This is a genomic window from Pseudomonas oryziphila, assembly GCF_003940825.1.
Taxonomy (GTDB): Bacteria; Pseudomonadota; Gammaproteobacteria; order Pseudomonadales; family Pseudomonadaceae; genus Aquipseudomonas; species Aquipseudomonas sichuanensis.
On the sequence record NZ_CP034338.1, the window covers coordinates 2944741 to 3402904 of the forward strand.

Below are 458164 nucleotides of genomic sequence, written 5' to 3' on the forward strand. Positions count from 1 at the left end.
CCTGGCCTTCCCGCTGTTGCTGGCGGTGCTGGTGTTCGTGCTGTTCGACCTGACCGAGCTGGACCGCTGGATCAGCAACCTGCTGCTGGATGCCAACGGGCAGTTCGTCTTCGCGCACAACGCGCTGTTCGAGAAACTCACCCACAAGTGGCCGCGAATCCTGCCGGACTGGACGGGTGAACTGGCGGTGATCGGGGTGCTGCTGTCGCTGCTGTGGCCGCTGGCCTCGCGCTCGGCCCGTGCCACCGGCTTGCTGGAGGCGGTGCGCATCGCCCCGGTGATGCGCTGGAGCACCCGCTATCGCCGCGACCTGTGGTTCGTGGTGGTCGCGTTCGGCCTGTGCACCATGGTCATCCACTACCTCAAGAGCCACACCGGGGTGTACTGCCCGGTGGAAACCACGCTGTATGGCGGCACCGAGGCGCGCTACGAATGGTTCGACCAGTTCAACGGGCTGGACCGCGCCGGCCCCGGCCGTTGCTGGCCCGGCGGGCACGCCTCCAGCGGCTTCACCCTGCTGGCGCTGTACTTCATCGCCCTGCGCCATCGCTGGGTGCATGCGCGCAAGTTGCTGGTGGCGATCCTGCTGGTGGGCATGTTCTACGGCACCACCCGGGTGCTGCAGGGCTGGCACTACATGTCACATACCTTCTGGGCCGGCATTTTCGTCTGGCTGACCAGTTGGAGCACCGCGCTGCTGTTCTATGGCCGCCCGGCCTTGCAGGCAGCGCCGCAGGCAAGGCTCAGTAATCGCCCCGCTTGCGAAACGCCCAGCGCCCTGCAATCAACGTAAAGGTCACCACCAGCGCCACCAGTACCCAGAAGCCGTGGGGGTCGTCCGACAGCGGCACGCCCCCGACGTTCATGCCGAAAAAGCCGGCGATGATATTGATCGGCAGTGCCAGCACGGTGACCACGGTAAGGGTGAACAGGGTGCGGTTGTTCTCTTCGGTGAGCTTGGCGGCAATCTCTTCCTGCAGCAGCTTGATCCGCTCGACCAGGCTGGTGAGGTCGCTGATGATCACCGAAAACTCTTCAGTAGAGGCCCGCAACTGGCGGATATCCTCTTCGTGCAACCATTCGGGCGGGCGGTTCAGCAGCCGCAGCAGCGAGCCCGGCTCCAGTGCCAGCAGGCGCTGCAGGCGTACCAGCACGCGGCGCAGGCTGCCCAGCTCGGCGCGGTTGTCGCTCAGGCGCAGCGACAGCAACTGGTCCTCGATGCGGTCGATCTTCAAGGTGGTTTCGCGCAGCACCCGGGTCAGCAGGTCGCCCTGATCGCGCACCAGGTGCACCAGCAACTCCACCGTCGAACCGAACCCCTCGCCGCGCTTTACCGATGAGCGCAGCTCGTCCACCGAGTGCAGCGGCTGCAAGCGTGCGCTGACCAGCAAGCGGCTGCGTGCACAGGCCCACAAGGTGGAAACGTCGGACGACATCACGCCATAGCTGAACACCAGGTCGTTGACCACCGCCAGCAAGGCACTGTCGGTGTGCTCGATACGCGTGGAGCGCGACCCTTCGCGCAGGGTTTCGAAAAAGGTTTCGGGCAGGTCCAGGTGGCTCTTCATCCAGCGCTCGCAGGCGGCGTGGGCAAGGTTCAGGTGCAGCCAGAGGAACTGCTCGTCGGCTGGCGCCTGCAAATGTGCCATGGCCTGTGCCGAGTCGAGCTCGCGGCCGGGCTGGCCCGGGCGGAACAGGTACGCATAGAGCAAGCCGTGCAGGTCGGTTTCGGGGTTTTGCGGATTGGCGGGGAGCATGCGGCGGGGCGACCTCGGCGAGTCCCGATTCAGAGAGGGTCATATTAGGTAACGTCACATGACAGTCACGTGACGTTTTCGCTGAAGGCCTCGGCTGTTGCAGCCGACGCCCATGGACCTGGCACGCTCGTCACAACTGGCATTCGGTATGCCAAAATTTCTGGTAATGGGAATTGTTACCAGATAATATCGCGACGCTTTAACACCCCTCCCGTGCCCCTTTCCAGGACCTGAACCCATGCGTTACAGGATTGTGTCGCTGTGCCTGCTCCACGCCGCTCCGATGTTCAGCTGGGCCGCGCCAGCGCCGCTCGAAACCAGCACCGGCATTCAGCTTGAAGCCGTGAACATCAATGCCGATGCCGCCGACTACGAGCGGGCCGACGGCCCGGTCGAAGGTTACCGCGCCACCCGTTCGGCCAGCGCCACCCGCACCGACACTGCCCTGCACGAAACCCCACAGTCGGTCAGCGTGGTGCCCAAGGATGTGCTGGAAGACACCGGCGCCACCCGCCTGCAGGACGCCCTCGACTACGCCGGCGGCATTGGCCGGGCCAACAACTTCGGCGGCCAGGGCCTGACCACCTTCACCGTGCGCGGCTTCACCACAGGAGAGTTCTACCGCAACGGCTTCCCGATCAACCGCGGCTACCCCAATGCCCCGGACGCCAACACCGTCGAGCGCCTGGAAGTGCTGCGCGGCCCCGCCACCGCCCTGTACGGCCGTGGCGACCCCGGCGGCACCTTCAACGTGGTCAGCAAGCAACCCTTGCCCGAATCCAAGGTCACCCTGGGCAGCCAGTTCGATGACCAAGGCATGCACCGCGCAACCCTCGACGCCACCGGCCCGTTGAGCCAGGACGGTAGCCTGGCCTACCGCCTGAATGTGCTTGGCGAGGGCGGCGAGAGCTTCCGTGACGACGTCCAGAGCGAGCGTTACGACGTCGCCCCGGTACTCAGCTGGCAGGTCAACGACAGCACCAAAATCGTCTTCGAGGGCGATTTCATGCGTAACAACCACCCCCTCGACCGTGGCCTGACCCGCTACGGCACCCAGACCGGCAGCGCCTCGCGCGACACCTACATCTGGGAAAAAGGCAGCGACAACCTGCTGCACAACGACAACAACATGGCCCAACTGCGCTTCGAGCACCTGCTCAACGACAACTGGACCCTGGCCGGCGGCATGCAGTGGCTCGACGGCATCCTGCAGGGCAACGCCGTGGAAGCCAACAAGGCACCGGCTGACGGCCACACCCTGCAGCGCAACTTCAACTACCGCAAGCTGGAGTGGACCGACCGCGACTACCAGCTCAACCTCACCGGCCACTTCGACACCGGCGCGTTCAGCCACACCCTGCTGACCGGCATCGAGTACGAAGACTATGACTACCGCTCGATCATCCAGCGCTCGTCGGCCACCGACGGCACCTACCCGATCGATATCTACCACCCGGTGCTGGGCCAGCCGCGCCCTGCCCTGACCCGCACCACCACCCACGACCAGGAAAACCTCAAGACCTGGGCCTGGTTCGTCCAGGACCAGGTGGCCCTGACCGAGCGCCTGAAGGCACTGGCGGGTGTGCGCCTGGAGCGCTTCGAGCATGACTACGACAATTACCTGCCGGGCGCCAAGGGCTGGCAGGCGGCCGACAATGCCGTCACCCCGCGTTTCGGCCTGCTCTACGACCTGACCGACACGGTTGCCGTCTACGCCAACACGGCGCGCTCGTTCAAGCCCAATACCGGTGCCAGCCGCCAGGGCGACGGCTTCGATCCGGAAAAAGGCAAGTCGTACGAACTGGGGATGAAGTGGGAGGCATTGGAGCGCCAGTTGAGCGTCGACGCGGCGATCTACCACATCGTCAAGGAGAACGTGCTGACCCGCGACCCGGCCGACCCCAACTACAGCCTGGCCGCCGGCGAAGTGCGCAGCCGCGGCCTGGACCTCAACGTGGCCGGCAACATCACCCCTGAGTGGCGGGTGATCGGCGGTTATGCCTATGTCGATGCCGAAGTGACCAAGGACAACCGCCTGCCCAGCGGCACGCGCCTGGCCAACATCCCGCGCAACAGTTTCAGCCTGCTCAATACCTACGAGTTCCAGGACGGACTGGCCAAAGGACTGGGGCTCGGTGTGGGGCTCAAGTATGTGGATGACCGCAATGGCCAGACCGAGGCGGTGACTTACACCATGGAGCAGTACAGCGTGGTTGACCTGTTGAGCTACTACAAGGTCAACGAGCATGTGCGCCTGAACCTGGATGTGAAGAACGTGTTCAACAAGGGGTATGACGAAGGGGCGTTCAATACCTATGCGTATCCAGGTGCGCCGCGCACGGTGCAGGCTGGGGTTGCTTACACCTTCTAAGAGCTTTGCGGTTGGGCGAGCAGGTGTCCGCCGCAAGAGTTGCAGCGCCTATCAGATCGAGCGCCGCCCGCGCGGCGCATCGCTGGCAAGCCAGCTCCCACATCTGTTTCGGGCCAGTCACTCCTGTGATTTCACCACTGTCCGCCTTGTTGGTTCGACTCGGTATTAGAAGTGGGCACCACTGGCGCCTCGCCCGACTTGAGACATGCACCAAGGCGGGCAGCGGTACTTCCACAGACATAACTGGCCCGAAATAAATGTGGGAGCTGGCTTGCCAGCGATGCGCCGCGCGGGCGGCGCTCGATCTTGAGAGCGCTGCAAAGCTGTCGCCAAGCACCTGCCGGCCCCCACTCGGTATCAGTCAGAAACCCTCGAACCACCATCCCTGACAACCGGTACTTGTAACTGCGTATTACAAACTACGCTCAACTATCAAAGCGGCAATCGCCGCGCCACGGGCCATCGGCCTTCGAAGGATCGTGCTCCAGGACCCTGCCAGACGACTGGCGGGCCGCCACCCCGGCGGCCGAGGTCCACCGGCTGTGGCCTTCCCTGCAAGCAAACGCAGGCAACGCTGAGCGGAGATCACTATGCAGTTGAAAAAAATCGTGTGGATGCTGGCCATCGGCGGCGTGCTCTCGGCATCGTCCGTGCTGCTGCCGGACAACCTGGGCGCATTTTCCAGCGCCATGGCGAAGGACGGTGGAGGCGGAGGCGGAGGCGGAGGTGGTGGCGGCCATGGCGGGGGTGGTGGCGGTGGAGGCCATGGAGGTGGCGGAGGCGGAGGCGGAGGCGGCCACGGCGGAGGGGGTAGCGGCGGCGGTGGGCATGGCGGCAGTGGCGGTGGCAGCGGTGGCTCAGGCCATGGCGGCTCGGCAGGCGGCCATGGCGCCGACGATGGCGGTAACCACGATGCCGGAGGCCTGCATGGTGTCGGCCACGGTGCCGATGACGGGGCCAACCATGATGCCGGCGAAGCCCATGGTGTCGGCCACGGCGCCGACGACGGCGCCAATCACGATGTCGGTGACGACCGCGGCGGCACCTGACGCCTGGCACTCTCCGCACAGGTGTCTGTCCGGCACCTGTGCGGCTTCTCCCGCCAAGCCTGGCATGCTAGCCTCCCCGCGCCCCGCGCCTGCGGGGAAGGAAAGCCGTCATGTCAAGGAGTCAGGCAATGGACCTGCAGTTTCTGGGCACCTCCTCCGGTGTGCCCACCAAGGCCCGCAACGTCAGCGCCACCGCTGTCATCGAATCCACCGGCCACGGTTGGTATCTGGTCGATTGCGGCGAGGGTACCCAGCACCAGTTGCTGCACAGCCCGCTTTCCATGCGGGACCTGCGCGGGATTTTCATCACCCACGTGCATGGCGACCACTGCTTCGGCCTGCCCGGCCTGCTGGCCAGCGCCGGCATGAGCGGGCGCCAGGAGCCATTGCCGCTGGTCCTGCCCGACGCCCTGCTTGGCTGGGTGCGCCAGAGCCTGGCGGTGAGCGAGACCTTCCTGCCGTTCGAATTGCAGCTGCAGGCGCTGGAAACCTTCAAAGGTTTCAGCGCCGGTAATGTCGAGGTGAGCACGATCGAGCTGTCGCACCGCGTGCCCTCCTGGGGCTACGTGTTCGATGAGCGCGACCCCGCACCGCGGCTGGATACCGCCCGCCTGAAGGCCGACGGTATCCCGGCCGGGCCGCTTTGGGGGCAACTGGCCCATGGCCTGGCCGTCACCCATGAGGGCCGCACCCTCGAGCCTCGTGATTACCTGCAACCCACGCGCGCCCCGCAACGGATCATCGTCTGCGGTGACAACGACCGCCCCGAACTGCTTGCCGAACTGGCCCAGGGCGTCGATGTGCTGGTACACGAAGCCACCTTCACCCAGCCGGTGGTCGAGCGCAGCCAGACCACTTTCGGCCACAGCACCGCAGCGCAGGTGGCGCGTTTTGCCAACGCCGCGGGTGTGAAGAACCTGGTGCTGACCCACTTCAGTGCCCGTTACCAGCCCACGGCCAACGGCCGTGGCAACTCGATCGCCGAAGTGCGCGAGGAAGCAATGGCGCATTACAGCGGCCACCTGACCCTGGCGCAGGACCTGCAGCGCTATCACCTCGGGCGTGACGGCCGGCTCGAAGCGCTGGACAAGGCCTGAGGCCAGCCCAGGCCCCTGCTTCAGTAGCGCTCGCCGACCATCTTGAACGGGTAAGGCTGCGACTTGTACTTGCCGATCTTGCCGCGCTTGGGCAGCTCGATCTTCTGCTTGTGGCTGAGGTCCTTGTACGGGACCTGCTGCAGCAGGTGACTGATGATGTTCAGCCGCACCTTGCGCTTGTCCTCGGAGTGCGCCATGAACCACGGTGCCCAGGACGAGTCGGAGGCGGCGAACATGTCGTCGCGGGCGCGGGTGTACTCGTCCCAACGGTTGTACGACTTGAGGTCCATGGGTGACAGCTTCCACAGCTTGCGCCCGTCGTCGATGCGGTCCTGCAGGCGGCGGGTCTGCTCTTCGGCGCTGACCTCCAGCCAGTACTTGAGCAGGATGATCCCCGACTCGACCATCATCCGCTCGAACATCGGCACCACGGTCAGGAACTTGTGTGACTGTTCATCCGTGCAAAAGCCCATTACCCGCTCGACACCGGCGCGGTTGTACCAGCTGCGGTCGAAGATCACCACTTCACCGGCGGCCGGCAAATGGGTGAGGTAGCGCTGGGCGTAGATCTGGGTCTTCTCGCGTTCGGTCGGCGCCGGCAGCGCCACTACGCGGAACACCCGGGGGCTGACGCGCTCGGTGATGGCCTTGATGGTGCCGCCCTTGCCGGCGCCATCGCGGCCTTCGAAGATGATGCACACCTTGAGGCCCTTCTCCACCACCCACTGCTGCAGTTTGACCAGCTCCACGTGCAGCTTCTTCAGTTCGCTCTCATAGTCTTTGCGCCCGAGCTTCCCGGTGTCGTTACCTTTGTTTTTCTTGCCCGCAACCTTGGCCATCGTCTGCTCCCCTGTGCCAACCCCTGAGTGCCGCGGCGCTGCCGTGGCGGATCAGAGCAGTATGGATGAGCCTCGGCGATTTGCCGGGCGGGCTGCCGGCATGTCCACTTGCCACGATTGCGGCCGCTCTGGCCCGCGGGTTTTAATCCTGTCGCCGCTGGCCCTGGCCGGCGCTAGACCTGCATTTTGGCAATTCAAGGAAGCCCCCACGATGGACAGGAAGCTCGTACCGCTGGCCCTGCTGGCGACCCTGCTCGGCTGCTCGGACGACCGGCAAGCCACCGAGGCCAGCCTGCGTCAGGCCGCGCAAACCTGGCTCGACAGCCAGTACCCGCATTGTTTCGTGATCAGCAGCTTCCCTACCCGCACCCGCGATTTCGACGTGGACGGCAACAACAAAGCGTTGCATGCCCTGGCTCAGGTCGGTGTGGTCAGCGAGAAAGAGATTGCCCGCACTGAAGTGCCTGCCCGCCTGTGGCAACCGGCACGCACCGACATCTATTACGCCTACGCGCTGACCGATGAAGGCCGCAAGTACTACAAGGCCGACGCAGGTGACAGCAAGATCGGCGGGTTGTGCTTCGGCAAGGCCCAGGTCACCACCATCGAGCAGTTCACTGAGCCGACCGAACAGGCTGGCAGGACGGTATCGAGGGTGACCTACCGCTACAGGGTCAGCGAGCTTCCTGAATGGGCTGGCGATGCGTCGGTGCAAGCCAGCGTGAAAGGCCTGGGCAAGGCGTTCAACAGCAGTCGCCAGCCGCTTGAGGCAACTGCCAGCATGGCTTTGACCGAGCAAGGCTGGGTGCAACAGCAGTTGCCCAATTGAGGGCCGCCGCGAACGGCCGCGCGCTTGAGCCTTGTGTTAATCCTGAGAAAATCCGCAGTCGCCATCCTTGCCCCGCCCCGGCCGCTGCGCGGCCGGTTTTCCGGTTCAACGATGGAGTCACACCATGAAATCCCTGTCTTTCGCCCTCGCCCTGCTGGCCGCGACCTCGGCCACTTCAGCCTTCGCCGAAGGCGGCGCCGAGCGTCTGCAAGCGCGCAACGAGCAGTTGGCGCAACAACGTCAGCAGCAGGCCGAGGCAGTCGCCAAACGCGATGCCCATGTCCAGTCGCAGGCGCAAGCGCCGCGCCAGGGCGATGCACTCAATAGCAAGCCTTGCAGCTGATGCCCGCGAGGGCCGGCAATGCCCGGCCCTCACAACCACCAGGCCAGCACTGCAGGCAACCACACGAACGACAACAGCGTCGAGCACATCACCAGGTTGGCCACCTGCTCGGGTTCGCGGTTGGCCCGCACTGCCAACAGGTAGTTGAACACCGCCACCGGCATCGACGACTGCACCACCAGCACCGCCCGCTCCAGGCTCTGAAGCCCCAGCGCGGTACCCACCGCCCAGCCCACTACCGCCCCCAGCACGATACGCAACCCACCCAGCACCAGGCCGCTGCCGATGTGCTGCGGGCGAATGCTGGCCAGGGAAACGCCGAGGGTCAGCAGCATCAACGGGATGGTCATGCCGCCCAGCAGGTCGGCGGTGTTGGCCAGCCAGCGCGGCAGTTCGACATCGAAGAAGATCAGCGGCATGGCGCCGGCCAGGCTGATCACGATTGGGTTGCGCAGCAGCGCCTTGAATGAGGCGGCGCCACCGGAAATGGCGATGCCCAGGGTGAACTGGAAGATCGACAAGGTGAGGAAGAACGCCACCGCCAGGGCCAGGCCGTGCTCGCCGAAGGCGTACAGGCTGATTGGCAGGCCCATGTTGCCGGTGTTGGGGAACATGAAAGCCGGCATCAGCACGCGCCAGTGCCGGCCACTGAGGCGGCATACCAGGTAGCCGGTCAGCGCCATGCCCAGCATGCACAGCACGCAGGCCAGGGCCATGCTGGTGAAGGCGGCGGGATCGAGTTGGGTGCGGTTGAGCGTGGACAGCACCAGCGCGGGCGTGCCGACGGTCATGACCACCCGCGCAATGAACTCGGTCGGGTAGTCCAGCCCACGGCGGGCCCAGGTGTAGCCGATACCGGCGACGATGAACACGGGGGCCAGGACGGCGAACAACGAGGCCAGCATTGTGTAGGATCTCCCTGAAAACCTGCCGCGCATTATGCGTATTTATGCCTCCAAGTGGCATCGCCGTGCGCCACGGCTGGCAACCTTGGCCTGACCGGTTCGTGTGGGAGCAACTGTCTTATGTTGTCAGTGCTGGCCTCATCGCTGGCAAGCCAGCTCCCGCAGGTACGATGCGGCGCGGTTCATGTGGGAGCGGGTTTACCCGCGAAGCGCCGCGGGCGGCGCTCGATCTCATAGGCGCTGCAGCCCTGCCGGCGTACGCCTCGGGGTCCACCGGAGATCGCATCAGCACCTCCTGGTGCTCGCCTTAAATTCATCGTCGGGGCGAAAATTGAGCGTGATCATCAATAGTTAAAGTAAATTCTAGAATAAATATTTGTTTAGATTCAGATATTTAACAATGGTTATTAATGCTGATTGTCCGATATGTTTTCTGAGGCAGACGGGTACTGTGCAGATACTCGTCGGCCTGCGGCCTCTCGTCGCAGCCAACGCCCTCTTGGCAAATCCGCCACAGCCCGTAAAATCCCGCCTCCTTTTCGCCCGTCGCCCATTCGGTGGCAACCGCCCGCAAGGACAGCGTCCGCGCCTCTCGCCACATCGCGCATGTGCCACAGGCTCAACCGCCCCCGCCCGGCCTCCCCTTGAGGTCCAGCGGTTGACCCTTGCCCAGGTCGCATTCCGTGCACGCAGCGCAAAAGGCGCAGCTTGGCTTATTCCAACCTTGAGGTACGTATGTCTCCGCGTTTGCTGGCGATGGCGCTGGCACCCCTGCTCGGCCTGTTCATCATTGCCCTGGGCAATGGCTTCATGTCTTCCCTGACCACCCTGCGCCTGGACGCCGCCGGCGAATCGGCGACCACCATTGGCGTGGTGTCCTCGGCCTACTTCATCGGCCTGACCCTCGGCGCAATCGTCAACGACCGGTTGATCCTGCGCATCGGCCATATCCGCGCCTACAGCAGCTTCGCCGCGCTGATCGGCGCGACCATCCTGCTGCAGGGCCTGTTCTACGACACCACCTGGTGGTCGATCCTGCGCCTGCTCAACGGCTGGGCTGCGGTGGGGGTATTCCTGGTGATCGAAAGCTGGCTGCTGCTGGCCGGTGACGCCAAGATCCGTGGCCGCCTGCTGGCGCTGTACATGATCGCCTTCTATGGCGCCGGGGTGATCGCCCAGGCGGCCCTGGGCGAGATCACCAGTTGGGGCGACACCGCGCCGTTCATGCTGGCCGGCATGCTCGCCACCCTGTCGGTGCTGCCGATCGTGATCCTGCCGCGGGTGTCGCCGTTGCTCGACCAGGTCGAGCCGCTCAAACCACGCCAGCTGCTGGGCGTGGCGCCTACCGGGTTGGTCGGTTGCTTCGGCTCCGGCGTGGCGATTGCCGGCATCTATGCCCTGCTGCCGCTGTACCTGCAGCGGGTCGGGCTGGACGTGGGCGAGGTCGGCGAAATGATGGCCTGGGTGATTCTCGGCGCCATGTTGCTGCAATACCCGGTGGGGCGCTGGTCCGACCGCAAGGACCGTCAGGATGTGCTGATCGCCCTGGCGGCGATGTGCACCGTGCTGTCGCTGCTGATCGTGGTGCTGCCGGTGGACACCGTGCTGCTGCCCGCCCTGCTGTTCCTGCTCGGTGGCGGGGTGTTCGCGCTCTACCCGGTGGCGGTCAGCAGCGCTGCCGACCGCGCGCCGGCTGATGCCCTGGTGCCGATGATCCAGGGCCTGCTGCTGATCAACTCGCTGGGCTCGGCCATGGCGCCGCTGACCATTTCGCCGATGATGACCTCGTACGGCGAAGTCGGGCTGTTCTGGGCATTCGCCGCAATCAACCTGGCGATGGTCGGCTTCTTCCTCTGGCGCCGCGGCAAGCGTCCGAAACCTGAGCACCCGGCGCCGTTCACGGCGGCCACTACCTTCTCGCCGACCGGCGCCGAACTGCGGGTGACCGAGGACCTGATGCATGCCGCCCAGGAGCACCCGCCATTGAAGAATGATAACGCCGAGATGATTTAGTGTGTTATGCCACTGATGAGCGTCTAGTGACTGTTGCAGTGATAACACCAATGCAATCTCAGCATTAGACCCTCATCAGATACCGGAAGCCAAATTTTTTATGGCGTGGCGAATTTCGTCATGTTGCGACGCAGGAATAGACGGATTGATGAAGTAATTCATCGCCCTGATCGAAACAGGCAGCAGCTCTTCGTCGTGCTCAAACACCAAATCGACAGAGCACTGAAATAACACCCCTAGGCAATGCTTCGACATTTTTTCAACTTCGTGATCCCCCAGCTCGCCATAAAAGATTGACTCAATCTGCAATGAGACAAACGAAGAAATAATTTTCTCGAAGTTCTTATCCTTAGTTGCGTGCTGCAAAATACCACCTGCAGCCAACTTATTTCTCTCCTCCAGCTTTGCATAGACCCCTAAAAATTCAGAAAATACGGACTGGGCAAAATTCCAAATCTTTTGATGGTCCACCAAGGCAGATAAATCAAGCGCAACAAATCCGTAGGATGCCAGCTTTTTTTCGACACGCTCATCGAGCTGCTTTAGTCCTTTGCTCAAGTTCGGTCGCAACCCTTTTATTCCATGCAGATACTTACACTCCACCGCTAGTTCTTCATTAACGATTACGTCGCAGATAGTTGTCATATCCAGGTTTACGGTGGCCTTTTCGGACGGCAGAAATCTAAGCGCCATTGAAAGCTCGAAGAACGTGTCGTTGTACTCTTGTCCTTTCTCCTGAAGGTCACTTGCCCCTTCAAGCAACTTCATCAGATCCGCATCCTTTATCTTTATATTTTCAGGCCGCGGAAACAGTCGATTTAACAGATTATAGCGCGTTACAATGGACGCCAGCATGGCTGCATCCTGGTTTGGCAAGCTGGATATCTCTTTGAGCTGCCGCTCATAAAAACCCAACTTCGTATTGCGCACATTTGTATTGGACCCGTGCTTGACAAGCAGCCTCTGAAATTCGTCAAGCAGTCGAGCGAAATCTTCAGCAACTTCGACAAAGCTTTTTCGACCGTAAACAAAACTCATAACCACCTCTTTCCCTGTAATTAATATTCCTTGCTGAACCATGCCACTGTGGCTCGCATCATGGCAAGGAAAAATAATGTAGTTACGATTTCACAAAACTGTCAATTCGATGGTGCCCCTTTTCACCCCGATGATGGCCGGAGACTGATGAGCGACCGTTACACGGCCGTTCGTCGACCTCGATGCACTTCTTGAAATCGAAAAAGCCAAAGCATCTACAACCTAGCCGATAGGAGAATCACCATGGCTCGCACTCGCTCGCTCACTCTCATGCTGGCCTTTTCTTTAGCGATCGCCTCTGCTTCCAGTTTCGCCGCTTCCACTACCTACGGCAGCGGAACCGAGCCACAGAAGGTCGAGCACTCCACAGGCGATCAGCCCAGAGGCTCCACCGCCGGTGATGGCAGCAGTGTCAACAACCCCGGTGGCGGCAAGGGCAACGACAGCAGCGACACCGGTACCAACGCCGATGCGGCCGACGGTGCTGCCGGTGGTTCGAACAGTACCGGCGAGGCTACCGGCAGCGGTGCCGGACACACCGGCGGTACCGCCGAGGACCAGGACAGCCATTGACAGGCCTTGGCTACACTGCTGAACGACGCCCCTGCCCTGGAGACCTGGCATGAACCTCAGGTACTGGATGCTGCTTGCCTTGCTGCCCACGGGGGCATTCGCCGCCTCGGTCAACTACAGCCCCGCCCTGGACATCAGTTCGGCGTCGTTCACCGACGGTGGGGTGATCGCGCTGCAGCTGGTGGGCGCGGACCCTGCCTGTGGCAGTGGCGAAGAAAAGTCACCGCAGGTGAGCTGGACCAACCTGCCGCAGGGCACCCGCTCGCTGGTACTGGTGATGTTCGACCCCGATGGTGGCAAGGGGCTGGGGGTGGTGCACTGGCTGGCCTACAACATCGACCCGGCCTCCGGTGGCCTGGAGGAAGGTGCTGGTGGCCAGAGTAGCCCGGTGGCCGCGCTGGGCCTCAACTCCCGTGGTGCCATGGCCTATCGCGGGCCTTGCCCACCGGCGGGCGACAATCCCCATCACTATGTGCTGACCCTGATCGCCACTGATCTTGCCCCTGGCAGCCTGCCCGGGGAGCTGAACCATCGAGGGTTGCTGAAGGCGCTGCAAGGCCATGCGCTGGGGGCGCAGAGCCTGGTGGGGCGTTACGGGCATTGATCTGACGCAGTCATCGCGGGGCAAGCCCGCTCCCACGGATTGCGTGGGAGCGGGCTTGCCCCGCGATGGCCCTCCGCCTACCGCCAATACTGCGCCTCATCCACCACCCGTTGGTGCTCGGCGAACAGCAACGGCAGTTGCTCCTTGAGGTAATCGATCCAGGTCCGCACCTTGGCATCCAGGTAATGCCGCGACGGGTAGATCGCATAGATCTCACGCTGGCGCAGCCGGTACGGCGCCAGCAACCGGCACAGGCGCCCTTCCTGCATGGCCTGGCTGGCCGAGTAGTACGGCAGCAACCCCACCCCCATGCCCAGCTCGGTGGCCTTGACCATCGCGTCGGCGACATTGGTGAGGAAGGTATCCTGGGGCGCGATGACGCAGCTTTCCGGTGCTTTGCCGAAGGTCCAGTCTTCTTCGAACAGCGGGTCGACGGTGCGCAGGCAGGTGTGCGCGTGCAAGTCCTGCGGCTGTTTGGGCACGCCTTGCCGGGCCAGGTAATCCGGCGAGGCGCAGAGAATGCTGTGGATACTGCCCAGCGGGATGGCGATCAACTGCGAATCGGGCAAGCCCTGGCCAATGGCGATCACCACATCGTGCCCCTCGGCCAGCGGGTCGGGGTTGCGCTGCGACAAGGTCAACTCCATCACCACTTCCGGGCAGGAGGCGTTGTAGCGCGCCACCAGCGGCATCATCAACAGGCCCAGGCCATGGGTGCAGTGCAAGCGCAGCCGGCCGCGGGGCGTGAGGTGGGCGCCACGGGCCTCGTCCATGGCCTCTTCGGTGAGCAGCATGATCTGCCGCGAGCGCTCGAGAAAACGCTCGCCCGCCTCGCTCATGCGCAGGCGCCGGGTGGTGCGGTGCAGCAGGCGGGTCTGCAGCTGGTTCTCCAGCTCCGCGACGATCCGCGACACCTGCGCCGCCGAGATGTCCAGGGCGTTGGCGGCGGCTGCGAAACTGCCGCACTCCACTACCCGGGCAAAGGTGCGCATCGCATGCAGCATGTCCATGAAGTGGGCTCTCATTCATACATGAAAGGCAGGAATCTATCACGGGTTAGCCCATTTATTGTGAAACACCAATGAATGGATCATGGACACATCCCGAAAACGAGGAGCCTGTCATGAAACGTTCGATCGCTGTTGTCGCCCTGTCCGCCACCCTCGCCTCGTTCGGCGCCTTCGCCGACAGCGCCACCCAGCAGCCCGTGAGCAGCAGCTACGAATACGGCATGCCGATGGACGTGGCCAAGGTCATCTCGATCACCCCGGCCAGCAACGCCGCCGATTGCCAGGTGGGCACCGCGCACATGGTCTACCTCGACCACCAGGGCCAGACGCACCAGGTCGACTACCGCGAAATGGGCAATTGCTCGCAGCAGTGACGCCTGCGCAAACGGCCGGGAAAAATACCAGCCGTCTTGCCCAAAGTGCATTTGCCCACCTGCCTTGCCGCCCCATGATCGTCCGGAACAACTACAAGAACGTTCCGGAAGCCGATCATGATCGAAACCGCTGCTGCCCTGCCCGCCCATTCGCCGGCCGCCACCCATGCGCGCATCACCTGGCGGCTGATGCCGCTGCTGCTGGTGTGCTACCTGTTCGCCCACCTGGACCGCATCAACATCGGCTTCGCCAAGATGCAGATGAGCGCAGACCTGGGCTTTTCCGACACGGTGTACGGCCTGGGCGCCGGCCTGTTCTTCGTGGCCTACGCGCTGTTCGGCGTGCCCAGCAACCTGGCTTTGGACCGGGTCGGGCCACGGCGCTGGATCGCCACGCTGATGGTGGTCTGGGGCCTGCTGTCCACCGGCATGCTGTGGGTGCAGGACGCAGCCGGCTTCTATACCTTGCGCTTTTTGCTCGGCGTGGCCGAAGCGGGCTTCTTCCCCGGCATCCTGGTGGTGCTCAACCGCTGGTACCCGGCCAGGCGCCGGGCCCAGGTGACCGCGCTGTTCGCCATCGCCGTACCCTTGGCCGGGGTGGTCGGCGGGCCGCTGTCCGGCGGCATCCTGCAAGCCTTCCATGACCACGGCGGCCTGCGCGGCTGGCAGTGGATGTTCCTGATCGAAGGTTTGCCGGTGGTGCTGCTGGGGCTGGTGGTGCTCAAGTGGCTGCCGGACAGCTTCGAGCAGGTCAGCTGGCTCAGCGCCGAACAGAAACGCGCCCTGCGCGCGGAACTGGACGGCGAAGAACAGCGCAAACCGGTCAGTTCGCTGACCGGCCTGCTGGGTAACGCCCAGATGTGGCTGCTGGTGGCGGTGTACTTCGCGGTGATGCTGGCGGTGAACACCCTGGCGTTCTGGATGCCTAGCCTGATCCATGGCGCCGGGATCGGCAGCGATGGCCAGGTCGGCCTGCTCAGCGCCGTGCCCTACCTGGCCGGCTGTCTGTTCATGCTCGGTTGCGGGCGCTCGTCGGACCGCCACCGGGAGCGCCGCTGGCACCTGTGCGTGCCGCTGCTGATGGCCGCCGCCGGTATCGCCGTGGCCGGCCTGGCACCGGGCAATGCGCTGCTGGTGATGAGCGGCCTGGTCGTGGCCGGGATGGGCGCCAGTGCCGCGCTGCCGATGTTCTGGCAACTGCCCCCGGCGTTCCTGGCGGGCAACACCCAAGCGGCGGGGATCGCCATGATCAGTTCGTTCGGCAGCATCGCCTCGTTCCTCGCGCCCTACCTGATCGGCTGGATGCGCGACACCGCCAACAGCCCTGGCCTGGCGCTGCAGGTGCTGGCGGTGGCCATTGTGCTCGGGGGGCTGCTGGTGCTGAAGGTGCCGGCCAGCGTGGCCAACCCGCGCTAGGCAGCGGCGAGCATCTCGCTGATCCAGCGGGCCTGACGGGCGATGTCCTGCACCTTGTCCTCGGGCACCGGCTGGCGGGCACGCTCGAAGTTATCGAGCGTCTGCTGCTTCTGGCGCAGCATGCGCTGCCACTTGAACAGGAACGCCGGGCTGCGCTGCTCCATCAGCAGCGGGCCGAAGTACAGCTGTTCGGCGCTGTAGACGACCGCCTCGCAGCGCTCGGCAACGATGATTTCGTAGTCGAAGCGGTTCTCGCGCAACACTTCTTCGCAGCGGATGCGGTAGTCGTTGTCCATCAGCCACTGGCGCAGCGGCTGCTCGCCGCCGTTGGGCTGCAGCACCAGGCGTTCCTTGCCGCTCAAGCGTTGCTTGCCGGCCTCGAGGATGTCGCGGATGGTCTCGCCGCCCATGCCGCAGATGCTCACGGCAGTGATCCCATCTTCCGGTTCGATGGCCGCCAGGCCGCTGGCGAGGCGCACGGTGGCCTGTGCCTCCAGGCTGTTCTCGCGCACGGTGCGCTGCGCGGCCAGGAATGGCGTCAGCGCCACTTCACCGGCCACTGCCGCGGCAATCGCGCCACGGCGCAGCAGCGCCACCGGCAGGTAGCCATGGTCCGAGCCGATGTCAGCCAGCCGTGCCCCGGCCGGGATATGCGCCGCCACCCGCTCAAGGCGCGTGGACAAAGTGTGTTGGTTCAACGGTTGCCTCTTTGATCACCCAGGGCCCGGCGCCTGCGGCCGGGTCGGGGCGCGATTCTGCCGTGGGCCGCCGCGCTAATCAAATCCGTGCGACCGCGGCCACGGCTCGACCCGCCCTTGGCGCTCGCGTAGGCTTGCGGGCTTTCCTCCCGTGCAAGGCAGAACATTCCATGGCAAACGACGGCATCATCTTTACCCCGGACCCGGACGCCGACTCCATCTCGTCCGACGTGGCCGAGTACAACGGCGTGCTGGTCAGCACCCAGATCCCTACCCGCGCCGACGGCAGCCTTGAGCTGGGCGACATCACCACTCAAAGCGAATGCACCCTGCAGGCGCTGAAAGTGGCCCTGGAGCGCGCCGGCAGCTCGATGGACCGGGTACTGCACCTGACCATCTACCTCACCGACATGGCCGACCGCCCGGCGTTCAACGAGGTGTACCAGCGCTTCTTCAGCAAGCCGTGGCCGGTGCGTGCGGCGGTTGGCGTGGCCTCGCTGGCGGTAGAAGGCATGAAAGTAGAAGTGACGGCGATGGCAGCCAAGGCCTGACCCCCTGTCGCACGCCCTCTGTAGGAGCGGCCTCGTCTCGCGAACGGGCTGCACAGCAGCCCCGGCAATCTTGAGGTGTCACTCAGATCCTGGGGCCGCTGCGCAGCCCGTTCGCGAGACGAGGCCGCTCCTACAACGAACGTGCAAACCCAGCGAGCGAGAGGCTGTGCAGCCACCCTCCCCGCCCCATCCAGCAGCCCGGGGATGCCACCACCCCATTTCACCGCTACAATGCCCGCCTTACCGTGACAGCCCGAACCTATAACGACATGTCCCTTCCAAAGCACCACCTGGAACTGCTCAGCCCTGCCCGTGACGTGAGCATCGCCCGCGAGGCGATCCTGCACGGCGCAGACGCCATCTATATCGGCGGCCCGAGCTTCGGCGCGCGCCACAACGCCTGCAACGAGGTCAGCGAGATCGCCGAGCTGGTGGAGTTCGCCCGGCGCTACCACGCGCGGGTGTTCACCACCATCAACACCATCCTCCACGACAACGAGCTGGAGCCGGCGCGCAAGCTGATCCACCAGCTGTATGACGCCGGGGTCGATGCGCTGATCGTGCAGGACCTGGGGGTGATGGAGCTGGATATCCCGCCGATCGAGCTGCACGCCAGCACCCAGACCGACATCCGCACCCTGGCCCGGGCCAAGTTCCTCGACCAGGCCGGTTTCTCGCAGCTGGTACTGGCCCGTGAGCTGAACCTGCAGGAAATCCGCGCCATCGCCGCCGAAACCGACGCGGCCATCGAGTTCTTCATCCACGGCGCGCTGTGCGTGGCCTTCTCCGGCCAGTGCAACATCTCCCACGCCCAGACCGGGCGCAGCGCCAACCGTGGCGACTGCTCCCAGGCCTGCCGCCTGCCGTACACCCTCAAGGACGACCAGGGCCGCGTGGTCGCCTTCGAGAAGCACCTGCTGTCGATGAAGGACAACAACCAGACCGCCAACCTGGCCGACCTGGTGGATGCCGGCGTGCGCTCGTTCAAGATCGAGGGCCGCTACAAGGACGTGGGTTATGTGAAGAACATCACCGCCCACTACCGCAAAGAGCTGGACGCCATCCTCGAAGGCCGCCCGCAGCTGGCCCGCGCCTCCAGCGGGCGTACCGAGCACTTCTTCGTGCCCGACCCGGACAAGACCTTCCACCGTGGCAGCACCGACTACTTCGTCAGCGACCGCAAGATCGACATCGGCGCCTTCGACTCGCCGACCTTCACCGGCCTGCCAGTGGGCGTGGTGGAGAAAGTCGGCAAGCGCGACCTGCAGGTAGTGACCGAGGTCCCGCTTAGCAACGGCGACGGCCTCAATGTGCTGGTCAAGCGTGAGGTGGTGGGTTTCCGCGCCAATATCGCCGAACTCAAGAGCGAGTCCGAAGACGACGGCCAGAAGCGCTACCGCTACCGCGTCGAGCCCAACGAGATGCCCGAGGGCCTGTACAAGCTGCGCCCCAACCACCCCCTGTCGCGCAACCTCGACCACAACTGGCAGCAAGCCCTGCAGCGCACCTCGGCCGAGCGCCGGGTGGGCGTCGAGTGGCACGCGGTGCTGCGCGAGCAGCGCCTGATGCTGACCCTCAGCAGCGAGGAAGGCGTGAGCGTGCAGGTGGCCCTGGATGGCCCGTTCGGCGCCGCCAACAAGCCGCAACAGGCGCTTGACCAGTTGCACGACCTGCTCGGCCAGCTCGGCACCACCATGTACCACGCCAACGCCATCGAGCTGGACGCGCCGCAGGCGTACTTCATCCCCAACTCGCAGCTCAAGGCCCTGCGCCGCGAAGCCATCGAGGCGCTGACCGAGGCGCGGGTCAAGGCCCACCCCCGTGGCGCTCGCAAGGCCGAGACCACGCCAGCGCCGGTGTACCCCGAGTCGCACCTGTCGTTCCTGGCCAACGTCTACAACCAGAAGGCCCGCGACTTCTACCACCGCCATGGCGTGCAACTGATCGACGCCGCCTACGAGGCCCATGAAGAGCACGGCGAAGTGCCGGTGATGATCACCAAGCACTGCCTGCGCTTCTCCTTCAACCTGTGCCCCAAGCAGGCCAAGGGCGTCACCGGCGTGCGCACCAAGGTCGCACCGATGCAACTGATTCAGGGCGATGAAGTACTCACCCTGAAGTTCGACTGCAAGCCGTGCGAGATGCATGTGATCGGCAAGATGAAGAGCCATATCATCGACCTGCCCACCCCAGGCAGCGCCGTGGCCCAGGTTGTCGGGCATATCAGCCCGGAAGACCTGCTCAAGACCATCCCGCGCGCACCGCACTGATCGTTCTGCGTTGCGACCACTTCGCGGGTTTCCCCCGCGAAGTGGTCGCAAAGATCCATAAAAGTCTCAAAAGAGACCTTTATTCTTGATCCTTCTTTTGTTTTCTGCACAATGCCAAGCATGCGAACCACGCGAGGCAACCCGATGCAACCCACCCCTCACGACGAACGCCTGCTCAAGGCCTTGGCCAACGCCATGGTGGTCCACCCCCGGGCGACCCTGAAAGAGCTGGCCGAAACCGCCGGCGTCAGCAAGGCCACCCTGCACCGTTTCTGCGGCACCCGCGACAACCTGATCGAGATGCTGGAGAACCATGGCGAGCAGGTGCTCAACCAGGTCATCCGCGACGCCGACCTCACGCAGGTCGAGCCGCTGCCTGGGCTGCGCCACCTGATCGCCGAGCACCTCAAGCACCGCGAGATGCTGGCCTTCCTGATGTTCCAATACCGCCCCGATACCTTGCTGGGCGACAGCGAAGATCGTCGCTGGCATGCCTATACCCAGGCCATGGACGCGTTCTTCCTGCGCGCCCAGCAATTGGGGGCGCTGCGCATCGATATCAGCGCGGCGGTGTTCACCGAGATGTTCCTGAGCATGATCTTCAGCATGGTCGACGCCGAGCGCCGCGGTCGGGCGGCCAGTGCCACCTCGGCGCTGACCCTGGAGCAGTTGTTCATCCACGGGGCCCAGGCGCCGGCCTGAAGACCGCAACGCCTTCATCGCCGGCAAGCCGGCTCCCACAGGGGAGCGATGGGCCTTGTGGGAGTCGGCTTGCCGGCGAAAGGGCCATCCCATCCACTGCAAAAATAAGGCCCCTGGGCACGGGTCCCAGGGGCCAGAGGGTTGGATAACCCAACCAAAGGAGTCATTGCCTAGCCCTTCATCGGCCACCCGCCACCGAGGGCGCGGAACAGGTCGACCAGGGCCAGCTGGCGCTGGGTGCTGGCCTGGATATAGGCCGCCTCGTTGACGAAGTTGTTACGCTGCGCGTCCAGGTAGCGCAGATGGTTATCCACCCCACCCTCATAACGCGCCTTGGCCAAGGCCTCGCTCGCCCGGCTGGTATCGACCAGCGCCCGACGCGCGGCTTCCTCGCGGCGTAGCGTGTCGGTGGCGGCCAGTGCATCGGCCACCTCGCGGAATGCGGCCTGGATCGTGCCCTCGTAGGCCGCCACCGCCGAATCCTTGCGCGCCTCGGCCAGGCTCAGGCCGGCGCGGTTGCGGCCGGCATCGAACAATGGCAGCGACAGCTGCGGCATGAAGCTCCAGCTGCGCGAACCGCCGTCGAACAACCCGGACATCTGCGCGCTGGAGGTGCCGAAGCTGCCGGTCAGGCTGATGCGCGGGAAGAACGCCGCCCGCGCCGCACCGATATCGGCGTTGCGTGAAAGCAAGCGGTGCTCGGCGGCGAGGATGTCCGGGCGGCGCTCGATCAGCGCCGACGGCAGGCCAGGGGTGATGTCCTGCAGCACCATCGGCTGGTTCGGGCGCTCACCTGGGATCAGCTTGGCCGCCTGCGCGTCGCCCAGCAGCAGCACCAGGGCGTTATAGGCCTGGCGTTGCTGACGCAGCGTGGCTTCGAGGTCGGCCCGGGACTGCTCGACCAGCCCCAATGCCTCCTGGTGGTCCAGCGCGGTGGCGGTGCCGGCGGCGCGGCGCTGGCCGACCAGGGCCAGCGAATCCTCGCGGCTGGCGAGGGTCTGGCGAGTCAGCGCCAGGCTGCGCTCGGCACCATCCAGGGTCAGGTAGGCCTGGCTGACTTCGGCGATCAAGGCAATGTGCGCGGCACGGCCGACCTCCTCGCTGGCCAGGTACTGCTCCAGCGCCGCATCGCTCAGGCTCTTGACCCGGCCGAACAGGTCCAGCTCGTACTCCGGCAGCGCCAGCCCCACCTGATAGGTGCTGCTGACGCCCTCACGGCCATTGCTCGACAGCCCCGCCGGCAGATGCTGGCGATTGCCCGATGCAGCGGCATTCAAGCCGGGCACCCGGTCGGCGCGCTGGATACGGTATTGCGCGCGGGCCTGCTCGATGTCGAGCAGGGTCTGACGCAACGAACGGTTGTTGCCCAATGCGGCGCCCACCAGCTGACGCAGCACCGGGTCGACGATGAATGCCTGCCAGTCAAGCTGATCCACCACCGGGCCTTGATGCCCGGCAGCTTCGCCCCACTGCGCCGGCACCGGCGCCTCGGGGCGCTCATAGGTCGGCGCCAGGGAGCAGCCCGCCAGGGTCAAGGCCAGGACCAACGGAAGAACACGAGTACCCATGAACATCACTTGGCCACCTCGACAGCCTGTGGCACAGCCGCAGGCTTGCGCTTGAGCAACGACAGCACCCAGACGAAACAGATCGGCACGAACACCACCCCCAGCAGCGTCGCGCTGAGCATGCCGCCGATCACCCCGGTGCCAATGGCCCGCTGGCTGGCCGCACCGGCACCGGTGGCGATGGCCAGCGGCACCACGCCGAGGATGAAAGCCATGGAGGTCATCACGATCGGGCGGAAACGCAGGCGCGCGGCCTCGATGGCGGCGTCACGCAGGCTATAACCTTTCTCCCACAGCTCCTTGGCGAACTCGACGATGAGGATGGCGTTCTTCGCCGCCAGGCCGATGATGGTGATCAGGCCGACCTTGAAGTACACGTCGTTGGGCATGCCGGTGACCATCACCGCCAGCACCGCACCGAGGGCGCCGATCGGCACGATCAGCATCACCGTCAGCGGAATCGCCCAGCTTTCGTACAGCGCCACCAGCAACAGGAACACCACCAGGATGGCCAGGGCGAACAGGCTGCCGGCCTGGCCGCTGGAGACTTTTTCCTGGTACGAAAGCCCCGTCCAGGCATAGCCGATGCCGGGCGGCAGCTCACTGACCAAGCGCTCCATTTCAGCCATGGCCTGACCGGTGCTGTGGCCCGGCGCCGCGTCACCGGCGATACGGATCGATGGGTAGCCGTTGTAGCGCACCAGTTGCACCGGTCCTTCTTCCCAGCGCGTGGTGACGAAGGCGCTGAACGGCACCTGCTCACCGCTGGCGTTGGGTGCATACAGGCGCAGCACGCTTTCCGGGGTCATGCGCTCGCCTTGTTCGGCCTGCACCACCACGCGCTGCTGGCGCCCGGCATTGGTGAAGTCGTTGATCACCGCCGAACCGAAGGCGGTGGCCAGGGTACTGTTGATGGTCTCGAAGCTCACGCCCAGGGCGCGGGCCTGCTCACGGTCGATCTGCACCCGCAGCTGCGGCGACTCCGCCAGGCCCTCCATCATCGCGTACAGAATCACCGGGTTGCCGTTGGCACCGGCCAGCAGCTGGTCGCGGGCGGCCAGCAGCGCTTCACGGCCCAGGCCGCCCCGGTCCATCAGGCGCAGGGCGAAGCCACCGGCATTGCCCAGGCCGTCGATCGGCGGTGGGTTCACGGCGGTGAGGGTGCCGTCGCCATGGGCGGCGAAGCGCGCGTTGATGGCGTCGATCTCGGCCGCCGCGGATTGGTCCGCGCCGCGCAACGACCAGTCCTTGAAGGTCGGGAAGGCCAGTGCGGCATTGTCCCCCATGCCCGAAAAGCTGAAACCGCTGACCACGAACGCCGAGGCCACCGCCTCGCGGGACATCAGGAACTGCTCCAGGGCTTGGCCGGTGGCATCCGTACGTACCCGGCTGGCGCCCGGCGGCAGTTGCACGTCGACAATGGCATAGCCTTGGTCTTCGACTGGCACGAAGGACTCCGGCAGGCGCAGGTAAAAATAACCGAGCATGGCCAGGATGCCGGCGTACACCAGCATGTAGCGCCCGGCACGCTGAACCAGCGCGCTGTTCAGCGCCGAGTAGCGATCGGTAAGACGCGCGAAGCTGCGGTTGAAGGCGCCGAAGAAGCCGCGTTTTTCATGGTGGCCCTGGGGCACCGGCTTGAGCAGCGTGGCGCACAGCGCCGGGGTGAAGGTCAGGGCCAGGAAGCCCGAGAACAGGATCGACACCGCCAGCGACAGCGAGAACTGCTGGTAGATCACCCCCACCGAGCCGGACATGAACGCCAGCGGCATGAACACTGCCGACAGCACCAGGGTGATACCGATGATCGCACCGGACACCTGCCCCATGGCCTTGATGGTCGCCTGCACGGGCGACAGCCCCTCTTCGGCCATCAACCGCTCGACGTTCTCCACCACCACGATGGCGTCGTCCACCAGGATGCCGATGGCCAGCACCATGCCGAACATGGTCATCATGTTCACCGAGAAGCCGAGCAGCTTCATCACCATCAGCGTGCCCAGCAGGCACACGGGCACCACGATCGAGGGGATCAGGGTATAGCGGATGTTCTGCAGGAACAGGAACATCACCAGGAACACCAGCACCATGGCTTCGATCAAGGTATGGATGACTTTCTCGATGGCCACGTCGACGAACCGCGAGGTGTCGTAAGGCACCGAGTACTCGACGCCTTCAGGGAAGAACGCGGACAGTTCGGCCAGCCGCGCCTTGACCAGCTCGGCGGTTTTCAGGGCGTTGGCGCCCGGCGCCAGCTGCACCGCGCCGGCCACTGCCGGCTTGCCGTCCAGGCGCGAACCGAAGTTGTAGCTTTCCATGCCGACTTCCAGGCGCGCCACGTCGGCCAGGCGCACCAGCGAGCCGTCCGGGTTAGCGCGCAGAACCACCTGGCCGAACGCCTCAGGGTTGTCCAAGGTGCCTTGCACGGCCAGGGTCGCGGTCAGTTCCTGCTCGCTGGCGCCTGGCGCGCTGCCGAAGCTGCCGGCCGGCACTTGCACGTTCTGGCCACGGATGGCGTTGCCGACATCGTCGATGCTCAGGCCGTAGCCCACCAGCTTCTGTGGGTCGACCCACACGCGCATGGCCGCTTCCGAGGAGAAGAACTGCAGCTTGCCCACGCCCGGCACCCGGCGCAGTTCGTTGTTGATGTTGCGTGCGGCGTAATCGCCCAGGGCGGTGGTGTCGGCCTTTTCGAAGCCTTGCTGGTAGTTGAGCGCATAGATCAGCAGAAAGCCCGCGCTGCTCTGCTCCACCTGCAGCCCTTGGGTCAGCACCGCCTGGGGCATACGTGCCTCGGCCTTCTTCAGGCGGTTCTGCACATCGACCTGGGCCAGCTCGGGATTGGTCCCAGGCTCGAAGGTCACCACCACCTCGGCCACGCCGTTGGAGTTGTTGGTGGACTCGAAGTACAACAGGTTCTTGGCACCGTTGAGGGACTCTTCGATGACGCTGGTCACCGACTCCACCAGCACCTTGGCCGATGCGCCCGGATAGGTGGCGGTGACCGTGATCTGCGGCGGGGCGACGTTGGGGTACTGGGCCACCGGCAACAGCGGGATCACCAGCAGCCCGGCCAGGGAGATGAACAGCGCCACGACCCAGGCGAAGTTCGGCCGATTGATGAAGAACTTGGACATTTCGCTACCCTCGCCTCAATGCGCTGCGGCTTGCTGTGCCTGGGCCGGGCTGACCGGCATGCCAGGGGCCAGGCCTGCCGGGCTGCCGACGATCACCTGGTCGCCTTCGCGCAACCCTTCGGTGATCTGCCAACGTGCGCCCTGCATCACCCCGGTGCGCACGGCGCGGGCTTCGGCCAGGTTGCCGGTGCCCACCACCATCACCCGTGCTTCGCCGTCGCTGCCGCGCTGCACGGCGCGTTGCGGCACCAGGATGGCCTGCCGGTCGGTGCCCTGTGGGGTGCGCACCCGCACGTACATGCCTGGCAGGAGCGTCCCGTCGGCGTTATCGAAGCGCCCGCGCAGGGTGACCTGGCCGGTGCTCCGGTCGACTTCGACGTCGGTGAACATCAGGGTGCCCTGGCGCTGGTAGTCGGTGCCTTCGACCTGGGCCATAAGCGCCGTGTCGTCGCCACCGGCCAGCGCGCCGTCCTGCAGTGCCTGGCGCAGGCGCAGGGCATCGGCGGCGGACTGGGTGAAGTCGACGTAGATCGGGTCGAGCTGCTGGATCCGCGCCATCAGCGTGGCGTCGCCCTGCCCCACCAGCGCACCTTCGGTGGCCAGTGCGCGACCGATACGGCCGGAGATCGGCGCCGTGACCGTGGCATAGCCGAGGTTCAGCCGCGCCGTCTGGACATCTGCCTGAGCTGAACGTACCGCGGCTTGGGCGCTGCGCAACGTGGCGTTGGCGCTGTCGAAGTCCTGGCGGCTGACGGCTTCGATCTTCACCAGCGGCTCATAGCGCTTGACCCGTGCCTGGGCTTCCTGCTGCACCGCCTGGGCCCGCGCGAGATCGCCATTGGCGCGAGCCAGGGCAGCCTGGAACGGCGCCGGGTCAATCTGGAACAGCACATCGCCGGCCTTGACGTCGGCACCCTCTTCGAATCGCTTGTGCAGCACGATACCGGCCACCCGGGCCCGCACTTGCGCCACCCGCATCGGTTCGACCCGGCCCGGCAGGGTCGAAGCCAGGCTCAGCGGCTCGCTGGCCACTGTCACCAGTTCCACCGGGAATGCTGCAGGCGCAGCGGCCTGCGGTTCACCCGCCGAGTCACACCCGGCCAGCGCCACGGCCACCGCCAGCCAACTGGCCACCCCAATTGCACGCAAGTTGCTCATCACATCACCCGAGCTTTTGATTGAAAACGGCGCGAATGGTACTCAGGCATACTGAATGAGTCAATTTAGTCTCATTTGATATTCGTGTGAATAATTGTAAGCACCTGCCCGGTCGTCGGCTTGCCGCATACCCCACCCAAGCAAGGCGTCAAATGATTACCAAGCCCTGCGGAGAACGCCCATGCCCCTGCACCCCGTGGCCACCCTCGCCCAACTCGATCAACAGCGCCCCCTGCGCGTTCAGGCCGGGGCCGAAGAGGTGATCCTGGTTCGCCATGGCGACCAGGTGCGCGCCTACCAGGGCAACTGCCCCCATGAAGGCGCGCCGCTCGATGAAGGCGTGGTATGCGGCGGCCTGCTGGTTTGCCCTTGGCACAAGGCTGCATTCGCCGTGGATGAAGGCGCGGTGTGCGAACCGCCCGCGCTGACGGGCCTGCGCCGCTACCCCGTGCAGATCAAGGGCGAGCAGGTCTGGGTCGATGATCAAGCCCTGCCCCTGGCGGCAACGCCCCGCCACAGCGATGCACGGGTGTTCGTGGTGGTCGGTGCCGGCGCTGCCGGTTCAGCGGCCGTGGCCACTCTGCTCGACCATGGCTTCGGCGGGCGCCTGGTCTGGGTCGATCAGGAACAGCCCAGCGCCTACGATCGCACCGCCCTGAGCAAATTCGTCATCGCCGGGCAGATGCCGCCGGACGAGGTACCGACGCTGCTGGAGCCCGACGTGCTGCGCCAGAAGCCGTTGCAGCGCCTGCACGCCAAGGTGCGCAGCCTGAACGTGGCCGGCCGTGAAATCGTCCTCGCCGATGGCCAGCGCCTGAAGTACGACGCGGCCCTGCTGGCCACCGGCGGCAAGCCCAAGCGCCCCGAACTGCCCGGCGTGCAATTGCCCGGCATCTGCGTGCTGCGCTCGCGCGAGGACGCCGCGCGCCTGCTCGACCTGGCCGAACCCGGCCAGCCGGTGGTGATCGTCGGCGATGGCTTCATCGGCCTGGAAGCGGCTTCGGCACTGCGCAAGTACGGCCTGCAGGTGCATGTGGTGACCCGCCATGCGGTGCCGCTGGCGAAACAGCTGGGCGAACGCATTGGCCTCAGCCTGCGCGAGCTGCACGAGCGCAAGGGTGTGGTGTTCCATGGCCCCACCGAAGTGGCCGCCTTCGAAGGCGGTGAGCGGGTCGAGGCAGTGCTCCTCGCCAACGGCGAGCGCCTGGCCACACCACTGGTGCTGCTGGGCACGGGCATCACGCCGGCTACCGGGTGCCTCCAGGGCCTGCAACTGGGCGAAGACCGCTCGGTGCAGGTCGACGCCCATCTGCAGGCCGCCGAAGGCCTGTGGGCGGCCGGCGATATCGCCACCTTCCCCCTCGCCGGGCGCCCGGTGCGCATCGAGCACTGGCGCCTGGCCCAGCAACAGGGGGTGATCGCTGCCGCCAACATGCTCGGCGAGCGGCGCCGCTACGATGATGTGCCGTTCTTCTGGACCTACCAGCATGGGCGCACCCTCGAGGTGCTCGGGCATGGCCGCCAGTGGAACCGCATCGAGTATGTCGGTGAGCCCGAGCACGGCGATTTCATCGCCCTGCAATGCATCGACGACCAGGTCGAGGCGGTGATCGCCAAGGGCTATGCGCGGGCCATGGCGGTGCTGTCGCAACGGATGAAACGGCCGTTGTCCAGCCGCGAGGCGCGGGAGCTGATAGATGCCTGGCCAGACTGACTCAGTCCAGCGCGCCGTGCAGCACCTCATAGATAAGGCCAGTGGCAGCCGCCACCAGGATCAGGTCGGTCCCCGCCTGGAGCCAGTCATAGCCATCGTAATGGGGTAGTTGGCCCAGCAGCCTGCCGTCAAGTTTCTTGGCTATGCCCGGGGGCAGCGGCTTGCCGCGGGCGAGGTTTTTCTGGATGCCTGGCGGCAAAGGCGCCGCAGGTGCCCAGTAGTCATGGTAGCGGTCAAGGGTGATCCGCACCCCGCCGACATCCACCTGGGGACCGCCGTGGTAGGCATTGCCAGCTTTGTCGGGCTTGCCCTTGCCTGCTTTATCGTGCTGCTGGCCATGGGCGTTGCCCTTGCCCTGGCCATTGCCGGGGTCCGCCAGCAGCAGCGGCGAAGTGCCGAGCATGGCGAGGCTGGTGACGATGGCGATGATCTGCTGCGACTTCATGGGCCTGCTCCCTGGTAATCGATTGGCGCACGGTCAAGCATCGATCAACCGGCGCACCAGGGCAAGGCTGGCACCTGCACCTTTCAAAGTGCCCGGGTTCTGTGTAAAAACACCTGACCCTCATCGCACGCAAAGGATTCCCGGCAATGATCTACCGCCCCCTCGGCCACAGTGGCCTGCAAGTCTCGGCCCTCACCCTCGGCAGCATGATGTTCGGTGAGCAGACCAGCACCGAAGACGCCCTGCGCATCATCGACAAGGCCTGGGACCAGGGCATCAACTTCGTCGACACCGCCGATGTGTACAACGGCGGGCGTTCCGAGGAGATCGTCGGCGAGGCGGTGGCGCGCAACCGCCAGGAGTGGATCGTCGCCTCCAAGGCCGGCTACGGCCCGGTGGATGGCCTGCCCAACCGCAGCGGGCTGTCGCGCAAGCACCTGTTCAACGCCATCGAAGCCACGCTCACGCGCATGGGCACCGACTACCTGGACATCTACTACCTGCACCGCGAAGACCACAGCGTGCCATTGGAAGAGACCGTGCGGGCGATTGGCGACCTGCTGGCGCAAGGCAAGATCCGCTACTGGGGCGTGTCCAACTTCCGCGGCTGGCGCATCGCCGAGATCTGCAACGTCGCCGACCAGCTCGGCGTGGCCAAGCCGGTGGTCAGCCAGCCGCTGTACAACATCGTCAACCGCCAGGCCGAGCCTGAGCAGCTGACCGCAGCGGCCTACCATGGCCTGGGCGTGGTGCCGTTCAGTCCGCTGGCCCGTGGCGTGCTCAGCGGCAAGTATGCCCCGGGCTCGGTGCCGGACGCCGGCAGCCGCGCCGGGCGCCAGGACAAGCGGATCATGGAAGTGGAATGGCGCCAGGAGTCGCTGGGCATCGCGCAGAAGATCCACGCCTACACCGAGGCCAAGGGCGTGGGCATCGTCGAGTTCGCGATTGCCTGGGTGCTGAACAACCGCCTGGTCAGCTCGGCCATCGTCGGCCCGCGCACCGAGGCGCAGTGGGACACCTACGCCGGTGCCCTGGAGGTGAAGGTCACCGCCGAAGACGAAGCCTTCATCGACTCGCTGGTAACCCCGGGCCATGCCTCCACGCCCGGCTTCAACGATGTGGCGCACTTTGTCAGCGGGCGCCTGCCGCGCGCCTGAGTGCTGCCTGGGTGGCGCGGCTCAGCGCCGCGCCACCTGCCACAACCGTGCAACGTCCCCTGCCCGTGCCTTGAGCAGATTGCCCGCGTCGGCACAGGCCTGCTCCAGGCTCATCGGCCCACTGGCCAGGGCAAATGCGGCGTCGATGCCGTGCGCATACAGCTGCTCATAGCCCGCGCCCAAGGTACCAGCCAGCACCACAACGGGCACGCCATGGCGTTTGGCGACCCGCGCGACGCCCATGGGGGTCTTGCCGCGCAGGGTCTGCGCATCGAAACGCCCCTCGCCGGTGATCACCAGGTCGGCGCCCTGCACCAGCGTATCCAGCTGTGCCAACTCAGCCACCACCTCGACCCCAGGGCGAAACTGCGCGCCCATGAAGGCCTTGGCCGCAAAGCCCATGCCACCGGCCGCGCCGCTGCCCGGCTGATCGCGTACATCCTTGCCCAGCAACTGCGCGCAATGGTCGGCGAAATGGCCCAGTGCCTGGTCCAGCGCCTGCACCTGTTCGGGGCTGGCGCCCTTCTGCGGGCCGAAGATCGCCGAAGCGCCATTGGCGCCGCACAGCGGGTTGTCGACATCGGCAGCGACCTCTACCTGTACTTGCGCCAGGCGCGGGTCGAGGCCGCTGGCGTCGATGCGGGCCAGTTGCGCCAGGGCCAGGCCGCCTTCGGCCAGCGCTTGGCCTTGTGCATCCAGCAGGCGCAGGCCAAGGGCGCGCAGCATGCCACTGCCGCCGTCGTTGGTGGCGCTGCCGCCGATGGCCAGGACAATGCGCCGGGCGCCGGCCGCCAAGGCAGCGGCGACCAGCTCGCCAGTGCCCCAGGTGCTGCTGCGGCAGGCATCGCGCTGGGCGCTGGGAATCAGCTGGATACCGCTGGCCTGGGCCATCTCGATCACGGCAGTACGGCTCTCGGGCAGCCAGCCCCAGGCAGCTTCCACGCTCGCCCCCAATGGCCCACGCACCTGCTGGCGGCGCTGTTCGCCATGGCTGGCGGCGACGATGGCCTCCATGGTGCCTTCGCCGCCATCCGCCATTGGGCACTCGACCAGGGTAGCCTGCGGCCACACCTGGGCCAGGCCGCTGGCGATGGCGCGGGCGACACCGGCAGCGTCGAGGCTGTCCTTGAACGAATCGGGGGCGATGACGACTTTCATGGGGCTACTCCTGTGCTGATGCCTCGCATGCTGACAGTTGTGTGATGGGGGGGCCTCTGTCGGATGCACAAAAGTGGGGGGTGGGTGTTTGGGCGGATGACTGGTTGATCAGGATTGGGTTATGGCCACCAGGTGCATGGCGATGGATGTGCAGCGCCTATGAGATCGAGCGCCGCCCGCGCGGCGCTTCGCGGGTAAACCCGCTCCCACAGTCTGTTTCGGGCCAGTCTCTCCTGTGCTATCACCTGGTCCGCCTTGTTGGTACGACGCGGTTTCAGCGTGGGCGTTGCCGCCGCCCCACATGACTCAAGGCATGCACCAAGGCAGGCGCCGGTACTTTCACAGGAATAATTGGCCCGAAACAAACTGTGGGAGCGGGTTTACCCGCGAAGCGCCGCGCGGGCGGCGCTCGATCTCACAGGCGCTGCACATCCATCGCCATGCACCTGGCCGCTCACATGCGATCCCAAGACAGGCGCCTGGCCGTCACATCGCAAAAATGCCACGGTTCGGCAAACCCCAATCTCAGAACAACTGCCAGGTGTACACCAGGATCAACCGGTTCTCATCGATATCACTGCGATAATTGGACCGCGCCATGGCATTGCGCACCCTAATCCCCAACCCCTTGAGCACCCCGCTCTGCACCGCATACCCCAGGTCGATATCCCGCTCGCGGTCGCGCCCCTCGAAGCCCTTGCCAGTATCGACGTTGTCGCCGGTGATATAGCGCACCGTGGCCGTCAACCCCGGGATACCCATGGCCGCGAAGTTGTAGTCGTAGCGCAGCTGATACGAGCGCTCGTCGGTATAGGCGAACTCGTAGGTCGGCACTTCGTTGCCCAGCGGGCTGATGTTGGCGAACACCCGCGGGAACGGGCTGTCGCCGTACATGGCCTGGTAACCGGCGCCGAAGCTATGCCCCCCACGCTTGGCGGTGAACATCGAAAAGAATGCCTGGTTGTCGATATCACCCAGCAGCGCATCGCCATCCTCGCGGGCCGTGAAGTAGCCCAGGTTGGCACTGAGTACCCAGTCCCCCACCGGTTTGCTGTGCTTGAAGCCGACGAAACTCTGCTGGTAGATATCTTCCAGCTGCCCGTGCCACAGGCTCAGGCTGCTCAGGTTGGCATTGAACGCGTAGTCGCCACCGACATAGTTGAACGCATCGCTCTCGGCCTGGCGCATGGGCACATGGCCGAGCATGGCGTTGAGCTTGCCGTCGCCAGCTTCATTGCGCAGGTGGGTGGAACTGAGGTGGCCGGCCTGCACGGTCAACCCGTCGATTTCACTGGAGCTCAGGCTCAGGCCCTGGTAGGTCGGCGGCAGCAGCCGGATATCGCTGAAGGTCAGCACCGGCAGGTTGGGCTGCAGTTCGCCTGCACGCAGTTCGGTCTTTGACAGCCGCGCCTTGAACGTGGGCGCGATGCGGCTGTACTCACTGGCGGCGCGACCATCGTCGTGCACCGGCAGCAGGCCGGTGTTGACCCGGTCGGGGCTGCTGTCCAGGCGGATGCCGAGCAGGCCCAGAGCATCCACGCCAAAACCGACGGTGCCCGGCGTATAGCCGGACTTGAAATCGAGGATGAAGCCTTGGGCCCACTCCTCGGCCCTGGACTGCGGGTTGGCGCCGACGATGTCCGAGTAATCACGGCTGAAGTAATAGTTGCGGGCGCTGAGGCTGGCCTTGGCGTCCTCGAAAAAGCCGCCGTCGGCAGCCCACAGTGGTTGGCTGAGCAGGCTCAGGCCGATGGCGACGCAAGGGGTGTGGTTCATTCCGAAGCTCTCTGATCTTGTTGTTATGTGATAAAGCGCAGAACCAGAACGTGATGGGTGGCTCAGGACTCCTGTTCAGCAGTGGCGGCGCGCAGCCGTGGCCGGCGCAGGCTGACCAGCGCGTGGGCGAGCAGGCCGAACAGCAGCCCCCAGAACGCCGCCGACAGCCCAAGGAAAGTCACGCCCGAAGCGCTGACCAGGAAGGTGAACAGCCCGGCATCGCGCTCGCCGGGCTCGGCCAGGCTGCGCGCCAGGGCCTCGCTGATCGCGCCGTACAGGGCCAGGCCTGCAAGCACGGCGATCAGCGCGGCGGGAAACGCGGCGAACAACGACATCAAGGTGGCCCCGGCAATGCCCAGCAGCAGATACAGCGCACTGCCCGCCACAGCCGCCACATAGCGTCTGCGCGGGTCTTCGTGGGCCTCGCGGCCGGTGCACAGGCTGGCGGTGACCGCCGCCAGGTTCAGCCCGTGGCAACCGAACGGCGCCAACAGCAGGCCGCCCAGGGCACTGGCACTGATCAGTGGGCTGGCCTCTGTGCGGTAGCCGGCATTGCGCAGCACCGCCATGCCCGGCATGAACTGCCCGGTCAGCGCCACCAGCACCAGCGGCAACGCCAGGCTGAAGGTCGCGGCCAGGCTGAATTGCGGCGTGGTCCATTGCGGCGTGGCCAGGGCCAGCACCAGTTCGCTGCCGCGAAATTCGCCACTGGCCACGGTCACCAGGGCGCCCACGGTCAGTACCGCCGCCACCGCATAACGCGGTTGCACCCGGCGCATCAGCACGTAGCTGACGAACATCGCCAGCAGCAATACCGGCTGCACCGGCAAGGCGCGGAACACCTCGATGCCGAAGCTGAACAGGATCCCGGCCTGCATGCCGGCGGCGATGGAACCGGGCAGCCGGGCGATCAGGCGGTCGAAGGCGCCACTGATGCCGATCAGCAGCAGCACCGTATTGGCCATCAGGTAGGCGCCGATCGCCTGCTCCAGGCCAATGTGCGGCAAGGCGGTGACCAGTAACGCCGAGCCCGGTATCGACCAGGCGATCACCACCGGTACCCGGTAGCGCAGGCTTAGCAGGCCGCCCAGCACAGCGCTGCCCATGGATACCGCCCACACCCAGGAGGACAGCTGGCCGTGGGACAGGCCGGCGGCTTCGGCGGCGTGGAAAATGATCACCAGCGGGCCGGCATAGGAAATCAGCGTGGCGATGCAGCCGGCCACGACGGCGGACAGGGAGCAATCCTTGAACAGGGTTTTCATGACACCTCTCGCATCGGCAACGGATGGCAAGGGCTTCGCCCTTGATCGCTGGCAAGCCAGCTCCCACAGAGATCAGCGCCCCCTGTGGGAGCCGGCTTGCCGGCGATTGGCCCTCAGCCCTCTTGCAACGCCCGCGGCCGCCCGCTGCGCTGTTCGGCGTCGCTGTCATGGGCCTTCTGCAGCTGGAAATCGAACTGCATTTCGGCATAACGCCCCGCCCCTCCCCGCGCCCCGTCCTCGCGGAAGGTGATCTCCCCCACCAACCCATCCCGGGTGGCATAGGCGAAGTCGTCCCACAGGTACTTGTCGCCGGCCAGGTTGATCTGCGTGGTCAGGTGCCGATGGCCCGGCGCCGAGATGAAGAAGTGGATGTGCGCCGGGCGCTGGCCGTGGCGGCCGAGCAGGTCCAGGCACTCCTGGGTCGGCCCCTGGGGGTCGCAGCCATAGCCGGACGGCACGATGGAGCGCGCGCGGTAGCGGCCCTCGGCGTCGGTGACGATGCGTCGGCGCAGGTTGTATTCGGACTGGCTCTGATCGAAGAACGAATAGGTGCCGCGGGTGTTGGCATGCCACAGGTCCACCGTGGCCCCGGCCAGCGGCTGGCCATCGGGGCCGCGCACCTGGCCTTCGAGGTACATCACCGTGGCCTCGCCCTCCTCGCTGCCATCGTCCATGCGCACCACGGCCTGGGCCAGCGGTGCACCGGCCACGTACAGCGGGCCTTCGATGGTGCGCGGGGTGCCGCCGGTCAGGCCGACCTCGGCATCCTTGGCGTCCTGCAGCAGGTCGAGGAAGTGCTCGATGCCAAGCCCGGCCACCAGCAGCCCGGCTTCGCCGCGACCGCCCAGGCGGTTGAGGTAGTCGACGGCGAGCCAGAATTCGTCCTCGCTGACCTCCAGGTCCTCGATCAGCCGCGCGGTGTCCTGCAACACGCGCTGGACGATGCGCTTGAGGCGCGGGCTGCCCTCGTCATTGCCAAAGCCTGCGGCTTGTTCGAAGAATTTCTGCACATCAGGGGTGTGGGCGATCTTCACGGTCATGCTCAGGTACCTCGTGTTGTTCTTGTCGTTGGGGGTTTCAGCGGTCGTCGCTGTGGACCGACGAGGGGTGGCGGCACAGGCCGGCGACCTCGATGTCCATGTAGGGGAACAGCGGCAGCTGCATCAGGGTGTCGTGCAGCGCCTCGACGCTGGGCACGTCGAACACGCTGTAGTTGGCGTAGTGCCCGGCGATGCGCCACAGGTGGCGCCAGGTGCCGTCGCGCTGCAGGCGCTGGGCCAGCTGCTTTTCGTCGGCCTTGAGTTGCGCGGCCTTGGCCGGGTCCATGTCGACCGGCAGCTTTACGGTCATCTTTACGTGGAACAGCATGGTGTTCTCCTTACGTCAGTCGTTGCTGCTGTGGGAGCGGGCTTGCCCCGCGAACACGGGCGAAGCCCGTGCCATCCACCGCGGTGCCTGCTTCGCGGGGCAAGCCCGCTCCCACAGGGATTGGGTGTTGCTTCAGCTACGGCGGGCGAAGCGTGCGAGCTGCGCCTCGTCCAGGGTCAGGCCCAGGCCTGGGGTGCTTGGGACGTGCAACTGGAAGTCGCGGTACACCGGCGGCTGGTTGACGATCTCTTCGGTCAGCAGCAGCGGACCGAACAACTCGGTGCCCCAGGTCAGCTGGCGAATGGTCAGGAAGGCATGGGCCGAGGCCAGGGTGCCCACGCTGCCTTCGAGCATGGTCCCGCCGTACAGGGCGATACCGGCCGCTTCGGCGATCTGCGCGGTGCGCAGCACGGCGCGCGGGCCACCGTTCTTGGCGATTTTCAGGGCGAAGATGCTCGCCGCGCCGTCGGCGGCCAGGCTGAAGGCGTCCTCGACGCTTTCGATGGACTCGTCGGCCATGATCGGCGCCGGGCTGCGCTGGTTCAGGCGGACCTGCCCGCCACGGTTGATGCGCGAGATCGGCTGTTCGATCAGGTCGATGCCGTTGTCGCCCAGCACCTGGCAGGCGCGGATGGCCTGGGACTCGTCCCAGTACTGGTTGACGTCGACACGCACGCTGGCGCGCTCGCCCAGCTCGCGCTTGATCGCCACCACGTGCTTGAGGTCCTGGGCCAGCGGGTTGGCGCCGATCTTCAGCTTGAACACCCGGTGCCGGCGAATTTCCAGCATGTGCTCGGCCTCGGCGATATCGCGGGCGGTGTCGCCACTGGCCAGGGTCCAGGCCACTTCCAGGCTGTCGCGCACGCGGCCACCGAGCAGCTCGCTGACCGGCAGGCCCAGGCGCTTGCCCTGAGCGTCGAGCAAGGCGCTCTCGATACCGGACTTGGCGAAGGTGTTGCCCTTGGCCAGCTTGTCCAGCTTGAGCATGGCCGCGTTGATGTTGTCGGCGGCCATGCCGACCAGCGCCGGCGCCAGGTAGGCGTCGATATTGGCCTTGATGCCTTCCGGGCTTTCGTAGCCGTAGGCCAGGCCACCGATGGTGGTGGCTTCGCCGATGCCTTGCACACCGTCGCTGCAGCGCAGGCGCAGGATCACCAGGGTCTGCTGCTGCAGGGTGTGCATGGCCAGCTTGTGCGGGCGGATGGTCGGCAGGTCGACGATGATCGCCTCCAGCCGGTCGATGGTCGGGCTTGTCATGCCAAGGCTCCAGTTCAGTCAGTAAAGGGTCAGGCCGTCGCCGCCAGGGCCTGGCGCCGGCCACTGGCCAGGTGCACGGCCATGGCCAGGGCGGCGATCGCGCCGGGGATGGCGAAGGCGATGAAATTGAGTTGCAGCGGCAGGTTGATGCCCATCAGCGCGCCACCGAGCAGCGGGCCGACGATGGCGCCGTTGCGGCCGATGCCGGAGGCCCAGCCCAGGCCGGTGGAACGCACCGACAGGCCGTACAACTGGGCGGCGCCGGCGTACAGCAGGATCTGCGTGCCGATGGTGGTGGCGCCGGCGATGAAGATCAGCAGGTACAGCACCGGCATCGGGCTGTTGACCCCCAGCAGGCTGATCGACAGCGCGGCGGCGATGAAGAACGCCACCTTGACCTTGACCAGGTTGTAGCGGTCGCCCAGCCAGCCGCCGAGGATCGCCCCGGCCATGCCGCCGAAGTTGAGCACCAGCAGGAACGACAGGCTCGAACCCAGGCTGTAGCCGGCGTTGGCCATGAGTTTCGGCAGCCATGAGCTCAGTGCGTAGACCATCAGCAGGCAGCAGAAGAACGCCAGCCACAGGGCCAGGGTGCGGATGGCCAGGCCGTTGCGGAACAGTTCCAGCACCGAGGCGCCCTGCCCTTTCTTGTCCACGGCCTGCAGTTGATCATCGGCTTGCACGTCGCACTGCGGGTCAAGGCGTTTGAGCAGTTTGCGTGCCTCTGCCATGCGGCCCTGGCGCACCAGGAAGCCGATGGACTCGGGCAGGTAGTAGAGGATCACCGGCAGCAACAGCAGCGGCACGGCGGCGGCGAAGAACATCGACTCCCAACCGAAACGCGGCAACAGGAAGATGCCGACCCCGGCCGAAAGCATGCCACCCAGCGAGTAGCCACTGAACATGATCGCCACCAGGGTGCTGCGCAGGCGCTTGGGGGCGTATTCGTTCATCAGCGCCACGGCGTTGGGCATCAGCCCACCGCAACCTAGCCCGGCAAAGAAGCGATACAGGCCGAACTCGCTGGGGCTGCTGGCGAAGCCGTTGAGGATGGTGGCCCCGGAGAACAGCGCGAAGCAGATGGCGATGCCCTTCTTGCGCCCGATGCGGTCGGCCAGGCTGCCAAACAGCAAGGCGCCGAACATCATGCCGAACAGCGCGTAGCTGCCCAGGGCGCCGGCCTGCAGCGGGGTCAGGCCCCATTCTTTCATGAGGGTCGGCAGGACCACGCCGTAGATGAACAGGTCGTAGCCGTCGAAGATCAGCAGCAGGCCGCACCAGGCCATGACCATCCAGTGGAAGGGGCTGAAGCGGGCGTTGTCGATGATCGGGTGCACGTCGAGTGTTCGCATGGCATCTGTCTCTTTTGTTTTTGTTGTGTGAAGAGAAAACCTTGCCGGGGCGGCCGTCAGCCGAGGTCGCCACCGCCCACCGGCAGGGTTACGCCGGTGATGTACGAGGCCTCGTCAGAGGCCAGGAAGAGGATTGCGCCGACCTGTTCGTCGAGGCTGCCGTAGCGCTTCATCAAGCTGCTGGATACGGTCTGGTCGACGATCTGCTGGTACCAGCCTTTCTCCTGCGTGCTCTGCTCGGCCTGGTTGCGCGGGATGCGCCGGGGCGGTGCCTCGGTGCCGCCGGGGGCAGTGGCATTGACGCGGATGCCGCGCTCGGCGGTTTCGAAGGCCAGGCACGCGGTGAGCGCGTTGACGCCGCCCTTGGCCGCGCCGTAGGGCACGCGGTTGACGCCACGGGTGGCGATGGACGAAACGTTGACGATGGCGCCGCTGCCGCGTTCGAGCATGTAGGGCAAGGCGGCGTGGCAGCACCACAGGGTGGGGAACAGCGAGCGCCGCACTTCGGCCTCGATCTGCTGCACCTCGTAGTGTTCGAACGGCTTGGCCCAGATGGTGCCGCCGACGTTGTTGATGAGGATGTCGAGGCGGCCGAAGGTTTCCACGGCGCGGGCCATGACCGTGGCACAGTCGGCGTGTTGCTCGAGGTCCGCGGTGAGGGTCAGCATGCCCTCGCCGGCCAGCTCATGGACCAGCTCGGAGCGGTCCACCGCCACCACCTGCGCGCCTTCGGCCTTGAGCCGCCAGCACACGGCGCGGCCGATGCCTTGGGCGGCGCCGGTGACCAGGGCGACTTTGTTGTGGAATCGGTTGTTCATGTCGATCTCCTTGTGGGAGCTGGCTTGCCAGCGATGAGGCCGGAACAGCCAGCCAAGATTGCTGGGCGAGGGCTTCGCCCTCGATCGCTGGCAAGCCAGCTCCCACATCGGCTCTGCCCGCCATCGCAATAAAAAGAGGCCACCCTCACCCGCACGATGCGGGCAGCCCCGTAAAAGCCTCAGGCTGCCGCGGCGAACTTCTCGTAGTAGAAGTTGGCCGGGGTAATGCCCTGTTCGCGGATGTACTGGCTGACCGCCTCGACCATCGGCGGCGGGCCGCACAGGTACACATCCACATCGCCTTCGTTGAGGTGGCGTGGCTCGATGTGCTGGGTCACGTAGCCCTTCTGCGGGTACTGGCTGTCGGGGTTGGCCACGCAGGCGCTGTAGGTGAAGTTGGGGATGCGCGCGGCCAGGGCCTGCAGGCGGTCCAGCTCGACTAGGTCGAAGTCGTTGGTCACGCCGTAGATCAGGTGCAGTGGGTGCTCGCTGCCCTGCTCGGCGATCTTCTCCAGCATGGCGGTGAATGGCGCGAGGCCCGTGCCGCCGGCCAGCAGCAGCAAGGGGCGCTGGATCGGCCGCAGGTAGAAACTACCCAGCGGCCCGGCCAGGCTCATGCTGTCGCCAGCCTTGGCCAAACCGGTGAGGAAGCTGCTCATCAGCCCGCCCGGCACGTTGCGGATCAGGAAGCTGACTTCGCCGTCCTTGGGCAGCGAGCTGAACGAATAGGCGCGGCTCTGCTCGCTGCCCGGCACCTTGAGGTTGACGTACTGCCCCGGCAGGAACGCCAGGCGGTTCAGTGCCTCGCCCTTGATCGACAAGGCGATGGTGCTGGCCGACAGCTGGCGCACAGCGCTGATGGCCGCCTCGAAGCTGGCCTGCTCGGTCTTGCACAGCTGCGACGAGGCCGGGATGCGCACCACGCAGTCGCTTTCGGCGCGCATCTGGCAGGTGAGCACGTAGCCCTGGGCGATTTCTTCCGCGCTCAGGGCGTCCTCGATGAAGTTGTCGCCCAGGTCGTAACGGCCCGATTCGGCCTTGCATTTACAGGTGCCGCAGGCGCCGTCACGGCAATCCAGCGGAATGTTGATGCCCTGGCGGTAGGCGGCATCGGCCACGGTCTCATGGCCGTCGGCCTCGATGAAGCGGGTGACCCCGTCTTCGAAATTCAGTGCGATCTGGTAGCTCATGGTGCACCTCACGGGCGAGCCTGGCCGCGGCGCGCCGAGAGGCACACCGACAGGCTCGGCCTGGTGGATCAGATGTGGTAGATGTCGATGACCTGACGGACGTAGTCGTTCTTCAGCACCACCTTCTTGTGCCTGATCAGCGGCTGCTCGCCGCGCAGGTCGAGGGTGTAGAAGCTGGTGCCGAAGTAGCTGTCGGTGGTCTTGTAGCGAAAGCTCAGGGTGTGCCAGTTGAAGCGCACCTGGCAGTTGCCCTCGCCCTGCTCGACGATCTCGATGTTGCTGATGTTGTGCGAGGTGCGGGTGTCCGGCACGGTGGCGCTGGAGCGCTCGGTCTTGATGCGGAATACCCGGTCCTCGAGGCCGCCACGGTTGCCGTACCAGATCAGCGAGATCTCGCTCTGCGGGTCTTCGGTCAGGCTGTCGTCATCGTCCCAGGACGGCATCCAGAACGTCGCATCGCTGCTGTACAGCTCCAGCCATTGGTCCCACTGGGCATCGTCCAGGTAGCGCGCTTCGCGGTAGAGGAAGTCGCGCACGGTGTCATGCAGGCTCATTGCACGGCCTCCACGGGGATCAGTTGCTGTTCGTCTTTCAACGCCTGGATCATGGTGTCCTGCCAGTACTTGTGCTGCAGTACGAACAAGCCTTCGTCCTCGGTGCGCACACCCGACAGCAGCGGTTTGAGTTCGATCTCCTTCGCCGCTTCGTCGGCACCTTCGACCCAGTGCTGCGCGCCGCGCGACATGTCGTTCCAGCCGGTGCCGCCGCCGTAGCCGGTCTGGCAGGAGCGGAACTCTTCCAGGTCATCCGGGGTGGCCATGCCACTGACGTTGAAGAAGTCCTCGTACTGGCGGATGCGCTTGGCCCGAGCATCGGCGCTCTCGCCCTTCGGCGCGATGCAGTAGATGGTGATCTCGGTCTTGTTCACCGAAATTGGCCGGGCGATACGGATCTGCGAGCTGAACTGGTCCATCAGGTACACGTTCGGGTACAGGCACAGGTTGCGCGAATTCTCGATCATCCAGTCGGCGCGGGCCTGGCCGAAATCGGCGGCCAGCTGGTCGCGGCGCTCGTAAGCCGGGCGATCCTCGGGGTTGGCCCAACGGGTCCACAGCAGCAGGTGGCCGTGGTCGAATGAGTAGAAGCCGCCACCCTGCTTGGCCCAGGCGCCGGCGCTCATGGTCTTGATCTCGTCGCCCGCTTCGCGCTGCTTGCGCTGGTTCTGGGTGGCGGCGTAGTTCCAGTGCACGGAGCTGACGTGGTAGCCGTCGGCGCCGTTTTCGGCGGTGAGCTTCCAGTTGCCTTCGTAGATGTAGGAGCTGGCGCCGCGCAGCACTTCCAGGCCCTCAGGGGACTGGTCGACGATCATGTCGATGATCTTCGCCGACTCGCCCAGGTGCTCGACCAAGGGTTTCACGTCGGCGTTCAGGCTGCCGAACAGGAAGCCGCGGTACGATTCGAAACGCGCCACCTTGGTCAGGTCGTGGGAGCCGTCGCAGTTGAAGTTGTCGGGGTAGCCGGCGTTGCTCGGGTCCTTGACCTTGAGCAGCTTGCCGCTGTTGTTGAAGGTCCAGCCGTGGAACGGGCAGGTGTAGCTGGACCGGTTACCGCGCTTGTGCCGGCAGAGCATGGCGCCGCGGTGACTGCAAGCATTGAGGAAGGCGTTGAGCACCCCGTCCTTGTTGCGCGCGATGAAGATCGGCTGGCGCCCCATGGTCAGGGTGAGGAAGTCGTTGTTTTCAGGGATCTGGCTTTCGTGGGCCAGGTAGATCCAGTTGCCCTCGAAGATGTGCTTCATCTCCAGGTCGAACAGGCGTGGGTCGGTGAACATTTCACGCTTGCAACGATAGACGCCCTTCTCCCGGTCATCTTCGAGCATGGCATTGAGGTAGTCGAATCCCAGGGACATGGCCAGGGCCTCCATTGTTATTGTTCAGGCCGGGTCAGGTTATGCCCTGGGTGGGGGTGCAGATATCCAGATCGTGCAAAATGCTATCCGTTTTGTGCAAAGCCTGTTGCGGGGTACCTTTTTTGTCGAGCCGCATCGGGCCAGTGAACTCACGCTCGCTTTTTGTAGGTTGTCTACGAATGCTCCGCGGTCGCCAGTCCTGCTTGCGACCGCGGAGTTCAACAATCGGAACCATACCGGGTGATGACGAAGTGGCTATTTGATGACGGTGAATGTCAAGGGCATGGAGGCTTTCCCAGGGCGATGATCTATATAATAGATGTATCTGACAGTGAATGTCGCCGGAAACTGATAGTTATTGAACTGGTCAGATATGCACACAGCCGTATCCCCGGGAGCCTTGTCGGCCACTGTTTCTTTATGAAAGAGCATGGGAGGGCCGTTCGGAGTGATGACTTCTACCTTGTATCTGTAAGGCCGCGCGATGTCTATGACTATGTCTATGTCTTTGCCTGTGTCTTTATCTTTGACTTTGACTTTCTCTTTGGGCTCGTCGAGGGTAATCACGACTTGACGCGTAGCGTTACTGCCACGCAGATCAACAACGTTATCCTTCGAGAGTGGACTCACTGTCGGAGCGGAAAGGATCTGATGGCGTTCGCCGACATTCAGGCGAATTTCCCCACCTTGTTCTGTGTCATAGTGGTGGGATTTCAACTTGACATCCAAGTAGCCACCATCAAAATCCTTAAACTTCTCCCCTATTTTTTTATCTTCATCGTTAAAAACAAATGTCATTGGCTCTGCCGGATTGACCACTTGACCGGGTAGGTAAAGCCAATCTTTAAATTTTTCCCTTCTTTCGTGCGAGCATGCAAGAGCACATACACTGTTTCGCCGGGTTGATGGCTTCGGTCCGGCGGGATGGTCACATGCAAACTGTCGATATCTGAAGCGATTTTCCATTCGATGAGGTTGCAGGCTGAGGTCAAGTCTTCTAATTGTTTTTTAGCTGTCCCCTGCAGCGCCGTCACGTTTTCTACCTTTTGCTCCAACTCAGCTTTCTTCTGCAGCAACGTATCAAATGAAGGATGCTCAAATTGTGCCTCATGCACTATTGGCGCTTTCATTACCATTTCATAAGAAATTCTCTTTTCGGCGACTTCGGAATAAGACGTTTTTACCCCATCGCGTTCAATGATATACATCGCCTGCAGCAGGCTACCAGACGGCGGCTTGCGCAAATCCGGGCCCAGTCTGAAGGTCAATTCCGCTGCCTCTGCTGTCACGGTCTGGGATCCAAGGGACCTGATGGTGGTTGCCACCATGTCGGTCGCCAATCCGTTGACCTTCAACATGACACTGACTTTGTCGCCCTCTTTCAGCTTTTCGCGCGGCACCGTAACCCATCCTTCGTTGACGTCATTCTCTGGGTCGACGAACTCAGGCGCCACCAGTAGGTCAAGGCCAAGCTTGACCTGCACCGTCACTACAGGTGACAAACCGCGAGAGACATTGCCCATTCCATTGATCGCACAGTAAGACACCTTCAGCTCGTCATCTTGTGCAGCGATGAGCGTCAGCGCATCCACACCTATCTTGATCTCTGGGATGTACCATCCGCCCTCTGCCAACGCATCGATTCGCTGGACACCCACGAACAGGCACACTTTGTCACCCGGAGAGGTATTGGCCCAAGCCGGGATGGTCACCTGCACATTACTGGTGGCCTGTTCGAGGCGGATGCCCCCCTCAGCAGGCAGACTGACGATCGGCGCGGCCAATGCGTGGGGCGTTATTCGCTTGCCATCTTCGACATAGGCTTTGAATACGTCATCACCCGGGTGCGAGAGCCAAGCTGATGCTCTGAGGGTAATCGATTGATGCTCCGTTGCCTCGCCAACGCGCTGCAAGTGCGACGCAAACAGACCGCCTTTGCTATCGAGGGACGACTCGCTGACCTCGAATTCGATGCATTGCCCGATCTCGTCTTCGGTCACCGTGTGATTCACAGGTAACCCATTGCACCTGACCCGAAGACGGTCCCCTGCTCGCATGTTTTTGTAAGGCTGGACAATGGCCACCATCATGACGCCATTGACCATCGCCCACTGGTCATCGATGCCGAAGTCGACATCCTTGTAGGGAAAACGCGCGCCCTTGATGAAGGGGGGGCGCAGTTCACTGTTCTCCTGATTGGGGTAGCGCTCGTCGAGGTAAGCGTTGAATCTATCTAGGGTCGGCCTCAGCGCTGCAAGTTCTGTCCATTTCATGTTCGATCTCCCGGTGGGGGTTGCCTCCATTCCAACAACGCGCTCGGCCATCGACAACTGACAAAATTGATAGTCTCAACCCAACGGTAGTCGGGGGCATCCATGGGCTCATCACCGCCATAGCGAAAACCCATTGAATCGCTAGGCAAAGGTGCAGTAAGCTCGGGCTCATTCACTGGAGAGCAACATGTCGAAACATTCCTGCAACCACGCCAACCACACCGGTCGCCCAGCGCACCGCGTGCTGGCCGTTGCCGGTCGTAACGCCGTTGCACCCTTTTATTTTGGTTATTGGTTTAGCTACTAGGCGCCGATAACCCACCCGGCGCCCACTTTCGAGGGGCCGCCGAACACGAGAATACTCAAACCCCCGGTCGGCTCCCCGACCGGGGGTTTTGTTTTTCCGGGCCTTCACTTTCAACGCTTCATCTTGAGGACAGATTCATGAACTACGCCACTTACTACTACCCAAGCACCTATGCATGGCGATTTAGCCAATCCCGTTCGGGCCAGCCTGCCGCCTCCGTTCGGTCGATTTCCGGTGGCAATGCCGCACAACTACCTAATTTGACGACCAGTCGAACACCTCTATAGGGCCGACCGCGCGGGCCAGAACCCGCCGTCCGCCCAGGGAAAAAAAGCCATGCACGCCTCGAACCTCGCCCTGCCCCTGACCCAACCGCAAGCGGCCAACGCCACTGTCAGCAAGCGCCTGCCCAGCCCGCACCTGCTCAAGCAGCAGATGCCGCTGTCGACCGAACTTACCCAGCAAGTCCATGCCCATCGCCAGGCAATCCGCGCCATCCTCGAAGGCCGCGACGAACGCCTGCTGGTGATCGTCGGCCCGTGCTCGATCCATGACCCGCGCTCGGCGCTGGAATACGCCGACCGCCTGGCGGCGCTCAACCATGAAGTCGGCGACAAGCTGCTGCTGGTGATGCGCGCCTACGTTGAAAAACCCCGCACCACGGTGGGCTGGAAAGGCCTGGCGTACGATCCGCACCTCGATGGCAGCGACGACATGCACGCCGGCATCGCCCTGTCCCGTGGCTTGATGCTGAGCATGATCGAACGCGGCCTGCCGATCGCCACCGAGCTGCTGCAACCCATGGCCGCTGGCTACTTCGACGACCTGCTGGGCTGGGCGGCCATTGGCGCGCGTACCACCGAGTCGCAGATCCACCGTGAGATGGTCAGTGGCCTGGAGCTGCCGGTGGGCTTCAAGAACGGCACCGATGGCGGCATCGCCATTGCCTGCGACGCCATGCGCAGCGCCGCGCATCCGCACCGCCACTTCGGCATGGACGCCCAGGGCTACCCGGCGATCATCGAGAGCCTCGGCAACCCGGACACCCACCTGGTGCTGCGCGGTGGCCACAAGGGCCCGAACTACGATGCCCACAGCGTGGCCCAGGCGCGCCAGGGCCTGGCCAAGGCGGGCCTGGCGCCACGTATCATGGTCGATTGCAGCCATGCCAACAGCGGCAAGGACCCGATGCGTCAGCCCGCGGTATTCGAAGATGTGCTGCAGCAACGCCTGGCCGGCGACCGCTCGTTGGTCGGGGTGATGATCGAGGGCCACCTGTTCGACGGTTGCCAGGCTTTGGGTGCCGGCGCCCTGAAGTACGGCGTATCGATCACCGACGGCTGCCTGGGCTGGAGCGCGACCGAGAGCATGCTGCGCGAAGCGGCCAAACGTTTGTAGGAAACAGTCGGCAAGCCTTGCGAGACAGGGCCTAGACAAGTGCGCTAGGCTTGCCCTCTTCCACCCCCCTAGGAGCAGTTCCCCATGGCCCGAGCCACCGCCCGCCACATCCTGGTTGCCTCTGAAGACAAGTGCAACGAACTCAAAGCACAGATCGAAGCCGGCGCCGACTTCGCCGAAATCGCCAAGGCCAACTCCACCTGTCCGTCGAGCCGCCAGGGCGGTGACCTGGGCTCGTTCGGCCCAGGCCAGATGGTCAAGGAATTCGACACCGTGGTGTTCAGCGCCCCGGTTAACACTGTGCAAGGCCCGGTGAAGACCCAGTTCGGCTACCACCTGCTGGAAGTGACCAGCCGCCAGGACTGAGGCGTTCTTGATCGCCCGCCCCTGCGCTGAACCTGTGGGAGCGGGCTTGCCCGCGAATGCGTCCGCCCAGACAACGACGTTGCTCGAACGGACGCATTCGCGGGCAAGCCGGCTCCCACAGGTACTGTGTTGCATCGCCCTGGCGTGCATGGCCTGTTTCGCCCAGGCCGCCCCCACCCACGCCCTCACCGTCTACGGTGAAGCCCCCCGCTACCCCGCCAGTTTCCAGCACTTCGCCTACGTAAACCCGGACGCCCCCAAAGGCGGCAGCCTGCGCCGTTCGGCCCTGGAGATCGGCCAGTTCGACCACATCCTGCCGTTCATCGACAAGGGCATTGGCGTGAGCCAGGTCGAAGGCTGGCTATACGCGCCACTGGCCATGCGCGCCTTCGACGAGCCCTACACGGTCTATGGCCTGATCGCCCAGCGCCTGGAGCGCGGCCCCGACGACGCCTGGCTGCGCCTGTACCTCGACCCCCGCGCCACCTTCGCCGACGGCAAGCCGGTGCGCGCCGAGGATGTGCGTTTCACCTTCGATCTGCTGATGAGCAAGGGCAGCCTCAATTACCGCACGCGTTTCGCCGAAGTGGCCGGGGTGACAGTCGAAGGCCCGCGGCAGATACGCTTCGACTTCAAGCAGCCGCACGGACGCACCCTGGCGCTGGACCTGGCCAGCCTGCCCGTGCTGCCCGAACATGACTGGCAGCAGCGCGACTTCGCCAATGGTGCCGGTTTCGACAAGCCCGTGGGCAGCGGCCCGTACCGCATCAGCCGGATCGACAACGGCCGCAGCATCACCTTCGAACGCAATGCCGACTGGTGGGCCAAAGACCTGCCGGTGGCCCGTGGCCTGTACAACTTCCAGCGCCTGCGCATCGAGTACTTCGGCGACACCGAGGTGGCGCGCCAGGTGCTCAAGGGCGGCGGCTACGACTACAATCGCGAGTTCTCCGCCACCGCCTTCACCCTCGGCTACAACGGCGCCCAGCTCGACGACGGCCGCCTGCAACGCGCCCACCTGGGCCCGGCCAAGCCGCAAGTGGCCCAGGGTTTCGTGTTCAACCTGGCCAGGCCGCAGTTCCAGGATCGCCGGGTGCGCCAGGCCCTGGGCATGCTCTGGGACTTCGAGTGGAGCAACCGGCAGATGATGCGCAATCTGTACATCCGCCAGCAGAGCCTGTTCTCCAACACCGTGCTGGCAGCCCGCGCGCTGCCGGACGCGGACGAACTCAAGCTGCTTGAGCCGCTGCGCGGCCAAGTGCCCGACGAAGTGTTCAGCCAGGTGTTCAGCGCCCCGGTCACCGACGGCACCGGGATCATCCGCCCGCAGCAGTTGCAAGCCCTGGCCCTGCTCCAGGCCGCCGGCTGGCGCCCCGAAGGCGATCGCCTGGTCAACGCCCAGGGCGAACCGCTGAGCTTCACCTTCCTCAACGGCCAGTCGGGCATGGAGCGCCTGCTGCTGCCGTGGAAGCGCAACCTGGCGCAGATCGGCATCGAGCTGAACATCCGCAACGTCGACGCCGCGCAGTACGTCAACCGCCTGATGGCCCGCGACTACGACATGGTCGTCACCGGCTATCCGGTGACCCTGTCGCCGGGCAGCGAGCTGTACAACTATTTCGGCTCCGCCGCGGCCAACGACCCCGGTTCGAACAACCTGATGGTGCTCAAGGACCCGGCGGTGGACCACCTGCTCGACGGGCTGGTGCGCGCCAGCAGCCAGCCCGACATGCTGCGCCACGCCCATGCCCTGGACCGGGTGCTGCAATGGAACTACTACTGGATCCCCAACTACTACCCGCCGGGCAGCTCGACGGTCTGGTGGAATCGCTTCGGCCTGCCCAAGGTGCAAGCCACCTATGACGAAGGCCTGGACACCTGGTGGGAGGTCAGCCCGACGGCGCTGACCAGCGAACAGATGGCCGAACGGCTCGGGAAACAGCCATGACCAGCTACATCCTGCGCCGCCTGCTGCTGATCATCCCCACGTTGCTGGCGATCCTGCTGGTCAACTTCGCCATCGTCCAGGCCGCCCCCGGCGGCCCGGTGGAGCAGGCCGTGGCGCGACTCCAGGGCCTCGGCGGCGGCGCCCCCGGTGCACGGGCCGAGGCAGTGCACGGCGAGTCCCGCGCCACCCGTGGCCTGGACCCCAAGCTGATCGAGGAGATCAAGCGCCAGTACGGCTTCGACAAGTCCGCCCCCGAACGACTGTGGCTGATGCTCGGCCAGTACGCCCGGCTGGACTTCGGCCAGAGCTTCTTCCGCGGCGCCAAGGTCACCGACCTGATCCTGGAGAAACTGCCGGTGACGCTCTCGCTGGGTTTCTGGGCGACGCTGATCACCTACCTGGTGTCGATCCCGCTGGGCATCCGCAAGGCGGTGCGCCATGGCAGCCGCTTCGATGCCTGGAGCAGCGCGCTGATCGTGGTCGGCTATGCCCTGCCCTCGTTCCTGTTCGCCCTGCTGCTGATCGTGCTGTTTGCCGGTGGCACTTCGCTCAACTGGTTCCCGGTGCGCGGGCTGGTGTCGGATGACTTCGACCAGCTCAGCCTGCTGGGCAAGCTGGCCGATTACTTCTGGCACCTGGTGCTGCCGGTCGGCGCCCTGGTGATCGGCGGTTTCGCCACCTTGACCCTGCTGACCAAGAACGCCTTCCTCGACGAAATCTCCCGGCAGTACGTGGTCACCGCCCGGGCCAAGGGCCTAAGCGAACGCCGGGTGCTGTACGGCCATGTGCTGCGCAACGCCATGCTGCTGGTGGTGGCCGGGCTGCCGCAGGCGCTGATCACGGTGTTCTTCGCCGGCTCCCTGCTGATCGAGGTGATCTTTTCCCTCGATGGCCTGGGCCGCATGAGCTACGAGGCGGCGGTGTCGCGAGACTACCCGGTGGTGTTCGGCACGCTGTTCATCTTCACCCTGGCCGGGCTACTGATCCGCTTGATCGGCGACCTCTGCTACACGGCGCTCGACCCGCGCATCGACTTCGACGCGAGGGGCCGCTGATGCTCTCGCCCATCGCTCGACGCCGCCTGAAGCGCTTTCGCGCCAACCGCCTAGGCTGGGTCTCGCTGTGGCTGTTCGCCGGCCTGTTGATACTCAGCCTCGGCGCGGAGCTGGTGGCCAACGACAAGCCACTGCTGCTGTCCTACAAGGGCCAGCTGTATACCCCCGCGCTCAAGCGCTATACCGAGCAGCAATTCGGCGGCCAGTTGCCGTTCCAGCCCGACTACCGCAGCCAGTACGTGCGCCAACTGATCGAGGGCCAAGGCGGCTGGATGCTGTTCGCGCCCATCCCGTTCAGCGCCGACACCCCTAACTACGACCTGCAGGTACCCACCCCCAGCCCGCCCAGCGCGGTCAATTGGCTGGGCACCGATGATCAAGGGCGCGACGTGCTGGCGCGGGTGCTGTACGGCACGCGGGTGTCGCTGCTGTTCGCCTTTGCCCTGACCGTGCTCAGCGTGCTGATCGGCGTCACTGCAGGCGCCTTGCAGGGGTATCACGGGGGCTGGGTCGACCTGCTCGGGCAGCGCTTGCTGGAGGTGTGGTCGGGGTTGCCGGTGCTTTACCTGCTGATCATCCTCTCGGGTTTCGTCGAGCCGGACTTCTGGTGGCTGCTGGGGATCATGGCGCTGTTTTCGTGGCTGGCGCTGGTCGATGTGGTGCGCGCCGAGTTCCTGCGCGGGCGCAACCTGGAGTACGTCAAGGCAGCCCGCGCGCTGGGGCTGCCGGACAGCCAGGTGATGCTGCGGCATATCCTGCCCAACGCCATGAACGCCACCCTCACCTACGTACCCTTCATGCTCACCGGGGCGATCACTACCCTTACCGCGCTGGATTTCCTCGGTTTTGGCATGCCTGCGGGCAGTGCGTCACTGGGCGAGCTGGTGACCCAGGGCAAGCAGCACCTGGAGGCGCCGTGGCTGGGCTTTACCGCGTTCTTCGCCCTGGCGCTGATCCTGTCGTTGCTGGTGTTCATCGGCGATGCGCTGCGCGAGGCGTTCGATCCACGCAGGTAGATATGCCTGTACCAGCTCTATCGCGGGGCAAGCCCGCTCCCACAGGGATAGCGCCAGGTATTTAAGATGCTCCAACGTGGGAGCGGGCTTGCCCCGCGATAGGGCCTTCTGATTCAAGCGGATACTGCAAACATGCACGACAACCTCAAGGACTACCCCCAGGTCCGCCAACTGGCCATCCGTTCGCTGTTCGAGATCATCGAGCAGTCCAGCGAAGGCACGGTGATCGTCGACCGCCAGGCGCGCATCGTCTGGATGAACGAGCGCTATGCCCGACGTTTCGGACTGGCCGACGCCGCCAGCGCCATCGGCCAGCCTTGCGAGGCGGTGATCCCCGGCAGCTTGATGCGCGAGGTGGTGAGCAACGGCAAGCCGATCCTGCTGGACATGCTCGACACCCCCAACGAGCCGCTGGTGGTGATGCGCCTGCCGATCCACGACGACCAGGGCGCGCTGATCGGCGCCATCGGCTTTGCCCTGTTCGACGAGTTGCGCAGCCTGTCACCCTTGCTCAAGCGTTATTCGAGCATGCAGCAAGAGCTGGCCAGCACCCGCTCGCAACTGCGCGCGCGCCAGGCGCGCTACAGCTTCGCCCAGTTCGTCGGCAGCAGCGCCGCGTGCCTTGAGGCCAAGCGCCGCGGGCGGCGCGGCGCGACCAGTGACTCGCCGGTGCTGCTGCTGGGCGAAACCGGCACCGGCAAGGAGCTGCTGGCTCACGCCATCCACGCCGCCTCGGCGCGGGCGCACAAGGCATTCGTCAGCATCAACAGCGCGGCCATCCCCGAGACCCTGCTGGAGGCCGAGTTCTTCGGCACCGCCCCCGGTGCCTTCACCGGCGCCGAGCGCAAGGGCCGCAGCGGCAAGCTGCAACTGGCCGAAGGCGGGACGCTGTTCCTCGACGAAATCGGCGACATGCCACTGGCGCTGCAAAGCAAGCTGCTGCGGGTACTGCAAGAGAAGGAATACGAGCCGGTGGGCTCCAACCAGATGCTGCGCAGCGACGTGCGCATCATCGCCGCCACCTCCATCGACCTGCAGGCGGCCATGGCCCGTGGGGCATTCCGTGCCGACCTGTACTACCGGCTGAACGTGCTGCCGATCGAGGTGCCGCCGTTGCGCGAGCGGCTGGAGGACCTGCCGGCACTGTGCGAGGCGATCCTGGCCGAGCTGGGCAGCCAGTACGAGCTGGAGCCCGAGGCCCAGGCGCTGCTGGGGCGCCATGGCTGGCCGGGGAACATTCGTGAATTGCGTAACGTGCTGGAACGCGCAACCTTGCTGGCGGACCAGCCGCGCTTGAGTGTGCAGGACTTGATCGGAGCGTTGGGGCCGTTGAGCCCGGTGGCCACGGCCGCGCCGGTGCTGGACTATCGCCAGGCGTGCGCGCAGTTCGAGCGCGGGTTGATTGTCGATGCCTTGGCCCGCAGCGCCTGGAATGTGCCGGAGGCAGCGCGGGCTCTGGGGTTGGGGCGGTCTACCTTGTACAAGAAGATGGTGGCGCTGGGTATAGAATCTCAACAATGAGACCAATATCTCAAAACAGAGATCGCGGGAGCGGGCTTGCCCCGCGATGGCGTCAGCCGCATTAAATCGGCTATTTCCTGTGAGGGACATCGCGGGGCAAGCCCGCTCCCACGCGGCCGTGTCTCAAGATAGAGACTGGTGATTTAATTGCTTTAACTTTATTCATATAAATCAATGACTTAATAAACTGGCACGATTCCCGCTATCCGCATTTCCAACCATAAAAACAACAGTTGGAGATCCCCCCACGATGACCGTGCTCATCGCCCTCGCTGCCCTGGCCCTGCTGATGGTGGCCGCCTATCGCGGTTACAGCGTGATCCTGTTCGCGCCCATCGCCGCCCTTGGCGCCGTGCTGCTCACCGACCCTGCCGCCGTGGCGCCCGCCTTCACCGGAGTGTTCATGGAGAAGATGGTCGGCTTCATCAAGCTGTATTTCCCGGTGTTCCTGCTGGGCGCGGTGTTCGGCAAACTGATCGAGCTGTCAGGGTTCTCGCGCTCGATCGTCGCCGCTGCCATCCGCCTGCTCGGCACGCGCCAGGCGATGCTGGTGATCGTGCTGGTCTGCGCCCTGCTCACCTACGGCGGCGTGTCGCTGTTCGTGGTGGTGTTCGCGGTGTACCCGTTCGCCGCCGAGATGTTCAGGCAAAGCGACATCCCCAAGCGACTGATCCCGGCAACCATTGCCCTGGGTGCGTTCTCGTTCACCATGGACGCCCTGCCCGGCACCCCGCAGATCCAGAACATCATCCCCAGCACCTTCTTCAACACCACCGCCTGGGCCGCGCCATGGCTGGGCCTGATCGGCACGCTGTTCGTGTTCAGCGCCGGCATGCTCTACCTGCAACGCCAGCGCAACAGGGCCCAGCGCAAGGGTGAAGGCTATGGCAGCAACCTGCGCAACGAACCGGAGACCGCCGACGACATCAGCCTGCCCAACCCGTGGCTGGCGTTGTCGCCGTTGCTGCTGGTGGGGGTGATGAACCTGCTGTTCACCCACTGGATCCCGCAGTGGTACGGCGCCAGCCATACCCTGCAACTGCCGGGCATGGCCGCACCGGTGCAGAGCGACGTGGCCAAGCTCACGGCGATCTGGGCCGTGCAGGCGGCCTTGCTGGTGGGCATCCTGATGGTGCTGGTGTGCGCCTTCGGCACCATTCGCCAACGCCTGGCCGATGGCACTAAAAGCGCGGTCGGCGGTGCCCTGCTGGCGGCCATGAACACCGCCTCGGAATACGGTTTTGGCGCGGTGATCGCATCGCTGCCGGGCTTTTTGGTGCTGGCCGACGCCCTGCGCGGGATCCCCAACCCGCTGGTCAACGAAGCCATCACCGTGACCCTGCTGGCCGGCATCACCGGCTCTGCGTCGGGTGGCATGAGCATCGCCCTGGCGGCCATGAGCGACAGCTTCATCGCCGCCGCCAACGCCGCCAATATCCCGCTGGAAGTGCTGCACCGGGTGGCTGCCATGGCCAGCGGCGGCATGGACACCCTGCCGCACAACGGCGCGGTGATCACCCTGCTGGCGGTGACCGGGCTGACCCACCGCGAAGCGTACAAGGACATTTTCGGTATTACCCTGATCAAGACCCTGGCCGTGTTCGTGGTCATCGCCACGTTCTACGCCACCGGCATCGTCTAAGGAGAACTGCATGACGCTCAAAGGCAAGACCGCACTGGTCACCGGCTCCACCAGCGGTATCGGGCTGGGCATCGCCCAGGTACTGGCAGAGGCCGGCGCGAATATCCTGCTCAACGGCTTTGGCGACCCGGCAGCGGCCATCGCCCAAATCAGGCAGCACGGGGTGAAGGTTGCCCACCACCCGGCCGACCTGTCCGATGTGGCACAGATCGAGCAGATGTTCGCCTTCGCCGAGCGCGAGTTCGGTGCGCTCGACATCCTGGTCAACAACGCCGGCATCCAGCACGTGGCGCCGGTGGAGCAGTTCCCGGTCGAGGCCTGGGACAAGATCATCGCGCTGAACCTGTCGGCGGTGTTCCATGGCAGCCGCCTGGTGCTGCCGGGCATGCGCGCGCGGGGTTGGGGGCGGATCATCAACATTGCCTCGGTGCACGGCCTGGTGGGTTCCACCGGCAAGGCTGCCTATGTGGCCGCCAAGCACGGTGTGGTCGGGCTGACCAAGGTGATCGGCCTGGAAACCGCCACCAGCAACGTCACCTGCAATGCCATCTGCCCCGGCTGGGTGCTGACCCCGCTGGTACAGAAACAGATCGACGAGCGTGCCGCCAATGGCGGCGATCCACAGCAGGCGCAGCACGATCTGTTGGCCGAGAAACAGCCTTCGCTGGCCTTCGTCACACCCCGTCACCTTGGTGAGCTGGTATTGTTCCTGTGCAGCGAGGCCGGCAGCCAGGTTCGCGGCGCCGCCTGGAACGTCGATGGCGGCTGGCTCGCCCAGTGAGGGCGGGCGTTGAGCCTGGCACGGTCTTGCATTCGTTTATCTGCAAGGAGGCCTTATGCGCCAAGCTCGACTCACCGCGTTACTGTCCCTGACCCTGGCTGCCGCCGCCCCGGCGATGGCAGCCAGCCTGAAGGACGTCGCGCCCTACCCCGAGGCGGAAAAAGGCTTTACCCGGCAGGTGATCCACCTGCCGGCCCAGGCCGATGAATCGGCCTACCAGCTGGAAATCCTCGCCGGCAAAACGCTGAAGGTGGACTGCAACCGCCAGCGCCTTGGCGGCAAGCTCGAAGAGCACACCCTGCAAGGCTGGGGCTACAACTACTACCGCCTGGACAAGGTCAGCGGCCCGGCCAGCACCTTGATGGCCTGCCCGGACAACAAAAAAACCGACGCCTTCGTACCCGTTGTCGGTGAAGGCTTCATGCTGCGCTACAACAGCAAGCTACCGGTGGTGGTCTACGTGCCCAAGGGTGTCGAAGTGCGCTACCGGGTATGGTCGGCCTCGCCGGACGTACAAACGGCTAAAGTGGAGTAACCGCCAGCGTCGGCAAGCCCGCTTTCGCGGCGGGCTTGCCCCACGACAAAGCCATCACTGCAGCGAGGGTTGCGGCATGAACGACATACTCTGGCGCCCCTCCACCTCGCAGATCGAAGCCAGCCGCATGGAGGCCTTTCGCCGCAGGGTCAACCTGCGCTTCAACCTCCAGCTCGACGACTATGCCGCCTTGCACCGCTGGAGCATCGAGCACCGCGCAGCGTTCTGGCAGGCGCTCAGTGAATACTTCCACGTGCGCTGGCATACACCCGCTAGCCAGGTGCTGATCGAGGGCCCGCACCTGCGCGATGCCCGCTGGTTCACCGGCGCCACTCTGAACTTCGCCGAACACCTGTTGCAACGCCGCGATGACCGCCCCGCCGTGGTCGCCGTGCGTGAGGACGGCAGTCGCCACAGCCTGACCCACAACCAGTTGGCCGCCCAGGTGGCCGGGATGCAACGGGCCTTGCGCCAGGCCGGAATCGTGCCGGGCGACCGTATTGGCGCGGTAATGCCCAATACCTGGGAAACCCTGATAGCCATGCTCGCCGCCAGCAGCCTTGGGGCGGTGTGGTCCAGTTGCTCTCCGGAGTTCGGTACCCACGGCATCATCGACCGCTTCGGGCAGATTGCGCCGAAACTGCTGATTGCCTGCGCGGGCTATACCTACGCCGGCAAAACCGTGGACCAGGTCGACAAGATCAACCAGGTCGTCGCCCAACTGCCGCAACTTCAACACCTGCTGGTGGTGCCCTACACCCGGGCGCAGACCCGCAGCGAAGAGTTCAGCGGGCCCCAGGTCACCCTGTGGGATGATTTCTTCCAGCCCGGCGGCAGCCCCACCTTCGTCGCCCTGCCCTTCGATCACCCGCTGTACATCCTCTACTCCAGCGGCACCACCGGTGTGCCCAAGTGCATCGTCCACCGGGCCGGCGGCGTACTGCTGCAACACCTCAAGGAGCACGGCCTGCACAATGACCTGAAAGCCGACGACGTGCTGTTCTACTACACCACCTGTGGCTGGATGATGTGGAACTGGCTGGTCTCGGGCCTCGCGGTGGGCGCCACTCTGGTGCTGTATGACGGATCGCCCTTGCACCCGGGCCCGGAGCGGCTGCTCGACCTGATCGACAGTGAAGGCATCCACGCCTTCGGCACCAGCCCCAAGTACCTCGCAACCCTGGAGCAGGCCGGTGTCGAGCCGATGAAAAGCCACCGCCTCGATACCCTGAGGCTCCTGTTGTCCACCGGCTCGGCGCTGTCGCCGCACAGTTACGACTTCGTCTATGCCAAGTTCAAGGCCGATGTGTGCCTGGCCTCGATGTCCGGCGGCACCGACATCGTCTCCTGCTTCGTTCTCGGCAACCCGCTGCTGCCGGTACGCCGTGGCCTGATCGCCGGTCCCGGCCTGGGCATGGCGGTGCAGGTGTGGAATGCGCAGAGGCAGCCGGTGATCGACGAGAAAGGCGAGCTGGTGTGTACCCAGGCATTCCCGTCGATGCCCCTGGGGTTCTGGGGTGACGACGATGGCAGCCGCTACCACGACGCCTACTTCAGCCAGTTCGACGGGGCCTGGTGCCAGGGCGATTACGCCGAGCAGCGCGCCGGCGGCGGCCTGGTGATCCACGGCCGCTCGGATGCGGTGCTCAACCCCGGTGGCGTGCGCATTGGCACGGCCGAGATCTATCGGCAAGTGGACAAGGTCGAGCAGGTGCTGGAATGCGTGGCCATCGGCCAGGACTGGCACAACGATGTGCGCGTGGTGCTGTTCGTGCGCCTGCGCGATGGCCTGCAGCTGGACGACGCCTTGCGCCAGCACATCCGCGAGGTCATCCGCCGGTACACCAGCCCGCGCCACGTCCCGGCGGTGATCGCCCAGGTGAGCGACATCCCGCGTACCCTCAGCGGCAAGCTGGTGGAACTGGCGATCCGCAATGTGGTGCATGGGCTGCCTGTCAACAACACCGATGCCCTGGCCAACCCCGAGGCACTGGCGCAGTTCCGTGACCGCGCTGAACTGCGCGATCAGGCATAATGGCGGCCTTTTTCGCCCCGAAGCACAGGTATCCCCATGAAAGCCCAAGCCCGCCATATCCTGGTTAAGACCGCTGACGAAGCCGAGAAGCTCAAGCAGCGCATCGCCAATGGCGAAGCCTTCGACGTGCTTGCGAAAAAATTCTCCACCTGCCCTTCCGGCAAGCGTGGCGGCGATCTGGGCGAAATACGCCCCGGGCAACTGGTCGGCGCCATCGACCAGGTGATCTTCAAGAAGCCCTTGCGGGTGGTGCACGGGCCGATCAAAAGCAAGTTCGGCTACCACCTGGTGCAGACGTTCTACCGCGACTGAGCCGATGGCGGCCCTTGGCCACCTGACAGTTTTGCCAGTTGCGTCCCTCCTCCTGAACGCAGTACATCGCGGGTAATCCCGCACATCGCGCTTGCGCCGTGCGGGCTCTGTGCACAACGGAGGCCCAGGCGATGCACATGCGGCTGTTGCTGGCACTGGCGCCCTTGCCCCTGTTGCTGCTTGCCCAGGCCCAGGCAGCCTGCAGCTTCAACCCTGGGCCAGGCAATGACAGCTATGTCTGCGACAGCGGCAGCGCCGCTTCGCTGCTCGACACCGGTGGCAACAACAGCCTGCTGCTACCCGCCGGCGGCAGCGGCACCATCAGCGGCAACGTGACCTTCGGTGCCGGCCAGGACGCCATCGACATGGCCTCGGGCGTAATCGGCGGCGACGTCAATCAGGGCGCCGGCATCGATACCTTCACCATGAGCGGCGGCATCATCGAGGGCGACCTCAATCAGGGCGATGGCCTGGACCGCTTCCAGATGACCGGCGGCTGGATCAAGGGCAGTTTCGACAGCGGTGACTTCGCCCAGATGGACGGCGGGCGTATCGGCAATGTCAACATGCGCCTGGACGAGAACACCTTCATCCTGCGCGCTGGCAGCATCGACCGGAATATCGTCACCGGCTTCGACAAGGACCATGTGGAGGTTTTCGGCGGCAGCGTGGGCGGCAATATCAGCGTCAGCGGGGGCGATGACCAGGTGCTGATCCACGGCGGCCAGATTGCGGGCAGCGTGCTGATGAGCACCGGCAACGACCGGTTCAGCTGGACCGGCGGGCGGATCGGCACGCGGGTGGACATGGGGCCTGGCAACGACACGGCGCAGCTCCAGGGACTGGCCAGTGACGCCCTGGTCATCCCGCTCGACGGCGGCAATGGCAGCGATACCTTGACCTTGCTCGCCAGCCAGGCCAAAGGTGGCGCCCGCTACCTCAACTGGGAGCGGATCGAGCTTGCCGACGGCAGCCGCCTCGAGCTCGACGACACGCTGCTGCTCGGGGATGCCGGCAGTGCCACCGGTACCCTGCAAATTGCTGCCGGCAGCACCCTGGCCTCGCGCCAAGGCACGGTCTCGGCCTTCGCCAGCAGCCAGCGCGTGGGGCTGAACAACGCCGGCACGATTGACTTGAGCACAGGCAACGACGGCGCAGGCCGGCTACTGGTGATCGGCGACTACAACGGCGACAACGGTGTACTGCGCCTGAACAGCGTGCTCGGCCAGGACGGCGCCGCCTCGGACCGGCTGGTGATCAGCCAGGGTGGCATCAGTGGCTCGACCGGGCTTTTGGTCAGCAACCTCGGTGGCACGGGCGCGGCCACCCAGGGCAATGGCATCCAGGTGATCGAGGCACGCGAAGGCGCCAGCGGCAATGCCAATGCCTTCATCCAGACCCAGACCCTGTCGGCCGGCGCCTACGACTATCGCCTGTTCAAGGGCGGCATCAGCGCCGGCAGCGAGAACAACTGGTACCTGCGCTCGACCCTGGTCGCGCCCCCCGCCCCGGCGCCTGGCGTGGAGCCGCTAAGCACGCCGCCGGTAGCCGCGCCCGCCCCTGGCCAGGCCGAGTTGCCCGCCCCGGTGGCCGGGCGGGTCATCCCCCTGTACCGCCCGGAAGTGGCGGTTTACGCAGCCGCACCGCGCGGCGCCGCGATCATCGTGCGCCAGGCCCTGGGCACCTTCCATCAGCGCCAGGGTGATCAGCGGTGGCTCGACGCCGCGGCCACGCCGCCTGCGAGCTGGGGCCAGGCCTACGGCAGCGCCCTTCGCCAGCAATGGAGCGGCACTGTGAGCCCGACCCTGGACGCTGACCTTTACGGCTTCAAGGTGGGCCAGGACCTCTATGCCCGGGCCACGGACGACGGCCACCGCCAGCACGCCGGCCTGTACCTGGGCCATGCTCGCCTGGACGGCGATGTCCGCGGTTTCGCCCTGGGCCGCGAAGACAGCCCGGTGGGCAACCTTGAACTGCAGGGCAACAGCCTGGGCGCCTACTTGACCTGGGTGGGGCCGGCCCAGGGCTATGTGGACGTGGTGCTGCAGTACACCCACTTCGATGGCCGTGCCCGCTCCGACCGTGGCGACAGTCTCGACCTCGATGGCCACGCCTGGGCCGCCTCACTAGAAGGCGGCTACCCCTTGGCGCTGACCGCGCAGTGGACCCTGGAGCCCCAAGCTCAGCTGATCGCCCAGCGGGTGAGCCTGGACAGCGCCCGCGACCGGGCGTCGCGGGTCAGCCATGACGCCCAGGTGGAATGGCTCGGGCGCCTTGGCTTGCGCCTGGAGGGGATGTTTCCTGCCACCGAGAAGGTGCTGCTGCAGCCCTTTGCCCAGGTCAGCCTGTGGCATGCCGACGGCGGCGCCGACACCTTGACCTTCAACGGCGTGGACCGCATAGACACCGACTACCGCTACACCGCGCTACAACTCGAAGGCGGGCTGGCGGCACGCCTGGGTTCGGCGCTGAGCCTGCATGCAGGCCTGCAATACAGCACCAACCTGGACAGCCGCCAGCAGCAGGCCAGCGGTGTGAACCTGGGCCTGCGCTGGCAGTTCTAACGCCGCGCCGCCAGCAACCCAAGCCCCGCGCAACCCAGCAGCGAAGCACTGACCCGGTTGAACACGCGCCGTGGCCCTGGGCGTTCGAACCAGCGCTGCAGGTAAGCGCCGAGCCCGGCATAGATGGCGATGGCCGCCCACTCAAGCAGCAGGAACAGCACACCCAGCTGCAGGAACTGCTCGCTGACCGGCATGTTGCCGCCCACCGTCACGAACTGCGGCAGGAAGGCGGTGAAGATAAGAATCGCCTTAGGATTGCCGGCAGCCACCCAAAACTCCTGGCGCGCCAGCTTCCAGGTGCCATGCGGCTGCTCGCCCGCCACCCGCGCCTCGCCCACCGGCGCGCGCCAAAGCTGCCAGGCGATATAGAACAGGTAACCGGCGCCGAGCACCTTGATCGCCAGGAACAGGTATTCACTGGTATGCAGCACCACCGCCAGGCCCATGGCCGCCAGCGCGATCATGCCGCTGAACGCCAGCAGCCGGCCGGCCCCGGCCACGCAGGCAATGCGCAGGCCATAGCGGCTGGCATTGTGCAGAGACAACAGGTTGTTGGGCCCCGGCGCCATGTTCAGGGCGAAACAGGCGGGGATAAACAGCAGCAGGCTCGACAGGTCCATTCTTGTTCTCCTTCAAGGACCGCAGCAGGGTCGCGCCCGGCCTGCCCGCACGTCAAGCACAGTGATACGGCGAATGGCCGGAACAGTCAGCAGTGAGTAGACTGCCTGCTCCCACACAATGAACTTGCACGCCCGCTCCTACAGAAAAGCTGCGCAAGACAGTTGCTTCCATGTGACAACCAGGTGCCCTGCCATGCCCTTCCCCCGCAGTGAAATCTGGCATGACCCGGCGCTGCCCTTCGTCGAAAGCCGTCGCGCCTGCCATAGCCGCGCCTGTTACAAAGCACACAGCCACCCGAGCTTCTCCATCGGCGCGGTGGATGTCGGCTACAGCCACTTCACCGGCGCCGGCCAAGGTGTGGTGCGGCTGACGCCCGGCACTCTGGTGCTGGTGCCGGCGCAACGGGTGCATGCCTGCAACCCCGAACCCGGCAAGGCCTGGAGCTACCAGATGCTGCACCTGGACGCCGACTGGCTGCGCTGCCTGCGCCTGGAGTCCGGTGTGGCGGCAGGTGAGCCGCTGGCGCCGGCGCGCATCACCCGCTCGCCAGCGCTGTACCGGCAGTTCTGCGCGTTGAACGACCTGCTGTTCTCGAAGGTTTCGCCACTGGAGAAGGAAGCGGCGCTGGTGGCATTCATCGGTGACCATGACTTCAGCACCCTGCCCACCTTGCCACCGGCTCCGGCGCTGGCCCCTTCGATGCTGGGTGAGCTGGTCGCCTGCCTCGACGAGCAGGGTTTGGCCGAACTCAGCCTCGACCGCCTGGCCCGGCAGGCCGGGCTGGGTCGCTATCAACTGATCCGCGCGTTCGCCGCGGCCACCGGGATGACCCCGCACAGCTACCTGCTCAATGCCCGGGTCAACCAGGCGCGGTTACTGCTGCGCCAGGGCTGTGCGCTGGCGGAGGTCGCCTATCGGCTGGGGTTCGCCGACCAGAGCCACTTCCAGCGGGTGTTCAAGGCCCACGCCGGGGTGACGCCCGGGGCCTACCGCGGCGGCTTGCAATAATCTTCAATACGCCCGGCCGGCACCTGCACAGACTGTGGTTTTCCCACACGGAAACCCGCTTGATGGAACAGTTCCTGCTCGTCGCCACCGCCCATTTTCTTGCCCTGCTCTCGCCTGGCCCGGACTTTTTCCTGGTGGCCCGCACCTCGGCCAACGCAGGTTGGCGGGTAGCCAGTGGCGCCTGCCTGGGCATCGCCCTGGCCAACGGCGTGTTCATCGGCGCAGCGTTCGCCGGGGTGGCGGTGCTGCACGCGGGCAGCGCGATATTCGTGGCCCTGCAACTGGCCGGTTGCGCCTACCTGCTGTACATCGGTGTTTTGTTCTTGCGCCATGCCGGGCACAGCAGTTTGACACCTGCCGCAACCACCACCGGGCAGGCGGCCAGGGGTTGGCTGGGCAGTTTGGGTATGGGCTTCGCCTCAGGCATCCTCAACCCGAAGAACGCGCTGTTCTACGCCAGCCTGGCGAGCATGATCGGCAGCAGCAGCGTCGTGCTGAAAGGGCTGTACGCCGGCTGGATGTTCACTGCGGTGCTGGCCTGGGACCTGCTGGTGGCGCTGGCTATTGGCAATCGTCGGGTACTGCGCCGCTTTGCCCAAGCCCTGCCCTGGCTGGAGCGGGCCTCTGGGGTGATGCTGATGGCCCTTGCCGTCGGTGTGCTGGTTCATCTGGCGTGGGGCTGACCACCTCAAGCGTGGCGAGGTCCAGCAAGCTGAAGCAGCCACTGCTCCAACCGCCGGTATCCAGGTGCCAGACATTGCCCAGCACCTTGACCTTGAGCACCGGCGTATGCCCGACCAGCAGCGCGCGCAGCCCTTCGACCCTGGCATCGTCGCCTTCCTTCAGGCGCCGCCGTGACCATTGGCACACTTCACGTATGCGCGGATCGTCGTCATCCAACAGGCTCGCGCGTAAATCATCCCAGTGCGCGAAGGGGCTGTCGGCGTGCAGCAGGCCGATCGGTCCGTCATGGCTCTGCACTTCCAGGGCGATAGGCATTTCAAGGAAGGCATCGACAAAAGGCCGCTGCTGATCCTCTGGCAAGTCGAGGAACCAGCCACCGCCCGCCGCGCGGTACATGTCCAGGTCAAGCCGGCCACCGCGCAGGTGATTGATCGCCAGGCTTTCGTGGTTGCCCTGCACCGCGTGGAACCAGGGCTGGCTCAGCCAGTCGAGTGCCTGCGCACTGTGCGGCCCGCGGTCGACCAGGTCGCCGACACTGAACAGGCGGTCGACCGCCGGGTTGAAGCCCACGCCATCCAGGCACTGTTGCAAGCGCTGGAAGTGCCCGTGGATATCCCCCACGGCCAGGTCGCGCCCGCGGGTGTTGACGGCTATCCGCCTGAAGCGGCTCATTGCATCGTTCCTCTGCTACGGCCTCGGCACCGGCGTAAAATGGTCAGGCAAGCTACCCACACCCGGAGGTGCATCATGCGTACCACCCTGGCCTGTGCCGTACTGATGGTGCTGGCATTTGACAGCATGGCACAGGGCTCCCCGACCGCCCAGGTCGAGGTGCGTTTCGATCACCCGGAAAACTTCCGCGATGCCAGCCTCGACAGCCAAGGTTATGAGCGTGGCGCCGACCCGCAAGTGATCAAGGCGTTGACCGAACATTTGCGCAAACTCGGCCAGCGTTACCTGCAACCTGGCCAGCAACTGGTGATCGACATCCGCGACATCGACCTGGCCGGGCGTTACGAGCCCTGGCACAGCCAGGCCTACGATGTGCGCTTCATGCGTGAGATCACCTGGCCGAGCATCGACCTCAGCTACACCCTGAGCCAGCCCGGCCAGCCTGCGCGCCAGGCGGCGGAGCACCTCAGCGACAAGATGTACCTAAGCCGCCCGGGGCGCCAAGGCAGCAGCGACCGCCTGTTTGCCGAGAAGGCCATGCTCAGCGACTGGTTCCGCCAACGCTTTGCCCCGCCGCCGCACGCCTGAGCCTCAGCCGCGCAGGCGGCGCAGGGCGATCGGTGCAATCAGCCGGTGAAACGGCGCCACCGGCAACATGTACAGCCGGCCCAGCAGGTTGTGGGTGCGCACTACGGTGCTCACCAGCACCTGGCACTGACCGTCGGCGGCCGGGCGGCGGCTCAGCGCAATGTACACATCCAGGTGGCGGTCGCGGTCAACCAGCAGCACTTCGTCCTCGGTATTGGCCAGCAAGGTGAAGATGCCCACGCGCTCGCCGGGCTGGTAGCTGGCGGCCGGGCGTGCGGGGTCGATGGCCGTGAGCCGGCCCAGGTCCTTGAGGCCGACCAGCGCCACCAGGCGGTTGCGCAGCACCATCAGCGCATCGATCCAGCCGGGCATGCCGGCCATCAGCCGCAGGAACAGCGCCATGGCTGGTTGTGCCGGTTGCGCCAGGCTGATCGCCCGGCAATGGCGGAACCCAGCCTGGGCGGCGTGGGCGCTGATCAACGAGTCACTTGGAATGGTCGCGGTGTAAGTCATCAGAGTCTTCCGTCCTTGGAATCAGCACCTTCGTGCTGGCGAAGGCGATCTGCCCGATAGTATCCTGCGCGCCCGAACCGACGCCAAGGATGGATGCATTCGTGAACACCTACGCCACGCCCGAAATACCCGCGGCATGAAATACCTGTTACTGACGCTGGCCAGCTATGCCACCAGCTACTACCTGGTGGGGCTGCTGATCCAGGGCGGGCTGGCAAACATCGCCGAAGACCTGCGTCATCGCCCGGACGCACCGCCGCCAGGCCAGTACCTGCGCGAAGTAGAGCAGCATGCCCGGCGCGCCCACCGCCACTACGCCCTGCTCAGCGGCAGCCTGTTGGCCCTGTTGCTGGCATTGCTGTGTGCCTGGCTGAGTTGACGCCGGTTACTGGAAATCCAGCGCCAGGCTCTGGCGCCCTTCCAGTGCCAGCAGGTACTGCTTGGCCGGCAAGCCGCCGGCGAAGCCAGTCAGGCACCCCGAAGCACCAATTACCCGGTGGCACGGGGCGATGATCGAGATCGGGTTACGCCCGTTGGCCGCCCCCACCGCCCGCACTGCGTCGGGGTTGCCGATCTGCCGGGCGATATCGCTGTAACTGCGGGTCTCGCCGAAGGGGATGCTCAGCAACGCCGCCCACACCTGGCGCTGGAATTCGGTGCCGGCAAAATCCAGCGCCAGGTCGAAGGTACGGCGGTTGCCTGCGAAGTATTCACCGAGCTGGCGGGCCGTTTCGCGCAACACCGGGTGCTGGTCGTCGCGCTGCAGTTCGCCCAGGCGCACCCGGTTGGCCCGTTCCTGCTCCCACAGCACTGCGGCCAGGCACGCACCACGGGCCACCAGCGTCAGCGTGCCGACGGGCGAGTGCATCAAGGTAAAGGCGCAGGGCATGGCAGGCTCCGGTCAGGTCACAGTCTGCGCACTCTACCCACCGCACCGCTTGTGCGCATCCGCTTTCTTGCCATGCCCCTGGGCCAGCCCGGCCCTAGGTCCGCGCGCACATCTGGGCGGCATCGAGCAAACGCCCATGGTCATACCAGGCATCACGCTGGTAGGCGGAGTATTGATGCTGCCCGCCGGAGCCTGTGACCTTGACCAGGCCATCGGCCTTGCTCGGGTCGGTGCTCTCGACGAACAGCTCGAGGGCGTCCTGGTTCTGCACCGTATAGGTTTTCGCCGTGTCGGGCAGTTCGGATTTCACGCAGCGCAGGTAGTCCGGCGGGCTTTTCGCGGTCGAGCCAAAGGTATTGTCGTGACTGGCGCGCAGGTCAGGGTCATGGGCACAACCTGCCAGCAGCAACCCGGCGGCCAGCGCCACCAGCGGTTTCATCGAGCGCTTCATACAACCTCCGATCACCCCATCAGGAAACCCTGGACAGTGACGGACAGCAACCACCCTTTTTAATAGTCAGCTTACGATTGGAAAGGTTAGCCCCGCCCCTACCGGGCTGTTATGCCGGTTTGCTATGGGCGCCAGACGCTGCGTGCATGTCGCCGACGCGGCTAAACCCGCTGGTCGGGCATGGACCACACTGTGCGCAAACAGGCGCCTACTGGTGCTCGGGCCTTGTCACCCGACGTTGAACACGCCAATCGAGGTGTGCCGCCATGAAGCGCATCAACAAGCTCATCCAGCAGCGCCGTCATCAACTGCACGTGCACCTGCCGCCGAGTGGACTGGAAGCCACCCCTTTTACACCTGCGGTCAGCGTATGCGCGCGATGGTTGCCAAGCCTGGACACCGAAATTCAGCCGAGGACGCCGCCGCACACCGGCGTCATGACCTTGCGTACCGCGACTTTGGCCAGATCGTAGCTGGATGCCCCGGTACCTGGCCGCTACAGTGCGGGACGCTGGCAGCGGCCAGATCACTGACAAGGAGGTTGCCGATGTTGTCGAAGCTTTTGGTGACGGTGGGTATCGTCTTCTACGCGGTCGTGGTGCCGATTCTTGAAATCAACGATACCCACGTGTTCAACCAGGCCTGGGCGCCACACGCCCGGCTGCACGAGACCTGGCAGCTGTCACCAATACCGCGCTGGGTGCCTTCAGCGTGTGGCTGGTCTGGGGCAGGAACGATCTGCGGCTGGCGAGCTTGCTGACCTTGTTCGTCACGGGCGGTTTCCTGCTGGCCTATTGGTTGCGGGACGGCTACGGCGGGTCGATGGTGCTCAGCGACGGCTCCGAGAAGATGATCATGGGGGTCAATCTGGGCCTTGTCGCTTACACGCTGGCCATCCTGCTGGCGGGTACCGCAGTGGCCATTGATCGACGTGCTCGGGGGGGCCGCCAACGGGCGCCATGAATGGCGGCAGGCCCTTGGCCCGAATTAATCGTAGCGAGCAGTGCCTGGCCTCCTGCTACTTGTGCTGGTGCGCAAAGGCCCTGCACGTCAATAGTAGGGCATGCTCGCGTCGTGTTTCTCCAGTCGAAGAAAAGCTCGCTGGCAGCGAGCTGGGTAGGCTCGGCCAGCGTGAGAAGTTGCCCGCAACCTACGCGAAATTGATCAGGTCCTGCTCAGGCTTGAGAGAGCTGGAGAAGTTGCCGCCCCGCGCCAAGTTGACCTATAACGGAGCAGAACTGACGAAAGGGCCTAAATACACCTCTGCAATCCCGCAGTGAAAGCACTCGATTTTTACCGCCAACATCACCATGCGCTATGCGGTGGGGGTTGAGGCGCGCCAATACGTTGATTTTGCTGGGTGAAATATCCCTTAGCCACCCACCGAAACACATAGGTTGGTCCGAAAATTGGTCCGAATGGCGCAGTTATCTCTTATGCCTATGCGGCATCCTCCGGCGCTTTGCCGCCCCCCCCTGCCTTCCTGGCCAGCGAACAATCCTCAACAAAATTTCATCCGGCGGACACACCTGGAAGATGCCCAGGAGTCATGCCGCTTCATGCTCAATCAGCCAGTTGGCACAGATTGATGGCTTCGTTTAAAATCCCTCATTTTAACGAATACCTGCCACCCTGGAGATTTATGCTTTTCTTAAAGGACGTCCTGTGAATAAGCACCGTGAAATCCTACCATTAACCGGCCTGAGATTTGCTGCAGCGCTTATTGTTTTCCTCTTCCATATTCAATTGCAGTACTCAGTTTTTGACACCCCATTCATAAGAAAAATAATCGAGCAAGGCGCCGTAGGGATGAGCATATTTTTTATGCTTTCCGGATATTTGTTAATGCTGAACTACTGCAACTCCGAGAGCAACCTGAAAGATTACTTCATTAACAGACTAGCAAGAATATATCCAGTCTATTTTGTAGCCGGACTTGTGACTCTCCCATGGCTTAAGATTGGGCTTGGCGATACCGGATTGGAAATGATCACAGGATCCGCAAAAGCCATATTTATTTTTATTTCAAACATTTTTGTCATTCAGGCATGGTTCCCTCAGCTGTTCAGCTATTGGAACAATGGCGCAAGCTGGTCCATATCCGTTGAGGTTTTTTGCTACGCAATCCTTCCGCTTGCAATACCCGCCCTCAACAAACTATCGAGACGCGGCATTATACTTCTCATTGTCGGCCTCTATTTTTTCTCATTTATGACCGGGCTTTCAGCAAAGCTTTATGACGGCTATGGAACACCCATATTCTACGCCATGCCAATATTTAGACTCCCAGAGTTTCTGATTGGGGCCTGCACCTATTTAATCGTGAAAAATTGGCCAACCATCAAGCGGGCATGGATTTTTCAGCTATTTGCCGCGCTGGGATTAGCATCCTACTTAGGCATTATTGGCGGCTGGATGCCGCTTTATATTGGCCACAATTGGCTGGTAATACCGGTAGTCGCATTAACCATCTACACGCTATCCACAGATCGCGGCCCTCTGGTGTGGGTGCTTTCAAGATCACCATTTGTCTGGCTCGGAAAAATCAGCTACTGCTTCTACTCCTTCCAGGCCTTGACGCTTATGCTTTTGGCCACCTACCACACACAAATAACAAGCTCATTCCCGATCCTGGAGAATGGAAAGGCCCTTACATTAGCAGCATTTATTTTTCTGACAGCTCTATCAGCTGCGGGATACTATCTAATTGAGGAACCCGCCCGTCGAGCAATCAAGAATCAATGGCCCGCAAAAAGCTCATTAAAAATAGCTGATGCAGTAAACTAACTCTTGCTATCCAACCAACTGGATAAGGGGGCATATTCGCCCCCACATTGCGGCCCGACTATTCGGGCTTGGTCAAGCGCTTCCGCCAGCTCTGGATTCGTATCGATATACCTGGCGATCAGGTCGGATAGCACCATAGTGACACGGCAGGCGGCCCACCCTTGGGCGAAAACGGCAGTACTCACAGGCCAGCGGCCGCCGAGGCAACTCCCGATCAGCGGCTCTCAGTCAGTGGCTGGTGTAACCTGGTCCGCCGAGCGCCTGCAGTTGGTAGTCGTTGATGGCCTGAAACCGCGACTCTGCAAGGGTCTTTAAGCGCTCAACCTCTTCAGGTGGCGCCCCAGCATCCTTCGCTTCCTGATAACGCTTCATGGCCTCTATCGCATCGGAAAAGGCGTGGTGATCCGGAGGAAGAACTTTCGTCACATCTCGCTTCACGAATCACTCCCCAGGCATCAATGCAGGATGTGCGGAGCTTTACCGCGGGTGATGAGTTGGTGGTCGGTCACCAACCGATAGCGCAAATCCGCGACCGCCCTGAAGAGCTCGATTTCTCTGGGCGACGCACCGTCCGCCTCAGCTTGTCGGAGGCGGCGCTGCGCATCTATCGCTTTCTGGATCAGCTCTTCACCAGCTTCAGCCAGCCCCTCAATTGTTCGTTTCACGGCACTACCCTGGCGACTTCACCAGGGAAGTATAGGACGCCTCGCAGGCAAGACCGGCTATGCGGGCTTGGTCATAAGCTTTCGCCAGTTCTCCCGCTCGAGCATCAGCTCGTGCGAGCAGGTCGGAGAGCACCATGGCGGCGCGGGTGGCTGCCTGGCCTCTGGCGACAGCGGCGGGATCCGTGGCGGGGCAACTGATGGTGGCGGCGAGCTTGCCGGCTTCGTCGCGCAGCCGCTGGCCAGCAGCATCAGCGCTGGCAGCACCAGCATCAGCAATCGTTCGTTGTTCCTGTGCATGCGCCCTCACCTCTTCCTGCGCCTTGGCGCGTCGTTGTTCTTCCTGCCGGGCTTCACGTTCGCCCAGGACCTCCGCCAGGCGATCGCCGCTGTCGCGCTCGGCCGAAGCCCGCCCAGCCTCTGCACGCTCGACAGACCGGCCATGCTCGTAGGCGCCCCAGTAGGACGCCGCCACCAGCAGCGCGATGACACGCATGCCCCAGCCGTTCACGCGAGCACCCGCAGCGCGATGTCATACAGCGCCTTCCGCTCGGCAGCGCCATGCGGCACCCGGCCCGGCTGACCGGTGTTGATCACACTGCCGATGTCCTGGATGCGTCCAGCGTCGGCCAGCTCGTTCAGACCGTGCTTTGCCCACCACCAGGCGGCGGACTGGGCGGCATGCTCGGGCTGCTCGAGCAGTTCAGGCTGATCCTCCAGTGGAAGGCCCAGGCCGGCGCCAGCGGCGCGGTAGTTCGAGCGGCCGGTAAGCTGGATCAGGCCGCGCCCCTTGAATCGCCATCCATCGCCTGAGGCCTCCGCGCGGTTGCCCATCCGACCGCCATACACCATGTTGGCGATTTTCTCGGGCTGGCGGGCGTAGGTGCCGGCGTTCTTTGGGGTGAACCGGCTTGGCCAGGTGCGTACCAGGGCCTCGGCGCTGTAGTTCAGGTTCTCGACGAGGCTGCGCAGTTGGCCGGATTCGTGACCGATCTGGGCCAGAAATGCGGCCATGCGCACCCGGCTATCGATCTTCCAGCGCAGCGCGGCGCGGTTCAGTGCAGGTAAAAAAATGCCCGCAACTGGGCGGGCCTTGGGAAGAATCTGCAGCAATTGCTGCTCGGTAAGAGGCGTCATGCTTTCTCCAGGCAAGAAAAAGCCCCGACTGTGCGGGGCTTCAAAGATTGGTTACCGGCTCGCTCGGCCAGTCGATGTCGTCAGGAAAACCAGCCTGCTGCTCGATGCGCCCGAGGTCCACGCGGTAGCGCTTCCAAAGTGCTAACAGTGCCTGATCCTCAGCCGAGGCTGACCCCAGGTCTACGGCATCCTGCAGTGGTGCGATCCGCACAGCGGCAGTCGTCAGATAGCCATCGCGCAACACCCGCGCCGCATCCACTCGCTGCTCAAGCGGCACCACGGGGTCCGGGGGCAGCTCAAGGGAAAACCACTCATCCGCTCCGATGGCGGCTTCTGACGGCACCGCGCGATAACCGCGGCCGTCATTACGCACGGCATAGCTCATAGATTGTCCTCCCAGCCAACGGCACTCAGGTGCGAGACGCCGGCGTTTGACGCATAGTAAAGATTTGCCCCCTCGGGAACGATGCGGGCCATGTAGTTGTTGAGGTTGGCGTTCTGTGAGCTATTGCTGATGTTGACCAGCGGCATGTTAGACGTCGCATTCACTGCGCCGTAGGTATTGCTGGGTGCAAGAATCGTACTGGTCGCAGCCCCCGAGCAATAAAGACTTACATGCACCGCCGCCGCCGCCGGCGGGAAGAAGGCGGCCGTGGAAACAGGAGCCCACACCGGAGTCACTGGGTTTCCTTGAATGCCAGAGGCCATTTTTGGCAACTGGGACACATTGCCGCCGATTTTGTACTGTGCGTTTCGCCCCACCTGAATCAGGTTCAACGGGTATTTGTTCGCCGTCCCGTCCGTCGGCACGGCGCCAACCCGCGCACGGTGCGTGTAGCCCGCAGGAAGCGTCGGCGCGGCATAGCTGAGCGAGATAACCCCAGCGGTTCCCGCGGGCCCCCAGATGATCCAGACCGGGTACCAGGTCAGTGCCTGCAGCGCGCCGGAGTCGAGGCCGTTAGCACCGGCATTTGCGCAGTTGATCGTGACATTGACCCCGGTCAGCGTCCGATAGTCGCCTGCAGCACTGGCTACGGTGACCTCATCTGCAGTCACCAACACCAGCGAGCTGGAACCGGTCGTTGAAACCCGTAGGTTTGAAGGTGCTGCGCGACTTCCTTGGGGTTTCACAACGCCGCTCAGCAGCTCGTTAACCTCAGTCTGGCTATACGTCTGCTCCTTGGTATACGCGTTGGTGATGCCATAGTCGGCAAGGGTGGTGCCCTGCTTGCCGATCACCAGGCGAAACCCCAGTGCCGTGGCGCCGATCACTGGGGCTTCGGTGTTGGTCAGCTGCCACACGGTCAGTTTGTTGGCCGTACCAGCCTGCACCGGGATCAGGTGGCCCGGCGTGCACTCCGCGCTTTCGTTGGCGTCCTGGGCACGCACCCAGGGACCAGCAGCCACGGTGTAGATCCAGTTCTGCGAAGCAGCAGCCTGATCCTTCACCAACACCCGATCGCCGGCGGCGAGCGCCACGCCGTCAATAGTCTGCAGACCACTCAGCGCGATAGGCCCGGTAGTGGCGCAGCGCACCGACGTTTTGTAGTCCGACGCCGCCATGGTCTGGATGGCGCGCAGCAGCTGGGCGTTGTCTTCTTCGCTGGGCACGATGCCTGCGGCCTTGATCACCCCCAGCAGTTCGGTCATCAGGGCATTCGCCCACGCGGCCGGGATCAACGACCCAGGCTGGCCCGTGGCCGGGTTTTCGTCCACGAACAGCCCGTCCACCAGGCCAATGCCGGGCGTACTCTTTGGATACTCCATCCGATCAATCCCCGTACTTGATAAATTCCAGGGCGTGCGCAGGCGCGCTACGCCTCAACAAACATTCCAGTGCGCCGCTAGGGCTGCCGCCGAACGTCTCGCCGAAGTAGGCGGCGCCGAAGCGCCGACCGATCCGTCGGCGCGGGCCGGTGTCCAGCGTCCACATAAATTGCGCGGCCCAGGTGCCGAAGCGGGCTGAGCCAAAGCGCGAGCGGCCGAAGCGCGGGGCGCGGTGCTCGATCACCTTGGCATTCGGGTAGCCCTGGGCGATGGCCAGCTCGACGAAGTAGGCCGGCGACTGCCCGCCCACCTCGACCAGGCGCCGGCGCACCGCCAGCTGGCGGTCCTCGAACTTGGGCGATTCACCCATGCACGGGTCCGGCAGCTGCATGACCCGCTCCCAGTCCGGTACCAGCTCGCGCACCATGTCCGGGTTCGATTCGGCCAGCAGGTCGGCGGCGCGCAGATCCTCGGCGGCCAGGACCATGCCGCCGCGCTGCAGCAGCTGATCCAGCCCCGGGTTGAACTCCAGTTCCCAGGCCGGCCCCGGCGGCAGCAGGCTGCGCAGCTGGGCGTGGTAGTCGCTCGCAGTTCTCACCGCCACAGCACACCCCCATAGGTCAGCAGCTCATTGGCCGCCGCCGTGACGTTGCCGGGCGGGCTCAGTACCTCATGGTCGCGCTCGCCGGCGGCGCTGCTAATCGCTTCGCCGATATGCGTCAGCAGCAGGCCGGCGCCCAGTTCCGATTCACGCTGATGCAGCTCCACCAGCTCAGCTTCCACCGCGCGCCTCACGGCCGAGCTGTCGGGGCTGACCTTGATTTCGTACTGCACCGGCTTTTCGACCGGGGGCAGCACGTACAGCTCTGCGGTGACCGGCCGCTCCTGCTCGATGTACGCCTTCACGTCGGCGCAGGCCTCTTCCGAGGGGATCGGGTCGACGTCGTTGTCGCGGACGAAGAACACCCCCACGGTGCCCGGCCCCATCCAGTGGCGCACGATCCACGCTCGGGTAACCCCCGGCACCTCAATCGCCCAGGTCTCGTAATCGCTCTTGCTGCCGCCATGGGGAATCACGCGGTAAGAGCGGATCACCCGCGCGCGCAGGGCCTCGATACTTTCCTGCTCGGTGCCGCCCTCGATCCCCGGGGCGGCGACCGTGGCCGTGTCGTTGACCCCGAGCACCGGCGACACCAGGCGCAACACCGTGCCGGCTGGGGTGTTGCCCAGCTGCCCGGCGTCCACGGCCACCACCTCCAGGGCGCCGACCGGGCCGCCCGTGGCCACCTTGAATTGCACGCCATCGCCGCGCTGCAGCAGCACACCGGCATCAATCGGCGCATTGGCGGCACCGGTGAAGAGCACCGCCCCATCGGCCGCCACCGCCGGCAGACGGTCGCGCTTGAGCCTGGCCCGGGCCATGCGGCGCAGCGTGTCTTCGTCGGCAGTGTCCGGCAGGATCTGGTCGGCGATGTATTGCTGATGCCCGTAGCGGCCGTAGGAGGCGGCGGCGAACACGCGGGCCAGCACCTCGGCATCGCTGCGCTGCAGGGCGCTGGAGCCAGCCAGCGCCGAGCGCTCCTGGCTGATCAGCTCGGGCAGCGTGGGAGTGTTAAACGGCATTGATCACCTGCCACAGTTTGTCCAATGTGAAATCCACCTGGCGGCCATCGCGCAGGGTGATAGCAACGGCCATGTCGAGCCGGTCGGTGCCGCGCGTTACCGTAACGGCCACGGCGCTGACCCGGCCGTCGTCCAGCATCCAGTCCAGCGACTCGCGGGCGAACGCCTCGGCATCGCGCACCGTGTCGGCGTCCAGCTTGCGCCGGCGCAGCAGATACAGGCGCGAACCGATACGGTCGTCGGTCATGCCCGGGAAGCTGTCGCCCCACCAGCCGTAACGCTCGTCGTCATCGAGCACGTCGCCCGGATCGGCGCGCCGCCAGGTCATCAGGCTGATTTCGGCGGCACGCTGCCAGGCGCGTTCGCTGTCGTCCTCGAGCAGCATCATTCAGCCCCCTGCGGTACAGGCTTGCCCGACTGCTCCAGCCCTTTGGCCACGCCATCGTGCGGGTGATTGATCTGGCTGACGCCGCCGGCGATCTGATCGCCGTCCGAGACGATTTCGCCCGTGGCCTGAATCGTCGGGGTGTCGAAGCTCGCCGCCTCGCTGGCCACCGCGGAAAACGCCTTGGTTTCGATGCTGAAACGCTCGCTCGCCGAGACGGAAAATGCCTTGGTGGCGAACTCCACCGCGTCGGCCGCGTCGACCTTGAGCGTCAGCGTCTTGACCTCGATCACCCGGCCGCGCTTGAAGTGGATGTAATCCCCTTCGTCGGTGTACATGGCCACCTCGCCCGACTTGAGCACCGTGAGCCGATACTGGCGGTCGGCGATGTTGATCACCACGCCGTGCGAGCGGTCGCCGCCGAAGAACAGCGCCAGGCCCTCGGCCCCGGGGTGCGGGTTGGCGGTGAAGCCATACGGCTCGAAGTGCTCCATGTTGCTTTTCACTTCGTCGGCGGTCAGCCGAACTTGCACTGCCTGCATCAGCGCCCCGGGATTGACCAGGGACACCACGCAACGGGCAATCATGTTGTTGAGTCGGCGCATCATGGTCCGGGCTTCCAGTCGGCAGGGATGAGGAATTCGAAGTTGTCGGCTTTACCGCCCTTCTTGAGCTTGCGCGACTTGTGCGGGTCTTTCGGCTCGGGGTCGAAGGCATCCGGCGGCGCGACGGTGATGTTGCAAGTGGTACCGGCGTCGAGGCTGTATTCGATTTCGCTGATGAGCATGTCGCGGTCGATGCCGATCACCGGGTCAACAATCCGCACGAGCATGTTGGGCAGCCACAGCGCGCCGTTGGATTGCCGCCACCCCTGGATCGTGTACTTGATCGTCAGGGCCTTGCCCATGCGGTTACCGCGCTCCCAGTTGGCTCGCGCGGCGGCCAGCTCCGGGGTCATCTGCCCGCTTTCATGAATCAGCAGCACGCGCCGGCGCGCCGAGCGCGGATCGGTGACCGAGGCCTTGACCTCGCTAGCCTTGGTCCCGTGCTCGGCGTCGCTGCCCGAGCGCTGGCCGGTGACGCGGTACTCGGAAAACACCCCCGCGAAGTCGAGGCCGGCGTCACCGGTGAGCAGGTTTTCACCCAGCACCAGGCTGTCGACGGCGCGGCCCGCGCTGCCCGGCTGGATGATCACCAGCCGCCCGCGCGTGTCGTCGGTCGAGAGCAGGCGCGAGAGGGTCAGCAGGCGGTCGATCGACTCAAACACGCTTTCCCCGGGCTCGATGCTGTGGTCGGCCAGCTTGCCGGTTTCGGCGACCTGGCTACGCACACTGACGCCGTACTCGCCCGCCAGGGCGGTGACGATCTGCTGCACGCTTTGCTGCTGCCACTGCCCCGGCTGATTGATCGCCGAGCAGTCCACCAGGTCGGCGGTCAGCGAGCGGCCATTGATCGAGCGGTTGACCTGAGTGGCGTCGTAGCGCGCCGGCGTGGAATCAATCCAGCCGGTCAGCACCAGGTCGTCGCCAATCAGCACTTCGCAGCGGTCACCCGGGCGCAGCGGGATTTCATGCGCCTGGCCGGGCCAGCGCCACGTCACGTCCAGGCTGAAATCCCGCGCCTGCCGCTCGATGCCGGCACTGATGCGCACTTTCTTCCAGCCGCCATAATCCATGCCGTTCACGCGCAGCGTGACAGCGTTCAAGGGGTCCATGGGTTACTCCTGGGCGCAGCGCAAGGTGTCCGCCGGCAAGAACCCGGGGTGAATCACCTTGTTACGCGTAACGATTTCATCGGCGCGCGTGGCGTCACCGTACAGTCGGTAAGCCAGCACCACGGCCGGCACGCTTTCCTTGGGGGTCACGTCGACCAGGCGCACACCGGCCATGGCCACCTTGGTCAGGTGGGCGCGTAGCTTCTTCTGCGCGTCCTGCAGCGCGACAAAGTGCGCATGCGGGGCTGATAGGCCCGCCTGCCAGATCGCGTCGCTAAGCGCGTCACGCAGCGCCAGAACGTCGTCCGTGGTCGGCACCTCCGGCCGACTGACTGGCGTGGCCACCTGCTGATCCAGGGTCGGCACCCCGGGCAGCGTCGCCGGCGCTTGCACCACCGGCATCTGCGCGGCCAGCTGCACCGCCTTGATCAGCAGCGCATCGCGCACCAGGTCGCGGGTGGCGGTGACCGTGGCCACCGTCGCCTGGCCGCCAGCTGGGGCAGCGGCAGCGGTCAGGCCCACCGCCGCCTGGGCCGCATTACTGGCCAGCCCCGCCAACAGCGCATAGCCACGCTGCTCGTCGTCCTCATCGCCCCAGCGCGAGCCGTCCGAAAAGCCGGAAAACTGCGCCTGCACCAGGGTGGCCAGGTTGTCGGGGCTGTTGCTCAGCATGTCCGCCAGCGCCCGGGTCGAGCTGATCGCGCCGGCGATCTGGCTGAACTCGCCCTGGATGGCCATCTGCACGCCGGCGATGCCGTTCTGCAGCTGCACCGCCGCGATGCGCACGCGGTTGACCACGGCCATGGCGGCGCGGTACCGGGCTATCGCCGAGTCCAGCCAGCTTTCCGACTGGTCTTCGAGTTGCCGCGCCGTGTGCGGCACGCCCACCGGATAACCCTTTTCGCCGTCTTCGATGAACTCCAGCTGAAACCGCACCATGCCGCCTTCGCGGCGGTCGTGCGACACGTCGCAGCCATCGCCGGCGGTGACCGTCATGCGCCCGTACCAGGGGTGTACCAGCTCCCCCGGGCCGGGCTGATTGAGCGCGTGCAGCAGGTTGTCGCGCTGCACGAAACAGTCATCGCCAATGACAAAGGCGGTCATCTTGGGCGCGCGGGTCTTCGCGCCCATGTCCTCCACCAGGGGCTTGTCGCGCTGCGGGTACTCGTGCACCTGCACCCGCCGGCCTGCCGGCGTTGTTTCACTGTCGACCCAGAAGCCCACCCCGCGAAATGACGCGGGCAGCAGGCGGTCGCGCCATGTTCTATCAGCCATGGATTAACTCCCTAACGAGCGACGGCCAACGTTCGGCGACACCGACACGCCGGGCTGGTTGGTCTTGGCTTCCTCCACCCGCATGCCAGGCGGGGCGTTCTCGAAGCGCACCGCAATGGAGCCTTCCAGGTTCTGCCGCTGGCCTTGCGCGGCCTGCTGCACCAGCGACCCCGGCACAGGGCCAGGCGCACGCAACAGGCTGTTCGAGCCGCCCGTTACCAGGCTGCCCGGCGCCGGCGCCTTGAGCAGGCTGGCAGTGGCCGGGATACCGAGCTGGGCATTCATCGCCTGTTGCGCCGCTGCAGCGTTGGCTGCCGCTTGCTTGCCAGCACCGGCGGCCAATAGCGCCCCGTCGCCGGCGCCCATGGCCTCGCCGTTGCGCACGTTCTGCGCATAGGCGGCGCGCTGTACCTTGGCCGTGATGCCTTCGCCGTCACCGTCACCATCCAGCCCCATGAATTTCATGATGGGTTCGATGAAGCCGCTGACCTCCTCCCACAGGTCTTTGAAGAACCCCACAACGGGTTCCCAGTTCTTGATGATGAGGCCGAGCGGCGTCCAGGCGGCAACCGTCTTGAACAGTTCCCAGGCCGGCACCGTGTAGGCCTTGATCAACTCCCACAACGCTTCGAAGAACGGTCCGACCGTCTCCCAGTTGGCGATCAGGAAGCCCGCCGCCAGCGCGATCACGCGCACAATCATGCCGATCGGGCTCATGGTGGCGACGCCGTTCATTACCGCGAGCGCCACCGTGGCAGCGGCCGTTGCCAAGCGCAGCGCGGTGAAGCCTACGGCGGCGCCCAAGATGCCTTTGATCAGGCCCGGGTGCGCCGCCGCCAGTGCGGCCACGTCGCTCACCAGTGGCCCCACGAATGCCAAGAAGTCATTGAACGGCGGTAGCAGGATCGAGCCTACCGAGATCCCCAGGCGGGTCACCCGATTATTCAGCAGCAGCATGGCGTTTTCCGTCGTCGCCGCCCGAGACGCGTACTCCCCTTGCATCGAGCCGGCATACTTCGTCGAGTCGCCCACGCTATCCAAGTTGCTTTCCAACAGTTTCAGGTTGGTCAGCAGCGGCGTGATCGCCGCGACCGACTCGCTGCCGAACAGGTTGGTCAGTAACGCCGGGCGCTTGGCCGCGTCGACCTCAGAAATCCGCTTGAGCAGGTCCAGCATGGTGCCCTTCGAATCTTTCTGCATACCCTCCGCGACTGTTTTGGAGTCCAGGCGCAGCGACTTGAAGGCCTGTGCCTGCGACTTCGTGGCTGCCGTACCCTTGGTCATTGCCAACATGAAGTTCTTGATGCCGGTGGCCGCAACATCAGACTTAACACCGACCATGGTGGAGCCAATCGCCGCGATCTGTGCCGAAGACAGGCCCGCCACCTCGCCCAGCGCGCCCACCTCAGTCACGATTGAGGAAAGCTGCTTGGTATTGACCGGCCCCGTGTTGCCCAGGTAGTTGATCTGGTCGGCCAGCTCGACAACACCATCCTGTGTCATGCGGAATGCCGTGCGCCACGTCGCCATCATGCTGCCGGACTCGTCGGCGGTCTGATCGAAGGCAACGCCCATTTTCACCGCGTCCTCGGCGAACTTGGTCAGTTCTTCCCGGGCAATACCGGATTGACCACCCGCCGCTACGATCTTGGCGATCCCATCGGCCGCCATCGGCAAGCGTTCGGACAGGTCGAGCACGTCCTTGCTCATTGCCTGGAACTGTTCGGGCGTTTTGAAGTTGACGACCTTCTTCACATCCGCCATGGCGCTTTCGTAGTTGATGGCCGCCTTGACGCCCATCACGAACGGCGCGGCCAGCGCGCCGCCCTGCAGCGCGTCGGCGAAGGTGATCTTGCCGAGGCCCGACGAGTTCAGCTGCTTGCGCAGTGTGGCCACGTTCTTGCGCACGCCGGTCAGCACCGGCGACAGCTTGTCGACGCCGGTAATCAGCGCCTTGAGCTGGAATTTATCCGCCATCCCCTGCCCCTACGATTGCTTGAATACGGCTGGCATTGGCGTAGCCCTCTAGCAGGTCATCCAGCGCCCAGTCCTTGACGTGCTCGGGGCTGAGCTTCCAGTACCAGGCGAGGTCATAGACCAGCTGCGTCAGTCCGCCGAGGCTTCCGCCTTCGCTTCCGTCTTCTGCGGGGACACCATGAAAAAACCGGCCAGCGCCCAGGCCAGGCCGTTGAGGTCGGTAACGTCCAGCTGGTCGACCGAGCTGCTGGGGATGCCGGCGCAGACGACGATGTACTTGGCCGCGATATCGAGATTCAGTCCGACCGACTCGTCTTTCTCGATGCGGTACGGCAGTTGGCCAATCTGCCGGCATTCGCGCGAGGTCGGGCGGCGCAGGGTCAGTTCAGTTTTCTGCTCGCCATGGGCCTGAATGGGGGTGCTGAGTGCGATGGTGGTCATTACTGCCAGTCTCCTGAACTGCCTTCGAAATTAAGCGAAACCTTGCCGTCATCGGCGGTGACATTGACGTCATCCACCGTGTAAGCGCCGGACAGCACGTAGTTGCTACCGTCCTTGAACTCAGCGGTAACGGTCATGTTGGTACCGTTGGTGATTTTCTCGAACGGGAAACCCGGGACCTTCACCGCGTCGACCTTGAGGAACGGCGTGCGGTCTTCTTCCTTGAAGTAACCGGCCACGATGGTTTCGCGCTTGGTCTTGGACAGTGGCGCTTCCACGCCGCCGGTGATAACCAGCTGGGCACCGTCCACCTTGATGTAACAGGTGCCCGCGACTTTCTGACCCATAAAAGGCCCTCACAAAAAAGCCCGCACTTGGCGGGCTTGGGTGGAATGGTCCGCGACTTAAGCGGCCGCGTCGGTGGCGTACTGCAGGCGGAACTGGTAGAGCAGTGCGAACACGCGCAGCTGGTTCACCAGGTCCGGCGGGTACAGCACGTTGAGGCGGTTCGGGTTGGTCGCGTCGATCTCCACGACCAGGTTCGCCTTGAACGCCTCGGCGTTCTCCGCGATGCCCAGCGTTTCCAGGTAACGGTAACCCGCGATCAACTCGCCCCGGATCACCAGCGGCGTGACGATGGGCTGGCCCGGCCCGAACGACGTCCCATCTTTGGCCAGCTTGTGCCGGCCGTACTTGCTGGTGACGATGCCGGCCAGGTAACGCAGCACGTAGGCGCTCTGGTGCAGCGGCTCGCTGTCCAGGTAGGAATCATCTGGCTGGCCGTAGGCGTTCTTCTGGTAAGTAGTCACAGCGCGCTGAATGCGCATGTAACCGCCTTCGAAGTACGCCGTGCCGACGCCGTTGCTCAGCAGCGATTGGCGCTCGGTCAGCATGAAACGCTCGCTCGACTTCGCCGGGGCGATGCTCGGCAAAGTGCCGGTCTGCGTCGGCCGCGCCGGGTCGGCGCTGATAAACACCGCCGTGCGCGCCGCGACCTGGGCTGCCATCACCCACACCGGCTGCGGCACGCCCACTTCGAAGCCGATCACCGACATGTGCGGGTCGTTGCGCTGCCGGCCGAAGGCGACCAGCTGGCCGAGCGTGCCGCGCTTCGCGCTGTAGACGTGCCCCCACAGCTGCTTCGCCCAGGACCAGCGGCCGCTGTTTTCGTCCATGGTGGCTTTCCAGGCGTCCAGGCTGTCGCTGTCGGTCCAGGGCTGCGCGCAGAACTCGAACGGCTCATCGCCCAGGGCGGCCAGCAGCACCGCCATGTCGGGGCTGCCGACACCGCCGGCCATCGCCGTGATGGCCAGCTGCAGGCCGGCCGGGGTTTCCTCGCCATTGGCGCGGCCCAGGCGATTCACTTCGACACGCAGGTCGTTGCCCAGCTCGCCCTTAAACTTGACGTCCAGGGTCACCACAGCGCCGGCGGCGGTCGCCTTGACCGGCAGATCCGGCAGGGCGTTGACGCTGGCCGCCACAGCGGTGGCCACGGCTTCCGCGCTCATGGTCGCGGTAACGGTGGTGCGCACGCGCGAACCACCGACGTACAGGTTGACCAGGCCGGCCGCCGAGACGGTGCCCGTTACGGTAACGCTGGCCTTGGCGGCAGCGCCCTCGGCCACCTTCACCGGCAGACACCAGACCTCGCCAGCCACGTCGATGGCGCGGTGGGCGGCGAACATGGTCGCCAGCATCGAGCCGGCGCCGCCGATGGCCACCGCCTCGGCCTGGCGCGACACCAGCACCAGGGAGCCGATTTCAGGGCTGTCGGCGTCGTCGTTGACCTGGCCGACGATCAGTCGGCGCAACGCGCCGGCGGCGCCGCTGCTGGCCATGCTGTTGTCGACCTCGGCATAGAACAGCGGCACCTTGAGGTCGCTGGGGATGAAGCTAAACGGGACACTCATGCCTTGGGCTCCTTCACGGCTTTGGCGGCCGGTTTCTGTTTCACCAGCAGCGCGTCACCGTCTTCAATACGGCGCTGCCAGTACGCATCATGGGGGACCGTATCCCCCGCCTCGGGCAGCAGCTCGCCGCCCTTCTCCGGCATCGGGCACGCACGCCCCGGCGCCGGTTTCAGCTGAACCATTTTCATTGCGGGAGATCCTCGCGTAACGCGATCTCGACCCGGCCATCGGGGCCGGTCGGGCTTAGGTTGTGGTCGACCATGGGGTCGATGAAGTCGACGCGGGTGTCGATGCCTTCCAGCGGCGGCAGGCGGCTGTGCTCCAGCTCCGGCCAGGTCTGCGGGTCGTCGGTGGCATCGCTACCGAAACCGCCCAGCTGGCTGTCCGCGTAGAAGCGGTAGCCGTAGACCACCTTGGCCCGGTCCAGCAGGATCAGGTCGCCGCGGTCGTAGCAGATCGGCTCGGCGTCATCCAGCGGGAACCCCATCAACGCCCGGCACAGCGTGGTGCGGATGTGGTGAACCAGGTCCGCCACCGCCTGGCCGCGCTCGTCCTTGTTGTCCAGCACCACGCAGACGTCGAACGAGTCGCGTACCACCTGGGCGGCGGCGTTCTGCGCCATGGGCTCGTCGGCCTGATCACCCACCGGGATCACAAAGGCTGCCGGCGCCTTGAGTTGCTGGCTCCCCTTCACCGGGTCCCAGTCTAGGCCGCCGGCGATGCGCCCCTCGAACTGCGGGCACTCTGCTTTCAGGTGCTCAATGATTGGTGTGATTCGCATGTCACCCTCAGTTGTCCAGGAACGCGGCGGCAAAGGCGCGCGTCAGGATCTGCTGCACCTCGGCCCGCGAATCCTGCAGGGCGTCGGTCATGTAGTTGTCGCGCGGCGCGATGCGCCACCCGTTTTGTGCCCGGGCTGCCACTAGGGCCTGTCGCTCGCCCCTTGCCCGCCGCCCCTTACCCGCGCCCCGACCAGTGACTCGAGAGCCGAGCCGCACGCCGTAGTGCAGGTACGCCGGGTAGAACTGCTGCATGCCTGCGGTTTTGGTCGGCGAGATCCGAACCAGAAAGCCCGCACGGGACACCCGGTACTTGATCGAGTCGACCGTCTCGCCGGTGCGGTTGACGGGGTATCCCGCCTGCCCCCGGCCGAGGGCCAGGTTCATCTGCGCGCGGCCGGTGATCAGCACGCCGACCTTGCGCATGCCGGCGCGCACTTTGCGCATGTTGAAAGTTTCCCGGTCGAAGGCATCAAAGCCCTCGAAGTGCAGGTAACCGTCAACCGAAACCGAGTTGGCCATCGTCGCCGCCTCCTGTGCTCAGCGCCGGAGCATCCGGCCCCAGTTCTTCCACCTCCACCACCGACCAGACGGTACGGCCACCCAGCTCCGTTGGCCGTCGCACCCGGTAGATCCGACCACGCGCCACAAACTCATGCGCGGCACTCAACCCCTCAATATGGCGGCAGTACAGGCGGTGGGTAGCCTTGCTTTCGGTCTGCTGGGCATTGGTGTACGCAGCGGTGCCCAGCGGCTCCACCTTCACCCAGCGCTTGCAGACCGGGGTGTATTCGGGGGTCAGCCCCGCGCCATCGGGTCGATCAACGCGAATCCTTACCTCCATGCGATGGATCAGCTCGCCCGAAGCTGGCTCACGCATACCCCTCACTCCTCCCGAGGCCATGGCTAGAACCTCGGAGGGACGGTGATATCCGCCAGCAGGTGGTCAACAAAGCTCGACGGGACTTCGGCGAGGGATTGACCCGCAACCAAAAGCCCGCGGTGGGTGAACGCCGTTTCCGCGGCCATCAGCAGCCAGCTCAGCACGCCAGGGTGCGCCTGCAGGTCGACACCAGCACGGTAGCGGATTCGCAACGCGCCCTCCGGGCGGCCATCAGGGAAGCAAAGGCGGCTTTCCTTGCCGCCCTGAATCAACTCCCTACGCCCACTGAACTCCAGCGCTTCCCCTGAATGGCAAACCACCTGAACGGACTCAACAGCCACCGCTTGACCGACATCCAGCGGATGGCCGGACGGATAGTGCCGCGGCCAGTCCTCTTCGTAGATCGCTTCACGGATCGCCGCACCGGTCTTGGATTCGCCCTGCGCAGTTACCCCCGGGATGATGATCTGATCGATCAGCTCAGGCTGCAGGTCCTCTGGCTCAGCACGGCATTGAATGGCCACCTGTTCCAACGTCAGCACGGGCGCCCCCGTGTAGGCGATGCGGCGCGCCATGATTACGGCTTACCTTCAGCGCCTGCCTGAGCCTCCGACTTAGCCGTCCCGTCAGTATCGGCATCGGTCTTTTTGGCAGCAGGAGCTGCGTTGCCGGCGCCGCCCTTGCCCTTTTTCGCGCCTGACTTGTCTGCTTCGATGGCATAGCCAGCCTCGACCAGGCTCTCGGCTAAAGCAGCATCGAAGCCAGCAGTCTCACCTGCGGCATAGCCGCGCCAGTTTTTTTCGAAGGTAACGATAACCTTGGACATGGGGTGCTCCTCGAATCGTGTGATGAAGTGCCCGGCGTACCGGGCGCGGTGGATTACAGGGAGCTACCCCATTTGACGTCGGTCATCACCGCGACCGACTCGACATGGCGCGGGCCGAAGTCGTGCTTGGCGATCACGCGCACCAGGGTCTGGTCACGCTGGAATGCGCTGATGACGTTGCCGCCGGCGTCCTTGTAGGTGGCCTCTTTGCTGAAGTCGATGACCATGGCGTCGTCTTCGCCGATGAAGCAGTCCGCGAAGTCAGCGAAGTGGATTTCCGAGGCATTACCCTCAGCGCCCAGGTTGATCGGGATCTGGGTGGTGGAGCCGACCGGGAACCCTTTCAGCATGTTCTGATCCAGCTCGGGGTAAGCCTTGTTGCCATTGCCATCACGCAGTGCGGACAGCCAGCGCTTGGTGCGCGGGGCCATGGCGAAGCCTGGGGCGGTCATGTTGGAGTTGGCGTTCTCCAAGCGCAGGATCAGCGCGGACAGCGCAAATTCCACGGACTCCAGCGTCACGGCGGCGGGTGCCGAGAACACGTTGAAGGCCGGCGCCCAGAAACGCAGGCCTTTGGGCAGATTGCCGGTACCGGCTCCGCGCAGGAACGACAGGTCTTCTGCCGTCGCTACCGAGGCCACCAGGTCGTTCACGACGAGGCGGTCGACGCTGGGATTGGTGCCAGAGTAAGCCAGCAGGTCATTGCTGATTGGGACCAGGGCCGCGAGCTTTTTCGACGACAGCTTCAGGTCATCGAACTGCATGTCGGTGGTCGGCATGTCTTCCTCAGAGCCGATGTAGCCGACGATTGCTCCACCCTTGATGCGTGGCACGGTGAGGTTGCCATTGCCCAGGGGCAAGGACACGGCGCCGAGGCTGCGCACCACCGACTTCGGGCGGAGCAGCTCGATGACTTCGCTGGAGAAGCTCTGCGGCACCAGTACGCCGCCAGCGCCCGGCGTCACGGTGCTGAGCGCCATGGCGATTTCGGGGTTATAGCCGGAGTCGGTGGCCATCTTCGCGGCAGCGTGCTGGTCGCCGCGAGATGCGGCCAGCACACGAACCATCTGGGCCATGTTGGCACCTGGCACAGGTTTGGCGGCGAATGGCCCGCTGATGTGGCTGGGCGGGCCATTGATGCCCTGAGCGCTTTCATTGACCGGCACGGCGTTGGCTGCGGCGATGCGCTCAGCGGCCTCCGCGCGCGCGAGCTTTTCCGTCAGGGCGTTGAACTGAGTGCTGAGCTGCTCGAACTGGGCCAGTTGCTCGGCGCTGAGGGCGGTGCCCGCCGCTTCGAGCTGGGCCAGCGCCTGGATCTGACCATTGATAGTGGCGCGTTCGCTACGCAATTGAGTTACGAGGGACATGCTGCCTCCTGGGCATAAAAAAACCGCCATCAGGCGGTTGTGGTCACTGCCGCGAACGCGGTCAGAGTTGAGACTGAATGGCGAAGGCCGAGGCCCTCACGCTGATGCGCTGCTGTGGCTGTGCGCCTTGGCGCTGCGCACGGCTGAGAGCGACTGCCCGCGAAAGGTTGTCTACCGCAAGCTGCGGCGACTCCAGGCGATCAGCCAGGCCGATGGCGATGGCGGATGCGCCGCGGTAACAGGCGGCTTCGGTGGCGATGATCTCGGCAACATCGCGGCCGCGGTACTCGGCGACATGGGTGGTGAAGAGCTGATAGCTCTCCTGCACGACATCGTTGAGCACCTGCAGGGATTGTTCGGTAAGCGGCTCGTTTGGGCTCAGGTCGTTCTTGTGCGCCCCGGCGAAGACCGTGGTGACCTTGACCCCCATGCCTTCGATCATCTTCGAGCGGTCCATGTGACTGGCCACCACGCCGATGGAGCCCACGCCCGAGGTCAGGCTGACGACGACCTCGGTGCAGGCCGACGCAATCAAGTAGCCCCCGGAGTACGCCATGAAGTTGACCAGCCCGGTGATGGGCTTGATCTTGGTCGCGGCGCGGATGTCCGCTGCCAGCTCGAAGGCGCCAACCGCGCTGCCGCCTGGGCTGTCGATGTCGAGCACGATGTGTTCGACCATCGGGTCGGCGACGGCCTGGTTAAGGGCGGCACGCAGCCCTTCATAGCTGGTCATCGTCTCGCAGGCATTCAGGTGACTGCCGCGGCTGACGAGAACGCCATGCACCGCGATCACTTCCACGCCGGTTAGCGCGATGGCAGCACGCCGCTGCTCTTCACGGCGGTCCTGCTCCGCCTGGTAATCGTCATCGTCGTAGTACATTGAGGGATTGGCTGCCGCGCCCCCCATGCTCAAATTGACGATGTTGAGGCTCATGGTCTGGTTGGCCCAGCGTACCGCCAGGTCCAGCATGTCGGGCGTCGTCAGCAGCGGCTGATTGAACAGCAAGCTGGCAGCACGCAGATGTCGTTTCATGCGGCAAGCATCCTTAGGATATCGTCGCGCTGCTGCTCCAGCTGAGCGCGGACGTTGGGGTTGTTCATGTCGGGCAGGCCGTGCGCTACATCCGTCATGTTTAGCGGCTGCAAGTAGCTATCACCGTTAGCGACGGGGGGCATGTTTTCCAGTCGCCGGATGTCGTTGATCGACAGCCACCCCCACTGCCTGCCGATTGCGTAGGCGTCATAACGGCTCTTCTGGTCACCGCGCAGCAGGCCGGAGAGATTGAACTCGATGAAGTAATCCCGACGCTCAGATGGCAGCAGGAAGTCGCGCATCATGGCCTGCTCGTGGCGCTTCACCCAGGGCATCAAGGCGAAGATCACGTATTGGATCAACAACTGCTCAAGGCTGTTATAGCTGGCCTTCTCAAGCTCGTTGATCATGTGCGGAGGTATCTTGTAGATCCGTGCGATATCGAGCCCTGTTGCCTTGAGGATGCCCAGCAGCTCGGCGTCGACGTTGTTCATCGACACCGGCTTAAAGGTCATGCCTTCCTGCAGCATCGCGACCTTCTTCGCGTTATCGATGCCCGAGAACTTGTTGCCCCACTGATCGAGGATGCGGTCGATACTGCCCTGCTCCTTGATCGGCGGAGCCTCTCGTGGGCGCTCGATAACGCCGCTGACGGCAGTACCATTGGCAAATGACTTGCCCGCATACTGCCTGACCGCATGCGCAAGGCCGACGGCATCGGCATGCAGCTCAACGGGAGACATTCCGATGTAGTGGTTCTTTGTGTGCCAACGTACATGGTGAATCAGGCGCATGGGCAATGGCTCATGCCCACCAACGCGATACACGGGGCGTAGATCGCCGCCCTTGAGTACCGTTACCTTGTCGTTTCGCAGCGGGTAAAGGCCCTTCACCGACCCGTCATCGTTGCGGTCGATGAAGCTGTAGCAGTTCCCCCGCAGCCCCAGGGAAAGCTGGCCAGACTCGCGGTACTCGTACGGCGTCTGCCAGGGGTTCGGCTGGTAGCGCAGAACATCGTAGAGCGGGTGAGCTATCGCTGACTCACGCTTGCCATCGCCTAAACGACGATAGAGCTCAAGCGGCAGCTGACCCACGCTCTCAGCCAGCAGCGTGACGCAGGTCTGCAAGACAGTAATAGCAAGAGCGGTCTCGGGGGTGACGGTGACGCCTGCTGCAGTCCGCCCAGACCCACCCCCTCCGCGCCAAGCGCCACCGCCCGCTTCCGAAACCAGCGCCTCATTACCGCCAAGAAGATTGCTGAAGAACATGATCAACCTCCCTCCGGGCTACGTTTGAGCTGCATGCGGGCGGCCGCTTTATCTGCCAGCCACGCCCAACCAATCAAACCGAGCCCGGCGGCCATCAGAGCCGCCGGCACGTGAATAAGGGCGATGCCGCTGATCAGCAGTGCAAAGCCAGCCAGGCCGGCAATCCACGCAGCGATTGCAATGGTTTTCAAACCCCTACTCCTTCGTCGTAAATGGAACTACCGCTACTTCCCGAGGACACTGCGCCACTGATGCCGGTAGCCATGATCGAGGCAATGATCCCATCGATGCGGCCCGTCGCTTTTGCCTTGTCTGCCTTGCGATTGCCTGCCGGATCGGAAACGATCACTGCGTTGCCGGCGCACCAGGTCATTACCGGGTTGCCGTCGTGGCGCAGCGACTCCACCGCCTCAGTGTCGAAGAACTCTTCGGTGCTACCCTCTTCCTCTGACCGCAACTCGATGATGCCAAGCAGTCGACGCTCAAACTCGTCGACTGCAGGCCCCATGTCCTTGAAGCCCTGTCCGAACTCCACCAGCTCCGGCAGTGTGATGTCGTACTCGCTCATCAACTGACGCATGTCCTCGATGCGCCAACGGTCGTAAGCGATTTTGTCTACCTGAAAGTAGTCGCAAATGGTTTGCATCCGGCGCAGCACATGCAGCTTGCTGATGGCGCGCCCAGGTGTCGTTTCAAGATCCCCCGACTTGATCCATGCCGCGTAAGGCACTTTGTCGCGCGCCTCGCGCTTGTCCAGTTCGTGGTCAGGGATCCAGAAGTACGGCAACAGCCGCCAGTGCGGATCCTCGAAGGTCGGATAGAACAGCAGGACGAAGGACGTGAGGTCCGTGGTGCTGGACAGGTCGAGGCCTCCAACGCAGGGGCGACTGCGCAAAAGCGACATCGGCACGCGCTCTTCGGCTTGGCTCCAGACATCCCACGAAATCCACGGCGATTCGGCGCCGGTCCACTCACAGAAGTTGAGCCGGCGCACCATCGCCTCTTTACTCGGCATGCCACGAGCCTCTGTCACCTGCTCACGCAGGTACTTCATGCCAGGCAGGTCGGCGTCCTGTAGAGATGGGTTGGATTTGAACCAGCAGCTTTCGTCCTGAATGGGGTCATCACCTTCATCCAGCGAGCAGATGTAGGCGAAAAATCCGTCATCGGTGAGCGCACCCGAAGCCACCCGAGAGCCATACTCATGGTATTCCCAGCAGGGGCCGCGCTTGTTGGAGCCACTGTTAGTAATCATGAAGATCAGCGCCTGTTTCCGGCTCTTGGTGCCGGCGCGCATCATCTCCACGACCAGGTTGGTCTTGTGCTCATGCACCTCGTCGATCAGCGCCATGTGCGGCCGTGGGCCGGACTGACCGTCATCCGAACTGATCGGGCGGAAGAACGATCCCGCCTTGAGGTAGGCCAGGTTCCAGATGTTCTGACCGGTACCGCTGCAGGCGAGGCGCTTGGTCAGCTCCGGCGACTGCTGCACCATGGCGACAGCGTCGCGGAACAGGATCATGGCCTGATCCTTTTTGGTTGCAGCGGCGTAGATTTCGGCACGGGCCTCGTTGTCCCCAACCAAACCCCTCAACCCAACCCCGGCGGCCAAAGGGGATTTGCCTGACCCTTTGCCGCTTTCGACGTATACCACTCGAAACCGGCGGTAACCGTCACTGCCCTTCCAGCCAAAAATGCTACCAACAATGAATTTCTGCCAAGGCAAAAGTTCGAACGGCTGCCCTTCGAACTCGCCACCATTGAGTTTCAGGACTGCGCGATAGAACCGTATGGCCTTGTTGGCCTCATCAAGATCCCAGAACAACCCCCGCTTTGGACCCTCTTCCAAGTCCCGAAGATGCCGAGCGCACGCATTGCGGATGTCCGGCCCTGCGATCCGCTCACCCGAATGCACCTCCCTGGCGTACTGGGTTGCTGGATCGTCAACCGAAGTGCTCCGCGAGCGGGTCTTCCTTGTCGTCATTCTCTTTCACCTGGACTTTGGATCGGGCGGCTGGGGTCAGGCCGAACTCGACCAGGTAGCTTTTGAAGCGGCGATCAACGTCGGCGAGCATGGCAACGGCAGGGTTTGCCTTGAGCACAAGCTCACCTTGTGTGCTGGTCGTCTCGTAGGTGCGCCCCTGAGCGTCGACCGTTTCACGCAGAGCGAGGATTTCGGCGTAGCAGTCGCAGAGTCGCTCCAAGGCAAAGCCATCTGCCTCGGTGAGCACACCCATACGGTCAAGCAGCACCGTCAGGCGACCCCAGGCCACCTGCCCTTCACACGTCAAATGTGCCGGAGCGCTGGGAATGCGCCTCGCTGGTTGGGGTTCTTTCTTGTTGATAGCGCGCTTGCCGGGGTTCCCTCTGACAAGCTTCAGCTCTGTCGGGGTGGGTCTTCTCCCGGCCATTTTTTGCTCTCAAAAAAAATCATTTCATTTCGCGGTTTTGTGTAAAGAGGAGGGCGATCGGTCAGGAAAGGTTTCGCAAAAAACATTTTTACCCCCCCTGCCCCAGATGATGGGGCCCCGTAGCGCCCGGAGGCTTTCAGGAAGGCCGATTCCAGTGGTGCCGGGGGTCCAGCGGTCTCCCGCCTACGTCGCACCCTGCCTCGCGCCCTGACTTCTCCAGGCGCTGCTTGTAGGAGTTGTGGCAGTTGATGCACAGCGACTGCCAGTTGGTCCGATCCCAGAACAGAGTCATGTCGCCTCGGTGCGGCTGGATGTGGTCGACGACGTTGGCTGGTTTATTGATGCCTGTCTGCTTGCAACGAATGCAGAGCGGGTGCTTGCGCAGCCATCCTTCGCGGGCCTGCTGCCAGCGGTAGCCATAGGGGCTCGGGGTCTTGCCTTGACCGACGAGGGCCATGCGTCAGCCCTCCGCCTTTTTGCTCATAAAGCGGTCCGAATACTCACGCAGCTTATCGACACCCATGAAGCCAACCATGCAGCCGGCGAAGACCGACAGGTTTGGCGGCAGCGCAAAGTACTCCAAAACGGGCAGCAAGCTGATTGCGATAAGGCTGCAGATGGCGGCCTCAAGGACTACCTTCCGACCTCGGCCTCCGCCGTAAACCACACGACACATGGCCACGGCAGCGGCGATGCCGCCGGTGGCCAGCTGCGGCTGATGCGCAATCAACCACGCAAGCGCAGCGGCCCACAGGCCAGGATCCTTCTCGGGCATGTTCGGCATCTCGATTCCTCCCGTTGCGGGGAGCGCAAAATGAAAAACCCCGCCGAAGCGGGGTTTGTGGTGACTTTCTGCCTCAGTAAACGTTCATCTCGAACGGAACGGACTGGGCCTTGATGGTGTTGAAGTAAAACGCCTTGGTGAAGGGCTTGGAAACCGCAGACTTCCACAAATGACTCATGTTTCGCTGAGCCTGCTCAGGCGTTTCGTACTGAGGCTGGAGAGTACGCATGACGGCGTAAGTCGAGCACATCATCACTCGCAACTGGGGGTCATTCTGTGGGCCTTCCGGCCCTGTGAACTTGGCATTGGAGATTTTGCCCTTCGAGTTCACGTCAAGGATGATATCAAGGCCGGCGCCGTTCAATTTGAGCGTCTGGTAAACCACCGTTCCATCCTTGATCAGCTCGCCCTTGCCAAGCTTAGCGTCGGCACACTGCGGGATCTCCTTGAGATGCTTGCTCATCCCGGACTGGAACGACTTCGGCGTCAGGTCCAAAGAGGTTTCCGTTGCAGCTGTAGACTTATTCGCCTCCCAGTTTTCTGGGATCAGGTACTCCGTTTTTTGTGCGGCGCTCGCAACGAGCGGGACCATCAACAGGCCAATTGCAGCAGTTCGCGCAAACATTCCTTTTTGCTCTCTGGTGAATAAGTGAGATCGGAATGCTATCAGCCTTTGCTTGATTCGCGAGGCCCGAAAACGAAAAAGCCCGACACAGTGGCCGGGCTTTCGGTGGTCACTCCTCAACACGCGCAGGAATGACAGGATGTAGATAATTTCGCTCAGATGATCATTCAAGTCAAGTGAATGGTAAATACCGTCGCCTAATCCACCTTCAAAGGATCATTTTTGAGGTGCAGGGCGCGGTGCTTTTGGTTTTGGGATCGTCACCTTAGCTCCGCAACTCTCGTTTCGGCAGCTGCCGTTGAAGAGTGTGTGCTTATCGCAATTTGGGCATAACTTCCCTTTTCCGCCCTTCCCATTGTTCGGCGGAGTGGTCATAACCGTGAAGCATTTCGAGCATTCCCGTCCCGTCGACGTTTTGTGGAACGTCAGCTCACCGCAAAGCGGATTTGGGCACCGTTTTCCTGCCATGGCTCACCGCCTTTCGGATGCATGTGTGTATATATATGTGTGTGGCGGCAAGACTATAACACCTTGAAAAGCAAGACGGAACAGGGATGATGATGGCAATTGGAAGGTACGCGTCAAGCGACCTCTCTAACGAGAAGGCCTTCAGCTGCCAGAATCACCTCAACCTCCTTCAGTGCGTCATCAATCATACCGTCAAGCTTCTCGTAGATTTCGAACCTCCAGCGTCGGCGCGTAGACTCCGGCGTAGCATCCAAATCCCAGGTGTTCATGTCGTAGAAGCTGTCCGGCAGGATAATCACATCCTCTTCCAGGGCTTCGATGCGCTTCTTTGCTGCATGGCCGGCGGCGACCGCCGCATTCACGGTAGCTTCGCGGCGCCACGATGACGCATCCAGCGGAATGTCGACCGATACAGAGCGAGGAGCTTTGCGGCGTTCGCCCTTCAGCTTCGGGATTGCCCAAGCGGTCACTGCCTTGTAGATGAACAACGCAGTCGCCGGGCTCGCGATGAGCGGCCTTACCAGCGTGATGGCCTGCACCTTCTTCACCTTGTTGGTGCTGTACTTGGCGACCAAGGCATGCCAGTGCCGCCCCTTGAGCATGTGGTGCAGGCGGGCCGACAGCCAGTAATCGACCTGGGTGCGATCGATGCCTCCCGATCGACCACCCAGTGAGGCCAAACAGCCGCCCTCCTCTTCGGCCGATTTGTACAGCTTCTGCCAGGCCTGCCCCTTCGCGGCGCCCTTCTCGCCCGCCGCCAATGCCGCCACTACTGCCCCCGATACGCTGTTATAGATCATGTCCTTCCCCTCAATCCCCGGTGTAGTTGGTGCCGCCGGCGCCGCGCCGGTTGCTTCCCTGATATCCCGCCTCCGGCCCGCCGGCCTGAGGTCTTTTCAACTGCTCGATCTGCCGTGTCGCGACCTGCAGCCTCATGCTGAGCTGGGTCACCAGTTCATCCAGGGCCAGCGCCTCGCCGGTTGCAGCCACTACCCAGCCCGAGGCATTGCAGTGGTCGCATGGCAGATCGTGAAACACGCCCTTGATGACCGCTCTCCCAAGGCACAAAGGGCACTTGTCCAGTTCGATCACGGCCTTCTTGAAGGCTGGGCCGTGCTTCTTCATCAATCGACCACCTTCAGCCCTTGGGCTCGCAACGACTTTTCAGCCACCTCTCGCGCCCAATCCCCATCGGGGTCGCCCATCTGGGCGGGAAACGGATTGGTGACGCAAAGGCGTTCGCGAGAGGCCTGCCACGCTTCCCAGCGGGCAACGTATAGAGCGACCCGATCACCGGAGCAGCAGCTGGTGCAGTCCGGGACGTAATAGCCCGCCAGGCCGACCTGTGGGTCCCATCGCATCCCACTCGGCACCTCGTAGCGCTCCTCGAACTGGGCGCGGACCTTGTCTTCATTCTTCATTTCGAATCCTCGCCAGTAACAAATTCACTAAGGCTGCTCAAAGCCACGCCATCAGCGGGCTGCGTGCAATTCTGTGAAATTTCAAATAAGGCCTCGGTAAGGCCGTGAATCGCACCAAAGCCAATGCCGTCTAACCAGGCGTGCCACTTGTCCAACGCCGCTCTGCGCTGCTGCATCGCTTGGGTGTTGATGTAGGTGGCGGCGATCTTGCCCAACGAGTGGTTGAGCAGCATCTCGCCGATGTGGCCGTCGATGCCGAGGTCAGTCCAGGTACTGCGCGACACCTTGCGCAGGTCATGACTGGTCCAGGCGCCCTGCCCCAGCCGGGTGAACACGGCACTGGCCTGAGTCTCGCTCAGCGACAGGCCGCGGCGATTAGGGAACAGGTACACGCCCTCGTAGCCCTGGGCCTGCTGAATGGCCCGGTACCGGACCAGCAGCGCCTTGAGCTGGGCCGTCAGTGGCAGGCGGTGCTCGGTGCGGGTCTTGGTGTTCGCCGCCGGGATAAACCACTCGGCCGCGGCCAGCGAGATATCCGCCCAGCGCGCCATGCGGGTCTCACCGATTCGCGTGCCGTGAGCGAGCATCATCAGGGCCAGCATGGCGTCACCCGGGGTCGCCTTGAAGGACTCGGCCAGCTGCTGCACCAGCTCGGGCAGCTGCAAGTCACGCAGGCGCGCCGCCTTGGGCAGGATCTTGGCCTTGGTGAAGTCGCTGAAGCGCATCCCGGCCATGGGGTTGTGGTCGATCAGGCCGAGCTGCCGGGCCTGGCGGAAGGCGGTCAGCAGCAGCACGAACATCTGCCGCAGGTACGACAGCGACACCTCCGCCTGGCACGGCCACATCAGGTGCTTGTCCAAGGTGTCGGCGTTCACGTCAGCCAGGGCCAGGACATCCAGGCGTGGTTTCAGGTGCTGAGCGATGGCCGAGCGGGCGCCGGCCTTGCGCTTGGTCGACAGTGAGCGGTCACGGGCCATGCGGTCGCCGTACCAGTCGAGCAGCTGCCCCACGGTTACCATCCCCGAGGCAATCGCCGCGGTGGCCGGACTGCGCAGCAGGCGTCGACGCAGTGCAGGCAGCTCGGCCAGCACCGCCGACACACTCAGCTCTGGCCAGCGCGCAACGGGCACCCACTGCTTGCCGCGCACCAGGTGCCAGCTAGCCCGCTCGCGATTGCTCCAGAACCGCAGGTACAGGCCAGGGTGGCGCGGGTCGCGCAGGTCACGCACTGACGTGTCGGCCGCCTGCCGACGCACCTCGGCCTCGCTGAATTTCACTTCCCGCGTTGCACTCATGCCGCCACCGTGGCCGGCAGTATCAGGTAGGCCCGCAGCTGCTCCATGGCGTCGAAGTGCCCGCGGCACACGATGGCGAGGTAGCCCTGCTCGTTCAGACGACGCAGGCAATCACGCTGGCTGGCTGACACGGCGGCAGGCTCGACCGTCGCCTTGAACTCGATGTACAGGCCGAAGTAACCGCCGCGGGCCATGGGTAGGACCAGGTCTGGAATCCCGGCTTTCACGCCCTGGGCCTTGAGCTTGGCCGCCACGGCCTTGACCCGATGACCGCCATTCGGGACGTGGTAGATCAGCTCGTGCACATCAGGATGTTTCAGGCAAATCTCGGTCATCAGCGCAGCCTGCTCCAGCCCTTCCCGGTCGACTGGCTTAGCGCGAGTCAGGCGGGGCTTTCGAATCGCCGGATTACGAAATGGTGGCTTCTGATCGTTCATGCAACCAACACCCCCTCGCTCAGCAGGATGGCCTGGGTGCGCATCACACCCTCAGCGTGATACTGGCGTGCGGTGTCGCGGTCGATGACCCGACTACGGCCGTCGCAGGCGTCATGGCAGGCGCTGCAGGACCAAGCGCCCTGCAGATCGTGCGGCTTATTGCCGACGCCACAGGTGCCGGCCAAGCGGTAGTGAGCGAGGACGGTGGTTTCAGAATTGCCGTTGCAGACACCCGGGATACGCACTTGGCACTCCCGGCCGCGCGCGGCCTTGGTCAGTTTGGTCTGCCGCATGGGCTGTCTTCTCCATGAAGATCGATGACGCGATAGGTGCTCGGCCACATGAGTTGGCCGTGGGCGATCGCCAGTCGCTCACAGCGATAAAGCGCCGTGGGCGGTTGCGGATTGCTGGAAAGGTCGAGCAAGTCGCTTCGGCAATACAGCGCGTAGCGGTACTCGGGTACGGTGGGTGGCAGTTGCATCGGATCGGTCATGCCTTTCTCCTTGCGGCTCGAATGGCCGCCAGTGCGTCGTTGCCCACTTTCGGGGTGCGCCGGGCAGCCACCTCAGCCGGAAGAGCAAGCGGCATGCGCTGCAGCGCCTCACCAGCGACGAGGCGCCGAACAGTGATCGTGTAGTTGCGCTCGAACAGCTTCGAGCTGAGGTCGGTGGCCAGCCTGTTCAGGTTCTCGAAACCGCACTCCTTCGCCGCATGCCATACCGCGTCATGGCTCCACTTGCCCTTCCCCGCCATGGCTGGGTGGGCATTACGGCATGCCTCGCGGAACGCCACGGCCAGCGTTGGGAGGCCCAGCATTTCCGGCGAAGGCTGGCACCACTGGATGAACTCGCCGGGCGGCGGGATGAACGCGGCGCCCGACTGCCTGCACCGCATGAGGCCGAATTGCAGCTGCTCGGGACTGCTGATGCCGGCCTCGAGGAAAGCGGTCAGCCATTGCTGCTTGGAGGCGGTGTAGGTGGCCTGGTCTGGCCACGCTTGCTTCCAGGCGGTGCAGATCGAACGCAGATCGCGGAACAGGTCGTTGATCACTGCCGCAGTCTTCCGGTTGAGCTCGGCTTTCACGTCAGCCGGCAACTCGCAACCAGCCGATATGTGCTGGCCGGCCTGCACCTTGGCCCACAAACCATGCGTAACGACGGCAACCGGATTCACTGGACACCCCCGCTCTCGATCCATGCCGTGTCTTCGTCATCAAGCGGGGGCCCGCCAGTGGCGGTGCGCAGCGGTACAACCTTGGCCGCGTTCGCGAGATCACGTTTGATCCAGCCGACCAGTTCGGCAATCCACTGGCTCTCGGTCTTGGCCAGGCCCTTGGCGTCGTGATGGACAACGAACTGCGCGGTGGCCTTTTCCGAGAACTCCGCGATTGGGACGCCCGATCGCTTGGCGTAAGCCTCAAGCTGACCCTGGTCAGGGACCCACTCGAGGAACATCGCGAACGGCTCACGCGGAGAGTGTGTATTACTTCCCTTCCCTTCCTTTCCGGGGGTGAGGGCTCGACCATCGCTAGACGAGCCTTCGCCTGTGTCTATACGATCAGTCGGCGAGGGCTCGACGAAATCAGGGTGCTTTACGGTAGGCCTGTCGATCTTCTGGTGGTGCCAGCCATTGACGTGTAGGTACTGCTTCGATGCCGCCTCATAGGGGGTGATCAGGCGGTTCGCCACCAGCTCGGCGAGAAGCCCATCCACTGCCTGCGCGGTAATATCGTCGCCGGGGAAAACGAGCGCCTTGATGGTCTTAGGAGACATCGGGTGGTTGCCTGCGTCGTCGCAGAAGTTCCAGATACCGATGAAGAGGAGTCGAGCCATCGCCGAGCATTCCATGACCTGTTCGCTGGTCCAGAACTCCGGCTTGATGGTGCGGATACGAGCCATTACAGACGCCCTCCATGACTGAAGTCCTGACGCATCAGATTCAGCGAGAGCGTGGAAACTGACGTGGAATGCGCGGTATTGCCTGCATCGTCTGTGCGGTGCATAATCGACCTCGATGTTGTTTCAGAAGACCGCCCTGCCAGGCGGTTTTTTTATGCCTGCGATTCAGGCGTTATGGGCGTCCGGCGCATCCGTGGTAGCTTTTTACTTCCACACGAAAAGGCCATCGGAGGCCGGACAAATGAAGCAGTTGAGTTACGAAGACGTATGGCGAGAACAGCTTGAAGGCTTTGTCCTCTCGCAACTTCCAGAGGGGCAAACCGTTACTGATCGTGACTATCGAGACGCCGCCTATGCAGTTTTCTCCCGATACCTTCTGTTCTGCTTTTGCGAGAAATTCAGACGACAGCACGCAACCCGCTGGCAGGAATTTAAAGGTTTGACCCCTGCCCATCTCCGCCTCATAGAGAAGCATCATTGGTTGCCCGATCAGGTTGCGGCCCTGAATGAAGATCAGCTTGTGCTGCTTCTCCACGAAGAGCTGGCAGGCCTTCAGCTTCCCGCTCGAGCGCATCAGAAGCTGACTCAGGACTTCCAGTACCTGGGTATTCAGGATCTCCACCTGAACCCGGCTGAGTAGCGCGCCCCCAGAATTCCGCCGCGCCCATGCGGGCCTGGCGGATTCTTGTTAGTTCTGCCTCAAGAGCGGCTTCTTTCTCCTTCGGGGAGAGGCTTGCAGGCCAAACAATGAGAGGGCCGCCCCTAGCTTCTAAGGCGGCGAAACCGGCGAGAATCTGCGCGGCCGCCTCAGCTGGAGTGCCGACTGCTCTTGCAGCGACGAAATGGAGTGCGATTTCTCGCGCTTTCGGATCAAGCATTGCCATTCTCCATACTGTTTAAATTCACAGGTGTTTCAGTCATCTACTGGCGCAAGGCCAGGTCATGCAGAATTCACTTCGTCAGGCTGCTACCAACTCAGGCCAGAGCACAGACCAGTCATCTGGCCGGAGCTGCTTTCGAGTTACTGCGCCCGCACTGGCCAGCTCGGTTTTCACAGCCATCTCTGCTGATGCGGTTTTGTGCCCATAAGCAATGAGCCGCAGGTACGCCCGGGAGGTTCCTGTTCGTGCGACCTGCTCATCGGTCGCTGTTTTGAGCCACTCCAGTAGCCCGTGTTTTCTGGTCCGCATGTTCGGGCCTCCTTCATGGTTACCCGAATTATTACCGCCGGGTAATGATTAAACAATACCCGCAGGGAATTTACCTTTTGGTAACGTTTTCAGATCATTGCTCGATGGAAATTTCAGATATCCGCCGCTCCAATCTGCGGCTCCTCATGAACTCGCGCTTCGAAGGCAAGCAGGCTCGTATCGCCGATGCCCTGGGAAAGAGCGCGAATTACATATCCCGATGCCTTGCTCGCCCAGATAGCTCTGGCGCAAAGAAGATCGGGGAAGACCTTGCTCGTGAGATCGAGGACACCCTCGGCCTTCCTCGCTATGCAATGGATCAGCCGGGACTCTCGGCCAAGGCTTCACCGGATATTCAGTCGAATGCCGAGATCGTCGGCTCCTTCGACGTCTGGGATGACGACACGCCACTGACTGATGACGAGGTCTATGTGCCGTTTCTCAAGGAAGTAGAACTATCAGCAGGCCAAGGGCGAACCGCTGTCGAGCAGTCCAGCGGACGGAAACTCCGCTTTGGAAAGCTGACTCTTCGGCGCCAGGGGGTTCAGCCAAGTGATGCTGTCTGCGTGACAGTCAGCGGCAACAGCATGGAGCCAGTCCTGCCGGACGGCAGCACTGTTGGCGTTGACCAAGGCCGAACCGCCATCGTCGACGGCAAGATGTACGCCATCAATCACGGCGGGCAATTGCGCGTCAAAACGCTATACCGACTTCCGGGAGGCGGGATTAGGCTCCGCAGTTTCAACCGAGACGAACATCCGGACGAGGAGTACTCGGCGGATGACCTGATCACCAAGCATATCCTGGTGATCGGGCGAGTGTTCTGGTACTCCGTGCTGCTCTAGCTCTGCACTAAAGAATGATATGAAGCCCGCACGAGCGGGCTTTTTTTCGTCCACTCAAAAAAAAGATTACCCATAGGTATTGACTGAATATGTTACCCGCGGGTAATTTTGCCTAATCGCCGGATCGACACCGGCCAGCAACAAGGCAGCGAGCCGAACGCCTTCAAGTTCGGTACAGGGGCGCCTCACCCCGTGGCCAGCAGCGTAGATGGCCCTTGATCAAAGAGTGCTGACGGGTGGGATGCCATGCCATGGACTACTTCGCGGTCAGCTGTCGGGATCACAGATCCCCCGAGAAACCGATTTCACTGGCTGGCCTTGGCGACAGGGCCAGACGGGAAGTCACCTGGTTGCGAACTACCTATCTCGCAACCGAAGAAGCTGCACGGTTAGACGGCCACTGAGCCGCAGTCCGGCCTGGACTGCCACCTTCACCCCTCCCACCAGCAGGAGAAGTGCCCATGACCGTAAACATCAACATCCTGACAATCACCACCCCCGTAGCTACTTCCTCCACAAATCCTATAGCCCTTGAGCTCAGCGGAGCGCAAGCGATCGCACAGCTTCCGAACGTCGTGACTGTTCTGTCCGATGGCTCGGTCCAGCTCACGGCGCCGACCAAGGGCGCCTCGAGCAAAAGCACTCACCGCACGCGGTGCGAGTGGAAGGAACCGGTGTATTGGTCGCTCGCAAGCGCCGATGAGCACATCAGCCTGCAGGAGATGACGCTGACGAAGGTCAACTCCGCGCAGAAGGCGGTTATCGCGCAGCTTCATGTGAGGGATGACGACAGCCCGCCGGTGAAAGTCTTCTGGAGCAAAGGAAACATCACACTCGGTTTCCGCAAGACGTTCAATCAGGCGAGCCCGGTGAACACCACGCTCCTCAAGGGTGTGCCGCTCGGATCAAGGTTCAAGGTCACCATTCGGGTACTGGCCTCGGGCGCTTTGACCATAACCGCCGAGTGTGATGGCGACGCAGAGTCGTCCGGCCGACTGAAGCTGGATAGCTCCTGGCGCTCGTCGCTGCTGAACTTCCATGGCGGCGTGTACAACCAGATCGACTACACCGACACGACTCCAGCAAGCGATGGCTCAGTCTGCATCCTGAGCAAACTCTCCCTCACCCACGCGTAAGGCTTGGCAGCCGCATAGCGGCCCGATGACATGGTCTTCCCCAGCACCAGGCTGCATCGGAGAGCCTTCCCGACCCTACACAAGCGTGTTCAGGGAGACAGGCGGGATCGGCTCTCCAATGCAGCCCCAACGGAAGTGAATTGCGATGAAGTCATTCAAGCAAATGATCAAGGATGGCGATGTGCGCCGCGCAGACGCCATGAAGGTGAAGCTCGAGGACCTCCACGAGGAACCCGGCTTCAACCTGCGCACCGAGGGTGAGGCTCTCGAAGCCAGCATCGACGCCCTGGCCGAATTCATCGCCAATGGAGGCCAGATCCCAGCCCTTGAAGTTCGCCCACGAGCTGAGGGTGGTGTGTGGGTCGTTGACGGCCACCGTCGTCGCCGGGCCATGCTCAAGCTCGACAAAGCAGGTCGCCTGCCACGCACACCCAACAAGGAAACCCCGAACATCCTCGAGGCCTGGGTGCCCGTTGTGGCATTCGAAGGCAGCGATGCCGACCGCGTGGCTCGGATCATCTCAAGCCAGGAGAACGAAAAGCTCTCCCCTCTTGAGCTGGCCGAGGGCTACAAACGGTTACGGGCCTTCGGGTGGGTGCCCGAGCAGATCGCAAAGAAGGTTGGCAGAACCCGACAGCACGTCGAGCAGGTGCTCACGGTTGGCAACGCGAACACCGACGTGCAGAACCTGGTCGCGGCAGGCCATGTATCAGCCACGACCGCCGCTCAGGTTGTCCGCGAGCACGGCGACGGCGCAGGCAAGGTGCTCGGCGCTGAGCTGGAGAAGGCCCAGGCCAACGGCAAGAAGAAGGTCACCGCAGGCAGCATGAAAGGCCCTTCCATTCCGAAGCCCCGTCTCGAAGCTGTGCACGCCGCCTCGCGCAATTTGATTGCATCGCTCGATGCCATCGACGAGGACAGCAGATCCCTCACCATCCCTACCGCGCTTGTCCTTGAGCTGCGCAAAGCCCTGGACGGCGCCATACCGAGATAAGTCATGGACACGATCACCTGCGGCTCATGGATTGGCCAGCTCGGTAAAGCGCTGGCTCCTCGTGAGCTCGAAGCATTGCTGTGGGTGGCCCAAGGCCTCACGACAAAGGAAATCGCCCGTCAGATGGCGGTCAGCCCCGGCACCGTGGCGAACCGCATCGAGGCCGCGCTCTTCAAGTTGGAGGCCGGCAGGCGCATCGAGGCCGTCACCAAGGCCATGCGGCAGCAGATCATCAGCCCGCTGTGCATCGCCCTCGCCGGCCTGATCGCAATGCATGCGGTGATCGACGACAGCGACCCGCTTCGCCGTGATCGCCGGGCGCCCGAGCGGCGCACTGCCCAAGTCCGCATCGTTCGCAAGGCCGAGGCCTTCGAATACCACGCCTGATTCCCGACCAGAGGAACACCCCATGCACCCTCGCCTACAAGAGCGCGTGAGCGGCCTGGCCGACATGCGTAGCCGCACCCTCATGGCAACCGCTGAGTTCTACGAGAAGATCGGGCGCCCTGCTCCGCCGCCTGGCCCGCGATTCCAGGCTGTAGCCAAAGGCAAGGCCTGGCACGTCATCGAGATAGCCACCGGGCTGACCAAGGGCTTCTGCTTCAGCCATCAGGCTGCGATGCGGTTCGTGGACGCGATGGAGGCCGGGGCGGCAAGCAAGCAGAGGGCCCTGCAATGAACACTGCCACGAACCAGGACCAGCGCGCTGCCGTGCTGGCCCAGCTCAATGCGAGCATCAATAGCTTCTTCCTTGATGGCGGCCAAGTGCAGAGCCTGCCAGCCAGCGAGTACGTTCCGCGGCGCGTGCACCGCGATCTTGAGCCGGGGCGCGTGAAAGCGCCGCCGGTGAATAAGAGGTCGGAAAAGAGGCTGCAGCAGATCGAAGAGGTTCGCGAGCTGGCCAGGCGCATGACCTATGCCGAGGCAATGGCCAACACCGGCCTGTCGCAGGCATGCCTCGTTCGGTACGCCTTCGCCGGCCAGTTCAAATTCCAGCCCGATCCGCGACGCGGCAAGGGCAACCTGGGCAAGAAGCTCAGCAATCCCGCGGCGGACAGGGCCAAGGCCGAGCAGATCATCGCCTTCCGCAATGTCGGCATGAGGCATGTCGATGTGGTCCGACACTTGGCCATCTCCTACAAGCAACTCGGCCGGATCCTTCGCGAGTTCGCGATCGACTTCCCGACCACCGCCGAAAAACGAGCACAACGAAAAGCATGAACCGCATCACCGCACGCGTCCGGCACGGCCGGCGTCAGCAACACATTAATCTGCCGCCCAGCGGCTTGGGAGGTATCGGCCATGGCCAAGCAGAAGACCGGGGCAGCGAAGCACTCAGCGGACTACCGGGCACGCGAGAAGGACAAGGCCGAGAAGCTGGGCATCGAGGAAGTCGCCATCAAGATGCCTGTCGGGATCAAGAAAGCGCTCGCTGCAGAGATCAAGCGCCACGGCTACAAGCAAGTGCAGGAGCTTTGGCAGGACCTAGCCTTGTCGTGGATTGCGCAGGAACCTGAAGAGCGGGCGCGTCGACTTGAACGACCTGACGCGCCAGTTTTTTACGTCTCGCCAAAACTAGCGCGTAAGTTCGAGGCGGCGAGCATGACGGAACTGAGGCGAGACCCCGGTGACGAAATAGAGCCCCCGCTACTCAGAAGTGCGAGTTGGCCCATTCAGCAGCAGTAGTGAACCCCGACTCGAGCGCAGTGCTGGAACACTCTGTTTTCAGGTCTCGACTATCTACGCTAAGCGACAATTCTTTCCCGTCGCGATTGTAAACGGAGCTCCTGATTTTGAAGTACTTGTACTCCGGCGTATTGCCCTTCGCTTTGCGCGTGTGCGGACCTGAGATCTCGCTAATCAAGCTTCGGCCATAAGTGGTACTACGACTTTCTCTTTTCTTCTCGATTGCCACAACTGACTCCTTTTCCCGGCTCCCTGCCGGTCACCCGTAATACCCCATGACGCCAGGCTCGTACAGCCCCTATCACTCAGTCCGGCTGAGGCGAACGTTCTGGGATGTGCACTCGGTATTGCTGACGGTACCCATGAAGGCGTTTAGCTTCACAGAGCACTTCTCGATGTTCAGGCCATTGCGGCCATCACTCGAGATGCTGGTCACATAGGGGCCAGCAGTGGTGCAGCCAGCAAGTACGGCCAGCAGGCCGAGCGCAGCGATTCGCAGCTTCATAAGCATCCCTTCTTGGTCTGGTCGTAACGATGCGCCGGATCATAAATCACAAGCCACTACTAAGCCACCATGCCGCATCCGGCCACGGAGGGCGGCGCATGCATGGAGAAAGCCATGAAAGACCAAGAACGCTCCGAACTCGCCGCCCGCGTCGCTGAAGACCTGGCCCAGCACCAATACACCCAGCTGGTGAATGAGAACGGCGTCGAGGTTTGGCGCTGCCAGCAGCCTGGCACCCGGGTCTACCACTTCGATATCTGCGTCACCGCCTACGGCATGTCGATGTTCGGCGATATCGAAGGGCTGCTATGGCATGTCGGCGCCGACTACGGCATCAACTTCCTGCGCCACCAAAGCGACGGGTATCGGCACGAAAAACTGGAGAGTACCTGCAAGCGCGAGGTCATCGACTTCGACAGCATTCGCGATACGGTTTGCAGCTGCATCGTTGGCCGCATTGATGAGGAGTTTGATGCCGATCAGATCCCTGGGGGGATCAGCGCCATCCCGGACCAAGGAGCCACGCTCGATCAGGCAGAGCTGCTGGTCGGATGGTTGCGCGACCAGGAAGACGCCGGTGACCTGCGGCTACCGTTCAGCGACCTGGCCGATGTTATCGAGGAGGTTGAGACCTTCGCCGAAGGCCGGGATACCGAACTGGTGCTTGCCTACGACTTCCTCCAGAGCAATGAGTCGCTGATCGGCGGCAGCGACCTCTGGGAGACGAAGATCAGCAAGCCATGCCCGAACCTGATGGCGCGCCTGTACTACGTTCGCCACGCTGCCAACGCCATCATGGCGATCAAAGAGCAGGCCGCTGCCGCCTGACCCTCGGGCGCTGCCCGCTAGCGCCTTCCCATCTCAAGCGATAACGAATAACGCCGCCCCGGCGAGGGCGGCGCCTGCACGCATACGTTATCGATGATTCGCCCATCTAGTCACGCCATAATTCTCACTATTGAAGACGAACAGCATGACCTTAGATGTGTCAATTCCTTGCTTCTCAATCGTGTCAGGGAAGAGTACAACAGGCCTAACGCTAACCTCCTCCCCTTGCATGAGAAGAACCTTTCTGTAAGTTCCCGCAAGATTTTTTGTTTTCGAAATAGCAGCATTAGCGAGACTCACATTAGTGCCATGCTTAACTTCCACAACATAATGAGAATCAGCAAACTTTATAATCCCATCAAACTGTGCATATTTACCTTCATACCGGACCGCATAACTTCTCAGCAACTTCCCACCTTCGAAGTAGCCGCCGGGCTGAACAAGATTCAGAAGCACTCGATCCTCAGTATCAAGCAACCTCTCAACAAGGTTGCTTTTTTCAGTACTGGATCGAGAAGTAACAGGTGTTTCATTTTTTCCACCTGTTCCAACTTCGCCGAGCGTAGCGCCCTGCGACGGTGCATTGCCAACCGGGATAGACTCGCCTTGCATTTCTAGAGCCTCGGCCTCAGCTTTCTCCTCGACTGCCGATGGGCTTTGCTTTTGAAGATGTTCCCAGTATTTGTCTCGATTCCAAAATAGCGCTGCTATTTTTTCTAGAAAGTGCAACTCAGTCACCAATGTAGCAACTATAAAGATCGACAATCCGTATGTAACAACGTGATTTGCCGCAAAAGCCATACCTAAAACAAGTGCGCTACCAATCAGCTTGGTTGAAGACACAATATCTCGGTGTATAAAGCTGAATATAAGCATCCAAAGAAGACCAACAACACCGAAAACTTGCGCCATCAACGCTGACGCGCCTTCCATGCTGAATAGCAACTTAAAACAATCACCAGTCATTCGTCGTTCCTACGCTAATCCTTTGCCAATCATACAGGCCAGGAGCCACCATGCCCATCATCTACGGAAACGTCTGCAGCGGCATTGAAGCTGCGACCGTAGCCTGGCACCCACGGTACTAATCCCGGCCGAATCGCAGATCCCACAACCACTCTAACGAATCACGCCACCCCGGCGAGGGCGGCGCCTGCATGGAGGCCTCATGAAGATTCAGATCAGGACGCTCTACAAGTGCAGCTCCTGCGACGAAATCCACGACGACGAAGACGGAGCACGGGAATGCTGCCAGCCGGATATCTATGAGCTTTATGAGTGTCCGACGTGCAAATCCATACATGACGACGAGGACGCCGCCATCAGTTGCTGCGGCGCTCACGCAGTTCAATGCCCGTCTTGCCTTCGCGACTACCCACCGATCTCGCTGTCGTCCCAGGCCATCAAGATCGCGGGTCACTGCACCACCTGCAACCCGCTGTTCACCATTGATCAGCAGTGGGCCATTCAGGACCTGCACTACCGAGCGACAGGGCAGCGCGAGCACCTGTTCGACTGATTACGACCGCACCTTTCCCATGCCGCGCTGGAGGCCATGCAATGGGGATTGCCGTAAGCCAGTTCTACAAGACCCAATTGCAGAAGGTAATGGCCACCTTACAAGCCTGAGACGAGAAGAAAGCAGCATGAGCCGCATCACCGCACGCGTCCGGCACGGCCGGCGTCAACAACACATCAATCTGCCGCCCAGCGGCTTGGGAGGTATCGGGCGTGGCCGAGGAGAAGACTGGAGCCGCGAAACACTCAGCGGACTACCGAGACCGGCAGAAGAAGAAAGCCACGAAGCTTGGCATCGAGAAGGTGCACTTCAACATGCCGGAAGGGATCAAGATTGCCATGGCAGCCGAGATCGAGCGCCATGGCTACGACCAGGTGCAGGAGCTCTGGCAGGACCTGGCCTTGTCGTGGATTGCGCAGGAACATGAAGAGCGGGCGCGTCGACTGGAACGACCTGACGCGCCAGCTTTTTACATCTCGCCAAAACTAGCGCGTCAGTTCGAAGATGCCAGCTTGGCAGAAATTAAGCGCGAGCCTGGCGACGAGATTGTCAGTCCTTCAACGTGACATGCCCCTTGCCAGCAGTAGCAATAGCGACGAGTTCGTGCTGCTGCTTCGTTGACAGTCCGTTGAGAATCAGGTGTCCGCCACCCAGTTTTGCAGCTTGGGCCAGCGCGACGATCTCATGCTGCATCTTGGTCTTCACTTCTAGGTCCAGCCCTGCTCCAGCCGAGAGTATTGCGACCAGTTCGTGCTGCTGCTTTGTCTTGAACGCCACTACCAACTCCTTTTGATCCAGCCCCATGCCGGTCACTCGTAATACCCCTTCCCAAACCAATTGGCCATCTTGCTCGGGGGGACTGACTTCGAAGAATTCAACACCTACGACGTCCGATTTAGTCATGTATCAAACTAATATCCAGCCTCCCCGCTAACATACTAATTTTCAAAAATTACTCCACTCCAGCGGGCGAGACGTTATTAAAAGCTCATTTTTTTAAATTTTTAATAATCTTCGCCAAGCCATCCAGCCCGTCGAATGTTGATGGGAGGTCGCTTTCTCCACTAACAAGCCCACTGAAAACAACTTGCTCAAATTTCTCCAAAGAAACTCCCCCTTCATTTTTTTGGCCTTTGACATATTTTGCATAATCTTGAATAAACTGAACCAGAGCCACGCGTAAATCGAGCTGTAGAATCTGCGCCTTAACGGCCCTAAAATTATGCAAGGCAACCCTAAAAAAGAACACCAACAATAACTCTAGCGCCGCTACCGAAACAGCAGTATAAATATCCATAGGAGGTAGAGGAACCTCAAAATAGTAGCAATAAATCTTCGCGATCGCAGGACTGATCATTGCCCCACCAAGCAGTATAAGCCCAATAAAATTATAGAGCCTCTCCCACCGCTTGTAATTCCTCATCTGCCCAAAAGCTTGACTGAGCCCGACGAAATTAAACTTAGTCTTCAACTTCGTCAACGCATCCTCTAACTCCTTAACCTCCTTCAGCTTAGAGTCAACATTCTGGCTCACAAGCTTGTTTGCATCTTGTGCCTTCTTCATCAGGCCTGGCAGGTTTTTTATAGAAACAAAATCACTACCTTGCAAGTAATATCTCATCACGCCAATCAACATTGAATATTGAACATACTCAACATGACCTTTAGCTTCCGCTCCGAGTTCTGATTTTATAAATTCCTGCATTGCAATCGCAAGGTCGGACGGGAGGTCAGCGCTATCTACAACTTGGTATTCAACAGAAAACCCATACGCATAGGCAGCGATCACTTCCACATCGCGCACAGATAAGTTCTCTACGGAAGCTGCCTGTCTTACTAAGCTTCTGAACTTATTGCCATTTATAGCAATATTAAAAATGCACGCCTTATCAAATCTAGCATCATTTTTAGCCATCACACTCAGCGACACATATATAAATCGCGCAACAGACCTATCAAAAAATAAAGAATCCTTATCTTCACCATCTCGGATCGTTCGGACAACTCCAATAATAAATTTCGAAACCCTTCATCCTGAAAATACTTTTCATTTTTATTTTCAAGAACTTCAGAAACACCCATCTTTACTGCACCCTCAATGGCAAATTAATTTATGTATGGCGACTTTAGCCAAGCCTAGAAAGTCAACCATAACAAGGTGATCCATCAAAACATCATGATAGGCAAAGTTCGAACGATAGGGCGCCAGACAGAAAAATCACGCCCATACCGGCCTGAGGCCATTATGCCAATAACCTACGGTAGCGTCTGCAGCGGTATTGAAGCTGCGACCGTAGCCTGGCACCCGCTGGGCTGGCGTGCCGCTTGGTACGCCGAGATCGAGCCATTCCCCGCTGCGGTGCTGGCTCACCACTACCCCGAAACGCCGAACCACGGCGACATGACCCGCCTGGCTGCCATGGTGCTGTCCGGCAAGATCCCGGCACCCGAGGTGCTGGTCGGCGGCACGCCCTGCCAAGCCTTCAGCGTGGCAGGTATGCGCGAAGGCCTAGCCGATCCCCGGGGCGCCCTCACAATCAAATACGTGGAGCTGCTCGATGCAATTGACCATGTTCGAACAAAGCGTGGCGAGCCCGAGGCTGCCTGCCTCTGGGAAAACGTCCCCGGTGTCCTCTCCGACAAAGGCAACGCGTTTGGCTGCTTCCTCGGCGCCCTGGTGGGCGAATCCGAAGAACTCCAACCGCCAGGGGGAAAATGGAAGGACGCTGGTTGTGTGTATGGACCCACGCGAACAGTCGCATGGCGGGTTCTGGATGCCCAATATTTCGGCCTGGCCCAACGACGCCGCCGTGTGTTCGTTGTCGCAAGTGCTCGAGCAGGGTTCGATCCCCTCGAAGTACTTTTTGAGCGCGAAGGCCCTCGCAGGGATTGCCCGCCGGGACGGCCAGAGAAGTTCGCACTTCATCCTACTCTCACGGCTCAAGGGGGGGGGGCTCTCGATGACCGAGAGGCATACGTACTGGAGCCCGGCGGGGTTCGCAGGACAAGCCCTCTCGAATGGGAGCGCTGCCAGGGATTCCCTGACAACCACACCTTGATCCCCTATCGCGACAAGCCCGCAGCCGAATGCCCGGACGGCCCGCGCTACAAGGCGATCGGCAACAGCAAGGCGGTCTTCGTCGTGCGGTGGATTGGCCGGCGGATCCAGCAACAGCTTGATCGCCTGAGCCAATGAAATTATGCCCGTGATGAGTTGAACAATCGCATCCGCCAGTGCGATTAGTTGAATCAGATCTTCCATAAAAGGCCTCCACATAAATCCAGAGGAACCATTTCCTCCGTGATTACGTGAGGGTTTTTATCTGGAGCACATTTGCACTCAATCCAGCTGTAACCCCTCTCCCCTCCATGCGGAGCGGCGTGAGCCTCGGCGCGGAAGAGGCCCATGCGGCGACATGGGGGCAGGCGAAAACTTGGTAGTTGCGGCTGTCCTCGTCTCCCCCACCGACTAAGGCCGCACTGGCTCGGGCGAATCCCACTGGCGAGCGGGCTTCCCCCCCTGACTCAGACAAGCCAGTTCTCCCAAGGCAATGCGGTCAGCCACTCGGCCAGCCGGTACAACGCTTTCATGACCAGATCCAGCAAGACTTGGTAAATGAGTTCTTCGATCAGCTTTTTCATGGGGTGTCTCCTCTTGTGGGGACACCGAGAGCTTCAAAAGACGGGATAGGGGGAAACCAGAGAATATTTTCTCAACCCCATTTAGCGTCCCGCCCCTCTCCCCTCTATTCACTGCCGCGATAAGGCGGCCAAGGAATCGTCATGCCTGAAGAAATCAAGCTGATCCAGTCCGCGCCGGTTGTGCGCGACGAATACGGAATGTTCGAACACCCGGACCTGCCCGACTTCGACGAGGGCGACGGCGAGAGGTGCAAAGCCTGGTTTGCCCAACAAGGCCTGCAGGTCGCCATGGTCTTCCTAGAGACCGACGCCCCAGAAGAGATCGCTGATCGGTACTTCGCATCTGATGAGCCGCATTGCGGCTACTGGGAGCCCAGCAAGCCAGAGGGCGATGGCTGGTTCTGCCTGGCCATCCACGACACCGATGACGGCCCGGTGTGCTGGTGGGGTCGCCGCGAGGTGAAACCATGAAGAGCTACAAGGTCGTGATCGGGGTGCTGGTCCTGACGGAGGTCTTCGTCTTGGGCATGTTCGTCGGTCGCGAGACCAAGGTTTGCCAGCTGCAGGCCAGCAACGAGCGCCAGCTCTCCCCGCACGAACAGCAGAACGGACCAACACCTGCAGGTGCGCCTGCGCCATGGAATGAAGAGAGGTATTCGCTGTGAAGGCACTTTCAATTCGCCAGCCTTGGGCCTGGCTGATCATCAGTGGCGGGAAGGACATCGAGAATCGATCCTGGCACACAAAGTTTCGGGGGCGCTTCTTGGTGCACGCCGCGGCCGGCATGACCCGTCGCGAGTTTCTTTCAGCGTTCGATTTCATGGCGCAAAGGGGTGTCAAGCCCCCCTTCCCGGTGCCACCTGACAACCTGTTGCGAGGCGGGATCATTGGCTCAGTTGAGCTTGTTGACAGCGTCGATTACAGCGAATCGCCTTGGTACATGAGTGAGAAAGGGTTCGTACTGCGCGATCCGAAGCCGCTGCCGTTCGTCTCGATGAAGGGGCGCCTGGGGTTCTTTGATGTGCCTGACGAGGTGCTGGGATGACCGACCTGATCGAAGTGAAGAAATCCACCGACTTCCTGCAGGCCGCCATCGACGTGCAGGCCGAGCGCGGCAAGCAGTACGACGCACCGGACGGCACCCGCAGCATGGCGAAGACAGTCCAGGCCTTCAACGCGATAACCGGCCATCACCTCACCGAGGCCGAAGGCTGGCTCCTGATGCAGATCGTCAAGGACGTGCGCCAGTGGCAGAACCCCGACAAGTTCCACGAGGACAGCGCGCTGGATGGAGTGGCGTATGCATCGCTGAAGGCTGAGGCCTTGGCCGCAGGCGGTGCACAATGATCGCCCTCGCCTACATGGCCTACCTGATCTACAGGGGGCCGCGATGAACGACGTCAGCCTGTATCACGGCGACTGCCTGGAGGTGATGAAATCGATCCCGGATGCAAGCGTCGACCTAATCCTGGCCGACCTGCCGTACGGCACAACTCAGTGCACCTGGGACGTGGTCATCCCCTTTGAATCTCTGTGGGAGCAGTACCTGCGGATCGCCAAACCTGAGGCCGCGATCGTGCTCTGTGCGGCACAGCCGTTCAGTTCGCTGGTGGTGGCCAGCAACCCCCGTGACTACCGCTACGAGTGGATCTGGGAGAAAGGCAACGCCACCGGTTTCCTTAACGCCAAGAAGCAGCCGCTGCGGGCACACGAAAGCGCCCAGGTCTTCTACCGACGCCAGCCGGTGTACAACCCACAGATGACCTCAGGCCATGAGCGGCGCACGGCTAAGCGGAAGACGGTCAGCTCGGAGTGCTACGGGAAAGCCCTGTCGCTCACCGAGTACGACTCAACAGACCGATACCCGCGCTCGGTGCAATTCTTTTCGAGCGACAAGCAGAAGGCCAGCTTTCACCCGACCCAGAAGCCCGTGGCATGGATGCAATTTCTGATTGCCACCTACACCAACCCCGGCCATGTGGTGCTCGACAACACCATGGGTAGCGGCACCACTGGCGTTGCCTGCATCCAGCTGGGCCGACGTTTCATCGGCATCGAGAGAGACACCGACGAGGATGGCAATCCGCTTGGTTACATCGATGTTGCCCGGCAGCGTATCGCCGAGGCAATCAGCATCCGCGACACCCAGGCAGCGCAGATCGAGCTGTTCGAAGCGCGCGCCTAACCCCTCCCCCTACAACTCAAGCCCGCCAACATGCGCGGGCGTGGAGAGCTATTGCCGCCACCGGCGGCGTGGAGACCATCCCATGGAAACCGAAAGCACCGGTGACGTCGACAAGGTCACCGAAAAACGAATGGCCGACCTGCTCGGCTGCACCAAGCGCGCCCTGGAAGGCCGGCGCCTGCGCGGAGCGATTCCCGAAGGCGTTTGGATGAAGCACGGCGGCCGGATCATCTACAGCAAAAAGAGGTACGACGAATGGCTGGAAAGCCAATGGATTTACCCCCTGGCATCGACGTCCACTATGGCTCGCTCCGGCTCAGGTTCATGTGGGAAGGTACTCGCCGAAGTGAAACCCTTCCCTACCCCCCGACACAAAAAGGCATCAAGGCTGCATCCCAGCTTCGCGATAAAGTAAACAGCCTGATCAAGCTCAACCTACTCGACCACGACAAGTATGCGGAACTGTTCCCTAGCTCCGCCGCTGTCGTGGGGGGTGTTCCTACGTTCGGTGAATACGCGCAGCTGTGGCTGGACAGCCGGGAGATCGCCGCGGGTACCAGGTTGAACTACAAGGGCACCCTCAACCTTTATTGGGTTCCGCATCTCGCCTTGGTGCGCATCGACCTGATCACCTCCACACTTCTCCGCCGGATCGTCGCCTCGACCGAATGGGCCTCGCCCTCAGTGAAGCGCAACGCGATGATCAAGCTGTCGACCATCCTCCGCTCTGCGGTGCTAGACGGATTGATCGCCCGAAACCCGGCGGAAGCCATCCAACTGCCAGCGCGCTCACGAAAAGAGGTTGACCCGTTCACCCTGGAAGAAGCAAACACGATCATTGCCGAGCTGTACAAGCACAAGCACTGGCCTAGCCAGATCTATGCTGCGTTCTTCGAGTTCATGTTCTTCACCGGCCTGCGGTTGTCCGAAGGTCTGGCATTGCGCTGGGACACCGTCGACACGGTGAAGAAGACCGTTCACGTGCGGCGGACGATTGCGCTAGGGGTGGTAGAGGAGCGGACGAAGACCGGAAGGGATCGCTTCGTACTGCTCAACGAACGAGCACTGCACGCGCTGGAATTCGCTAAGCAGTATGCGGAGCGCCGGAAACAGGGCAAAGGGCAGTTCACCGAGTCGCCGTTCGTCTTCCCGCCGGGTAAAAATGGGGAGCACGTCAAGCAGACCTCGGATCTGCACCACCAGTGGCGCCCAATCCTCAAGGGTTTGGGGGTCAGATATCGTCCCCCGTATAACTGCCGCCACACCTATGCGACAATATGCTTAATGTCTGGTCTCAACCCCGCATTTATCGCCCAACAGCTCGGGCACAGCGTGCAGATGCTCTTATCGACGTATGCACGTTGGATCAACTCGTCCAACGACTGGCAGGAGCTGCAAAAGCTCCAGATTGGTCCGAAATTGGTCCGTAGCTGCGACGAAGCCACGTAAGTTACTGATAGGTAAGCTCCTTGATCTCCACCGCTAACATCACCATGCAATTCGGCGCCAAGCCGCTGTTCGAAAACGTCTCGGTCAAATTCAACAACGGCAACCGCTACGGCCTGATCGGCGCCAACGGCTGCGGCAAGTCGACCTTCATGAAGATCCTCGGCGGTGACCTGGATCCGTCCGGCGGCCAGGTGATGCTCGAGCCAAACACGCGCCTGGGTAAACTGCGCCAGGACCAGTTCGCCTACGAAGAATTCACCGTGATCGACACCGTGATCATGGGCCACGAGCAGCTGTGGAAGGTCAAGGCCGAGCGCGATCGCATCTACTCGCTGGCAGAAATGACCGAAGAAGACGGCATGGCCGTCGCCGAGCTGGAAACCGAATTCGCCGAGATGGACGGCTACACTGCCGAATCCCGCGCAGGCGAGCTGCTGCTGGGCCTGGGTATCCCGCTGGAACAGCACTTCGGCCCGATGAGCGAAGTGGCGCCGGGCTGGAAGCTGCGCGTGCTGCTGGCCCAGGCGCTGTTCTCGGACCCGGACGTACTGCTGCTGGACGAACCGACCAACCACCTGGACATCAACACCATCCGCTGGCTGGAAACGATCCTCACGGCGCGTAACAGCACCATGATCATCATTTCCCACGACCGTCACTTCCTCAACAGCGTCTGCACCCACATGGCCGACCTGGACTACGGTGAGCTGCGCCTGTTCCCGGGCAACTACGACGAGTACATGACTGCCGCCACTCAGTCGCGCGAGCAGCTGCTGTCGGACAACGCCAAGAAGAAAGCCCAGATCGCCGAACTGCAGAGCTTCGTCAGCCGCTTCTCGGCCAACGCCTCGAAAGCCAAGCAGGCCACCTCGCGGGCCAAGCAGATCGACAAGATCCAGCTGGCCGAGGTCAAGCCGTCGAGCCGCGTGAGCCCGTTCATCCGCTTCGATCAAACGAAGAAACTGCACCGCCAGGCGGTGATCGTCGAGAAAATGGCCAAGGCCTTCGACGACAAGGTGCTGTTCAAAGACTTCAGCTTCACCATCGAAGCCGGCGAGCGCGTGGCGATCATCGGCCCCAACGGTATCGGCAAGACCACCCTGCTGCGCACCCTGGTCGGTGAGTTGACCCCGGACAAGGGCGAAGTGAAGTGGACCGACAGCGCCGAAGTGGGCTACTACGCCCAGGACCACGCCCACGACTTCGAAGAGGACGTGAGCCTGTTCGACTGGATGGGCCAGTGGACCAGCGGTGAACAGGTGATCCGCGGCACCCTCGGCCGCATGCTGTTCTCCAACGACGAGATCCTCAAGTCGGTGAAGGTGATTTCCGGTGGTGAACAGGGCCGCATGCTGTTCGGCAAGCTGATCCTGCAAAAGCCCAACGTGCTGGTGATGGACGAGCCGACCAACCACCTGGACATGGAATCGATCGAGGCGCTGAACCTGGCGCTGGAAAACTACCCGGGCACCCTGCTGTTCGTCAGCCACGACCGTGAGTTCGTGTCGTCGCTGGCCACCCGTATCATCGAGCTGACGCCCGAAGGTACCGTGGACTTCAGCGGCACCTACGACGACTACCTGCGTAGCCAGGGAGTGGTGGTCTGAGCTGAACACCGTCAGCTGAATCATCGCGGGGCAAGTCGCAGCGGCGCACCGCCGCTCCCACGTTGGTAGCACGTGGGAGCGGCGGTGCGCCGCTGCGACTTGCCCCGCGATGTTCCTGTGCGCATCGCTCAACGAATAATTCGTTAGCCTGCTTTCTTTTCCCCCGCACAACGGCCATGATGCCGGTACGCCCAACCGCCTACCCGCGAACGTGCCCATGACCGCGCAACAGCCCGCCCCCGGCGACACCTCAAGCATCACCCTGCAAATCCTCGCCATCGTCTTCTATACCTTCATCGCCTTCCTCTGCATCGGCCTGCCGATCGCGGTGCTGCCCAGCCATGTCCACGACCAACTTGGCTACGGCGCAGTGGTCGCCGGCCTGACCATCGGCCTGCAATACCTCGCCACCCTGCTCAGCCGGCCCTTTGCCGGGCGGGTCGCCGACACCCTGGGCGGCAAGCGGGCGATTCGCTTCGGGTTGTATGGCATTGCCGGCTGCGGCGTGCTCACCCTGCTCTCGGCCTGGACCCTCTCCCTGCCCTGGCTGAGCCTGCTGTTGTTGCTCGGCGGGCGCCTGCTGCTGGGCATCGCCCAAGGCTTGATCGGGGTGGCGACCTTGAGCTGGGGGATTGGCCAGGTGGGGCCGGAGCATACCGCGCGGGTGATCTCGTGGAACGGCATCGCCTCCTACGGCGCCATCGCCATCGGTGCGCCGGTCGGTGTGCTGCTGGTGGATATGCAGGGGTTCTGGATATTGGGGCCGGCGCTGCTGGTGCTGGCACTGAGCGCGTTGCTGGCGCTGCGCAAGCGCCCGGACGTGGTGGTGGTGCGCGGCGAGCGCCTGCCCTTCTGGTCGGCGTTCGGCCGTGTGGCGCCCTGCGGCCTGGGCTTGACCCTGGCGTCGATCGGCTACGGCACCCTGACCACCTTCGTCACCCTTTATTACCTGGAGCGCGGCTGGACGGGTGCTGCGTTGTGCCTGAGCGCGTTCGGCCTGTGCTTCATCGTTTCGCGGCTGCTGTTCGTCAACGCGGTCAACCGCTTCGGTGGCTACAACGTGGCGATTGCCTGCATGGCCACCGAGGTGCTGGGGCTGGCCTTGCTGTGGCAGGCGCCGTCGCCGCTGTGGGCGATGGTCGGCGCAGGGCTGACCGGCTTCGGCCTGTCGCTGGTGTACCCGGCGCTGGGCGTCGAGGCGATCAGGCAGGTGCCCAGCAGCAGCCGAGGTGCCGGGCTGGGTGCCTATGCGGTGTTCTTCGACCTGGCGCTGGCCATTGCCGGCCCGCTGATGGGCGCGGTGGCGATACAACTGGGCTACGCCTCGATCTTCGCCGTCGCCGCCCTGCTCGCCTTGTCAGGGGTTGGCCTGACCCTGCTGCTGGCCCGACGCGCCCAGCGCGGCTGATCGCTCTGCAGGCTCGGGCGCCCCCAGTGCCTGGCTGAAGAAGGCCGTGGTTTCGCTGCGCAGCGAGCGGTGGATATGCCGGCGGTCGACACCGTCGGCATCCTTGCACAGCACCGGCATGCGCAGGTGTTGCTCGTCGTCGCACGGCGCCATGAATACGAAATGCCCGGCCCCGGCCAGCAACCGGTAGTCCGGCGTCTGCGGCAGCTTGCGCGCCAGGGCATCGGCATTGTGCTCCAGGGCCAGCAACTGGTCTGAGTCGCCGCTGTAGATCAGCGCCGGCACATGCACCCCGGCCAGGGCGTGGCGGCCGAACATCAGGCTCAGGGGCGCCATCAGCATCACCGCGCCTACCCGCGCATCGGCCCGTGGCTCCAGTTCGCTGTGGTCGGCAATCAGCACACCATGGGTCTTGCAGGCGTCGGCGTCGTTGGGGCGTTGCTGGCAGTAACGGCGCAGGCGATCAAGGTCGGGTTGCGCGCCAGACAGGATCAACGCCGTCTCGCCGCCGGCCGAATAGCCGATCACCCCAACTTTGCCGTCATTCAGATAGGGGCCGACCAGTGCATCGGCGCGTGCGGCCGTAATCGCAGCGCTGACCTGCAGCGGCCGGCCATAGAGATTACTGAGCGTCCCGAGACGGCTACGATCGCGGCTGTTGTCGCCGGGGTGGATGACCGCCACCACCACGAAGCCTTGGCGTGCCAGGCCGTTGGCCAGGTCATGCAGGGCCATGGGGCTGCCGGTATTACCGTGGGAGATCACCAACAACGGGAAGCGCCCCATGGCCACAGGTGCGTCCTGGGCAACGCGGGTCTGATAGCCCTCGATACGCACAGGCCGCGCCTCGCCGTTGGAGGGGTAGAACACCAGCGCCTGCATGGGCCTGCGGTCCACTGGGTCGGCCAGGGTGAGCCGGTGCAGGCCGGCGACCCAGGTTGCCGCGTTGGCCTGGGCCAGCAGGCCAGCGAACAGGGCGATGGCCAACAGGGTACGAAACGGAGTCATGCAGGGGCGCTCCCGTGGCCGGGCAGACGTATTTCGTCAGCATAGAACCCGGCCAAGCACAGCTACATGAAAACTGAATGAAAAAAAGCCGATCGGCGCTCAAGGCGACGATCGGCTTTGTCGTGACTCGGCTGATCAGGCGGCAGCGAACAGCTCGCCGGCGATTTGCGCCTGGGCCGCATCGATGGCCTTGGCACGGTGCTCAGGGCCGTAGGCCAGGCCGTGGGCACGGACGGTCTCGACATCGGTGATGCCGATGAAGCCAAGGAAGACGTTGAGGAAATCTTCATGGCCAACACCGGTTGGCTGGCCCTGGTGCAGGCCGCCGGCGGTGGACACCAGGATCACTTTCTTGTCGCCGCACAGGCCTTCAGGGCCGGCTTCGGTGTAGCGGAAGGTCTTGCCGGCCACGGCGATGCGGTCGATCCAGGCCTTGAGCTGGGTCGGCACGCTGAAGTTGTACATCGGTGCACCGATCACCACCGCGTCGGCGGCAAGGAACTCTTCCAGGGTTTCGGCGCTGAGTTGGGCTTCGTGGGCCTGGGCGGCATCGCGCAGGTCCTGCGGGGTACCGGCAGCCACCAGGGTGGCGGCGGAGAAGTGGCTGATGGCGTCGGCAGCCAGGTCACGGTAGACCACTTCGATGCTCGGGTCGGCGGCTTTCCAGGCGTCGACCACTTCGCGGCTCAGCTGACGGGAGGCGGAATTGTCGCCCAGAATGCTCGAATCGATGTGCAACAGTTTCATGGGACTCTCCTGTGAATGAAGACCGCGGTGGTGGGCGATCACGATGGGGAGAATCCTATCGAAGCAGTGAATGGCTGATAAGGCAGCAAAAATGCGTTAGTTTGTCCCACTGGTAGAACAGTGAGAATGCCCATGCAAGACCTCAACGACCTCTTCTATTTCGCCCAGGTGGTCGAAGCCGGCGGTTTCGCCGCGGCCGGTCGCCAGCTGGGCATCCCCAAGTCGCGCCTGTCACGGCGTATCGCCGAACTGGAAGAACGCCTGGGCACCCGTCTGCTGCAACGCACCACACGGCAATTGAAGCTGACCGCTGTGGGTGAACGCTACCTGCACCATTGCCAGGCAATGCTGCTGGAGGCGGAGATGGCCGATGAAGTGGTGGCCAGCATGTCCAGCGAACCCCGTGGGCGGCTGCGGGTGTCCTGCCCGGTGGCCCTGGCCCATGCCTTCCTGCCCGAGGTGATCAGCCGTTTCCTGGCCCAGTACCCGCTGGTGCAGCTGGACATGGTGCTGCTCAACCGCCGGGTCGACCTGATTTCCGAAGGCATCGACGTGGCCTTGCGTGTGCGTGACCTGGGTGACGAAGACCCGGCCCTGGTCACCCGTCGCCTGCGCCAGGCGCAGATGCAATTGGTGGCCGCACCGGGTTTTGCCGACCATATCCGCGAGCCCGCCGAGCTTGCCAGCCTGCCAGTGCTGGGCGCCGCCGAGGCGGACCGGCTGGTGCACCTGCGCCTGCACGGGCCGGACGGCCGCCAGGAGGAGGTGGCCCTGGAGCCACGCCTGGCCATCGATGACTTCGTCGTGCGCAACGCCGCCGTGCGTGCCGGCCTGGGCTTCACCGCGCTGCCGAGCATGTTCTGCGAGGAAGAGCTGGCACGTGGAGAACTGGTGCGCCTGCTGCCGGACTGGTCGCTGCCCGGCGGCTTCCTGCAGGCGGTGTATCCGCACCGACGCGGCCTGCTGCCGGCGGTGCGGGCGTGGATCGATCACCTGGCGATTTCGTTCGAGGCCTGTGGAGAGCGCTATGTCTGAGAAAAGGATGACAGAGGAACAGATCGCGCAGTTCTGCCTGGCATTGCCCGGGGCGCGCGAGGATTACAAGTGGGGCGGGATCCGGGTGTTTTCGGTGGCCGGCAACAAGATGTTTGCCGTCGCCGACCTGGGCGGTGCCGGCTTGTCGTTCAAGGTGGCCGACGACCTGTTCCTGGGCTACTGCGACCGCCCGGGCATTCGCCCGGCGCCTTATCTGGCACGGGCGAAGTGGGTCAGCATGGTTGCGCCCTACCCCGTGGGCCGTGACGAGTTGTGCGACCTGCTGCGCCGCTCGCACCAGTTGGTGGTGCGGCGCTTGCCCAAGCGCACGCAGGTGGGGTTGTTGCTGGATTGATTCTGCAGCGCGGGGCAAGTCGCAGCGATGGCTACCTACAGCAACTGCCCCAGCCCGCGGCCAGCCCGCAGCAGGTGATCGAACCAGAACACCTGGTGCAGCGCGACGATGCCCCAGAACACCAGCTGGTAGGACAGCTTGCGGGTCTTGTGCCGAAACAGCTGCTGGGCCAGCAGCGCCCCGGGCCAGCCACCGAGCAGCTCGCTGGCATGCAGCACTTTCTCCGGGGTGCGCCAGGCCTGGTTGCGCGCCTGCTGCTTGTCCTGCCAGTACAGCAGCAGGCTCACCAGGCTCACCAGCGGGTACAGTGCCAATGGCAGCCACGACTGCCCGCTCAAGCCCATCTGCAGGCCGCCCAATATCGGCAGCAAACAAAGCATGGCCAGAGCGAGCAGCTTCAGGCGTGGATTGCGTACGCCCTGGGCCTCGCCACGGGCAGCGGTTTGCGGGCGCGCCATCAGCCGTGCGCCGTCGACCAGTCGACCCAGCCGAACTCCCAGGTGGCCAGGATCAGCAGACCAAAGACGATGCGGTACCAGGCGAACGCGGCGTAGCTGTGATTGGCGATGAACTTGAGCAGCGCGCGCACCGCGATCATGGCGAAGATGAACGACACCACGAAGCCCAGGGCAAACACCGGCAGGTCGCCGGGCTGGAACAGCTCGCGGTACTTGTAGCCCGAATACACCGCCGCACCGACCATGGTCGGCATGGCCAGGAAGAACGAGAACTCGGTGGCCGCCTTGCGCGACAGGCCGAACAGCAGGCCGCCGATGATGGTCGAGCCGGAACGCGAGGTGCCTGGGATCATCGCCAGGCACTGGACGAAACCGATCTTAAGGGCATGGTGCCAGCTCATGTCATCGACATGGTCCACCTCGATACGGTGCTGGCGACGTTCGGCCCAGAGCATGATCACCCCACCGACCACCAGGGCCGCAGCCACGGTAATGGGGTTGAACAGGTACTCGTGGATCAAGTCGGCGAACAGCACCCCCAGCACTACCGCCGGCATGAAGGCGATCAGCAGGTTGGCGGTGAAGCGCCGCGCCGGTGCTTTAGTGGGCAGGCCCAGCACCACGTCGAAGATCTTGCGCCGGAATTCCCAGACCACCGCAAGGATTGCGCCCAACTGGATGATGATGTTGAACGCCATGGCCCGCTCACCGCCAAAACCGATCAGGTCGGCGACAATGATCTGGTGCCCGGTGCTTGAAATCGGCAAGAACTCCGTCAGGCCCTCGACAACGCCCAAGATGATTGCCTGCAAGGCACTCCAAAAATCCATCATTCCCCCGATGCAGCACCGCTCCTGGCGGGCCGCTTGTAGTGATTTGCACGTAGTTGCCGCACGCGGCGCGGCTGTTTTACAGCGACAGCAGTGGCAACGCCAGCATAAATGCCCAGCGGCCTAAAGGTTTCATCTGGCACGGCCGAAATCCTAGCAGAGCCCTTGGTTCAAGGCTTGCGTTACCTGCAACACGGATCGCGCGCACTGCGCACTTAGCCGTTGGTCGTGTGGGGCCTGGCGGCAAAGCATGCTTGGATGCTTTCGATAAAAAGAACAAGACCGGAGTAACGCATCATGAAGACCCTGAGGTCGATGTCGATCAGCCGCCGCCTGTGGCTGATCCTGTTGGTGGCCGTGGCCATGCTGTTGGTGCTGGGGTTGCTGATGCTGCGCCAGATCCATGGCGACCTGTACCAGGCCAAGGCCGAGAAGACCCGCCATGTGGTGCAGACCGCCGCAGGGGTGCTGGCGCACTACCAGGGCCTGGAGGCCGCCGGCACACTCAGCCGCGAAGCCGCCCAGCAGCAGGCCCTGCAAGTGGTGCGCGGGCTGCGTTACGACCAGAGCGACTATTTCTGGATCAACGACCTGCAACCGAAGATGATCATGCACCCGGCCAACCCCAAGCTCGACGGCCAGGACCTCTCGGCCATCCGCGATCCCGACGGGTTTGCCGTGTTCAACGAAATGGTCAAGCTGGCCCGTGCCCAGGGCGCCGGCCCGGTCGACTACCGCTGGCCCAAGCCCGGCGCCAGCGAGCCGGTGGCCAAGACCTCCTATATACAACTGTTCGAGCCGTGGGGCTGGGTCATCGGCTCGGGCGTCTACATCGACGACGTGCAGGCCGAATTCGCCCGCCAGCTGCGCGACGCGTCCCTGGTTGGCCTGGGCATCGCCCTGTTGATGGCCCTGGTGGTAATGCTGATTGCCCGCAGCATCGCCCGCCCGCTGCAGGAGGCGGTGCAGGCCATGGGCAACATCGCCAGCGGCGAAAGCGACCTGACCCGGCGCCTGGACACCCACGGCCGCGACGAGATCACCCATCTGGGCGAGCACTTCAACCGTTTCAACGGCAAGCTGCAGGGCGTGATCGGCCAATTGCAGGGCGCCGCCCACGCCCTCGCCGAGTCGGCGGGGCATGTCGGCGACAACGCAGGTGCCGCCCAGGCGCGCAGCACCCAGCAGTCGCTGCAGATGGACCAGGTGGCCACGGCGATCAACGAAGTCAGCTACGCCGTGCACGACGTGGCCAAGCACGCCGAACAGGCTGCCAGCGAGATGCGCGACGCGCAGCAGCAGGTCGGCCATGGCCAGCAGGCGATCCACGGCAGCCTGCAGCAGATCGACCGGCTCTCGGCGACCATCGAGCAGGCGGTCCAGGTGATCCGCGAGCTGGCCAGCCACAGCACCAAGATCGGCGGCGTGCTGGAAGTGATCCGCGCCATCGCCGAGCAGACCAACCTGCTTGCCCTCAACGCCGCCATCGAGGCCGCCCGTGCCGGCGAGCAGGGCCGTGGTTTCGCCGTGGTCGCCGACGAAGTGCGCCTGCTGGCCCAACGCACCGCCCAGTCGACCGCCGAAATCCAGACCATGATCGAGCACCTGCAGGGGCAGTCCGAGGCCGCGGTCAGGGCCATCGACACCAGCAGCGAGGCCTCGCGCCAGACCGTCGACCAGGCCCGCGAGGCGGGCACCAGCCTGGATGCCATCAGCCAGGCACTGAACAACCTGGGCGCACTCAACGCCTCGATCGCCAGCGCCACCCTGCAGCAGTCCCATGTGGTGGAAGAGATCAACCGCAACGTCACCGAAACCGCCGGGCTGTCCCAGCAGACCGCCGAGGCGGCACGCCAGTCCAGCGATTCCGGCGTCGCACTGGCACGCCTGAGCAGCGATCTGGAACAACTGCTGCGCCAGTTCAGAGTCTGAACACGCCAGGGCCTCCCTACCCGGGGAGGCCCTCCCGCCCACGCTAGGCTTTGTAGGAAAAGTGCCTGCGCGACGACCATGCTGCGTTGAAAACAGGCTCAGAATGCTCATTGACTACAGTCAAGTCGAGCGCGACCCCGGCCGTTCCTCGCCTGTTTTCGCCTTGCCTGATCGCCGCTCGGCGACTTTTCATACGAACCCTAGGCTCTGTACGAAATCCCGAGAAACTGAATCGACGCCCCTCAGAAGCTGAAATTCTGTAGGGTTCCCGGCCATCTACGCAAAGGAATTCTGTGATGGCAAAGCGTTACGAACTCTCGGACGAGGCCTGAGATGTTGTCTCCGATCTCTTCATCGAAACTCAAAGCCGAGGGCGGCCACGCCTGAACGACCGCCTGATGCTCGATGGCGTGCTCTGGGTGCTCTGCTCGGGCGCTGCGTGGCGAGATATGCCGGACCGCTTCGGCCCATGGTCAACGGTGTATCAACTGTTTCGCGGCTGGCGAAATCAGGGGACATTCGATCAGATGCTCAAACGCTTACACCTGAGATTGAATGAGCAAGGCTTGATCGATCTGCAAACTTGGATGATCGACTCAACCGCGGTACGTGCAACCCGAGCCTCATCCGGCGCTCGGAAAAAGGGGGGCCTGACGAGCCTGCCGATCACGCTCTAGGCCGCATCTGCTGGACGAAGTCAGCATTCCATCGAGCCAACGTGGCCGCCCGCGCAAGCGCTGCAAGTGGCTGCTCGCCGACAAGGGCTACGACGCTGAAGCGCTGCGCCGCTACTGCGACCAGTACCGAATGCAACCCGTGATCCCATTGCGCTCAATGAAACGCAAACCCAAGCCTGGCTTACCCAGACTGTTTGACCGGCCCAAGTACCGACAGCGCAACATTATCGCGCGCATGTTTGGTTGGCTGAAAGAGAACCGCCGCATCGTGATACGCTTCGACAAGCTCGCGAAAAGCTATGCCGCAATGGTCTCACTGGCTTGTTCCATGCGGTGTTTGCGACATCTCTTTTCGTACAGAACCTAGGCTCTGTCTGAAATCCTAAGAAACTGAAATGTGGCCTCGGAACAGCCTGGGTTCTGTACAGTCGCCGGCCATCTACGGAAAGGAATTCTGTGATGGCAAAGCGTTATGAACTCTCGGATGAAGCGTGGGCAGTGGTCGCCGACCTCTTTACGGCGGCCCACGTCAGGGGCAGGCCCCGCAGCAGTGATCGTTTGATGCTCGATGGTGTGCTCTGGGTGCTCTGCTCAGGAGCAGCCTGGCGAGATATGCCCGAGCGCTTCGGGTCTTGGGCAACGGTCTATCACCGCTTCCGACTCTGGCGAAACCGCGGAACATTCGATCAGATGCTCAGACGATTGCACCTCAGACTCAATGACAAAGGCTTGATCGATCCCCACACCTGGATGATCGATTCGACCGCTGTTCGAGCAACCCGTGCTTCATCTGGAGCGCGGAAAAAAGGGGGCCTGACGAGCCTGCCGATCACGCTCTAGGCCGCAGTCGCGGCGGCCTGACAACCAAAATCCATATGCTCTGCGACGCCAACGGGATACCGTTGCGCTTCCTTCTCTCTGGCGGCCAAGCCAGCGACATCAGCTATGCCCAGCCGTTGCTTGATGATGTCAGCATCCCGACAAACCAGCGTGGTCGTCCACGCAAACGATGCAAATGGTTGCTGGCTGACAAAGGCTACGACGCCGAGGCCTTGCGCCGTTACTGCGATCGATATCGGATGCAGCCGGTCATTCCGCTGCGCTCAATGAAACGCAAGCCCAAACCCGGCTTGCCGAGACTGTTTGATCGCCCCAAATATCGACAGCGCAACATCATCGAACGCATGTTCGGCTGGCTAAAAGAGAACCGCCGAATCGTCACGCGCTTCGACAAGCTCGCAAAAAGTTATGCCGCAATGGTCTCGCTGGCTTGCGTCATGCGGTGTATGCGACGGCTTTTTTCAGACAGAGCCTAGCCTTTGCCCTGCTCCAGGATCCGTACCGGATTGCAGCCCGCATTGTCGGAGTCCTCTTGGCTCAGATCGTGCCTGAACGGTTCGAGGTTGTAGCGGTCCTTGTCTCTGGCGATGTTCAAGTGGCAGACCAGTTGGCGGTACATGCCGCCGCCATCATTCTGCAGCCACTGGTAATCGTTGCCATATTTGCGGCGTATTTCGGCATACATCCTGGCGTACCCTTGCGGCGTGCTCTGCTCCCGCCCCAACGGCGTCGGTTCGAGCGACAGGGACCACTCCACACCCTCACTGCCGACATCGTTGCGCCTGATCCATTCACCTAGCTGGACGTACTCGTTGATCGGAGTCGGCGTGCCCTCGGCGATGGCCTGGTCGCTGCTTTGGCAAACGAATTGGGCCTTGGCACTGCGAGACTGCGGCAGCGTCACGGCGATGATCGGCACCCAGATATTGCTCTGCCTGAAGTAGCGATGTTGCTCGAGCCTGGCGTTGGCCAGGCCTCGCTCGTTACCCGCAATGTAGAAGAACGACTCGATGGGCAACTGCGCCACAGGGGTCGAGGCACTCCAATCCTTGATACGCAGTTCGTTCTCACGGAAGAACAGGCTGCGCTTGTTTCTCATGGCCTGGAGCGCGGCGTTGAAGTTGCTCACCGCCTGCTGGTTGAGGGCGTCATTCACGGCAAACCCACAGGCGTTGCGATTATCGCCCTGGGTGCTTTGTTCATAGTGTGTAACCCAGGCACGCCCATCCAGGATGCCTTGTGTATGGCACGACCGACCAATCGAAGGGTCCGCCGCCTGGGCGAAGGTGCCGCAGCCCGCTTCGCTGCGCTCAGCCGTGCCGCCGTCGACCGGGTATGCGCACAGCACTTCGTATCGATGTTTGGGTGCCTGGAGCTCCATGATCGGGTACAGGATGTAGCCGCTCTGATGGTCCTTGGTCAAACGCTTGAAGTTGGCGTCACTGCGCAGGAATGCGTATGACACCGCATCGTTCAAGCGTGTGGGTGCGTCGGCGTCCCAAGTGTTGTAGAGACCATCCCTGGCGGCGGGCTCCGTGCCTCTGAGCACCACGCCCGAGCAGAGAAAGCCTGGCGCCGAATCACTGCTGCAATAGGCTGGAGTCTGTGCATATCGTCGTTGCAGGTTTTCTGCCGTCTGTTCGCAGGTGGCAGCCAATGCCACTGGTTGTGCAGAATCAAAGGCTGCGAGCACAAGGGTTGTCAAAACGAGTATGGGACGCCCAAGCATGATCGTCGCTCCAAGGAAAGTCTGTCGCCTGGCCTGGCACAACCTTGGCCCGGTGCGTGACTGCATCTTGGCGTGCGCCACCTGTGCAGAAAACTGGCAAAAATGACAGGTCGCTGCATCGTTCCCAATTGCCCCCCTATTGCAGGTTACAATCGCCGCCTTCAATTCCCGTCAAGGATCGCCGATGTCCGGCCTCGAACTCTTCGCCGCCGCGCTCGGCGTCATCGCCGTCTGGCTCACTGTCCGGCAGAACCCCTGGTGCTGGCCGATCGGCCTGGTCATGGTGGTGCTGTACAGCTGGATCTTCTATGAAGTGAAGCTCTACTCGGACATGCTGCTGCAACTGGTCTATGCGGTCCTGCAACTCTACGGCTGGTGGCAATGGACCCGTCCGGACCGCGTGGAAGACGCGCGCCAGGTGTCGAGTCTGGGCCTGGCGCCAATGCTCAAAGGCCTTGGCACCGGCCTAGTCGCCAGCCTTGTGCTCGGTGCGACCATGGCCCACTACACCGATGCTGCCCAGCCTTGGCTCGATGCGGCGCTCACCGGCTTCAGCCTGGTAGCGCAGCTGTGGATGGCACAGAAGCGCCTGCAATGCTGGGTGCTGTGGATGGTGCTGGACGTAATCTTCGTTGGCCTGTTCCTGTACAAGGGCCTGTACCTCACTGCCGCACTGTACGCCCTGTTCACCCTGATTGCCGTGCGTGGCTGGCTTGAGTGGCGCCGCGACCCGGCACTGGCGGCCGCATGAAGACGCTGGTGCTGTGTGGCCCGGAATCCAGCGGCAAGAGTTGGCTCGGCGGTGAGATCCAGGCGCACTTCGGTGGCGTGCTGGTGGGTGAGTACGTGCGCCATTTCATCGAGCAGGAGCAGCGCGACACCTGCTATGCCGACATCCCCGCCATCGCCCGCGGCCAGTTGCAGTGGGAGGATCAGGCGCGCCAGCTGGCGCCGTCCCTGCTGATTCTCGACACCCACCTGCTCAGCAACATCCTCTGGAGCCGCGCGCTGTTCGCAGATTGCCCGCCCTGGATAGAGCAGGCGCTCAACGCACGCCACTACGACCTGCACCTGCTGCTGAGGCCCGAGGGTGTGGCCTGGGTGGGCGATGGCATGCGCTGCCAGCCTGAGCTTGCCCAGCGCCAGCAGTTCTTTGCCGACAGCCTGGATTGGCTACAGGCACAGCAACGACCCTATCAAGTGATCGAGGGCGATTGGCCCCAGCGCAGTGCTGCCGCCCTCGCCGCCGTGGCGCGGCTGCTCGATGGCAAGGTGCCAGCCTGTGCTACCGAATGTTAATGCACTGATACACCCCACCACCCCGCAGCCCCCGCAAATGGGGGCCGCCGCCCAGAAGTGAGGGAAGTGTGTCAGCACTGAGACACTGCCCGACAATCTCTTCACATCCCCCGTACTACGCGGCCTGCGGCACCTGTGCAGAGGGCGCTGTTTCAGCGCTGACACAGTATTCGTGGTGCTTTTCGAGCTAGCTCGAGCAAGCCTCTGATTCACAAAGGAAAACAAAAAGCGGCACAGCTTCTGCTCTCTGTACTCGCAACGCTGAACGACCAGCGCCCGATTGAGGGAGTAGCCATCGTGAGGAAATTCGACAGAGGCGTGTCTTGCCTGCTGCTGGTCGGTTTCACCCTGGGGGCAAGCCTGAGCCTCGAGGCCCAAGCCGATAACGGCCTCATCGTCATCACCCGTGATGTGCAGGTGCGCAACGCAACGCGCCTCCCGGTGATACCAGACCCGTCCCCGACCACGGCCAATGCCAACCCGTCAGCACAGATCATCAGACAGACCCATGAGCTCAGTGATGGTGACTTCGCCAGTATCAGCAGTGGCGCGGGCATCTCATCCCTGGTCAACCAACAGACCAACAACATGGGCGGCAACATCAGTACCCAGAGCCAGTTGCCCAACCTCTCCGCCGGGCGTGGCAGCGGCTCCGGCAGCGGCATCGGCAACATGGTCAACTCCAGCGTGCAGCGCGGCCTTGCGCCTCTGCAAGCCCTAACCCGAGGCCAATGACATGAGGCATTCGCTGCTGATTCTGGCCACCCTTTGCAGTGCACCGGCGTTCGCCCAATCCCCAGTAGTCGACACTGCCATCATCGACAGTTCCGCCAGCCAGTACCTGGGCAACATGGCGGTCAACCAGGCGGCCGGCGACTTCCAGCAACAAGCCAACGCCCGTGCCCTGGCCAACGGCCATTCGGCCAACGCGACGACGCAGATCCGCCAGCGCCTGCAGACCACGGTCGACCCTGCCAGGGACAGCCGCGCCAGTATCCAGGGCGATGCTTTCAGCCGTGGCAGCGGCGTACTGGGCGTGAACCAGAGCGCCGGCGCCGGTACCCAGCAAGCCAACGCACTGCGCATCAGCATCAGTGCCCAACCGCAAAGTCTCGATGACAGCGTCCTGTTGCAACAGAACGTGGCGCTGCGCAACACCTCCGATGCAACTGACTCCATACCCGGCTATCGCCAGGTCAACACCAGCGACCAGGCATTCACCGGTAGCCGTGGGGTGATTCAGTTGAATCAGAGCGCCGGGGTGGGAAACCGCATGGCCAACACCCTAAGCGTCCGGGTCGCGGAATGACCCAAAAAGGTAAGCACAACACTTAACCTAAAAAGACGGAGAAACACCATGAAACCCTCGATGGCAATCAAGCCTCTGGTTTTCGCAATTGCTGCGGTCATGGCTGTTGCTGCACAAGCGGATCAGAACAACCGGCGTGGTCACAATCACGACAGAACGGTCTACACCAACGCCACGGCCAAAGCGACCGATGTGCAAAGAAGCACTGGTAACAAGATCCTCAACGAAGGCACCATCAACAATGCCGAGATGAGCAGTTCCGCCGGTGGCGCCAGCGGTAACGTCGGCATCAACGTGGCGGCCGGTAATGGCAACCAGCAGGACAACGCAGCGGCCATCGCCAACACCGCGTCCGACAACGACTTCGTGTTCGGCACCGCAACCGCCACCGCCAAGGTCGACCAGTACAGCAACGGCAACCGCGTGTACAACTGGTCAACCCAGAACTCCGCAGTCATGAGCGGCTCGGCTGACAACACCAGCGGCAACGTGGGTATCAACGTCGCGGCCGGCGATCTGAACCAGCAGAAAAACACCATGGCCATTGCCAACAACAGTGCGCCCGTCGGCAATTCAACCGCCACTGCTTCGGCCAACCAGAATGGACCTGGCCTGACCGTCGAAAACAGAGCCGATCGCAGCTACACCATCGATACGATCACGCTCACCACCACCAAGAGTGGTTCGTCCTCTAGCAGCGGTTCGTTCGATGCCAGCATCGACAAGAGCTCCAGCTCCAGCTATAGCGCGTCTGGCTCGCAAAGCAGCAGCGCCAGCGGCTCCAACAGCAGCAGCTCGAGCGGTTCGAGCAGCATGACTGCCAGCGGTTCGAACAGCAACAGCTCCAGCGGCTCCAACAGCATGAATGCCAGCGGCTCCCACAGCTCGAATGTCAACGGCACCGCCAGCAGCAACCACAACTCGACCTCGAGCGCTTCGGTGACTGCTTCGCTGGATGCCAGCGCTGCGGGCAGTGCCTCGCAGTCGCAGACCTTCGGCAACCACACCCGCTCCAGCAGTGGTGAGTTCGATGCTTCGCTGACCGCCTCGCTCGACGCGTCGATCGACAAGGCGCACAGCTCGTCCAGCGACTCGGCCTTCGACAAGACGCGCAACTCGTCGTTCGAGAAGGCGTATGACTCCGCGTATGCCAGCAACCATGACTCGTCGTATGACAAGTCTCGCAACAACGCATACGAGAAGGCACACGAGTCGGCATGGGAAAAAGCCAACGCCTCGGCCTACGAGAAATCCGGCGAAAAAGCTTCGCAATCGTCGGACAGCATCTCGAAGAGCTGGAGCGAAGCTAGCGAGTACTCGCTGAGCAACACTGTGTCCTTCCAAGTGCTGACCCCGACCGGCTGGGCCAACCCTGTAACCAACAACGCCACCATGAGTGGTTCGTTGAACGGTGGCAGTGGCAACCTGGGCGTCAACGTGGCCGCCGGTGTGGGCAACCAGCAAAGCAACTCGCTGGCCATCTCCAACACCTCGTTCTGATCGCTGTAGCCAGGAGGCCCCCTTCGGGGGGCCTTCCTTCGAACTGGACCGATGGGGGCATCGAACATGCGAATTTTTGCCTTGGCGTTACTGCTGTGCCTGGCCAGTGTGATCGAAGCCGCCCAGATGCCATTGTCCGTCCTGCCGGGTGGCGCGGTCATCTACAAACCGATCCAGAGCATCCGCGAACGCAAGTTCGCCGACCTTGTGCAGCAGAAGACCGACTTCAGTTGCGGCGCCGCATCGCTGGCAACCATCCTGCGCCAAGCCTATTGGCTGGACGTGGATGAACAACATGTGATCGAGGGCATGCTGGCCAATGCCGACCAGGACCTGGTCCGCACCCAGGGTTTCTCGATGCTCGACATGAAGCGCTACGTGGAAAGCCTGGGCATGCGTGCCCGTGGCTACCGGGTAGCCCCCGAGTCCCTGCATGACATCCGCATCCCGGTAGTGGTGCTGATGGATATCCGTGGCTACAAGCATTTCGTGGTCATGCAGCGGGTCGACAGGGGCTGGGTCTACATCGGTGACCCGGTGCTGGGCCACAAACGCTTCAAGATCGACGATTTCGTCAAGGGCTGGAACGGCATCATCTTCGCCGTCATCGGCCAAGGCTACGACAAGGGCAATGCGCTGCTCGCGCCACCCCTTCCGCTCAGCGCCAAGAACCGCCTCAACCAATTCACCCCGGTAAAGGACGCGGAGTTGCTGGATTTCGGTTTCATCAGAAGCGACTTCTTCTAACCAATCGGGCATGACGCCCAGGGGAACCTCCCATGAAGACTCCGATCTGGCTGATTGCGGCCTGCCTGGCCGCCAGCCTGCCAACCCAGGCAGAAACGTTCAAACCCATCGAACTCAAGGACCAGGAACTGGCGAATCTACGCGGGCGTTACGTGATGCCGGGGCGGATCGTCAGTTTCGGCATCGTCATGTCCAGCACCTGGCAGAACGCCAACGGTGAAGTGATCGGCGCCACCTCCTCGATGCAGATTCAACAATCGACCATCAAGCCACAGTTCTATGTGTCGATCATCAATGAAAAAGGCAGCGGCTCGTCGCAGGCCCAAAGCGCCGGTACCGGTATCGTCAGCGGGGGTGCTGGCCTCAATACCACCCAGGGGGTAACCCAAGTGGTACGCGCGGCAGGCGACTACAACAGCGCCTACAACGATGTCCAGATCACCGTTGCCAGGGGCGACCAGCCACAGGCCAGCCAACCGCAAGGCCAGGCGCTGGCTGCAGGCTCGCCGCTGACCGGGGCCAACGGTGCAGGCTCGCTGAGTGTTTCTGCGGCCGGCAACGGCGTGCAGATGAACATCATCGCCGGCAACAACCAGGGCAATACCCTGCAGCGCCTGGGCCAGGGCGGGCTGATGCAGAGCACCACCCTGCTCGGCTCCAGCAACCAGGTGCGCAATATCACCTCGCTCAATGTGGTGCTGCGCGACAACGCCACGGCCGGGCCGATGAACGCCAACCTGGACCAACTCAAAGGCCTTCGCAATCTCGGATACTGATCTACGCTCAGTCTCATCGTTTGCAGTCAGAAGGGACGGCTAATCCATGCATCGTTTGTTGACGTTCAGAACTATCGTCTGTTTGAGTACCTTGGCCCCGGCCACCTTGCTGGCAGCATCGGACCCACAAGTCGAAGCACTGAAACAGGAGCTGGTCCAACTGAAGCAACGCTATGAAGCGCAACAAAATGCCCTGATGGTGCTGGAACAACGCCTGCGGCAAGTCGAGGAAGCCCCGCCAGCACCTGCTCCGAAACGCCTGGTCAAGTCGCCCGCCGAAGGGGTCAAGGGCGCTAAAACCGTGGCCACTGGCGCGCCAGGTACGACCGGGAGCTCCTACGGCCAGTCGCTGCAGGACGACTCCCAACCCGCGCAAAGCGTCTCCAACCTGTACGACGAAGCCAGTGGTTTCTTCGGTGGCGGCAAGTTCAGCGTCGAAACCGGCCTGACCTACACCCACTACGATACCCGTGCGCTGACCCTCAACGGCTTTCTGGCGCTGGACGCGATTTTCCTTGGCAACATCAACATCGACCGCATCAAGGCGGACAACTGGACCCTGGACCTGACGGCACGCTACAACGTCGACCAGCGTTGGCAGTTCGACATCAACGCACCCATCGTGTATCGCGAATCCACCTATTCCTCCGGGGGCGCGGGTGGGGCCGCCGCGGCAAACTCCGAAGGCACTGTCACGCGCGACCCCACCCTCGGCGACGTCAACGTCGGGGTGGCCTACAAGTTCATCGATGAGTCGGAAAACTGGCCTGACGCGGTCGCCACGCTGCGCATCAAGGCACCGACCGGCAAGGACCCTTACGGGATCAAGCTCCGGCAGGACCCCGGCAACGACAACCTGGCGATCCCCGAAGACCTGCCGACCGGCAATGGCGTGTGGTCGATCACCCCGGGTATCTCGCTGGTCAAGACCTTCGACCCGGCCGTGCTGTTCGGCAGCCTGTCCTACACCTATAACGTGCAGGATTCGTTCAGTGACATCAGCCCCCAGGTCAACAGCAAGGTCAAAGGTGACGTAAAACTCGGCGACTCCTGGCAAATCGGCGGCGGTATCGCCTTCGCCCTGAACGAGCGTATGAGCATGTCGTTCTCGGTCACTGACCAGTTCGCCAGCAAAAGCAAGATCAGACCCGACGGTGGCGACTGGCAGTCGATCTCCAACAGCGACTACAACGCGGCCAACTTCAACGTCGGCCTGACCTTCGCCGCCACCGACAACCTGACCATCGTGCCGAACCTGGCCATTGGCCTGACCGAAGATGCGCCGGACTTCTCGTTCAGCCTGAAATTCCCGTACTACTTCTGAGCTTGCCAGCAGAACAGGGCTCGCCTGACGAGCCCGCGTTTTGGTAACCAGCCTTGTCTTACGGCACCTTCCTACCTCCGGCCTGATATCATCACGCACATTTGTGTGACGGTTTCATGGCAAGAGGAACGCTTACGTGAGAAACCTGCTCGGCCACCCCCGCGCCCGGCTGTTTGCCCTGGTGACACTGGTGCTGGTCATCCCCCTGGCGGTCCGTGCCCTGCTGGGCTGGTCCGACCCCCTGGGCTACCTCTCGGACCTGGCCATCGGCAGCTTGCTGGTGATGTTGCTGCGCCGCTGGCCAACCTGGCTGGCCCTGCCCGTACTGCTGGCCTGGGGCGCCCTGCTGATCGCTTCGGCCGAGCTGGTCAGCGCCGTCGGCCGCCTGCCCAACCAGACCGACCTGCACTACCTGTTCGACCCGCAGTTCATGGAGAACTCCACCGGCGGCGCCCTCGCCCACCCCTGGCTGCCCTGGCTGCTGGCCAGTACCTTGCTGGTGCTGTTGGCCAGCAGCTGGTACAGCCGTGGCCAGCGCGGCACGCCACTGCCACGGGCAGCCTGGGCGCTGCCCGTGGTGCTGCTGGCAAGCCATTGGGGCAGCGAGCAGCTGTTCCCCTCCGACGCCGATCAGTGGCGCCAGTACAACCTGCCGCACCAGTTGCTGTCGGCTGCCACTGGCAACCTGCAGCATCGCGCACGGGTACTGGCCATGGGCGAAACCCCGGTAACGCCACTGCCCAGCGCCGGGCTGACCCAGGCCGACCTCAACGGCCAGAAGCTGCTGGCCGGCCCTGGCAGCGCCCGCAACCTGCTGGTCATCACCCTGGAAGGCATCCCCGGCGCCTACATCCGCGCCAACCGTGAGGCCATCGGCAGCCACTTCGACCAAGACCTGATGCCCAACCTCAGCCGCTGGGCCGAGCGCGGCATGAACACGCCGGACTACGTGCTGCACACCCACCAGACCATTCGCGGCCTGTACGCCATGCTCTGCGGCGACTACGACAAGCTGGCCAACGGCACGCCCAAAGGCGTCGAGCTGCTGACCCAGGACCTGCGCAACCAGGCCTGCCTGCCGGCCCAACTGCGCCAGGCCGGCTTCTCCACCCACTACCTGCAGGGTGCCGGGCTGCGTTTCATGGCCAAGGACCGGATCATGCCGCACATCGGCTTCGACGCGGTGCACGGCCTGGAATGGTTCAAGAACGACAACTACCTGGAATTCCCCTGGGGCAAGGACGACCGCGCCTTCTTCGAAGGGGCCCTGGGTTATGTCGGCGAACTGCGCAAGCAACGCCAACCCTGGATGCTCACCCTGCTCACCGTCGGCACGCACCAGCCTTATTCGGCGCCGGAGGACTACCTGCAACGCTACGACACCGCCAAGCAGGCCGCAGTTGCCTACCTCGACGATGCCCTGGGCAGCTTCCTCGACAACCTGGAACGCCAGGGTGTGCTCAAGGACACCCTGGTGGTGATCACCTCGGACGAATCCCACGGCATCGATGGCGTGCGCCTGGCGTCATCCTGGGGCTTCAACCTGACCCTCGCCCCCGAACAGGCACAGCTGCCACGGCTCAAGCGCGGCACCTACGGCCATATCGACCTGGCCACCTCGCTGCTCGACTACTATGCCCTGCCGATCCCCGCGGCCCTGGCCGGGCGCTCGCTGTACCGCGACTACGACACCGGCCGCGAGATGATCGCCTACACCAACGGCGTGCTGCGTTACCACGATGGCCAGGGCACCCTCAGCGAGTGCGACTTCCAGCAACGCTGCCGGCGTTACGCCAGCGCAGGCTTCATCGCCGAGCAGGCCAGGTTCCTTGGCCGTGGCGAGGACAGCCTCGGGCCGCAGATCAATCTGCTGGCAACGACCCTCGACCAGTCGCTGCTGCAAACCCCGCTCAACCTGCGCTACCAGTTTGGCGGGCCGGCACCCATCGCCCTGCATGAGCGTATCCGCGACGACTGGGCCGACAACCTGATCGGCGCCCAATACCTGGAGATGCCCGAGGGTTCGCGCACCAAGGTGCGTATCAAGGTCCGCGCACTCGACCCGCAGCACGACGCCTACATTCGCCTCAAGGCCAAGGAAAGCGAGCAGGACGTGCAGCTTGGCCTGCCCGAAGAAGTGCTGGTGACCGCAGGCCAGCCGCTGGAGATGGAGTTCGACTTCGACAACCCGACCCAGCGCAAGGCGTTTTCCTTCCACTTGCTGGGGTACGGCGGTGGTGAAGTCGAAGTCAGCGACTTCAGTGTCATCACCGCCCTGCCGGGTGAGGAAGAACCTGCGGACGAACTGGTCGAAGGGCATATCGCCCATTCCAGCTGAGCCGCAACCGCCTGGGCCTTACCCCAGGAACAGGCGGTAGGCCGGGTTGTCGGTTTCGTCCCAGTAGCGGTAGCCCATCGCGTCGAGCGCCGCCGGCAGCCCCTGCAACTCGTCATCCGGTACCTCCAGCGCGGCAAACACCCGCGCTTCGGCCGCGCCGTGATTGCGGTAATGGAACAGGCTGATGTTCCAGCGCTTGCCCAGGCGCTCGAGGAAGCCCAGCAACGCCCCCGGCCGTTCGGGGAACTCGAAGCGCAGCACCCGCTCGTTCACCCCTGGCGCGGCATGCCCGCCAACGGTGTGGCGCACGTGCAACTTGGCCAGTTCGTTGTCGGTCAGGTCGAGCACCTGGTAGCCCTGCCCGGCCAGGCTCGCCAGCAGTTGCTCGCGCGGGTCGTGCTGCGGGTGGGTCTGTACGCCAACGAACAGCCGCGCCTCCTTGCCCGGGTAATAGCGGTAGTTGAACTCGGTGATCTGGCGCTTGCCCAGGGCCTGGCAGAATGCCCGGAAACTGCCTGGCTGCTCGGGGATGGTCACGGCGATCACCGCCTCGCGCTGCTCACCCAGCTCAGCCCGCTCGGCCACATGGCGCAGACGATCGAAATTGACGTTGGCACCCGAGTCGATGGCCACCAGCACTTGCCCCTGCAGCCCTTCGCGGGCCACGTATTTCTTGATCCCGGCGACCGCCAGGGCACCGGAGGGCTCGGTGATCGAGCGGGTATCGTCGTAGATGTCCTTGATGGCCGCGCACAGCTCATCGTTGCCCACCGTCACCACCTCATCGACGAAGTGCCGGCACAGTTCGAAGCAGTGGGCACCGATCTGCGCCACCGCGACGCCGTCGGCAAAGGTCCCCACCTGCGGCAGGATCACCCGCTCACCGGCCGCCAGGGCGGCCTGCAGGCAGTTGGAGTCGGCCGGTTCCACACCGATCACCTTCACCTCCGGGCGCAGGTACTTCACATAGGCGGCAATGCCGGCGATCAGCCCGCCGCCGCCCACCGGCACGAAGATCGCGTGCAACGGGCCTGGGTGCTGGCGCAGGATTTCCATGGCCACGGTGCCTTGGCCGGCGATCACGTCCGGGTCGTCGAACGGCGGCACGAAGGTGGCGCCGTCCTGGTCGGCCAGGGCCAGCGCATGGGCCAGTGCATGGGGGAAGCTTTCGCCGTGCAGCACCACATGGCCGCCCCGCGAGCGCACGCCCTCGACCTTCAGCGAAGGCGTGGTGGTGGGCATGACGATGGTGGCCTTGATGCCCAGGTGCGAGGCCGCCATGGCCACGCCCTGGGCGTGGTTGCCCGCTGACGCGGTGATCACTCCGCGCGCACGCTGGGCGTCGGTCAGGCGTGACAGGCGGGTGTAGGCGCCGCGGATCTTGAACGAGAACGTCGGCTGCAGGTCTTCACGCTTGAGCAGTACCGAGTTGCCAAGCGCGGCCGACAGCGCCGGGGCCGGTTGCAGCGGGGTCTCGATGGCCAGGTCGTATACCGGCGCGCCAAGAATGCGGCGCACCTGCTCGGACAGCAGTTGCTGGGGCGTGGTACGGGGGCTGACGCTCAGATTGGTCATCGATGACTCCTGGTTTTCTTGATGTTGCCCAGGAGTCAGAGAGAAGAAACCCGCCTCCAGGGCGGGTTCGGTGCACGTACGCGCTAGCCCGCCAATCCGATAATGGCGGTAATAATAATGCTCGCGGTGCGCAGGTGCGGGAATGTGTTCATGGGTCGGAAACTTATCCTGCGCAGTTCTCGCAAGTCAACACCCTTTCGCGGCGTCCTGCGCCGATAGCGGCACATCGAACACCTTGTCGAACCCCCACTGGAAGACAAAGGCATACACAAAAAAGAAGGCGAACAACGCCAGGTTGGTGACCAGCGCCGCCCACAAGCTGATGCCCAGCCAGTACGCCACCAGCGGCAGCAGGATCAGTACCAGCCCGCCCTCGAAACCCAAGGCATGCAGCAGCCGGCGCAGGAAGGTGCGGCTTCGCTGGGGCTGGCGTGCTTCCCAGCGCTCGAAGGCCCAGTTGAAGGCCATGTTCCAGCTCATGGCGATCGCCGACATGAGCATCGACAACACCGCCGATTCGGCCATGCCAGCGCCGAACGCCAGCTCCAGCGCCGGCGCCACGCAGGCCACGGCGATGGCCTCGTAGAGGATGGCCTGGACGATCTTGCGGGCCTTGCCTTGCATGTGCCGCTCCCGAAATCAAAGAGCTACAACATAACAAAATATGGGGCCTTGGAAAAAGCCTGCAATAAATTTTGAACCCTCTGCGGCCCGCACGCCTCCACAGGTTGCCGTGCAAACCCATGGCATTGACCTGGATCGCTTGCACCCACTCATCCATTGGACAACCACGCGTCCGGCTGCTTCTATCAATCATTCGCAAGGAGCGCTTTGTCCTACAACTTCGTCCAGGGAATCGAACGAGGAGTTAGACCATGGCCTACACCGTCATGATGGTATTCGGTACCCGCCCTGAAGCAATCAAGATGGCCCCACTGGCCCGTGTGCTGCGCAACTGGCCCGAAGTCGACCTGCATATCTGCTCCACCGGCCAGCACCGCGAAATGCTCGAGCAAGTGCTCACCGCCTTCGGCCTGCGGGTCGACCAGGACCTCAAGGTGATGACCCAGAACCAGACCCTCAACGGCCTGGCCCGCGACCTGCTGGACAAGCTCGACAGGGCCTATGAGCAGACCAGGCCCGACATCGTGCTGGTGCATGGCGACACCACCACCAGTTTCATCGCCTCCCTGGCCGCCTTCCACCGGCACATCCCCATCGGCCACGTCGAGGCCGGCCTGCGCACCGGCAACCTGCAGCAACCCTGGCCCGAGGAAGCCAACCGGCGCCTGACCGGAGTGCTCGCCGACCTGCACTTCACCCCCACCCGCGACTCCGACGCCAACCTGATCCGTGAGGGCGTGCCGCCGGAGCACATCAAGGTCACCGGCAACACGGTGATCGACGCCCTGCTGTGGATGCGCGACAAACTGCAGCAGCAAAACTGGCGCCCGGCCGCCGAATCGCCGCTGAACGTGCTGCGCGATGACCAGCGCATGGTGCTGATCACCGGCCATCGTCGAGAAAACTTCGGCAGCGGTTTCGAGCGCATCTGCCTGGCACTGGCCGAACTCGCCCTGCGCTACCCGGACGTACAGTTCCTGTACCCGGTGCACCTCAATCCGCAGGTGCAGCATGCCGTGTACAGCGTGCTGTCCGGCCGCGAGAACATCCACCTGGTCGCCCCCCAGGACTATCCGCACTTCGTCTGGCTGATGAACCGCGCCCACCTGATCCTTACCGACTCCGGCGGTGTGCAGGAAGAAGCCCCCGCCCTGGGCAAGCCGGTGCTGGTACTGCGCAAGGTCACCGAGCGCCCCGCCGTGCTCAAGGGCGGCACGGTGAAGCTGGTCGGCACCCTGACCGAACGCATCGTCCACGAAACCAGCCAACTGCTCGACGACCCCGACGCCTACGCGCGCATGGCCCGGGTCTACACCCCGTTCGGTGACGGCCATGCCAGCGAGCGTATTGCCGAGCGCCTGAGCCGCTGGTTCGCCGAACAACATGCCGCACGGGACAACGCATGAGCCTGGCCTTCGTCGACTTCCTTACCTACGTGCTGTTCGGCCTGAAGATCGTTGCCATCATCCTGGCCACGCTGATGTTCCTGCTGGGCCTGGACGACCTGTTCATCGACCTGTGCTACTGGGGCCGCACGCTGATCCGGCGCTTTCGCATCTACGACAAGCACGACAAGGCCGACGAAAAACGCCTGTTCGAGGTGCCGGAGAAACCCCTGGCGATCATGGTCCCGGCGTGGAACGAAGTCGGCGTGGTCGGCGAGATGGCCCGCCTGGCGGCGTCGACCATCGACTACGAGAACTACCAGATCTTCGTCGGCACCTACCCCAACGATCCGCAAACCCAGGCCGACGTCGATGCCGTGTGCCTGCACTACCCCAACGTGCACAAGGTGGTATGCGCCCGCCCCGGCCCCACCAGCAAGGCCGACTGCCTGAACAACATCATCGACGCCATCCTGCGCTTCCAGCAGGACGCGCGCATCGAGTTCGCCGGCTTCATCCTGCATGACGCCGAAGACGTCATCTCGCCCATGGAACTGCGCCTGTTCAACTACCTGCTGCCGAACAAGGACATGATCCAGATCCCGGTGTACCCCTATGCCCCGGAATGGAAAGGCTTCACCGCCGGGCACTATGTCGACGAGTTCGCCGAGAACCACGGCAAGGACGTGATCGTGCGCGAGGCGCTCACCGGCCAGGTGCCCAGCGCCGGCGTGGGCACCTGCTTCAGCCGGCGGGCAATCAGCGCCCTGCTCGAAGACGGCGACGGCATCGCCTTCGACGTGCAATCGCTGACCGAGGACTACGACATCGGTTTCCGGCTCAAGCAAAAGGGCATGAAATGCATCTTCGCCCGCTACTCCATCACCGACCCGGCCCTGGCCCTCAAGCAGGAGTGGCGCCCCGGCATGAGCCGCGCGTTCGCCCAGGTGATCTGCGTCCGCGAGCACTTTCCCCGCGACTGGCAGCATGCCATCCGGCAGAAGTCTCGGTGGATCGTCGGCATCGTGTTCCAGGGCACCAGCAACCTCGGCTGGAGCCGCACCGGCGCGCTCAACTACTTCCTCTGGCGCGATCGCCGCGGGCTGTTCGCCTACCTGCTGAGTTTTTTGGTCAACCTGTTGCTGCTGGTGCTGCTGGCCATGTGGCTGGTCACGGTGATCGCCCCGGAGTCGTGGCGTTTCATGTCGATCCTCAGCGACAGCAAGCTGCTCAGCCTGCTGCTTTGGCTCAATGGCCTGCTGCTGGTCAACCGGCTGTTCCAGCGGTTCTGGTTCGTCACCCGCTACTACGGCATCTTCGAAGGGCTGCTGTCGGCGCCACGGATGATGTGGAGCAACTTCGTCAACTTCTTCGCCAACCTGCGCGCCCTGCGCCAGGTCATGGAGATGGGCGATTCGCGGCGCGTGGCCTGGGACAAGACCACCCACGAGTTCCCTGCCATCGCCACCCCCGCACGCACGCCGCTGGGGCATCGCCTGATGGAAAAGGGTCTGATCACCGAACAGCAGCTGGAGCAGGCGATTACCAGCCCGGTGCGCCGGCGCCTGGGCCGCGAACTGTTGTTGCGCGGCTGGCTGACCAGCGAACAGTTGGTCGAGACCCTGGCCGAGCAGCTCGACCTGCCGTGGGCGCCCCTCAACCCCTTCAAGATCAACCCGCAACTGATCGACAAGCTGCCGCGCAAGCTCGCCACCCACTACGGCGTGTTACCGGTAGAGGAAGACGGCGACACCCTGGTGCTGGCCAGCGAAAGCCCGGTCAGCCAGGTCTCGCTGGGGGTGATCAGCCGCCAACTCAAGCGCCCGGTGCGTGCCCGCCTGGCCCCCCAGGGCCGGGTCACGCTCGGCCTGCGCTACCACTACCCGAGCCCCTGGCAGCAGCCTGAGACCCGCCAGATGCTCAAGGTGCTGGAGCGCCACCAGGACGATGCCGAGCTGATCGAGAAGGTCTGCACCCACCAGGTCATGCTCGGCACCCTGCTGCAAGTACGTGGCATGGTCCCAACCACCCTGTTCAACCAGGCACTGATCGACTTCGACCCCGAACGGCAGAGCCTTGGCGAGCACCTGATCGAACGCGGGATCATCACCGAGGCGGTGTTGCAGCAGGCGCTCGACGAACAGGCCAGCGAACAGCAGGCCGCCTATGAACTGACCCGGGAGGTGGCATGACGCCGCGTTTTTCCCTGAGTGTGGCCAGCCTGTTGCTGTGCACCTCTGCCCTGGCCGCCCCCACGGCCCCCATGAGCGACTTCCAGCGGTTCACCAGCTACCCGTTCATGGAGCGTGGCTACCGTGAAGCGCAACGGGACAACTGGGCCGAGGTCGAGCGGCTTACCCGCCACGTGCTCAAGCGCGTGCCCAACAACAACGAGGCCCGCGCCCTGCTGGCCGAGGCCCTCGCCCACCAGCGCCGCTACAAGGAAGCCGAGGCCATCGCCGATGACCTCGACGACAACCCCGAACATGCCAACGCCCTGCTGGAGCTGCGCCTGACCTGGATCGAGCAGGACCCGCCGCCCGCCAGCCAGGTGGAGGGCTGGCTGGCCAGCAGCGACGCCAACCAGCGCATCCGCCTGTGGCAGGCCTACAGCCTGAGCCTGGCCAAGTTCGGTGGCGCACGCCGGGCCCTGGACTGGCTCAACCAGTTGCCGCCACGGGACGACGGCGCAGTGCTGCGCCTGGCCCGGGGCTCGTTCGCCGAACAGTTGCGCAACTGGGGGGAAACCATCGAACAGTTGCAACCCTTGGCCGCCAAGGGCCAACTGCCACCGGCAGACTGGCAACGGCTGGCCAATGCCTACATCCAGCAGGTCGACGAACAGGGCCTGACCAAGCTGCTGGCCAGCGCCCCATCACCCCAGGCTGCCACCCAGGCACGCCTGGCCATGGCCGAACGAGCTATCGCCATGGGCCATAACCAGCAAGCCCAGCGCTGGTTGCAGAGCCTGCCCGCCGAACAATTGCAGCAGCCCGAACAGCGCCAGCAATTGTGGGAGCTGGCCCGCGCAGGCAACGACGCCGCACTGGTACGCAGCCTCAGCAATCAGTTGCAGCGCCCCTGCCTGGAAACCGTCGATTGGCTGTCGCGCAAGGACCCGGCGCTGGCCCGCGAGCAGCTGGGCCAATGCCAGGCCAATGACGATGAACGTGCTTACGCCATCCTCAAACAGCGCTTGTATGGCGACCCGCCTCGCCCACCGCAACCACACACGCCTGCGCAATGGGAGCAGCGTTACCGCCAGACCGGCGACCTTGCCGCGCTGGAACAAGCCAGTTTCATGTGGCTGGAACAAGGCCGGGTAGAGCGCGCCCGACAACTGCTCGAGCAGGCCTACGACCGCCGCCAGGGCCGCCTCACACCTGCACTGCTGCAACGCCTGGGCAACCTCTACGCCCGCAACGACGGCCCGCTGAACAGCCAACGCATGCTGGCCCTGGTGCCACGGGTGGATGCCGCCACACGCGCGCAACTGCTCGGCCGCCTGGCCGAGAACGACCAGTGCGATGCCGTGCGCCGGGCGATCCCGGCCAACCCCAGCGAGGCCGGCCAGTACCGCGCCCTGGGCCGCTGCGCCATGCCCGACCGGCCCGGTGAAGCGGTGGTCTACTACCAGGCCGCCGAGCGCCTGGGCGACACCAGCAGCCGGCTGCCCCTGGCCTACGCCCTGGAGGCCTCGGGGGATTCCCAGGCGGCCCTGGCGATCTGGAACAGCCTGCCGGCCAGTGCCTGGACCGACAACGCCCGCCTCACCGCCGCCCGCAGCGCCTTGAATGCCGGCGACGCCAACGCCGCACGCCGCCATTGGGACGCCGCAGCGCACAACAGCGCCGACGACTGGGCACTGGGTGCTGCCATCGCCCAGCGCCAGGGCGACACCTCGCAAGCGCTGGCGTTGCAACGCGAAGCCCCGCGCCACGCGCCACGCGCCGACCACTACTACGCCGCCGCCAACACTGCCCAGCAGGCCGGCGACAACGCCCAGAGCATCGCCTGGCTCGCCGAAGCCGTGCGCCTGGCCCCGGACCAACCGCGCTACCGCGCCGACTACGGCATGCGCCTGGCCGGTTCCGCAGACAAACAACAACGCCGCCAGGCGATCCCCTACCTGGAACGCGCCACCCGCGATTTCCCCGAGGACTACCGCCTGGGCGAAACCCTGGCCCTGCGCTACGACGAAGCCGAGGACAGCGCCTCGGCCCGCCGCGAACTGCGCCGGGTGTTGGACGTCGAGCAGAACCTGGTCGACGGCGACGACGAGTACGGCAGCCTGGAGGCGCGCAAGTACCGCCAGCGCCGCGCCCACGAAACCCTGTCACGGCGCGACAGCATCACCCTGGCCAGTACCTGGTCGCCCGCCGGCACCTCGACCAACGACAAGTTCCTCGACAACGGCCAGCGCAGCGGCAGTTCGCGTCGCGCCCAGTCGCAGAACGTGCAACTGGCCATGTGGGACCACGCCCTGGGCGAGGAGCCCAGCCGCAACGGCAGCACCCTGTCGGTATACGGCCGGGTACTGTTCGGCGGCCAGAGCCGCACCGACTACGCGCAAAGCATGGGCACCGGCGTGGGCCTGCGCTACAAACCCATCGGCCAGGCCAACCTCAACCTGTACGCCGAGCTCTATCACCAGCGCCAGATCGACAGCGACCACTACAACGGCCTGAGCCTGGGCGAGCTGATCAGCCCGGCCAAGGTCGGCGGCAACTGGGGCGACCTGCGCCACCACGCCGAGTCAAGCAACGACCTGCTGCTGCGTGCCACTGCCTCGTTCCTCGACCAGGGCCGCTACCGCAACGACTGGCGTATCGACGAGGACGACTGGGACGAGCGCTTCCTCTACCTCGACGCCGCCTGGTGGACCCGTGCTGGCGACCATGCCTGGTTGTCGCGCTTCCAACAGGGCCACGCCTGGAAACTGCCCAGCCAGTCGCCGCAGACGATCATGCCCTACGGCTTTTTCGAGTTCTCCAGCCAGGACCCAAGCAACGACTGGCGCCAGGACGCTCGCGCCGGGGTCGGCGTGCGCTGGCAGTGGTGGTTCGACGACGACCGCTACAACGCCTACCGGGGCTCGCTGAAAGTACGCGCCGAGTACCAGCAGGCGCTGGGTGGCAACCTCTATGAGCGTGCCAATGGCGTGCTGGTGGGCGTGGAGATGAACTTCTGATGCGTACGCTGCTACTGGCCTGCCTGCTTGCCCTGTGCCTGCCCGCGCAGGCCGACCAGCGCCTGTTCTACCAGCCGCTCAACCGCGATGCCACGGTCACGCCAGCCCAATGGCAGCAGCTGTGGCACGCCACCGTGGCCCAAGGCGGCAAGACCCTGATCGTGCAATGGAGCGCCTATGGCGACAGCGACTTCGGCGGCACCGACGGCTGGCTCGCCAACAGCCTGCGTGAAGCCCGGGCCCAGGGCCTGCAACTGGTGCTGGGCCTGTACATGGACCCGGCCTACTATCAGCGCCTGGAAGAGCTCGACAACGAGGGCCTGAACAACTACTTCAAGGCCCAGCTGGGCCGTTCGCTCAGCCAATACCAGAAGCTGCGCAATGACTGGGCGCTGCCTGTGGAAGGCTGGTACCTGCCGCTGGAGCTGGACGACCTGCACTTTCGCGATGCCGAGCGCCGCGCGGCGCTGCATGCTCAGCTGCAGGCATTCAACCGGCAACTGGACAAGCCGCTGCACATCAGCACGTTCAGTGCCGGGCAGTTGTCGCCAGGGGTCAACGGCGCCTGGCTGGAGGAGCTCGCCGGCCTTGGACTGAGTGTGTGGTGGCAGGATGGCGCCGGCACCGGGCGCTTGCCGTCACTGGTGCGCCAAGGGTACGAACAGGCCCTGCCTTGTCGGGTAGGTATCGTGCGCGAGGCCTTCCGCCAGGTCAGTGCGCCGGGCCAGCCGTTTCGCGCCGAGCCCGCGCAGCCCATGCTGACCGGGGGATGCCATGCCGAAGCGGTGTTTGCCTTGCGTTACAGGCCGTGGGCAAAAGGCGTGCTGTCACCGAATTGAGCCACACGCCCTTTACGGCCTCATCGCTGGCAAGCCAGCTCCCACAGGTTAAGGCGCACACCCTGTGGGAGCTGGCTTGCCAGCGATGAGGCCCGGGAAGTAACAACCAACCAAGAGCCATCATGTACAAAACCCTCGAAGCCCACATCCGCCAGCAGGTCGCCCCGGCCGCCCTGCGCGCCGAGTTCCGCCAGCACGAATACGAGGCCATGCACCGCTTCTGCCTGCTGATCTTCTGCGTCGGTATCGCCATCTGGCTGGTCTTCGACCTGATCATCAGCTACCTCGGCGGCCAGGGCTTCACCTGGATTTCCGGCGCCTTCATCGCCGTGCTGTGCAGCCTCACCGTGGTGCTCGGCTTCACCCGCCGGAGCCGCCATTTCGACGTGCTGCACCTGCTGTTTCTCGGCGTGCTCACCTTGGGCATGCGCCTGGTGATCGACGGCATCCCCATCGCCCTGCGTCCGGTCTGGCTGATCCTGGTGGTGGCCACCGTGCTCTATACCGTGTCGATCCTGCCAATACGGCGCTGGTCGTTCTTCACCGCCATGGCCATCACCTGGCTGATACTCAACCCCTTCTACCACACCCACATCCAGGTCCTGGAGCTCGAAGGCGCCATGCTGCTGAGCTACGCGGTATGCCTCAGCGGCCTGGTGATCTACAGCTACCTGCGCATCCGCCAGGCCAAGCTGCACAACTTCTACCTGTCCAAGGTGCTGCTCGACCAGGCCTATGTGGATGTGCTCACCGAAATCCCCAACCGCCGCTCGTTCATGGCCAAGGCCGAACGCCAGCTGCAAATGGCCGGCCCCGGGCAGTACCTGGCGATGATCGACATCGACAACTTCAAGAAGGTCAACGACCAGTTCGGCCATGACATCGGCGACGAGGTGCTCAAACGCGTGGCCAGGCATATCCGCGCCTCGATGGGTGCCTTCGAGTTCGCCCGCCTGGGTGGCGAGGAATTCGCCATCTTCTTCCAGGGGCTGGACCAGCAGGCCGCCGAGCAACAGGTGGTCGGCCTGTGCCGCCGGGTGCGCGAAGACAGCGCCGAGTACCCAGTGACCATCAGCATCGGCCTGACCGCGGTGGCCAGTGGCGACACCCTGACCATGGCGCTGATCCGCGCGGACCAGGCGTTGTACGCGGCCAAGCACAGCGGCAAGGATAGGTTCGTATTGTGGAGCGCGCCCTTGGCAGGGCAATGACAACCTGTACCGGCCCTATCGCTGGCAAGCCAGCTCCCACAGGGAAACAATGATCCTTGTGAGAGCTGGCTTGCCGGCGATAGGGCCGGTCCGGGTAACCCATCACCCCGCCGGCAATCGAATCCTGAACTGCGCCCCACCCAGCGCCGACTGCGCCACGGTCAAGGTCCCGCCCTGCCCCTCGATGGCTCGCCGGCTGATCGCCAGCCCCAGCCCGAACCCGCCGGTATTGCGATCACGACTACGGTCCAGGCGGTAGAACGGTTGGAAGATCCGCTCGCGCTCCTCCACCGGGATGCCAATGCCGTCATCCTCCACCGTCAGCAGGCAGGCGCCGTCGTCTTCCAGGCGCAGGCGCAGCAGCAGGCTCTCGTCGCAGTAGCGCATGGCATTGCGCACCAGGTTCTGTACCGCGCGGGCGGTCAGCCTGGGGTCGAGCACGAAGCGCGGCAAGTCGCCCTCGCTGCGCACTTCCCACTGGATACCCCGGCCATCGAGCTCTTCGGCAAAACTGCCGAGCACGCTGTCGACCAGCTCCAGCAGCGACACCTCGACCCGCTCGCGGGCCTGATTGGCATTCTCCAGGCGGCTGTAGGACAGCAGTTCCAGCACCAGTTCATCCAGCTCGCGCACATGGCCGACCAGCTCCAGCAGGCGCTTGCGGCTGGCCGGCGGCACTTCGTCGTACAACAGCACCAGGCCGAAATCCAGCCGCGTCAGCGGCGTGCGCAACTCATGGGACACGGCATTGAGCAGCTCGCGCTGCTGGTTGAGGTGGCGCTCCAGGTCGCCGGCCATGGTGTCGAACACCCCGGCCAGCTCGCCGATGTTCGAACGCGGCGGGATGTGCGTGCGCTCGGCCAGGTCACCCTGGCCCAGGCGCCTCGCGGTCTCCTTCAGCCGCTCCAGGTCGCGCCAGTGCGGCCATACCCACAGCAGCAGGCAACCGAGCATGGCGGCGCCGATCAGCACCGTCACGCCCCACGACAGCACGTTGATGTCCAGCGGGTCGGGCGGTGAGTGCAGGCGCACCAGCCACTGTTTGTCCAAGGGGGCCAGCACCGTTTCGTAGTAACCCCAGTCGGCGATCCGCACCGCATGCTGGCCGTGCTCCAGGCGGCCCCGCTCTTCCTGGTCGAGGTCGGCCTGGTCCATCGTCAGCAACTGCACCTCCAACGGCGCAAAGGCTTTGGCCAGCTCCTGCTCCACCGCTGGCCACAGCTCGCGCGGCGCCTGCTGGAACTGGCGCACGATCAACGACTGCACGCCCTTGGTCTGGTCCAGGTTGTAAGCCATGAAGCGCCCGTGGAAGGCGCCGACGATGGCATCGGGGATCAGCAGCAAGGCGCCGGCATAGGCGACGATGATCACCAGGTACAGGCGCACCAGGATCTTCAGCATGGCGTATCAGCACTCCCACTCGACGCGGCTGAACAGGTAGCCCTTGCCCCACACGGTCTTGATCTTGCGCGCTTCGCCAGCGCTGTCGTCGAACTTGCGGCGCAGCTTGGAGATGGCCACGTCCACCGATCGGTCGGTGCCGTTGAACTCGATACCGCGCAGCTGCTGCAGGATGCGGTCGCGGCTGAGCACCTCGCCGGCGTTGCGCGCCAGCACCACCAGCAGGTTGTACTCGCCGCTGGACAGCTCCACCTCTTCGCCACGCCAGCTGACCGTGCGCTCGGCCAGGTCGATGTGCAGGCCGCCGATGAGGATCTGCTCGCTGTCCAGGCGTGGTTCGTGGATGCTGCTGCGGCGCAGCAGGGTGCGCACCCGGGCCAGCAGCACGCGGGGCTCGCAGGGTTTTGTCACGTAATCGTCGGCGCCCATCTCCAGGCCCAGCACCTGGTCGTGGCTGTCGTCGCGGGCGGTCAGCATCAGGATCGGCAGGCTCTGCGACTCCTGGCGCAGCAGGCGGCACACCTGCAAGCCGTCGAGGCCCGGCAGCATCAGGTCGAGGATCACCAGGTCCGGCTTGAGCTGGCGGAACGCATCCAGCACATGGTCGCCACGGGCGATCACCCGGACATGGAAGTCGTTGCGTTGCAGGTAGCTGGCGATCAGCTCGGACAGTGCGCTGTCGTCCTCGACCAAGAGAAGGTTCGGCATAAAGGGCTTTGACGAAGGAGTGAAGGGAGGCAGGATATCGAATCCTGCGCCGGGTGCCGCCGCTGCTTCACACTTTTTCACATACCCCCTACAGAGCTTAACAGCGCCCCCGCGAACGCTTGCCTTAGCATAGGCCCGATCAACCCTGGAAGATCCGTATGTCCATTCTGAGCACTTCGCGCCTGCGCCCCTTGGCGCTATTGGCGCTGTTAACCCTCTCGCTTGCCGGTTGCGATGACGCTGCCGAGCAGGAAGACCAGGCGCCTGTGTCGCAGGTGCGGGTCGAAACCCTGCAGTTGCAGGCGCTGGCCATCAGCAGCGAACTCAGCGGGCGCATCCTCGCCCCGCGCACCGCCGAGGTCCGCGCCCGGGTAGCCGGGGTGGTGCTCAAGCGGGTGTACCGCGAAGGCAGCGACGTCAAGCAGGGCGATGTGCTGTTCCTGATCGACCCGGCGCCGTTCAAGGCCGACCTCGACAGTGCCCGCGCCACCCTGGCCAAGGCCGAGGCCACGGTTTACCAGGCCCGCCTGCAAGAGCAGCGCTATCGCCAGTTGGTCGACGACAAAGCGGTCAGCCGCCAGGAGTACGACAATGCCCGCGCCAGCTTCCTGCAGGCCGACGCCGCGGTGGCCGAAGCCAAGGCCGCCCTTGAGCGCGCCCGCCTCAACCTCGGCTACGCCACCGTCACCGCGCCGATCTCCGGGCGCATTGGCCGGGCGCTGGTGACCGAAGGCGCACTGGTCGGCCAGAACGAGACCACGCCACTGGCGACCATCCAGCAGCTGAACCCGATCCACGCCGACGTCACCCAATCGACCCGCGAGCTCAATGCCCTGCGCCGCGCGCTGCGGGCCGGCGAGCTGCAACAGGTCGGCCAGGGCCAGGTCAAGGCCACCTTGATCCAGGACGACGGCAGCGCCTACCCGCTGCCCGGCAAGCTGCTGTTCTCCGACCTCAGCGTGGACCCAAGCACCAACCAGATCACCCTGCGCAGCGAGTTCCCCAACCCCGACCTCGACCTGTTGCCTGGCAGCTACGTGCGCGTGCGCCTGGACCAGGCCGTGCAACCCCAGGGCATCAGCGTGCCGCAACGGGCGATCCTGCGTGACAGCGCCGGTGTACCCAAGGTGCTGGTGGTCGACCAACAGGACCGTATCAGCGAGCGCCAGGTGCAACTGGGCAGCGCCCAGGGCGACCGCTGGATCGTCAACGACGGCCTCAAGCCGGGCGAACGCGTCGTGGTCGAAGGCCTGCAGCACGTCAAGGCCGGTGACCAGGTGCAGGTCGACGAACAACCGGACGCACTCCCCATCGTCCAGCACAACGGCCAGTGAGGGCCTGATCCATGCCGCAGTTCTTCATTGACCGCCCGGTCTTCGCCTGGGTGGTCGCGCTGTTCATCCTGCTGCTCGGCGGCCTGGCCCTACCGCAGTTGCCGGTAGCCCAGTACCCCGATGTGGCGCCGCCGCAGGTGGAAATCTACGCCGTGTACCCGGGCGCCTCAGCGGCGACCATGGACGAAAGCGTGGTCAGCATCATCGAGCAGGAGCTCAATGGCGCCGACAACCTGCTGTATTTCGCCTCGCAAAGCAGCCTGGGCAGCGCCACCATCACCGCCAGCTTCCAGCCCGGCACCAACCCGGACCTGGCCCAGGTGGACGTGCAGAACCGCCTCAAGGTGATCGAGTCGCGCCTGCCGCGCCCGGTCACCCAGCAGGGCCTGCAGGTGGAAAAGGTGTCCACCGGTTTCCTGCTGCTGGCCACCCTGACCTCCGAGGACGGCAGCCTCGACGAGATCGCCCTGTCGGACATCCTCGCGCGCAACGTGATGAACGAGATTCGCCGGGTCAAGGGCGTGGGCAAGGCGCAGCTGTATGGCTCGGAACGGGCCATGCGGATCTGGATCGACCCGGCCAAGCTGGTCGGTTTCAGCCTCACGCCCAACGATGTGGCCGAAGCCATTGCCGCGCAGAACGCCCAGGTGGCGCCGGGCAGCATCGGCGACCTGCCCGCCCGGCCGACCCAGGAAATCACCGCCAACGTGCTGGTCAAGGGCCAGCTGAGCACCCCCGAAGAGTTCGCCGCCATCGTGCTGCGGGCCAACCGCGATGGCTCGGCGGTGACCGTCGGCGATGTCGCCCGGGTCGAGATCGGCGCCCAGGAATACCAGTACGGCACCCGCCTCAATGGCAAGGCCACCAGCGCCTTCAGCGTCAAGCTGGCGCCAGGCGCCAACGCCATGGAAACCGCCACCCTGGTCAAGCAGAAGCTCGATGAGCTGTCGCGCTACTTCCCGGCCGGGGTGAAATACGACATCCCCTACGACACCTCGCCGTTCGTCAAAGTGTCGATCAAGCAAGTGATCAACACCCTGGTCGAAGCCATGGTGCTGGTGTTCGCGGTGATGTTCCTGTTCCTGCAGAACTTCCGTTACACCCTGATCCCGACACTGGTGGTGCCAGTGGCGCTGATGGGCACCTTCGCGGTGATGAACGCACTGGGCTTCTCGGTCAACGTGCTGACCCTGTTCGGCATGGTGCTGGCCATCGGCATCCTGGTGGACGACGCCATCGTGGTGGTGGAGAACGTCGAGCGGATCATGGCCGAGGAAGGCCTGCCGCCCAGGGAGGCCACGCGCAAGGCCATGGGCCAGATCAGCGGCGCCATCGTCGGCATCACCCTGGTGCTGGTGGCGGTGTTCCTGCCGATGGCCTTCATGAAAGGCTCGGTGGGGGTCATCTACCAGCAGTTCTCGGTGTCGATGGCGGTGTCGATCCTGTTCTCGGCGTTCCTCGCCCTGAGCCTCACCCCGGCGCTTTGCGCCACCCTGCTCAAGCCCATCGGCAAAGGCGAGCATCACCAACGCAAAGGCTTCTTCGGCTGGTTCAACCGCCGTTTCGACGGCATGAGCAACGGCTACCAGCGCTGGGTCACCCACGCCCTGGCGCGCAGCGGCCGCTACCTGCTGGTGTATGTCGCGCTGGTGGGAGTGCTGGTGTATGGCTTCAGTCAGTTGCCCAGCGCGTTCCTGCCCACCGAAGACCAGGGCTACACCATCACCGATATCCAACTGCCGCCGGGCGCCAGCCAGGCACGCACCATCGAAGTGGCGCGGCAGATCGAGGCGCACAACGCCGAAGAGCCGGGCGTGGCCAACACCACGCTGATCCTGGGCTTCAGTTTTTCGGGTAGCGGGCAGAACGCGGCGCTGGCCTTCACCACGCTCAAGGACTGGTCCGAGCGCGGCAGCGACGACAGCGCTCAGTCCATCGCCGACCGCGCGACCATGGCCTTCACCCAGCTCAAGGACGCCATCGCCTACTCGGTGCTGCCGCCGCCGGTCGACGGCCTGGGCGAGTCGAGCGGCTTCGAGTTCCGCCTGCAGGATCGCGGCGGCATGGGCTACAGCGAACTGATGCAGGCCCGCGACCAGCTGCTGGAACAGGCGCGCAAGAGCAAGCTGCTGGTCAACGTGCGCGAAGCCTCGCTGGCCGAAAGCCCGCAGGTGGCGCTGGAAGTGGACCGCCGCCAGGCCAACGCGCTGGGCGTATCGTTCGCCGCCATCGGCGAGGTACTCAACACCGCAGTGGGCTCCAACTACGTCAACGACTTCCCCAACCAGGGCCGCATGCAGCGGGTGGTGGTGCAGGCCGAAGGCGACCAGCGCAGCCAGGTCGAGGACCTGCTGAAGATCCATGTGCGCAACAACAGCGACAAGATGGTGCCCTTGGGCGCCTTCGTCACCGCCCACTGGCAGAGCGGCCCGGTGCAGCTGACCCGCTACAACGGCTACCCGGCGGTGTCGATCTCCGGTGAACCGGCGCCTGGCTACAGCTCGGGCGACGCCATGGCCGAGATCGAGCGCCTGGTGGCGCAACTGCCTGCCGGCGCAGGCCTTGAGTGGACCGGCCTGTCGCTGCAGGAGCGGCTGTCCGGCAGCCAGGCACCGCTGCTGATGGCGCTGTCGCTGCTGGTGGTGTTCCTGTGCCTGGCGGCGCTGTACGAAAGCTGGTCGATCCCCACCGCGGTGCTGCTGGTGGTGCCGCTGGGCGTGCTCGGCGCAGTACTGGCGGTGACCCTGCGCGGCCTGCCCAACGACGTGTTCTTCAAGGTCGGCCTGATCACCCTGATCGGCCTGTCGGCGAAGAACGCCATCCTGATCATCGAGTTCGCCAAGGAACTGGTCGATCAGGGCGTCGATGCCACCCAGGCCGCGATCCAGGCCGCCCGCCTGCGCCTGCGGCCGATCGTGATGACCTCGTTGGCGTTCATCCTCGGCGTGGTGCCCTTGGCCATCGCCAGCGGCGCCAGCTCGGCCAGCCAGCAGGCGATCGGCACCGGGGTGATCGGCGGCATGCTCAGCGCCACCTTTGCCGTGGTGTTCGTGCCGGTGTTCTTCGTGGTGGTGATGCGCCTGGCCGGGCGTGACCGGGCCAGGGTGGGCAAGCCAGTGAGCAGCGAAAGCTGACTGGACAAGCCCCTGGGTTGAATGAGAGGGTTCCCGGCATTGACTGCCCGGAACCCTTTTTCATGCCCGCTGCCCTGCCCCCCTGCTCGATCCTCATCCTCGCCGGTGGCCGTGGCCAGCGCATGGGCGGCCGTGACAAAGGCCTGCTGCCGTGGCGCGGCGAGCCGCTGGTGGCCCATGTGCAGCGTGTGGTGCGAGGGTTGTCCGACGATGTGGTGATTTCCTGCAATCGCAACCAGGAGCTGTATCGGCCCTATGCCGACCAACTGGTTGGCGATGCCGAGGCCGACTTCCCTGGGCCGCTGGCCGGGGTGATTGCCGGGTTGACGGTGGCCAGGCATGAATGGGTGGTGCTGCTGGCGTGCGATGCGCCGTTGGTTGATCAGGTGCTGATAGAGGACCTGCTGAAGCTGGCTGTAGAGCACGACAGTGCGGCGATGGTCCGTCAGGGGGGCTATTGGCAGCCGATGTTCAGTGCGCTGCCGCGGCGTGTGCTGCCGGTGCTGGAGCTGGCTTGGGCGGCGGGTGAGCGGAGTTTGCAGAAGGCGCTGTTGGTTGAAGCTGTGCAGGGGCTGGAGTGTGCGCAGGATGATCAGCGGCTGAGCAACTTCAACAGCCCGGAACTGCTGCAGGACTGAATCATCGAGGGTGTCAGAAATTTTGTGTTCGGGCATACCATGAGTAAGAGGTGCATGCATGCCAACCAAAAAGAAACCGCTTCGAGAGTTACCGAAGGTCCCGAAAGAGCTGCTTGAACAGTTTTCCGCAACCCCACTGATGACCGCAGAGGCTATCGAAGAGGCTTCTGCCGCCTTCAAGAAAGCGTTGATCGAGCGGGCCCTGAACGCCGAACTTGGCCATCACCTGGGCTATCCTCCGGGCGCGCAGCGCCCAGAGGATGAGACCAACCAGCGCAATGGCACGAGTGGCAAGACAGTGCTGACAGGCGATGGCCCGCTACGGCTGGATATCCCTCGGGACCGTGACGGCAGCTTCTCGCCCATTCTGATCCCCAAGCATGAGCGCCGTTACACCGGATTCGATGACAAAATCATCGCCATGTACGCCCGTGGAATGACGGTCAGAGAGATCCGGGCCTTCCTGTCCGAGCAGTATGGAACCGACGTTTCACCCGATTTCATCAGCTCTGTGACAGACGAGGTCATGGAAGAGATTGGCGCGTGGCAACAGCGGCCACTGGAGCCGATGTACCCGGTCATTTTCTTCGATGCGCTGCGGGTGAAGATCCGCGAAGAAGGTCTGGTTCGCAACAAGGCCATTTACTTGGCCCTGGGCGTTCTCCCCGACGGGACGCGCGATATCCTGGGCATCTGGATCGAGAACACCGAGGGTGCGAAGTTCTGGATGAAGGTCTTTAACGACCTCAAGAAGCGTGGCGTCGAAGATGTGCTGATTGCCGTGACCGATGGCCTCAAAGGCATGCCAGAGGCCCTCAGCGCAGTGTTTCCAGAAACGACGCTGCAGACGTGCATCGTGCACCTGATCCGCAACAGCCTCGACTACGCGGCCTGGGACAAGCGGCGGGCTCTGGCCAAGGAGCTGAAGCCGATTTACCAAGCCATCAATGCCGAAGCGGCTGAGCAAGCACTCGATGAGTTTGAGAACGGGCCGTGGGGCGAGAAATATCCGACGGTGGTGGCTGCTTGGCGACGGGCTTGGGATCGCGTGATTCCATTCTTTGTTTTCCCGCCCGCCATCCGAAAGGTGATCTATACCACCAACGCCATCGAGAGCATCAATGCCCAGCTACGCAAGGTCATCAAGACTCGCGGACATTTCCCGAATGATGATGCAGCGACCAAACTGATTTGGCTGGGATTGCGCAACATCACAGCCAATTGGGGAAAACCGGCCCATGACTGGAAAAGCGCGATGAATCAATTTGCGATTCTGTATGGAGATCGGTTCATCAGGCCAACCTGGTGAGAATCAGGGCCTGCCTAGCGGCAGGCCATTACCGGCCCGCACACAAAAAATCTGACAGTCCCGAATCATCTGCTGCCAGTGCCAGCCTCTTCGCGGGTAAACCCGCTCCCACAGGTACAGCGCCGCCCCCTGTGGGAGCGGGTTTACCCGCGAAGAGGCCAATGAAAGCAATGCTCAACGCCCGGACAGTTCCCCGATACTGATCTCACGCATCCTGAACTTCTGCACCTTCCCCGTCACCGTCATCGGGAACTCATCAACAAACCGGAAGTGCCTTGGCACCTTGAAATGCGCAATGCGCGCCCTCGCCCACTCGCGCAGTTCCTCCTCGCTGGCGCTGTGCCCAGGGTGGAAACGAACCCAGGCCACGATCTCCTCGCCATACTTGCTGCACGGAACACCGATCACCTGCACATCAGCCACCGCCGGGTGGGTAAAGAAGAACTCCTCCAGCTCGCGCGGGTAGATGTTCTCGCCGCCCCTGATGATCATGTCCTTGCTGCGCCCGACGATGCGCACATAACCCTGCTCATCCATCACCGCCAGATCGCCGGTGTGCATCCAGCCCTCGCCATCAATGCTTTCGGCACTGGCCTTGGGGTTGTTCCAGTAGCCGAGCATCACGCTGTAGCCACGGGTGCACAGCTCGCCGATCTCGCCGCGCGGCAGCGTGTTGCCCTCAGCGTCGACGATCTTGTTCTCCAGCCGTGGCTGGGTGCGGCCGACACTGGTCACCCGGCGCTCAAGGTCATCATCGGCGCCGGTCTGCAGCGACACCGGGCTGGTCTCGGTCATGCCGTAGGCAATCTGCACTTCACCCATGTGCATCTCGCCGATCACCCGGCGCATCACCTCGATCGGGCAGGTGGCGCCGGCCATGATCCCGGTGCGCAGGCTGGACAGGTCGAACTCGCCCCGGCGTGGGTGATCCAGCTCGGCGATGAACATGGTCGGCACGCCGTACAGCGCGGTGGCGCGCTCCTCGGCCACGGCCTGCAGCGTCAACAGCGGGTCGAAGGCGTCGTTGGGGTAGATCAGCGTGCTGCCGTGGGTCATGCAGCCGAGGTTGGCCATGACCATGCCGAAGCAGTGGTACAGCGGCACCGGCACCACCAGGCGGTCGTGCTCGGTGAGGCCGAGGCTTTCGCCGACCATGTAGCCGTTGTTGAGGATGTTGTGGTGGCTGAGGGTGGCGCCCTTGGGGAAGCCGGTAGTGCCGGAGGTGTACTGGATGTTGATGGCGTCGTCCGGGCGCAGGCTGGCCTGACGGGCGGCCAGCTGCTCGCTGCCGACCTCCCCGGCCCTGGCCTGCAAGGCCGGCCACGGCAGGAAGCCTGCTGGCGGCGCGCTGGCCAGACTGATCACGCCACGCAGCTCGGGCAAGCGCTCGCAGGCCAGAGCACCAGGCTGGCTTTCGCCCAGGCCGGGCACCAGCCCGAGCAGCATCGCGTGGTAATCGGAGGTCTTGAAGGCATCGGCGCAGATCACCCACTGGCAACCGGACTGGCCCAGGGCGTAGTCCAGCTCGCTGCTGCGGTAGGCCGGGTTGATGTTGACCAGGATCGCGCCGACCTTGGCGCTGGCGAATTGGGTGATGCACCACTCGGCGCAGTTGGGCGCCCAGATGCCCAGGCGGTCGCCGGCCTGCACGCCAAGGGCCATCAACGCCCGGGCATGCTGGTCGACCGCTTCGGCCAGTTGCCGCCAGGTGTAGCGCAGCTGCTGGTGGCGGACGACCAGGGCCTCGCGGTCGGGGAAACGGGTGACGGTGGCGTCGAAGGCGTCGCCGATGCACTGGGACAGCAGAGATTTGGCCGGGTCGCCCTGGGAGTAACTTGGCTGGGTCATGGGGTATCTCTTGTTGTTCTTGTAGTGGTTGATCCGGCGCCATCGCCGGCAAGCCGGCTCCCACAGGGATCGCGCCAACCTCAAGGCCAGCGCCGTACCTGTGGGAGCCGGCTTGCCGGCGATGGCGCCGACACCGCTCTACCGGACGAACACCTGCGGCGTGGTGGTCGACATGTCACCGCCTGGCAGCTTGATGTTCTTCACCTTCTCCAGGGTATTCGGGTCGAACACCGCCAGGTCATTGAAGGTGCCGCCCAGGTACAGCTTGTCGCCCGCCTTGTCGAAGGTCACGCAGTAGTAGGTATGTTCCAGATTGGCGGCCTTGACCAGCTTCTTCTGCTTGATGTCGTAGCGCGCCAGGCGGTTGAGCACGCCGTACATCTGGTTGCCATCCTTCGGCGAGCGCAGGCCGGTGAAGTACAGCTCGGTCAGCTCGGCGAACTCCTCGGTGTGGGCCTTGCCGGTCTTCAGGTCGATGCTCAGGTAACCGTACAGCGGCTCGGCGGTGGCCGGGTCCTGCTTGGCATCCTTGAACTTGGCAATGGTGTAGAGCATCGAGAACTCATGCCGCGAGCTCTGGTGCGGCCAGAAGTACAGCACGTCGGGTGCGCTGTAGCCGGGGCGGTTCCAGTTGCGCAGCGGCAAGGCGACGGTGTATTTGCCGGTCTTCACGTCCATCTTGTAGATGTCCGGCCCGGCCACGTACAGGCTGCCGTCGTCGGCGGCGCGCATCAGGTACACCTGGCGCGGCATCGGGAAGGTTCGCACCGGCTTGGCGTCCAGCCCGTCGCCGGTGCGGAACACCTCCAGGCGCGGCGGCTTGACCACGTAATGGTCGTTCAGGCGCTGGCTGGGGTTGACCGTGGCATAGACTTCCTTGCCGTCGGGGCTGATGGCGAAGGAGTACATGGCCTTGCCCACCTCGCCCGGCACGCTGGACAGGTTGGCGTGGAAGGTGGTCTTGCAGCTGTCCAGGTCGATGCCATAGATATCGGCAAAGTGGTTGTTGAGCACGTAGGCGGTGCGGTTGTCCGGCGCCATCATCGCCGTGCCCGGGCCAAACGAATCGGGCATGCGGCAGGTCTTGTACAGGGTGTCGCTGGCCACCTCGACCACATGCAGGTTGTTCGGGTAGTTGGTGGCGATCAGGTATTCGTGGCCGGCCTGCAGGGCTTTGCCTGCGTCGTCGGCCTGGGCCGCCCAGGCACAGGCCGTGGCGGCGACGCTAAGCGCGAGTTGCGCGCAGAATCCAGGTTTCATGCGGTTTCCCCTTGTCGTTCTATTTGTCTTTCGGGAATACGGTGCCGAGGTTGCGCCAGTCTTCGGCGGAGTTGGTCGCCTGGGCGTTCCAGTCCTGGTAGGTGCTCATCATGTCCGGCACCTGGGCCGGCCACCAGCAAGGGTCGGAACAGCCATACAGGTCGGCCTCCATCGGCTGGCACAGCGAGCTGACGCCACCAAAGGCGTCCACCTCCCAGCCCGGGTCGGTGGTGGCGGTGCAGCCGGCCACGGCGCTCATCGCCAGCACTTCTTCGACGCGGTCCTCGGCGGCGGCCTGTTCAAGGATGCGCGCCTTGTTGTTCAGCGGTTTGAGGTGCTTCATGTCAGTGCGCCTTCCTGGGAGTGATGTAGCGATCGATGAAGGCCGGGTTGGCGGCCATGATGCGGCTGTAGACTTCGATGCCGAAGTCGACCCAGTCGCGCATCAGCTCGCAATAGTGGTAGGTCGGGTGCTGCGGGTCGCCGTAGCGGGCGTAGCTTTCGTGGTAGCAGCCGCCGGAGCACAGGTTGCGGATGCGGCAGCTGTCGCAGCCGGTGCCACTGCGGTCCAGGCGCTGCGACAGGAAGTCATTGAGCTGTGCCTGCTTCACGCCCTGGTGCACGTTGCCGAAGGTCGGCAGGCTGGAGCCGGTGAAGCGGTGGCACAGGTTCAGCTCGCCCTCGTGGTCCACCGCCAGCATCTTCAGCCCGGCACCGCACGGCAGGGCCTTCTTGTGGCCCTCGTGGATGTCGGTGATCAACTGGTGCAAGTTGGAGAAGCCGATGTTGCGGTGCTCCAGCGCCGCCTCCAGGTAGCGCCGGCCGAGGGCCTTCATGTTGGCGAACACCTGCACCAGCTCTTCGCTGCTGAGGTTGAAGTCGGCCATGTCACCGGAGGTCACCGGGGCGAAGCCCACCTCGGCAAAGCCCATCTCGTTGAACAGGTGGTTCCAGATGGTCTCCACATCGGTGATGCCCCGGGTCAAGGTCACGCGGGCCCCCACCGGTCGGCTGTCATAGCGCGACAGCAGCATGTCGGCCTTGCGCCGCACCACGTCGTAGGTGCCCTGCCCGCCCACGGTGATGCGGTTGCGGTCGTGCACGGTCTTGGGCCCGTCGATGCTGATGGACAGCCCGAAACGGTGAGCGTTGAGCCAGTCGACGATCTCTTCGGTGAGCAGCGTGGCGTTGGTGGTCATGATGAACTCCACCTGTTTGCCGGCCTCGGCGAAACGCCGCTCGCAGTACGCCACCATGTGTTCGATCAGCGGACGGTTGGACAACGGCTCGCCGCCGAAGAACACCACGCTGTAGCGGGTTTCGTCGGGCGACTCCTTGAGCAGCATCTCCACCGACGCCTCGGCGGTGGCGGTGCTCATCTTCTTGCCGGCCGAAGGCTTGTCGAGGTCTTCCTTGTAGCAATAGGTGCAGCTGAGGTTGCAACCGGTGTTGACGTTGAGCACCACGGTGTTGAGCGCCGTGCGCTCGACCTGCTTGAGGGCGATTTCCGGGGTCAGCGGCGAGCCGTCGCTGACCACTTCCAGGGCGATCAGCTCGCGCAGGGTTTCCTGGATGTCCTGCCCGTCGAACTGCTGGCCGAGCTGCTGCATCAGCTCCTCGGCAGAGCAGCCTTGGCGGCGCAGGGTGTCGATGATGCCGCCGGTCACTGCATCGGTGGCGAACAGCGAACTGCTGGGGATATGGAACAGCATGCGGTCGGCATCCACCTGCACTTCGTGCAGGTTGCGTTCGACCAGGTTCAGTAGTGCGCCCATGGCGACCTCCCGATAATCGATTCGTCAGGTGTTTACGCGCTGTGCCCCTGCCCTCAAGGCAACGGCGGGTTGTTCCAGCGCTGCACGGTGACGATCATGTGGCCCTCGCCGGTCTGGCCGCCGTCCGCCAGGGTGGCGATAACCTTCAAGTTGCCGGCGTTGTTGGTCATCATCTTGCGTTCAGGGTTGGGCCCTGCACCGCCAGGTACGAACACGCCGTCGGCCTGCATCTGTCCGGCGAACTTGACGTCTTCGTCCTCGACCGCCCGTTCGTTGAACGGCTCGACTTTCCAGGTGGCCGGCAGGTAGCCGATGCGCAGCGGCTGGCCGCTGGCGTCCTTGCCCCAGGCCTCGGCCTCGAAACGGCCCTGGACCTTGGGCACCGAAGCGCCGTTTTCGCCGATGCGGGCGATGGAGAACGCCGGCACCACCTTGACCTCGTCGACCTTGTCATACACCGCCAGTTGCAGGCCCTTGAGCGCGCCCACCGACACCTCGCGCTGGCCGGCGGCGGCATCCTTGGCGGCACGCGCCTTGACCCGGATCAGCGTCGGTGTCGACTCCAGCACTTCGGTCACGGCCACACCCGCGCCCAGGTCCGGCTTGCCGGTCAGGTCGCTGCCCACCAGGGTGATTTCGCTGTCGCTGCCGGCCTTGATGAAGGCCGGCTGCACCGCCAGCAAACGCCCTTGGCCAGCCTTGGCGGCGCTGAAGTCCAGACCGCGCTCGTCATGTTCGGCCTCGAACATGCGGCCCTTCATCTGCCCGTCGATGGCGGCGAACACCTGGCGCAGGTTGGCCTCGCCGACCTTGACGTTGCCGCGCCACTCGTAGCCGTTGTAGAGGATCGCCGAACCGCTGCCGTTGAACGGCGTGCCGTCGGCATAAGCCCCCTTGACCTCGACCTTGAAAGTGTCGCCCTCGCCTGCGCTGACACTCATCACCCCGCGCACATCGCCCTTGGCGAGCATATGCCCGCTGAATGCCCACTGCCCCACCAGCGCGTCGGCCTTGGGCCGGGCCTTGAGCCATTCGGCCCAGGCCGGGTTGTCGAGGGGGAAGCGCTTGGCCAGGTCCGGCACCATCTGCTTGAGGGCGATGTCCAGCCAGTCGCGGTCGCGGGCCTGGGCCTGGTATTCGAGGGACGGCCACTGGCTCAGGTGGAAGTTGACCAGATGCTCCCATTCCTGGGCCGGGCGCCGCTGCAACGCAACCCGGGCACCGGAGTGGCAACGCCCGCACATCTGGCTGAGCTGATCGTCGAAGTGCTCGACGGTGTTGAGCCTGCGCTCCATGGCGTAGCGCACGCCGTCGGTCTCGCTGGGTGCCAGGCCCTGCTTGTCGGCCAGGTACTTGACCAGGGTTCGGCGGTCGTCGTCGCTGATCGAAAGGCCGTGCATCACCTGCATGCGGGCGATGCTCATCAGCCAGCCTTCGGGGGTCTTGCGCTGGTGGCTGATACGGCTGTAGCTGTCGTTGCCCTCGGGGATATGGCACCCCATGCACTTGTTCTGCAACAGGCTCGGGCCCTGCTCGGCCGCCATGGCCTGGGCGGACAGCAGTGCGGTGGCGACCAGCGCCAGTGTGCCCGCCTGCCGCCGGAGTCGAGTCGTCTTCAAGGTCAGACCTCCACGGTGTTGTTCTTATCGTTATTGCACGCTTGGGTACTGCGGTGTGCATGTGACAGTTGCGATACAGGAAGTGTGCCAGTTGCAGCAAAAATGTTTTGGATCAGTGAGTTGCCTGGGTTTTGCGAGTATGGGCCAGCGATTGAAATTGTAGGTGAACGTCCCATTTCGCGACTGGGTGTTTCACCTTGAGACACCCGCCGGGGGCTGGCAATGCCGGGGCCGCCGTGCGGCCCTTTCGCGGCACAAGGCCGCTCCTACAGAGGATCGCGGTCTCCTGTTGGAGCGGCCTTGTGTCGCGAAAGGGCCGCAAAGCGACCCCAAGCGCCCGTGAATCTGTGTCACATGTCGTCTCACTCGATCTCAATATGCAACAGATCAACCCTGGTTCCTTTAACTCCCAATAAGGCAAAAGCCACCGCTGGCTAGGCCTCACCCAGCATCTGAGTCCATTGGCACGCCCATTGCCCCAGCCCTGCTCACAACCATGACAAGAGGCACCGCCCCATGCATTCCGAACTGCCGATCCTCCCCGCCACACGCGACTTCCTTGCACGCAAGCTCAGGATGCGCATCGGCGCCGACTGGCAGGACGCCGTCAGCGGTCGCACCTTGACCTTTCGCAACCCGGCCAGCGGCGAAGTCCTTGGCGAGGTGCCCGCGGCCGACCCGGAGGATGTCGACCGCGCCGTGCGCGCCGCGCGCCAGGCCTTCGACGATTCGGCCTGGAGCCGCACACGCCCGCGTGAACGGCAGAACCTGCTGTGGCGCCTGGCCGACCTGATGCAGCGCGATGCCCAGCAGCTGGCCGAACTGGAATGCCTGAACAACGGCAAGAGCGCCGCCGTGGCGCAGGTGATGGACGTGCAACTGGCCATCGACTTCCTGCGCTACATGGCCGGCTGGGCCACCAAGATCGAAGGCAGCACGGTCGAGCCTTCACTGCCGCTGATGCCCAACGACCAGTTCCATGGCTTCGTGCGCCGCGAAGCCGTGGGCGTGGTCGGCGCCATCGTCGCCTGGAACTTCCCGCTGCTGCTGGCCTGCTGGAAGCTCGGCCCGGCCCTGGCCACCGGCTGCACCATGGTATTGAAGCCCGCCGACGAAACCCCGCTGACCGCGCTCAAGCTCGCCGAACTGGTGGACGAAGCCGGCTACCCGGCCGGGGTATTCAACGTGGTCACCGGCACCGGCCTGAACGCCGGCGCCGCGCTTAGCCGCCACCCGGGCGTGGACAAGTTGACCTTCACCGGCTCCACCGAGGTCGGCAAGCTGATCGGCAAGGCGGCCATGGACAACATGACCCGCGTCACCCTGGAGCTGGGCGGCAAATCGCCGACCATTGTGCTGCCCGACGCCAACCTGCAGGAGGCCGCCGCCGGTGCTGCCACGGCGATCTTCTTCAACCAGGGCCAGGTGTGCTGCGCCGGCTCCCGGCTGTACGTGCACCGCAAGCATTTCGACAACGTGGTGGCCGACATCGCCGGCATCGCCAATGGCATGAAGCTCGGCAACGGCCTGGACCCGTCGGTGCAGATGGGCCCGTTGATCTCGGCCAAGCAGCAGGACCGGGTCACCGGCTACATCGAACTGGGGCGTGAACTGGGCGCCACCATCGCCTGCGGCGGCGAAGGCTTCGGCCCGGGCTACTTCGTCAAGCCGACGGTGATCGTCGATGTAGACCAGCGCCACCGCCTGGTGCAGGAGGAAATCTTCGGCCCGGTGCTGGTGGCCATGCCGTTCGATGACCTCGATGAAGTGCTGCACATGGCCAACGACAACCCCTACGGGTTGGGCGCGAGCATCTGGTCCAACGACCTGGCCGCGGTGCACCGGATGATCCCGCGCATCAAGTCCGGCTCGGTCTGGGTCAACTGCCACAGCGCCCTGGACCCGGCGCTGCCGTTCGGCGGCTACAAGCTCTCGGGCGTTGGCCGCGAGATGGGCGCGGCGGCGATCGAGCATTACACCGAGCTCAAGTCGGTGCTGATCAAGCTCTGATCGTTTACCAGCACCGGCCTCTTCGCGGGTAAACCCGCTCCCACAGGATCATCACAGGCCTGAAAACCCTGGGGGTCTTGTGGGAGCGGGTTCACCCGCGAAAGGGCCGGCGCATGCCACCCCAAAAACAACAACAAAAACATGGAGCACACCATGAGGCATACACTCGCCTGCACATTGGCCCTGCTGTTGAGCGCACCGGCCACCCAAGCCTACGAGCTGTACAACCACAACGGCAGCACCCTGAATGCCAACCTCGAAGCGCTGTTCGGCATCTTCCACAGCGACGAGAGCTACAACCAGTTCGGCAACCGCCAGCCCGGCAGCAGCAACTGGCGCGAGGGCTACGTCAAGTACGGCCTTAGCGGCAGCCAGGCCATCGCCGACAGCGGCGCGCTCTACGGCGCGTTCAGCCTGCTCAGTTCCGCCACCTGGGGCGATGGCGACGCCGCCGGTTTCACCCTGGGCGACGAACGCCGCACCGCCGTCGAAGACCTGTACCTGGGCTGGCGCTCCGGCACCCTGTTCCCGGCGCTGGGCGAAGACGGCATCGATATCTCCGGCGGCCGCCAGTTGGTTACCCTGGGCGATGGTTTCCTGATTCAGGGCGACCCGGTCAACGCCGGCAACGTCGACCTGGGCGCCAACTTCGACCGAGGCGGCGCCTACTACCTGGCCGCGCGCAAGGCCTTCGACCGCACCGCCGTGCTGCGCCTGGGCGGCAAGCAGGGCTGGCGCGGCGACCTGATGTGGCTCAAGTCCGACAACCACTTCCAGGCCGACAGTTCCATGGCCGTGGCCAACCTTGAGCATGTGGCCGACGCCGGCACCGTCGGCCTGAGCTGGATCCACGGCCTGGACGTGGACCGGCGCTACGCCGAGATCCTCGGCCTCGAGCACCGCGATGGCATGGACACCGTGAGCCTGCGCGGGCGCGGCAACCTGGGGGTGAAGGACCTGGGGGTGAAGGACCTGGAGCTGGCAGCGGAATATGTCACCCAGGACCGCACCGGCGGGCGTGAGGATGCGTGGTACCTGGAGGGCAACTGGACCTTCTCCGGCCTGCCCTGGTCACCCACCGCCACCTACCGCTACAGCCGCTTCTCGGAACACTTCGACCCGTTGTTCTATGGCCTGAGCCGCGGCTACGGCACCTGGTTCCAGGGCGAAGTGGCGGCCAACTATGCCGGGCCGTTCAACAGCAACAGCCAGGTCCACCATGTGGCGCTCAAGGCCACGCCCCGCGAGGGGCTGACCGTGGGTGCGCTGTATTTCGACTTTGACCCGCTGAGCACCGACAAGAGCAATCTTGGGGGGCGCGAGCTGGACCTGTACCTGGAATGGATGGTCAACGAGCACTGGCTGATCAGCCCGCTGGTGGGGCTCTACAAACCTGAACGCAATGCCGACAACGGCGGCGTGCAACTGGGCAGCCGGGATACCGGGACCTACCTGCAGTTGGTGGTCGGAACCTTCTTCTGACGATACTTCGGCGTTGCCTATGCCCTCGCCATCGCCGGCAAGCCGGCTCCCACCCCGACCGCGGAGTCCTGGGCCATGCGTTAACTCTGTGAGCGCTGCGGTACAAGACAGTTGCTCCCACGATTGCGCATGGCTTGGGTCGATGCGGTTGGGGTGGGAGCCGGCTTGCCGGCGATGGGGCGCAAAGCGGCCCCTGGTTATCCGCGATAACCTTGCTCGCCCAGCCACCGCCGCACCATGGCCTGCGACTCCCCGGCCAGCACCTGTTCCAGCGCGAGCCCCGCCTGCAGGCCGCGGACCACAGGCGCCAGCTCAACCCCTTGCAGGTGCCACACCCCCAACGGCTGGTCTGCCGTCACTACCACCTCGGCCTCCTCCACGAAACCATCACGCAACACCGGCCGACGCTCCACCGTCACCGCGCTCCAGGCGGCCTGGGCATGGATCGGCTGCGCATCCGGCCACCTGCGGCGCGCAGCCCAGAACGCGCCCGTCGCCCGTGCCTGCTCCTGGGCGTAGAAATCCCGGCCAATGCGGGCAAAGCGCAGGAACAGCTGCTCGATACGCTCCTGATGAAAACGCTGCGCCAGCGCGGCGCTCTCAGGCCGCCGCAACAAGGTGTTGATCACCACCGGCGCCTGCAACGCCGACGACAACGACTGGAAAATCCCGTTACCCGACAGCGGGTCTACCGCCATCGCCGCATCCCCCACCCGCAGCCAATCGTCGCCTGCGCAACTGCCAGCCAGGATCGCCGTGCTGCTGCGGGCATGAACCTGGGCAGGGGCGAAGGCCTGTTGATCGAAGATTGCCCGTACCTGCGCCGAACTACCCCGGCGTTCGGCGCAATACGCCGCCAGCTGTGCCTTGCCCGGCAGGCTGGCCGTACCTGCATCCAATGTCACTTGCCAGTAGCAACGGCCATCGTCCAGCCGCGCCATCCACGCCCAGCCATCGTCCAGGCTCTCCACGGCCGAGGCCGCTGCCCCTGGCGTGCCCTGCCAGAGGTTCAGCAGGCTGACGGTCTCCGGCCCGCGCAGGCGCCCTTCGGCCAGCGGCGCCTGGCGGCCACGGGCCTCGACCAGAAAATCGCCATGCACCACCTGGCCATCGTCCAGGCGCACCCGATGGCCGGCATCGCGCAGCACCTCCCGCACCCGGCCTTCGATCAACTCGACCCCGGCCCGACGCAGGTCGTCACGCAAGGCCCCGTCGAAACGCTGGCGATCGAGCAAGCACTCCTGGTTCAGGCGCAGCTGTTCACCATTCCAGTGCACCTGCCGTTCAGCGGGGGTGGTGGCCTGCGCGAGTGCTGCCCCAAGCCCGGCATGCCGCAACCCGTCGAGCACGCGCTGGGAAACCCCTTCGATGGCGGCGAAGCGGCGCCAGTCGCTGACCACGGTCACGGCATAACCCAGGCGTCGCAGCCCCAGGGCCGTGGCGGCGCCGGCAGGGCCCGCGCCGAGTACCACAATGCGCGCGTCAGCCATCAGCCTGCCCCTTGCGCTCCGGGCCGGTGAACGCCGCGTGGTGCTTTAACCAGTGGACCAACGCCAGGTGTTCCAACTCGGGCCGGTTGCGCAATACGCCAGCAACCAGGCCGCTGAACGCGCCACAGGCAAGGCTGGCACCCGCCCCGCCGGTGGTGCCGACATGGGCGCCGAAATCGGCCTGGGCGGTTCCCAGCCATGACCATTCACCCGGCGCGCAGCGGGCATCACCCGTTACCCGAATCACCCCTGGGTAGCTTGCCGGATACACCGGTTCGCCCCGCGCCGGGCTTGAGGCACACAGCAGCACCCCGGCGGCCTGGGCTTCGGCGCAGGCCTGGCGCAGCACCGGGCGGTCCTGGTGCAGGCCCAGGCTCAGGTTGATCACCGCGGCGCCCTGCTCCACCAGCCACAACAGCGCGGCGGCCACTTGCAGGGCGCTGGTGCTCCATTGGCGGTCGAACACCTGGGCCAGCAGCAGCGGCATGGCACCGGCCTCAGCGCAAATACGCTCGAGCACGGCGCTGCCATGGCCAAGGGCATCGGGCAGCGCTTCGCCTTCCTGCAACACGCCGTCGGCCAGCCAGAAGCGCCGGGCATCGAGCAGCATGGCGGCCTGCCCGGGCGAGCAGCCGCTGTCGATCAGGCCAACGCGCAGTTCACTGGTCATGCCCGGCCGGCTCCTTGCTGCGCAGCAGCCCGTCGCTCAAGTGCAGGTGCACATCGGCATCGGCCAAGGTCGAGGCGCGGTGGCTGATCAAAATGCGCGTGCGCCCGGCAAACAGCTGGTCGATGGCGGCGATCACTTCGCGCTCGGTGGCTTCGTCCACCGCCGAGGTGGCTTCGTCGAGCACCAGGATCGCCGGTTGCTGCAGCAGCGCCCGAGCGATGGCGATGCGTTGTTTCTGGCCACCGGACAACTGCTGGCCACGCTCGCCGAGCATCCCGTCCAGGCCCAGCGGCAGATTGCCGACCAAGCTTTCCAGGCGGGTCAGGCGCACCACTGCTTCGAGCTGTTCACGGGTTGCTTCGGGCGTGCTGTAGGCGAGGTTCTGCGCCAGGGTGCCACGAAACAGCACGATGTCCTGGCTGACCACCGCGATGCGCCGGCGCAAGGCCTGCAAGTCGAGTTGGCGCAAGTCGATGCCGTCGAGCAGGATGCGCCCGGCATCGGGGTCGTAGAACCGCTGCAGCAGGTCGATCAGGGTCGATTTGCCGACGCCCGAGGCGCCGCTGATGGCGACCTTGAGCCCGCCCGGCAGGCTGGCATCGACGCCGCGCAGCACGCCGCCCTGGCGCTCATCGTGGGCAAAGTGCACCGCCTCCAGGCGCAGTTCGCCGGGGCCGTCGGCGATGGGCAGCGGCGCTTCGGCAGGCTGAACCGCGACCGGCTCACGCTTGAGCTCCATCACCCGCCCCAGGCTCACGGCCATGCGCTGCACTGCCACGTACAGCCCCAGCAGGCTCTGCACTGGCCCGACCGCCATGCCCAGGTACGTGGAAAACGCGATCAGTGCGCCGAGCTGCCAGGTGCCTTGGATCACCCACCAGCCGCCGACCAGGAAGGCGCAGGCACGGCACCACGAGGTCAGGGTGCCGGGCACCGCCTGGGTGAAGAATTCGGTGAGCTGTACCTTCAGCAACTGGCTCATGTAGCCCTGCCCCAGGCCCTCCAGGCGCTCGGCCTCGCGGCCCTGCTGGCCGGCGGCCTGGATGAACTTCATCGCCGGCAGTGTTTCGACCAGGAACGACGACACGTCCGCCGAGCGCTCGCGCAGGCTGCGCACCTCGCGCTCCACCTTGCGGCGCATCCAGCGCAGCCACAGCACTTCCAGCGGGATGAGCAGCGCCAACAGCAACGACAGTTGCCAGGACAGCAGCAACATCAGGGCCAGCGCGCCGACCAGGCCGATCACCGCCGACACCGCCGAGAACAGCGAGTCCACGGCAAAGCGCTGGATCTCGGCGACGTCACCGTCCAGCCGCGAAAGGATATCGCCGGTGCGCCGGCGCCCGTAGAAGGTCGGCGACAGCTGCTGCAGATGCCGGTACAGGTCATCGCGCAGGGCGAACAGGATGCGCCCGGACAGCCGCGTGTGCAGGTAGCGGTTCACCCCCGCCAGCACGGTGCCGAGCAGGCCGGCGCCGATCATGATCGCAGCCATGTGCCAGAGGGTCTGGTAATCCTTGGCCAGCAGGCCTTCGTCGATCAGGGTCTTGACCAGCCAGGGTTGCGCCAGGGCCAGCAACGAAGCGCCCAGCGACAACCCCAGCAATACGCCGATGGCGCGCCGTTGCGGGCGCACGAAACCGTACAGCCAGGCCAGGGCCTGGCGCATCAGCAGCGGGTCGCTCGATTCGATCAAGCGTGAGAACAGTCCGCCCATGGTTCAGCCGCGCAACTGTTTGAGTTTGCGGTACAGGGTGGCGCGGCTGATGCCCAGCGCCTCGGCCGCCGCCGAGACATTGCCCTGGTGGCGTGCCAGGGCGCCGCGGATCAGTTCCAGTTCGTTGTCGCGCAGGCTGCCGGAGGGCGTCGTGCCGCTGGCCAGCTCGTCGAGCAGACAGTCGGTGAGATGGTCGAGGGTCAGCACCTGCTCGCCGTCCTCGCGCATGGCCAGGGCGGTGCGCAGCACCATCTCCAGCTGGCGGATGTTGCCCGGCCAGTCGAAGCCTTCGAGCAGGCCGGCCAGCGCCGGGTCGAGGCTTACGCCACGGGCGCCGAACTTGCCCAGCAGGGTTTCGATGATGCTGGCCAGGTCGTCGCGCTCGCGCAGCGCCGGCAGGCGCAGGGACACGCCATTGACCCGGTAGTACAGGTCTTCGCGAAAATGCTGTTCGCTGACCAGGCGCTTGAGGTCGCGGTGGGTGGCGCAGATCAACGCCACGTCGATCTCCTGCTCGTCGCCCGCGCCCAACGGCGCCACCCGGCGTTCCTGCAGCACGCGCAACAGGCGCGCCTGCAGGGCCAGCGGCATGTCGCCGATCTCGTCGAGGAACAGCGTGCCGCCGTGAGCCTGCATCAGGCGCCCGACCATGCCGCCACGGCGCGAACCCGTGAAGGCGCCTTCGCGGTAGCCGAACAGCTCCGACTCGATCAGCCCCTCGGGGATCGCCGCACAGTTGACCGCGATGAAGGCTTTGTCGCCACGCGGGCTGGCCTGGTGCAGAGCCCGGGCGATGACTTCCTTGCCGGTGCCGGTTTCGCCCAGCAACAGCACCGGCAAGCCATTGGCCAGGCCCTGGCGGGCCATGCGCAGGCCACGGGCCAGGCGCGCATCAGCGCCGGCCAGCGCTTCCAGGGCCTGGGCCCTGGCCGGTTCTGCGGCCCTGGCGTTCGCCGTGGCGCCGTTGAGCTTGGCGTGGCGCGGTAGCTGCACGGCGCGGAAGAAGAAGTCGCCCTTGGCGGTCTGCACGCTGCTGACGCCGCCTTGCCACAGGCGAGAGATGAAGGCTGGCGAACGTTCGCCGAGCAAGTCGCTGCAGCGCCTGCCGAGCAGCGCTTGCCGGCTCAGCTGGAGCAATTGGCAGGCGTTGTCATTGGCGGCCAGCACTTCGCCATCCAGGCTCAGGGCCAGCAGGCCCTGCCAGGCACTGGCCAGGTATTGTGGGCGGCTGTGAAACGCCAGCACCAGGTGCTCGGGGTGGCACAGCCCGAACAGGCGGCACTCGATGTTGCCGGCGGCCAGCATCAGCGCGGTGAGGCTGTCCTGGGGCTGGGCCATGACCCCTTCGCGGGTCACGTCGAGCACGCCAATCACTTCGCCATGGGGGTCGCGCAGCGGTACCGAGGTACAGGAAAACGGGCTGAGGCGGTCGAGGTAATGCTCGCCGCAGTTGATCAGGGTGGGCTGGCCTTCGACCACGGCCGTGCCGATGGCGTTGGTCCCGCGCAGCGCCTCGCTCCAGCAACTGCCGGGGTGCAGGTCGCGCAGGCCCTCGCGTTCCAGCGCATGCTTGTGCCCTTCGATGGCCAGCACGTTGGCCTGGGCATCGCCAAGGATGACGATGCCGCTCTGGCCCTGGCGGCGCACCAGGTAGTCCAGCTCGGGGGTGACCGCGTCGATCAGCAGCCGGTTGTGCTCAAGCAGCGTGCGCAGGTCGAGGCCGTGACGAATGCCCAGGCCTACCTGCTCGCCCTGCAGGCAGTCCAGGCCATGGCTGAGGCTGCGCCGCCAGGAGGCGTCGATTTCGTCGCGCAGCATCCCCGAGGGCAGTTCGCCCTCGTTGGCCAGCTTCAGGCGGACCAGGCGGGATTGCTGCAGCGGGTCATGGGCGTTTGTTGTGAGTGTTTGTCGCGCCATTGCGTGCTCCAGCTGTGCCCCGGCAATACGGGGCATCGGGCATCGGAATTTTCGGCAGTGTGCGTCAGAATTCTTCAGCCGTCATCAGGGGGGCAGGCAAAAAGGGGGTGTGGGGCGGCTAGTTTGTGGCGCTCTCAAGGGGGATCGCATGTGGGCCACGAGGTGCAGGGCGACAGGTTTGCAGCGCTCTCAAGATCGAGCGCCGCCCGCGCGGCGCTTCGCGGGTAAATCGCAGCGGCGAACCGCCGCTCCCACAGTTTGTTTCGGGCCAGTCTCTCCTGTGCCATCACCTGGTCAGCCTTGTTGGTACGACGCGGTTTCAGTGCGGGCGTTGCCGCCGCCCCACATGGCTCAAGGCATGCACCAAGGCAGGCGCCGGTACTTTCACAGGAATAATTGGCCCGAAATAAACTGTGGGAGCGGGTTTACCCGCGAAGCGCCGCGCGGGCGGCGCTCGATCTGATAGGCGCTGCAAAAACACCGGCAAACACCTGGTGGCCCTCACGCGACCCCCCCTGCGCCTAAAACGCCGCCTTGAAGATCGCCTCGATCTCCGCCTGGCTGGCCACCCGCGGATTGGTCAACCCACAGGCATCCTTCAGCGCATTGGCCGCCAACACCGGCACATCCTCAACCTTGGCCCCTAGCTCGGCGAGCCCCGCCGGGATGCCGATCGCCGCCGCCAGGTGCTCGATGGCAGAAATCGCCGCCCCAGCCCCCTGCTCCGCCTCCAACCCACACACTTTCACGCCCATGGCCTTGGCTACATCGCGCAGGCGCGCAGCGCTGACCTTGGCATTGAAGCGCTGCACATGAGGCAGCAGCACCGCATTGCACACCCCATGGGGCAGGTCGTAGTAGCCGCCCAACTGGTGCGCCATGGCATGCACGTACCCCAGGGAGGCGTTGTTGAAGGCCATGCCGGCAAGGAACTGCGCGTAAGCCATGTTCTCCCGGGCCTGCAGGTCGCTGCCGTCGGCCACCGCCTGGCGCAGGTTGTCGCTGATCAGGCTGATGGCCTTGAGGGCGCAGGCGTCGGTAATCGGCGTGGCGGCAGTCGACACATAGGCTTCGATGGCGTGGGTCAGCGCATCCATGCCAGTGGCAGCGGTCAGCGACTTGGGCATGCCGACCATCAGCGCCGGGTCGTTGACCGACAGGATAGGCGTGACGTTGCGGTCGACGATGGCCATTTTCACGTGGCGCGCCTCGTCGGTGATGATGCAGAAACGGGTCATCTCGCTGGCGGTGCCGGCGGTGGTGTTGATGGCGATCAGCGGCAGTTGCGGCTTGCTCGAGCGGTCCACCCCTTCGTAGTCACTGATATGCCCGCCGTTGGTGGCGCACAGCGCAATGCCCTTGGCGCAGTCATGGGGCGAGCCACCACCGAGCGAGACCACACAGTCGCAACGCTCGCGCTGCAGTATGGCCAGGCCAGCCTCGACGTTGGCGATGCTCGGGTTGGGCTTGGCGCCATCGAACACCACCGAGTCGATATCGCGCATGGCCAGCAGCCCGGCGATGCGTTCGGCCACGCCAGCGCGGGCCAGGCCCTGGTCGGTCACGATCAGCGCCTTGCGCAGGCCGTAGCCGGCGATGGCGGCCATGGCTTCGTCCAGGCAGTCGATGCCCATGATGTTCACGGCGGGGATGAAGAAGGTGCTGCTCATGGCCGGGTCCTCTCAAGCTGTCGGTAGGGCTTGAGCATCCGCCTGCAGCAGTGACCGGGTGTTGATCCAGGGCAATGGGGGCGCGGGAACGGGCCTCAGCGGATCTGATGCTTGTGCAGCAGCCGATAGAAGGTCGGCCGGGAGATCCCCAGCACCTTGGCCGCGATGCTGAGGTTGTCGCTGTGCCGGTTGAGTACGTCGCACAGGGCCTGGCGCTCGGCGCGGTGCTTGTAGTCCTCCAAGGTGCCCAACAGCGCTTCCTGTTCCACCTGGTCGTGCAGGCCCAGGTCCGGGGCTTCGATCTGCCGCCCTTCGGCCAGCACCAGGCCCCGGCGCACACGGTTGGCCAGTTCACGCACGTTGCCCGGCCAGTCGTGGCGGCCCATGGCCGCCAGCGCGCTGTCGCTGAAGGAGCGCGGCCGGCGGCCGGTCTCCAGGCTGTAGAAACGGGCGAAATGGCTGGCCAGCATCGACAGGTCGCCATGCCGGTCGCGCAGCGGCGCGGTCACCACCTGCAGCACGTTGAGCCGGTAATACAGGTCTTCACGGAAACGGCCGAGGGCGATGGCCTTTTCCAGGTCGACGTGGGTCGCCGCCAGCACCCGCACATCCACGCCGATCGGCTGGGTGCTGCCCACCCGTTCGATGTGCCGTTCCTGCAGAAAGCGCAGCAGGTTGGCCTGCAGTTCCAGCGGCAGGTCGCCGATCTCGTCGAGGAAAAGGGTGCCGCCATTGGCCGCCTCGATACGCCCGACCTTGCGCTGGTGGGCGCCGGTGAATGCACCCTTCTCGTGGCCGAACAGCTCGGACTGGATCAGGTGTTCGGGAATCGCGCCGCAGTTGATGGCGACGAACGGCTGGTCATGGCGCTGCGACAAGCGATGCAGGGTGCGCGCCACCAATTCCTTGCCGGTACCACTCTCGCCACGGATCAGCACCGGCGATTCGGTGGGTGCCAGTTTGCCGAGCAGTTTGCGCAGTTCGCGTATCGGCCGGCTCTCGCCCAGCAGTTCGTGCTCGGGCTCGGCCTCGCCATCGCGCACCGCGCCTCGGCCACGCAGGCGCGCCATGCCGAAGGCCCGGCCGAGGGTGACCTGCACCCGCGATACGTCGAACGGCAAGGTGTGGAAGTCGAAAAACCATTCGCAAACGAAATCGCCAACATTCTGCATGCGCAGTTCTTCGGCGCTGAGCACGGCGATCCATTCGGTATTGCTGCGTTTGATCATGTCCTTGACCGCGTCGGGGTGACGCAGGTGCGAGGCCTGCAGGCGCAGCAGGCCGACATCGCAGGGGTGCTCCAGGGCAACGTCCAGGCTGCAACTACGCACATCCCAGCCGACGCCGCGCAGGCCCGGTAACAATCGATGACAATCGTCGCAGGGGTCGACGATCAGCAAGCGACGTTGGGCGGCAGGCTCGAGCATGACCATTCCTTGGCGCCGGAATAGGGTTTTTTATCTATAAACAGTAAGTTGCGACGCCAAAAGTAACAGTAGCAATGAACTTGACAGCCCCCACTACCGTTGGTCAGCCCGATTCGACCGTATTTGAGCCGCCCGGGAATTTTCGTATTTTATTGACGTCACAGACGGCACGCAGAAACACCTTGCAATGCGTCCAGATAAAAAAATTCTTGGATTGTGTGACTCATCCCCTGATCTGGAGCATCAGTACGATTAACACCGCGCTGTAACCTGTACCGGAATAACACCGCGGAAACACTTTTCGCTGTTTGGGACCATAGAGAGACCGAACCCATGAACGCCCCGCTCCGTGTCAACGAAGCACTGCTGATTGCCGACCACGCCTTCGAACCCTTCCAGTGCGTCGCCTGGGATGCACCCAACGGTACCGGCGAACTAAGCCTGGCAGTGATCGACCGGACCAGCGCCCGCATCGGCGCCAAGCAAGTCTCTTCGCGGGTCTATTCGGACCCTGCGCAGTGGGCCAGCCTGATCGAGGAAGTGCGTGCCGAACTGTGCCAGAAGGGCTATGACCTGCAACCCTGGTCGATGCCTGAATAAGCAAACCACGGTGATTCCTGTGCGTGCCCGGCACGCACAGGTGCAACTTCAAAGTTCCCCTCGCGACAACTTTCTTTCATGCGACATCCCGTCGCAGTTATTCCATTCAATTGATGGTATCGAACTGCTCGATATGCCGATAATCGGCATGAAGTTGTTCGGCAAGTTGCCGTGCGCGACCCACACGTACCGCAGCCAATTCGATATCCACCAGCAAAGTACTGCAGGGTAGCGGTTGCGCAGTTTGCCACCCCTGCAGCCGACCATCGGTCAGCAACAGGCAGCGCTGCACCTCGTGGGGCAGCTGTTTGCCCCGCGCCAGCAACCAGCGCCGTGCCTCTTCCAGGGCCGCCAACAGCGGTGTGCCACCGCCGGCGCCCAGCTGCTGCAGCCAGGGCTGGAGCGCCTGCGAAGCCTTGAGCCCGTGGCGTTGCCACTGCGGTTTGCTGCCACTGGCGGTCAACAGCGCCAACCGCGCACGCTGCCGGTAGGCCTGGTCGAACACCCCGGCCAGCAGGCCCTTGGCCTGGGCCAGCGCCTGGTGGCGACGGGTGGAGGCCGAGGCATCGACGATCACCAGCCACAGTTCCGGCGCCTGGGCCTGGCGCTGCTGCCAGCACAGGTCGCGGCGCTGGCGGGGGCGGCCTTTGAGCAGGGTTGGCAGCCAGGCGATGCGGCCATCTTCGGCTGCCCGGGCGCGGCCACGGGAAACACCGTTCAATTGGCCGACGCGGGGTCTGGCATCTGCCGCCTGGGCGTCGTGGCGGCGGATGCTCAGGGCTTTTTTGCCCAGTTCGGCACCTCGCGCCGAGCACCGCTGGCCACTGGCTGCGGCGGCAAGGCGCCCCAGTCGCCCTGCCCCTGCCCCTGGGCCTGCGACTGCTCGGCGGTACCGGACGGGGTGGCCTGCGGCTGCGCAGAGTCCTGCCGACGACGGTGACGCAGGGCAAATTCGGCGACGGCATCCACATCCTGCTCTTCGATGGCAGTGTGGCCACGCCAGGCCGCATGGGCGCGGGCGGCGCGCAGCCACACCAAGTCGGCGCGCAGACCATCGACCCCGGCGGCGAAACAGCGTTCAGTGATCCAGGCCAGCGCCTGGTCGTCCAGGGCGATCGCCGCCAGGCGCTCGCGGGCGGCCCGGCAGCGCTCGCGCAACTCTGTCTGGGCAGTGGCCCACTGGGCGCAGAAGGCTTCAGGGTCGCTGTCGAACGCCAGGCGCCGGCGAATGATCTGCTGGCGCGCCTCGGGTGCCGGCAAGCCGTCGAGGGCGACGTTCAGGCCAAAGCGGTCGAGCAATTGCGGGCGCAGCTCGCCCTCCTCCGGGTTCATGGTGCCGATCAGCACGAAACGCGCGGCGTGACGATGGGAAATGCCATCGCGCTCGATGCGGTTGGTGCCGCTGGCGGCCACATCCAGCAGCAAGTCCACCAACGGGTCGGGCAGCAGGTTGACCTCGTCCACATACAGCACGCCGCCATCGGCGTGAGCCAGCACGCCCGGGGCGAAGCGCGCCTGGCCCTGGCCCAGCGCGGCGTCCAGGTCGAGGGTGCCAACCAGTCGTTCCTCGGTGGCGCCGAGCGGCAAGGTGACGAACGGCCCATCGCCCAGCAGGTCGGCCAGGCCTCGAGCCAGGGTGCTCTTGGCCATGCCGCGCGGGCCTTCGATCAGCACACCGCCGATCTTCGGGTCGATGGCGGTCAGGCACAGGGCCAGCTTCAGTTCGTCGGCCCCCACCACGGCGGCCAGGGGGAATTGCACAGGTTCGTTCATGTTCAGCAGTCTTCCTCGCCTTCGAGCAACTGTTGCTCGAGGCTCTCGCGGTAGTCGCCCGGGTCCTGCCACAGGCCGCGCTGCTGGGCTTCCAGCAGGCGCTCGGTGAGGTCGCGCAGGGCTTCGGGGTTGTGCTCGCGCATGAAATCACGGGTCGCCGGGTCGAGCACGTAGGCGTCGGCCAGGCCTTGGTAATGATGGTCGTCGATCAGCCCGGTGGTGGCGTCGAAGGCAAACAGGTTATCGACCGTCGCCGCCAGCTCGAAGGCACCTTTATAGCCATGGCGCTTGGCGCCGTCGATCCACTTGGGGTTGAGCGCGCGGGCGCGGATCACCCGGTTGAGCTCTTCCTTCAAGGTACGGATACGCGGCCGGTCGGCCTGGCTGTGGTCACCGTGGTAGCTGGCCCGGGTGGTGCCAGCCAGGGTCTCGGCGGCGGCCAGCATGCCGCCCTGGAACTGGTAGTAGTCGTTGGAATCGAGCAGGTCGTGCTCGTGGTTGTCCTGGTTCTGCAGCACCGCCTGCACCTGGCTCAGGCGCTGGGCGAAACGTGCGCGGGCCGGGGTGCCTTCGTCGCTGGCGCCGTATGCGTAGCCGCCGTGGTTGAGGTAGACCTCGGCCAAATCGTCGCGGCTGTGCCACAGGCGACCGTCGATGGCGTTCTGCACCCCAGCGCCATAGGCGCAGGGCTTGGCGCCGAACACGCGCCAGCCGGCCTGGCGTGCCGCCAGCTCTTCATCCAGGCCGTCATCGAGCAGCGCCTGACGCTCGGCACGCACGCGGGCGGCCAGCGGGTTGAGGTCATCCGGCTCGTTGAGCGCGGCCACCGCCTGCACCGCCGCGTCGAACAGGCGGATCAGGTTACCGAAGGCATCGCGGAAGAAGCCCGAGACCCGCAGCGTGACATCGACCCGTGGGCGATCGAGCAGGCTCAGCGGCAAGATCTCGAAGTCGTCGACGCGCTGGCTGCCGGTTGCCCATACCGGGCGTACGCCCATCAGCGCCATGGCCTGGGCAATATCGTCGCCGCCGGTGCGCATGGTGGCCGTGCCCCACACCGACAGGCCCAACTGGCGCAGGTGGTCGCCGTGGTCCTGCAGGTGGCGTTCAAGAATCAGGTTGGCCGAGGCGAAGCCCAGGCGCCAGGCGGTGGTGGTGGGCAGGTTGCGTACGTCGACGGTATAGAAGTTGCGCCCGGTGGGCAGCACGTCCAGGCGGCCACGGCTCGGCGCGCCGCTGGGCCCGGCGGGGACGAAACGCCCGGCCAGGGCCGCCAGCAGGCCGTCGATTTCGGCAGCGCCGCAGGCGTCCAGGTTGGGGGCGACCTGCTCGACCAGCGCTTGCAGCACCTCGCGCACCGGTTGCCAGTCAGCCTGCCCATCAAGTGGGCAGTCGCCTTCCAGCGCCTGTTCGATCAATGTCAACGCCAGCAGTTCGAGCCGTTCACGGGTATCCCCGGCCGTGCGCCACAGCGCCGCGTCCAGCTGCTGTAGCAGCGCCGGGCGTGGACCCTCCCAGGCCTGGCCGAGGTCGCAATCGAGCGGGTCGAAGCCCAGCCCCAGCGCCCGGGCCAGGGCGCGGATCAGGCTGGCATTGCCGCCCTTGCCGTCACCGCGTTCCACCCGCAGCAGCGCCAACAGCGTGTCGCTGCGCAGCCGGCCCTGGGGCGACTGGCCGAACACATGCAGGCCATCGCGGATCTGCGATTCCTTGAGGTCGCACAGGTAGGTGTCGAGCCGCGGCAGCCACACCGCCGCGTCGTCCAGCTGGCCTTCGAGCTGCAGGTCGCGGTCGATGTGGTTGGCCTTGAGCAGTTCGAGGATGTCGCGCTGCAGCTCCTGGGCACGGCGCGGGTCAAGCAGCTGCGCTTCGTAGTATTCGTCAGCCAGCTGCTCCAACTGGCGCAGCGGGCCATAGGTTTCGGCACGGGTCAGCGGCGGCATCAGGTGGTCGATGATCACCGCCTGGGTGCGCCGTTTGGCCTGGGCGCCCTCGCCCGGGTCGTTGACGATGAACGGGTAGATGTTCGGCAGCGGGCCGAGCAAGGCGTCTGGCCAGCATTCATTGGACAGCCCGACCCCCTTGCCCGGCAGCCACTCCAGGTTGCCGTGCTTGCCGACGTGAATCAGCGCATCGGCGGCATAGCCGTTGCGCAGCCAGAAGTGGAACGCCAGGTAGCCGTGGGGCGGCACCAGGTCGGGGTCGTGGTACACCGCGCTGTGGTCGACCTGGTAGCCGCGCGCGGGCTGGATGCCGACGAAGGTCAGGCCGTAGCGCAGGCCAGCCACCATCAAACGCCCGCTGCGGTACATCGGGTCCTGTTCGGGCGGGCCCCAACGTTCCAGCACGGCGCGCTGGTTGGCTTCGGGCAAGGCGGCGAAGGCGCTGTGGTAATCGGCCAGGCTCAGGCTCTGGGCACAGGGGCGCTGGTCGAGGTGGTCGAGGTCGTTGGTCACCCCGCCGAGCAACTGGTGGATCAGTTCGGTGCCGCTGTCGGGCAGGCCGGCCACCGGGTAACCCTGCGCCTGCAAGGCCTTGAGAATGTTGAGTGCGGCGCCGGGCGTATCCAGGCCGACGCCATTGCCGATGCGCCCGTCGCGGGTCGGGTAGTTGGCCAACACCAGCGCCACGCGTTTCTCCTGGTTGTCCAGGCGCGCCAGCTCGACCCAGCGCCGCGCCAGTTCGGCGACGAAGTCCATGCGCTCGGGGTGGGCCCGGTAGCAGACCACATCGGACTGGCTGCGCTCGCTGCGCCAGGCCAGGTCCTTGAAGCTCACGGGGCGGGTGATGATGCGCCCGTCCAGTTCCGGCAAGGCGATGTGCATGGCCAGGTCGCGAGCACCCAGGCCCTGTTCGCTCTGCTCCCAGGCCGGTTGGTTGTCCTGGGCGCAGATCGCCTGCAGCACCGGCACATCGCGGCGCAATGGGCGCAGGTTGGGCTGTTCGGGGCTGGACAAGGCAAAGCCGGTGGTGTTGATCACCACTTCAGCCTGCACTTCATCGAGCCAGGCCTCGACCTGGTCGAGGCAGGCGCGCTCCTTGAGGCTGGCCACGGCAATGGGCAGCGGGTTCAGGCCACAGGCTTGCAGGCGTTGGCAAAACACGTCGATGAAGGCGGTGTTGGCCGCCTGCAGGTGCGAGCGATAAAACAACAGTGGCGCCACCGGCTGCTCGGGATGCCAGTCGGCGTACCAGTTCTGCAACTGGGCGCTGGCCTTGGCCGGGTGGTAAACCGCAGTACGCGGCAACGGCTGCGGTTCATCCCAGGCGTAGTCACGCCCCAACCACTGGCTGGCCAGGCAATTGAACAGGCTGACCGCGTTGGCCTTGCCACCCTGGCGCAGGTAGTGCCAGAGGCGTTCGGCCTGCTCGCCACGCACCGTGCCCAGGTCGGTCAGTTCCGGGTCGGGGCGGTCATCGCCGGGCACCAGGATCAGTTGCACGCCGCGCTGGCTGAGTTCCACCAGTTGCTCGACGCCATAGCGCCAGTAACCGACGCCGCCGTGCAGCGACACCAGGATCACCTTGGCGTGGCGCAGCACCTCGTCTACATACAGGTCGACCGAGGCGTGGTTCTGCACCTGCATGGGGTTGGCCAGGCGCACGCTGGGGAAGTCGTCCGGCAACTGCTCGGCGGTTTCGGCGAGCAGCGCCAGGTGCGAATCGCCGCTGCAGAGGATCACCAGCTCGGCGGGAGTCTGGCCGAGGTCGGCAATGCTGTCGTCCGGCACGAAGCCGCCGGGCTGGGTCCTCAGCAGGTGCATGGGTCAGGCGCCCAGGGCCTGGCGCAGGCGCGCTTCCAGGTGCACGGCATCGAGGTCCTGGCCGATCAGCACCAGGCGGGTGATGCGCGGCTCGTCAGTGCGCCAGGCGCGGTCGAAGTGCTTGTCGAAGCGCGTGCCCACGCCCTGGATCAGCAGGCGCATCGGCTTGCCGGGAATGGCGGCGAAGCCTTTGGCGCGCAGGATGCCGAACTCGGTGACCAGTTGCGTCAGGGCATCGAGCAGCAGGCTTTCGTCGGCCTCTGGCAGGTCGATGGAGATCGAGTCGAAGGCGTCATGGTCGTGATCGTCGTGGTCATCGCCGTCGTGGTGCGAATCGTGGTGGGTGCGACGGCCGTCGATGTGCGCCTCGGATTCGGCACCGACGCCCAGCAGCACTTCCAGCGGCAGGCGGCCACTGCTGGCTTCGATCACTTTCACCGCTGGCGGCAGCTCTTCGGCGACTTCGGCACGAACCTTGGCCAGGCCTTCGGCGTCGATCAGGTCGGCCTTGTTCAACACCACCAGGTCGGCGCTGGCCAGCTGGTCGGCGAACAGTTCATGCAGCGGCGACTCGTGGTCCAGGTTGGGGTCGAGCTTGCGCTGGGCGTCGACCTGGTCCGGGTAGGCGGCGAAGGTGCCGGCGGCCACTGCCGGGCTGTCGACCACGGTGATAACCGCATCGACGGTGCAGGCGTTGCGGATTTCTGGCCACTGGAAGGCTTGCACCAGGGGCTTGGGCAGGGCCAGGCCGCTGGTTTCGATAAGGATGTGGTCGAGGTCGCCGCGGCGCGCCACCAGTTCGCGCATCACCGGGAAGAACTCTTCCTGCACGGTGCAGCACAGGCAGCCATTGGCCAGCTCGTAGACGCGGCCGTTGGCTTCTTCTTCAGTGCAACCAATGCTGCACTGCTTGAGGATTTCGCCATCGATGCCCAGCTCGCCGAACTCGTTGACGATCACCGCGATGCGGCGGCCCTGGGCGTTGTCGAGCATGTGGCGCAGTAAGGTGGTCTTGCCCGAGCCGAGGAAGCCGGTGACGATGGTGACGGGGAGCTTGGCCAGTGTTTTCATGTCGCGATGCCCTTGGCAGCAATGGCGCGGGCATGCGGGACGACAGCCTCGGGCGTTGCCGGCCGGGCGCGTTCGCCACCGGATCACCCCGCCCGGTTGATAGTCGAAAACGTTGCGAGGCAGGTCTCCTGGCTTGCACTGTTCCGGCAGCGGTGCCGGGGGGACGGCGCCTTCCCGCGCTTGCGCAGTGGCTGTGCCGATCCTTTTGAGTGCTTACAGTTGCGGGGGCAGCCGCGGCTTGGACCGCGTTCCCGTCTTAGCTCCGGCCTGGGCCGGAGAACCTCGAAGCGGCAAGGCTACGCATCCGCCCGACACCGGTCAACCGCTGGGGCGATTGACGCAAGCCACGCCCCATGATTTGCTAGCGCACTGCGTTCAGGTGCCCCCATTGGGGGTGAAACGGGAAACCGGTGCGTCCAGCGTCTTTAATAGACAGCGGACAAGGCCGGTGCTGCCCCCGCAACGGTAAGCGAGTGAAGCGTCTTGACCACTGTGCCGGTTCAACAGGCATGGGAAGGTGACGCCAATAGATGGAGCACCGCTCCACCTCGCCAGCCCGGAGACCGGCCTGACACCACATCAACACCCCGCGGTGGGCGGGCGCTGTCGTATTCCCTGGGCTGTCCTGCCCGGGAGCGCCGCGCCTGCCCGTTGCCCCAATAAAAGCAGCAGAGGAACGCGTCATGCCGATTACCAGCACAAAACACAGCATCTCCACCCCCGCCACACTCAGCCAGCGCATGGTCATCGCCATCGGCGCCAGCCTGCTGGGCCTGTGCCTGGTTTACTTCGCCGGCTTCTCGCACATCGAGGCGGTGCACAACGCTGCCCACGACACCCGCCACAGCGCCGCCTTCCCCTGCCACTGAGTAGCCCCGCATGATTACCCGTATTGCCCGCACCGCGGGCTTCAGTGGGCTGCTCGCCGCCCTGCTGCTGACACTGCTGCAAAGCTTCTGGGTCGCACCGCTGATTCTGCAGGCGGAGACCTATGAAAGCGCCGCCCCGGCAGCCGAGCACCATGAACATGGCGAAGCCGCCGCCCCCCACGAGCATGAGCACAGCGCCGAAGCCTGGGCGCCGGAAGACGGCTGGCAGCGCGTGCTGTCCACCACCGGTGGCAACCTGGTGGTAGCCGTCGGCTTTGCGCTGATCCTCGTCGCGCTGTATAGCCTGCGTGAGCCGGGCCGGGTCAGCACCGGCGCGCTGTGGGGCCTGGCCGGCTTTGCGGTGTTCTGCCTGGCGCCGACCCTGGGCCTGCCGCCGGAGCTGCCGGGCACCGCCGCTGCCGACCTGGGCCAACGCCAGACCTGGTGGATCGGCACCGCCGCCGCCACCGCCACTGGCCTGGCATTGCTGGTGTTCGGTCGCCACTGGCTGTTGAAGGTACTTGGCGCGGCGCTGCTGATTGTGCCCCACGTGATCGGCGCGCCACAGCCAGCGGTGCATGAAAGCCTGGCACCCGAGGCACTGGAAACCCAGTTCAAGATCGCTTCCTGGCTGACCAATGCCGCCTTCTGGGTGGCCCTGGGCCTGCTCAGCGCCTGGCTGTACCGTCGCTACAGTCAAGCCTGATGCTGGAATCTGCAAAGCCGCCGGCGCTGTATGCCGGCTTTGGGTGCCGCCGGGGTTGCCCGGTGGAGACCCTGGCGGTCCTGCTGCGCCAGACCCTGGCCGAGCATGCCCTGCCGCTCAGCGCGCTGCGCGGCATCGCCAGCATCGCGCCAAAGGCCCGGGAGCCAGGCCTGCTGGCCTTGGCCGAGCGCCTCGGGCTGCCGTTCATCTGTTTCGATGCCGGGCAACTGCTCGGCTTCGAGCCGCTGCTCAGCCAGCGCTCGGCCATCGCCTTCGCCCAGACCGGCTGCTGGGGTGTGGCCGAAAGCGCCGCATTGGCCCTGGCTGGCCGCGAATCGCTGCAGCCTGGCCTGCGCGTACCGCGCCAGCGACTCGGCGGCGCTACCCTGGCGCTGGCCATCGGCGGATAATCCGCCCTTTTACCTGCAAGGACTCCCCATGACGGTCTACTTCATCGGCGCCGGCCCCGGCGATCCGGAACTGATCACGGTCAAGGGCCAGCGTTTGATCCGCCAGTGCCCGGTGATCATCTATGCCGGCTCGCTGGTACCCGCTGCCGTGCTCGAAGGGCACCGTGCCGAGACAGTGATCAACAGTGCCGAACTGCACCTGCAGCAGATCGTCGAGGCCATGCGCCAGGCCCACGCCAACGGCCAGGACGTGGCCCGGGTACATAGCGGCGACCCCAGCCTGTATGGCGCCATCGGTGAGCAGATCCGCCAACTGCGCGAACTGGGCATCGACTACCAGATCATCCCCGGCGTGACGGCCACCGCCGCCAGCGCCGCGCTGCTGGGTTGCGAGCTGACCCTGCCAGAGGTGTCGCAAACGGTGATCCTGACCCGTTACGGCGACAGCTCACCGATGCCGGCCGGCGAACAACTGGCCGACTTGGCCCGGCATGGCAGCACCCTGGCCATCCATCTGGGCATCAAGAACCTGGCGCGGATCGTCGAGGAACTCCTGCCCCATTACGGCGCCGACTGCCCGATCGCCGTGGTCCATCGCGCCACCTGGCCCGATCAGGACTGGGCCAGGGGCACCCTGGCGGACATCGTCGAGCGCGTGGCCAGCAAGGGCTTCCGGCGCACGGCGCTGATCCTGGTCGGCCATGTGCTGGGTGATGCACCGTTCGCCGAATCGGCGCTGTACCGCGCCGGCCACGCCCACCTGTACCGCCCGGGCAACTGAAGCGATTGCCGCCAGACGTGGCGACGGCGCACACTGCCCTTCCACGTCACGGAGCCACGCCCATGCTCGAACTACGCCCCAACTGCGAGTGCTGCAACAGCGACCTGCCGGGCGACAGCCCGGACGCCTTGATCTGCTCGTTCGAATGCACCTTCTGTCGCAGCTGCAATGACCAGCACTTGCACGGCCGCTGCCCCAACTGTGGCGGCCCGCTACTCAGCCGCCCGCCCCGGGTGGGCCAGGCCCTGAAGAACAACCCCGCCTCCAGCGAGCGCATCCTCAAGGCACATCCCGCCTGCAGTTGACCCGCCTGCCTCAGTACCTGTCCCGGGGCGTTCCCGCGCCCCTTTTGTAGTCCTTTTCTACAATTCCTTGTTGTCTTTTCAACGCGCCTATACTCGCCTATTACCAAGGGTTCGGAATCACCGTAATGTGCGCGCTGCCCAATTGATCCGCAGGCGTGAGCCCGACGGAAGACAGGACATGGGCTCAATCCGACAGGAGTTTCACATGACATCCGTGCTGTTGGTCGATGACCATCACATTGTTCGCCTTGCTGTACGCATGCTGCTCGAGGGGGAGCGCTTCACCGTCGTCGGCGAAACCGGTAAAGGCAAGGATGCCGCACGCCTGGCCGAGCAGACCAAGGCAGATGTGGTCATCCTCGATATCGGCCTGCCCGACCTCGATGGCATGGAAGTGATCAAACGCCTCAAGCTGCTCACCCCCTCCCCCAGGATCATGGCGTTGACCGGCCAGCCGGCCGACTTGTACGTACGCCGGTGCATGGACGCCGGCATCTCGGCCTTCGTCAACAAGGACGAAGACCTCGACGCCCTGGTCTTTGCCCTCAAGGCACTGGTCAAAGGCTATTCGACCTTCCCGCAGATGGCAGTCAACAGCAACACCCTGGAAAGCGAGGGTGACCGACTGGGCAGCCTGTCGAACCGTGAAATGGAGGTGCTGCGCCGCCTCTGCGCGGGGCAGAGCAACAAGCTGATCGGCGAGCAGATGCACCTCAGCGCCAAGACCATCAGTACCTACCGCGGCCGGATCATGGAGAAGCTCAAGGTCGAATCACTGGTGGAAATGGTCGACCTGGCCAAACGCAACAACGCGGGCTGAAGCATGAGCAAGGGCACACTGCTGTGCCTGGTGCTGACCTTGCTGGTGCCCGTGCAGGGACTGTCCCAGACCACCAGCGAGGACCGTCACCTGCTGGCCCGCGCCCAGAGCGCCGCCGCGCCACTGCCCCTTGACGACAATGACCGGCAATGGCTGCGCGAACGCCAGGTACTGACCTTGGGGGGCTCGCGCCCCGACTACCCGCCTTTCGATATCAACACCAGCCAGGACGACTACGAGGGCCTGAGCGCCGATTACGCCGGCCTGATCGCCGAGCAACTGGGGATACCCATCAAGGTACGGCGTTACCCTACCCGCGCGCAGGCCATCGCGGCCCTGCACCGAGGCGAGATCGACCTGCTGGGCACTTCCAACGCTTTCGAAGCCGCCGACGCCGAACTCGCCCTGAGCCTGCCCTATGCCGATGACCTGCCAGTACTCGTCAGCCGACAGGGCGGCGCCCTGCTGGAGGGCAGCGACCTGGCCGGCCAGCGCCTGGCCCTGGTCGATCACTACCTGCCCCTGCAGGCCGTCCAGCAGCTCTACCCCAACGCCCAGATAACCCTGTACCGCTCTACCCTGGCTGGGGTCGCGGCGGTCGCGCTGGGCCAGGCAGATACCTACCTGGGCGACGCCATCAGCAGCGACTACGTGATCAGCAGAAGCTACCAGGGTGCAGTCAAGATCGATCACCTGGTCAAACTGCCGGCCGGCACTTTCGCGTTTGCCCTGGACCGCGACAACCAGCGCCTGCGCGCACTGATCGACCGGGCCTTGGAGCGCATCGCCGACAGCGAACGGCTGAACATCCTGCGGCGCTGGACCAGTGGCAGCACCAGCATCCTGCTTGATCGCCGGCTGGACGCCCTCACCGCCGAAGAACGCGCCTGGATCACCCAGCACCGCACGGTGAAGGTGATGATCAATACTGCCCTCGCACCGCTGACATTCACCGACAGCCAGCAGCAACCACGGGGCCTGACCATGGACGTGCTGGAGCAGATCAGCCTGCGCACCGGCTTGCGTTTCGACGTGGTCGGGGCACAGTCGTTCGGCGAGATGGTCGATGCCGCGACGCAGGGCAAGGTCGACATGCTCGGCGCCATTGGCTATGACCCGCGGCTGGCCACTCGCTTGCGTTACAGCCGCCCCTACCTGGCCAGCCCGCAGGTTCTGGTGATGCGCGCCAGCTCACCGCCATTGGACCCGGCACAACCGCTGAGCGACCAGCGGGTGGCGCTGTTGCGCGGCTCTCCGCTGCTCGACGGGCTCCTGCAGCAGGCACCTCGAGTGCGCCCGGTCGAGGTGGACAATCCACTGCAACTGATGGAGTCGGTGCTCCAACGCAATGCCGATGTCGCGCTCAGCCCCTATATCAACGCCAGCTACTTCATCAGCCAGGTGTTCAAGGGCGACCTGCGGGTCGCGGCGCAACTGGGTGATGAGCCCGCACTCGCGGCCTTCGCCGTCGACCCTGCACAGCCTCAATTGCAAGCCATCCTCGACAAGGCGTTATTGAGCATTGCGCCTGACGAGCTTGAACAACTGGTCAATCGCTGGCGTACCAGTGCGGTGGTCAGCGACAGCCCCTGGCGCAACTACCGGACCCTGGCACTCCAGGTGCTGGTGCTGGCCAGCGTCTTGCTGGCGGGCGTGGTGTTCTGGAACAGCTACCTGCGCAAACTCATCAGTCAGCGCACCGAGGCCCAGCATGCGCTGCAGGATCAACTGCAGCTCAGCCGCGGGCTGTTGGAGCAGTTGCGCCAGGCGAAAGAGGATGCCGAGCAGGCCAACCAGGCCAAAAGCACGTTTCTCGCGGTCATGAGCCATGAAATCCGCACGCCGATGAACGCGGTCATCGGCTTGCTCGAACTGGCCCTGGAGGACAGCCGTCATGGCCGCATCGATGGCCAGGCGCTGGAAACCGCTCATGGTTCGGCAACCGGACTGCTAGAGCTGATTGGCGACATTCTCGATATTTCGCGCATTGAAGCCGGGCACATGACCCTGCAACCGGTGGCCGTCGAACTGGTCGGCCTGGTGCGCGCCACACTGCGGGTATTCGAGGGCAATGCCCGGACCAAGGGCATTCACCTGCGTGCCGCGCTGCCCACCGAACACTGCTGGGTGCTGGGCGACCCACTGCGGCTCAAGCAGGTGTTGTCCAATCTGTTGAGCAACGCGATCAAATTCACTGAGGAGGGGCGGATAGACGTTGCACTGGAAGTGGCTGCGCACGGCGAGCAATCGATGGGCGTCATGCTGCAGGTGAAGGACAGCGGCGTGGGTATCAGCAGCGCTGACCAGGCGCGACTGTTCCACACCTTTGCCCAGATGGACGGACGCCAGGCCCGCCAAGGCGCAGGGCTAGGCCTGGTGATCTGCCGCGACCTGTGCGAGCTGATGGGCGGCACCCTGACCCTGCAAAGCCTCGAGGGTCTGGGCACCCAGGTGGATGTCCACCTCGATCTGCCGGTCGCCGTTGCGCCCGCGGGCCAATCACCCAAGCCTCCTGCGCCCCCGGCCGACAGCCCCGCATTGAGAGTGCTGGTGGTCGATGACTACCCTGCCAACCTGTTGCTGCTCGACAAGCAGTTGCGCACGCTGGGCCACAAGGTAGTGCTCGCCGAACAGGGCCAGGACGCGTTGGCATTGTGGCGAAAGCACCCTTTCGATGTGCTGATCACCGATTGCAACATGCCGATCATGGACGGCCACGAACTGACCCGAAGCATCCGCGCGCTGGAACGTGACCAGGGCCTGCCCGCCTGCGTGATCATCGGCGTCACCGCCAATGCCCAGGCGCAAGAACGTCAACGCTGCCTGGACGATGGCATGGACGAGTGCCTGTTCAAGCCCATTGACCTGCAAGCTCTGCGTTCAGCCCTGGCGTCGGCGAGCGTGCTCCCGGCGGCTGTCGCCACGGTTGCCACGCAGTTGCCTGGCCACAGCGGTTTTGCGCTGGAGCAATTGCGCCATCTCACCCAGGATGACGAGCAACTGACCCTGCGCCTGCTGCGGCAACTGGCCGAGAGCACTCGAGAGGACCTGCAAGCGCTGCACGAACTGGGAGCCTCGCCGCCACCTGATCCGCTCGCCATGGCCGTTCACCGCATCAAGGGCGGCGCCAAGATGCTCAAGGTGCGGGGCGTGGTGAAGGACTGCGAGGCCATTGAGCGGGCCATGGCCCTGGGCCAGCCAACCGAGCAATTGCTTGCCCGCCTGCTGGCCAGCCTGCAGAGCCTGGAGCAAGAGCTGCGCCAGGGTATCAATGCAATTGAAGGGTCGAACTGATCTGGCTGATCGCGTCCACCACGTGCCGTGAGCCCTGCTGGATCTCCATGATCACCGTGCCTGCTTCATTGGCCAGCTCCACCCCAAGCCCGGTGCGGGTCAGGCTCGACTGCATGCTGGCCACGGCATTCAATGACAGGTCATGGTTCTGCCGCACCACTTCGACGATTTCCAGCGTTGCCTTGCTGGTGCGCGCGGCCAGGCTGCGCACTTCATCGGCGACCACGGCAAAGCCACGCCCGTGCTCGCCAGCCCGGGCGGCTTCAATCGCTGCGTTGAGTGCCAGCAGGTTGGTCTGATCGGCAATGCCACGGATGGTCAGGACAATCTGGCCGATCAGCTCGGACTGCTTGCTCACCGCATCGAGGCTGAGCGCGGCCTGGTTGAGCTCGGCAGAAATCTGCTCGATCACCTCGACCGTCTGCTGCACTACCTGGGTGCCCTTGCGCGCGCAGGCGTCGGTTTGTACCGAGCTTGCGTGGGCAGCATCGGCAGCGGTCTGTTGGGTGCTGACCTGGTTGGTGATGTCGCTGGCGAACTTCACCACTTTGGTCAATCGCCCCTTGTTGTCGAAGATCGGGTTGTACGAGGCCTCCAGGTACACGGTCTGGCCTTGCTTGTTGACCCGTTCGAAGCGGTGCGAGTGGTATTCGCCGCGGTTCAGCGAAGCCCAGAACTCGCGGTACTGGGCCGATTCACGTTCGTGGGCCAGGCAAAACAGGCCGTGGTGGCGGCCCACCACTTCCTCCAGGCGATAACCCATGGTGTCGAGGAAGTTCTGGTTGGCCTTGATCACTCTGCCGGCCGGGGTGAACTCGACCACCGCCATGGAGCGGCCGATGGCCTTGAGCAGGCTCTCGCTCTCGTGTTCTTCGATCACATGGCGGGTGATGTCGGATGCCACCTTGATGACGCTGGTGACCTGTTGGCGGTCGTCGATCACTGGCATGTAGCTGGCTTCGAGCCAGACTTCGCGGCCGGCCTTGTCCAAGCGTTCGAAGGTGCCGCTGATGGCCTTGCCCTGCCCCAGCTCACGCCACAGTTGCTGGTACTCGGCGCTTTTGGCGTAGGTGGGGTCACAGAACATTCGATGGTGCTTGCCGCGGATCTCGTCAGCGCTGTAGCCCATCGTCGTGCAGAAATGGTCGTTGGCTTCGAGGATGGTGCCATCGGGGGCGAACTCGATCATGGCCATGGAGCGGCTGATGGCGGCGAGCTTCGCTTCCATGGATGCCAGGGCCTGGCGGCAGCGCTGGATTTCGACGAGGTCGGACTTGCGGTGGTACTCGAACATGCGCTGGGACTCCTGTGCCCCCCCGGGATGTCCTGAGCATAGATGGGCGTTATCGGCGTGCAAGCGCTTTGATATCACTTTTGGATTAGGTATTTGAGCCGTTGGTCGGGTTCGGGTTCGGGTTCGGGTTCGGGTTCGGGTTCGGGTTCGGGTTCGGGTTCGGGACTCAGTGTGTTTGTTTTGATGGATGTAGGCGCATTCATTTGTGATGTCGACGCTTAGTCACCTTTCCGCCCTTACGGCGGCCTACTTTGGTCTTGGCCAAAGTAGGCAAAGCCGCCTGCTCCCATCATACGGCCCCTGCGCTGCGCTCCGGGGTCCCCTCGCTCCGGTGCCTTCCGGGCCCGCGCGGCCTACGACTTGCTGCGCAAGTCTACATCTCGCGCCTTCGGCTTACGCCGAAGGGTGCTGCGCACCAGGGCCCTACAGTCACCTCCACTCGGCCTCCTGAAGTCGCAATTTGTGTTGCCTGGACTATCGCGCGCTTAGAAGCAAAATCAAGAGCAGATCAAGAGCAGTAATGCGGCTATCTAGGTTTGGCTGTTGTTTATGTGTTGTTTATTCGGGCCCTATCGCCGGCAAGCCGGCTCCCACAGGTACAGCGCAAGTTTAAAAGTTCGCACTAACCTGTGGGAGCTGGCTTGCCAGCGATTGCAATCCTGAGCTCCCAACCCATCCAACTAGCGACAGCTAACGCCAGCCCAGGCGCCGCCCCTAACTTCGCGACTTCAGGAGGCTGAGCGTAGGCGTCTGGAGGGCCCTGGTGCGCAGCACCCTTCGGCGTAGCCGAAGGCGCGAGATGTAGACTTGCGCAGCAAGTCGGAGGCCGCGCGGGCCCGGAGGACGCCGGAGCGAAGGGACCCGGAGCGCAGCGGAGGGCCGTATGAATGGAGCGAGCGGTTTTTGGTTACTTTTTTCCAAGAAAAAAAGTAACCCGCCGTAAGGGCGGAAAGGTGACTATGCGTCGATAAATCTAATGAATGCGCATACCTTATAAAAACAAACCAATTACCAAACAAACAATTCAATATTCAATATTCAATATTCAATATTCTCGGCCCAAGTCAAAACCACACCAACGATCAAGAACTCTCCCGCTGCATCAACTCAAACCCCAGATCCTGCTGCTCAGTCACCACCCGCTTACCATCAAGCATCGCCAGCAACGCCTGCGCCGCCCCCCGCCCAACCGCCGCCCGCGGCGTACGAATCGACGTCAACGGCGGCACCATATGCGCCGAAGCCGGCAGATCGTTGAACCCGATCATCGCCACCCGCCCAGGCACCGCAACCCCCTCACGCAGCGCCTGCAGCACCGCCCCCTGCGCCAGGTCATCGTTACAGAAGAAAATCCCATCCACATCCGGCGCCTGCGCCAGCAAACGGCTGAACAACTCACCGCCCAAACCAATCGACGAAGGCTGCGGGTCAAGCATCTCCAGCTCCGGCGCCTGCAACCCAGCCTCCGCCAGGGCCTGACGGAAGCCCTCGGCACGCTGCATCACCCTCGGGTCCAGTTGCGCCGCGATGAACCCCAGCCGCCGCCGCCCACGCGCAATCAGATGCTGCGCCGCCGCACGGCCGGCCTGGTGCTGGGAGAACCCCACCGACAAGGCCCCCGCATCACCGCCCAGCTCCATCATGTGCACGCAGGGCACATGGCTGGCCGCAAGCAACTGCCGCGCCCCCTCACTGCGCTCGAAACCAGTGAGCAACATGCCGCAAGGTTGATAGGCGAGATAGTTGCGAATCAGGTTCTCTTCCTCGGCAATATCGTAGTGATAGTTGCCGATCAGCACTTCCAGGCCACGCGGGCGCATCACCTCGTGAATGGCTTCGAGGGTGTCGATGAACAGCTGGTTCGACAATGACGGAATCAGCACCACCACCGATTGGCTGCGCGCCGAGGCCAAGGCCCGCGCCGCTGGGTTGGCGACGTAGCCCAGGCTGCCTGCTGCCGCCACGACCTTGGCCACCAATTCCGGGGCGACAGTGCTCACCCCGCGCAAGGCGCGAGAAGCAGTAATAGGGGATACCCCGGAAAGCCTGGCGACTTCCGCCAGAGTGGGACGACCTGTGGTACGCGAGCCGATGCGAGACATGAATGTTGTAATTTTACTACTTGCAGGAATGGGGAACGGTCACTAAGGTAGCGCTGTCTCTGGATGCAGGCAATGCAATCTTGGTAGCAGCCATGCATGCAGCGTCCATACTGCCTAAGACAAAATCAATAACACCCGGGAGGGTGGCGCTTGCACTCTCGTTTCGCCCTGGTCGAGACAGCGCTATCTCACCCAGCAGGAGGTACCGATGAACTTTCCCCTGTCCGCGATAGTGGTGATGGGTGTGGCTGGATGCGGCAAAAGCAGCATCGGCGCCGCCATCGCTGCGCGCAGCGGCGGTCGCCTGGTCGAAGGCGATGCTTTCCACCCCGCCAGCAACATTGCCAAGATGAGCGCCGGCATCCCCCTGGACGATGACGACCGCGCCGGCTGGCTGGTGCGCCTCGGCGAAGAGCTGCAGGCCATCATCAAAGCCGGCGAACGCCCGATCCTCACCTGCTCGGCACTCAAGCGCCGCTACCGCGAAACCTTGCGCCAGGCCGTGCCCGAGCTGGGCTTCGTATTCCTCGAACTGACCCCGCAGGAAGCCGAAAAGCGCGTACTCGCCCGCCCCGGCCACTTCATGCCGGCCAGCCTGATCGACAGCCAGTTCGCCGCCCTGGAATCACCACTGGGCGAGCCACTCACCCTGGCGCTGGATGCCACCCGCCCGATCGAGACCCTCGCCGAGACCGTGCATGACTGGCTAAAGCCCTGCGGTGAGCGGCCCCTGGCGCGGACTGCCTGACCCGGCGGTTTTCCGGCTCACCAAAGATAGCGCTATCTCGCCACCTGAAAGTGGCGAACGCTCAAAACCAAGCTACGCCAAAACAACAACGACAAGACCGAGGCATACGAACCATGTTCGGACTGGCTACTGATACCTTCCTGTTGCTCGACGCGATGGTCACCATCATCGGGCTCATCCTGCTGATCACCCATTTCAAGGTCCACCCCTTCGTTGCCCTCACCCTGGCCGCAGGCTTTCTAGGCCTGACCTCCGGCATGCCGGTGGCCAAGGTGATGAAATCGTTCCAGGACGGCTTTGGCGGCGTGCTGGGCTTTGTCGGCATCGTCCTTGCGCTGGGCACCATGCTCGGCAAGCTGATGGCCGACTCCGGCGGTGCCGACCAGATCGCCCAGACGCTGATCCGCGCGTTCGGCAAGCAGAAAGTGCACTGGGCAATGATGTTCGCCGCCTTCCTGGTGGGCATCCCGCTGTTCTTTGAAATCGGCTTCGTGCTGCTGATTCCCTTGGTGTTCATCGTCGCCCGCCGCTCCGGGGTGTCGCTGGTGAAGATCGGCATCCCGCTTCTGGCCGGCCTGTCGGTGGTGCACGGCCTGGTGCCGCCGCACCCGGGGCCATTGCTGGCGATCGGCATCTTCCATGCCGACATCGGCAAGACCATCTTTTACGGCCTGCTGGTGGCCCTGCCCACCGCCGTCATCGCCGGCCCGCTGTTCGGTAACTTCATCTCGCGCTACATCCCCGGCAACCCTTCCCAGGAGCTGATGGACCAGATCGCCCGTGAGTCCGACCAGAAGAACCTGCCCAGCTTCAGCGTGACCTTGATCACCGTGCTGCTGCCGGTGGTGCTGATGCTGCTCAAGACCTTCGCCGACGTGGTCCTGCCGGCCGAGCACATCGTGCGCCAGTGGATGGACCTGATCGGCCACCCGATCACCGCCCTGCTCGCCGCCCTGCTGCTGGCCTTCTATACCTTCGGCTCGGCGCGCGGTTTCAGCCGCCAGCAGATCATGAAGATGCTCGACCAGAGCCTGGCCCCCACTGCTGCGATCGTGCTGATCGTCGGCGCCGGCGGCGGCTTCAAACAGATGCTGGTGGATACCGGCGTGGGCAACGTCATCGGGCAAATGGCCGTGCAGGCCGAGATTTCACCGATCATGCTGGCCTGGCTGGTGGCGGCGGTGATCCGCATTGCCACCGGTTCTGCGACAGTCGCCACCATCACCGGCGCGGGCATCGTCGCGCCGGTGATCGACCTGGTGCCGGGCGTCAACCGCGAACTGCTGGTGCTGGCCACCGGCGCGGGTTCGCTGATCCTCTCCCACGTCAACGACGCCGGTTTCTGGCTGGTCAAACAGTACTTCAACATGACCGTGGCCGAGACCTTCAAGACCTGGAGCATGATGGAGACCATCCTGTCGGTGGTCGGCATCATCTTCATCATGTTGCTGGCCCAGGTGGTGTGACCGTTGATCAGGGCCATGGCAACTTGCTGACGAGGACGTGGCCCAAGTGAGACAGCGGCCCCGCGCAAGCGGGGCCGATCTCTTTCTGTCGCGAGGAGCTTGCCCGATGAACCGATCCTTCCTGTTCGCCGCCCTGCTTGCATCGCCCCTGGCGTTCGCCGCCGGCACCGGCGCCACCTACCCCGACGATCCGCACAACCCGGCACCACAGCCGGGCGTGGACAGCACCCTCAACCCGATCGAGAAGCCCATGCCTCGGGACACCGATCCGCGGATCAAGGGCTATGACCCTGACAGCCCTGCGGCCCGGCAGAATGTTGATCAGGATCTGCCCGGGCTGGGGGAAAGTGGCTCAGAAGGCATGGGGCGCCAAGGTGAAGGCGCCAGCGGCAAGCCCTGAGGCAATAGCCTGCCCCGCGGCTTGCTTGGCATGGCCCTGAGCCAACCGGTAAGGCCCAAATCGCGGGGCAAGCCCGCTCCCACGAACTCTGTCAGGGCCCATACGGCGCCTCACCACTGCCGCTTGTCCGGCCGCGTCAACCCCAGTTTTTCGATCTTGTAGCGCAGCATGTCCCGCGACAGCCCCAGCAGGCGTGCCGACTTGGTGACATTCCAGTCGGTGCGGTCGAGGGTGCGGCACACCATGTCGCGCTCCATGTCCGGCAGGCTGCCAGCGGTTTCCGGTTCATGCCGAGGCAGTTCGAAGATGGCCGCCGGCGCCGATTGGGCTACGGGTTCATCAACCAGGGTCAGGCACAGGTTCAACTGGTGCGCACCGATCACCTCGCTGGGTGCCAGCAATACGGTCTGCTCAAGCATGTTGCGCAGTTCGCGGACATTGCCCGGCCAGCTGTAGCCGAGCATCATCGCCTCGGCCTCGGCGGAGAAACGCAGCCCAGGCTTGCCGTAGCGTCGCCCGTGATGGGCGAGGAAGTGCCGCGCCAGGCGCAGGATGTCCTGGCCACGGGCATACAGCCGGGGCACCTTGAGGGCGATGATGCGCAGGCGGAAGAACAGGTCGCGACGGAACTTGCCCTGCTGCACCATCTGCTCGAGGTTGCAGTTGGTGGCGCTGATCACCCGCAAATCGACCTTGCGCTCCTTCACCGCGCCAATGCGGCGAATGCTGCGATCTTCGAGCAGCTTGAGCAGCTTGGCCTGCAGCACCAGGTCCATCTCGCCGATCTCGTCGAGGAACAGGGTGCCGCCATCGGCCGCCTCGACCAGGCCCACGCGGCGCTCCTTGGCATCGGTGAAGGCGCCCTTCTCATGGCCAAACAGTTCGGCTTCCAACAAGTTGGCCGGGATCGACGCGCAGTTGAACTCGATGAAAGGCCCCTTGGCGCGGCTGCCGTCGAAATGCAGGGCGCGCGCCACCAGCTCCTTGCCGGTGCCGGTTTCGCCTTCAACCAGCACAGGCGGCAGGTCGTCGCTGGCCATGCGCCGTTCGGCATCGAGCAGCTGGCGCAGGGTGTGCTTGAGCTCGAGCATGACGGGTGACTCGCCGATCAGCGCCTGCAAACCGGACTTTTGTGCCTCGCGCTCCTGGTAGAACGACAGCGTACGTTCCATGCGCTCGGTGGCCAGGGCCTTGTCCAGCATCAGCTTGAGCTCGGCCAGCACCACCGGCTTGGTGAGGTAGTGGAAGGCGCCCTCCTTCATGGCCAGCACGGCGTCCTCGACGTTGCCGTAGCCGGTCATCATGATCACTTTGAGCTCCGGGGCCTGGGCCACCAGGGTGCGCAACAGGTCATGGCCACTCATGCCGGGCAGCGAGTTGTCGGTGAGGACCGCGTCAGGCTGGGCCCGCTTGATCTGCTCCAGGGCCAGCTCGGCGCTGTGGCACACCGTCACCTCGAAGCCTTTGAGTTTCAGGTAGGTGCAAATGTTGTCGGCGAGGATTTCGTCATCCTCTACCACCAGGATGCTGTGATCCATGGTCCCCTCCCGCTGCAAGATTGAAAGTAAGGCTGACGCGGGTTCCTTCCTCTTCGCGGCTGCTCAGCTCGACCGAACCGCCAAAGCGCTCCATGATGCGTTTGACCAACGCAAGGCCGACACCCAGGCCGCCCTGCTTGGTGGTGAAAAAGGGTTTGAACACCATGCGTTTCTGCTGCTCGGTCATGCCTTTGCCGGTGTCGCTGAGCAACAGCTGGGCCTGCTGCCCATCCAGCGTCAGCACCTCGGCACGCAACTCGCCGCCCTGGGGCATCGCTTCCAGCGCGTTGGCGAACAGGCTGTTGAGGATCTGCGTCAGCTGCAACGGCTGGCTGGCCACCCACTGCTCGGCGGGCCCGCTGAAGCTGAAGCGCACAGCGTTACGCTGGATCTGTGGGGTGAACATCTGCCGCGCATCCTCGATGGCGGCGACCAGGTCGACGGCCTCGGGCTCGTCACTGACCGGGCGCAGCGACACCAGCAGGTCGCGTACCCAACGTGACATGCGGTCGACCTGGGTAACGATGTCACCGATATTCTTCTGCGCCGCCGGGTTGGCGATCTCCTGGGCCAGCTCGGCGCTCGAGCGTATGTTGGCCAGCGGATTGCGCAGGCTGTGGGCCAACGCCGAGGACATCTCGCCAAGGGCGGCATAGGTTTCGCTCGCCACCAGGCGATCCTGCTGGTGGTGCAGCATGCCCGCAGCCCGGCGCACGATCCAGAACAGCCCGAAGTAGATCAGCCCACCACCTGCCAGGGTCGAACCCCAGATCAGCACATAGCCACGCTGGATGCGTCGCACCAGGTCCTGAGGCTCCTTGTAGATCTCGACCATGGCCAGCACTTGCTCGCCCTGGCTGTCGAACAAGGGAATGTAGTTCTCGATGAACAGGTGGCGCGGCTCGTGCTCGAACTTCTGCTCCTCGCGATCCTCGTCTGCCTTGTGGTAACTGGCCGAGACCGATTTGCGCGAGCGGAAGGCATGCTCGAGGTCGTCATCTTCATCGATGCGCTTGCCGATCAGTTGCACATTGGTCGACCAGATCACCGTACGGTCACGGGCATAGACGTTGGCCAACAGCGTGTCGGGCAGGTGCTCGACATGGTCGAGGAACTCCACCCGGGTCGACTCGGCGAGTTGCGGAGTGAACTGCAGGTGCTGCTGGTCGAGCCGAGGGTCGAGCAGCTCGCCCATGGTGACGCCCGGCGGCAATTGCGAATGGCGTACCTCGGCCTGGGCCATGGCCTGGATGAACTGGGCGGTGAGCATGGCATCGCGCTCGACGCTGTCACGCACTACAAAGCGTGTCGACGCATAGCCAAGGCCAATGGCCACTGAAGCGATGATCAGCAGGCTGACCAGTGAAAACCAGCGCAGCAGGTTGAAGTCGCGTAGCGGCGCAGCCTGCCCGGTCGAGGGCGCAGCGGATTTGTCGGGGGCTTCGTCCTGCAGTGTCTGCATCGCCTGATTCCCGCCTGGATACTGCCGAGGATGGCCTGCGCTACGCGCAGTAGCACATTGATGGCTGCCGACCATGATGCCGGCCTTGGCCGAAGGTTAGATGATGGAAAGCAAGATTTTGGCCAGCACTTGTCTCATTTAAATATTCATTGATAATCAGGTAGTTAGCGAATATTCATAAAGTAAGTTAGAGAAATGTTCCCCACATTTGGGTAATCTTCACCCATCATTTGCAACCCCAATGAAACCATGTGCCTGCGCAATGCCACCGGTATCCATGTCATGACTGGGCCAGGCGGAAGTTGAGCGACACCCGGGTACCGACGCCTTCATAACTGCTCAACCGCACCGAGCCGCCAAAGCGCTCCATGATCCGCTTGACCAGCATCAACCCCACCCCCAGGCCTCCCTGTTTGGTGGAGAAGAACGGCCGGAAGGCCAGGCGCTGTTGCTGCTCGCTCATCCCCCGGCCGGTGTCCGAAAGGCGCAGCGTCAGGCTGCGTCGATCGTGGCGCACCAGCTCCACCCGCAGCTCGCCGCCCTGCTCCATCGACTCCAGGGCATTGGCGATCAAACTGTTGAAAATCTGCCCGAGCAACACCGGCTGCCCAAGCACCTGCACCGCTGGCAATTCGGCCAGGCGCACCTGCACGCTGTTGCGCCGCAGCGCCGTGTCATAGGCTTGCAGGCTGGTCTGCAGGGCCTGGCCCAGGTCCACCGGCACCGCCTCTTCACTCAACGGGCGCAGCGACTGCAACAGCTCACGCACCCAGTGCGACATTCGGTCGACCTGGTTGATGATGTCATTCACATGCTTTTGCGCCGGGCCCTCGTCGAAGGCCTGGGCCAGCTCGGCGCTGGAGCGGATGCTGGCCAGCGGGTTGCGCAGGCTGTGGGCCACCGCCGAAGACACCTCGCCCAGGGCAACGAAAGTCTCGTTGCCGATCAGCCGCTTCTGCTGCACGGCCAGCAAGCGCGCGGCCCGGCGCATGATGCCGTACAGCCCGGCATAGACCAGCCCGGCGCCCACCACCACGGCCAGCCAGATCAACAGCAGGCCATGCTCGATGCGCACGATCAGGTCGTGGGGCTCCTTGTAGATCTCCACCATGGCGGTGACTTGATCGTTATCGGCATCGAACAGCGGAATGTAGTTCTCGATGAACAGCTGTTCAGGCGGGGTGACGAACTTCTGTTCACTGCGCGCTTTATCGAAGTCGTGGTAACTCGCCGACACCCGCATCTTGTACTCGAAGGCCCGGTCGAGGTCGTCGTCGCCCTCGATCAGCTTGCCCACCAGCGCCGGGTTGCTCGACCAGATCACCGTGCGGTCGGGGGCATAGATGTTGGCCAGGAGCATGTCCGGCAGGTGGGCGATATGGTCGAGAAACTCGCCTCGGGCCCTACGCCGGGCCTCGGGGTCGACATCCGGCATGCCGTGATCGGTACGCGGGTCGAGCAGCTCGCCCATGGTGCGCACATTGGGGATCGACACATGGCGCACCTCTGCGTCCGCTATCGAGGTGATGAACTGGGCGGTCAGCAACGCATCGCGCTGGACGCTCTCGTCGATGATGTAGCGGCTGGAGATCAACCCCAGCCCCACGGCCACCGAAACGATGAATGCCAAGCTGACCCAGGCATACCAGCGCAGCAGGTTGAATGGCCGGCGCGCCGTGCTGGCCTCGGCGGCAGGCATGAGTGTCTCGGAACGGGGGGCGAGGTCCATGGCGGGCTCCGCGGCTGGGCACCTGTTTGAAGGTTATAGCCCAGTGTTGGGGAAACCATGATGGTTTTACGCCACTGCCCGGTACTTTCGCGACCAAGGGACCCGTCAGCCCACCTGGCTACAGCGGCGAATCTTCGGCCAAACCCCGCAACAGGCGGTAATCACGCAGCACGTTGGGCACATAACGCCGCGTCTCGGCAAACGGCGGCACCACCTTGCCGCGGCTGAGCACCGCTTCGGGCCCGGCGTTGTAGGCGGCGACGGCCAGGGTGATGTCGTTGTCGAACAGGGTCAGCATGCGTTTGAGATAGCGTGCCCCGCCCTGCACATTGGATTTCGGGTCGAGTACGTCCTTGACCCCCATTTCCTTGGCCGTATCCGGCATCAACTGCATCAGCCCCGCCGCGCCCTTGGGCGAACGCGCCTTGGGGTTGTAGCCCGACTCGGCCTTGATCAGCGCATGCAGCAGTGCCTGGGGCACATCATTGGCCAGGGCGGCGGCGGCCACCAGATCGGCGTAGGGCCGGCCGGTGACCAGTTGGGCGTTGGCCGGCCCGCCGTCCGCCGTAGACTCACTGATCACCCGCTCGTACTGCCGGCCTGGGCGGTGCACGTTGGACAGGATGAAGCCGCCCTTGCCGTCGCTGGCGATGTACACGTCGGCTATTGCCTCCGGCATCACCACTGCCGACATCAATCCTGCTGCCAGGCAAAGAAAACTCAGTCCACGCATGTCGTTCGCCTCCCACCGTGGCCCCCGATGTGGGGGAAATGCCCCGGAAAACCCGGATGTACGGAGCACGACGCAAGCAGCGTGCCGCTTGCCATCCCGCATGGCGCAAGGCCCCGGCGCAGACGTGCACGGCTGTTGCATGGCAGCTGTGCACACGCAACGGAGGGTTTCCCCATGCAGCGCAGAATCAATGCCCAACAGGGCTTCACCCTGCTCGAACTGCTGGTGGTGCTGGTGGTACTTGGCCTGCTGGCCGGTATCGTCGCGCCCAAGTACTTCAGCCAGCTCGGCCGTTCCGAGGCCAAGGTGGCGCGAGCGCAGATCGAAGGCCTGGGCAAGGCCCTGGACCTGTACCGCCTGGAAGTCGGCCATTACCCCAGCAGCGAACAGGGCCTGCAGGCGCTGACCGTAGCCCCCAGCGGCGAGGCGCGCTGGTCCGGGCCCTACCTGCAGAAAGCCGTGCCCCAGGACCCCTGGGGCCGCCCCTACATCTACCGGCAACCCGGCGAGAACGGCGGCGAGTACGACCTGCTGTCGATGGGCAAAGACGGCCAGCCCGGCGGCGATGGCGAGAACGCCGAGATCACCAGCTGGCAATAAGGAGCCCGGCCATGCGCTATCAGCTCAAGGCCCTGGGCAGCCAGGGCGTGGTGCAACTGCAGGTGGAGGCCGAAGACCTCGAACAGGCGCGGCGCCAGGCCGAGGACCAGGGCCTGCGGGTACTCAGCGCGCGCAGCATGGGCCTTGGCCTGCGTGCCCTGCCCTGGCGTCGCGCGCCAGCGTTCGACCTGGTGCTGTTCAGCCAGGAGCTGACCACCCTGCTCAATGCTGGCCTGCCGCTGATCGACGCGCTGGAAAGCCTGGCCGAGAAATCGCCAGCAGGCGGCGCACGCAAGACCCTGGAACAGCTGGTGCGCCAGCTCTATGAAGGGCGCTCGTTGTCCCAGGCCCTGGCCCAGCAGCCACGGGTATTCCCCACGCTGTATGTGGCGCTGGTGCAGTCCAGTGAACGCACCGGGGCGCTGGGCGATGCGCTGACGCGCTACATCGGCTACCGCCAGCGCCTGGACCTGGTGCGCCAGAAGCTGGTGGGCGCCTCGGTCTACCCGCTGCTGCTGTTGCTGGTGGGCGGTGGCGTGGTGCTGTTCCTGCTCGGCTACGTGGTGCCGCGTTTCAGCCTGGTGTTCGAGGGCATGGGCACCGAGTTGCCATGGCTGTCACGGGTGCTGATGCAGATCGGCTTGTTCCTGCACGCCCAGCAACTGCCCCTGGGGCTCGGTACGCTGGGCGCCATCACGCTGCTGGTCACCCTGCGCCGCCACCCGGCCGTGCGCCGCTGGGCCAGTCGCCAGCTGCGCCGTGTCCCGGCCCTGCACCAGCGCCTGGTGATGTACGAACTGGCGCGCTTCTACCGCTCGCTGGGGATTCTGCTGCAGGGTGGTATCCCCATCCTCACCGCCCTGGGCATGGCCCGGGGGCTGCTGGGCAGCGCCGCCGCCGAGGGCCTGGAACAGGCCAGCCGTCGCGTGGCCGAAGGCTTGCCGCTGTCCGATGCACTGGAAGCCGGGCAACTGGTGACACCGGTGTCGCTGCGCCTGCTGCGGGCCGGCGAGCAGTCGGGCAACCTCGGCGAGATGCTGGAGCGCTGCGCCGACTTCCACGACCAGGAGATCGGGCGTTGGGTCGAGTGGTTCGTCAAGCTGTTCGAGCCGCTGCTGATGACCTTCATCGGCTTGTTGATCGGCCTGATCGTGATCCTGATGTACATGCCGATCTTCGAACTGGCTTCGAGCATTCACTGAGCGCAGTAGCAAATGGCCACACACCTGGCTTGGCATTCGCGGCTTATCCCCAGAGCCCCGCCACGTGCCGCTTAGCCTGCCACCCCTGATGCTGGTCGCCGTGGCGCAACGGATCTGCGCCGGGTTTGCCGGGCTGCCGATGCTGGACTGCGGGAGGCTGGGGGTGAGCATCGGCATCGTCAGCCGGCTGGCACCGGAATGCGATCTGTCACGGCTGCTGTCGATGGCCGACCATGCGCTGTATGCGGCCAAGCAACAGGGGCGCAGCCGGGTGTTGCAATACGCCGGGGCTTGAGCGCCCCCTGCGCAAGATGATCCTGTGCAGGCGACGGTCTTGGCTTGCCTGCACTGGCCTCATCGCCGGCAAGCCGGCTCCCACACAATCAACTTGCACGCCCACTGTAGGAGCGCATAAGGGGTGGTCAGCACGGTCCAGGTGGGAGCTGGCTTGCCAGCGATGGGGCCAGCAGTTGCGCCGACCGGCACTGCTCAATAGTCGAAGCGCTCCACCGCCCGTCGCCGCTCGTTGTCATCGCGCCGGTCATAAATCGCCGTGGTCTGGATATTGGCGTGGTGCGCCAGCTTCTGGGCGATCGACAGGTCATGTTCCTCGATCACCCGGGTGATGAACGCCCGACGGAAGTCGTGGGGCATAATCTTCGCCCCCACCTGCGCCCCGCGCTGGCGGGCGATGTAGTAGATGGCGTGCTTGGTGATGCGCGCGCGGGTGATGTGGCTGCCGCGGCGGATGCGGTTGAACAGGAAACTGTCGTCACGCTCGCCGGCCGGCAGGTGCTGGCGGCGCAGCTCGAGCCAGGCCGAGAGCTTGTCGAAGGCCCAGGCCGGGGCGTACTTGAGCAACTGGCGGTTGCCCTTGCCCAGCACCTGCACGCAGCGCTCCTGGAAGTCCACCTGGGCCAGGTCGATGTCCACCGACTCCGACTTGCGCATGCCGGTGCCATACAGCAGCGCGAGGATCGCCGCATCGCGCACGCCCTGGGGCCGCGGGTCGGCGGCGCAGACCTCCATCAGCTCACGAATCAGGCTACGCCGCAGGTTGCGCCCCGGGGGCAGGCGGCTGCCGCTGGCTGGCTTGATCTCGCGGATCTTCAGCAGTTGTTCATGCTCGATCAGCCCCAGCCGCCAGGCCTCGTTCATCACCCCGCGCACGGCATTGACGTACAGCGAAGAGGTGTTTGGGGCATAGCCGTCGGCACGCAGGGCGGCAACCAGGGCGATCACATGGCCGGGCTCGAGGTGGTGCCACGGCACATCGGCGATGTCGGCATCGACAAAACCCAGGCGGTCAGCAGCGTCCTGGAGGATATAGCGCATGGTCAGCTGACTGGACGGGGCCAGGCGGGCCAGGTACTGCAGCAGCGGGTTGCGCGCGAGGTCAATCACAACGGGGATCCTGTAGCGAAGCCTTGCTCGTGGTGAAGCAAAGCGTAAAGCGAGTCGTTATGACACACGAAGATGTCAAAACGACAACAAAATAATCTGGTCAATATGACTCAGTGATGTGCCATCACCTTGATATTCAAGGGTTTGAGCGCTGGCACGGTTCGTGATGTTACCCCATTCAACCTCTGTGATCGAACCAAGGGTCCTGCCATGCTTGTCCAGCCGATTGCCGCCCGTCCGCGCCAGGCCCTCTGGGCCCTGGGTTTTCGACCATTCTTCCTCGGCGGCAGCCTGTTCGCCCTGCTCGCCCTGTTGCTATGGGCCGGCGTGCTCAGTGGCGCCCTGCACACCACCGCCCCTGGCGGCATGCTCGCCTGGCACCGACACGAAATGCTGTTCGGCTTTGCCGTGGCGATCGTCGCCGGCTTCCTGCTCACGGCAGTGCAGAACTGGAGCGGCCTGCCTGGCCTCAGCGGGCGCTGGCTGCAGGGCCTGTTCCTGCTCTGGCTGCTGGGGCGCGCCAGTTGGTTCCTGGCGCTGCCGCCAGCACTGCTGGTGGCCGTGCATGGCGCATTCCTGCCGCTGGTGGCGCTGGCCCTGGCGCGGCCGATCATCCAGCGGCGTTTGCGCAACAACTACCCGATCGTGGCGCTGGTGCTGCTGCTCGCCAGCTGCCAGTGGCTCACCCTGCTCGGCTGGCTGAACCAGGACGAGGCGTGGCAACGGCGTGGCGCGCTCGCCGGGTTGTGGCTGGTGGCGGCGATGATGAGCGTGATCGGCGGGCGGGTCATCCCGTTCTTCACCCGCCGCGGCTTGGGCAACATGAGCCCCGCCCCGGCCCGGCCCTGGCTTGACCGCGCCTGCCTGCTGGGCAGCGTGGCCCTGCCGATCAGTTATGTGCTCGGCCTCAACGACACCCCACAACCCGCCATGGCGGTGCTGTTCGCTGCCCTCGCCGTGCTGCACGCGGTGCGCCTGGTGCTGTGGCACGACCGTGGCCTGTGGCGGCTGCCGCTGTTGTGGTCGCTGCACCTGGCCTATGCCTGGCTGATCCCGGCCTGCCTGGGCCTGGCCATGTGGCATGCGGGCGTTGCGCTCAACCCCAGCCTGCCAGCCCACGCGCTGACGGTAGGGGCGATGACCGGGCTGATCGTGGCGATGATGGCGCGGGTCAGCCTGGGGCATACCGGGCGGCCTTTGCAGGTGCCGCGCAGCATCGGCTGGGCGTTTGCCCTGATCCAGCTGGCCGCGGTTGCACGGGTGCTGGTGACGCCCTTCTCGTCACTGGGGCTGGGGCTTTCGGTGATGTTTGGCTGCGCGGCGTTGCTGCTGTTCGTTTGGCACTACCTGCCGATTCTGATGCGGCCCCGTGTAGATGGGATGCCGGGTTAGTCCTGCTGCTGGTTGGTCAAGCCGGATTGGGGCTGCTTCGCAGCCCTTCGCGGGCAAGCCCGCTCCCACAGGTACAGCGTACAGGTCAGGAAATACGCCTCCTGTGGGAGCGCCGAAGCGCCGCGAAGGGAGGCAGACTGGGCTACAGTTGAACGGCACTCTTCTTCAACAACGAGACCGCATGGCCCTCCACCACCTGACCCGCACCCACCCCCGTCTCACCCTCGCCACCTTGGCCGGCCTTGCCGGCGCCTGGCTGATCCCGGCCGACGACATCGTGCAGCACATCCTCGCCGGCTGGAACCTCGGGGTCTGGCTGTACCTGCTGATGGTCCTCTGGCTCAGCCTGCGGGCCACGCCCGACAGGGTGCGCAGGGTGGCCCGCATCGAGGACGAAAACGCCGGCCTGGTGCTGATCACCGTGAGCGTCGCCGCCATCGCCAGCCTCGCCGCGGTGACCCTGCAACTGGTTTCAAGCCGGGGCCTTGCGGGCAACGCCCTGGCCCTGCACTACCTGTACACCGGCCTCACCGTCGCCGGCTCGTGGCTGATGATCGGCTGCATCTTCAGCCTGCACTACGCCCGGCTGTTCTACACCGGCAACCGCCACGAACCACCGCTGCGCTTCGCCGATGGCGAGCGCAACCCGGACTACTGGGACTTCCACTATTTCTCGTTCACCATCAGCGTCGCCGTGCAGACCTCGGACGTGGGGGTCGGCGGGCGCGCCATGCGCCGGGTGGTGCTGGCCCACTCACTGGTAGGCTTCGTGTTCAACACGGCGATCCTCGGTTTCACCATCAACATCGCCGCTGGCCTGCTCGCCTAGCAGGCGCCGCGCACAGGCGGCGATCCGTCGGCATACCTGCTCCAGCACCTCGGCTTCCAGCACCAGGCCCAGGCGTACATGCCCGGCAGCGCTCGGCCCGAAGGCATCCCCCGGCAGCAGCGCCACGCCTTGCTCGTCGAGCAGGCGCTGGGCGAAGGCCTGGGCGCTGAGCCCGGTGGCGCGAATGTCCAGCATCACGAACATGCCCCCGGCCGGCCGGTGGGCCTGCACCCCAGGGCAGCCTTCGAGCACCGCGCACACCCGATCGCGCCGCTGGCGGTAAGCCTCGCGCATGCACGCCACTTCCGGCAGTTGCTGTTGCAGCGCCACGCAGGCGGCCTGCATCACGAACTCCGGCAGGCCGAACAGCATCGCCATCGCCAGGTTGGTCAGGTGCTCGGCCAGCGCCGGCGGCCCGATCACCCAGCCAATCCGCCAGCCGCTCATGGCATGGGTCTTGGACAGGCTGTCGATCACCACGCAGCGCTCGGCCATGCCCGGCAGGCCCAGCGGGCTGGTCGCCTCGCCTTCATACAGCAGGCCCCGATAGACCTCGTCGCACACCAGCCAAAGGTCATGCTTGCGGCACAATTGCGCCAGACGGCGCAGGTCTGCCGGAGGGATAACCGCACCGGTGGGGTTGTGCGGGCTGTTGAGCAGCAGCCCGCGGGTGCGCGGGGTGATGGCTCGGGCCACCGCTTCGGGATCGAGGCGAAAGCCCTGCTCCGGCTGCACGGCCACCTGCACCGCCTGCGCCCCGCAGGCACCGAGCACGCCGTGATAAGTGACATACATGGGCTCGGCGACAATCACTTCGTCACCCGCCTCGAACAGGCACTGGAAGGTTGCATACAAGGCGCATTGGGCGCCAGCGGTGACCACCACCTGGTCCGGGTGCAGCGCCAGCCGGCGCTGGCGCACGATCGCCTCGCGCAGGGCCAGGCTGCCGCGCACATCGCTGTAATGGGTGTCGCCCCGGCGCAGGCTGCTCACGGCGGCTTCAACCACCGCTGCGGGGGTATCGAAATCCGGGTCGCCCACTGACAGCAGGAAAACCTCACGGCCTTGCTTGCGCAGGGCCTGGGCCTGGTAGTGGATGTCCCAGGCGGCAGCCGCGTCGCCGGCAATACGTTGGGTGAGCGTGGCGTAACGCATGACTGTCTCCCTGTCTGCCCGGCAGCGCCGCTGGTCCGAAACGCGCTGTCGGTAAACATAGCAGAGCAAGCACCGGCGTCAGCCCCCGCCCCCGCGGGAAAACGTTTGCCCGGGCAGGCGGCCGCCAGCCGGTCGCCAACAGGCCACTGTGACGGCCGTCATGCATTAACACATTTGTCATGTTTTGCGCGGAAGGTTGCCGTGGCGACTGCTATGGTTAGATTCCGACGGCCAGATAAGGCTCGTCTGACCTCTAGCGTCGACATCACCCCGTTCAGCAACGAACAAGGAGGCTGGCATGAACAAGATGACGTTCCCCAACGCCTGCCAGGTGATGCGCTGGCATTTCCATCCTCTGGGTTTCGAAGCCAGCATGGATGCGCCACGCAGCATGGTCGCCCGTCTTTTCGACCGTGCCAGCGGTGAAACCCTGCTGGCCATCGCCGGCATCCCCTGCGCGGCCATCATGGCCGCCACCGATGTCGAGCGCATCATCGAAGCGGTAGAGGCCGAGATGGAGACCTTCGACCTGAGCGTCAACCCGCTACGCGACGCGGTCTAGCCTACCGTCTCCCGCCGTGCGTCCAGCCCATTCATGAACTGCTCGGGCGGTACCGGCTGGCCCAGCAGGTAACCCTGCAGCGAGTCACAGCCCAACCGGGTCAGGAAATCCTGCTGACGGTCCGTCTCCACCCCCTCGGCGACGATCCGCAGCCCCAGCGCCTGGCCCAGCGCAACGATGGCCGAGACGATCGCCGCATCATCGCTGTCCTGCTCCAGGTCGCGGACGAAACCTCGGTCGATCTTCAGCTCGTTGGCCGGCAGGCGCTTGAGGTACATGAGGCTGGAATAGCCGGTGCCGAAATCATCGATGGACAGGTCCACCCCCATGTCCGACAGGCGCTGCAGCACCATCAGGCTGGCATCGGCGTCACGCATGGCGGTGGTTTCGGTGATCTCCAGGGTCAGCCGGTTGGCCGGCAGGCCGTTATCGGCGAGGGCCTGGGCGACGCTGTCGACCAGCCCGGCATGGCAGAACTGGATCGCCGACAGGTTGACCGCGATACGCCAGTCCTCCCGCCCCTCGCCCAGCCATTGGCGCATCTGCCGGCAGGCCTCGCCCAGCACCCACTCGCCGATGGGGATGATCAGCCCGGTCTTCTCGGCAAGGCCGATGAAGCGGTCCGGCAGCATCAGGCCATGTTGCGGATGCTCCCAGCGCAGCAGCGCCTCGGCGCCGATGGGTTGGCGCGCGACGGCGTCGAACTTGGGCTGGTAATGCAGGCGGAACTGGCCATGCTCCAGCGCCGTGCGCAGGTCCTGCAGCAATTGCAGCTGCTGGCGTGCGTTGCTGTTCATCGACGCGTCGAAGAAGCTGTAGCCGTTCTTGCCGGCGCTCTTGGCGTGGTACATCGCCGCGTCGGCGTTGCGCAGCAGCTCATGCTGATCCAGGCCGTTGCCCGGATAGAGCACGATGCCCAGGCTGGCCGACAGCATCAGGTCATGCTCGGCCACCCGGAACGGCTTGGCCATCAGGTTGACCTGCTTGGCCGCGACGTTCATGGCATCGTCCGGCTCGCCAAGCTCGACCAACAGCACGAACTCGTCACCGCCGATACGCGCCAGGGTGTCCTGGCTGTGCAGGTGGCCGCGCAAGCGCGCCGCCACCGCCTTGAGCAGCAGGTCGCCGATATGGTGACCAAAAGCATCGTTGACCGGCTTGAAACCGTCCAAGTCGATGAACATCAGGGCGAAGCAGCCGCCCTGCTCCGCCACCCGGCCCATGGCCTGCTCGATGCGGTCGGCCAGCAGTGTGCGGTTGGGCAGCCCGGTGAGGGTGTCATGCAGGGCCAGTTGAGTCAGTTCCTGGTTGGCCAGCGTCAGCGAACGCGCCAGCTCCGCCGTGCGCGCTTCCAGGCGCGCATCCAGCACCGAGGTGAGCAGTGCCACGGCCAGTACCGCCAGGGTGGTGATCAGCACCAGGTAATCAAGGCCATCGCCGGCCAGGCCATCGGCCAGCGCGCCGCAGAAGCTGCCCTCGGGGAAGTTCGCCGCCGCCATGCCGGTGTAGTGCATGCCGACGATGGCGATACCCATCACCACCGCCGCCACACCACGCACCTGCCGTACATACGGGGTGTGCTGGCGTAGGCGGAAGGCGATCCACAGTGCCGCAGCCGATGCGCCTACCGCGATGGCCAGGGAGGCGCCAAACAGGGTCGGGTCATAGTCGATCCCAGGCTGCATGCGCAGCGCGGCCATGCCCATGTAGTGCATGCAGGCGATGCCGGTGCCCATGATCAGCGCACCGAAGCCCAGCTGCAGCCACGGCAGCTTCGGCTGGCTCACCAGCCACAGGGCAAAGCCCGACGACAGCACCGCGATCAGCAGGGACAGCGCCGTCAGCGTGGTGTCATAACCCAGGCTGATCGGCAGGCTGAAGGCGAGCATGCCGATGAAGTGCATCGACCAGATGCCGATGCCCATGGCCAGTGCCCCGCCCCCCATCCACAGATGCACCGCGCGCCCTTTGGCCGTGGCGATGCGCCCGGTCAGATCGAGGGCCGTATAAGAGGCAAGAATGGCCACGCACAGCGAGATCAACACCAGCGAGGAGGAGTAACTACCGATCAGCATTTGCACTTCCAGGAGCGGGGCGAAGGGGTGCCCGGAAAAGCCGATGATTGTACTCAAGCTTTGACGAAACGCACGGGGTTTTCGCGAGCGAGAATGGATCCAATGACTAGCCGAAAGCGACGTAATAGCTGCGCTAGAGCCTCTGGGATAGCGGATACAGGCAGATTGCCACTTGTCGTCTGTTGCACCACTGCCAAAGCCATCCGCCATTGCAGGGCTTGCACTTGGCGGCGCTGGTCGGGCACCCTCACGCGCCAAGCGAAGCGACTCCAGCTAGTCTGTACAAGCCGCCACAACCTTTTACCACTGTTTCAGGAGCTCACGATGGCCACCCGGTCCGGGCCCATGCCCTTGCTCGCCCTCCCCCTGCTCGCCCTGAGCCTGGCGCTCACAGCCGGCTGCTCGAGCAAACATGCCAGTACCCGCTACGCCGCCCAAGGCTCCAACTGTTACGCCAAGGCCATGCCCAGCAGCGGCGAAGGCGGCCTGGCCTTCGGCCCGACCCTGGCCACGGCCAGCCGCAAGTCGCTGGACAGCTGCATGCGCTATGCCGGCCGCTCCGGCGGTGCACCGAAGACCTGCCAGGTAGTGCTGGCCAAGTGCAAGAGCTGAACAGCTAACCGAGCGCTTCCTCGATCAGTGCCGCCACCTCCCGTGCGTGGGACGCCAGCGAGGCATGGCTGGCGTCCAGGGTGATGACTTTGCGCGCGTTCAGCCGCGCCGACATCATCTGCTGGTTGGCCGGTGCGATCATGTGGTCTTTGCTGGAAATCTGGTACCACGAGGGCTTGTGCTTCCACGCCGGGTCGCTGATGTTGTCGCCAAAGGTACTGGCCAGCGGCGCCTTCTGCGTCACCGCCATCACCAGGGCATCGTCAGCCGACAGGTCCTGGCAGAAGCTCTCGTGGAACTTGTCGGCCTTGATCCACAGGTAGCCGTCGCTGTCCGGCTCAAGGTTCGGCGCCGCCACCGGCAGGTGCTGTTGCGTCAGGCCGCCGGGGCTCTCCCCGGCATCGGGCGCGAAGGCTGCGATATAGACCAGCCCCATCACGTTTGCCGCATTACCCGCCTCGGTAATCACCGCGCCGCCGTAGGAATGCCCCACCAACAGCACCGGCCCCTGTACCTGCGCGACCATCTTGCGCGTGCGCTCGGCGTCATCGGCCAGGGAGGTCAACGGCAGCTCCACTGCCCGCAATTCACTGATCCCTTTACGTGACAGTTCGACGATCACTCGGCCCCAATGGGCGGCGCCGCCCCAGAAACCGTGGACGAGAACGACTGTAGGCTTTTTGCTCATGGGCTTGCCTCTTCGCTGGGTGATCGAGGGACATGGATGTCGCTGAAACAGCATAGGCGACCGTCAGCCACGCTTTAGATGAAAGGTGGCAGGCGCCAGCCCTGCTCATGACCAAAGCGCTGCTTCATTCCCCTGATTGCTGGCGCTTCCAGCGTTCCAGGTTCTCGCTCATCAGTTGCTCGGGCAGCGGCCCTGCGACCAGCGCTTTGAGCTTGAGCGCCAGTTGCTCACGCAGTTCGGGCGTGTTGCAGGAGGACTTGTGCGACAGCGCCAGGTACAGCCCTTCGCTGGAGACCGGCGGCTCCAGTACCTCCAGCTGCTGCTCCTGGTCCAGCGTACGGGCCAGGGCCAAGCCCGGATAGCGCTCGAAAATCACGTAGTCATTGCGTTTGCGCAGCAGCTTTTCGAAGGCCTGGGTGGCGCTGGGCACCGCTTCGAGGCTGAGTTGCGCGCGGGCATAGTCGTCGAAGGCCTGGCCATGGCTGTTGTTGACCAGGGTCCCACCGCGCCGCCCCTTCAGGTCGGACCAGTCGCTATAGGCAAAGCCTTCGCCCTTGCGAACCCAGACCACACTGGAGTTGAACAGGAACGGCGGGCTGACGAAATCGACCCACTGCTCCCGGGCCTGGGTATGAAAGTAGCCGGCCATCAGGTCGATACGCCCGGTGTTCAGCTCTTCCTGGGCCCGCGACCAGGGGCCGGTGTAGAGGACCTGCACCGCAAGCCCGAGCTCACTGGCCACGTGCTTGAGCAGGTCGGCATTGGCACCGATCAGTTGCTGGGGGTTGTGTGGGTCGCGCCAGAGGTAAGGTGGGTATTCCGGGTTGCCGGTGGCGGTCAGTTGCCGGCACGGCTCATGTGCAAGGGTGAGGGTCGGCAGCAAGGCCAAGGCGAGCCATAACACCGACCGGTACCGACGCTGTGCGCTCATCGCGACCCTCTCGCTCCTGCGTGCCTGACAGAAATGGCCTGGGGCGCTCCATGCTCCGACCTGGTCAAAGTGCCCAAACTGCAGTAGCAGTAAGTCAAACGGGCCCGATACAGTGTGCACCAGAAATGGCAGATCGCCACGCACTCATTTGGATTGGCGGGGGTTTCTGCATTTGGTGGGTCTGGGGGGCTGCGAGGTGTTCGCCTTTAGAGGTTTGGCGCCTATGAGATCGAGCGCCGCGCGGGCGGCGCTCGATCTCGAAGTCGCTGCCGCTCGCCCGTCATGCACCAGGAAGCAGTCCCTTTAATGCGATCAGCTCAGTCCCCTTGATCCGCCAGCGCCTGCTGCTCATCCCAGCCCCCACCCAACGCCGCAATCAACTGCACACTCGCCAACAACCGCCCCTGCAGCAGCGTCAGCACGCTACGCTCATTGCTCAGCGCCGTAGTCTGCACGCTCACCACATCCAGGTAGCCGATCAACCCGGCCTTGTACTGGTTCTCGGTAAGGCGCAGCGACTCACGTGCCGCATCCAGTGCTTCCTGGCGCACCACGGCCTCGTCGCCGTACACCTTGAGCTGCACCAGGAAATTCTCGACCTCCTTGAACCCATCCAACACGGTCTGCCGGTACTGGGCCACGGTCTGGTCATAGACAGCCACGGTGCGGTCCACCTCGGCGCTGCGCTTGCCGGCATCAAACAGTGTCAACGCCAACTGCGGCCCCACGGACCAGTAGCGGTTGGGCAATTCGATCCAGTTGTTGAAGCTGCTGCTGGAATAGCCACCGCTCATGCTCAGCGACAGGTCGGGGAAGTAGGCCGCGCGGGACACGCCGATGTTCGAGTTGGCAGCCATGACCTTGCGCTCGGCCGAGGCGATGTCCGGGCGGCGCTCCAGCAACTGCGACGGCAGCGCTACCGGAATATCGGGCAATGCCGGAATTTCCTCGGTCGCGGCCAGGGCAAAGTCGGCCGGCGCCTTGCCCATCAGCACCGCGATGGCGTTCTCGTACTGGGCCCGCTGCCAGGCCAGGTCGATCAGGTCAGCCTGGGTGCTCTTGAGCTGGGTGCGGGCCTGGGCCACGGCGTCCGGCCCGACCACGCCAGCGCGGTACTGGTTTTCGTTCATCTTCAATGAACGCTCATAGGCGGCGACGGTAGCTTCGAGCAGGCGTTTCTGCGCATCGATCACCCGCAACTGCAGGTAGTTCTGCACCAGCTCCGACTGCTGGCTGAGGCGAATCGCGGCCAGGTCGGCGAGGCTGGCCTGGGCGCTGGCCTCGTTGGCATTCAGGGTTTCGCGCAGCTTGCCCCACAGGTCGATCTCCCAGCTGACACCAAGCTGGGCGTTATAGGTGTCGCGGATACCACTGCTGTTGTTCGACAGGCTGGAACTGGAGCTGCCGGTGCCCTGGGCCGAGCGAGTCTTGCCAACGGACAGGTCCAGCGAGGGGAACAGCGAAGCGCGGCTGCTGCGCACCAGGGCCTGGGCCTGGCGGTACTGGGCCGCGGATTGCGCAACGGTCTGGTTGCTGCGATTGAGTTCCTCGACCAGCGTATTGAGCTGCGCGTCGCCGTAGATCTCCCACCAGGCGCCGCGGGCGATGGCGTCGGACGGTTTGGCCTGGGTCCAGCCTTCGGCCTGCTTGAACTGCGCCGGGGTGCTCAATTCAGGGCGATGGTAGTCGGGGCTCAGGGTACAGGCGCTGAGCATCGCCACGCACAGCCCGGCGCCAACCAGGCGCGAGCCGCGCCCCTGGGTCAGGCGCATGAGGGCACGGTGCAGGCGGGTATGGGCAAAGTTCATAGCGGAGTATCCAGGGCAGCGTCGGTGCGCACGCCGCGCCAACGGTTGAAACGGTGGCGCAGGCGGTCGAGGTAGAGGTAGACCACAGGCGTCGTGTACAGGGTGAGCATCTGGCTGAAGACCAGCCCGCCGATGATGGTCAGGCCCAGCGGCTGGCGCATTTCGGCGCCTTCGGCCTGGCTGAGCAGCAGCGGCAGCGCGCCGAGGATGGCGGCCAGGGTGGTCATCAGGATCGGCCGCAGGCGCAGCAGGCAGGCGCGGCGGATAGATTCTTCGGGCGACAGGCCTTCGTTGCGCTCCAGTTGCAGGGCCAGGTCGATCATCAGGATGGCGTTCTTCTTCACCACGCCGATCAGCAGGAACAGCCCCAGCAGCGAGATCAGGCTGAACTCGCCGCCGGTCAGGTACAACGCGAGCAACCCGCCGACGCCGGCCGAAGGCAGCGTGGACAGAATGGTCAGCGGGTGGATGTAGCTCTCATAGAGGATGCCCAGCACCAGGTACACCAGCACCAGGGCGCCGAGGATCATCAGCGGCTGGCCTTCGGCGGTCTTGGTAAAGGCATTGGCAGTACCGCCCAGCTTGGCGATCACCGACTCCGGCAAACCCAGCCTGGCCACCGCGCGTTCCAGCGCAGCCAGGGCCTGGTCGGTGCTGTAGCCTTCGGCCACATCGAACGAGATGTCTTCGGAGGCGAACTGGCCTTCGTGGCTGACGCGGTCGTTGGCCAGGCTGTTCTCGTAACGGGCGAAGCTCGATAGCGGCACACGGGCACCGTCGGCGGTGATCACCTGCACCTGCTCCAGGGTGCTCGGGTCCCAGGCGTATTTGGGGTTGATCTCCAGCACCACCTGGTACTGGTTGAGGCTGTCGTAGATGGTCGAGATCTGCCGCTGGCTGTAGGCGTTGTTGAGCACCGAGGTGACCATGTTCATGTCGATGCCCAGGCGCTTGGCCTGGTCACGGTCCACCACCAGGGTCACTTGCTGGGTGCCGGCGCCGTCGCGGGCATCGATGGCGGTCAGTTCGGGCAGCTTGCGCAGCTCGGCGGCCACCTTCGGGAACCACTCGCGCAAGGCGGCCAGGTCACCGCTCTGCAGGGTGTAGAGGTACTGCGAAGTACTCTGGTCGCGGCCACCGCCGCCCAGTTGCAAGTCCTGGTCGGCCATCAGGAACAAGCGGCCGCCGGGCACCTTGGGCATTTCCTTGCGCAGGCGCTCGATGACCTTTTGCGCATTCTCCTTGCGCTGGGTGATGGGCTTGAGCCGCACCAGCATGAAGGCGTTGTTGGTGCCGCTGTTGCCACCGATGAAGCCGGCGACGCTCTCCACGGCCGGGTCCTTGAGCAGCGCCCGGCGGTAGATCTCCATCTTCGGCTGCATCACGCTGAACGACAGGCCGTCGTCGCCACGTACGAAGCCCTGCAGCTGGCCGGTGTCCTGTTGCGGCATCAGGGTCTTGGGCACCACCACATACAAGGCAACGTTGAGGGCGATGGTGGCCAGCAGGCTGAACAGCGTCAGGCGCTTGTGGCGCAGCGCCCAGCCCAGGCTGCGATCGTAACCGGCGACCATGCGCTGGTGGATGCGGTCGCTCAGGCGCTGCAGGCGGGTCTGCTGCTGCGGGCCATGCACCTTCAACCAGCGCGAACAGAGCATCGGCGTAAGCGTCAGCGACACCACCAACGAGACGATGATCGCCGCCGCCAGGGTAATCGAGAACTCCTTGAACAAGCCACGCACGATGCCGCCCATGAACAGGATCGACACGAACACCGCCACCAGCGAGACGTTCATCGACAGCAGGGTGAAGCCGACCTCCTGCGCCCCCTTGTAGGCGGCGCGCATGGGGTTCTCACCGTTCTCGATATGCCGGGAGATGTTCTCCAGCACCACGATGGCATCGTCCACCACCAGGCCGGTGGCCAGGATCAGCGCCATCAGCGACAGGTTGTTCAGCGAGAAGCCGCACAGGTACATCACCGCAAAGGTGCCCACCAGCGACACCGGCACGGCCAGGCTTGGAATCAGCGAGGCGCGGAAGTTGCCGAGGAACAGGTACACCACCAGTATCACCAGCGCCACGGCGATCAGCAGGGTGTGCTCGGCCTCCTTGAGGGTGGCCTTGATCACCGGCGAGCGGTCCATGGCCACGTCCAGCTTGACGCTGGCCGGCAGCAGCGACTGCAATGCCGGCAGCTCGGCCTTGATCTGCTCGACGGTCTGGATGATGTTGGCGCCGGACTGGCGGTTGACCACCAGCAGCACCGCGCTTTCGTCGTTGAAGAAGCCGCTGTTGTAGCGGTTCTCCACGCCATCGGTGACCTTGGCCACGTCGGACAGGCGCAGGATCGCGCCGTTCTGCTGGCGGATCACGATCGGTTTGTAGTCTTCGGCTTTCTCCAGCTGATCGTTGGCGCGCACCTGCCAGTTGCGTTCCTTGTCCTCGACAAAACCCATGGGCCGGCGCTGGTTGGCGTTGGCCACGGCGGTGCGCACATCGTCCAGGGCCAGGTTGTACTGGTTGAGCAGCTGTGGCTCCAGCTCGATGCGCACGGCGGGCAGCGAACTGCCGCCGATCTGCACCTCCCCTACCCCGCTGACCTGGGACAGGCTCTGGGACAGGATGGTGTCGGCCAGGTCGTACAACTGCCCTTTGGACAGCACTGAGGAGGTCAGCGACAGCACCATGATCGGCGCTTGTGAAGGGTTGATCTTCTTGTACGTGGGCATGCTGCGCATGCCACTGGGCAACAGGTTGCGGGTGGCGTTGATCGCCGCCTGCACTTCACGCGCGGCGCCGTCGATGTCACGGCCCAGGTCAAAGCCGATGATCACCCGGGTCGAGCCCTGGTTGGAGCTGCTGGTCAGGGTGGTGACACCGGCAATCGCACCGAGCTTGCGCTCCAGCGGCGTGGCCACGGTGGACGCCATGACCTCCGGGCTTGCACCAGGCAGGCTGGCCTGGACCACGATCACCGGGAAGTCCATCTGCGGCAATGGCGACACCGGCAACAGGCCGAAGCTCACCCCACCCAGCAGCATGATCGCCAGGCTCAGCAGCATGGTCGCCACTGGCCGGCGGATGAAAGGACCGGACAGGTTCATGCGTCGGCCTGCTGTGCGTCAGCCGCTGGGCGCCAACGGCGGGCCAGGCGGTCGAAGTACAGGTAGATGACCGGGGTGGTGAACAGGGTCAGCACCTGGCTCACCAGCAGCCCGCCGACCATCACCAGGCCCAGCGGCTGGCGCAGTTCGGCACCGGAACCGGTGGCGAGCATCAAGGGCACGGCGCCGAACAGCGCGGCCAGGGTGGTCATCAGGATCGGCCGGAAACGCAGCAACGCCGCCTGGTAGATCGCATCGCGCGGGCTCATGCCCTGGTGGCGCTCGGCCTCCAAGGCGAAGTCGATCATCATGATCGCGTTCTTCTTGACGATGCCGATCAACAGGATGATGCCGATGATCGCGATCATCCCCAGGTCATTGCCGCTGAGCAACAATGCCAGCAAGGCGCCTACCGCCGCCGAGGGCAGCGTCGAGAGGATGGTCACCGGGTGGATATAGCTCTCATAGAGCACCCCCAGCACGATGTACATGGTCACCACCGCGGCCAGGATCAACAGCAAGGTGCTCGACAACGAAGCCTGGAACGCCTCGGCGGCACCCTGGAAGCGGGTCTGCACGCCGATCGGCATGCCGATCTCTTGTTGCACCTGTTCGATCACCTGCACCGCCTCGCCCAGGGACGCGCCATGGCCGAGGTTGAACGACATCATCACCGCCGGGAACTGGCCGATGTGCGAGATGGCCAGCTGGGCCTGGCGCTGTTCGATGCGCGCCAGCGCCGACAGGCGCACCTGGCCGCCGTCGGCGGCCTTGACGTGGATCGACTCCAGGGCCTGCGGGCCAAGGCTGGCCGCGGCCTGCGACTGCAGCACCACGCGGTACTGGCTGGCCTGGGTGTAGATGGTCGAGATCTGCCGCTGGCCGAAGGCGTCATACAGGGCGTTGGTGATCTGCGACACGCTGATGCCCAGGCGGCTGGCCATGTCACGGTCGATCACCAGGTACACCTGCAGGCCCTTGTCCTGCAGGTCGCTGGCCACGTCCTGCAATTCGGGGCGCTGCTGCAGGGCCTGCACCAGCTTGCCGCTCCACTGCGCGAGCAGCTCGGCGTCGGGCGAACTGAGGCTGAACTGGTACTGGGTGCGGCTGACCCGGTCCTCGATGCTCAAGTCCTGCACTGGCTGCATGAACAGGCGGATCCCCACCAGCCGGTCGAGCTGTGGCTGCAGACGGTTGATCACCTGACTGGCGGTGACGTCGCGCTCGCCGTGGGGTTTGAGGTTGATCAGCAGACGGCCGCTGTTGAGGGTGGCGTTATCGCCGTCCACGCCGATGTACGAGGACAGGCTCTGCACCGCCGGGTCCTTGAGGATCACGCCGGCCAGCGCCTGCTGGCGCTCGCTCATGGCGGCGAATGAGGTGGATTGCGGGGCTTCGGAGATGCCCTGGATCACGCCGGTGTCCTGGGCCGGGAAGAAGCCTTTGGGCACCGCCAGGTAAAGCACCACGGTCAGCGCAAGGGTGGCCACCGCCACCAGCAACGTCAGTGGCTGATGCTTGAGCACCCAGGTCAGGGCGCTGCCGTAGTGCTTGATCAGCCAGTCGATCCACGCGCCGCTGGCACGGTAGAAGCGGCCCTGCTCTTCTTCCTTGGGCTCGCGCTTGAGCAGGCGCGCGCACATCATCGGCGTCAGGGTCAGCGATACCACCAGGGAAATCAGGATCGCCACCGCCAGGGTGATGGCGAACTCGCGGAACAATCGCCCGACCACATCGGCCATGAACAGCAGCGGGATCAATACCGCGATCAAGGAAAACGTCAGCGAGATCAGGGTGAAGCCGATCTGTTTGGCGCCCTTGAGCGCAGCCTGGAAGGGTGTCTCGCCCTCTTCGATATGCCGGGAGATGTTCTCCAGCATGACGATGGCGTCGTCCACCACGAAACCGGTGGCGATGGTCAGGGCCATCAGCGTGAGGTTGTTGACCGAGAACCCGGCCAGGTACATCACCCCGAAGGTGCCGATCAGCGACAGCGGCACGGCGATGGACGGAATGATCGTGGCGCTGACCCGGCGCAGGAACAGGAACGTGACCATCACCACCAGGGCGATGGCGAACAGCAGTTCGTGCTGCACGTCGCGCACGGCGGCGCGGATGGTTTGGGTGCGATCGGTGAGCACCATGACGTCGAGGCCGGCGGGCAGGTTGTCGGTGATCGACGGCAGCAGTTCCTTGATCCGGTCGACCACTTCGATGACGTTGGCCCCGGGCTGGCGCTGGATGTTCAGCAGCACCGCCTCGTTCTGGTTGGCCCAGGCGGCCAGGCGTTCGTTTTCGGCGCCATCGACGATCTCGGCGACGTCCTTGAGGCGCAACGGCGCACCGTTGGCGTACTTGAGGATGAGGTTGGCGTATTCCTCGGGCGAGCGCAGCTGGTCGTTGGCGTCGAGCATCGACACCCGGGTGGGGCCGTCGAAGTTGCCCTTGGGCTGGTTGACGTTGGAAGCGCCGATCAAGGTACGCACGTCATCCAGGTTCAGGCCGTTGGCGGCCAGGGCATCGACGTTGACCTTGATCCGTACGGCCTGGCGCTGGCCGCCGGCAATACTGACCATGCCCACGCCGCTGATCTGGGCGATCTTCTGCGCCACGCGGGTGTCGACCAGGTCGTTGAGCTTGGGCAACGGCATGGTTTTCGACGAAATCGCCAGGGTCAGCACCGGGGTGTCGGCCGGGTTGACCTTGTTGTACACCGGCGGTGCCGGCAGGTCGCTGGGCAGCAGGTTGCTGGCGGCGTTGATCGCGGCCTGCACCTGTTGCTCGGCAACGTCCATGTTCATGTCCAGGTTGAAGCGCAGCGTGAGGACCGAAGCGCCACCGGAGCTGGTCGAGGCCATCTGTTCCAGGCCCGGCATCTGCCCGAACTGGCGCTCCAGCGGAGCGGTGACGGCACTGGTCATCACCTGCGGGCTGGCGCCGGGGTACAGGGTCATGACCCGGATGGTCGGATAGTCGACCTGGGGCAAGGCCGCCACCGGCAGCATCTTGTAGGCGATCAGGCCGGCCAGGACGATGGCCAGCATGCTCAGCGTGGTGGCGACCGGCCGCAGGATGAACAGGCGGGAAAGGTTCATGCGCCCGCCTTGGAGCTCGATTTACCGGTGGTCTGTGCCGCGCCCTTGGCGTCCTGGCCCTGCAGGTGCTGGCCGGGGGTGGTGGGCACTTGCGAGCTGTCTTCGACCACATCGACCTTGGTGCCTTCGCGCAAGCGGTCGGTGCCTTCCAGCACCAGGCGGTCGCCGGCGGACAGGCCTTCGAGGATCACGCTGTGCTGGCCATCGCTGGCCCCTACCTTGAGCTTGCGGATGTTGACCTTGCTGTCCTGGTTGACCACGTAGGCGAAGGTGCCGTCGTTGCCGAACTGAATCGCCGCGGCCGGGGCCAGCACCACCTGTTTGAGGGTGTCGGCCAGCAGGCGCACGTTGACGAACTGGTTGGGGAACAGCGCGTGGTCCTTGTTCTGGAACGTGCCCTTGAACTTCAGGGTGCCGGTGGTGGTGTCGATCTGGTTGTCGAGGCTGCCCAATACGCCGGTGGCCTGGAGCTTGCGATCGCCACGGTCCCAGGCTTCGACCGGCAGGCTGGCACCGCTGCGGTAGCGGGCAAGCACGGTGTCCAGTTCGGTTTCCGGCAGGGTGAAGGCGACGTTGATCGGCTCGGTCTGGGTGATCACCACCAGCGCGGTGGTGTCGTTGGCGGCGACCAGGTTGCCCAGGTCCAGTTGGCGCAGGCCCAGGCGGCCGTTGATCGGTGCACGGATCTGGGTGAAATCGAGGTTCAGGCGGGCATCGTTGACAGCGGCCTGGTTGGTCTTGACCAGCCCCTGGAACTGCGCCACCTGGGCTTCAGCGGTGTCGAGGGTCTGCTTGGCGATGCTGTCTTCGGCGTACAAGCCTTTATAGCGGGCCAGGTCGACCTGGGCGTTCTTCAATTGCGCCTGGTTCTGCGCCAGGGTGCCTTCGGCCTGCTGCAGGGCAATGCGGTACGGGCGCGGGTCGATCTCGGCGAGCAGGTCGCCGGCCTTGACCTGCTGGCCTTCCTGGAAGTGGATCTTGACCAGCTCGCCGGCCACCCGGCTGCGCACGTTGACGGTGTTAGTCGCGGTGACGGTACCCAGGGCCTTGTAGTACAGCGGGAAGTCGCCGACGCGCACCGGCTCCACGCGCACCGGCACCGGGTCGCTCGAGGCGCCGAAGCCCGGGCGCCCGCCCATGCCCATGCCTTTGCCCGGCCGGCCAGCGCCCGTCGCGTCCTTGTGGACGGGCGCTGCAGGCCACAGCCACCAGGCCAGCAGGGCCACCAGCAGCAGGATCAGCAGGCCGAACAGCCAGCGACGGGGGGAACGGGAATTGGACACTTGCATGGGACGAACGAACCTTGTTCAGAGAATGACGGCGGGAAGAGCGTGAACGATAAGCACTGGCATCGGATTAGCAAAGGAGCTTTACCCGTGCTTTACCTTCGGCTGACGTTGGTCAGGGAGTGCACTTTAAATGAAAACGGCCTGGAACGTTGTCCAGGCCGTTACCGGGTGTAACCCGCAGGGGCCGCTTTGCGGCCCTTTCGCCGGCAAGCCGGCGCCCACAGGGTTATGTGATCGCCTGTGGGAGCCGGCTTGCCGGCGATGGGCAGCGCAGCAGCCCCAACAACACTTACTTCAGTACAGCCAGCGCCGCGTCGTAGTTCGGCTCGTCGGCGATCTCGCCAACCAGCTCGGAGTGCAGCACCTTGTCGTTTTCATCCAGCACCACCACGGCGCGGGCGGCCAGGCCGGCCAGCGGGCCGTCGGCGATGGCCACGCCGTAGTTTTCCAGGAACTCGCGGCCACGCAGGGTCGACAGGTTCTTCACGTTCTCCAGGCCTTCGGCGCCGCAGAAGCGGGCCTGGGCGAATGGCAGGTCGGCGGAGATGCACAGCACCACGGTGTTGGCCACGTCGTTGGCCTGGGCGTTGAACTTGCGCACCGAGGTGGCGCAGGTCGGGGTGTCGACGCTTGGGAAGATGTTCAGCACCTTGCGCTTGCCGGCGAAGTCTTTCAGCGAAGTGTCAGCCAGGTTGCCGGCAACCAGCGAGAAGGCAGGCGCCTGGGCGCCGACTTGCGGCAGATTACCGCTGACCTGAACCGGGCCGCCTTTGAGAGTCACTTGAGCCATGGGGAAATCATCCTTAGTACGGGGTTGGTAAAAGACCCCGAGTTAAGCATGAAGCCGCGCAAGTGCCTATAAGCAAACATGAAACTGTTCTATTGCCAGACAATTTCTGTGGACAAAAAAATGTCCGGGTGGCGACAACCAACCCGGACATTTCTTATTGCAAGCGGTCGATTCAGCCGATCAGGCCATACACCACCGAGGTCAGGGCCACCAGGCCGATGACAACCACGAACAGGTTCGACAGCGCGCCGCTGTACTTGCGCATCGACGGCACGCGACGGATGGCGTACATCGGCATCAGGAACAGCAGCACGGCGATGATCGGGCCACCGAGGGACTCGATCATGCCGAGGATGCTCGGGTTGAGGGTGGCGACGATCCAGCACACCACCAGCATCAGAGCGGCGACCATGCGGTCCAGGGCCTTGGCGCCCGGGCGCAGGCCGGTCTTGACGATCATGCCCTTGAGGCCTTCGCTGGCACCGATGTAGTGGCCCAGGAACGACTTGGCGATGGCGATGAACGCGATCAGCGGCGCGGCAAAGGCGATGGTCGGCTGGTCGAAGTGGTTGGCCAGGTACGACAGGATCGACAGGTTCTGCGCCTTGGCTTCGGCCAGCTGGGCGCTGCTCAGGGTCAGCACGCAGCTGAACACGAAGAACAGCACCATCAGCACCATCAGCAGGTGGGCGCGGCGCAGGATCTGGCCGCTGCGCTCGTCGGCATGGTCACCGTAGCGGCGCTTCTGGTCGACGGCGAAGGCCGAGATGATCGGCGAGTGGTTGAACGAGAACACCATCACCGGAATGGCCAGCCACACGGTGTGCAGGAAGGCAGAACCCGACGGTACTTGCGACGCGGTGTCCAGGATACCGCCGGTCCAGTGCGGCACCAGGTACAGGGCCAGCAGCGCCAGGGCGACGATGAACGGGTAGACCAGCAGGCTCATGACCTTGACCGTGGCCTGTTCACCGCAACGCACGATCGCCAGCAGGCCGAGGATCAGCACGAACGACAGGATCGCCCGCGGCGGCGGCGCGATGTGCAGCTGGTGCTCCATGAAGCTGCTGACGGTGTTGGTCAGGGCCACGCTGTAGATCAGCAGGATCGGGAAGATGGCGAAGAAGTACAGCACGGTGATCAGCGCACCGGCCTTGATGCCGAAGTGCTCTTCCACGACCTGGGTGATGTCGCCGCCGCTACGCCCGGACAGCACGAAACGGGTCAGGCCGCGGTGGGCGAAGTAAGTCATGGGGAACGCCAGCGCCGCGAGGATCAGCAGCGGCCAGAAGCCGCCGAGGCCGGCGTTGATCGGCAAGAACAGGGTTCCGGCGCCGATGGCTGTGCCGAACAGGCCCAGCATCCAGGTGGTGTCGTGACGCGACCAGCTGCCAAGGGTGGCGGGGGTCGATTCTGCAAAGCGTTGTTCAACGCTTGGGGCCTGCTCATTCATTCCGGGTGAAGCTCCACTCGCAAGACTGCAACAGGCTGAGAATGGCGAAATAGACGTTTCGCCCAACTCAACCGGGGAAGAGGGGCGCGATTGTGCATGCAAAGGTTGCACTTGGGGAAGCCCCGTCCGAGGGACGGTTGCACTTGTCTGTACAAGAGGCCCGGTTTTGCGAGGGTGAAAGCATCGCGGGGCAAGCCCGCTCCCACGCCACCCCTTGCAACGAGGTTTGGCGTGGGAGCGGGCTTGCCCCGCGATTAGGCCGATTCGCTCAGCCCTTGTGCACCGCCGCAAACGCCTCAGCCACCTGGCGCAGGTTGGCCGGACGCAGCCCGGACATGCACACCCGACCGCTGTCGATCAGATACACGCCGAACTCGTCACGCAGGCGACGCACCTGCTCGACGCTGAAGCCGGTGTAGCTGAACATGCCGCGCTGGCGCAGGAAGAACTGGAAGTCCTGGCCCGGCAGCAGCTTGCCGAGCAGGTCGACCAGGCCTTGGCGCATGTCGAGGATACGCTTGCGCATCACTTCCACTTCCGCCACCCACTGGGCATTGAGCGCGTCATCGCCGAGCACGCCGGCCACCAGCTGGGCGCCGAACGCAGGCGGGCTGGAGTAGTTGCGGCGCACCGTGGCCTTGAGCTGGCCGAGCACGCTGACCGCGGTGGCGGCGTCGTCACAGACCACCGACAGGCCCCCTACCCGCTCGCCGTACAGCGAGAAGATTTTCGAGAACGAGTTACTGACCAGGCACGGCACGCCGGCACGGGCCATTTCGCGGATGGCGTAGGCATCCTCGACCAGGCCTTCGCCGAAGCCCTGGTAGGCGATGTCGAGGAACGGGATCAGCTGGCGTGCCTTGACCACTTCGACCACTTGCTGCCACTGGTGCTGGTCCAGGTCGACGCCGGTGGGGTTGTGGCAGCACGGGTGCAGCAGCACCACGCTGTTGGCCGGCAGGGTCTGCAGGGTCGCGAGCATGCCGGCGAAGTCGACGCCACGGCTGGCCGAATCGAAGTACGGGTAGGTATGCACCTTGAAGCCCGCGCCTTCGAAGATCGCCCGGTGGTTGTCCCAGGTCGGGTTGCTGACCCAGACTTCCGAGCCTGGGAAGTAGCGCTTGAGGAAGTCGGCGCCGACTTTCAGCGCGCCGGAACCGCCCACGGTCTGCACGGTGGCCACACGGCCATCGGTCACAGCCGGGTGATCGCTGCCGAACAGCAGCGCCTGGATCGCCTGGCGATAGGCAGCCAGACCTTCCATCGGCAGGTACAGCGACGCTTCATGGGGCTGGCCGGCCAGGCGTTTCTCGACTTCACCCACCGCCGCCAGCTGCGGCACCACGCCGGCTTCGTCGTAGTACAGGCCGATACTCAGGTTGACCTTGTCGGCGCGCGGGTCGGCCTTGAAGGTTTCCATCAGCGAGAGGATCGGGTCGCCGGCATAGGCATCGACATGTTTGAACACAGCGTGCAGCTCCTTGGAAATCAGGACAGTTCAGAAAAGGCTGCAGCGAGGATACCCGCAGACAGGCGTCAGGAACATCACTGATGTGCAAGGGGCTGGATGCGCCGTTGCACACACTGGCCCCTGTGGGAGCGGGTTTACCCGCGAAGATGACACCGCGATGCATGGCACGGGCTACGCCCGTGATCGCGGGCAAGCCCGCTCCCACAGGGATCGCGCCAGCTTGGAAAATTCCGTTTCAGCCAGCCAGTTCCTTCAAACCGGCCAACTCCTGCTCGGTCAACGCCACCCCTTCCCTGCCCGCCACTTCACGCTCGCGATAGCGACGCTCCCCCGGCATGCGCGACAGCCCCACCGCCTGCATCTGCTCCACCAGCTCACGGCTTCGCTGGGCAAAACGCTCCCCTTCGGCCTTGCTCGGGTCGATCACGATGATCAGTTGCCCGGTCCACGGCGTCTTCGCCCCCGGGTGCCCGGACCAGTCGAACTCCCAGGAGAAGTGGCCGCCGGTCAGCGCCGCCGCCAGCAACTCGACCATCATCGACAGCGCCGAGCCCTTGTGCCCGCCGAATGGCAGCAGCGCGCCACCTTCGAGAATGGCCTTCGGATCGGTGGTGGGCTGCCCGCCGGCATCCACGCCCATGCCTTCAGGCAATTGCTGGCCGGCACGGGCGGCGATCTGCACGTCACCGTGGGCCATGGCGCTGGTGGCCATGTCGAACACGATCGGATCGTGCCCGGCGCACGGCGCGGCAAAAGCGATGGGGTTAGTGCCGAACAACGGCTTGCGCGCACCGTGGGGCACCACGCAGGTCATGCTGTTGACCACGCTCAGGGCCACCAGGCCTTCATCGGCGAACGGCTCGACATCCGGCCACAGGGCGGCGAAGTGGTGCGAATTGTGGATCGCCAGCACGGCGATACCGGCGCTGCGGGCCTTCTCCACCAGCAGCGCGCGCGCCGCCGCCAGGGCCGGCTGGGCAAAACCGCCGCCGGCATCGACCCGCACATAGCCCGACGCCACGTCGGTCACCTGCGGCACGGCCGTGCCATCCACCCAGCCGCTGGCCAGGGTCGAGACGTAACCGGGAATACGGAACACACCATGGCTGTGGGCGCCATCGCGCTGGGCGCTGGCGCAGTTATGGGCCAGCACGGCAGCCACCGCTGCGCTGCAGCCATGGCGTTGGAGGATCGTTTGCAACAGCGCCTGCAGCTCGGCAAAGGGCACGCGCACGGCAGGGCTGGTGGACGGTGCGGACATCTGAAGCTCCTTTCTTGGTATTGGAATGGCTACAGCGCAACGCCCTGACTTTCCCGTGAATGACAGCTATCTGTCAAATATTGACTTGATGACAGAAAACAGCCATTTTCTTCTCCACGCCAGAAATCAGCCGGAGCGCTACATGAGCCAATCGATCAAGCAACGCCTGGAAAGCAGCCTCGACAGCGCTGCCGCCTCTGGCCGCAAGATCGCCAGCTACATGCTCGCCAACCTGCACGAGCTGCCGTTCCAGACTTCGGCGAGCATCGCCGCCAAGCTCGACGTCAGCGAATCGAGTGTCGGCCGCTTCTGTCGTGCGCTGGGCTACGCCCACCTCAAGGCGCTCAAGCAGGACTTGCAGAACGACCTCGGTGATGGCCCCTGGCTGGTGGGTGATCGCCTGCAGGAGTTTCGCCAGCAACCCGAAGACGGCCGCGAACACGCCGGCAGCCTGGAGCTGGAAATGGCCGCCCTGGTCCGTGTGCACGAATACAGCCGCAGCGAGGCCTGGCGCCAGGTAGCCCGCCGCCTGGCCAATAAACCCCAGGTGTTCATCGCCGGCTTCCAGACCGAACGCGGCATTGCCCTGTGCATGACCCACCTGCTGCAGTACCTGCGCAATGGCGTGCACTGCGTGGATGGCAGCGCCGGCCACTTCGGCGAGGTGCTGCTGGGCAAGCCCGAGGACCTCACCCTGGTGGTGTTCGAAGCCCGCCGCTACTCGCGTCACGCCCTGCAGTTGTGCCAAAAGGCCCGCGCCCTGGGCATCCCAGTGACGCTGGTCACCGACACCTTCTGTGACTGGGCCGATGCCAACGCCGACGAGGTGTTCCGCATCCCCACCGAATTCAATCTGTTCTGGGACTCCACGGCGGCGATGCTGTCGTGGGTGCACCTGATGGTCAACGAGGTCTGCAAGAAGCTCGGGCCGGATGTTGAAAAACGCTTGGAAGCAACTGCCGCTCTACATAACGAGTTCGTCGGCTACACCTCGTGGCCGGCGGGCAAACAACAATAGCAAGAGTGTTGGTACAGAGGTGCGAGATGAAAAGATCCATGGCTGTGGTGGGTGCGTGCGCCCTGCTGCTGGCGGGTGCCGCCAGCGCCGAAACCCTGCGCTTTGCCACCGAAGGCGCCTACCCGCCCTTCAACTATGTCGATGCCGATAACAAGCTGCATGGCTTCGATATCGACATCACCCACGCCCTGTGCGAGCAGATGAAGGTCGAGTGCACCCTGGTGGCACAGGACTGGGAAGGCATCATCCCGGCCCTGATGGCACGCAAGTACGACGCCGTGGTGGCGTCGATGATCGACACCGAAGAACGACGCAAGAAGATCGCCTTCACCGACCACTACTACCGCACCCCGCTGACCGTGGCCGTGGCCAAGGACAGCAAGATCACCGACGCGCAGACCGACTTCGTCGGCTACACCGTCGGCGCCCAGTCCTCCTCCACCCAGGCGATCTACGCCGAAGACGTGTACGGCAAGGCCGGCGCCGACGTGAAGCTGTACCCGACCATGGACGAAGCCAACGCCGACCTTGCCGCCGGGCGCCTGGACGGGGTGATCGCCGACAAGTTCCCGCTGCACGAGTGGCTGGACAAGAACGGCCAGGACTGCTGCAAGATCCTCGGCGACGTCAAGGACACCAAGGCCGATGCGGCAATTGCCGTGCGCAAGGACGACGAGGCGCTGCGCACACGGTTGAATGCGGCCCTGGCGGCGATCGTGGCCAATGGCACGTACCAGAAGATCGCCAGCAAGTACTTTGCCTTCGATATCTATAACTGATGTGGCGTTGAGAGCAGCTTGGGGCGGTTCATGCATCTGCTGACTGCCCCGGCCCTATCGCTGGCAAGCCAGCTCCCACAGGGATAAGCACACACTCTGTGGGAGCTGGCTTGCCAGCGATAGGGCCAGCCGGAGCAACTCCACAGTCGAGGATGCCCCGCAAGCCAAACCCAACCGAACTGGGGACTCCACCCATGCTCGATCAACTGTCTCTACTGTCCTTCGCCAGCGGCGGCTGGGGTCAGGCGCTGCTGGCCGGCGCCCTGGTGACCGTGTCGCTGGCCCTCGCCTGCCTGCCCGTCGGCCTGCCGCTGGGGCTGCTGGTGGCCCTGGCCGCACGTTCGCGCAAACGCCTGCCACGGGCCTGGGCCACCACCTTCTCCACGGTGTTCCGCGGCCTGCCCGAACTGCTCACCCTGCTGATCATCTACTACGGCTGCCAGATCGCCGCGCAGAAGATCCTCGCCGCCCTGGGCTACCCGGGCGAGGTGCTGATCAACACCTTCCTCGCCGCCATGGTCGCCTTCAGCCTGGTGTTCGCCGCGTTTTCCAGCGAAATCTGGCTGATGGCCTTCAAGACCCTGCCCAAGGGCCAGCTGGAGGCCTGCTCGGCCCTGGGCCTGAGCAAGCGCACCGGGTTCTTCAAGGTGGTGCTGCCGCAGCTCACGCGCATCGCCCTGCCGGGGCTTTCGAACAACTGGCTGAGCCTGCTCAAGGACACCTCGCTGGTGTCGACCATCTCGCTGATCGACCTGATGCGCCAGACCAACCTGGCGGTCAGCGTGACCAAGGAGCCGATGTTCTTCTACGGCGTGGCCTGCTTGATCTACCTGCTGTTCTCGGCAGTCTCGGGCCGGGTCTTCGCCTTGCTTGAAAAACGCAGCAACCGCCACCTGCAAGGAGCCCGCACATGAGCCTCGAACAACTGCTGGCCTACGTGCTCGACCCAGACCTGCTGGAGCGCTACGGCCCTCGCTTCGTCGACGGCCTGCTGGTCACCGCCAAGCTGGTGGCCATCTCGTTCACCCTGGGCGCACTGCTGGGTATGCTGCTGGCCCTGGCGCGGATGTCGCGCAACCTCGTGCTGCAGCGCCTGGCCGCCGGCTACGTGTACTTCTTCCGCGGCTCGCCACTGCTGGCCCAGCTGTTCCTGCTGTACTACGGGCTGGGCTCGCTCAAGGGTTTCTGGCAGGACGTCGGGCTGTGGTGGTTCTTCCGCGAGGCATGGTACTGCGCCCTGCTCGCCTTCACCCTGAACACCGCGGCCTACCAGGCGGAGATCTTCCGCGCCAGCCTGCTGGCCATCGCCCCGGGGCAGTACGAGGCGGCCAAGGCGCTCAACCTCAAGCGCTCGACCACCTTCTTCAAGGTGATCCTGCCGCAATCGCTGCTGGTGGCCATCGGCCCGCTGGGCAACGAGCTGATCATGATGATCAAGGCCAGCGCCATCGCCTCGCTGGTGACCATCTTCGACCTGATGGGGGTGACCAAGCTGGCCTTCTCGCGCAGCTTCGACTTCCAGATCTACCTGTGGGCGGCGGTGCTCTACCTGCTGATCGTCGAGATCGTCCGGCGCACCCTGAAACACCTGGAGGCCCGCCTGGGCCGCCACCTGAACTGATTGAAGGATACGTTCCATGCATTGCCAAACCATCGTTCTGGGCGCCGGTATCGTCGGCGTCAGCACCGCGCTGCACCTGCAGGCGCGCGGCCGCCAGGTGATCCTCATCGACCGCGACGAGCCGGGCAGCGGCACCAGCCACGGCAACGCCGGGCTGATCGAGCGCTCCAGCGTGATCCCCTATGCCTTCCCCCGGCAGTTCGGCGCGCTGCTGCGCTACGGCCTCAATCGCCAGCCCGACGTGCGCTACAGCCTGCTGCACCTGCCCAAGGCCGCGCCCTGGCTGCTGCGCTACTGGCAGCAATCGGCGCCGGGCCGCGTGGCCGAAGCCGCGGCGGACATGCTGCCGCTGGTGCAACGCTGCGTCGAGGAACACGACGCCCTGATCGAGGCCGCCGGGCTGCAAGGCCTGGTGCAGGCCAAGGGCTGGATCGAGGTATACCGCGACAGCGCGCTGTTCGAGCAGGCCAAGCAGGATGTGCTGGGCCTGGCGCGCTATGGCCTGAAATACGAATTCCTCGACCGTGGGCAACTGCAAGCCCGCGAGCAGGGGCTCGACGGCGGCGTGGTCGGCGGCATCCACTGGCTCGACCCGAAGACCGTGAGCAACCCCGGCGGCCTCACCCGTGGCTATGCCGCCCTGTTCGTCCAACGTGGCGGCCAGTTCCTGCATGGCGACGCCCGCACCCTGCAACGCAGCGAAGGCGGCTGGCAGGTCGATACCCAGCGCGGCGCGGTCACTGCCGACGAAGTAGTGGCCTGCCTCGGCCCGCAATCCGCAGAGCTCTATGAGCGCCTGGGTTACCACTTCCCGCTGGGGATCAAGCGCGGCTACCACATGCACTACGGCACCCGCGACGGCGCCGAACTACAGCATTCGGTCTGCGACACCCAGGGCGGCTACGTACTGGCGCCGATGGCCCGCGGCGTGCGCCTGACCACCGGCATCGAGTTCGCCGCCAGCGACGCCCCCGGCAACGAGATCCAGCTGCGCCGCTGCGAAGCCCTGGCGCGCAAACTGTTCCCGGCCCTGGGTGAACGCCTGGACGACAAGCCCTGGCTGGGCCGCCGCCCGTGCCTGCCGGACATGCGCCCGGTGATCGGCCCGGCACCTCGGCACCAGGGCCTGTGGTTCAACTTCGGCCACGCCCACCACGGCCTCACCCTGGGCCCGGTCAGCGGCCGCCTGCTGGCCGAGCTGATGACCGGCGAACGCCCTTTCACCGACCCTGCGCCCTATAGCGCCGCACGCTTCGACTGAACCCTGAGCGGGAGAACAATAACGATGTCCGCACCTTCCAGTCTTGCCAGCCTTGCCACTCCACAACCCACGCCCGACCTGCGCCCGGAGCTGATCCGCATCGAGGGATTGAACAAGCACTACGGCGCGTTTCACGTGCTGCACGATATCGACCTGTCGGTGCGCGAAGGCGAGCGCATCGTGCTGTGCGGCCCGTCGGGCTCGGGTAAATCGACGCTGATCCGCTGCATCAACCGCCTGGAGATCGCCCAGCAGGGCAGTATCCAGGTGGCCGGCATCGACGTGGCCGGCACCGACCGCAAAGCCACCCAGATCCGCAGCGAAATCGGCATGGTGTTCCAGCACTTCAACCTGTTCCCGCACATGAGCGTGCTCGACAACTGCCTGCTGGCGCCCACCAGCGTGCGCGGCCTGTCGCGCAAGGACGCCGAGGAACGGGCGCGCATGTACCTGGCCAAGGTCGGCATCGAAAACCAGGCGCACAAGTACCCCAGCCAGCTCTCCGGCGGCCAGCAACAGCGCGTGGCCATCGCCCGGGCGCTGTGCATGAAGCCGCGGATCATACTGTTCGACGAACCCACCTCGGCGCTCGACCCAGAGATGGTCGCCGAGGTGCTGGACGTGCTGGTGCAGCTGGCCGGCACCGGCATGACCATGCTCTGCGTCACCCACGAAATGGGCTTCGCCCGCCAGGTGGCCGAGCGCGTGCTGTTCCTTGAAGGCGGGCAGATCATCGAGGACAGCCCGCCCGAGCTGTTCTTCGGCCAGCCACGCACGGCCCGGGCGCAGGCGTTCCTCAAGCAGATCCTGCACTGAGCCCGTTGGCGCGGGGCAAGCCCGCGCCGCTTACTGGCCGGCCGGCGTGAGTTGTTTGAGGCGCTCGCTGGCCGGCGCCGGGCGCCCGTACAGGTAGCCCTGGAAGTGCGAGCAACCTTCGGCCATCAGCCGCTGCATCTGTTCCTCCGACTCCACCCCTTCGGCCGTGGTCTTGATCATCAGGCTGTTGGACAGCTCGGTGATGGCGCGGATGATCGACATCGCCTCGCGGCTGTCGCACATGTCGTGGACGAACGACTTGTCGATCTTGATCCGGTCGAACGGGAACGAGCGCAGGTAACCCAGCGACGAGTAGCCGGTGCCGAAGTCGTCGAGGGAGATCGACACCCCCAGGTCCTTCAGTGCCCTTAAGGTGCGCACGTTTTCCTCGCTGTTGCCCAGCAGCACCGACTCGGTGATCTCCAGCTCCAGGCGCGTGGCCGGCAGCCCCGAGTCGGCCAGGGCCAGGGCCACGGTGTGGACCAGGTTGGCATTCTTGAACTGCACCGGCGACAGGTTGACCGAAACCGTCTGCTCGGTGCCCCAGCTTGCCGCTTCCTGGCAGGCCAGGTTGAGCGCGCGAACACCGAGTTCGTGGATCAACCCGGTCTCTTCGGCAATCGGAATGAAGTCCATGGGCATGATCATGCCGCGCACCGGGTGCTCCCAGCGCAGCAGCGCCTCGTAGCCGGTGACGCTGTTGCTCTGCTGGTCGACCACGGCCTGGTAGTGCAGTTGCAGCTGGCCCAGGTGCAGGGCCGTGCGCAGGTCGGTCTCCACCAGGCGCCGCTGGCGGGCAGCCACGTCCAGCTCGACATGGAAGCTCTCGAAACGGTTGCGGCCGTTGCGCTTGGCTTCGTACAGGGCCATGTCGGCGTAACCGAGCAGTTGTTCGGCGTTGTCGTGATCGTCCGGCGCGATCGCCACGCCGATGCTCACCCCCACGCTGAACTGGTGGCCTTCGATATGGAACGGCGGGCTGATTGCATCGATCAGGCGCTGCGCGGTGTTGCGCGCGGCCTCGCGGTTATCCAGGCCGACCAGCACCACGGCAAACTCGTCACCGCCGAGGCGCGCCAGGGTGTCGTGCTCGCGCAGCTCGCGGCGCAGGCGCTTGCCGAGGGCACGCAGTAACTTGTCGCCGAAGGCGTGGCCGAGGGTGTCGTTGATGTTCTTGAAGTTGTCCAGGTCCAGGCACAGGGTGGCGGTCAGCTTGCCGCTGTCCTCGCCGCGCAGCAGGGCCTGCTTGAGCCGTTCATGGAACAGCGTGCGGTTGGGCAGCCCGGTCAGCGCGTCATGGTGGGCCATGTGGTGAATCTGGGCGTGGGCGGCCAGTTCCTCGGTGGCATCCTCGGCCACGTACAGCACGTAGTCGCCCTGCCCGGCGCGGCCCTCGCAGCGCAGGGTGCGGCTGCGCAGGGTACGCGGGCCACTGGCGGTGTCGACGCGGGTTTCGGCGACATAGCCCTTGCTGCTGCGCGCGCCGCGGGCCAGTTGCTGCTCCAGGTACTCCGCCGCCTCCGGGGCCAGGCCCTGCCCGGGCAACTGGCCGACCAGGCTGACGCCCTGGCCACCGAACAGGCGCTCGGCCTGGGGGTTGGCCAGCAGGATCTGCTCGCTTGCCAAGTCCTGCACGATGACACTGGCCGGGATATTGCCGATCACCGAGTCGAGGAACTGCGACAGGGTGGTCATCTCCTGGCTGTATTGCTCGGCCAGCTCCTTGGCCTTGAGCAGTTCCAGCTCCTGCTGGCGGCGCTCGGACATATCGCGGGTGATCTTGGCAAAACCGATCAACTGGCCGCTGCCTTCGTCGACGATCGGCTCGATCACCACGCTGGTCCAGAAGTGCGAACCGTCCTTGCGCTGGCGCAAGCCGTCTGCCTGGAAGCGCCCGGCTTCCAGGGCGGTTGCCAGGCTCAGGGCCGGCAGGCCGGCATCGCGGTCGGCGTCGGTGTAGAACACCGAGAAATGCTGGCCAACGATTTCCTCGGCATGGTAGCCCTTGGCCCGCTGCGCCCCCGGATTCCAACTGGCGACGACACCCTCGGGGGTCAGCAGGTAGATGGCGTAGTCGACCACGCTCTGGATCAACAGGCGGGACAGGGTCTCTGGGCTTGCAGCTAGCGGCATGGGATTTACCTGAGCAAGGAAGCTTCCGGACTTCGCGTCAGACCAGTCCGAAAATACGAATTACTGGCATTATGCCGCCAGACGAACGGTTTTTGTGAAGTGCGTCACAAAAAAATCGCGCGTATTCAATGGCGGTACGGTGTGACCAGAAAATTGCGCAGCTGCGGGTCATCGTCCAACGCGATCTCGCGTACCGGGCGCGACAGGTCGGCCAGCACGGCCTGGCAGAAGCTCATGGCCGGGGCATCCCCGGCATAGCAACGCAGCAGCCAGTCGACCCGGCCGTCGCTCAGCAACTGCAGGGCCACGGCGCGGCCTACGCCCTGGCGCCGATAGCGCTTGAGGATGAACAGGTCGGCCAGCTCCAGTGCATCGATGCCCGGCAGCTCGCTGCGCTCGACCAGCACGAAGCCGGCGATGAAGCCATCCACCAGGACCAGGTGGGCGGCCCAGTCGGGGGACTGCCAATAGCGCTCGAAGTGCGGTTCGTGGAGGTAGAAGCGCCCGTCCACCTCGACATCCTCCTGCTCCCAATCGGACGATTCGTAGGCATAGAACTGGTAGAGGTTGCGCACCAGATCGGCCTGCTCGGGGCCGGTCTGGAGCAGTTCGATGGGGGTGGGCATCAAGGGCGCTCGGGCAGTGAGGAAGCGCGATTCTAGCGCCAAGCTGGCAACTGCACAGTACCCTGTGGCAGCAACTTTCTTGTGTTGCTCGCGTCGGCCTCATCGCCGGCAAGCCGGCTCCCACATCAATCGCGCCATCCTCAAGGCCAGCGCTGCACCTGTGGGAGCCGGCTTGCCGGCGATGAGGCCAGTGAGCCACTAACTCAGCGCCGCCACCGCATCGATTTCCACCAGCATGCCGTCCAGCGCCAGCCGCGGTACCGGGATCAAGGTGCAGGTCGGGGTCATGCTGCCATCCCAGGCGCGGGTCGCTGCGGCCACCCATTGCTGCAACCGGGTTTCGCTGTGGTCCACCACCAGCAGGGTGAGTTTGAACACGTCCTGCAGGCTGGCACCTTTGGAGGCCAGGGCGATCTTCAGGTTGATCAGCGCCTGACGCACCTGCGCGTCGAACTGTGGCGACAGCGCGCCATCCAGGCCCTCGCCGCCCTGCCCGGCCACATACACCAGGCGACTGCCGGCGCGTACTTCGGCGACATGGGAATAGGCGTTGGCGCTGGGGTCGTAGAGGCCTTCGGGGTTGGACAGGGTAAAAGCCTTTGGTTGGGGCATGGGCACGCTCCATCGTGGGAAGAGCGGGCGAGTATCAGACCTCAGGTTTGGTTGAGGTCAAGCAGGGGCGCGACTCTGTTTATGGACAGTGAAGGCTGCGAGGTGTCCGGCGGAGGTTTTGCAGCGCCTATGAGATCGAGCGCCGCCCGCGCGGCGCTTCGCGGGTAAACCCGCTCCCACAGTTTGTTTCGGGCCAGTCTTTCCTGTGCCATCACCTGGTCTGCCTTGTTGGTACGACGCGGTTTCAGTGTGGGCGTTGCCGCCGCCCCGCATGACTCGAGGCAGGCACCAGGGCAGGCGCCGGTACTTTCACAGGAATAATTGGCCCGAAACAAACTGTGGGAGCGGGTTCACCCGCGAAGCGCCGCGCGGGCGGCGCTCGATCTGATAGGCGCTGCAAACCTGTCGCCTTACACCTGGCTGCCCAAACACCATTCCAAGACATGCACCTGGCTGCCCACCCACCATTCCATGACATACACCCCGCGCCCACCCCCAGTTGTCTTTACCCGCCACACCCCGCACACTCACTGCCGCCAGCCAGGAAGCGGAGTCCGCAGTGCCCACGCCACGCCAGTTCAGCAAGAAAACCAGCACCAGCAACATGCTGCGGCTCAAGACCAGCGACGGCAGCGCCCAGCGGCCTTACCGAGTCGACTTTGTCCTGCTCGAACATTTCTCCATGGCCAGCTTCACCGTGGCCATGGACGTGCTGGTCACCGCCAACCTGCTGCGGGCCGACAGTTTTGCCTTCACCCCCCTGTCGCTGGGCGGCGGCGACCGGGTGCTCAGCGACCTGGGCCTGGAGCTGGTGGCCAGCCCGCTGGTACCGACCGACCTGCACGACCTCGACCTGCTGGTGATCTGCGGCGGCCTGCGCACCCCGCTCAAATACCCGACCCTCGACCGCCTGCTCGGCGACTGCGCCGCCCACGGCATGACCCTGGGCGGGCTGTGGAACGGCGCCTGGTTCCTCGGCCGCGCCGGGGTGCTCGACGACTACGGTTGCAGTGTTCACCCCGAGCAGCGCGCCAGCCTCAGCGAATGCAGCCCGCAAACCCGCATCACCCCGGCCAGCTTCACCCTCGACCGTGACCGCCTCAGCGCCGCCAGCCCCAACGGCGCCATGGAACTGATGCTCGGCCTGGTCCGCCGGCTGTACGGCGATGCCCTGGCCGAGGGCGTGGAAGAGATCCTGTCGTTCTCCGGGGCGCGCTATCGCCAGGTTGGCCCGGGGGCGAAAAAGTCCATGAGCCTGCACCTGCGCACCATCGTCGAGCTGATGGAAAACAACCTCGAGGAAACCCTGAGCCTCGACCAACTTGCGGCCTACTCCGGGCGCTCCCGGCGGCAGATCGACCGGTTGTTCCAGGCCCAGCTCGGCACCTCGCCACGGCGCTACTACATGGAGCTGCGCATCACCAAGAGCCGGCGCTTGCTGCAATATTCCGACCTTTCGGTGATGGAAGTGGCGGTGGCTTGCGGGTTTGTCTCGGTGTCGCACTTCAGCAAGTGCTATGCGGCGTACTTTGGCTACCCACCATCACGCGAGCAGCGCTTGGGCGAGTAAGCCGCTAGCCCGGCTCATCGAGCAGTTGCCTTATGACACGCTCCTGCCCGTCGTAATCGCCCTCGCCGAAATGCACATGCCGCACCTGCCCCTTGCGATCGACAAAGTAGTGCGCGGGCCAGAACTGGTTACCCCAGGCATTCCAGATCCGATAGTCATTGTCCACCGCCACCGGATAGCCGATATCCAACCGCTTGACCTGCTCGCGCAGGCTGGCGAGATCGTGCTCGTAGTCGTACTCCGGCGTGTGCACCCCGACCACCACCAGCCCCTGGTCGGCATAGCGCCGCGCCCAGTCGTTGACGTGGGGCAGGCTGCGCCGGCAGTTGATGCAGTCGTAGGTCCAGAAATCCACCAGCACCACCTTGCCCTTGAGCTGTTGCCCCTCCAGCGGTGGTGAGTTCAGCCACTGCTCGGCGCCGGCCAGCGACGGCATCGGGCCGTAGTTGTCGCGTGCCAGCAGGTGGCCAGCCAGCCCCAGCCCGACCAGGGCCAGGGCCACGCCGCCGGCCTTGAGCAGGCGACGTTTGCTCCCTTTACCGCGCGGATCAGTTGTCATGGCAGCTGCTGGTGGCATAGGTGCGGTACTCGACGCTTTGCGGCTTGCCGTGGGAATCGAGGTAGTCCATGCGGGTGTTGACCAGGCCACAGCCAGTGCGCTGGTCATCTTTTACCGACAGGACTTTCTTGATGTCCAGATGGTCCCCGTAGCGATACTGCATCACGCTGCTGTCGTTCATCGAGGTGCTGCTGGCCTGGGCGGTGATGGCACCCAGGCCAAGGATGGCGAACAGGGCAGCGCTGGTAAAAGTCTTGAGGGTCATGGCATCTCTCCTGGTGCAGCTTCTTGGGTGGGGAGGCGTTGCTCCCCGGTCGAGAGCCATTTCAACGCTGCCAGGTATCGCGCTTGTGTCCTGCGAGGCACCGAAGTGCCTGCGCATGTATCTGCAGCCGCGCCAGATACACTGCAATACAAACCGCCGCAGGCAAGGCCGAACGCGCTCTGTACACTGCGCCCACACCCAACACAAGGACACCTCCGATGGAACACGTCGATCACATCCTGGTCGTTGACGACGACCGCGAGATCCGCGAGCTGGTCGGCAACTACCTGAAGAAGAACGGCCTGCGCACCAGCATCGTCGCCGATGGCCGGCAGATGCGCGCCTTCCTGGAGAACAACGCCGTCGACCTGATCGTCCTCGACATCATGATGCCCGGGGACGACGGCCTGCTGCTGTGCCGCGAGCTGCGCGCCGGCAAGCACCGCAACACGCCGGTGCTGATGCTGACCGCGCGCAACGATGAAACCGATCGCATCATCGGCCTGGAAATGGGCGCCGACGACTACCTGACCAAGCCCTTCTCCGCCCGCGAGTTGCTGGCGCGGATCAACGCCGTGCTGCGCCGCACGCGCATGCTGCCGCCCAACCTGACCATCAGCGAAAGCAGCCGACTGATCGCTTTCGGCCCCTGGCGCCTGGACACCACCTCGCGTCACCTGCTGGACGCCGAAGGGACCCTGGTGGCGCTGTCCGGCGCCGAATACCGGCTGCTGCGGGTATTCCTCGACCACCCGCAACGGGTGCTCAGCCGCGAACAACTGCTCAACCTCACCCAAGGCCGCGAGGCCGACATCTTCGACCGCTCCATCGACCTGCTGGTCAGCCGCCTGCGCCAGCGCCTGGGCGACGACGCCCGCGAGCCTACCTGCATCAAGACCGTGCGCAGCGAGGGCTATGTGTTCTCGCTGCCGGTGCAACTGCTGGAGTCGCCTGCATGAAATGGCCGCGCACCCTCGCCTCGCGCCTGGCGCTGATCTTCTTCACCGGGCTGGTGCTGGCCTACGGCCTGTCGTTCAGCCTGCAGGCGTATGAGCGCTACGTCAGCAGCCGCTCGATGATGCTCAGCAACCTGGAGCTGGACGTGTCCACCTCGGTGGCCATCCTCGACCGCCTGCCCGCCGCCGAGCGCCCGGCCTGGTTGCCGCGCCTGGAGCGGCGCACCTACCGCTACCGCCTCGACGGCGGGCTGCCCGGCGAGGCCATGCCCAGTGCCGAAGCGCCCATGGCCGCCGAGTCGATCGTCAAGGCCATCGGTGATCGCTATCAGTTGACCTTCCTCGAGATCCCCGGCCCCAACGCGCACTTCCAGGCCCACCTGCGCCTGGCCGACGGCGCGCCATTGACCATCGACGTGACCCCGGCGCCGGTGCCGGTGGCCACCTGGCTGCCGGTGGTGCTGCTGATCCAGCTGCTGGTGCTGCTGCTCTGCACCTGGCTGGCCGTACGCCTGGCCATCGGCCCGCTGACCCGCCTGGTGCAGGCGGTGGACAACCTCGACCCGAACCACCCCGGCCCGCTGCTGGACGAAAGCGGCCCGCGCGAGGTGCGCTACGCCGCCGTCGCCTTCAATGCCCTGCAGGCGCGTATCGCGGCCTACCTCAAGGAACGCATGCAGCTGCTTGCGGCGATCTCCCACGACCTGCAAACGCCGATCACCCGCATGAAATTGCGGGTCGAACAGATGGACGACGGGCTGGAAAAGGACAAATTGTGGCACGACCTCGATGCCATGGAGCATCTGGTGCGCGAAGGCGTGGCCTACGCCCGCAGCATGGACAGCGGCACTGAGGCACCGTGCAAGGTCAACCTGGATGCCTTCCTCGACAGCCTGGTGTTCGACTACCAGGACAGCGGCGCCCGGGTTGAGCGCCGTGGCAGCACCCAGGCCACCCTGCAGGCGCGGCCCCACGCCCTGCGCCGGGTGCTGGTCAACCTGGTGGACAACGCCCTGAAATTTGCCGGTGCCGCCCAGCTTGAAGTCGACCATGAGGGCGGCGTGACGCTGATCCGGGTACTCGACGACGGCCCGGGCATCCCTGCGGCGGAGCTCGATGAAGTGCTCAAGCCGTTCTACCGGGTCGAGGGGTCGCGCAATCGCAGCACCGGCGGCACCGGACTGGGCCTGGCCATCGCCCATCAGCTGACCCAGGCCATGGGCGGCAGCCTGACCTTGCGCAACCGCGCAGAAGGCGGGCTGTGCGCGCAGATCGAGCTGCGCTGAGCGGTTCGCCCGGCCTCGGGGCACAACTACCTTGGATTGCTTGCACTGGCCTCATCGCTGGCAAGCCAGCTCCCACAGGGTTAACGCATGGCGCGGGCTGATGCGGTCGGCGTGGGAGCCGGCTTGCCGGCGATGAGGCCATAAAGGCAAAGCGGATCTACAAACCGATACACAACCCCCAACCCGCCGACACACTGCAGATACCCCACCCGCACACACTCCCGGCCACCACAGAGCGACGGCACCCCGCCGTCGTCGCACACCCCGGGAAACCCATCGATGAAAGCCTTGCCGCTGGCATTCGCCCTGATGTTCGCCGCCGTCCCCCTCAAGCTCATCGCCAAGGCAGCCCTGCCACTGCGCCGCCCGGCCACGTCCCACTGATCCCAAGGAGTCCTGCCATGTTGACGCACACCCTGACCCGCCCGTTCACCGCCCTCGATCGCATCGGCAGCTGGGGCGCCGACGTGCCGCTTCGGCTATTCCTGGCCTGGGAGTTCTTCGAATCGGGGCTGGAAAAATTCAACGGCGCCAACTGGTTCGCCGACTTGCAAGGGAGCTTCCCGTTCCCCTTCGACCTGCTGCCGGCGAGCCTGAACTGGCAATTGTCGATGTGGGCCGAGCTGCTTTGCCCGCTGCTTCTGCTGTTGGGCCTGGGCACGCGACTGGCCAGCGCGGTGCTGGCGGTGGTGACGCTGGTGGCGATTGCCGCCGTGCATTGGCCGACCGAGTGGTCAAGCCTTGCCGAGCTGGCCCAGGGCTATGCAATCAGCGACCAGGGGCATGGCAACTTCAAGTTGCCGCTGATCTACCTGGTGGCACTGCTGCCGTTGCTGCTCAAAGGTTCGGGGCGCCTGAGCCTGGACCACTGGCTGTGGCGTCAGGCCTGAACTCACAAAAAAGGGCCCACGCTCGGTGAGCGTGGGCCCTGATGCCGGTCAGTCAAGCCAATTGGGGCCGCTTTGCGGCCCTTCGCGGGTAAACCCGCTCCCACAGGATTGCGCAAAGCCTCAAGCTGGCGCGAAACCTGTGGGAGCGGGTTTACCCGCGAAGGGCTGCAAAGCAGCCCCATCACCGACGATGAAACGTTACCTGACGGGACCAGCTTCGACCCCGCCCATCTGGCCGAAGCGCCCGGCCTGGAAGTCGTCGAACGACTCGGCGATCTGGGCCTGGCTGTTCATCACGAACGGGCCGTAACCTACGATCGGCTCGTCGATCGGCTCGCCGCTGAGCAGCAGCACGCTGACGTCCTCCAGCGCGTCGATGCGCAGCCCTTCGCCGTCACGCTCGAACAACACCAGGCTGGCCGGGCCGGCCTCGCGCTCGCCGTTGACCCGCAGCGTGCCGCGCAACACCACCAGTGCCGCGTTGCGCCCGCTGGCAACCGGCAACTGCAGGCTGGCGCCGGCCTTCAGGCGCAGGTCCCACACATCCATGTCGGTGAAGGTGCGGGCCGGGCCCTGGTGCTCGAGGTAGCGGCCGGCGATCACCCGCAGGCTGCCCGCCTCGCCCTTCAGCGCCACCACCGGGATGTCGCTGGCCAGCAGGGTCTGGTAGCCGGCGGCGGCGCGCTTGTCCTTGGCCGGCAGGTTGACCCACAACTGCACCATCTCCAGGGTGCCGCCACGCTTGGCAAAGGCCGGCGAGTGGAACTCCTCGTGAATGATGCCGCCCGCGGCGGTCATCCACTGCACGTCACCCGGTCCGATCAGGCCACCGGCGCCGGTGGAATCGCGGTGCTCCAGCTCGCCCTGATAGACGATGGTCACCGTTTCGAAACCGCGGTGCGGGTGCTGGCCGACGCCACGGCGGGCACTGGTGGGGGCGAAATCATGGGGACCGGCGTAGTCCAGCAGCAGGAACGGGCTGATATGCCGGGCCAGATGATCGTAGGTGAACAGGCTGCGTACCGGGAAACCGTCACCCACCCAGTGGGCGTGGGGGCTGCGGTGGATACCCTGGATCTTTTTCATGAGAAACCTCCTCTCGTGGATGAACACCACCTTACAGATGAGGTTAATCGTGCACTAGACGGCCAAATTGGCATGCATCGTTCTACAAATGGAACAATCCGACCGCGCCGGCGAACTGGCCGGTACAGCCGGCAGAGGTATCAGACCCCCTGTGCCTCGGCCTGCTCATGGGCCTGGCGCAAGCGCTCGCGACTGTTGCTCAGGTGCAGGCGCATGGCCATTTTCGCGCCTTCGCTGTCGCGCCGGGCAATGGCCTCGTAGATGGCTTCGTGCTCGTGCATCAGCCGGCCCATGTAATGGGCCTGGTCGTCATGGGCCAGGCGCGCGGAGTTGAGGCGGGTGCGCGGGATGATGCTGGTGCCCAGGTGATTGATGATATCGGCGAAGTAGTGATTGCCGCTGGCCTGGGCGATGCGCAGGTGGAACTGGAAGTCCGCCGAGACCGCGTCCGAGGCGTGGGCCGCGCCTTCGTTGAGCTCGTCGAGAGCGGCGCGCATGCCGGCCAGCTGCTCGTCGTTGCGCCGCTGCGCGGCAAGCCCGGCCGACTCGATCTCCAGGGCGATACGCAGTTCCAGCACCGCCAGCACTTCGCGCAGGGTGACAACGGTGGCCGGATCGATACGGAAACCGCCGGCAGTCGGCGCGTCCAGGACGAATGTGCCAATGCCGTGGCGGGTCTCGACCTGGCCGGCAGCCTGCAGCCGCGAAATGGCTTCACGCACCACGGTACGGCTGACGCCTTCCTCGACCATGATCTGCGATTCGGTGGGAAGCTTGTCGCCGGGTTTAAGCTGGCCACTGCGAATGCGCTCGGTCAGCACCGTGACCAGTTCCTGCGCGAGACTGCGCGGCTTGCGCCGGGTGCGTGGCTGTACCTGCTGCTCTGTCATGCCCTGTACATCTTGTGGTGAAAGACAGGCGTGATGATAGCGCATGCGGTTGTACGATCACATACGTCCACTGGGGATTTCACCTCTCATCACCTGCTGGTAAGCAATGGGATGTTATCGAATGCTGGCGAAATGCCCTGCCATGGCGCTAGGCTGCGCGTTTGCCCATGCCCACCAAGGAAGGAACCTGCATGAAGACATTCGATCGCCTGTTGCTCGCCAGCGGCTTGCTGATCCCGTTCTGGCTGCTGATCGGCGTCACCCTGACCGCCAAGGCCTACCCCGGATACAGCCACCTGCAACAGGCCATGAGCCAGCTCGGCGCGGTGGACGCCCCCACCCACACGCTCTCGCCATGGATCAACAACTTCCCCCTGGCATTGCTGTTCGCCCTGTTTGCCTGGGGCCTGGCGCGACGTTGGCGACAATCCAGGCTGGCGCAGCTGAGCGCGCTGCTGATCCTGCTGCACGGCGTGGGCAGCCTGGGCACCGGTTGGTTTGCCTGTGATGCGGGCTGTGCGCCGGTGGCACCTTCGCTGTCGCAACAACTGCACAACCTCAGCGGCTTGCTGATGTTCCTCTCCCTGACCCTGGCCTGCGTGCTGTGGATCGGCCTCGGCCAGCGCCTGGCCCGATCGCGCGGCCTGGCCTGGTGGTCATTGCTGTGCGCCGTGCTGGCGGTGGTCACGGTGCTGCTGATGGCGCGGGCGGCCGAGAGCGGGGAACTGTTCGGTCTGTACCAGCGCCTGAACTACGGGGTCTCGCTGCTGTGGCTGGCGGCCCTGGCCCTGGTGTCGCTGCGAGCCAGCCGCCACAACCCACTGCGCATGGCCATCGTCTGACGGCAAATTGCTGGCCCCCAGGCGGTTGAAGTACGGGCAAACTCCGTTTTCCTTCAGACGCTTAGGACAGCAACATGCGGGTATTTCTAGCAAGCGTAGCCGGCTGCCTGTTGGCCGTCGCCACCTTCGGCGCCCAGGCCCGGGCACTGAGCCAGAACGATCGCCAGGTATGCGGCTGGGGCGCGCAGATCGCCGCCGAGGCCCAGCAGGCCAAGCTTTCCGGAGTCACCTTGTACGCCACGCGCAAGAAGCTGCAGGCCCGCAAGTTCGCCAAACCCTGGATGCGCATGACCGCCTTCGGCATCACCGAGCAGACCTACAACAGCCGCTCGCAACTCAAGCCGGCGGCGATCAAACAGACCTACTTTGAGCAGTGTGCTCAGCATGCGCTTGCGAAGAGATAAATGCTTATAAATCAATAAGTTATAAGGATATCTGAAAGCGATTTATCCAGATTCTCCACGCTCAGTGTCAATCTGGATAAATCCTTTAAAAATCAATTATTTACAGAGTAAATACAATTTAATATCGAGGATCGTGCCGCCATGGCGCTCCATCCTTGAAACAGGCCTCGAGCCACGCCTTGAACGCCCGCATCACCGCCGTGTTCAGCCGCGCCGAAGGCCGCACCAGGTAGATCCCCGCGGCCACATCCAGTTGCCACTCCGGCAGTACCCGCACCAGCCGGCCGGCCCGCAGGTCCTCGACCATCAACCAGTCGCCACCGGCGATAATCCCCACGCCCCGCCGCGCCGCCTCGAGCAGCGCCTCGTTGTCGTTGCCGCGCAGGCTGCCAGCGACCTTGACGCTCGCCTGGCGACCGCTGGCGGTGAGGTGCCATTCGGGGAACGAACGCAGCCCACTGAAGCCCAGGCAGTTGTGGCTGGACAGGTCGCCCGGCAACTGCGGCGTGCCATGCCGCGCCAGGTAGCCAGGCGCGGCGCAGAGGATGCGCAAGTGCTCGCACAGCTTGCTGGCCACCAGGCGGTTGTCGGCCAGCTCGCCAATACGGATGGCCGCATCGAAACCCTCACCCACCAGGTCGACGAAACGGTCGGCGTACTCAGCGTCAATCGTGACCTGCGGGTGGGCCAGCACGAAGTCCGCCAGCAACCCGCTCAGCCAGCGCCGGCCCATGGCCGCCGGCAGCGCCAGGCGCAGACGGCCGCGCACCTGTGCGGCGCCCAGTGCAGCCTCCTGCTCGGCCTCGTCGATCAAGCGGCTGGCATGGCGCAGGCGCTCCACCAGGCGCTCGCCTTCGTCGGTGAAACGCAACTGGCGGGTGGTGCGTTCCACCAGGCGGATGCCCAGACGCTGCTCCAGCGCACCCAGGCGCCGGGACAGCACCGAAGGGTGGCGCTCCAGCTGGCGCCCGGCGGCGGCGAACGAACCCTGTTCGTGCAGGGCCAGCAAGGTGGCGAGTTCGTCGGCGCGACGGCTGTCGAAGGGGTCCATGGCAAGGCTCATCCGGGGTCAGGGGGTAAGGATCAGCGCTCCCTCCGACCGGCCCAGTTCCAGGTCTTCATGGGCCTTGGCCACATCGGCCAACGGGTAGCGGCGCCAGATCCGCGGCTGGATGATACCCGCGGCCAGCGCAGCCAGCACGCTTGCCGCGCGGGCCTGGTACTCCTCGGCGGTGCGGGTGTGGGCGGCCAGTGACGGCCGGGTGACGAACAACGAGCCCTTGGCATTGAGCGTGGCGACCTCGATGGCTGCCGGCGCGCCGGAACTGCCGCCGAACGACACCAGCAGACCGCGCGGGCGCAGGCTGTCCAGCGAAGCTTCGAGCGAAAGGCGCCCAACGCTGTCGTAGACCACGTCCACGCCCTCCCCGGCGGTCAGCTCGCGCACCTCGGCGGCCAGGGTGGCGGCATTGAACCGCAGCACGTGGTCACACCCTGCGGCCTTGGCCCGGGCCACGCTCTGTGGCCGCGATACCACACCAATGACGGTCGCCCCCAGGTGTTTGGCCCAAGGCACCATCAACTGGCCAAGCGCTCCGGCGGCGCCATAGATCAGTACCCGCGTCCCGGGGCCGACCGGGTAGGTGCTGGTCAGCAGGTACTGGGCGGTGATGCCCTTGAACAGGGTCGCGGCGGCCTCCTCCTCGCCCAGGCCCGCCGGCAGCTTCACCAACCGCTCGGCCGGGTACAAGCGTGCGCTGGCGTAGCCGCCAAGCGGGCCGGTGGCATAGCCCACAGAGTCGCCCACCTTCACATTGGTGACGCCTGCGCCTACTGCGGCCACCCGCCCGGCGCCCTCCAGGCCCAGGCCGCAGGGCAGCGGCAACGGCGCGCCGCCCTTGCGCTGTAGGACGTCCAGCGGGTTGACCCCGATTGCGGTCTGTTCCAGCCATACCTCGCCGGGGCCGGGTTGTTGTACCGGCAGGTCCTGCAGGTGCAGGACTTCGGTGCCGCCGGTCTGCTGCAGGACTATTCGCTTGGCCATGTTCGTTTCCTTGGGTGATTGCAAAGTCAGGCTCAGGCTAGAGTGCTGCAATGGATCGAACAATGAGGCCTGGTGCAGATGATTCGTGCACTTGAAACAGTAATCGCTCGAATGAGCGTGCCGGTGATCGCCGCAGTGGCGCTGACCACGGCCGAGCGATCAGCGCTTGCGCGCCACCACGCCGTACAGCATGTCGCCGATATAGATTCCGGTACTGGCCTGGCGCTCAGCATCCAGCCGTGACTGCAGGGTTTCGATCCCTACCTGGCGGGCACTGGCCACGCCCTGTTCGATAATCCGCGGCAGGCAGGCGCGCACGATATCAGCCAGGGCGTAGCGGCTGTCGGGCGTCTGCACCAGGCATTCGGCGCGCAGGTCCTCCACCGCAAGCCCGGCCTGGCTGAAGATACGGTGCAGGTTGAAGCCGATGTGCAGGTCGGCGCCCTCTTGCGCCAGCATGCGCTGCAGCCACTGCTGGGCCTTGCGGTGCAAGGGGAAAGGTTCGAGGCTGGCCGGCGTCAGGCTGGCGTCGTGCTCCTGGAACACCATCACGCCACCTGGCAGCAGGTGCCGGGCCAGCCCCCGCACGGCCTTGAGCGCATCCGCCTGGTACATCAGCACCCGGCGCCCGACGATGGCGTCGAACAGCCCCAGCGAAGCAGGCAGCGCGTGCAGATCGGCGTGGATGAACTCAGGTGGCGCAGCGCCCTTCGGCACCTCGCGTTGCCGGGCGATCTCCAGCGCCCCGGTCGCCTGGTCAACGCCCACCACCGCGCCATCGCCATCCACCAGGCGGGCCAACAGCAGGCTCACATCGCCGCTGCCGCAACCGACATCCAGCACACGCATGCCAGGGCCGATTCCGGCGTCGAGCAACAACCGCGTGGTGAAATCCGCTTTCGCAAGTGCCATGCCATGCTCCTTAGCGAGGACGTGCCAGTGTGCCGAGCAACGGCCCCCTGACACAAGGCGGATCTGGCCTATCCTTGTGCCACCCGCGCCCATCGGAGCCCTTGCATGCCAGCCCCACAAGACCCGCTGCTGCGCAGTTGGCAGCACAACGCCCAGGCCTGGATCGACGCCGTGCGCGGCGGCGCCATCGAGTCCCGTCGCCAGGTTACCGACCAGGCCATGCTCCTCGCCGTGCTCGGCCGGCAGCCGGCGCGGGTGCTCGACCTGGGCTGTGGCGAAGGTTGGCTGTTGCGGGCACTGGAAAACCGGGGTGTCGAAGCAGTCGGGGTGGATGGCGACGCAACCCTGGTGGCTGCCGCGCATGCGGCGGGTTCGCCCGCGGTACACCTGGCCACCTACGAGCAACTGGCCGCGAGGCAGGTGGACATCGGCCACGACTACTCGCTGGTCTGCGCCAACTTCGCCCTGCTGCACCAGGACATCATTCCATTGCTGACAGCCCTGCACGGACTGCTGCAAGCGCAGGGAACGCTGGTGATCCAGACCCTGCATCCGTGGACAGCCGCCGCCGGCGACTATCAGGATGGCTGGCGCGAAGAAACGTTCTGCGGGCTCGATGGCGACTGGCAACCGATGCCCTGGTATTTCCGTACCCTGGCCAGCTGGTTGAAGGCGCTGCAGATGGCCGGCTTCAGCCTGCTCGAACTGCAGGAACCGCAACATCCGCAGCAGCGGCTGCCGCAGTCGCTGCTGCTGGTTGCGCAACGCACCTGACAAGGCGCCAGGGCGTTCCGTTTGCGACAGCAAGCGCCCCGGCGTCTTGCTCCACCCCCGTGCCTGCCGCTAGCCTGCGCAGCCCTGCCCCGGACGGACCCTGCTGCCCATGCAACCCCGCGACCTTGCCGCCTACCTGTTCCTGGCCATCGCCTGGGGCTTTTCTTTCCTGGTCATCCTCAAGGTGGTGCATGCCTTTGGCTGGGTGGGTGCGGTCAGCCTGCGCGCACTGATCGCCGCAGGCACCCTGGCCGCGCTGGCCGCCCTGCTTGGCCGTACGCTGCGCCTGCGGCCACTGCTCAGGCCGCTGCTGGTGGTGGGCGCTACCACCGTGGCCGGGCAACTGATCGGCCTGTCCTATGCCACACCGCGTATCGGCACCGCCATGGCGGCGATTATCGTCGCGACCATTCCGCTGTTCTCGATGATCATCGGCCGCCTCTGGGGGCTGGAGAAGATCAGCCTGCAAGGGCTGGCCGGGCTGCTGCTGGGCCTGCTCGGCATCATCCTGCTGGTAGGCTTCCCGGCACAGGAGGTCAACGAAGACTTCGTCCACGGCTGTATCGCCTCGTTGGGCGGCTGCCTGTGCGCGGCGTTCGGCAGCAACTACGCCAGCCTGCACTTGCGCGGCCAGGATCCGTGGACAGTGACTGGCGGCGCATTCCTCGCGGGCGGCCTGCTGACCTTGCCGTTGCTGGTGCTGGTCCCGGTGCCGAGCGTTCCGCAGGCCGCGGACTGGCTTTACCTGGGCATCAGTGGCGCGGTGATGAGCGCCACCACCTACGTCCTGTATTTCGGTCTGGTGGCCCGCATCGGCGCCACCCGCACCATCAGCGTCGAGTTCGTGGTGACCTTGGTCGCCGTGCTGGTCGGGGCGCTGTTCCTCGGCGAGGCGCTGAGCTGGCTGCAAGCCTTCGGTGGCCTGGTGATCATGTTCGGCTGCATGCTGGTGCTTGGCCTGTTGCCCGGCAAGGGCCCACGCCTGCCCAGTTGACTCGGCCGCCAGGTTACTCCCGGGCGGAAACGGCCTGCACGGCTGGGTCTTGCGGCGGCGTCAGACGCAGCACACGGTCGCGACCACCCTCGGCAAGCAGGTAACCGCCGCTGCCGTCGGGCACGATCGCCTGCGGTGCCTTGAGAAAACTGAGCACGGTATGGCGCGATCCATCGCCGTCGACGCGCAGCAGCCGGGCACGGTGGGTGGAGTCCTCGCTGATCCACAGGCCGCGTGCATCGCAGAGCAGGAACGTCGGGTTGCGCAAGCCTTCGACCACCACGGGGTCCTGGCCATCGTCGCTGAGCGCCCGAATCTTGCCGCTGGCCTTTTCGGTGTAGAGCAGGCGCCCGTCGTTGCAACGGGTCAGCCCTTCGGTTTCGGTCAGGCCCGAGCGCAGCACATCCAGCTGGCCGCTGCGCCAGTCGTAGCGCATCAGCCGGCCATCACCCTTGCGGTCTTCGATCGCGTAAAGGTGTTCGCCATCGTTGTACAAGCCCTGCACATTGTTGCCTTGGAACAAGGGCATGACCTGGCCATTGCGCGACAGGCTGACCGGCGCCTCGCCCACCTCCTGGCTGAACACCCAGCCGCCTTCCACGGCGACCATGCCATCGGGTTTGGACAAGCCTTCGACCAGCACCACACGGTCGCCGTCGGCGGTGATCTTGATGATGCTGCCTTTGCCACCGTTGAGCTCACGGCTCACCAGCAGGCTGCCATCCAACTGCGGCAACAACGAGGCAGCCTTGTCGACCTCGCCGTGCAGCAACTGCACACGCCAGCCATCAGCGGCCTGCACCGGGTAGAAACTTTGCCAGGCGAAAAAACCCAGGGTGCTGGCCACCAGCCCTGCACCGACGGCCAGGGCCAGGCGGGCACTGCGCTTGCGCAGAACATGCATCATTGATCGAGCTCCTGAAAGTGGCGCGATCGTAGCAAGGGGATGTGAAAAAAATGTCATGGCTCAGTGACCGGTCGGTCACGACAAAATAAATGGATATAAAAATAACAAAACAATCTAACTGAATGGAATAAACAAATTGAAATAGCCCCTGCCAGCTCCGTAGGCTGGAGCCACGCTTTTCCGCCTATTCAAGGAGCCCTCACCGTGCCTTCCCGTGCCTTCTCCCCCCTGCGCCGCCTGCTGATCGGCGGCCTGCTGGCCAGCGTTGCCAGCGCCCTCCTGCCTTGGTCCAACGCGGTTGCCGACGATGGCAAGACCCTGCGTATCGGCTACCAGAAGTTCAACAGCATCAACATTCTCAAGGGCAGCGGTGCCCTGGAAAAAGCCCTGGCGCCCCAGGGGGTGAAGGTCAGCTGGCATGAGTTCGCCGCCGGCCCACAGCTGCTCGAAGCGCTGAGCACCGGCGCCATCGACCTGGGCCACGCCGCCGACGCGCCTTCGGTGTTCGCCCAGGCCGCCGGCAAGCCGGTGGTCTACCTGGCCGCCGAGCAGCCCTACCCGCGCGGCATCGGCCTGGTGGTGCGCGAGCAGGACCAGATCACCTCGGTCGCCCAGCTCAAGGGCCAGCGCGTGGCCACTGGCCGCGGCTGGAACGCCCAGTACCTGCTGGCCGTGGCCCTGGAGCAGGCCGGCCTGAGCTACCAGGACATCACCCCGGCCTACGTCAACAACGCCGCCGATGCCGTCGCCGCGCTGCAGTCGGGCAGCGTGCAGGCAGTGACGCTGTGGGACCCGTTCCTGGCTGCCGCCGAAGCGCAGCCGGGCCTGAAGAACCTGCGCGACGGCAGCGGGCTGTCCAACAATCGCACCTTCTACCTGTCCACCGCCGACTTCGCCGACCAGCACCGCGCGCTGCTCAAGACCTTCTTCGGCGAACTGGCCAAGGTCAGCCAATGGGCCAACGCCCAGCCTGGCGAGGTCGCCAGCCTGCTGGCGCCGCAACTGGGGATCGGTGCCGACGTGCTCAAGACCGCCAGCGAGCGGCGTAACTACAACGCCGTGGCCATCACCCCGCAGATCGTCGCCGAACAGCAGAAGCTGGCCGACACCTTCCAGGGGCTGGGGCTGATCCCGCGCAAGTTGAATGTCGCCGAGGCGGTTTATCCGGCCTCTGTGCTGCCCTGACAGGGATGCCTTGCGAGGTGATTGGGGTGGGACCTCCAAGTGTTCGACGAGAGGCTTTCTGCGCCTGTGAGATCGAGCGCCGCCCGCGCGGCGCATCGCTGGCAAGCCAGCTCCCACAGTTTGTTTCGGGCCAATTATGCCTGTGAAAGTACCGGCGCCTGCTTTGGTGCATGCCTTGAGTCATATGGGGCGGCGGCAACGCCCACACTGAAACCGCGTCGTACCAACAAGGCGGATAGCGAAGAACTTACAGGAGTAACTGGCCCGAAACAGATGTGGGAGCTGCGGTTCGCCGCTGCGACTTGCCAGCGATGCGCCGCGCGGGCGGCGCTCGATCTCACAGGCGCTGCAACCCTTTCGCCGAACCCTCGCAGCCCTCACACAATCTCATTCAAAGACCTTGCAGGGCATGGCCCTGACAAGGAGGTAACGATGCCCCGCCCGATCCGCTTCAACGCCTTCAGCATGAACGCCGCCAGCCACCAATCGCCCGGCCTCTGGCGCCATCCACACAACACCAGTGTCGCGTTCAACCGCCTGGACTACTGGACCGACCTGGCCCGGCTGCTGGAGCGCGGCCTATTCGACGCGCTGTTCATCGCCGACGTGCTGGGCATCTACGACGTCTACCAGGGCGGCCCCGAGGCAGCCCTGCGCGGCGGCGTGCAGGTACCGGTCAATGACCCGCTGCTGCTGGTGCCGGCCATGGCCGGGGTCACGCAGCATCTGGGCTTCGGCGTGACCTTTTCGTTGACCTATGAGCACCCGTATCCCTTCGCCCGGCGCATGTCTACCCTCGATCACCTGAGCAATGGCCGGGTCGGCTGGAACATCGTCACCGGCTACCTCGACAGCGCCGCGCGCAACCTGGGCCTGCCCCGGCAGCTCGGCCACGACCAGCGCTATGACCTGGCCGAAGAATACCTGCAGGTGCTGTACAAACTCTGGGAGCAAAGCTGGGAAGACGATGCGGTGCTGCTGGAGCGCGTAACCGGGCGCTATATCGAGCCCAGCCGGGTACACCCGATCAACCACCACGGCGAGCACTTCCAGGTGCCCGGCATGCACCTGTGCCAACCCTCGCCACAGCGCACCCCGGTGCTGTTCCAGGCCGGCGCCTCGGCACGCGGCCAGCAGTTCGCCGCACGGCACGCCGAGTGCGTGTTCATCAGTGGCCCGACGCCCGCAGTGCTGCGCCGCTATGCCGACGGCATTCGCCAGGCCAGCGAGGTAGCCGGGCGCGGGCGTGACGAGGTGCTGATCTATGCGCAGGCACTGCTGATCGTTGGCGCTACCCGCGAGCAGGCCGAAGCGCGCTTCGCCGAATACCGCCGCTACGTAGACCTCGACGCCGCCCTGGCGCTGCTGTCGGGCTGGACCGGCATCGACTTCGCAGGCCTGGACCCCGACGCGCCCATTGAGTATGTAGAGAATGACGCCGGCCGCGCCGCCCTGGCGGCGTTCACCGCCGCCGACCCGAACCGCCGCTGGACCGTGCGCGAAGCCGCTGAGTTCGTCGGCCTGGGTGGGCGCGGCCCAGTGCTGGTGGGCAGCGCCAGCGAAGTGGCCGACCAGCTGGAGCAGTGGCTGGACCAGACCGGCATCGACGGTTTCAACCTCACCTATGCGGTGCAACCGGACGATCTGGCCCATGTGGTCGAGCTGTTGGTGCCCGAACTGCAACGCCGCGGCCGCTACCCCACCGCCTACAACGATGGCACCTTGCGCCACAAGCTGTTCGGCAACGGCGACCGCTTGCCGGCGGAGCATGTCGGCCGCCAGGTACGCATTCAGTAAGCAAATACCCGGTATTTCAACATTTAATTTGTGGATGGCGCGGACAGGCTCTTATGCTGTCCCGGCATCCCCTGCACGCACCGGCCGGTGTGGTCAAAGGCATGGGGAGAGAACAACAAGTCGAGACCGTTCATGTCGAAACCATCCTACTTCGCCCCCCACGGTGGGCACCCGGCTCAGACCGAGCTGCTGACTGACCGTGCCATGTTCACCGAAGCCTATGCCGTCATCCCCAAAGGCGTGATGCGTGACATCGTCACCAGCCACCTGCCGTTCTGGGACAAGATGCGCATGTGGGTCATCGCTCGCCCGCTGACCGGTTTTGCCGAAACCTTCTCGCAGTACATCGTCGAAGTCGCCCCGGAAGGCGGCAGCGAGCGCCCTGAGCTGGACCCGAACGCCGAAGCGGTACTGTTCGTGGTCGAAGGCCAGATCGACATCACCGTCGAAGGCAAGCACCACACCCTGGTCCCAGGCGGCTACGCCTTCCTGGCCCCGGGCGCCGAGTGGAGCCTGCGCAACAACAGCCAGGCCAACGTCACCTTCCACTGGCTGCGCAAGCACTACCAGAAAGTCGAAGGCCTGCCGGTGCCGGAGTCGTTCGTCACCCATCGCGACAACGCCACCGTCATCGAGATGCCGGGCACCGAAGGCGCCTGGAAGACCACCCGCTTCGTCGACATGGCCGACATGCGCCACGACATGCACGTCAACATCGTGACCTTCCAGCCGGGCGGCGTGATCCCGTTCGCTGAAACCCACGTTATGGAACACGGCCTGTATGTCCTGGAAGGTAAAGCGGTGTACCGCCTGAACCAGGACTGGGTCGAGGTCGAGGCCGGCGACTTCATGTGGCTGCGCGCCTTCTGCCCGCAGGCCTGCTACTCCGGCGGCCCGGGCCCGTTCAGCTACCTGCTGTACAAAGACGTCAACCGCCACGTGCACCTGACCCTCAACCCGCAGCGTTGAGTTCAGGTTGATGTTTGCAAAGCCCGCCTTAATGGCGGGCTTTGTTTTTGTGGCCATACTTGCAGCTTGCCTTTGCTGCGGCCACCGATCATGCCCCTCTCCCGCCTGCTGCTTGCCCTGCTGCTGTCGCTACCGGCCCCGCTGCTGGCCGCCGACGACTGGCAGCTGGCCTATGACCGCGAAGGTATCCGCGTCTACCTGAGCAGCGTCGCCGGCTCCCCCTACCAGCAGTTCCGTGGTGTCAGCACCATGAATGCCAGCGTGCGCACACTCACCGACCTGCAGGAAAACCTGCGGGTGGCGTGCAAATGGCTGTATGCGTGCGAGCAGATGCGCCTGCTGGACGTGGAAGGTGACAGCACCTGGGTGTACCTCACCACCAACCTGCCGTGGCCCACGCTGCCACGTGACATGGTGCTCAAGGTCAGCACCGAGCGGCTGGACGACGGTACGCTGGTACGCCACCTCAGCGCCGACCCTGGCAGGGTGCCGGAAGAACCGGGGCTGATCCGCGTAAAGCGCATCAACGGGGAATGGATCATGAAGCCGGTGGGTGCAAAGCGGACCGAGGTGACCTATCAACTGCAGGCTGATCCGGCCGGGGATGTACCGGGCTGGCTGGCCAACCGATTCGTGGTGGATGCGCCAGTGGTGACGCTGCGCACGTTGCGTGCGGTGGCCGAACGGCAGCGTTGAGCGCGGGACCAATTCAAGGGTCCATGAAAGCATCGCGGGGCAAGCCCGCTCCCACGCCAAACGTTGATGTTGGCGTGGGAGCGGGCTTGCCCCGCGATCAGTCACGAAGCAGACCTTGGGGTGATCCGTTGGTCAGTCAGCCAAACGCCAGGTAGTGGCGCCTTTGCTGTCTTCCAGCACCACACCCATGGCAGTGATCTGGTCACGGATGCGGTCCGACTCGGCCCAGTTCTTGTCGGCTCGCGCCTGCAGGCGCGCCTGGATCAAGGCTTCCACTTCGGCAGCGTCGACCTTGCCTTCGGCCCCTGCGCGCAGGAAGTCGTCGGCGTCCAGTTGCAGCACACCCAGCACATCGCCCAGCTCACGCAGACGACCAGCCAGGCCGGCAGCGGCCTCCGGGTCGCTTTCACGCAGACGGTTGATCTCGCGCACCAGGTCGAACAGCACGGCGCAGGCTTCGGGTGTGCCGAAGTCGTCGTTCATCGCGGCGCTGAAGCGCTCGACGAACTCATCACCGCCTTTGGCCGCCACCCGCGGCAGACCGCGCAGGGCGTGGTAGAAGCGCTCCAGTGCGCCTTTGGAGTCGCGCAGGCTGTCTTCGGAGTAGTTGATCGCGCTGCGGTAGTGGCTGGCCACCAGCAGGTAACGCACCACCTCCGGGTGGTACTTGTCGAGCACGTCGCGGATGGTGAAGAAGTTGTTCAATGACTTGGACATCTTCTCGCCATTGATACGGATCATGCCGCAGTGCATCCAGGCGTTGGCGTACTGCTTGCCGGTGGCCGCCTCGCTCTGGGCGATCTCGTTCTCGTGGTGCGGAAACTCCAGGTCACTGCCGCCGCCGTGGATGTCGAAGCTCTCGCCCAGGCAGCAGGTGGACATCACCGAGCACTCGATATGCCAGCCCGGACGGCCAGGGCCCCAGGGCGAATCCCAGTAGGGTTCGCCCGGCTTGACGCCCTTCCACAGCACGAAGTCCAGCGGGTCCTGCTTGGCTTCGTCGACTTCGATGCGTGCGCCGATGCGCAGGTCTTCGATCTTCTTGCGCGACAGCTTGCCGTATCCGACGAACTTGCCGACACGGTAGTACACGTCGCCATTGCCCGGAGCGTAGGCGTAACCCTTGTCGATCAGGGTCTGGATCATCGCGTGCATGCCGGGGATATGGTCGGTGGCACGGGGCTCCAGGTCGGGCTTGAGGATGCTCAGGCGGCGCTCGTCCTCGTGCATCGCGTCGATCATGCGCGCGGTCAGGGCATCGAACGACTCGCCGTTCTCGTTGGCGCGGTTGATGATCTTGTCGTCGATGTCGGTGATGTTGCGCACATAGGTCAGCTCATAGCCGCTCTTGCGCAGCCAGCGGGTGACCAGGTCGAAGGCCACCATGCTGCGGCCGTGGCCCAGGTGGCAATAGTCGTACACGGTCATGCCGCACACGTACATGCGCACCTTGTTGCCATCGAGCGGCTTGAAGGCTTCCTTGGTCTTGGTCAGCGTGTTGTAGATGTTGAGCACGGCGGTTCCTCAGCTACCCCAGGAGTCACGCAGGGTGACGGTGCGGTTGAACACCGGGCGACCCGGCTGGCTGTCTTTCAGGTCGGCGCAGAAGTAGCCTTCGCGTTCGAACTGGAAACGGTCTTCAGGCTGAGCCTGGCCCAGCGATGGCTCGGCGCGGCAGCCGGTCAGCACCTGCAGCGAATCGGGGTTGATGTTGTCGAGGAAGCTGCCGCCGTCTTCGGTCTTTTCCGGGTTGGCGGAGCGGAACAGGCGGTCGTACAGGCGCACTTCGCACTCGACGCTACCAGCGGCCGGCACCCAATGGATCACGCCCTTGACCTTGCGGCCTTCGGGGTTCTTGCCCAGGGTGTCCGGATCGTACGAGCAGCGCAGCTCGACGATGTTGCCGTCGGCGTCCTTGATCGCCTCGTCGGCGCGGATCACGTAGCTGCCGCGCAGGCGCACTTCACCGGCCGGCTCCAGGCGCTTGTAGCCCTTCGGCGGCTCTTCCATGAAGTCGTCGCGGTCGATGTACAGTTCGCGGGCGAACGGCAATACGCGTACGCCCATGTCTTCCTTGGGGTGACGCGGCAGTTCGAGCTGCTCGACCTGGCCCTCTGGATAGTTGGTGATGACCACTTTCAGCGGGCGCAGCACGCACATGGCGCGCGGCGCGGTGCGGTCGAGGTCGTCACGGATGCTGAACTCGAGCATCGCCATGTCGACCACGCCGTCGGAACGGTTGGTGCCGATCATTTCGCAGAAGTTGCGGATCGATGCCGGGGTGTAACCACGGCGGCGGAAGCCCGACAGGGTCGACATGCGCGGGTCATCCCAGGCGCTGACGTGCTGCTCGTCGACCAGCTGCTTGAGCTTGCGCTTGGAGGTGATGGTGTAGTTCAGGTTCAGGCGGCTGAACTCGTACTGGCGCGGGTGCGCCGGTACCGGCAGGTTGTCGAGGAACCAGTCGTACAGCGGGCGGTGGCCTTCGAACTCCAGGGTGCAGATCGAGTGGGTGATGCCTTCGATGGCATCGGACTGCCCGTGGGTGAAGTCGTAGTTCGGGTAGATGCACCACTTGTCACCGGTCTGGTGATGGTGTGCATGGCGGATGCGGTACAGGATCGGGTCGCGCAGGTTCATGTTCGGCGAGGCCATGTCGATCTTGGCCCGCAGCACGCGCTCGCCGTCCTTGAACTCGCCGGCCTTCATACGGGCGAACAGGTCGAGGTTCTCTTCGACGCTGCGCTCACGGAACGGGCTGTTCTTGCCCGGCTCGGTCAGGCTGCCACGGTATTCCTTGGCCTGATCAGGGGTCAGGTCGCAGACATAGGCCTTGCCACGCTTGATCAGTTCAACGGCCCAGTCGTGCAGCTGGTCGAAGTAGTTGGAGGCATAGCGCACCTCGCCGGCCCAGTCGAAGCCCAGCCATTTCACGTCGCTCATGATGGCGTCGATGTATTCCTGGTCTTCCTTGGCCGGGTTGGTGTCGTCGAAGCGCAGGTGGCAGACACCGCCGAATTCCTTGGCCAGGCCGAAGTTGACACAGATCGACTTGGCATGACCGATGTGCAGGTAGCCGTTGGGCTCTGGCGGAAAACGGGTGACGATGCTGCTGTGCTTGCCCGCGTCTAGGTCGGCCTGGATGATCGGCCGCAGGAAGTTCACAGGGACGGCGGGGGCGCCTTTGGCAGCGGCGTTGGGCGCGTTGTCGGCAGTGGGCTTGCTCATAGTGTCCTTGAATGCAGGTAGCTGGCCTGGGTAGGCCGATTGAAACAAAGGGCCTATCATAGCCGAAGCAGTCAAGCTGCTGACAGCCGGGCGCAGACAAACTGACGCGATTTGCGCAGCTATTTGTCGCAGCCGCCGGTCTAAACCGGCAGAATGGCCGCCGCGCACCTTGTGGCATGTGCCGCGGCCTGCTGATCCTGCGTCAGCTAACCCGAGCGCCCTGCGCCCCCTATTCCCGATGCCTTGAGAGCGAACTTAAGCATGTCCAAAGTCAAACTGATCACCAACCACGGCGACATCGTCATCGAGCTGAACGCCGAAAAAGCCCCGAAAACTGTTGAGAACTTCGTTCAATACGTAAAAGAAGGTCACTTCGAAAACACCGTGTTCCACCGTGTGATCAAGGGCTTCATGATCCAGGGCGGTGGCTTCGAGCCTGGCATGAACCAGAAGAAGACCCGCGCCAGCATCCAGAACGAAGCCGACAACGGCCTGAAGAACGACAAGTACACCATCGCCATGGCCCGCACCATGGAGCCGCACTCGGCCTCCGCGCAGTTCTTCATCAACGCCTCCAACAACGACTTCCTCAACCACAGCGGCAAGAATGTCCAGGGCTGGGGCTACGCCGTGTTCGGTAAAGTGACCGAAGGCACCGAGGTTGTCGACGCCATCGAAAAAGTCGACACCGGTTCCAAATCGGGCCACCAGGACGTACCGAAAGAAGACGTGATCATCAAGAAAGCCGAGATCATTGAGTGATTCTGCTGATCTCCGATCTGCACCTGCAAGAAGAACGCCCGGACATTGTCCGGGCGTTTCTTGATCTGCTCGACGGCCGCGCCCGTCACGCCAAGGCGCTGTACATCCTTGGCGACTTCTTCGAGGCATGGATCGGCGACGATGCCATGACCCCGTTCCAGCAGTCGATCTGCCAGGCCCTGCGCCAACTGAGCGACAGCGGCACGGCGGTGTACCTGATGCACGGCAACCGCGACTTCCTGATCGGCCAGGCTTTCTGCGAAGCCGCCGGCTGCACCCTGCTGGCCGACCCCAGCGTGGTCGAGCTGGGTGGCGAGCAGGTATTGCTGATGCATGGCGATACCCTGTGTACCCGCGACCTGGCATACATGAAGCTGCGCCGCTACCTGCGCAATCCGCTGACGCTGTGGATCCTGCGGCACCTGCCGCTGTCCACGCGGCACAAACTGGCGCGCAAGCTGCGTAGTGAAAGCCGCTCGCAGACACGTATGAAGGCCACCGAGATCGTCGACGTGACCCCGGAGGAAGTGCCCAAGGTGATGGCCGCCCATGGCGTACGCACCCTGGTGCATGGCCACACGCACCGCCCGGCGATCCACAAGCTGGTGGTCGATGGGCAACCGGCGCGGCGGATCGTGCTGGGCGATTGGGATCGGCGTGGCTGGACGCTGCAGGTGGATGAACAGGGCTTTCAGTTGGCCCCGTTCGATTTCGCCTGAACCCCTATCGCCGGCAAGCCGGCTCCCACAGGGATGATGTATGGCTTGCGTTCATCCGGTCGGTGTGGGAGCCGGCTTGCCGGCGATGAGGCCAGCCCAGACAGTGCAAAACGGTTGCTCCCACAGAGTAGCGTCCATCCTGTGGGAGCTGGTCGGTGATGAGACTCACCGAGCTACTGAGCGCTCACCACCGCCGCCCTGTCCTTCTCGCTGATCACATACTGCCGATACTGCGGATCCGCCTTGATCTGCACCTCGGTGAACGGGATCACTGACAGCTGCTTGGCGGCAAAGGCGCGGGTCTGGTCACCGGCATGGGCCGAAGCCGCCTCGCTGGACAGTGAAAACGCCAACAAGCCCTGAGCCTGGGGCCCCTGCTCGGTGAAACTGACCACCTGCAGGTAGCTGGAACCGCTGACCACCAGGCGCTTGCCCGGTGCGACCGGCACACTGAGCATGGCGTTATACACCCCCAACTCCTGCGGACCGCCAGGCACCGGCGTGCCGTCGCTGGCCTGCTGGATCTGCCCCCAGCGCTGCTCGGCAGCGATGCCGGCTTTGCCAACCTGGGCCAACGAGGCCAGCGCAGCCTGGTGCAACAGTTTGCCCACCGCCGCCTGCTCCACCGCCAGGCCACGAGGCGTATGCAGCGGGTCGACCGGATCGAACGCCACTCGCCAGCTTTCGCGATGTTCGGCCAGCGCGCCGGCGATGTTCTCGAAGTGCACCAGGCCGATCCCAGCCTCCAGATCAGCCTTGCCATTCCAGGCCTGCAGGCTGGCGCATACCGCCGCGACATCCGTCGGCGCGCCTTTGCACCATTGCAGCAGGTCGGGCAACAGCAGGCTGGCCAGGTATACCTCGTCATCGAACACCATGCGCTTCAGGGCATCGCCGTCCAGCTTGGCGCTACCTTGCAGGCGCTGCAGGGCGAAGCGGCTGCGCATGCCCAGCGGTTGTTCGGCACGGCTTTGCAGCGGCGAGAAACCGGCCAATGGCTGAACGGGGTTGGCCAGCCAGGCCGAGTCATTGGAATGCTGCACAAAGTCGCTGCGCACCAGGCTCGGTTGCAGGCGCGCCGGGAAGATCCCTGGTTGTGCGGCCTGGGCGTCTACCTTCCACTGGCAGGCACTGCGCGAGCCGTCCAGCACCACCACCGGCTCGGTGACGCCAGGGTTGCCACAACGAGCCAGCAACTCTTCATCGACATAGGGCACCACTGACTGATTCAGGTACAGCGCCTGCCCCGCTGCGTCGACCGCCAGGGTGTTGACCCAGGGGATGCCCTGCAACTGCGCAATCGACGCTTGCAGCGCGCCCAGGCTGTCGGCGCGGTTGATCCGATACCACTGTTGCAGCACCCGGGTGTTTTCCAGGTTGGCGTCACGCAGCGCATAGGCCGCCTTGTTGTCCCAGTCCAGCCGGCCGGGCCATTGCACCACCGGGCCGAACTTCGACAGATAGATGGGCCGTTCGACCTGCTGCAGCGCGCCGCCCTCGCCTTTCACCGTGACGCTGACCTTCTGCTGCTCAAGCGGCAGCGACTGCCCATCGACCAGGTAACGGGTCGGGTCTTTCGGGTCGAGTTGCAGGCGGTAAACAGTGAAGTGCTTCGACGTGTCTACGGTGTGGGTCCAGGCCAGGTGCTTGTTGAAACCGATGTTGACCACCGGCAGGCCCGGCAACGCCGCCCCCATGACATCCAGTTGCCCGGGAATGGTCAGTTGCATCTGGTAGAAGCGCATCCCGCCTACCCAGGGGAAATGCGGGTTGGCCAACAACAGGCCACGACCATTGGCCGAGCGCTGCGCACCCACCGCAACGGCGTTGCTGCCACGGCTCATGGCGAACTGCTGCTGCCGGGCCAGGGCCACGCTGTAGTCGACCGTCGGCCGCTGCGCCGCAAGGTTGGGCGGGGTCGCCGCCACCACGGCCTCGGCGAACTGGCCTACGCCACCTTCGGCCAACAAGCGTCGGGTCAACTTGACCAGGTCCAGGCTGGTGATCGGCCGCACCCAGTCGCCCGCCCCGCACTCGGCGGGCAGGCCCTGGGCCCGACGCTCGCCCAGGGCGCGGTTATAGCCGCGGGCATAGCCGTCCAGCAGATCGCGCACCGCTGCCGGTTGGGCCTGCAGGAAGCCGCTGACCGCGACGGGGTTGTTGAGCCAGGTGAAGAACAGGTCGCTGGCGAGGTTGTCGCGCTGTTCCACGGTCTTGCCGTCGCCACCGAAGTAGCGGGAGCGTTCGCCGTTGACCGTCAACACCTCGTTGGCCAGCAGGCACAGGTTGTCCTGGGCGTAGGCATAGCCGATGCCATAGCCCAGGCCACGCTCGTCGTTGGCCAGGATGTGCGGCACACCAAAGCTGGTGCGGCGGATCTGCGCAGAGGCTTCGCCGCTAGCCTCGCGCGCCTGCGCCAGCAGGCTGGAGGCAACCAGGACGGCGGCGAGGCCAAGGCGCAGGGTAGGACGCGAAAGAGGGATCACAGGCACTCCTCGTGCAATCGGGGGGGTTATCCCGATCAGACGAATGGCCGGATGAAAATTTTACGCCCTCTTGCCTGCTGCAACGTCTTCAACAAGGCAGGTCAGATTTTTTTACCGAGGGACTGCAGTTTTGCCGTTCTCGTTCGTCTTAATAGGTGAGAGAGGCAACAACGATGAATCCGCTGCGGTCGATGAAAAGGAGCATTCGCATGCACAACCCACAACCTTCGCTACCGGCGGCGCGCAGCCCGGTCGGCACGCCCTGCGCACAGGAAGTGCGCACCGGCAACGAGCAGATTCGCGAGCTGCTGCGCGTCTACGGGCTGCGTACCAGCCTGATCCGCCTCAAAGTCATCGACGCCCTGCACAGCGCCGATCGAAACGGCCGCAGCATTGGCGTGCGTGGTGTTCACGCGCACCTAGAGCAGCTGGACATTCCGTTGTCGTTCCTCAGCGTGCGCGAGGTGCTCAAGCGGCTGTGCACCGAAGGTGTCATCAGCCTGGGCAACGACAAGTGCTACAGCCTCGAGCCCCAGGCCCGCGCCGTACTCGAGCAGCCCACCTTGCGTTGAGCGTACGGCCGGCCATGATCCGCCGGCCGGCCCGCCTCAGGGCTTGACCTTGCGCCGCAGGATCCCGTTGATCACCACCACGACCACCGCAACGGCGATGGCGATGAACTGGAATGTCTGCTCGCTGATGGTGCCCTGCTTTTGCAGGTGACTCAGGCCGAGCATGATCCCCAATACCACCAGGATGATCAGGATCGAATATTTCAGGCGCTGCACATGTGTCATCGGGAGTTCCTTGCGACATCGGGGACATGAGGCTCCCTTGGAGCCGGCGCCATGATACCTCGCTGCCATTTCCCACGCTGATATTCCTGCCGACCTACGACGCACGCCTCCCTGCAGGATCAGATTCGCTGCTTGCCTGACGCAAAATCACTTAGCCGGTCGACGCCCGGATACCTGGGAATATTGTTCCCCTGCAACTGCGTGGGGTGATACACCCAAATTGCCACCATGGAAGGTCTTCTCTAGGACTTTTGGGGCCTGTAGCGTAAGGGTGAAGAATTTTCATACATCAATTATCGCGATTGCTTTCAAACGTCGTGCCGACAAGGCTACAAGCGCCGGTCCGATTCGCGCCTAGCGACCCTTTCTGATGCTGTTTGAAAATCGAGGCAAGCCAAGCGCCCAGCCGCGCCATGGCAACCCTCGGCGCGTGGTCTACGCAAAGGCCACGTGTCAAACGATCCCACAGCTCAAGGATGCCTTGCGTGGACATGCCAGATCTGAACAACATCGAAGTAACCCAACTGCCTCAGTCGCTGCAGGTGCTGATCGAATGCATCGGCCTCGAAAATGCCTATCGGCTCACCTGTGAGTTCGGCGGGCGCCCCAAGTACATCCCCAAACACCGCTCACGTACCAAACTGGCAGATGTCTTGCCGCCCGAAGCGCTCGACGCGCTGATCAAGCGCTTTGCCGGCCTGGCACTGGAGATCCCCAAAGCCGACCACTTTCAGCGCCAACTGCGCAACCAGCAGATTCAGAAGGAAAGCGCCAACGGCCTGTCACGCAGCCTGTTGGCCGACAAATACGGGCTTAGCCTGCGACAGATCGGCAATATTCGGCGCCAGGACTGCCAGGCTCGCTAAGCGTTGAACGGATGAATGAGACGACCAGAGGCGTCCGCGCCCGGCCACTGGTAGCCGGCGCGGACGAGCGCGAACAGTCAGAAGTCGCGCTTGTAGAAGATGTCCAGCGAGCTGGCCAGGCCGCTGGCGGCCTCCAGGTAGACTTTCTTGCTCAGCTTGTAGCGCAGGGCAATGGTATTGGCAGGCTCGAACACCCCCACACCGTAACGCAGGCTCAGCCGTTCGCTGAGGTTGCCGCTGGCGACCACACTGGTGCTTGTGCCCGAGCCCTCGGTGTCGAGCTGGAAATCTTCGATCCCCAGGTTTGACGCCAGGCTGCCAGTGATCCCGGCACTGCCCGCCAAACCCAAGCCCAACGCCGCCTCGGCCAACATGTTGCTGTCTTCGCCTGAAGCACCCAGTGGCCGCCCCAGCACCAGGTAGGACAACGCCTGCTCCTGGCTCATCGCCGGCTCGGAAAACACCTTGGTGGTGGGTTGTTCGGCGCTGCCGCTCAGGCGAATACCGGCAATCACGTCATCCACCTGACGAATCGCTTCGATATCCAGGTACGGCTGGTCGATGGGGCCCGCGAACAGCAGGCGCGCCCGGCGGATGGTGAGGCGCTGGCCATAGGCACGGTAGCGACCATCGGAAAGGCTCAGTTCCCCGCGGGTATCGAGGTTGTCACCAATGTGCACGTGGCCCAGCAGGTTGGCAGTGAAGCCGAAACCACTGAACGACAGCTTGTCGCGGCCGACCTCGACGTCAATGTCCATCGCCACCGCCATGGGCGGTTTGCCCTCCTGCGTCTGGTGGCCAACGATCACCGTGTCGTCGGATACCTGCACCGTCGACGGCGGCAGTTCACGCACGGTGATCTTGCCCTTGGGCACCAGCACCTTGCCGGTCACCGCCAGCTTGTCGTCGACCAGGCGGATGACCAGGTCGGGCGCAACCTCGAGCACCGCGTAGGGCTCGACGGTGACGGGCAGCTGCTGGCCGCTCAGGCGCAGCTCCATGGCCAGCGCCTGGCCCCAGGTCATCTGCCCGGCCAGCTCGCCACGCCCAGCCTCGCCACTGCGCCAGTCGCCCTTGAGCTGCACCTGCTCGCCGGCGATCAGCGCCTGCAGTGAAAGAGCCTGCAGGCTCACCGGCAATTCCGCGCCGCTGACCTCACCACCGCTCAATGCCAGGTTGCCGTTGACCTGCGGTGCCAACAGGCTCCCCGACAAGCGCCCACTGCCATTGAGCTGGCCGGCCAGGCGCTCGACCATCGGCAGGAACGGCCGGGCCACCGACAGCTCCAGGCCGGCCAGGCGGAACTCACCGGTCAGCGGCTTGTTGCGCCCAAGCGGGTCAAGGCGGGTATCGAGGGTCAGCTCCCCCAGGCGCTCGCCACGAAAGTCCAGGCGGGTGTCCACCCGACGTGGTGCCAGGGTGCTGTCCAGGCGCAACACCTGATAGGGGAAATCAACCCAGCGCCCCTTGTCGCGCACGCGCAGGGTGCCGCCACCGGCATCGACACGAATACTGCCCTTTGGGCCGCTGGCCGGGATATCGAGGTTGATGTCGGCATTGAGCAGCCCCTGCCAGGCGAAGTCCTTGGGCAGCCATTGCGCCAGGCTGTCCAGCGGGAACTGCTTGAGGTGATAGCGCAGGCGCGGCTCTGGCGCCAGGCGCTGGTCCTCGCCACACAGGCTGGCAAGGCCAGCACGCCAGCAATGGGCACCGAAGTCCAGCTGGCCGGTGGCCAGGCGCTGCAGGCGCGCCGGGGCTTGCAGTTGCCAGTCCTGGCCACCGGCCTGGATACGCCCGCTGGCCAGGCGACCGCGCCAGTCGCCCTTGCCGAGGGTGCCGTCGAGCGCCAGGTCGAGCTTGAGCTGCGGGCCATCGAGCGCCAGGGTGGCAGACTGCTGGCGGATATCGCCCTTGCCCTGCACATCCAGGTTGCCCAACGGGGTATCGCCCAGGCGGATAGCGCCGGCCTTGAGCGTGAGCTGCCCACGCTGGGCATTGTCCAGGCGCGCGTCGAGGTCCAGCCGCTGGACACGGTTGTCGGCCTGCGCCAGTTGCTGGCCGTGCAGCGTGAGGCTGCCCTGGGGCGCAGCGAGGGTGCCAGCCAGATCCAGGCGGCCCTTGACCTGGCCCTGCAGTTGCGGCCAGAGCTGGCCAAGGCGCGGCAGGTCGAGGTCAACGCGCCCGGCCAGGCGCTGCTGCAGGCTGCCACTGCCGTTGATGCGGTTGTCGCCCAACTGCACCGCCAGGCTGCCCAGGGTCCAATGCTCGCCCTTGCCGTCGGCATCCACCTTGAGCACGGCTGGCTGGCCACGCAGGCGACCCTTGAGGTCGAGCTGCGCCTTGAGCTGCAATTGCTGGTTCTTCAGCTCGCCCTGGCTGCGCAATGGCCCGGCCAGGGTACCGGGCAGCTCGGCCAGCCAGTAGGCCGGGTCGAGCGCTGCCAGCTGCAGGTCGACATCCCAGGCCAGGCTGTCGGCAAAGCGCAAGGCGACGCTGCCGGCTGCCTTGCCCTGCCCTGCACTCAGCGCCAATTGCGGCAGCCGCACCTGGCCGAGGTCACCGTCGAATGGGCTGGCGACGGTGAAAGCGCCTGCCGGGCCATCCAGGTCACCGTTGAACGCGCCCTTATAGTTGCCATCGCGGTACTGCACCTGCGCATTGAAGCGTTTGAGGGTCACCTGCGGTGGCTGTTCGAGGGGGTACAGGCGCAACCAGGGGAAATCAAGCCAGTCGATGCTGGCATCGGCGCTCAAACCCTGCTGCCAGTCGGCACTGGCCTGCAGCTTGACCCGCTGGGTATCACTGGCATTGAGGTCCAGGGCATCGAGCCGGGCGCCCTTGGCGTCCACCTTGCCGGCCAGCACCAGGCCCACCGGGCCCTGCTCCGCCGGCAGCGTGGCCGCACCGGACAGCTGGTAGCCCTTGAGCAGGTCGCCCTGGGCGTCGAGCCTGAGCTGGTTGAGTTGCAGGGTGTCGGGGAGGCTGGCGGCGGGCTTGAACGCCTCGGCGCGCAGGCTCAGTTTCGCCGGCAGGTGCTCGGCCAGGGCCTGCAACTCGCCGTTCAAGCGGGCATCGAGGTAGCCACTGCTGCTGGCGTCCAGCGTCAGTGTCTGTTGCAGATCGCCCTTGGCGCTCAACGCCAACTGCCAGGGTTGGCCGTCCACGGCCGGCAGTTGCAAGGTGCCTTGCAGTTGCAACGGCCAGTTGCCTTGCGGTTGCAACTCGCCCTGCAGGTCAAGGTGCAGGTCGTCGCGCTGCAGTTGCAGGCTGTCGATCCGCAGGCCGGCCGCGGTCCAGTGCGCAGCCAGCTGCAGATTACCCAGCAGCTCACTGCCATCAAGCCGCAGCTGGCCGACCTTCACCTCGCCCAGTTCGATGGCCAGCGGCAGATTCAGCGCCGGCAGTTGCAGCGGGCCGCTGTCAGGCTCGCTTTCACCCGGGGCGAAGGCCATGTCGATACGCTCGGCCTGCAGACGCTCGATGCACAGGGTGGCGCGCAACAGGCAGGCAGGGGACCAGTCCAGCTGCGGGGCTTGCAGTTCGATCCGGCTCTGGCCGTCAACCCAGCGCAGTTGGCTGGCTTGCCAACTGCCACCCAGCTTTCCTGCGAAGTCGCTGACCTCAAGCCCCGGCACCAGCTCCATTACCCAGCGGCTGCCCGCCTGGCTACCCAGCACCAGGCCCAGCGCCAAGGCGATCAGCAGCAACAAGGCGCCAATAACGAGCAAGAGGGATTTGAACACACGCATCACAGCTCGGGCCCCATGGAAAAGTGCAAACGAAAACCACCGTCGTCGTCCAGCGCGTGGGCCAGGTCCAGGCGCAGCGGCCCTACCGGCGAGACCCAGCGCACGCCGATGCCGACACCGGTCTTGAGGCTAGGCAGTTCCAGGCTGTTGAACGAGTTGCCTTGGTCGATGAAGGTTGCCAGGCGCCATTTTTCGGCGATCGAGTACTGGTATTCGGCACTGCCGGCCACCAGGTAGCGACCGCCGATACGGTCGCCCTTGTTGTTCTCTGGCGACAACGACTGGTAGTCGTAGCCTCGCACGCTCTGGTCGCCACCGGCGAAGAAGCGCAGCGACGGTGGGATGTTCTGCTGGTAGCCGTTGGTGGCGCTGCCGCCGAACTGCACGCGGCCGAGGAAACGGTGGTTGTGGCCGAGGGTGGTCAGGCCTTTGAGCAGCACGTTGCCGTGCACCAGGTTGGTATCCGAACCCAACCCTTCCTTGGCCGCCTGCAGGTCGAACTGCAGCCGATAGCCCTGGTGCGGATCGATCCGGTTGTCGCTGCGCAGGTAGGCGAAACTGATCCCCGGCATCAGCAGGTTGCTCAGGCCCGAGTCGTCACCCAGGCGGTACTCTTCGCGCTGGTACTTGAGCGAGATCACCCGCTGCCAGCCGCTGGGCAGCTTGCTGTGCCATTCCGGGCCGACGGTCAGCAGCTTGCTCAGCGTATCGGTGCCGGCGATATCCTCGTTCTGGTAGCCGCCGGCAAAGCGCAACTTGTCGGTGAGCGGTGGGTCGAGCGGGATGTCGTACCACAGGCCGACGTTCTGCCGGGGCGCCGACAGTTCGGTCTCCCAACCGTAGCTATGGCCTTGCGGGTTGACCCAGTGGCGGGTCCAGTTGGCCTTGGCACGCGGACCGACGTCGGTCGAAAAGCCCAGGCCCAGGCCCATGGTGCGTGGTTTACGGGTGTCGAGGCGAACTTCGACGGGAATATCTTCGCCCACGGCGGCGGTCGGCGCGGCATCCACCCGTACGCCTTCGAAATAGCCGCTCGATTGCAGATCGTTGTTGAGCTCGGCGATCAACTCCGAGTCGTAAGGGGTGCCGGGCTGGAACTGCACCATGCGCTGCAGCAGGTCCTGGTCCAGGGGCGTGTCACCGCCGAAGTGCACCGCACCCAGGCGATAGCGTGGGCCGCTCTGGTAGACCAGTTCGATGTCGGCGACACCGGCCTGGGGGTCGACTGCCAGGCGCTGGCGGGTGAAGCGGCCACTGAAAAAGCCATAGCGCGACGCCTGGTTGAGGATCAGGCGCTTGGCATCTTCGTAATGCCCATGATTGAGTTGCTCACCGGGACGCAGCGCCTTGCTGTCGGGGATGCGAAATGCCTTCATTTCGCTGGCCGGCCCTTCGATGCGCACCGTCACGTTGCGCAGGCGCACTGGCTCACCCGGGTCGACCCGGATGATCAGTTGCGGGGGTTTGTCCTTGTCACTCGGCGCCTTTACTTCGCTGTCGATGCGCGCCTGGTAATAACCCAGCGCCTGCGCCGCCTTGCGTGTCTGCTCCTCGGCGCCGCGACTGAAACGCAGCAGCGCTTCTTCATCGCGCTCGCCGAGGCTGCCGATATAACCTTCGATATTGGCCTTGAGCGGCTTGTTGGCGGGTTTCACCCGGACCAGCAACTCGCTCTGCGCCCATGCCATGGAGCTGGCGGCCAGCAGCAGCAGGCCCCAGCAAAGTCTTCCTGAATACGTCATGCGGCGCATGCTACCAGAGCGAGCCGGTCAAGGGTGCCGCCTGTCAATACCGGTCACACAACTGTCGCATTGGACGACGCCGGATTGGGATGAAAGAACACCCTTTCTCGGATTGGCCCTACAGCGACCTCACCAATCTCTTGATAGCCCTGGCGCTCATAGAAGGCCAGGTAGTGTGGATTGCCGGTATCCAGCACCACGCCCTGGGTGGCCGGGTCATCAGCACACCAGTCGTGCACCGCTTGCAGCAACTGTTCGCCGTAGTGCTTACCCTGGAACTGCGGATGCACACCCAGCAGCGGCAGTACATGCACCTGCCCGCTCGGCAGGCAACCCGCGAGCGCAGCCTGGTAGTCCAGGTAGCGTCGCGTGCAGCGCAGACCGGTGCCGAGCATCATGCGCAGGCGCCATGCCCAGCTGTCAGCCACACCCAGTCGACGTTGTGGCGGCACGATCAGTGCGATCCCGACCAGGCGGTCATCCACCAGCAGACCGATCGCCGGCAACTGTAGGTAGAAGTGCTGGCGCAGCCATTCGCGCACCAGCACCCGCAGACGCTGTTCATAGCCAGAGCGCTGGGCTTCGAACAACCAGGCAAAGGTCGGTTCATGGCGATAGGCGTGGTACAGCAGCGAGCGAGCCTCGCGGGCGTAGCCTTCGTCGAGCAGGCAAATACTGGCTGGTGCGGCTGGGGCGTCGGGCATCGCGGGCGGTCCTCCTGGAATGGGCGTGCAGTGCCTTGGAGTTACTGCACCGCGTATCGTTCACCACCCACAGCACGTTAGCAGCGCCAACCCTGGGTCGCCACGCTGGCCGCCGCCGGCGATGTCGGCTAGCATTCGAGGCTTTTATCAGGATTGTCTTTCCATGAAAGTCGTCTCGTTCAACATCAATGGCCTGCGCGCCCGCCCGCACCAGCTGGCGGCGCTGATCGACAAGCACCAGCCGGACGTGATCGGCCTGCAGGAAACCAAGGTCAGCGACGAACAGTTCCCGCTTGCTGAAGTCGAGGCGCTCGGCTACCACGTGCATTACCACGGCCAGAAAGGCCACTACGGCGTGGCGCTGCTGTCTCGGGAAAAGCCGCTGTCGCTGTCCAAGGGTTTCGCCAGTGATGAAGAGGATGCCCAGCGCCGCTTCATCTGGGGCACTTTCGCCGACCGTAACGGCACGCCGATCACGGTGATGAACGGCTACTTCCCCCAGGGCGAGAGCCGCGACCACCCCACCAAATTCCCGGCCAAACAGCGTTTCTACAGCGACCTGCAAGTATTGCTGGAGAGCCAGTTCAAGAATGACCAGCCGCTGCTGGTGATGGGTGATGTGAACATTTCGCCGCAGGATTGCGACATCGGTATCGGGGCGGACAACGCCAAGCGCTGGTTGAAGACCGGCAAGTGCAGTTTCCTGCCTGAAGAGCGCGAGTGGATGGAGCGCCTCAAGGGCTGGGGGCTGGTCGATACGTTCCGCCATCTGCACCCGGAGGTGGCTGATCAGTTCAGCTGGTTCGACTATCGCAGCCGGGGGTTCGAGGATGAGCCCAAGCGTGGGCTGCGGATTGACCTGATCATGGCTTCGCAGGGATTGCTGCCTCGGGTCAAGGCGGCGGGGATTGACTATGAGTTGCGGGGGATGGAGAAGCCTTCGGATCATGCGCCGATTTGGCTTGAGTTGGGGTGAGGGTTCGGGTTCGGGTTCGGGTTCGGGTTCGGGTTCGGGACTCAGTGTGTTTGTTTTGATAGATGTATGCGCATTCAGCGGCGATGGCGACTTTTAGTCACCTTTCCGCCCTTACGGCGGCCTACTTTGGTCTTGGCCAAAGTAGGCAAAGCCGCCTGCTCCCATCATACGGCCCCTACGCTGCGCTTCGGGGTCCCCTCGCTCCGGTGCCTTCCGGGCCCGCGCGGCCTCCGACTTGCTGCGCAAGTCTACATCTCGCGCCTTCGGCTTACGCCGAAGGGTGCTGCGCACCAGGGCCCTACAGTCACCTCCACTCGGCCTCCTGAAGTCGCAATTTGTGTTGCCTGGACTATCGCGCGCTTAGAAGCAAGAGCAAGAGCAAGAGCAAGAGCAAGAGCAAGAGCAAGAGCAAGAGCAAGAGCAGTAATACGGCTATATATATTTGGCTGTTGTTTATGTGTTGTTTGTTTGGGCCCAATGAACTTGCGCGTTCACTGTAGGAGCGGCCTTGTGTCGCGAAAGGGCTGCGCAGCGGCCCCGGCAATCTATGTTGCAACGCTGGGGCCGCTTTGCGGCCCTTTCGCGACACAAGGCCGCTCCTACAGGTACTGCGCAAGCCTGAAAGTTTCGCACTAACCTGTGGGAGCTGCGATTCGCCGCTGCGACTTACCAGCGATTGCGATCCTGAGTTCCCAACCCATCCAACTAGCGACAGCTAACGCCAGCCCAGGCGCCGCCCCTAACTTCGCGACTTCAGGAGGCTGAGCGCAGGCGTCTGGAGGGCCCTGGTGCGCAGCACCCTTCGGCGTTAGCCGAAGGCGCGAGATGTAGACTTGCGCAGCAAGTCGGAGGCCGCGCGGGCCCGGAGGACGCCGGAGCGAAGGGACCCCGAAGCGCAGCGTAGGGGCCGTATGATGGGAGCGAGCGGCTTTGCCTACTTTGGCCAAGACCAAAGTAGGCCGCCGTAAGGGCGGAAAGGTGACTACGCGTCGACATCACAAATGAATGCGCATACAACTATCAAAACCAACACACAACAAGACCCAAGAAACTTGAAACCGTTAAGCAATAACTGCAACAACCTCCAAACTCAACCCCCTACTTGCGCCGCTGCATCCAAGCCGCCCCCAACCCACTCAAACAAATCACCGAAATCCCAACCAAACTCATACCATCCGGCACCTGCCCAAAAATCACCAACCCCAACAACCCCGCAAACACAATCTGGCAATAACTGAACGGCGCCAACAACGCCGGCGCCGCAAACCTGAACGCCTGCGTCAGCAGCAAATGCGCCGTCATCCCACACCCCCCCAGCGCCAGCATCAACAACGCATGCGTCCACTCCGGCACCTGCCAGAAAAACGGCACCATCGCACTCAGCACCAAGGTATTGCACAACCCCGCATAGAAGTTGCTGGTGGTCGGGCTGTCATGGGCCGCCAGCACCCGCGTCAGCAACTGGTAAGAACAGAACCCCAGCGCCGACCCCAGCGGAAACAGGATCGCCGGGGTAAACATCGCCCCGCCGGGATGCACCACCACCAGCACCCCGACAAACCCCATCACCACCGCCGCCCACTGCCCCGCCGTGACCCGCTCCTTGAGCAGCGGCACCGACAAAGCGGTGACCAGCACCGGGGCCAGGAAGTTGACCGACGTCGCCTCGGCCAACGGCAAATACTGCAAGCCGGCAGTGAACAACAGGCTGGTGCTGAGCAGGCTCAAGGCGCGCAGGGTTTGCAACAACGGGCGCCGGGTACGCAGCACCGCCATGCCGGCCTTGGGCAGGAAGATCCCGGCCATCAGCAAGGTGTGCACCAGGTATCGGGCCCACACCACCATGATGATCGGGTAGATGCCACCGAGGAATTTCGACAACGCGTCGTGGCCAGCGAACAGGAAGGTCGCCAACACCACCAGGATGATACCGCGCAGCGGCTGGTTGACTCCGGACAGCGGCGTACTGGAACTCATGGGGCTCTCGGGCGGTGGCCCCGGCCTTGCGCCCGGGCATCCGCGGATTCTAGAAGAGATCCACGGCGATGAACATTGCCTGGGCCGAGGCATCTGTACTGTCCGGTACATTTCGTTCGCTGATCGACCACTTTCCCCCTGCGCCCACTGCCAGCCATTTGCCGATGGCCGATCATGTCCATCCACCTTTCCATCCGTACAAGGAGTACCTCCATGCACAGGCTCACCACCCGCCACGGCCTCGACATGCCTGCCATCGGCCTGGGCACCTGGCCAATGACCGGCGCCGACTGTACCCGCGCCGTGCACCAGGCGCTGGAGCTGGGCTACCGGCATATCGACACTGCCACCGCCTACAACAACGAAGCCGCAGTCGGCCAGGCCCTGCGTGACAGCAGCGTGCCGCGCGAAGCCATTCACCTGACCACCAAGGTCTGGTGGGACCGCCTCGCCCCCCAGGCCATGCGCCAGTCCCTGGAAGACAGCCTACGCGCCCTGGGCACCGAACAGGTCGATCTGTTCCATATCCACTGGCCGGGCAAGGATTGGGACCTGGCGCGCAGCATCGAAACCCTGGTGGCCCTGCGCGATGAAGGCAAGGCGCGCTGCATCGGCGTGGCCAACTTCCCGCTCGGGCTGCTGCGCCAGGTGATCGAACAACTGGGCGCCCCGCTGTCGGCGATCCAGGTCGAGTACCACGTGCTGCTCGACCAGACGCCGCTGCTCGACTTCGCTCGCCAGCATGGCCTGGCCTTCACCGCCTACACCCCACTGGCACGCGGCCAGGCTGCCGAACAACCGGCCATACGCACCATCGCCGACAAACACGGCGCGCTGCCCAGCCAAGTGGCCTTGGCATGGTTGCTGGAGCAATCCGCCGTGGCAGTGATCCCGAAAGCCAGCAGCCGTGAAAACCAACTGGCCAACCTGGCAGCGCTGGACCTGCGCCTGGATGATGAGGACCGCGCACGGATCGCGGCGCTGGCGAAGGACCGGCGCCTGGTCAGCCCGGATTTCGCACCACAGTGGAACAGCTGAACATCCCCTTCAGATCGCCTGCACCGCCAGCAGCTCGGTGAGCACCTCGGCCAACGCCTTGACCATCACATCGGCCGTGGGCCGGTGCACGATCACGATCTCGTAGCTGTCCACCTCCGGCAGCCCCTGCTCCCCCCCCAGCACCCGGTGCTCGCGGGTCGCCGCCCGCGGAGGCAGCAGGCTGATACCCATGCCGTCTGCCACCGCCGCCTGGATGCCGCTGAGGCTGGAGCTGGTGAAACTGATGCGCCAGCGCCGGCCCATGCCCTCGATGGCGCTGATCATGTCGTCGCGGTACAGGCCCCTTGGCGGGAAGGTCACCAGCGGCACCGGGTCGAGTTCGAAGGCTGGCATTCGCGCGCTGTCGATCCATTGCAGGCGCTCCGGCCAGCAGGCCACCCCTTCGCGGCTGTTGCGCCGTTGCTTGAGCAGCACCAGATCGAGCTCGCCGTTGTCGTAGGCCTGGCTGAGGTCGCGGCACAGCCCGCTGGTGACCTCCAGCTTGACCTGCGGGTGGCGCCGGCTGAAGGCCGACAGCGCATTGGTGGTGCGCCCGCCCACGAAGTCCTCCGGCACGCCCAGGCGCACGGTCATGCCGACCATGGCCCCGGCCAAGGCTTCGAGCATCTGGTCGTTAAGCGCCAACATGTGCCGGGCGTAACCCAGCAGGGTCTGGCCGGCGTCGGTAGGCAGCACGTCGCGGTTACCGCGCACCAGCAGGCGGTGGCCGACCATCTCTTCGAGGCGTCGGACCTTCTGGCTGATGGTCGATTGGGTGGAATGCAGGCGTGCTGCCGCCGTGGTGAAACTGCCGCAATCGGCCACCACGACAATGGCGCGCAGCAGGTCGAGGTCGAACAGGGCTCTATTCGATTTAACGCTGATGGACATCTTGGTATTCGACTTCTGAATGACAAGGCTGACTTCTATCACGCCCCCTCCACGCCCGGCAACCATGTGCAAAACCACTGCCTGGCATCCAGAAAATTCACTTCTGGCGCCGCGCGCAGTTACCTAGGATGAACGCTCGCCCTGCCAGGAACCCCGGACCATGCGCCTGCCGATTGCCACCCTGCTGCTGGCCCTGCTCACCAGCCTTGCTGCCCACGCCGAGAGCCTGTCCATGAATAACCGCCTGTTCGATGCCGCCCGCCTCGGCGACCTGCCCGCCATCCGCCAGGCGCTCGCCCAGGGCGCCACCCTCGACGCCCGTGACAAGCAAGGCCATACCGCGCTGCTGGTGGCCACCCACGCCAACCAGGTCGCCGCTGCGCAGGTACTGATCGAAGCGGGTGCCGACGTCAACGCCAAGGACAACATCCACGACAGCCCTTACCTGTACGCCGGTGCCCGTGGGCTCGACGAGATGCTGCGCCTTACCCTCGCCCATGGCGCCGACCTGAGCAGTACTAATCGCTATGGCGGTACCGCACTGATCCCGGCGGCCGAGCGCGGGCATGTGCAGACCGTGCAGTTGCTGATCGATGCCGGGGTCGATGTGAACCACCTCAACCGCCTGCACTGGACCGCGCTGCTGGAGGCGGTGATCCTCGGCGATGGCGGGCCGCGCCATGTGGAGATCGTGCGCCGGCTGCTGGCGGCCGGGGCCGACCCGGCGATTGCCGACAAGGACGGGGTGACGGCGCTGGAGCATGCGCGCCAGCGCGGGTATGGGGAGATGGTCGCGCTGCTGGCACGTTGATTTCTTGGAGGGGCCAATCGCCGGCAAGCCGGCTCCCACAGGTAATGCACGACATCTGCAGGAGCGGCCTTGTGCCGCGCCTACAAAACTACCGCCCCTTTACTCCACCACCTCGAACGGCAACCCCACATAGTTCTCGGCAATATTCACCAACCCCGCCTGCGAACTGAGGAAGTACTCGCGATCAGCCTCCTGCATCTTGCGGTCCCAGTCATCGTGATGCTCACCAAAATCATGCAGCAACTGGGTCATGAACCAGCTGAAACGCTCGCCCTTCCACACCCGGCGCAAGGCCATGGGTGAGTACTGGGCAAGCAGGTCGGTCCGGCCTTCGCGGTACACCTTGAGCAGGATCCGGTACAGGTAGTTCACGTCCGAGGCCGCAAGGTTGAGACCTTTGGCACCCGTGGGCGGGACGATGTGCGCGGCATCACCGACCAGGAACAACCGGCCATGCTGCATGGGCTCGACCACCAGGCTGCGCAGCGGCGCGATGCTCTTTTCCAGGGCCGGGCCGGTGACCAGCCGTTCGCCCACCTCCTCGGGCAGCCGAGCCTTGAGCTCACCCCAGAAACGCGCATCCGGCCAGTCCTCCACCCGCTCCTGCAGCGGCACCTGCAGGTAGTAGCGGCTGCGGGTCTGCGAACGCTGGCTGCACAGCACGAAACCGCGCTCGTGGTGGGCGTAGATCAGTTCGTGGTTCACCGGCGGGGTATCGGCCAGCAGCCCCAACCAGCCGAACGGGTAGACCCGCTCGTAGGCCTTGAGCACACCGTCGGGAATGCTTTGCCGGGCGACCCCGTGGAAGCCGTCGCAGCCGGCGATGTAGTCGCAGTCGACGCGGTGCAACTGGCCATCCTTCTCGAACGTCAGGTATGGCTGCGCGCCGTCGATGTCATGGGGCTGTACCTTGCTGGCTGAATAGATGATCGGTGCCCCGCTCTGCTCACGGGCCTGCATCAAGTCGCGGGTGACCTCGGTCTGGCCGTAGACCATCACCGTCTTGCCACCGGTCAGCGCCTTGAGGTCCAGGCGCTGGCGGCGGCCACCGACCAGCAACTCGACGCCTTCGTGGACCAGCCCTTCGCGGTCCATGCGCTCGCCAACCCCGGCCTCGCGCAGCAGATCGACGGTGCCCTGTTCGAGCACCCCGGCGCGAATGCGCCCAAGTACGTAGTCGGGGGTCTGGCGCTCGACGATCAGCGTGTCGATGCCGGCCTTGTGCAGCAACTGGCCCAGCAGCAGGCCGGACGGACCTGCGCCGATGATTGCAACCTGAGTCTTCATTGTTGTTGTCTCTTTGTGCTGTTACGGTTCTCCTCTGCATTTTTACGAGCGATTCAGCCCGAAAAAGTGTGCTATCCACTGTAAAAACTGCACTTTTACAAAAAACGTTCGATTAACGGACAAGGCCATCCCCATGCCCAGCCCCCTCTCCGGCATTCCGCTGTTCCAGCTCTACGGCGAAAACCACGCCTGGCCCGACACCGACCTGCTGCACTGCGAGTCGATCCCGGCACGCAGCCGCCTGCACCACTGGGAGATCAAGGCGCACCGCCATGCCGAACTGTTCCAGCTGCTGTACGTGCAGCGCGGCGAGGCGCAGGTGGAGATCGAGGGCGCGCGCAGCGTGATCCGCCAGGCGGCGATCCAGGTGGTGCCGCCGCTGACCGTGCATGGCTTTCGTTTCAGTGCCGATATCCAGGGCCATGTGCTGACCTTCGGCACGGCGCTGGTGGCCGACCTCGAGCAACGCCTGGGCGCGCCATTGAGCGTACTGGCCGCGCCCGGCTGCTACCCGCTGGGCCAGGACCGCATGCGCCTGCACACGCTGATCGACACGTTGCAACAGGAATATCAGGGCAACGCCCCGGCACGGGCGGCGTTGCTGCAGGCACTGGTCACCGCGCTGATGGTGTGGATCAGCCGCCAGCAGCACGACCGCGCCCCGCGCACCCGCGGCGAGCGCGACCAACAATTGCTTGGCCGCTATCTGCGCCTGGTCGAGGCGCACTACCGCGAGCACCTGGCCGTGGAAACCTATGCGGCACGCCTGGGCATCAGCAGCCTGCAGCTCAATCAGCTGTGCCGCGCCCTGGCCAGCCAGACCGCACTGCAGGTGGCGCACCAGCGCCTGCTGCTCGAAGCCCGGCGCAACCTGTCATACACACGCATGAGCATCGGCCAGCTGTCCGACAGCCTCGGGTTCAGCGACCCCACCTACTTCGCCCGTTTCTTCAAGCGCTTGAGCGGCCAGACGCCCAACGCCTACCGCCGCGCCACGCAAAGTGAATAATCATTGCAGCCACGCAAAGAGCCAACTGCGTCGTTAAATATTATTGACCAAAACCCCCGCCAAACCCTTGTCACCCAAGGCTCCGAGACCTTCAAGCCCCCGAAAAACGGCGCCTCAGCGCCCTGCCACTCGTTTGACATATCGAACGGCTCTGGCAAGCTATCAGTCAGGCCCCGACCGGCATCGCCCCTGAGGCGAGCCGGCAGTGCTCGGGGCTACAGGCTGCACCCATGGCCCCGGCCGTGCGCCTGCACAACAACGACAGGCAAGACCTGTCCCAAGGTGACATATGTCCAACAGCAACATTGGCAACAAGCAACCTTCCCTGCGCAAACCCGTCGTCCTGATGACCATGGGCAGCCAAGAGCGCAAAGGCCATGACTATCAGGTCATGACCCACAAATACATCACCCCGCTGGTCGAGTTCTCCGGTTGCGTCCCGGTGCTGGTCCCCACCTGCTGCGGCAGCGACGACCTCGAGACGTACCTGGACATGGCCGACGGCGTGTACCTGACCGGTGCCGGCAGCAATATCGACCCGGCCCTGTACGGCCAGGAGAACCAGACCCCCGGCAAGGGCCAGGACCAGAACCGCGACCTGTTCGACATCCCGCTGGTCAAGGCGGCGATCAAGCGTGGCCTGCCGATCTTCGGCATCTGCCGTGGCATGCAGGAAATCAACGTGGCCCTGGGCGGCGACATCTACCAGAAGGTCTACGCCGAGCCTGGCTTCAACGACCACCGGGAAAACCCGGAAGATCCGGTCGAAGTGCAATACGCCCAGGTGCATGGGGTGAAGATCAAGCCGGGTAGCTGGCTGCGCGACACCCTGGGCACCGACGAGATCCGCGTCAACTCGCTGCACGGCCAGGGCCTGCGCAAGCTGGGCGCCGGTATCGAGCCGATTGCCCATGCCGAAGACGGCCTGGTCGAGGCGATCCACGCGCCGAGCATTTCGCCCTTCCTGTTCGCGGTGCAGTGGCACCCGGAATGGCAGGCGGCGAAGAACCCTGACTCGATCAAGATGTTCCAGGCCTTCGGCGACGCTTGCCGCGCCCAGGTCCGCAAGTCACAGGTCAAGCGCCATCAGGCAGCCTGATCCAGCAAAGCTTCGTTAGCTTTGATCGCGGGGCGGCGCAAGGTCGCCCCCGTTTCCTACGGTCACCCTCTGCTGGTCCCAGAACACTTCCCGTGGAAGCGGGCGGCGGGCTTGTGCCTGTCTCCGCGATCTTTTTTTCCTTCTCCCCGCCTAGAGATACGATGACTGCCAAGTGGTTGTCGTAAGATCTTCTGCGCCTGTGAGATCGAGCGCCGCCCGCGCGGCGCATCGCTGGCAAGCCAGCTCCCACATCTGTTTCGGGCCAGTCACTCCTGTGGCTTCATCGCTGTCCGCCTTGTTGGTACGACGCGGTAGTGAGGTGGGCACTGCTGGCGCCTCGCCTGACTTGAGGCATGCACCAAGGCGGGCAGCGGTACCCTCACAGGCATAATTGGCCCGAAACAAATGTGGGAGCTGGCTTGCCAGCGATGCGCCGCGCCGGCGGCGCTCGATCTCCCCGCCAACAAACACCTGACGGCGAACACCCCAAATCAAAAAATCTACCCAAGGGGACTAGTCATCGTACAAGTTGTACGATAACTTACCTCTAACGCAGAACAACACCCTTCACCCCAAGCGCCACAGGATGCCTACAACAATGACTCCACAAGAACTGAAATCCATCCTCTCCCACGGCCTGCTGTCTTTCCCGGTCACCGACTTCGACGCCCAGGGCGACTTCAACCCTGCCGGCTACGTCAAGCGTCTGGAATGGCTGGCCCCCTATGGCGCCAGCGCGCTGTTCGCCGCCGGCGGCACCGGTGAGTTCTTCTCCCTGGCCGCCAGCGAGTACAGCCAGGTGATCAAGACCGCAGTCGACACCTGCGCCACCTCGGTACCGATCCTCGCCGGTGTCGGCGGCTCGACCCGCCAGGCCATCGAATACGCCAAGGAAGCCGAGCGCCTGGGCGCCAAGGGCCTGCTGCTGCTGCCGCACTACCTCACCGAAGCCAGCCAGGACGGCGTTGCCGCCCATGTCGAGGCGGTGTGCAAGGCCGTCAACATCGGTGTTGTGGTCTACAACCGCAACGTCTGCCGCCTGAATGCCGACCTGCTGGAAAAGCTCGCCGAGCGCTGCCCGAACTTGATCGGCTACAAAGATGGCCTGGGCGATATCGAGCTGATGGTGTCGATCCGTCGCCGCCTGGGTGATCGTTTCAGCTACCTGGGTGGCCTGCCCACCGCCGAGGTGTATGCTGCCGCGTATAAAGCCCTCGGTGTGCCGGTGTACTCCTCGGCGGTGTTCAACTTCGTGCCCAAGACCGCGATGGACTTCTACCACGCCATCGCCCGTGACGATCACGCCACCGTCGGCAAGCTGATCGACGACTTCTTCCTGCCGTACCTGGACATCCGCAACCGCAAGGCCGGCTACGCCGTGAGCATCGTCAAGGCCGGCGCGCGTATCGCCGGTTACGACGCAGGCCCGGTGCGCACGCCGCTGACCGACCTGACCGCGCAGGAATACGAGATGCTCGCCGCACTGATGGACAAGATGGGGCCACAAACACTGTAAGCCCCGATCGCCGGCAAGCCGGTTCCCACAGGAGCAGGCTTGCCGGCAATGGGCCGCAACGCGGTCCAGCGCCCTGCCCTGGCGCCAAAAGACAATCTGATAGCCCGCACAAAAATAACTAGTGGGAGTAAGCAGCATGCAAGCGACGAAAAAGACGCATGTGCGCTACCTGATTCTGTTGATGCTGTTCCTGGTGACCACCATCAACTACGCCGACCGCGCCACCATCGCCATTGCCGGCTCCAGCCTGCAGAAGGACCTTGGCATCGACGCAGTCACCCTCGGCTACATCTTCTCCGCCTTCGGCTGGGCCTACGTGGCCGGGCAAATCCCCGGCGGCTGGCTGCTCGACCGCTTCGGTTCGAAGAAGGTCTATGCCTTCAGCATCTTCACCTGGTCGCTGTTCACCCTGCTGCAGGGCTTCGTCGGTGGCCTGCCGGTGGCCTGGGCCGTGGTCACGCTGTTCACCCTGCGCTTTCTGGTCGGTTTCGCCGAAGCCCCGTCGTTCCCCGGCAACGCCCGGATCGTCGCGGCCTGGTTCCCCACCCAGGAGCGCGGCACCGCCTCGGCAATCTTCAACTCGGCGCAGTACTTTGCCACTGCCCTGTTCGCCCCGATCATGGGCTGGATCGTCTTCAGCTTCGGCTGGGAGCACGTGTTCGTGGTGATGGGTGTACTGGGCATCGTGTTCAGCGGGGTGTGGATGAAGACGATCTACAACCCGCGCCAGCACCCGCGCATCAGCCCCAGCGAGCTCGACCACATCGAGCAGAACGGCGGCCTGGTGGACATGGACCAGAAACGCGGCAACGACGGCCCGAAATGGGGCTACATCAAGCAGCTGCTGACCAGCCGCATGCTGCTGGGCGTTTACCTGGGCCAGTACTGCATCAACGCCATCACCTACTTCTTCCTCACCTGGTTCCCGGTGTACCTGGTGCAGGAACGCGGCATGACCATCCTCAAGGCCGGTTTCATCGCCTCGTTGCCGGCGATCTGCGGCTTCATCGGTGGTGTGCTCGGCGGTGTGCTGTCGGACTGGCTGCTACGCCGTGGCAACTCGCTGACCTTCTCGCGAAAGCTGCCGATCGTCTGCGGCCTGTTGCTGTCGACCACCATGGTGTTCTGCAACTACGTCGACGCCGAATGGATGGTAGTAGGCTTCATGACCCTGGCCTTCTTCGGCAAAGGCATCGGTGCGCTGGGCTGGGCCGTGGTGGCCGACACCTCGCCCAAGCAGATCGCAGGACTGTCGGGTGGTTTGTTCAACACCTTCGGCAACATCGCTTCGATCACCACACCGATCGTCATCGGCTACATCATCAGTGCCACCGGTTCGTTCAAGTGGGCGCTGGTGTACGTCGGCGCCAACGCCCTGGTGGCGGTGTTCAGCTACCTGGTGATCGTCGGCCCGATCAAGCGCATCGAGCTCAAGGACGACCCAAAGCAAGAACCCGCGCCAACCGCTGAACTGGCAGGTTCGCGCCACTGAGTGAAAGCCCCCGGCGCCCGTGCACGCGGCGCCGGCGGCCGTATGAACGCCTGAGAGAAATAACCAGAAGGGCCTGACCATGCAGTTGATCGAACATTCCGAGTCGCCCCGCTACGTCCGCCTGCACGATGACGACAACGTCGTGGTGGTGGTGAACGACGGCGGCCTGGGCGAAGGCGCCCGTTTCGCCGACGGCCTGACCTTGGTCGAAGGCGTGCCGCAGAGCCACAAGGTGGCCACCGTCGATATCCAACCCGGCGACCCTGTACGCCGCTATGGCCAGGTCATCGGCTATGCCCGCGAACGGCTGCAACAAGGCAGCTGGGTCAAGGAAGATCAGCTGGACATGCCGGCCGCGCCCGAGCTCGACAGCCTGCCGCGCTGCGACGCCGTACCCGCCGCCCTGCCGCCGCTCGAAGGCTTCACCTTCGAAGGCTACCGCAACGCCGACGGCACCGTCGGCACCCGCAACATCCTCGGCATCACCACCACTGTGCAATGCGTGACCGGCGTGCTCGATCACGCGGTCAAACGCATCCGCGCCGAACTGCTGCCCAAATACCCCAACGTCGATGACGTGGTCGCCCTCACCCACAGCTACGGCTGCGGCGTGGCGATCAACGCCCGCGACGCCTACATCCCGATCCGCACCGTGCGCAACCTGGCGCGCAACCCCAACCTGGGCGGCGAAGCGCTGGTGATCAGCCTGGGCTGCGAAAAACTCCAGGCCGGCCAGGTGATGCACGACGGCGACCCGTCGGTAGACCTCAGCGAGCCGTGGCTGTACCGCTTGCAGGATGCCTCGCTGGGCTTCGTCGAGATGATCGAGCAGATCATGCAACTGGCCGAAACCCGCCTGAAAAAACTCGACCAGCGCCGCCGCCAGAGCGTACCGGCCAGCGAGCTGATCCTCGGCATGCAGTGCGGCGGCAGCGATGCGTTCTCCGGCATCACCGCCAACCCGGCGCTGGGCTATGCCGCCGACTTGCTGGTGCGCGCCGGGGCCACGGTACTGTTCTCGGAAGTCACCGAAGTGCGTGACGCCATCTACATGCTCACCTCCCGCGCCGAAACGCCGGAGGTGGCCGAAGCGCTGGTGCGCGAGATGGACTGGTACGACCGCTACCTGCAACAGGGCGCCGCCGACCGCAGCGCCAATACCACGCCAGGCAACAAGAAAGGCGGCTTGTCGAACATCGTCGAGAAGTCCCTGGGCTCGATCGTCAAGTCCGGCAGCGGCGCCATCCAGGGCGTGCTTGGCCCAGGCGAGCGGGTGACGCGCAAAGGCCTGATTTTCTGCGCCACCCCGGCCAGCGATTTCGTCTGCGGCACCCTGCAACTGGCCGCCGGCATGAACCTGCACGTGTTCACCACCGGGCGCGGCACGCCGTACGGCCTGGCCATGGCGCCGGTGGTCAAGGTGTGCACCCGCACCGAGCTGGCCCAGCGCTGGCCCGACCTGATCGACATCGACGCCGGGCGCATCGCCACCGGCCGCTCGAGCATCGAGGAGCTGGGCTGGGAGCTGTTCCACTATTACCTGGACGTGGCCAGCGGCCGCAAGCAGACCTGGGCCGAGCGGCACGGGCTGCACAACGACATTACCCTGTTCAACCCGGCACCCATTACCTGATGCCAAGGGCTGACTCGATTTCCCAGACTCTCGCGATCCCTGTGGGAGCGGGTTTACCCGCGAAACAGGCGGCACGGTGCATGGCACCGGCTTCGCCGGTGTTCGCGGGTGAACCCGCTCCCACAGAGGCCAAGCGAACCTGCCCAAATAGCATTCTTCCTTCAGCGACTACAGGAGCACCCCATGCCTGAGATCCTCGGCCACAACTTCATCGCAGGCCAGCGCAGCGCCGCCGGCACCCAGCGCCTGCAGAGCCTGGACGCCACCACCGGCGAAGCCCTGCCCTACAGCTTCGCCCAAGCCACTGAAGGCGAAGTCGACCAGGCCGCCCAAGCCGCCGCCGCCGCTTTCGCCGAGTTCCGCCAGTTGCCCCCGGCACGCCGCGCCGAGTTCCTCGACGCCATCGCCGCCGAACTTGACGAGCTGGACGACAGCTTCGTCGCCATCGTCTGCCGTGAAACCGCTCTGCCCGCTGCCCGCATCCAGGGCGAACGTGGCCGTACCAGCGGCCAGATGCGCCTGTTCGCCCAGGTGCTGCGCCGCGGCGACTACCTTGGCGCACGCATCGACCTGGCCCTGCCCGAGCGCCAGCCGCTGCCACGGGTGGACCTGCGCCAGATGCGCATCGGCGTCGGCCCGGTGGCAGTGTTCGGTGCCAGCAACTTCCCGCTGGCGTTCTCCACCGCGGGTGGCGACACCGCCGCCGCCCTGGCCGCCGGCTGCCCGGTGGTGTTCAAGGCCCACAGCGGCCACATGGCCACCGCCGACCTGGTCGGCTGCGCCATCGAGCGCGCCGCCACCCGCACTGGCATGCCCAAGGGCGTGTTCAACATGGTCTTCGGTGGCGGTGTCGGCGAGTGGCTGGTCAAGCACCCGGCGATCCAGGCCGTTGGCTTCACCGGCTCGCTCAAAGGCGGTGATGCCCTGTGCCGCATAGCCGCCGAGCGCCCGCAGCCAATCCCGGTGTTCGCCGAGATGTCCAGCATTAACCCGGTGATCATCCTGCCGGGCGCGCTGGCCAAGCGTGGCGAGGCCATCGCCCGTGAACTGGCTGGTTCCGTGTGCATGGGCGCGGGGCAGTTCTGCACCAACCCGGGCATGGTCATCGGCCTGCAATCGCCGCAGTTCAGCCAACTGCTTGCTGACCTCGGCCAGCACCTTGATGCCCAAGCCGGCCAGACCCTGCTCAACGCGGGCGGCCTGCGCAGCTACGTTGGCGGCCTGGAGCACCTGCACGCCCACGCCGGCATCCAGCACCTGGCCGGTCAGGCCCAGGAGGGCAACCAGGCCCGCGCCCAGCTGTTCAAGGCCGATGCCCGCCTGCTGGTGGAGTCCGACCCGCTGCTGCAGGAAGAAGTGTTCGGCCCGACCACCGTGGCCGTGGAAGTCAGCGGCAACGAGCAACTGCGCGCCGCCCTGCTCGGCCTGCGTGGCCAGCTCACCGCCACGCTGATTGGCGAGCCGGAGGACTTCGAAGCCTTCGCCTGGCTGGTGCCGCTGCTGGAGGAGAAAGTCGGTCGCATCCTGGTCAACGGTTACCCGACCGGTGTCGAGGTGTGCGATGCGATGGTCCACGGCGGCCCCTACCCGGCCACCTCCGATGCCCGTGGCACTTCGGTCGGCACCCTGGCCATCGACCGCTTCCTGCGCCCGGTGTGCTACCAGAACTACCCGCAGGCGCTGCTGCCGGCAGCACTGCGCGACGGCAACCCGCTGGGGCTGCGCCGCCTGGTCAATGGCCAGTGGAGCGACGCGGCGATCTGATCCGCTGGATGCAATACCTATGAGTCAAATGGGGCCGCTCTGCGGCCCTTCGCGGGTAAACCCGCTCCCACAGGTACTGCGAACGCAAATCCTGTGGGAGCGGGTTTACCCGCGAAGGGCTGCGGAGCAGCCCCATTGGTTTAGGTCTAGCAGCTTTGCCGATCAGGCGATCGCCGCGTCCACCAGCACCTGGGCTTCCTCTACCAGGCGCTTGAGGTGCGCCTCGTCGATGAAGCTTTCGGCGTAGATCTTGTAGATGTCCTCGGTGCCGGACGGCCGCGCGGCGAACCAGCCGTTGGCGGTCATCACTTTCAGGCCGCCGATGGCCTGGTTGTTGCCCGGGGCATGACTGAGGATCTGCTCGATCGGCTCACCGGCCAACTCGGTGGACTTGACCTGCTCCGGCGCCAGCTTGCTCAGCGCCGCCTTCTGCCGCAGGTCGGCCTTGGCCTCGACGCGGGTCGCGTAGGGTTTGCCCAGTTTGGCGGTGAGATCGGCGTAGATCTGGCTCGGGTTACGACCGGTACGGGCGGTCATCTCGGCGGCCAGCAGGGCCGGGATCAGGCCGTCCTTGTCGGTGGCCCAGACCGAGCCGTCCTTGCGCAGGAACGAGGCGCCGGCGCTTTCTTCGCCACCGAAGCCCAAAGAGCCGTCGAACAGGCCCGGCGCAAAGAACTTGAAGCCTACCGGCACTTCGTACAGCTCACGGCCCAGTGCGGCAGTGACGCGGTCGATCAGGCCGCTGGACACCACGGTCTTGCCGACGGCGGCGTCTTTGCGCCACTGCGGGCGGTGGCGGTACAGGTAGTCGATGGCCACGGCCAGGTAGTTGTTCGGTTGCAGCAGGCCGTCGGCGGTAACGATGCCGTGGCGGTCGTGGTCCGGGTCGCAGGCGAAGGCCACGTCGAAACGCTCGCGCAGGCCGATCAGGCCCTGCATGGCGTACGGCGAGGACGGGTCCATGCGGATCTGGCCGTCCCAGTCGACGCACATGAAGCGGAAGGTCGGGTCGACCTCGGTGTTCACCACTTCCAGGTTCAGCTGGTAGCGCTCGGCGATGGCCGACCAGTAGCGCACCCCGGCGCCGCCCAGCGGGTCGACGCCCAGGCGCAGGTTGGCGCCGCGGATCACGTCGAAGTCGATGACGTTTTCCAGGTCAGCGACATAGCTGTTGACGTAGTCATGGCGCTGGGTGGTCGCAGCCTCGAGCGCCTGCTGGTAATCCATGCGCTTGACCCCGGCCAGGTTGGCCGCCAGCAGTTCGTTGGCCTTGGCCTCGATCCACTTGGTCACGTCGCTGTCGGCCGGGCCGCCATTGGGTGGGTTGTACTTGAAACCGCCGCTCTGCGGCGGGTTGTGCGACGGCGTGATGACGATGCCGTCAGCCAGTTGCGCTGTACGGCCACGGTTGTGGCAGAGGATGGCGTGGGACACCGCGGGCGTGGGGGTGTACTCGTCGTCCTTGCTCAACCGCACCTGAACGCCGTTGGCGGCCAGCACTTCCAGCGCGCTGGCAGCGGCCGGGGCGGACAGCGCGTGGGTGTCGGCGCCGATGAACAGCGGGCCGTCGATGCCCTTTTCCTGGCGGTACAGGCAGATGGCCTGGGTGATGGCCAGCACGTGATGCTCGTTGAAGCTCAGCTCGAACGAACTGCCCCGGTGCCCCGAGGTGCCGAAGGCCACGCGCTGGGCCGCCACGGCGGCGTCGGGGCGGCCGGTGTAGTAGGCGGTCAACAGCCGGGGGATATCGACCAGCACGCTGGCCGGAGCCGGCTTGCCTGCCAAAGGACTGAGCGTCATGCGAAACCTCGAAAGCAACGAATGTTGGGGTTGGAACGCGAAGTGTACTGGGAGTTTCAACGCCAGGCGATGGGCGCGTTCAGGCGTATCGCCACCAGCTGGGAAACATCTGCCGCACCCGGGGTTCGGCGAAGCGCTCGTCGATCAGCAGCAGCACGCCACGGTCCTGGTCGCCACGGATCACCCGGCCGGCGGCCTGGATCACCTTGCGTACCCCCGGGTACAGGTAGGCGTAGTCGAAACCGGCACCGAACTGCCGCCCCAGGCGCTGCTTGAACTGCTCGTTGACCGGGTTGACCTGGGGCAGGCCCAGGGTGGCGACGAAGGCGCCGATCAGCCGTGTACCCGGCAGGTCGACGCCCTCGCCGAAGGCACCGCCGAGCACGGCGAAACCGATGCCCTGCCCGTCCGCCACAAACCGCGCCAGGAAGGCCTCGCGCCCGGCCTCGTCCATGCCCGGCGCCTGGCGCCACTGGGGCAGCCCGGGGTGGCGTTCGGCCAATAGCCGAGCGACCTGCTCGAGGTATTCGAAACTGCTGAAGAACGCCAGGTAATTGCCGGGTTGACGTGCATACTGCGCGGCGATCAGCTCGACGATCGGCGCCAGCGAGGCCTGACGCTGCTGATAACGGGTGGACACTTCACTGACGATGCGCACCTCCAACTGCTCGGCCCGAAAGGGTGCGGCCACTTCCAGCCAGGCGGTGTCGGCCGGCATGCCCAGCAGGTCGCTGTAGTAGTGCCGGGGGTTGAGCGTGGCGGAGAACAGCGTGACGCTGCGCGCGGCGCTCATCCGTGGCCCGAGCAGGCGCGCCGGCACCACGTTACGCAGGCACAGGGTGGCCAGGCGCCGGCCGCGTAAGCCATTGCGCTGGCTGATATCGAACAGGAAGTGTTCATCGAACAGCTCGGCGATACGGCTGAACTGCAACGCCTGGTAGAAGAACTCCAGCACCTTGGGCTCCACTTCGGCGGGCGCCTGGTTCATGCGCTCCTGGATCAGCCCGATGCACTGCGCCAGCGCGCGCAGAAACGCCTCGGGCAACTGCTCGCCGGCCTGATACGGCGCCACCTGCGCCTTGTACAGCGCATTCCACTGGCGGTTCAGCCGGTCCAGCGCACTGCCAAGGCCCATCGGCTTGGCCTGGCGCAGCGCCTGCAACTGGCCTTGGTCGAGGCTGGCGCTGTACATCTGCCGGCCGCGCTCGACCAGGTTGTGCGCCTCGTCCACCAGCACGGCCGTGCGCCACTGGTTGGCCTGGGCCAGGCCGAACAACAGGGCATGGGCGTCGAAGTAGTAGTTGTAGTCGGCCACCAGCAGGTCGACCCAGCGCGCCATTTCCTGGCCGAGGTAATACGGGCATACCTGGTGTGCCAAGGCCACCTCGCGCAGGGCCGCACGGTCGAGCAACGGCACTGCCGCTGCCGCCTCACGCGCCGTCGGCAAGCGGTCGTAGAACCCCTTGGCCAACGGGCAGGACTCACCATGGCAAGCGTTCTCGGGGTACTCGCACGCCTTGTCGCGGGCAATCAGCTCCAGGGTGCGCAGGGCCGGCTGGGTGCCGTCACGGGTGAGCTGGCGCAAGGCATCCAGGGCCAGCGCACGGCCCGGGGTCTTGGCGGTGAGGAAATACAGCTTGTCCAACTGCTGGGGCACCACGGCCTTGAGCAGCGGGAACAGGGTGCCGAGGGTCTTGCCGATGCCGGTGCTGGCCTGGGCCATCAGGCAGCGGCCAGTGCTCACCGCCTTGTACAGGGTTTCGGCCAACTGGCGCTGGCCATGGCGCAGCGCTGGATAGGGGAACGCCAATGCCTGCAAGCCTCGGTCGCGCTCGGCCAGGCGCTGCTCCTGGGCCCTTGCCCAGGCGAGAAAGCGCTGGCACTGGGTATGGAAGAACTGCTGCAGATCGGCGGCGCTGTGGCGCTCGCTGATAACCGTCTGGCTGTCGCTGTCGATATCCAGGTACACCAGCGCCACCTCGATGTCTGTCAGTTGCTGCGCCTGGCACAGCAACCAGCCATACACCTTGGCCTGAGCCCAGTGCAGCTGGCGGTGGTTGTCGGGCTGGCGGGCCAGGTCGCCACGGTGGGTCTTGATCTCCTCCAGGCGGTTGCCCTCCGGGTCATAGCCATCGGCACGGCCGCGCACACGCAGGCCCTGGTATTCGCCCTCCAGCGCCACTTCGGCCTCGTAGCCGGCAGCACGCCGCGCCACCACCCGGCGATGGCCGGCGATGCCCTCCTGGGCGGTCGGGGACGGGGTGAAGCGCAGGTCGAGGTCGCCCACCTTGGCGCTGAACTCGCACAGGGCGCGTACCGCTACCGTATAGCTCATGGCGCCGACTGCCAGCGCACATGGCAGACCACCACCGGCAGCCCGTGCTCTTTGCAGAACGCCAGCCAGCGCAGTTGGTTGTCCTGCAGGCGGTCACCCGGCCCCTTGACCTCGACCATGCGATAGCGCCCCTCGTCGGGCCAGAACTGGATCAGGTCGGGCATGCCGGCGCGGTTGTTGCGGATATCCTGCAACAGGCGCACAAAGCACGCTTTCAAGTGCGCGGCGGGCAGGCACGCCAGGGCCTGTTCGAGCAGCGGTTCATCGAGCATCTGCCAGAACACGAAGGGTGACTGCAGGCCCTGCTTGGCGCTGAAGCAGGCGCGGATCGCCTGCCCATGGCTGCCATCGTCGAGCCGCCCCAGGCACTGTTCGAACAGCGCTGCGCGGCGCTGCTGGAAGTCGCCATCGTGCAGGTCTTGCGGCCCGCTCTGGAACGGGTGGAAGAACGCCCCTGGCAACGGGGCGAAGATGGCGTCCCAGCAGAGCAAGCCGAACAGGCTGTTGAACAGGGTGTTCTCGACGTAGTGGGCCACGCCGCCGTCCTGCTCCAGGTGCCGGCGTACCGCCTCCTCCACCCCGAAAACCGCAAGCTCGGCCGGCAGCTCCAGCTCGATCACCTGCACCGCATCGCTGCGCCGACGGGGTTGCGCCGGCCCGCCAAGCTTGCGCGCCAGGCGCGGCAGCATGCGCTCCAGGGCCTGACGCTCGAGCGGGTTGGCCGGCGCCGCCGCCATGTCGGCCGCCAGCGCGTGCGCCTGGGGCCACTGCTCACTGCGCTCGAACACCCGCACCTGGCGGATACGTGCCTCGGGATGGATGCAATCGCCATACACCTGCAGTGCCAGGTCCCATTCGCCCAAACGCTCGCAGTGCTGCCCGAGATTGAACAGCAGCCGCGCACGCCGCCGGGCGAGCCAGGGGTTGTCGCTGCCCAGCCCGTCGAGCGTCGCCAGCAGCATGGCGGGCGCCTCACCCTGCTCCAGGCGTTCGGCGCACTGGTGCAAGGCCATGGCCAGCTCGACCTCGCTGCGCTGGCTCAGGGCCCGTGAGTCTTCTGCGAAGGCCACCTGCTCGTAGCGCAACAGCCCGAGGTCGGCGAGGACGAACTCCGACCAGCCCTGGTAGAGGTTGCCGAAAAACAGCAGGCGCAGGCGGTCGCACAGCGGCTGCAAACGCCAGTGGATGATCTGTGCGGGGAAATCGGGGTACCACGCGGCGAGCGAACGCGGCGCCAGTTGCAACGCCTGCAACTGCGCCAGCAGTTCGGCCTTGCCCGCCTTGGGCCGGCTGAGTTGCCCGGCAAAACAGTGCAGCGCCTCGTCCTTGCGCAGCAGCGGCCACAGCTGCTCCAGCGTCAGCGGCGCCTCGACATCGACCCAGCCCAGGCCCAGCAAGGGAGCCAGGGCGCTGTCGGTATCGCCGATCTCGTCGTAATTGAGTTTGTCGCTGCGAAACAGCTCGCCCTTGCGCATGACCATGCGCACCAATAGGGCCTGGGCAGGCGCCGGCAAGCCGGCGAAGGCGCGGATGAACCCGTGCTCGTGGGCATCGAGCAGGTCGGCGTAACGCTGTTCGACCCAGTTCAGCACCTGGCGGAAGTTGTGCAGGTAGTAGAACGGGTCATCGACGGAATGGGCAATCACGGTGCGGGATCGGGCGCGGGAAATGGACACTGGTTATACATACAGACCCCAAGGCTAAGCAAGTGCCGTGGGTCGCGCGCTTGGTAACCCGCCGTACGCCGGATGCGTTAACAAACCTTAAACAAGACTGTGACATTTTTTTTCAGCCTGCTTACCAGGTACCTCGGCATGGGTAACGGCCTGCCCGGATTCGGTCATGGAGCTGCGAGATGAAGGTTACGGTTTTCGGTACGGGTTATGTGGGCCTCGTCCAGGCGGCATGCCTGGCCCAGGTGGGGCATTCAGTGCTGTGCATGGACGTTGACGCCGAGCGGATCGCCACCTTGAGCCAGGGCCATTGCCCGCTCTACGAGCCGGGCCTTGCGTCACTGTTGAAACGGAACCTGGCCTGTGGCCGCCTGAGTTTCACCACCGACGCCGCCAGGGCGACCCATTTCGCCCCGTTGCTGTTCATCGCGGTCGGCACCCCGCCCCAGGCCGACGGCAGCGCCGACCTCAAGCACGTGTTCGCGGTGGTCGACAACATTCTTGAACATGCCGATCACCCCAAGATCATCGTCAACAAGTCCACCGCGCCGGTCGGCACGGTGGACCGCATCAAGGCGCGCATCCGCCAGGCGGTCGCCAATGCCGAGCACTATCGGGTGATCAGCAACCCGGAATTTCTCAAGGAAGGTTCGGCGGTCGACGATTGCATGCGCCCGGAGCGCATCATCATCGGTGGCGCCGGGCCGTCCGAGCTTGAGCTGCTGCGCGAACTGTACCTGCCGTTCAGCCGCAACCGGGAAAAGCTCATGGTCATGGATGCGCGCAGCGCCGAGCTGACCAAGTACGCCGCCAACTGCATGCTGGCGACGAAGATCTCCTTCATCAATGAAATGGCCAACCTGGCCGAGCACCTGGGCGCGGATATCGAGATGGTCCGCCGCGGCATCGGCTCGGACCCGCGCATCGGCTACGACTTCATCTACCCCGGCTGCGGTTTTGGCGGCTCGTGCTTCCCCAAAGACCTGCAGGCCCTGAGCAAATGCGCCGAAGCCGAAGGCTTCGAACCGCAACTGCTGCGCGCGGTCGAGTCGGTGAACGCGCGCCAGAAGAACCGGCTGTACGCCAAGATCGCCCGGCACTACCCCGATGGCCTGCGCGGCAAGGTCTTCGCGCTGTGGGGGCTGTCGTTCAAACCCAATACCAATGACATTCGCGAGGCCTCCAGCCGGGTCCTGCTCGAAGCTCTGTGGGCTGCCGGCGCCCGGGTGCAGGCCCACGACCCGCAGGCCATGGAGGAGATCCAGCGGCATTACGGCGCGCGTGCCGACCTGCAGCTGGTGCCGTGCAAGGACGATGCGCTGCAGGGTGCCGATGCGCTGGTGATCGTCACCGAGTGGCAGGACTACCGGGTGCTGAACCTGGACCAGGTGCCGCAGCTTTTGGCCGACCGGGTGGTGTTCGATGGGCGCAACCTGTTCGAGCCCGAGCACATGGCCGCCGCCGGCCTGACTTACTACGGCATCGGCCGTGGCCAGATGCCGCAGCCATGCCCGTACTGATCACCGGCGTCGCCGGCTTCATCGGCTTTCACCTCGCCCAGCGCCTGTGCCAGGAAGGCCTGGAGGTGGTCGGCATCGACAACCTCAACAGCTATTACAGCGTCGAGCTCAAGCAGGCGCGCCTGCAACAGCTGGCCCGCTGGCCGAACTTCCGCTTCCAGCGGCTGGACATCGCCGAGCCGGACGCCCTGCTCCAGCTGTTCGCCAGGCAGCCCTTCAGTGAGGTCATCCACCTGGCGGCCCAGGCCGGGGTGCGCTATTCGCTGGACAACCCAGGGGCCTATGGCCAGGCGAACCTGATCGGTTTTCTCAACGTCCTCGAAGCCTGCCGCCGACACCCCACCAGTCACCTGATCTATGCCTCCAGCAGTTCGGTGTATGGCGCCAACGCCAAGCTGCCGTTCAGCGTCGACGACCCGGTGGAACAACCGGTCTCGCTGTATGCCGCGAGCAAGCGCGCCAATGAGCTCATGGCGCACACCTACGCGCACCTGTACCGTATCCCCGCCACCGGCCTGCGCTTCTTCACCGTCTACGGCCCCTGGGGCCGCCCGGACATGGCGCTGTTCAAGTTCACCCAGGCCATGCTCGAAGGCCGGCCCATCGAGGTCTACAACCACGGCCGGATGGCACGGGACTTCACCTACATCGACGACATCGTCGAAAGCATCCAGCGCCTGCGCGGCAAACCACCACAGCCGGCCGCAGGGCAACCGCCCTGCCAGCTGTTCAACATCGGCCGCGGCCAGCCGGTCAGGCTGCTGCAATTCGTCGAGTGCCTGGAACAGGCCCTGGGCATCCCGGCAACGCGTGATTACCTGCCCTTCCAGGACGGCGACGTGCTGGAGACCTGGGCGGACATCAGCTCACTGGCGCACTGGATCGACTACACCCCCAGGGTCTCGCTGGAACACGGCGTCGGCCAATTCGTCAGTTGGTACCGGGACTTCTACCGGATCTGAACCCCGCATTCACAACAAGAACACAGGTAGGCCCGATGACTGAACAGATCGACCTTTCGCTACTGATTCCGGCAAAGAACGAAGCTGAAAACCTGCCGGCGCTGCTGGCGGAAATCCGCAACGCGCTGCAAGGCGAGCGCTACGAGGTGCTGGTGGTGGATGACGGCAGCAGCGACCCGACCCTGGTCGTGCTGCAGCAACTGCGTACCCAGGGCTTTGAACAGCTGCGCATCCTCCACCATGAACGCTCCCTGGGCCAGAGCACTTCGCTCTGGCACGCCGCCCAGGCGGCCCGTGGTCGCTGGCTGGCGACCCTGGATGGCGACGGCCAGAACGACCCGGCGGATATCCCTGGGATGCTCGCGCTGGTACGTGCCAGCGAAGACCTGGCCGGTGGCATCAAGCTGGTGGCCGGGCACCGGGTCAACCGCCGCGACACCGCCAGCAAACGCTGGGCTTCGCGCTTCGCCAACGGCCTGCGCAGCCGCCTGCTCAAGGATGCCACCCCGGACACCGGTTGCGGGCTGAAGCTGATCGAGCGCGCGGCGTTTCTGCGCCTGCCCTACTTCGACCATATGCACCGCTTCATCCCGGCGCTGATCCTGCGCCACAACGGCCGCATGCTGGTGCACCCGGTGAACCACCGGCCACGTCACGCCGGCACCTCCAAGTACGGCAACCTGGACCGCGCCCTGGTTGGCATTCTCGACCTGTTCGGGGTCTGGTGGCTGATCCGTCGCACCCGCCTGGACACCCGCCCGCAGGAGCTCGAAGGATGACCCGCGAAACCCTCTGGCTGATCATCGGCTTCACCGGCCAGGCCGTGTTCACCGGCCGTTTCGTGCTGCAGTGGCTGTACAGCGAGTACAAACGTCGCAGCGTGATCCCGGTGGGCTTCTGGTACCTGAGCATGCTCGGCAGCGCCTTGCTGCTGATCTATGCCATCTACCGCCAGGACCCGGTGTTCATCATCGGCCAGGCCTTCGGTTTTCTGGTCTACCTGCGCAACCTGCAGTTGATCGCCCGGTTCAAAGAGCAGAAGGAATAGCCCTTGCCCAGGTTCACAACCCCAAGCGCCCAATGCCTGGCGCTGGTCGCCCTGGCGTTGCTGCTGGTCGGTGCCGGCATCGGCTGGCGCCAGCCGATGAACGTCGACGAAGAACGCTTCCTCGGTGTCGCCCTGGAAATGCTGCAGAGCGGCAACTGGTTCATCCCACACCGCGCCGCCGAAATCTACGGCGACAAACCGCCCTTGTTCATGTGGACCGTGGCCTTGTTCAGCGCCTTGACCGGCTTGCCCAAGGTCGCCCTGTACCTCCCCGGCCTGCTCTCGGCAGCCACCACCACTGCGGTGCTGTACGACCTGGGCCGACGCCTGTGGAACAAGCGCATCGGTTGCATCGCCGCCTTGCTGTTCCTGGCGACCTACCAGAGCTACAGCATCCTGCGTACCGGGCAGATCGACAGTTTCCTCGCCTTGTGGGTTGCGCTGGGTTTCTACGGTTTGCTTCGCCACCTGCTGCTGGGCCCGGCCTGGGGCTGGTTCTATGCCGGCTGCGCGGCCATGGGCCTGGGCATCATCAGCAAAGGTGTGGGCTTTGTCCCGGCGCTGATGCTGCTGCCCTATGCCTGGGCCGTGCACCGGCGCTGGCGGGGCGTGGTGGCCATGCCTGGCCAGGGCTGGCGCTGGAGCCTGGGGCTGCTGTGGCTGCTGGCCGGTTGCGCGGTGTGGCTGCTGCCACTGCTGCTGACCATCGCCCATGGCGGCGGCGCGGCAGAGCTGGCTTACCTGAAAGAGATCCTGCTGCGCCAGACCGCCAACCGCTATGCCAATGCCTGGGACCACCGCGAGCCGTTCTGGTACTTCTTCGCCAAGGTCATCCCCAAGTACTGGCTGCCGCTGGTGCTGGCCCTGCCCTGGCTGGTACCGGCCTGGCGCCGGCAACTGCTCAAGCATGACGGGCGCTTGCTGGTGCTGCTCGGCTGGGTGGCACTGGTGCTGTTGTTCTTCAGCCTCAGCAGCGGCAAGCGCAAGCTCTACATCTTCCCGGCGCTGCCCGGCCTGGTGCTGGCCATCGCGCCATTGCTGCCCTGGTTGCTCAAGCGCTGGTTCCAGCGCCGGCCGGGCTGGCGCAAGGTGTTTACCCTGGTCGCCGTGGTGTGGTTCTGCCTGTGGTTTGTGCGCGGCCTGGTCGAGCCGATCAAGGAGGGCCGCAACCCCCACGAAACCCTGATGGTCGATGCCGCCCGTGCCACCGGCGGCGCCGAACTGGTGCTGGTCAACTGGCGCGAAGGGCACTGGCTGTTCGCCCGCCAGCCGATCGTGCACTTCGGTTTCGGCAGCCACTCCTCCGCGGACACGGCCGTCTATTGGTTGCGCCAGCACCCCGCCGCGTTCGCCCTGCTGCCGGCGACCGAGCTGGGCCGCTGCTTCAGTGCCGACAAGGCGCGCAAGCTGGGCGATACCTCGCGCGCCGAGTGGTATGTGGTGGGTGCCGATGCCGACACCGGCCAATGCCAGCCGGCCCCGCCCAAACAGGTCTACCAATTTGCCTGGGGCGCCATGCCCCTAGACCGGCCCACAACAGGGTTAGAAATCCACCGTGGCGGATAGCTGCAGGGTGCGCGGATAACCGGGCGAGATCGCGCCATAGGACGCGACGCCAGACCAGTATTCACGGTCGAACACGTTCTGTACCGTCGCCCGGAACGTCGTCGGGCGCCCGTCGATATGGGTGGTGTAGCGGCCACCGACATCGAAGCGGGTCCAGGCGTCGAGCTCCTGGGTGTTGGCCTGGTTGATGTACTGGCTGGCGGTGTAGATGGTGCCACCGGTCAGGGTGAAGCCTGCCAGCCACGGTGTATCCCACTCGCCCCACAGGTTGGCCTGCAGTTCAGGCACGCCCACCGGCTTGTTGCCTTTGTTGGCGGCAGTGGCCGAGTCGGTCAGCTTGCCGTCCATCGCGGTCACGCCGCCCATCAGGCGCACGCCCGGGCTGACTTCGCCGAACATGCTCAGCTCGACGCCACGGTTACGCTGCTCTGCCTGTACCGAGAACTGGTTGCCGGCACCCAGCTCGCCGCTGGGCTTCTCGATCTGGAACAGCGCCAAGGTGGTCATGAAGCTGTCGCGTTCGAACTTCACGCCCAGCTCATGCTGCTTGCTGGTGTAGGGCGCGAAGGCTTCACCGGCGTTGGCGGCCGTGGCCGGCGCGATGTCACCCTTGCTCAGCCCCTCGACGTAGTTGTAGTAGAGCGAGACGTTGTCCCACGGCTTGACCACCACCCCGACCACCGGCGTGGTGGCGCTGTCGTCGTAGCGCGACGACACCGCGCCGGCCGCGTTGTAATTGCGTGATTCGATGTCCTGCCGACGCACGCCCAGGGTCAGCTGCAGCCGGTCATCGAGCACGGCCAGGGTGTCGGTCACGGCCAGGCCGCTCAGTTCGGACTCGGAGATGCGCAAGACCTTCGGTGCATTGATGTGCTGCTTGGGCACATCGACCGGGTGGTAGATGTTCGACAGGATCGCCGTGCCGTTGTTGATGCCGCGGGACATCTCGTCCTGATAACGGGTGGCCATGACCGTCACGGTGTGGTTGACCGGGCCCGTTTCAAACAGGCTGCGCAGTCCCACATCAGCGGTGGAGCGGTCGACGTTGAACTTGTAGTAACCGGGGATATTGCTGGTATCGCCGGCCGCATTGAGGATTCTCGGCACCTGGTCGGACATGCGTTTCACATCAGCCTTGCCGCCGCCGGCATGGGCAAACACGGTCAAGGAGTCATTCAGGTCGTACTCGCCGCCGAGCAATGCGGATTGCTCACGGGTGTTGGACCAGCCCCAGTCCTGGGGCAGGTTGGTACGGCCATTGGCGGCCGACGGTACGTCGATGCCCGGTGCCACGGTGAAGGGCCGCGAGGCGGCATCCCATTTTTCTTTCTGGCTGATGAAATCGAGGTTCAGGCGCAGGCGCTCGCCTTTGTAGTCCAGGGCAATGGCGCCGATATCCAGGGCGCGCTGCTGGTTGTCGATGGCGGTGTCGCCTTGGGCAAGGCTGCCGTTGAAACGCACGCCCCACTGTTTGTCCTCGCCGAAGCGGCGGCTGATGTCGAGGTGGCCACCGGCCTGGCTGTCCGAGCTGTAGCTGGCGGTGACGCGCGTCAGGTCCTCGGCCAGGGCGCGCTTGGGCACGATGTTGATCACGCCGCCGACACCGCTGTTGGGCGAGATGCCATACATCAGGGCGCCGGGCCCCTTGAGCACCTCGACGCGCTCGGCGTACTCGGTGAATACCCGGTAGTTGGGCGCAACGCCGTAGACACCATCAAAGGCCAGCTCACCCAGGTTGCCCTCGCCCACCGGAAAGCCACGGATGAAGAACGAGTCGACAATGCCGCCGGTCTGCCCGGTGGAGCGCACCGACGGGTCGCGCTCCAGCGCATCGGCCACGGTCACCGTTTGCAGGTCGGCCAGGGTCTTGGCGGTGTAGCTGGTAACGCTGAAGGGGGTGTCCATCACGTCCTTGTTGCCCAGCATCCCCAGCCGCCCGCCGCGGGCCACCTGGCCGCCGGCAAAGGCCTCCGGCAAGCTGTCGTGGCGCAGGCTGTCGGCTTCGATGTTGGTGGCGGCGAGCGTCAGGCCATCGCCTTGCTGCGCCAGCTTGACCAGGGTGTAGTTGCCGTTGCCCAGGGCCACCAGCTCAAGGCCGCTGCCGGCCAGCAAGCGGGCGGCACCGTCCTGTAGCGAGTAGCTGCCGTTGAGGCCTGCGCTGTGCAAGCCATCGGTCAGCGCCGGCTCGAACGACAAGGCGATCTGCGAGGCCACGGCAAAGCTGGACAGCACGCGGCCCAGCGGGCCGGGGCTGATGGCGTAGGCCTGGGTGGCCACGACGCTTTCAGGTTCCGCGAGTGCCACCTGGGTGCCTGCGACGCCGGCCACCAGGGCCAGGCTCATCAGGGCGTTACGGACTGCGGTGGCGAGCGCACGCTCGCCGTGGGGACGGCTTGCAACAGGCATGACAGGAGGGTCCTTGTGACCGGATAAGGAGAGGGTTCACTCCTGTTGCCAATCGAGATGGGGAAAAGTATCAGCTTGGGTTGAATAAATTTTGCGGGGTGGTTTTGAAGCACATTCCTTTGTGTGTTGGAGGCCCCTGGGCATGACCGGAGGTTTGCAGCGCCTATAAGATCGAGCGCCGCCCGCGCGGCGCATCGCTGGCAAGCCAGCTCCCACATCTGTTTCGGGCCAATTACTCCTGTGAAGGTACCGCTGCACGCCTTGGTGCATGTCTCAAGTCGGGTGAGGCGCCAGTAGTGCCCACCTCAATAGCGAGTCGTACAAACAAGGCGGACAGCGATGAAATCACAGGAGTGACTGGCCCGAAACAAATGTGGGAGCTGGCTTGCCAGCGATGCGCCGCGCGGGCGGCGCTCGATCTCCTAGGCGCAGAACATCTCAAGGCGAACACCTTGCAACCCCACCGCCCTACCGCGCAGAAACCAACGTCCAATACCCACCCATGCGCTCCTCGACCGCCAGCCCATAAGTCGCCTGCAACATCCCCAACGTGCGGCGCCTGTCGCTGATAGGAAACGCCCCCGACACCCGCAAGCCTGCGCTCTGCCGGTCACAGCGGATGAACCCGCGCTGGTAGCGCGCCAACTCACCCAGCAGCTCGTCCAGCCGCATGTTGTCCGCCAGCAGCATGCCTTGGGTCCAGAGCGTGCCGGCGCTGTCCAGCGCCTGGTTAGGGCCGACGCCCTGGCCATCGAAATCGGCCTGCTCGCCAGCCGCCACGACCCGGCCCTGCGCCTGCCCGGCGCTGGCGGGCTGCACCCGCACTGCCCCTTCAAGCACCGCAAGATAAGTGCGCCCTTGCCGTTCACGCACGCTGAACCGTGTGCCCAGAGCCTGCATCACCCCTTCCCCGGTCCCTACCCGCAGTGGGCGCGCCGGGACGACGATATCCGGCGCGGTCTGCACCAGGATCTCGCCGCGGTACAGACGGATGAAACGCTCGTTGGCACCGAAGCACACGTCAATCGCAGTGTCGGTGTTGAGGATCAGCTGGGTACCGTCGGCAAGCGTGACATCGCGGCGCTGGCCAACCGCCGAGCGATAGTCCGCTGCCCACCCTTGCCCGTACATCTGCCAACCTGCCCAGCTTGCGGGAGCCAGGGCCAGCAGGACTGCCAGGCGGGTGATCGCCTGGCGCCGGCCCGGATCACTGGGGCGATCCAGCGCCGACAGCGACAGTGCCGGCGGCAAGCCACCGAGCTTGCCCATCAGCAGTTCGGCACGCGCCCAGGCCTGGGCACGCTCGGCGCTGCTGTTGCGCCAGGCCGCCCATTGGGCCTGCTGCTCTGGCGTGACCTCGCTGTCGCTCAAGCACATCAGCCACTCGGCGGCCTCCGCCAGTGCTTCGGGGTCAAGCTCGATGTGGGGGTGATCGACGCTCACTCAGTCAACCAGCTTCAGGCACTGGAGAAACGCCTGCTTCATGTAGCGCTTGACGGTGATCAGCGAAACGCCGAGCTGCTCGGCGATGTCCTCGTACTTCATCCCGGCCAGCTGCGACAGCAGGAACGCCCGCCTGACCAGTGCCGGCAAGCTGTCGAGCATCGCATCGATTTCATGCAGGGTTTCGAGGATCAGCAGGCGCGTTTCCGGCGACGGCGCCTCGGGGGCTGGCAGCTGCTCCAGCGCCGCCAGGTAGGCACGTTCAAGCGACTTGCGCTTGCACCAGTTGGCGAGGATGCCACCGGCGACGCAATTCAGATAGGCACGGGGCTCGTTGAACACCGTGACCTTCGACGCGAGGATGCGCGCGAAGGTGTCATGCGCCAGATCAGCCGCATCCATCGCATTGCCCAGGCGCCGCCGCAAGCGGTTGTACAACCAGCCGTGATGGGCGCTGTAGAGCGCTTCGACAGCAGACAGTCGAGGGGTTTGCACAGGCTGGGCTTCGCTCATGGGGCGATTCTTTTTGTGTAACTGAGAATTGTTAGCAATGCTAAGTTACACCCCGACCGCAAAGCAAGGCCCCTAAACAAAAGGCGCCAGGTTGATTGCAACCGGGCGCCTTGGGCTGATAGCTACCGACGCAGCAGCGGTCAGAACCTGAAGTTGGCCGTCAGCTCCGCCGAGCGCCCCGGTGCGACCGTGGCGAACAGGCCAACGTGCGAGGCATCATAGATGGTCTCGTCGGTCAGGTTGAGCACGTTCAACTGCAGGTCGAGGTTCTTGTTGACCTTGTAGGCCACCATCGCGTCGTAGCGCCAGTAGTCGTCGATGCTGACGGTGTTGGCATCGTTCATGTAACGCTGGTCCATGTAGTTGGCCCCGGCGCCCACGGTCCAGCGGTCGGTCAGGTCATAGGACGACCACAGGCTGAAGCTGTTCGGCGCAATGAACTTGGAGCGGTTGCCGTCGTTGCTGCCATCGCCGCCCGACTTCACCACTTCGGCATCCAGGTAGGTGTAGCCGCCCCAGACCGCCCAGTCGTCGGTGATGCGGCCGGTGACGCCGAACTCGATGCCGGTCACGCGCTGGTCGCCGTCCAGGGCCACCAGGCCGGTGATCGGGTCGGTCACCCGCGCATTGGTTTTCTCGGTGCGGAACACCGCGGCGGTCAGCGACAGCTGTTCGTTGAACACATCCCACTTGGTCCCCAGCTCGACGCTGCGTGACTTTTCCGGGTCGAGGTTGGCCTTGTTGCCATTGAGGTTGCCTGCCCCGGCACCGTCGGCGCCGCCGGACTGGGTGTTCTCGCCCGAGGGGTTGGACGAGGTGCCGTAGGACAGGTAGATGCTGCCGTTGGGCATTGGCTTGAACACCACGCCCACCTGGTAGTTCCACAGCTCGCTCGACGACGAGGCGCCGCCCTCGACCCGGTTCTTGACGTCGTAATCGTCGTAGCGCAGCCCCAGGTTCAGGTCCCACTGTTCATGCAGCGCGAGGGTGTCGAAGGCGTACAGCGACTTGACCTCGGTCTGGTATTTGCTGGTGACCTCCCCGGTCCCCGGCAGCAAAGTCCAGCCACCGTCGTGCGGGTTGGGGTTGTACAGGTTACCCGGGCGACCGTTGTTGCCAGCGTGCTTGTCCTTGTCGGTAATGGTCTCGCGGCTGACTTCCAGGCCGGCGGAATAGCTGTGCTTGATGCCACCGGTGTGGAAGGTGCCGAACAGATCGGTCTGGTTGAGCACCGAGGTGTTGACCACGTTGCGTGGCCGGAAACCCCGGCCTACCAGGCCGTTCTGTTCCTGCGCGACGTTGGCGAACACCGGGCGGCTCATCACGTAGTTCTGCATGCTGCGCCCGCCGCGCAGGGTGTTGCGCACGGTCAGCTGCGGGGTGAACTCATGTTCGATCAGCAGCGTGGCCAGGTCGGCGGAAGTCTTGCGAAAATCTCGGTCAACCAGCCCGTAGAAGTTGTCCCGGTCGACATCCGCAGGCTTGTTGGTGATCAACGAGATCGGATGGCCCTGATCGGGAATGTCATCTGTTTCCAGGTGGTAGTAGCTGGCCGTCACCCGCGTCGGGCCCTGCAGGCCCCAGGTAATGGTCGGGGCGATGCCCCAGCGCTTGACCTCGACGTCATCGCGGCCGGGGGTATCGGCTTCGTGCTTCATGGCGTTCAGGCGAAACGCCAGGTCCTGCTCGGGCAAGTACTGGTTGATGTCCAGGGTATTGCGCCAGAGTTGGTCGGTACCCATCGTGACGCTGCCGGCGATGAAGTCCTCGGCCTTGGCGGCCTTGCTCACGAGGTTGATCGAGCCGCCCGTGGAGCCCCGGCCGTTGTAGGCCGAACCCGGCCCTTTGACGATCTCGACCGACTCCACGTTGAACGCCTCGTGGGACATGCGGCCAAGGTCGCGCAGGCCGTCGATCTGGATATCGGTACTGGCTTCGAAGCCGCGGATGAACGGCCGGTCGCCCAGTGGCGTGCCGCCCTCGCCTGCGCCCAGGGTAATGCCTGGGGTGGTACGCAGCACGTCGGTAAGCGAGGTGGCGCCGCGCTCCTTGATCAAGGCTTCGTTGATGATGGTGATCGACTTGGGCACTTCGCGCAGCGGCGCGGTGAACTTCGGCGAAGACATTTCATCCACTTTGAACGTCTCGGCCTGATGGACACCTTTTACATCGGTAGCATCCAGTTCAAGGATCGAGCCCGGCTTGGTTTTGCCGGCATCGGCGGTTTGCGCCAGGCTCGCGGTCGAACAGGATGCCAGGGCCAGGCCGAGGGCCGTGTAAAGATGTGGGGATTCCGCGCGGCGGGTTGTTGGAGTGCTTGCCATTTGATTGCCATCACCTATGAAATGATGCGCAATCCTATTTGCGATAATTTATTGAACAAAGTGCATTTACAAAATTTACGCCAAGTAACTTTATATTTCACATATTAAGTTACATAAGTTTAGCCACATACATTTAGTTACACTTGGCGCCGCATATCAGTGCATTAGCGACAACGCTCTCATTGCCTTGCAACCCGCTTGGAAGATCTTGATGATCCAGAAGGACAGGGTCACTTCCGGGACTTTGTTGAGCCAACTTGAGCTCGTTGCGTTCATCGCGGCTCCCTCCTCGGATCCGGTTGTGGTTTCAGGGAGGGACCTTACGGATGAAAACTTAGGTGGGCCTGAGCAGCGACGCTGGTTGTCGATAGCGGGCTCTGACACACTGCCTCGCTCACCCAACACTCTCGCGAGGCCGCCTGGTGTCGTCACGCCCATCCCCCTCCGAGCGCATGCCCGCGCTGGTAGAAGCCAGGCAGCTGGGGCGAACCAATGCCAGCGGGCAGGCGCCCTTGCTTGCACCTGCCGACTTCAGCCTGTGCGCCGGTGACCGCGTGGCGATCAGCGGCCAATCCGGCGCGGGCAAAAGCGTGTTCCTGCGCTTGCTGGCGCTGCTCGACTCGCCCAGCAGCGGCGAGATCATCTGGATGGGCAGCCCCGTCACGGCCCAGGCGATCACCCGCTACCGTTCATGCGTGTGCTACCTCGCCCAACGCCCTGCCTTGGTGGACGGCAGCGTCAGGGACAATCTGCAGTTGCCTTTCACCTTGAAAGCCCTGCGCCCGCGCACCTTCGACATTGACGCGGCGAATCAGCTGCTGGGCCTGGCTGGCAAGCCGAAAGCTTTCGTCGACAAAGCGGCCAGCGACCTGTCGGGCGGAGAAGCGCAGATCGTTGCCTTGATCCGCGTGCTGCTCCTGCAGCCGCAAGTCATCCTGTTCGATGAACCCACGTCAGCCCTCGATCCGCAGTCGGCGGCGGCCGTGGAAACCTTGGTGATGAACTGGTTCAATGCCGCGAACCAGCAGCGTGCCTACGTCTGGGTCTCGCATGATCACGCGCAGGCGCAAAGAATGAGTAGCCGCCAGCTGACCCTGCAGCACGGCACCCTGCTTGCCGAGTACCGCACATGAACTACCAGAGCCTGTCCTATGCCGATCTGGCGATCGCCTCGACGCTGATACTGATCAACGGCGTGCTGTCGCTGTTGTTGAAGCTACAGCTGGAGCGCCAGTTGCTTCTGGCTGCCGTGCGCACCGTGGTCCAGCTCCTGGCCATTGGCTACGTGCTGGGTTGGGTATTTCACTTTGCCCAGTGGTATGTGGTACTGCCCTTGGTCCTGGCCATGACCCTGGTCGCAGGGCACGCGGCCGCCGGGCGAGGCAAACACCGCCATCAGGGCCTGCTCACTGACAGCGTCGTTTCGGTCTGGCTGAGCTCCTGGCTGGTCACGGCTGTCGGCCTGTTCGTGGTGCTGCGGATCCGCCCCTGGTACGAACCTCAGTACGCCATTCCGATCCTCGGCATGATCCTCGGCAACACCCTGACAGCGGTGTCCCTGGGCATCGACCGCATGACCCGTGAACTCGGCAGCACCCGCGCCGTGGTGGAGATGATCCTGGCCTTGGGCGGGACCCGCTGGGAGGCAGCCCGGGCCGCCGCCGCACAGGCGGTGAAGGCCGGCATGATGCCAACCCTGAACCAGATGACGGTGGTTGGCATCGTCAGCCTCCCGGGCATGATGACCGGCCAGATCCTCGCCGGGCAAAGCCCCGCCGAGGCCGTGCGCTACCAGATCGTGATCATGTTCCTGATCGCCGCGGCATCGGCGCTCGGTACGGTTTGCGCGGTACTGCTGACATTCAATCGACTGTTCTCGCCGGCCCATCAGTTCATGCTGCACAAGCTCTCACCCAGGCCCTGAGCACCGCGTTCAGCCACGACGCAGGCGCTGTGGGTCAACCTGCTCCTGCGCAGGAAGCGGCAGCAGCCGCAACCACAGGTCACGCCGTGCCAGCACCTGGGCCTGCAGGCTCACCTGCGCAGGCAGCGTACCGGCGTACAGCGCCCGCAGGTGCACCAGCTCCAACCCGCTGACATCCACCAGCCATTGGCTTACCAACGCCGGGCAAGGGCGCCCCTGCAACGCCCGGTGCAGGTAAGGCAACGCCACCCGCATGCGTGGGTGACAACGTTGCACATAACGCTCAAGGTTGCGCCCCCGCGCCTCGAACGGCGTGAGCAGCAGGCAGACCAGTTGCTCTTCGCTCACCCCATAGGCCTGCGCAAAGCTGGCTTGCGCCTGCAAGCTGTATTCCTCCGGCCAGGCCAACTGGCTCTGGCCCAGACGCTGCAACAACCCCTGCACGCCCTCGCGATAGCCAAGCAGGCTCACGTACTGCCCATGCAACCCATGCAGATGCGCCAGCGCCAGCGGGTCAAACAGCCCAGCCAGCCCCTGCAGTTGACACGGCAGCACCTCGCGGCGGCCCAGCATGTGTTCCAGCGAGGCCCCATCGTCCAGTTGCAGCAGGTCATCCACCGCGACCACACGCAGGGGGCGTGCAGCCTGGGCTGGCAGTGCCACCTGCACTGACGGCGCGGGGTCGTCCAGCCGGTAGCGCAGTTGTGCCAGTTGCTGCGTCAATACACGTACACACTGTGGCAAGGCCGGTGGTGCGGCATCGCAGGCCTGGCTCAGGCAGCGCCGGGCCCAAGCCAGCAGACGACGGCGCTGCACGGCCGGCGCCACCGTGACCAAGGCATCCACGCCACCCTCTGGGTCCGCGCCGGCCAGTGCCTGGCTCAGCCCCTCCGCCAGCATCAAATAAGCTTGCCCGCCGAGCAGTGCATCAGGCTGCCCGCCACTCAGATGGCCGAACAGCAGCCAGGCCTTGCCGGCATCGCCCAGCTGCCCGCAGCCACTGGTTTCACCGGCAATGAATGGTTCCAGTCTCTCACCGTCGCTGAGCAGCAGTTCCACCCTTGGGTCGTCATGCAGGAACAAGGCACTGAAGCAGCGCTCATGGCTGGCCAGCGTCGCGCGATCCAGCCCAGGCGACCTGGCAATGAGCACACGCAGGCGGAAGGTTGCATGATGGCGAAGGGCGATGCTCAATTGCGCCGCGCGCAGGTAGGCGAGCAAATGGGCGCTGCGCTGGTCGCCACCGTGCAACAGCACCAGACGCAGATCAGCGATCTGCGCATGGCCGCCAGCGATCACCAGCAACCGTTGCATCAACAGTTGAATGGAAGCGCGCTGCGCCTGGTTCAGATGTTCGAAGATTCGTTGCAATACTTGTTGATAAACATAGTGCATGGCCTGGTCATGGGTATTGTTCATGTAGTCACTCCATCTTTCTGATCGGATCAGATCCAAAAGCAGAGTTTGGCAGATGAATTAAACCCCGATCTTGAAGGAAATTTCCCAAAACCAAGAAAGACAAAAGAGGATTAATACTTCGGTGACTGTCGCCGAACAAGCTACAACCCAGCGCCACTGCGCCCGTGGTGGCGTTCATCGGCCTGGCACACACATTCTGAAGAGTCGAAACATAAAAATGATGAATAGCCCGGACAAAGAACAATTTATTGAAGTTGCAGTGGGTTAACTAGACATTTCCACTACAGCCTCAGCAAGTAATCTTAAATCGCCGTAGGATACATCCGAAAAAAAGCCCGAGACATTGCTCGGGCTTTTTCATGATGGCAACAGTCGCTGGCGATCAACTCACCGCCATGTCCAACACCACACGCCCCCCACACGGACATTCGTCCATATGGCGATGGGCCGCGACCACCTGGTCGAACGGATACACCTTGATGATCTGCGGGGTCAGCAGTTGGTCGGCGGTGAACTGGTTGATGTCACGCAACGCACGCTGCAGGGCAACCTGGTCCTGGGCGATGCCCAGCTCCGGCTTGCCGGTGAAGTTGCCGATGCAGTGCACATGGAACTGGATGTTCTTCTGGAACGCCGCGCAAGCCGGGAACGGCGTCTGGTTGCCACCCTGCAGGCCATACAGCACCAAGCTGCCGCGCGGCGCCAGCACGTCGCCGAGCAGCGACATCTGCGGCCCGCCCATGCCATCGAGGACCATGTCCACGCCACGGCCGTTGGTGTACTTGCCGACCTGCAGGACCAGGTCCTGCTCTTCGGTAACGATCACCTTGTCCGCGCCCAGGCCGAGCAGGTATTCACGCTGCTCCGGCTCCTTGGTGGCGGCGAACACCTTCAGCCCCAGGGCCTTGCCCAACTGCACGAAAGCCGGCCCTGCACAGTGGCTGGCATCGGTGACCAGCGCAGTCTGGCCGGCCTTGGCCCGGGCCAGATCGACATAGGCGAAATACGCGATCAGCAGCGGCGTGTAATGCACGCTGGCTTCGATCGGGGTCAGCACATCGGGGTAACGGGTGATGGCGCTGCGCGGCAGCACGATCACATCGCCATAGACAGGGTGATCATTGGGGCTGGTGGCCGGGAAGCTGGCGACCCGGTCGCCCACCGCAATGTCGTCCACCCCTTCGCCAACCGCCATGACCACACCGGCCATTTCATGGCCGATGCCTGCAGGCAGACGTGCCTGGGAAGGTGCCAGGTTCTGCCGCCAGAGCACGTCGTACCAGCTGATGCCGATCGCCTCGACGCGCACCTGCACCTCGCCGGCCGCCGGGGACGGTTCGGCCTGCTCCTCGCAACGGAGCACATCGGCCTGACCGAACTTGTGGAAACGGATCATGCGGGACATCGCATACCTCGCCTGTGTGAATCTCGTATTACCACGGACTTTATCCGGGCTTTGCGCTTTGGGCCATCAGTGGCCGTTAATAGTCGACATGCCTGTCATTGATTGGGCCCCAGGCAAATCTGCGCATTGGCTCCCACAAATCGGTGCAGGGTAACAGCCTTTGGCCTTAAGATTCACCCCTGCCCCACTGACTGGCGAGCCGCATCGAATGAATCGTAACGACTTGCGTCGCGTAGACCTCAACCTGCTGATCGTGTTCGAAACCCTGATGCACGAACGCAGCGTGACCCGCGCCGCCGAAAAGCTGTTCCTCGGCCAGCCGGCCATCAGCGCCGCGCTGTCGCGCCTGCGCAGCCTGTTCGACGACCCGCTGTTCGTGCGCACCGGCCGCAGCATGGAGCCGTCGGCCCGCGCCCACGAGATCTTCGCCCTGCTCTCGCCAGCCCTGGACTCGATCTCCACTGCAGTCAGCCGCGCCGCCGAATTCGACCCGGCCACCAGCAATGCAGTGTTCCGCATCGGCCTTTCCGACGACGCTGAGTTCGCCCTGCTGCCGCAACTGCTCAAGCGTATCCGCGCCGAGGCCCCCGGCATTGTGCTGGTTGTTCGCAGGGTCAATTACCTGCTCATGCCAACGCTGCTGGCATCGGGTGAAATCTCGGTGGGCGTGAGCTACACCAGCGACCTGCCCGCCAACGCCAAGCGCAAGGTGCTGCGCCGCAGCATGCCCAAGTTGCTGCGCGCCGACAGCATGCCCGGCAGCATCAGCCTCGACGATTTCTGCGCCCGGCCCCATGCGTTGGTGTCGTTTGCCGGCGACTTGTCCGGCTTCATCGATGAAGCGCTGGACGAAATCGGCCGCAAGCGCCATGTGGTGCTGGCGGTACCGCAGTTCAACGGGCTGGGGAGTTTGCTGGCCGGGACCGATATCGTCGCCACGGTGCCGGACTACACCGCAGATGCGCTCACCGCCGCCGGCGGGTTGCGGGCTGAGGACCTGCCACTGGAGGTGCGCAGTTTCGAGTTGCACATGGCTTGGCGCGGGGCGCAGGACAATGACCCGGCGGAGCGCTGGCTCAGGTCGCGGATACAGATGTTTTTCGGCAGCGACGAGAACATGTAAAGACAACATGGGCGTATTCGAGTAGAGCAGGTTGACGCCACTCAATGGCGATCCATCACGTGCAAGCCTGCTCGAACGAACCATGTCACCTCGGCGCTCCCGCATGCGGTGGAAGCCCGCAACGCCGGCGAAGTTCCGCTTTTCTCGCACCCATGCCCTGCTGTTGTTCACCCGCTAAATGTTTGTCCTGCGGCCCTTCAGGCACCTGGTCCGAAAAGCCGCGAATATTTGCAGTGCGATGAGTGCCTGCCCAGTCACAACTGCACACAGACCTTCCTGTGTTCGACCAGAGGTAAGCCATCATGGCTAACAATCAAGACAAGGGCGGCGATCAAACCCGTAGCACCGACACCAACGCAGGTCAGCAAGGGGGACAGGGCTCGGCTGGCGACATGACCGACCGGCAGAAAGGCGGCCAGCGGCCTGAAGACAAGACCAACAAGGATTGGACGCAGTCCCAGGATACCGGGCGACAAGGCGGGCAATCGGTTGAGCAGCCTGACGAAAGGGAAAACCTTTCCGACACTGGAAAAGCCGGTGGCCAGCAGCGCGACCAAGGCCCGGGCATAGACAAGGAGCGCTGATTCCGAAGCGGTCCAACCAGGGCGACAAACGTTCGCCCTGGGGATCGCATTGAACAGCCCCTGTACCGGTGGATTGGAAGGCAGCTAAAGCCCTTTACGAGGTGTCAGAACATGATCGACCCCAATCATCCAGATCCTTATGTCGATGAGGTGCCGCTCGATCCCGGCGAACAACTAACCACGCCTGCCCCAGAACAAGAGGCACCCGACTGGCCGGAGGGCCAGGTGCCACCAGAGGAACAATCCGACGGATGACAAAACCCACCCCAGCGCCACTCGTCAATCCTGCTGAACCCTCTCGCTCCCCTGCCAGTCGCTACTGATGAGTACTTGAACACAGGGGGCTATGGTGAGCGAGATCCGTATTGGTATTGCCGGTTGGCGCTGTGGCTCTTGGCGCAAGGACTTCGACCCCGAGGGGCTACGCCAGGACGACGAGTTGGTGACCGAGCCAGGGGTCGAGCCGCAGGTGCCGCTATGAACGGAACCCTGCCCGCCCCCCGCTGCATCATCGACAAGGAGACCGCCGTACATCACCTGACGGTACTGACCCTCAATGTGCACAAGGGCTTCACCCTGTTCAACCGCCGTTTCATCCTGCCGGAGCTGCGCGAGGCGGTCCGCACTACTGGGGCCGATCTGGTCTTCCTGCAAGAGGTGCACGGCAGCCACCAACAGCATGCCGAGCGCCATCCGACCTGGCCGACTGCACCTCAGTACGAGTTCCTCGCCGACAGCATGTGGCCGCAGTTCGCCTACGGTCGCAATGCGGTCTACCCCCATGGCGACCATGGCAACGCGTTGCTGTCCAAGTTTCCGATCCGCGCCCACGACAACCTCGACGTCACGATCCGTGGCAACGAGGAGCGTGGCCTGCTGCACTGCCGGCTCGAAGTACCCGGTCATGAGCAGGTGCACGCAATCTGCGTGCACCTAGGCCTGCGTGAAGGTCATCGTCACCAGCAGGTCGATCTGCTGCTGGCGTTGCTTGACAGCCTGCCGCCGGACGAGCCGGTCATCGTCGCCGGCGATTTCAACGACTGGCGTCTGAAAGCGGATGCGCGGCTTTCGGGCCACCTGCTCGAGGCCTTCGGCAAGCCGGCACGCAGCTTTCCCGCCCGCCTGCCGCTGCTGCGCCTGGACCGCATCTACCTGCGTAATGCACACGCTTGCCAGGCACGCGTGTTGTCCAGATACCCCTGGTCACACCTCTCCGACCATGCCCCACTCGTGGCGCAGGTGACGCTATGAAGCAGCCCTGGTGCGACGGCAACCACATCGAGTTGCTGATAAACGGCGAGCAGTACTACCCGCGCGTGTTCGAGGCCATGGCCCAGGCATGCGAGGAGATCCTTCTGGAAACCTTCATCATCTACGACGACAAGGTCGGCCAACCCTTGCGCCAAGCCCTGATCGACGCCGCGCGGCGCGGGGTACGGGTCGAGGTGGTGGCGGACGGCTACGGCACCGCCGACCTGCCCGAGAATTTCATCTCCTCGATGACCGAGGCCGGGGTGCGTTTCCATTCATTCGATCCACAACCACGGCTGGCCGGCATGCGCACCAACCTGTTCCGCCGTTTGCACCGCAAGATCCTGGTGATCGACGGAAAACGCGCCTTCATCGGCGGCATCAACTACAGCGCCGACCACCTTGGCGACTTCGGCCCGCAGGCCAAGCAGGACTATGCCGTGGAGGTCGTCGGCCCGGTGGTGGCCCAAGTGCACGCCTCCACCTGCCGGATGCTCGCGCCGGTGCTGGAAAATGCCAACCAGGTCGAACCGGGCAGCGCCGCCGGCTCGGCCAGTGCCCTGCTGGTGGAGCGCGACAACCTTCGCCATCGTAACGATATCGAGGTCTGTTACCTGCAAGCGTTTCGCGAGGCCAGGCAACGCATCGTCGTCGCCAACGCCTACTTCTTCCCCGGCTACCGCCTGCTGCGCGAACTGCGCAACGCCGCCCGGCGCGGGGTCGAGGTGACGCTGATCCTCCAGGGGCAACCGGACATGCGCTGGGTGCGCACGCTCTCGCGGCTGCTCTACAACTACCTGTTGCGCGACGACGTGCGCATCCACGAGTACTGCCAGCGCCCGCTGCACGGCAAGGTGGCGTTGGTGGACAACCATTGGTCCACCGTAGGCTCGAGCAACCTCGACCCGCTGAGCCTGTCGTTCAACCTCGAGGCCAACCTGCTGATCCGCGACCGTGCGTTCAACGAACACCTGTACCAGCACTTGAGCGAACTGAGCCGCGATCACTGCAAGAGCGTGACGCTGGAGCGCATGGTGCGCGGCTACTGGTGGCGCGCACCGTTGATCTTCCTGGGTTTCCACATCACCCGCTACTTCCCGCGTATCGCCGGCTGGTTCCCGGCGCACCGGCAGCGCCTGCAGTCGCTGCAAGCCGACAGCGAGGCCTCGGCCGACTACCACGGGGGCAAGACCTGATGGCCACGCCACGCTGGAAGACCTGGGGCAAACGTCTGCTGACCGTGCTGTTTCTGGTACTGATCCCGCTACTGCTGTTTACCCTGGCGCGTAACCTGGACTGGAACGAAGTCCGCCACTCGCTGCTGGCCTACCGCCCCTCGACCCTGGCCATGGGGTTGCTGCTGGCACTGTGCAGCTACCTGGTATTCGCCAGCTACGACCTGCTCGCCCGCGCCTACACAGGCCATCAACTACCAGCGCGCCAGGTGTTACCGGTGGCGTTCGTGTGCTACGCATTCAACCTCAACTTCACTACTTGGGTCGGCGGCGTGGCCCTGCGTTATCGCCTGTACAGCAGGCTGGGTCTGGATACCCCGACCATCACCCGCATTCTGACCCTGGGTCTGTTGACCAACTGGATGGGCTATCTGCTGCTGGCCGGCACGGTGTTCGCCCTCGGTATGGTCAAGCTGCCGGAAAGCTGGGCGGTGGGCGCCGGCGGCCTGCGCCTGATCGGCGTGCTGATGGTAGCGATCGCATTGGCCTACCTGTTCGCCTGCGCCTTCGCCAGGCGGCGCACATGGGACATGCGCGGGCACGAAGTCACCCTGCCGAGCCTGCGTCTGGCGTTGTGCCAGGTGGCCCTGGGCGCAAGCAACTGGGCGCTGATGGCGGCCTTGATCCACCTGCTGCTGCCGCCGGAGCTGTTCTATCCCTCGGTGCTGGGTGTGTTGCTGATCAGTTGCGTGGCGGGCGTGGTCGCCCATATTCCCGCAGGGCTCGGCGTGCTCGAGGCCGTGTTCCTCGCACTGCTCCACGGCCAACTCGGCCAGGGCACGCTGGTTGCCGCGCTGCTGGGCTATCGAACGTTGTACTACCTGATCCCACTGTTGTTGGCGGTGGTGACGTACCTGGTCCTCGAGAAGCGCGCCAAGGCCTTGCGCCGACAGGCCGGGCCGGCCCTAGACAAGCGCTGATGGGCCCAAGGATGCGCGGATCATCACCTACTACTACAACACCCCAAGCCTGAGCCAGGCGCGTAGCGATTGCGAGCGTCCACACGAGGCAAGCCCAGCGCTGTGCCCTTGCCCTTGCCCTTGCCCTTGCCCTTGCCCTTGCCGTTGCCGTTGCCGTTGCCGTTGCCGTTGCCGATCAAGAGTTTAGCGCCATAGCCGCTAGCGACAGCTAAAGCCAGCCCAGGCGCCGCCCCTAACTTCGCGACTTCAGGAGGCTGAGCGTAGGCGTCTGGAGGGCCCTGGTGCGCAGCACCCTTCGGCGTTAGCCGAAGGCGCGAGATGTAGACTTGCGCAGCAAGTCGGAGGCCGCGCGGGCCCGGAGGACGCCGGAGCGAAGGGACCCGGAGCGCAGCGGAGGGCCGTATGAATGGAGCGAGCGGTTTTTGGTTACTTTTTTCCAAGAAAAAAAGTAACCCGCCGTAAGGGCGGAAAGGTGACTCTGCGTCTTCATCGCAAATGAATGCACTTAAATCTATTAAAACCGACGCCGACCGACTTTGACTTTGACTTTGACTTTGACTTTGACTTTGACTTTGACTTTGACTTTGACTTTGACTTTGAGAGAGTGTGTTTTGAAAACTATATGCGCATTCATTTACGATGAAGACACAGAGTCACCTTTCCGCCCTTACGGCGGGTTACTTTGGTCTTGGCCAAAGTAACCAAAGCCGCCCGCTCCCATCATACGGCCCCTGCGCTACGCTCCGGGGTCCCCTCGCTCCGGTGCCTTCCGGGCCCGCGCGGCCTACGACTTGCTGCGCAAGTCTACATCTCGCGCCTTCGGCTTACGCCGAAGGGTGCTGCGCACCAGGGCCCTACAGTCACCTCCACTCGGCCTCCTGAAGTCGCAATTTGTGTTGCCTGGACTATTGCGCGCTTAGAAGCAAGATCAAAAGCAGATCAAGATCAAGATCAAGATCAAGATCAAGATCAAGATCAAGATCAGCAGAGTTGCTATTGAACCGTGGGCACAGCGATATATTGATTGGCCCTTCGCCGAAGATACCAGCGAAAGGGCCATGGAGAGAAAGGGAACTTACGGTGAAATAGGATCACTCGCCGGGAATGTTTCATCCAGCGCATTATCAACAGAACTTTCCTTCGGCTGGGTCAGCTCACCACATTTACAGTCAGCCATACGACAAGGCTCCCCATCACGATGGCCCCTCGCGCAGGCCTCGCAGCAATAGGCCTTGCCATCCTGGACCACGGCATTGGCATCCACAGTGCAGGAACAGTGGTTGCAAGAACAGCGTTGCTCGTTCATCAGGGTTCTCTCCTGTCGTCATCGGGCACCACGTCATCACTCCACGGCTCGCCGTCCAGCGGCGCGGAGCGGGCCAATTCGGCCTCGTCCAGGCCGATGCCGCCACCGATCTCGTGGGCCTCCACCTGGCGCAGGGTCATATCTGCCGGGCCGCCTGCCGTCCCGGGCTCATCCGCGTCCCAGGCATCGGTTTCATCAAACAGCGTCTCGGGGCCCAGGTCATCAAGACGGACATTGTCCTCGAGCAGGCTCCCGCTCAGGGTCTCGCCTCCGGTCATGCGTTCGCTGAAATCCAGCTCGTGGACACTACCCATGCGGTCCTCGGTGTCGTCGATCTCAATCTGCGGTCTTGGGTCATCGGGTCTAGACATGAACGTTCTCCGTCAGTGGGTTTCACACGGTCGACTGCCCCCACGAAGAAATGATTCAGAGTTTCTTCCAAGCCACCGCCCCGCGCTTTTTTTGAACTCCGCACCGCGCCGCCATCTCCCAATCTTGAGACCCGCGAACCGTCCCGGAGCACGTCATGGCCAAGCCCCTGCAGGAGTACCAGCGCAAGCGCGACTTCGACGCCACACCCGAGCCAGCGGGCCAACGCGCCCGCCCCCGCCCGGCCCATGCGCTGCAGTACTGCATCCAGAAGCACGACGCCAGCCACCTGCACTACGACTTCCGCCTGGAGCTCGACGGCACCCTCAAGAGCTGGGCGATCCCCAAGGGGCCCTCCCTCGACCCCAAGGTCCGGCGCTTGGCGGTGCATGTGGAGGATCACCCGCTGGACTACGCCGATTTCGAAGGACGCATCCCCGAAGGGCACTACGGCGCGGGCGACGTGATTGTCTGGGACCGAGGTGTCTGGCAACCCGAAGGCGACCCGCGCGAAGCCTATGCCAAGGGCAAGCTGCGCTTTCGCCTGCAGGGCGAGAAGCTGTCGGGGGTGTGGAATCTGTTCCGCGCCCACCTGGCCGGCAAGAAAGAACAGTGGATGCTGGTCAAGTCCCATGACGGGCAGGCGCGCAGCGAAACCGACTACAGCATCGTCGAAGCCATGCCAGACAGCGTACTGAGCGAGCGCACCCTGCCGCCGCGGCGCCCCGCCAAGGCGAGCACCTCTACACGCAAGCCCAAGGCCGGCCGCAAAGCCCTGCCGAACGTGCTGCAGCCGCAACTGGCTACCTTGGTCGATTCCCCACCCAGCGGCGACTGGCACTATGAAGTCAAGTTCGATGGCTACCGGATTCTGGCGCGCATCGACGGTGACGACGTACGCCTGTTCACCCGCAATGGCCACGACTGGAGCACCAAGATGCCCCGTCAGATCGAGGCACTCCGCGCCCTGGGGCTCGACGCAGCATGGCTGGACGGCGAGATGGTAGTGGTCGGCGACAACGGTGCGGCCGACTTCCAGGCCCTGCAGAACGCATTCGACACCGAGCACGACGAACGCATCACCTATTACCTGTTCGACTTGCCCTGGCTGGGAAGCGAAGACCTGCGCGACTTACCGCTACAGGCGCGACGCGCCACCCTGGCCAAGCTGCTGGAAGGCAATGCTTCGCCGCTGCTGAGGTATTCCGCCGATTTCAAGGAATCTGTCGACTCGCTGCTCGACAGCGCTTGCCGGCTGGAACTCGAGGGGCTGATTGGCAAGCGTGCCGACAGCCCTTATGGGTGTCGGCGCAGCAGTGACTGGATCAAACTCAAGTGCAAGCAGCGCCAGGAGTTCGTGATCGTCGGCTACACCGACCCCAAGGGCAGCCGCCACGGCTTCGGCGCCCTGCTGCTGGCCCTGCACGATCACGACAGCGGCCAGTTGCGCTACGCCGGCAAGGTCGGCACCGGCTTCAGCGCCGCCACCCTGGACAGCATCCTCGCCCGGCTGAAACCGCTGCAGACCGCCAAACCACCCCTGCCCAACCCTCCCACTGGCGCCGAAACCCGCGCCGTGCATTGGCTCAAGCCACAGCTGCTGGCCGAAGTCGCCTATGCCCAGATGACCCGCGAAGGCATCGTGCGTCACGCGGTGTTCCACGGCCTGCGCGACGACAAACCCGCCACCGCCATCGACCTGGAGCAGGCCATGCCCGCCAAGCGCGCAGCACAAACTAAACCCGAGGCTCTGGGTACCCTGCGCCTGACCCACTCCGACCGCGTGGTCGACGCAACCACCGGCGCCACCAAGCGCCAGGTCGCACAGTACTACGCCCAGGTCGCCGACTGGCTGCTGCCACAGCTGAAGGATCGGCCTGTAGCCCTGGTTCGGGCACCGGATGGCCTGGCCGGCGAGCTGTTCTTCCAGAAAAACCCCGGCCAGCTGCATATCCCCCACGTGCTCAGCTACAGCAAGGCCCAGGCCGGCCAGACGGCCATGGTGCTCAACCGCGCCGACAGCCTGTTGGGCGCGGTGCAGATGAACACGCTGGAACTGCACACCTGGAATGCCACCACCAAGGACTTCGACAAGCCCGACCGCTTCGTCCTCGACCTGGACCCTGATCCCGCGCTGCCCTGGAAAGCCATGCTGGAGGCCACCCAGCTGACCCTTACCCTGCTCGATGAGCTGGGCCTTAAGGTCTTTCTCAAGACCAGCGGCGGCAAGGGCATGCACCTCGTCGTGCCACTGACCCGGCGCGCGGGGTGGGACGAGGTGAAGGACTTCAGCCATGCCCTGGTCGAACACATGGCCGGGCTGTTCCCCGATCGCCTCAGCGCGGTGTCCGGCCCGAAGAACCGGATCGGACGGATATTCATCGACTACCTGCGCAACGGCAAGGGTGCCACCACCGTCGCCGCCTACTCGCTGCGGGCCCGCGAGGGCCTGCCGGTATCGGTGCCGATCTGGCGCGAAGAGCTGAGCCAGCTCAAGGGCGCCAACCAATGGCACATCGGCAACCTGCAGGCACGGCTTGCCGAGGTGGACGATCCGTGGGCCGAAATGGCCAGGACTCGTCAGTCGATTACCGTACGTATGCGCAAGCAACTGGGGATCGACTGATGGAACGATGGCCGAACCTGCGTGACGGGAAGAAGAACACCCAAGGAGCGCCGAGCCCATGAGCAACATCCAGGACTTCGACCTGAGCAACCTCGATCACCTGTTGCGCCGTTTCAGTGGGCGACCGCGGGCCACTGACCTCGATACCCTGCTGCTGGAGCTACTGCATGCGCTGCAAGCCGATCACCTCGACCTGCTCCCCCTGCCGGGCCAAGGGCGGACTCTCGACCGCTGGCGGGCTCTGGCACGGGTCGCCGGTTGCGATCTCAGCCTGGCCAAGCTTTATGAGGGCCATACCGACGCCTTGGCGATTCTCGCCGAGTGCGGTGCCGCTCATCATGCCGGCAAAGGGATCTGGGGCGTGTGGGCTGCGGAGCCACCGGATGCCCGCACCCACATCGTCGCCCAGGACGGCGAGCGGGTTCGCCTGCGAGGCCGCAAAGCCTGGTGTTCGGGGGCGTTGCAGATCGACCGCGCGCTCGTGACCGCCTGGGAAGGCGACCAGCCGCAGTTGGTGGCCATCGAACTGTCCCATCCCAGCCAGCGTATCGAGGTCGATAACTGGCAGGCCGTTGGCATGGCCAGCACCACCAGTGTCACCCTCGAGTTCGACAATTCGCCGGGGCTGGCCATCGGCACGCCCGGCCAATACCTGGCCCGCCCGGGATTCTGGCAGGGCGGCGCGGGCATCGCCGCCTGTTGGTATGGCGCAGCGCAAGCCCTGGCGCAATACCTGCGCGAACACTGTCGCAAGCCCCGGCCCGACCCACACGCCGATGCCCACCTGGGCGCGGTCGATGCTGCGTTGTTCGGGGCCCGCGCCGCCCTGCGCGAATGCGCCGCCTGGATCGACCAGCACCCTCGGGACGACGCCAGCTTGCAAGTGCGCCGCACCCGCGCCCAGGTCGAGCAAGCGGTCGAGCAGGTCATCCGGCATGTCGGCCGTGCGCTCGGCGCCACACCGTTCTGTCGCAGCAGCCATTTCGCCCGGCTCAGTGCCGACCTGCCGGTATACCTGCGCCAAAGCCACGCAGAGCGCGACCTGGCCGAGCTGGGCCAGCAACTGACCGGCTCGCCGGCAAGCGTATGGCAACTATGAGCCAGAACCTGATACAGACCGCCACCGGCACGCCATGGAGCGCCTGGCAGCAGTCCACTCAGCTCGCCCGCGCAACCTGGCTGAAGCCCGACCGGCTATGCCCGCCCGGCAGAAGGCTGGTGCTGCTGGCGCCGCATCCGGACGACGAGATCCTCATGGCCGGCGGCCTGTTGGCCAGCTTCCAAGGCCGTGAACAGGACGTGCTGCTGATTTCTGCCAGCAATGGCGAGGGCAGCCATCCGCATTCCTCGCAGTGGACCGAGCGTCGCCTGCGTCATCAGCGTCCGCTGGAAAGCCGGCATGCCTTGCAGCTGCTGGGCCTGGACCTCAACCGCCTCGATTGGCGACGGCTCAACCTCAAAGATGGCGCCCTGCCCCATGATGAAGCCTTCCTGGTCACCCACCTGGCGCAATTGCTCCAGCCCGACGACCTGCTGCTGACCACCTGGCGCGGCGACGGGCACTGCGATCATGAGGCGGCAGGACGTGCCTGTGTCCGGGCGGCCCAAGCGCGCCGTGTGCAACTGGCCGAGGTACCGGTGTGGGCCTGGCATTGGGCCGCACCCGACGATCCGCGCCTGCCCTGGCCCCAAGCACACCGCCTGCAGCTCGACGAAGCGCGCCTGGCGCGCAAACGCGAGGCCTTGGCCGCCCATGCCAGCCAGTTGCAACCCGATGGCGATCATCCGCCGGTAGTGCCCGAGCAGCTGCAAGCCTGCCTGCTGCAACCCTTCGAACTGGTCTTCCTGTCAATGGAGTCGCCATGAGCCTCGACGCACAGTACTTCGCTGACTTGTATGCCGACAGCGATGACCCGTGGGCCTTTCGTACCCGCTGGTACGAACGCCGCAAGCGCGACCTGGCCTTGGCCTGCCTGCCGCGGCAATGCTATGAACGCGTATTCGAGCCGGCCTGCGCCAACGGCGAGCTGAGCGTCCTGCTGGCCGAGCGCTGTGCCGACCTGCTGTGCCAGGACCTCGACGCAACGGCCGTGGCCTTGGCCCGCCAGCGTCTTGCGGGCGTAGGCCACGCCCGCGTCGAACAGGGTCACCTGCCAGGCGACTGGCCGGGTGGTCAGTTCGACCTGATCGTGCTCAGCGAGATCGGCTACTACCTTGGCCCCACCGACTGGCTGCAGGTGATCGAACAATCGGTGGCCAGCCTGGCCCATGACGGCGGTCTGCTGGCCTGTCACTGGCGTCATCCCATCGCCGGCTGCCCGCAGGATGGCCGCGAGGTGCATGCCCTGCTGGCCAGGCACCTGCCGCTTTACCCGCTGCTGCGCCACGAGGAGGCTGACTTCCTGCTCGAATACTGGTCGTGTCAGCCCAGCGTCGTGAGCCTCGACGAGACCTGCCCATGATCGCCGTCATCATTCCTGCCCACAACGAAGCCCGTCGCCTTGGGCACTGCCTGGCCGCCGTCAAACGGGCGGTGGTGCAGGCCGAGGCGGCGGGCCTGGAGGTGGAGGTGCTGGTAGTGCTCGATCGCTGCGTCGACGCCAGTGCGCGCATCGCCCGTCACCATGGGGTGCATACCCTGGCGTTGGAGGCCGGCAACGTCGGCATCGCCCGGCGCCTGGGCGCGGCATGGATGATCGAGCGCGGCGCCCAGTGGCTGGCCTTCACCGATGCCGACAGCCGTGTGCCAGGGCACTGGCTGGTGTCACAGCTGCAATGGCATGCGGATGCGGTATGCGGCACGGTGCATATCGAGCGCTGGCAGCCCTGGCAGAATACCGCTTTGCGCCAGCTCTACCTCAGCCGTTACCAGGCCCGGGATGGGCACCGGCATATCCACGGCGCCAACCTGGGGGTATGCGCCAAGGCCTATGAACGCGTCGGCGGTTTCCAGCCCTTGCCGGCCCACGAGGATGTGCAGCTGGTGCTGGCCCTCGAGGCCAGCGGTGCGCAGATCGTCTGGACAGCGGCGCATAGCGTGGCCACCAGCAGCCGGCGGGACAGCCGCGCACGCCAGGGCTTCGGTGATTACCTGAGGGGACTGGAAGGCCAGCTACCGTAGCGATTGTGCAATTGGCTATGACGCTTTGCGCGGTCGCTTGGCCGCCGGTTTCTTCGCCTTGGTCTTGCCGCCGAGGCTGCGCTTGAGCAGCTCGGTGAGGTCGATGATGTCCGCCCCCTTCTCGGCCGTCGTGCCCTCGCCTTTGTCCACGGTCGCGATCTTGCCCTTGCTGGCCTTCTCCTCCACCAGGTCGAGGATGGTCTGGCGAAACGCATCATGGTATTCGTCAGGCGTCCAGGCTCCGCTCATGTCTTCCACCAGGCGCCGGGCCATGTCCAGCTCACGCTTGTCGACCTTGCTTTGGGTCACGCTGTTGTCCAGCTCCAGCGTCTGGAGCCCACGCACCTCCTCGGGCCAGCGCAGGGTGATCAACACCAGTGCATCTTCCAGCGGGCGCAGCAGCGCCAGGTGCTGGCGGGTGTGCAGCACCACGGTGGCCAGGGCCACCTTGCCGGTGCTGTGCAGGGTCTCGCGCAGCAAGGCATAGACCTTGCCGCCACGGCGGTCGGGGCTCAGGTAGTAAGGCGTGTCGAACTGCTGCAGCGGGATGTCGCTGGCGTCGACGAACGAAAAGATATCGATGGTCTGGGTCGCCTCGGGCCTGGCCTTGCGAATTTCCTCCTCGCTGATCACCACGTAGCGGCCCTTTTCGTACTCCACGCCCTTGACGATGTTGTCTTTGTCGATGTCCTTGCCGGTGATCTTGTTCACCCGCTTGTAGCCGACCGGCTCCATGCTGCGCTTGTCCAGCCAGTCGAAATCCACACGCTCGCTGCGCACGGCGGTGTTGAGCGAGACGGGGATGTGCACGAGGCCAAAGCTGATCGCGCCTTTCCAAATTGCCCGGGCCATGGTCGGCTCCTACGTATCGAAGGGTTGACCGGTCTGGCTGTAGCGCAACGCGCCACAGCGATCGCAACACTGGCAGTGAAGCCCGGCGACTTCACACGCCAGCAGGCTGCGCCACTGGCAGCCACGCAGCAGGCAGACAAGTTTCATCAGCCACCTCCCTGGCCCTGGGACGTCCAGGCCCTTATTGAAACTGACTGCACGGCGCCGCGAAGGTTTATCCGGATTACTCAGGGCAACGAGTTGCCACCGGTCACGCCGAACACTTCGCCGGTGATCTAACTCGACTCTTGGGTGACCAGCAGTTCCACCGGTAACCGGCAAGGCTTGACTCTACCGTTAGGGGCAGACTTTACCCTTGGCACTTCATTGTCTGGAGTTCGTCATGAAGAGCAAACGCATGCTCGTAATCCTCGGCCACCCTTCGAACGACAGCTTTTGCGGAGCGGTGACCGAACGTTATGTCGAGGCCGCCACGCAAGCAGGCCATGAGGTACGTCTGCTGCGCCTGGACACCCTGGAGTTCGATCCGGTCTTGCACGATGGCTATAACCAGATCCAGTTGCTTGAGCCCGATTTGATCGACGCACAAAACGACATTACCTGGGCCGAACACCTGACATTGGTGTACCCGATCTGGTGGGGCGGCATTCCGGCGTTGCTCAAGGGGTTCTTCGACCGCGTGTTTCTGCCCGGTTTTGCCTTCAAGTACCGCAAGGGCTCGCCCTTCCCGGACAAGCTGCTCAAGGGCCGCACGGCTCACCTTCTGGTGACCATGGACACGCCGCCGTGGTACTACCGCTGGGTGTATCGCATGCCGGGCCTGCACCAAATGCGCAAGACCACCCTGGAGTTCTGCGGCATAAAACCGCTGAAAACCTTGACCTTCGGTCCGGTACTGGGCTCCAAGCCGGAACAGCGCGAAGCCTGGCTCAAGCAAGTCCAGGCGGTCGCCAGCCGCTGATCGCCCCCGGTTGGGCCGTGCCCCTGCGCTGCCCAGCCAAGTCTCCCTCCTGTGACACCTTGTCCAACCACGCTTCCCGCCCCCTGACGCTTGTGCAAAGATGTCGCGCGCCTGTACGAGCGCACGACATCTTTTCGCTTCTGATGCGTCAAAAAAGGGACTTTCATGTACATCGGCAAAGCCGCCCAGCTGTCGGGCACCACCGTCAAAAGCATTCGACATTACGAAGAAATCGGCCTGTTGCCGCCCCCGCAACGCGAAGGCAAATACCGCATCTACAGCCAGCAAAGCGTCGAGCTGCTGACCTTCATCAAATGCGCCCAGCAACTCGGTTTCAAACTCAAGGAAATGCAGGCCATTCTGCAGGATCATCGCGGCCAGGAGCTGCCCTGGGATCTGGCCATGCAGGCCATCGATAACAAAAAGCAGGAATTGATGGGGCAGATCCAGGCCTTGCAGCAAGTGCATGACGGCCTGGTCGAGTTTGAGCTGAGCCTCAAGGATGCGCAGATGCAATGCCAGTTCGAGCACCTGGAAAAAGCCCGCTGAATCCGCACCGCCGCCCCTGAACGGCCATGGCGCCCCGTGCCCTTTGCAGCACGCAGGCGCCCCGGCGATTTAGCCTGGCACGCCCTCAGCCGTACACCGTCACCGACGTGGTCAGCAACGTCAGCATGCCGAGGATGCCCAGGCGGACTGACTTGAGCCAGAACATCATCATCAAGGTCACCGCCAGCAACGCCAGCGAGAAGCTCAACACCTGACCCTGGGTGATTTCCTGCAACACTCCGGTCCAGATGTACGGCGTGCCGGCATGGGTGACTTGCAGGTTGGCCGGTTTGTTGATGAGCAGCCAGGCGTCCAGTTTGTCGAGCATCGCCTGGTAATCGCCCGCCACGGAGGACGTCATGGTGAACAACGTCACCGCCTTCGATTAATCGGCATTGAGCACGTTCTGCAAGTCGGTGCCACCACCGTTCTCGAACATCATGATGTGTTGTTCGATAAGTGAATTTTCGACAAACCGGGTGGCGTCGCCGAACACCGCTACTGCGTGATCCAGCACGCTGGTTTTCGGCAAGGTGCAACCGTACTGACGGCCCAGTTGGAAGCTCAGGTCGACGATGTCCAGCGAGTCGGCGCTGAGGTCGTCAACGATACTGCTGTGCTCTGCCACGTCGCCCATTTCCATCACCAACAACTGCGCAAGGATCTCCCGTGTACTGTTGATAACGCTGTCCAATTCCAATGGATTGTTCATTGACTGTTTCCCTACAAAAGCCGCATTGAATGAATGAAGTCATCGGGCCAGAAAAGCTGTTTTCAGGCCAGATCTGTCGAGGGCCGGGAGTCTAAAGTCTCCCCTTAAGGGGAGAGTCAACTTGCCATCATTGCTTTTAAGAGAAATCCCGACGAGCCCTTAAACCCTTGGTTTAAGCACTTCAATGGTGTTTGCACAGGAAGTGTAAATTGACAAAATCAATGGCTTGAAACAGCACGGTAGTTCCAGATTGGGCGCCCGAAAAAAGTGCACATCGAGAGCGCTAACACTTACTTGGCGTGAGAAGAGATCCAGCACTACCACTGGGCAACGCCATATGCTGACCCGTACCGATTCGCCGATCGCCTGATCGTCCGCAATGCAACTCATTGCTCAAGCGGGCAGCACAACACCGCGCGCCTCGAAATATCGGTTCAATGTGGACGCATCCGCCTCAGGATCAGCCAGCGCGACATAGGTGTCAGGCCGCAACAGATAAGCAGCATTTCTGGCAACGCCGGCTTTCTCGTACGCCGGCCCCCAAGGGAAAACATGCAATGCAATGCCGTGCTGCGCGCACCATTGGGCCAGGTCTGCCTTGGCCTCACCGTAAACATGCACTTGCCACTCGATGGCTGCCAACGAATCGTAGTTGTCCGCCGTGCCCCCAGGCAGCCAAGGCAGGCGATCACCCCCCTGGACCTCGCCTGCCTTGCCTTGGCTCAGCGGGCTGTCGCGGTAATCAAGGGTGGTTTGCGAAACCACGCGGAACAGGTACTCACGCACGCTCGCACGCTTGTACGCAACGCTGGCGAAGATCGGTGCGATGCGCGTGCGCACAAAGTCAGCCAACCCGCCCTGGGCGGTAACGAAGGTGAACAGCTTGTCAGTGGTCTCTACCAGCGTGCGGGCAAATGCCTGGCGTTCGATCTGGTAGCTGTCGAGCAAGGTCTCGGGCGCCTTGCCTTTGACCACCGCAGACAACTTCCACGCCAGGTTGATCGCGTCCAGAATGCCGGTGTTCATGCCCTGCCCGCCTGCCGGGCTGTGGACATGCGCGGCATCGCCGAGCAGAAACGCTCTGCCCCGGCGGAAATGGTCCGTGACACGATGATGAACGCGGTAGCTGGAAAACCAGTTCACTTCGCTGATCTTGAGGTTCAAGCCGTTGATGGCATCGTGGCCAACGTCCGCGAACGTCAGTTGCTCGGGATGCTCGGCACGCTCGTCTCGCACGGTGCCAATCAGGCGGTATTGGTCCTTTTCGCCATAGCACAGGAGCAGCACAAAGTCGGACTGGTCAAAAGCGATGTGCGCCTCACCCGCAGGCTCGATGCCCGTTACCCTGACATCCGCGACATAGAAAAGCTGCTTATAAGTGCCGCCCTCGAAAGCGCTGCCGATCTGATGTCGAACGAGCGACCGAGCGCCGTCGCAGCCCGCCAGGTAAGCCGCGGTCAGGACCACTTCCTGCCCATCGGCCTGTTTCAGCATGGCCGTGACGTGGCTTTCACCCTCTTCGAAGCGCAGCAGTTCGGTCTGCCAGTGCACGTCCACGCCGAGGGCATGGAGTTGCTGCACCAGCAGGCGCTCATGGCGATCCTGGGGATAGATCAACACGAAGGGGTATGCAGAAACCGCTCTGCCGGCATCGACCAAGGGAATGCGCGCTCTGTGGCTGCCTCGGGCCCACATGTTCATGGCAGGTGTTTTATAGCCGGCATCTATCACTGCATCGGCTATATCGAGCTGGCGATAGAGCTCTAGCGTGCGGGCTTGAACAGCCATGGCACGAGAAGCCTCGCCGGGCCCACTGTTCTTGTCGACGATCGTTACGCCGACGCCTTGCCTGGTGAGCCAAAGAGCAAGCACCAGCCCGGTCGGGCCGGCCCCAACAATAAGAACGTCGGTTTGCGCCGCCATGATCTCACCTCGAAAATAAATGGCCACTGCGTCATGAATGTTCCCGAGCGCAGCCAAAGTCCATCCGCAATTTTCTATTGATACTCCGAATACCTCTCGGTAGAGTCCTTCCTCCCTCCTTTGCGGCTACCTCTGCCGTGCACCGCCCAGGCGTTGACTCGCGAAGCGGTCATACAGGTTGCCGACACTTATACGGGCGCTGTCGACGAGCGCGCCTCATTTCCGCTATCAAGTGTTAAGGCTGATTCCATGATCATTCGTCAGGCTACCCATGCCGACCATCCACAACTGCTCAACCTCTGGCTACGCTCTGTCCGCGCCACTCATCACTTCCTGCAAGCGTCCGATATCGAGGCATTGCTACCTCAGCTTCGGGATGTCTACCTGCCCGCTGTTGAATTATGGGTCGCTGTAAATGCCGAGGACTATCCGCTGGGCTTTATCGGGCTCAATGAAAACCACGTAGAGATGCTCTTCATCGAACCCGATCTGCGCGGGACAGGTATTGGCCGCGCGCTGCTGGATCATGCCCGCAGTTCGCGCAATCAGCTGAGTGTTGACGTGAACGAGCAGAACCCCGAAGCGGTAGGGTTCTATTTGCATTACGGGTTTGCGCAAACAGGTCGTTCGCCGCTGGATGGCGAGGGGCGCCCCTTCCCTTTGCTGCACATGAGCCTGCATCACTAGCGCAATAATCCCATCGACCCCAAATGCCTGTTGACTAAACACAGTCGCCTTGCGCACTATCCCGATGCACCTCTTGGCAACGGATCAACCATGATTCCCAACACTGACCACATGCTGACTGCCATGGGCCTCTACGCCCAGGCATGCGCATGCGTGTCCGTTGCCAAGAAATCCAAGAAACAGTCGCTCATTTGACCGGGGCGCTGTCCCGTCAGATGAGCTGACAGGACAGATAGCGCCAGGTCTTCCCCGCTTGATTCCCATCCCCTCCTCTGACGTCGACTAATCGGTCTGCCTGAGGAGTAATGCATGTCTAATTTGCGCGGTATCTGGGTTGCACTGGTCACACCTTTCCGTTCGGGGCAGGTCGATTTCGACGCCCTTCAAGGCTTGGCCAAGAAGCTCCTCAATGAAGGTGTGAGAGGCCTGGTGGTATGCGGTACCACGGGTGAAGCTGCGGCGATGAGCAAGGATGAACAGCTCGAGACGCTGGATGCCGTGCTTGAAGTCGCCCAGCGAGGCCAAGTGATCATGGGGCTCTCGGGCAACAACCTGCAGGAAGTCCTGGCGTTCCAGCAGAAAATCCAGCGCCGCGACATCGCTGGCGTGCTTGTCCCCGCGCCCTACTACATCCGCCCTTCACAACAAGGCATCGAATCCTTCTTCCAGGCCGTGGCTGATGCATCGTCAGTGCCCGTAGTGGTCTACGACATTCCGTATCGGACAGGTGTGAGGATCGAGCGCGAGACACTCCGACGGATCGTGCGTCACTCGAACATTGCCGCGGTGAAAGACTGCGGTGGCGATATCGAAACAACGATGGCACTGATCAACGACGGCCATGTTCAAGTGTTAACTGGAGAGGATATCCAGATATTCACCAATCTCGCCCTGGGAGGTGCCGGCGCCATCTCGGCATCAGCTCACATCCATGCTGATCTCTACGTGCAACTGGTGCGCCACATGGACGAAGGCGACGTTGGTGCAGCTCGCTCGGTCTTCTATCGGCTTCTGCCCTGGATTCAATCGGCATTTGCGGAACCGAACCCCGCCATGGTGAAGGCAGCACTTTCTGTTCAAGGGCTCATCGCCAATGAACTTCGTGAGCCCATGCAACCCTGCAGCACACTGGCCATGGAACGGCTCCGGTCAGTCCTGCCGTCGATAACGCTATAAGCGAACTCGGACGGTGGCTTTCGCCGAGCCACCTCCAGGTACCCGCATTACCATGAGCGATGGAGACGGTCGCAACTGGTCGCGTAAACCGAGCATTCGCAACGCGTATGCGGCTGCTCGGTTGCAATGCCAACAAACGCCTGCGATCAAAACCCGACAGTGGCCGAAACCAGATACGTCCGTGGCGTAGACAAGCTCAACCCCGGCTCACTGTCATCGGACGCCCCCGCCGAAATCCAATACTGGTCATCCAACACGTTCTCGACACTGGCACGCAGGGTGACGTCCTTGTCCGAGACCTTGAAGGCATAACGCGCACCCAGGTCGAAGCGCTCCCAGCCATCGATCTTCTTGCTGTTGGCCTGGTCCAGGTACTGCGAGCTGGAATGAATGCCTCGCGTGGTCAGGGTCAGCCCCGGCACCTTCGGCACATCCCATTCAGCACCCAGGCTGACGTTGTATTCGGGCGTGGCCGGGGCGCGGTTGCCGTCGGCAATGCCGCCCACGGTGCCGGTCAGCTCGCTGTCGATGAACATAACCCCACCGAGCAGGCGCACGCCTTTGAGCGGCTCGCCGAACACATTCAACTCGATACCCTTGTTCTCACGCTTGCCGTTAGGCCCGAACACCCGCGTGGCGGCATTGGTTTCGTAGGCTGGTTGCTTGATGCGAAAGGCGCTGGCGGTCAGCCCGAAGGTGCCCAGGTCGTACTTGGCGCCCACCTCGACCTGGCGGCTGATGAAGGGTGCGAAGATCTGGTCGGAGTTGATCGAGGTCGATGGCGCGATCTTGCCCTGGCTCAAGCCCTCCATGTAGCTGGCGTAGAGCGAGAACTGCTCACTGACCTTGAACACCACGCCACCCGAGGGCGAGACTTTTTCCTCGTCGTAGGCGGTGACGCCTTTGACGTCGTTGCTCCAGTCGTCGACCTTGACCCGTTGCCAGCGTGCACCCAGGGTCAGCAGCAGGCGGTCGTCGAAAAAGCCCAGGGTATCGGCCAGCGCCACGCCGGTGAAACGGTTCTCGGTGTACACCTCGGCATCCTGGCGCGTTGGCCTGCCGGGCGTGGGGGTGGCTACCGGGTTGTACAGATTGCTGGGCGCTGCCGCGTAGCGCGCCCCGCCGTTGGTGAAGTCCATGTAGAAGTAACTCGCCGACAGGTTCAGCTCATGGCTGACCGGGCCGGTGGTGAACCAGTTACGCAGCCCGGCCATGGCCGTGCGCACCGACTCGTCGCGGGTAAAGTCCCGGGGCAAGACGCTGAAGTCGCCGGCGTCGTTGCTGACCGGCACGTTGTGGCGCAGAAAATCATGGTTGCTCTCGCGTGCACCGAACGCGGCATAGGCCATCAGCGAATCGCTCAGGTCGTACTCGGCGTTCACCGCGCCGAAGGTGTCCTCGGTGCGTGCCTTGCTCCAGGCCTGGGCATAGTTACGGCGCACATCCTTGGCGTCTGGCACCTTGGCGTTTGCGCCGATCAGCACCCGCTCCTGGGGGGCATCGGTGTCGCGCTGGGTGTGGCCGATGTCGGTGGACAGGCGCAGCCGCTCACCGCGAAAATCCAGGCCCAGCACGGCCATTTCGCGCTTGACGCTCTGGTGATCCCAGTTGGTGTCGCCGGCCTGCTTCACCGCGTTGAAACGCAGGCCGAACTGGTCGCCCTCACCAAAGCGCCGGCCAACATCCACGGCACCGCCCACCTGGCTGTCGGAGGCATAGCTACCGGTGAACTCGGTCAGCGGCTTGTCGCCCGCGCGCTTGGGCACCACGTTGATACCGCCACCCACGCTGCCACGCGGTGAGATGCCGTTAATCAGCTGGCTCGGCCCTTTGAGGATATCGACGCGGTCGGCCATTTCCATGTCGATGGAATAGGTCGGCAACACGCCATACAGCCCGTTATAGGACACATCGCTGTTGAACAGGCTCAGGCCACGGATGGTGAACTGCTCGAAGCGCCCGCCTGCCGGGTTGGTGGCGCGCACCGAAGGGTCGCTGGCAACCAGGTCATTCAGGGTTCGCGCCTGCAGGTTCTTCACCGTCTGGCTGGTGTAGGTGGTCATGCTGAACGGCGCTTCCATGAAGTCACGCGAACCGAGCAGGCCTAGCGCGCCACGGCGAGCGACCTGGCCACCGGCATACGGCTCGCCATCGTCCCCCAGGTGCCCGCTGTTGATGGTGGTTGGCGCAATTTCCAGGGCGCTGGAGCCCTGGCTTTCCGGCGCCAGGATGTAGGCGTCGGCGCCTGCCGACTGCAGGCGCAAACCGCTGCCCTGCAGCAGGCGGGCAAAGCCTTCCTCGACACTGTAGGTGCCCGACAGCCCGGCACTGTCGCGGCCATTCACCAAGGCAGGGCTCACCGACAGGTTGACGCCCGACTGCGTGGCGAAACGCGTCAACGTGCTGCCCAGGCTACCGGCCGCGACTGCATAGCTGCGCCGAGCGGCGTCATCGGCCCAACTGACAGGGGTAAAAAGCGTGGTGGCGCTCAGGCTCAGCACCAGGCCTACACGCTGCAAAGACTGACGGCCTGAACGGCAAGGCATTACTACGGACATTGGGGCAAGCTCTCGTTTTCAGTTCACTTGCCTGGAATGACCGGTGAGGTGAAAAAAAGGGACATGCCTCACACCTGATTATTGCGCGGCACCAGGGTGACCCAATACCGCGTGCGCGAATGCACCTCCAGCGGCAGGCTCGCCGCCAACAGCGACAGCACGCGGTCGGTGTCGTCGAGGCGGAAGCTACCCATTACCCGCAGGTTTTCCAGCACCGGGTCCCAGCGCAACAACCCCGGGCGAAAGCGCCGCAGCTCGCGCAGGAAATCGCCCAGCGGTTGGTTCTGGGCGATCAGAACGCCCTCTCGCCACCCCGGCAGCGAAGCGTCGAAGCTGCCGACCTGGCCTGCGCCGCCAACCTTCAAACGGACCTGCTCACCTTCGCGCAAGAGCAGCGCAGGGCCGTGCAACGGTTGCAGTTGCACCGCACCGCTGGCCACTGCGATCTGGCAGTCACTGTCATTGAGCCGCACACAAACTTCACTGCGGCTGACAATCACCCGACCGTAAGGCAGGTGCAGGGTCAGCCCTGCGCTGCCAGCCACCTTGAGCGCCATCTCGCCGCGCACCAGGGTCAGCTCACGCTTGCCCAGGTCGACATTGACCGCGCTGTCGGTATTCAACTGCAGCAGGCTGCCGTCGGCCAGTTGCAGTTTTTTCTGCTCGCCGATGGCGGTGTACACATCGGCCATCCACACCTGCACCGGCAACTGCCGCCCGATCAGCCAGGTAGCTGGCAACAGTGCGGTAATGCCCAATGCGCACTTGATGGCGGTGCGCCGCGCCAGGTCCGGACGATCCAGCGAGGCCATCGCCAAGGTTGGCGGCAGCCCGGAAAAGCGCTGGCGCAGCAGCTGCGCCTTCTGCCAGGTGGCTTCATGGCTGATGCTGCTGTTGCGCCAGTGTTCAAGGCGGGCATGGTCTTGTTCAGTGGCCGTGCCTGACTCCAGCAACGCCAGCCACCGAGCCGCCGCGCGTGCCACCTCGATTGCCTCGCCGCTGGACGCCGCACGCATCACAGGTCCACCAGCAGGCAATGCTCGTAGGCCTGCGCCATGTAGCGTTTTACCGTGCGCTCCGACACCTCCAGGCGCTCGGCGATCTCGCGATAGCCCAGGCCGTGCAACTGGCTCCACAGGAATGCCCGGCGTACCAGACGAGGCAACCCGTCCAGCAGCTCATCCAGTGCCTGCAGCGTTTCCAACAGCAGCCAGCGCTGCTCTGGCGACGGCACACACGCTTCCGGCAGCTGCGCCAACGCCTCCAGATAGGCCTGTTCCAGGCTGCGGCGGCTGTAGAAATTGCTCAACAGGCGCTTGCCCACGGTCAGCAGGTAGGCACGTGGCTCACGCAGTTCCTCGAGCTTCTGCGCGCTGGACAGTACCCGCAGGAAGGTGTCCTGGCTCAGGTCGGCGGCATCCCAGCTATTGCCGACACGGCGGCGCAACCAGTGCTCCAGCCAGCTGCGATGGTCGCGGTACAGGGCACTCAGGCGGTGATCGGGTGGCGTAGCGGCTTCAACCATGTCGTGAGGCTCTGCACATCAGTTAATGCGATTGATTCTATTTAATAACAACGTCCCATTCCAGATTTATATCCGAGGACATCTCGCAGGGATTGCTTTGCCGCGCACTAAACCGGTAACTCGGTCGTCAGCTTGACCTTCTCCATGGGCACTTCGGTCTTGACGTTCTGCACCACATCCAGGCTGGTCAGATGGGCCACCTGGAACCGCCGGTAGGCTTCCAGGTCCGCCGCCACCACCCGTAGCAACAGGTCGCAGTCGCCCGCCATCACATGGCACTCCACCACCTCGGGCAGCTGGCGCACCGCGTTGATGAAGGTATCGGTGGTTTCCTGGTCCTGGCGCTTGAGCCACACCCGCACGAACAGGGTCAGGCCCAATGCCACCTTGGCCGGGTCCACCAGCGCCACGTAGCGCTCGATTACCCCCGCGTCCTCCAGCAGCCGTACCCTTCGCAGGCACGGCGACGGGGACAACCCCACTTGCTTGGCCAGCTCCTGGTTCTGCAGGCGCCCGTCCCGCTGCAGGGCACGCAGTATACGGCGGTCGATGGCATCAAGCTTGATTGGCATTGAAAACCTCAAATCGAGTGTTGTTGGTAGCAGATGCCAAATCCTCAGCGAGGTATTGCAATTACGCAAGCCTATTTCAACCTTACATTGGAATAATTCTCCTCCACTGGAGGTGACCATGAATACCCTTGAACCCACCCTGAACGATCCCACCGCCCCCGACAGCGAACTGCGGCGTGGCGCCGTGGCCGCCCTGCCGATGCTGCTGGGTTTCATCCCATTCGCCCTGGTACTCGGTGCGCAGGCGTCGCAACACCAGCTCAATGCTGGTGAGGTTGCGTTGATGACCGGCCTGAACTTCGGTGGTGGTTCGGAGTTCGCCGCCATCGAACTGTGGACCTCGCCCCCGGCGATACTGGTGATCGTCGCCATGACCCTGCTGGTCAACAGCCGCCACCTGCTGATGGGCGCTACCCTGGCGCCCTACCTGCGCCACCTGCCCCTGAAGCAAGCGCTTGGCGCCGTGTTTTTCATGTGTGACGAGAGCTGGGCCATGGGCTTGGCCGATGCCCGTCGGCGCAATGGCTTCAGCCTGCGCTACTACATGGGCGTGTCGCTGTGCCTGTGGGCCACCTGGGTAACCTTCACTACCCTGGGGGCGCTGGTCGGGCCGCTGCTGGGCGACCTGCGCAGCTATGGCTTCGACATGGCTTTCGCCGCCGTTTTCCTGGTACTGCTCAAGGGCATGTGGAAAGGCGTGCACGCCGCCCTGCCCTGGCTGTTCAGCCTGGTAACCGCCGCGCTGTTCCACCTGTTGATCCCCGGCGGCTGGTACGTCCTCGCGGGCACCGTGGCAGGCCTGGTCAGCGCCTACCTGTGGGCCAAGCCATGATCGACATCACTACCCTGGCCACGATCCTCGGCATGGCCCTGGTCACTTACCTGACACGCGCACTGGGCTTTTTGCTGTTGCGCAATCGCGTCATGGGGCCGCAATTCACTCAAGTGCTCAGCGCCGCACCTGGCTGTGTGCTGATCGCGGTGATCGCGCCCAAATTCGTCAGCGGCGACCCCGCCGACTCGATCGCACTGGCCCTGACCCTGTTGGCCGCCACGCGTTACTCGATCCTGCCGGTGGTGCTGTTCGCCATCGTTGTCACCGGTGCGTTGCGTGCGGTGCTGCATTGATCCCGGCAGCGGTAAGAGCGTGGTGGCCTGGCGCACTCGCAGTACTCTGTTGACGCTGGGGGTTGGGATGGGGGTGTTGTGGGCGCTGAAATATTGGGGGATGTGACAGGAGTTGGGGCGTGATGCCCTAGGATCAGAGGGCGCTCCCGAAAGCCGATGAATACAGCCTCAAACAATCATTAACTACAGAGTGTTTATGCCCGCCAGGGGCGTGTAGCCGTTTTTCCACACTCGAACAGGAATGCTCCTTCCTGCATGCGAGACACCTTCTGACTTCTTCCTGAATACCGCCTCGGTATGGTTTCCCTCCTGCATTTTCAGGTCGCCCGACCGAGGCCATTGCACTGCACCACCCACCTTGTGGGAGCGGGCTTGCCCCGCGATGCGTAGCCACCAGGCGACCTCCTTTCCAGCAAGGAGCGCCAAACCAAATGGCAACCACCCCCGGCAAGGCCAGCCCTTCAGGCAAGGGCATTTTACAAGTAGCGATCACACCACTCGCCGAAATCCAGGCCAAGGACGTCGGCCGTGGCGCCGCCGTGTTCGACGCCTGGCTGCGGGAAGTCAGTGCCGGCCATGCCACCCTTGAGCGCCTCAAAGCCGTCGCCGGCAATGTGCCGGTGGCGGGCAACAGCATCGCCCTGATCGAAGTACTGGGCGCTATCGCTACCCTGGCTCGCAGCAAGGGGCCCGACCCGCTCGACTGCGCCACCTTTGCCCTCAACTTGATCGGCCTGGTCACCTCGCCCGCCAGTGAGGCGCCGGCGCGCATGAGCTTGCGGCCGATGCTGTTGTTCGTGCGCCAGGAGGGCAAGCAGGTGCTCGGCGATGCCTCGGTCGAACTGCTGGCCGGCCACCTCAACGCCGATATCGTCGGCAGCCTTGATAATTTCGTCACCCAGGCCGCCGGCAAACTCAAGGGCATCCTCGCCGAGGCCGCCACACTCGGCGAGCAGATCATCCTCGACATTGCCAGCGGCCTAGCCACCCTGGCCGAAGGCGCCGGCCCAAAACACGCCCGCCCGGCATCCGCCACGAACAGCGCGCTGATGCACAACCCGCTGGCCACGCTCGACAACTACCTGGCCGGTGCTTTCAGCGCCTACAAGCACGCTGGCAAGGGTATGACCAGCGCCAATGTCAGCCCCACCCTCAGCGCTACGGCCAAGGCCGAACTGCTGGCCCACAGCGCGCACCTGCGCACCTTGGCGCCTCTGGTGCGCGGCATGATCCTCAAGCTGGGCGATGCCAGCAGCCCCGGCTCCATCGAGGCCCTGAGTCAGACCCTGGCCAGCAGCGTCAAACAGTGGCGCCAACGCAACCCCCAGGTGGTGGTGGCCAACATCAAGCCAGGCGGCACCAGCAAGGCCCGCCACCAGCTGGCCGAAGGCAAGCTGGAAACCCAGAAAGAGCAGGCGCCCGCGTCCCAGGCCGCCAACCCGTGCAAGAACGGCGCCCCGGCCAACACCTGCAACAGCATCAACTTCGCCCTGGGCAGCGAGACCCTGCAGCACACCGATTTCAGCCTGCCCGGCCCGTTCCCCATCACCTGGACCCGCACATACCACTCGCGCCTGGCCGCCCTCGACAGCGGCAGCCTCGGCGCCCGCTGGATCACCGCCTTCACCACCTGCATCGATGTGCAGGACGATGGCCTGCTGCTGCACGATATCGACGGCCGCAGCCACGCCTACCCACTGCCCAAGGTCGGCAAAACCCATTACGACGCGGTCGAGTACCGTGGCCTGACCCGCACCACCGACACCCAGCTCATCCTCTCGCGCGGGCAGGAACGCCACGAGACCTACGAGCGCGTCGGCGAGCGCTTCCACCTGGTGCATATCGTCATGCGCAACGGCGTCGGCGCGATGTTGCACTACGAGCACAGCCACAACGGCCGCCCGGTGCTGTCGGACATCAACACCTACGCCGACAACGACCCGTCCAAAGTCCACCTGCAACTGGGCACGCTGCTCGATGACCACGGCCATATCCAGGGCCTGTGGCAGGTGGTCGACGGCAAGCCGCTGCGCCAGCTGTGCGCCTACCACTACGACGACCAGGGCGACCTGATCGCCGCCCAGGATGAACACGGCGCCGCCTGGCGCTACCAGTACCAGCACCACCTGATCACCCGCTACACCGACCGCACCGAGCGCGGCCTGAACCTGGAATGGGACGGCAGCGGCCCGCACGCCCGGGCGATTCGCGAATGGGCCGACGACGGCAGCTTCGAAACCCGCCTTACGTGGGACGAGCACATCCGCCTGACCACCGTGACCGACGCCCACGGCGGCCAGACCCGCCACTACTACGACGCCGAAGGCTACACCTACCGCATCCAGCACGCCGACGAGCGCTCGGAGTGGCTGTTCCGCGACGCCCGCAAGAACGTGATCCGCCACCTGCACGCCGACGGCAGCCAGGATCGCTACACCTACGATGAGCGCAGCAACCGCCTGCAGCACATCCGTGCCGACCACAGCGTGGTGCACTACGCCTACGACGACAAGGACCAGCTGATCAAGATCAGCGATGCCGAAGACGGCCTGTGGCTGCGCGGCTACGACGATGCCGGCAACCTGGTCGAAACGGTCGACCCGCTGGGCAACAAGACCGAATTTGCCTATACCTCGACGGGATTGTTGAAGGCGATCAAGGACGCCAACGGCAACGAGAAGAAGCTGGCGTACAACGACGCCGGGCAACTGCTCGAATACACCGACTGCTCCGGCAAGACCAGTCAATGGGCGTACGACGAACTGGGGCGTCTGGTGCAGACCAGCAATGCGCTGGGGGAGAGCATCCAGTACGCCTACAAGGCAGGGCAGTTGAGCAAGGTCACCCATGCGGACATGACCGAAGAGCGCTTCGAGCGCGATGCCGAAGGCCGGCTGCTGGCCCATGTCGATGCGCTGGACCGGTCTACTACCTGGAGCTATACCCATGCTGGGTTGCCAAGTGAGCGTGTTGATGCAGCGGGGTACACGTTGCGCTACCACTGGGACAAGCTAGGTCGATTGGTCTGCCTGGACAACCAGAACGGAAGTAGAGCGACATTCTGCTATGACCTGGTCGGACGCTTGTCGCAGGAAACCGGTTTCGACGGTTTGGCTAGGCACTATCGGTATGACGTGCATACCGGGCGGCTGGCGTTCACGCAGGTTGGCCAGCGTCGCGTAACCATGCGTTTCGATCGTATGGGCCGACTGATCGAACGTACTGCCGGCCTGGGTGAACAGGTGGAATCGGAGCATTATGCCTACGACGGCAATGGCCAACTGCTCCAGGCCCGCAATGCCGTCAGCATGTTGCAATGGTTCCATGACGAAGCCGGCAACATGGTCCGCGAGCACCAGCATTATCTGGGTATCGGCACACCCATGGTTGCCGTCTGGCAGCATGAATACGATGCGTTGAACCAGCGTGTGGCAACCATCCGGCCCGATGGCCACAAGGTCAGTTGGTTGACTTACGGTAGCGGCCATGTCGCTGGCATGACGCTCGATCATCACGAAATGCTCGCCTTCGAGCGTGACGACTTGCACCGCGAAATTGTCCGTCACCAAGGCAACAAACTCATGCACAAACAGCAGTGGACTCTGCGGGGAAGGCCGCAAGAGCAATTGATTGGCGGTGCCGATGGCGAATCTGTCCTGCTCAAACGGGAGTATCAGTACGACACGGTCGGCCAACTGACCGGTATCCGCGATACGCGTCGTGGGCAATTGGCTTACCAATACGACCCGCTTGGCCGGCTGCTGCAGGCCGCCAGCCGTTTAGGCGTTGAAACTTTCGCGTTCGATCCCGCGGGCAACCTCATTGACGAAGCCCAACAACTCAATCGCCCTCTGGAAGAAAAGGCCAGCCATGGGAAGCTGATGGACAACCGCTTGCGCGAATACGGCGGTGTCCATTTCAAATATGACGAGCGCGGCAACCTGATTCACCGGCTGCAAGAGGGCAAGCATGCTCATCTGACCTGGGACTTGTTCGATCGCCTGACGCACTACAACGATGACCGGCTCAAGGTCGACTACAGCTATGACGCGCTGGGGCGCAGGTTGCACAAGCATTCCGTTGCCCATTACTGGGATAGGCCTGAAGCCGGTACTGGCTGGAACCAGATGCAGCGAGCCAAACGACAGCGCGAGTTGAAATGCGGCTTCACGCTGTTCGGCTGGGATGGCAACGCGCTTGCCTGGGAGAGTTCCCCGCCACGTGACGACAGTGATACCGGCAGGACCGTGCACTACCTATATCTGCCAGGCAGTTTTGTGCCGGTGGCCCAAGCGGTGCGCAATGGTCCGGTTCGCCTGCACAAGCAACCAGACTGGAATGGCCGTGAATATGATTTTGACCAAGACCCTCTGTGGCACACCGAAGTGAAGCCTCAAACGTTCGACAGCATGTACTGGTACCAATGTGATCATCTGGGTACGCCGATGGAGTTGACGGATGAGGAAGGGCGTGTGGTGTGGGCGGCACGTTACACGGCTTGGGGAGATCTTGCCGATTTGCAGGATGGTCAAGATGCTATTGGCGCAGTGAGGAACCCGATACGCTTCCAGGGACAGTATCAAGATCACGAGACAGGGCTGCATTACAACCGGTTCCGCTATTACGATCCGAGGAGTGCTCGTTACGTATCGGAGGATCCGGTCGGGTTCATGGGTGGACTGAATGCATACGAGTATATCGGTGGAGATCCCGTAAGCGGTAATGATCCGTTGGGGCTGGCGCCGTGGGAATTGAATGGGGATGGCGACACCAGCATATGCACGTATTACGATTTTCGGTCTTGTGAGACTACAGGTGATCTAAGTAGTTACTACCAAACCGCTGCGAAGATATGCCGTGGGGGACGAACAGATGTGAATTTCGTGCTAGGAGCAGGTGTATTAAATGCATGGATTTGGGGTGGGCAGGATTCGAGTGCTGAAATTTCCGACAAGATCAGACGTAGTTTGATAGCCAGTGATAAAGCAGAGGTGGCAGTGCATGGGGTAAATGGCGTGACAGGAAATGCCATCGATGCTTATCATGACAAGGCATTCGGTGAGGCGGGACTGGGAACTCGTTTTTATGGAGGTAATATCTGGTTTCAAGGCATTTCACCTAACCCGGTTCCTTTTGATTCGGAGGGGAAATTCAGGTTCGATCCACGGCGTTTACTTCCTGCTGGAGATAGCCGTGAGTCTTTGGGTTGTTTAAAGGATTGAATTTAAAAGGATTGAGTTTATGAAATGGATCAATTGCTTGTTGCTGTTGAAGTTGGCTTTTTTTGCCTTATTGCTTCTTATTTATTTTTTGTTTTGCTATATCTCCCTGAAGGTTGGTGGCGGGGCTGATGTTCTCAGCTTTATTCGGCATGTAGTGCTGGTCACTGGATTGGTGCCTTTGCTTGCGTGGCTGATTTTGATTTTTTTTGCAGTTCCTCCGATTTTTATCAGGCTGGTCATTTTTGTTGTAGTGTTGATGGTATACCACTATTTCCTATTTGCGGTATCGGCACATTATGATGGGCTTTATTATTGGAGTGTTCAATTGGGTGAGGTGTTGATTTTCCTTTTGATGGTGCGAGTCGTGAGAGCGAGGGCGGAAGCTGAGCGAAACACCTGAGCTCAGTATTTAAGGGTGATTTATGTGAGCATTACAAGAGGGTGAGAGAGATCTGTCGCGGGAATGATTTTGTTGTTAATAGGGCTATTGCAGTCGGTCTTGCTAGTGCCTGGATTCGTGGAGTTGCATCAGCATCAAAAGCCGATGTGTATGATGTCATCAGGAATAGTCTGATTGCTAGTGACAAAGCAAAGGCGAGCACCCATGGCTCCAATGGCGTAACGGGGACTATGATTGATACATACCATGATTAAGCATTTGATGCGGCAGGGATTGGCGCGGGGTTCTATGGTGGGAATATATGGCCACAAAATATAGCACCTAACCCTGTCCCGTTTGACCCAGACGGTAAGCTACGTTTTGATCCTCGCAGACTGTTGTCTGAGACAAGCGAAAGTAAGTCGGTAGGTTGTTCGAAAAATTGAATGACCGAATTGAAAATTATGTGGTTGCTTAGCGTTGTCAAGGTGGTTGTGGCGATCCCATTTGTGTTGGCTTATATGTTTCTTTGCTATGTTGGGCTTGTGGGGGGCGACCTTCGAGTTTTGTTGATGTCGTGTTTTATGTGTTTTTGATAAATGGGCTTATTCCTTTTATTTCGTGGCTGGCTTTGATTTTTGCATCGAGCAGCACTGCTTTTGTAAGGCTACTTATTTTTCTATTGCTATTACTGCATTTCATTACGTTGTTGCTGTTTTTGGTGCGCATGGGCATTTTCTTTATTGGCGGCTTCAACTTGCTGAAATGGCAGCTATGTGGTTGTTGGTTTGTTTGATTAAAGGGTGGCGCCTATTTGTGTTTGCGGGGCGATAACTAATGGTGCCTAGTGGGTTTATTTGTGTGCTCTTTTTGGGGGCGAACAGAGAAAAGGACAGATTCATTTTTTTCGCTCTAATTGCTGCCTGCGCGGAGCCGAAGGGGACACGAAACTCAGGCGATGACGGCTGAAGAGCTCAGTACGATTCGATAGGCCATCCAACGAGAAAACTGACCTGCAACAGTCGTTTCGTGGGCGATCCTATGCGAATCACCGGAAAATGTATCGTGCAGATGAAGCAGGGTAGGCGGAAATTAGAGTAGAGAAAAACAGTCCATCCCGGTTTATGGAGGAATATATGGTTTCAAGGTGTACCTCCCAATCCTATTTCTTTGATGCTGACGGTAAGCTCAAATATGATCTGCGACGATTGATGCCTGGCGCTAGTGACTCAGAGTCGCCAGGCTGTGCTAAGAAATAATTTTCTAGAGATCTCTGAAGGTGGTTTGTTGTGTTGAAGGCATTAAGGTTTTTCCTTGCGATTCCGCCGATTCTGGTTTATGTGCTTTTCTGTTATTTAGCGACACGGGGAGGAGAGCTCACTTTGCTTCAAATATTAAGGCATGTGATTCTTGTTACCGGGCTCGTGCCTCTCTGCTCGTGGCTACTGGTGATATTCAAGAGCACTTCAGCTACGATTGTAAAATCGTTTATTTTTGCCATTTTGATAACGATGTATCATGTTTTTCTTTTCGCAGTCTCCGCGCATCGCGATGGACTTCATTATTGGGGGGTTCAGCTTGTTGAATTGTTGGCTTTGTTCGCATTTGTAAGATTTATTCGCAAGGGTCTAATTGATTAAGGTGGTCTAATCGATATCGTTAAGAGAGGGCGGAGTGCTAGATCCTGGCGCGAAGCCGCTGAAGTCAAATCTAGGGTTTCTCCGATCAAGTCAGCACAGGCCATCTCACCTGTGCTGAAATAGCCCTTCGTCCAACTGACCACTCTATTTGCCCTGTCGAATCTCTGGATGGTACGCCGGCAATTAAAGGCTGTAACACTGGATGCCCTGACGCCAGCCCTAGGGTCTGTGTGAAAAGTCTTGAGACGAAGGTCAGGCAAGGCGAAAACAGCCGAGGAAGCGGAGTTTACGGGTTGTAAATGAGCATTCCGAGGCTGTTTTCAACGCAGCATCACCGAGTATCAAGGCTTTTCACACAGAGCCTAGTAGGCCGCCAAGCGTACGTCGACACAATTGCAGCGCCTAGAAAATCGAGCGCCGCCCGCGCGGCGCATCGCTGGCAAGTCGCAGCGGCGAACCGCAGCTCCCACATTTGTTTCGGGCCAAATATTCCTGTGAAAGTACCGGCGCCAGCCTTGGCGCAAGGCTTGAGTCAGGTGGGGCGGCAGAGGTGCCTGCCGAGATTCCACGTCAATGCGCGCCGCTCACCCCCGCCGCAACCACTCGATAAACTGCGCAAACAACTCCGACTGCGAATTGACCTCCAGCTTCAGATACAGGTTCTTGCGGTGCATGCGCACCGTCTCCGGTGAGATCCCCAGTTCATGGGCGGTGGACTTCACCGAATGCCCCTGCAACACCATCTGCGCCACTTCCCGCTCACGCTCGGTCAGCACCCCACAACCAAAGCTGTCGAACGCCGCCTGCACGCTGCCCTTGGCCTCCGGTTGCTGCGCCAGCCCGTGCCGGGCAAAGCGCAGCAGCAGTTCGCGCACCATCGGCTCGACCGCCTGCAGCAGGTGCAGTTGCTCGATACCCAGCCGGGCACCGCTGCAGCCTTGAAACAGGCTGAGGGAAATCTTGCTGTCATTCTCCAGGTCGACGATGAAGTAGCTGTCCTCGCTGCAACCGGTGCCCAGGTAGTAGGCCTTGTAGTAGTCACTGTCGAAGAAGTTGTCCGGGGCGATGTCCTCAAGGTGGTAGAACCCCTGGGCCAGGCCCTTCTGCACCGCCAGGCAAAAGGGATCGAGCAGGTAGCCGGCGGCGAAATAGCGTTCCAGCACCGCCTCGTGGTAACGGTCCGGAATACCCTGCTGGTACAGCAGCTGCGGCGCCTGGGCCTTGCGCTCCAGGCTGATCAGCATCGACTCGGCGCCCACCAGCTGGCTGATGGCGGCCGCCAGCCAAGCCAACGCGTCCGGGCCCTCGCTGTGGGCGAAGGCCTGTTGCAGGGCAGCGTGCCATTGCTGCAAGGCATGAAACGGCAGGCTTATTGTGGTGTTTTCGTGTGCTCGGCTCATGCCCCGCAGTCTACCGGCCGGGGCATGGGCGCGCACCTGTGGCGGCAGGTGGGTCATTGGCCGTGGTACAGGCCCTGTTCGGCCAGCTCCCGCGCGGCATCGAGGATGCAGCTGCGCAGGGTGTCGACGATCTGGTCCACCTGGGCGTGGGTGATGATCAGCGGCGGCGACATCACGTTCAGGTGCATGATCGGCCGCACCAGCAAGCCCTTGGCCTGGGCCCGCACATGGATACGCTCGCCGATGTTCACTGCATCGGGGAACAGCGCCTTGGTCTGCTTGTTGCTCACGAACTCGACGCAGGCCATCAGCTTCATGCAGCGCACCTGGCCCACCAGCGGCAGGTCGGCCAGGGTCTGCAACTGCTGCTCCAGGTAGCTGCCGACATCGTTCACATGGGCCAGCAGGTTTTCCCGCTCGATGATCTCGATGTTCTTCAGCGCCGCCACGCAGCACACCGGGTGCCCGCTGTAGGTGAAACCGTGGGTGAAGCAGCGGCCCTTGCCGGGTTCGGCGATCACCTTCCACAGGCGCTCGGAGAAGATGCAGGCGCCCAGCGGCAGGTAGGCCGAGGTCAGGCCCTTGGCGGTGGTGATGATATCGGGCGTGACGCCGAACAAGGCCTCGGACGCGAAGAAAGTACCCAGCCGGCCGAACGAGGTCACCACTTCGTCGGCGACGAACAGGATGTCGTAGGTCTGGCACACCTGCCACATGCGCTGGAAGTACCCTTCGGGCGGGATGATCACCCCGCCCGAGCCCATGATCGGCTCGGCGAAGAAGGCGGCGACGTTGTCGGCGCCCAGCGAGAGGATCTTGTCCTCGAACTCGGCCACCAGGAAGTCGAGGAACTCGGCCTCGTCCATGTCGTCGGCGGCCCGGTAGAAGTTGGGGTTGGACACGTGGTGAATCAGCTCGTGGGCGTAGTCGAACTCCGGCACCCGGTCGGCGGCCTTGTTGCCGATCGACATGGTCAGGCAGGTGGAGCCGTGGTAGGCGTTGTAGCGAGCGATCACGTGTTTCTTGTGCGGCTTGCCGCGGCAGTTCTGGTAGTACTGGATCAGCCGGTAGGCGGTGTCTACCGCGGTGGAGCCGCCGGTGGTGAGGAACACATGGTTGAGGTCGCCCGGCGCCAGGCTGGCAAGTTTCTCGCACAGTTCAATGGCCTTGGGGTTGGCCATGTCGGAGAACGGGTTGGAATAGGCCAGTTGGCGCACCTGGTCGGCGATGGCCAGGGCCATTTCCTCGCGGCCCAGGCCGATGTTGGTGCACCACATGCCGCCGACGGCATCGAGGAAGCGGTTGCCCTCGGTGTCCTGGATGTAGGCGCCTTCGCCGGCCTGGATGTTCAGCGCGCCCTGCTCGGCGTGCTCGTCGAACACATGGTAGCCGTGCATGTAATGAGCCTTGTCGGCCTGCACCAGGCGGTCGTTGTCAACGGTGGCGGCCAGCTTGCGAATGGGGGTAGCCATGAGCGGTTCCTTGTCGAAGCGATACGGTGAAAGGTGTCAGATGCCGGTCTTGACCGTGCTCCAGACCCGGGTGATGGCGCGCATGGCCTGCGGGTCCTGGGCTTTCTGGGTGAACAGGCGTTCGCGGGTCTGGTCGTCCGGGTAAATCGCCGGGTCATTGCGGATATCGGCCTGCACCAAAGGCGTGGCGGCAGCATTGCTGTTGGCGTAGTGGATGTAGTTGGTCACCTCGGCCATGGTCTTGGGTTGCAACAAGTATTCGATGAAGCGATGGGCATTGGCCGCATGCGGGGCATCGCTGGGCAGGTAGAGGCTGTCGAACCAGATCAGCGAGCCTTCCTTGGGGATGAAGAACGCCAGGTTGATGTCCTTCTTCGCTTCCACCGCGCGGGCCTGGGCGGTGGCGTAGTCGCCGGACCAGGTCAGGGCCATGCACACGTCACCGTTGGGCAGGCTGGTGAGGTAGTTCACCGAGTCGAACTTCTTGATGAACGGGCGGATGCCCAGCAGGACGTCCTGGGCCGCCTTCAGGTCGGCGGGGGCGGCGCTTTTCGGGTCTTTGCCGAGGTACTTGAGGGCCAGCGGAATGACTTCGCTGGGGGCGTCCATCAGGGTCACGCCGCAGTCGGCGAAGCGCGAGACGATCTTGGGGTCGAACAGCATGGCCAGCGAGCCGATGGGCGCGTCGGGCATGCGCTGCTTGATCTTGTCGACGTTGTAGGTGATGCCCGAGCTGCCCCAGGTGTAGGGCGCCGAATAGATCATGCCGGGGTCGTAGGCTTGCATGCTCTGCAGCACATGCGGGTCGAGGTTGGCCCAGCTGGGCAGCTTGGCCTTGTCCAGCGGCTGGAACACCTTGGCCTTGATCAGCGGCGGTACCAGGGAGGCGTTGAGCATCACCAGGTCGTAGCCGGAGCGGCCGGTGAGCAGTTTGGTCTGCACCGTTTCGTAGCCGTCGAAGGTGTCGTAGATCACCTTGATGCCGGTTTGCTTCTCGAAATCGGCGAGGGTGTTTTCGCCGATGTAGTCGGTCCAGTTGTACAACCTGAGTGTGTTGCCGTTGTCCGCTTCGCCGGCCAGGGTGGCGGTGGCGGTACAGCACAGCAACAGACTGGAAATCACCTTGAATGCCTTGCGCATAGCAACTCCATCATGTGATCAGGATCGGCTCGGGTGAGCGGATGGGGTAACTATCGGGGGGATTGCGGGTGGGGGCTATAACCCGAATGGGTGGGGGGCGATGCGATTTTGTGTCGGGCCAACAAGGCGGACAGCGGAGATGCCACAGGCATGACTGGCCCGAAACAAACTGTGGGAGCGGGTTTACCCGCGAAGCGCCGCGCGGGCGGCGCTCGATCTCATGGGCGCTGCAAGAACACCGGCGGACACCTGGTGGCCCTCACTCGATATCCCGCCATGCACTTGGAGGCCATCACCGAATCCCGATTTTCCAAGGTCGATAGTGTGAAACCCAATCGCCAGTCTTGAGTCCGTATGAGGGCCGCCAGGTGCATGCCGGCAGTCTTGCAGCGCTCTCAAGATCGAGCGCCGCCCGCGCGGCGCTTCGCGGGTAAACCCGCTCCCACAGTTTGTTTCGGGCCAATTACTCCTGTTGTTTCACCACTGCCTGCCCTGTTGGCATGGCGCGATTTCTCGGTGGGCGCGGCTATTGCTGCGCCAAGGGATACAGCGCGTCGTCAAATTGCTCCAGGCGCGGGAACACCATCGGCAGATCATCCGAAAGCTGCTCCAGGCGCTGCTGGTAACTGCGCAGGAAATCCTTGCGCGCTTCATCACTGATATACGGCACATGCCACGCCACGAACGGCTCCAGCACCTCGAAACCGACATAGGCCAAGGTGCCGCGCAGAATCGGCCGCAGCATGTCTTGCAGCGGCCCATGGATCGCCCCTTCGCCAAACATGTGCTCACGCCCGCCCAGGGTCACGGTGACCAGCGCCCGCTTGCCCGCCAACCCGCCCTGGTCATAGAAACGCTTGCCGCCGTAGCACACCCCCGACACCAGCACCCGGTCGATCCAGCCCTTGAGCATTGCCGGCGCCGAGAACCAGAAGATCGGGAAGTTCAGCACCAGCAGGTCGGCCCACAGCAGCTTGTCCAGCTCCTGCTGGATATCCGCCGCGATGGACCCGCTCTTCACCCCCAGCCGTTGCTCCAGCGCATACACCAGGTACTCCGGGTTTTCCCGGTGGCTGAAGTCTTCGGCGCTGGCCACCGGGTTCCAGCCCATCGCGTACAGGTCACTCACCTGCACCTCATGGCCCTGGGCGCGGAAGGTCTCGGCCGCCTGGTCACGCAGCGCGGCAGTGAAGGATTGCGGCTCGGGATGAGCGTGAACGATCAGTACTTTCATGGATGTTCCTTAAACGGTTTCCAGGGGGGATTCGGTTTTGCGGGCCGCCAGCAAACGGTCGAGCCAGTCGGGGTCCATCTCCGGCTCGCAGGAGAACAGCAAGCCGGTGTAGTCGCGGTACGGCGGCCGGAAGATCGCTTCGCGGCTGCCGTGGTCGACCACCCTGCCCCGCTGTATCACCAGCACCTCGTCGGCGATGGCGCGCACGGTGGCGACGTCGTGGGTAATGAACAGGTAGGCCACGCCCAGCTCGCGCTGGATGCGGTCGAGCAGCTTCAGCACGCCCTCGGCCACCAGCTGGTCAAGGGCCGAGGTCACTTCGTCGCAGATGATCAGTTGCGGCTCGGCCGCCAGCGCCCGGGCGATGCAGATCCGCTGCTTCTGCCCGCCGGACAGTTCGCGTGGCAGGCGATCCATGTACTTGGTCGGTTCCAGGTCGATCATGCGCAGCAGCTCGGCGACCCGCTCGCGCAGCGCCTTGCCCTTCAAACCCAGATAGAAACTCAGCGGCCGGCCAATGATGTCGACGATGCGCTGGCGTGGATTGAGCGCGGTGTCGGGGATCTGATAGATCATCTGGATACGCCGCAGCTGCTCCTTGCTGCGCTGGCGATAGTCCGCCGGCAGCGCTTGCCCCTCATACAGCACCTGGCCCGAGGTCGGCTGCAGCAGGCCGCTGATCAAGCGTGCCGTGGTGCTCTTGCCACTGCCGGACTCGCCGATCACCGCCAGCGTCTGGCCGCGATACAGCTTCAGCGAGACATCGTGCAGCACCGGCTGATGGCCATAACTAGCATCGACCTGGCGCACTTCCAGCAGCGGTTGTTCATGGCTGGGGCATGCCTTGGCAGAGGTATGGAAATTGCGCACCGCCCACAGCGATTGGGTGTAGGCCTGCTGCGGCGCACTGAGCATGATGCGGGTCTGCGCCTCTTCCACCAGGCTGCCATGGCGCAGCACCATGATCCGGTCGGCCATCTGCGCCACCACCGCCAGGTCGTGGCTGATGTACAGCGCGGCACTGCCGAAAGTCTTCACCGCATCGCGGATCGCCGCCAGCACCTCGATCTGGGTGGTGACGTCCAGCGCCGTGGTCGGCTCGTCGAAAATGATCAGGTCCGGGTGGCAGGCCATGGCCATCGCCGTCATCACCCGCTGCAGCTGGCCGCCGGACAACTGGTGCGGGTAGCGCTGGCCGATGCGCTCGGGGTCGGGCAGGCGCAGGATGCGGTACAGCTCGACCGCCTCGGCCTCGGCCTGGGCGCGGTCGATGCTGCCGTTGATCACGGCGGTTTCCACATGCTGGTCGATCAGCCGGTGCGCCGGGTTGAACGAGGCCGCCGCGCTCTGCGCCACGTAGGCGATGCGCAGGCCGCGCAGCTTGCGCAGGGTGTCGGCGCTGGCCTGGAGCAACTCGATGCCATCGAAGCACACGCTGCCGCCGGTGATCCGGCAACCGTCGCGCACATAGCCCATGGCGGCCAGGCCCAGCGTGGACTTGCCGGCCCCGGACTCGCCGATAAGGCCCAGTACCTCACCGCGCTTGAGGGTCAGGTCGATGCCTTTGATCAGCGGGTGCCAGGCGTTTTCGTAGTGGCCTTCGATACGCAGGTCACGGATCGTCAACAAGGTGTCTTGGCTCATGTTCAGCACTCCTTCAGGCCACTGGACAGATGCAGCACCCAGTCGACGACAAAGTTCACGCTCACGGTGATCAACGCCACCGCCAGCGCCGGCAGCAGCGGGCTGACGTCACCAAAGGTGATCAGCACCGCGTTGTCGCGCACCATGCTGCCCCAGTCGGCAGTCGGCGGCTGGATACCCAGGCCGAGGAACGACAAGGCGCTGATGAACAGGAAGACGAAGCAGAAGCGCAGGCCAAACTCGGCGATCAAGGGCGCCGCGGCGTTGGGCAGCACTTCCCGGCTGACCAACCACCACAGCCCCTCCCCGCGCAACCGCGCGGCCTCGACGAAGTCCTGCACCACCACGTTCATGGCCACCGCCCGCGCCAGGCGGAACACCCGGGTGGCGTCCAGCAGCGCGATCACCAGCACCAGCGAGGTGGCCGTGGTGCCGACTACGCTGAGGATCAGCAAGGCGAAGATCAGTTGCGGGATGGCCATCAGGATGTCCACCACCCGTGACAGGCCCTGGTCGATCCAGCCGCCCTTGATGGCCGCGACCAGCCCGCACAGGCCACCCAGCAGAAACGCCAGGGTGGTGGTCAAAAAGGCGATGCCCAAGGTATTGCGGGCGCCATACAGCAGGCGGCTGAACATGTCGCGGCCGAGGTTATCGGTGCCCAGCAGGAACTCCGGGCCCCAGGGCGCGAAACCCTCGCCCACCACCTGGGTTTCGCCGTAGGGCGCCAGCAGTGGCGCGAACACCGCCACCAGCAGGTAGGCGACTATCACCAGCAGGCCGAACTTGGCGCTCAGGGGCGCGCGCAGTAAAGGTGTGATCAGGCTCATGGTCTACCCCTTCGGGTGCATCAGGCGTGGGTTGCTGGCGATCGACAGCACGTCGGCGCCGGTATTGAGCAGGATGTAGGTGCCGGCGAAGATCAGGCTGCAGGCCTGCACCACCGGGATGTCGCGCTTGGCCACCGAGTCCACCAGCAACTGGCCCAGGCCCGGGTAGACGAACACCACCTCCACCACCACCACGCCCACTACCAAGTACGCCAGGTTCAGCGCCACCACGTTGACGATCGGCGCCAGGGCGTTGGGCAAGGCGTGCCTGAAAATGATCCGTGCAGGCGATACGCCCTTTAGCCGGGCCATCTCGATGTAGGGGCTGGCCAGCAGGTTGATCAGCGAGGCGCGGGTCATGCGCATCATCTGCGCGATCACCACCAGGCTCAGGGTCGCCACCGGCAGCAGCGACACCTGCAGCACCTCACCCAGCGATGCCCCCGGCGCCAGGCTGGAGATGCCCGGCAGCCATTCGAGCTTGACCGCGAACACCAGGATCAGGATGTAGGCGACGAAGAACTCGGGGAACGACACCGCGCTCAGCGCACCGGTGTTCAGCAACCGGTCGAACCAGCTGTTGCGGTAAAGCGCCGCGAGCATGCCCAGCAGCAACGCGGTGGGCACCGAGAACAGCGCCGCCAGCAGGGCCAGGCTGAAGGTGTTGCCCAGCCGCGCGCCGACCAGCTCGACGATCGGCCGCTGGTTGGCCAGGGACACGCCCAGGTCGCCGTGCAGCAGGCGCCAGGCCCACTGCACGAAACGCTGCACGGGCGACAGGTCGAGCCCCAGTTGGGCGCGGAACGCCGCCACGGTTTCCGGGGTGGCCGACTGGCCGAGCATGGCCTGGGCGATATCGCCCGGGAGCATGCCGACGGCCAGGAAGATCACCACCGACACCGCGAACAGCGACAACAGGCCCAGGGCCAGGCGCTGCATCAGTAATTTGCCAAGGGTATTCACCATTGCACTCCTTCAACGCGCGCGAAGTTCAGGCCTGCCACCAGCGCTCGATCACCCGCAGGCCATCGAGTTCGCCGTAGGGTGCGGTCTGCCCGCCATGCACCACCCGGGTCGAGCGTGCGGCCACGGAGCTGGCGAACAGCGGCACGATCGCCCCGCCATCGTCGCGGCACAGCGCCTGCATCTCGTTGTACATCTCGCGGCGCAGCGTCTCGTTCATTTCGCCGCGGGCGGCGTTGAGCAGCTGGTTGAAGCGCGGGTTGTCCCAGTGGGTCTCGTTCCACGCCGCGCCCTTGGCGTAGCCGATGCTGAACATGCGGTCGGCGGTCAGGCTGGAGTACCAGAACGAGGTGGTGAAAGGTTGTTTCATCCAGACATTGGAGAAGAAACCATCGGCCGGCTCGCGGACCACGTCGATGTCGATCCCGGCCTGGCGCGCCTGCTCCTTGAACAGCACCGAGGCATCCACCGCGCCGCTGTAGGCGGCATCGGAGGCCTGCAGGCGCACCTTGAGGCTGTCCATGCCGGCCTGGCGCAGATAGAAACGCGCCTTGTCCGGGTCGTAGGCGCGCTGTTCCAGGGCCGGGTTGATGAAGCGGTTGGCCGGCTGCAGCGGGTGGTCGTTGCCGACCTGACCGTAGCCATACAGCACCGAGGCCAGCAGCGCCTCGCGGTTGACCGCGTGCTTGAGGGCCAGCCGCACGTTGTTGTCCTTGAACTGTGCGCTGTCGGTGAGCATCGGGAAGGTGTAGTGCTGGGCGCCCTTGGTTTCCTCGATCACCAGTTTCGGGTTGCGCTTGAGCAAGGCCACGGTCTTGAGGTCGACCTTGTTGATCACATCGACCTTGCCGGTGACCAGGGCGTTGACCCGCGCGGCGCCGTCGGCGATGGCGAGCAGTTCGGCGCTGGCGAAGTGCGCCCTGCCCGGCTTCCAGTAGTCGGGGCTGCGCTCCAGGTCCATGCGCACGCCAGGCTCGAAGCCCTTGATGCGGTAGCCGCCGGTACCGATGCCAGCCTGCCAGTCGGCCAGGCCATCTTTGGCAGGCATGATCACCAGGTGGTAGTCGGCGACCACGTAGGCGAAGTCGGCGTTGCCCGAGTGCAGTTCGAACACCACGGTGTCGGGGGCGCTGGCATGAACCTGGGCGACATCGCCCAGTACGGTCTTGGCGGCGGAGGTGGATTTCTCGCCCAGGTGGTGCTGGATCGAGGCGACCACGTCGTCGGCGGTGAGGGTCTTGCCGTTGTGGAAGGTCACGCCCTGGCGCAGGGTGAAGGTCCAGGTTTTCGCGTCCGGGCTCGAGACCCAGCGCTCGGCCAGCTCAGGGATGGCGGTGCCGTCCACGGCGATTTCGGTGAGGGTGTTGTACACCGCCGAGAAGCCGATGAAGGTGAAGGTGTCGACCCAGGAGCCCGGGTCCTTGGAGTCGGTGGTGCTGCCCCCCGCCAGGCCAAGGCGCAGGGTGCCACCGGGTTTTGGCGTGGCCTCGGCGGCATGACCGCCCAGTGGCAGGCCGAGGGAAAACGCCCCGGCGATGGCCGCGGCGGCGGCGCTGTATTTCAGGAAGTCCCGGCGCGGCAAACCGCCGTCGAGAATGGCCTGAGGACTGTTCTTGTTGTTATCGCTCATGCATGTGCCCCTGTTGAACCGCAAGGAATTGTTGTTCGGTCAAAGCGGAGTGCGTAGAAGCTGTGTATTATTTGTAATTGTTACCGTAACAAATACATTAGCGGCACGACAAGCTGTTTTCCAAAGGGCCCGAGCAGGGCAATTTTCATCGTGTAACATGAGCGTTTTCGCAGGGAGCCACTTCCTCCATGAGCCAGTCGACCCGCCTGATCACGGCTTCGTACATTCTCTCGTTCGTGGCGGCCAATGCCCCGCAGAAGCTGCGCACCGAGACCATCGCCAAGTGGGTGAAAGTGCACCCCACCCGCGTGCGCGGGCTGGTGTCGCAGATGGTCAAGGCCGATATCCTCACCTCGTACCGCGGCGCCCAGGGCGGCGTGACCCTGGCCCGCCCACCGCAGCAGATCACCCTGCGCGAGGTGTATGACGCGGTGCAGGAAAGCTCGCTGATCGCCGAGAAGATCGACAACCCGTTCGCCGGGCTGGAGGATCACTGCAAGGTGTTCGAGGTGTTCACCCGGTTGTTTGCGATGCTGGAGCAGAACATGCGGTTGGACTTGGGGGCGATCACCGCGGATCAGCTATTTGTGGCGTTTGATACCCCGCAGGAGCAGGTTGTGTAGCAGCAGGCTTCAAAGCCCACCCAGCAATCACGCCAGGCAAACAAGGCGGACAGAGATGAAATCACAGGAGTAACTGGCCCGAAACAGATGTGGGAGCTGGCTTGCCAGCGATGCGCCGCGCGGCCGGCGCTCGATCTCACAGGCGCTGCAAAACCACCGGCAGGCAGATAGTAGCCCTCACCCAATATCCCGCCATGCACCTGCCGGCCACTATCGAATCTTGATTTCCCAGGGCCAGTGGTGTGGCGCCCAAGGAGCTGTCTTGAAATCGCATGTGGGCCACCAGGTGCCAGGCGACAGATTTGCAGCGCTCTTGAGATCGAGCGCCGCCCGCGCGGCGCATCGCTGGCAAGCCAGCTCCCACATCTGTTTCGGGCCAGTTATGCCTGTGAGGGTACCGCTGCCCGCCTTGGTGCATGACTTGAGCCATGCAGGTATTGGGCGTCTAAAACTGAATCGCCTTGGTTTCTACGAACTCACCCAACCCCTCCTCCCCCCATTCGCGCCCATTGCCCGACTGCTTGTACCCCCCAAACGGCGCCTGGTAATTGAACGCCCCACCATTGACGAAGCACTGCCCCGCGCGCAGTTGCCGTGCCAGTTGCAGCGCCTTGTCCCGGCTGCCGGCCCACACCGCGCTGGACAACCCGAACGGCGAATCATTGGCCAGGGCAATCGCCTCGGCCTCATCGGCATAGGGAATCAGGCACAGCACCGGCCCGAAGATCTCCTCCTGGGCGATGCGCATACGGTTGTCGACATCGGCAAAGAGCGTCGGCGGCACGTAGAACCCGCGCTCGAAGCCCGGCGCCGTTTCACCACCGCACAGCAGGCGTGCGCCCTCCTCTTGCCCGACACGGATGTAATCCTGCACCGTGCGCCGCTGCCCCGCCGAACACATCGGCCCAAGGAAGCTGCGCGGATCCTGCGGGTCGCCCATCACCAGCCCACGCACCTCGTCCACCGCGATGTCCAACGCCTCGGCATAGCGCGACGCCGGCAACAGCATGCGGGTCAGCGCGGTGCAGGTCTGTCCCGAGTTGATCATCACGTCCTGCACGCCATAACGCACGGCCGCGTCCAGGTCGGCATCGGCGCCGATCAGCAGCGGCGACTTGCCGCCCAGCTCCAGGCACACCCGCTTCACCGACGGCGCCGCCGCCTGGGAGACACGTACACCCGCGCCGGTGGAGCCGGTGAACGAGACCATGTCCACCTGCGGGTGCCGGGCCAAGGCCTCGCCCACTTTCGACCCCGGCCCACTGACCAGGTTGAACACCCCGGCCGGCAAGCCGATGGCCTCGATCATCTCGGCCAGCACAAAGGCATGCAGCGGCGTTTCCTGGCTGGGCTTGACCACCACGGTACAACCGGCCGCCAAAGCCGGCGCCAGCTTGCCGATCAGCTGGTGCAGCGGGTAGTTCCACGGGTTGATGAACGCGCACACGCCCACTGCCTCGCGGTACACCAGCGAGTTGCCGACCTCGCGCACTTCGTCCATCAACCCGGCCAGCGCGATGTACTGCTCAAGCCCGACGATCGGCCCGTCCACCTGCACTGGCCGGCACCACTGCACCGGCATGCCCAGCTCGCTGGTGATCACCGCAGCCATCTCGTCGGCGCGGGCCTTGAGCTGGTCGGCCAGGGCACGAATGAACCCGGCGCGCACGCTGGAGGGCGTTCGCGACCAGTCGGCAAACGCCCGGCGTGCCGCCTGCACCGCCCGCTCCACGTCCGCTTCGTTACCCAGCGGCACCTTGCCGGCGACCGCTTCGCTGGCCGGGTCTATCACCTCGGCCATGCCCTGCCCCAGCGGCTGCTGCCAGCGGCCATCGATGAACAAACGGCTGTACTCACGCATTGCGTTGCGCCTCCATCAGCTCGCCGGCACACAGCACGATACGCCGGCAGGCTTCGCGCAAAGGCTCTGCCCCCAGCACCAGGCCCAGGCGAATATGCCCGGCCGCGCTCGGGCCGAAGGCCTCACCGGCCAGCACCGAAACCCCATGCAGGTCGAGCAGGCGGTTGGAAAATTCCTGCGCACTGAGCCCGGTTTCGCGGATATCGACCATCACGAACATCCCGCCATCGGGCTTGAGTGCGCGCACACCCGGGCAATCCGCCAGGCACGCGCAGACCAGGTCGCGGCGCTGGCGGTAGGCTTCACGCATCGCTTCGAGCTCCGGCAGTGGCTGCTCGAGCGCAGCCACCGCGGCGTCCTGGATGAAGTCCGGCGAGCCGTACAGCATGCACAGCGCCAGGTTCTCCAGGTGCCCGGCCAGGGCCGGCGAACCCACCACCCAGCCCATCCGCCAGCCGGTCATGGCATGGGACTTGGACAGGCTGTTGAGCGTCGCCGTACGTTCGGCCATGCCCGGCAGGCTGCCGGGGCTGATGTGCTCGCCGTCGAACAGCAGCTCGCTGTACACCTCATCGCTGATCAGCCACAGGTCGTGGGCGATGCACAGCTCGGCAAGGGCTTCCCAGGTGCTGCGCGGCAAACTGGCGCCGGAGGGGTTGTGCGGGCTGTTCAGCGCCAGGGCGCGGGTACGCGGAGTGATTCGCGCTGCCACATCCTCGGGCTGCACACGGAAGCCATGCTCCGGGCGTACGGGCACAGGTACCACTTTCGCCCCACAGGCGCCGAAGACCGCTTCGTAGGTGACATACATCGGTTCGGCGACGATCACTTCATCGCCCGGCTCCAGCACGCACTGGGCCACGCAGAACAGTGCGCACTGCGCCCCCGCCAGCACCGTCACCTGGTCGGCCGTGACCGCCTGGCCGCTGCGCTGCTGGTGCCGCCGGGCGATGGCCTCGCGCAGGCTGCGCTTGCCACGCACGTCGGCGTAATGGGTGTTGCCGGCCTGCAGGCTGTCCATCGCGGCCTGGACGATAGGCGCCGGGGTGTCGAAATCCGGGTCGCCCACCGACAGCAGCAGCACGTCGCGACCCTGTTCGAGCATGGCCAGGGCGCGGTAGTGGATCTCCCAGGCGGCAGCGCCGTCACCGGCGATCCGTTGGGTCAGGGAAGAAAAACGCATGGCAAATATCCTGTTGTGCGGGATGGGCTCAGCGCGCGCAGGCGTGCTTGAGCTCGATCAGGGTCACGCCGTTGCGGGAGAAGCCGCCGCGCAGGTCCCGTTGCAGTTCGTCGAGGCTTTGCGGCTGGGCGACCGTGCAGCCGAACGCGCGGGCCAGGCCTGCGAAGTCCGGGTTGCGCGGCAGCACGCCGATGGGCTCGATGTCCAGGTTGAGCATGTCGTCGCGGATCTGCCCCAGCGCGTCGTTGTTCCACAGCAGCACCACCAGCGGGCGGTCCAGCTCTTCGACGGCAGTGGCCAGTTCCTGGGCGGTATAGAGGAAGCCGCCGTCCCCCACCAACACCAGGCCTGGGCGCTCGCTGCTGCCGAACATGCCGCCGATACCCGCAGGCAGGCCGTAGCCCAGGGTGCCGTAGCCGGTCGGGTGCAGCCAGCTGCGCGGCGCCCGGCTGTTGAACACGTAATTGCCGGTGTAGGCCAACTGAGTCATGTCGGTACTGATGAAGGCGTTGTCCGGCAACTCGGCGGCGATGCGCTCGAGGATGGACTGGTGCAGCGCCTGCAACGGGCCGTGGCTGGCCTGCACCGCGCTGCGCAACGTGGCCACCGAGGCGCTGGCCGTTGTGGCATCGCGCACGCTGTCCGGCAGTTGTTCCAGCAGCGCAGCCACGGTCTGCCGGGCATCGCCGTGCAGCGCTACCGCGCAGGGGTAGAAGTCGTTGAACTTGCGCGGGTCGATATCCACCCGCAGCAGCTCGCCGTTCAATGGCAGGCGCTCGCGCCAGAAGTCGGTGTCGGCCATTTCGGTACCGACCGCCAGCACCACGTCGGCCTGGGTGATCAGGTCCCAACCGGGCTCGACGCACAGGCTGGAGCCGGCGTTGAGCGGTGAGTCCAATGGCGCCAGGCCCTTGCCGGCCACGCTGGTGAAGAACGGTGCGGCCAGGCGCTTGCTCAGCAGTTGCAGCTCGGCCGCAGCGCCCAGCGCGCCACCCCCGGCAATGATCATCGGGCGTTTGGCTGCCGCCAGTTTGCTGGCCGCCAGCTCCACGCTTGCAAGGTTCGCCGGGCCGCGCCCGGGGCGGCGCACCACATCAAAGCTCCAGTCCCGCGCCACGGGCGCCGCCAGCACATCCAGCGGCACCGAGATATGCACCGGGCGCGGCCGGTCGCTGTCGAATACCGCATAGGCGCGGGCGATCAGCTCCGGCAGGTCCTCGGCCTTGAGGGCCACCGCCGAGAACGCGGTGATCGGCGCGGTCATGGCGCGCTGGTCCTGGGTCTCGTGCAGGCAGCCCCAGCCTTTGCCCAGGCTGGCCGTGTGGTTGACGCTGGAGATCACCAGCATCGGTATCGAGTCGGCGTAAGCCTGGCCAATGGCGGTGGCGGCATTGGTCACGCCGGGGCCGGTGATGATGAAGCACACCCCCGGCTTGCCGCTGACCCGCGCATAGCCGTCGGCCATGAAGCCGGCGCCCTGCTCGTGGCGGGTGAGCACATGGCGGATGCCGCTGCCGGGCAGGCCGCGGTACAGCTCCAGGGTGTGCACGCCGGGGATGCCGAAGACGGTGTCGACGCCGTAGTTGGCCAGCAGGCGCACCAGCGCCTGGCCACCGGTCAATGTGTTGTTCGTCATGTTCATGTCCTTACACCTGGCCGAGGCGGATCAAGGCATCGACCGCGGTGGTGCCGGTGGCACCGACCATCAATGGGTTCACATCCAGCTCCAGCAACTGGCTGGCGTTCTCGCAGGCGTAGTCGGCCACCGCGCGGATGGCGGCGACCAGCGCGTCCAGGTCTGCGTCGGGCTTACCGCGAAAGCCCTGCAACAAAGCGGCGCTGCGCAGGCCGAGCACGGCGTTGCGAATGGCGCCGTCGGTGGTCGGCAACAGCAGGCTCTTGCTGTCCTTGAGCAGCTCGACGAGGATGCCGCCGGCACCGATGACCATCGCCAGGCCGAAGTCCGGCTCGCGCTTGATGCCGACGATCAACTCGGCCAGCGGTGCGCTGGCCATGGGCTCGAGCAGCACCTGGTCGAAGACGACGCCGGGGGCGTAGGCGGCGATGCGTGCGCGCATTTGTTCCAGCGCCCGGCTCAGGGCCGCTTCATCGCCCAGGTTCAGCGCCACGGCGCCGGCCTCGGTCTTGTGCGGCAACTGCGCACTGACGGCCTTGAGCACCAGCGGGAAGCCTACCGTGCGCGCATCGGCCAGCGCCTGCTGCGGGCTGCTCAACACGCCATTCGGCACGGGCAAGCCAAAGCCACGCAGGGCCTGCTTGGACTCCCACTCATTGAGCAGATGGTTGTCACCGCCAAGTGCCTGTGGGCACAGCGGCACCAGCGCCGATTCGCCCAGGGCCAGCAGCGCCTCGCGTTTTTGCCCATAGCGGGCCACCCGCCCCCAGGCCGCCAGGCCGTCTTCCACCCCTTGCAGGGCCGGTACACCGGCCGCGTGCAATCGCTCGCGGGCGCTGGCCGGCAGCAGTTCGGGGAAGGCCGAGGTGACGAAGCCGGTCTTGCCATGGCGCTGCAGCGCCTCGCAGAACAGCCCCAGCAGCAGGTCGCACTCCTTGCGTTCGCCGGTGAACTCGGCGGGGTAATCCAGCACCAGCATGGCCGCGTCGGCGTCGCTGCGCAGGGCGCTGTCGAGCATGCGCTGCTTGGCCTCGCCGTCGCCCCAGATTGCCGTGGTGAAGTCCAGCGGGTTGACCAGGTTGGCGTAGGCCGGTAGCACCTGGGCCAGCTCGTCGACCTGGCTGCTGTCCAGGGCAGGCAGGCGCAGTTGGTTGCCTTCGCTGTAGTCGGCGATCAGCCCGGCGTCCCCCCCTGAGCAGGCCAGGGCGATCAGGCTGTCGCCCTTGGGCAGGTTGCCGCAGGCGGCGGCCTTGAGGGTTTCGACGAAGCTCACCGGGCCACTGACACGGATCACCCCAAGGCGCTCGAACAAGCTGTCGTACAGGGCGTCGGAGCCGGACAGCGAGCTGGTATGACTCAACGCCAGTTCGGCGCCGATCTGCGACACGCCGGTCTTCAGCGCGATGATCGGGATGCCCTTCTCCAGCGCCTTGTGCGCGGCGCGGGCAAAGCCCGGCACGTTCTTCAAGCCTTCCAGGTGCAGGCCGATGGCCGTGACCCGTGGCTCGTCGAGCAGCACGTCCATCAGTTCGGCGATGCCCAGCTGGGCCTGGTTGCCCACCGAGGCCATGTAGGCCACCGGCAGCGAACGATCGCTCATGGACAGGTTGTAGGCAAAGTTGCCGCTCTGGGTCAGCACCGCCACGCCCTTGTCCACCGCCTTGCCGCCGTGGGCCACGGGCCACAGGGCGGCGCTGTGCAGGTAGTCGAGCAGGCCGTAGCAGTTGGGCCCGAGCAGGGCCATGTCGCCGGCGGCGGCCAGCAATTGCTGTTGCAGGGCCAGGCCTTCGGCGCCGCTTTCGGCGAAGCCCGAGGCATAGCAGATCGCCCCACCCGCGCCCTTGGCGGCCAGCTCGGCGACGCAGGCCAGGGTCAGTTCGCGGTTGGTGGCGATGAACACTGCGTCCGGCGCGCAGGGCAGCTCGGCCACACTGCGCACGCACGGCACGCCGTCGATGCTGTCGTGCTGCGGATTTACCAGCCACAGCTGGCCCTGGTAGCCGCCGTCGGCGCAGCGCTTGAGTGCGCGGGCCATGCTGCGCCCGCCGATGAAGGCCAGGTGCCGGGGCGCCAGCAGGCGCTTGAGGTTGTCACGAATGGCGTTGGACATGGCGAGGCTCCGGTCAGCGCAGCAGCGGGCGCAGCAGTTCGCGGGAGATGATGTGGCGCTGGATCTCCGAGGTGCCTTCCCAGATCCGTTCGATCCGCGCGTTGCGCCAGATCCGCTCCACCGGGCCTTCGTCCATCAGGCCCATGCCGCCGTAGATCTGCACGGCCTCGTCGGCCACCTTGCCCAGCACTTCGCTGGCGAACAGTTTGGCCATGCCGGCCTCGCCGTCGGTCATGCTGCCCTGGTCCATCTTCCAGGCGGTGTGCAGGGTCAACAGCTCGGCGGCGCGGATCTGCGTGGCCATGTCGGCCAGCTTGAACGACACCCCCTGGTAGCTGCCGATCGCCTGGCCGAACTGTTTGCGGTCGGCTGCCCATTGCAGCGACGCATCCAGCGCACGCTGGGCCTGGCCGACGCAGTTGGCGGCGACCATCACCCGGCCTGCGGTCAGCCAGGCGTTGGCCACCTCCCAGCCCTTGCCGACTTCACCGAGCACCTTGCTGGCCGGCACCCGGCAGTCGTCGAAGAACATCTCGAAGGTGTGGTAGCCGCGGTTGCTCACGCATTTCGGGCCGCGGCGGATGGTCATGCCCGGGGTGTCGCGGTCGACCAGGAAGGCGGTCACCGCGTTGCGCTTGCGGCCGTTGTGCTCATAGGTGTCGGTGACGGCGAAGACGATGGCGAAGTCGGCGTGCCCGGCATGGCTGATGAAGTGCTTGCTGCCGTTGAGCACGAAGTCGTCGCCCTCGCGCAGGGCGCGGGTCTTGATGGCGTTGGCGTCGGAGCCGGCGCCCGGTTCGGTCAGGGCGAAGCAGTCGATCTTCTCGCCCTGGATGCACGGCAGCAGGTAGTCGTCGATCTGCTGGCCGGTGCAGGCCATGAGGATCTTCGAGGGCCGGGCGACGAACACGTGCAGCGCCCAGGAGACTTTCGACAGCTCGCGCTCGATCAGCGCCTGGGACAGGTAGTCGAGGCCGCCGCCGCCCACTTCCTCGGGCATGTTGAAGGCGTAAAAGCCGGCGGCGATGGCCTTGCCGCGGATCTGCGCAGCGAGTTCGGGGGAGACTTCATCGGCGCGGTCCACGGCCTCTTCATGGGGCAGCAGCTCCTTGGCGACGAAGCTGCGTACGGCATCCACCAACATTTCTTGTTCTTGGGTCAGTTGGAAATTCATGGCCTGTTCCTGGGTAACCGGGGGAAAGAGGGAGTACTTATTTGCCGATGAAGCGTGGCGCGCGTTTTTCGCTGGCGGCGCGCAAGGCCTCGGCACCGTCTTCGCTACGCCCGCAGAGCAGGCCGGCGGCCAGTTCTGCGCTGAGCTGTTCGGCCAGGCTGCGCTGGGCGCCGTCACGGATCAGGCGCTTGGTCTGGGCATGGGCGAAGGTCGGACCCTGGGCCAGGCGCGCAGCCAATTCGGCGGCCGCCGTGGCCAGTTGCTCGTCGGCGACCACTTCACCTACCAGGCCGGCGGCCAGGGCACGCTCGGCGCCCCACAGTTCGTCGAGGAACAGCAGGCGCTTGGCCTGTTCGGTGCCGATCAGCCGAGGCAGGTGCCAGCTGGCGCCGGCGTCCGGCGAGTAGGCCATGCTGGTGTAGCCGGCCTTGAAGCGGGCCGATTGCGCGGCCAGGCGCAGGTCGCAGCACAGCGACAGGTCCATGCCGGCGCCAACGGCGGTGCCGTTGATGGCGGCGATGGTGGGTTTATCGAGGCTGTGCAGGCACTGCATCAGGGCGTGGGCGGTTTCGGTCCAGCCGTAGGTTTCCAGTGCGCCGCGGGCTTCGGCCTCGGCCCATTCGGCAAGGTCGGCACCGGCGCAGAAGCTGCGGCCGGTGCCGGTCAGCACCACCACGCGCACGGCCGGGTCGCTGTTGCAGGCATCCAGGGTGGCGTGCAGGTGTTTGAGGGTTGGGATGTCCAGGGCGTTGCGCTGGTCGGGGCGGTTCAAGGTGATCCAGGCGACGCCGGCTTCAACCTGGATGAGTAGGGACGACGGAGCAGTCATGACGGGCCTCGGATTGTTGTGATTGTGCTGAGGGTGGGTGACTTGAGGCTCATGCTAAACGAGTGTTCAACAAGGAGGCAATTGGGGGAGAAGGCGGTGTTACAACTTCGAACAAGTGGTGGGGAATCAGGGGGGAGAACAGGATCGCGTTTTGGCTACAAGGTGCATGGCGACAGGGTTGCGGCGCCTATGAGATCGAGCGCCGCCCGCGCGGCGCTTCGCGGGTAAACCCGCTCCCACAGTTTGTTTCGGGCCAATTACTCCTGTGAAAGTACCGGTGCCTGCCTTGGTGCATGCCTTGAGTCATGTGGGGCGGCGGCAACGCCCACGCTGAAACCGCGTCTTACCAACAAGGCGGACCAGGAGATGGTCCAGGAGAGACTGGCCCGAAACAGACTGTGGGAGCGGGTTTACCCGCGAAGCGCCGCGCGGGCGGCGCTCGATCTGATAGGCGCTGCAAAATCACCGGCGGGCACCTGGTGGCCCTCACCCAATTCGCCGGCAAACACCTACCAAATCCCCCTCAAACCACCGGAACTTCCACCGCCACCCCCTGGCGCCTGCGCTGCACCACGAAATACGCCGCATAACACAGCGCAATAAACCCAAAGCCCCAATACAACGAAGGCCGCTGGGTCTCATCCATCGCCAAAAACACAAACAGCGAACTGCACAAGGTGATGCACAGCAACGGCACCAGCGGGTACAGCGGCGCACGGTACTTGAGCTCGCTCACCTGCCCGCCCTCGCGCAGGAACTGCTGGCGGAAGCGGTACTGCGCCAGGGCAATCACGATCCAGGTCACCGTCCCCGACATGCCGCTTACCGCCATCAGCACCATGAACAAGGTGTCCGCCGCGACGAAGCTGGTCATCAGCGAGACCAGCGCGAAGCACAGGGTGATGAACAGCGCGCGCAGCGGCACACCTCGGCTGCTCAGCGGCGACAGGCTCTTGGGCGCCATGCCGGTCTTGGACATCGCCCAGAGGATACGGGTGGAGGCATACAGTCCCGAGTTGCCCACCGACAGGATCGCGGTGAGGATCACGAAGTTCATCAGGTCCGCCGCATAGGGAATGCCGACCATGTCGAACACCTGCACGAACGGGCTTTCCATCAGCCCGGCCTGCTGCCAGGGCACGATCGCCGACAGCACCACGATGGCCAGCACATAGAAGATCAGCACGCGGAACACCACGTTGCGCACCGCCCGCGGAATGCTCTTTTCCGGCTGGTCGGTTTCACCCGCCGCCACGCCCATGATCTCGCAGCCCTGGAAGGCGTAGACCACGGTCATCATCACCGCGAACACCGCCGACAGGCCGTTGGGGAACAGCGATTCACCGATCAGGTTGCTCATCATTGGCGCCGGTGCCCCGCTGGTCAGCGGGATGGCGCCGAAGATCACCAGCACCCCGACGACGATGAAACCGAGAATCGCCGCCACCTTGATGCCGGCAAACCAGTATTCCGCCTCGCCGAAGGCACGGGTCGCCAGCGCGTTGATGCCGAACAGCACCGCCACGAACAGCGCCGACCAGTACCAGATCGGCACCCCCGGGAACCAGCGTTCCATCAGCATGCCGGCGGCGGTGAACTCCAGGCCCACGGTGGTGGCCCAGCTCATCCAGTACACCCAGCCGATCATGAAGCCGGTGGCGGGGCCGATGAATTTCGTCGCATGGGCCTGGAACGAGCCGGACACCGGCATCTGCACCGATAGCTCGCCCAGGCAGACCATCACCAGGTACATCAGCAAACCGGCCACCAGGTAAGCCAGGATCGCGCCCACCGGCCCGCCCTGGTTGATGGTCACGCCCGAGCCCATGAACAGCCCGGTACCGATCACGCCACCGAGCGAGAGCATGAAGATGTGCCGGCTCTTCAATGCCCGTGTGAGTTGGATACCTTCAGCTTTACGGCCTTTCATTATTGTTATCTCCAATAAGCCTTGAGGGCCGCGTGTGCAGCGGCTGCCCCGATTATTGGAAAGCGATGTAAGGCCCGATTGACCGTAAAGATCGAAGATGTAAAAAGTCGTAAGTTTTTTGTCGCTCAGGCGGCCAACAGTTCCGCCAGGCTGTGTTCGGCGCGCAGCAGCTGCTCACTCAGCGACGCGGCCATGGCCTGCACCGCGGTTTTATCCCGCGCCAGGGCGTGCGTTTCGAGGCTGCGCAACGTGGCGGCCAGCCCGCAAAATCCCAAGGAATCACTGCTGCCAGCCAGCCGATGGGCCAGGTGAGTCACCTCGGTACAGTCACCCGCCGCGACCGCTTCAAGCAGTGCCTGGCGCTGCTGGTGCAGCGCGTCACGCAGACCGGCCAGCAGGCCTTGCAACTTCTGCGCGCCGAGCAGGGTGCGGTGGGTATCCAGCAAGTCGTGGTCCAGCCAGGTAGCCGGTGCCGGTTGCTGTTGCTGGTCTGCCAGCGCCTGGCGCAGGTTGGCAAGCTTGAGCGGCTTGCCCAGCACGCCCTGCATGCCGGCATCCAGGTAAGCGCGCACCAGCCCCGGTTGGACACTGGCGGTCAGTGCCAGAATGCGCGTGTCCCGATTGGCGGTATCGCCCGCACGCACCTGTCGGCACAGCGCCACGCCGCTGATGCCCGGCAGGTGCACATCCAGCAGCAGCAGGTCGAAGCGCCGCTGTGCGCACAGTTCAAGCCCCTGCTCGGCATCCTCGGCCAGCCACACCCGGTGGCCGTCGCGCTCCAGCAACCCGCGCACCACCTCACGGTTAAGCGCCACGTCCTCCACCACCAGAATGTCCAGGGGCGCCGTGCTTGCAACGGCAGCCGGCAGCGCCTCGGCCTGCTGCACGGCCTCAAGGTCGAGCTCGAACCAGAAGCAACTGCCCTCCCCCTCGCGGCTACGCACGCCGATCTGCCCGCCCATCTGTTCGACCAGGTGCTTGCTGATCGCCAGCCCCAGGCCCGTGCCGCCATAACGCCGCGCCACCGCCTCGCTGGCCTGGACGAAGCGGTCGAAGATCTTCGGCTGCATCGCTTCGCAGATACCGATGCCATCGTCGCTGACACTCAGTCGCAGGTGCTGGCGCCCGGCCTCCTCCCGCAGCACCTCCACCTCGACCAGGATCTCGCCGCCCTCGGTGAACTTGATCGCATTGGCCAGCAGGTTGCTCAGCACCTGGCGCAGGTACTGCTCGGCACCGCGCTGGTGCGTGGCCAATCGTGGGTCGATGCGGCACAGTACCAGGCTGTCGTTGGCCAGGGCTCGGGGTTCGAGCAGCGTCAGTACTTCGTCGCACAACTGGCGCAGGGAGAAGCCGACGGTTTCCGGGTGGCTTTCGCCTTCTTCGAGCCTGGCGAAATAGAGCACTTCGTTGAGGATGCCCAGCAGCCCTTCGCCGGCCTTGTACAGCGCCTCCAGGCGCTTGCGGTCCTGCGTCGCCAACCCGGCGTCGCGCAGCAGTTCGGCCATGCCGAGGATGCCGTTGAGCGGCGTGCGCAATTCGTGGCTCATGGTGGCGAGGAAGCGCGACTTGGCCAGGTTGGCCGCCTCGGCGTCGTCCTTGGCGCGCAGCAGGCTGGCGGTGCGGCGCTCGACCTGCTTCTGCAGTTCGTCGCGGTTGTCCTGCAGGGCCAGGCGATCGGTCTCGCGGCGCTCGATATCGCTGAGGATTGCCCGGCGCATGTCGTCCAGTGCCAGTGCCACGCTGTCGATCTCGTCCGGGTACGCTGAGCGGCGCTTGTTCAGGCGCAGCGGTTCATGCCACTGCCCGGCACCGATGCGTCGGGCGAAGTCGGCCATCACCTGCAAGTGGCGGGTCACCAGGCGATAGAACAGCCCCGACAGCGCCAGCGCCAGCCCGCACAGGAACACACTCATCCACAGCAGGCTGGTCAGGCCGGTGGCGAACAGACGGCGGTGCACCGCGCCAAGGTCGATGCTCACCTCAAGCTCGCCCAGATGGCGCACCGGCCCGGAAGGCGGCTGGAAATCCAGGGCAAAGCGCTCGACCCGCAGCGGCCCCGTTGGCGCCGGATCCCCTTGCTGCAAGGTGAAATCGTCGCTGTTCAGGCGCACCCGCGCCACATCGGAGAAGTCCACCAGCCCACGCAACTGCACGTTCAACTGCTCTTGGTTCAGGTCCCACAGGCTGCGCTCGAGGCTGGCCAGGTAACCGGCACGAATCAGCTCCATGCGCCCATCGATGTCGCGCATTTCGCGGCGGTACTCGAAGTACAGTTGCACACTGCTGGCCAGCACCGTGAAGCACAGGCTGAACAGCAGGATGAACAGCAGCAGCCGACGCAGCAGGCCACCCGGTTGCAGGCGGGTCATGGCTGCCTGACCATGTCGCGGTAGGTGACCTCGCTTTCATGCAACCAGCGCTCCAGCTCGCCGGCATCGGTCATTTTCTGCAACTGCACGTCGATCTCGTTCATGTGCTCACTCAAGGGCGAGTGGCGCGACACCGCCACGCGCAGGTAGTCGACACTCAACGCAGGCCCCAGCGCGACGATGTCCCGGGCACCGGGCAGGTGCTCGACGAACAGCTGGCCGGTGCGCCGCTCCTGGATCACGAAATCGATGCGCCCGCGGATCAGCTTGCCGAAGTTCTGCCCGCTGTCCGACACCCACTCGATGTTCTGGTGCCGCGCCACGAAACGGTCGAAGTCGGCGCCGTAGCTTTCGCCGAACAACAGCCCGCCACGGTACCGGGCCAAGTCTTCGAGGGTTGCAAACTTCAGCGGCCGCTGGCGATTGGCAAACACCGCCACCTCTTCGCGCAGCACCGGCACCGTGGAAAAGCGCATGGCCTGGGCGCGTTGCTCCGAGGCGTAAGCCAGCACCACATCCACCCGCCCTTCGGCGGCGTCCAGCAGGCACCGCTGCCAGTTGCCCAGCACCACCATCTCGACCCGGTAGCCCAGCCGCCCGAACAGCTCGCGCACCACCGTCGGCGCCAGGCCGCGCGGTTGCTTGCCATCGCTCCAGGACACCGGCGGGTAGACCGGGTAATCGCAGTAACGGACGACCTCGGCGGCCTGCAACGCGCCGCTCAGCAGCAACACCAGCAGGCCGAACAGGCGCCGGATCACGCGGCCACGCTTGCGGTGAACAGGTAGCCGGCGCCGTGGATGGTGATGATCAGCTCGGGTTCGGCAGGGTCGTCGTGCAGCTTGCGCCGCAGGCGCCCGACCAGCACGTCGATGGAACGGTCGTTGGGCACCCACTCGCGGTTGCGGATCTGGTCCATCAACTGGTCGCGGCTCAGGGTGTGGCCGCTGTTGCGCAGGAACACGCTGAGCAGTTGGAACTCACCGTGGGTCAGCAGGGTTTCGCCACCTTGCGCATCGATCAGGCGGCGGCGGTCGCAGTCCAGCGCCCAATCCCCGAACTGCTTGAGGGCGGCAGATGCCTGGGTGGCGGGCCGGGTGCCCTGGGCGTGGCGCACACGGCGGATCAGGTTCTTGGCCCGCGACACCAGCTCGCGGGGGTTGAGCGGCTTGCTTACGTAGTCGTCGGCGCCGCATTCCAGGCCGACAATGCGGTCGATGTCGTCGTTGCGGCCGGTGATCAGGATGATCCCCACCTCCGAACGCACCCGCAGTTCGCGGGTCAGGGTCAGGCCGTCCTTGCCGGGCAGGCGGATATCCAGCATCACCAGCTCCACCGGCTGCTCGGCCAACAGGGCCTCGGCCTGTTCCGCAGTAGCGGCGCAGTGGACGGTATAGCCTTCCTGGGACAGGTAGGCCTGGAGCAAATCACGAATCAGCGGATCGTCGTCGACGATCAGTACCCGAGAGGTCATTGCGTTTGGTCCTGAGTCGCCCGTGGGCGTGTTTCTTATTAGAGTGGGCCAAGACTAGCGATTGCTGAACGGTCGATCAACAGCCCTCGGCCGGCAGGGTGAAGCGTTGCCGACCGCCGGCTTGCAGGCCATCGACCCAGGCTTCGCAGATCTGCACGCCCTGGGCCGGGGTGAAGGTGCCGGGGTTCAGGCCCGACTCCAGCCACAGGCCGTCCAGCAACGCGCTCAGGCTGATGGCGGCGAGGTCGGCGTCGAAGCGCTCCCACCCCTCCTCCCGTGCCAGTTCGCTGAGCAGGCTGCGCAGTTCGCGGCGGTATTCGCCGTAGGAGTGGTCGTGCACCTGGTTGATCGCCTCGGCGGTTTTCACCGCGCCCCAGAAGGCCAGCCAGGCGTCGAGCAGTTGCGGGTCGAGCAGTTCGGCGCTGAACGAGCCACGAAAGAACGCCGACAGGCGCTCGCGGGCGTTGGGCGCGACCTGGTCCATGGCCTCGCGCAGCAGCTGCATCACCCGGCCGGTGACGGCCATGTAGGCTTCGGCGACCAGTTCGTCCTTGCCGGAATAGTGATGGCTGATCAGGCCGACCGACACGCCGGCCTCGGCGGAGATCTTGCGGATCGAGGCGCCCTGGAAGCCATGGCGTTTCAGGCAGGCCAGGGTGGCCTCGACCAGATTGGCCTTGCGCAGTTCGGGCAGCATGCGGCTGAAGCGGGCTTCCTGGGACATCGGTGGGTCTCGTGGCGGGTGCAGTTGAACGACTGTATAGCAAGTCCGACAACTGGCGATACCCTGACGCTGACTGTAGGAGCGGCCTTGTGTCGCGAAAGGGCTGCGAAGCAGCCCCGGCAATCTTGTGGGAACCATAGATCCTGGGGCCGCTGCGCAGCCCTTTCGCGACGCAAGGCCGCTCCTACAGGGGATCGAGCAGGCTCACCAAATCAATCGCGATACTCCGGCGCCACCTTGTCCAGCAACCGCAACAACGCCGCCCAGGCCAACTGCATCGCGTCCGGATCGGCCAACTGCCCCTCTTCCAACGGCCGCCCGGGGTCATTGAACTGCCGCTCGGTGTGCGCGCACACCTCATGGGGCGGCAACACCAGCTTGCCGCTGGCCTGGGCGGCGAGCTGGATCTCGCAGGCTTTCTCCAGGTAATACATGCGCATGAACGCCTCGCTCACGCTGCGCCCTACGGTCAGTTGGCTACCATACTCCTCAATAATGTGCTGCAACCCGGATTTTGGGTTTCCTGTCTCTCGGAATATAACTTTCCTCTAGAATTGCGAGTAATTACAATTACATTCTCTCGGATAAGCATCACAGCATTAGCAGTTAACTCACCAAGCAAAGATTTGTTAAGCGTATCTTTTGCAACAATCTTAATTTACGAACTACGCCCAAAACTCCTTCCCATCCGAGTCTATCCATACAACCCCAGCTGGGGCTTCTGTGATAAACCAAAGTCCGAAGCCATCAAGATCGTCTTCACCGGGATCTTTAGGCCACGCTTCCTTGAGCACGTCTAGCTGATCCTGGATGGTACCAACAAGGAAAAGGCCATCATGCGCAAGTCTTATGTTCCCCTCCAACATCAAACGCTCCATCAGGGAGAAGAACAGACTGACTCGGCGCGCGCAATCAACAGTCGAACCGAAAAGTTCAACCGACATATGCTGCCATATAACGCCCATTGAGAGCCCAAACGCGCTTCGCAACACCGACTTATAGAGCACCTCAATCATTTAAAATTTACCCTCACCGTTCTTACGCCATTAGTGGACCTATCCATAACATCTATCGTCCAAGAAGCCCCTGTCTGCTGCGAGGAAGTGGAAAAATCTCGAAGGAATATTCGAGGTCCGACGCCAGTCTTGGCTGTATATATCACTCCCTTCCCAGGGACAACTATAGCTACAGGCATACTTTCAACCCAGCCAAACCCCTAAAGATTGAGCGGTGTCTTTTGCACCTATTCAGGAATGATTTGCAACTCACTCCATAGTGGCTTCAACCCTAGGCTCTCCATATGGGCCTCAACGTCGACAAAGGCCTTAACCCCAATGTTATCGTACAAAAGCCATGAGGCCTCGCACTCTTGACATACGAACAAACAAGTGTCGACATCTATAACTCTAGCCTTGACAACATCTCCCTGCTCACATCTTGGACACAACAGATAAAACCTCTCTATTTAACAGGAGTATCCGTGTGCCTTTTTCTTACCGACCAAAGCCACGAGTATGGCCGAGTGAAGCCATAGGCAAACCTCAACACACCAATAAGCCAGCCCAATTGCGCCCATGAGAAATCACCCTCAAATCACTGAAACTGGAGTTATCCCGAATCTCGTGGTCAGAACATAAGACTCCAAGCCATTTGAATCAGGAACAATCACCAGAGACCCTACTTCCCCAAAATCAAGCGCTAACTCACCTTCCACTTCAAAACAGGCACGCTCAATTTTATGATTCAAGAAATCAAAAACCAGAGCACCGGTGGCAGGTTCTTCACCGTGCCCCCATTGCTCACCCCCCTTATTGCACCTAAAAGGACACTGCATTAATACGGTCACTCCATTCCCGAAAATCAGAACCTGAGAACCCACGCCGACAGTTACACCGACCAGCATGGCCGAGGTCAGCTCTTTCAAATCTAATTCATCAATCATAACTTCCTCTTACCCCCTAGGCGGTACAGTGTTGGGTGGCAGAGGAACGTGCGTGTCTCCCCTTGTACCCGCTCCACCCGTGGCTGGGTTAACAGGTTGTCCATTTTTCACGAATATCCAGTAACCATTCTCCAAGCCGGGAACAGGCGTTGAACCTGGAGGCATCAACCGGATATATGAGCTACCTGGAGCACTTGGATTATTGACTAGTTTGCAACGCATCGGCATCAAGCTTTCCTACTAGGTGACCCATTCGAGGATCGTTGAGCTTGGCGAATACCGGTTCAGCAATCGAGATTTTTTGCGGAACCAGCAATTCCACCTGTGCCTTTACACCAACTTTTTATGAGCGACCGCCCTCAAGCTCTCGCCTATACGAGTCCAATATATTGGACCAATTTCTCAAAAGCTGATCTTCGCCCTCTAAGGAAGGATCTGCCGCCGGCATATATCTGACAATAGGAGCAACAGACTCCGGATAGTCGAAATCCGCATACATCTCTTCAACAACCCCCAATGGATCTTGATATTTATCTCTATTTATGAAAACCCACAAAAAAATCAGAAACACCCAGACTGTCTCTAACCCCCTGTCATCTCGCAGATCCTTAGCCGCAAGACGAATAACGCACCCTCGAATATTACTAACTTCGTCACCAGCCAGGCAAGCCAATTCATAGTGATCCGCAGAGGACTCAGCAGAAAGCCTTTTGAGAGAATATTCAACAACCCCTGCCGGAGTTAAATAACCACGATCCAATCCGTACTTAATCTCCCCCCAGCTCAACCAAGGCGCTTCTGAGAAGCAAAACCCACCATCTAAGACTCTATGCATACCTGACCTCTTACCTTGGCAACCTAGATGGAACTTGGTTGGGCGTACCCGTAATTCTTCCTGCCGGGATAAATCCCTGATGAGTCAACTCACCCTTCGAGTTGACGAGCCACTCAAACATTCCTTGTTTTCCATCCACAGTTCCTTCCATCTCGGTAAGGTTGTACGACTTTCCATCCCCACCACGAAGTGTGAAAAGCCTTCCTTTCTCTGGAAAAACTAGTTCTGCCGCAAGTGAATGCGCAGCATCGTTTTCAAGGGATACGGCTTACGATCGCTACCGACCTTCGGGTAGTGCGACTCAATCAACGCGACCTATCCGCTCCGCGGATCGACCTGTTCCTTCCCTGATAGGAAACGCTCACGGCGGTTTGCTTGCGCTTACCGGCACATTCGAAATCGGAGAAGTTCATCTGGCTCATGGGCAAGGCTTGCTACGGTAGTTGAACGGAAGGCTATTTCAGCACAGATCGAGTGGCCTGTGCTGGCTTGTTCGGAGAATCCTTAGCAGTTAACTCATCAAGAAAAGATGTGTTCAACGCGCCTTGTGCACCAAAGAATAACTAACAATGACGCTGATTGATCAACTCATCCAATCAACGTCAAAATCGGCTAGTTGAGCTGCAAGTCCCGCCTCACACTCAAACCAATAATCGAATCCTTCATCGTCACTTTTTTTTAAATACATATAGTATCCACCGGTATCGCCACAGCGATCATCATCAATAAGTACTTTCCAGCCAAAATACTCGCCACCAACAATAACACCCTCTCGAATTACAGCCATATCTACATCCTATTCCGTGTAGGGCACATGATTGTTAGATACATAACGTCCAGTCACAGGGTCTTTAACTCCAAAATGCACATGCGGAACTCCTGGAGCATGTGCTCCCGATAGAGATCCTGAGTCGATACGAAATTCCCTCGTGCCGTCTGCGCTGTGGAACAGATGGTCTGGCTGACCGTCTACTGCTCAACCTGCCTGAGGTCGATGCACTTGTCAGAGGTCTATCAGGCTACCCAATGGGTACTCTCCCCCTGTCGGCGACCCGCCAACGATGAGCCGGGCTCCGCTTGTGCGCGGATGCGTGCCTCATGTTTGCTGGCCAAAGCCACGAGAATGGCCAGGTGATGAGAATCGAGACGATCAATGCCCAGGGATCGACGATTCCAACACAGGTGGTTCACTACACTTTCTTTCACAAGACGGCTGGAGGCAATCTCCAGCCGCTTTTGTCCGCATCTACCTGTACCCTAAGGTCACTTACTGCCCACTTTCTTTTCGCAATAGAGGCAAGGTTTTACACCATAATTGCCTCAACGAAATATTCAGGGTTTCCGCAGCTACAGTCTGCCCTATAAATCCTATTGATGCAGTGGACGAGTGAGATTGCAGAACTTTTTCCGCATCTCTGGTGCCCAGCATAGTCGTGCACGACGGACGGCTTAAGCTATTTTTAGCAGTTCTTCGACCATAAACCTGTCGACCTCCCTGAAGACCACTTCTATTTCGCGCCCTTCGTCATCAACCCAATCAAGTACGGAGTCGCGCAAAACCTCAAGATATACCTGGAGATCCTTTCTTGGCAATCCTGGAAGAGCCGCATGCACAAGGACGATTTTTTGGCATGGAATCCAGCTGAGATCTCTCAAGCAGTCATATAAGGCATTCCAGTTAAATCCAAAATACCCTGGCAACCAAAGCAAATAATACAGCGCCTTTATCAATTCATCTGCATTCCCAATGGCAGGATCAATCCGCACATAAAAGACCTCAGCCGCGTCATATGAAGGCGGGATATCCACAAATGTGAATGGCAACATCTTCGAGCGGCCTCAATTTTTATCTGGATGAAGGTTTTTTAATGATCGGCTGTGTAATACATTTCGCCACCTTTTCCTACGACGACTCGCTGAGGCCCGGGCCCTGCAATACCCGGCGTAGGATGAACATATTCAGTGTAGTAACCGGCTGGCTTCTGCGGCAAATCCGATGCACGACTCTGGAATATAGAACCATCGTTTCGATGCGGGAAAGATCCACCTGATTTTATTCGATCTAAGGTTGGACCAAGATCTACTGCACCTTGAAAAATTTGTCCAGCTTTTTGATCAACGACCTTAATACCATCGATGAAACGAGTGGCGGCTTTCGCACCATTTAACTATTTACTTTTCGTATCGCCTGAATACCCATATACCATCATCATCAATTGGCTCAGGAGCATCCAGCCTGAAAGTTCGAGCGCACACCTTAAAGCTTTCTTCATAATCAGCAAGCACCTCAGTCTCAACACAAGACGCCGACTCGATATCACGCTCCTCAACTTCCCCATCAAAGTAAAACCTAATATCCAATGCTTCGCCCGACACGGAAAAAACAACAGCTCGTAGTTTTTTTGAGACTTCACCCAGAAGAGCTCTTTGCAAACTGAGGCGAGCCATCACAACGGGGTTATCAATAACTGTTCCCATTTTTTAAGGCCTCGCTGGCACAATGTGAATGCCATCTTTAGAGTAATGGATTATCCCATTGGTAGTCGGCATCGACACGCCGGCACCGTCTATATATGTCCCTATCGCCCCACCAAAATCAACCCTTTCTTTCGAGCCTGGCATACCGACTGGAATATTTCCGACTTGCTGCCCAGTTCCGGCGCTTTCAGCAAGCTTGCGAGGGTCAGCTGTCAAGATGCTGCGGCCTGGAGTGTAAGAGTTATGACCAGGAAAATGTTTCTCCTGAGCACTCCATTTAACTGCAGGCACTTCTTTTGCACCAACAACCACGCCCCCGTCACCTACTCCCCCCGCAGACCCTGTCCTTCCACCACCCTGGCTGACTGAAGGCTTCGGCGTTCGCCCACCACCACCCGTCGCCACACCCAGCAACACCTGGCCGAGCCCTTGCTTAAACTCGGACTCTTGGCTCAATGCAGACGCAATCTCCTGCATCGCAGTTTCATTGCTCTGTCCAACGACAAAGCCAATGACAACGGCAACCTCGACCTTGCCCTCCTTCTTTAATGCTTTGACTTTTTCCTGCAACAAGGGTTGGTCTGCAAGCAATTTCGTGAGCAACACGTCACACAGCTCAGGCGATTGCCTGCAGGTGTCTCGCAACCTCTTATTGCGCTCTTCATCGAGCTGAGCGTACTCCTCCCTGATACCCTCTTTGCATTTCTGATCCAGGCACTCGTCCTGGCGCTTCAGCATCTCCTCCACTTCCTCGTGGAGCAGATAGTTGTACTGCGTAGCCGTCCCCGCCACCCAAGCCCCAGTCTGCAGCGCCGCCTCGTCCCCACCTTGAGCAGCGGCCGCCAGCACCCCGATCACCTGCGAGTTCATCGTCAGCAAGCGTTTCTTCTGCTCGGGGTCCATCGTGCCGTACCACTGCGACAGGCTGCCAACCAACGCTTCGTTCACCCCAGCGGCCAGCGCCCCTGTCTTGAAATCACCGCCCGCCGCTTCTGCCGCCAAGCCTCCCATGATGGCGTGCAGGCCGATCTTGGCGACGCTGCCCTCCTTCAGGTCCAACCTGTCAGGACTGGTCTGGTCACCCACCCAGTTGAAGCCTGCGGCGGCGAAGGTGTTGGCAAGACTGCTGCGCAAGGCATCACTGAACGAACTGTCGCCCCCCAAGGCACGATCTAGCACGGTAGAGGTGCCGTTCTGCAGCAACTGGTTGCCCGCGAAGCGGCCTATGCCTTCCAGTTTGGAGAGGCTTTCGGTAGTGACTACTTTTCCGCCGTTCTCCAGTGCCCCGGCCGGACCTGTTTTAGTCCCCATCCAATCGTCGAACAGCCCAGCGGTAAGGCCGGCTGTAATCCCGGAAACAAGATAACCGCGCAGGGCATCGCTCGATGCCAGGTCTTTGAATACCGCCCCCAGGTCGCCCTGGTTGTTGATGGTGCTGATCGCCGCGCTGCTGGCCGCCGAACTGACCACAGCGGTAGTCGCGGCGCTGGCTGCCGTACCAATGGTGGTTCACCGCAGGCGCGGTGAGTGGTTTGGCCACCAGTGTCGGGTCTTCCGCCACCAGTGTTGCCGGTGCTGCCGGGATCAGCACCACGACAGCCACCACGCCACCAGGATGGCGATGATCATCGCCGACGCAGCACCCAGCCCCGAATTGCAGTACTTGAAGGAGTCGTGCACTTCCTTCACCTGCCGCCAATCCACATCCCCACGCTGTTCGGCGGCCTTGATCCAGGCCAACTGCGGATCGGCCGCGACCAGTGCATCAATGGTCTGGCTGACCGTCTGCTGGTCAACCTGCCTGAGGTCGATGCACTTGCCAGAGGTCGATCAGGCTACCCAATGGGTACTACCCCCCTGCCGGTGGCCCGCCGGCGACAAGCCGGGCTCCTTTTGTGCGCGGATGCGTGCCTCATGTTTGCTGGCCAAAGCCACGAGAATGGCCAGGTGATGAGAATCGAGACGATCAATGCCCAGGGATCGACGATTCCAACACAGGTGGTTCACTACACTTTCTTTCACAAAACGGCTGGAGGTAATCTCCAGCCGCTTTTGTCCGCATCTACCTGCACCCTTAGGTCACTTACCGCCCACTTTTTTCTCGAAATAGAGGCAAATCTAGACACCATAATTGCCCATACGAAATACTCAGATTTTCCGCCAGCAACATCCTCCAGAAAAATATTCCGCACCCTTTGATTACTTGCCAAGCTGATAAGAGGGCCGACTCCTGAAGTCGCTTTTTCACCAACTTATTTCTAGCTTTTTACTTCCGCAACCCCACCAGATGCTTAAATGGTCCATCATCTAAATCAAGCCCCATATCCGTAATTAATCGAACTGCCTCCTGATATTCTTCGTCCGTGATAGAAATATCAAACTCACAAATATGATCGCATAATATCTCGAAGGCCAGACTTTCCTCATTGTACGCGACATAGTCCAATGCCCCTTGGAGCAGACCCGCGTCCAACCGGCCGTAGAATTTATTCCCAAATTTAATAATACGGTCTGCAAACATAAAATTTACCTAATCGGCTTATAAGGTGGAACCGGAGCATCATCAGGAAATGCGGTAACCACTTTCCCTGTAGCTGGCTGGTATACAACTCGCATACGCACTCCATCACGAGCTTCATAAGCAACCCACTTGGCAGGGTCCCCTTTAGCCGTATAAGCCCCCCGATTCCTGTCTGTGCGTACCACTTAGTGTTCGGAGAGGTCGTAATATCGCCGACCGCATGAACAATTTTCTCTCCTGACCAACTTTCAGGGAAAACGGTCTTCCCTTGCTGTCCTGGCCACATGTGGCCGCCGCTTCCAGGTTTATCTCCATAAAGAATATGCTGCTTTGCTTCAGGAGAAAGGATATCAACGTAATCTTTTCCAGGTGCTTTTGCACCAACAACCATACCCCCGTCACCTGCTCCCCCCGTGGGCCCCGTCTTTCCACCACCCTGGCCGACTGAGGGCTTCGGCGTTCGCCCACCATCCGCCGTCGCCACACCCAGCAACACCTGGCCGAGCCCTTGCTTAAACTCGGACTACTGGCTCAATGCAGACACAATCTCCTGCATTGCAGCTTCATTGCTCTGTCCAACGACAAAGAGAATGAATGTGCTCTTGAAGTTTTCGGCCTTACCCGACGGCCCTGTAAGAGGATTCTTCGTTATCTAGGCGCGCAACGCTAGATGTGGCGCGGTCTGCGCCCGGCTCGATCCAAGCCCACCCAAAGCAGACCCGACATGGGCATTCGACCCGTCATGCACACTCTGGACGAACTAAATCAGCAGACGACGAAAGCCCCTGGCGGTTATGCCTCCGTTAATCTCCCTCTCTCTGCATTAACAATGGGCACCTGTGCCTTTGCACCATTAGACTTTAGGCACTAGCGAAAAAAGACCATCAGGCATTAAACAGCTAAGAATATAACTAGCCGCTTTGCCTGAACTACGCTTAGTAAAATCAGAATCCGACTCACCGGGACCTTGATCGCAGTACCAACTGTCGTACGTTAGCTCCGCTTTATCACCAACCAATTTATATACATCTCCCCCAAGAATTGCGACACCAAGAGCTTCGAGTTCATAAATAGCATGCAAAGCATCATCACGACCCAAGGCCCAATTCCGCACCCCCAAACCATCTAGCGACACGCCCCTACTTAGAATAGGGTCAACTTGCTCCGACCATATAGTACTCATGGATCACTCCGCCGACGTCGGCCTGAATAGACGATGATTAATTGAGCCATCCGGCTCTTTTATAAACTCAAAAACGCCTTGTTTTCCACGATACTCACCAGGGATTTTCAGCATATCTCTTACCACACCATCTCCCCCTGTAATCTTCGTCACCTGTCCGGCACTTTGGAACGTCGTAACGCTTTCCGGGAATCCATGAAGATCTCCAGTCTTGATCTGACCTAGGCTCTGTCTGAAATCCCAAGAAACTGAAATGTGGCCTCGGAACAGCCTGGGTTCTGTACAGTCGCCGGCCATCTACGGAAAGGAATTCTGTGATGGCAAAGCGTTATGAACTCTCGGATGAAGCGTGGGCAGTGGTCGCCGACCTCTTTACGGCGGCCCACGTCAGGGGCAGGCCCCGCAGCAGTGATCGTTTGATGCTCGATGGTGTGCTCTGGGTGCTCTGCTCAGGAGCAGCCTGGCGAGATATGCCCGAGCGCTTCGGGTCTTGGGCAACGGTCTATCACCGCTTCCGACTCTGGCGAAACCGCGGAACATTCGATCAGATGCTCAGACGATTGCACCTCAGACTCAATGACAAAGGCTTGATCGATCCCCACACCTGGATGATCGATTCGACCGCTGTTCGAGCAACCCGTGCTTCATCTGGAGCGCGGAAAAAAGGGGGCCTGACGAGCCTGCCGATCACGCTCTAGGCCGCAGTCGCGGCGGCCTGACAACCAAAATCCATATGCTCTGCGACGCCAACGGGATACCGTTGCGCTTCCTTCTCTCTGGCGGCCAAGCCAGCGACATCAGCTATGCCCAGCCGTTGCTTGATGATGTCAGCATCCCGACAAACCAGCGTGGTCGTCCACGCAAACGATGCAAATGGTTGCTGGCTGACAAAGGCTACGACGCCGAGGCCTTGCGCCGTTACTGCGATCGATATCGGATGCAGCCGGTCATTCCGCTGCGCTCAATGAAACGCAAGCCCAAACCCGGCTTGCCGAGACTGTTTGATCGCCCCAAATATCGACAGCGCAACATCATCGAACGCATGTTCGGCTGGCTAAAAGAGAACCGCCGAATCGTCACGCGCTTCGACAAGCTCGCAAAAAGTTATGCCGCAATGGTCTCGCTGGCTTGCGTCATGCGGTGTATGCGACGGCTTTTTTCAGACAGAGCCTAGTGTTCGGCGCCCAGCGTAAATTGATCCGCCAGCCGGTGCAGGCACTGTCCTTCCACCACCCTGGCTGACTGAAGGCTTCGGAGTTCGCCCGCCACCAGCCGTCACCACAGCCAGCAACACCTGGCCGAGCCCTTGCTTAAACTCGGACTCTTGGCTCAATGCAGACGTAACATCCTACATTGTATCTTCATTGCTCTGTCCATCGACAAAGCTAATGACGGCTCCGACCTGGACCTTACCATCCGCTTTTAATTCTTTAACTTCCCCCTGAAATCTCAATTATTTTCTATCTGCTTTACCGGATCCCAACCATCAGGTTTGAGCTGATGCTTACTCCACCATTGCATCCCCTCAAAAATCCACTTTTCTCGTAATTCAGAATGAGCGACTGTCGAATCATCGTACCCAAACTCTGTCCCGCAACACGGGCAGATATTATACGAAGCGCATCCAAAACCATCATACGCTGGCTCATCGAGACCAGGGTAAAAGCACACTGGACAAATATGTATTTGATCATTACTGGGCATTAAAATAATCCAAATTTGAACCCTTGCCGTGCACTGCAGGATCAGGTTTGTAGTAGGTCCTAATACTTCCCCCACTGGATACGACGCCAAACTCATCGGTGCCTGGGTTGTAGCGTACGATATCTCCATTAGGTCGTGTTTTTTCAAGCACGCCAGCGGACTTAGAGGCTGTTAAAAATTTATCAGCTTGTGCTTGATATTCAAGCGAACTTTTAGCTCCAAAGTCGCTGCCATGACGAGCAAAATGGTCATCAAGCTTGGCTTGGTCGGCAAACTTCGCCCCACTACCAACGCCTGTTCCCCCCGCGGGCCCCGTCTTTCCACCACCCTGGCTGACTGAAGGCTTCGGCGTTCGCCCACCACCACCCGTCGCCACACCCAGCAACACCTGGCCGAGCCCTTGCTTAAACTGGGACTCTTGGCTCAATGCAGACGCAATCTCCTGCATCGCAGTTTCATTGCTCTGTCCAACGACAAAGCCAATGACAACGGCAACCTCGACCTTGCCCTCCTTCTTTAATGCTTTGACTTTTTCCTGCAACAAGGGTTGGTCTGCAAGCAATTTCGTGAGCAACACGTCACACAGCTCAGGCGATTGCCTGCAGGTGTCTCGCAACCTCTTATTGCGCTCTTCATCGAGCTGAGCGTACTCCTCCCTGATACCCTCTTTGCATTTCTGATCCAGGCACTCGTCCTGGCGCTTCAGCATCTCCTCCACTTCCTCGTGGAGCAGATAGTTGTACTGCGTAGCCGTCCCCGCCACCCAAGCCCCAGTCTGCAGCGCCGCCTCGTCCCCACCTTGAGCAGCGGCCGCCAGCACCCCGATCACCTGCGAGTTCATCGTCAGCAAGCGTTTCTTCTGCTCGGGGTCCATCGTGCCGTACCACTGCGACAGGCTGCCAACCAACGCTTCGTTCACCCCAGCGGCCAGCGCCCCTGTCTTGAAATCACCGCCCGCCGCTTCTGCCGCCAAGCCTCCCATGATGGCGTGCAGGCCGATCTTGGCGACGCTGCCCTCCTTCAGGTTCCACTTGTCAGGACTGGTCTGGTCACCCACCCAGTTGAAGCCTGCGGCGGCAAATGTGTTGGCAAGGCTGCTGCGCAAGGCATCACTGAACGAGCTGTCACCGCCCAAGGCGCGATCGAGCACGGTAGAGGTGCCGTTCTGCAGCAACTGATTGCCCGCGAAGCGGCCTATGCCTTCCAGTTTGGAGAGGCTTTCGGTAGTGACTACTTTTCCGCCGTTCTCCAGTGCCCCGGCCGGACCTGTTTTAGTCCCCATCCAATCGTCGAACAGCCCAGCGGTAAGACCGGCCGTAATCCCGGAAACAAGGTAACCGCGCAGGGCATCGCTCGATGTCAGGTCCTTGAATACCGCGCCCAGGTCGCCCTTGTTGTTGATGGTGCTGATCGCTGCGCTGCTGGCCGCCGAACTGGCCACAGCGGTAGTCGCGGCACTGGCGGCCGTACCGATCGTGGTGGCTGTCGTGGTGCTGATGCCGGCGGCACTGGCAACACTGGTGGCGGAAGACCCGACACTGGTGGCCAAACCACTCACCGCGCCTGCGGTGAAGTACGCCACCACGATGGCGATGATCATCGCCGACGCAGCACCCAGCCCCGAATTGCTGTACTTGAAGGAGTCGTGAACTTCCTTCACCTGCCGCCAATCCACATCCCCACGCTGTTCTGCAGCCTTGATCCAGGCCAGCTGCGGATCGGCCGCGACCATTGCATCGATGGTCTGGCTTACCGTCTGCTGGTCTACCTGCCTGAGATCGATGCGTAGCCCTTCGACCGCCTTGATGGTGATGCTACCGGCCGCCTGCATCTGCGTCTGGCGCAACGTTTCGTCCGTGCGGCCTTTGCCGCTGGCTGAACTCCAAAGCGCGTTGTTGTTGGTCTTGGTGTGGCTTTCGTCATGCAGGTCTTTCACGCCTTCAAAGACAATTTCACCACCGCTGTCCAAGGTCAGGTCGCCACCGCTTTTGAGCTGCGCCACCTGATAACGCTGGTCACCGCCACTGGTCAGCGAGACATCGCCCCCCGCCTTGACCTGGCTGCCAACATGGGTCACCTGGGTGACTTCGTCGCGCTTGAGCTTCAAGGCACCGAAGCCACCCTTCTCCTGCATGTCGTATAGGGTGTGGTCGGTGTTCTGCTGCGCCAGAAACTGCAGGTTCTTGCCCGCCTTCAGCGCCAGGTCGTCGCCAGCGGTGAGGTTGCTGGAGACCACGGTCACATCGCGCTTGGCGTCGACGGTAAGTTTGCCGCCGGCACTGAACTCGCTGGCTGCCTGACGGGTATGGTTGTCTTCCTCGTTGATGCGTTTCTTGCCCCGCTTGGTGCGGGTCTCGACGCTGTCTTCATCGGTGGCCGAGCCCAGGTACAGGTCACGACCGGCGCTGACGGTCAGGTCCTCGCCTGCCCTTGCCGTGCTGGCGACAACGTTGATGTCACGCCCCGACTCGATCGTCAGGCCACCCCCACTGGTCACGCTGGAGCCAAGGTTCTTGACCTGGGTGTTCACGCTGTACTTGTGACCACCGTTGCGGCTGACATGGATCTCGCTGCTGTCGGCCACCGACAGCAGGTTGATGTCACGCCCTGCCTTGAGCGTGGCATCGCCCACACTGCTGATCTGGCTCTTGTTGGTCAGGTCCCGGCCAGCGTTCAGGCTCAACTTGCCGGTCGCGCTGATGCCGGCGCCATCGTCGAGCACGGTTCTATGGCCGGAGCCTTCCCCGACCAGAATCGCCGTACGATCGTTGACGATATCGCCGCTCAGCGCGGTCAGGCTGACGTTCTGGCCACGAATATCACCGGCCATTGCGTTGCGAATGCTGTCCTGGGCCAGCATCGACAGGTTTCTGCCAGCCTCGACCAGGCCGCCTTGATAGATGCTGCTACCCGCCACCACGCTCAGGTCGTTGCTGGCCCGCAGAACGCCGACGCTGACCAGGTTGTTGCCGCTCAGCACATTCACATCGCGGCCTTGCACCAGGCTGCCACCACGAATATCACGCGAGTCGACCTTGGCCAGGTAGAGCACCGGGGCCAGGACCTTCTCGCCCTCGACCTCGCGTTCCTCCATCCAGACGATGTCATGGGTGAGCGCCGCCACCTGCGCAGCACTCAGCTTCACCCCCATGGTCAGCCCAAGCTGGTCCTTCGAGGCAATGGCGTTGTCCATCAGGTAGCGGAACTGTTCGTACTCGCTGGTCAGGCCATTGGCCAGAAAGCGCTGCCCGGTCTGCGCCAGAACGGCATCGCTCACCAGGCGCGTCTCGTAACCACCATCGCCCAGGCGCCGCCAGGCCTGCTGCGTGTCAAAGCCGCCCAATTGATCCAGCAGGTAGTCCGAACTGAAGAAGTTCTTCAGGTTGGTCAACTGCGGGTTGGTCTCGATCAGGTAACGGCCCTGCGGGTTGCGCGCCTGGGTGAACATGCCGTAGTCGCCCTGCGGCAGGCGGAACGTCGGCAGTGCCGTCGGGTCCACCGCAACGAACGGCGAGCCGCTGAAATCAGCCGGCACGAAGCTGACCTCCACACTGCCATCGGCGCCGATCTGCTCGACCCGCGTCACATCCTTCGTGGGCTGTGGGGCTGGGCTGCTCGGGTTGATCGCGATCTCGATACCGCCGACTCTGGAGGCGGTGGTCTGGTCATCGCCCAGGCTCCCGGTCAATTGCGCCAGGGTGTTATCGACCAGGCTGCCGTTCTGAATGTTGTTGGCAACAGTCAGTTTGACCTGGCCACCGGCCTGGATGGTCGCGGCGTAAACGGTATTGCCGTTCGGGCTCCAGGTGGTGACGTCGCTCATGCTGCTGAAGCGGTCATCGGCAGAGCGACTGATCAGCTCGTTGAAACCCGCCTCGTCGAAATGACCGCCCGCTACTGCGGCGTTGAACGCGGGGACGTCGACGAACTCCATCTGGTCCCAGTACCCGGTAGCAATCCTTCCCGGTGTGCCGCGCTGGATGATCTGGATGCCTGAACGGGAAACGGCCCCCTGGTTGAGCAGGCTGTCGGCGACCAGGGTCATGTCGCCGTTGGCCGCCATCAGGCTGTAGCGGTTTTCGATGTGCTGGGCATCTACCGTCAGGCCTTTACCTGCCACCAGCCGCGCCGACGGCGAGTTCTTGGTCGGTGTCTCGTCGAGCACCTTGGTGATGGTGATGGTGCCGCGCTTGAACGAATCGCCACCGCCGCAGTGCTGCCCACACACCCAGGACAGGCTCCCGGACACCAGCCCCTTGCCCAGCTTGAACTCGGCTTTGGCGTTGGTCAGCTCGATGGCCTTGATGTCGATGTTACCTGCGCTTTCGACGCTGCCGGACAGGTTGCTGAACAGGCTGCCCTTGTCGCCATCCAGGCCGGCGAAGCTGAGGTCGCCGCCACTGTAGATATCGCCGTAGTAGTTGCTCAGGGTATCGCCGCGCACACTGAGCCCGGTACCGCTGAACAGCACGCTGTCCTGGTCGTTGTAGACACCATCCGCAGCTGTCAGGTGGGCCGACTTCAAGGCGCCGAGGCTGCCGCGGTTGTTGATGCGTGCAGCTTCGATGGTCAAAGCCTGGTCGGCTACCAGGCGGCCAAGGTTGTCCAGCGTGCCTTGCAGGGTCAGTCGGATATCGCCGCCACTGGCCAGGCGCCCGTTGTCCTGGGTGAGATTGGTGGCGCCAATGTCGATGAGTTTCAGCGACGAGAGGGTACCGGTGTTGGTCAGGTCGCCAGCAAGCTTGAGGGTCAAGTCACCGTCGGTGATCAGCTCGCCAGCGTTGTCCAGGCTGGCCATGTCGAAGGTCAAGCTGCCCGCACTGGCGATACGCTCGCCCACGGCCAACGCCAGGCCCTGATGGCTGGTATAGGCCAAACCACCGTTGAGCTGCCAATTGCCCACACCCTCTACCTGGCCAACACGCCAGTCGCCCATGCCATGCCCCAGCAACTGCCCGCGACTACCCTGCAATGCCGCCAGATCGAGGGCGAACACGCCTTGGCCGGCATGCTCGATATGGCCATCGTTGTTGAGCAGGCTCGCGGTATCGAGTGTGAAGCCGTGGCTGCCGATCGCCACCTTGCCGCTGCGGTTGTCCAGCTCATCGCTCAGGACAATTCGGCTGGAGTCACCGCCTAGCGCTCGTAGTTGTCCCTCGACACTGTTGTCCAACCGCTCGCCTTCGACCACCAGACCAGTGGCGGACTCCACCAGGCCTGCGCGGTTGTCGATTCGCTTCACGATCAGTTGAAGGTTGCCCTTGAGGCTAGCAATCAGCCCGAGCGTGCCCTCCAGCGCGCTGTTGTCCAACGATGCAGCGGTTATCTCTACGTTGGCACCTTTGATGCTGCCGCCCTGGTTGTGCAGCTCGCCCTCATCCCCCATGCGCAGTACCAGCGCAGCGTCTTCGGCAAGCAAGGCGCCCTGCTGGTTCTGCACGGCTGCTGCAACCACTTCGAGCCCCTCGCTACCGGCCAGCACCTTGCCCTGCTCGCGGTTATCGATATCGGCCGCCTGCAGTTTCACCTGGGTGCCCAGTACCTGGCCGCCACGATTGTCGATTTGCCCCTGTTCGGCGGCCAGTTGCACCTGCTTGCCCACAACCACGCCGCCGCGGTTGTCGATGTTGGCCGCCTCTATCGCGATGGCGCCAGTGGTGGACTGCAGGCGCCCTCCCTGGTTGTTCAGGTCATCGCTGGCGATTATTTCGAGCTTGCCATTTTCGGCACTGACTCGACCCTGCAGGCTGTTGTCCAGGCTGGTCAGGTGCGCGGTCAGGTTGTCAGCAATGAGCGCACCGCCCTGGTTGAGCACTTCACCGCCAGTCAGCAGCAGTGAGGTACCGGCCAGTACCTTGCCTTCGCGGTTATCCAACTGCTCCTTCGCATGCACGGTCGCAGTACCGCCGCTGGCAGTGATCGCCCCCTTGCGGTTGTCGATGCGCGCGGCCGAAACGTCGACTTCGCTGGCCACTAGGCTGGCACCCTGGTTATCCAGGGTTTGTGTGGCACCGACGCCGATCTTGCGGCTGGCAATCACGCTGCCGCGGTTGGTCACCTGATCAGCGGTTAGCGTTACATCCCCGGCGGCATTGCGGCTGCCATCGAGGTTGACGCCGGCATCGATGCTACCGCCGTTGTTCAACCGGCCACCGCTTTCGAGGCGAATGCTGTCATGGGCCGCCAGGCTCTTTTGGCTGTCGAGATCCCCCTGAGCCTTGATCGTCAGGTCGCGGCCCGCATAGACCGGGCCATCGAGCTGAACGCTATCGGCGTTGACCTTGACCGCGCCGCTGGAAACCACCTGAGCCATTGTGAGCTTGCCGTTGGCATCGATCTGGATGTTCCCGGCGCTGGTGGCCATGTTGCCCGCCAGACGCACGCCTACACCCTTTTCCGTACCCACCAGGCGAATGGCGCCGGCATACATCCCGCCCAGCGCCGAGCTGTCGATGGCCAGCTCCGGCGCCTGGCTGCCGTCAGCGGCTCGGGCGACAGCAGTGAGGTCATCGGCCTTGACATCATTGCGCCCGGTGATGACGTTCAGCTTCTTGGCGTGGATCTCTGCGTTGATCCGGGCGCTGCGGGTAATCACGTCGAACTGCTCGACCTTGCCCGCCCGGAACCCATTGCCCTCGAAGTTGACGCTGCCACCGTCGACCTGGTAGCGCTCGACACGGCCTTTCTCGATCACAGGCTTGCCCGTAGTGAGCGTCACCCGCGGGGTGTTGATGAAACCGCAGCCGTTGCACGTGATGCCATAAGGGTTGGCGACGATCACATGCGCCGACTGCCCCGCCACTTCGGTATAGCCACGCAGTTGGCTGGGGCTGTTACCGGTGACTTCGTTGAGAATGACCGACGCAGCCCCGCCTTTCAGGTTGGGGTTGCCCAGGATGATCCCGCCCAACTCGGTGGGCTGGGTTCGGTTAGGGGCATTGTTGAGGATCAGTCCCTGACTGCCGACGTTGTAGTCCTGGAACTGGTTGTGTGACAGCCCGCTGCCATTGGGCGCGGCAATGTTGACGATGGGCACGCCATTACCCGCCTGCCCAAGCGTCGTGCCTGGAGCGCTGACTACCAGCCCCTCGGCCTGCACCAGCAACGGCTGCCAGAACATGGCATTCGCCAGAATGAACGCCAGCCCACGCTTGGGCAGGCCAAGGAAGTGCTCACAGCGTGTCAGGGCAGCGGAAGGCTGGCGTGCAAGGAAGGCGAGCTGGCGAACGTCCATGGTCGAGAATCTCGTATCGGTCTAAGCAGAAGGCGCAATGGCTAGAGGAAGAAGTCGAGGCGGAAATAAGTGGGTGTCTCCCGGGCTTCGATCGGCCCAGGGCGCTCCAGTGAGTGCGCGAACGTCACGCTGGCGGCCATGTTCTGCCCTCGGGCGAACAACTCCAGCGAGTGACTCGACATACGCCCGTGCATTTCGGCGTTGTAGCGGTCATGGCGAATGACACCCTGGTCGTAGCCAAGGCCGATGCCGTACTCAGCCAGCACCGGGCGCAGCCAGTCGATGCTGACCGGGCGATTCCAGCGCAGGTCGCTGCGCCAGTAACCGCCACTGTCACCTGACAGGCTCTGGTCCTTGTAACCACGAATCGACGACTGGCCGCCCAGGCTCATACACTGCGGGCTGAACAGCACATCCTCGCTACGCTGGCCGGTCACCAGACTGCTCAGGCTGAAGGACTCACCCCACAACTGGAAGGGCTGCAGGTAGCTCAACGTAGCGGTGTACTTGCGATAGCGGGCATCTTGCTGCCCAGGGCGGGGGGCGTGATTGCCCTGGGCGTCCAGGGCGCCGATACCGTTCTGCATGCCCAGGTCAAGGTTGATATAGGCATTGCCGACCCGTCGGCCATGGTTGATGCCGAACTGTGCCTCGCTGATGCGATTGCTGCTGTTCCTGAGCTTGCTGTCTTCGATGAAATTGTTGGTGCGCAGGTGCGCAAGCCCTGTGCTTACCGAGGTCTTGCTGACAGCATCGCGAAAGATCACCCGCTCCAGGTACAGCTGATGATTCCGACTTTCACCGCTCTGCTTGAAGTCGAAACCCAGGGCCTGAATCTGCGAGCGGTATTCACTTTGGCTGTAGGTGTAACTGAGGTTCCACCAACCAAACGGCACACTGTAGCGAAGCATCGCGTTGTTCGAGGTTTTCTGGCGATCGCTGACCGCGTCATGTCCGCCGCGCAACAGCAGTTGATCGGACAAGCCCAGGGGGCTGTCCCAATCGAATGAGGCCCCCCACTGCTGCTCACCGGTACTCGCCTGCCCATCGTTATGCCGTGACAAACCCACCCGCCATGGTTTCTGTCGGGTATTCCTGACCAGCACCTCACTGCCGCCAATACGCTCGCCGGGCGCCAGTTCCATCTTCGCGTTGTTCGACGGCAGGCGATTGAGCTGGTCAACCATCTGCTCGATTTCGCGCAGGTTCAGCAGGTCACCGGGCTTACCGGGAAAGCTCATGGCCAATTCGCGTTCGGACAACCCACTGTCCTCGGCGCTACGAACACGCTCAAGGCGCCCCTCGACGACAAGCACCTGCAAAGCGCCGCTGGACAGATCCTGTTGCGGCAGATAGGCACGGCTGGTGACCAGCCCCTTGCCGAGGTAATGATCGGTGATTGTCTTGAGCAACAGATCGAGCTGCGCCACCCCCAGGCACTGGCCAGTGAAGGGAGTGAGCAGGCGTTGGCGCTCGGCACTCGACAGACTGTCAGCCCCTTCCAGGTCGATGGAACTGATCGGGAAGCAACGCTCATCGTTGGACGCTGAAGGGGTTACCGGGTTGCCGGACTGCCCCGGCAGGTTCTTGAGATCCTCCAGGCGACGGCTCTGCTCCTCGAGCAAGCGGTCCTGGCGCTCGCGGATAAGATCCGTATCGCCAGGGGTCGCCGCCGATACAGTGCTTGGGAACAACAAGGCGCCAAGGATCCCTGTGGTTCGTAAGAAGTGGTTCGTCCTGGAAAACATTTAATGGTCACGTGCGCATGATGTCACTACGACATCATTGGGCGCGCGATTCTACCAGTCGACTTGTTGACGTCAATTTTTTGCGCTTATCAGGACGGCCCTGACAACGACGTCCACCCGCCATGCCTTCAATCGCGATAGCCAGGCGCCACCTTGTCCAGCAAGCGCAACAACGCCGCCCAGGCCAACTGCATCGCGTCCGGATCGGTCAACTGCCCCTCCTCCAACGGCCGCCCGGGGTCATTGAACTGCCGCTCGGTATGCGCGCACACCGCATGGGGCGGCAACACCAGCTTGCCGCTGGCCTGGGCGGCGAGCTGGATCTCGCAGGCTTTCTCCAGGTAGTACATGCGCATGAACGCCTCACTCACGCTGCGCCCTACGGTCAGCAGGCCGTGGTTGCGCAGGATCATCACCGGCTGCTGCCCCAGGTCGGCCACCAGCCGCTGCTGTTCGCTCAGGTCCAGCGCCACGCCCTCATAGTCGTGGTAGGCGACCTTGCCGTAGAACTCCATCGAGATCTGGTTCACCGGCAGCAACCCGCACTCCAGCGCCGCTACCGCGCAACCGGCGCGGGTATGGGTGTGCAGCACGCACTGCGCATCTTCCCGGGCACCATGGATGGCGCTGTGGATCACAAAACCCGCCGGGTTCACCGGATAAGGCGAAGGCTCGACGGCATGGCCGTGCAGGTCGATCTTCACCAGGTTGGAAGCGGTGATTTCATCGAACATCAAGCCGTAGGGGTTGATCAGGAAATGATGTTCGGGGCCCGGCAGGCGCACCGAGATATGGGTGAAGATCAGGTCGGTCATGCGAAAGTGCGCGATCAGCCGGTAGCAGGCCGCCAGCTCCTCGCGCAGGTGTTGTTCGGTAGGCATGGTCACGGGTTCCAGGTTTATGAGGGGTGGCTGGAGAGTAGAAGACTGTCCAGCCGCGATGGGTTACTTGCTGGCCGCCCAGGCGTTGAAGCGCTCCTCCAGCTCTTCGCCATGATCGACCCAGAACTCGACGTTCATGGCCAGGGCGCCCTCGAGGTTCTGCTTCGAGGTCGGCACCCACTTGGCCAGCTCCGGCGCCAGCGCGGCAGCCGCCTGGGTGTTGGTCGGGCCGTAGGGGATCTGTTCGACGTAACGCACCTGCGCTTCGGGCTGGTTGGTGTAGGCGATCAGCCGCTCGGCCTGCTGCACATGTTTCGAGCCCTTGATGATCGCCCAATAGTCCATGCCGTACAGACTGCCGGGCCACACCAGCGCCAGCGGGCTGCCGTTCTGTGCGGCGGCGGCGATGCGGCCGCTGTAGGTCGAGGTCATCACCACGTCGCCGGCGGTCAGCCATTGCGGCGGCTGGGCGCCCGCCTCCCACCACTGGATGCTGGGCTTGAGCTGGCTCAGCTTGGCGAACGCGCGGTCAACGCCTGCCGGGGTGGCCAGCACCTTGTACACGTCCTCTACCTTGACCCCATCGGCCAGCAGGGCGAACTCCAGGTTGTACACCGCGCGCTTGCGCAGGCCGCGCTTGCCCGGGTACTTCTTCACATCCCAGAAGTCGGCCCAGGAGGTCGGCGCCTGGGCCAGCTTGTCGCGGTCGTAGGCGATCGCCACGCTCCACACCAGCGCCGCCGAACCGCATTCCTGCGCGGCGTCGGCAATCAGCTGGTCCTTGTGGCCCAGCTTGTTCCAGTCCAGCCGCTCGTACATGCCTTCATCACAACCGCGCAGCAGGTCGGGTCCTTCGATCTGCACCACGTCCCAGTCGACACTGCCGGTGTCGACCATGACTTTGATCCGCGCCATCTCGCCGTTGTACTCGGTCTGGATCAGCTTGCTCTTGTCCTGGGCGCTGAACGGCTGGAACAACGCCACGTCCTGGGCCTTCTGCCCGGCACCGCCATAGCCCACCACGACCATGTCCGACCCCGCCTGGGCGCTGCCCAGGCCAAGCCACAACAGCACCGCGTACAACCCGGGTTTTCGTGCAAAAGCGCTCATCGATGGACCCTCTTTGTTGTTTTTGTGAGGTTCGCCCCTGAGGCGGGGTGCTGTCGAAACTAGACAACGACCAGTAAAAAAACAAGTTGATTTTTTACTATGGGTACACTTTTATAAGAAAAAACAACAACACCCCCGCTGGAGCCTGCCCGTATGTCGACCGCCTTCACGCACCTGTTCGAACCGCTGCAGCTCCGCGGCAAGCGCCTGAAAAACCGCATCATGTCCAGCGGCCACGACACCTCCATGCCCACCGACAATTTGGTCAACGAGCGGCTGATCGCCTATCACAAAGCCCGTGCCGAGGGCGGTGTCGGACTGATCGTGCTGCAGGTGGCCGGGGTGCATGACAGCGCCCGCTATACCTCCCATGTGCTGATGGCCACCGACGATGCCTGCATCGACGGCTACCGACGCCTGGCCGAGGTGTGCCACGCCCAGGGCACCGTGGTGCTGTCGCAGATCTTCCACCCGGGCCGCGAAATCATGGAGTCCGCCGACGGCCTGCTGGCGGTCGCCTATAGCGCCTCCGCCGTGCCCAACGAGCGCTTCCGGGTGATGCCGCGCGAGCTCGACCAGTTGATGATCGACGAGATCGTCGCCGGCTACGCGGCTGCGGCGCGGCGCCTGCACCAGGCTGGCATCGACGGTGTCGAAGTGGTCGCCAGCCACGGCTACCTGCCCGCGCAGTTCATCAACCCACGGGTCAACCGCCGCAGCGACGGTTACAACGGCGGCCTGGAACAGCGCCTGCGCTTTTTGCGCGAGATCCTTGCCGCCGTACGCGCCGCCACCGACGAGCAGTTCATCGTCGGCCTGCGCATCAGCGCCGACGAACGCGATGCCGAGGGCCTTACCGAGGACGAATCGCTGGCCGCCGTGCAGGCCCTGCAAGCGAGCCTGGATTACGTGCACATCGTCGCCGGCAGCTCCGCCTCGCTGGGCGGCGCCATCCATATCGTCCCGCCGATGGCCATCGAGGCGGCGTACCTGGCCCGCGAAGCCGGTACCTTCAAGTCGCGCCTGCAGATACCGCTGTTCGTCACCGGCCGGATCAACCAGCCCCAGGAAGCCGAACTGATCCTCGCCCGTGGCCAGGCCGATGTATGCGGCATGACCCGCGCGCTGATCTGCGACCCGCAGATGCCGAACAAGACCGACAGCGGCCGCGCCGAGGATGTGCGCGCCTGCATCGCCTGCAACCAGGCCTGCATCGGCCATTTCCATCGCGGGCTGCCGATTTCCTGCATCCAGCACCCGGAAACCGGGCGCGAACAGCAGTACGGCAACCTGCCCGCTGCCAGCGTGCGCAAGCGGGTCATGGTGATCGGTGGCGGCCCCGCCGGCATGAAGGCCGCCGCCGTGGCGGCGGCACGCGGGCACCAGGTGACGCTGTATGAGGCCAGCGCGCAACTGGGCGGCCAGGTGCTGCTGGCGCAGTTGCTGCCCCGGCGCAGCGAGTTCGGCGGCGCCAGCACCAACCTGCAACGGGAGATGCAGCTGGCTGGGGTCGAGGTAGTGCGCAATACCCGCGTCGACCGCGCCCTGGTCGAGCGCGAACGCCCGGACGCGGTGATCGTCGCCACCGGTGCCGAGCCCTACTGGCCGGCGTTCGAGCGTGGCGGCGAGCTGCAGGTGGTCGATGCCTGGCAAGTACTGCGCGACCAGGTGAAGCTCGGCCGTTCGGTGCTGGTGGTGGACTGGCGCTGCGACTGGATCGGCCCCGGTATCGCCGAGCGCCTGGTGCGCGCCGGGCACCAGGTGCAGCTGGCGGTCAACGGCACCCATTGCGGCGAGAGCCTGCCGTTGTATGTGCGCGACCAACTGGCCGGCGAGCTGCACAAGCTGGGCATCCCGATCACGCCCTATGCCCGCTTGTATGGCTGCGACGACAACAGTGTCTACCTGCAGCACACCGCCAGCGGCGAGGCGATGATCTTCGAAGGCATCGACACCCTGGTGCTGTGCCAGGGCCATCAGCCGGTCGACACCCTGGCCGAGCAGATCAAGGACCTCACCCAGGTGCAGCGCATCGGCGACTGCCTGGCCCCGCGCACCGCCGAGGAAGCGATCCATGAAGGCTTGAAGGTCGCCGCCGCCTTGTGAGCCTGTTTATACTCCGGGACTTTGCAGGGCCGACTGGAAACCGCCATGAATCGCCACATTGCCAAAGCGCCGCCACCTGCCGAGGACGGCAGCCCCGCGCCGCAGTTTCTCGGCACCCGCATCCGCGGCCTGCGCAAGCGCCGCGGCATGACCCTGGCCGAGCTGGCCGAACAGAGCGGGCTGACCGCCGGCTACATCAGCCAGCTGGAGCGCAACCTGTCCTACCCGTCGATCCCGGCGCTGTTCAACATCGCCCGCACCCTGGGCGTGACCATCCAGTGGTTCTTTGCCAGCGAAGCGATCACCGCCCCGGAAGACGAGGGCTATGTGGTGCGCAGGAACAGCCGGCTGAGCGTGCATTACGAAGACGGCATCGTCGACCAGCTGCTCACCCCGCAGCCCAGCCGCGAGCTGGAAATGCTGCATTCGCGCTTCCCCCCGGGCACCTACAGCGAGCAAAGCTACAGCCATGACGGCGAAGAGGCCGGTTACCTGCTGTGCGGGACCTTCGAGCTTTGGGTAGGCGAACGTCACTTCCAGCTGAGCGAAGGCGACAGCTTCAGTTTTTCCAGCCAGGAGCCGCACCGTTACGGCAACCCTGGCGACGTCGATGCGGTGGTGATCTGGGTGATCACCCCGCCGACCTTCTGAGCCCAGCACAAGAACAACACAAGGTGCCGCCCCATGACCGATCTGATCCTGCACGAACTCGACGAAGGCCTGCTGACCCTGCGCCTGAACCGCCCGGACAAGCTCAATGCGCTGACCAACGCCATGTACACCCGGTTGGCCGAGTTGTTCGAGGCGGCCAATGACGACCCGCAGGTCGAAGTGATCGTATTGACTGGCAGCGCCGAGTGCTTCACCGCCGGCAACGACCTGCCGGACTTTCTCGACCAGCCGCCCACCGACCTGAACAGCCCGGTGTTCCGCATGATGTGGGCGGTGCTGGCGCTGGACAAGCCGCTGATCGCGGCGGTTGCGGGCCCGGCGATCGGTATCGGCACCACCCTGCTGCTGCATTGCGACCAGGTGTTGGTCACCCGCGATACCAAGCTGCGCACGCCGTTCGTGCCGTTGGGCGTGTGCCCGGAGTTCGGCGCCAGCCTGTTGCTGCCACGCCTGCTGGGGCACGCGCGGGCCGCGCAGGTGTTGCTGTGCAGCCAGTTGCTCAGTGGCGAGCAGGCCGTGCTATGGGGGCTGGCGACCGAGCTGCTGGAGGATGGCGCACAATGCCAGGCCGCTGCAGTGAAACTGGCCCGACGCCTGCAGCGCCTGCCCAGCGATGCCCTGCGCATCAGCAAGCAATTGCTCAAGGATGCCCATCGCCAGGAGCTGGCGGCGACGGTTGAGCGTGAAGGCCTGGCGTTCATCGCCCGCCTGCAGACGCCCGAGGCGAAAGCGGCGCTGCGGGCGATGGTCAAGGGATGACCACAAACGCTTTGCGGCCCTTTCGCCGGCAAGCCGGCTTCCCACCTGATCGCGCCGAACTCAAGACCTACACTCTGCCTGTGGGAGCGGCGGTTCGCCGCTGCGGTTTACCCGCGAAGATGACACCTCGGTGCCTGGCACGGGCTACGCCCGTGTTCGCGGGTGAACCCGCTCCCACAGGGATCGCGCAGTTGTTGGAGTGGCGAGCAAGACAGTTGCCGCCACCTGGCCACGCTGACCTCAAGCAATGCAAGCAAGGGCGGCATGGCAGCCCCGGCGTCAAAAAACAAACCAGACGTACCTTTACGGAGACCTGAATGCTGCGTGTGTTCGAGCGATGGCTAGACCCCTTCCCACCCGATGAAGTCCCGCCGCCACCGGTGGGGCTGCTGCGTTTCCTGTGGGCCTGCACCCGCGGCGCCCGCGGCTACATCCTCGCCCTTGCGCTGTTCAGTGCCGGCGTATCGATCTACGAAGCCTGGTTGTTTTCCTTCCTCGGCCAGGTGGTCGACCTGCTCCCGGCCTGGCAGGCAGGCACCGCCGCAAGCGGTGAAGAAAGCCGCGTGCTGTGGGGCATCGGCCTGGTGCTGCTGGCCAGTATCGGGCTGGTGGCGCTGCGCACCCTGATGCAGCACCAGGTGCTGGCGATCAACCTGCCGCTGCGTCTGCGCTGGGACTTCCACCGCCTGATGCTGCGCCAGAGCCTGTCGTTCTTCTCCGATGAGTTCTCGGGCCGGGTCACCACCAAGGTGATGCAGACCGCGCTGGCGGTGCGCGAAGTGCTGTTCACCTTCATCGAGATCATTCCCGGCATCGGCGTATACTTCATCGCGATCATCGCCCTGGCCGGCGGTTTCGCCCTGCAACTGATGCTGCCGTTCATGGCCTGGCTGGTGCTGTTCGGGCTGGCGATGCTGTACTTCGTGCCGCGCCTGGGCAAAGTCGGCCAGGAGCAGGCCCATGCGCGCTCGTCGATGACCGGGCGCATCTCCGATGCCTACACCAACATCACCACCGTGAAGCTGTTCTCCCATTCCAAGCGCGAAGCGCACTTCGCCCGCGCGGCCATGGAAGACTTCAAGCTCACCGGTTTTCGCCAGATGCGCCTGGTCAGCCAGTTCGAGATCGTCAACCAGGCGCTGGTGGTCGCCCTGATTCTCGGTGCCGGCGGCTATGCCCTGTGGCTGTGGCACCAGGGCCAGGTCGGCGCCGGCGCCGTGGCGGCGATCACCGCCATGGCGCTGCGCATCAATGGCATGTCGCACTGGATCATGTGGCAGATGACCTCGCTGTTCGAGAACATCGGCACCGTGCAGGACGGCATGGCCACCCTCACCCGCGGCCCCAAGGTGCAAGATGCGCCAAACGCCGGCGTGCTGCAGACCCGCGGCGGCGCGGTGACCTTCGACAAGGTGAGCTTCAACTATGGCGGCGAACGCCAGGTGCTCGACGACCTCACCCTGCACATTCGCCCCGGCGAAAAAGTCGGGCTGGTGGGCCGCTCGGGTGCCGGCAAGTCCACGCTGATCAACCTGCTGCTGCGCTTCTACGACGTCAACAGCGGCACGATCCGCATCGACGGGCAGGACATCGCCGAGGTCACTCAGGACAGCCTGCGCAGCGCCATCGGCATGGTTACCCAGGACACCTCGCTGCTGCACCGCTCCATCCGCGACAACATCGCCTATGGCCGCCCCGACGCGAGCGATGCGCAGATTCGCAGCGCCGCGGTCAATGCCCAGGCCGATGGTTTCATCAGCCAGCTCAGCGACAAGCAAGGCAACAGCGGCTACGACACCCTGGTGGGCGAGCGCGGCATCAAGCTGTCCGGCGGCCAGCGCCAGCGCGTGGCCATTGCCCGGGTGATGCTCAAGAACGCCCCGATCCTGCTACTGGACGAGGCCACCAGCGCGCTGGATTCGGAGGTCGAAGTGGCCATCCAGGAAAGCCTCGACGAGATGATGCAAGGCAAGACCGTCATCGCCATCGCCCATCGGCTGTCCACCATCGCGGCCATGGATCGGCTGATCGTCATGGACGAGGGGCGCATTGTCGAGCAAGGCACCCATGCCGAACTGCTGGGCAAGAACGGCACCTATGCACGGCTGTGGCAGCACCAGAGCGGTGGGTTCCTGGGTGAGGACCAAGGGGTGGTCGAGAGCGTGGAGTAGGCCTGGCGGGGGGCTGCGTTGCCCCCCACCGGTCAATCAGGTGCGGAACCGTCGCACCAGCGTATCCAGCTCATTCGACAAGCCCGCCAGGCTCTGCGAATCCTGCCGCGCCGCCTGGGCCAGTTCGGCCACCAACTGCGCGTCACCGTGTATCTGGCTGATATGCCGATTGATGTCCTCGGCAACCTGGTGCTGCTCTTCGGCCGCCGTGGCAATTTGCGTGTTCATGTCGCGGATGACGTCCACCGACTCGCGGATCTGGCCAAAGCTGTCGCGGGCCAGGCCGATGCGGCTGACCGACTGCTGCGAAACTTCCAGGCTGGCGTGCATCTGCTCGGCGACCTGCGCGGTACGGCTGGCCAGGTTGCCCAGCAGGCCGTCGATCTCTGCGGTGGAGTCGGCGGTGCGCTTGGCCAGCGCCCGCACTTCGTCGGCAACCACCGCAAAGCCCCTGCCCTGCTCACCGGCACGGGCCGCTTCGATCGCCGCATTGAGGGCCAGCAGGTTGGTCTGTTCGGCAATTGAACGGATCGTGCCGAGGATCGACTGGATGGCATTGCTGTCGCGCTCCAGTTGCTGGATCGACTGGGCCGACTGCTCGATCTCCTGGCTCAGCCGATCGACGCTGTGCACCGCGGCGTCGATCTGCTGCTGGCCGTCACGGGCCTGTTGCTGGCCACTGTCGGCCGATTGCGCGGCCTGGCTGCAGGAGCGGGCGACCTCATTGGCGGTGGCGACCATCTCATGGAAGGCAGTGGACACCATGTCCACCGCTTCACGCTGGCGCCCGGCAGCCTCGGCCATGTCATGGGCAACACGTGTCGAACTGTTGGAGGTGCTGAGAATCTTGCCGGCGGCCGCACCGATGTGCTGGATCAGGCTGCGGATGGCACCGAGGAACTGGTTGAACCAGTTGGCCAGTTGCGCCGTTTCGTCACGGCCACGGATGTCCAGGTTGCGGGTCAGGTCGCCCTCGCCCTGGGCGATGTCCTCCAGGCCGCGGCTGACATTGTTGATCGGGCGCACGATCAGGTTGGCGAACGCGGTACCGACAACGGCGAACAGCGCAGCCAGCAGCAGCGCGATAGCGCCGATCAGCCAGCTCAGGCGCGAGGTGCTGCGCATCACTTCGTCGTGGCGGATCAGGCCGATGAAGGTCCAGCCCAATTGCTCGTCAGGGTAGATGTTGGCCATGAAGCGCTCGCCATTGATCTCGACCTCAAGCAGGCCTTTGCCGGCCTTGGCCAGGTCGGCGTAGCCATCGCCGAAACTGGCAAGCTGTTTGAAGTTGTGGCTGGCATCACGGGGGTCGACCATCACGTTGCCGTTGTTCTCCACCAGCATCACGTAGCCACTGTCGCCCAGCTTGATCTGCTTGAGGATCTCGGTCAGCCCTTTGAGCGACACGTCGATGCTGACCACGCCGCCCGGGTTGCCCAGTGGGTTGGCGACGGCGCGCACGATGCTGACCTGCACGGTGTCATCGGCGGCCCAGTAATAGGGCGCCGTGCGCAAGGTCTTGCCGGGGTTGGCGATCGCCAGCTGATACCAGGGGCGCTGGCGCGGATCGTAGTCGGCGAAGTCTTTCGTGGCGGGCCAGCCCACGTAACCACCGTCTGCTAGCCCATAGGAAACGTAGGCATAGCTGGGGTGGGCGTCCGCCAGATGGGTCATGAACTGGAAAATCTGCTGGTCCCGGGCGCCAAGCTCATTGCCGGTGCTGGCGCCCAGGTACTTGTTGACCTCACTGCCCGTGGCCGTGACCAAAGGTTGCGCGGCCAGGTAGTTGACGTTCTGCTCGATGCCCTGGAAGAACAGGCTCATCGCATTGCCTACCTGGCGAATTTCCCGCGTGCTGTTGTCGACGAAATTCTCTCGCGCCTCACCGCGCAGGTTGAGGACAACCAGCAAGGCAACCAGGCCTATCGGTATCACTGCGATCCCGGCAAAGGTCCACATCAGCTTGTGCTTCATGTTCATTCATCCCCCTTGAACCCGCGCAACGTTCACCCGGCCAATAGCCGTCGTTAGTGGGTCGCCATCTGGCGAGCATTGGTTTTTTCGCGACGCTGGTAGGCCAGCAGCAAGCCGGCGTACCAGAACGGCATGACGTACAGCGCAGTGCGGGTATCCGGCTCCAGGGCCAGCAAACACAGGACGAACAACAAAAACACCTGCGACAGCGCTGCGCAGGCCTTGCCGCCCGGGAGCTTGAAGGTGGATCGCTGGTGCGCCTGCGGGTTCTGCCGGCGGTAGGCAAAGTAAGCCATCAGGATCAGTGACCAGGTGACGATGATCATCACTGCCGAAATGGTCGACACCAAGGTAAACACCGTCATGACTTCCGGGATCACGAACAGCAGCGTCAAGGCCAGGGCCATGCATACACCCGAGAACATCAGCGCACGGACGGGCGTGCCCGTGCCCGACAGGCGCCCGAATGCCAAGGGTGCCTGGCGCTGATGGGACAGGCCGTAGAGCATCCGCGATCCCGAATACACGCCACTGTTGGCCGATGACGCCGCCGACGTGAGCACGACAAAGTTGATGATGCCGGCAGCGGCCGGAAGCCCGCCCAGCAAGAACAGCTCGACGAACGGGCTGCGATTGGCGGGGACGTTGGCCCATGACACCACACTGATGATGCACGCCAGCGCCGCGACATAGAAAAGCAGGATACGCACCGGGATGGTGTTGATGGCCTTGGGCAGGGTTTTCTCCGGGTTCTTTGCCTCGGCGGCGGCAGTGCCGACCAGTTCAGTGCCGACGAACGAAAAAATCGCGATCTGAAAGCCCGCCAGGAAGCCCAGGATGCCGTGGGGCATGACCACGCCCGGGGCAACCAGGTGGCTGAAGGACGCCGTCACCCCCGCTGGCGATGTGTAGGCAGTGGCAACCATTACCAGCCCGGTGATCACCAACAGCACGATGGCAACGACCTTGATCAGCCCGAACCAGAACTCGACCTCGCCGAACGCCTTGACCGCGAGCATGTTCAGGCCCAGCAGCAGGAACATCGTGGCAAAGGCCGGCAGCCAGGTGGGCAGATCGGGGTACCAGTACTGCATGAAGCCCGCCACCACAACCACGTCCCCCACGGCCGCCACCACCCAGCTGAGCCAGTAGGACCAGCTGAGGATGTATCCGGCGCGTGGCCCCAGATAGTGGTGCACGAGGTCGGCGAACGAGCCCATTTCGAAGTTGGCGAGGAGCATCTCGCCCATCGCCCGCATGATGCAGAAAACGAAGAAGCCGATGATCGCGTACACCAGGATGATCGAGGTGCCCGACAGCGCGATGATCTTGCCTGAGCCCATGAACAGGCCGGTGCCTATGGCGCCACTGATCGAGATGAGTTGGATGTGGCGATTTTCGAGCCGCCGCTTGAGCACACGACCATTTTCTGCTGTCGCGTCAGGCGCGTCACAGGTGTGTTGCATCATTAACCTCTTATTCTTTTTGGTAAACCTGGTCTTTAACCACACCCTTGTAAAACTGGCACGCACGTACAGTTCTCTTGAGTACTTGAAAGTTGCAAGACAGGGATGGGAAACCACACAGACGACAATAAAAATCCAGTGACGTAATTTCACCGGACTGGCTAGCTTTTCGAAACTCGGAACTATTGAGCCGACTTATTCTGCCAGTCGACCTGGCCAAGCGGAACATAACAAACTGCGCACACCGCACCCCGGTTCATACAAAGTGCCAGCCACGGCTGACACAGTGCCCAGTGACACGGCCGAAACCGGCAGGCCGGGTGATCACATTTTGAACGTGGACAGCAAAATGCTGGTTTCGGTGTTCTCGATATGGGGGATCGAGCGAATGGAGTTCAACACCCGGTCAAAGCCTTCCAGCGTGTCGGCACGCAGTTCCGCCATCAGGTCCCAGCGGCCGTTGGTGGTGTGGATGGCGACCACATTGGGGTGCCCGCGCAGCGCACGCTTGACCTCGGCAGCATGGTGACCACTGATGGCGATACTGGTGATGGCCCTTACCCCTTGCTCGGGAGCATCCGCGCGCAGGCGGATGGTGTAGCCCAGAATCACGCCCTGTTCTTCCAGCTTGGTGATCCTGTTCTGCACCGTTGCCCTGGCGACCCCCAGTTTTTTCGCGAGCGTCAGGACTGGCGTGCGCGCATTGTCCCGCAGCAGCGCGACCAGCGCCCGATCAATATTATCCATGTTGAATACCAGGCTGTTCAGATTGTCATTTGAGGGGCGCAGATTGTGTAGAAGTCTTTCAAAACTGGCAACCTGCACGCTTCATATTGACGCCTTCTTTCATCACAATTTTCCGGCAGTTGATATTGCACGCCCGGCGATTAAAACGCGCTTGCCAAGTGCACTGTTTAATTGACACCCCCGACACGCTCGGACTTGATTCGTGCCTGGGGTGCATTTCCATTAAAACAAACCCGACGCGCAGCCGATGTTGCTGCACGCACTCAACCCCGGTAATAACAAGATGGCATTTCCAACACGTTCGATTCAGGCACCTGCGGCAGTGGTCATGGTCCGCCCACATGCCTTCACCCCCAACCCGGAAACCGCAGCAGACAACGCCTTCCAGAGCGCCAACCCTGACATCGCCACGGCAACCCTCGCCGAAGTGGCCCGTGACGAAGTCACCCAGGCGGCGCAGCGGCTCATGACCGAGGGTGTGCGGGTTCACCTGTTCGATGACCTGGGCGAACACGACACGCCTGACTCGGTGTTCCCCAACAACTGGTTCTCCACCCACCCGGGTGGCCATGTCGCCATCTACTCGATGTACTCGAAGAACCGTCGCCGCGAGCGCCGGGCCGATGTCATCGAGATGCTCAAGCACGAGTACCGGGTGCAGGACGTGATCGACTACTCGGGCCTGGAGCAAGACGAGCTGTTCCTGGAGGGCACGGGGGCGATGGTGTTCGACCACTTGTCCAGGGTCGCCTACACCGCGCGCTCGAACCGCGCCGACCCGATAGCCCTAGAGCGGTTCAGCACCCACTTCAATTTCGAGCCCATGGTGTTCGATACGGCGGATGAAAAAGGCTCGCCGATCTACCACACCAACGTGCTGATGTGCGTGGCGACCGAGTTCGCCCTGGTGGGGTTCGACACCTTCACCAACAAGGCGCGGGCCGAAGAGGTACGCATGCGCCTGATCGAATCCGGCCGAGATGTGATTGACCTGACCAACCAGCAGATCAACGAGTTCGCGGGCAACGCCATCGAGCTGTCCGGGCGGGATGGGCGGCTTCTTGCGCTGTCGCGCCGAGCATTCAACAGCCTCACGGCCGAGCAGCGCCAGCGCATAGAGCGCTCGGCGCGGCTGGTACCGCTGGACGTGCCGACGATCGAAATGGCGGGTGGCTCGGTGCGCTGCATGATCGCGGGCATTCATCTTTCCCCTCGCCAATAGGGCCCAGCGCGAGCTGTCGTGACTGCGTCTGCAACGACTCGATCGGTCGCAGCCCAGCCCCATCACGACAGGTTTCATTGCGGCCTATCCGGGACACTTCCGAGGGCGGGTTGCGGTGCCGAGAGCGCCGCCAGCCCGCCCTACCAACAAGAACGGAAACCCCGACATGACTCGACACGCCCTTAGCCGCATCGCCATCGCCCTGCTGCTCGCCAGCGGCGCAAGTTTCGCCCACGCCGCCCCCTTGCTCGACACCGGCCGCAACGACGCGCCCGCTGCTGCGACCCTGGCACACAGCAACGCATGGCTGGAAATCGACCCGCTTGCCTTCGAGCACAACATCGCGCGTATCCAGAAACTGGTCGCCGGCAAAAGCCAGATCTGCGCGGTCATGAAGGCCGACGCCTATGGCAACGGCATTGCGCTGCTGGTGCCAGCGGCCATGCGCATGGGCGTCAGCTGCATTGGCGTTACCAGCAACGAAGAGGCACGCGTGGTCCGCGAAAAAGGCTTCAAGGGGCGGCTCATGCGGCTGCGCATCGCCAGCCTGGGCGAGGTGCAGGATGCGCTGCCCTATGCCATGGACGAGTTGGTCGGCAACCTGGAAGTGGCGCAGCAACTGGATGCCCTGGCCAAGCGCAGTGGCCAGCGGCTGAAGGTGCACCTGGCACTCAACTCCGCCGGCATGGGCCGCAACGGCGTGGAAATGGGTACGCCCCAAGGGCTCAAGGACGCGGTTGCCATGGCTACCCTCGGGCATCTGGAGGTGGTCGGCATCATGACCCACTTCCCAGTGGAGGAGCGTGAGGATGTGCTCAAGGGCCTTGCCCGATTCAAGGAACAGTCGGCGCTGCTGATCCGCCAGGCCAAGCTCGATCGCAGCAGACTGCTGCTGCACTGCGCCAACACCTTCACCACCCTGGAGGTGCCTGAAGGCTGGTTGGACATGGTGCGCCCGGGCGCTGCGCTATACGGCTACCCCGTGGGCGGCCACAAGGGGTTCGAGCGTGTCATGCAGTTCAAGTCGCAGGTGGCAGCGGTCAACAGCTACCCGGCCGGCAGTGGCATCAGCTACGACCACACCTATACCCTGAGCCGTGACTCGCGGGTGGCCAACATTCCCGCAGGCTATTCGGACGGCTATCGTCGCGCTTTCTCCAACAAGGCTTCGGTGCTGATCAATGGCAAGCGCGCGCCGGTGATTGGCAAGGTCACCATGAATACCCTGATGGTCGACGTCACCGACATCCCGGGGGTCAAGGCGGGCGATGAAGTGGTGCTGTACGGCAAGCAAGGGGCTGACGAGATCACCCAGGCAGAGCTCGAGACCATCAACGGGGCGTTGCTGGCCGACCTCTACACGATCTGGGGCAACTCGAACCCGAAGGTGTTGAAAGCCAAGTGATGGCGCGCGGCATCGCCTGCTTGTAGGCACTAGGCCTTGTACGAAGAGTTTCGTGGGAGCGGGCTTGCCCCGCGATGGAGTGCGAAGCACTCCTGTACCCGATATCAAACAGTGTCAAAGATGCCGCAAACTCAGGCTTTGCTGCCGCGTTGCGGCAGATCGCGGGGCAAGTCGCATCGGCGCACCGCCGCTCCCACAACGTTGGATGACCATACTTTTCGTAAAGAGCCTGGTAGCCAGCCGCCTCCCGACGCTCAACGCACCTGCCCCGCAATCAACCCCAGCGCGATCACGATCATCACCATCCCCGACACCCGCCCGACCACCTGCGCCGCCGCCGGCCGGGTCCGCAGCACCGCCTTGGCGCCATACCCCACCATCAGGTACACCACCAGCGAACTGGCCAGGTGCACCAGCCCCAGCAGCAGGATCTGCAACCACACCGGCCAGCTCGCCTGCGGGTCGGTGAACTGCGGCAACAGCGCCAGGAACAGCAGGAACACCTTGGGGTTGAGGCCGCTCACGCAGAAACCCTTGAACGCCCAGCGCGACCCGGAATCCGTCTCGCCACCTTCCCCGGCCTCGGGCACCGCCGGGCGCAGCAGCAGGTTGCCGCCCAGCCACAGCAGGTAAACGCAGCCCGCCAGGGTCAGCAGGGTCAGCGCCAGCGGGTGCCCGGCGATAAGGCTACCGACCCCGGCCGCGACGACCAGCGTCACCAGAAAATGCCCCGAGAGCATCCCCGCCACCGCCGGCATCACCCAGCGCCCACGCATCCCGGCGGAAATGGCATAGGCCCAGTCGGCACCGGGGGTGATCACGAACAGCAAGGACACGGCCCAGAACGCCGCCAATACACTCATGGCCACTTTGAATCTTCCTTCCACAGGGGTTTCGTTGGAAGCAAGATTACGGATATCGCCCGGGGATTTTCTTTCGTATATTCCCCATCCCAGTCAGCAACCTGGAAGATTCTTCCCTCATGGACCGAACCGATCGAAAGATCCTTGCCGAACTGCAAAAAGACGGGCGCCTGTCGGTAACCGAACTGGCCGAACGCGTGGGCTTGAGCCTGTCGCCCTGCCACCGCCGGCTCAAGGCGCTGGAAGAGTCCGGCGCCATCCTCGGCTACCACGCCCGCCTGGCCCCCAGCGCCCTGGGCCTGAACTTCGCCGCGCTGGTGTTCGTCACCCTGCGCGAGGTTACCCGCCAGCCGGTGGCGGACTTCGAAGCGGCGGTTTCGCAGATACCGCAGATCGTCGAGGCGCAGCGGCTGTTCGGCGACCCGGATTACCTGCTGCATGTGGTGGCCAAGGACCTGCCGGCGTTCCAGAAGCTGTATGACGAGCAGCTGACCAGCATTCCCAATGTGAAGCGGTTGAGTTCGACGTTGGTGATGAAAGAGGTGATCCAGGATCGGTTGTTGCCGATGTAGTTTTTTCAGTTTTTCGGTTGCCTGTGCCGGCCTCTTCGCGGGTAAATCGCAGCGGCGAACCGCCGCTCCCACAGGTGCACCGCCATCACTGTGGGAGCGGGTTTACCCGCGAAGAGGCCGACATGGCCACTCAAAACTCATGCTCCATTCATGGGCATGCCGCACCAACAACGGCCATGCCGGCCTCAGTATCCAACCCTATCGCGCCGCCTCCCGCTGCCTCCGCCCACCTGGCACCCACCTTGCTACCGTCCCCCGCTTAACCTTTTGCCAGCCTTAGCTTTTTTAAGGTTCATGAGCACAAATTTACTAATTTCCCCTTGCCTGCCCCGCCGCCATCATCGCTCCAACAAGAACGCGTCGCCCCTTGTCGGCACGCGCCCGGCAACTTCGGTTGCGCCCTCCTTGCCTTGGAGTCATTCATGACCAGTGCAGCCAATTCGGCACCCCTCATCGAGAAACACACGATCGGCTACGTGCCGCCGCAAGACCGCCATGGAAAGGTAAGGGATCTGTTCACACTGTGGTTCGGCGGCAACATCGCGCCGCTGCCGATCGTCACCGGCGCCTTGGGCGTGCAGCTGTTCCACCTCAACCTGGTATGGGGCATCGTCGCCATCCTGGTCGGCCACCTGCTTGGCGGCGTGCTGATGGCGCTGCATTCGGCCCAGGGCCCGCAGATGGGCATCCCGCAGATGATCCAGAGCCGTGCCCAGTTCGGTTCGCTCGGCGCGCTGCTGGTGGTGGTGATCGCCGGGGTGATGTACATCGGCTTCTTCGCCTCCAACATCGTCCTGGCCGGCAAGTCGCTGCACGGCGTGGTCGACAGCGTGCCGGTACCGGTGGGCATCGTCGTCGGCGCGCTGGGCTCGGGCATCATCGGCATCATCGGCTACCGCTTCATCCACGTGCTCAACCGCATCGGCACCTGGGTGCTGGGCATCGGCATCGTGGTCGGTTTCGGCTACATCTTCAGCCATGTGCAGAGCGACGACTTCCTCACCCGCGGCGGCTTCAACCTGGCCGGCTGGCTGGCCACCGTGTCGCTGGCGGCGCTGTGGCAGATCGCCTTCGCCCCCTATGTGTCGGACTACTCGCGCTACCTGCCGGCCGACGTGAAAGTGTCGTCGACCTTCTGGACCACTTACCTGGGTTCGGCGCTGGGCTCGAGCCTGTCGTTCATCTTCGGCGCCGTCGCCGTGCTGGCGATCCCTGCGGGCATGGACACCATGGACGCCGTCAAGCTCGCCACCGGCACCCTCGGCCCGGTGATGCTGGTGTTGTTCCTGCTCAGCGTGATCAGCCACAACGCCCTCAACCTGTATGGCGCGGTGCTGTCGATCATCACCCTGGTGCAGACCTTCGCCCACCGCTGGATCCCCACCGCCAAGAGCCGCGCCGTGCTGTCGCTGCTGGTACTGGCCGCCTGCTGCGTGGTGGCGGTGTTCGCCTCGGCGGACTTCATCGGCCACTTCGTCGACATGGTGCTGGTGCTGCTGGTGGTGCTGGTGCCGTGGACCGCGATCAACCTGATCGACTTCTATGTCATCCATAAAGGCGACTACGACATCCAGTCGATCTTCAAGGTCGATGGTGGCATCTACGGCCGCTATAACCCGCAAGCGCTGCTGGCCTACGCCATTGGCATCGTGGTGCAGATCCCGTTCATGAACACCCCGCTGTATGTCGGCCAGGTGTCCGCCTACATCAACGGCGCCGACCTGTCCTGGCTGGTGGGCCTGGCGGTGACCACGCCGCTGTACGGGTGGCTGGCCAGCCGCGACAGCGCTTACCGTCGTCGCCAGACGAGCGCCAAGCTGGCGGCTGCGGCCTGACCAAAGTCATTGGCAGCGCTTCATGCGAGGGCCCATCGCAGGCTTCGCCAGCTCCCACAGGTAATGCATTTCGGTCACACGATGCACAGCCTTGTGGGAGCTGGCGATAGCCTGCAATGAGGCCAGCACAGGGTGGCTTGGCTTCAATCCTTACAACGCCACCAGCCGCTCCCGCAGAAACTCCACGAACACCTGCACCGGCCGGGCCACTTGCCGGCGCTGCGAGTACACCGCCGACAGCTGCAGCGCCGACAGCGTCCAGTCCTCCAGCACCTGCACTAGGCGCCCGTCATCCAGGGCCTTGCCGACGATGAAGGTCGGCAGGTAGGTGATGCCCATCCCCGCCACCGCCGCATCCCTGAGCATCTCGCCATTGTTGGCGCGCATGCGCCCGCTCACGGCGATGCTGGTGCCCTTGCCCTCCCCCTTAAACTGCCACTGCACCTGCCGCGCATGCCCGTAGGGCAGGCAGTCGTGCCCGCGCATCTGCTCCGGCGCCAGCGACGTGCCATGTGCCGCCAGGTAAGCGGGACTGGCGCAGTACACCCGCTCCACCGCCCCGATACGCCGGGCCACCAGGCTTGAGTCTTCCAGGATGCCGATGCGCAGGGCCAGGTCGTAGCCCTCGCCGATCAGGTCCACGGCGCGGTCGCTCAGGTCCACCTCCACATCCACGCCGGGGGTGCAGTTGCAGGAACTTGGTCAACCGGCAACCCAGATGGGCGATGGCGAACGACAGCGGCGCGCTCAGGCGCAAAGTGCCGCGCAGCTCGACGGTCTGCCCGCTGATGGCCTGCTCGAGCAACTGCACTTCATCGAGCAGGCGCAGGGCGTTCTGGTAGTAGCGCTCGCCCAGGGGCGTGGCATCCAGGCGCCAGGTCGAGCGGTTGAGCAGGCGCACGCCCAGGCGTTCTTCCAGTTGCATCAGGCGCCGGCTGACGAACTGTTTGGACAGGCCAAGGCGCTCGGCGGCGGTGAAACTGCCTGCGGCTGGCGTGACGGTGACTGCGGTGCGCTACAACGGCATGATCCACGACTACGGGCTGCTCAACCCGCTGAGCCAGATACCGGCGGTGAAGGCCGCGATGCGCCAGCCGGCTGGGGAGTTGAAGGTGCACTTGCAGTAAACGCGTGAAACCCGATGGGCCGCCTGGCGGCCCATTGTGCTGCATCTGGCCCACAGCAAATCCGTCAGTTCATGCGCGGTCGAAATTGACGAACAGATACAGGAAGGCCATGCATGCCAGACTGACCGATATGCAGTAAAAACTAAGTTTCATGCGTTTTTTCAGATAGGGAGGGAACAAGCGACTGTCCTCTGCATCCAACCACCCCTGACGGATACCCAATCTTGGCCAGATGATGCCCGCCGTCATCGCACTCACGGTCGACAATCTGAGTTTCAGGGTAAAGGCTCCCCCGTTCCTCAGCTCTTCGTGGAGCCCGCTGCTTCTGTGAAGCGCTTCGCACATCACATTGAAGTGCCGCGTTGCGGCGATTTGCAGCATGATCGCAAGCCCGGTCAAACCGACAGCGAAAGGTACAAGAAGCAGGGCCAGCTTTATGCTGGAAGGCCACTCGCTGACATCAATCATATGTGACCTCATACAACATCTCTCCGGACTCAGCGCCAAGAAACTCGCCAACCTTAGTTCCCGCAAAAGAGCTGATGCCTATGGTTGCAATACCGCAAGTAGCGCGGCCCCATGGTCCCAAATTACAGATAACCTTCACAGCCGTTTTCCCCATTACTCCTGCCAAGCCACCGCCTGCAACGCTTCCGACAAAACTACCCGTTTCAGTAAATCGGATCTTCTTGCATGCCTCGGTTTCGCCGGCCCGACAAACTTCCTGTACTTTCAGGTAAGACGACGTCGCCCCCAACCCTATCGCTACATACGCGCCAGTTTTCAAAAACTTCGCCATCTTCGCCACTTCATCCAGGTGCGTCGCATACCCCGGTATCGCACCCGGCGCCCCGGCCTTGGACCAGTGATGCACGAGGCTCCTGGTCGAAATCCCCAAGCCCTTGCGCAGACTTTCATGCCCGCCCAGGTTCAGGTACTTACCCAGAAACGCACTGCGCAATTGCGCATTCAGCTGCTGATACAAAGCCTGGCGTGAGGCAAAGAACTGCGGGCTCTTCAAGTGCCCATGCAAACCGAACTCCCGCTGATGCAACTGTTCGATCCCCTTGAGCGTATCGCTCACCTGCCCCAGCCCGCGCGACAGCATGTCCTTGCCCACGCCCATCGACAGGCTCGCGCCACTGAGCACCCCGGCGATCTCGCCGATGTGCTCCATCATGAAGTTGGCTTCCTGTGCGTCGAGTTCGGCCAGGGCGTCGCGCGTCAATTGCGCCGCTGCCATCAGCTCGGCCTCTTGCCGGGTGCAGGCATGGTGGTTATCGAGGTCGCCGAGGACGAAGATCTCGCCAGCCTTGAAACCTTGATCGAAAGTGGGATTCAGGCGTTTAACCCGAGCGATCGGCAGCGTGCGATCCTGCTCCAGCAGCTGCGCCAACAGCCGCGGCCCGGACATTCTGCGGGGTACGACATAAAACCCCGGCTCCAGCAGCGCACGCGGCGTAGCCGATGCCGTGGCCATCTGTGGCTGGAAGCGCGATGCTGCGACCGAGTCGGCTCTTGGGGCAGCACCAGCGCCAGCCGGCGCCGAGCGTGCACGCGTCGCCATGCCCAAAGGCGCCACCACTCGGTTACTGCCACTGGGGCATCCGCACGCCACCAGCGAACCGTCGACCGCCACCTCCCGACCGTTAGACATGAACCACGAAATACCTTCGACTACCGTGCCGCGCTGGCCGCAAACCGGGCACTCGGTGGTGGCATCACCTCTGCGCAGCACCTCGATACCGTCACAACGATGGTTCGGATTATCAGCAATGCATATCGCCCCAGTGGTCGTGACATCCCCGTCCAGCGCCTGCCCTTTACCACCGATATTGACCCTGTTCATGTTTCCCTCTGCAGATGCAAAGCAGCGGAAACTAGCAGCACTCAGGGCGAAAACACGGGGGCAGTCCGGCGCTTGGGAAATGCCCTACACATAATGCGAAAACGAACTACACGGCTGATATTTTCACTGCCCGCTGCGCAACATCTCCTTGGGCACGTACTTGCCAACCTCATACTTGCCGATCGCCGCCCGGTGTACCTCATCCGGGCCATCGGCCAGGCGCAGGGTGCGCTGCATCGCATACATGTAGGCCAGCGGGAAGTCGCCACTGACCCCCGCGCCACCATGGATCTGGATGGCCCGGTCGATCACCTTCAACGCCACGTTAGGCGCCACCACCTTGATCTGCGCGATCTCGCTGCGCGCCACCTTGTTGCCCACGGTGTCCATCATGTACGCGGCCTTGAGCGTCAGCAGCCGGGCCATGTCGATCTCCATCCGCGAGTCGGCGATCTTGTCGATGTTGCCGCCCAGCCGCGCCAGTGGCTTGCCAAAGGCTGTGCGCTCAACCGAGCGCTTGCACATCAGCTCCAGGGCGCGCTCGGCCATGCCGATCGAACGCATGCAGTGGTGGATACGGCCTGGGCCAAGGCGGCCCTGGGCGATCTCGAAGCCACGACCCTCGCCGAGCAGCACGTTGTCATAGGGCACGCGCACATTCTCGAACAGCACCTCGGCGTGGCCGTGGGGCGCGTCGTCGTAGCCGAACACCGGCAGCGGGCGGACGATCTTCACCCCCGGCGCGTCCGTGGGCACCAGGATCATCGAGTGCTGCTGATGGCGCGGGCCGTCGGGGTTGGACAGGCCCATGAAGATCATCACCTTGCAGCGCGGGTCGCAGGCGCCGGAAGTCCACCACTTGCGGCCGTTGATCACCCACTCGTCACCGTCGCGCACGGCCGTGGCGGCCATGTTGGTGGCATCCGACGAGGCCACGTCCGGCTCGGTCATGGCAAACGCCGAACGGATCTCTCCGCGCAGCAGCGGCTCCAGCCACTGGCGCTTCTGCGCCTCGCTGGCGTAGCGCACCAGCACTTCCATGTTGCCGGTGTCCGGCGCCGAGCAGTTGAACGGCTCCGGCCCCAGCAGCGAGCGGCCCATGATCTCGGCCAGCGGCGCGTATTCGAGGTTGGTCAGCCCCGCGCCGTATTGCGACTCGGGCAGGAACAGGTTCCACAGGCCCTCGGCGCGGGCCTTGGCCTTGAGTTCCTCCATGATCGCGGTGGGCTGCCAGCGGTCGCCTTCGGCAACCTGGCGCTCGAACACCGGCTCGGCCGGGTACACATAGGCGTCCATGAATGCGCTGACACGCTCGCGCAGTGCCTGGACCTTGGGCGAATAGGCGAAATCCATCGGGGCTACCTTCAGTCAATGAAGAACATGGACGCAGCCTAGAACAGCCGCCCTTCATCCACCTAGTCTATTTTCACTGTGTATTAACATTCATAACCGATATATGATCGGCTGATAATTCCAATGAAGAGCGGCGCCATGAACCTCAGCAAGGTCGACCTCAACCTGTTCATCGTCTTCGACGCCATCTACACCGAAGCCAACCTGACCCGCGCCGGGCAGATTGTCGGCATCACCCAGCCGGCGGTGTCCAACGCCCTGTCGCGCCTGCGCGAGACCTTCAACGACCCGCTGTTCGTGCGCACCGCCCAGGGCATGGTGCCCACGCCCATGGCGCAGAACATCATCGGCCCGGTGCGCAACGCCCTGTCGCTGCTGCGCACCTCGGTGCAAGAGAGCCGCATCTTCAACCCGCTGCAGGCCAGCAAGACCTTCCGCATCAGCATGACCGACCTCACCGAGGCGGTGATCTTGCCACCGCTGTTCCAGCGCCTGCGCCGCCTGGCCCCGGCGCTGGTGATCGAGAGTTTCCCGTGCAAGCGCCGCGAAACCACCAAGGAGCTGGCCGCCGGGCGCCTTGACTTCGCCGTCGACGCACCGCTGAACACCGACCCGCAGGTGCGCCACGTCAAGCTGATGCAGGACCGCTACGTCTGCGCCATGCGCCCCGGCCACCCGCTGGCCGACAGCGCGCTGACCCTCGACAGTTACCTGGGCATGACCCACATCCATATTTCCAGCCGCCGCAACGGCCTGGGCTACGTTGACCTGGCCCTGGGCAAGATGGGCGTGCAGCGCCGCGTGGCACTGCGTTCGCAACACTACCTGATGGCTTCGCAGGTGCTGCAGCAGACCGACATGGTCATGACCGTGCCCGAGCGCTTCGCCCGCCGTCACCAGTTGCGCCACCAGCCGCTGCCGGTGGAAGTGCCGGCCCTGGAAACCCACCTGTACTGGCACGAAAGCACCGACCAGGACCCGGCCAACCGCTGGATGCGCGAGCAGATCATCGAACTGTGCGAGCGGGTCGCCAGCCAGGAGCAGAAGGCGCTGGAAAACGCCTGAGCACTGCGGCAACGGCCCCGCCGCGCTTGCAATGCCCCGACCTTTCGGTAAACCTTGCGCCGCCCTGCCCCGGGCATTCCAGATTCACGGCACAAGGAACGCAGCATGGCTATCAGGACCCTGGTGATCGGCGCCTACGGCAACTTCGGGCGCATCATCAGCCGCCACTTGAACCAGATGCCGGACGTGCAACTGGTCATCGCCGGGCGCAACGCTCGGCAGCTCGCCCAGCTCGACGCACAGCTGAGCAGTACTGGCGCATCGCTGCACGGCAGCTGGTGCGGTGATGCCATGGCCCCCGGTTTCGCCGAGGCCCTACGCGAACTGGGCATCGACTGGGTGATCCACACCGGCGGGCCATTCCAGGGCCAGCCTTACCGCGTCGCCGAGGCCTGCATCGAGGCCGGCGCCAGCTATTGCGACCTGGCCGACTGCCGGCTGTTCGTCAACGGCATCGCCCAGCTCGACGCCCGCGCCCGCCAGGCGGGTGTGGCGCTGCTCAGTGGCTGCAGCTCGGTGCCCAGCCTGTCGTCGGCGATCCTCGACGAACAACGCCAGCGCTTCAGCCACATCGAGTCGATCGAGCACGGCATTTCCTCCTCTGCCAAGATGCCCGGCTTGTCCACCATCGAAGGCGTGCTCGCCTATGCCGGGCGGCCGATCCGCCAGTGGCGCGATGGCCAGCCCTGCGAGGTCGACGGCTGGCTCGGCCTGCAGCTGCGCCACCTGCCAGGCCTGGGCTGGCGCTTGCTGAGCAATGTCGACGTGCCGGACATGGACATCTTCGCCAGCCGTTACGGCGCGCGCACCTTGGCGTTCAAGGCCGGTGCCGGGCTGATGGCCGGCGGCCTGGCCAACGCGACACTGGCGCTGCTGGTGAAGTGCGGGCTGGTACGCGACCCATTGCCCTGGGCGCGGCGCCTGCATCGGCTGGGCCTGCGTTTCGAACGCTGGGGCGATGGCAAGAGCGCGATGTACCTGGACGTGCGCGGCCTGGACGAAAATGGCCAGCCCCTGCGCCTGCGTGCCCAGGTCAGCGCAACCAATGACAAAGGCCCCGAGATCCCCAGCTGTGCCGCAGTCGCGCTGATGGCCAGGCTGACCGAAGGCTATCAACCAGCAGCAGGTGCCCGCCCCTGCGTGGGCGAGATCAGCGTTGCGCAGTACCTGGCAGCCATCGACGCGCCGGACAAGATCCGCTACAGCGTCAGTTTCCAGCAGGGGCGCGACTGAGATGGATTACTTGCTGCTGAAATACCTGCATGTGATCGCCGCCGTGTTCCTGTTCGGCTTCGGCATGGGCTCCTACCTGTACCTGATCGCCGCCCACCGCACAGGCGATGCGCGGGTGATCGCCGCCGTGGCCAGGATGGTGGTGCGCTTTGACGCCTGGATCACCACCCCGGCCGGCGTCCTGCAACTGCTGACCGGCTACGCCATGGTGCGCATGGCTGGCATGGACTGGTCGATGGACTGGCTGCGCGCCGCGCTGGCGATCTTCTTCGGTGTGGGTGCGCTATGGCTGCCGGTGCTGTTGTTGCAAACCCGCCTGCAGGCCCTCGCCGCCCAGGCCGCCGAGGCGCACTCCCCGCTTTGCCCGCGCTATCACCGGCTCTACCGTTACTGGATGTGGATGGGTGTGATCGGATTCGCCGGGATGTTCCTGATGGTGCTGGTAATGGTGAAAAAACAGGCACCGTGGCAATGGCTGTGACCCTATAAGCAACAAGAGGAGAATTTTTTTCTCGCAACACTGCGAAGCGTAGAAGGAATTATTCTGAAACAACCTAGCGGACGAGCATTAGGAAAAACCTTTGCCCATCAGGCCTCGTAACATGCCGTACATGGATGCCGACTGGCGGCGTCCCGCACGGACAAGCCCTCGCTATGCACAACGCCCCCCTCTATTTCGATTACGCCGCCACCACCCCTGTCGATGACCGAGTCATCGAGGCCATGCTTGGTTGCCTGGGCCGTGCCGCCAACTTCGGCAACCCCGCCTCCAGCGGCCACAGCTTCGGCCAGGCCGCCCGCGAAGTGGTCGAGCAGGCCCGCCGCCAGGTGGCCGAACGGGTCGGCGCACAGCCCGACGACCTGGTGTGGACCTCGGGCGCCACCGAATCCAACAACCTTGCCCTCAAGGGCGTCGCCCAAAGCTACCCACAGCCCGGGCACCTGATCACCAGCCAGTTGGAGCACAAAGCCGTGCTCGACACCGCGGCCGAGCTGGAGCGCCAGGGCTGGGCGGTAACCCGCCTGGCACCTGACGCCCAGGGCCTGATCCAGCCCGACGCCGTGCAGGCAGCGCTGCGGGCGGACACCCGGCTGGTGTCGCTGATGGCGGTGAACAACGAACTGGGCACCCTCACCGACTTCGCCGCCATCGGCGCGCGGGTACGCGAACACGGCGCCCTGCTGCATGTGGACGCGGCCCAGGCGGTGGGCAAGGTGCTGATCGACCTGGCCAACCAAGCGGTAGACCTGATGTCGTTCTCGGCGCACAAGGTGTATGGCCCCAAGGGCATCGGCGCGCTTTATGTCGGCCCCCGCGCCCGCAATGGCCTGCGCGCGCAGATGCATGGCGGTGGCCATGAGCGCGGGCTGCGCTCCGGCACCCTGGCCACCCACCAGATCGTCGGCATGGGCAGCGCCTTCGCCCTGGCCGGGCAGCCAGGGGACAGCGAGCACCAGCGCCTTGAGCAACTGGCCCGGCGCCTGCGCGACGGTCTGCTGGCGCTGCCGGGCGTGTCGCTCAATGGCTGCGCCGTACAACGCATTCCCCATACCCTCAACCTGTGTATCGACGCCAGCGGCTTCAACAGCCGCCTGCTGGCCAACGAACTTGCGCTGTCCACTACCTCGGCGTGCAACTCGGCGAGTAATGCGGCCTCCCATGTGCTGCTGGCCCTCGGGCTGGATGAGCGCCGGGCGCGCAACAGTGTGCGCCTGAGTATCGGCCGCTACACCAGCGAGGCCGAGGTGGACCAGGCGATCGCGGTGTTCGGGCGGGTGATTGGGGCGGCCGCTGCGGCGCTCTGGTAATCAGTGAGCGCGGTTCGCCGGCAAGCCGGCGAACAGGCACACGCAGCCACCGCCGGCGGTCTGCGCCCAACTGGCATCGCGACACCTTTGCCCCGCACAGGACGTGCCCCATGGCGCTGCCCCTCTGGCTGACCTTCTCGCAGGCCTGCCTACTCGGCAACCTCACCACGCAGCTGCTTCCGTTCAGCTGCGTAGCCATGGGGGGCGGCGCGTTGCTGGTGCTGGCCAGCCCCCCCAAGACCCTGGTGTTCTTCTGCGCCTTCCTGCCGCAGTTCCTCGAGCCCGGGTGGCCGATTTTCAGCCAGTTCGCGGCGATGTACCTGAACACGGCGTTGATCGTCTGCCTGGTGCAATGCGGCGATTATCGAGACAGGCGCTGTCCAAGACCTGATAAAAATGCCAGTAGACGTGGGTTTCGAGGGCCTCATAACCTGTCGGCAGCTGTATCGACATCCCCTTGCAAGCGGAGCGTGCAACATGTCAAAGACAGATTTGGAGACCCTGATCCGGGAAAACCCGGAGTATGGTGGGGTAGCGCAAAAAAGCAGCGCAAGCGCAATATTCAAAGGCAAGATGATCTGGCCATCAGGGCGAATGGTGACCCTCAAACCAGTAAGCGTCTACCTGAAAGACAGTGAGAGCTTAAAGGACTATGTCCTGGCGGGCGCCATTCTTGACGCCCCCCTTGATCGCGTCGTCGTATCCATTCGCAAAGATAGCAAAGACAACGTCTACCCTGTGACCAGTTTGCCAGCTGGCGATGTGGCCATGGGTATCATTTATGAAGGCTTACCATCCAAAGAAGTAACAGGGAAAGTCGGGTTTCGTCACAACGCCGGAAACCTTGAGATCTATATGATTGAGGTCGCCTTCAAACTCGAGTTCAGTAAGATCCAGAACAAGGACCTGATGGCGGAATGGGGGAAGAACCCCTCCCCTGGCGAGATGTTGACATTCAAGCTTTCTGAAGGTCATTTCATGTTTTAAGTGCCTGGACTAGGGCTTGTACGAAAAGTCGCCGAGCGGAGAACAGGCAAGGCGAAAACAGGCGAGGAACGGCCGGGGTCGCGTTCGAATTTACGTGTTGTAAATGAGCATTTTCGACCGGGCTGGCGCACTAGCCTGTTTTCAACGCAGCATGATCGTCGCGCAGGCACTTTTCGTACAAAGCCTAGGCTGCTCTATGGCTACCGATACTGCATGGTGAGAACTTCAATTTAAATAGCGCTGGTCAGGAAGCAGATTTAGCCACCTCCTGCCCAGACGTATTGCCAGAACACTGTTCATTGATCCGCTGTACACCCGAGACGGCGTGAATATTCAGCCCAGATTGAATAACACCGCTGCCCGAATCAGCGCCATGAACGCCCGCTCATTGAGGCGGTCGCCTTCGAACAGATCGATGGCGCGTCGCGTGCCGCCTTCGAAACTGGCATTGAACAATCCGGTCGGGTCCGCAAGTTCCGCGCCTTTGAGGAATGTCAGCTTCAGCTTGTCCTTGTAGCATTCGCCAGTGCAGATGACACCGGCATGGAACCAGACGGGCGTGCCGCGCCATTTCACTTCCTCGCGCACGATCGGGTCGGCCCGACGGATCAAGGCGCGCACTTGCGCAAGGCGGTGGCCTCGCCAGTCGGTCAAGGCGGCAATACGGGCATCGATCAGCTGCGAGGCGGTGGGGTTGGACAAGGAAAGATCCTCCAACAGTGAGGGCATGAGTATTTACCATACCCTGCAATTCTTTCGGCCCGCAGCCGCACTTTTTCAGAACCGTCTTGCCTGTGAACGCCCCGCATCCGTAAGACATGTCCGAGTTTGAAACTAATTGCTTCAGCCCGGCCAGCCTAGGAACGATCCCACGCGCCTGCTGGAAGTTGCTGCATTGTCGGGGAAAAACCTCAGGGATGGCTTCACCGGGTCATCGCATTAGGCCCAGGCGTCTGCGACCCGGACGCCTTCAGCGCCCTGGCCAAGGCGCTGATCGATGATATGGAGGGGGAATGAACAGGACGAGCGAGAAGGCGTCACTGGGGCCGCGATGCGGCCCATTCGCCGGCAAGCCGGCTCCCACAACGACCGCGCGGCCCTGAAGGCTGATGCTGAACCCGTGGGAGCCGGCTTGCCGGCGAAAGCGCCGCACGGCGGCGCCTCTACTTCAGAGGAAAGTGAACACCTCGGCCGCCGGCAACCGCGACTTGCCCAACCCGGCATTAAAGTCTTCTTCGCTGTGGTACCCCAGGCTCAACACCACCACGCTGGTAAAGCCACGTTCGCGCAGGCCCAGCTCGGCATCCATCACCTTCGGATCGAACCCTTCGATCGGCGTGGCATCCAGCCCGTAGGCGGCGGCGCCCAGCAGCGCGGTGCCCAGTGCCAGGTAGGTCTGCTTCTCCATCCAGTGCTGCAGGTCCTTGTTGTCGTGGCGGTGCAGGTTGACATAGAAGCGGCGGCTCTGGTCCTGCCCGGCCTTGGCCTCGTCGCTGCGGAAACGACCGTCCTTGCCTTCCTGCTCAAGCACCGCCTGCAGGTGCGCCTCGGTCATGTCGGTGCGCGTAGCGAACAGGATCACATGGGAGGCATTGAGGATCTTCGGCGTGTTGTAGGCAAAGCCCACCTCGGTGCTCTTGGCCAGGCGCGCCTTGCCTTCGTCGGTGTCGGCAACGATGAAGTGCCAAGGCTGCGAGTTGACCGAGGACGGGCTGTGGCGCAATTGCTCGAGCAGCGCATCGATGGTGGCCTGGGGGATGCGACGGCTGGCGTCGTAGGCTTTGGTGGTGTAGCGGCGCTTGGCCAGGGCAACGGTGTCCATCTACGGTGACTCCTTGGATGATCGGGATTGAGGCGCATCTTATCTTCCCGGCTGCAAAGAAAAACCAGCACAATGCAGCAACACTTTCATCCCTGGAGTGAAAATGCTGCGCATCACCGACCTGGAACTGTTCGCCCGTGCCAGCGCCCTGGGCAGCTTCACCGCCGCCGCCCACGAGGCCGACCTGCTGCCCGGCCAGGTGGCGGCGGCGATCAAGCGCCTGGAGCGCGAGCTCGATGTGCGCCTGTTCGCCCGCACCACCCGCAGCCTGCGCCTCACCGCCGAGGGCGAGCTGTACCTGCCCACCGCCCAACGCGTGCTCGACACCCTGCGCCAGGGCCGCGAAGACCTCCACGGCAACCACAGCAGCCTGCGTGGCGTGCTGCAAGTGGCCGCCCCCTCGGACCTGGGGCGCAACCTGCTGCGGCCCTGGCTGAGTGCGTTTCGCCGCGAGCACCCGGGCTTGAGCCTGCGCTTTTTGCTCTCCGACCAGATGGCCGACTTCTACCGCGATCCGGTGGACGTCGCCATCCGTTACGGCCTCAACGAAGACGCCAACTACATCGCCCTACCCCTGGCGCCGTGGAACCGCCGGGTGGTGGTGGCCGCCCCCGCCTACCTGGCCCGCCACGGCCGGCCGCAAACGCCCGAAGCACTGCAACAGCACGACTGCCTTTTGTACTCGCAACAGAGCCGGGTGTACGACAAATGGCGCCTGGGCAACCGCACCGTGCAGGTCCGCGGGCCGCTGTTCAGCGACGACGCCGACGTGGTGCGGCGCTGGGCCCTGGAAGGCGAAGGCATCGTCTACAAGTCGTGGCTGGACGTCAGCGCCGACATCGCCGCCGGCGCCCTGGAGATCCTGCTGCCCGAACACCCCGGCGAGCCGACCCCGGTCACCCTGGTATGCCCGCACCGCAAGCAGCTCACCCCCGCAGTGGCTCAGCTGCACGGCTGGCTGCGCGACCGCTTCGCCACGCTGCGCCCGGAGGGTGTATTGCAGCCGGTCGGCCCCGGCGTATAGTGGCGCTTCCCCCGACTGCAAGGAGCTGTCACCCATGCCGAGCCTGGAATTTCTGCTCACCGCCCTGATCATCGTGCTGATCCCCGGCAGCGGGGTGATTCTCACCGTTTCCAGCGCCCTGGTGGCCGGGCGTCGCGCCTGTTTGTGGACTGCCCTGGGCTGCACCCTGGGGATCGTGCCCCACCTGCTGGCCTCGGTGCTCGGCCTGTCGGCGCTGCTGCACGCCAGCGCCCTGGCCTTCCAGGGACTGAAGTTCGCCGGGGTGGCATATCTGCTGTACCTGGCCTACGCCACCTGGCGTGATCGCGCGGCCTTCGCCGTGGATGAAAAGGCCCCGCCGGCCGCTGCCACTCAACTGGTGCTCAAGGCCTGCCTGCTGAACATCCTCAACCCCAAGCTGACCCTGTTCTTCCTCGCCTTCCTGCCGCAGTTCATCGACCCCCACGCCGGCTCCGCCGTGGTGCAGATGCTCGGCCTGAGCGCGGTGTTCATGCTGATGACCTTCGTCGTGTTCGTGCTCTATGGCCTGCTCGCCCACCTGTTCCGCCGCGCGGTGATCGACTCGCCCAAAGTGCAGGCCTGGCTGCGCCGGGGCTTTGCCGCCTCGTTCGCAGGCCTTGGCATCCACCTGGCATTCGCCCAGCGTTAAGCGCTGCACAATCGTTCTAAACCCCGGGGCCGGTTCTGCGTTATGGTCGAGCACCCACCGTAACCGGCCCTCGCCATGAGCCACTGGATCGACCTCAAACAGGACGCCGACACCGGCATCGAGTCGGTCCGCGCCCATTTCACCGGCCATGCCTACGACCCGCACTGGCACGACAGCTTCCTGGTCGGCGTCACCGAACAGGGCGTACAGCAGTTCAACTGCCGCCGGGTGCGCCACCAAAGCACACCCGGCCAGGTGTTCCTGCTCGAGCCCGGCGACCTGCATGACGGCCTGGCGCCCACCGCCGAAGGCTTCACCTACTCCACCCTGTACCTCGACAGCCGCTGGCTGGAAAACCAACTGCGCACGCTGTTCGAGCAGGCACCCAGCGACGCCCTCCCCAGTTTCGCCGCCACCCTGCACTGCGATACGCGGCTGGCCGGCGCCACCAGCCGCGCATTCAACGCCTTGCACCAGCAGGACCTGCGCATCGTCCGCCAGACCGCCATCGACGACCTGCTGGCCTGCCTCACCGGCCATCTGCAGTGGCGCCGGCGCCTCGACCCTGACCCGCGCCTGCCGCTGACCGCGCAAGTGGCCCGCGACTACCTGCATGCGCACCTCGACCAGGACATCGGCCTGGACGACCTGGCGCGGGTCTGCGGCGTCGATCGATTCCGCCTGACCCGCGCCTTCAAGGCCGCCTACGGCCTGGCCCCGCATGCCTACCTGATCCAACTGCGCCTGGCCCGTGCGCGGCAGCTGCTGGCCCGTGGCCAGAGCCCAGCCGAGGTCGCCACGGCACTCGGTTTCGCCGACCAGAGCCACCTGGGCCGCTGGTTCCGCCGCGCCTACCGGCTCACGCCGGCGGACTACCGCAAACGCTGCTCAAACCTTCCAGACTGAAGCCAGGGCGGTTGCGAACATGAGGCCACGATCAATCGGAGCCTCGACCATGTCCAACAGCCTCTTGCCCTTCGCCCTCTTCGCCCTGGCCTCCAGCATCAGCCCGGGGCCGACCAACCTGCTGATCCTCGCCCAGGGCGCCCAGCGCGGCGTGCGCGCCAGCCTGGCGCCCACCGTGGCGGCCTGTGGCGCGGCGACCGCGGTGGTGTTGCTGGTTGGCCTGGGCCTGGGCGAACTGCTGCTTGGTCACCCGCTGGCGCAACAGCTACTTGGCTGGGCGGGTGCGCTGTGGCTGAGCTGGCTGGCCTGGCGCATGCTGCGTAGCGCCGGTGCGCCGCTGCAGGCCGGTGGCAACGCAGGCTTCGGCCCATTGCAGGCGGCCACCCTGCAGCTGGTCAACCCCAAGGTCTGGCTGATGGCGCTGGCGATGATCAGCCTGTTCGCCACCCCGGCCCTGCCGCTGTGGTGGTTGACCCTGGTGTTTCTGCTGATCGCCCTGCCGAGCATGACCGCCTGGGCGCTGCTGGGTGCTGGCAGCGCGCGCTGGCTGAATTCGCCCCGGGCATTGCGCCGGTTCAACCAGAGCCTGGCGGGGTTGTTGCTGGTGTCGACCTGGTCGGCGCTGCTGGTCTGACACCTATTTCATGCAGGCCCCTGCTGGCGGCGGGCCTGCTTGCAGTACACTCGCCAGCCTGACCGTACCCAAGGCCCCTGCCCCATGCCCCGCTTGCCAAGACTGCTGTTGCCCCTGCTGCTGCTCACCGCCCTCGCTGCCTGCGACCAGGCACCCAGCCGCGACGAAAAGATCCGCTCCAGCCTGCCCCTGCAGGAAGCCTACGAGCACAACATCGGGCGCATGGCGCAGCTGTTGGCCGTAACCCACCCCAAGCTGCCCGAAGAACAGATCAAGACGGTACTGCGCAAGCACCTGACCGTCGAGGACCAGCGCCAGGACCTGTATCGGCTCTACAGCGAAAAGAACTTCGACGATGGCGAATTCGACACCATCGTCGCCGCCACCCGCGACCCGGCCAAGGCCAAGGCGCTGGGCGAAACCGATGAAGGCAAGCGGCTGAGCGAAAAACTGACCGCGCTGATGCGCGAGAGCGCCAGGGACCCGAAAGTGCAGGCCTTGGTCGAAGCGCGCATGCAAGAGGTCGAGGACGAACTCCAGGCGTTGCAGCAAGCCGCTCCATGACAGTGGCGCTTTACGCCCTGATGCACGACGCAGGCGGGACATGTAACAAGCCTTGTCTTAAAACTGTCACCTTTCGGTCATAGGATTGACCCCGATCTGCCATTTCCCCTCAAGGATGATTCAGCCATGCGTCGTGTCGTGTTCAACCAGAAAGGCGGTGTAGGCAAGTCCAGCATTGCCTGTAACCTGGCCGCTGCCAGTGCCGCCGAGGGCTATCGCACCCTGCTGGTGGACCTCGACCCTCAGGCCAACGCCACCTTTTACCTGACCGGCCTGGTCAACCACGACATCCCGGCGGGCATCGCCGATTTCTTCCGCCAGACCCTTGCCCCCGCGCCGGCCACCGGCAAGAAGCACCGCGTGGCCATCACCGAAACCCGCTACGCCAACCTGCACCTGATCACCGCCAGCCCCGACCTAGCCGACCTGCAAGGCAAGCTGGAGAGCAAGTTCAAGATCAACAAGCTGCGCAAGCTGCTGGTGGAGCTGTCGGCGGACTACGAGCGGATCTACATCGACACGCCACCGGCGCTGAACTTCTACACCTTCAGCGCCCTGGTGGCCGCCGAGCGCCTGCTGATCCCCTACGACTGCGACAGCTTCTCGCGCCAGGCGCTGCTTAACGTTATGGCCGAGGTCGACGAACTGCGCCAGGACCACAATGCCGCGTTGCAGGTTGAAGGTGTGGTGGTCAACCAGTTCGCCGGGCGCACCGCCCTGCACCAGACCCTGGTCGACCAGTTGCGCGGCGAAGGGCTGCCGGTGCTGCCGGTGTACCTGAGCAACTCGATCAAGATGCGCGAGTCCCATGAAGCGGCCGTGCCCCTGGTGCACCTGGCGCCGCGCCACAGGCTGGCGCAGGAGTTTGTCGAGTTGCTGGATGTGCTGGAGCGGGCGGCGTGAGGGGGGTGTGGGGGTTCAAGTGGCCGACTTAGTCGCGCGTGTGGGCGGGCAGGCGTAGGGTGGTAATTTTGCAGCGCTCTCAAGATCGAGCGCCGCCCGCGCGGCGCTTCGCGGGTAAACCCGCTCCCACAGTTTATTTCGGGCCAATTATTCCTGTGAAAGTACCGGTGCCTGCCTTGGTGCATGCCTTGAGTCATGTGGGGCGGCGGCAACGCCCACACTGAAACCGCGTCGTACCAACAAGGCGGACCAGGTAATGGCACAGGAAAGACTGGCCCGAAACAAACTGTGGGAGCGGGTTTACCCGCGAAGCGCCGCGCGGGCGGCGCTCGATCTCATAGGCGCTGAAGATACCCAGCCGAACACACAGCAGCCCCTACCACCGCCGCCCCTGATCACGCTCACCGCTACCACCGCTGTAACGCGTGTCCTGCCCGCCCTGAATATTCGACCGACTACTGGAAGAGCTGCCATCGCTGTAGCGCGTATCCTGCCCACCCTGAATATTCGCCCGGCTGCTGGAAGAGCGGCCATCGCTGTAGCGCGTGTCCTGCCCACCCTGGATGTTCGAGCGACTACTGGAAGAACTGCCGTCGCTGTAGCGCGTATCCAACCCACCCTGAATATTCGAGCGGCTGCTGGAGCGGCGCCCGTCGCTGTAGGTGGTATCGAAGCCGCCCATGATATTGGCGCGGCTGGTTGAGGTAGTGCCGTCGCTGTAGCGGCAATCCTCGCCGCCCTGGATGTTCTTGCGGCAGCTGTCGGCCAGGGCCGAGGCGCACGGCAACGTCAGCAATGAGGCCAGTAGCAGATGGGTGGGTTTCATGGCAGTCCTTGTCGGCAAATTACATTCAGCATCACGCGGCCTGCATGTATCCACCAATGCTCGCTAAAGCACAAGTGTCTCGAGCAGGCCAATCGCCACTAGATGGCACTCGCTCCAGGCGGGCATGCAGATTTACCCACCCAAGCCTCTGTTCAGCTCAAGCCAAATAGTTATAAGATAACGTTTCATTTGACATTCATTCCTGCCTGCGACCCCTTGCCGATGACCAGCGCCACCGCCTCCCCCACCCTGATCACCCAGCGCCTGCAGAGCATCGATGCCCTGCGCGGCCTGGTGATCCTGTTCATGCTGCTCGACCACGTGCGCGAAACCTTTTTCCTGCACCGCCAGGTCAGCGACCCGATGAGCATCGACGCCACCGACCCCAGCCTGTTCGCCAGCCGCACCCTGGCCCACCTGTGCGCGCCGGTGTTCGTGCTGCTGACCGGGCTGTCGGCCTGGCTGTACGGCGAGAAGTACCAAGGCCGCAGCGACGTCTCGGCGTTCCTGTTCAAGCGCGGGCTGTTCCTGGTGGCGCTGGAGTTCACCCTGGTCAACTTCGCCTGGACCTTCCAACTGCCGCCGAGCGTGATCTACCTGCAGGTGATCTGGGCCATCGGTATCAGCATGATCGCCCTGTCGCTGCTGGTGTGGCTGCCGCGCCCGGCACTGCTGGCGCTGGGTGCGCTGATCGTGGCCGGGCACAACCTGCTCGATGGCCTGCATTTCGGCCCGGAGTCGGCGCTGCACGTGCCCTGGGCGATCCTGCATGACCGTGGCTGGCTGCAAGCGACCGACAGCCTGCGCCTGCGCACCTCCTACCCGGTGCTGCCGTGGATTGGCGTGATCGCCCTGGGTTATGGCCTGGGCCCGTGGTTCGCCCGCACCAGCAATGCCGCCGAGCGCCAGAACCGTTTGCTGTTGGCCGGCACCGCCGCACTGCTCGGTTTCGCCGTGCTGCGCCTGCTCAACGGCTACGGCGAAGCGCCGTGGAACAGCTACCCAAGTGTCACGCAAACCCTGATGAGCTTCTTCAACATCACCAAATACCCGCCGTCACTGCTGTTCCTCGCCCTTACCCTGGGCACCGGCCTGTTGCTGCTGCGCGGCTTCGAGCGCGCAGGGTCCGCCCGCTGGATCAGCATGCTGGCGGTGTTCGGCGCCGCACCGATGTTCTTCTACCTGCTGCACCTGTACGTGCTCAAGCTGCTTTACCTGGCCTGCGTGGCGCTGCTGGGCCTCAACCACGGCGACTATTTCGGCTTCGACGGCATTGCCGCGGTGTGGCTGAGTGCCGTGCTGCTGGCTGCGGCGCTGTACCTGCCGGTGCGTGGGTTCGCCCGCCTTAAGGCACGCCGGCGCGACATCGCCTGGCTCAAATACCTGTAAAGGCGTTTTCACCCGGCGGGTGATGGTCTACCATGCCGCCCGCCGGTTTCCACTCGGAATTAATAGGGAATCCCCAGGCCGCCACACGCGCGCCAAAGGGAACTGCCCCCGCAACTGTAGGTGCCGAGCCCGCGCCATCGATGCCACTGGACCTTGTGTCCGGGAAGGCTGGCGCAGGGCCAGGACGCACCAGTCAGGAGACCTGCCGGCACATGTTCACCAACCGGCGGGGTGTCCGGGATGGCCATCCGTTAGTTGCCTCGGGCGCCCTGCCCGAAGCCTGGCGATGCCTGTCCGTGCTCATTCCGTGCACCCTTCGACAGGAGATCGCCCGACCATGCTGCCCCGTATCGCCACCCTGCTCGCCGCCATGTCGCTGACCGGCCTGGCCCAGGCCGCCGCCACGCACTACCCGCTCACCGTCGAAAACTGCGGCGTGCCGCAAACCTTCGCCCAGGCGCCCGCGCGCGCCGTGACCATCGGCCAGGCCGGCACCGAGATGCTCTATGCGCTGGGCCTGGGCGACAAACTGGCCGGCACCTCGCTGTGGTTCAACAACGTGCTGCCCGAGTTCAAGACGCAGAATGACAAGGTCGAGCGCCTGGCCGACAACGACCCCAGCTTCGAAGCGGTGGTGGGCAAACGCCCGCAACTGGTGGCCGTACAGTTCGAATGGATGGTCGGCGCCCAGGGCGTGGTCGGCACCCGCGAGCAGTTCGCCGAGCTGAAGATCCCCACCTACCTGCTGCCGTCCGACTGCGAAGGCAAGGACAACCTGGTCGGCGCCGACGGCACCCGCCTGCAGCCGTTCAAGGTCGAGACCATCTACAAGAGCGTCAGCCAGCTGGCCGAGATCTTCGACGTGCAGGACCGTGGCACGGCGCTGAACGCGCAACTCAAGGGCCAGCTGGAGCATGCCAGACAGCAACTGGCCGGCAAGGACCTTGCCGGCACCAGCGCACTGTTCTGGTTCTCCAGCGCCGACCTTGAGATCGACCCCTACGTCGCCGGCCGCCAGGGCGTGGCCGACTTCATGCTGCAGACCCTGGGCGTGCGCAACGTGGTCGAGTCCAGCGAAGAATGGCCCACCGTGGGTTGGGAAACCCTGGCCAAAGCCAACCCCACCTGGCTGATCATCGCCCGCATGGACCGCCGCCGCTTCCCCGCCGACGACTTCCAGAAGAAGCTCGAATTCCTGCGCAGCGACCCGGTAACCAAGAACATGGACGCCGTGAAAAACGGCCGCATCATAGTCCTCGATGCCGACGCCATGCAGGCCGGCATTCGCCTGTTCCGTGGCCTTGAGCGGTTGTCCGCAGCCTTCGCCAACGGCCAAGCGCCACAACCATGAGCCGCCTGCTGCCCCTCGCCATTGCCGCGCTGGCCGCCCTGCTGCTGGCCATGCTCGCCGGCATCGCCATCGGCGAAACCCGCCTGAGCATCGACCTGGTCTGGCAGGTGCTGGCCAACCAGCTGTGGCAGGCCGGCCACGCCCTCGACCCGATCGACGCCGGCATCGTCTGGAACTACCGGCTGCCGCGCACTCTGGTCGCCGCCGCCTGCGGCGCGGGCCTGGCCACTTGCGGCGTGGTGCTGCAGGCGTTGCTGCGCAACCCGCTGGCCGAGCCCTACTTGCTGGGCCTGTCCGCAGGCGCCTCGACCGGCGCCGTGGCGGTCGGCCTGCTTGGCCTGGGCGGCGCAGCGCTGTCGCTGTCCGGCGGCGCCTTCATCGGCGCGCTGGCGGCGTTCGGCCTGGTGCTCTTGCTGTCGCGCGCCAGTGCCAGCAGCCACAACAACGCCCAGGTGATCCTGGCAGGCATTGCCGGGTCGCAACTGTTCAACGCCCTGACCGCCTTCCTGATCACCAAGTCGGCCACCGCCGAGCAGGCGCGCGGCATCCTGTTCTGGCTGCTGGGCAACCTCAGCGGCGTGCGCTGGCCGTCGGTGTGGCTGGCACTGCCGGTGGCCGTGCTTGGCCTGGCGGTGTGCCTGTGGCACCGCCGTGCACTGGACGCCTTCACCTTCGGCGCCGATTCCGCCGCCTCGCTGGGCGTGCCGGTACGCCGCACCCAGTTGCTGCTGATCAGTTGCACGGCGCTGGTGACCGCGGTGATGGTGTCGATCGTCGGCGCCATCGGTTTCGTCGGCCTGGTCATCCCCCACGCCCTGCGCCTGCTGCTCGGCCCCGGCCACAGCCGCCTGCTGCCGGCCAGCGCCCTCGGGGGCGCGCTGTTCCTGATCGTCGCCGACATCCTTTCGCGCACCCTGATCGCCGGCCAGGTGATCCCCGTGGGCGTGGTCACCGCGCTGATCGGTGCACCGGTGTTCGCGCTGATCCTGGTCAGCCGCCGGGGGCGCCCATGACCGTGATGAACTCGCTGGAAGTCGCCCCGCTCGCCTGCCAAGGTTTGAGCCTGCGCCTGGGTGACCGCGAGGTGCTGCAAGGTATCGACCTGGCCGTGCGCCCCGGTGAAACCCTCGGTATCGTCGGCCCCAACGGCTCGGGCAAATCCACCTTGCTCAAGCTGCTCGCCGGCCTGCGCACGCCCACCACGGGCAAGGTGCACTTGCTCGGGGAACCCTTGGCGACACTGCCACGCCGGCGCATCGCCCAGCAGCTGGCACTGGTCGAGCAACAGGCCGACACCCAGGACGCCATCAGTGTCTTCGAAGCCGTGGCACTGGGCCGCACACCCTGGCTCTCGGCATTGGCGCCCTTCGGCAAGGCCGACCGCGCCATCGTCGAGCAAGCCCTGGCCGATGTCGACGCCAGCCACCTCAGCCAGCGCATCTGGCGCGAGCTGTCCGGTGGCGAACGCCAGCGCGTGCACATCGCCCGCGCCCTGGCCCAGCGCCCGCAACTGCTGCTGCTCGACGAGCCGACCAACCACCTGGATATCCAGCACCAGCTGAGCCTGCTGCAACAGGTCCAGGCGCTGCCGGTGACCACCCTGGTGGCCCTGCACGACCTCAACCAGGCGCTCACCTGCGACCGCCTGGCCGTGCTCGACCAGGGCCGCCTGGTGGCCCTCGGCAAGCCCGAAGCCGTACTCACCCCAGAGCGCCTGCTGAGCACTTTCGGCGTACACGCCCACTACCTAACCGATCCCTTCGACGGCGCGCGCATCCTGCGTTTTCGCGCCCCCTGAACCAGGAAGTTCCGCCCATGCCGCCCCGCTCCGCCGCCCTGCTGCTTGCCGCCTTGCTGACCACCACCGCCACCCAGGCCGAGGTGTTCGAAGTGAAGATGCTCAACCGCGGCGCCGAGGGGGCGATGGTCTACGAGCCGGACCACCTGCGCATTGCCCCGGGCGACACCGTGCGCTTTCTGCCGACCCAGGCCGGGCACAACGCGGCGAGCATTCCTGGCCTGCTGCCGGCAGGCGCCGAAGCGTTCAAAAGCAAGCTCAACCAGCCGTACGAATACACCTTCAGCCAGCCCGGGCTGTATGGCATCCAGTGCATCCCGCATCTGGCGATGGGCATGGTGATGCTGGTGCAGGTGGGCGAACCCACGCCGGCGCAGTTGCCAGGCGCCCTGCCCGCCCGCGCGGCCAGCCGCCTCGCCGCGCAGCTGCAAAAGCTGGAGGCCGCGCAATGAAACCGCTGTTCATCGCCCTGCCGCTGCTTGGCCTCAGCCCGCTGGCCCTGGGCGAATCTGCCCAGTCCAAGGCCAATGGCATCGTCGAAGACAGCAGCTGGAGCCTGCTCAACCGCACCGTCTACGACCAGCGCGACTACCGCAACGGCGGGCGCAACAGTGCCGCGCGCAACGCCTACAAACCCCGCGCCGAACGCAGCGGCAAGGCCGAGGAATGGGCCTACGGCCTGATGGGTACATTCAGTTCCGGCTTCACTCAAGGCCTCATCGGCGTGGGCGTCGATGCCCATGCCTACCTTGGCGTGCAGCTCGACAGCGGCGGCGGCCGCGCCGGCAAGGCGCGCCTGCTGGCCATCGACAACGACGGCCACCCCAAGAGCGAATACAGCCGGGGTGGCGCGGCGGTCAAGCTGCGCGCCTCCAACACCGTGCTGGCCTACGGCGAGCAACGGGTCAAGACCCCGGTGTTCAGCTCATCAGACAGCCGCCTGTTGCCCGAGACCTTCACCGGCTGGTTCCTCACCAGCAACGAGATCGACCGGCTCAAGCTGGTGGCCGGGCACTTCAACGAAGGTACCGACCGCAATGCCTCCAGCCACGATCAAGGCTTCGTGGTGAACTACTCCAACGGCCGCCAGGGCAACAGCTTCGACCTGGCAGGCGCCGTGTGGAACCCGACCGCCAACGTCAGCGCCAGCCTGTACAGTTCCCGCTACCAGGACACCTGGAACCAGCACTACCTCGGCAGCACCCTCAGCCACGCCTTCGACGACCAGCGCAGCCTGAGCCTTGACCTCAACCTGTACCGCACCACCGACACTGGCAAGGCCCTGTCCGGGCGCATCGACAACACCACCTGGAGCCTGGTCTCGCGCTACGCCCAGGGCCCGCACGCGTTCAGCCTGGGCTGGCAGCAGGTGGACGGCAACACGCCGTTCGACTACGTCAGCCGCGGGGCGATCTACCTGGGTAACGCCGTGCAGTTGTCGGACTTCAATGCGCCGAACGAGAAGTCGTGGCAGGCCAGGTATGACCTGAACATGGGGGCCTATGGCGTGCCGGGGTTGAGCCTGACGGCCTTGTATGTGCGTGGGTTCGATATCGATGGCACCCATGTCGATCCGCGTGGGGGGTATGCGTATCTGGGGTATGGCAAGGATGGCAAGCACTGGGAGCGGGACCTGGAGGCGCGCTATGTGGTGCAGAGTGGGGCGGCCAAGGGGGTGGCGGTTTCGGTAAGGCATAACGTGCACCGGGGGGATACGGCGCAGGCGGAGTTGGATGGGGATCAGGTCAGGGTGGCGGTGGAGTGGCCGATCAGCGGGGGGTTCTGAGGGCCCTTTGACGACCGTATGTGGGCCACCAAGTGCAGGGCGACAGATGTGCAGCGCCCTCAAGATCGAGCGCCGCCCGCGCGGCGCTTCGCGGGTAAACCCGCTCCCACAGTTTGTTTCGGGCCAGTCTTTCCTGTGCCATTACCTGGTCCGCCTTGTTGGTACGACGCGGTTTCAGTGTGGGCGTTGCCGCCGCCCCACAGGACTCATGGCATGCACCAAGGCAGGCGCCGGTACTTTCACAGGAATAATTGGCCCGAAACAAACTGTGGGAGCGGGTTTACCCGCGAAGCGCCGCGCGGGCGGCGCTCGATCTCATAGGCGCTGCAAAAACACCGGCGAACCTCAGCGAACCTCACCGCCTGCGCCGCAGATAGCTCTCCAACGGATCCTTGCTCAACCCTTCCTGGGCCTGGGCCACCGAGGCGATGAACAGCGAGAACAGCTCCGACTGCTTGGCGATGTCCAGCTTGCTGTACACATGCTTGCGGTGGGTCTTGACCGTGTCCTCGCTGATCCCCAGCCGTTCGGCCAGCGAGCGGATGGAATGCCCGCGCAGCATGTACTGGGCCACCAGGCACTCGCGCTCGGTCAACAGCGACGAGCCGAACTGGGTCAGCGCGGCGTTGATCTGGCGCCCCAGCGCACTTTCGAAGCGCCCTCCCAGCGCATCCGCATCCAGGTCCCCCCAATGCCGGCGCACCACGGCCAGCACCCAGGGGGCGATGCGCTTGAGTTCGTCGACCTGCTGCCGGCCCAGGCGGCGGGTGCTGGCCAAGGCCACGGCGATGGTCAGCTTGGGCCCCAGGGGCACGATGTAGTTCAGCTCATCCTCGAGCCGCGCATGCTGGTAGAACGACACGTAGTATTCGCTGCGCTTGAAGTGGTCCGGTGCCACATCGCTCAGTCGGTAGCAGCCTGGGGCAATGCCCTCGATGCAGGCCCGGTAGAACGGGCACAGCAGGTAGAAGCCTTCCAGGTACTTGCCGATGCTGCCCTCGGGCATCCACGGCCCCTCCTCGTCCCGCTCGAACAAGGCCGAAGGCAGCCCTTGATGGGGGAACAGGAACACGGTGATGGCGTGGGAAGGCGCCAGGTAGTTCAGCGCGGCGAACAGCGACTCGACGAACGCCGACGTGCCGATGCAATCGACCACGTGGGCGATCTGCTCGAACCACTCTGCGGATTGAAGGCGGTCTCTGCTCATCTGCTTGCCTCTTGAATCGGAAAAAGCCGTTGCATCGCTGCAACGGCGTTTCCCATCTTTCCATGCCCGGGGCGGGCTCACCAGCGTGCAGTTACGCGGGGGTCAGCGTGCCGCCCAGGCATTGAAGCGCTCTTCCAGCTCTTCGCCGTGGTCGACCCAGAACTCGGCGTTCACCAGTTGAGCCTCGGCCAGGTTGGCCGGGGCCGTTGGCAGTTGCTGCTGGATGTCGGCCGGCAATGCATTGACCGCATCGGTACGCACCGGGCCGTAGGGAATGTGGCTGGAGAAGGTTTTCTGCGTGGCGGCTTGGCTTGCGAAGGTGATGAACTGCTGCGCCAGCTCCTTGCTCTTGGAGCCGCGCACGATGGCCCAGTGGTCCGGATCGTACAGGCTGCCTTGCCAGACGATGCCAAGCTTCGAGCCGTCCTTCTGCGCCGAGGCGATGCGCCCGTTGTAGGCGGCGGACATCACCACATCACCGGCCACCAGCCATTGCGGCGGTTGCGCGCCGGCCTCCCACCACTGGATGTTCTGCTTGATCTGGTCGAGCTTTTTGAAGGCCCGGTTGACCCCCTCTGGCGTGCCCAGCACGGTGTACAGGTCCTGGCGTGGAACGCCATCGGCCAGCAGCGCGACCTCGAGGGTGTACTTGGCGCCCTTGCGCAGCCCGCGCTTGCCCGGGAAGCGCTGGGTGTCCCAGAAGTCTGCCCAGGAGGTCGGCCCATTGGCGAGCTTCTGGGTGTTGTAGGCCAGCACCATGGACCAGACATAACTGGCCACGCCGCACTCGCTCACGGTACCGGGCAGGTAGTTGGCCTGGTCGCCCAGCAGGGCCGGGTCGATGCGCTCGAACAGGCCCGCCTCGCAGCCGCGGATCAGCTCGGGGCTTTCGACCTCCACCACGTCCCAGGACACATGGCCGACATCGACCATGGCCTTGACCTTGGAAAGTTCGCCGTTGTATTCGCCGGCCACCACCTTACCTGCCCCACTCTGCTCGAAGGGCTGGAAGTAGGCGGCCTGCTGCGCGGCCTTGGTGGCGCCGCCAAAGGAGATGACGGTGAGGCTGGAGGTGCCGGCAAGGGCGGGAAGACTGGCAGCGGCGAGCACTGCAAGGCTGAGTGACGCGGTGATGGTACGCATGGAAACTCCCTCACGATTTATGGTTGTGTGTATCGAGGCAGTTGGGCCAGTCGGCCCGAGCCCGCAGTGCCCGGGGGGATGCGGGGGGATTTTTTGTTATGGGTGGTTCCTGGTGCATGACAAGACAGCGGTAGCGCCCTCAAGATCGAGCGCCGCCCGCGCGGCGCTTCGCGGGTAAACCCGCTCCCACATCTGTTTCGGGCCAGTGAGTCCTGTGAAAGTACCGCTGCCCGCCTTGGTGCATGCCTTGAGTCATGTGGGGCGGCGGCAACGCCCATGATGAAACCGCGTCGTACCAACACGGCGGACCAGGTGATGGCACAGGAAAGATTGGCCCGAAACAAACTGTGGGAGCGGGTTTACCCGCGAAGCGCCGCGCGGGCGGCGCTCGATCTCACAGGCGCAACACATCCAAAGGCCAACACCTCCCAGCCCCAACCCCTTACCGCAACTGGAACCAGGTGGTCTTCAACTGCGTGTACTTGTCGAACGAGTGCAGCGACAGATCGCGGCCGAACCCGGATTGCTTGCCGCCACCAAACGGCACCGTGGTATCCAGCGCATCCATGGTATTCACCGAAACCGTACCGGCCTTCAGCGCCTTGGCCACACGGTGGGCGCGGTTGAGATCGTCGCTCCACACCGACGCAGCCAGCCCGTAGATGCTGTCATTGGCCAACTGCACCGCCTGCTCTTCGCTGTCGAACGCGCTGACGGCCAGCACCGGCCCGAAAATTTCATCGCGGGCAAGGCGGCTATCACTGCTGACGTTGCCGAAAATCGTCGGCGTGATGAAGTTGGACGAACCATTGAAAGTCAGTTGCTCGCCACCGCTGAGCAACGTCGCGCCCTCCTCATGCGCCTGGCCGATCGCCCGCACAATGCGCGCGGTCTGCTCGCTGTCGACGATCGCGCCGGCGGCACTGGCCGGATCGAGCGGGTCGCCCGGCAGCCAGGCCTGGGCCTTGGCGATTACCCGTTCAACGAACTCGTCGTGGATCGAGCGCTGCACGTACAGCCGCGAGTTGGCCGAGCACACCTCACCCTGGTTGAAGAAGATGCCGAACGCGGCCTTCTCGGCGGCCAGGTCAAGGTTCTGGCAATCGGCGAACACCAGGTTCGGGCTCTTGCCGCCGCACTCCAGCCACACCTGCTTAAGGTTCGACTGGGCCGAGTACTGCATGAAGTACTTGCCCACCTGGGTGGAGCCGGTAAACACCAGGCAATCGACGTCCGGGTGCAGCCCCAGGGCCTTACCGGCCTGCTCACCCAAGCCCGGCACCACGTTCAGCACGCCCTCGGGGATGCCCGCCTCCAGTGCCAACTGGCCGAGGCGCAGGGCCGAGAACGGCGACTGCTCGGCGGGCTTGAGCACCACGCTGTTGCCGGCGGCCAGCGCCGGCGCCAGCTTCCAGGCGGCCATGTCCAGCGGGAAGTTCCACGGCACCACGGCGGCAATCACGCCCAGGGGTTCGCGGGTGATGGTGGCCAGCGCATTGGCGGCGGTGGGCGCGACCTGGTCGTAGACCTTGTCCAGCGCCTCGCCGTACCAGGCGAACACCCCGGCCGCGCCGGGCACGTCGATGTTGTAGGCATCCATCACCGGCTTGCCCATGTTCAGCGAGTCCAGCAGCGCCAGTTCTTCGCGGTGCGCCAGCAGCAGGTCAGCCAGCTTGATGAGGATTTTCTTGCGCTGGGTGGGGGCCATGCGTGCCCAGGGCCCATGCTCGAATGCGCGGCGGGCGCTGCGCACGGCCAGGTCGACTTCGACTTCAGCGCAGGCCGCCACCCGGGCGAGCAACTGGTTGGTGGCCGGGTTGATGGCGTCGAAAGTCGCCCCCGAGGAGGCCTTCACCGAGTGGCCGCCAATCAGGGCGGTGTCGATGAATGTTTGGCGGTTGGCCCGCTGCTGCCAGAAGGAAAGGTCGAACACGCTGCGCTCCCACATCGACCGCGTTCGCGGTCAGTTGTTATTAATGTGAGCCGATGGTGCGCCACTCTGGACGGCGGGAAAATTAGTAAAAATGTTCTCCAGACCTATGAAAAAGCTCTCTAGGCTCTGTACGAAAAGTATGGTCATCCATCGTTGTGGGAGCGGGCTTGCCCCGCGATCTGCCGCAACGCGGCAGCAAAACCTGGATTCGCGGCGTCTTTGACACTATTTGATATCGGGTATAGGAGCGCTTCGCACTCCATCGCGGGGCAAGCCCGCTCCCACAAAACTTTTCGTACAGTGCCTAGCCTCACCAGCCCTCAGTCCGGCAAGCGATAGCGCTCGGCAAAGTACTGGCGGAAGAACTCCACCGCCACCCGCACCTTGGCCGAGCCGGCCAGCGGCGCGGTGTACACCGCCCAGATGTCCGCCGCCTGCTGGTAGTCGGGCAGCACCTGCACCAGCCGCCCGTCTTCGATGCTGTCGTGAACATCCCACCATGAGCGCAGCAGGATGCCCCGCCCGTCCAGGCACCACTGGTGCGCCACCTCGCCATGGTTGCTCGACAGGGCGCCGGTCACCCGCACGCTCTCCTCGCCTTGCGGGCCTTCAAGGTGCCACAGCCCGAACGGGTGGTCGCGCTCCTTGATCACCAGGCAGTCATGGCTGGCCAGGTCCGCCAACACCTTGGGCGTCCCTCGCTCGGCCAGGTAGCCGGGCGCTGCGCACAGCACCCGGCGGTTGCGCGCCAGCGGCTTGGCGATCAGGTGCGGGGCGATGACGTTGCCGACGCGGATGTCCAGGTCCACCCCTTCGGCGATCAGGTCCACCAGGCGGTCGTGCACGTCCAGGCGGATGTCCAGCCGTGGGTAGCGTGCCGCCAGCTCCGACAAGGCCGGCGCCACGAAGCGCCGGCCCAGGCCCAGGCTGCTGGCGATGCGCAATTGCCCGGCGGGCTCGCGCTGGCCGGCGTTGAGGTCGTCGCCCATGCGTTGCAGGGTCTCGAAGATCTGCTGCGCCCACTGGTAGACCCGCTCGCCCTCTTCGCTCACCGTCACCCGCCGGGTGGTGCGGTGCAGCAGGCGCACCCCCAGGCTCTCTTCGAGCAGGCGGATGCGCTTGCTGACGAACGCCGCCGACATGCCGCGCTCGTCCGCCACGGCGGCAAAGCTGGCGCGGCGCGCTACCTGCAGGAAGATATCGAGGTCGTCGAGGTTCGGCAGATTATTCACGATTCGTGCACCAAGAATTGATCGAATAGCGGATTATCTCCGCAGCGCGCCCTTATAGCATGAGTGCATCCTCCCTGAACACGAGATGCGCCCCCATGACCAAGACCTTCAAAATCGCCGCCATCCCCGGTGACGGCATCGGCAACGAAGTCCTCCCGGAAGGCATCCGCGTGGTCGAGGCCGCCGCCCGCAAGCACGGCCTGAACCTTGAGATCGAATTCTTCGAATGGGCCAGCTGCGACTACTACCTGGCCCACGGCAAGATGATGCCGGACGACTGGTTCGAGCAGCTCAAGGGCTTCGATGCCCTGTATTTCGGCGCCGTCGGCTGGCCGGACAAGGTCCCGGACCACATCTCGCTGTGGGGCTCGTTGCTCAAGTTCCGCCGCGACTTCGACCAGTACGTCAACATCCGCCCGGTGCGCCTGTTCCCCGGCGTTCCCTGCCCGTTGGCCAACAAGCAGCCAGGCGACATCGACTTCGTGGTGATCCGCGAGAACACCGAAGGCGAATACTCGTCGCTGGGTGGGCGCATGTTCGAGAACACCGAGAATGAATTCGTCCTGCAGGAGTCGGTGTTCACCCGCCGTGGCGTCGACCGCATCCTCAAGTACGCCTTCGAAGTCGCCCAGACCCGCGAGCGCAAGCATGTCACCTCGGCCACCAAGTCCAACGGCATGGCCGTGAGCATGCCCTACTGGGACGAGCGCACCGCCGCCATGGCCGCGCACTATCCCGAGATCAGCTGGGACAAGCAGCACATCGACATCCTCTGCGCGCGCTTCGTGCTGCAGCCGGAGCGCTTCGACGTGGTGGTGGCTTCCAACCTGTTCGGCGACATCCTCTCCGACCTGGGCCCGGCCTGCGCCGGCACCATCGGCATCGCGCCGTCGGCCAACCTCAACCCTGAGCGCAAGTTCCCGTCGCTGTTCGAACCGGTGCATGGCTCGGCGCCGGACATCTACGGGCAGAACATCGCCAACCCGATCGCGATGATCTGGTCGGGTGCACTGATGCTCGAGTTCCTCGGCAAGGACGGCGACGACGCCCGCTACCAGGCCGCCCACGACGACATCCTCAAGGCCATCGAAACCGTGATTGCCAATGGCGACACCACCCGTGACATGGGCGGCAGCCGTTCGACCCAGGACGTGGGCAAGGCGATTGCCGAGTTGCTCGGCGCCTGACCTTTCGGCCCCTTCGCGGGTAAACCCGCTCCCACAAGGCTTGCACGACCGTTGTAGGTGCGGCCTTGTGCCGCGAAAGGGCTGCGCAGCGGCCCCGGCGGTCTTGCAGTGTCACTCAGATCCCGGGGCTGCTAAGCAGCCCTTTCGCGGCACAAGGCCGCTCCTACAGGAAGACAGTTGCTCCCACAGGTCTACTGCAGGCCTTGTGGGAGCGGGTTTCACCCGCGAGACAGGCGAAGCCAATCATCCGGATTGTCCGACGATTCTATTGCCACTCGCCCAGATTCAATGCAGAATCTGTTAACCAAAAGATATTTGTTATCTGATAGTTAACGGAAAGGAAAAACAAAACCCGATACGGACTTCCCAACGCCTGACTCCAACTACAAAAAAAATGCCCCTGGAGACAATTGATGTCCCCCAACAATAAAAAGATTGATGTGTTCCTGATTGCCGTGAGCCTGGTTGCCGTGCTGCTCACCGTGATCGGCCTTGCTGTCTTCCCCGCGCAAGCGGAAAGCCTCGCCAACCAATTGTTCGAAGTGGCCACCCGCACCTTCGGTACCAGCGTTCAGGTCCTGGTGTTCGGCAGCTCGCTGGCGGTGCTGTATCTGGCCTTCAGCAAGTACGGCAACATTCGCCTGGGTGCCGGCAAGCCGGAATACTCCACCACCACCTGGGTGTTCATGTTCATCTGCGCCGGCATGGGTTCCTCGACCCTGTACTGGGGCGTGATGGAGTGGGCCTACTACTACCAGACCCCCGGCCTGAACATCGCGCCGATGTCGGCCCAGGCGCTGGAATACAGCGTCAGCTACTCGTTCTTCCACTGGGGTATCAGTGCCTGGTCGATCTACGCCCTGGCCTCGCTGGCCATGGCCTACCACTTCCATGTGCGCAAGAAGAGCGGCCTTAACCTGGCATCGGTGATCGAAGCAGTCACCGGCTTCAAGGCCACCGGCCCGGTCGGCCGCGCTGTCGACCTGATCTTCCTGCTGACCATGATGGGCGCGCTGACCGTATCCCTGGCGCTCACCGCCTCGACCCTGACCCGTGGCCTGGCGGACCTGGCCGGCACCCCCAACACCTTCACCGTGCAACTGCTGGTGATCGGCGCGGTGGCGCTGCTGTTCTCGCTGAGCTCGTACATCGGCATCGACGGCGGCCTGCAGCGCCTGTCGAAGATGGTCTGCGTCGGCGCCCTGCTGTTCGCCGCCGTGGTGCTGCTGGTCGGCCCGACCCAGTTCACCCTGAACAACACGGCCAACTCCATCGGCCTGATGCTGCAGCACTACGTGCAGATGAGCCTGTTCACCGACCCGGCCGGCGACGGTGCCTTTACCCGCAACTGGACGGTGTTCTACTGGCTGTGGTGGGTGTCCTACGCGCCGGGGGTGGCCATGTTCGTCGCGCGCGTGTCGCGCGGCCGGTTGATCAAGGAAGTGGTGTTCGCCCTGCTGCTGGGCGGCAGTTTCGGTTGCTGGTTCTTCTTCGGCGCGCTGGAAAGCTACAGCATGCACCAGTTCATCAACGGCCAGATCGACGTACCCAAGCTGCTCAGCACCGCCGGTGGTGAAGCGGCGGTGACCGACCTGCTGCTGGCCCTGCCGTGGGGCACGCTGTTCCTGGCGGCGTACCTGTTCATCATGGCGGTGTTCTGCGCCTCGCACATGGACGCCGCCGCCTACGCCGTGGCCGCCACCAGCACCCGCAACCTGCGTGAAGGCGAAGACCCGAGCCCCACCCTGCGCCTGTTCTGGTGCGTGGTGCTGACCCTGGTGCCGCTGGCCATGCTGTTCGCCAAGGCGTCGCTGTCGACCATGAAGACCGCCGTGGTGCTCACCGCGATCCCGTTCATGGTGATCCTGCTGGTGAAGATCTACGGCTTCTTCAAGTGGCTGGCGGCCGACTACGGCCAGGTACCGGCGTACCGCATCGAGGAAGAGGCCACCCGCCTGGCGGGTGAGGAGCCGCAACAGCAAGCGCCACGCAGCGCAGCGGCGGTGCACTGAAACGAAAACCTGTGTCGCCCTATCGCCGGCAAGCCGGCTCCCACAATGTCCGCAGCACTACATGACCCTGTGGGAGCCGGCTTGCCGGCGATAGAGCCGCAATCAGCAACCTTGAATTCAGCTCCATTCAAATTTTTTTGCCCAGCTTGTTAACCAACAGATACGCGTTAACCAATAAGAACCGAGATAGAGCCATGAACGATTTCAAACGCCTGCCCGCCGATTTCTGTGCCAACCCCGAAGTGGCCTTCACCTTGCCGGCCAAGTTCTACACCCAGGCCGCGGTGTTCGAGCACGAGAAGGAAGCGATCTTCGCCCGCAGCTGGATCTGCGTCGGCCACCGCAGCGAAGTCGCCGAGAAGAACGCCTACATCACCCGTCAGGTGATCGGCGAAAGCATCATCATCGTGCGTGGTCGCGACGACGTGCTGCGCGCGTTCTACAACGTCTGCCCGCACCGTGGCCACCAGTTGCTCGAAGGCAGCGGCAAGGCCAAGAACGTCATCACCTGCCCGTACCACGCCTGGGCCTTCAAGCTCGACGGCGAGCTGGCCCACGCCCGCAACTGCGAGAACGTCGCCAGCTTCGACAAGGACAACTCCAGCCTGGTGCAGCTGCGTGTCGAAGAGTACGCAGGCTTCCTGTTCATCAACATGGACAACGACGCCGCGCCCGTGGAAGACCAACTGCCAGGCCTGCAAAAGCGTATGCGCGAGGCCTGCGCGGTGATCGACGACCTGCACCTGGCGGCACGCTTCGTCAGCGACACCCCGGCCAACTGGAAGTCGATCGTCGACAACTACCTGGAGTGCTACCACTGCGCCCCGGCCCACCCTGGTTTCTCCGACTCGGTGGACGTTGGCCAGTACAGCCACAGCCTGCACGGCAACTGGACCCTGCAGTACGGCCTGGCCAAACCTTCGGAGCAGTCGTTCAAGTTCGATGAATCGGTCAAAGACCCCTCCTTCGCCGGCTTCTGGGCCTGGCCGTGCACCATGTTCAACGTGCCGCCAGGGGCCAACTTCATGACCGTGATCTACGAGTTCCCGGTCGATGCCGAAACCACCCTGCAGCACTACGACGTGTACTTCCTCAACAAGGACATCACCGAAGAGCAGCAGAAGCTGATCGACTGGTACCGCGAAGTGTTCCGCCCGGAAGACCTGCGCCTGGTCGAGAGCGTGCAGAAGGGCCTGAAATCCCGCGGCTACCGTGGCCAGGGCCGGATCATGGTCGATGCCCAGCGCAGCGGCGTCAGCGAGCACGGCATTGCCCACTTCCACAACCTGATCGCCGTCGCCCACCTGGACGACTGAACCACCCCCGTTAGCTGTCCCGCCCCGCGCCAGGGCCTGGCGCGGGGCTTCGTTGTCGAGGTATGCCATGGCCAAACAATACGAAATGTTCAAGGTGCGCGTGACCGAGGTGGAACAGGCCACGCCGCAGATCAAGCGCTTCACCCTGGCCCGCAGCGACGGTGCCGCCCTGCCCGCTTTCACCGGCGGCAGCCACGTCATCGTGCAGATGCAGTCGGCCTGCGGCGGCCAGTTCAGCAATGCCTATTCGCTGATGAGCGACCCGCGCGCACTGTCCAGCTATCAGATTGGCGTGCGCCTGGAAGAGCAGTCCAAGGGCGGCTCGGCGTTCATGCACCAGCAGGTCGAGGTGGGCAGCGAGCTGACCATCTCCACCCCCAACAACCTGTTCGCCCTCGACCCCGGCGCCGGCCGCCATGTGCTGATCGCCGGCGGCATCGGCATCACGCCGTTCCTGGCGCAGCTGCATGAGCTCGAAGGCAGCAGCACCCCCTACGAGCTGCACTATGCCTTCCGCGCGCCCGAGCACGGCGCCTTCCAGGCTGACCTGCAAAGCGGCCCGCATGCCGACAACACGCGGTTCTACATCGACAGCCTCGACCGCAAGCTCGACCTGGCCGCCCTGTGCGCCGGCCTTGCCGACGATGCCCACCTTTACGTATGCGGGCCCAAGCCGCTGATCGACGCAGTGATCGCCACCGCCGCCGCCGCCGGCATCGCCGAGTCACGGGTGCACTGGGAACAGTTTGCCGCAGCAGCACCGGCCGCAGGCGCCGCCTTCACCGTGGTGCTGGCCCGCTCCGGGACCGAGTTGCAAGTCGAGGAAGGCATGACCATCCTCCAGGCCATCGAAAAGTCCAAGGCCGCCAAGGTCGAGTGCCTGTGCCGCGAAGGTGTGTGCGGCACCTGTGAAACGGCGATTCTCGAAGGCGAGGCCGAGCACTTCGACCAGTACCTGAGCGATGAGGAAAAGGCCGCGCAGCAGACCATGATGCTGTGTGTGTCGCGGGCGAAATCGGCGCGCATCGTGCTGGATCTGTGAACGGAACTCCTCCCACCCTTGGCGCTCTTAACATCATGCAGTAATACCCCTGGGCTTTACCTTCGCGGAGGATTCACCATGCGCCACTTACTGCTTGTTCCCTCGCTGCTGCTTCTGCTGCCTGCCGGTGCCGCCCTGGCCAAGGTCGATGCCGGTGATGTCGCCACCTCCGCGGGGATCTCCGCGTCGCTCTACTCGACCTTCAAGGACGACAAACGGATCATCCCCGCCCAGGACGAACTGACCGCCTTCATCGCCAGCGGCGGTGCCATCCGTGGCGCCTACCTGGAGTCGGCGTTGGCGCAGGCACGCCAGGCCAACCCTGGCCTGCAGGCCAGCGACGAGGAACTGGCCAGGGCGCTGCTGTCGCAGGATGACCCGGTCGCGCATCACTGACCTGCGCCTGCAAAGGTGCCGCTCTGCGGCCCAATCGCCGGCAAGCCGGCTCCCACAGGTATCTCAATCCCCCTGTGGGAGCCGGCTTACACTGGCATCTCAATCCCCCTGTGGGAGCCGGCTTGCCGGCGATTGGGCCTTCAGGAAAACGCTGAACAGGCCTCGCGCATGACTTGCCAGGTGCGCGCATCCGCCGGCACCAGGTGCTCGATGCGCAATGACTCGACCGTAATGTCCTGGGGCATGCCAAAGGTGGTGAAAGTCGACATGAAGGTCAGCTCGCCCTGTGGCGACGCCAGGCGCGTCAACAGCAGCGGCGGCAATACGCCCTGCGCAGGTTCAAGCTCGCCTGGCAGCGCCATCTGCGCCAGGCGCTTTGCCAATACCGGATTGCTCAGCGACTCCTGACGGGCACGGTGCCAACCCACCGCACGAATCTCTTCGGCATTGAGCAAATAGTCACCCAGCCCGCCGGGCGCAAACAGCATGGCCAGCATGTTCAACCCCTCCACCTGCGACGGCGGCAGCCCAAGCAAGGCAAACAGCGCGGCCGTCGCACTATTGGCCGCCAGCACGTCCCAGTTACCGTCGATAACGATTGCCGGTGCGGGGTTGTTGGCCTGCAACAGGTGCTCCATGGCATCGCGCACGGCCGCCAGCGCCGGGGCATCCAACGGCGAGGCCTGGTAGCGCGGCGCCAAGCCTGCGGCGAGGAACACCTCGTTGCAGCGCTCCAGTGGCGCATCCAGCGCGCTCAGCAGGGCATGCAGGGTGGCAATGCCTGGCCGCGCCCGACCGGTTTCGATGCAACTGAGGTGGCGCTGCGAAACGCCGGCACGCAGGGCCAGCTGCATCTGGCTGAGCCCGGCCTGGCGGCGCAACTGGCGCAACGGCGAACCTGCGGTGGACGTTGGCCGGGTGGGGTGAAAGGTGGAAATGTCCATGGGCTGAGCCTGCGAATGTTCAGGTGAGTCGTCCATGACCTCTGAGGTCATTGCTGGGCTGGGACCCTATCACTAGTGTTCGGGCATCGAAACCACCTCGGAGCTCCCACCATGCGCAAACCCTGGCTGGCACTCGCCACCCTGATCGCCTTGACCCTCTATACCTGCTGGACCATGGCCCATGCCGAACAGTCGTTGCTGGCCTTCGGGCTGCAACTGATCAGCAGCCCGGACACTCTGCAGGTGGTCATCGACCTGTACCTGATGGCGGCGCTGGCCTGCCTGTGGATGTGGCGCGATGCCCAGCGCCATGGGCGCCCGGGGCGCAGTGTGCTGCCCTACTGCCTGCTGACCCTGGTGTTCGTTTCGATCGGCCCGCTGCTGTACCTGGTCGTGCACGGGTTCAGAGGCCATCGGCCATGATCACGGTGTTCGCCGCCAGTGTGTTGCTGCTGTTCCTCAAGATGCTGGCGATCTCCTGCTACCAGGGGTATTACCGCTTGCGTCACCTGACCTTCGTCAACGCCGAGGATGCCGCCGTGCTGGGCCGCACGGCCGCGGCCCAGGAGCGCCCCGAAGTACGCCGCGCCGCCCAGGCCTGGGCCAACGACCTGGAGAACATCCCGCTGTTCTTCGTGCTCGGCGGCCTGGCAATCACCCTGCACACACCTGAGCTGCCGACCCTGTGGTTGTGCGCATTGTTCACCGCTGCCCGGCTGGCCCATACCCTGGCCTACCTGGCGGCCTGGCAACCCTGGCGCACACTGGCGTTTGCGGTTGGCCTGGGCTGCCTGCTGGGGCTGGCCGGGATGATCGCCGCCCGCCTGTGCTAGGGTTTGTACGAAAAGTCGCCGAGCGGCGATCAGGCAAGGCGAAAACAGGCGAGGAACGGCCGGGGTCGCGCTCGACTTTGCTGGTTGCAAATGGGCATTCCGAGCCTGTTTTCAACGCAGCAAGATCGTCGCGCAGGCACTTTTCGTACAAAGCCTAGCGCTGGCGCGCCAACAGGAAGGCACCCAGCCCCAGCATCGGCAAAGCCGCGCCCAGCAACGCCACGCCCGCCCAGCCGAAGTGCGCATACACCCCGCTGGCCAGCGCCGAACCCACGGCCCCGCCCAGGAAGATGCTGGTCATGTACAGCGCATTGAGGCGCCCGCGGCTGGCGGGGTCGAGCGCATAGACCTCGCGCTGGCCGATCACCATGTTCATCTGCACCGCAAAGTCCAGCAGCACCCCGGTCAACCCCAGGCCGATCACGCTCATGCCCGGCGTGGTCAGGCCCAGCAGCAAGGCCAGCGGCGCCAGCCCCATTGCCAGCAACGAAGCCTGTCGGCCATGCCCGGCATCCGCCAGGCGTCCGGCCAGCGGCGCGGCCACCGCACCTATGGCACCGACCAGGGCGAACAACGCGATCTGGCTTTGCGACAGGCCATGCTCTGCGGCCAGGGCCAGCGGCACCGCTGTCCAGTACAGGCTGAAGGCGGCGAACATCAGCGCCTGGTACAGCGAGCGCTGGCGCAGCAAAGGGTAGCGGCGCAACAGTACCAGCAGCGAGGCCATCAGCCCGGCATAGCTGGCCTTGTGCTCGGGCTCCCGGCGCGGCAGGGTCAGGGCCAGCAACAGGATGATCGCCAGCATCACTCCCGCCGCGCCGATGAACACCATGCGCCAGCCGAAATGATCGGCCACCAGGCTCGACAACGGCCGGGCCAGCAGGATGCCCAGCAACAGGCCACCCATGATGTTACCCACCACCCGCCCGCGCTGGTGCTCGGGCGCCAGGTGCGCGGCCAGCGGCACCAGCATCTGCACCGCCACCGAACTGAAGCCGATGAGCAAGGCATAGGCCAGGAACAGCTGGCCCTGGCCATGGCCGCTGTTGCCGGCCAGCAGCAGGCTGACGGTCGCCAGCACTGCGGTGGCGATCATCAGCTTGCGGTTTTCCACCAGGTCAGCCAGCGGCACCAGCAACAGCAGCCCGAGGGCGTAGCCCAGCTGGGTCAGCGAGACGATCCAGCTGGCGTGCGCGGCGGACAGGCCCAGGTCAGGCGCGATCAGCCCGACGATGGGCTGGGCGTAGTAGATGTTGGCGACGATGGCGCCGCAACAGAAGGCCAGCAGCGTCACCAGGGCGCGGCTCAGGCCGGGCGCTGACGGCTGGGCGGCAGCGACGGAAAGATTCATGGGGGTAGCCTCGCTAAGCGATGGAGAAGTGCGGGCATGGTGCCGGGAAGCAGCGCGCGGCAGAATCCGTCGGCAACGCAACAAGGCTTTGCGCCCCGCGCAACGGCTGGGCTCTGTACGAACAGTTTTGTGGGAGCGGGCTTGCCCCGCGATGGAGTGCGAAGCGCTCCTTTACCCAATATGTATGGACTTGAGACATCGCTGCCGCGTTGCAGCAAATCGCGGGGCAAGCCCGCTCCCACAACGATGGATGAACTTACTTTGCGTACAACGGCTAGGGCGCCAGCAATGTCTCACAGAACGCAACGAACGCATTCACCCGCCGCGACCCGCGGTGGTTGGGCAGGTATAGCGCGTTGATGGTGGCGCTGGCAGCGCCCGGGCTCACCTGCCAGTCGGCGAACAGCCGTTGCAGGCGCCCGGCCGCAACATCCTCGCGCACCAGCCAGTCGGCCAGCAGCGCCACGCCGCTGCCGGCGATGGCGGCCTCGCGCAGCAGGTCGGCGTTGGCGCTGCGCAACGGGCCGGTAACGTCCAGCTCCAGGCGCTGTTCACCTTGCTGCAGACGCCAGGGCCGGGCCGACTGGCCATAGCGAAAGCGCAGGCAGGCGCGGGTGCTCAGTTGCCGTGGGTCGTCCAGCGCGGGGCCTTGTGCCACATAGGCCGGGCTGGCCACCAGCCAGCGCTCGAACTGGCCCAGCCGACGACACACCAGCTCGTCGCTGGGTGCGGGTTCGCCGAGACGGATGGTCAGGTCATAGCGGCCATCGAGCAGGTCATCGAAGCGGTCGCTGAGGTCGATGTCCAGTTCCAGGCCTGGATGGCGGGCCAGGAAGGCGCCCAGGTGCGGGGCGATCACCCGCCGGCCGAACTCCACCGGCAGGCACAGGCGCAGCACGCCGACGGGCTCCTCGCCACGGTCGGCGACGCTGGCATCGGCCTCGGCCAGGGCTTCGAGAATGTCACGGGCACGCTGGTAGTAGGCGGCACCGGCCTCGGTCAGGCTGACCTGGCGGGTCGAGCGGTTGAGCAAGGTGGCGCCCAGTTCGCTTTCCAGCGCATCGACCAGGCGCGTCACCGACGAGGTCGCCACCCCAAGCCTGCGTGCTGCGGCGGAAAACCCCTGGGCCTCGACGGTCGCCATGAACACCTTGAGCGCCAGCAGCTTGTCCATGGCAGTTTTCCCTGGGGCAAAGCCAGGAACCTTCCTACAATCAGGCCCTGGAATCAACCACGGACGCGCCCCTCATGCCGGACAACCTGTTCACCGCCCTGCCCGCACTCGACCCACAGGCCAGCGAGCAGTTCGACGACCTGCTGCAACGCCCGGGCCTGCGCATCGAGCGCATCGTCTCCAGCGGCCAGGCCAGCCCGCCAGGCTTCTGGTACGACCAGGACGAAGGCGAGTGGGTGGTGGTGCTCAGCGGCAGCGCCGGGTTGCGCCTTGAGCACGAGACCGAGACCCGTGTATTGCGCCCAGGCGACCACCTGGACATCCCGCCGCACTGCCGGCACCGGGTCGAATGGACCGAGGCCGGCGTGGCCACCGTGTGGCTGGCGGTGTTCTATCGCGGCTGAACCAAGGCCATCGGGGCTGGCGCGGCCTGCAGCCGATAGAAGCGCCACGGCAGCAACACGGCGGCCACGGCCAGGCCGCTGGCGAAACCGACCCACACCCCCACCGCACCCAAGGCGGAATGGAAGGCCAGCCAGTAACTGAGCGGCAGCGCCAGCAACCAGTAGCTGACCATGGTCACCCCCACCGGCCAGCGGTAGTCCTGCAGCCCACGCAAGGCCCCCAGCGCGGTGGACTGCAGGCCGTCGGCCACCTGCATCGCCGCCACCACCACGAACATCGGCACCGCGATGGCGACCACCTGCGGGTCGTCGCTCATGGCCTCGGCGATGCGCCGGCCAAACAGCACCAGCAGCACGGTGGCCAGCAGCATCCATGCGCTAACGCTGACGAAGGTGGCGCTGCCGATGGCCCGGATGCGGGCGGTCTCACCACGGCCCTGGGCCTGGCTGATGCGGATGCTCACTGCCGCCGCCATGCCCAGCGGCAGCATGTACAGCAGCGCGCCGATCGAGTGCACCACCTGGTTGGCCGCCAGTGCGGCGTTGCCCAGCCAGCCGAGCATCCAGGCGGCGATCACCACCGCGCCGGCTTCGGCCAGGTAACCCATGCCCAACGGCCAGCCCTCGCCGAGCAGCGTGCGCCAGCGCAACTTGTGCCCGTGCGGCAGCTGGCGATAGCGCGCCAGCGACGGTGCCAGGCACCAGTAAGCCAGGGCCAGCAGCAGCGCCAGCGACTCGGCGAGCACCCCGGCGATCCCCGCCCCCACCAGCCCCAGCGTCGGCAGGCCGAAATGGCCATGGATCAGGCCGTAGCTCAGCGGGATGTTGAACAACACCGCGCTCATCACCAGCCATACCGCCACCCACGGGCGGCCAATGGCTTCCAGCACGTCCTTGAACACCACGATCAGGCAGTAGGGGATCAGGAACACCGCCATGGCCTGCCAATAGGGGGTCAGCAGCGTCATGTCCGGCAAAGGCACGCCCAGCCACTGCAGCAGCGGCAAAGCGGCCAGCATCGCCAGGCAGCCCAGGGTACCGATCAGCAGCCCGTAACCGAGGCCTGCGCACAGGGTGCGCGTAACCGCCGACGGGTCATCGGCGCCGAAGGCATGGCCGACGCGCACACTGAGGGTGGCGAGCATGCCATAGAGCCCCGCATGGAAAATCAGCCCGGCGCTGCTGGTCAGTGCCACGCAGGCCAGCACCACGGTGCCGAGCGAGGCCAGCAGCACGGTGTCGGTCAGGCTGATCAGCTCGGCAGCGGACAGGCCCAGCACCAATGGCAGGGCCAGGCGCAGCAAGCCTGGCAGCTCGGCAAGCCAGGAAACGGCGCTGTGCTTTACAGAAGCAGTCACGGTGAATACCTCGAGTTGACATACGCCGCGTATGCTAATGCCATTTATTGACATACGCAACGTATGCTAATTTGCACGGCATCGCTTTCAGTTGGAGCCAGCCATGCCCACCTCTCGCCGCAGCCGTGCCGCCATGAGCGCGGACACCACCGAACGGCTGATCGCCGTCGCCCGTCGCCAGTTCACCGAGAAAGGCTTCAGTGCCGTGGTCATGGACGACCTGTGCGCCGAAGCCGACCTGACCCGTGGTGCCCTGCATCACCATTTCGGTGGCAAGGCCGGGCTGTTCACCGCGGTGGTGCAGAGCTTGCTCGATGAGATCAACCAGGCGCTGGATGTGCGCTACGCCACCCATGAAGACCCCTGGGAGGGGTACATCGACACCTGCCTGCACTACTACGACCTGCTGCGCGACCCGGCCCTGCGACGCATCCTGCTGCAGGATGCGCCGGGGGTGCTGGGCCTGCGCTTGCGCGAGCTGGAAGAGGCCAGCTATATCGGGCCCATGGCCCAGGGGCTGGTGGAGTTGCAGGAGGCTGGGCGGTTACGGGCGTTTGACGCGGTGGCCATGGCGCATCTGATCAATGGGGCAATGGGCGATACCGGTATCTGGGTGGTGGCCCAGGATGATCCGCAGGCGGCGGCGGAGCGGGTCAAGGGGGCGCTGCGGTGTTTGCTGGAGGGGTTGCAGTGTTGAAGGGGTGAGTTGGGGCTGCCAGGTGTATGGCGGGAGACTGGGTGAGGGCCACCAGGTGCCTGCCGGTGTTTTTGCAGCGCCTATGAGATCGAGCGCCGCCCGCGCGGCGCATCGCTGGCAAGCCAGCTCCCACATCTGTTTCGGGCCAGTTACTCCTGCAAGGTCATCACTGTCCGCCTTGTTGGTTCGACTCGATTCCGAGGCGGGCGCTGATGACGCTGCGCCTGTCTCAAGACATGCGCCAAGGCGGGCAGCGGTACCTTCAAAGGCATAATTGGCCCGAAACAGATGTGGGAGCTGGCTTGCCAGCGATGCGCCGCGCGGGCGGCGCTCGATCTTGAGGGCGCTGCAAAAAGACCGACGAACACCTGTCAGCCCTAACGCGATAACAGCCATGCCCATCAATACACAAAATCCCCTACGACCATCGTCGCACCACCACATTCCCCCCGAAGATCTCGAACCCCAGCCCTATTTTCCCTTCATGATCTAGTCTTTTAGCCACACATTCCCGCTCCAACCCCTGCGACAATCAGCCCCAGCAACAAATGTACTAACTTGTTAATTAGCTTGCTAAGGGCTTAAACTGCGCCGCATTCCACCTGCGAGATCCCTGGCATGAAAGACAACCCCCGCGCCACTGGCGCCCCCACAATCATCCTGGTCGGCTTGGGCGTGATCGTCGCCCTGCTCGGCCTGCTGCTGGCCGCCGGCGGCATCAAGCTCGCCGGCCTCGGCGGCTCCTGGTACTTCCTGGTCGGTGGCCTGGCCATGGCCATCGCCGGCCTGCTCATCGCTCGCCGCAAACCCGCCGGCGCCTGGCTGTACGCCGTATTCCTGTTCGGTACGCTGATCTGGGCCGTGGCCGATGCTGGCCTGGTCTTCTGGCCGCTGTTCTCGCGCCTGTTCATGTTCGGCGCGATCGGCATGCTGGTGGCACTGGTCTATCCGCTGCTGGTACGCGCCCAAGGCGGCAGCACTGGCCGTGGCGCCTATGGCATCGCCGGTGTGCTGGCCGTGGTGCTGGCGATTGCCGCCGGCAACATGTTCGTCGCCCACCCCAGCGTCGCCCCCACCGGCAAAGGCCCAGGCCTGACCCCGGTCGAAGCTGGCAAGGAGCAGAAGAACTGGGCCCACTACGGCAACACCGAAGGCGGCAGCCGCTTCGCAGCCCTGGACCAGATCAACCGTGGCAACGTCGACAAACTGCAAGTGGCCTGGACCTACCACACCGGTGACGTGGCCATCAGCGACGGCAACGGCGCCGAAGACCAGCTCACCCCGCTGCAGGTTGGCAACAAAGTGTTCATCTGCACCCCGCACAACAACCTGATCGCCCTCGACGCAGACACCGGCAAGGAGCTGTGGAAGAACGCCATCAACGCCCAGTCCAAGGTCTGGCAGCGTTGCCGTGGCATGGCCTACTTCGACGCCAGCGCGCCGATCGCCCAGCCTTCCCAGCCAGGCAGCTCGCCGATCACGGTCGCCAGCGTGCCCGCCGCTGCCAACTGCCAGCGTCGCCTGCTCACCAACACCATCGACGGCCGCCTGATCGCCGTGGACGCCGACACCGGCGAGTTCTGCCAAGGCTTCGGCAATAACGGCCAGGTCAACCTGATGACGGGCCTGGGCAATGTGCCCGACTCGTACTACCAGCTGTCGTCCGCCCCCTTGATGGCCGGTACCACCGTGGTGGTCGGCGGTCGGGTGGCCGACAACGTCCAGACCGACATGCCCGGCGGCGTGATCCGCGGCTTCGACGTGATCACCGGGGAAATGCGCTGGGCCTTCGACCCGGGCAACCCGCAAGACCGTAAAGCCCCTGAAGGCGACAGCACCTACGTGCGCAGCACCCCCAACAGCTGGGCACCGATGTCTTACGATCCGGCCATGAACACCCTGTTCCTGCCGATGGGTTCCTCGTCCACCGACATCTACGGTGTCGAGCGCAACCAGCTGGACCACACCTACGGCGCTTCGGTGCTGGCCCTGGACGCCACCACTGGCGACCAGAAATGGGTGTACCAGACCGTGCACAACGACCTCTGGGACTTCGACCTACCGATGCAGCCGAGCCTGATCGATTTCACCAAGGACGACGGCCAGACCGTGCCAGCAGTGGTGATCGGCACCAAGGCCGGGCAGATCTTCGTGCTCGACCGCGCTACCGGCAAGCCGTTGACCCAAGTCGATGAAGTACCGGTCAAGCCGAGCAACATCCCCAACGAGCCGTACTCCCCCACCCAGCCGAAATCCGTCGGCATGCCGCAGATCGGCGCGCAGACCCTGACCGAATCGGACATGTGGGGCGCCACCCCGTTCGACCAGCTGCTGTGCCGCATCGACTTCAAGAAGATGCGCTACGACGGCCTGTACACCGCGCCAGGCACCGACCTGTCGCTGAGCTTCCCGGGTTCGCTCGGTGGCATGAACTGGGGCAGCCTCTCGACTGACCCGGTGCACGGTTTCATCTTCGTCAACGACATGCGCCTGGGCCTGTGGATCCAGATGATCCCTTCGCAGAACAAGGGCGCTGCTGCAGGCGGTGGCGAAGCGCTGAACACCGGCATGGGCGCCGTGCCGCTCAAGGGCACGCCGTATGCGGTGAACAAGAACCGCTTCCTGTCGGTAGCCGGCATCCCGTGCCAGGCGCCGCCGTTCGGCACCCTGACCGCCATCGACATGAAGACCCGGCAAATTGCCTGGCAAGTGCCGGTGGGCACCGTCGAGGACACCGGCCCCCTGGGTATCCGCATGCACCTGCCGATCAAGATCGGCCTGCCGACCCTGGGCGGCACCCTGTCGACTCAAGGTGGCCTGCTGTTCATTGCCGGCACCCAGGACTTCTACCTGCGCGCCTATGACAGCAGCAACGGCAACGAAGTCTGGAAAGCCCGCCTGCCAGTGGGCAGCCAGGGCGGCCCGATGACCTACGTTTCGCCCAAGACCGGCAAGCAGTACGTGGTGGTCACCGCTGGCGGCGCGCGTCAGTCGACCGACCGTGGCGACTATGTGATGGCGTACGCACTGCCATAAACCGCGTCGCCCCCATCGCCGGCAAGCCGGCTCCCACAGGGGTCAGCAATGTACCTGTGGGAGCCGGCTTGCCGGCGATGAGGCCCTGAAATACAACCCGAGACCCAGCAATGCCATCCGCAATTCGCATCACCCCTGCGCTGCTTCTGGCAGTCGCCAGCACCTCGGCCCTCGCCGACAGCGACCTGCTCACCCGCAACACCCTGACCGGCGACTGGGGCGGCCTGCGCCACCAGCTGGAAGAAGACGGCGTCAAGTTCACCGGCGACTACAGCGGCGAAACCGCCTACAACGCCCACGGCGGCCTGCACCGCTCGGCGCGCTACTCGCAGAATCTCAAGCTCGGCGTGCAATTCGACCTGGCGAAGCTGTACAGCCTGGACGGCAAAGTCCAGCTGACCATCAACGACCGCCGCGGCAAAAGCGCCTCGGAGGACCTGGTGGGCAACCGCCTGCCCATCCAGGAAAACTACGGTGGCCTGTATACCCGCCTGACCGAACTGAGCTACGAGCGCAATTTCACCCCGGCGCTCAACGTCAAGCTCGGCTACATGGCCATGGGCAACGACTTGGGCGGCCTGGACAGCGGCATCCTGTGCAACTTCATGAACGCCGGTTTCTGCGGCCACCCGCTGAACATGTCCGGCGGCAGCGGCTGGACCAACTACCCCAACGCCCACCTGGGTGCGCGGGTCAAGTACGACCTCTCGCCGGCCTGGCAGCTGCGGGTGGCGGCGTTCAACGTCGACCCCGAGAGCAACGGCAATTCCAGCCGCGCCTGGCACCTCGGGCCCAAGCACACCACCGGCACGGTGGTGCCGGTGGAGCTGGTGTACAAGCTGCAGGGCGAGCTGCCGGGCGAGTACAAGCTGGGCTACTACTACGACAGCTCCGATGTGAAACGCATCGGCAGCAGCAAGGAGGTGTCCGGGCGCGGCGGCCATTACCTGCTGATCGACCAGGCGGTATGGAACGACCCCGATTCACCGGGCCGCAGCCTGCATGCCTTCGGCCAGTACTCGGCATCGAGCAAGGCGGCCTCGCCGTTCACCAAGTGGTATGGCACCGGCGTGGTGTTGTACAAACCGTTCGAAGGCCGCCCACGGGACACCGTGGCGCTGGGCTATGGCCGTGCGGTGCCGAACCCGCGTAGCCGGGATGTGCTGGAAGACGCCGCGTTCAATGCCGGGCAGGACTTCCCCAACCTGGACAGTGCCGAGCAGTTGATCGAACTGAGCTATGGCTACCAGGCCACGCCTTGGCTAAACCTGCGCCCGGATGTGCAGTACATCGTCGAGCCGGGGGCGTTTTCCGGGAAAGCTATCGATAACGCGCTGGTGGTGGGCCTGCAGGTCAAGGCCACCTTCTGACTTCCAGGCCTCATTCGCGGGGCAAGCCCGCTCCCACGGGTTGGACAGCCCCCAAGAAGTTGGACACCAATCCAACCCTTGGGAGCAGCCCAACCCGTGGGAGCGGGCTTGCCCCGCGATCTGTCCATCAAGCCGTGTGCAGGTACTCCGCCAACCTGATCAACATCGCATCACACCCACGCAACTGCGCCACGCTGACAAACTCATCCGGCTTGTGCCCCTGGTCCATGCTCCCTGGCCCACACACCACGGTGGGGATACCAGCCTGGTCGAACAGCCCACCCTCGGTGCCGAACGCCACCGTGCCGAAGTCATCAGACCCACTGAGCAGCGCCACCAGCCGCGCCGCCTCACTGTCGGCCGGCGTCGCCAAGCCCGGATACGCGCTCAACGGCTTCAGGCGGATGTCACTGCCGGCATTCACCGCCCGCATGCGCGGAAGCAACTCGGCCTCGGCATAGGTCTGCAAACGGTCAGCCACTGCCTGCGCCTCGAACCCCGGCAAGGCCCGCACCTCGAAATCGAACTCGCACTCCTCGGGCACGATGTTCAACGCCCGTCCGCCCTTGATCACCCCGGTCTGTACCGTGGAGAACGGCGGATCGAAGCGCTCGTCATGCTGCTCGGGCCGCGCCAGCTCGTCACCGATCTCACCCAGCTTGCCGATCAGCCGTGCGGCATACTCGATCGCGTTGACCCCATAGGGCGCATACGCCGAATGGCAGGCCGCACCATGCACCTGGCAACGCATGGCCAGCTTGCCCTTGTGGCCAAGCACCGGCTTGAGCTCGGTGGGCTCGCCGATCAGGCACAGCCTTGGTTTGTGTGGCCGCTGCTGCAGTGCCTCGAGCATCGAGCGCACGCCCAGGCAACCGACTTCCTCGTCATAGGAGAACGCCAGGTGCACCGGCAGCTTCAAGGGTTGCGCCAGGAACGCCGGCACGGCTGCCAGCACCGAGGCGATGTAACCCTTCATGTCGGCAGTGCCGCGACCATACAGCCGGCCATCACGCTCTGTCAGCGCAAAGGGCTCGACGGTCCACGCCTGGCCGTCCACCGGCACCACGTCGGTGTGCCCGGACAACACCACGCCGCCGCGATCGGTCGGGCCGATGGTGGCGAACAAGTTGGCCTTGGTCCCCTCTTCATTGAGGAACAGCTCGCTGTCGACCCCAAGCCCGGCCAGGTAGTCACGGATGAAGCCGATCAGCTCCAGGTTGGAATCACGGCTGACGGTGGCAAACCCCACCAGCCGCGCCAGCAACGTCTGGCTGGACAGCTCACTCATCGCCCGGCACTCCGTAGCTCGGCGCGACGGTGGGGTTGAGCGCACGGGTCACGTAGTCCTGCATCTGCGGGCGATAGGCCTGCCACAGCTGGTCCAGCTCGCCGATCGGGTCCTGCTCGGCCCAGTCCACGCGCAGGTCAACCAGTGGCCAGGTCAGCTCGCCGGCAATCTTCAACGCCGCCGAATGCACCGGCCCCGCCTCACCGCCGGCGGCCATGGCTGCATGCATCGCTGCCAACAGGCGATCGGCCAGGTGGCCGCCGGCCTGTTCAAAGGCGCCGACCATCGCCTCGATCACGGCCTGGGACGACAACAGGTTGCCCGCCGCCGCGCATTGCTCGCCGGCCACCGCGTTGTGCACGCCCAGGGCCTCCTTGCCGGTGAACAGCGCCACCTGGCCACGGCTGTCGATCACCGTGACCTGGCGGTACTCGCTCCAACCGTTGGCGCTGAGCACCTGATCCAGCACCGCGGCAGGCGGCAGCTGGCCCTGTTCGAGGGCATCGAGGATCTGCGGGCCAAGCGCCGGCAAGGTGATGTTCTGGGTCGCGACTGCGCCCACACCGGCCCGCACCCAGGGGCAGCGGGCGCCCACGGCGATGCTCGACGAACTGATGGCGATGCCGACCTGGCCGGTGTCCTGGCAGCGGCCGATGATGGAAAAGGTCATGGGTGCAGCTCCTGTCTGGGTTTGCCTGCATTCTCGGCAAGCCCTGGCAGGTGCGAAACGAGCATTTTCATGGCTATTGCACAGGAAAAAACTAATGGACCTGTTGGCAAAACTCCGTGGGAGCGGGCTTGCCCCGCGATTGCCGCATCGCGGGGCAAGCCCGCTCCCACAGCACACACCCCCTTCGCCAATTTATCGGCAAGGCCCAGCTAAATACTATTTTCGCGATTTACCAGCCATCCCTAGTCTGGCCCCAGGCAACGGCGGTCCTCCCAACCGACCTCAACAACAACCGCCTGAACAAGGGCTCGGACATGACACTGAACAATTACCAAATCGACACCCTCGTGGTCGGCGCCGGCCAGGCCGGCGTGGCCATGAGCGAACACCTGAGCAAGCTCGGCGTGCCGCACCTGGTACTGGAGCGCAACCGCATCGCCGAGGCCTGGCGCACCGGCCGCTGGGACTCGCTGGTGGCCAACGGGCCAGTCTGGCACGACCGCTTCCCGGGCCTGGAATTCGACCTGGACGCCGATGCCTTCGCCGGCAAGGACCAGGTTGCCGACTACTTCGAACAGTACGTACGCAAATACAACCTGCCGGTGCGCACCGGCGTGGAAGTGAAGAAAGTGGCGCGCAACCCCGACCGCCCGGGCTTCACCATCGAAACAAACCAGGGCGTGATCCACGCCAACCGCGTGGTGGCCGCCACCGGCCCGTTCCAGAAGCCGGTCATTCCGGCCATCGCGCCAAAAGATGAACGCCTGCACCAGATCCACTCGGCCGCCTACTTCAACCCCGAGCAACTGCCCGCAGGCGCGGTGCTGGTGGTCGGCGCCGGCTCGTCCGGCGTGCAGATCGCCGAAGAGCTGATGCGTGCCGGGCGCCAGGTGTACCTGTCGGTGGGCGCCCACGACCGCCCACCGCGCAGCTACCGCAACCGCGACTTCTGCTGGTGGCTGGGCGTACTCGGTGAGTGGGACGCGGAAATCGCCAAGCCCGGCCGCGAACACGTGACCATCGCCGTGTCCGGCGCCCGCGGCGGCCACACCGTGGACTTCCGCGCCCTCGCCCACCAGGGCATGACCCTGGTCGGCCTGACCCAGTCGTTCGAAGGCGGCGTGGCGCGGTTCCAGGACAACCTGGCCGACAACATCCAGCGTGGCGACGAAAACTACCTGGCCCTGCTGGATGCCGCCGACGCCTACATCGAGCGCAACGGCCTCGACCTGCCGGCAGAACCTGATGCGCGCAAGCGCCTGCCCGACCCGGACTGCGTCAGCAACCCGCTGCGCGAACTGGACCTGGCCAAGGCCAATGTCACCAGCATCATCTGGGCCACCGGTTACGGCGTGGACTTCAGCTGGCTGCAGGTCGACGCCTTCGATGCCAACGGCAAGCCACAGCACCAGCGCGGCGTGTCGAAAGAGCCGGGCGTGTACTTCCTCGGCCTGCCCTGGCTGTCGCGCCGTGGCTCGTCGTTCATCTGGGGCGTATGGCACGACGCCAAGCACGTCGCCGGCCATATCGCCACCCAACGCACCTACCTGGCCTACCGCGACCGCGACCAACGCAACGCGGATGGGCAGAACACCTCGATCAGCAACGTCAGCACCCTCGGAGCCCACTGATGCCAACCCATACCCGTATTCGCATGTTCAACACCAAGGCCACCTACCCCAACCAGGCCCTGGACAATGACCTGTGCCAGGCGGTCCGCGCCGGCAATACCATTTATGTACGCGGCCAGGTCGGTACCGACTTCGAAGGCCGTCTGGTCGGCCTGGGCGACCCACAGGCCCAGGCCGAGCAGGCGATGAAGAACGTCAAGCAACTGCTTGAAGAGGCCGGCTCGGACCTGTCGCACATCGTCAAAACCACCACCTACATCACCGACCCACGATTCCGCGAGCCGGTTTACAAGGAAGTGGGCAAGTGGCTCAAGGGCGTGTTCCCGATTTCCACCGGGCTGGTGGTCGCGGGCCTGGCCCAGGCTGAATGGCTGATGGAAATCGATGTGATCGCGGTGGTGCCGGATCAGCAGTAAATCGATGGAATGCAATCGCGGGGCAAGCCCGCTCCCACGCTGAGACTGGCGTGGGAGCGGGCTCGCCCCGCGATGCTCTTTAGAACTTGGCCAACTCTTCCCGACAGAACTCCACGAACAGCTGTGCCGGCTTGGTCAACTGCACCCGTTTCAGGTGCGCCGCGGCCAGCCCCGACAGCGTCACCGGCTCGGCAATATCCAGCATCACCAGGCGCTGGCCGTCATAGGTGAACTCCGTATGCGGCCGGGTCACCAACAGCGAAAAGCCGAAGCCCTGCCCCACCATCCCGCGCACCATTTCGATTGACGGCGAACTGAAGACGATATTCGGCGTGAGCCCCAGTTCGTTGAACAGGCTGACGAAATAGGTACGGCTGGGCGCCACATCGAGCAGGATCATCGGCTCCGGGCACAGGTCGCGCAGCGACACCTGGGCCTGGCCGGCAAAGCGGTGTTTCTCCGGCAACAGCACGTAGGGCTTCTGCGGCGGCATCAGCGGCTCGGCTTCGATGGTGCCATCCAGGTCATGGTCGTAGAGGAACGCCAGGTCGAAGGTACCGGCGGTCAGGCCCTGGATCAGCTCCTGTTGCTCACCGTCGCGCAGGCGGATGTCTACCCCGGGGTAACGTGCGCGAAAACCGGCGATCAGCCGTGGCAGGTACAGCGGCGCCACGGTCTCGAAACAGCCGATATCGATATGCCCGGCCACCGTGTCGTTGTCGGCCAAGGCATTCTGTTCGAACTCGTGGGCCATCTGCAGCAGGGCGCGGGTCTTGGCGTAGAAACGCTTGCCGCTGGGGGTCAGCGACACGCCTTGGGCGTGATGGCGAATGAACAGCTGCACGCCAAAACTTTCTTCCAGACTCTTGATCGCCGTGGAGATGGACGGTTGGGCGATGTACAGCTGGCGTGAGGCCTCGGCGACACTGCCGGCCTCTACGGTGGTGACGAAATACTTGAGTTGACGCAAGGTGTAGGAAGCCACAGGCACCTCTCTTGGCGCCGTGGAGGGCGCGCGGAATTTTCCTGTCAGCTTACCTTGGCGGCGGATATGTGTGCGGGGCGGCCAGGCAAGGATTTGCCTGGGGCTTGAGTACATTTTCCCATGCCATCCCGCCGCAGGCGCGGCAGGATGGGTTCAGCAGATAGGGGTTACTCGAACTCAGCGAGCGGCTCGCAATCGTCGCCCACTTCCTTGGTACCTTCCGGGCATGGCAGCTTCGGCAAATGGCCAATTCGCGCCAGCTGACTGCTTTCGACTCGGCTGTCCGGCTGGGCAAATGGCGAGCGGCTTACCTCATCGACCCGCCACATGTCAGGCGTCCCGTCGTTGCCAGCGGCCTGCGCCATGCCTGCGCAAGTCATTAGCCCGATCAATACCGCTCTTCTCATGCAGTTTCCTTGAATTGTTTTCGAAGTCTCCCGAGGCAGTACGGAGTCCATCTTGGCCCACGTGACTGCATCGCGAGTGAGTGCAATCGATCGACAAGGTCAATCGAAATCAAACTCAGGTTGACAGTGCCCAAACGGAGTCCTGTGCGTTCCTTCCGGACATGGAATTGGTGGTGGCGGTCGAAACAGTGCCAACTGAACGGTTCTGCTGGTGGTTTCAACCTGAGCGAACGGTGAGTCGACTTGCGTCGACTCATTGCTGTGCGCAGCCTGGGCCGTGCCGACCGCTGCCAACAGGGCGATCAAAGCGATCTTCTTCATACCTGTTTCCTTGAATGGGATTACCGGGAATTACCTACGGCGGGCGAATCGTCTTAATCCCTCCGCCGAAAGCCCGGCAGACTTTACCCATCAGCCCAGTCAGTGAAGATAGGTAAAACCCTACACGCCTCCTGGAAACCATCCGCCGCCCAGTAGGAAAAGCGCGTCAGCCACAACGCAGCGTCCGTAGCACAGGCCACACCCTGTTCGCAGTGCAGATCGGCACCTGCAACAGCACCGCCCCAGTCGACCACACCAGTGCATTTTCCTACGACACCAGAAGAACCCCCTCATCCCCAATCAAGCCATGGCCGAATAGATTTGCCTCGGTCGCAGAAGCGTCTGTGACCAATAACGTCAAAAAGCCACCTCGTGCGTCGAACAGCGCTTACCCAAGGAGATCTGCATGCTGAAACCTCTGATGATGATTATCCTGCTAACCACCACCTGCCTGGCACAGGCCGGGTTGCACAACCAACTTGCCCTGTTTGCGCCAGGGCAGACCGATGGCCCGCCGATGTCGGTCGGGACCTCGGCTGGCCTGCCATGCGAGCCAGGCTTCAAGCTGGTTGGTGACGACTGCGAGCCTATCGCCGAATTTGAGTGAGCCTTTCACCAACCTACAGGCCCGGAATCAGCGCAACTTGGCACTTCCCCCCAACATGCCGCGCTCGACGATGAAATCGATCACGGCCTGCAACCCTTCTCCCTTCTTCAGGTTGCTGAAGGTCCAGGGCCGCTCGGGGCGCATACGATTGGTATCGCGCTCCATCACCTCCAGCGAGGCGCCCACATAGGGCGCCAGGTCTGTCTTGTTGATCACCAGGAAGTCCGATTTGGTGATGCCTGGCCCGCCCTTGCGCGGGATCTTCTCGCCTTCGGCGACGTCGATCACGTAGATGGTCAGGTCGGCCAGCTCCGGGCTGAAGGTGGCGCTGAGGTTGTCGCCGCCGCTCTCGACAAAGATCACTTCAAGGTTACCGAACTTGCGCGCCAGCCCTTCCACAGCCGCAAGGTTCATCGAGGCATCCTCGCGGATCGCAGTATGCGGGCAGCCACCGGTTTCCACGCCGACAATACGCTCAGGCTCCAGGGCACCGGCTTCGGTGAGGATGCGCTGGTCCTCCTTGGTGTAGATGTCGTTGGTCACCACAGCGATGTGATAGTGATCACGCATGGCCTTGCACAGGCATTCGAGCAGCGCGGTCTTACCGGAGCCGACCGGTCCACCGACACCGACACGCAGGGGTTGCTGGTAGTTTTCCATCTAGGCAGTCCTCAGGAACGGAACAAACGGGTGTATTGGGTTTCATGGCGTGACGACGCGATGGCCAGCAGCGGCAGGCCACCGCCGAGCTGGTCGTCTTCCAGCGCCAGGGCTTGATCGAGTACTGCGGGCAATTCATCGCCCAGATCACGCAGCAGGCTCTGCGCCGCTTGCTGGCCGAACGGCACCAGCTTGACCCCGGCCATCACCGCCCCCTCCAGCCAGGCAAAGCCAAGGCCGAGGGCGAGCTGGCGCAGCGGGATCGACCAGTGCGCGCCAAGCCAGGCCATGCCGCCAAGCTGGCTGAGTTCAAGGCTGGGCCGCCAGGCCGGCGCCTGGCCCAGTTGCCAGCCATCGAGCAGGCGCGCCAGGGCGCTGCCGCGCTGCTGCTCTTCGAGGCGCAGCTCGGCGGTTTCGCGGTTGGCCAGCAGAAAGCGGCTCCAATGCGCAAAGGCTTGGGCGTCGCCCGACTGGCAGGCACGGTACAGGCGCGCCAGCAGCGGCCAGTCGAGGTAGCCGAGGGTGTCGTGCAGTTGTTCACGCTGCCAGGCGGCGAAGCTGGCGGTATCTCGTACCCAGCCGGCTTCGACCGCCCACTCCAGGCCCTGCGAGTAGGTAAAGCCCCCCACCGGCAGGCCGGGGCTGGCCAGCTGCAGCAGGCGCAGCAGCGCCAGGTCGCTGTTCATCAGCCTGCCAGCACCAGCGCGGCACCGGCCAGCAGGCCGCCGCCGAAGGCCTTCTGCAGGCCGGCATGGCGGCGCAGCAGGCAACCGACGGCAAAGCCTGCGGCCAGCAGCAGGCCGCTGACGGTGACGAAGCCGGCGCTGAACTGCCAGAACGCGCTTGGCGTGGCCTCGACGCCATGGGCCCAGCCATGGAACAGGGCGAACACCGGCATGATCAGCGACAGCAGCAGTTGGCGGCTGGGCAGCAGCATGGCCGCGCCGGCCACCAGCAGGGAGCCGAGGATCATCTGCTCCATGCCGACCACATCACCGAACAGATGGCCGCACACCGCGCCGCCGAACATGGCCGCCAAGGTGGCCAGCGGCAGGGCCAGGGTGCGGCCGGTCAGCGCGGCGAGCACGCCGGTGCCGAGCAGCATCAGCAAATGATCGAGGCCGGTCAACGGGTGCAGCAGGCCATCCTGCAAGGGGTTGGTGTCGTGGCCGGGGTGGGCGAAGGCCGGCAGGGCCACCATCAGCAGCATCAGGGCGAAAGTCTTTTTCATGGTCGGCTCCAGGAGGTGTTCAGGAATGGGCTTGCAGGCGCACGAAGGGATGGTCGTGAGCGTGGCTATGGCTGTGGCTGTGCGGTGCGCTCTGGTAAGCGCCGGCCTCGGGCTCGAACGGCGCCTGTTCGGCCGCCACCGTCAGCCCCAGGCCACGCAGCATGTCGTCGAGCACATGGTCGTGCTGGTAACGCAGCAAGCCCGGTTCGATCTGCAACGGCACATGGCGGTTGCCCAGGTGGTAGGCGGCGCGCGCCAGCAGGTGCGGGTCGCTGCAACGCACGGTGGATACCGCTTCGGGCGCGGCGAGCACACGAATCACCTGGCCGCCTTCGGCATCGGCGAGCAGCTCGCCACCGCGCAGCAGGTGGCCGCGTTCGAGCATCAAGCCGGCATCACGGCCGTCGTCCAGGGTCACGCGCAGGCGGCTCTTGATGCGGCTGTCGACAGTCAGGGTGACGCTGCCGGTCACCGTTTCGGCGTCGGCGACCCTGCGGGTAAGTACGATCATGTTCACTCCTTTCAATCAAATCGGTCTTGCGGGCCTGGGGACGTGGGAACGGCGGTGCCATCCATCGCGGGGCAAGCCCGCTCCCACAGATACCCGTCCAGCCAAACCATTCAAAACAGGAAATAACGCTGGGCAAGCGGCAGTTCGCTGGCCGGCTCGCACACCAGCAGCTCGCCGTCGGCGCGCACCTGGTAGGTCTGTGAGTCGACCTCGATCACTGGCTGCAGGGTGTTGTGCAGCATGTCTGCCTTGCGCACCTGTCGGCAGCCGCGGGCCACGCCGATCAGGCTTTGCAGCTTCAGCTCCTCGGGCAGGCCACGGTCCATGGCGGCCTGGGACAGGAAGGTCATGCGCGTGGCATGCCGCGCCGCGCCCAGGGCACCGAACATCGGACGGTAGTGCACCGGCTGTGGCGTGGGGATCGAGCCGTTGATATCGCCCATGGGCGCGGTGACGATCATGCCGCCCTTGATCACCAGCGCCGGCTTGACCGCGAAGAACGCCGGTGCCCACAGCACCAGGTCGGCCAGCTTGCCCACTTCCACCGAGCCAACCTCGTGGCCGATGCCATGGGTCAGCGCCGGGTTGATGGTGTACTTGGCGATGTAGCGCTTGACCCGGAAGTTGTCGCTGTAGCTGCTGTCCGGCGCCAGCGGGCCGCGGCGCAGCTTCATCTGGTGCGCCACCTGCCAGGTGCGCAGCACCACCTCGCCGACCCGGCCCATGGCCTGGGAGTCGGACGAGGTCATGGCGAAGGCGCCCATGTCGTGGAGGATGTCCTCGGCGGCGATGGTCTCGCGGCGGATGCGCGACTCGGCGAAGGCCACGTCCTCGGCGATGCTCGGGTCCAGGTGGTGGCAGACCATCAGCATGTCCAGGTGCTCATCGACCGTGTTGACGGTGTACGGCAGGGTCGGGTTGGTCGATGACGGCAGCACGTTGGCCTGCCCCGCCGCGCGGATGATGTCCGGGGCATGGCCACCGCCGGCACCCTCGGTGTGGAAGGTGTGGATGGTACGGTCGCCTATGGCGGCCAGGGTGTCTTCGATGCAACCGGACTCGTTCAAGGTGTCGGTGTGGATCGCCACCTGGATATCCATTTCTTCGGCCACGCTCAGGCAGCAGTCGATTGCCGCCGGGGTCGAGCCCCAGTCCTCGTGCAGCTTGAGGCCCACCGCACCAGCGGCGATCTGCTCACGCAGCGCCTCGGGGCGCGAGGCGTTGCCCTTGCCCAGCAGGCCGATATTGATCGGCAGGCTGTCGGCGGCCTGGAGCATGCGCGCCAGGTACCAGGGCCCGGGGGTGCAGGTGGTGGCGTTGGTGCCGGTGGCCGGCCCGGTGCCGCCACCGATGAAGGTGGTGACGCCGCTGGTCAGCGCTTCTTCGACCTGCTGCGGGCAGATGAAATGAATGTGCGAGTCGATGCCACCGGCGGTGACGATCTTGCCCTCGGCGGCGATCACCTCGGTGCCCGGCCCGACCGCCACCGTCACACCGGGCTGCACGTCGGGGTTGCCGGCCTTGCCGATTGCGGCGATGCGCCCGTGCTTGACGCCGATATCGGCCTTGACGATGCCCCAGTGGTCGATGATCAGCGCGTTGGTCAGCACCAGGTCCATGGCCTCGGCCGCCAGCATCTGGCCCTGGCCCATGCCGTCGCGGATCACCTTGCCGCCGCCGAACTTGACCTCTTCGCCATAGACCGTGAAGTCTTTCTCCACCTCCACCCACAGCGCGGTGTCGGCCAGGCGCACGCGATCGCCGACGGTGGGGCCGAACATGTCGGCATAGGCCCGACGGGAAATACGGCTCATACCTTGCTCTCCAGCGCGCCCATTACCTTGCCCTGGAAGCCATACACTTCACGCTTGCCGGCGTAGGCCACCAACTGCACGGTGCGCGCCTGGCCCGGCTCGAAACGCACGGCGGTGCCGGCCGGGATGTCCAGGCGAAAGCCCAGGGCCGGCTCGCGCTCGAACACCAGGCAATCGTTGACTTCATAAAAGTGGTAGTGCGAGCCGACTTGCACCGGCCGGTCGCCATGGTTGGCCACACTGACGCTGACCGTGGCGCGGCCGACGTTGAGTTCGATGTCGCCGGCGGCGACCTGGATTTCTCCGGGGATCATGGGCAGCACCTCAGACGATAGGGTCATGCACGGTCACCAGCTTGGTGCCGTCGGGGAATGTGGCTTCGACCTGGACGTCGTGGAGCATCTCCGGCACGCCGTCCATCACCTGTTCGCGCACCAGCACTTCGCGGCCCAGGCTCATCAGCTCGGCCACCGTGCGGCCATCGCGGGCGCCTTCGAGCACCGCCGCGCTGATCAGCGCCACGGCCTCCGGGTAGTTCAGCTTCAGGCCACGGGCCAGGCGCCGTTCGGCCAGCAAGGCGGCGGTGAACAGCAGCAGTTTGTCTTTCTCTCTTGGGGTCAGCTCCATGGAGGCTCTCTTCAGGTGGCCCAGATGCGCGGCGGGCACGGCGCCAGGCCGAGCACGGCCGGGCGCAGCAAGTGCCAGAGGCGCTGCAGGTGGTGTTGCAGGTGTTGGTTGTCATGGTCGAGCAGGCGAATCACCAGCAGTTGCCCGAGCAGGGTTGCGCCGGCTGGCGTGGGCAGTTCATCCAGCAGTGCGCGCACCTGCTCCAGCACCTGTGCGTCCGCGGGCGCTGCACAGAAGGTGGCGAGCAATGGGTGGCCGCCAAGCTTGTCCAGGCGCCCGCCGTCGATGCGCAGGCGCTCGTGCAAGCCGGGGTCGTCGGGCAGTTCGATGCACAGGCGGCTGTCGAGGGCGCCCTGCTCGAACCGTTCATTCATCACCGGGCGGCCCAGGCACAGGGTTTCCCAGGCCAGCAGGCGGGCACCGGGCGCCAGGGTGAAACGGCTGTCGAGGCTGGCGCGGGCACCATTGAAGAAGATGCTGTCCTGGGGCAGCCACTCCAGGGTGCTGCCGGCCTCCAGGTGGAAACGCTGCGCCAACCGTGCGGTCGGGCCGATACTGCGGTAGAACTTGCTGGCGCCGGGCATGGTCAGCAGCGCGTGGCTGCCCGCTTCAAGGTGAATGTCCAGCTCCAGGCGGTCACCGGCGACGAT

General features: G+C 64.1%; 416 protein-coding genes, 13 pseudogenes and 3 riboswitches (2 of these 432 running past the window's edge). Of the genes and pseudogenes, 201 read left to right on the forward strand and 228 right to left on the reverse strand.

From position 1 onward, the window contains the following. A protein-coding gene (locus EJA05_RS13650) for a phosphatase PAP2 family protein (RefSeq protein WP_125464103.1) crosses the window boundary here: on the forward strand, positions 1-793 show its 3' portion. Its footprint begins 38 nt before the window's first position; 793 of the gene's 831 nt are visible here — the last part of the coding sequence; its start codon lies off the left edge, out of view; it ends in the stop codon at positions 791-793. Here EJA05_RS13650 and EJA05_RS13655 read toward each other — a convergent pair. Next, positions 744-1757 (reverse strand): transporter, encoded by a 1014-nt coding sequence (locus EJA05_RS13655; protein WP_125858644.1) that lies wholly within the window; start codon positions 1755-1757, stop codon positions 744-746. The two genes, EJA05_RS13650 and EJA05_RS13655, sit on opposite strands and share 50 nt — an antisense overlap. A gap of 238 nt (positions 1758-1995) precedes the next feature. Here EJA05_RS13655 and EJA05_RS13660 point away from each other — a divergent pair, with 238 nt between their 5' ends. Next, a complete protein-coding gene (locus tag EJA05_RS13660; RefSeq protein WP_125858645.1) occupies positions 1996-4128 on the forward strand; it encodes a TonB-dependent siderophore receptor in 2133 nt (710 codons plus the stop codon). A gap of 857 nt (positions 4129-4985) precedes the next feature. Here the strand turns inward: EJA05_RS13660 and EJA05_RS28235 are convergent. Continuing rightward, complete coding sequence (locus EJA05_RS28235) at positions 4986-5147, reverse strand: hypothetical protein (protein ID WP_190306065.1); 162 nt, start codon at positions 5145-5147, stop codon at positions 4986-4988. Between the two features lie 158 nt (positions 5148-5305). Here EJA05_RS28235 and EJA05_RS13675 point away from each other — a divergent pair, with 158 nt between their 5' ends. After that, positions 5306-6274, forward strand: coding sequence for a ribonuclease Z (locus EJA05_RS13675; RefSeq protein WP_125858647.1), 969 nt, complete (start codon positions 5306-5308; stop codon positions 6272-6274). Between the two features lie 20 nt (positions 6275-6294). Here the strand turns inward: EJA05_RS13675 and ppk2 are convergent, their stop codons facing one another. Continuing rightward, positions 6295-7113: a polyphosphate kinase 2 gene (gene ppk2 / locus EJA05_RS13680; RefSeq protein WP_125858648.1), complete on the reverse strand. Its 819-nt coding sequence runs from the start codon at positions 7111-7113 to the stop codon at positions 6295-6297. A 211-nt stretch (positions 7114-7324) separates the two neighbouring features. On the opposite strand from ppk2, the gene EJA05_RS13685 reads away from it, so the two are divergent. Both EJA05_RS13685 and EJA05_RS13690 read left to right on the forward strand, forming a co-directional pair. Then, the gene (locus EJA05_RS13685) at positions 7325-7942 is read left to right on the forward strand and encodes a hypothetical protein (RefSeq protein WP_125858649.1); all 618 of its coding nucleotides are present in this window, start codon (positions 7325-7327) and stop codon (positions 7940-7942) included. A gap of 124 nt (positions 7943-8066) precedes the next feature. Continuing rightward, a complete protein-coding gene (locus EJA05_RS13690; RefSeq protein WP_125858650.1) occupies positions 8067-8285 on the forward strand; it encodes a hypothetical protein in 219 nt (72 codons plus the stop codon). Between the two features lie 29 nt (positions 8286-8314). On the opposite strand, the gene EJA05_RS13695 is transcribed toward EJA05_RS13690, so the two are convergent. Then, on the reverse strand, positions 8315-9190 hold the full coding sequence (locus EJA05_RS13695; protein WP_125858651.1) for an AEC family transporter: 876 nt from the start codon (positions 9188-9190) through the stop codon (positions 8315-8317). A 735-nt stretch (positions 9191-9925) separates the two neighbouring features. Between EJA05_RS13695 and EJA05_RS13700 the strand changes: the two genes are divergently transcribed. After that, entirely contained in the window at positions 9926-11203 is a 1278-nt protein-coding gene (locus tag EJA05_RS13700) for an MFS transporter (RefSeq protein WP_125858652.1), read from the forward strand. A 75-nt stretch (positions 11204-11278) separates the two neighbouring features. On the opposite strand, the gene EJA05_RS13705 is transcribed toward EJA05_RS13700, so the two are convergent. Then, positions 11279-12241, reverse strand: coding sequence for a hypothetical protein (locus EJA05_RS13705; RefSeq protein WP_125858653.1), 963 nt, complete (start codon positions 12239-12241; stop codon positions 11279-11281). A 243-nt stretch (positions 12242-12484) separates the two neighbouring features. Here EJA05_RS13705 and EJA05_RS13710 point away from each other — a divergent pair, with 243 nt between their 5' ends. Together EJA05_RS13710 and EJA05_RS13715 are read left to right on the forward strand one after the other, a co-directional pair. Continuing rightward, positions 12485-12814, forward strand: a complete 330-nt coding sequence (locus EJA05_RS13710) for a hypothetical protein (protein ID WP_125858654.1) — start codon at positions 12485-12487, stop codon at positions 12812-12814. Positions 12815-12863: 49 nt separating this feature from the next. Next, a complete protein-coding gene (locus EJA05_RS13715; protein WP_125858655.1) occupies positions 12864-13418 on the forward strand; it encodes a YbhB/YbcL family Raf kinase inhibitor-like protein in 555 nt (184 codons plus the stop codon). A 77-nt stretch (positions 13419-13495) separates the two neighbouring features. On the opposite strand, the gene EJA05_RS13720 is transcribed toward EJA05_RS13715, so the two are convergent. Further along, the gene (locus EJA05_RS13720) at positions 13496-14428 is read right to left on the reverse strand and encodes a LysR family transcriptional regulator (RefSeq protein WP_125858656.1); all 933 of its coding nucleotides are present in this window, start codon (positions 14426-14428) and stop codon (positions 13496-13498) included. Between the two features lie 113 nt (positions 14429-14541). On the opposite strand from EJA05_RS13720, the gene EJA05_RS13725 reads away from it, so the two are divergent. Together EJA05_RS13725 and EJA05_RS13730 are read left to right on the forward strand one after the other, a co-directional pair. Continuing rightward, positions 14542-14802: a DUF2790 domain-containing protein gene (locus EJA05_RS13725; protein WP_125858657.1), complete on the forward strand. Its 261-nt coding sequence runs from the start codon at positions 14542-14544 to the stop codon at positions 14800-14802. A 117-nt stretch (positions 14803-14919) separates the two neighbouring features. After that, entirely contained in the window at positions 14920-16218 is a 1299-nt protein-coding gene (locus EJA05_RS13730; protein WP_125858658.1) for an MFS transporter, read from the forward strand. Here the strand turns inward: EJA05_RS13730 and EJA05_RS13735 are convergent. Next, positions 16215-16916, reverse strand: a complete 702-nt coding sequence (locus EJA05_RS13735; protein WP_125858659.1) for a tRNA (adenine(22)-N(1))-methyltransferase — start codon at positions 16914-16916, stop codon at positions 16215-16217. The two genes, EJA05_RS13730 and EJA05_RS13735, sit on opposite strands and share 4 nt — an antisense overlap. Before the next feature lie 170 nt (positions 16917-17086). On the opposite strand from EJA05_RS13735, the gene EJA05_RS13740 reads away from it, so the two are divergent. From EJA05_RS13740 to EJA05_RS13750, 3 genes are all read left to right on the forward strand, one after another. Next, the gene (locus EJA05_RS13740) at positions 17087-17467 is read left to right on the forward strand and encodes a RidA family protein (RefSeq protein WP_125858660.1); all 381 of its coding nucleotides are present in this window, start codon (positions 17087-17089) and stop codon (positions 17465-17467) included. 269 nt (positions 17468-17736) lie between these two features. Beyond that, entirely contained in the window at positions 17737-19737 is a 2001-nt protein-coding gene (locus EJA05_RS13745; RefSeq protein ID WP_125858661.1) for a peptidase U32 family protein, read from the forward strand. A 144-nt stretch (positions 19738-19881) separates the two neighbouring features. Next, a complete protein-coding gene (locus EJA05_RS13750) occupies positions 19882-20439 on the forward strand; it encodes a TetR/AcrR family transcriptional regulator (RefSeq protein WP_125858662.1) in 558 nt (185 codons plus the stop codon). A 170-nt stretch (positions 20440-20609) separates the two neighbouring features. Here the strand turns inward: EJA05_RS13750 and EJA05_RS13755 are convergent, their stop codons facing one another. From EJA05_RS13755 to EJA05_RS13765, 3 genes are read right to left on the reverse strand one after another with little or no spacing between them, the layout of a single operon-like run. Further along, positions 20610-22013 (reverse strand): efflux transporter outer membrane subunit, encoded by a 1404-nt coding sequence (locus EJA05_RS13755; RefSeq protein ID WP_125858663.1) that lies wholly within the window; start codon positions 22011-22013, stop codon positions 20610-20612. Continuing rightward, on the reverse strand, positions 22013-25144 hold the full coding sequence (locus EJA05_RS13760; RefSeq protein WP_125858664.1) for an efflux RND transporter permease subunit: 3132 nt from the start codon (positions 25142-25144) through the stop codon (positions 22013-22015). Before EJA05_RS13760 ends, EJA05_RS13755 begins: the two co-directional genes overlap by 1 nt. A 15-nt stretch (positions 25145-25159) precedes the next feature. Then, positions 25160-26302 carry a MexC family multidrug efflux RND transporter periplasmic adaptor subunit gene (locus tag EJA05_RS13765; RefSeq protein WP_125858665.1) on the reverse strand — a complete coding sequence of 381 codons (1143 nt, stop codon included), beginning with the start codon at positions 26300-26302 and terminating at the stop codon, positions 25160-25162. A 181-nt stretch (positions 26303-26483) separates the two neighbouring features. Between EJA05_RS13765 and EJA05_RS13770 the strand changes: the two genes are divergently transcribed. Then, on the forward strand, positions 26484-28016 hold the full coding sequence (locus tag EJA05_RS13770) for an FAD-dependent oxidoreductase (protein ID WP_125858666.1): 1533 nt from the start codon (positions 26484-26486) through the stop codon (positions 28014-28016). A 1-nt stretch (position 28017) separates the two neighbouring features. Here the strand turns inward: EJA05_RS13770 and EJA05_RS13775 are convergent, their stop codons facing one another. After that, positions 28018-28461, reverse strand: coding sequence for an anti-virulence regulator CigR family protein (locus EJA05_RS13775; RefSeq protein ID WP_125858667.1), 444 nt, complete (start codon positions 28459-28461; stop codon positions 28018-28020). Positions 28462-28607: 146 nt separating this feature from the next. On the opposite strand from EJA05_RS13775, the gene EJA05_RS13780 reads away from it, so the two are divergent. After that, positions 28608-29618, forward strand: a complete 1011-nt coding sequence (locus tag EJA05_RS13780) for an aldo/keto reductase (protein ID WP_125858668.1) — start codon at positions 28608-28610, stop codon at positions 29616-29618. A 21-nt stretch (positions 29619-29639) separates the two neighbouring features. Here EJA05_RS13780 and EJA05_RS13785 read toward each other — a convergent pair whose 3' ends face one another. The 13 genes from EJA05_RS13785 to EJA05_RS13845 form a co-directional block, all read right to left on the reverse strand. Next, complete coding sequence (locus tag EJA05_RS13785; RefSeq protein WP_125858669.1) at positions 29640-30776, reverse strand: glycerate kinase; 1137 nt, start codon at positions 30774-30776, stop codon at positions 29640-29642. A gap of 525 nt (positions 30777-31301) precedes the next feature. Beyond that, positions 31302-32552, reverse strand: a complete 1251-nt coding sequence (locus EJA05_RS13790) for an OprD family porin (RefSeq protein ID WP_125858670.1) — start codon at positions 32550-32552, stop codon at positions 31302-31304. A gap of 62 nt (positions 32553-32614) precedes the next feature. Then, entirely contained in the window at positions 32615-33817 is a 1203-nt protein-coding gene (locus EJA05_RS13795) for a benzoate/H(+) symporter BenE family transporter (RefSeq protein ID WP_125858671.1), read from the reverse strand. Between the two features lie 113 nt (positions 33818-33930). Then, positions 33931-34857 (reverse strand): catechol 1,2-dioxygenase, encoded by a 927-nt coding sequence (gene catA, locus EJA05_RS13800; RefSeq protein ID WP_125858672.1) that lies wholly within the window; start codon positions 34855-34857, stop codon positions 33931-33933. A 37-nt stretch (positions 34858-34894) separates the two neighbouring features. Then, complete coding sequence (gene catC / locus EJA05_RS13805) at positions 34895-35185, reverse strand: muconolactone Delta-isomerase (RefSeq protein ID WP_110994971.1); 291 nt, start codon at positions 35183-35185, stop codon at positions 34895-34897. Between the two features lie 132 nt (positions 35186-35317). Next, positions 35318-36442 (reverse strand): muconate cycloisomerase family protein, encoded by a 1125-nt coding sequence (locus EJA05_RS13810; protein ID WP_125858673.1) that lies wholly within the window; start codon positions 36440-36442, stop codon positions 35318-35320. Positions 36443-36471: 29 nt separating this feature from the next. Then, complete coding sequence (locus EJA05_RS13815; protein WP_125858674.1) at positions 36472-37794, reverse strand: MFS transporter; 1323 nt, start codon at positions 37792-37794, stop codon at positions 36472-36474. A 56-nt stretch (positions 37795-37850) separates the two neighbouring features. Then, positions 37851-38612 (reverse strand): 1,6-dihydroxycyclohexa-2,4-diene-1-carboxylate dehydrogenase, encoded by a 762-nt coding sequence (locus tag EJA05_RS13820; RefSeq protein ID WP_125464136.1) that lies wholly within the window; start codon positions 38610-38612, stop codon positions 37851-37853. Between the two features lie 179 nt (positions 38613-38791). After that, on the reverse strand, positions 38792-39802 hold the full coding sequence (gene benC, locus EJA05_RS13825) for a benzoate 1,2-dioxygenase electron transfer component BenC (RefSeq protein ID WP_125858675.1): 1011 nt from the start codon (positions 39800-39802) through the stop codon (positions 38792-38794). Positions 39803-39870: 68 nt separating this feature from the next. Next, on the reverse strand, positions 39871-40356 hold the full coding sequence (gene benB, locus EJA05_RS13830; protein WP_125858676.1) for a benzoate 1,2-dioxygenase small subunit: 486 nt from the start codon (positions 40354-40356) through the stop codon (positions 39871-39873). Next, positions 40353-41711, reverse strand: a complete 1359-nt coding sequence (gene benA, locus EJA05_RS13835; RefSeq protein ID WP_125464139.1) for a benzoate 1,2-dioxygenase large subunit — start codon at positions 41709-41711, stop codon at positions 40353-40355. The genes benB and benA overlap by 4 nt, the downstream gene beginning before the upstream one ends. 255 nt (positions 41712-41966) lie before the next feature. Next, positions 41967-42509, reverse strand: coding sequence for a hypothetical protein (locus tag EJA05_RS13840; protein WP_125858677.1), 543 nt, complete (start codon positions 42507-42509; stop codon positions 41967-41969). Continuing rightward, complete coding sequence (locus EJA05_RS13845; RefSeq protein ID WP_125858678.1) at positions 42506-43984, reverse strand: hypothetical protein; 1479 nt, start codon at positions 43982-43984, stop codon at positions 42506-42508. The genes EJA05_RS13840 and EJA05_RS13845 overlap by 4 nt, the downstream gene beginning before the upstream one ends. A gap of 643 nt (positions 43985-44627) precedes the next feature. On the opposite strand from EJA05_RS13845, the gene EJA05_RS13850 reads away from it, so the two are divergent. The 12 genes from EJA05_RS13850 (at position 44628) to EJA05_RS13905 (ending at position 59464) form a co-directional block, all read left to right on the forward strand. Further along, a complete protein-coding gene (locus EJA05_RS13850; RefSeq protein WP_125858679.1) occupies positions 44628-45689 on the forward strand; it encodes a 3-deoxy-7-phosphoheptulonate synthase in 1062 nt (353 codons plus the stop codon). Positions 45690-45773: 84 nt separating this feature from the next. Continuing rightward, on the forward strand, positions 45774-46055 hold the full coding sequence (locus tag EJA05_RS13855; protein ID WP_009686645.1) for a peptidylprolyl isomerase: 282 nt from the start codon (positions 45774-45776) through the stop codon (positions 46053-46055). 148 nt (positions 46056-46203) lie between these two features. Further along, positions 46204-48003 (forward strand): extracellular solute-binding protein, encoded by a 1800-nt coding sequence (locus EJA05_RS13860; RefSeq protein WP_223811921.1) that lies wholly within the window; start codon positions 46204-46206, stop codon positions 48001-48003. Next, the gene (locus tag EJA05_RS13865) at positions 48000-49058 is read left to right on the forward strand and encodes a microcin C ABC transporter permease YejB (RefSeq protein ID WP_125858680.1); all 1059 of its coding nucleotides are present in this window, start codon (positions 48000-48002) and stop codon (positions 49056-49058) included. The genes EJA05_RS13860 and EJA05_RS13865 overlap by 4 nt, the downstream gene beginning before the upstream one ends. Next, positions 49058-50074 carry an ABC transporter permease gene (locus EJA05_RS13870; RefSeq protein ID WP_125464143.1) on the forward strand — a complete coding sequence of 339 codons (1017 nt, stop codon included), beginning with the start codon at positions 49058-49060 and terminating at the stop codon, positions 50072-50074. The genes EJA05_RS13865 and EJA05_RS13870 overlap by 1 nt, the downstream gene beginning before the upstream one ends. A gap of 132 nt (positions 50075-50206) precedes the next feature. Continuing rightward, positions 50207-51595 carry a sigma-54 interaction domain-containing protein gene (locus EJA05_RS13875; protein ID WP_125858681.1) on the forward strand — a complete coding sequence of 463 codons (1389 nt, stop codon included), beginning with the start codon at positions 50207-50209 and terminating at the stop codon, positions 51593-51595. A 250-nt stretch (positions 51596-51845) separates the two neighbouring features. Beyond that, positions 51846-53237, forward strand: coding sequence for a GntP family permease (locus EJA05_RS13880; RefSeq protein WP_125858682.1), 1392 nt, complete (start codon positions 51846-51848; stop codon positions 53235-53237). 10 nt (positions 53238-53247) lie between these two features. Continuing rightward, entirely contained in the window at positions 53248-54018 is a 771-nt protein-coding gene (gene hbdH / locus EJA05_RS13885; protein WP_125858683.1) for a 3-hydroxybutyrate dehydrogenase, read from the forward strand. A gap of 55 nt (positions 54019-54073) precedes the next feature. Further along, the gene (gene eco / locus EJA05_RS13890; protein ID WP_125858684.1) at positions 54074-54553 is read left to right on the forward strand and encodes a serine protease inhibitor ecotin; all 480 of its coding nucleotides are present in this window, start codon (positions 54074-54076) and stop codon (positions 54551-54553) included. Between the two features lie 76 nt (positions 54554-54629). Then, positions 54630-56588, forward strand: coding sequence for an acetoacetate--CoA ligase (locus tag EJA05_RS13895; protein ID WP_125858685.1), 1959 nt, complete (start codon positions 54630-54632; stop codon positions 56586-56588). 36 nt (positions 56589-56624) lie between these two features. Further along, positions 56625-56900 (forward strand): peptidylprolyl isomerase, encoded by a 276-nt coding sequence (locus EJA05_RS13900; protein WP_110994954.1) that lies wholly within the window; start codon positions 56625-56627, stop codon positions 56898-56900. 131 nt (positions 56901-57031) lie between these two features. Next, the gene (locus EJA05_RS13905) at positions 57032-59464 is read left to right on the forward strand and encodes an autotransporter family protein (protein ID WP_125858686.1); all 2433 of its coding nucleotides are present in this window, start codon (positions 57032-57034) and stop codon (positions 59462-59464) included. Here the strand turns inward: EJA05_RS13905 and EJA05_RS13910 are convergent. Continuing rightward, a complete protein-coding gene (locus EJA05_RS13910; RefSeq protein ID WP_125464150.1) occupies positions 59461-60084 on the reverse strand; it encodes a LysE family translocator in 624 nt (207 codons plus the stop codon). The two genes, EJA05_RS13905 and EJA05_RS13910, sit on opposite strands and share 4 nt — an antisense overlap. A gap of 193 nt (positions 60085-60277) precedes the next feature. Between EJA05_RS13910 and EJA05_RS13915 the strand changes: the two genes are divergently transcribed. Together EJA05_RS13915 and EJA05_RS13920 are read left to right on the forward strand one after the other, a co-directional pair. Continuing rightward, complete coding sequence (locus EJA05_RS13915) at positions 60278-61093, forward strand: helix-turn-helix transcriptional regulator (protein ID WP_125858687.1); 816 nt, start codon at positions 60278-60280, stop codon at positions 61091-61093. Between the two features lie 62 nt (positions 61094-61155). Continuing rightward, on the forward strand, positions 61156-61776 hold the full coding sequence (locus EJA05_RS13920) for a LysE family translocator (RefSeq protein WP_190306066.1): 621 nt from the start codon (positions 61156-61158) through the stop codon (positions 61774-61776). A 106-nt stretch (positions 61777-61882) separates the two neighbouring features. Here EJA05_RS13920 and EJA05_RS13925 read toward each other — a convergent pair. Next, positions 61883-62449: pseudogene (locus tag EJA05_RS13925) on the reverse strand (metallophosphoesterase); the annotation flags it as partial. Positions 62450-62524: 75 nt separating this feature from the next. Here EJA05_RS13925 and EJA05_RS13930 point away from each other — a divergent pair. Next, positions 62525-63037 (forward strand): DUF3016 domain-containing protein, encoded by a 513-nt coding sequence (locus EJA05_RS13930; protein ID WP_125858689.1) that lies wholly within the window; start codon positions 62525-62527, stop codon positions 63035-63037. Between the two features lie 3 nt (positions 63038-63040). On the opposite strand, the gene EJA05_RS13935 is transcribed toward EJA05_RS13930, so the two are convergent. Then, a complete protein-coding gene (locus EJA05_RS13935) occupies positions 63041-63550 on the reverse strand; it encodes a DUF2867 domain-containing protein (protein ID WP_125858690.1) in 510 nt (169 codons plus the stop codon). A 136-nt stretch (positions 63551-63686) separates the two neighbouring features. Here EJA05_RS13935 and EJA05_RS13940 point away from each other — a divergent pair, with 136 nt between their 5' ends. Next, positions 63687-63929: a hypothetical protein gene (locus EJA05_RS13940; RefSeq protein WP_125858691.1), complete on the forward strand. Its 243-nt coding sequence runs from the start codon at positions 63687-63689 to the stop codon at positions 63927-63929. Positions 63930-63935: 6 nt separating this feature from the next. Here EJA05_RS13940 and EJA05_RS13945 read toward each other — a convergent pair whose 3' ends face one another. Continuing rightward, a complete protein-coding gene (locus EJA05_RS13945) occupies positions 63936-64439 on the reverse strand; it encodes a methylated-DNA--[protein]-cysteine S-methyltransferase (RefSeq protein ID WP_125858692.1) in 504 nt (167 codons plus the stop codon). A gap of 94 nt (positions 64440-64533) precedes the next feature. Continuing rightward, entirely contained in the window at positions 64534-64890 is a 357-nt protein-coding gene (locus EJA05_RS13950) for a hypothetical protein (RefSeq protein WP_125464157.1), read from the reverse strand. Positions 64891-65156: 266 nt separating this feature from the next. On the opposite strand from EJA05_RS13950, the gene EJA05_RS13955 reads away from it, so the two are divergent. The 3 genes from EJA05_RS13955 to EJA05_RS13965 all read left to right on the forward strand — a co-directional run bounded on the left by EJA05_RS13955 (position 65157) and on the right by EJA05_RS13965 (position 67677). Continuing rightward, the gene (locus tag EJA05_RS13955; protein ID WP_125858693.1) at positions 65157-65363 is read left to right on the forward strand and encodes a hypothetical protein; all 207 of its coding nucleotides are present in this window, start codon (positions 65157-65159) and stop codon (positions 65361-65363) included. A gap of 238 nt (positions 65364-65601) precedes the next feature. Then, positions 65602-65853, forward strand: a complete 252-nt coding sequence (locus EJA05_RS28400; protein ID WP_223811922.1) for a hypothetical protein — start codon at positions 65602-65604, stop codon at positions 65851-65853. 702 nt (positions 65854-66555) lie between these two features. Continuing rightward, complete coding sequence (locus EJA05_RS13965; RefSeq protein WP_190306067.1) at positions 66556-67677, forward strand: acyltransferase family protein; 1122 nt, start codon at positions 66556-66558, stop codon at positions 67675-67677. Here the strand turns inward: EJA05_RS13965 and EJA05_RS13970 are convergent. From EJA05_RS13970 to EJA05_RS14170, 41 genes and pseudogenes are all read right to left on the reverse strand, one after another. Next, positions 67674-67862, reverse strand: a complete 189-nt coding sequence (locus EJA05_RS13970; protein ID WP_223811923.1) for a DUF2514 family protein — start codon at positions 67860-67862, stop codon at positions 67674-67676. The two genes, EJA05_RS13965 and EJA05_RS13970, sit on opposite strands and share 4 nt — an antisense overlap. A gap of 43 nt (positions 67863-67905) precedes the next feature. Further along, positions 67906-68115, reverse strand: coding sequence for a hypothetical protein (locus tag EJA05_RS13975; protein ID WP_125858696.1), 210 nt, complete (start codon positions 68113-68115; stop codon positions 67906-67908). A 17-nt stretch (positions 68116-68132) separates the two neighbouring features. Beyond that, a complete protein-coding gene (locus tag EJA05_RS13980; protein WP_125858697.1) occupies positions 68133-68342 on the reverse strand; it encodes a hypothetical protein in 210 nt (69 codons plus the stop codon). Positions 68343-68346: 4 nt separating this feature from the next. Next, positions 68347-68835, reverse strand: coding sequence for a DUF2514 domain-containing protein (locus tag EJA05_RS13985; RefSeq protein ID WP_125858698.1), 489 nt, complete (start codon positions 68833-68835; stop codon positions 68347-68349). Between the two features lie 11 nt (positions 68836-68846). After that, the gene (locus EJA05_RS13990; protein ID WP_125858699.1) at positions 68847-69476 is read right to left on the reverse strand and encodes a glycoside hydrolase family 19 protein; all 630 of its coding nucleotides are present in this window, start codon (positions 69474-69476) and stop codon (positions 68847-68849) included. 40 nt (positions 69477-69516) lie between these two features. Then, positions 69517-69861, reverse strand: coding sequence for a tail fiber assembly protein (locus tag EJA05_RS13995; RefSeq protein WP_125858700.1), 345 nt, complete (start codon positions 69859-69861; stop codon positions 69517-69519). Positions 69862-70679: 818 nt separating this feature from the next. Next, positions 70680-71243: pseudogene (locus tag EJA05_RS28405) on the reverse strand (phage tail protein); the annotation flags it as partial. Positions 71244-71247: 4 nt separating this feature from the next. Further along, positions 71248-71847 carry a YmfQ family protein gene (locus tag EJA05_RS14005; RefSeq protein WP_125858702.1) on the reverse strand — a complete coding sequence of 200 codons (600 nt, stop codon included), beginning with the start codon at positions 71845-71847 and terminating at the stop codon, positions 71248-71250. Continuing rightward, positions 71838-72866, reverse strand: a complete 1029-nt coding sequence (locus tag EJA05_RS14010; protein WP_125858703.1) for a baseplate J/gp47 family protein — start codon at positions 72864-72866, stop codon at positions 71838-71840. Before EJA05_RS14010 ends, EJA05_RS14005 begins: the two co-directional genes overlap by 10 nt. Further along, on the reverse strand, positions 72856-73251 hold the full coding sequence (locus EJA05_RS14015) for a phage GP46 family protein (RefSeq protein WP_125861313.1): 396 nt from the start codon (positions 73249-73251) through the stop codon (positions 72856-72858). Before EJA05_RS14015 ends, EJA05_RS14010 begins: the two co-directional genes overlap by 11 nt. After that, positions 73251-73856, reverse strand: coding sequence for a phage baseplate assembly protein V (locus tag EJA05_RS14020; RefSeq protein ID WP_125861314.1), 606 nt, complete (start codon positions 73854-73856; stop codon positions 73251-73253). The genes EJA05_RS14015 and EJA05_RS14020 overlap by 1 nt, the downstream gene beginning before the upstream one ends. Then, positions 73856-74965, reverse strand: a complete 1110-nt coding sequence (locus tag EJA05_RS14025) for a phage baseplate assembly protein (RefSeq protein WP_125858704.1) — start codon at positions 74963-74965, stop codon at positions 73856-73858. Before EJA05_RS14025 ends, EJA05_RS14020 begins: the two co-directional genes overlap by 1 nt. Before the next feature lie 3 nt (positions 74966-74968). Then, positions 74969-76240 (reverse strand): DNA circularization protein, encoded by a 1272-nt coding sequence (locus EJA05_RS14030; protein WP_125858705.1) that lies wholly within the window; start codon positions 76238-76240, stop codon positions 74969-74971. A 3-nt stretch (positions 76241-76243) separates the two neighbouring features. Beyond that, entirely contained in the window at positions 76244-78217 is a 1974-nt protein-coding gene (locus tag EJA05_RS14035) for a phage tail tape measure protein (protein WP_125858706.1), read from the reverse strand. A gap of 129 nt (positions 78218-78346) precedes the next feature. Continuing rightward, entirely contained in the window at positions 78347-78658 is a 312-nt protein-coding gene (locus tag EJA05_RS14040) for a phage tail assembly protein (protein ID WP_125858707.1), read from the reverse strand. Continuing rightward, entirely contained in the window at positions 78658-79005 is a 348-nt protein-coding gene (locus EJA05_RS14045) for a phage tail tube protein (RefSeq protein WP_125858708.1), read from the reverse strand. Before EJA05_RS14045 ends, EJA05_RS14040 begins: the two co-directional genes overlap by 1 nt. A 57-nt stretch (positions 79006-79062) precedes the next feature. Further along, on the reverse strand, positions 79063-80568 hold the full coding sequence (locus tag EJA05_RS14050; protein ID WP_125858709.1) for a phage tail sheath subtilisin-like domain-containing protein: 1506 nt from the start codon (positions 80566-80568) through the stop codon (positions 79063-79065). Further along, positions 80565-80756, reverse strand: coding sequence for a DUF2635 domain-containing protein (locus tag EJA05_RS14055; protein WP_125858710.1), 192 nt, complete (start codon positions 80754-80756; stop codon positions 80565-80567). Before EJA05_RS14055 ends, EJA05_RS14050 begins: the two co-directional genes overlap by 4 nt. Then, entirely contained in the window at positions 80753-81349 is a 597-nt protein-coding gene (locus EJA05_RS14060) for a phage tail terminator protein (RefSeq protein WP_125858711.1), read from the reverse strand. Before EJA05_RS14060 ends, EJA05_RS14055 begins: the two co-directional genes overlap by 4 nt. Positions 81350-81356: 7 nt before the next feature. Then, entirely contained in the window at positions 81357-81869 is a 513-nt protein-coding gene (locus tag EJA05_RS14065; RefSeq protein WP_125858712.1) for a hypothetical protein, read from the reverse strand. Then, positions 81847-82227 (reverse strand): phage head closure protein, encoded by a 381-nt coding sequence (locus tag EJA05_RS14070; RefSeq protein WP_190305979.1) that lies wholly within the window; start codon positions 82225-82227, stop codon positions 81847-81849. The genes EJA05_RS14065 and EJA05_RS14070 overlap by 23 nt, the downstream gene beginning before the upstream one ends. A 26-nt stretch (positions 82228-82253) precedes the next feature. After that, complete coding sequence (locus EJA05_RS14075; protein WP_125858714.1) at positions 82254-82805, reverse strand: hypothetical protein; 552 nt, start codon at positions 82803-82805, stop codon at positions 82254-82256. 2 nt (positions 82806-82807) lie between these two features. Next, positions 82808-83056 (reverse strand): hypothetical protein, encoded by a 249-nt coding sequence (locus EJA05_RS14080; protein ID WP_125858715.1) that lies wholly within the window; start codon positions 83054-83056, stop codon positions 82808-82810. A gap of 53 nt (positions 83057-83109) precedes the next feature. Further along, a complete protein-coding gene (locus tag EJA05_RS14085; protein WP_190305980.1) occupies positions 83110-84423 on the reverse strand; it encodes a phage major capsid protein in 1314 nt (437 codons plus the stop codon). Between the two features lie 61 nt (positions 84424-84484). Further along, on the reverse strand, positions 84485-85456 hold the full coding sequence (locus EJA05_RS14090) for a S49 family peptidase (RefSeq protein ID WP_125858716.1): 972 nt from the start codon (positions 85454-85456) through the stop codon (positions 84485-84487). Further along, entirely contained in the window at positions 85453-86724 is a 1272-nt protein-coding gene (locus EJA05_RS14095; RefSeq protein ID WP_125858717.1) for a phage portal protein, read from the reverse strand. The genes EJA05_RS14090 and EJA05_RS14095 overlap by 4 nt, the downstream gene beginning before the upstream one ends. A 2-nt stretch (positions 86725-86726) precedes the next feature. Then, complete coding sequence (locus EJA05_RS14100; RefSeq protein WP_125858718.1) at positions 86727-86915, reverse strand: hypothetical protein; 189 nt, start codon at positions 86913-86915, stop codon at positions 86727-86729. Next, positions 86912-88708 (reverse strand): terminase large subunit, encoded by a 1797-nt coding sequence (locus EJA05_RS14105; RefSeq protein WP_125858719.1) that lies wholly within the window; start codon positions 88706-88708, stop codon positions 86912-86914. The genes EJA05_RS14100 and EJA05_RS14105 overlap by 4 nt, the downstream gene beginning before the upstream one ends. Next, on the reverse strand, positions 88668-88997 hold the full coding sequence (locus tag EJA05_RS14110) for a phage terminase small subunit P27 family (RefSeq protein ID WP_323808586.1): 330 nt from the start codon (positions 88995-88997) through the stop codon (positions 88668-88670). Before EJA05_RS14110 ends, EJA05_RS14105 begins: the two co-directional genes overlap by 41 nt. Positions 88998-89271: 274 nt before the next feature. After that, the gene (locus tag EJA05_RS14115) at positions 89272-89592 is read right to left on the reverse strand and encodes an HNH endonuclease (RefSeq protein ID WP_125858721.1); all 321 of its coding nucleotides are present in this window, start codon (positions 89590-89592) and stop codon (positions 89272-89274) included. A 3-nt stretch (positions 89593-89595) separates the two neighbouring features. Then, positions 89596-89919, reverse strand: a complete 324-nt coding sequence (locus tag EJA05_RS14120; protein WP_125858722.1) for a phage holin, lambda family — start codon at positions 89917-89919, stop codon at positions 89596-89598. A 73-nt stretch (positions 89920-89992) separates the two neighbouring features. Beyond that, positions 89993-90544, reverse strand: a complete 552-nt coding sequence (locus EJA05_RS14125) for a hypothetical protein (protein WP_125858723.1) — start codon at positions 90542-90544, stop codon at positions 89993-89995. Positions 90545-91125: 581 nt separating this feature from the next. Next, positions 91126-91812, reverse strand: a complete 687-nt coding sequence (locus EJA05_RS14130; RefSeq protein WP_125858724.1) for a hypothetical protein — start codon at positions 91810-91812, stop codon at positions 91126-91128. A 10-nt stretch (positions 91813-91822) separates the two neighbouring features. Continuing rightward, positions 91823-92140, reverse strand: coding sequence for a hypothetical protein (locus EJA05_RS14135; protein ID WP_125858725.1), 318 nt, complete (start codon positions 92138-92140; stop codon positions 91823-91825). Then, the gene (locus EJA05_RS14140; RefSeq protein WP_125858726.1) at positions 92137-92433 is read right to left on the reverse strand and encodes a hypothetical protein; all 297 of its coding nucleotides are present in this window, start codon (positions 92431-92433) and stop codon (positions 92137-92139) included. Before EJA05_RS14140 ends, EJA05_RS14135 begins: the two co-directional genes overlap by 4 nt. Next, the gene (locus EJA05_RS14145) at positions 92430-93728 is read right to left on the reverse strand and encodes a tyrosine-type recombinase/integrase (RefSeq protein ID WP_125858727.1); all 1299 of its coding nucleotides are present in this window, start codon (positions 93726-93728) and stop codon (positions 92430-92432) included. Before EJA05_RS14145 ends, EJA05_RS14140 begins: the two co-directional genes overlap by 4 nt. Further along, a complete protein-coding gene (locus EJA05_RS14150; RefSeq protein ID WP_125858728.1) occupies positions 93725-94165 on the reverse strand; it encodes a VRR-NUC domain-containing protein in 441 nt (146 codons plus the stop codon). Before EJA05_RS14150 ends, EJA05_RS14145 begins: the two co-directional genes overlap by 4 nt. Next, positions 94162-94458 (reverse strand): DUF1364 domain-containing protein, encoded by a 297-nt coding sequence (locus EJA05_RS14155; protein WP_125858729.1) that lies wholly within the window; start codon positions 94456-94458, stop codon positions 94162-94164. Before EJA05_RS14155 ends, EJA05_RS14150 begins: the two co-directional genes overlap by 4 nt. Further along, positions 94440-94658 carry a hypothetical protein gene (locus tag EJA05_RS14160; RefSeq protein ID WP_223811818.1) on the reverse strand — a complete coding sequence of 73 codons (219 nt, stop codon included), beginning with the start codon at positions 94656-94658 and terminating at the stop codon, positions 94440-94442. Before EJA05_RS14160 ends, EJA05_RS14155 begins: the two co-directional genes overlap by 19 nt. Further along, complete coding sequence (locus tag EJA05_RS14165; protein WP_125858730.1) at positions 94655-95338, reverse strand: replication protein P; 684 nt, start codon at positions 95336-95338, stop codon at positions 94655-94657. Before EJA05_RS14165 ends, EJA05_RS14160 begins: the two co-directional genes overlap by 4 nt. Beyond that, positions 95335-96063: a DnaT-like ssDNA-binding domain-containing protein gene (locus EJA05_RS14170; protein ID WP_125858731.1), complete on the reverse strand. Its 729-nt coding sequence runs from the start codon at positions 96061-96063 to the stop codon at positions 95335-95337. Before EJA05_RS14170 ends, EJA05_RS14165 begins: the two co-directional genes overlap by 4 nt. A gap of 115 nt (positions 96064-96178) precedes the next feature. Here EJA05_RS14170 and EJA05_RS14175 point away from each other — a divergent pair, with 115 nt between their 5' ends. From EJA05_RS14175 to EJA05_RS14215, 8 genes are all read left to right on the forward strand, one after another. Further along, complete coding sequence (locus EJA05_RS14175) at positions 96179-96703, forward strand: hypothetical protein (protein WP_125858732.1); 525 nt, start codon at positions 96179-96181, stop codon at positions 96701-96703. Between the two features lie 696 nt (positions 96704-97399). Then, the gene (locus tag EJA05_RS28665) at positions 97400-98098 is read left to right on the forward strand and encodes a S24 family peptidase (RefSeq protein WP_125861317.1); all 699 of its coding nucleotides are present in this window, start codon (positions 97400-97402) and stop codon (positions 98096-98098) included. Between the two features lie 461 nt (positions 98099-98559). Beyond that, positions 98560-99234, forward strand: coding sequence for a polysaccharide lyase family 7 protein (locus EJA05_RS14190; protein ID WP_125858734.1), 675 nt, complete (start codon positions 98560-98562; stop codon positions 99232-99234). Positions 99235-99379: 145 nt separating this feature from the next. Next, positions 99380-100228, forward strand: a complete 849-nt coding sequence (locus EJA05_RS14195; protein WP_223811819.1) for a ParB/RepB/Spo0J family partition protein — start codon at positions 99380-99382, stop codon at positions 100226-100228. A gap of 3 nt (positions 100229-100231) precedes the next feature. After that, positions 100232-100615 carry a response regulator transcription factor gene (locus EJA05_RS14200; protein WP_125858735.1) on the forward strand — a complete coding sequence of 128 codons (384 nt, stop codon included), beginning with the start codon at positions 100232-100234 and terminating at the stop codon, positions 100613-100615. A 22-nt stretch (positions 100616-100637) separates the two neighbouring features. After that, the gene (locus tag EJA05_RS14205) at positions 100638-100907 is read left to right on the forward strand and encodes a hypothetical protein (protein ID WP_125858736.1); all 270 of its coding nucleotides are present in this window, start codon (positions 100638-100640) and stop codon (positions 100905-100907) included. Further along, entirely contained in the window at positions 100904-101449 is a 546-nt protein-coding gene (locus EJA05_RS14210; RefSeq protein ID WP_125858737.1) for a hypothetical protein, read from the forward strand. The genes EJA05_RS14205 and EJA05_RS14210 overlap by 4 nt, the downstream gene beginning before the upstream one ends. Before the next feature lie 81 nt (positions 101450-101530). Continuing rightward, positions 101531-101914, forward strand: coding sequence for a hypothetical protein (locus EJA05_RS14215; RefSeq protein WP_125858738.1), 384 nt, complete (start codon positions 101531-101533; stop codon positions 101912-101914). A 301-nt stretch (positions 101915-102215) separates the two neighbouring features. Here EJA05_RS14215 and EJA05_RS14220 read toward each other — a convergent pair whose 3' ends face one another. Next, a complete protein-coding gene (locus tag EJA05_RS14220; RefSeq protein WP_125858739.1) occupies positions 102216-102419 on the reverse strand; it encodes a hypothetical protein in 204 nt (67 codons plus the stop codon). A 114-nt stretch (positions 102420-102533) separates the two neighbouring features. On the opposite strand from EJA05_RS14220, the gene EJA05_RS14225 reads away from it, so the two are divergent. Then, on the forward strand, positions 102534-103247 hold the full coding sequence (locus EJA05_RS14225) for a hypothetical protein (RefSeq protein ID WP_125858740.1): 714 nt from the start codon (positions 102534-102536) through the stop codon (positions 103245-103247). A gap of 87 nt (positions 103248-103334) precedes the next feature. Here the strand turns inward: EJA05_RS14225 and EJA05_RS14230 are convergent, their stop codons facing one another. Next, the gene (locus EJA05_RS14230) at positions 103335-104213 is read right to left on the reverse strand and encodes a hypothetical protein (protein WP_125858741.1); all 879 of its coding nucleotides are present in this window, start codon (positions 104211-104213) and stop codon (positions 103335-103337) included. Positions 104214-104415: 202 nt separating this feature from the next. Between EJA05_RS14230 and EJA05_RS14235 the strand changes: the two genes are divergently transcribed. Together EJA05_RS14235 and EJA05_RS14240 are read left to right on the forward strand one after the other, a co-directional pair. Further along, entirely contained in the window at positions 104416-104766 is a 351-nt protein-coding gene (locus EJA05_RS14235) for a hypothetical protein (protein ID WP_125858742.1), read from the forward strand. A 212-nt stretch (positions 104767-104978) separates the two neighbouring features. Further along, positions 104979-105332 (forward strand): hypothetical protein, encoded by a 354-nt coding sequence (locus tag EJA05_RS14240; protein ID WP_125858743.1) that lies wholly within the window; start codon positions 104979-104981, stop codon positions 105330-105332. On the opposite strand, the gene EJA05_RS14245 is transcribed toward EJA05_RS14240, so the two are convergent. After that, positions 105316-105669, reverse strand: a complete 354-nt coding sequence (locus tag EJA05_RS14245) for a hypothetical protein (RefSeq protein WP_125858744.1) — start codon at positions 105667-105669, stop codon at positions 105316-105318. The genes EJA05_RS14240 and EJA05_RS14245 overlap by 17 nt on opposite strands. 85 nt (positions 105670-105754) lie before the next feature. After that, a complete protein-coding gene (locus tag EJA05_RS14250; protein WP_125858745.1) occupies positions 105755-106681 on the reverse strand; it encodes a hypothetical protein in 927 nt (308 codons plus the stop codon). 330 nt (positions 106682-107011) lie between these two features. Here EJA05_RS14250 and EJA05_RS14255 point away from each other — a divergent pair, with 330 nt between their 5' ends. The 10 genes from EJA05_RS14255 to EJA05_RS14295 all read left to right on the forward strand — a co-directional run bounded on the left by EJA05_RS14255 (position 107012) and on the right by EJA05_RS14295 (position 115057). Next, entirely contained in the window at positions 107012-107962 is a 951-nt protein-coding gene (locus EJA05_RS14255) for a DNA cytosine methyltransferase (protein WP_125858746.1), read from the forward strand. Positions 107963-108549: 587 nt separating this feature from the next. Continuing rightward, entirely contained in the window at positions 108550-108879 is a 330-nt protein-coding gene (locus tag EJA05_RS14260; protein ID WP_125858747.1) for a hypothetical protein, read from the forward strand. Further along, entirely contained in the window at positions 108876-109073 is a 198-nt protein-coding gene (locus EJA05_RS14265) for a hypothetical protein (protein WP_125858748.1), read from the forward strand. The genes EJA05_RS14260 and EJA05_RS14265 overlap by 4 nt, the downstream gene beginning before the upstream one ends. Then, positions 109070-109453 carry an ASCH domain-containing protein gene (locus EJA05_RS14270; RefSeq protein ID WP_125858749.1) on the forward strand — a complete coding sequence of 128 codons (384 nt, stop codon included), beginning with the start codon at positions 109070-109072 and terminating at the stop codon, positions 109451-109453. Before EJA05_RS14265 ends, EJA05_RS14270 begins: the two co-directional genes overlap by 4 nt. Beyond that, positions 109450-109755, forward strand: a complete 306-nt coding sequence (locus EJA05_RS14275; RefSeq protein ID WP_125858750.1) for a hypothetical protein — start codon at positions 109450-109452, stop codon at positions 109753-109755. Before EJA05_RS14270 ends, EJA05_RS14275 begins: the two co-directional genes overlap by 4 nt. A 43-nt stretch (positions 109756-109798) precedes the next feature. Then, positions 109799-110593 (forward strand): DNA-methyltransferase, encoded by a 795-nt coding sequence (locus EJA05_RS14280; RefSeq protein ID WP_125858751.1) that lies wholly within the window; start codon positions 109799-109801, stop codon positions 110591-110593. Between the two features lie 82 nt (positions 110594-110675). Continuing rightward, positions 110676-111008, forward strand: coding sequence for a hypothetical protein (locus EJA05_RS28415; RefSeq protein ID WP_223811820.1), 333 nt, complete (start codon positions 110676-110678; stop codon positions 111006-111008). After that, entirely contained in the window at positions 110918-112042 is a 1125-nt protein-coding gene (locus tag EJA05_RS14285; RefSeq protein ID WP_223811821.1) for a site-specific integrase, read from the forward strand. The genes EJA05_RS28415 and EJA05_RS14285 overlap by 91 nt, the downstream gene beginning before the upstream one ends. Positions 112043-112062: 20 nt before the next feature. Next, entirely contained in the window at positions 112063-113649 is a 1587-nt protein-coding gene (locus EJA05_RS14290; RefSeq protein ID WP_125464165.1) for an ABC-F family ATPase, read from the forward strand. Between the two features lie 217 nt (positions 113650-113866). Then, positions 113867-115057, forward strand: a complete 1191-nt coding sequence (locus tag EJA05_RS14295; RefSeq protein WP_125858753.1) for an MFS transporter — start codon at positions 113867-113869, stop codon at positions 115055-115057. Here EJA05_RS14295 and EJA05_RS14300 read toward each other — a convergent pair. Both EJA05_RS14300 and EJA05_RS14305 read right to left on the reverse strand, forming a co-directional pair. Continuing rightward, positions 115007-116065, reverse strand: coding sequence for an alpha/beta hydrolase family protein (locus tag EJA05_RS14300; RefSeq protein ID WP_125858754.1), 1059 nt, complete (start codon positions 116063-116065; stop codon positions 115007-115009). The genes EJA05_RS14295 and EJA05_RS14300 overlap by 51 nt on opposite strands. Before the next feature lie 135 nt (positions 116066-116200). After that, positions 116201-116812, reverse strand: a complete 612-nt coding sequence (locus EJA05_RS14305) for an FMN-dependent NADH-azoreductase (RefSeq protein ID WP_110994519.1) — start codon at positions 116810-116812, stop codon at positions 116201-116203. Positions 116813-116944: 132 nt separating this feature from the next. Here EJA05_RS14305 and EJA05_RS14310 point away from each other — a divergent pair, with 132 nt between their 5' ends. Together EJA05_RS14310 and EJA05_RS14315 are read left to right on the forward strand one after the other, a co-directional pair. Further along, entirely contained in the window at positions 116945-117847 is a 903-nt protein-coding gene (locus EJA05_RS14310; protein ID WP_125466205.1) for a LysR substrate-binding domain-containing protein, read from the forward strand. Beyond that, positions 117840-118202, forward strand: coding sequence for an MmcQ/YjbR family DNA-binding protein (locus EJA05_RS14315; protein WP_110994517.1), 363 nt, complete (start codon positions 117840-117842; stop codon positions 118200-118202). The genes EJA05_RS14310 and EJA05_RS14315 overlap by 8 nt, the downstream gene beginning before the upstream one ends. A 35-nt stretch (positions 118203-118237) precedes the next feature. Here EJA05_RS14315 and EJA05_RS14320 read toward each other — a convergent pair whose 3' ends face one another. Then, on the reverse strand, positions 118238-118660 hold the full coding sequence (locus tag EJA05_RS14320) for a DUF1294 domain-containing protein (RefSeq protein ID WP_125858755.1): 423 nt from the start codon (positions 118658-118660) through the stop codon (positions 118238-118240). Next, on the reverse strand, positions 118660-119490 hold the full coding sequence (locus EJA05_RS14325; protein WP_125861319.1) for an undecaprenyl-diphosphate phosphatase: 831 nt from the start codon (positions 119488-119490) through the stop codon (positions 118660-118662). Before EJA05_RS14325 ends, EJA05_RS14320 begins: the two co-directional genes overlap by 1 nt. A gap of 387 nt (positions 119491-119877) precedes the next feature. On the opposite strand from EJA05_RS14325, the pseudogene EJA05_RS28760 reads away from it, so the two are divergent. The 4 genes and pseudogenes from EJA05_RS28760 to EJA05_RS14340 all read left to right on the forward strand — a co-directional run. Beyond that, positions 119878-120549 (forward strand): annotated as a pseudogene (locus EJA05_RS28760) (cache domain-containing protein); the annotation flags it as partial. Positions 120550-120687: 138 nt separating this feature from the next. Continuing rightward, on the forward strand, positions 120688-121422 hold the full coding sequence (locus tag EJA05_RS28765; protein WP_374045888.1) for a methyl-accepting chemotaxis protein: 735 nt from the start codon (positions 120688-120690) through the stop codon (positions 121420-121422). Between the two features lie 353 nt (positions 121423-121775). Next, positions 121776-122466 (forward strand): annotated as a pseudogene (locus tag EJA05_RS14335) (transposase). Positions 122467-122558: 92 nt separating this feature from the next. Then, positions 122559-123415 (forward strand): IS5 family transposase gene (locus EJA05_RS14340; RefSeq protein WP_190305981.1). Its coding sequence is split into 2 segments (ribosomal slippage): positions 122559-122907 and positions 122907-123415, totalling 858 coding nucleotides; the frame shifts between segments, so codons are not numbered across the junction. Here the strand turns inward: EJA05_RS14340 and EJA05_RS14345 are convergent. Next, positions 123412-124668 (reverse strand): DUF2599 domain-containing protein, encoded by a 1257-nt coding sequence (locus EJA05_RS14345; RefSeq protein ID WP_190305982.1) that lies wholly within the window; start codon positions 124666-124668, stop codon positions 123412-123414. The two genes, EJA05_RS14340 and EJA05_RS14345, sit on opposite strands and share 4 nt — an antisense overlap. A 184-nt stretch (positions 124669-124852) precedes the next feature. Between EJA05_RS14345 and pnuC the strand changes: the two genes are divergently transcribed. The 9 genes from pnuC (at position 124853) to EJA05_RS14390 (ending at position 133961) form a co-directional block, all read left to right on the forward strand. After that, on the forward strand, positions 124853-125419 hold the full coding sequence (pnuC, locus tag EJA05_RS14350) for a nicotinamide riboside transporter PnuC (RefSeq protein ID WP_125858758.1): 567 nt from the start codon (positions 124853-124855) through the stop codon (positions 125417-125419). Further along, a complete protein-coding gene (locus tag EJA05_RS14355) occupies positions 125416-125967 on the forward strand; it encodes an AAA family ATPase (protein WP_125858759.1) in 552 nt (183 codons plus the stop codon). Before pnuC ends, EJA05_RS14355 begins: the two co-directional genes overlap by 4 nt. A 297-nt stretch (positions 125968-126264) precedes the next feature. Next, a complete protein-coding gene (locus tag EJA05_RS14360) occupies positions 126265-126702 on the forward strand; it encodes a hypothetical protein (RefSeq protein WP_125464174.1) in 438 nt (145 codons plus the stop codon). Position 126703: 1 nt separating this feature from the next. After that, positions 126704-127276: an adhesin gene (locus EJA05_RS14365; RefSeq protein ID WP_125858760.1), complete on the forward strand. Its 573-nt coding sequence runs from the start codon at positions 126704-126706 to the stop codon at positions 127274-127276. 48 nt (positions 127277-127324) lie between these two features. Next, positions 127325-128776, forward strand: a complete 1452-nt coding sequence (locus EJA05_RS14370) for a heme utilization protein (RefSeq protein WP_110994510.1) — start codon at positions 127325-127327, stop codon at positions 128774-128776. Positions 128777-128842: 66 nt separating this feature from the next. Continuing rightward, the gene (locus EJA05_RS14375) at positions 128843-129523 is read left to right on the forward strand and encodes a C39 family peptidase (protein WP_125858761.1); all 681 of its coding nucleotides are present in this window, start codon (positions 128843-128845) and stop codon (positions 129521-129523) included. A gap of 32 nt (positions 129524-129555) precedes the next feature. After that, positions 129556-130299, forward strand: coding sequence for a hypothetical protein (locus EJA05_RS14380; protein WP_125858762.1), 744 nt, complete (start codon positions 129556-129558; stop codon positions 130297-130299). A gap of 46 nt (positions 130300-130345) precedes the next feature. Beyond that, positions 130346-131623, forward strand: a complete 1278-nt coding sequence (locus EJA05_RS14385; protein WP_125858763.1) for a hypothetical protein — start codon at positions 130346-130348, stop codon at positions 131621-131623. 136 nt (positions 131624-131759) lie between these two features. Continuing rightward, positions 131760-133961 (forward strand): LTA synthase family protein, encoded by a 2202-nt coding sequence (locus EJA05_RS14390; protein ID WP_125858764.1) that lies wholly within the window; start codon positions 131760-131762, stop codon positions 133959-133961. An 18-nt stretch (positions 133962-133979) separates the two neighbouring features. On the opposite strand, the gene ilvA is transcribed toward EJA05_RS14390, so the two are convergent. Further along, the gene (ilvA, locus tag EJA05_RS14395) at positions 133980-135536 is read right to left on the reverse strand and encodes a threonine ammonia-lyase, biosynthetic (protein WP_125858765.1); all 1557 of its coding nucleotides are present in this window, start codon (positions 135534-135536) and stop codon (positions 133980-133982) included. Between the two features lie 186 nt (positions 135537-135722). Next, complete coding sequence (locus EJA05_RS14400; RefSeq protein WP_110994504.1) at positions 135723-136160, reverse strand: PACE efflux transporter; 438 nt, start codon at positions 136158-136160, stop codon at positions 135723-135725. 251 nt (positions 136161-136411) lie between these two features. On the opposite strand from EJA05_RS14400, the gene wecB reads away from it, so the two are divergent. From wecB to EJA05_RS14425, 5 genes are all read left to right on the forward strand, one after another. After that, positions 136412-137566, forward strand: coding sequence for a non-hydrolyzing UDP-N-acetylglucosamine 2-epimerase (wecB, locus tag EJA05_RS14405; RefSeq protein WP_125858766.1), 1155 nt, complete (start codon positions 136412-136414; stop codon positions 137564-137566). After that, a complete protein-coding gene (nfrB, locus tag EJA05_RS14410) occupies positions 137563-139737 on the forward strand; it encodes a cyclic di-3',5'-guanylate-activated glycosyltransferase NfrB (RefSeq protein ID WP_125858767.1) in 2175 nt (724 codons plus the stop codon). Before wecB ends, nfrB begins: the two co-directional genes overlap by 4 nt. Then, on the forward strand, positions 139734-142736 hold the full coding sequence (locus EJA05_RS14415) for a phage receptor (protein ID WP_125858768.1): 3003 nt from the start codon (positions 139734-139736) through the stop codon (positions 142734-142736). The genes nfrB and EJA05_RS14415 overlap by 4 nt, the downstream gene beginning before the upstream one ends. Further along, entirely contained in the window at positions 142736-143575 is an 840-nt protein-coding gene (locus EJA05_RS14420; RefSeq protein ID WP_125858769.1) for a DUF4434 family protein, read from the forward strand. The genes EJA05_RS14415 and EJA05_RS14420 overlap by 1 nt, the downstream gene beginning before the upstream one ends. A gap of 122 nt (positions 143576-143697) precedes the next feature. Further along, a complete protein-coding gene (locus EJA05_RS14425) occupies positions 143698-144786 on the forward strand; it encodes a GGDEF domain-containing protein (protein WP_125858770.1) in 1089 nt (362 codons plus the stop codon). 102 nt (positions 144787-144888) lie between these two features. Here EJA05_RS14425 and EJA05_RS14430 read toward each other — a convergent pair whose 3' ends face one another. Both EJA05_RS14430 and EJA05_RS14435 read right to left on the reverse strand, forming a co-directional pair. Continuing rightward, a complete protein-coding gene (locus EJA05_RS14430; protein ID WP_125464188.1) occupies positions 144889-146187 on the reverse strand; it encodes an ATP-binding protein in 1299 nt (432 codons plus the stop codon). A 6-nt stretch (positions 146188-146193) separates the two neighbouring features. Then, positions 146194-146895, reverse strand: coding sequence for a response regulator transcription factor (locus EJA05_RS14435; RefSeq protein ID WP_125464189.1), 702 nt, complete (start codon positions 146893-146895; stop codon positions 146194-146196). A gap of 158 nt (positions 146896-147053) precedes the next feature. Here EJA05_RS14435 and EJA05_RS14440 point away from each other — a divergent pair, with 158 nt between their 5' ends. The 4 genes from EJA05_RS14440 (at position 147054) to EJA05_RS14455 (ending at position 153310) form a co-directional block, all read left to right on the forward strand. Beyond that, positions 147054-148229, forward strand: coding sequence for an efflux RND transporter periplasmic adaptor subunit (locus tag EJA05_RS14440; protein WP_125464190.1), 1176 nt, complete (start codon positions 147054-147056; stop codon positions 148227-148229). An 11-nt stretch (positions 148230-148240) separates the two neighbouring features. Then, positions 148241-151363, forward strand: coding sequence for an efflux RND transporter permease subunit (locus EJA05_RS14445; protein WP_125858771.1), 3123 nt, complete (start codon positions 148241-148243; stop codon positions 151361-151363). Between the two features lie 62 nt (positions 151364-151425). Continuing rightward, complete coding sequence (gene mobA / locus EJA05_RS14450) at positions 151426-152001, forward strand: molybdenum cofactor guanylyltransferase MobA (RefSeq protein WP_125858772.1); 576 nt, start codon at positions 151426-151428, stop codon at positions 151999-152001. Between the two features lie 58 nt (positions 152002-152059). Beyond that, the gene (locus tag EJA05_RS14455) at positions 152060-153310 is read left to right on the forward strand and encodes an IS256 family transposase (RefSeq protein ID WP_125858773.1); all 1251 of its coding nucleotides are present in this window, start codon (positions 152060-152062) and stop codon (positions 153308-153310) included. Positions 153311-153484: 174 nt separating this feature from the next. On the opposite strand, the gene EJA05_RS14460 is transcribed toward EJA05_RS14455, so the two are convergent. From EJA05_RS14460 to peaA, 5 genes are read right to left on the reverse strand one after another with little or no spacing between them, the layout of a single operon-like run. Further along, positions 153485-155281 carry a fatty acid CoA ligase family protein gene (locus tag EJA05_RS14460; RefSeq protein WP_407692099.1) on the reverse strand — a complete coding sequence of 599 codons (1797 nt, stop codon included), beginning with the start codon at positions 155279-155281 and terminating at the stop codon, positions 153485-153487. Positions 155282-155296: 15 nt separating this feature from the next. Next, on the reverse strand, positions 155297-156418 hold the full coding sequence (gene peaD / locus EJA05_RS14470; RefSeq protein ID WP_125858775.1) for a quinohemoprotein amine dehydrogenase subunit beta: 1122 nt from the start codon (positions 156416-156418) through the stop codon (positions 155297-155299). A 19-nt stretch (positions 156419-156437) separates the two neighbouring features. Continuing rightward, positions 156438-156761, reverse strand: a complete 324-nt coding sequence (gene qhpC, locus EJA05_RS14475) for a quinohemoprotein amine dehydrogenase subunit gamma (protein WP_046855356.1) — start codon at positions 156759-156761, stop codon at positions 156438-156440. A gap of 1 nt (position 156762) precedes the next feature. Beyond that, the gene (peaB, locus tag EJA05_RS14480; protein ID WP_125858776.1) at positions 156763-158193 is read right to left on the reverse strand and encodes a quinohemoprotein amine dehydrogenase maturation protein; all 1431 of its coding nucleotides are present in this window, start codon (positions 158191-158193) and stop codon (positions 156763-156765) included. Positions 158194-158246: 53 nt separating this feature from the next. Continuing rightward, positions 158247-159812, reverse strand: coding sequence for a quinohemoprotein amine dehydrogenase subunit alpha (peaA, locus tag EJA05_RS14485; protein WP_125858777.1), 1566 nt, complete (start codon positions 159810-159812; stop codon positions 158247-158249). Positions 159813-160328: 516 nt separating this feature from the next. On the opposite strand from peaA, the gene EJA05_RS14495 reads away from it, so the two are divergent. Together EJA05_RS14495 and EJA05_RS14500 are read left to right on the forward strand one after the other, a co-directional pair. Next, a complete protein-coding gene (locus tag EJA05_RS14495; protein ID WP_125858779.1) occupies positions 160329-161822 on the forward strand; it encodes an aldehyde dehydrogenase family protein in 1494 nt (497 codons plus the stop codon). 153 nt (positions 161823-161975) lie between these two features. Then, positions 161976-163304, forward strand: coding sequence for an alginate export family protein (locus EJA05_RS14500; RefSeq protein WP_125858780.1), 1329 nt, complete (start codon positions 161976-161978; stop codon positions 163302-163304). 197 nt (positions 163305-163501) lie between these two features. Here EJA05_RS14500 and qhpG read toward each other — a convergent pair whose 3' ends face one another. From qhpG to EJA05_RS14530, 6 genes are all read right to left on the reverse strand, one after another. Next, on the reverse strand, positions 163502-164794 hold the full coding sequence (gene qhpG, locus EJA05_RS14505) for a flavin-dependent monooxygenase QhpG (RefSeq protein ID WP_125858781.1): 1293 nt from the start codon (positions 164792-164794) through the stop codon (positions 163502-163504). After that, complete coding sequence (gene qhpE, locus EJA05_RS14510; RefSeq protein WP_125858782.1) at positions 164787-165464, reverse strand: subtilisin-like serine protease QhpE; 678 nt, start codon at positions 165462-165464, stop codon at positions 164787-164789. Before qhpE ends, qhpG begins: the two co-directional genes overlap by 8 nt. Beyond that, the gene (locus EJA05_RS14515; protein WP_125858783.1) at positions 165454-167181 is read right to left on the reverse strand and encodes an ABC transporter ATP-binding protein; all 1728 of its coding nucleotides are present in this window, start codon (positions 167179-167181) and stop codon (positions 165454-165456) included. Before EJA05_RS14515 ends, qhpE begins: the two co-directional genes overlap by 11 nt. Before the next feature lie 3 nt (positions 167182-167184). After that, complete coding sequence (locus EJA05_RS14520; protein WP_125858784.1) at positions 167185-169098, reverse strand: sigma-54-dependent Fis family transcriptional regulator; 1914 nt, start codon at positions 169096-169098, stop codon at positions 167185-167187. A 521-nt stretch (positions 169099-169619) separates the two neighbouring features. Continuing rightward, positions 169620-170768: an L-threonine dehydrogenase gene (gene yiaY / locus EJA05_RS14525; protein WP_125858785.1), complete on the reverse strand. Its 1149-nt coding sequence runs from the start codon at positions 170766-170768 to the stop codon at positions 169620-169622. A 95-nt stretch (positions 170769-170863) separates the two neighbouring features. Further along, positions 170864-172195 carry a sigma-54 dependent transcriptional regulator gene (locus tag EJA05_RS14530; protein WP_125858786.1) on the reverse strand — a complete coding sequence of 444 codons (1332 nt, stop codon included), beginning with the start codon at positions 172193-172195 and terminating at the stop codon, positions 170864-170866. A 333-nt stretch (positions 172196-172528) separates the two neighbouring features. Between EJA05_RS14530 and EJA05_RS14535 the strand changes: the two genes are divergently transcribed. Continuing rightward, positions 172529-172795, forward strand: coding sequence for a hypothetical protein (locus EJA05_RS14535; RefSeq protein ID WP_110994481.1), 267 nt, complete (start codon positions 172529-172531; stop codon positions 172793-172795). 106 nt (positions 172796-172901) lie between these two features. Here EJA05_RS14535 and EJA05_RS14540 read toward each other — a convergent pair whose 3' ends face one another. From EJA05_RS14540 to cobW, 4 genes are read right to left on the reverse strand one after another with little or no spacing between them, the layout of a single operon-like run. Then, a complete protein-coding gene (locus EJA05_RS14540) occupies positions 172902-173516 on the reverse strand; it encodes a vWA domain-containing protein (RefSeq protein ID WP_223811822.1) in 615 nt (204 codons plus the stop codon). A gap of 53 nt (positions 173517-173569) precedes the next feature. After that, positions 173570-174568, reverse strand: coding sequence for an ATP-binding protein (locus EJA05_RS14545; RefSeq protein WP_125858787.1), 999 nt, complete (start codon positions 174566-174568; stop codon positions 173570-173572). 2 nt (positions 174569-174570) lie between these two features. Further along, positions 174571-178332: a cobaltochelatase subunit CobN gene (cobN, locus tag EJA05_RS14550; RefSeq protein WP_125858788.1), complete on the reverse strand. Its 3762-nt coding sequence runs from the start codon at positions 178330-178332 to the stop codon at positions 174571-174573. Between the two features lie 3 nt (positions 178333-178335). Then, entirely contained in the window at positions 178336-179403 is a 1068-nt protein-coding gene (cobW, locus tag EJA05_RS14555) for a cobalamin biosynthesis protein CobW (RefSeq protein ID WP_125464208.1), read from the reverse strand. 101 nt (positions 179404-179504) lie between these two features. Further along, a riboswitch (cobalamin riboswitch) is annotated at positions 179505-179703 on the reverse strand. Positions 179704-179763: 60 nt separating this feature from the next. After that, positions 179764-179989, forward strand: a riboswitch (cobalamin riboswitch). A 97-nt stretch (positions 179990-180086) separates the two neighbouring features. Between cobW and EJA05_RS14560 the strand changes: the two genes are divergently transcribed. The 7 genes from EJA05_RS14560 to EJA05_RS14590 all read left to right on the forward strand — a co-directional run bounded on the left by EJA05_RS14560 (position 180087) and on the right by EJA05_RS14590 (position 186588). Continuing rightward, positions 180087-180272: a CbtB domain-containing protein gene (locus EJA05_RS14560; RefSeq protein ID WP_125858789.1), complete on the forward strand. Its 186-nt coding sequence runs from the start codon at positions 180087-180089 to the stop codon at positions 180270-180272. A gap of 10 nt (positions 180273-180282) precedes the next feature. Next, positions 180283-180978, forward strand: a complete 696-nt coding sequence (locus EJA05_RS14565; RefSeq protein ID WP_125858790.1) for a CbtA family protein — start codon at positions 180283-180285, stop codon at positions 180976-180978. Then, complete coding sequence (locus tag EJA05_RS14570; protein ID WP_125464210.1) at positions 180978-181388, forward strand: cobalamin biosynthesis protein; 411 nt, start codon at positions 180978-180980, stop codon at positions 181386-181388. The genes EJA05_RS14565 and EJA05_RS14570 overlap by 1 nt, the downstream gene beginning before the upstream one ends. A 28-nt stretch (positions 181389-181416) precedes the next feature. Then, positions 181417-182169 (forward strand): precorrin-4 C(11)-methyltransferase, encoded by a 753-nt coding sequence (gene cobM, locus EJA05_RS14575; RefSeq protein ID WP_125858791.1) that lies wholly within the window; start codon positions 181417-181419, stop codon positions 182167-182169. A 62-nt stretch (positions 182170-182231) separates the two neighbouring features. Beyond that, positions 182232-182474 (forward strand): DUF1272 domain-containing protein, encoded by a 243-nt coding sequence (locus EJA05_RS14580; RefSeq protein ID WP_110994473.1) that lies wholly within the window; start codon positions 182232-182234, stop codon positions 182472-182474. A gap of 205 nt (positions 182475-182679) precedes the next feature. Then, a complete protein-coding gene (locus EJA05_RS14585; RefSeq protein ID WP_125464213.1) occupies positions 182680-183294 on the forward strand; it encodes a response regulator transcription factor in 615 nt (204 codons plus the stop codon). 3 nt (positions 183295-183297) lie between these two features. Continuing rightward, positions 183298-186588, forward strand: a complete 3291-nt coding sequence (locus EJA05_RS14590) for a transporter substrate-binding domain-containing protein (RefSeq protein ID WP_125858792.1) — start codon at positions 183298-183300, stop codon at positions 186586-186588. Here EJA05_RS14590 and EJA05_RS28770 read toward each other — a convergent pair. The 3 genes and pseudogenes from EJA05_RS28770 to gntR form a co-directional block, all read right to left on the reverse strand. Beyond that, a complete protein-coding gene (locus EJA05_RS28770) occupies positions 186563-187018 on the reverse strand; it encodes a methyl-accepting chemotaxis protein (protein WP_394366663.1) in 456 nt (151 codons plus the stop codon). The two genes, EJA05_RS14590 and EJA05_RS28770, sit on opposite strands and share 26 nt — an antisense overlap. Before the next feature lie 81 nt (positions 187019-187099). Further along, positions 187100-187882: pseudogene (locus EJA05_RS28775) on the reverse strand (PAS domain-containing protein); the annotation flags it as partial. Positions 187883-188964: 1082 nt separating this feature from the next. After that, on the reverse strand, positions 188965-189984 hold the full coding sequence (gene gntR / locus EJA05_RS14600; protein WP_125858794.1) for an HTH-type transcriptional regulator GntR: 1020 nt from the start codon (positions 189982-189984) through the stop codon (positions 188965-188967). A gap of 208 nt (positions 189985-190192) precedes the next feature. Between gntR and EJA05_RS14605 the strand changes: the two genes are divergently transcribed. From EJA05_RS14605 to EJA05_RS14615, 3 genes are all read left to right on the forward strand, one after another. Beyond that, positions 190193-190732: a gluconokinase gene (locus EJA05_RS14605; protein WP_125858795.1), complete on the forward strand. Its 540-nt coding sequence runs from the start codon at positions 190193-190195 to the stop codon at positions 190730-190732. Positions 190733-190845: 113 nt separating this feature from the next. Next, complete coding sequence (locus EJA05_RS14610) at positions 190846-192198, forward strand: GntP family permease (RefSeq protein ID WP_125464219.1); 1353 nt, start codon at positions 190846-190848, stop codon at positions 192196-192198. Between the two features lie 106 nt (positions 192199-192304). Next, entirely contained in the window at positions 192305-192598 is a 294-nt protein-coding gene (locus EJA05_RS14615) for a hypothetical protein (RefSeq protein WP_125858796.1), read from the forward strand. 110 nt (positions 192599-192708) lie between these two features. Here the strand turns inward: EJA05_RS14615 and EJA05_RS14620 are convergent, their stop codons facing one another. The 4 genes from EJA05_RS14620 to EJA05_RS14635 all read right to left on the reverse strand — a co-directional run bounded on the left by EJA05_RS14620 (position 192709) and on the right by EJA05_RS14635 (position 198060). Further along, entirely contained in the window at positions 192709-194136 is a 1428-nt protein-coding gene (locus EJA05_RS14620; protein WP_125858797.1) for a sigma-54-dependent transcriptional regulator, read from the reverse strand. Beyond that, positions 194105-195598 (reverse strand): sensor histidine kinase, encoded by a 1494-nt coding sequence (locus tag EJA05_RS14625; protein WP_125858798.1) that lies wholly within the window; start codon positions 195596-195598, stop codon positions 194105-194107. Before EJA05_RS14625 ends, EJA05_RS14620 begins: the two co-directional genes overlap by 32 nt. A gap of 280 nt (positions 195599-195878) precedes the next feature. Next, positions 195879-197327 carry a sensor histidine kinase gene (locus EJA05_RS14630; RefSeq protein WP_125858799.1) on the reverse strand — a complete coding sequence of 483 codons (1449 nt, stop codon included), beginning with the start codon at positions 197325-197327 and terminating at the stop codon, positions 195879-195881. A gap of 118 nt (positions 197328-197445) precedes the next feature. Then, complete coding sequence (locus EJA05_RS14635; RefSeq protein WP_125858800.1) at positions 197446-198060, reverse strand: lytic transglycosylase domain-containing protein; 615 nt, start codon at positions 198058-198060, stop codon at positions 197446-197448. Positions 198061-198234: 174 nt separating this feature from the next. On the opposite strand from EJA05_RS14635, the gene gspG reads away from it, so the two are divergent. The 3 genes from gspG to EJA05_RS14650 all read left to right on the forward strand — a co-directional run bounded on the left by gspG (position 198235) and on the right by EJA05_RS14650 (position 200157). Next, complete coding sequence (gene gspG / locus EJA05_RS14640; RefSeq protein WP_125858801.1) at positions 198235-198660, forward strand: type II secretion system major pseudopilin GspG; 426 nt, start codon at positions 198235-198237, stop codon at positions 198658-198660. An 11-nt stretch (positions 198661-198671) separates the two neighbouring features. Next, on the forward strand, positions 198672-199862 hold the full coding sequence (locus EJA05_RS14645; protein ID WP_125464225.1) for a type II secretion system F family protein: 1191 nt from the start codon (positions 198672-198674) through the stop codon (positions 199860-199862). A 64-nt stretch (positions 199863-199926) separates the two neighbouring features. Further along, positions 199927-200157, forward strand: coding sequence for a nucleotidyl cyclase domain-containing protein (locus tag EJA05_RS14650; RefSeq protein WP_223811823.1), 231 nt, complete (start codon positions 199927-199929; stop codon positions 200155-200157). Positions 200158-200351: 194 nt separating this feature from the next. Here the strand turns inward: EJA05_RS14650 and EJA05_RS14655 are convergent, their stop codons facing one another. Further along, a complete protein-coding gene (locus EJA05_RS14655) occupies positions 200352-201266 on the reverse strand; it encodes a site-specific integrase (RefSeq protein ID WP_125464226.1) in 915 nt (304 codons plus the stop codon). A gap of 210 nt (positions 201267-201476) precedes the next feature. Between EJA05_RS14655 and EJA05_RS14660 the strand changes: the two genes are divergently transcribed. Together EJA05_RS14660 and EJA05_RS14665 are read left to right on the forward strand one after the other, a co-directional pair. Further along, the gene (locus tag EJA05_RS14660; protein WP_125858802.1) at positions 201477-202658 is read left to right on the forward strand and encodes an NnrS family protein; all 1182 of its coding nucleotides are present in this window, start codon (positions 201477-201479) and stop codon (positions 202656-202658) included. A gap of 181 nt (positions 202659-202839) precedes the next feature. After that, on the forward strand, positions 202840-203487 hold the full coding sequence (locus tag EJA05_RS14665; RefSeq protein ID WP_125858803.1) for a DUF1345 domain-containing protein: 648 nt from the start codon (positions 202840-202842) through the stop codon (positions 203485-203487). Here the strand turns inward: EJA05_RS14665 and EJA05_RS14670 are convergent. Then, positions 203413-204642, reverse strand: coding sequence for a pyridoxal phosphate-dependent aminotransferase (locus tag EJA05_RS14670; protein ID WP_125858804.1), 1230 nt, complete (start codon positions 204640-204642; stop codon positions 203413-203415). The genes EJA05_RS14665 and EJA05_RS14670 overlap by 75 nt on opposite strands. Positions 204643-204940: 298 nt before the next feature. On the opposite strand from EJA05_RS14670, the gene EJA05_RS14675 reads away from it, so the two are divergent. Beyond that, positions 204941-205204 (forward strand): DUF1652 domain-containing protein, encoded by a 264-nt coding sequence (locus EJA05_RS14675; RefSeq protein ID WP_125858805.1) that lies wholly within the window; start codon positions 204941-204943, stop codon positions 205202-205204. Here EJA05_RS14675 and EJA05_RS14680 read toward each other — a convergent pair. Beyond that, the gene (locus EJA05_RS14680; RefSeq protein ID WP_125858806.1) at positions 205201-207279 is read right to left on the reverse strand and encodes a putative bifunctional diguanylate cyclase/phosphodiesterase; all 2079 of its coding nucleotides are present in this window, start codon (positions 207277-207279) and stop codon (positions 205201-205203) included. The genes EJA05_RS14675 and EJA05_RS14680 overlap by 4 nt on opposite strands. Positions 207280-207603: 324 nt before the next feature. Here EJA05_RS14680 and EJA05_RS14685 point away from each other — a divergent pair, with 324 nt between their 5' ends. After that, positions 207604-207891, forward strand: a complete 288-nt coding sequence (locus tag EJA05_RS14685; RefSeq protein WP_125464231.1) for a hypothetical protein — start codon at positions 207604-207606, stop codon at positions 207889-207891. Positions 207892-207895: 4 nt separating this feature from the next. Here EJA05_RS14685 and EJA05_RS14690 read toward each other — a convergent pair whose 3' ends face one another. The 10 genes from EJA05_RS14690 to EJA05_RS14740 all read right to left on the reverse strand — a co-directional run bounded on the left by EJA05_RS14690 (position 207896) and on the right by EJA05_RS14740 (position 223784). Further along, positions 207896-208579, reverse strand: coding sequence for an alpha/beta hydrolase (locus EJA05_RS14690; protein ID WP_125858807.1), 684 nt, complete (start codon positions 208577-208579; stop codon positions 207896-207898). Between the two features lie 124 nt (positions 208580-208703). After that, complete coding sequence (locus EJA05_RS14695) at positions 208704-209510, reverse strand: substrate-binding periplasmic protein (protein WP_125858808.1); 807 nt, start codon at positions 209508-209510, stop codon at positions 208704-208706. A gap of 317 nt (positions 209511-209827) precedes the next feature. Beyond that, positions 209828-211318, reverse strand: coding sequence for an efflux transporter outer membrane subunit (locus tag EJA05_RS14700; RefSeq protein ID WP_125858809.1), 1491 nt, complete (start codon positions 211316-211318; stop codon positions 209828-209830). After that, the gene (locus EJA05_RS14705) at positions 211315-214425 is read right to left on the reverse strand and encodes a multidrug efflux RND transporter permease subunit (protein WP_125464235.1); all 3111 of its coding nucleotides are present in this window, start codon (positions 214423-214425) and stop codon (positions 211315-211317) included. Before EJA05_RS14705 ends, EJA05_RS14700 begins: the two co-directional genes overlap by 4 nt. Next, positions 214422-217520: an MdtB/MuxB family multidrug efflux RND transporter permease subunit gene (locus EJA05_RS14710; RefSeq protein ID WP_125858810.1), complete on the reverse strand. Its 3099-nt coding sequence runs from the start codon at positions 217518-217520 to the stop codon at positions 214422-214424. Before EJA05_RS14710 ends, EJA05_RS14705 begins: the two co-directional genes overlap by 4 nt. Then, positions 217517-218809, reverse strand: a complete 1293-nt coding sequence (locus EJA05_RS14715; protein ID WP_125858811.1) for an MdtA/MuxA family multidrug efflux RND transporter periplasmic adaptor subunit — start codon at positions 218807-218809, stop codon at positions 217517-217519. The genes EJA05_RS14710 and EJA05_RS14715 overlap by 4 nt, the downstream gene beginning before the upstream one ends. 289 nt (positions 218810-219098) lie before the next feature. Continuing rightward, positions 219099-219599: a thiol peroxidase gene (tpx, locus tag EJA05_RS14720; protein ID WP_125464238.1), complete on the reverse strand. Its 501-nt coding sequence runs from the start codon at positions 219597-219599 to the stop codon at positions 219099-219101. 172 nt (positions 219600-219771) lie between these two features. Beyond that, complete coding sequence (locus tag EJA05_RS14725) at positions 219772-221052, reverse strand: serine/threonine transporter (RefSeq protein ID WP_125464239.1); 1281 nt, start codon at positions 221050-221052, stop codon at positions 219772-219774. A 268-nt stretch (positions 221053-221320) separates the two neighbouring features. Next, positions 221321-222520, reverse strand: a complete 1200-nt coding sequence (locus EJA05_RS14730; RefSeq protein ID WP_125858812.1) for an amino acid aminotransferase — start codon at positions 222518-222520, stop codon at positions 221321-221323. A 238-nt stretch (positions 222521-222758) separates the two neighbouring features. Next, positions 222759-223784 carry an Ldh family oxidoreductase gene (locus EJA05_RS14740; protein ID WP_125858813.1) on the reverse strand — a complete coding sequence of 342 codons (1026 nt, stop codon included), beginning with the start codon at positions 223782-223784 and terminating at the stop codon, positions 222759-222761. Positions 223785-223926: 142 nt separating this feature from the next. Between EJA05_RS14740 and EJA05_RS14745 the strand changes: the two genes are divergently transcribed. The 6 genes from EJA05_RS14745 (at position 223927) to EJA05_RS14770 (ending at position 229279) form a co-directional block, all read left to right on the forward strand. After that, positions 223927-224802: a MurR/RpiR family transcriptional regulator gene (locus tag EJA05_RS14745; RefSeq protein ID WP_125464242.1), complete on the forward strand. Its 876-nt coding sequence runs from the start codon at positions 223927-223929 to the stop codon at positions 224800-224802. Positions 224803-224828: 26 nt separating this feature from the next. Next, positions 224829-225581, forward strand: coding sequence for a transporter substrate-binding domain-containing protein (locus EJA05_RS14750; RefSeq protein WP_125858814.1), 753 nt, complete (start codon positions 224829-224831; stop codon positions 225579-225581). Positions 225582-225775: 194 nt separating this feature from the next. Next, complete coding sequence (locus EJA05_RS14755; protein ID WP_125464244.1) at positions 225776-226495, forward strand: ABC transporter permease; 720 nt, start codon at positions 225776-225778, stop codon at positions 226493-226495. Further along, positions 226492-227202 (forward strand): ABC transporter permease, encoded by a 711-nt coding sequence (locus EJA05_RS14760; protein ID WP_125464245.1) that lies wholly within the window; start codon positions 226492-226494, stop codon positions 227200-227202. Before EJA05_RS14755 ends, EJA05_RS14760 begins: the two co-directional genes overlap by 4 nt. A gap of 16 nt (positions 227203-227218) precedes the next feature. Next, positions 227219-228463, forward strand: a complete 1245-nt coding sequence (locus tag EJA05_RS14765; RefSeq protein ID WP_125464246.1) for an NAD(P)/FAD-dependent oxidoreductase — start codon at positions 227219-227221, stop codon at positions 228461-228463. A 24-nt stretch (positions 228464-228487) separates the two neighbouring features. Further along, entirely contained in the window at positions 228488-229279 is a 792-nt protein-coding gene (locus tag EJA05_RS14770; protein WP_125858815.1) for an amino acid ABC transporter ATP-binding protein, read from the forward strand. A gap of 30 nt (positions 229280-229309) precedes the next feature. Here the strand turns inward: EJA05_RS14770 and EJA05_RS14775 are convergent, their stop codons facing one another. From EJA05_RS14775 to EJA05_RS14790, 3 genes are all read right to left on the reverse strand, one after another. Beyond that, a complete protein-coding gene (locus EJA05_RS14775; protein ID WP_125858816.1) occupies positions 229310-231412 on the reverse strand; it encodes a putative bifunctional diguanylate cyclase/phosphodiesterase in 2103 nt (700 codons plus the stop codon). Between the two features lie 125 nt (positions 231413-231537). Beyond that, positions 231538-232038 (reverse strand): GNAT family N-acetyltransferase, encoded by a 501-nt coding sequence (locus EJA05_RS14780; RefSeq protein ID WP_125858817.1) that lies wholly within the window; start codon positions 232036-232038, stop codon positions 231538-231540. A gap of 198 nt (positions 232039-232236) precedes the next feature. Then, a complete protein-coding gene (locus tag EJA05_RS14790; RefSeq protein WP_125858818.1) occupies positions 232237-232650 on the reverse strand; it encodes a RidA family protein in 414 nt (137 codons plus the stop codon). 559 nt (positions 232651-233209) lie between these two features. Here EJA05_RS14790 and EJA05_RS14795 point away from each other — a divergent pair. Beyond that, complete coding sequence (locus tag EJA05_RS14795) at positions 233210-234220, forward strand: GlxA family transcriptional regulator (RefSeq protein WP_125858819.1); 1011 nt, start codon at positions 233210-233212, stop codon at positions 234218-234220. A 4-nt stretch (positions 234221-234224) separates the two neighbouring features. Here the strand turns inward: EJA05_RS14795 and EJA05_RS14800 are convergent, their stop codons facing one another. Continuing rightward, positions 234225-234779, reverse strand: coding sequence for a thioredoxin family protein (locus EJA05_RS14800; RefSeq protein WP_223811824.1), 555 nt, complete (start codon positions 234777-234779; stop codon positions 234225-234227). Further along, on the reverse strand, positions 234769-235044 hold the full coding sequence (locus EJA05_RS14805; RefSeq protein ID WP_125858820.1) for a DUF2790 domain-containing protein: 276 nt from the start codon (positions 235042-235044) through the stop codon (positions 234769-234771). The genes EJA05_RS14800 and EJA05_RS14805 overlap by 11 nt, the downstream gene beginning before the upstream one ends. A 218-nt stretch (positions 235045-235262) precedes the next feature. On the opposite strand from EJA05_RS14805, the gene EJA05_RS14810 reads away from it, so the two are divergent. The 3 genes from EJA05_RS14810 to EJA05_RS14820 all read left to right on the forward strand — a co-directional run bounded on the left by EJA05_RS14810 (position 235263) and on the right by EJA05_RS14820 (position 238176). After that, the gene (locus EJA05_RS14810) at positions 235263-236003 is read left to right on the forward strand and encodes a response regulator (RefSeq protein WP_110994426.1); all 741 of its coding nucleotides are present in this window, start codon (positions 235263-235265) and stop codon (positions 236001-236003) included. Continuing rightward, positions 236000-237286 carry a sensor histidine kinase gene (locus tag EJA05_RS14815; protein WP_125858821.1) on the forward strand — a complete coding sequence of 429 codons (1287 nt, stop codon included), beginning with the start codon at positions 236000-236002 and terminating at the stop codon, positions 237284-237286. The genes EJA05_RS14810 and EJA05_RS14815 overlap by 4 nt, the downstream gene beginning before the upstream one ends. Positions 237287-237687: 401 nt before the next feature. After that, entirely contained in the window at positions 237688-238176 is a 489-nt protein-coding gene (locus tag EJA05_RS14820; RefSeq protein ID WP_125858822.1) for an HvfX family Cu-binding RiPP maturation protein, read from the forward strand. A gap of 198 nt (positions 238177-238374) precedes the next feature. On the opposite strand, the gene EJA05_RS14825 is transcribed toward EJA05_RS14820, so the two are convergent. Together EJA05_RS14825 and EJA05_RS14830 are read right to left on the reverse strand one after the other, a co-directional pair. Continuing rightward, positions 238375-239262, reverse strand: coding sequence for a pirin family protein (locus tag EJA05_RS14825; RefSeq protein ID WP_125858823.1), 888 nt, complete (start codon positions 239260-239262; stop codon positions 238375-238377). A 140-nt stretch (positions 239263-239402) separates the two neighbouring features. After that, positions 239403-240152 carry a FadR/GntR family transcriptional regulator gene (locus EJA05_RS14830; RefSeq protein ID WP_125858824.1) on the reverse strand — a complete coding sequence of 250 codons (750 nt, stop codon included), beginning with the start codon at positions 240150-240152 and terminating at the stop codon, positions 239403-239405. Positions 240153-240343: 191 nt separating this feature from the next. Here EJA05_RS14830 and EJA05_RS14835 point away from each other — a divergent pair, with 191 nt between their 5' ends. Both EJA05_RS14835 and EJA05_RS14840 read left to right on the forward strand, forming a co-directional pair. Beyond that, entirely contained in the window at positions 240344-240994 is a 651-nt protein-coding gene (locus EJA05_RS14835; RefSeq protein WP_125858825.1) for a DUF998 domain-containing protein, read from the forward strand. A gap of 74 nt (positions 240995-241068) precedes the next feature. Further along, positions 241069-241398 carry a hypothetical protein gene (locus tag EJA05_RS14840; protein ID WP_125858826.1) on the forward strand — a complete coding sequence of 110 codons (330 nt, stop codon included), beginning with the start codon at positions 241069-241071 and terminating at the stop codon, positions 241396-241398. Positions 241399-241516: 118 nt separating this feature from the next. Here the strand turns inward: EJA05_RS14840 and EJA05_RS14845 are convergent, their stop codons facing one another. From EJA05_RS14845 to EJA05_RS14855, 3 genes are all read right to left on the reverse strand, one after another. Beyond that, the gene (locus EJA05_RS14845) at positions 241517-242449 is read right to left on the reverse strand and encodes a LysR family transcriptional regulator (protein ID WP_125858827.1); all 933 of its coding nucleotides are present in this window, start codon (positions 242447-242449) and stop codon (positions 241517-241519) included. 18 nt (positions 242450-242467) lie between these two features. Beyond that, the gene (locus EJA05_RS14850) at positions 242468-243442 is read right to left on the reverse strand and encodes a quinone oxidoreductase family protein (RefSeq protein WP_125858828.1); all 975 of its coding nucleotides are present in this window, start codon (positions 243440-243442) and stop codon (positions 242468-242470) included. Between the two features lie 159 nt (positions 243443-243601). Continuing rightward, positions 243602-244354 carry a class I SAM-dependent methyltransferase gene (locus EJA05_RS14855; protein ID WP_125858829.1) on the reverse strand — a complete coding sequence of 251 codons (753 nt, stop codon included), beginning with the start codon at positions 244352-244354 and terminating at the stop codon, positions 243602-243604. 105 nt (positions 244355-244459) lie between these two features. Between EJA05_RS14855 and EJA05_RS14860 the strand changes: the two genes are divergently transcribed. Beyond that, positions 244460-245128 carry a class I SAM-dependent methyltransferase gene (locus EJA05_RS14860; RefSeq protein ID WP_125858830.1) on the forward strand — a complete coding sequence of 223 codons (669 nt, stop codon included), beginning with the start codon at positions 244460-244462 and terminating at the stop codon, positions 245126-245128. 109 nt (positions 245129-245237) lie between these two features. Continuing rightward, on the forward strand, positions 245238-246122 hold the full coding sequence (locus tag EJA05_RS14865) for a DMT family transporter (RefSeq protein WP_125858831.1): 885 nt from the start codon (positions 245238-245240) through the stop codon (positions 246120-246122). 13 nt (positions 246123-246135) lie between these two features. Here EJA05_RS14865 and EJA05_RS14870 read toward each other — a convergent pair whose 3' ends face one another. Then, a complete protein-coding gene (locus tag EJA05_RS14870; protein WP_125858832.1) occupies positions 246136-247029 on the reverse strand; it encodes an NHL repeat-containing protein in 894 nt (297 codons plus the stop codon). A gap of 204 nt (positions 247030-247233) precedes the next feature. On the opposite strand from EJA05_RS14870, the gene EJA05_RS14875 reads away from it, so the two are divergent. The 4 genes from EJA05_RS14875 (at position 247234) to EJA05_RS14890 (ending at position 251676) form a co-directional block, all read left to right on the forward strand. Then, on the forward strand, positions 247234-248214 hold the full coding sequence (locus EJA05_RS14875) for an aliphatic sulfonate ABC transporter substrate-binding protein (protein ID WP_125858833.1): 981 nt from the start codon (positions 247234-247236) through the stop codon (positions 248212-248214). Positions 248215-248646: 432 nt separating this feature from the next. After that, positions 248647-250011: an LLM class flavin-dependent oxidoreductase gene (locus tag EJA05_RS14880; RefSeq protein WP_125858834.1), complete on the forward strand. Its 1365-nt coding sequence runs from the start codon at positions 248647-248649 to the stop codon at positions 250009-250011. Positions 250012-250143: 132 nt separating this feature from the next. After that, positions 250144-250980 (forward strand): bifunctional allantoicase/(S)-ureidoglycine aminohydrolase, encoded by an 837-nt coding sequence (locus EJA05_RS14885; RefSeq protein WP_125464268.1) that lies wholly within the window; start codon positions 250144-250146, stop codon positions 250978-250980. 90 nt (positions 250981-251070) lie between these two features. After that, positions 251071-251676: an START domain-containing protein gene (locus EJA05_RS14890; protein WP_125858835.1), complete on the forward strand. Its 606-nt coding sequence runs from the start codon at positions 251071-251073 to the stop codon at positions 251674-251676. A gap of 132 nt (positions 251677-251808) precedes the next feature. Here EJA05_RS14890 and cysS read toward each other — a convergent pair whose 3' ends face one another. Together cysS and EJA05_RS14900 are read right to left on the reverse strand one after the other, a co-directional pair. Further along, positions 251809-253191: a cysteine--tRNA ligase gene (cysS, locus tag EJA05_RS14895; RefSeq protein ID WP_110994409.1), complete on the reverse strand. Its 1383-nt coding sequence runs from the start codon at positions 253189-253191 to the stop codon at positions 251809-251811. A 9-nt stretch (positions 253192-253200) separates the two neighbouring features. Next, positions 253201-254904: a glutamine--tRNA ligase/YqeY domain fusion protein gene (locus EJA05_RS14900; RefSeq protein ID WP_125464271.1), complete on the reverse strand. Its 1704-nt coding sequence runs from the start codon at positions 254902-254904 to the stop codon at positions 253201-253203. A 261-nt stretch (positions 254905-255165) separates the two neighbouring features. Here EJA05_RS14900 and EJA05_RS14905 point away from each other — a divergent pair, with 261 nt between their 5' ends. Both EJA05_RS14905 and EJA05_RS14910 read left to right on the forward strand, forming a co-directional pair. Next, positions 255166-255666 carry a peptidylprolyl isomerase gene (locus EJA05_RS14905; RefSeq protein ID WP_125858836.1) on the forward strand — a complete coding sequence of 167 codons (501 nt, stop codon included), beginning with the start codon at positions 255166-255168 and terminating at the stop codon, positions 255664-255666. Next, a complete protein-coding gene (locus EJA05_RS14910; protein WP_125858837.1) occupies positions 255663-256385 on the forward strand; it encodes a UDP-2,3-diacylglucosamine diphosphatase in 723 nt (240 codons plus the stop codon). The genes EJA05_RS14905 and EJA05_RS14910 overlap by 4 nt, the downstream gene beginning before the upstream one ends. Before the next feature lie 173 nt (positions 256386-256558). Here EJA05_RS14910 and pvdQ read toward each other — a convergent pair whose 3' ends face one another. Further along, positions 256559-258871 (reverse strand): bifunctional acylase PvdQ, encoded by a 2313-nt coding sequence (pvdQ, locus tag EJA05_RS14915; RefSeq protein ID WP_125858838.1) that lies wholly within the window; start codon positions 258869-258871, stop codon positions 256559-256561. A gap of 209 nt (positions 258872-259080) precedes the next feature. Between pvdQ and EJA05_RS14920 the strand changes: the two genes are divergently transcribed. Then, positions 259081-259443: a fe2+ zn2+ uptake regulation protein gene (locus tag EJA05_RS14920; RefSeq protein WP_125464275.1), complete on the forward strand. Its 363-nt coding sequence runs from the start codon at positions 259081-259083 to the stop codon at positions 259441-259443. A 36-nt stretch (positions 259444-259479) separates the two neighbouring features. On the opposite strand, the gene EJA05_RS14925 is transcribed toward EJA05_RS14920, so the two are convergent. Next, the gene (locus EJA05_RS14925; protein WP_110994403.1) at positions 259480-259668 is read right to left on the reverse strand and encodes a hypothetical protein; all 189 of its coding nucleotides are present in this window, start codon (positions 259666-259668) and stop codon (positions 259480-259482) included. A 485-nt stretch (positions 259669-260153) separates the two neighbouring features. Between EJA05_RS14925 and EJA05_RS14930 the strand changes: the two genes are divergently transcribed. After that, a complete protein-coding gene (locus EJA05_RS14930) occupies positions 260154-260534 on the forward strand; it encodes a Mor transcription activator family protein (RefSeq protein ID WP_125858839.1) in 381 nt (126 codons plus the stop codon). 77 nt (positions 260535-260611) lie between these two features. Here EJA05_RS14930 and EJA05_RS14935 read toward each other — a convergent pair whose 3' ends face one another. Genes EJA05_RS14935 through EJA05_RS14945 form a run of 3 tightly spaced genes read right to left on the reverse strand, consistent with a single transcriptional unit; the run spans position 260612 to position 266729 of the window. After that, positions 260612-264286 carry a translocation/assembly module TamB domain-containing protein gene (locus EJA05_RS14935; RefSeq protein ID WP_407692078.1) on the reverse strand — a complete coding sequence of 1225 codons (3675 nt, stop codon included), beginning with the start codon at positions 264284-264286 and terminating at the stop codon, positions 260612-260614. After that, positions 264283-266025, reverse strand: a complete 1743-nt coding sequence (locus EJA05_RS14940) for an autotransporter assembly complex protein TamA (protein WP_125464278.1) — start codon at positions 266023-266025, stop codon at positions 264283-264285. The genes EJA05_RS14935 and EJA05_RS14940 overlap by 4 nt, the downstream gene beginning before the upstream one ends. Before the next feature lie 53 nt (positions 266026-266078). Further along, entirely contained in the window at positions 266079-266729 is a 651-nt protein-coding gene (locus EJA05_RS14945; RefSeq protein WP_125858841.1) for a GNAT family N-acetyltransferase, read from the reverse strand. A gap of 163 nt (positions 266730-266892) precedes the next feature. Here EJA05_RS14945 and xthA point away from each other — a divergent pair, with 163 nt between their 5' ends. Then, entirely contained in the window at positions 266893-267705 is an 813-nt protein-coding gene (gene xthA / locus EJA05_RS14950; protein ID WP_125464280.1) for an exodeoxyribonuclease III, read from the forward strand. 1098 nt (positions 267706-268803) lie between these two features. On the opposite strand, the gene EJA05_RS14955 is transcribed toward xthA, so the two are convergent. Beyond that, a complete protein-coding gene (locus EJA05_RS14955; RefSeq protein ID WP_125858842.1) occupies positions 268804-269682 on the reverse strand; it encodes a DMT family transporter in 879 nt (292 codons plus the stop codon). A 213-nt stretch (positions 269683-269895) separates the two neighbouring features. Here EJA05_RS14955 and EJA05_RS14960 point away from each other — a divergent pair, with 213 nt between their 5' ends. After that, complete coding sequence (locus tag EJA05_RS14960) at positions 269896-270720, forward strand: aldo/keto reductase (protein ID WP_125858843.1); 825 nt, start codon at positions 269896-269898, stop codon at positions 270718-270720. 9 nt (positions 270721-270729) lie between these two features. On the opposite strand, the gene EJA05_RS14965 is transcribed toward EJA05_RS14960, so the two are convergent. Further along, positions 270730-271611, reverse strand: a complete 882-nt coding sequence (locus EJA05_RS14965) for a LysR substrate-binding domain-containing protein (RefSeq protein WP_110996210.1) — start codon at positions 271609-271611, stop codon at positions 270730-270732. A 160-nt stretch (positions 271612-271771) separates the two neighbouring features. Here EJA05_RS14965 and EJA05_RS14970 point away from each other — a divergent pair, with 160 nt between their 5' ends. Then, complete coding sequence (locus EJA05_RS14970) at positions 271772-272422, forward strand: ankyrin repeat domain-containing protein (protein ID WP_125858844.1); 651 nt, start codon at positions 271772-271774, stop codon at positions 272420-272422. 99 nt (positions 272423-272521) lie between these two features. Here EJA05_RS14970 and pobA read toward each other — a convergent pair whose 3' ends face one another. After that, the gene (gene pobA, locus EJA05_RS14975; RefSeq protein WP_125464285.1) at positions 272522-273709 is read right to left on the reverse strand and encodes a 4-hydroxybenzoate 3-monooxygenase; all 1188 of its coding nucleotides are present in this window, start codon (positions 273707-273709) and stop codon (positions 272522-272524) included. A gap of 133 nt (positions 273710-273842) precedes the next feature. Between pobA and EJA05_RS14980 the strand changes: the two genes are divergently transcribed. The 6 genes from EJA05_RS14980 (at position 273843) to EJA05_RS15015 (ending at position 282222) form a co-directional block, all read left to right on the forward strand. Continuing rightward, on the forward strand, positions 273843-274718 hold the full coding sequence (locus EJA05_RS14980; RefSeq protein WP_125464286.1) for a helix-turn-helix domain-containing protein: 876 nt from the start codon (positions 273843-273845) through the stop codon (positions 274716-274718). A 289-nt stretch (positions 274719-275007) separates the two neighbouring features. After that, complete coding sequence (locus EJA05_RS14985) at positions 275008-275817, forward strand: gamma-glutamyl-gamma-aminobutyrate hydrolase family protein (RefSeq protein WP_110996215.1); 810 nt, start codon at positions 275008-275010, stop codon at positions 275815-275817. A gap of 598 nt (positions 275818-276415) precedes the next feature. Further along, positions 276416-277333 carry a 5-dehydro-4-deoxyglucarate dehydratase gene (kdgD, locus tag EJA05_RS14995; RefSeq protein ID WP_125858845.1) on the forward strand — a complete coding sequence of 306 codons (918 nt, stop codon included), beginning with the start codon at positions 276416-276418 and terminating at the stop codon, positions 277331-277333. 136 nt (positions 277334-277469) lie between these two features. Next, complete coding sequence (locus EJA05_RS15000; protein WP_125464290.1) at positions 277470-278825, forward strand: MFS transporter; 1356 nt, start codon at positions 277470-277472, stop codon at positions 278823-278825. Positions 278826-278904: 79 nt separating this feature from the next. Continuing rightward, on the forward strand, positions 278905-280458 hold the full coding sequence (garD, locus tag EJA05_RS15005) for a galactarate dehydratase (protein WP_125858846.1): 1554 nt from the start codon (positions 278905-278907) through the stop codon (positions 280456-280458). Between the two features lie 183 nt (positions 280459-280641). Then, positions 280642-282222, forward strand: coding sequence for an aldehyde dehydrogenase (NADP(+)) (locus EJA05_RS15015; RefSeq protein WP_125858848.1), 1581 nt, complete (start codon positions 280642-280644; stop codon positions 282220-282222). A gap of 162 nt (positions 282223-282384) precedes the next feature. Here EJA05_RS15015 and pgm read toward each other — a convergent pair whose 3' ends face one another. From pgm to EJA05_RS15030, 3 genes are all read right to left on the reverse strand, one after another. Next, on the reverse strand, positions 282385-284022 hold the full coding sequence (gene pgm / locus EJA05_RS15020) for a phosphoglucomutase (alpha-D-glucose-1,6-bisphosphate-dependent) (RefSeq protein ID WP_125858849.1): 1638 nt from the start codon (positions 284020-284022) through the stop codon (positions 282385-282387). A gap of 79 nt (positions 284023-284101) precedes the next feature. Continuing rightward, a complete protein-coding gene (locus EJA05_RS15025) occupies positions 284102-286357 on the reverse strand; it encodes an ATP-dependent DNA helicase (protein ID WP_125858850.1) in 2256 nt (751 codons plus the stop codon). Continuing rightward, positions 286354-288003, reverse strand: a complete 1650-nt coding sequence (locus tag EJA05_RS15030) for a VRR-NUC domain-containing protein (protein WP_125858851.1) — start codon at positions 288001-288003, stop codon at positions 286354-286356. Before EJA05_RS15030 ends, EJA05_RS15025 begins: the two co-directional genes overlap by 4 nt. A 209-nt stretch (positions 288004-288212) precedes the next feature. On the opposite strand from EJA05_RS15030, the gene EJA05_RS15035 reads away from it, so the two are divergent. From EJA05_RS15035 to EJA05_RS15055, 5 genes are read left to right on the forward strand one after another with little or no spacing between them, the layout of a single operon-like run. Beyond that, complete coding sequence (locus tag EJA05_RS15035; RefSeq protein WP_125858852.1) at positions 288213-289550, forward strand: UDP-glucose dehydrogenase family protein; 1338 nt, start codon at positions 288213-288215, stop codon at positions 289548-289550. Beyond that, on the forward strand, positions 289538-290512 hold the full coding sequence (locus EJA05_RS15040; protein ID WP_125858853.1) for an NAD-dependent epimerase/dehydratase family protein: 975 nt from the start codon (positions 289538-289540) through the stop codon (positions 290510-290512). Before EJA05_RS15035 ends, EJA05_RS15040 begins: the two co-directional genes overlap by 13 nt. Before the next feature lie 35 nt (positions 290513-290547). Continuing rightward, a complete protein-coding gene (locus EJA05_RS15045; RefSeq protein ID WP_125858854.1) occupies positions 290548-291291 on the forward strand; it encodes a glycosyltransferase family 2 protein in 744 nt (247 codons plus the stop codon). Further along, a complete protein-coding gene (locus EJA05_RS15050; RefSeq protein WP_125858855.1) occupies positions 291288-291560 on the forward strand; it encodes a lipid-A-disaccharide synthase N-terminal domain-containing protein in 273 nt (90 codons plus the stop codon). Before EJA05_RS15045 ends, EJA05_RS15050 begins: the two co-directional genes overlap by 4 nt. A gap of 3 nt (positions 291561-291563) precedes the next feature. After that, the gene (locus tag EJA05_RS15055) at positions 291564-293126 is read left to right on the forward strand and encodes an ArnT family glycosyltransferase (protein WP_125858856.1); all 1563 of its coding nucleotides are present in this window, start codon (positions 291564-291566) and stop codon (positions 293124-293126) included. On the opposite strand, the gene EJA05_RS15060 is transcribed toward EJA05_RS15055, so the two are convergent. The 4 genes from EJA05_RS15060 to EJA05_RS15080 all read right to left on the reverse strand — a co-directional run bounded on the left by EJA05_RS15060 (position 293103) and on the right by EJA05_RS15080 (position 299614). Continuing rightward, positions 293103-295532, reverse strand: a complete 2430-nt coding sequence (locus EJA05_RS15060) for a TonB-dependent receptor (RefSeq protein ID WP_190305983.1) — start codon at positions 295530-295532, stop codon at positions 293103-293105. The two genes, EJA05_RS15055 and EJA05_RS15060, sit on opposite strands and share 24 nt — an antisense overlap. A gap of 468 nt (positions 295533-296000) precedes the next feature. Further along, on the reverse strand, positions 296001-296975 hold the full coding sequence (locus tag EJA05_RS15070; protein ID WP_223811825.1) for a FecR domain-containing protein: 975 nt from the start codon (positions 296973-296975) through the stop codon (positions 296001-296003). Beyond that, the gene (locus tag EJA05_RS15075) at positions 296976-297488 is read right to left on the reverse strand and encodes a sigma-70 family RNA polymerase sigma factor (RefSeq protein WP_125464302.1); all 513 of its coding nucleotides are present in this window, start codon (positions 297486-297488) and stop codon (positions 296976-296978) included. It lies immediately after the preceding gene. Between the two features lie 140 nt (positions 297489-297628). After that, positions 297629-299614 (reverse strand): TonB-dependent receptor, encoded by a 1986-nt coding sequence (locus tag EJA05_RS15080; protein ID WP_223811826.1) that lies wholly within the window; start codon positions 299612-299614, stop codon positions 297629-297631. Between the two features lie 27 nt (positions 299615-299641). Here EJA05_RS15080 and EJA05_RS28420 point away from each other — a divergent pair, with 27 nt between their 5' ends. The 3 genes from EJA05_RS28420 (at position 299642) to EJA05_RS15090 (ending at position 301736) form a co-directional block, all read left to right on the forward strand. Next, positions 299642-299920 carry a hypothetical protein gene (locus EJA05_RS28420; protein ID WP_223811827.1) on the forward strand — a complete coding sequence of 93 codons (279 nt, stop codon included), beginning with the start codon at positions 299642-299644 and terminating at the stop codon, positions 299918-299920. 314 nt (positions 299921-300234) lie between these two features. After that, complete coding sequence (locus EJA05_RS15085; protein WP_309475576.1) at positions 300235-300945, forward strand: ABC transporter ATP-binding protein; 711 nt, start codon at positions 300235-300237, stop codon at positions 300943-300945. Beyond that, positions 300942-301736: an ABC transporter permease gene (locus EJA05_RS15090; RefSeq protein WP_125858858.1), complete on the forward strand. Its 795-nt coding sequence runs from the start codon at positions 300942-300944 to the stop codon at positions 301734-301736. The genes EJA05_RS15085 and EJA05_RS15090 overlap by 4 nt, the downstream gene beginning before the upstream one ends. A gap of 9 nt (positions 301737-301745) precedes the next feature. Here EJA05_RS15090 and EJA05_RS15095 read toward each other — a convergent pair whose 3' ends face one another. Continuing rightward, positions 301746-303155 (reverse strand): hypothetical protein, encoded by a 1410-nt coding sequence (locus tag EJA05_RS15095; RefSeq protein ID WP_125858859.1) that lies wholly within the window; start codon positions 303153-303155, stop codon positions 301746-301748. 382 nt (positions 303156-303537) lie between these two features. Beyond that, positions 303538-304560 carry a zinc-dependent alcohol dehydrogenase family protein gene (locus tag EJA05_RS15100; RefSeq protein ID WP_125464311.1) on the reverse strand — a complete coding sequence of 341 codons (1023 nt, stop codon included), beginning with the start codon at positions 304558-304560 and terminating at the stop codon, positions 303538-303540. Between the two features lie 208 nt (positions 304561-304768). Between EJA05_RS15100 and EJA05_RS15105 the strand changes: the two genes are divergently transcribed. The 7 genes from EJA05_RS15105 to EJA05_RS15130 all read left to right on the forward strand — a co-directional run bounded on the left by EJA05_RS15105 (position 304769) and on the right by EJA05_RS15130 (position 309673). Continuing rightward, the gene (locus EJA05_RS15105) at positions 304769-305683 is read left to right on the forward strand and encodes a LysR family transcriptional regulator (protein ID WP_125858860.1); all 915 of its coding nucleotides are present in this window, start codon (positions 304769-304771) and stop codon (positions 305681-305683) included. Positions 305684-305985: 302 nt separating this feature from the next. Further along, the gene (locus EJA05_RS15110; protein ID WP_125858861.1) at positions 305986-306267 is read left to right on the forward strand and encodes a hypothetical protein; all 282 of its coding nucleotides are present in this window, start codon (positions 305986-305988) and stop codon (positions 306265-306267) included. Positions 306268-306378: 111 nt separating this feature from the next. After that, positions 306379-306522, forward strand: coding sequence for a hypothetical protein (locus EJA05_RS28240; protein WP_190305984.1), 144 nt, complete (start codon positions 306379-306381; stop codon positions 306520-306522). 94 nt (positions 306523-306616) lie between these two features. Next, positions 306617-306748 (forward strand): hypothetical protein, encoded by a 132-nt coding sequence (locus EJA05_RS15115; protein WP_374046853.1) that lies wholly within the window; start codon positions 306617-306619, stop codon positions 306746-306748. Beyond that, on the forward strand, positions 306745-307518 hold the full coding sequence (locus EJA05_RS15120; protein ID WP_125858862.1) for an endonuclease/exonuclease/phosphatase family protein: 774 nt from the start codon (positions 306745-306747) through the stop codon (positions 307516-307518). Before EJA05_RS15115 ends, EJA05_RS15120 begins: the two co-directional genes overlap by 4 nt. Continuing rightward, a complete protein-coding gene (gene clsB / locus EJA05_RS15125) occupies positions 307515-308714 on the forward strand; it encodes a cardiolipin synthase ClsB (protein ID WP_125858863.1) in 1200 nt (399 codons plus the stop codon). Before EJA05_RS15120 ends, clsB begins: the two co-directional genes overlap by 4 nt. Further along, positions 308714-309673, forward strand: a complete 960-nt coding sequence (locus EJA05_RS15130) for a lysylphosphatidylglycerol synthase domain-containing protein (RefSeq protein WP_125858864.1) — start codon at positions 308714-308716, stop codon at positions 309671-309673. Before clsB ends, EJA05_RS15130 begins: the two co-directional genes overlap by 1 nt. A 1075-nt stretch (positions 309674-310748) precedes the next feature. Here EJA05_RS15130 and EJA05_RS15135 read toward each other — a convergent pair. Continuing rightward, positions 310749-310979 carry a metallothionein gene (locus EJA05_RS15135; protein ID WP_125858865.1) on the reverse strand — a complete coding sequence of 77 codons (231 nt, stop codon included), beginning with the start codon at positions 310977-310979 and terminating at the stop codon, positions 310749-310751. Further along, positions 310979-311350: a phosphotransferase system, HPr-related protein gene (locus tag EJA05_RS15140; RefSeq protein ID WP_125858866.1), complete on the reverse strand. Its 372-nt coding sequence runs from the start codon at positions 311348-311350 to the stop codon at positions 310979-310981. Before EJA05_RS15140 ends, EJA05_RS15135 begins: the two co-directional genes overlap by 1 nt. A gap of 155 nt (positions 311351-311505) precedes the next feature. On the opposite strand from EJA05_RS15140, the gene ligD reads away from it, so the two are divergent. From ligD to EJA05_RS15165, 5 genes are read left to right on the forward strand one after another with little or no spacing between them, the layout of a single operon-like run. After that, the gene (gene ligD, locus EJA05_RS15145) at positions 311506-313974 is read left to right on the forward strand and encodes a DNA ligase D (RefSeq protein ID WP_125858867.1); all 2469 of its coding nucleotides are present in this window, start codon (positions 311506-311508) and stop codon (positions 313972-313974) included. 58 nt (positions 313975-314032) lie between these two features. Continuing rightward, on the forward strand, positions 314033-315073 hold the full coding sequence (locus EJA05_RS15150) for an acyl-CoA dehydrogenase family protein (protein WP_125858868.1): 1041 nt from the start codon (positions 314033-314035) through the stop codon (positions 315071-315073). Next, on the forward strand, positions 315070-315840 hold the full coding sequence (locus EJA05_RS15155) for a PIG-L deacetylase family protein (RefSeq protein ID WP_125861326.1): 771 nt from the start codon (positions 315070-315072) through the stop codon (positions 315838-315840). Before EJA05_RS15150 ends, EJA05_RS15155 begins: the two co-directional genes overlap by 4 nt. Then, entirely contained in the window at positions 315837-316436 is a 600-nt protein-coding gene (locus tag EJA05_RS15160) for a class I SAM-dependent methyltransferase (protein WP_125858869.1), read from the forward strand. The genes EJA05_RS15155 and EJA05_RS15160 overlap by 4 nt, the downstream gene beginning before the upstream one ends. Then, a complete protein-coding gene (locus EJA05_RS15165) occupies positions 316433-317095 on the forward strand; it encodes a glycosyltransferase (RefSeq protein WP_125858870.1) in 663 nt (220 codons plus the stop codon). Before EJA05_RS15160 ends, EJA05_RS15165 begins: the two co-directional genes overlap by 4 nt. A gap of 15 nt (positions 317096-317110) precedes the next feature. On the opposite strand, the gene ku is transcribed toward EJA05_RS15165, so the two are convergent. Both ku and EJA05_RS28245 read right to left on the reverse strand, forming a co-directional pair. Beyond that, positions 317111-317947: a non-homologous end joining protein Ku gene (gene ku, locus EJA05_RS15170; RefSeq protein WP_125858871.1), complete on the reverse strand. Its 837-nt coding sequence runs from the start codon at positions 317945-317947 to the stop codon at positions 317111-317113. Positions 317948-317956: 9 nt separating this feature from the next. Continuing rightward, positions 317957-318094 (reverse strand): PSPA7_2676 family Cys-rich small protein, encoded by a 138-nt coding sequence (locus EJA05_RS28245; protein WP_190305985.1) that lies wholly within the window; start codon positions 318092-318094, stop codon positions 317957-317959. A gap of 235 nt (positions 318095-318329) precedes the next feature. On the opposite strand from EJA05_RS28245, the gene EJA05_RS15175 reads away from it, so the two are divergent. Next, positions 318330-318908 carry an NAD(P)H-dependent oxidoreductase gene (locus tag EJA05_RS15175; protein WP_125858872.1) on the forward strand — a complete coding sequence of 193 codons (579 nt, stop codon included), beginning with the start codon at positions 318330-318332 and terminating at the stop codon, positions 318906-318908. A gap of 165 nt (positions 318909-319073) precedes the next feature. Beyond that, positions 319074-319457, forward strand: a complete 384-nt coding sequence (locus EJA05_RS15180; RefSeq protein ID WP_003253954.1) for a MerR family transcriptional regulator — start codon at positions 319074-319076, stop codon at positions 319455-319457. A gap of 88 nt (positions 319458-319545) precedes the next feature. Here the strand turns inward: EJA05_RS15180 and EJA05_RS15185 are convergent. From EJA05_RS15185 to EJA05_RS15190, 3 genes and pseudogenes are all read right to left on the reverse strand, one after another. After that, positions 319546-319923 (reverse strand): annotated as a pseudogene (locus tag EJA05_RS15185) (transporter); the annotation flags it as partial. Then, a pseudogene (locus tag EJA05_RS28250) lies at positions 319906-320169 on the reverse strand (acyl carrier protein); the annotation flags it as partial. The pseudogenes EJA05_RS28250 and EJA05_RS15185, both read right to left, overlap by 18 nt. A 393-nt stretch (positions 320170-320562) precedes the next feature. Then, the gene (locus EJA05_RS15190) at positions 320563-322092 is read right to left on the reverse strand and encodes an FAD-dependent oxidoreductase (protein WP_125858873.1); all 1530 of its coding nucleotides are present in this window, start codon (positions 322090-322092) and stop codon (positions 320563-320565) included. Positions 322093-322341: 249 nt separating this feature from the next. Here EJA05_RS15190 and EJA05_RS15195 point away from each other — a divergent pair, with 249 nt between their 5' ends. Together EJA05_RS15195 and dapA are read left to right on the forward strand one after the other, a co-directional pair. Further along, a complete protein-coding gene (locus EJA05_RS15195) occupies positions 322342-322779 on the forward strand; it encodes an acetyltransferase (RefSeq protein WP_125464328.1) in 438 nt (145 codons plus the stop codon). 309 nt (positions 322780-323088) lie between these two features. Further along, entirely contained in the window at positions 323089-323955 is an 867-nt protein-coding gene (dapA, locus tag EJA05_RS15200) for a 4-hydroxy-tetrahydrodipicolinate synthase (RefSeq protein ID WP_125858874.1), read from the forward strand. Positions 323956-324101: 146 nt separating this feature from the next. Here the strand turns inward: dapA and EJA05_RS15205 are convergent, their stop codons facing one another. From EJA05_RS15205 to EJA05_RS15220, 4 genes are all read right to left on the reverse strand, one after another. Beyond that, positions 324102-326513, reverse strand: coding sequence for a TonB-dependent receptor (locus tag EJA05_RS15205; RefSeq protein WP_125858875.1), 2412 nt, complete (start codon positions 326511-326513; stop codon positions 324102-324104). 68 nt (positions 326514-326581) lie between these two features. Then, the gene (locus EJA05_RS15210; protein ID WP_125858876.1) at positions 326582-327529 is read right to left on the reverse strand and encodes a FecR domain-containing protein; all 948 of its coding nucleotides are present in this window, start codon (positions 327527-327529) and stop codon (positions 326582-326584) included. Beyond that, on the reverse strand, positions 327529-328038 hold the full coding sequence (locus tag EJA05_RS15215; protein ID WP_125858877.1) for a sigma-70 family RNA polymerase sigma factor: 510 nt from the start codon (positions 328036-328038) through the stop codon (positions 327529-327531). Before EJA05_RS15215 ends, EJA05_RS15210 begins: the two co-directional genes overlap by 1 nt. A gap of 107 nt (positions 328039-328145) precedes the next feature. Further along, positions 328146-328610: an Lrp/AsnC family transcriptional regulator gene (locus EJA05_RS15220; RefSeq protein ID WP_125858878.1), complete on the reverse strand. Its 465-nt coding sequence runs from the start codon at positions 328608-328610 to the stop codon at positions 328146-328148. A 118-nt stretch (positions 328611-328728) separates the two neighbouring features. Here EJA05_RS15220 and EJA05_RS15225 point away from each other — a divergent pair, with 118 nt between their 5' ends. From EJA05_RS15225 to EJA05_RS15245, 4 genes are all read left to right on the forward strand, one after another. Next, positions 328729-329442, forward strand: coding sequence for an AzlC family ABC transporter permease (locus EJA05_RS15225; RefSeq protein ID WP_125858879.1), 714 nt, complete (start codon positions 328729-328731; stop codon positions 329440-329442). Then, the gene (locus EJA05_RS15230; RefSeq protein ID WP_125858880.1) at positions 329439-329738 is read left to right on the forward strand and encodes an AzlD family protein; all 300 of its coding nucleotides are present in this window, start codon (positions 329439-329441) and stop codon (positions 329736-329738) included. The genes EJA05_RS15225 and EJA05_RS15230 overlap by 4 nt, the downstream gene beginning before the upstream one ends. Before the next feature lie 431 nt (positions 329739-330169). Beyond that, positions 330170-334960: an RHS repeat-associated core domain-containing protein gene (locus EJA05_RS15240; RefSeq protein ID WP_125858881.1), complete on the forward strand. Its 4791-nt coding sequence runs from the start codon at positions 330170-330172 to the stop codon at positions 334958-334960. Positions 334961-334979: 19 nt separating this feature from the next. Further along, complete coding sequence (locus tag EJA05_RS15245) at positions 334980-335360, forward strand: hypothetical protein (protein ID WP_125858882.1); 381 nt, start codon at positions 334980-334982, stop codon at positions 335358-335360. 2203 nt (positions 335361-337563) lie between these two features. Here the strand turns inward: EJA05_RS15245 and EJA05_RS15255 are convergent. The 8 genes from EJA05_RS15255 to EJA05_RS15290 form a co-directional block, all read right to left on the reverse strand. After that, complete coding sequence (locus tag EJA05_RS15255) at positions 337564-338379, reverse strand: helix-turn-helix domain-containing protein (RefSeq protein WP_223811829.1); 816 nt, start codon at positions 338377-338379, stop codon at positions 337564-337566. Between the two features lie 53 nt (positions 338380-338432). After that, positions 338433-339851, reverse strand: a complete 1419-nt coding sequence (locus tag EJA05_RS15260; RefSeq protein ID WP_125464337.1) for an aminotransferase — start codon at positions 339849-339851, stop codon at positions 338433-338435. Positions 339852-339887: 36 nt separating this feature from the next. Then, positions 339888-340991: a polyamine ABC transporter substrate-binding protein gene (locus EJA05_RS15265; protein WP_125858885.1), complete on the reverse strand. Its 1104-nt coding sequence runs from the start codon at positions 340989-340991 to the stop codon at positions 339888-339890. 526 nt (positions 340992-341517) lie between these two features. Beyond that, entirely contained in the window at positions 341518-342225 is a 708-nt protein-coding gene (locus EJA05_RS15270) for an NAD(P)H-dependent oxidoreductase (RefSeq protein ID WP_125858886.1), read from the reverse strand. Positions 342226-342234: 9 nt separating this feature from the next. Continuing rightward, entirely contained in the window at positions 342235-343869 is a 1635-nt protein-coding gene (locus EJA05_RS15275) for an ABC transporter ATP-binding protein (RefSeq protein ID WP_125858887.1), read from the reverse strand. Between the two features lie 2 nt (positions 343870-343871). After that, positions 343872-344699, reverse strand: coding sequence for an ABC transporter permease (locus tag EJA05_RS15280; protein WP_110992877.1), 828 nt, complete (start codon positions 344697-344699; stop codon positions 343872-343874). A 3-nt stretch (positions 344700-344702) separates the two neighbouring features. Then, on the reverse strand, positions 344703-345662 hold the full coding sequence (locus EJA05_RS15285) for an ABC transporter permease (protein ID WP_110992889.1): 960 nt from the start codon (positions 345660-345662) through the stop codon (positions 344703-344705). Positions 345663-345690: 28 nt separating this feature from the next. Then, entirely contained in the window at positions 345691-347292 is a 1602-nt protein-coding gene (locus EJA05_RS15290) for an ABC transporter substrate-binding protein (protein ID WP_125858888.1), read from the reverse strand. A 188-nt stretch (positions 347293-347480) separates the two neighbouring features. On the opposite strand from EJA05_RS15290, the gene EJA05_RS15295 reads away from it, so the two are divergent. Next, on the forward strand, positions 347481-347915 hold the full coding sequence (locus EJA05_RS15295) for an RrF2 family transcriptional regulator (RefSeq protein WP_125858889.1): 435 nt from the start codon (positions 347481-347483) through the stop codon (positions 347913-347915). Positions 347916-348360: 445 nt separating this feature from the next. Here EJA05_RS15295 and EJA05_RS15305 read toward each other — a convergent pair whose 3' ends face one another. From EJA05_RS15305 to EJA05_RS15415, 21 genes and pseudogenes are all read right to left on the reverse strand, one after another. Then, positions 348361-349776 (reverse strand): aldehyde dehydrogenase family protein, encoded by a 1416-nt coding sequence (locus tag EJA05_RS15305; protein ID WP_125858890.1) that lies wholly within the window; start codon positions 349774-349776, stop codon positions 348361-348363. Beyond that, positions 349769-350959, reverse strand: coding sequence for a pyridoxal phosphate-dependent aminotransferase (locus EJA05_RS15310; RefSeq protein ID WP_125858891.1), 1191 nt, complete (start codon positions 350957-350959; stop codon positions 349769-349771). Before EJA05_RS15310 ends, EJA05_RS15305 begins: the two co-directional genes overlap by 8 nt. A 28-nt stretch (positions 350960-350987) precedes the next feature. Beyond that, entirely contained in the window at positions 350988-352595 is a 1608-nt protein-coding gene (locus EJA05_RS15315) for a 5-guanidino-2-oxopentanoate decarboxylase (protein WP_125858892.1), read from the reverse strand. Positions 352596-352605: 10 nt separating this feature from the next. Continuing rightward, complete coding sequence (locus tag EJA05_RS15320; RefSeq protein WP_125858893.1) at positions 352606-354705, reverse strand: acetate--CoA ligase family protein; 2100 nt, start codon at positions 354703-354705, stop codon at positions 352606-352608. A gap of 13 nt (positions 354706-354718) precedes the next feature. Further along, positions 354719-355879: an acyl-CoA dehydrogenase family protein gene (locus EJA05_RS15325; RefSeq protein WP_125858894.1), complete on the reverse strand. Its 1161-nt coding sequence runs from the start codon at positions 355877-355879 to the stop codon at positions 354719-354721. Positions 355880-355916: 37 nt separating this feature from the next. Beyond that, complete coding sequence (locus tag EJA05_RS15330) at positions 355917-356708, reverse strand: enoyl-CoA hydratase/isomerase family protein (RefSeq protein ID WP_125858895.1); 792 nt, start codon at positions 356706-356708, stop codon at positions 355917-355919. A 523-nt stretch (positions 356709-357231) separates the two neighbouring features. Then, a complete protein-coding gene (locus tag EJA05_RS15335; protein WP_125858896.1) occupies positions 357232-358638 on the reverse strand; it encodes an amino acid permease in 1407 nt (468 codons plus the stop codon). A gap of 125 nt (positions 358639-358763) precedes the next feature. Beyond that, entirely contained in the window at positions 358764-361010 is a 2247-nt protein-coding gene (locus tag EJA05_RS15340) for an ATP-binding protein (protein ID WP_125858897.1), read from the reverse strand. Continuing rightward, the gene (locus EJA05_RS15345; protein WP_407692100.1) at positions 361007-361768 is read right to left on the reverse strand and encodes a substrate-binding periplasmic protein; all 762 of its coding nucleotides are present in this window, start codon (positions 361766-361768) and stop codon (positions 361007-361009) included. Before EJA05_RS15345 ends, EJA05_RS15340 begins: the two co-directional genes overlap by 4 nt. After that, positions 361768-362484: a response regulator gene (locus EJA05_RS15350; RefSeq protein ID WP_125858899.1), complete on the reverse strand. Its 717-nt coding sequence runs from the start codon at positions 362482-362484 to the stop codon at positions 361768-361770. The genes EJA05_RS15345 and EJA05_RS15350 overlap by 1 nt, the downstream gene beginning before the upstream one ends. Before the next feature lie 76 nt (positions 362485-362560). Continuing rightward, positions 362561-363208, reverse strand: coding sequence for a TetR family transcriptional regulator C-terminal domain-containing protein (locus EJA05_RS15355; protein WP_125464352.1), 648 nt, complete (start codon positions 363206-363208; stop codon positions 362561-362563). A gap of 212 nt (positions 363209-363420) precedes the next feature. Further along, positions 363421-363681, reverse strand: a pseudogene (locus tag EJA05_RS15360) (class II aldolase/adducin family protein); the annotation flags it as partial. Positions 363682-363873: 192 nt separating this feature from the next. Further along, entirely contained in the window at positions 363874-364224 is a 351-nt protein-coding gene (locus EJA05_RS15365) for a DUF596 domain-containing protein (protein WP_223811830.1), read from the reverse strand. Positions 364225-364796: 572 nt separating this feature from the next. Further along, complete coding sequence (locus EJA05_RS15375) at positions 364797-365150, reverse strand: hypothetical protein (protein WP_125858900.1); 354 nt, start codon at positions 365148-365150, stop codon at positions 364797-364799. A 343-nt stretch (positions 365151-365493) separates the two neighbouring features. After that, complete coding sequence (locus EJA05_RS15385) at positions 365494-365985, reverse strand: DUF2247 family protein (protein WP_125858901.1); 492 nt, start codon at positions 365983-365985, stop codon at positions 365494-365496. Positions 365986-366207: 222 nt separating this feature from the next. After that, positions 366208-366407: pseudogene (locus EJA05_RS15390) on the reverse strand (IS5/IS1182 family transposase); the annotation flags it as partial. A gap of 161 nt (positions 366408-366568) precedes the next feature. Then, positions 366569-366772, reverse strand: a complete 204-nt coding sequence (locus EJA05_RS15395) for a hypothetical protein (protein WP_125858902.1) — start codon at positions 366770-366772, stop codon at positions 366569-366571. 662 nt (positions 366773-367434) lie between these two features. Continuing rightward, positions 367435-367812: a barstar family protein gene (locus tag EJA05_RS15400; protein WP_125858903.1), complete on the reverse strand. Its 378-nt coding sequence runs from the start codon at positions 367810-367812 to the stop codon at positions 367435-367437. Positions 367813-367850: 38 nt separating this feature from the next. After that, positions 367851-368123, reverse strand: a complete 273-nt coding sequence (locus EJA05_RS28780; RefSeq protein ID WP_125861329.1) for a ribonuclease domain-containing protein — start codon at positions 368121-368123, stop codon at positions 367851-367853. Positions 368124-368157: 34 nt separating this feature from the next. After that, positions 368158-368463, reverse strand: a complete 306-nt coding sequence (locus EJA05_RS15410; RefSeq protein WP_125858904.1) for a hypothetical protein — start codon at positions 368461-368463, stop codon at positions 368158-368160. A gap of 3 nt (positions 368464-368466) precedes the next feature. Beyond that, the gene (locus tag EJA05_RS15415) at positions 368467-369933 is read right to left on the reverse strand and encodes a DUF637 domain-containing protein (protein WP_125858905.1); all 1467 of its coding nucleotides are present in this window, start codon (positions 369931-369933) and stop codon (positions 368467-368469) included. A 204-nt stretch (positions 369934-370137) separates the two neighbouring features. On the opposite strand from EJA05_RS15415, the gene EJA05_RS28255 reads away from it, so the two are divergent. Next, positions 370138-370662, forward strand: coding sequence for a hypothetical protein (locus tag EJA05_RS28255; protein ID WP_190305986.1), 525 nt, complete (start codon positions 370138-370140; stop codon positions 370660-370662). 67 nt (positions 370663-370729) lie between these two features. Here the strand turns inward: EJA05_RS28255 and EJA05_RS15425 are convergent, their stop codons facing one another. The 3 genes and pseudogenes from EJA05_RS15425 to imm40 form a co-directional block, all read right to left on the reverse strand. Further along, complete coding sequence (locus EJA05_RS15425; RefSeq protein WP_125858906.1) at positions 370730-370984, reverse strand: MafI family immunity protein; 255 nt, start codon at positions 370982-370984, stop codon at positions 370730-370732. 5 nt (positions 370985-370989) lie between these two features. Then, positions 370990-371396, reverse strand: a pseudogene (locus EJA05_RS28785) (EndoU domain-containing protein); the annotation flags it as partial. Positions 371397-371837: 441 nt separating this feature from the next. Continuing rightward, complete coding sequence (gene imm40, locus EJA05_RS28790) at positions 371838-372167, reverse strand: Imm40 family immunity protein (protein WP_125858907.1); 330 nt, start codon at positions 372165-372167, stop codon at positions 371838-371840. A gap of 317 nt (positions 372168-372484) precedes the next feature. Between imm40 and EJA05_RS15440 the strand changes: the two genes are divergently transcribed. After that, a protein-coding gene (locus EJA05_RS15440; protein WP_190305981.1) for an IS5 family transposase occupies positions 372485-373341 on the forward strand; the annotation gives its coding sequence in 2 pieces (ribosomal slippage) (positions 372485-372833 and positions 372833-373341; 858 coding nt in all). 519 nt (positions 373342-373860) lie between these two features. On the opposite strand, the gene EJA05_RS15450 is transcribed toward EJA05_RS15440, so the two are convergent. The 4 genes from EJA05_RS15450 to EJA05_RS15465 form a co-directional block, all read right to left on the reverse strand. After that, a complete protein-coding gene (locus EJA05_RS15450) occupies positions 373861-381105 on the reverse strand; it encodes a two-partner secretion domain-containing protein (RefSeq protein ID WP_125858909.1) in 7245 nt (2414 codons plus the stop codon). A 41-nt stretch (positions 381106-381146) separates the two neighbouring features. Further along, positions 381147-382853, reverse strand: coding sequence for a ShlB/FhaC/HecB family hemolysin secretion/activation protein (locus tag EJA05_RS15455; protein WP_125858910.1), 1707 nt, complete (start codon positions 382851-382853; stop codon positions 381147-381149). 128 nt (positions 382854-382981) lie between these two features. After that, positions 382982-383734, reverse strand: coding sequence for a class II aldolase/adducin family protein (locus tag EJA05_RS15460; RefSeq protein ID WP_125858911.1), 753 nt, complete (start codon positions 383732-383734; stop codon positions 382982-382984). 63 nt (positions 383735-383797) lie between these two features. Then, positions 383798-384844 carry an ABC transporter substrate-binding protein gene (locus EJA05_RS15465; RefSeq protein WP_125464355.1) on the reverse strand — a complete coding sequence of 349 codons (1047 nt, stop codon included), beginning with the start codon at positions 384842-384844 and terminating at the stop codon, positions 383798-383800. 153 nt (positions 384845-384997) lie between these two features. Here EJA05_RS15465 and EJA05_RS15470 point away from each other — a divergent pair, with 153 nt between their 5' ends. From EJA05_RS15470 to EJA05_RS15485, 4 genes are all read left to right on the forward strand, one after another. Beyond that, positions 384998-386950: an oxidoreductase gene (locus EJA05_RS15470; RefSeq protein WP_125858912.1), complete on the forward strand. Its 1953-nt coding sequence runs from the start codon at positions 384998-385000 to the stop codon at positions 386948-386950. A 45-nt stretch (positions 386951-386995) separates the two neighbouring features. Then, positions 386996-387601, forward strand: coding sequence for a cupin domain-containing protein (locus tag EJA05_RS15475; protein WP_125858913.1), 606 nt, complete (start codon positions 386996-386998; stop codon positions 387599-387601). A 33-nt stretch (positions 387602-387634) separates the two neighbouring features. Next, positions 387635-388381, forward strand: coding sequence for an enoyl-CoA hydratase-related protein (locus EJA05_RS15480; protein ID WP_125858914.1), 747 nt, complete (start codon positions 387635-387637; stop codon positions 388379-388381). Positions 388382-388698: 317 nt separating this feature from the next. Then, complete coding sequence (locus EJA05_RS15485) at positions 388699-390552, forward strand: ABC transporter ATP-binding protein (RefSeq protein ID WP_125858915.1); 1854 nt, start codon at positions 388699-388701, stop codon at positions 390550-390552. Positions 390553-390588: 36 nt separating this feature from the next. Here the strand turns inward: EJA05_RS15485 and EJA05_RS28795 are convergent, their stop codons facing one another. From EJA05_RS28795 to EJA05_RS15500, 4 genes and pseudogenes are all read right to left on the reverse strand, one after another. Continuing rightward, the gene (locus EJA05_RS28795; protein WP_374046956.1) at positions 390589-391356 is read right to left on the reverse strand and encodes a methyl-accepting chemotaxis protein; all 768 of its coding nucleotides are present in this window, start codon (positions 391354-391356) and stop codon (positions 390589-390591) included. A 90-nt stretch (positions 391357-391446) separates the two neighbouring features. Further along, positions 391447-392532 (reverse strand): annotated as a pseudogene (locus tag EJA05_RS28800) (HAMP domain-containing protein); the annotation flags it as partial. 47 nt (positions 392533-392579) lie between these two features. Beyond that, the gene (locus EJA05_RS15495; protein WP_125861330.1) at positions 392580-393992 is read right to left on the reverse strand and encodes an amino acid permease; all 1413 of its coding nucleotides are present in this window, start codon (positions 393990-393992) and stop codon (positions 392580-392582) included. Between the two features lie 324 nt (positions 393993-394316). Next, positions 394317-394739, reverse strand: a complete 423-nt coding sequence (locus EJA05_RS15500; protein ID WP_125858917.1) for an Lrp/AsnC family transcriptional regulator — start codon at positions 394737-394739, stop codon at positions 394317-394319. Between the two features lie 283 nt (positions 394740-395022). Between EJA05_RS15500 and ctlX the strand changes: the two genes are divergently transcribed. Further along, complete coding sequence (ctlX, locus tag EJA05_RS15505) at positions 395023-395961, forward strand: citrulline utilization hydrolase CtlX (protein WP_190305987.1); 939 nt, start codon at positions 395023-395025, stop codon at positions 395959-395961. A 166-nt stretch (positions 395962-396127) separates the two neighbouring features. Next, entirely contained in the window at positions 396128-397366 is a 1239-nt protein-coding gene (alr, locus tag EJA05_RS15510; RefSeq protein WP_125858918.1) for an alanine racemase, read from the forward strand. Positions 397367-397620: 254 nt separating this feature from the next. On the opposite strand, the gene EJA05_RS15515 is transcribed toward alr, so the two are convergent. After that, complete coding sequence (locus EJA05_RS15515) at positions 397621-398235, reverse strand: LysE family translocator (RefSeq protein ID WP_125858919.1); 615 nt, start codon at positions 398233-398235, stop codon at positions 397621-397623. Positions 398236-398348: 113 nt separating this feature from the next. Between EJA05_RS15515 and EJA05_RS15520 the strand changes: the two genes are divergently transcribed. Next, on the forward strand, positions 398349-398801 hold the full coding sequence (locus tag EJA05_RS15520; RefSeq protein ID WP_110992853.1) for an Lrp/AsnC family transcriptional regulator: 453 nt from the start codon (positions 398349-398351) through the stop codon (positions 398799-398801). 422 nt (positions 398802-399223) lie between these two features. Beyond that, a complete protein-coding gene (locus EJA05_RS15525) occupies positions 399224-400636 on the forward strand; it encodes a purine-cytosine permease family protein (protein WP_125858920.1) in 1413 nt (470 codons plus the stop codon). A gap of 150 nt (positions 400637-400786) precedes the next feature. Here EJA05_RS15525 and EJA05_RS15530 read toward each other — a convergent pair. Next, positions 400787-401624, reverse strand: a pseudogene (locus EJA05_RS15530) (LysR family transcriptional regulator); the annotation flags it as partial. On the opposite strand from EJA05_RS15530, the pseudogene EJA05_RS15535 reads away from it, so the two are divergent. Further along, positions 401608-401763, forward strand: a pseudogene (locus EJA05_RS15535) (alpha/beta hydrolase); the annotation flags it as partial. The pseudogenes EJA05_RS15530 and EJA05_RS15535 sit on opposite strands and share 17 nt — an antisense overlap. 69 nt (positions 401764-401832) lie before the next feature. On the opposite strand, the gene EJA05_RS15540 reads toward EJA05_RS15535, so the two are convergent. The 3 genes from EJA05_RS15540 to EJA05_RS15550 all read right to left on the reverse strand — a co-directional run bounded on the left by EJA05_RS15540 (position 401833) and on the right by EJA05_RS15550 (position 404965). Next, positions 401833-402231, reverse strand: a complete 399-nt coding sequence (locus EJA05_RS15540; RefSeq protein WP_110992851.1) for a hypothetical protein — start codon at positions 402229-402231, stop codon at positions 401833-401835. Beyond that, complete coding sequence (locus EJA05_RS15545; RefSeq protein ID WP_125858921.1) at positions 402224-403612, reverse strand: PAAR domain-containing protein; 1389 nt, start codon at positions 403610-403612, stop codon at positions 402224-402226. Before EJA05_RS15545 ends, EJA05_RS15540 begins: the two co-directional genes overlap by 8 nt. 123 nt (positions 403613-403735) lie before the next feature. After that, positions 403736-404965 (reverse strand): acyl-CoA dehydrogenase, encoded by a 1230-nt coding sequence (locus EJA05_RS15550; RefSeq protein ID WP_125858922.1) that lies wholly within the window; start codon positions 404963-404965, stop codon positions 403736-403738. Between the two features lie 138 nt (positions 404966-405103). Here EJA05_RS15550 and EJA05_RS15555 point away from each other — a divergent pair, with 138 nt between their 5' ends. The 5 genes from EJA05_RS15555 to EJA05_RS15580 all read left to right on the forward strand — a co-directional run bounded on the left by EJA05_RS15555 (position 405104) and on the right by EJA05_RS15580 (position 410059). Next, on the forward strand, positions 405104-406030 hold the full coding sequence (locus EJA05_RS15555; RefSeq protein ID WP_125464364.1) for a LysR family transcriptional regulator: 927 nt from the start codon (positions 405104-405106) through the stop codon (positions 406028-406030). A 105-nt stretch (positions 406031-406135) separates the two neighbouring features. Beyond that, the gene (locus EJA05_RS15560; RefSeq protein ID WP_125858923.1) at positions 406136-407263 is read left to right on the forward strand and encodes a saccharopine dehydrogenase family protein; all 1128 of its coding nucleotides are present in this window, start codon (positions 406136-406138) and stop codon (positions 407261-407263) included. Position 407264: 1 nt separating this feature from the next. Beyond that, a complete protein-coding gene (locus EJA05_RS15565; protein ID WP_125858924.1) occupies positions 407265-407744 on the forward strand; it encodes a DUF2269 family protein in 480 nt (159 codons plus the stop codon). A 173-nt stretch (positions 407745-407917) separates the two neighbouring features. Beyond that, entirely contained in the window at positions 407918-409072 is a 1155-nt protein-coding gene (locus EJA05_RS15570) for a cysteine desulfurase family protein (protein WP_125858925.1), read from the forward strand. Between the two features lie 477 nt (positions 409073-409549). Further along, positions 409550-410059 (forward strand): hypothetical protein, encoded by a 510-nt coding sequence (locus tag EJA05_RS15580; protein ID WP_190305988.1) that lies wholly within the window; start codon positions 409550-409552, stop codon positions 410057-410059. Between the two features lie 333 nt (positions 410060-410392). Here EJA05_RS15580 and EJA05_RS15585 read toward each other — a convergent pair whose 3' ends face one another. Both EJA05_RS15585 and nfsB read right to left on the reverse strand, forming a co-directional pair. Continuing rightward, the gene (locus EJA05_RS15585) at positions 410393-410788 is read right to left on the reverse strand and encodes a DUF1801 domain-containing protein (RefSeq protein WP_125858927.1); all 396 of its coding nucleotides are present in this window, start codon (positions 410786-410788) and stop codon (positions 410393-410395) included. A gap of 439 nt (positions 410789-411227) precedes the next feature. Continuing rightward, positions 411228-411881, reverse strand: a complete 654-nt coding sequence (nfsB, locus tag EJA05_RS15590) for an oxygen-insensitive NAD(P)H nitroreductase (RefSeq protein ID WP_125858928.1) — start codon at positions 411879-411881, stop codon at positions 411228-411230. Positions 411882-411984: 103 nt separating this feature from the next. On the opposite strand from nfsB, the gene EJA05_RS15595 reads away from it, so the two are divergent. From EJA05_RS15595 to EJA05_RS15620, 6 genes are all read left to right on the forward strand, one after another. After that, entirely contained in the window at positions 411985-412905 is a 921-nt protein-coding gene (locus EJA05_RS15595) for a LysR family transcriptional regulator (RefSeq protein ID WP_125858929.1), read from the forward strand. A 34-nt stretch (positions 412906-412939) separates the two neighbouring features. Then, positions 412940-413554, forward strand: a complete 615-nt coding sequence (locus EJA05_RS15600; protein WP_125858930.1) for a LysE family translocator — start codon at positions 412940-412942, stop codon at positions 413552-413554. A 75-nt stretch (positions 413555-413629) separates the two neighbouring features. Further along, complete coding sequence (locus EJA05_RS15605; protein ID WP_125858931.1) at positions 413630-414460, forward strand: AraC family transcriptional regulator; 831 nt, start codon at positions 413630-413632, stop codon at positions 414458-414460. Positions 414461-414509: 49 nt separating this feature from the next. Beyond that, on the forward strand, positions 414510-415094 hold the full coding sequence (locus EJA05_RS15610) for a LysE family translocator (RefSeq protein ID WP_125858932.1): 585 nt from the start codon (positions 414510-414512) through the stop codon (positions 415092-415094). Between the two features lie 84 nt (positions 415095-415178). Continuing rightward, positions 415179-415658, forward strand: a complete 480-nt coding sequence (locus EJA05_RS15615; RefSeq protein ID WP_125858933.1) for a DUF2059 domain-containing protein — start codon at positions 415179-415181, stop codon at positions 415656-415658. Positions 415659-415784: 126 nt separating this feature from the next. Further along, complete coding sequence (locus EJA05_RS15620; RefSeq protein ID WP_125858934.1) at positions 415785-416561, forward strand: ParA family protein; 777 nt, start codon at positions 415785-415787, stop codon at positions 416559-416561. A gap of 376 nt (positions 416562-416937) precedes the next feature. Here the strand turns inward: EJA05_RS15620 and EJA05_RS15625 are convergent, their stop codons facing one another. Continuing rightward, positions 416938-417387 (reverse strand): hypothetical protein, encoded by a 450-nt coding sequence (locus EJA05_RS15625; protein WP_125464377.1) that lies wholly within the window; start codon positions 417385-417387, stop codon positions 416938-416940. Between the two features lie 222 nt (positions 417388-417609). Between EJA05_RS15625 and EJA05_RS15630 the strand changes: the two genes are divergently transcribed. From EJA05_RS15630 to EJA05_RS15655, 6 genes are all read left to right on the forward strand, one after another. After that, positions 417610-418776 (forward strand): DUF1624 domain-containing protein, encoded by a 1167-nt coding sequence (locus EJA05_RS15630; RefSeq protein ID WP_125858935.1) that lies wholly within the window; start codon positions 417610-417612, stop codon positions 418774-418776. Between the two features lie 26 nt (positions 418777-418802). Continuing rightward, positions 418803-419000: riboswitch (cobalamin riboswitch) on the forward strand. 113 nt (positions 419001-419113) lie between these two features. Then, the gene (locus EJA05_RS15635) at positions 419114-420127 is read left to right on the forward strand and encodes an ABC transporter substrate-binding protein (RefSeq protein ID WP_125858936.1); all 1014 of its coding nucleotides are present in this window, start codon (positions 419114-419116) and stop codon (positions 420125-420127) included. Further along, positions 420124-421140, forward strand: coding sequence for a FecCD family ABC transporter permease (locus EJA05_RS15640; RefSeq protein ID WP_125464380.1), 1017 nt, complete (start codon positions 420124-420126; stop codon positions 421138-421140). Before EJA05_RS15635 ends, EJA05_RS15640 begins: the two co-directional genes overlap by 4 nt. Continuing rightward, positions 421137-421925, forward strand: a complete 789-nt coding sequence (locus EJA05_RS15645; RefSeq protein ID WP_125858937.1) for an ABC transporter ATP-binding protein — start codon at positions 421137-421139, stop codon at positions 421923-421925. The genes EJA05_RS15640 and EJA05_RS15645 overlap by 4 nt, the downstream gene beginning before the upstream one ends. Positions 421926-421942: 17 nt before the next feature. Beyond that, the gene (locus tag EJA05_RS15650; protein WP_125858938.1) at positions 421943-422377 is read left to right on the forward strand and encodes a pseudoazurin; all 435 of its coding nucleotides are present in this window, start codon (positions 421943-421945) and stop codon (positions 422375-422377) included. Continuing rightward, positions 422374-423711 (forward strand): OprD family porin, encoded by a 1338-nt coding sequence (locus EJA05_RS15655; protein ID WP_125858939.1) that lies wholly within the window; start codon positions 422374-422376, stop codon positions 423709-423711. Before EJA05_RS15650 ends, EJA05_RS15655 begins: the two co-directional genes overlap by 4 nt. Positions 423712-424066: 355 nt before the next feature. Here EJA05_RS15655 and EJA05_RS15660 read toward each other — a convergent pair whose 3' ends face one another. The 4 genes from EJA05_RS15660 to EJA05_RS15680 all read right to left on the reverse strand — a co-directional run bounded on the left by EJA05_RS15660 (position 424067) and on the right by EJA05_RS15680 (position 429226). Then, entirely contained in the window at positions 424067-424918 is an 852-nt protein-coding gene (locus EJA05_RS15660; protein ID WP_110992827.1) for a helix-turn-helix transcriptional regulator, read from the reverse strand. A gap of 102 nt (positions 424919-425020) precedes the next feature. Then, positions 425021-426061: an ABC transporter substrate-binding protein gene (locus EJA05_RS15665; protein ID WP_110992826.1), complete on the reverse strand. Its 1041-nt coding sequence runs from the start codon at positions 426059-426061 to the stop codon at positions 425021-425023. Between the two features lie 442 nt (positions 426062-426503). Next, entirely contained in the window at positions 426504-427994 is a 1491-nt protein-coding gene (locus EJA05_RS15675; protein WP_125858940.1) for an aldehyde dehydrogenase, read from the reverse strand. 320 nt (positions 427995-428314) lie between these two features. Continuing rightward, positions 428315-429226, reverse strand: a complete 912-nt coding sequence (locus tag EJA05_RS15680; protein WP_125858941.1) for a LysR substrate-binding domain-containing protein — start codon at positions 429224-429226, stop codon at positions 428315-428317. 95 nt (positions 429227-429321) lie between these two features. Here EJA05_RS15680 and EJA05_RS15685 point away from each other — a divergent pair, with 95 nt between their 5' ends. The 5 genes from EJA05_RS15685 to EJA05_RS15705 all read left to right on the forward strand — a co-directional run bounded on the left by EJA05_RS15685 (position 429322) and on the right by EJA05_RS15705 (position 435179). After that, a complete protein-coding gene (locus EJA05_RS15685) occupies positions 429322-430413 on the forward strand; it encodes a tartrate dehydrogenase (RefSeq protein ID WP_125464387.1) in 1092 nt (363 codons plus the stop codon). Between the two features lie 413 nt (positions 430414-430826). Next, entirely contained in the window at positions 430827-432425 is a 1599-nt protein-coding gene (locus EJA05_RS15690) for a BCCT family transporter (protein ID WP_125858942.1), read from the forward strand. Positions 432426-432619: 194 nt separating this feature from the next. Beyond that, positions 432620-433741 (forward strand): aromatic ring-hydroxylating oxygenase subunit alpha, encoded by a 1122-nt coding sequence (locus tag EJA05_RS15695; RefSeq protein WP_125858943.1) that lies wholly within the window; start codon positions 432620-432622, stop codon positions 433739-433741. A gap of 67 nt (positions 433742-433808) precedes the next feature. Further along, entirely contained in the window at positions 433809-434783 is a 975-nt protein-coding gene (locus EJA05_RS15700; protein ID WP_125858944.1) for a PDR/VanB family oxidoreductase, read from the forward strand. Between the two features lie 78 nt (positions 434784-434861). Then, positions 434862-435179: a DUF2388 domain-containing protein gene (locus EJA05_RS15705; RefSeq protein ID WP_125464391.1), complete on the forward strand. Its 318-nt coding sequence runs from the start codon at positions 434862-434864 to the stop codon at positions 435177-435179. Between the two features lie 140 nt (positions 435180-435319). Here the strand turns inward: EJA05_RS15705 and EJA05_RS15710 are convergent, their stop codons facing one another. Beyond that, on the reverse strand, positions 435320-436123 hold the full coding sequence (locus tag EJA05_RS15710) for a helix-turn-helix domain-containing protein (RefSeq protein ID WP_223811832.1): 804 nt from the start codon (positions 436121-436123) through the stop codon (positions 435320-435322). A 111-nt stretch (positions 436124-436234) separates the two neighbouring features. Here EJA05_RS15710 and EJA05_RS15715 point away from each other — a divergent pair, with 111 nt between their 5' ends. Beyond that, positions 436235-436546: a DUF2834 domain-containing protein gene (locus EJA05_RS15715; RefSeq protein ID WP_125858946.1), complete on the forward strand. Its 312-nt coding sequence runs from the start codon at positions 436235-436237 to the stop codon at positions 436544-436546. Then, positions 436543-436956 carry an MAPEG family protein gene (locus tag EJA05_RS15720; protein WP_125858947.1) on the forward strand — a complete coding sequence of 138 codons (414 nt, stop codon included), beginning with the start codon at positions 436543-436545 and terminating at the stop codon, positions 436954-436956. The genes EJA05_RS15715 and EJA05_RS15720 overlap by 4 nt, the downstream gene beginning before the upstream one ends. 154 nt (positions 436957-437110) lie before the next feature. Here EJA05_RS15720 and EJA05_RS15725 read toward each other — a convergent pair whose 3' ends face one another. Both EJA05_RS15725 and EJA05_RS15730 read right to left on the reverse strand, forming a co-directional pair. Beyond that, the gene (locus EJA05_RS15725; protein ID WP_125858948.1) at positions 437111-438307 is read right to left on the reverse strand and encodes an MFS transporter; all 1197 of its coding nucleotides are present in this window, start codon (positions 438305-438307) and stop codon (positions 437111-437113) included. 274 nt (positions 438308-438581) lie between these two features. Next, entirely contained in the window at positions 438582-439481 is a 900-nt protein-coding gene (locus EJA05_RS15730; protein WP_125858949.1) for a LysR family transcriptional regulator, read from the reverse strand. 74 nt (positions 439482-439555) lie between these two features. Here EJA05_RS15730 and EJA05_RS15735 point away from each other — a divergent pair, with 74 nt between their 5' ends. Continuing rightward, positions 439556-439885, forward strand: a complete 330-nt coding sequence (locus EJA05_RS15735) for a cupin domain-containing protein (RefSeq protein WP_125858950.1) — start codon at positions 439556-439558, stop codon at positions 439883-439885. Here EJA05_RS15735 and EJA05_RS15740 read toward each other — a convergent pair. Next, positions 439873-441243: an MATE family efflux transporter gene (locus tag EJA05_RS15740; RefSeq protein WP_190305989.1), complete on the reverse strand. Its 1371-nt coding sequence runs from the start codon at positions 441241-441243 to the stop codon at positions 439873-439875. The two genes, EJA05_RS15735 and EJA05_RS15740, sit on opposite strands and share 13 nt — an antisense overlap. A gap of 103 nt (positions 441244-441346) precedes the next feature. On the opposite strand from EJA05_RS15740, the gene EJA05_RS15745 reads away from it, so the two are divergent. The 3 genes from EJA05_RS15745 (at position 441347) to EJA05_RS15765 (ending at position 446346) form a co-directional block, all read left to right on the forward strand. Next, positions 441347-441940 (forward strand): TetR/AcrR family transcriptional regulator, encoded by a 594-nt coding sequence (locus tag EJA05_RS15745; RefSeq protein ID WP_125464399.1) that lies wholly within the window; start codon positions 441347-441349, stop codon positions 441938-441940. A gap of 618 nt (positions 441941-442558) precedes the next feature. Beyond that, complete coding sequence (locus EJA05_RS15760) at positions 442559-444976, forward strand: glucose/quinate/shikimate family membrane-bound PQQ-dependent dehydrogenase (RefSeq protein ID WP_125858952.1); 2418 nt, start codon at positions 442559-442561, stop codon at positions 444974-444976. A 110-nt stretch (positions 444977-445086) separates the two neighbouring features. After that, positions 445087-446346 carry a carbohydrate porin gene (locus EJA05_RS15765; RefSeq protein ID WP_125858953.1) on the forward strand — a complete coding sequence of 420 codons (1260 nt, stop codon included), beginning with the start codon at positions 445087-445089 and terminating at the stop codon, positions 446344-446346. A 127-nt stretch (positions 446347-446473) separates the two neighbouring features. Here EJA05_RS15765 and argE read toward each other — a convergent pair whose 3' ends face one another. Next, a complete protein-coding gene (argE, locus tag EJA05_RS15770; RefSeq protein ID WP_125858954.1) occupies positions 446474-447634 on the reverse strand; it encodes an acetylornithine deacetylase in 1161 nt (386 codons plus the stop codon). Further along, the gene (locus EJA05_RS15775) at positions 447627-448304 is read right to left on the reverse strand and encodes a DUF1028 domain-containing protein (RefSeq protein WP_125464403.1); all 678 of its coding nucleotides are present in this window, start codon (positions 448302-448304) and stop codon (positions 447627-447629) included. Before EJA05_RS15775 ends, argE begins: the two co-directional genes overlap by 8 nt. Before the next feature lie 314 nt (positions 448305-448618). On the opposite strand from EJA05_RS15775, the gene EJA05_RS15780 reads away from it, so the two are divergent. Continuing rightward, on the forward strand, positions 448619-449935 hold the full coding sequence (locus EJA05_RS15780; protein ID WP_125858955.1) for a flavin-containing monooxygenase: 1317 nt from the start codon (positions 448619-448621) through the stop codon (positions 449933-449935). Beyond that, positions 449935-450351 carry a RidA family protein gene (locus EJA05_RS15785; protein ID WP_110992806.1) on the forward strand — a complete coding sequence of 139 codons (417 nt, stop codon included), beginning with the start codon at positions 449935-449937 and terminating at the stop codon, positions 450349-450351. Before EJA05_RS15780 ends, EJA05_RS15785 begins: the two co-directional genes overlap by 1 nt. Positions 450352-450430: 79 nt before the next feature. Here EJA05_RS15785 and EJA05_RS15790 read toward each other — a convergent pair whose 3' ends face one another. The 3 genes from EJA05_RS15790 to EJA05_RS15800 all read right to left on the reverse strand — a co-directional run bounded on the left by EJA05_RS15790 (position 450431) and on the right by EJA05_RS15800 (position 452064). After that, a complete protein-coding gene (locus tag EJA05_RS15790; RefSeq protein ID WP_125464405.1) occupies positions 450431-451336 on the reverse strand; it encodes a LysR family transcriptional regulator in 906 nt (301 codons plus the stop codon). 167 nt (positions 451337-451503) lie between these two features. Further along, positions 451504-451743, reverse strand: a complete 240-nt coding sequence (locus EJA05_RS15795) for a hypothetical protein (protein ID WP_125858956.1) — start codon at positions 451741-451743, stop codon at positions 451504-451506. A gap of 99 nt (positions 451744-451842) precedes the next feature. After that, a complete protein-coding gene (locus EJA05_RS15800) occupies positions 451843-452064 on the reverse strand; it encodes a hypothetical protein (RefSeq protein ID WP_125858957.1) in 222 nt (73 codons plus the stop codon). A 406-nt stretch (positions 452065-452470) separates the two neighbouring features. Here EJA05_RS15800 and EJA05_RS15805 point away from each other — a divergent pair, with 406 nt between their 5' ends. After that, positions 452471-452671, forward strand: coding sequence for a hypothetical protein (locus tag EJA05_RS15805; protein WP_125858958.1), 201 nt, complete (start codon positions 452471-452473; stop codon positions 452669-452671). Positions 452672-452698: 27 nt separating this feature from the next. Here the strand turns inward: EJA05_RS15805 and ureG are convergent, their stop codons facing one another. From ureG to EJA05_RS15845, 8 genes are all read right to left on the reverse strand, one after another. Next, on the reverse strand, positions 452699-453331 hold the full coding sequence (gene ureG, locus EJA05_RS15810; RefSeq protein ID WP_125464409.1) for an urease accessory protein UreG: 633 nt from the start codon (positions 453329-453331) through the stop codon (positions 452699-452701). 11 nt (positions 453332-453342) lie between these two features. After that, the gene (locus tag EJA05_RS15815) at positions 453343-454017 is read right to left on the reverse strand and encodes an urease accessory protein UreF (RefSeq protein WP_125858959.1); all 675 of its coding nucleotides are present in this window, start codon (positions 454015-454017) and stop codon (positions 453343-453345) included. Continuing rightward, positions 454017-454562 (reverse strand): HupE/UreJ family protein, encoded by a 546-nt coding sequence (locus tag EJA05_RS15820; protein ID WP_125858960.1) that lies wholly within the window; start codon positions 454560-454562, stop codon positions 454017-454019. The genes EJA05_RS15815 and EJA05_RS15820 overlap by 1 nt, the downstream gene beginning before the upstream one ends. A 19-nt stretch (positions 454563-454581) precedes the next feature. Then, positions 454582-455073, reverse strand: a complete 492-nt coding sequence (gene ureE / locus EJA05_RS15825; RefSeq protein WP_125464412.1) for an urease accessory protein UreE — start codon at positions 455071-455073, stop codon at positions 454582-454584. Positions 455074-455183: 110 nt separating this feature from the next. Beyond that, positions 455184-456887 (reverse strand): urease subunit alpha, encoded by a 1704-nt coding sequence (gene ureC, locus EJA05_RS15830; protein ID WP_125858961.1) that lies wholly within the window; start codon positions 456885-456887, stop codon positions 455184-455186. Next, the gene (locus EJA05_RS15835) at positions 456884-457201 is read right to left on the reverse strand and encodes an urease subunit beta (protein ID WP_125861332.1); all 318 of its coding nucleotides are present in this window, start codon (positions 457199-457201) and stop codon (positions 456884-456886) included. The genes ureC and EJA05_RS15835 overlap by 4 nt, the downstream gene beginning before the upstream one ends. A gap of 10 nt (positions 457202-457211) precedes the next feature. Continuing rightward, entirely contained in the window at positions 457212-457514 is a 303-nt protein-coding gene (locus tag EJA05_RS15840; protein WP_110992797.1) for an urease subunit gamma, read from the reverse strand. Positions 457515-457525: 11 nt separating this feature from the next. Then, positions 457526-458164 carry the 3' portion of an urease accessory protein UreD gene (locus tag EJA05_RS15845; protein WP_125858962.1) on the reverse strand. Its footprint extends 195 nt past the window's final position, so only the last 639 of its 834 coding nucleotides appear in the window; its start codon lies beyond the right edge, outside the window — the gene reads right to left on this strand; its stop codon occupies positions 457526-457528.

Excerpts from the sequence above, each read along its gene's own strand:
- EJA05_RS13655 (WP_125858644.1), bottom strand. The coding sequence starts at position 1,757 with ATGCTCCCCGCCAATCCGCAAAACCCCGAAACCGACCTGCACGGCTTG.
- EJA05_RS13660 (WP_125858645.1), top strand. The coding sequence starts at position 1,996 with ATGCGTTACAGGATTGTGTCGCTGTGCCTGCTCCACGCCGCTCCGATG.
- EJA05_RS13675 (WP_125858647.1), top strand. The coding sequence starts at position 5,306 with ATGGACCTGCAGTTTCTGGGCACCTCCTCCGGTGTGCCCACCAAGGCC.
- ppk2 (WP_125858648.1), bottom strand. The coding sequence starts at position 7,113 with ATGGCCAAGGTTGCGGGCAAGAAAAACAAAGGTAACGACACCGGGAAG.
- EJA05_RS13685 (WP_125858649.1), top strand. The coding sequence starts at position 7,325 with ATGGACAGGAAGCTCGTACCGCTGGCCCTGCTGGCGACCCTGCTCGGC.
- EJA05_RS13690 (WP_125858650.1), top strand. The coding sequence starts at position 8,067 with ATGAAATCCCTGTCTTTCGCCCTCGCCCTGCTGGCCGCGACCTCGGCC.
- EJA05_RS13695 (WP_125858651.1), bottom strand. The coding sequence starts at position 9,190 with ATGCTGGCCTCGTTGTTCGCCGTCCTGGCCCCCGTGTTCATCGTCGCC.
- EJA05_RS13700 (WP_125858652.1), top strand. The coding sequence starts at position 9,926 with ATGTCTCCGCGTTTGCTGGCGATGGCGCTGGCACCCCTGCTCGGCCTG.
- EJA05_RS13705 (WP_125858653.1), bottom strand. The coding sequence starts at position 12,241 with ATGAGTTTTGTTTACGGTCGAAAAAGCTTTGTCGAAGTTGCTGAAGAT.
- EJA05_RS13710 (WP_125858654.1), top strand. The coding sequence starts at position 12,485 with ATGGCTCGCACTCGCTCGCTCACTCTCATGCTGGCCTTTTCTTTAGCG.
- EJA05_RS13715 (WP_125858655.1), top strand. The coding sequence starts at position 12,864 with ATGAACCTCAGGTACTGGATGCTGCTTGCCTTGCTGCCCACGGGGGCA.
- EJA05_RS13720 (WP_125858656.1), bottom strand. The coding sequence starts at position 14,428 with ATGGACATGCTGCATGCGATGCGCACCTTTGCCCGGGTAGTGGAGTGC.
- EJA05_RS13725 (WP_125858657.1), top strand. The coding sequence starts at position 14,542 with ATGAAACGTTCGATCGCTGTTGTCGCCCTGTCCGCCACCCTCGCCTCG.
- EJA05_RS13730 (WP_125858658.1), top strand. The coding sequence starts at position 14,920 with ATGATCGAAACCGCTGCTGCCCTGCCCGCCCATTCGCCGGCCGCCACC.
- EJA05_RS13740 (WP_125858660.1), top strand. The coding sequence starts at position 17,087 with ATGGCAAACGACGGCATCATCTTTACCCCGGACCCGGACGCCGACTCC.
- EJA05_RS13745 (WP_125858661.1), top strand. The coding sequence starts at position 17,737 with ATGTCCCTTCCAAAGCACCACCTGGAACTGCTCAGCCCTGCCCGTGAC.
- EJA05_RS13750 (WP_125858662.1), top strand. The coding sequence starts at position 19,882 with ATGCAACCCACCCCTCACGACGAACGCCTGCTCAAGGCCTTGGCCAAC.
- EJA05_RS13755 (WP_125858663.1), bottom strand. The coding sequence starts at position 22,013 with ATGTTCATGGGTACTCGTGTTCTTCCGTTGGTCCTGGCCTTGACCCTG.
- EJA05_RS13760 (WP_125858664.1), bottom strand. The coding sequence starts at position 25,144 with ATGTCCAAGTTCTTCATCAATCGGCCGAACTTCGCCTGGGTCGTGGCG.
- EJA05_RS13765 (WP_125858665.1), bottom strand. The coding sequence starts at position 26,302 with ATGAGCAACTTGCGTGCAATTGGGGTGGCCAGTTGGCTGGCGGTGGCC.
- EJA05_RS13770 (WP_125858666.1), top strand. The coding sequence starts at position 26,484 with ATGCCCCTGCACCCCGTGGCCACCCTCGCCCAACTCGATCAACAGCGC.
- EJA05_RS13775 (WP_125858667.1), bottom strand. The coding sequence starts at position 28,461 with ATGAAGTCGCAGCAGATCATCGCCATCGTCACCAGCCTCGCCATGCTC.
- EJA05_RS13780 (WP_125858668.1), top strand. The coding sequence starts at position 28,608 with ATGATCTACCGCCCCCTCGGCCACAGTGGCCTGCAAGTCTCGGCCCTC.
- EJA05_RS13785 (WP_125858669.1), bottom strand. The coding sequence starts at position 30,776 with ATGAAAGTCGTCATCGCCCCCGATTCGTTCAAGGACAGCCTCGACGCT.
- EJA05_RS13790 (WP_125858670.1), bottom strand. The coding sequence starts at position 32,552 with ATGAACCACACCCCTTGCGTCGCCATCGGCCTGAGCCTGCTCAGCCAA.
- EJA05_RS13795 (WP_125858671.1), bottom strand. The coding sequence starts at position 33,817 with ATGAAAACCCTGTTCAAGGATTGCTCCCTGTCCGCCGTCGTGGCCGGC.
- catA (WP_125858672.1), bottom strand. The coding sequence starts at position 34,857 with ATGACCGTGAAGATCGCCCACACCCCTGATGTGCAGAAATTCTTCGAA.
- catC (WP_110994971.1), bottom strand. The coding sequence starts at position 35,185 with ATGCTGTTCCACGTAAAGATGACCGTAAAGCTGCCGGTCGACATGGAC.
- EJA05_RS13810 (WP_125858673.1), bottom strand. The coding sequence starts at position 36,442 with ATGACAAGCCCGACCATCGACCGGCTGGAGGCGATCATCGTCGACCTG.
- EJA05_RS13815 (WP_125858674.1), bottom strand. The coding sequence starts at position 37,794 with ATGCGAACACTCGACGTGCACCCGATCATCGACAACGCCCGCTTCAGC.
- EJA05_RS13820 (WP_125464136.1), bottom strand. The coding sequence starts at position 38,612 with ATGAACAACCGATTCCACAACAAAGTCGCCCTGGTCACCGGCGCCGCC.
- benC (WP_125858675.1), bottom strand. The coding sequence starts at position 39,802 with ATGAGCTACCAGATCGCACTGAATTTCGAAGACGGGGTCACCCGCTTC.
- benB (WP_125858676.1), bottom strand. The coding sequence starts at position 40,356 with ATGAGCCTGCATGACACCGTGCGCGACTTCCTCTACCGCGAAGCGCGC.
- benA (WP_125464139.1), bottom strand. The coding sequence starts at position 41,711 with ATGTCCCTGGGATTCGACTACCTCAATGCCATGCTCGAAGATGACCGG.
- EJA05_RS13840 (WP_125858677.1), bottom strand. The coding sequence starts at position 42,509 with ATGACATTTGTTTTTAACGATGAAGATAAAAAAATAGGGGAGAAGTTT.
- EJA05_RS13845 (WP_125858678.1), bottom strand. The coding sequence starts at position 43,984 with ATGAAATGGACAGAACTTGCAGCGCTGAGGCCGACCCTAGATAGATTC.
- EJA05_RS13850 (WP_125858679.1), top strand. The coding sequence starts at position 44,628 with ATGCACGCCTCGAACCTCGCCCTGCCCCTGACCCAACCGCAAGCGGCC.
- EJA05_RS13855 (WP_009686645.1), top strand. The coding sequence starts at position 45,774 with ATGGCCCGAGCCACCGCCCGCCACATCCTGGTTGCCTCTGAAGACAAG.
- EJA05_RS13860 (WP_223811921.1), top strand. The coding sequence starts at position 46,204 with ATGGCCTGTTTCGCCCAGGCCGCCCCCACCCACGCCCTCACCGTCTAC.
- EJA05_RS13865 (WP_125858680.1), top strand. The coding sequence starts at position 48,000 with ATGACCAGCTACATCCTGCGCCGCCTGCTGCTGATCATCCCCACGTTG.
- EJA05_RS13870 (WP_125464143.1), top strand. The coding sequence starts at position 49,058 with ATGCTCTCGCCCATCGCTCGACGCCGCCTGAAGCGCTTTCGCGCCAAC.
- EJA05_RS13875 (WP_125858681.1), top strand. The coding sequence starts at position 50,207 with ATGCACGACAACCTCAAGGACTACCCCCAGGTCCGCCAACTGGCCATC.
- EJA05_RS13880 (WP_125858682.1), top strand. The coding sequence starts at position 51,846 with ATGACCGTGCTCATCGCCCTCGCTGCCCTGGCCCTGCTGATGGTGGCC.
- hbdH (WP_125858683.1), top strand. The coding sequence starts at position 53,248 with ATGACGCTCAAAGGCAAGACCGCACTGGTCACCGGCTCCACCAGCGGT.
- eco (WP_125858684.1), top strand. The coding sequence starts at position 54,074 with ATGCGCCAAGCTCGACTCACCGCGTTACTGTCCCTGACCCTGGCTGCC.
- EJA05_RS13895 (WP_125858685.1), top strand. The coding sequence starts at position 54,630 with ATGAACGACATACTCTGGCGCCCCTCCACCTCGCAGATCGAAGCCAGC.
- EJA05_RS13900 (WP_110994954.1), top strand. The coding sequence starts at position 56,625 with ATGAAAGCCCAAGCCCGCCATATCCTGGTTAAGACCGCTGACGAAGCC.
- EJA05_RS13905 (WP_125858686.1), top strand. The coding sequence starts at position 57,032 with ATGCACATGCGGCTGTTGCTGGCACTGGCGCCCTTGCCCCTGTTGCTG.
- EJA05_RS13910 (WP_125464150.1), bottom strand. The coding sequence starts at position 60,084 with ATGGACCTGTCGAGCCTGCTGCTGTTTATCCCCGCCTGTTTCGCCCTG.
- EJA05_RS13915 (WP_125858687.1), top strand. The coding sequence starts at position 60,278 with ATGCCCTTCCCCCGCAGTGAAATCTGGCATGACCCGGCGCTGCCCTTC.
- EJA05_RS13920 (WP_190306066.1), top strand. The coding sequence starts at position 61,156 with ATGGAACAGTTCCTGCTCGTCGCCACCGCCCATTTTCTTGCCCTGCTC.
- EJA05_RS13930 (WP_125858689.1), top strand. The coding sequence starts at position 62,525 with ATGCGTACCACCCTGGCCTGTGCCGTACTGATGGTGCTGGCATTTGAC.
- EJA05_RS13935 (WP_125858690.1), bottom strand. The coding sequence starts at position 63,550 with ATGACTTACACCGCGACCATTCCAAGTGACTCGTTGATCAGCGCCCAC.
- EJA05_RS13940 (WP_125858691.1), top strand. The coding sequence starts at position 63,687 with ATGAAATACCTGTTACTGACGCTGGCCAGCTATGCCACCAGCTACTAC.
- EJA05_RS13945 (WP_125858692.1), bottom strand. The coding sequence starts at position 64,439 with ATGCCCTGCGCCTTTACCTTGATGCACTCGCCCGTCGGCACGCTGACG.
- EJA05_RS13950 (WP_125464157.1), bottom strand. The coding sequence starts at position 64,890 with ATGAAGCGCTCGATGAAACCGCTGGTGGCGCTGGCCGCCGGGTTGCTG.
- EJA05_RS13955 (WP_125858693.1), top strand. The coding sequence starts at position 65,157 with ATGAAGCGCATCAACAAGCTCATCCAGCAGCGCCGTCATCAACTGCAC.
- EJA05_RS13985 (WP_125858698.1), bottom strand. The coding sequence starts at position 68,835 with ATGCGTGTCATCGCGCTGCTGGTGGCGGCGTCCTACTGGGGCGCCTAC.
- EJA05_RS13990 (WP_125858699.1), bottom strand. The coding sequence starts at position 69,476 with ATGACGCCTCTTACCGAGCAGCAATTGCTGCAGATTCTTCCCAAGGCC.
- EJA05_RS13995 (WP_125858700.1), bottom strand. The coding sequence starts at position 69,861 with ATGAGCTATGCCGTGCGTAATGACGGCCGCGGTTATCGCGCGGTGCCG.
- EJA05_RS14010 (WP_125858703.1), bottom strand. The coding sequence starts at position 72,866 with ATGCCGTTTAACACTCCCACGCTGCCCGAGCTGATCAGCCAGGAGCGC.
- EJA05_RS14015 (WP_125861313.1), bottom strand. The coding sequence starts at position 73,251 with ATGCTGCTCGAGGACGACAGCGAACGCGCCTGGCAGCGTGCCGCCGAA.
- EJA05_RS14020 (WP_125861314.1), bottom strand. The coding sequence starts at position 73,856 with ATGCGCCGACTCAACAACATGATTGCCCGTTGCGTGGTGTCCCTGGTC.
- EJA05_RS14025 (WP_125858704.1), bottom strand. The coding sequence starts at position 74,965 with ATGGACCCCTTGAACGCTGTCACGCTGCGCGTGAACGGCATGGATTAT.
- EJA05_RS14030 (WP_125858705.1), bottom strand. The coding sequence starts at position 76,240 with ATGGCTGATAGAACATGGCGCGACCGCCTGCTGCCCGCGTCATTTCGC.
- EJA05_RS14035 (WP_125858706.1), bottom strand. The coding sequence starts at position 78,217 with ATGGCGGATAAATTCCAGCTCAAGGCGCTGATTACCGGCGTCGACAAG.
- EJA05_RS14040 (WP_125858707.1), bottom strand. The coding sequence starts at position 78,658 with ATGACCACCATCGCACTCAGCACCCCCATTCAGGCCCATGGCGAGCAG.
- EJA05_RS14045 (WP_125858708.1), bottom strand. The coding sequence starts at position 79,005 with ATGGGTCAGAAAGTCGCGGGCACCTGTTACATCAAGGTGGACGGTGCC.
- EJA05_RS14050 (WP_125858709.1), bottom strand. The coding sequence starts at position 80,568 with ATGAGTGTCCCGTTTAGCTTCATCCCCAGCGACCTCAAGGTGCCGCTG.
- EJA05_RS14055 (WP_125858710.1), bottom strand. The coding sequence starts at position 80,756 with ATGAAAATGGTTCAGCTGAAACCGGCGCCGGGGCGTGCGTGCCCGATG.
- EJA05_RS14060 (WP_125858711.1), bottom strand. The coding sequence starts at position 81,349 with ATGCGAATCACACCAATCATTGAGCACCTGAAAGCAGAGTGCCCGCAG.
- EJA05_RS14065 (WP_125858712.1), bottom strand. The coding sequence starts at position 81,869 with ATGGCCAACTCGGTTTCGGTTGACGGTTACCTGCACTTCGAGGGCTTT.
- EJA05_RS14070 (WP_190305979.1), bottom strand. The coding sequence starts at position 82,227 with ATGCGTGAGCCAGCTTCGGGCGAGCTGATCCATCGCATGGAGGTAAGG.
- EJA05_RS14075 (WP_125858714.1), bottom strand. The coding sequence starts at position 82,805 with ATGGCGCGCCGCATCGCCTACACGGGGGCGCCCGTGCTGACGTTGGAA.
- EJA05_RS14080 (WP_125858715.1), bottom strand. The coding sequence starts at position 83,056 with ATGTCCAAGGTTATCGTTACCTTCGAAAAAAACTGGCGCGGCTATGCC.
- EJA05_RS14085 (WP_190305980.1), bottom strand. The coding sequence starts at position 84,423 with ATGTCCCTCGTAACTCAATTGCGTAGCGAACGCGCCACTATCAATGGT.
- EJA05_RS14090 (WP_125858716.1), bottom strand. The coding sequence starts at position 85,456 with ATGAAACGACATCTGCGTGCTGCCAGCTTGCTGTTCAATCAGCCGCTG.
- EJA05_RS14095 (WP_125858717.1), bottom strand. The coding sequence starts at position 86,724 with ATGTTCTTCAGCAATCTTCTTGGCGGTAATGAGGCGCTGGTTTCGGAA.
- EJA05_RS14105 (WP_125858719.1), bottom strand. The coding sequence starts at position 88,708 with ATGACGACAAGGAAGACCCGCTCGCGGAGCACTTCGGTTGACGATCCA.
- EJA05_RS14115 (WP_125858721.1), bottom strand. The coding sequence starts at position 89,592 with ATGGCCCTCGTCGGTCAAGGCAAGACCCCGAGCCCCTATGGCTACCGC.
- EJA05_RS14120 (WP_125858722.1), bottom strand. The coding sequence starts at position 89,919 with ATGCCGAACATGCCCGAGAAGGATCCTGGCCTGTGGGCCGCTGCGCTT.
- EJA05_RS14125 (WP_125858723.1), bottom strand. The coding sequence starts at position 90,544 with ATGTTTGCGCGAACTGCTGCAATTGGCCTGTTGATGGTCCCGCTCGTT.
- EJA05_RS14130 (WP_125858724.1), bottom strand. The coding sequence starts at position 91,812 with ATGATCTATAACAGCGTATCGGGGGCAGTAGTGGCGGCATTGGCGGCG.
- EJA05_RS14140 (WP_125858726.1), bottom strand. The coding sequence starts at position 92,433 with ATGAAGAATGAAGACAAGGTCCGCGCCCAGTTCGAGGAGCGCTACGAG.
- EJA05_RS14145 (WP_125858727.1), bottom strand. The coding sequence starts at position 93,728 with ATGAGTGCAACGCGGGAAGTGAAATTCAGCGAGGCCGAGGTGCGTCGG.
- EJA05_RS14150 (WP_125858728.1), bottom strand. The coding sequence starts at position 94,165 with ATGAACGATCAGAAGCCACCATTTCGTAATCCGGCGATTCGAAAGCCC.
- EJA05_RS14155 (WP_125858729.1), bottom strand. The coding sequence starts at position 94,458 with ATGCGGCAGACCAAACTGACCAAGGCCGCGCGCGGCCGGGAGTGCCAA.
- EJA05_RS14160 (WP_223811818.1), bottom strand. The coding sequence starts at position 94,658 with ATGACCGATCCGATGCAACTGCCACCCACCGTACCCGAGTACCGCTAC.
- EJA05_RS14170 (WP_125858731.1), bottom strand. The coding sequence starts at position 96,063 with ATGGCTCGTATCCGCACCATCAAGCCGGAGTTCTGGACCAGCGAACAG.
- EJA05_RS14175 (WP_125858732.1), top strand. The coding sequence starts at position 96,179 with ATGTTGTTTCAGAAGACCGCCCTGCCAGGCGGTTTTTTTATGCCTGCG.
- EJA05_RS28665 (WP_125861317.1), top strand. The coding sequence starts at position 97,400 with ATGAACTCGCGCTTCGAAGGCAAGCAGGCTCGTATCGCCGATGCCCTG.
- EJA05_RS14190 (WP_125858734.1), top strand. The coding sequence starts at position 98,560 with ATGACCGTAAACATCAACATCCTGACAATCACCACCCCCGTAGCTACT.
- EJA05_RS14195 (WP_223811819.1), top strand. The coding sequence starts at position 99,380 with ATGAAGTCATTCAAGCAAATGATCAAGGATGGCGATGTGCGCCGCGCA.
- EJA05_RS14200 (WP_125858735.1), top strand. The coding sequence starts at position 100,232 with ATGGACACGATCACCTGCGGCTCATGGATTGGCCAGCTCGGTAAAGCG.
- EJA05_RS14205 (WP_125858736.1), top strand. The coding sequence starts at position 100,638 with ATGCACCCTCGCCTACAAGAGCGCGTGAGCGGCCTGGCCGACATGCGT.
- EJA05_RS14210 (WP_125858737.1), top strand. The coding sequence starts at position 100,904 with ATGAACACTGCCACGAACCAGGACCAGCGCGCTGCCGTGCTGGCCCAG.
- EJA05_RS14215 (WP_125858738.1), top strand. The coding sequence starts at position 101,531 with ATGGCCAAGCAGAAGACCGGGGCAGCGAAGCACTCAGCGGACTACCGG.
- EJA05_RS14220 (WP_125858739.1), bottom strand. The coding sequence starts at position 102,419 with ATGAAGCTGCGAATCGCTGCGCTCGGCCTGCTGGCCGTACTTGCTGGC.
- EJA05_RS14225 (WP_125858740.1), top strand. The coding sequence starts at position 102,534 with ATGAAAGACCAAGAACGCTCCGAACTCGCCGCCCGCGTCGCTGAAGAC.
- EJA05_RS14230 (WP_125858741.1), bottom strand. The coding sequence starts at position 104,213 with ATGACTGGTGATTGTTTTAAGTTGCTATTCAGCATGGAAGGCGCGTCA.
- EJA05_RS14235 (WP_125858742.1), top strand. The coding sequence starts at position 104,416 with ATGAAGATTCAGATCAGGACGCTCTACAAGTGCAGCTCCTGCGACGAA.
- EJA05_RS14245 (WP_125858744.1), bottom strand. The coding sequence starts at position 105,669 with ATGACTAAATCGGACGTCGTAGGTGTTGAATTCTTCGAAGTCAGTCCC.
- EJA05_RS14250 (WP_125858745.1), bottom strand. The coding sequence starts at position 106,681 with ATGGCTAAAAATGATGCTAGATTTGATAAGGCGTGCATTTTTAATATT.
- EJA05_RS14255 (WP_125858746.1), top strand. The coding sequence starts at position 107,012 with ATGCCAATAACCTACGGTAGCGTCTGCAGCGGTATTGAAGCTGCGACC.
- EJA05_RS14260 (WP_125858747.1), top strand. The coding sequence starts at position 108,550 with ATGCCTGAAGAAATCAAGCTGATCCAGTCCGCGCCGGTTGTGCGCGAC.
- EJA05_RS14265 (WP_125858748.1), top strand. The coding sequence starts at position 108,876 with ATGAAGAGCTACAAGGTCGTGATCGGGGTGCTGGTCCTGACGGAGGTC.
- EJA05_RS14275 (WP_125858750.1), top strand. The coding sequence starts at position 109,450 with ATGACCGACCTGATCGAAGTGAAGAAATCCACCGACTTCCTGCAGGCC.
- EJA05_RS14280 (WP_125858751.1), top strand. The coding sequence starts at position 109,799 with ATGAACGACGTCAGCCTGTATCACGGCGACTGCCTGGAGGTGATGAAA.
- EJA05_RS28415 (WP_223811820.1), top strand. The coding sequence starts at position 110,676 with ATGGAAACCGAAAGCACCGGTGACGTCGACAAGGTCACCGAAAAACGA.
- EJA05_RS14285 (WP_223811821.1), top strand. The coding sequence starts at position 110,918 with ATGTGGGAAGGTACTCGCCGAAGTGAAACCCTTCCCTACCCCCCGACA.
- EJA05_RS14295 (WP_125858753.1), top strand. The coding sequence starts at position 113,867 with ATGACCGCGCAACAGCCCGCCCCCGGCGACACCTCAAGCATCACCCTG.
- EJA05_RS14300 (WP_125858754.1), bottom strand. The coding sequence starts at position 116,065 with ATGACTCCGTTTCGTACCCTGTTGGCCATCGCCCTGTTCGCTGGCCTG.
- EJA05_RS14305 (WP_110994519.1), bottom strand. The coding sequence starts at position 116,812 with ATGAAACTGTTGCACATCGATTCGAGCATTCTGGGCGACAATTCCGCC.
- EJA05_RS14310 (WP_125466205.1), top strand. The coding sequence starts at position 116,945 with ATGCAAGACCTCAACGACCTCTTCTATTTCGCCCAGGTGGTCGAAGCC.
- EJA05_RS14315 (WP_110994517.1), top strand. The coding sequence starts at position 117,840 with ATGTCTGAGAAAAGGATGACAGAGGAACAGATCGCGCAGTTCTGCCTG.
- EJA05_RS14320 (WP_125858755.1), bottom strand. The coding sequence starts at position 118,660 with ATGGCGCGCCCGCAAACCGCTGCCCGTGGCGAGGCCCAGGGCGTACGC.
- EJA05_RS14325 (WP_125861319.1), bottom strand. The coding sequence starts at position 119,490 with ATGGATTTTTGGAGTGCCTTGCAGGCAATCATCTTGGGCGTTGTCGAG.
- EJA05_RS28765 (WP_374045888.1), top strand. The coding sequence starts at position 120,688 with ATGGACCAGGTGGCCACGGCGATCAACGAAGTCAGCTACGCCGTGCAC.
- EJA05_RS14345 (WP_190305982.1), bottom strand. The coding sequence starts at position 124,668 with ATGCTTGGGCGTCCCATACTCGTTTTGACAACCCTTGTGCTCGCAGCC.
- pnuC (WP_125858758.1), top strand. The coding sequence starts at position 124,853 with ATGTCCGGCCTCGAACTCTTCGCCGCCGCGCTCGGCGTCATCGCCGTC.
- EJA05_RS14355 (WP_125858759.1), top strand. The coding sequence starts at position 125,416 with ATGAAGACGCTGGTGCTGTGTGGCCCGGAATCCAGCGGCAAGAGTTGG.
- EJA05_RS14365 (WP_125858760.1), top strand. The coding sequence starts at position 126,704 with ATGAGGCATTCGCTGCTGATTCTGGCCACCCTTTGCAGTGCACCGGCG.
- EJA05_RS14370 (WP_110994510.1), top strand. The coding sequence starts at position 127,325 with ATGAAACCCTCGATGGCAATCAAGCCTCTGGTTTTCGCAATTGCTGCG.
- EJA05_RS14375 (WP_125858761.1), top strand. The coding sequence starts at position 128,843 with ATGCGAATTTTTGCCTTGGCGTTACTGCTGTGCCTGGCCAGTGTGATC.
- EJA05_RS14380 (WP_125858762.1), top strand. The coding sequence starts at position 129,556 with ATGAAGACTCCGATCTGGCTGATTGCGGCCTGCCTGGCCGCCAGCCTG.
- EJA05_RS14385 (WP_125858763.1), top strand. The coding sequence starts at position 130,346 with ATGCATCGTTTGTTGACGTTCAGAACTATCGTCTGTTTGAGTACCTTG.
- ilvA (WP_125858765.1), bottom strand. The coding sequence starts at position 135,536 with ATGACCAATCTGAGCGTCAGCCCCCGTACCACGCCCCAGCAACTGCTG.
- EJA05_RS14400 (WP_110994504.1), bottom strand. The coding sequence starts at position 136,160 with ATGCAAGGCAAGGCCCGCAAGATCGTCCAGGCCATCCTCTACGAGGCC.
- wecB (WP_125858766.1), top strand. The coding sequence starts at position 136,412 with ATGGCCTACACCGTCATGATGGTATTCGGTACCCGCCCTGAAGCAATC.
- nfrB (WP_125858767.1), top strand. The coding sequence starts at position 137,563 with ATGAGCCTGGCCTTCGTCGACTTCCTTACCTACGTGCTGTTCGGCCTG.
- EJA05_RS14415 (WP_125858768.1), top strand. The coding sequence starts at position 139,734 with ATGACGCCGCGTTTTTCCCTGAGTGTGGCCAGCCTGTTGCTGTGCACC.
- EJA05_RS14420 (WP_125858769.1), top strand. The coding sequence starts at position 142,736 with ATGCGTACGCTGCTACTGGCCTGCCTGCTTGCCCTGTGCCTGCCCGCG.
- EJA05_RS14425 (WP_125858770.1), top strand. The coding sequence starts at position 143,698 with ATGTACAAAACCCTCGAAGCCCACATCCGCCAGCAGGTCGCCCCGGCC.
- EJA05_RS14430 (WP_125464188.1), bottom strand. The coding sequence starts at position 146,187 with ATGCTGAAGATCCTGGTGCGCCTGTACCTGGTGATCATCGTCGCCTAT.
- EJA05_RS14435 (WP_125464189.1), bottom strand. The coding sequence starts at position 146,895 with ATGCCGAACCTTCTCTTGGTCGAGGACGACAGCGCACTGTCCGAGCTG.
- EJA05_RS14440 (WP_125464190.1), top strand. The coding sequence starts at position 147,054 with ATGTCCATTCTGAGCACTTCGCGCCTGCGCCCCTTGGCGCTATTGGCG.
- EJA05_RS14445 (WP_125858771.1), top strand. The coding sequence starts at position 148,241 with ATGCCGCAGTTCTTCATTGACCGCCCGGTCTTCGCCTGGGTGGTCGCG.
- mobA (WP_125858772.1), top strand. The coding sequence starts at position 151,426 with ATGCCCGCTGCCCTGCCCCCCTGCTCGATCCTCATCCTCGCCGGTGGC.
- EJA05_RS14455 (WP_125858773.1), top strand. The coding sequence starts at position 152,060 with ATGCCAACCAAAAAGAAACCGCTTCGAGAGTTACCGAAGGTCCCGAAA.
- peaD (WP_125858775.1), bottom strand. The coding sequence starts at position 156,418 with ATGAAACCTGGATTCTGCGCGCAACTCGCGCTTAGCGTCGCCGCCACG.
- qhpC (WP_046855356.1), bottom strand. The coding sequence starts at position 156,761 with ATGAAGCACCTCAAACCGCTGAACAACAAGGCGCGCATCCTTGAACAG.
- peaB (WP_125858776.1), bottom strand. The coding sequence starts at position 158,193 with ATGGGCGCACTACTGAACCTGGTCGAACGCAACCTGCACGAAGTGCAG.
- EJA05_RS14495 (WP_125858779.1), top strand. The coding sequence starts at position 160,329 with ATGCATTCCGAACTGCCGATCCTCCCCGCCACACGCGACTTCCTTGCA.
- EJA05_RS14500 (WP_125858780.1), top strand. The coding sequence starts at position 161,976 with ATGAGGCATACACTCGCCTGCACATTGGCCCTGCTGTTGAGCGCACCG.
- qhpG (WP_125858781.1), bottom strand. The coding sequence starts at position 164,794 with ATGGCTGACGCGCGCATTGTGGTACTCGGCGCGGGCCCTGCCGGCGCC.
- qhpE (WP_125858782.1), bottom strand. The coding sequence starts at position 165,464 with ATGACCAGTGAACTGCGCGTTGGCCTGATCGACAGCGGCTGCTCGCCC.
- EJA05_RS14515 (WP_125858783.1), bottom strand. The coding sequence starts at position 167,181 with ATGGGCGGACTGTTCTCACGCTTGATCGAATCGAGCGACCCGCTGCTG.
- EJA05_RS14520 (WP_125858784.1), bottom strand. The coding sequence starts at position 169,098 with ATGGCGCGACAAACACTCACAACAAACGCCCATGACCCGCTGCAGCAA.
- yiaY (WP_125858785.1), bottom strand. The coding sequence starts at position 170,768 with ATGAGCAGCACCTTCTTCATCCCCGCCGTGAACATCATGGGCATCGAC.
- EJA05_RS14530 (WP_125858786.1), bottom strand. The coding sequence starts at position 172,195 with ATGCTCGAGCCTGCCGCCCAACGTCGCTTGCTGATCGTCGACCCCTGC.
- EJA05_RS14535 (WP_110994481.1), top strand. The coding sequence starts at position 172,529 with ATGAACGCCCCGCTCCGTGTCAACGAAGCACTGCTGATTGCCGACCAC.
- EJA05_RS14545 (WP_125858787.1), bottom strand. The coding sequence starts at position 174,568 with ATGAACGAACCTGTGCAATTCCCCCTGGCCGCCGTGGTGGGGGCCGAC.
- cobN (WP_125858788.1), bottom strand. The coding sequence starts at position 178,332 with ATGCACCTGCTGAGGACCCAGCCCGGCGGCTTCGTGCCGGACGACAGC.
- cobW (WP_125464208.1), bottom strand. The coding sequence starts at position 179,403 with ATGAAAACACTGGCCAAGCTCCCCGTCACCATCGTCACCGGCTTCCTC.
- EJA05_RS14560 (WP_125858789.1), top strand. The coding sequence starts at position 180,087 with ATGCCGATTACCAGCACAAAACACAGCATCTCCACCCCCGCCACACTC.
- EJA05_RS14565 (WP_125858790.1), top strand. The coding sequence starts at position 180,283 with ATGATTACCCGTATTGCCCGCACCGCGGGCTTCAGTGGGCTGCTCGCC.
- EJA05_RS14570 (WP_125464210.1), top strand. The coding sequence starts at position 180,978 with ATGCTGGAATCTGCAAAGCCGCCGGCGCTGTATGCCGGCTTTGGGTGC.
- cobM (WP_125858791.1), top strand. The coding sequence starts at position 181,417 with ATGACGGTCTACTTCATCGGCGCCGGCCCCGGCGATCCGGAACTGATC.
- EJA05_RS14580 (WP_110994473.1), top strand. The coding sequence starts at position 182,232 with ATGCTCGAACTACGCCCCAACTGCGAGTGCTGCAACAGCGACCTGCCG.
- EJA05_RS14585 (WP_125464213.1), top strand. The coding sequence starts at position 182,680 with ATGACATCCGTGCTGTTGGTCGATGACCATCACATTGTTCGCCTTGCT.
- EJA05_RS14590 (WP_125858792.1), top strand. The coding sequence starts at position 183,298 with ATGAGCAAGGGCACACTGCTGTGCCTGGTGCTGACCTTGCTGGTGCCC.
- gntR (WP_125858794.1), bottom strand. The coding sequence starts at position 189,984 with ATGTCTCGCATCGGCTCGCGTACCACAGGTCGTCCCACTCTGGCGGAA.
- EJA05_RS14605 (WP_125858795.1), top strand. The coding sequence starts at position 190,193 with ATGAACTTTCCCCTGTCCGCGATAGTGGTGATGGGTGTGGCTGGATGC.
- EJA05_RS14610 (WP_125464219.1), top strand. The coding sequence starts at position 190,846 with ATGTTCGGACTGGCTACTGATACCTTCCTGTTGCTCGACGCGATGGTC.
- EJA05_RS14615 (WP_125858796.1), top strand. The coding sequence starts at position 192,305 with ATGAACCGATCCTTCCTGTTCGCCGCCCTGCTTGCATCGCCCCTGGCG.
- EJA05_RS14620 (WP_125858797.1), bottom strand. The coding sequence starts at position 194,136 with ATGGATCACAGCATCCTGGTGGTAGAGGATGACGAAATCCTCGCCGAC.
- EJA05_RS14625 (WP_125858798.1), bottom strand. The coding sequence starts at position 195,598 with ATGCAGACACTGCAGGACGAAGCCCCCGACAAATCCGCTGCGCCCTCG.
- EJA05_RS14630 (WP_125858799.1), bottom strand. The coding sequence starts at position 197,327 with ATGGACCTCGCCCCCCGTTCCGAGACACTCATGCCTGCCGCCGAGGCC.
- EJA05_RS14635 (WP_125858800.1), bottom strand. The coding sequence starts at position 198,060 with ATGCGTGGACTGAGTTTTCTTTGCCTGGCAGCAGGATTGATGTCGGCA.
- gspG (WP_125858801.1), top strand. The coding sequence starts at position 198,235 with ATGCAGCGCAGAATCAATGCCCAACAGGGCTTCACCCTGCTCGAACTG.
- EJA05_RS14645 (WP_125464225.1), top strand. The coding sequence starts at position 198,672 with ATGCGCTATCAGCTCAAGGCCCTGGGCAGCCAGGGCGTGGTGCAACTG.
- EJA05_RS14660 (WP_125858802.1), top strand. The coding sequence starts at position 201,477 with ATGCTTGTCCAGCCGATTGCCGCCCGTCCGCGCCAGGCCCTCTGGGCC.
- EJA05_RS14665 (WP_125858803.1), top strand. The coding sequence starts at position 202,840 with ATGGCCCTCCACCACCTGACCCGCACCCACCCCCGTCTCACCCTCGCC.
- EJA05_RS14670 (WP_125858804.1), bottom strand. The coding sequence starts at position 204,642 with ATGCGTTACGCCACGCTCACCCAACGTATTGCCGGCGACGCGGCTGCC.
- EJA05_RS14675 (WP_125858805.1), top strand. The coding sequence starts at position 204,941 with ATGAACAAGATGACGTTCCCCAACGCCTGCCAGGTGATGCGCTGGCAT.
- EJA05_RS14680 (WP_125858806.1), bottom strand. The coding sequence starts at position 207,279 with ATGCTGATCGGTAGTTACTCCTCCTCGCTGGTGTTGATCTCGCTGTGC.
- EJA05_RS14685 (WP_125464231.1), top strand. The coding sequence starts at position 207,604 with ATGGCCACCCGGTCCGGGCCCATGCCCTTGCTCGCCCTCCCCCTGCTC.
- EJA05_RS14690 (WP_125858807.1), bottom strand. The coding sequence starts at position 208,579 with ATGAGCAAAAAGCCTACAGTCGTTCTCGTCCACGGTTTCTGGGGCGGC.
- EJA05_RS14695 (WP_125858808.1), bottom strand. The coding sequence starts at position 209,510 with ATGAGCGCACAGCGTCGGTACCGGTCGGTGTTATGGCTCGCCTTGGCC.
- EJA05_RS14700 (WP_125858809.1), bottom strand. The coding sequence starts at position 211,318 with ATGAACTTTGCCCATACCCGCCTGCACCGTGCCCTCATGCGCCTGACC.
- EJA05_RS14705 (WP_125464235.1), bottom strand. The coding sequence starts at position 214,425 with ATGAACCTGTCCGGTCCTTTCATCCGCCGGCCAGTGGCGACCATGCTG.
- EJA05_RS14710 (WP_125858810.1), bottom strand. The coding sequence starts at position 217,520 with ATGAACCTTTCCCGCCTGTTCATCCTGCGGCCGGTCGCCACCACGCTG.
- EJA05_RS14715 (WP_125858811.1), bottom strand. The coding sequence starts at position 218,809 with ATGCAAGTGTCCAATTCCCGTTCCCCCCGTCGCTGGCTGTTCGGCCTG.
- tpx (WP_125464238.1), bottom strand. The coding sequence starts at position 219,599 with ATGGCTCAAGTGACTCTCAAAGGCGGCCCGGTTCAGGTCAGCGGTAAT.
- EJA05_RS14725 (WP_125464239.1), bottom strand. The coding sequence starts at position 221,052 with ATGAATGAGCAGGCCCCAAGCGTTGAACAACGCTTTGCAGAATCGACC.
- EJA05_RS14740 (WP_125858813.1), bottom strand. The coding sequence starts at position 223,784 with ATGTCCGCACCGTCCACCAGCCCTGCCGTGCGCGTGCCCTTTGCCGAG.
- EJA05_RS14745 (WP_125464242.1), top strand. The coding sequence starts at position 223,927 with ATGAGCCAATCGATCAAGCAACGCCTGGAAAGCAGCCTCGACAGCGCT.
- EJA05_RS14750 (WP_125858814.1), top strand. The coding sequence starts at position 224,829 with ATGAAAAGATCCATGGCTGTGGTGGGTGCGTGCGCCCTGCTGCTGGCG.
- EJA05_RS14755 (WP_125464244.1), top strand. The coding sequence starts at position 225,776 with ATGCTCGATCAACTGTCTCTACTGTCCTTCGCCAGCGGCGGCTGGGGT.
- EJA05_RS14760 (WP_125464245.1), top strand. The coding sequence starts at position 226,492 with ATGAGCCTCGAACAACTGCTGGCCTACGTGCTCGACCCAGACCTGCTG.
- EJA05_RS14765 (WP_125464246.1), top strand. The coding sequence starts at position 227,219 with ATGCATTGCCAAACCATCGTTCTGGGCGCCGGTATCGTCGGCGTCAGC.
- EJA05_RS14770 (WP_125858815.1), top strand. The coding sequence starts at position 228,488 with ATGTCCGCACCTTCCAGTCTTGCCAGCCTTGCCACTCCACAACCCACG.
- EJA05_RS14775 (WP_125858816.1), bottom strand. The coding sequence starts at position 231,412 with ATGCCGCTAGCTGCAAGCCCAGAGACCCTGTCCCGCCTGTTGATCCAG.
- EJA05_RS14780 (WP_125858817.1), bottom strand. The coding sequence starts at position 232,038 with ATGCCCACCCCCATCGAACTGCTCCAGACCGGCCCCGAGCAGGCCGAT.
- EJA05_RS14790 (WP_125858818.1), bottom strand. The coding sequence starts at position 232,650 with ATGCCCCAACCAAAGGCTTTTACCCTGTCCAACCCCGAAGGCCTCTAC.
- EJA05_RS14800 (WP_223811824.1), bottom strand. The coding sequence starts at position 234,779 with ATGACAACTGATCCGCGCGGTAAAGGGAGCAAACGTCGCCTGCTCAAG.
- EJA05_RS14805 (WP_125858820.1), bottom strand. The coding sequence starts at position 235,044 with ATGACCCTCAAGACTTTTACCAGCGCTGCCCTGTTCGCCATCCTTGGC.
- EJA05_RS14810 (WP_110994426.1), top strand. The coding sequence starts at position 235,263 with ATGGAACACGTCGATCACATCCTGGTCGTTGACGACGACCGCGAGATC.
- EJA05_RS14815 (WP_125858821.1), top strand. The coding sequence starts at position 236,000 with ATGAAATGGCCGCGCACCCTCGCCTCGCGCCTGGCGCTGATCTTCTTC.
- EJA05_RS14820 (WP_125858822.1), top strand. The coding sequence starts at position 237,688 with ATGTTGACGCACACCCTGACCCGCCCGTTCACCGCCCTCGATCGCATC.
- EJA05_RS14825 (WP_125858823.1), bottom strand. The coding sequence starts at position 239,262 with ATGAAAAAGATCCAGGGTATCCACCGCAGCCCCCACGCCCACTGGGTG.
- EJA05_RS14830 (WP_125858824.1), bottom strand. The coding sequence starts at position 240,152 with ATGACAGAGCAGCAGGTACAGCCACGCACCCGGCGCAAGCCGCGCAGT.
- EJA05_RS14835 (WP_125858825.1), top strand. The coding sequence starts at position 240,344 with ATGAAGACATTCGATCGCCTGTTGCTCGCCAGCGGCTTGCTGATCCCG.
- EJA05_RS14840 (WP_125858826.1), top strand. The coding sequence starts at position 241,069 with ATGCGGGTATTTCTAGCAAGCGTAGCCGGCTGCCTGTTGGCCGTCGCC.
- EJA05_RS14845 (WP_125858827.1), bottom strand. The coding sequence starts at position 242,449 with ATGGACCCCTTCGACAGCCGTCGCGCCGACGAACTCGCCACCTTGCTG.
- EJA05_RS14850 (WP_125858828.1), bottom strand. The coding sequence starts at position 243,442 with ATGGCCAAGCGAATAGTCCTGCAGCAGACCGGCGGCACCGAAGTCCTG.
- EJA05_RS14855 (WP_125858829.1), bottom strand. The coding sequence starts at position 244,354 with ATGGCACTTGCGAAAGCGGATTTCACCACGCGGTTGTTGCTCGACGCC.
- EJA05_RS14860 (WP_125858830.1), top strand. The coding sequence starts at position 244,460 with ATGCCAGCCCCACAAGACCCGCTGCTGCGCAGTTGGCAGCACAACGCC.
- EJA05_RS14865 (WP_125858831.1), top strand. The coding sequence starts at position 245,238 with ATGCAACCCCGCGACCTTGCCGCCTACCTGTTCCTGGCCATCGCCTGG.
- EJA05_RS14870 (WP_125858832.1), bottom strand. The coding sequence starts at position 247,029 with ATGATGCATGTTCTGCGCAAGCGCAGTGCCCGCCTGGCCCTGGCCGTC.
- EJA05_RS14880 (WP_125858834.1), top strand. The coding sequence starts at position 248,647 with ATGCCCCGCCCGATCCGCTTCAACGCCTTCAGCATGAACGCCGCCAGC.
- EJA05_RS14885 (WP_125464268.1), top strand. The coding sequence starts at position 250,144 with ATGTCGAAACCATCCTACTTCGCCCCCCACGGTGGGCACCCGGCTCAG.
- EJA05_RS14890 (WP_125858835.1), top strand. The coding sequence starts at position 251,071 with ATGCCCCTCTCCCGCCTGCTGCTTGCCCTGCTGCTGTCGCTACCGGCC.
- EJA05_RS14900 (WP_125464271.1), bottom strand. The coding sequence starts at position 254,904 with ATGAGCAAGCCCACTGCCGACAACGCGCCCAACGCCGCTGCCAAAGGC.
- EJA05_RS14905 (WP_125858836.1), top strand. The coding sequence starts at position 255,166 with ATGTCCAAAGTCAAACTGATCACCAACCACGGCGACATCGTCATCGAG.
- EJA05_RS14920 (WP_125464275.1), top strand. The coding sequence starts at position 259,081 with ATGCACAACCCACAACCTTCGCTACCGGCGGCGCGCAGCCCGGTCGGC.
- EJA05_RS14925 (WP_110994403.1), bottom strand. The coding sequence starts at position 259,668 with ATGACACATGTGCAGCGCCTGAAATATTCGATCCTGATCATCCTGGTG.
- EJA05_RS14940 (WP_125464278.1), bottom strand. The coding sequence starts at position 266,025 with ATGACGTATTCAGGAAGACTTTGCTGGGGCCTGCTGCTGCTGGCCGCC.
- EJA05_RS14945 (WP_125858841.1), bottom strand. The coding sequence starts at position 266,729 with ATGCCCGACGCCCCAGCCGCACCAGCCAGTATTTGCCTGCTCGACGAA.
- xthA (WP_125464280.1), top strand. The coding sequence starts at position 266,893 with ATGAAAGTCGTCTCGTTCAACATCAATGGCCTGCGCGCCCGCCCGCAC.
- EJA05_RS14955 (WP_125858842.1), bottom strand. The coding sequence starts at position 269,682 with ATGAGTTCCAGTACGCCGCTGTCCGGAGTCAACCAGCCGCTGCGCGGT.
- EJA05_RS14960 (WP_125858843.1), top strand. The coding sequence starts at position 269,896 with ATGCACAGGCTCACCACCCGCCACGGCCTCGACATGCCTGCCATCGGC.
- EJA05_RS14965 (WP_110996210.1), bottom strand. The coding sequence starts at position 271,611 with ATGTCCATCAGCGTTAAATCGAATAGAGCCCTGTTCGACCTCGACCTG.
- EJA05_RS14970 (WP_125858844.1), top strand. The coding sequence starts at position 271,772 with ATGCGCCTGCCGATTGCCACCCTGCTGCTGGCCCTGCTCACCAGCCTT.
- pobA (WP_125464285.1), bottom strand. The coding sequence starts at position 273,709 with ATGAAGACTCAGGTTGCAATCATCGGCGCAGGTCCGTCCGGCCTGCTG.
- EJA05_RS14980 (WP_125464286.1), top strand. The coding sequence starts at position 273,843 with ATGCCCAGCCCCCTCTCCGGCATTCCGCTGTTCCAGCTCTACGGCGAA.
- EJA05_RS14985 (WP_110996215.1), top strand. The coding sequence starts at position 275,008 with ATGTCCAACAGCAACATTGGCAACAAGCAACCTTCCCTGCGCAAACCC.
- kdgD (WP_125858845.1), top strand. The coding sequence starts at position 276,416 with ATGACTCCACAAGAACTGAAATCCATCCTCTCCCACGGCCTGCTGTCT.
- EJA05_RS15000 (WP_125464290.1), top strand. The coding sequence starts at position 277,470 with ATGCAAGCGACGAAAAAGACGCATGTGCGCTACCTGATTCTGTTGATG.
- garD (WP_125858846.1), top strand. The coding sequence starts at position 278,905 with ATGCAGTTGATCGAACATTCCGAGTCGCCCCGCTACGTCCGCCTGCAC.
- EJA05_RS15015 (WP_125858848.1), top strand. The coding sequence starts at position 280,642 with ATGCCTGAGATCCTCGGCCACAACTTCATCGCAGGCCAGCGCAGCGCC.
- pgm (WP_125858849.1), bottom strand. The coding sequence starts at position 284,022 with ATGACGCTCAGTCCTTTGGCAGGCAAGCCGGCTCCGGCCAGCGTGCTG.
- EJA05_RS15025 (WP_125858850.1), bottom strand. The coding sequence starts at position 286,357 with ATGAGCTATACGGTAGCGGTACGCGCCCTGTGCGAGTTCAGCGCCAAG.
- EJA05_RS15035 (WP_125858852.1), top strand. The coding sequence starts at position 288,213 with ATGAAGGTTACGGTTTTCGGTACGGGTTATGTGGGCCTCGTCCAGGCG.
- EJA05_RS15040 (WP_125858853.1), top strand. The coding sequence starts at position 289,538 with ATGCCCGTACTGATCACCGGCGTCGCCGGCTTCATCGGCTTTCACCTC.
- EJA05_RS15045 (WP_125858854.1), top strand. The coding sequence starts at position 290,548 with ATGACTGAACAGATCGACCTTTCGCTACTGATTCCGGCAAAGAACGAA.
- EJA05_RS15050 (WP_125858855.1), top strand. The coding sequence starts at position 291,288 with ATGACCCGCGAAACCCTCTGGCTGATCATCGGCTTCACCGGCCAGGCC.
- EJA05_RS15060 (WP_190305983.1), bottom strand. The coding sequence starts at position 295,532 with ATGCCTGTTGCAAGCCGTCCCCACGGCGAGCGTGCGCTCGCCACCGCA.
- EJA05_RS15075 (WP_125464302.1), bottom strand. The coding sequence starts at position 297,488 with ATGAGCGAAGCCCAGCCTGTGCAAACCCCTCGACTGTCTGCTGTCGAA.
- EJA05_RS15080 (WP_223811826.1), bottom strand. The coding sequence starts at position 299,614 with ATGTCTTCGCCGAAGTTCACCGCGCCGCTGCGCGAAGTGCCCAAGTCG.
- EJA05_RS28420 (WP_223811827.1), top strand. The coding sequence starts at position 299,642 with ATGGACACCTTTTACATCGGTAGCATCCAGTTCAAGGATCGAGCCCGG.
- EJA05_RS15090 (WP_125858858.1), top strand. The coding sequence starts at position 300,942 with ATGAACTACCAGAGCCTGTCCTATGCCGATCTGGCGATCGCCTCGACG.
- EJA05_RS15095 (WP_125858859.1), bottom strand. The coding sequence starts at position 303,155 with ATGAACAATACCCATGACCAGGCCATGCACTATGTTTATCAACAAGTA.
- EJA05_RS15100 (WP_125464311.1), bottom strand. The coding sequence starts at position 304,560 with ATGTCCCGCATGATCCGTTTCCACAAGTTCGGTCAGGCCGATGTGCTC.
- EJA05_RS15105 (WP_125858860.1), top strand. The coding sequence starts at position 304,769 with ATGAATCGTAACGACTTGCGTCGCGTAGACCTCAACCTGCTGATCGTG.
- EJA05_RS15110 (WP_125858861.1), top strand. The coding sequence starts at position 305,986 with ATGGCTAACAATCAAGACAAGGGCGGCGATCAAACCCGTAGCACCGAC.
- EJA05_RS28240 (WP_190305984.1), top strand. The coding sequence starts at position 306,379 with ATGATCGACCCCAATCATCCAGATCCTTATGTCGATGAGGTGCCGCTC.
- EJA05_RS15120 (WP_125858862.1), top strand. The coding sequence starts at position 306,745 with ATGAACGGAACCCTGCCCGCCCCCCGCTGCATCATCGACAAGGAGACC.
- clsB (WP_125858863.1), top strand. The coding sequence starts at position 307,515 with ATGAAGCAGCCCTGGTGCGACGGCAACCACATCGAGTTGCTGATAAAC.
- EJA05_RS15130 (WP_125858864.1), top strand. The coding sequence starts at position 308,714 with ATGGCCACGCCACGCTGGAAGACCTGGGGCAAACGTCTGCTGACCGTG.
- EJA05_RS15135 (WP_125858865.1), bottom strand. The coding sequence starts at position 310,979 with ATGAACGAGCAACGCTGTTCTTGCAACCACTGTTCCTGCACTGTGGAT.
- EJA05_RS15140 (WP_125858866.1), bottom strand. The coding sequence starts at position 311,350 with ATGTCTAGACCCGATGACCCAAGACCGCAGATTGAGATCGACGACACC.
- ligD (WP_125858867.1), top strand. The coding sequence starts at position 311,506 with ATGGCCAAGCCCCTGCAGGAGTACCAGCGCAAGCGCGACTTCGACGCC.
- EJA05_RS15150 (WP_125858868.1), top strand. The coding sequence starts at position 314,033 with ATGAGCAACATCCAGGACTTCGACCTGAGCAACCTCGATCACCTGTTG.
- EJA05_RS15155 (WP_125861326.1), top strand. The coding sequence starts at position 315,070 with ATGAGCCAGAACCTGATACAGACCGCCACCGGCACGCCATGGAGCGCC.
- EJA05_RS15160 (WP_125858869.1), top strand. The coding sequence starts at position 315,837 with ATGAGCCTCGACGCACAGTACTTCGCTGACTTGTATGCCGACAGCGAT.
- EJA05_RS15165 (WP_125858870.1), top strand. The coding sequence starts at position 316,433 with ATGATCGCCGTCATCATTCCTGCCCACAACGAAGCCCGTCGCCTTGGG.
- ku (WP_125858871.1), bottom strand. The coding sequence starts at position 317,947 with ATGGCCCGGGCAATTTGGAAAGGCGCGATCAGCTTTGGCCTCGTGCAC.
- EJA05_RS28245 (WP_190305985.1), bottom strand. The coding sequence starts at position 318,094 with ATGAAACTTGTCTGCCTGCTGCGTGGCTGCCAGTGGCGCAGCCTGCTG.
- EJA05_RS15175 (WP_125858872.1), top strand. The coding sequence starts at position 318,330 with ATGAAGAGCAAACGCATGCTCGTAATCCTCGGCCACCCTTCGAACGAC.
- EJA05_RS15180 (WP_003253954.1), top strand. The coding sequence starts at position 319,074 with ATGTACATCGGCAAAGCCGCCCAGCTGTCGGGCACCACCGTCAAAAGC.
- EJA05_RS15190 (WP_125858873.1), bottom strand. The coding sequence starts at position 322,092 with ATGGCGGCGCAAACCGACGTTCTTATTGTTGGGGCCGGCCCGACCGGG.
- EJA05_RS15195 (WP_125464328.1), top strand. The coding sequence starts at position 322,342 with ATGATCATTCGTCAGGCTACCCATGCCGACCATCCACAACTGCTCAAC.
- dapA (WP_125858874.1), top strand. The coding sequence starts at position 323,089 with ATGTCTAATTTGCGCGGTATCTGGGTTGCACTGGTCACACCTTTCCGT.
- EJA05_RS15205 (WP_125858875.1), bottom strand. The coding sequence starts at position 326,513 with ATGTCCGTAGTAATGCCTTGCCGTTCAGGCCGTCAGTCTTTGCAGCGT.
- EJA05_RS15210 (WP_125858876.1), bottom strand. The coding sequence starts at position 327,529 with ATGCGTGCGGCGTCCAGCGGCGAGGCAATCGAGGTGGCACGCGCGGCG.
- EJA05_RS15215 (WP_125858877.1), bottom strand. The coding sequence starts at position 328,038 with ATGGTTGAAGCCGCTACGCCACCCGATCACCGCCTGAGTGCCCTGTAC.
- EJA05_RS15220 (WP_125858878.1), bottom strand. The coding sequence starts at position 328,610 with ATGCCAATCAAGCTTGATGCCATCGACCGCCGTATACTGCGTGCCCTG.
- EJA05_RS15225 (WP_125858879.1), top strand. The coding sequence starts at position 328,729 with ATGAATACCCTTGAACCCACCCTGAACGATCCCACCGCCCCCGACAGC.
- EJA05_RS15230 (WP_125858880.1), top strand. The coding sequence starts at position 329,439 with ATGATCGACATCACTACCCTGGCCACGATCCTCGGCATGGCCCTGGTC.
- EJA05_RS15240 (WP_125858881.1), top strand. The coding sequence starts at position 330,170 with ATGGCAACCACCCCCGGCAAGGCCAGCCCTTCAGGCAAGGGCATTTTA.
- EJA05_RS15245 (WP_125858882.1), top strand. The coding sequence starts at position 334,980 with ATGAAATGGATCAATTGCTTGTTGCTGTTGAAGTTGGCTTTTTTTGCC.
- EJA05_RS15255 (WP_223811829.1), bottom strand. The coding sequence starts at position 338,379 with ATGAGCCGAGCACACGAAAACACCACAATAAGCCTGCCGTTTCATGCC.
- EJA05_RS15260 (WP_125464337.1), bottom strand. The coding sequence starts at position 339,851 with ATGGCTACCCCCATTCGCAAGCTGGCCGCCACCGTTGACAACGACCGC.
- EJA05_RS15265 (WP_125858885.1), bottom strand. The coding sequence starts at position 340,991 with ATGCGCAAGGCATTCAAGGTGATTTCCAGTCTGTTGCTGTGCTGTACC.
- EJA05_RS15270 (WP_125858886.1), bottom strand. The coding sequence starts at position 342,225 with ATGAAAGTACTGATCGTTCACGCTCATCCCGAGCCGCAATCCTTCACT.
- EJA05_RS15275 (WP_125858887.1), bottom strand. The coding sequence starts at position 343,869 with ATGAGCCAAGACACCTTGTTGACGATCCGTGACCTGCGTATCGAAGGC.
- EJA05_RS15280 (WP_110992877.1), bottom strand. The coding sequence starts at position 344,699 with ATGAGCCTGATCACACCTTTACTGCGCGCGCCCCTGAGCGCCAAGTTC.
- EJA05_RS15290 (WP_125858888.1), bottom strand. The coding sequence starts at position 347,292 with ATGAGCGATAACAACAAGAACAGTCCTCAGGCCATTCTCGACGGCGGT.
- EJA05_RS15295 (WP_125858889.1), top strand. The coding sequence starts at position 347,481 with ATGAGCCAGTCGACCCGCCTGATCACGGCTTCGTACATTCTCTCGTTC.
- EJA05_RS15305 (WP_125858890.1), bottom strand. The coding sequence starts at position 349,776 with ATGCGTGAGTACAGCCGTTTGTTCATCGATGGCCGCTGGCAGCAGCCG.
- EJA05_RS15310 (WP_125858891.1), bottom strand. The coding sequence starts at position 350,959 with ATGCGTTTTTCTTCCCTGACCCAACGGATCGCCGGTGACGGCGCTGCC.
- EJA05_RS15315 (WP_125858892.1), bottom strand. The coding sequence starts at position 352,595 with ATGACGAACAACACATTGACCGGTGGCCAGGCGCTGGTGCGCCTGCTG.
- EJA05_RS15320 (WP_125858893.1), bottom strand. The coding sequence starts at position 354,705 with ATGTCCAACGCCATTCGTGACAACCTCAAGCGCCTGCTGGCGCCCCGG.
- EJA05_RS15325 (WP_125858894.1), bottom strand. The coding sequence starts at position 355,879 with ATGAATTTCCAACTGACCCAAGAACAAGAAATGTTGGTGGATGCCGTA.
- EJA05_RS15330 (WP_125858895.1), bottom strand. The coding sequence starts at position 356,708 with ATGACTGCTCCGTCGTCCCTACTCATCCAGGTTGAAGCCGGCGTCGCC.
- EJA05_RS15335 (WP_125858896.1), bottom strand. The coding sequence starts at position 358,638 with ATGAAAGGCCGTAAAGCTGAAGGTATCCAACTCACACGGGCATTGAAG.
- EJA05_RS15340 (WP_125858897.1), bottom strand. The coding sequence starts at position 361,010 with ATGACCCGCCTGCAACCGGGTGGCCTGCTGCGTCGGCTGCTGCTGTTC.
- EJA05_RS15350 (WP_125858899.1), bottom strand. The coding sequence starts at position 362,484 with ATGACCTCTCGGGTACTGATCGTCGACGACGATCCGCTGATTCGTGAT.
- EJA05_RS15355 (WP_125464352.1), bottom strand. The coding sequence starts at position 363,208 with ATGTCCCAGGAAGCCCGCTTCAGCCGCATGCTGCCCGAACTGCGCAAG.
- EJA05_RS15365 (WP_223811830.1), bottom strand. The coding sequence starts at position 364,224 with ATGATTGAGGTGCTCTATAAGTCGGTGTTGCGAAGCGCGTTTGGGCTC.
- EJA05_RS15375 (WP_125858900.1), bottom strand. The coding sequence starts at position 365,150 with ATGATTGATGAATTAGATTTGAAAGAGCTGACCTCGGCCATGCTGGTC.
- EJA05_RS15385 (WP_125858901.1), bottom strand. The coding sequence starts at position 365,985 with ATGCATAGAGTCTTAGATGGTGGGTTTTGCTTCTCAGAAGCGCCTTGG.
- EJA05_RS15395 (WP_125858902.1), bottom strand. The coding sequence starts at position 366,772 with ATGGCTGTAATTCGAGAGGGTGTTATTGTTGGTGGCGAGTATTTTGGC.
- EJA05_RS15400 (WP_125858903.1), bottom strand. The coding sequence starts at position 367,812 with ATGTTGCCATTCACATTTGTGGATATCCCGCCTTCATATGACGCGGCT.
- EJA05_RS15410 (WP_125858904.1), bottom strand. The coding sequence starts at position 368,463 with ATGGGAACAGTTATTGATAACCCCGTTGTGATGGCTCGCCTCAGTTTG.
- EJA05_RS15425 (WP_125858906.1), bottom strand. The coding sequence starts at position 370,984 with ATGTTTGCAGACCGTATTATTAAATTTGGGAATAAATTCTACGGCCGG.
- imm40 (WP_125858907.1), bottom strand. The coding sequence starts at position 372,167 with ATGAGTACTATATGGTCGGAGCAAGTTGACCCTATTCTAAGTAGGGGC.
- EJA05_RS15450 (WP_125858909.1), bottom strand. The coding sequence starts at position 381,105 with ATGGACGTTCGCCAGCTCGCCTTCCTTGCACGCCAGCCTTCCGCTGCC.
- EJA05_RS15455 (WP_125858910.1), bottom strand. The coding sequence starts at position 382,853 with ATGTTTTCCAGGACGAACCACTTCTTACGAACCACAGGGATCCTTGGC.
- EJA05_RS15460 (WP_125858911.1), bottom strand. The coding sequence starts at position 383,734 with ATGCCTACCGAACAACACCTGCGCGAGGAGCTGGCGGCCTGCTACCGG.
- EJA05_RS15465 (WP_125464355.1), bottom strand. The coding sequence starts at position 384,844 with ATGAGCGCTTTTGCACGAAAACCCGGGTTGTACGCGGTGCTGTTGTGG.
- EJA05_RS15470 (WP_125858912.1), top strand. The coding sequence starts at position 384,998 with ATGTCGACCGCCTTCACGCACCTGTTCGAACCGCTGCAGCTCCGCGGC.
- EJA05_RS15475 (WP_125858913.1), top strand. The coding sequence starts at position 386,996 with ATGAATCGCCACATTGCCAAAGCGCCGCCACCTGCCGAGGACGGCAGC.
- EJA05_RS15480 (WP_125858914.1), top strand. The coding sequence starts at position 387,635 with ATGACCGATCTGATCCTGCACGAACTCGACGAAGGCCTGCTGACCCTG.
- EJA05_RS15485 (WP_125858915.1), top strand. The coding sequence starts at position 388,699 with ATGCTGCGTGTGTTCGAGCGATGGCTAGACCCCTTCCCACCCGATGAA.
- EJA05_RS28795 (WP_374046956.1), bottom strand. The coding sequence starts at position 391,356 with ATGGCCGAGGCTGCCGGGCGCCAGCGTGAAGCGGTGGACATGGTGTCC.
- EJA05_RS15495 (WP_125861330.1), bottom strand. The coding sequence starts at position 393,992 with ATGCAACACACCTGTGACGCGCCTGACGCGACAGCAGAAAATGGTCGT.
- EJA05_RS15500 (WP_125858917.1), bottom strand. The coding sequence starts at position 394,739 with ATGGATAATATTGATCGGGCGCTGGTCGCGCTGCTGCGGGACAATGCG.
- ctlX (WP_190305987.1), top strand. The coding sequence starts at position 395,023 with ATGGCATTTCCAACACGTTCGATTCAGGCACCTGCGGCAGTGGTCATG.
- alr (WP_125858918.1), top strand. The coding sequence starts at position 396,128 with ATGACTCGACACGCCCTTAGCCGCATCGCCATCGCCCTGCTGCTCGCC.
- EJA05_RS15520 (WP_110992853.1), top strand. The coding sequence starts at position 398,349 with ATGGACCGAACCGATCGAAAGATCCTTGCCGAACTGCAAAAAGACGGG.
- EJA05_RS15525 (WP_125858920.1), top strand. The coding sequence starts at position 399,224 with ATGACCAGTGCAGCCAATTCGGCACCCCTCATCGAGAAACACACGATC.
- EJA05_RS15540 (WP_110992851.1), bottom strand. The coding sequence starts at position 402,231 with ATGATTGATGTCAGCGAGTGGCCTTCCAGCATAAAGCTGGCCCTGCTT.
- EJA05_RS15545 (WP_125858921.1), bottom strand. The coding sequence starts at position 403,612 with ATGAACAGGGTCAATATCGGTGGTAAAGGGCAGGCGCTGGACGGGGAT.
- EJA05_RS15550 (WP_125858922.1), bottom strand. The coding sequence starts at position 404,965 with ATGGATTTCGCCTATTCGCCCAAGGTCCAGGCACTGCGCGAGCGTGTC.
- EJA05_RS15555 (WP_125464364.1), top strand. The coding sequence starts at position 405,104 with ATGAACCTCAGCAAGGTCGACCTCAACCTGTTCATCGTCTTCGACGCC.
- EJA05_RS15560 (WP_125858923.1), top strand. The coding sequence starts at position 406,136 with ATGGCTATCAGGACCCTGGTGATCGGCGCCTACGGCAACTTCGGGCGC.
- EJA05_RS15565 (WP_125858924.1), top strand. The coding sequence starts at position 407,265 with ATGGATTACTTGCTGCTGAAATACCTGCATGTGATCGCCGCCGTGTTC.
- EJA05_RS15570 (WP_125858925.1), top strand. The coding sequence starts at position 407,918 with ATGCACAACGCCCCCCTCTATTTCGATTACGCCGCCACCACCCCTGTC.
- EJA05_RS15580 (WP_190305988.1), top strand. The coding sequence starts at position 409,550 with ATGTCAAAGACAGATTTGGAGACCCTGATCCGGGAAAACCCGGAGTAT.
- EJA05_RS15585 (WP_125858927.1), bottom strand. The coding sequence starts at position 410,788 with ATGCCCTCACTGTTGGAGGATCTTTCCTTGTCCAACCCCACCGCCTCG.
- nfsB (WP_125858928.1), bottom strand. The coding sequence starts at position 411,881 with ATGGACACCGTTGCCCTGGCCAAGCGCCGCTACACCACCAAAGCCTAC.
- EJA05_RS15595 (WP_125858929.1), top strand. The coding sequence starts at position 411,985 with ATGCTGCGCATCACCGACCTGGAACTGTTCGCCCGTGCCAGCGCCCTG.
- EJA05_RS15600 (WP_125858930.1), top strand. The coding sequence starts at position 412,940 with ATGCCGAGCCTGGAATTTCTGCTCACCGCCCTGATCATCGTGCTGATC.
- EJA05_RS15605 (WP_125858931.1), top strand. The coding sequence starts at position 413,630 with ATGAGCCACTGGATCGACCTCAAACAGGACGCCGACACCGGCATCGAG.
- EJA05_RS15610 (WP_125858932.1), top strand. The coding sequence starts at position 414,510 with ATGTCCAACAGCCTCTTGCCCTTCGCCCTCTTCGCCCTGGCCTCCAGC.
- EJA05_RS15615 (WP_125858933.1), top strand. The coding sequence starts at position 415,179 with ATGCCCCGCTTGCCAAGACTGCTGTTGCCCCTGCTGCTGCTCACCGCC.
- EJA05_RS15620 (WP_125858934.1), top strand. The coding sequence starts at position 415,785 with ATGCGTCGTGTCGTGTTCAACCAGAAAGGCGGTGTAGGCAAGTCCAGC.
- EJA05_RS15625 (WP_125464377.1), bottom strand. The coding sequence starts at position 417,387 with ATGAAACCCACCCATCTGCTACTGGCCTCATTGCTGACGTTGCCGTGC.
- EJA05_RS15630 (WP_125858935.1), top strand. The coding sequence starts at position 417,610 with ATGACCAGCGCCACCGCCTCCCCCACCCTGATCACCCAGCGCCTGCAG.
- EJA05_RS15635 (WP_125858936.1), top strand. The coding sequence starts at position 419,114 with ATGCTGCCCCGTATCGCCACCCTGCTCGCCGCCATGTCGCTGACCGGC.
- EJA05_RS15640 (WP_125464380.1), top strand. The coding sequence starts at position 420,124 with ATGAGCCGCCTGCTGCCCCTCGCCATTGCCGCGCTGGCCGCCCTGCTG.
- EJA05_RS15645 (WP_125858937.1), top strand. The coding sequence starts at position 421,137 with ATGACCGTGATGAACTCGCTGGAAGTCGCCCCGCTCGCCTGCCAAGGT.
- EJA05_RS15650 (WP_125858938.1), top strand. The coding sequence starts at position 421,943 with ATGCCGCCCCGCTCCGCCGCCCTGCTGCTTGCCGCCTTGCTGACCACC.
- EJA05_RS15655 (WP_125858939.1), top strand. The coding sequence starts at position 422,374 with ATGAAACCGCTGTTCATCGCCCTGCCGCTGCTTGGCCTCAGCCCGCTG.
- EJA05_RS15660 (WP_110992827.1), bottom strand. The coding sequence starts at position 424,918 with ATGAGCAGAGACCGCCTTCAATCCGCAGAGTGGTTCGAGCAGATCGCC.
- EJA05_RS15665 (WP_110992826.1), bottom strand. The coding sequence starts at position 426,061 with ATGCGTACCATCACCGCGTCACTCAGCCTTGCAGTGCTCGCCGCTGCC.
- EJA05_RS15685 (WP_125464387.1), top strand. The coding sequence starts at position 429,322 with ATGACCAAGACCTTCAAAATCGCCGCCATCCCCGGTGACGGCATCGGC.
- EJA05_RS15690 (WP_125858942.1), top strand. The coding sequence starts at position 430,827 with ATGTCCCCCAACAATAAAAAGATTGATGTGTTCCTGATTGCCGTGAGC.
- EJA05_RS15695 (WP_125858943.1), top strand. The coding sequence starts at position 432,620 with ATGAACGATTTCAAACGCCTGCCCGCCGATTTCTGTGCCAACCCCGAA.
- EJA05_RS15700 (WP_125858944.1), top strand. The coding sequence starts at position 433,809 with ATGGCCAAACAATACGAAATGTTCAAGGTGCGCGTGACCGAGGTGGAA.
- EJA05_RS15705 (WP_125464391.1), top strand. The coding sequence starts at position 434,862 with ATGCGCCACTTACTGCTTGTTCCCTCGCTGCTGCTTCTGCTGCCTGCC.
- EJA05_RS15710 (WP_223811832.1), bottom strand. The coding sequence starts at position 436,123 with ATGGACATTTCCACCTTTCACCCCACCCGGCCAACGTCCACCGCAGGT.
- EJA05_RS15715 (WP_125858946.1), top strand. The coding sequence starts at position 436,235 with ATGCGCAAACCCTGGCTGGCACTCGCCACCCTGATCGCCTTGACCCTC.
- EJA05_RS15720 (WP_125858947.1), top strand. The coding sequence starts at position 436,543 with ATGATCACGGTGTTCGCCGCCAGTGTGTTGCTGCTGTTCCTCAAGATG.
- EJA05_RS15725 (WP_125858948.1), bottom strand. The coding sequence starts at position 438,307 with ATGAATCTTTCCGTCGCTGCCGCCCAGCCGTCAGCGCCCGGCCTGAGC.
- EJA05_RS15730 (WP_125858949.1), bottom strand. The coding sequence starts at position 439,481 with ATGGACAAGCTGCTGGCGCTCAAGGTGTTCATGGCGACCGTCGAGGCC.
- EJA05_RS15735 (WP_125858950.1), top strand. The coding sequence starts at position 439,556 with ATGCCGGACAACCTGTTCACCGCCCTGCCCGCACTCGACCCACAGGCC.
- EJA05_RS15745 (WP_125464399.1), top strand. The coding sequence starts at position 441,347 with ATGCCCACCTCTCGCCGCAGCCGTGCCGCCATGAGCGCGGACACCACC.
- EJA05_RS15760 (WP_125858952.1), top strand. The coding sequence starts at position 442,559 with ATGAAAGACAACCCCCGCGCCACTGGCGCCCCCACAATCATCCTGGTC.
- EJA05_RS15765 (WP_125858953.1), top strand. The coding sequence starts at position 445,087 with ATGCCATCCGCAATTCGCATCACCCCTGCGCTGCTTCTGGCAGTCGCC.
- argE (WP_125858954.1), bottom strand. The coding sequence starts at position 447,634 with ATGAGTGAGCTGTCCAGCCAGACGTTGCTGGCGCGGCTGGTGGGGTTT.
- EJA05_RS15775 (WP_125464403.1), bottom strand. The coding sequence starts at position 448,304 with ATGACCTTTTCCATCATCGGCCGCTGCCAGGACACCGGCCAGGTCGGC.
- EJA05_RS15780 (WP_125858955.1), top strand. The coding sequence starts at position 448,619 with ATGACACTGAACAATTACCAAATCGACACCCTCGTGGTCGGCGCCGGC.
- EJA05_RS15785 (WP_110992806.1), top strand. The coding sequence starts at position 449,935 with ATGCCAACCCATACCCGTATTCGCATGTTCAACACCAAGGCCACCTAC.
- EJA05_RS15795 (WP_125858956.1), bottom strand. The coding sequence starts at position 451,743 with ATGAGAAGAGCGGTATTGATCGGGCTAATGACTTGCGCAGGCATGGCG.
- EJA05_RS15800 (WP_125858957.1), bottom strand. The coding sequence starts at position 452,064 with ATGAAGAAGATCGCTTTGATCGCCCTGTTGGCAGCGGTCGGCACGGCC.
- EJA05_RS15805 (WP_125858958.1), top strand. The coding sequence starts at position 452,471 with ATGCTGAAACCTCTGATGATGATTATCCTGCTAACCACCACCTGCCTG.
- ureG (WP_125464409.1), bottom strand. The coding sequence starts at position 453,331 with ATGGAAAACTACCAGCAACCCCTGCGTGTCGGTGTCGGTGGACCGGTC.
- EJA05_RS15815 (WP_125858959.1), bottom strand. The coding sequence starts at position 454,017 with ATGAACAGCGACCTGGCGCTGCTGCGCCTGCTGCAGCTGGCCAGCCCC.
- EJA05_RS15820 (WP_125858960.1), bottom strand. The coding sequence starts at position 454,562 with ATGAAAAAGACTTTCGCCCTGATGCTGCTGATGGTGGCCCTGCCGGCC.
- ureE (WP_125464412.1), bottom strand. The coding sequence starts at position 455,073 with ATGATCGTACTTACCCGCAGGGTCGCCGACGCCGAAACGGTGACCGGC.
- ureC (WP_125858961.1), bottom strand. The coding sequence starts at position 456,887 with ATGAGCCGTATTTCCCGTCGGGCCTATGCCGACATGTTCGGCCCCACC.
- EJA05_RS15835 (WP_125861332.1), bottom strand. The coding sequence starts at position 457,201 with ATGATCCCCGGAGAAATCCAGGTCGCCGCCGGCGACATCGAACTCAAC.
- EJA05_RS15840 (WP_110992797.1), bottom strand. The coding sequence starts at position 457,514 with ATGGAGCTGACCCCAAGAGAGAAAGACAAACTGCTGCTGTTCACCGCC.